Annotated in this window: 442 protein-coding genes, 5 tRNA genes, 1 pseudogene and 1 riboswitch (2 of these 449 cut by a window edge); of the genes and pseudogenes, 248 read left to right on the top strand and 200 right to left on the bottom strand. The window is 66.3% G+C overall.

From position 1 onward, the window contains the following. Positions 1-325, bottom strand: partial view of a TonB-dependent receptor gene (locus HNP52_RS21505; protein ID WP_184170531.1) — the start only. It extends 2150 nt beyond the left edge of the window; the window shows 325 of its 2475 coding nt (coding positions 1-325); its start codon is at positions 323-325; the stop codon falls past the left edge of the window. Positions 326-449: 124 nt separating this feature from the next. Between HNP52_RS21505 and HNP52_RS21500 the strand changes: the two genes are divergently transcribed. The 4 genes from HNP52_RS21500 (at position 450) to HNP52_RS21485 (ending at position 4722) form a co-directional block, all read left to right on the top strand. After that, a complete protein-coding gene (locus HNP52_RS21500; RefSeq protein ID WP_184170528.1) occupies positions 450-1181 on the top strand; it encodes a LuxR C-terminal-related transcriptional regulator in 732 nt (243 codons plus the stop codon). A 49-nt stretch (positions 1182-1230) separates the two neighbouring features. Then, entirely contained in the window at positions 1231-1881 is a 651-nt protein-coding gene (locus tag HNP52_RS21495; RefSeq protein ID WP_184170525.1) for a TetR family transcriptional regulator, read from the top strand. A gap of 85 nt (positions 1882-1966) precedes the next feature. Continuing rightward, on the top strand, positions 1967-3580 hold the full coding sequence (locus HNP52_RS21490) for a long-chain-fatty-acid--CoA ligase (protein ID WP_184170522.1): 1614 nt from the start codon (positions 1967-1969) through the stop codon (positions 3578-3580). Next, positions 3580-4722 (top strand): acyl-CoA dehydrogenase family protein, encoded by a 1143-nt coding sequence (locus tag HNP52_RS21485; protein ID WP_184170519.1) that lies wholly within the window; start codon positions 3580-3582, stop codon positions 4720-4722. The genes HNP52_RS21490 and HNP52_RS21485 overlap by 1 nt, the downstream gene beginning before the upstream one ends. 143 nt (positions 4723-4865) lie before the next feature. On the opposite strand, the gene HNP52_RS21480 is transcribed toward HNP52_RS21485, so the two are convergent. Next, a complete protein-coding gene (locus tag HNP52_RS21480) occupies positions 4866-5756 on the bottom strand; it encodes a CPBP family intramembrane glutamic endopeptidase (RefSeq protein WP_221416589.1) in 891 nt (296 codons plus the stop codon). A 171-nt stretch (positions 5757-5927) separates the two neighbouring features. After that, positions 5928-6371: a peptide-methionine (R)-S-oxide reductase MsrB gene (msrB, locus tag HNP52_RS21475; RefSeq protein ID WP_184170516.1), complete on the bottom strand. Its 444-nt coding sequence runs from the start codon at positions 6369-6371 to the stop codon at positions 5928-5930. A gap of 37 nt (positions 6372-6408) precedes the next feature. On the opposite strand from msrB (HNP52_RS21475), the gene HNP52_RS21470 reads away from it, so the two are divergent. Next, a complete protein-coding gene (locus tag HNP52_RS21470; RefSeq protein ID WP_184170513.1) occupies positions 6409-6663 on the top strand; it encodes a hypothetical protein in 255 nt (84 codons plus the stop codon). Here the strand turns inward: HNP52_RS21470 and HNP52_RS21465 are convergent. The 3 genes from HNP52_RS21465 to HNP52_RS21455 form a co-directional block, all read right to left on the bottom strand. Then, a complete protein-coding gene (locus HNP52_RS21465; protein WP_184170510.1) occupies positions 6627-7673 on the bottom strand; it encodes a CaiB/BaiF CoA-transferase family protein in 1047 nt (348 codons plus the stop codon). The two genes, HNP52_RS21470 and HNP52_RS21465, sit on opposite strands and share 37 nt — an antisense overlap. 187 nt (positions 7674-7860) lie before the next feature. Further along, entirely contained in the window at positions 7861-8643 is a 783-nt protein-coding gene (locus tag HNP52_RS21460) for an SDR family NAD(P)-dependent oxidoreductase (protein WP_184170507.1), read from the bottom strand. Between the two features lie 22 nt (positions 8644-8665). Beyond that, positions 8666-9841 carry an acetyl-CoA C-acetyltransferase gene (locus HNP52_RS21455; protein WP_184170504.1) on the bottom strand — a complete coding sequence of 392 codons (1176 nt, stop codon included), beginning with the start codon at positions 9839-9841 and terminating at the stop codon, positions 8666-8668. A 145-nt stretch (positions 9842-9986) separates the two neighbouring features. On the opposite strand from HNP52_RS21455, the gene HNP52_RS21450 reads away from it, so the two are divergent. The 3 genes from HNP52_RS21450 to HNP52_RS21440 all read left to right on the top strand — a co-directional run bounded on the left by HNP52_RS21450 (position 9987) and on the right by HNP52_RS21440 (position 13601). Then, a complete protein-coding gene (locus HNP52_RS21450; protein WP_184170501.1) occupies positions 9987-11405 on the top strand; it encodes an aldehyde dehydrogenase family protein in 1419 nt (472 codons plus the stop codon). After that, entirely contained in the window at positions 11405-12292 is an 888-nt protein-coding gene (locus HNP52_RS21445) for a crotonase/enoyl-CoA hydratase family protein (RefSeq protein ID WP_184170498.1), read from the top strand. The genes HNP52_RS21450 and HNP52_RS21445 overlap by 1 nt, the downstream gene beginning before the upstream one ends. Positions 12293-12455: 163 nt before the next feature. Beyond that, complete coding sequence (locus HNP52_RS21440; RefSeq protein WP_184170495.1) at positions 12456-13601, top strand: acyl-CoA dehydrogenase family protein; 1146 nt, start codon at positions 12456-12458, stop codon at positions 13599-13601. Positions 13602-13648: 47 nt separating this feature from the next. Here HNP52_RS21440 and HNP52_RS21435 read toward each other — a convergent pair whose 3' ends face one another. Further along, entirely contained in the window at positions 13649-16222 is a 2574-nt protein-coding gene (locus HNP52_RS21435; RefSeq protein WP_184170492.1) for an ATP-binding protein, read from the bottom strand. A 153-nt stretch (positions 16223-16375) separates the two neighbouring features. Between HNP52_RS21435 and HNP52_RS21430 the strand changes: the two genes are divergently transcribed. Together HNP52_RS21430 and HNP52_RS21425 are read left to right on the top strand one after the other, a co-directional pair. Beyond that, positions 16376-16744, top strand: a complete 369-nt coding sequence (locus HNP52_RS21430) for a response regulator (protein ID WP_184170490.1) — start codon at positions 16376-16378, stop codon at positions 16742-16744. Positions 16745-16747: 3 nt separating this feature from the next. Continuing rightward, on the top strand, positions 16748-17137 hold the full coding sequence (locus tag HNP52_RS21425; protein WP_184170487.1) for a response regulator transcription factor: 390 nt from the start codon (positions 16748-16750) through the stop codon (positions 17135-17137). A gap of 10 nt (positions 17138-17147) precedes the next feature. Here HNP52_RS21425 and HNP52_RS21420 read toward each other — a convergent pair whose 3' ends face one another. The 3 genes from HNP52_RS21420 to HNP52_RS21410 form a co-directional block, all read right to left on the bottom strand. Next, positions 17148-17666: a GAF domain-containing protein gene (locus HNP52_RS21420; RefSeq protein ID WP_184170484.1), complete on the bottom strand. Its 519-nt coding sequence runs from the start codon at positions 17664-17666 to the stop codon at positions 17148-17150. Positions 17667-17736: 70 nt separating this feature from the next. Next, entirely contained in the window at positions 17737-18234 is a 498-nt protein-coding gene (locus tag HNP52_RS21415; protein WP_184170481.1) for a type II toxin-antitoxin system VapC family toxin, read from the bottom strand. Then, positions 18234-18458: a type II toxin-antitoxin system Phd/YefM family antitoxin gene (locus HNP52_RS21410; protein ID WP_184170478.1), complete on the bottom strand. Its 225-nt coding sequence runs from the start codon at positions 18456-18458 to the stop codon at positions 18234-18236. The genes HNP52_RS21415 and HNP52_RS21410 overlap by 1 nt, the downstream gene beginning before the upstream one ends. Positions 18459-18664: 206 nt before the next feature. Between HNP52_RS21410 and HNP52_RS21405 the strand changes: the two genes are divergently transcribed. Together HNP52_RS21405 and HNP52_RS21400 are read left to right on the top strand one after the other, a co-directional pair. Continuing rightward, complete coding sequence (locus HNP52_RS21405) at positions 18665-20038, top strand: cation:proton antiporter (protein WP_184170475.1); 1374 nt, start codon at positions 18665-18667, stop codon at positions 20036-20038. A gap of 64 nt (positions 20039-20102) precedes the next feature. After that, positions 20103-21311: an alginate export family protein gene (locus HNP52_RS21400; RefSeq protein ID WP_184170472.1), complete on the top strand. Its 1209-nt coding sequence runs from the start codon at positions 20103-20105 to the stop codon at positions 21309-21311. A 240-nt stretch (positions 21312-21551) separates the two neighbouring features. Here the strand turns inward: HNP52_RS21400 and HNP52_RS21395 are convergent, their stop codons facing one another. Continuing rightward, positions 21552-23078, bottom strand: a complete 1527-nt coding sequence (locus HNP52_RS21395; protein ID WP_184170469.1) for a tryptophan halogenase family protein — start codon at positions 23076-23078, stop codon at positions 21552-21554. A gap of 96 nt (positions 23079-23174) precedes the next feature. On the opposite strand from HNP52_RS21395, the gene HNP52_RS21390 reads away from it, so the two are divergent. Next, the gene (locus tag HNP52_RS21390) at positions 23175-23831 is read left to right on the top strand and encodes a trimeric intracellular cation channel family protein (RefSeq protein WP_184170465.1); all 657 of its coding nucleotides are present in this window, start codon (positions 23175-23177) and stop codon (positions 23829-23831) included. A 2-nt stretch (positions 23832-23833) separates the two neighbouring features. Here HNP52_RS21390 and HNP52_RS21385 read toward each other — a convergent pair whose 3' ends face one another. Both HNP52_RS21385 and HNP52_RS21380 read right to left on the bottom strand, forming a co-directional pair. Continuing rightward, complete coding sequence (locus HNP52_RS21385) at positions 23834-24373, bottom strand: pseudouridine synthase (RefSeq protein ID WP_184170462.1); 540 nt, start codon at positions 24371-24373, stop codon at positions 23834-23836. A gap of 88 nt (positions 24374-24461) precedes the next feature. After that, positions 24462-26078 carry a family 43 glycosylhydrolase gene (locus HNP52_RS21380; RefSeq protein ID WP_184170459.1) on the bottom strand — a complete coding sequence of 539 codons (1617 nt, stop codon included), beginning with the start codon at positions 26076-26078 and terminating at the stop codon, positions 24462-24464. Positions 26079-26279: 201 nt separating this feature from the next. On the opposite strand from HNP52_RS21380, the gene HNP52_RS21375 reads away from it, so the two are divergent. The 3 genes from HNP52_RS21375 to HNP52_RS21365 are packed head-to-tail and all read left to right on the top strand — an operon-like array spanning position 26280 to position 30690. Continuing rightward, entirely contained in the window at positions 26280-27893 is a 1614-nt protein-coding gene (locus HNP52_RS21375; RefSeq protein WP_184170456.1) for a hypothetical protein, read from the top strand. Further along, a complete protein-coding gene (locus tag HNP52_RS21370; protein WP_184170453.1) occupies positions 27875-29458 on the top strand; it encodes a hypothetical protein in 1584 nt (527 codons plus the stop codon). The genes HNP52_RS21375 and HNP52_RS21370 overlap by 19 nt, the downstream gene beginning before the upstream one ends. Further along, positions 29455-30690, top strand: a complete 1236-nt coding sequence (locus tag HNP52_RS21365; protein WP_184170450.1) for a cytochrome P450 — start codon at positions 29455-29457, stop codon at positions 30688-30690. Before HNP52_RS21370 ends, HNP52_RS21365 begins: the two co-directional genes overlap by 4 nt. 3 nt (positions 30691-30693) lie before the next feature. Here HNP52_RS21365 and HNP52_RS21360 read toward each other — a convergent pair whose 3' ends face one another. Then, positions 30694-31725 (bottom strand): aldo/keto reductase, encoded by a 1032-nt coding sequence (locus HNP52_RS21360; protein WP_184170447.1) that lies wholly within the window; start codon positions 31723-31725, stop codon positions 30694-30696. A 314-nt stretch (positions 31726-32039) separates the two neighbouring features. Between HNP52_RS21360 and HNP52_RS21355 the strand changes: the two genes are divergently transcribed. Both HNP52_RS21355 and HNP52_RS21350 read left to right on the top strand, forming a co-directional pair. Continuing rightward, positions 32040-35204 carry a TonB-dependent receptor gene (locus HNP52_RS21355; protein WP_221416588.1) on the top strand — a complete coding sequence of 1055 codons (3165 nt, stop codon included), beginning with the start codon at positions 32040-32042 and terminating at the stop codon, positions 35202-35204. A gap of 124 nt (positions 35205-35328) precedes the next feature. Next, positions 35329-36210, top strand: coding sequence for an ROK family protein (locus HNP52_RS21350; protein ID WP_184170444.1), 882 nt, complete (start codon positions 35329-35331; stop codon positions 36208-36210). A gap of 37 nt (positions 36211-36247) precedes the next feature. On the opposite strand, the gene HNP52_RS21345 is transcribed toward HNP52_RS21350, so the two are convergent. Continuing rightward, a complete protein-coding gene (locus HNP52_RS21345; protein ID WP_184170441.1) occupies positions 36248-36871 on the bottom strand; it encodes a DNA-3-methyladenine glycosylase in 624 nt (207 codons plus the stop codon). Positions 36872-36934: 63 nt separating this feature from the next. On the opposite strand from HNP52_RS21345, the gene HNP52_RS21340 reads away from it, so the two are divergent. Next, entirely contained in the window at positions 36935-37252 is a 318-nt protein-coding gene (locus HNP52_RS21340; RefSeq protein WP_184170438.1) for a 2Fe-2S iron-sulfur cluster-binding protein, read from the top strand. A 43-nt stretch (positions 37253-37295) separates the two neighbouring features. Here HNP52_RS21340 and HNP52_RS21335 read toward each other — a convergent pair whose 3' ends face one another. Genes HNP52_RS21335 through HNP52_RS21325 form a run of 3 tightly spaced genes read right to left on the bottom strand, consistent with a single transcriptional unit; the run spans position 37296 to position 40448 of the window. After that, positions 37296-38057: a hypothetical protein gene (locus HNP52_RS21335; RefSeq protein WP_184170435.1), complete on the bottom strand. Its 762-nt coding sequence runs from the start codon at positions 38055-38057 to the stop codon at positions 37296-37298. A gap of 16 nt (positions 38058-38073) precedes the next feature. Continuing rightward, entirely contained in the window at positions 38074-38823 is a 750-nt protein-coding gene (rlmB, locus tag HNP52_RS21330) for a 23S rRNA (guanosine(2251)-2'-O)-methyltransferase RlmB (RefSeq protein WP_184170433.1), read from the bottom strand. Beyond that, complete coding sequence (locus HNP52_RS21325) at positions 38823-40448, bottom strand: M20/M25/M40 family metallo-hydrolase (RefSeq protein ID WP_184170430.1); 1626 nt, start codon at positions 40446-40448, stop codon at positions 38823-38825. The genes rlmB and HNP52_RS21325 overlap by 1 nt, the downstream gene beginning before the upstream one ends. A 113-nt stretch (positions 40449-40561) precedes the next feature. Here HNP52_RS21325 and HNP52_RS21320 point away from each other — a divergent pair. The 9 genes from HNP52_RS21320 (at position 40562) to HNP52_RS21280 (ending at position 55105) form a co-directional block, all read left to right on the top strand. Then, positions 40562-40647, top strand: a tRNA-Tyr gene (locus HNP52_RS21320). A gap of 86 nt (positions 40648-40733) precedes the next feature. Next, entirely contained in the window at positions 40734-42341 is a 1608-nt protein-coding gene (locus HNP52_RS21315; protein WP_184170427.1) for a site-specific integrase, read from the top strand. 515 nt (positions 42342-42856) lie between these two features. Next, positions 42857-43438, top strand: coding sequence for a recombinase family protein (locus tag HNP52_RS21310; protein ID WP_184170424.1), 582 nt, complete (start codon positions 42857-42859; stop codon positions 43436-43438). A gap of 131 nt (positions 43439-43569) precedes the next feature. Then, a complete protein-coding gene (locus HNP52_RS21305) occupies positions 43570-45405 on the top strand; it encodes a class I SAM-dependent DNA methyltransferase (protein ID WP_184170421.1) in 1836 nt (611 codons plus the stop codon). A 101-nt stretch (positions 45406-45506) separates the two neighbouring features. Next, complete coding sequence (locus tag HNP52_RS23335) at positions 45507-46727, top strand: restriction endonuclease subunit S (RefSeq protein ID WP_184170418.1); 1221 nt, start codon at positions 45507-45509, stop codon at positions 46725-46727. Next, the gene (locus tag HNP52_RS21295; protein WP_184170415.1) at positions 46724-47767 is read left to right on the top strand and encodes a restriction endonuclease; all 1044 of its coding nucleotides are present in this window, start codon (positions 46724-46726) and stop codon (positions 47765-47767) included. The genes HNP52_RS23335 and HNP52_RS21295 overlap by 4 nt, the downstream gene beginning before the upstream one ends. Next, positions 47764-50862, top strand: a complete 3099-nt coding sequence (locus HNP52_RS21290) for a type I restriction endonuclease subunit R (protein WP_184170412.1) — start codon at positions 47764-47766, stop codon at positions 50860-50862. The genes HNP52_RS21295 and HNP52_RS21290 overlap by 4 nt, the downstream gene beginning before the upstream one ends. 217 nt (positions 50863-51079) lie before the next feature. Next, the gene (locus tag HNP52_RS21285; RefSeq protein WP_184170409.1) at positions 51080-53614 is read left to right on the top strand and encodes a DpnII family type II restriction endonuclease; all 2535 of its coding nucleotides are present in this window, start codon (positions 51080-51082) and stop codon (positions 53612-53614) included. A gap of 18 nt (positions 53615-53632) precedes the next feature. Beyond that, the gene (locus tag HNP52_RS21280) at positions 53633-55105 is read left to right on the top strand and encodes an AAA-like domain-containing protein (protein WP_184170406.1); all 1473 of its coding nucleotides are present in this window, start codon (positions 53633-53635) and stop codon (positions 55103-55105) included. A 260-nt stretch (positions 55106-55365) separates the two neighbouring features. Here HNP52_RS21280 and HNP52_RS21275 read toward each other — a convergent pair whose 3' ends face one another. From HNP52_RS21275 to rph, 3 genes are all read right to left on the bottom strand, one after another. Continuing rightward, positions 55366-55542, bottom strand: coding sequence for a hypothetical protein (locus HNP52_RS21275; protein WP_184170403.1), 177 nt, complete (start codon positions 55540-55542; stop codon positions 55366-55368). A 101-nt stretch (positions 55543-55643) separates the two neighbouring features. Then, entirely contained in the window at positions 55644-56276 is a 633-nt protein-coding gene (rdgB, locus tag HNP52_RS21270) for an RdgB/HAM1 family non-canonical purine NTP pyrophosphatase (protein ID WP_184170400.1), read from the bottom strand. After that, positions 56273-56986: a ribonuclease PH gene (gene rph, locus HNP52_RS21265; protein WP_184170397.1), complete on the bottom strand. Its 714-nt coding sequence runs from the start codon at positions 56984-56986 to the stop codon at positions 56273-56275. The genes rdgB and rph overlap by 4 nt, the downstream gene beginning before the upstream one ends. A 106-nt stretch (positions 56987-57092) precedes the next feature. On the opposite strand from rph, the gene HNP52_RS21260 reads away from it, so the two are divergent. From HNP52_RS21260 to grpE, 3 genes are all read left to right on the top strand, one after another. Continuing rightward, positions 57093-57602, top strand: coding sequence for a DUF6438 domain-containing protein (locus HNP52_RS21260; protein WP_184170394.1), 510 nt, complete (start codon positions 57093-57095; stop codon positions 57600-57602). A 148-nt stretch (positions 57603-57750) separates the two neighbouring features. Beyond that, on the top strand, positions 57751-58794 hold the full coding sequence (gene hrcA, locus HNP52_RS21255; protein ID WP_184170393.1) for a heat-inducible transcriptional repressor HrcA: 1044 nt from the start codon (positions 57751-57753) through the stop codon (positions 58792-58794). Positions 58795-58804: 10 nt separating this feature from the next. Then, positions 58805-59359, top strand: coding sequence for a nucleotide exchange factor GrpE (gene grpE / locus HNP52_RS21250; RefSeq protein ID WP_184170390.1), 555 nt, complete (start codon positions 58805-58807; stop codon positions 59357-59359). A gap of 183 nt (positions 59360-59542) precedes the next feature. Here the strand turns inward: grpE and HNP52_RS21245 are convergent, their stop codons facing one another. Then, entirely contained in the window at positions 59543-60112 is a 570-nt protein-coding gene (locus HNP52_RS21245) for a TetR/AcrR family transcriptional regulator (RefSeq protein WP_221416587.1), read from the bottom strand. 140 nt (positions 60113-60252) lie between these two features. On the opposite strand from HNP52_RS21245, the gene HNP52_RS21240 reads away from it, so the two are divergent. From HNP52_RS21240 to HNP52_RS21210, 7 genes are all read left to right on the top strand, one after another. Continuing rightward, positions 60253-61221, top strand: coding sequence for an SDR family NAD(P)-dependent oxidoreductase (locus tag HNP52_RS21240; protein ID WP_184170388.1), 969 nt, complete (start codon positions 60253-60255; stop codon positions 61219-61221). Positions 61222-61460: 239 nt separating this feature from the next. Continuing rightward, positions 61461-61898: a DUF1003 domain-containing protein gene (locus HNP52_RS21235; protein WP_184170386.1), complete on the top strand. Its 438-nt coding sequence runs from the start codon at positions 61461-61463 to the stop codon at positions 61896-61898. An 84-nt stretch (positions 61899-61982) separates the two neighbouring features. Further along, complete coding sequence (locus tag HNP52_RS21230; RefSeq protein ID WP_184170384.1) at positions 61983-62381, top strand: hypothetical protein; 399 nt, start codon at positions 61983-61985, stop codon at positions 62379-62381. Between the two features lie 54 nt (positions 62382-62435). Beyond that, a complete protein-coding gene (locus HNP52_RS21225) occupies positions 62436-63245 on the top strand; it encodes a ferredoxin--NADP reductase (protein WP_184170745.1) in 810 nt (269 codons plus the stop codon). A gap of 104 nt (positions 63246-63349) precedes the next feature. Next, the gene (locus HNP52_RS21220) at positions 63350-63916 is read left to right on the top strand and encodes a hypothetical protein (protein ID WP_184170381.1); all 567 of its coding nucleotides are present in this window, start codon (positions 63350-63352) and stop codon (positions 63914-63916) included. Positions 63917-63966: 50 nt separating this feature from the next. Further along, positions 63967-66717, top strand: coding sequence for a [protein-PII] uridylyltransferase (locus tag HNP52_RS21215; protein WP_184170378.1), 2751 nt, complete (start codon positions 63967-63969; stop codon positions 66715-66717). A gap of 16 nt (positions 66718-66733) precedes the next feature. Beyond that, positions 66734-67117: a VOC family protein gene (locus HNP52_RS21210; RefSeq protein WP_184170375.1), complete on the top strand. Its 384-nt coding sequence runs from the start codon at positions 66734-66736 to the stop codon at positions 67115-67117. Between the two features lie 218 nt (positions 67118-67335). Here HNP52_RS21210 and HNP52_RS21205 read toward each other — a convergent pair whose 3' ends face one another. The 6 genes from HNP52_RS21205 to thrS all read right to left on the bottom strand — a co-directional run bounded on the left by HNP52_RS21205 (position 67336) and on the right by thrS (position 73796). Further along, positions 67336-69417, bottom strand: coding sequence for a sulfatase-like hydrolase/transferase (locus tag HNP52_RS21205; protein ID WP_184170373.1), 2082 nt, complete (start codon positions 69415-69417; stop codon positions 67336-67338). Positions 69418-69486: 69 nt separating this feature from the next. After that, positions 69487-70359 (bottom strand): family 16 glycosylhydrolase, encoded by an 873-nt coding sequence (locus HNP52_RS21200; protein WP_184170371.1) that lies wholly within the window; start codon positions 70357-70359, stop codon positions 69487-69489. Beyond that, positions 70359-70892 carry a translation initiation factor IF-3 gene (gene infC, locus HNP52_RS21195; RefSeq protein WP_184170369.1) on the bottom strand — a complete coding sequence of 178 codons (534 nt, stop codon included), beginning with the start codon at positions 70890-70892 and terminating at the stop codon, positions 70359-70361. Before infC ends, HNP52_RS21200 begins: the two co-directional genes overlap by 1 nt. Positions 70893-71041: 149 nt before the next feature. Then, positions 71042-71482 (bottom strand): acetyltransferase, encoded by a 441-nt coding sequence (locus HNP52_RS21190; RefSeq protein ID WP_184170366.1) that lies wholly within the window; start codon positions 71480-71482, stop codon positions 71042-71044. After that, a complete protein-coding gene (locus HNP52_RS21185) occupies positions 71482-71808 on the bottom strand; it encodes a YnfA family protein (protein WP_184170363.1) in 327 nt (108 codons plus the stop codon). Before HNP52_RS21185 ends, HNP52_RS21190 begins: the two co-directional genes overlap by 1 nt. Beyond that, on the bottom strand, positions 71805-73796 hold the full coding sequence (gene thrS / locus HNP52_RS21180; protein WP_221416607.1) for a threonine--tRNA ligase: 1992 nt from the start codon (positions 73794-73796) through the stop codon (positions 71805-71807). The genes HNP52_RS21185 and thrS overlap by 4 nt, the downstream gene beginning before the upstream one ends. 80 nt (positions 73797-73876) lie before the next feature. Between thrS and HNP52_RS21175 the strand changes: the two genes are divergently transcribed. Both HNP52_RS21175 and HNP52_RS21170 read left to right on the top strand, forming a co-directional pair. Continuing rightward, positions 73877-74233 carry a VOC family protein gene (locus HNP52_RS21175; protein WP_184170357.1) on the top strand — a complete coding sequence of 119 codons (357 nt, stop codon included), beginning with the start codon at positions 73877-73879 and terminating at the stop codon, positions 74231-74233. After that, positions 74223-75617 carry a bifunctional 2-polyprenyl-6-hydroxyphenol methylase/3-demethylubiquinol 3-O-methyltransferase UbiG gene (locus tag HNP52_RS21170; protein WP_184170354.1) on the top strand — a complete coding sequence of 465 codons (1395 nt, stop codon included), beginning with the start codon at positions 74223-74225 and terminating at the stop codon, positions 75615-75617. The genes HNP52_RS21175 and HNP52_RS21170 overlap by 11 nt, the downstream gene beginning before the upstream one ends. A 33-nt stretch (positions 75618-75650) precedes the next feature. Here the strand turns inward: HNP52_RS21170 and HNP52_RS21165 are convergent, their stop codons facing one another. Both HNP52_RS21165 and HNP52_RS21160 read right to left on the bottom strand, forming a co-directional pair. Further along, a complete protein-coding gene (locus HNP52_RS21165; protein ID WP_184170351.1) occupies positions 75651-76664 on the bottom strand; it encodes an aldo/keto reductase in 1014 nt (337 codons plus the stop codon). A gap of 83 nt (positions 76665-76747) precedes the next feature. Continuing rightward, positions 76748-77581: an LD-carboxypeptidase gene (locus HNP52_RS21160; RefSeq protein WP_184170348.1), complete on the bottom strand. Its 834-nt coding sequence runs from the start codon at positions 77579-77581 to the stop codon at positions 76748-76750. Positions 77582-77621: 40 nt separating this feature from the next. Here HNP52_RS21160 and HNP52_RS21155 point away from each other — a divergent pair, with 40 nt between their 5' ends. The 5 genes from HNP52_RS21155 to HNP52_RS21135 all read left to right on the top strand — a co-directional run bounded on the left by HNP52_RS21155 (position 77622) and on the right by HNP52_RS21135 (position 80927). Continuing rightward, on the top strand, positions 77622-79019 hold the full coding sequence (locus HNP52_RS21155; RefSeq protein ID WP_184170346.1) for a glutamate ligase domain-containing protein: 1398 nt from the start codon (positions 77622-77624) through the stop codon (positions 79017-79019). 92 nt (positions 79020-79111) lie between these two features. After that, positions 79112-79288 carry a hypothetical protein gene (locus HNP52_RS21150; protein WP_184170343.1) on the top strand — a complete coding sequence of 59 codons (177 nt, stop codon included), beginning with the start codon at positions 79112-79114 and terminating at the stop codon, positions 79286-79288. A gap of 98 nt (positions 79289-79386) precedes the next feature. Next, positions 79387-79809: a hypothetical protein gene (locus tag HNP52_RS21145; protein WP_184170340.1), complete on the top strand. Its 423-nt coding sequence runs from the start codon at positions 79387-79389 to the stop codon at positions 79807-79809. Further along, positions 79806-80009, top strand: coding sequence for a helix-turn-helix transcriptional regulator (locus HNP52_RS21140; RefSeq protein ID WP_184170337.1), 204 nt, complete (start codon positions 79806-79808; stop codon positions 80007-80009). The genes HNP52_RS21145 and HNP52_RS21140 overlap by 4 nt, the downstream gene beginning before the upstream one ends. A gap of 3 nt (positions 80010-80012) precedes the next feature. Next, positions 80013-80927, top strand: coding sequence for an alpha/beta fold hydrolase (locus tag HNP52_RS21135; RefSeq protein WP_184170334.1), 915 nt, complete (start codon positions 80013-80015; stop codon positions 80925-80927). A 71-nt stretch (positions 80928-80998) separates the two neighbouring features. On the opposite strand, the gene HNP52_RS21130 is transcribed toward HNP52_RS21135, so the two are convergent. Further along, positions 80999-81865 carry a DUF2171 domain-containing protein gene (locus HNP52_RS21130; RefSeq protein ID WP_184170331.1) on the bottom strand — a complete coding sequence of 289 codons (867 nt, stop codon included), beginning with the start codon at positions 81863-81865 and terminating at the stop codon, positions 80999-81001. A 202-nt stretch (positions 81866-82067) separates the two neighbouring features. Here HNP52_RS21130 and HNP52_RS21125 point away from each other — a divergent pair. Continuing rightward, positions 82068-82143, top strand: a tRNA-Ala gene (locus HNP52_RS21125). A 67-nt stretch (positions 82144-82210) separates the two neighbouring features. Here HNP52_RS21125 and HNP52_RS21120 read toward each other — a convergent pair. From HNP52_RS21120 to HNP52_RS21100, 5 genes are all read right to left on the bottom strand, one after another. Continuing rightward, entirely contained in the window at positions 82211-82534 is a 324-nt protein-coding gene (locus HNP52_RS21120) for a DUF3325 family protein (RefSeq protein WP_184170328.1), read from the bottom strand. Continuing rightward, positions 82531-84003, bottom strand: coding sequence for a PepSY domain-containing protein (locus HNP52_RS21115; RefSeq protein ID WP_184170326.1), 1473 nt, complete (start codon positions 84001-84003; stop codon positions 82531-82533). The genes HNP52_RS21120 and HNP52_RS21115 overlap by 4 nt, the downstream gene beginning before the upstream one ends. Continuing rightward, on the bottom strand, positions 84000-84302 hold the full coding sequence (locus HNP52_RS21110) for a DUF3649 domain-containing protein (protein WP_311768526.1): 303 nt from the start codon (positions 84300-84302) through the stop codon (positions 84000-84002). The genes HNP52_RS21115 and HNP52_RS21110 overlap by 4 nt, the downstream gene beginning before the upstream one ends. Positions 84303-84312: 10 nt before the next feature. Beyond that, entirely contained in the window at positions 84313-86439 is a 2127-nt protein-coding gene (locus HNP52_RS21105; RefSeq protein WP_184170319.1) for a TonB-dependent siderophore receptor, read from the bottom strand. A gap of 144 nt (positions 86440-86583) precedes the next feature. Continuing rightward, positions 86584-89640 carry a TonB-dependent siderophore receptor gene (locus tag HNP52_RS21100; protein ID WP_184170315.1) on the bottom strand — a complete coding sequence of 1019 codons (3057 nt, stop codon included), beginning with the start codon at positions 89638-89640 and terminating at the stop codon, positions 86584-86586. A 453-nt stretch (positions 89641-90093) separates the two neighbouring features. On the opposite strand from HNP52_RS21100, the gene HNP52_RS21095 reads away from it, so the two are divergent. Both HNP52_RS21095 and HNP52_RS21090 read left to right on the top strand, forming a co-directional pair. Then, positions 90094-90624 (top strand): alpha/beta hydrolase, encoded by a 531-nt coding sequence (locus HNP52_RS21095; protein WP_184170312.1) that lies wholly within the window; start codon positions 90094-90096, stop codon positions 90622-90624. Between the two features lie 63 nt (positions 90625-90687). Next, a riboswitch (yybP-ykoY riboswitch) is annotated at positions 90688-90872 on the top strand. A 10-nt stretch (positions 90873-90882) separates the two neighbouring features. Further along, the gene (locus HNP52_RS21090) at positions 90883-91455 is read left to right on the top strand and encodes a TMEM165/GDT1 family protein (RefSeq protein ID WP_260396295.1); all 573 of its coding nucleotides are present in this window, start codon (positions 90883-90885) and stop codon (positions 91453-91455) included. A 277-nt stretch (positions 91456-91732) separates the two neighbouring features. Here the strand turns inward: HNP52_RS21090 and HNP52_RS21085 are convergent, their stop codons facing one another. Together HNP52_RS21085 and HNP52_RS21080 are read right to left on the bottom strand one after the other, a co-directional pair. After that, positions 91733-92344 (bottom strand): response regulator transcription factor, encoded by a 612-nt coding sequence (locus tag HNP52_RS21085; protein ID WP_184170306.1) that lies wholly within the window; start codon positions 92342-92344, stop codon positions 91733-91735. Beyond that, positions 92341-93816 carry a PAS domain-containing sensor histidine kinase gene (locus HNP52_RS21080; RefSeq protein ID WP_184170303.1) on the bottom strand — a complete coding sequence of 492 codons (1476 nt, stop codon included), beginning with the start codon at positions 93814-93816 and terminating at the stop codon, positions 92341-92343. Before HNP52_RS21080 ends, HNP52_RS21085 begins: the two co-directional genes overlap by 4 nt. A 239-nt stretch (positions 93817-94055) precedes the next feature. On the opposite strand from HNP52_RS21080, the gene HNP52_RS21075 reads away from it, so the two are divergent. The 16 genes from HNP52_RS21075 (at position 94056) to HNP52_RS21000 (ending at position 111371) form a co-directional block, all read left to right on the top strand. After that, entirely contained in the window at positions 94056-94667 is a 612-nt protein-coding gene (locus tag HNP52_RS21075; RefSeq protein ID WP_184170300.1) for a TetR/AcrR family transcriptional regulator, read from the top strand. Between the two features lie 458 nt (positions 94668-95125). After that, positions 95126-95515, top strand: coding sequence for a hypothetical protein (locus tag HNP52_RS21070; protein ID WP_184170297.1), 390 nt, complete (start codon positions 95126-95128; stop codon positions 95513-95515). Continuing rightward, the gene (locus HNP52_RS21065; RefSeq protein ID WP_184170294.1) at positions 95512-96786 is read left to right on the top strand and encodes an efflux RND transporter periplasmic adaptor subunit; all 1275 of its coding nucleotides are present in this window, start codon (positions 95512-95514) and stop codon (positions 96784-96786) included. Before HNP52_RS21070 ends, HNP52_RS21065 begins: the two co-directional genes overlap by 4 nt. Positions 96787-96860: 74 nt before the next feature. Beyond that, positions 96861-100055: an efflux RND transporter permease subunit gene (locus HNP52_RS21060; RefSeq protein ID WP_184170291.1), complete on the top strand. Its 3195-nt coding sequence runs from the start codon at positions 96861-96863 to the stop codon at positions 100053-100055. Positions 100056-100150: 95 nt separating this feature from the next. Then, positions 100151-101557, top strand: coding sequence for an efflux transporter outer membrane subunit (locus tag HNP52_RS21055; RefSeq protein WP_184170289.1), 1407 nt, complete (start codon positions 100151-100153; stop codon positions 101555-101557). Positions 101558-101649: 92 nt separating this feature from the next. Continuing rightward, on the top strand, positions 101650-102036 hold the full coding sequence (locus tag HNP52_RS21050; protein ID WP_184170285.1) for an OsmC family protein: 387 nt from the start codon (positions 101650-101652) through the stop codon (positions 102034-102036). A gap of 56 nt (positions 102037-102092) precedes the next feature. Next, positions 102093-102818, top strand: a complete 726-nt coding sequence (locus tag HNP52_RS21045) for a response regulator (RefSeq protein WP_184170282.1) — start codon at positions 102093-102095, stop codon at positions 102816-102818. A gap of 2 nt (positions 102819-102820) precedes the next feature. Further along, a complete protein-coding gene (locus HNP52_RS21040; RefSeq protein WP_260396294.1) occupies positions 102821-104146 on the top strand; it encodes a cell wall metabolism sensor histidine kinase WalK in 1326 nt (441 codons plus the stop codon). A gap of 89 nt (positions 104147-104235) precedes the next feature. After that, entirely contained in the window at positions 104236-105606 is a 1371-nt protein-coding gene (locus tag HNP52_RS21035; RefSeq protein WP_184170279.1) for an arylsulfotransferase family protein, read from the top strand. After that, a complete protein-coding gene (locus HNP52_RS21030) occupies positions 105597-105803 on the top strand; it encodes a hypothetical protein (protein ID WP_184170276.1) in 207 nt (68 codons plus the stop codon). Before HNP52_RS21035 ends, HNP52_RS21030 begins: the two co-directional genes overlap by 10 nt. Continuing rightward, positions 105800-106171, top strand: coding sequence for a hypothetical protein (locus HNP52_RS21025; RefSeq protein WP_184170273.1), 372 nt, complete (start codon positions 105800-105802; stop codon positions 106169-106171). Before HNP52_RS21030 ends, HNP52_RS21025 begins: the two co-directional genes overlap by 4 nt. Then, positions 106155-107180, top strand: coding sequence for a sulfotransferase (locus HNP52_RS21020; RefSeq protein ID WP_184170270.1), 1026 nt, complete (start codon positions 106155-106157; stop codon positions 107178-107180). The genes HNP52_RS21025 and HNP52_RS21020 overlap by 17 nt, the downstream gene beginning before the upstream one ends. Before the next feature lie 465 nt (positions 107181-107645). Beyond that, on the top strand, positions 107646-108740 hold the full coding sequence (locus HNP52_RS21015) for a Gfo/Idh/MocA family protein (protein WP_184170739.1): 1095 nt from the start codon (positions 107646-107648) through the stop codon (positions 108738-108740). Positions 108741-108752: 12 nt separating this feature from the next. Continuing rightward, complete coding sequence (locus HNP52_RS21010) at positions 108753-109769, top strand: SMP-30/gluconolactonase/LRE family protein (RefSeq protein ID WP_184170267.1); 1017 nt, start codon at positions 108753-108755, stop codon at positions 109767-109769. Positions 109770-109896: 127 nt separating this feature from the next. Continuing rightward, on the top strand, positions 109897-110640 hold the full coding sequence (locus tag HNP52_RS21005; RefSeq protein ID WP_184170265.1) for an NUDIX domain-containing protein: 744 nt from the start codon (positions 109897-109899) through the stop codon (positions 110638-110640). Next, a complete protein-coding gene (locus tag HNP52_RS21000) occupies positions 110637-111371 on the top strand; it encodes an extensin family protein (RefSeq protein ID WP_184170262.1) in 735 nt (244 codons plus the stop codon). The genes HNP52_RS21005 and HNP52_RS21000 overlap by 4 nt, the downstream gene beginning before the upstream one ends. A 17-nt stretch (positions 111372-111388) precedes the next feature. Here the strand turns inward: HNP52_RS21000 and HNP52_RS20995 are convergent, their stop codons facing one another. Continuing rightward, entirely contained in the window at positions 111389-111940 is a 552-nt protein-coding gene (locus tag HNP52_RS20995; RefSeq protein ID WP_184170259.1) for a hypothetical protein, read from the bottom strand. A 432-nt stretch (positions 111941-112372) separates the two neighbouring features. Between HNP52_RS20995 and HNP52_RS20990 the strand changes: the two genes are divergently transcribed. After that, the gene (locus HNP52_RS20990) at positions 112373-112942 is read left to right on the top strand and encodes a CHAP domain-containing protein (protein WP_184170256.1); all 570 of its coding nucleotides are present in this window, start codon (positions 112373-112375) and stop codon (positions 112940-112942) included. Between the two features lie 123 nt (positions 112943-113065). Here the strand turns inward: HNP52_RS20990 and msrB (HNP52_RS20985) are convergent, their stop codons facing one another. From msrB (HNP52_RS20985) to HNP52_RS20970, 4 genes are all read right to left on the bottom strand, one after another. Next, positions 113066-113548, bottom strand: coding sequence for a peptide-methionine (R)-S-oxide reductase MsrB (msrB, locus tag HNP52_RS20985; RefSeq protein ID WP_184170253.1), 483 nt, complete (start codon positions 113546-113548; stop codon positions 113066-113068). A gap of 184 nt (positions 113549-113732) precedes the next feature. Then, positions 113733-114974: a cytochrome P450 gene (locus HNP52_RS20980; protein ID WP_184170249.1), complete on the bottom strand. Its 1242-nt coding sequence runs from the start codon at positions 114972-114974 to the stop codon at positions 113733-113735. 218 nt (positions 114975-115192) lie between these two features. Continuing rightward, positions 115193-116425: an ABC transporter permease gene (locus HNP52_RS20975; protein ID WP_184170246.1), complete on the bottom strand. Its 1233-nt coding sequence runs from the start codon at positions 116423-116425 to the stop codon at positions 115193-115195. Further along, positions 116422-117348, bottom strand: a complete 927-nt coding sequence (locus tag HNP52_RS20970; RefSeq protein ID WP_184170243.1) for an ABC transporter ATP-binding protein — start codon at positions 117346-117348, stop codon at positions 116422-116424. Before HNP52_RS20970 ends, HNP52_RS20975 begins: the two co-directional genes overlap by 4 nt. A 43-nt stretch (positions 117349-117391) precedes the next feature. On the opposite strand from HNP52_RS20970, the gene queG reads away from it, so the two are divergent. Continuing rightward, positions 117392-118462 (top strand): tRNA epoxyqueuosine(34) reductase QueG, encoded by a 1071-nt coding sequence (queG, locus tag HNP52_RS20965; RefSeq protein ID WP_184170240.1) that lies wholly within the window; start codon positions 117392-117394, stop codon positions 118460-118462. On the opposite strand, the gene HNP52_RS20960 is transcribed toward queG, so the two are convergent. Both HNP52_RS20960 and HNP52_RS20955 read right to left on the bottom strand, forming a co-directional pair. After that, the gene (locus HNP52_RS20960; RefSeq protein ID WP_311768525.1) at positions 118440-118826 is read right to left on the bottom strand and encodes a hypothetical protein; all 387 of its coding nucleotides are present in this window, start codon (positions 118824-118826) and stop codon (positions 118440-118442) included. The two genes, queG and HNP52_RS20960, sit on opposite strands and share 23 nt — an antisense overlap. Beyond that, complete coding sequence (locus HNP52_RS20955) at positions 118823-119518, bottom strand: EI24 domain-containing protein (RefSeq protein WP_184170237.1); 696 nt, start codon at positions 119516-119518, stop codon at positions 118823-118825. Before HNP52_RS20955 ends, HNP52_RS20960 begins: the two co-directional genes overlap by 4 nt. Positions 119519-119574: 56 nt before the next feature. Between HNP52_RS20955 and HNP52_RS20950 the strand changes: the two genes are divergently transcribed. Continuing rightward, positions 119575-120573 carry an adenosine kinase gene (locus tag HNP52_RS20950; protein ID WP_184170234.1) on the top strand — a complete coding sequence of 333 codons (999 nt, stop codon included), beginning with the start codon at positions 119575-119577 and terminating at the stop codon, positions 120571-120573. Between the two features lie 104 nt (positions 120574-120677). Here the strand turns inward: HNP52_RS20950 and HNP52_RS20945 are convergent, their stop codons facing one another. The 10 genes from HNP52_RS20945 to hisB form a co-directional block, all read right to left on the bottom strand. Further along, complete coding sequence (locus HNP52_RS20945; protein WP_184170230.1) at positions 120678-122219, bottom strand: amino acid permease; 1542 nt, start codon at positions 122217-122219, stop codon at positions 120678-120680. A 198-nt stretch (positions 122220-122417) separates the two neighbouring features. Then, positions 122418-122795, bottom strand: a complete 378-nt coding sequence (locus HNP52_RS20940; protein WP_184170227.1) for a histidine triad nucleotide-binding protein — start codon at positions 122793-122795, stop codon at positions 122418-122420. Then, complete coding sequence (locus HNP52_RS20935; protein ID WP_184170224.1) at positions 122785-123102, bottom strand: phosphoribosyl-ATP diphosphatase; 318 nt, start codon at positions 123100-123102, stop codon at positions 122785-122787. The genes HNP52_RS20940 and HNP52_RS20935 overlap by 11 nt, the downstream gene beginning before the upstream one ends. Before the next feature lie 45 nt (positions 123103-123147). Further along, positions 123148-123351 (bottom strand): hypothetical protein, encoded by a 204-nt coding sequence (locus tag HNP52_RS20930; protein WP_184170767.1) that lies wholly within the window; start codon positions 123349-123351, stop codon positions 123148-123150. 38 nt (positions 123352-123389) lie between these two features. Further along, positions 123390-124403, bottom strand: a complete 1014-nt coding sequence (locus HNP52_RS20925) for a L,D-transpeptidase (protein WP_221416584.1) — start codon at positions 124401-124403, stop codon at positions 123390-123392. Positions 124404-124472: 69 nt separating this feature from the next. Next, positions 124473-125231: an imidazole glycerol phosphate synthase subunit HisF gene (hisF, locus tag HNP52_RS20920; protein ID WP_184170221.1), complete on the bottom strand. Its 759-nt coding sequence runs from the start codon at positions 125229-125231 to the stop codon at positions 124473-124475. Continuing rightward, on the bottom strand, positions 125228-125956 hold the full coding sequence (hisA, locus tag HNP52_RS20915; protein ID WP_184170730.1) for a 1-(5-phosphoribosyl)-5-[(5-phosphoribosylamino)methylideneamino]imidazole-4-carboxamide isomerase: 729 nt from the start codon (positions 125954-125956) through the stop codon (positions 125228-125230). The genes hisF and hisA overlap by 4 nt, the downstream gene beginning before the upstream one ends. Positions 125957-125964: 8 nt before the next feature. Further along, positions 125965-126567 carry an imidazole glycerol phosphate synthase subunit HisH gene (hisH, locus tag HNP52_RS20910; RefSeq protein WP_184170218.1) on the bottom strand — a complete coding sequence of 201 codons (603 nt, stop codon included), beginning with the start codon at positions 126565-126567 and terminating at the stop codon, positions 125965-125967. After that, a complete protein-coding gene (locus tag HNP52_RS20905; protein WP_184170215.1) occupies positions 126564-126848 on the bottom strand; it encodes a YciI family protein in 285 nt (94 codons plus the stop codon). Before HNP52_RS20905 ends, hisH begins: the two co-directional genes overlap by 4 nt. Continuing rightward, positions 126848-127435 carry an imidazoleglycerol-phosphate dehydratase HisB gene (gene hisB / locus HNP52_RS20900; protein WP_184170212.1) on the bottom strand — a complete coding sequence of 196 codons (588 nt, stop codon included), beginning with the start codon at positions 127433-127435 and terminating at the stop codon, positions 126848-126850. Before hisB ends, HNP52_RS20905 begins: the two co-directional genes overlap by 1 nt. A gap of 71 nt (positions 127436-127506) precedes the next feature. Here hisB and HNP52_RS20895 point away from each other — a divergent pair, with 71 nt between their 5' ends. Next, entirely contained in the window at positions 127507-127995 is a 489-nt protein-coding gene (locus tag HNP52_RS20895; protein ID WP_184170209.1) for an SspB family protein, read from the top strand. A 226-nt stretch (positions 127996-128221) separates the two neighbouring features. Here HNP52_RS20895 and HNP52_RS20890 read toward each other — a convergent pair whose 3' ends face one another. Further along, positions 128222-128902, bottom strand: a complete 681-nt coding sequence (locus tag HNP52_RS20890; RefSeq protein WP_184170206.1) for a PilZ domain-containing protein — start codon at positions 128900-128902, stop codon at positions 128222-128224. A 157-nt stretch (positions 128903-129059) separates the two neighbouring features. Between HNP52_RS20890 and fumC the strand changes: the two genes are divergently transcribed. The 5 genes from fumC to HNP52_RS20865 all read left to right on the top strand — a co-directional run bounded on the left by fumC (position 129060) and on the right by HNP52_RS20865 (position 132448). Continuing rightward, positions 129060-130448 carry a class II fumarate hydratase gene (gene fumC / locus HNP52_RS20885; protein WP_311768524.1) on the top strand — a complete coding sequence of 463 codons (1389 nt, stop codon included), beginning with the start codon at positions 129060-129062 and terminating at the stop codon, positions 130446-130448. Positions 130449-130599: 151 nt separating this feature from the next. Further along, positions 130600-130794, top strand: a complete 195-nt coding sequence (locus tag HNP52_RS20880; RefSeq protein ID WP_184170203.1) for a hypothetical protein — start codon at positions 130600-130602, stop codon at positions 130792-130794. An 82-nt stretch (positions 130795-130876) separates the two neighbouring features. Beyond that, positions 130877-131527 carry a guanylate kinase gene (gene gmk / locus HNP52_RS20875; RefSeq protein WP_184170200.1) on the top strand — a complete coding sequence of 217 codons (651 nt, stop codon included), beginning with the start codon at positions 130877-130879 and terminating at the stop codon, positions 131525-131527. A 22-nt stretch (positions 131528-131549) separates the two neighbouring features. Next, entirely contained in the window at positions 131550-132110 is a 561-nt protein-coding gene (locus tag HNP52_RS20870; RefSeq protein ID WP_184170197.1) for a hypothetical protein, read from the top strand. Then, the gene (locus tag HNP52_RS20865) at positions 132110-132448 is read left to right on the top strand and encodes a DUF1428 domain-containing protein (protein WP_184170195.1); all 339 of its coding nucleotides are present in this window, start codon (positions 132110-132112) and stop codon (positions 132446-132448) included. Before HNP52_RS20870 ends, HNP52_RS20865 begins: the two co-directional genes overlap by 1 nt. Here the strand turns inward: HNP52_RS20865 and HNP52_RS20860 are convergent. From HNP52_RS20860 to HNP52_RS20830, 7 genes are all read right to left on the bottom strand, one after another. After that, positions 132445-133122, bottom strand: a complete 678-nt coding sequence (locus HNP52_RS20860; protein WP_184170192.1) for an ATP12 family chaperone protein — start codon at positions 133120-133122, stop codon at positions 132445-132447. The genes HNP52_RS20865 and HNP52_RS20860 overlap by 4 nt on opposite strands. Further along, a complete protein-coding gene (locus HNP52_RS20855; protein ID WP_184170189.1) occupies positions 133119-133352 on the bottom strand; it encodes a hypothetical protein in 234 nt (77 codons plus the stop codon). The genes HNP52_RS20860 and HNP52_RS20855 overlap by 4 nt, the downstream gene beginning before the upstream one ends. Beyond that, positions 133349-134008 (bottom strand): HAD-IA family hydrolase, encoded by a 660-nt coding sequence (locus HNP52_RS20850; protein ID WP_184170186.1) that lies wholly within the window; start codon positions 134006-134008, stop codon positions 133349-133351. Before HNP52_RS20850 ends, HNP52_RS20855 begins: the two co-directional genes overlap by 4 nt. Beyond that, entirely contained in the window at positions 134005-134607 is a 603-nt protein-coding gene (locus tag HNP52_RS20845) for an FMN-binding negative transcriptional regulator (RefSeq protein ID WP_184170183.1), read from the bottom strand. The genes HNP52_RS20850 and HNP52_RS20845 overlap by 4 nt, the downstream gene beginning before the upstream one ends. After that, a complete protein-coding gene (locus tag HNP52_RS20840; protein ID WP_184170180.1) occupies positions 134607-135911 on the bottom strand; it encodes an RluA family pseudouridine synthase in 1305 nt (434 codons plus the stop codon). Before HNP52_RS20840 ends, HNP52_RS20845 begins: the two co-directional genes overlap by 1 nt. Then, a complete protein-coding gene (gene crcB, locus HNP52_RS20835) occupies positions 135908-136285 on the bottom strand; it encodes a fluoride efflux transporter CrcB (RefSeq protein WP_184170177.1) in 378 nt (125 codons plus the stop codon). Before crcB ends, HNP52_RS20840 begins: the two co-directional genes overlap by 4 nt. 205 nt (positions 136286-136490) lie before the next feature. Then, the gene (locus tag HNP52_RS20830; protein WP_184170174.1) at positions 136491-137225 is read right to left on the bottom strand and encodes a hypothetical protein; all 735 of its coding nucleotides are present in this window, start codon (positions 137223-137225) and stop codon (positions 136491-136493) included. 149 nt (positions 137226-137374) lie between these two features. On the opposite strand from HNP52_RS20830, the gene HNP52_RS20825 reads away from it, so the two are divergent. Continuing rightward, positions 137375-137968: a heme-binding protein gene (locus HNP52_RS20825; RefSeq protein ID WP_184170171.1), complete on the top strand. Its 594-nt coding sequence runs from the start codon at positions 137375-137377 to the stop codon at positions 137966-137968. Between the two features lie 46 nt (positions 137969-138014). After that, positions 138015-138236 carry a hypothetical protein gene (locus tag HNP52_RS20820; protein ID WP_183996588.1) on the top strand — a complete coding sequence of 74 codons (222 nt, stop codon included), beginning with the start codon at positions 138015-138017 and terminating at the stop codon, positions 138234-138236. A 204-nt stretch (positions 138237-138440) separates the two neighbouring features. Here HNP52_RS20820 and HNP52_RS20815 read toward each other — a convergent pair whose 3' ends face one another. Both HNP52_RS20815 and HNP52_RS20810 read right to left on the bottom strand, forming a co-directional pair. Further along, positions 138441-138974 carry a glycine zipper 2TM domain-containing protein gene (locus HNP52_RS20815; protein ID WP_184170168.1) on the bottom strand — a complete coding sequence of 178 codons (534 nt, stop codon included), beginning with the start codon at positions 138972-138974 and terminating at the stop codon, positions 138441-138443. Between the two features lie 95 nt (positions 138975-139069). Then, entirely contained in the window at positions 139070-139894 is an 825-nt protein-coding gene (locus HNP52_RS20810; protein WP_184170165.1) for a class I mannose-6-phosphate isomerase, read from the bottom strand. A gap of 154 nt (positions 139895-140048) precedes the next feature. Between HNP52_RS20810 and HNP52_RS20805 the strand changes: the two genes are divergently transcribed. Then, positions 140049-140864, top strand: coding sequence for an outer membrane protein assembly factor BamD (locus HNP52_RS20805; protein ID WP_184170162.1), 816 nt, complete (start codon positions 140049-140051; stop codon positions 140862-140864). 48 nt (positions 140865-140912) lie between these two features. Continuing rightward, entirely contained in the window at positions 140913-142574 is a 1662-nt protein-coding gene (gene recN / locus HNP52_RS20800) for a DNA repair protein RecN (protein ID WP_184170159.1), read from the top strand. On the opposite strand, the gene HNP52_RS20795 is transcribed toward recN, so the two are convergent. Then, positions 142571-143386, bottom strand: a complete 816-nt coding sequence (locus HNP52_RS20795) for a hypothetical protein (RefSeq protein ID WP_184170156.1) — start codon at positions 143384-143386, stop codon at positions 142571-142573. The genes recN and HNP52_RS20795 overlap by 4 nt on opposite strands. A gap of 69 nt (positions 143387-143455) precedes the next feature. After that, complete coding sequence (locus tag HNP52_RS20790; RefSeq protein ID WP_184170153.1) at positions 143456-143737, bottom strand: TM2 domain-containing protein; 282 nt, start codon at positions 143735-143737, stop codon at positions 143456-143458. A gap of 237 nt (positions 143738-143974) precedes the next feature. Between HNP52_RS20790 and HNP52_RS20785 the strand changes: the two genes are divergently transcribed. Further along, positions 143975-144349, top strand: coding sequence for a hypothetical protein (locus tag HNP52_RS20785; protein ID WP_184170150.1), 375 nt, complete (start codon positions 143975-143977; stop codon positions 144347-144349). 172 nt (positions 144350-144521) lie between these two features. Here HNP52_RS20785 and HNP52_RS20780 read toward each other — a convergent pair whose 3' ends face one another. The 3 genes from HNP52_RS20780 to tgt form a co-directional block, all read right to left on the bottom strand. Beyond that, complete coding sequence (locus HNP52_RS20780; RefSeq protein WP_311768523.1) at positions 144522-145559, bottom strand: cell wall hydrolase; 1038 nt, start codon at positions 145557-145559, stop codon at positions 144522-144524. 118 nt (positions 145560-145677) lie between these two features. Next, entirely contained in the window at positions 145678-146307 is a 630-nt protein-coding gene (locus tag HNP52_RS20775; RefSeq protein WP_184170147.1) for a cation transporter, read from the bottom strand. A 21-nt stretch (positions 146308-146328) separates the two neighbouring features. Next, positions 146329-147459, bottom strand: a complete 1131-nt coding sequence (tgt, locus tag HNP52_RS20770; protein ID WP_184170143.1) for a tRNA guanosine(34) transglycosylase Tgt — start codon at positions 147457-147459, stop codon at positions 146329-146331. 45 nt (positions 147460-147504) lie between these two features. Here tgt and HNP52_RS20765 point away from each other — a divergent pair, with 45 nt between their 5' ends. Beyond that, positions 147505-147822 carry a cupin domain-containing protein gene (locus tag HNP52_RS20765; protein WP_260396291.1) on the top strand — a complete coding sequence of 106 codons (318 nt, stop codon included), beginning with the start codon at positions 147505-147507 and terminating at the stop codon, positions 147820-147822. Here HNP52_RS20765 and HNP52_RS20760 read toward each other — a convergent pair. From HNP52_RS20760 to HNP52_RS20740, 5 genes are all read right to left on the bottom strand, one after another. Next, positions 147791-148723, bottom strand: a complete 933-nt coding sequence (locus HNP52_RS20760) for a helix-turn-helix domain-containing GNAT family N-acetyltransferase (protein ID WP_184170137.1) — start codon at positions 148721-148723, stop codon at positions 147791-147793. The two genes, HNP52_RS20765 and HNP52_RS20760, sit on opposite strands and share 32 nt — an antisense overlap. Before the next feature lie 139 nt (positions 148724-148862). After that, positions 148863-149936, bottom strand: a complete 1074-nt coding sequence (locus HNP52_RS20755) for a calcium:proton antiporter (RefSeq protein WP_184170134.1) — start codon at positions 149934-149936, stop codon at positions 148863-148865. A 46-nt stretch (positions 149937-149982) separates the two neighbouring features. Continuing rightward, complete coding sequence (locus HNP52_RS20750; RefSeq protein ID WP_184170131.1) at positions 149983-150630, bottom strand: HAD hydrolase-like protein; 648 nt, start codon at positions 150628-150630, stop codon at positions 149983-149985. Beyond that, positions 150623-151573, bottom strand: a complete 951-nt coding sequence (locus HNP52_RS20745; protein WP_184170128.1) for a cation diffusion facilitator family transporter — start codon at positions 151571-151573, stop codon at positions 150623-150625. The genes HNP52_RS20750 and HNP52_RS20745 overlap by 8 nt, the downstream gene beginning before the upstream one ends. Positions 151574-151614: 41 nt before the next feature. Continuing rightward, entirely contained in the window at positions 151615-152154 is a 540-nt protein-coding gene (locus HNP52_RS20740) for an EF-hand domain-containing protein (protein ID WP_184170125.1), read from the bottom strand. A 104-nt stretch (positions 152155-152258) separates the two neighbouring features. On the opposite strand from HNP52_RS20740, the gene HNP52_RS20735 reads away from it, so the two are divergent. After that, positions 152259-154055 carry a sulfotransferase family protein gene (locus HNP52_RS20735; RefSeq protein WP_184170720.1) on the top strand — a complete coding sequence of 599 codons (1797 nt, stop codon included), beginning with the start codon at positions 152259-152261 and terminating at the stop codon, positions 154053-154055. Positions 154056-154202: 147 nt separating this feature from the next. Beyond that, a complete protein-coding gene (locus HNP52_RS20730) occupies positions 154203-156590 on the top strand; it encodes a TonB-dependent receptor (RefSeq protein WP_184170123.1) in 2388 nt (795 codons plus the stop codon). Between the two features lie 21 nt (positions 156591-156611). Here HNP52_RS20730 and queA read toward each other — a convergent pair whose 3' ends face one another. From queA to coaD, 3 genes are read right to left on the bottom strand one after another with little or no spacing between them, the layout of a single operon-like run. Next, positions 156612-157640: a tRNA preQ1(34) S-adenosylmethionine ribosyltransferase-isomerase QueA gene (gene queA / locus HNP52_RS20725; protein ID WP_184170120.1), complete on the bottom strand. Its 1029-nt coding sequence runs from the start codon at positions 157638-157640 to the stop codon at positions 156612-156614. A gap of 4 nt (positions 157641-157644) precedes the next feature. Further along, complete coding sequence (locus HNP52_RS20720) at positions 157645-158385, bottom strand: peptidylprolyl isomerase (RefSeq protein ID WP_184170118.1); 741 nt, start codon at positions 158383-158385, stop codon at positions 157645-157647. 57 nt (positions 158386-158442) lie between these two features. Further along, entirely contained in the window at positions 158443-158952 is a 510-nt protein-coding gene (gene coaD, locus HNP52_RS20715; RefSeq protein ID WP_184170115.1) for a pantetheine-phosphate adenylyltransferase, read from the bottom strand. Between the two features lie 106 nt (positions 158953-159058). On the opposite strand from coaD, the gene HNP52_RS20710 reads away from it, so the two are divergent. Beyond that, the gene (locus HNP52_RS20710; protein ID WP_184170112.1) at positions 159059-159838 is read left to right on the top strand and encodes a hypothetical protein; all 780 of its coding nucleotides are present in this window, start codon (positions 159059-159061) and stop codon (positions 159836-159838) included. A 264-nt stretch (positions 159839-160102) separates the two neighbouring features. Here HNP52_RS20710 and HNP52_RS20705 read toward each other — a convergent pair whose 3' ends face one another. Then, positions 160103-161002, bottom strand: a complete 900-nt coding sequence (locus HNP52_RS20705) for a polyprenyl synthetase family protein (protein ID WP_184170108.1) — start codon at positions 161000-161002, stop codon at positions 160103-160105. An 8-nt stretch (positions 161003-161010) separates the two neighbouring features. After that, entirely contained in the window at positions 161011-161256 is a 246-nt protein-coding gene (locus tag HNP52_RS20700) for an exodeoxyribonuclease VII small subunit (RefSeq protein WP_184170104.1), read from the bottom strand. A 110-nt stretch (positions 161257-161366) separates the two neighbouring features. On the opposite strand from HNP52_RS20700, the gene HNP52_RS20695 reads away from it, so the two are divergent. After that, on the top strand, positions 161367-162752 hold the full coding sequence (locus tag HNP52_RS20695; protein ID WP_184170101.1) for an NAD-dependent succinate-semialdehyde dehydrogenase: 1386 nt from the start codon (positions 161367-161369) through the stop codon (positions 162750-162752). Between the two features lie 7 nt (positions 162753-162759). On the opposite strand, the gene HNP52_RS20690 is transcribed toward HNP52_RS20695, so the two are convergent. The 6 genes from HNP52_RS20690 to HNP52_RS20665 form a co-directional block, all read right to left on the bottom strand. After that, positions 162760-164457, bottom strand: coding sequence for a long-chain fatty acid--CoA ligase (locus HNP52_RS20690; RefSeq protein WP_184170098.1), 1698 nt, complete (start codon positions 164455-164457; stop codon positions 162760-162762). Between the two features lie 31 nt (positions 164458-164488). Continuing rightward, the gene (locus tag HNP52_RS20685) at positions 164489-164695 is read right to left on the bottom strand and encodes a hypothetical protein (RefSeq protein WP_184170095.1); all 207 of its coding nucleotides are present in this window, start codon (positions 164693-164695) and stop codon (positions 164489-164491) included. 65 nt (positions 164696-164760) lie between these two features. Next, positions 164761-166305 carry a diguanylate cyclase gene (locus tag HNP52_RS20680; protein WP_260396289.1) on the bottom strand — a complete coding sequence of 515 codons (1545 nt, stop codon included), beginning with the start codon at positions 166303-166305 and terminating at the stop codon, positions 164761-164763. A gap of 278 nt (positions 166306-166583) precedes the next feature. Further along, positions 166584-167762, bottom strand: a complete 1179-nt coding sequence (locus HNP52_RS20675; RefSeq protein ID WP_260396288.1) for a hypothetical protein — start codon at positions 167760-167762, stop codon at positions 166584-166586. Positions 167763-168098: 336 nt separating this feature from the next. Then, positions 168099-170420, bottom strand: coding sequence for an ATP-dependent Clp protease ATP-binding subunit ClpA (gene clpA, locus HNP52_RS20670; protein WP_184170088.1), 2322 nt, complete (start codon positions 170418-170420; stop codon positions 168099-168101). Positions 170421-170560: 140 nt separating this feature from the next. After that, entirely contained in the window at positions 170561-170758 is a 198-nt protein-coding gene (locus HNP52_RS20665; RefSeq protein ID WP_184170085.1) for a DUF1192 domain-containing protein, read from the bottom strand. A 77-nt stretch (positions 170759-170835) separates the two neighbouring features. Between HNP52_RS20665 and HNP52_RS20660 the strand changes: the two genes are divergently transcribed. The 4 genes from HNP52_RS20660 (at position 170836) to HNP52_RS20645 (ending at position 175202) form a co-directional block, all read left to right on the top strand. After that, positions 170836-171834 (top strand): NAD(P)H-quinone oxidoreductase, encoded by a 999-nt coding sequence (locus HNP52_RS20660; RefSeq protein WP_260396287.1) that lies wholly within the window; start codon positions 170836-170838, stop codon positions 171832-171834. 325 nt (positions 171835-172159) lie between these two features. After that, positions 172160-172777: a YqiJ family protein gene (locus HNP52_RS20655; protein ID WP_184170082.1), complete on the top strand. Its 618-nt coding sequence runs from the start codon at positions 172160-172162 to the stop codon at positions 172775-172777. Between the two features lie 37 nt (positions 172778-172814). After that, positions 172815-174521, top strand: a complete 1707-nt coding sequence (locus tag HNP52_RS20650; protein WP_260396285.1) for a flotillin family protein — start codon at positions 172815-172817, stop codon at positions 174519-174521. Between the two features lie 81 nt (positions 174522-174602). After that, positions 174603-175202, top strand: coding sequence for a hypothetical protein (locus tag HNP52_RS20645; RefSeq protein ID WP_184170078.1), 600 nt, complete (start codon positions 174603-174605; stop codon positions 175200-175202). Here HNP52_RS20645 and HNP52_RS20640 read toward each other — a convergent pair. Further along, entirely contained in the window at positions 175195-175647 is a 453-nt protein-coding gene (locus HNP52_RS20640; protein ID WP_184170075.1) for a hypothetical protein, read from the bottom strand. The genes HNP52_RS20645 and HNP52_RS20640 overlap by 8 nt on opposite strands. A 185-nt stretch (positions 175648-175832) precedes the next feature. On the opposite strand from HNP52_RS20640, the gene HNP52_RS20635 reads away from it, so the two are divergent. The 4 genes from HNP52_RS20635 to HNP52_RS20620 all read left to right on the top strand — a co-directional run bounded on the left by HNP52_RS20635 (position 175833) and on the right by HNP52_RS20620 (position 179422). Beyond that, entirely contained in the window at positions 175833-176453 is a 621-nt protein-coding gene (locus tag HNP52_RS20635) for a glutathione S-transferase family protein (protein WP_184170072.1), read from the top strand. Between the two features lie 127 nt (positions 176454-176580). Beyond that, positions 176581-177459, top strand: coding sequence for a UDP-2,3-diacylglucosamine diphosphatase (locus tag HNP52_RS20630; RefSeq protein ID WP_184170069.1), 879 nt, complete (start codon positions 176581-176583; stop codon positions 177457-177459). 23 nt (positions 177460-177482) lie between these two features. Further along, the gene (locus HNP52_RS20625) at positions 177483-178505 is read left to right on the top strand and encodes a glycosyltransferase family 1 protein (RefSeq protein WP_184170066.1); all 1023 of its coding nucleotides are present in this window, start codon (positions 177483-177485) and stop codon (positions 178503-178505) included. A gap of 224 nt (positions 178506-178729) precedes the next feature. Then, entirely contained in the window at positions 178730-179422 is a 693-nt protein-coding gene (locus HNP52_RS20620) for a DUF1013 domain-containing protein (protein WP_269574360.1), read from the top strand. On the opposite strand, the gene HNP52_RS20615 is transcribed toward HNP52_RS20620, so the two are convergent. Then, on the bottom strand, positions 179419-180228 hold the full coding sequence (locus HNP52_RS20615; RefSeq protein ID WP_184170063.1) for an arylamine N-acetyltransferase: 810 nt from the start codon (positions 180226-180228) through the stop codon (positions 179419-179421). The two genes, HNP52_RS20620 and HNP52_RS20615, sit on opposite strands and share 4 nt — an antisense overlap. 136 nt (positions 180229-180364) lie before the next feature. Between HNP52_RS20615 and HNP52_RS20610 the strand changes: the two genes are divergently transcribed. From HNP52_RS20610 to HNP52_RS20600, 3 genes are all read left to right on the top strand, one after another. Further along, the gene (locus tag HNP52_RS20610; protein ID WP_184170060.1) at positions 180365-181210 is read left to right on the top strand and encodes a dienelactone hydrolase family protein; all 846 of its coding nucleotides are present in this window, start codon (positions 180365-180367) and stop codon (positions 181208-181210) included. A 61-nt stretch (positions 181211-181271) separates the two neighbouring features. Continuing rightward, a complete protein-coding gene (locus HNP52_RS20605) occupies positions 181272-181910 on the top strand; it encodes a glutathione S-transferase family protein (protein ID WP_184170056.1) in 639 nt (212 codons plus the stop codon). A gap of 79 nt (positions 181911-181989) precedes the next feature. After that, the gene (locus tag HNP52_RS20600) at positions 181990-182232 is read left to right on the top strand and encodes a hypothetical protein (RefSeq protein ID WP_184170054.1); all 243 of its coding nucleotides are present in this window, start codon (positions 181990-181992) and stop codon (positions 182230-182232) included. A gap of 158 nt (positions 182233-182390) precedes the next feature. Here the strand turns inward: HNP52_RS20600 and HNP52_RS20595 are convergent, their stop codons facing one another. The 4 genes from HNP52_RS20595 to HNP52_RS20580 all read right to left on the bottom strand — a co-directional run bounded on the left by HNP52_RS20595 (position 182391) and on the right by HNP52_RS20580 (position 185136). Further along, positions 182391-182579, bottom strand: a complete 189-nt coding sequence (locus tag HNP52_RS20595) for a DUF1289 domain-containing protein (protein ID WP_184170051.1) — start codon at positions 182577-182579, stop codon at positions 182391-182393. Then, positions 182576-183094 (bottom strand): thioredoxin family protein, encoded by a 519-nt coding sequence (locus tag HNP52_RS20590; RefSeq protein WP_184170048.1) that lies wholly within the window; start codon positions 183092-183094, stop codon positions 182576-182578. Before HNP52_RS20590 ends, HNP52_RS20595 begins: the two co-directional genes overlap by 4 nt. Then, a complete protein-coding gene (locus HNP52_RS20585; protein WP_184170044.1) occupies positions 183091-184512 on the bottom strand; it encodes a DEAD/DEAH box helicase in 1422 nt (473 codons plus the stop codon). The genes HNP52_RS20590 and HNP52_RS20585 overlap by 4 nt, the downstream gene beginning before the upstream one ends. Before the next feature lie 90 nt (positions 184513-184602). Next, the gene (locus tag HNP52_RS20580; RefSeq protein ID WP_260396284.1) at positions 184603-185136 is read right to left on the bottom strand and encodes a hypothetical protein; all 534 of its coding nucleotides are present in this window, start codon (positions 185134-185136) and stop codon (positions 184603-184605) included. Between the two features lie 20 nt (positions 185137-185156). Here HNP52_RS20580 and HNP52_RS20575 point away from each other — a divergent pair, with 20 nt between their 5' ends. The 4 genes from HNP52_RS20575 (at position 185157) to HNP52_RS20560 (ending at position 188385) form a co-directional block, all read left to right on the top strand. After that, positions 185157-186605, top strand: coding sequence for an FAD-binding oxidoreductase (locus tag HNP52_RS20575; RefSeq protein WP_184170042.1), 1449 nt, complete (start codon positions 185157-185159; stop codon positions 186603-186605). A 52-nt stretch (positions 186606-186657) separates the two neighbouring features. Continuing rightward, positions 186658-187440 (top strand): SapC family protein, encoded by a 783-nt coding sequence (locus HNP52_RS20570; protein ID WP_184170038.1) that lies wholly within the window; start codon positions 186658-186660, stop codon positions 187438-187440. Positions 187441-187442: 2 nt separating this feature from the next. After that, a complete protein-coding gene (locus HNP52_RS20565) occupies positions 187443-187988 on the top strand; it encodes a cytochrome b (protein ID WP_184170035.1) in 546 nt (181 codons plus the stop codon). A 214-nt stretch (positions 187989-188202) separates the two neighbouring features. After that, positions 188203-188385 carry a hypothetical protein gene (locus HNP52_RS20560; RefSeq protein WP_184170032.1) on the top strand — a complete coding sequence of 61 codons (183 nt, stop codon included), beginning with the start codon at positions 188203-188205 and terminating at the stop codon, positions 188383-188385. A gap of 3 nt (positions 188386-188388) precedes the next feature. On the opposite strand, the gene HNP52_RS20555 is transcribed toward HNP52_RS20560, so the two are convergent. Further along, positions 188389-189231: an N-formylglutamate amidohydrolase gene (locus HNP52_RS20555; RefSeq protein ID WP_311768521.1), complete on the bottom strand. Its 843-nt coding sequence runs from the start codon at positions 189229-189231 to the stop codon at positions 188389-188391. A gap of 116 nt (positions 189232-189347) precedes the next feature. Here HNP52_RS20555 and cpdR point away from each other — a divergent pair, with 116 nt between their 5' ends. The 3 genes from cpdR to HNP52_RS20540 all read left to right on the top strand — a co-directional run bounded on the left by cpdR (position 189348) and on the right by HNP52_RS20540 (position 190780). Beyond that, entirely contained in the window at positions 189348-189722 is a 375-nt protein-coding gene (cpdR, locus tag HNP52_RS20550; RefSeq protein ID WP_184170029.1) for a cell cycle two-component system response regulator CpdR, read from the top strand. A 69-nt stretch (positions 189723-189791) separates the two neighbouring features. Continuing rightward, positions 189792-189866, top strand: a tRNA-Val gene (locus HNP52_RS20545). Positions 189867-189952: 86 nt separating this feature from the next. Further along, on the top strand, positions 189953-190780 hold the full coding sequence (locus tag HNP52_RS20540) for a trans-aconitate 2-methyltransferase (protein WP_184170026.1): 828 nt from the start codon (positions 189953-189955) through the stop codon (positions 190778-190780). Between the two features lie 12 nt (positions 190781-190792). On the opposite strand, the gene HNP52_RS20535 is transcribed toward HNP52_RS20540, so the two are convergent. Further along, a complete protein-coding gene (locus HNP52_RS20535; RefSeq protein ID WP_184170023.1) occupies positions 190793-192097 on the bottom strand; it encodes a methyl-accepting chemotaxis protein in 1305 nt (434 codons plus the stop codon). A gap of 158 nt (positions 192098-192255) precedes the next feature. On the opposite strand from HNP52_RS20535, the gene HNP52_RS20530 reads away from it, so the two are divergent. From HNP52_RS20530 to HNP52_RS20495, 8 genes are all read left to right on the top strand, one after another. Next, a complete protein-coding gene (locus tag HNP52_RS20530) occupies positions 192256-192876 on the top strand; it encodes an ABC transporter ATP-binding protein (protein ID WP_184170020.1) in 621 nt (206 codons plus the stop codon). Between the two features lie 104 nt (positions 192877-192980). Then, complete coding sequence (locus tag HNP52_RS20525; protein WP_184170017.1) at positions 192981-194477, top strand: CoA-acylating methylmalonate-semialdehyde dehydrogenase; 1497 nt, start codon at positions 192981-192983, stop codon at positions 194475-194477. A gap of 98 nt (positions 194478-194575) precedes the next feature. After that, entirely contained in the window at positions 194576-195544 is a 969-nt protein-coding gene (locus tag HNP52_RS20520) for a polysaccharide deacetylase family protein (protein ID WP_184170014.1), read from the top strand. Next, the gene (locus HNP52_RS20515; RefSeq protein WP_184170011.1) at positions 195541-196683 is read left to right on the top strand and encodes an acyl-CoA dehydrogenase family protein; all 1143 of its coding nucleotides are present in this window, start codon (positions 195541-195543) and stop codon (positions 196681-196683) included. Before HNP52_RS20520 ends, HNP52_RS20515 begins: the two co-directional genes overlap by 4 nt. Continuing rightward, the gene (locus tag HNP52_RS20510; RefSeq protein WP_184170008.1) at positions 196680-197723 is read left to right on the top strand and encodes an enoyl-CoA hydratase/isomerase family protein; all 1044 of its coding nucleotides are present in this window, start codon (positions 196680-196682) and stop codon (positions 197721-197723) included. The genes HNP52_RS20515 and HNP52_RS20510 overlap by 4 nt, the downstream gene beginning before the upstream one ends. 116 nt (positions 197724-197839) lie before the next feature. Continuing rightward, positions 197840-198616 carry an enoyl-CoA hydratase gene (locus HNP52_RS20505; protein WP_184170005.1) on the top strand — a complete coding sequence of 259 codons (777 nt, stop codon included), beginning with the start codon at positions 197840-197842 and terminating at the stop codon, positions 198614-198616. Between the two features lie 134 nt (positions 198617-198750). Next, complete coding sequence (gene mmsB / locus HNP52_RS20500; RefSeq protein WP_184170002.1) at positions 198751-199626, top strand: 3-hydroxyisobutyrate dehydrogenase; 876 nt, start codon at positions 198751-198753, stop codon at positions 199624-199626. 69 nt (positions 199627-199695) lie between these two features. Next, complete coding sequence (locus HNP52_RS20495) at positions 199696-200625, top strand: right-handed parallel beta-helix repeat-containing protein (protein WP_409372659.1); 930 nt, start codon at positions 199696-199698, stop codon at positions 200623-200625. 44 nt (positions 200626-200669) lie between these two features. Here the strand turns inward: HNP52_RS20495 and HNP52_RS20490 are convergent, their stop codons facing one another. Further along, the gene (locus HNP52_RS20490; protein ID WP_184169997.1) at positions 200670-202325 is read right to left on the bottom strand and encodes an alkaline phosphatase family protein; all 1656 of its coding nucleotides are present in this window, start codon (positions 202323-202325) and stop codon (positions 200670-200672) included. Positions 202326-202403: 78 nt separating this feature from the next. Here HNP52_RS20490 and HNP52_RS20485 point away from each other — a divergent pair, with 78 nt between their 5' ends. From HNP52_RS20485 to HNP52_RS20465, 5 genes are all read left to right on the top strand, one after another. Next, entirely contained in the window at positions 202404-204431 is a 2028-nt protein-coding gene (locus HNP52_RS20485; protein WP_184169994.1) for a protein-disulfide reductase DsbD, read from the top strand. Positions 204432-204460: 29 nt separating this feature from the next. Further along, positions 204461-205075 (top strand): redoxin domain-containing protein, encoded by a 615-nt coding sequence (locus HNP52_RS20480; protein ID WP_184169992.1) that lies wholly within the window; start codon positions 204461-204463, stop codon positions 205073-205075. A gap of 83 nt (positions 205076-205158) precedes the next feature. Further along, positions 205159-206595 carry a circularly permuted type 2 ATP-grasp protein gene (locus HNP52_RS20475; protein ID WP_184169989.1) on the top strand — a complete coding sequence of 479 codons (1437 nt, stop codon included), beginning with the start codon at positions 205159-205161 and terminating at the stop codon, positions 206593-206595. A gap of 10 nt (positions 206596-206605) precedes the next feature. Then, positions 206606-207541, top strand: a complete 936-nt coding sequence (locus HNP52_RS20470; RefSeq protein ID WP_184170698.1) for an alpha-E domain-containing protein — start codon at positions 206606-206608, stop codon at positions 207539-207541. Next, on the top strand, positions 207541-208353 hold the full coding sequence (locus tag HNP52_RS20465; protein WP_184169986.1) for a transglutaminase family protein: 813 nt from the start codon (positions 207541-207543) through the stop codon (positions 208351-208353). Before HNP52_RS20470 ends, HNP52_RS20465 begins: the two co-directional genes overlap by 1 nt. Before the next feature lie 88 nt (positions 208354-208441). Here the strand turns inward: HNP52_RS20465 and HNP52_RS20460 are convergent, their stop codons facing one another. Next, positions 208442-209227 carry an arginyltransferase gene (locus HNP52_RS20460; RefSeq protein ID WP_184169982.1) on the bottom strand — a complete coding sequence of 262 codons (786 nt, stop codon included), beginning with the start codon at positions 209225-209227 and terminating at the stop codon, positions 208442-208444. A 415-nt stretch (positions 209228-209642) separates the two neighbouring features. Next, on the bottom strand, positions 209643-210887 hold the full coding sequence (locus tag HNP52_RS20455; RefSeq protein ID WP_184169979.1) for a threonine ammonia-lyase: 1245 nt from the start codon (positions 210885-210887) through the stop codon (positions 209643-209645). A 133-nt stretch (positions 210888-211020) separates the two neighbouring features. Between HNP52_RS20455 and HNP52_RS20450 the strand changes: the two genes are divergently transcribed. Further along, positions 211021-212676 carry an amidohydrolase gene (locus tag HNP52_RS20450; RefSeq protein ID WP_184169976.1) on the top strand — a complete coding sequence of 552 codons (1656 nt, stop codon included), beginning with the start codon at positions 211021-211023 and terminating at the stop codon, positions 212674-212676. 1 nt (position 212677) lies between these two features. Beyond that, positions 212678-213343, top strand: a complete 666-nt coding sequence (locus HNP52_RS20445; protein ID WP_184169973.1) for an HPP family protein — start codon at positions 212678-212680, stop codon at positions 213341-213343. 60 nt (positions 213344-213403) lie between these two features. Here HNP52_RS20445 and ctrA read toward each other — a convergent pair whose 3' ends face one another. Then, positions 213404-214117 carry a response regulator transcription factor CtrA gene (gene ctrA / locus HNP52_RS20440; protein WP_184169970.1) on the bottom strand — a complete coding sequence of 238 codons (714 nt, stop codon included), beginning with the start codon at positions 214115-214117 and terminating at the stop codon, positions 213404-213406. A gap of 152 nt (positions 214118-214269) precedes the next feature. Next, positions 214270-215202, bottom strand: a complete 933-nt coding sequence (locus tag HNP52_RS20435; RefSeq protein WP_184169967.1) for a LysR family transcriptional regulator — start codon at positions 215200-215202, stop codon at positions 214270-214272. 99 nt (positions 215203-215301) lie between these two features. Here HNP52_RS20435 and HNP52_RS20430 point away from each other — a divergent pair, with 99 nt between their 5' ends. After that, on the top strand, positions 215302-216000 hold the full coding sequence (locus tag HNP52_RS20430) for a pirin family protein (protein ID WP_184169964.1): 699 nt from the start codon (positions 215302-215304) through the stop codon (positions 215998-216000). A gap of 18 nt (positions 216001-216018) precedes the next feature. Next, positions 216019-216645: an NAD(P)H:quinone oxidoreductase gene (gene wrbA, locus HNP52_RS20425; RefSeq protein WP_184169961.1), complete on the top strand. Its 627-nt coding sequence runs from the start codon at positions 216019-216021 to the stop codon at positions 216643-216645. Here wrbA and HNP52_RS20420 read toward each other — a convergent pair. After that, complete coding sequence (locus HNP52_RS20420; protein WP_184169958.1) at positions 216576-217343, bottom strand: M15 family metallopeptidase; 768 nt, start codon at positions 217341-217343, stop codon at positions 216576-216578. The genes wrbA and HNP52_RS20420 overlap by 70 nt on opposite strands. A 156-nt stretch (positions 217344-217499) precedes the next feature. On the opposite strand from HNP52_RS20420, the gene HNP52_RS20415 reads away from it, so the two are divergent. From HNP52_RS20415 to HNP52_RS20395, 5 genes are all read left to right on the top strand, one after another. Further along, complete coding sequence (locus HNP52_RS20415; RefSeq protein WP_184169955.1) at positions 217500-218186, top strand: mannan-binding lectin; 687 nt, start codon at positions 217500-217502, stop codon at positions 218184-218186. A gap of 54 nt (positions 218187-218240) precedes the next feature. Further along, on the top strand, positions 218241-218891 hold the full coding sequence (locus HNP52_RS20410) for an RluA family pseudouridine synthase (RefSeq protein WP_184169952.1): 651 nt from the start codon (positions 218241-218243) through the stop codon (positions 218889-218891). After that, positions 218884-219285: an alternative ribosome rescue aminoacyl-tRNA hydrolase ArfB gene (gene arfB, locus HNP52_RS20405; protein ID WP_184169950.1), complete on the top strand. Its 402-nt coding sequence runs from the start codon at positions 218884-218886 to the stop codon at positions 219283-219285. The genes HNP52_RS20410 and arfB overlap by 8 nt, the downstream gene beginning before the upstream one ends. Before the next feature lie 71 nt (positions 219286-219356). Beyond that, positions 219357-219842: a GAF domain-containing protein gene (locus tag HNP52_RS20400; RefSeq protein ID WP_184169947.1), complete on the top strand. Its 486-nt coding sequence runs from the start codon at positions 219357-219359 to the stop codon at positions 219840-219842. 114 nt (positions 219843-219956) lie between these two features. After that, the gene (locus HNP52_RS20395) at positions 219957-220979 is read left to right on the top strand and encodes an RcnB family protein (protein ID WP_184169944.1); all 1023 of its coding nucleotides are present in this window, start codon (positions 219957-219959) and stop codon (positions 220977-220979) included. Between the two features lie 332 nt (positions 220980-221311). Here HNP52_RS20395 and HNP52_RS20390 read toward each other — a convergent pair whose 3' ends face one another. Next, entirely contained in the window at positions 221312-222589 is a 1278-nt protein-coding gene (locus HNP52_RS20390; RefSeq protein ID WP_184169941.1) for a M20/M25/M40 family metallo-hydrolase, read from the bottom strand. Positions 222590-222685: 96 nt separating this feature from the next. After that, positions 222686-223141, bottom strand: a complete 456-nt coding sequence (locus HNP52_RS20385; RefSeq protein ID WP_184169938.1) for a universal stress protein — start codon at positions 223139-223141, stop codon at positions 222686-222688. Between the two features lie 130 nt (positions 223142-223271). Between HNP52_RS20385 and HNP52_RS20380 the strand changes: the two genes are divergently transcribed. The 8 genes from HNP52_RS20380 to HNP52_RS20345 all read left to right on the top strand — a co-directional run bounded on the left by HNP52_RS20380 (position 223272) and on the right by HNP52_RS20345 (position 230293). Continuing rightward, a complete protein-coding gene (locus tag HNP52_RS20380) occupies positions 223272-224582 on the top strand; it encodes a pyruvate dehydrogenase complex dihydrolipoamide acetyltransferase (protein ID WP_184169935.1) in 1311 nt (436 codons plus the stop codon). Between the two features lie 17 nt (positions 224583-224599). Further along, positions 224600-224824, top strand: coding sequence for a hypothetical protein (locus HNP52_RS20375; protein WP_184169932.1), 225 nt, complete (start codon positions 224600-224602; stop codon positions 224822-224824). Continuing rightward, positions 224817-225215 carry an acyl-CoA thioesterase gene (locus tag HNP52_RS20370; protein ID WP_184169929.1) on the top strand — a complete coding sequence of 133 codons (399 nt, stop codon included), beginning with the start codon at positions 224817-224819 and terminating at the stop codon, positions 225213-225215. Before HNP52_RS20375 ends, HNP52_RS20370 begins: the two co-directional genes overlap by 8 nt. Positions 225216-225256: 41 nt before the next feature. Beyond that, positions 225257-226654, top strand: a complete 1398-nt coding sequence (lpdA, locus tag HNP52_RS20365; RefSeq protein ID WP_184169926.1) for a dihydrolipoyl dehydrogenase — start codon at positions 225257-225259, stop codon at positions 226652-226654. Between the two features lie 63 nt (positions 226655-226717). Next, positions 226718-227086 (top strand): hypothetical protein, encoded by a 369-nt coding sequence (locus tag HNP52_RS20360; protein ID WP_184169922.1) that lies wholly within the window; start codon positions 226718-226720, stop codon positions 227084-227086. Between the two features lie 19 nt (positions 227087-227105). Then, entirely contained in the window at positions 227106-228509 is a 1404-nt protein-coding gene (locus tag HNP52_RS20355) for a hypothetical protein (protein WP_311768529.1), read from the top strand. Positions 228510-228584: 75 nt separating this feature from the next. Further along, on the top strand, positions 228585-228929 hold the full coding sequence (locus tag HNP52_RS20350) for a DUF3140 domain-containing protein (protein WP_184169916.1): 345 nt from the start codon (positions 228585-228587) through the stop codon (positions 228927-228929). Positions 228930-229045: 116 nt separating this feature from the next. Further along, the gene (locus HNP52_RS20345; protein ID WP_184169913.1) at positions 229046-230293 is read left to right on the top strand and encodes a dienelactone hydrolase family protein; all 1248 of its coding nucleotides are present in this window, start codon (positions 229046-229048) and stop codon (positions 230291-230293) included. An 80-nt stretch (positions 230294-230373) separates the two neighbouring features. On the opposite strand, the gene HNP52_RS20340 is transcribed toward HNP52_RS20345, so the two are convergent. Next, the gene (locus HNP52_RS20340) at positions 230374-230829 is read right to left on the bottom strand and encodes a GFA family protein (RefSeq protein WP_184169910.1); all 456 of its coding nucleotides are present in this window, start codon (positions 230827-230829) and stop codon (positions 230374-230376) included. A gap of 101 nt (positions 230830-230930) precedes the next feature. On the opposite strand from HNP52_RS20340, the gene HNP52_RS20335 reads away from it, so the two are divergent. Then, the gene (locus HNP52_RS20335; RefSeq protein ID WP_184169908.1) at positions 230931-231530 is read left to right on the top strand and encodes a DUF4142 domain-containing protein; all 600 of its coding nucleotides are present in this window, start codon (positions 230931-230933) and stop codon (positions 231528-231530) included. Positions 231531-231593: 63 nt separating this feature from the next. Here HNP52_RS20335 and HNP52_RS20330 read toward each other — a convergent pair whose 3' ends face one another. Both HNP52_RS20330 and HNP52_RS20325 read right to left on the bottom strand, forming a co-directional pair. Continuing rightward, positions 231594-232082 (bottom strand): polymer-forming cytoskeletal protein, encoded by a 489-nt coding sequence (locus HNP52_RS20330; RefSeq protein WP_184169905.1) that lies wholly within the window; start codon positions 232080-232082, stop codon positions 231594-231596. 5 nt (positions 232083-232087) lie between these two features. After that, positions 232088-232624 carry a hypothetical protein gene (locus HNP52_RS20325; RefSeq protein ID WP_184169902.1) on the bottom strand — a complete coding sequence of 179 codons (537 nt, stop codon included), beginning with the start codon at positions 232622-232624 and terminating at the stop codon, positions 232088-232090. A gap of 299 nt (positions 232625-232923) precedes the next feature. Between HNP52_RS20325 and rpsL the strand changes: the two genes are divergently transcribed. The 4 genes from rpsL to tuf all read left to right on the top strand — a co-directional run bounded on the left by rpsL (position 232924) and on the right by tuf (position 237329). Beyond that, on the top strand, positions 232924-233295 hold the full coding sequence (gene rpsL, locus HNP52_RS20320) for a 30S ribosomal protein S12 (protein ID WP_184169899.1): 372 nt from the start codon (positions 232924-232926) through the stop codon (positions 233293-233295). 63 nt (positions 233296-233358) lie between these two features. Continuing rightward, positions 233359-233829, top strand: coding sequence for a 30S ribosomal protein S7 (rpsG, locus tag HNP52_RS20315; protein WP_184169897.1), 471 nt, complete (start codon positions 233359-233361; stop codon positions 233827-233829). Positions 233830-233930: 101 nt separating this feature from the next. Further along, a complete protein-coding gene (gene fusA / locus HNP52_RS20310) occupies positions 233931-236024 on the top strand; it encodes an elongation factor G (RefSeq protein ID WP_184169894.1) in 2094 nt (697 codons plus the stop codon). A 108-nt stretch (positions 236025-236132) separates the two neighbouring features. Next, positions 236133-237329, top strand: coding sequence for an elongation factor Tu (tuf, locus tag HNP52_RS20305; RefSeq protein WP_184169891.1), 1197 nt, complete (start codon positions 236133-236135; stop codon positions 237327-237329). 293 nt (positions 237330-237622) lie between these two features. Here tuf and HNP52_RS20300 read toward each other — a convergent pair whose 3' ends face one another. Next, positions 237623-238651, bottom strand: a complete 1029-nt coding sequence (locus HNP52_RS20300; RefSeq protein WP_184169888.1) for a substrate-binding domain-containing protein — start codon at positions 238649-238651, stop codon at positions 237623-237625. Between the two features lie 236 nt (positions 238652-238887). On the opposite strand from HNP52_RS20300, the gene rpsJ reads away from it, so the two are divergent. The 21 genes from rpsJ to HNP52_RS20195 all read left to right on the top strand — a co-directional run bounded on the left by rpsJ (position 238888) and on the right by HNP52_RS20195 (position 248692). Beyond that, positions 238888-239199 (top strand): 30S ribosomal protein S10, encoded by a 312-nt coding sequence (gene rpsJ / locus HNP52_RS20295; RefSeq protein WP_029936463.1) that lies wholly within the window; start codon positions 238888-238890, stop codon positions 239197-239199. A gap of 387 nt (positions 239200-239586) precedes the next feature. Continuing rightward, positions 239587-240345: a 50S ribosomal protein L3 gene (gene rplC / locus HNP52_RS20290; RefSeq protein ID WP_184169884.1), complete on the top strand. Its 759-nt coding sequence runs from the start codon at positions 239587-239589 to the stop codon at positions 240343-240345. Next, positions 240346-240960, top strand: coding sequence for a 50S ribosomal protein L4 (gene rplD / locus HNP52_RS20285; RefSeq protein ID WP_184169881.1), 615 nt, complete (start codon positions 240346-240348; stop codon positions 240958-240960). It abuts the gene before it with no gap. Next, on the top strand, positions 240953-241273 hold the full coding sequence (locus HNP52_RS20280; RefSeq protein WP_184169878.1) for a 50S ribosomal protein L23: 321 nt from the start codon (positions 240953-240955) through the stop codon (positions 241271-241273). The genes rplD and HNP52_RS20280 overlap by 8 nt, the downstream gene beginning before the upstream one ends. Continuing rightward, a complete protein-coding gene (rplB, locus tag HNP52_RS20275; protein WP_184169876.1) occupies positions 241273-242124 on the top strand; it encodes a 50S ribosomal protein L2 in 852 nt (283 codons plus the stop codon). The genes HNP52_RS20280 and rplB overlap by 1 nt, the downstream gene beginning before the upstream one ends. A 4-nt stretch (positions 242125-242128) precedes the next feature. Further along, positions 242129-242407, top strand: a complete 279-nt coding sequence (gene rpsS, locus HNP52_RS20270; protein ID WP_116838639.1) for a 30S ribosomal protein S19 — start codon at positions 242129-242131, stop codon at positions 242405-242407. Then, a complete protein-coding gene (gene rplV / locus HNP52_RS20265; RefSeq protein ID WP_184169872.1) occupies positions 242407-242784 on the top strand; it encodes a 50S ribosomal protein L22 in 378 nt (125 codons plus the stop codon). Before rpsS ends, rplV begins: the two co-directional genes overlap by 1 nt. Beyond that, positions 242784-243491 carry a 30S ribosomal protein S3 gene (rpsC, locus tag HNP52_RS20260; RefSeq protein ID WP_184169869.1) on the top strand — a complete coding sequence of 236 codons (708 nt, stop codon included), beginning with the start codon at positions 242784-242786 and terminating at the stop codon, positions 243489-243491. The genes rplV and rpsC overlap by 1 nt, the downstream gene beginning before the upstream one ends. 15 nt (positions 243492-243506) lie before the next feature. Next, complete coding sequence (gene rplP / locus HNP52_RS20255) at positions 243507-243938, top strand: 50S ribosomal protein L16 (RefSeq protein WP_116838636.1); 432 nt, start codon at positions 243507-243509, stop codon at positions 243936-243938. A 4-nt stretch (positions 243939-243942) separates the two neighbouring features. Then, positions 243943-244146: a 50S ribosomal protein L29 gene (gene rpmC, locus HNP52_RS20250; RefSeq protein WP_086128648.1), complete on the top strand. Its 204-nt coding sequence runs from the start codon at positions 243943-243945 to the stop codon at positions 244144-244146. A gap of 11 nt (positions 244147-244157) precedes the next feature. Next, positions 244158-244430, top strand: a complete 273-nt coding sequence (gene rpsQ, locus HNP52_RS20245; RefSeq protein ID WP_086128649.1) for a 30S ribosomal protein S17 — start codon at positions 244158-244160, stop codon at positions 244428-244430. Positions 244431-244490: 60 nt separating this feature from the next. Further along, a complete protein-coding gene (gene rplN, locus HNP52_RS20240) occupies positions 244491-244859 on the top strand; it encodes a 50S ribosomal protein L14 (RefSeq protein ID WP_086128650.1) in 369 nt (122 codons plus the stop codon). Further along, entirely contained in the window at positions 244859-245176 is a 318-nt protein-coding gene (rplX, locus tag HNP52_RS20235; protein WP_184169867.1) for a 50S ribosomal protein L24, read from the top strand. Before rplN ends, rplX begins: the two co-directional genes overlap by 1 nt. Beyond that, positions 245169-245750 carry a 50S ribosomal protein L5 gene (gene rplE / locus HNP52_RS20230; protein WP_184169864.1) on the top strand — a complete coding sequence of 194 codons (582 nt, stop codon included), beginning with the start codon at positions 245169-245171 and terminating at the stop codon, positions 245748-245750. Before rplX ends, rplE begins: the two co-directional genes overlap by 8 nt. A 19-nt stretch (positions 245751-245769) precedes the next feature. Beyond that, entirely contained in the window at positions 245770-246075 is a 306-nt protein-coding gene (gene rpsN, locus HNP52_RS20225; RefSeq protein WP_137861460.1) for a 30S ribosomal protein S14, read from the top strand. A gap of 11 nt (positions 246076-246086) precedes the next feature. Beyond that, positions 246087-246482 (top strand): 30S ribosomal protein S8, encoded by a 396-nt coding sequence (gene rpsH / locus HNP52_RS20220; protein WP_086128654.1) that lies wholly within the window; start codon positions 246087-246089, stop codon positions 246480-246482. Beyond that, complete coding sequence (gene rplF / locus HNP52_RS20215) at positions 246482-247015, top strand: 50S ribosomal protein L6 (RefSeq protein ID WP_184169861.1); 534 nt, start codon at positions 246482-246484, stop codon at positions 247013-247015. The genes rpsH and rplF overlap by 1 nt, the downstream gene beginning before the upstream one ends. Continuing rightward, the gene (rplR, locus tag HNP52_RS20210; RefSeq protein WP_184170695.1) at positions 247015-247374 is read left to right on the top strand and encodes a 50S ribosomal protein L18; all 360 of its coding nucleotides are present in this window, start codon (positions 247015-247017) and stop codon (positions 247372-247374) included. Before rplF ends, rplR begins: the two co-directional genes overlap by 1 nt. A 2-nt stretch (positions 247375-247376) precedes the next feature. Next, a complete protein-coding gene (gene rpsE / locus HNP52_RS20205) occupies positions 247377-248105 on the top strand; it encodes a 30S ribosomal protein S5 (protein WP_260396282.1) in 729 nt (242 codons plus the stop codon). Positions 248106-248111: 6 nt separating this feature from the next. Continuing rightward, positions 248112-248291, top strand: a complete 180-nt coding sequence (gene rpmD / locus HNP52_RS20200) for a 50S ribosomal protein L30 (protein WP_184169858.1) — start codon at positions 248112-248114, stop codon at positions 248289-248291. 119 nt (positions 248292-248410) lie between these two features. Then, positions 248411-248692 (top strand): hypothetical protein, encoded by a 282-nt coding sequence (locus HNP52_RS20195; protein WP_184169855.1) that lies wholly within the window; start codon positions 248411-248413, stop codon positions 248690-248692. Between the two features lie 6 nt (positions 248693-248698). Here the strand turns inward: HNP52_RS20195 and HNP52_RS20190 are convergent, their stop codons facing one another. Continuing rightward, positions 248699-250390 carry an ATP-binding protein gene (locus HNP52_RS20190; RefSeq protein ID WP_184169852.1) on the bottom strand — a complete coding sequence of 564 codons (1692 nt, stop codon included), beginning with the start codon at positions 250388-250390 and terminating at the stop codon, positions 248699-248701. Positions 250391-250557: 167 nt separating this feature from the next. Between HNP52_RS20190 and rplO the strand changes: the two genes are divergently transcribed. From rplO to HNP52_RS20110, 16 genes are all read left to right on the top strand, one after another. Beyond that, a complete protein-coding gene (gene rplO / locus HNP52_RS20185) occupies positions 250558-251109 on the top strand; it encodes a 50S ribosomal protein L15 (protein WP_184169849.1) in 552 nt (183 codons plus the stop codon). A gap of 166 nt (positions 251110-251275) precedes the next feature. Next, entirely contained in the window at positions 251276-252637 is a 1362-nt protein-coding gene (gene secY, locus HNP52_RS20180; RefSeq protein WP_184169846.1) for a preprotein translocase subunit SecY, read from the top strand. 39 nt (positions 252638-252676) lie between these two features. Then, a complete protein-coding gene (locus HNP52_RS20175) occupies positions 252677-253330 on the top strand; it encodes an adenylate kinase (RefSeq protein WP_184169843.1) in 654 nt (217 codons plus the stop codon). A 290-nt stretch (positions 253331-253620) separates the two neighbouring features. Beyond that, positions 253621-254637, top strand: coding sequence for a polysaccharide deacetylase family protein (locus tag HNP52_RS20170; RefSeq protein WP_184169840.1), 1017 nt, complete (start codon positions 253621-253623; stop codon positions 254635-254637). 28 nt (positions 254638-254665) lie between these two features. Continuing rightward, entirely contained in the window at positions 254666-255181 is a 516-nt protein-coding gene (locus HNP52_RS20165) for an SRPBCC domain-containing protein (protein WP_184169837.1), read from the top strand. A 396-nt stretch (positions 255182-255577) separates the two neighbouring features. Then, positions 255578-256267, top strand: a complete 690-nt coding sequence (locus tag HNP52_RS20160; RefSeq protein ID WP_184169834.1) for a response regulator transcription factor — start codon at positions 255578-255580, stop codon at positions 256265-256267. Positions 256268-256632: 365 nt separating this feature from the next. Beyond that, positions 256633-257001, top strand: a complete 369-nt coding sequence (rpsM, locus tag HNP52_RS20155; protein WP_184169832.1) for a 30S ribosomal protein S13 — start codon at positions 256633-256635, stop codon at positions 256999-257001. A gap of 15 nt (positions 257002-257016) precedes the next feature. Then, on the top strand, positions 257017-257406 hold the full coding sequence (gene rpsK / locus HNP52_RS20150; protein ID WP_010545745.1) for a 30S ribosomal protein S11: 390 nt from the start codon (positions 257017-257019) through the stop codon (positions 257404-257406). Between the two features lie 101 nt (positions 257407-257507). Continuing rightward, positions 257508-258581: a DNA-directed RNA polymerase subunit alpha gene (locus HNP52_RS20145; protein ID WP_184169829.1), complete on the top strand. Its 1074-nt coding sequence runs from the start codon at positions 257508-257510 to the stop codon at positions 258579-258581. Between the two features lie 594 nt (positions 258582-259175). Further along, positions 259176-259778, top strand: coding sequence for a hypothetical protein (locus HNP52_RS20140; protein ID WP_184169827.1), 603 nt, complete (start codon positions 259176-259178; stop codon positions 259776-259778). A gap of 171 nt (positions 259779-259949) precedes the next feature. Further along, the gene (gene rplQ, locus HNP52_RS20135; protein WP_184169824.1) at positions 259950-260372 is read left to right on the top strand and encodes a 50S ribosomal protein L17; all 423 of its coding nucleotides are present in this window, start codon (positions 259950-259952) and stop codon (positions 260370-260372) included. A gap of 298 nt (positions 260373-260670) precedes the next feature. Then, positions 260671-262809: a prolyl oligopeptidase family protein gene (locus HNP52_RS20130; protein WP_184169821.1), complete on the top strand. Its 2139-nt coding sequence runs from the start codon at positions 260671-260673 to the stop codon at positions 262807-262809. Positions 262810-262942: 133 nt separating this feature from the next. Next, positions 262943-263713 (top strand): hypothetical protein, encoded by a 771-nt coding sequence (locus HNP52_RS20125; RefSeq protein WP_184169818.1) that lies wholly within the window; start codon positions 262943-262945, stop codon positions 263711-263713. Positions 263714-263778: 65 nt separating this feature from the next. Continuing rightward, positions 263779-264381, top strand: a complete 603-nt coding sequence (locus HNP52_RS20120) for a hypothetical protein (protein ID WP_184169815.1) — start codon at positions 263779-263781, stop codon at positions 264379-264381. 80 nt (positions 264382-264461) lie between these two features. Then, positions 264462-266018 carry a glutamine-hydrolyzing GMP synthase gene (gene guaA / locus HNP52_RS20115; RefSeq protein ID WP_184169812.1) on the top strand — a complete coding sequence of 519 codons (1557 nt, stop codon included), beginning with the start codon at positions 264462-264464 and terminating at the stop codon, positions 266016-266018. Between the two features lie 292 nt (positions 266019-266310). Further along, positions 266311-267567 carry a site-specific integrase gene (locus tag HNP52_RS20110; protein ID WP_184169809.1) on the top strand — a complete coding sequence of 419 codons (1257 nt, stop codon included), beginning with the start codon at positions 266311-266313 and terminating at the stop codon, positions 267565-267567. Here HNP52_RS20110 and HNP52_RS20105 read toward each other — a convergent pair. Then, the gene (locus tag HNP52_RS20105; protein WP_184169807.1) at positions 267521-267814 is read right to left on the bottom strand and encodes an AlpA family transcriptional regulator; all 294 of its coding nucleotides are present in this window, start codon (positions 267812-267814) and stop codon (positions 267521-267523) included. The two genes, HNP52_RS20110 and HNP52_RS20105, sit on opposite strands and share 47 nt — an antisense overlap. A gap of 117 nt (positions 267815-267931) precedes the next feature. Then, a pseudogene (locus tag HNP52_RS20100) lies at positions 267932-268143 on the bottom strand (Atu4866 domain-containing protein). 299 nt (positions 268144-268442) lie between these two features. Between HNP52_RS20100 and HNP52_RS20095 the strand changes: the two are divergent. The 6 genes from HNP52_RS20095 (at position 268443) to HNP52_RS20070 (ending at position 273989) form a co-directional block, all read left to right on the top strand. Beyond that, positions 268443-269180: an SDR family oxidoreductase gene (locus HNP52_RS20095; protein ID WP_184169804.1), complete on the top strand. Its 738-nt coding sequence runs from the start codon at positions 268443-268445 to the stop codon at positions 269178-269180. Between the two features lie 47 nt (positions 269181-269227). Continuing rightward, on the top strand, positions 269228-270127 hold the full coding sequence (locus HNP52_RS20090; RefSeq protein WP_184169801.1) for an SDR family oxidoreductase: 900 nt from the start codon (positions 269228-269230) through the stop codon (positions 270125-270127). Positions 270128-270216: 89 nt separating this feature from the next. Then, positions 270217-271116 carry an SDR family oxidoreductase gene (locus HNP52_RS20085; RefSeq protein ID WP_184169799.1) on the top strand — a complete coding sequence of 300 codons (900 nt, stop codon included), beginning with the start codon at positions 270217-270219 and terminating at the stop codon, positions 271114-271116. 335 nt (positions 271117-271451) lie between these two features. Next, positions 271452-272411: a LysR family transcriptional regulator gene (locus HNP52_RS20080; RefSeq protein WP_184169796.1), complete on the top strand. Its 960-nt coding sequence runs from the start codon at positions 271452-271454 to the stop codon at positions 272409-272411. Then, positions 272408-273415, top strand: coding sequence for an amidohydrolase family protein (locus HNP52_RS20075; protein WP_184169793.1), 1008 nt, complete (start codon positions 272408-272410; stop codon positions 273413-273415). The genes HNP52_RS20080 and HNP52_RS20075 overlap by 4 nt, the downstream gene beginning before the upstream one ends. Before the next feature lie 94 nt (positions 273416-273509). Further along, positions 273510-273989 (top strand): ester cyclase, encoded by a 480-nt coding sequence (locus HNP52_RS20070; RefSeq protein WP_184169790.1) that lies wholly within the window; start codon positions 273510-273512, stop codon positions 273987-273989. A 47-nt stretch (positions 273990-274036) separates the two neighbouring features. On the opposite strand, the gene HNP52_RS20065 is transcribed toward HNP52_RS20070, so the two are convergent. The 13 genes from HNP52_RS20065 to HNP52_RS20005 form a co-directional block, all read right to left on the bottom strand. Further along, entirely contained in the window at positions 274037-274258 is a 222-nt protein-coding gene (locus tag HNP52_RS20065) for a DUF2274 domain-containing protein (protein ID WP_184169787.1), read from the bottom strand. Continuing rightward, positions 274258-275394: a TrbI/VirB10 family protein gene (locus tag HNP52_RS20060; protein ID WP_221416597.1), complete on the bottom strand. Its 1137-nt coding sequence runs from the start codon at positions 275392-275394 to the stop codon at positions 274258-274260. Before HNP52_RS20060 ends, HNP52_RS20065 begins: the two co-directional genes overlap by 1 nt. A 71-nt stretch (positions 275395-275465) precedes the next feature. Beyond that, on the bottom strand, positions 275466-276494 hold the full coding sequence (gene trbG / locus HNP52_RS20055; RefSeq protein ID WP_184169782.1) for a P-type conjugative transfer protein TrbG: 1029 nt from the start codon (positions 276492-276494) through the stop codon (positions 275466-275468). Beyond that, complete coding sequence (trbF, locus tag HNP52_RS20050; RefSeq protein ID WP_184169779.1) at positions 276491-277174, bottom strand: conjugal transfer protein TrbF; 684 nt, start codon at positions 277172-277174, stop codon at positions 276491-276493. Before trbF ends, trbG begins: the two co-directional genes overlap by 4 nt. After that, positions 277174-278517 carry a P-type conjugative transfer protein TrbL gene (gene trbL, locus HNP52_RS20045; RefSeq protein WP_184169776.1) on the bottom strand — a complete coding sequence of 448 codons (1344 nt, stop codon included), beginning with the start codon at positions 278515-278517 and terminating at the stop codon, positions 277174-277176. Before trbL ends, trbF begins: the two co-directional genes overlap by 1 nt. Positions 278518-278521: 4 nt before the next feature. After that, positions 278522-278908, bottom strand: coding sequence for a putative entry exclusion protein TrbK-alt (gene trbK-alt, locus HNP52_RS20040; RefSeq protein WP_184169773.1), 387 nt, complete (start codon positions 278906-278908; stop codon positions 278522-278524). 10 nt (positions 278909-278918) lie between these two features. Next, positions 278919-279683 (bottom strand): P-type conjugative transfer protein TrbJ, encoded by a 765-nt coding sequence (gene trbJ / locus HNP52_RS20035; protein ID WP_184169770.1) that lies wholly within the window; start codon positions 279681-279683, stop codon positions 278919-278921. Beyond that, entirely contained in the window at positions 279680-282118 is a 2439-nt protein-coding gene (trbE, locus tag HNP52_RS20030) for a conjugal transfer protein TrbE (RefSeq protein WP_184169767.1), read from the bottom strand. The genes trbJ and trbE overlap by 4 nt, the downstream gene beginning before the upstream one ends. Before the next feature lie 8 nt (positions 282119-282126). Continuing rightward, entirely contained in the window at positions 282127-282408 is a 282-nt protein-coding gene (locus tag HNP52_RS20025; RefSeq protein WP_058457578.1) for a VirB3 family type IV secretion system protein, read from the bottom strand. Further along, positions 282408-282740, bottom strand: coding sequence for a TrbC/VirB2 family protein (locus HNP52_RS20020; protein WP_184169764.1), 333 nt, complete (start codon positions 282738-282740; stop codon positions 282408-282410). Before HNP52_RS20020 ends, HNP52_RS20025 begins: the two co-directional genes overlap by 1 nt. Further along, the gene (trbB, locus tag HNP52_RS20015; protein ID WP_221416578.1) at positions 282737-283672 is read right to left on the bottom strand and encodes a P-type conjugative transfer ATPase TrbB; all 936 of its coding nucleotides are present in this window, start codon (positions 283670-283672) and stop codon (positions 282737-282739) included. Before trbB ends, HNP52_RS20020 begins: the two co-directional genes overlap by 4 nt. A gap of 217 nt (positions 283673-283889) precedes the next feature. Then, a complete protein-coding gene (locus HNP52_RS20010; RefSeq protein WP_184169758.1) occupies positions 283890-284324 on the bottom strand; it encodes a ribbon-helix-helix protein, CopG family in 435 nt (144 codons plus the stop codon). A gap of 7 nt (positions 284325-284331) precedes the next feature. Further along, positions 284332-286323 carry a conjugal transfer protein TraG gene (locus HNP52_RS20005; RefSeq protein ID WP_184169755.1) on the bottom strand — a complete coding sequence of 664 codons (1992 nt, stop codon included), beginning with the start codon at positions 286321-286323 and terminating at the stop codon, positions 284332-284334. 164 nt (positions 286324-286487) lie between these two features. Between HNP52_RS20005 and HNP52_RS20000 the strand changes: the two genes are divergently transcribed. After that, a complete protein-coding gene (locus HNP52_RS20000) occupies positions 286488-287414 on the top strand; it encodes a hypothetical protein (RefSeq protein ID WP_184169752.1) in 927 nt (308 codons plus the stop codon). Positions 287415-287419: 5 nt separating this feature from the next. Here HNP52_RS20000 and HNP52_RS19995 read toward each other — a convergent pair whose 3' ends face one another. The 16 genes from HNP52_RS19995 to HNP52_RS19925 form a co-directional block, all read right to left on the bottom strand. Beyond that, a complete protein-coding gene (locus HNP52_RS19995; RefSeq protein WP_184169749.1) occupies positions 287420-289156 on the bottom strand; it encodes a VirD2 family relaxase/mobilization nuclease in 1737 nt (578 codons plus the stop codon). 244 nt (positions 289157-289400) lie between these two features. Further along, positions 289401-290177, bottom strand: a complete 777-nt coding sequence (locus HNP52_RS19990) for a lytic transglycosylase domain-containing protein (protein WP_184169746.1) — start codon at positions 290175-290177, stop codon at positions 289401-289403. A 3-nt stretch (positions 290178-290180) separates the two neighbouring features. Further along, positions 290181-290516 carry a DUF736 domain-containing protein gene (locus HNP52_RS19985; protein ID WP_184169743.1) on the bottom strand — a complete coding sequence of 112 codons (336 nt, stop codon included), beginning with the start codon at positions 290514-290516 and terminating at the stop codon, positions 290181-290183. 36 nt (positions 290517-290552) lie between these two features. Beyond that, the gene (locus HNP52_RS19980) at positions 290553-291098 is read right to left on the bottom strand and encodes a S26 family signal peptidase (RefSeq protein ID WP_184169740.1); all 546 of its coding nucleotides are present in this window, start codon (positions 291096-291098) and stop codon (positions 290553-290555) included. After that, positions 291095-291616 carry a DUF2840 domain-containing protein gene (locus HNP52_RS19975; protein WP_184169737.1) on the bottom strand — a complete coding sequence of 174 codons (522 nt, stop codon included), beginning with the start codon at positions 291614-291616 and terminating at the stop codon, positions 291095-291097. The genes HNP52_RS19980 and HNP52_RS19975 overlap by 4 nt, the downstream gene beginning before the upstream one ends. After that, positions 291613-291867, bottom strand: a complete 255-nt coding sequence (locus HNP52_RS19970) for a hypothetical protein (RefSeq protein ID WP_184169735.1) — start codon at positions 291865-291867, stop codon at positions 291613-291615. The genes HNP52_RS19975 and HNP52_RS19970 overlap by 4 nt, the downstream gene beginning before the upstream one ends. Further along, positions 291864-292502: a ParA family partition ATPase gene (gene parA / locus HNP52_RS19965; RefSeq protein WP_184169732.1), complete on the bottom strand. Its 639-nt coding sequence runs from the start codon at positions 292500-292502 to the stop codon at positions 291864-291866. Before parA ends, HNP52_RS19970 begins: the two co-directional genes overlap by 4 nt. Before the next feature lie 208 nt (positions 292503-292710). After that, positions 292711-293592 carry a replication initiator protein A gene (locus HNP52_RS19960; protein WP_311768528.1) on the bottom strand — a complete coding sequence of 294 codons (882 nt, stop codon included), beginning with the start codon at positions 293590-293592 and terminating at the stop codon, positions 292711-292713. 14 nt (positions 293593-293606) lie between these two features. Further along, entirely contained in the window at positions 293607-293888 is a 282-nt protein-coding gene (locus HNP52_RS19955; protein WP_184169726.1) for an AlpA family transcriptional regulator, read from the bottom strand. 136 nt (positions 293889-294024) lie between these two features. Then, entirely contained in the window at positions 294025-294522 is a 498-nt protein-coding gene (locus tag HNP52_RS19950; protein ID WP_184169723.1) for a DUF2285 domain-containing protein, read from the bottom strand. Next, positions 294470-294781: a transcriptional regulator domain-containing protein gene (locus HNP52_RS23380; protein ID WP_409372662.1), complete on the bottom strand. Its 312-nt coding sequence runs from the start codon at positions 294779-294781 to the stop codon at positions 294470-294472. The genes HNP52_RS19950 and HNP52_RS23380 overlap by 53 nt, the downstream gene beginning before the upstream one ends. Before the next feature lie 130 nt (positions 294782-294911). Beyond that, positions 294912-295178, bottom strand: a complete 267-nt coding sequence (locus HNP52_RS19945; RefSeq protein WP_184169720.1) for a DNA -binding domain-containing protein — start codon at positions 295176-295178, stop codon at positions 294912-294914. 95 nt (positions 295179-295273) lie between these two features. After that, on the bottom strand, positions 295274-295531 hold the full coding sequence (locus tag HNP52_RS19940; RefSeq protein WP_184169717.1) for a hypothetical protein: 258 nt from the start codon (positions 295529-295531) through the stop codon (positions 295274-295276). Between the two features lie 186 nt (positions 295532-295717). After that, positions 295718-296044 carry a DUF736 domain-containing protein gene (locus HNP52_RS19935; protein ID WP_184169714.1) on the bottom strand — a complete coding sequence of 109 codons (327 nt, stop codon included), beginning with the start codon at positions 296042-296044 and terminating at the stop codon, positions 295718-295720. Between the two features lie 562 nt (positions 296045-296606). Then, positions 296607-297050 (bottom strand): hypothetical protein, encoded by a 444-nt coding sequence (locus tag HNP52_RS19930; RefSeq protein ID WP_184169711.1) that lies wholly within the window; start codon positions 297048-297050, stop codon positions 296607-296609. 141 nt (positions 297051-297191) lie between these two features. After that, entirely contained in the window at positions 297192-297359 is a 168-nt protein-coding gene (locus HNP52_RS19925) for a hypothetical protein (RefSeq protein ID WP_008125146.1), read from the bottom strand. A gap of 313 nt (positions 297360-297672) precedes the next feature. On the opposite strand from HNP52_RS19925, the gene HNP52_RS19920 reads away from it, so the two are divergent. After that, positions 297673-298422, top strand: a complete 750-nt coding sequence (locus HNP52_RS19920; RefSeq protein WP_221416575.1) for a hypothetical protein — start codon at positions 297673-297675, stop codon at positions 298420-298422. Between the two features lie 7 nt (positions 298423-298429). On the opposite strand, the gene HNP52_RS19915 is transcribed toward HNP52_RS19920, so the two are convergent. From HNP52_RS19915 to HNP52_RS19905, 3 genes are all read right to left on the bottom strand, one after another. Further along, positions 298430-299353: a DUF2493 domain-containing protein gene (locus tag HNP52_RS19915; protein WP_184169708.1), complete on the bottom strand. Its 924-nt coding sequence runs from the start codon at positions 299351-299353 to the stop codon at positions 298430-298432. A gap of 364 nt (positions 299354-299717) precedes the next feature. After that, positions 299718-300182, bottom strand: coding sequence for a DUF1097 domain-containing protein (locus HNP52_RS19910; RefSeq protein WP_221416574.1), 465 nt, complete (start codon positions 300180-300182; stop codon positions 299718-299720). Between the two features lie 143 nt (positions 300183-300325). Further along, on the bottom strand, positions 300326-301063 hold the full coding sequence (locus HNP52_RS19905) for an SDR family oxidoreductase (RefSeq protein ID WP_184169702.1): 738 nt from the start codon (positions 301061-301063) through the stop codon (positions 300326-300328). Positions 301064-301184: 121 nt separating this feature from the next. Here HNP52_RS19905 and HNP52_RS19900 point away from each other — a divergent pair, with 121 nt between their 5' ends. After that, positions 301185-302087, top strand: a complete 903-nt coding sequence (locus HNP52_RS19900) for a LysR family transcriptional regulator (protein ID WP_184169699.1) — start codon at positions 301185-301187, stop codon at positions 302085-302087. 76 nt (positions 302088-302163) lie between these two features. On the opposite strand, the gene HNP52_RS19895 is transcribed toward HNP52_RS19900, so the two are convergent. The 3 genes from HNP52_RS19895 to HNP52_RS19885 all read right to left on the bottom strand — a co-directional run bounded on the left by HNP52_RS19895 (position 302164) and on the right by HNP52_RS19885 (position 304941). Further along, positions 302164-302511 (bottom strand): aldo/keto reductase, encoded by a 348-nt coding sequence (locus tag HNP52_RS19895; RefSeq protein WP_260396280.1) that lies wholly within the window; start codon positions 302509-302511, stop codon positions 302164-302166. Positions 302512-302585: 74 nt separating this feature from the next. Continuing rightward, positions 302586-303524, bottom strand: coding sequence for a cyclase family protein (locus HNP52_RS19890; RefSeq protein WP_184169696.1), 939 nt, complete (start codon positions 303522-303524; stop codon positions 302586-302588). Between the two features lie 487 nt (positions 303525-304011). Further along, entirely contained in the window at positions 304012-304941 is a 930-nt protein-coding gene (locus HNP52_RS19885; RefSeq protein WP_184169693.1) for a LysR family transcriptional regulator, read from the bottom strand. A 70-nt stretch (positions 304942-305011) separates the two neighbouring features. Here HNP52_RS19885 and HNP52_RS19880 point away from each other — a divergent pair, with 70 nt between their 5' ends. Genes HNP52_RS19880 through HNP52_RS19855 form a run of 6 tightly spaced genes read left to right on the top strand, consistent with a single transcriptional unit; the run spans position 305012 to position 309659 of the window. Next, positions 305012-306013, top strand: a complete 1002-nt coding sequence (locus HNP52_RS19880; protein WP_260396279.1) for a TIGR03571 family LLM class oxidoreductase — start codon at positions 305012-305014, stop codon at positions 306011-306013. Between the two features lie 18 nt (positions 306014-306031). Then, positions 306032-306853 carry an aldo/keto reductase gene (locus HNP52_RS19875; RefSeq protein ID WP_184169690.1) on the top strand — a complete coding sequence of 274 codons (822 nt, stop codon included), beginning with the start codon at positions 306032-306034 and terminating at the stop codon, positions 306851-306853. Positions 306854-306866: 13 nt separating this feature from the next. After that, positions 306867-308072 (top strand): MFS transporter, encoded by a 1206-nt coding sequence (locus HNP52_RS19870; protein ID WP_184169687.1) that lies wholly within the window; start codon positions 306867-306869, stop codon positions 308070-308072. Between the two features lie 39 nt (positions 308073-308111). After that, positions 308112-308426 carry a MoaF-related domain-containing protein gene (locus tag HNP52_RS19865; RefSeq protein ID WP_260396278.1) on the top strand — a complete coding sequence of 105 codons (315 nt, stop codon included), beginning with the start codon at positions 308112-308114 and terminating at the stop codon, positions 308424-308426. Positions 308427-308439: 13 nt separating this feature from the next. Then, positions 308440-309213 carry an SDR family NAD(P)-dependent oxidoreductase gene (locus tag HNP52_RS19860; protein WP_184169681.1) on the top strand — a complete coding sequence of 258 codons (774 nt, stop codon included), beginning with the start codon at positions 308440-308442 and terminating at the stop codon, positions 309211-309213. 14 nt (positions 309214-309227) lie between these two features. Beyond that, complete coding sequence (locus HNP52_RS19855; protein WP_221416573.1) at positions 309228-309659, top strand: PPC domain-containing DNA-binding protein; 432 nt, start codon at positions 309228-309230, stop codon at positions 309657-309659. A 67-nt stretch (positions 309660-309726) separates the two neighbouring features. Here HNP52_RS19855 and HNP52_RS19850 read toward each other — a convergent pair whose 3' ends face one another. Together HNP52_RS19850 and HNP52_RS19845 are read right to left on the bottom strand one after the other, a co-directional pair. Next, complete coding sequence (locus tag HNP52_RS19850) at positions 309727-310767, bottom strand: toprim domain-containing protein (RefSeq protein ID WP_184169678.1); 1041 nt, start codon at positions 310765-310767, stop codon at positions 309727-309729. Further along, complete coding sequence (locus tag HNP52_RS19845; RefSeq protein WP_184169675.1) at positions 310767-315092, bottom strand: strawberry notch family protein; 4326 nt, start codon at positions 315090-315092, stop codon at positions 310767-310769. Before HNP52_RS19845 ends, HNP52_RS19850 begins: the two co-directional genes overlap by 1 nt. A 213-nt stretch (positions 315093-315305) precedes the next feature. Here HNP52_RS19845 and HNP52_RS19840 point away from each other — a divergent pair, with 213 nt between their 5' ends. Both HNP52_RS19840 and HNP52_RS19835 read left to right on the top strand, forming a co-directional pair. Beyond that, the gene (locus tag HNP52_RS19840; protein ID WP_260396277.1) at positions 315306-315683 is read left to right on the top strand and encodes a hypothetical protein; all 378 of its coding nucleotides are present in this window, start codon (positions 315306-315308) and stop codon (positions 315681-315683) included. Then, the gene (locus HNP52_RS19835) at positions 315662-316096 is read left to right on the top strand and encodes a HEPN domain-containing protein (RefSeq protein WP_184169672.1); all 435 of its coding nucleotides are present in this window, start codon (positions 315662-315664) and stop codon (positions 316094-316096) included. The genes HNP52_RS19840 and HNP52_RS19835 overlap by 22 nt, the downstream gene beginning before the upstream one ends. Here HNP52_RS19835 and HNP52_RS19830 read toward each other — a convergent pair. From HNP52_RS19830 to HNP52_RS19785, 10 genes are all read right to left on the bottom strand, one after another. Next, positions 316069-316293 (bottom strand): DUF6117 family protein, encoded by a 225-nt coding sequence (locus HNP52_RS19830; protein WP_184169669.1) that lies wholly within the window; start codon positions 316291-316293, stop codon positions 316069-316071. The two genes, HNP52_RS19835 and HNP52_RS19830, sit on opposite strands and share 28 nt — an antisense overlap. Then, positions 316290-316703: a hypothetical protein gene (locus HNP52_RS19825; protein ID WP_184169666.1), complete on the bottom strand. Its 414-nt coding sequence runs from the start codon at positions 316701-316703 to the stop codon at positions 316290-316292. Before HNP52_RS19825 ends, HNP52_RS19830 begins: the two co-directional genes overlap by 4 nt. Before the next feature lie 69 nt (positions 316704-316772). After that, complete coding sequence (locus HNP52_RS19820) at positions 316773-316991, bottom strand: hypothetical protein (protein ID WP_184169662.1); 219 nt, start codon at positions 316989-316991, stop codon at positions 316773-316775. 59 nt (positions 316992-317050) lie between these two features. Continuing rightward, positions 317051-319198, bottom strand: a complete 2148-nt coding sequence (locus HNP52_RS19815; RefSeq protein WP_184169659.1) for a ParB/RepB/Spo0J family partition protein — start codon at positions 319196-319198, stop codon at positions 317051-317053. 141 nt (positions 319199-319339) lie between these two features. Further along, a complete protein-coding gene (locus tag HNP52_RS19810) occupies positions 319340-319723 on the bottom strand; it encodes a DUF2958 domain-containing protein (RefSeq protein ID WP_184169656.1) in 384 nt (127 codons plus the stop codon). Then, a complete protein-coding gene (locus HNP52_RS19805; RefSeq protein ID WP_184169653.1) occupies positions 319720-320679 on the bottom strand; it encodes an ArdC family protein in 960 nt (319 codons plus the stop codon). The genes HNP52_RS19810 and HNP52_RS19805 overlap by 4 nt, the downstream gene beginning before the upstream one ends. A gap of 249 nt (positions 320680-320928) precedes the next feature. Further along, positions 320929-322104, bottom strand: a complete 1176-nt coding sequence (locus HNP52_RS19800) for a DUF4238 domain-containing protein (protein WP_184169650.1) — start codon at positions 322102-322104, stop codon at positions 320929-320931. 6 nt (positions 322105-322110) lie between these two features. Beyond that, a complete protein-coding gene (locus HNP52_RS19795; RefSeq protein WP_184169647.1) occupies positions 322111-325632 on the bottom strand; it encodes a DEAD/DEAH box helicase in 3522 nt (1173 codons plus the stop codon). After that, positions 325616-326329, bottom strand: coding sequence for a Hachiman antiphage defense system protein HamA (locus HNP52_RS19790; protein ID WP_409372661.1), 714 nt, complete (start codon positions 326327-326329; stop codon positions 325616-325618). Before HNP52_RS19790 ends, HNP52_RS19795 begins: the two co-directional genes overlap by 17 nt. Positions 326330-326497: 168 nt before the next feature. Beyond that, the gene (locus HNP52_RS19785) at positions 326498-327127 is read right to left on the bottom strand and encodes a DUF6088 family protein (RefSeq protein WP_221416571.1); all 630 of its coding nucleotides are present in this window, start codon (positions 327125-327127) and stop codon (positions 326498-326500) included. A 165-nt stretch (positions 327128-327292) separates the two neighbouring features. On the opposite strand from HNP52_RS19785, the gene HNP52_RS19780 reads away from it, so the two are divergent. The 6 genes from HNP52_RS19780 (at position 327293) to HNP52_RS19755 (ending at position 335454) form a co-directional block, all read left to right on the top strand. Then, positions 327293-327913 carry an AbiEi antitoxin N-terminal domain-containing protein gene (locus HNP52_RS19780; protein ID WP_184169641.1) on the top strand — a complete coding sequence of 207 codons (621 nt, stop codon included), beginning with the start codon at positions 327293-327295 and terminating at the stop codon, positions 327911-327913. Next, positions 327906-328784, top strand: a complete 879-nt coding sequence (locus HNP52_RS19775; protein WP_184169638.1) for a nucleotidyl transferase AbiEii/AbiGii toxin family protein — start codon at positions 327906-327908, stop codon at positions 328782-328784. The genes HNP52_RS19780 and HNP52_RS19775 overlap by 8 nt, the downstream gene beginning before the upstream one ends. Next, complete coding sequence (locus HNP52_RS19770) at positions 328781-329611, top strand: hypothetical protein (RefSeq protein WP_184169635.1); 831 nt, start codon at positions 328781-328783, stop codon at positions 329609-329611. The genes HNP52_RS19775 and HNP52_RS19770 overlap by 4 nt, the downstream gene beginning before the upstream one ends. Next, positions 329608-330780 carry a HEPN domain-containing protein gene (locus tag HNP52_RS19765; RefSeq protein WP_184169632.1) on the top strand — a complete coding sequence of 391 codons (1173 nt, stop codon included), beginning with the start codon at positions 329608-329610 and terminating at the stop codon, positions 330778-330780. Before HNP52_RS19770 ends, HNP52_RS19765 begins: the two co-directional genes overlap by 4 nt. Positions 330781-330856: 76 nt before the next feature. Continuing rightward, positions 330857-331459, top strand: coding sequence for a hypothetical protein (locus HNP52_RS19760; protein WP_184169629.1), 603 nt, complete (start codon positions 330857-330859; stop codon positions 331457-331459). An 899-nt stretch (positions 331460-332358) separates the two neighbouring features. Continuing rightward, the gene (locus HNP52_RS19755; protein WP_184169626.1) at positions 332359-335454 is read left to right on the top strand and encodes a TonB-dependent siderophore receptor; all 3096 of its coding nucleotides are present in this window, start codon (positions 332359-332361) and stop codon (positions 335452-335454) included. Between the two features lie 246 nt (positions 335455-335700). On the opposite strand, the gene HNP52_RS19750 is transcribed toward HNP52_RS19755, so the two are convergent. The 4 genes from HNP52_RS19750 to HNP52_RS19735 all read right to left on the bottom strand — a co-directional run bounded on the left by HNP52_RS19750 (position 335701) and on the right by HNP52_RS19735 (position 339455). Then, positions 335701-336525, bottom strand: coding sequence for a hypothetical protein (locus HNP52_RS19750; RefSeq protein ID WP_184169623.1), 825 nt, complete (start codon positions 336523-336525; stop codon positions 335701-335703). Between the two features lie 169 nt (positions 336526-336694). Continuing rightward, positions 336695-337285 (bottom strand): hypothetical protein, encoded by a 591-nt coding sequence (locus HNP52_RS19745; protein WP_184169620.1) that lies wholly within the window; start codon positions 337283-337285, stop codon positions 336695-336697. A 258-nt stretch (positions 337286-337543) separates the two neighbouring features. Then, positions 337544-338608, bottom strand: coding sequence for a sensor histidine kinase (locus tag HNP52_RS19740; protein ID WP_184169617.1), 1065 nt, complete (start codon positions 338606-338608; stop codon positions 337544-337546). A gap of 79 nt (positions 338609-338687) precedes the next feature. After that, a complete protein-coding gene (locus HNP52_RS19735; RefSeq protein WP_260396276.1) occupies positions 338688-339455 on the bottom strand; it encodes a LytTR family DNA-binding domain-containing protein in 768 nt (255 codons plus the stop codon). A 228-nt stretch (positions 339456-339683) separates the two neighbouring features. On the opposite strand from HNP52_RS19735, the gene HNP52_RS19730 reads away from it, so the two are divergent. From HNP52_RS19730 to HNP52_RS19695, 8 genes are all read left to right on the top strand, one after another. Beyond that, positions 339684-346814: an autotransporter outer membrane beta-barrel domain-containing protein gene (locus tag HNP52_RS19730; RefSeq protein WP_184169611.1), complete on the top strand. Its 7131-nt coding sequence runs from the start codon at positions 339684-339686 to the stop codon at positions 346812-346814. A 79-nt stretch (positions 346815-346893) separates the two neighbouring features. Beyond that, a complete protein-coding gene (locus HNP52_RS19725) occupies positions 346894-347439 on the top strand; it encodes a hypothetical protein (RefSeq protein ID WP_184169608.1) in 546 nt (181 codons plus the stop codon). 70 nt (positions 347440-347509) lie between these two features. Beyond that, positions 347510-348739 carry a HEAT repeat domain-containing protein gene (locus tag HNP52_RS19720; protein WP_184169605.1) on the top strand — a complete coding sequence of 410 codons (1230 nt, stop codon included), beginning with the start codon at positions 347510-347512 and terminating at the stop codon, positions 348737-348739. A 94-nt stretch (positions 348740-348833) separates the two neighbouring features. Then, a complete protein-coding gene (locus HNP52_RS19715) occupies positions 348834-350012 on the top strand; it encodes a winged helix-turn-helix domain-containing protein (RefSeq protein ID WP_184169602.1) in 1179 nt (392 codons plus the stop codon). Beyond that, complete coding sequence (locus tag HNP52_RS19710) at positions 350009-350581, top strand: DNA-3-methyladenine glycosylase I (RefSeq protein ID WP_184169599.1); 573 nt, start codon at positions 350009-350011, stop codon at positions 350579-350581. The genes HNP52_RS19715 and HNP52_RS19710 overlap by 4 nt, the downstream gene beginning before the upstream one ends. Before the next feature lie 56 nt (positions 350582-350637). Continuing rightward, positions 350638-351270, top strand: coding sequence for a hypothetical protein (locus HNP52_RS19705; protein WP_184169597.1), 633 nt, complete (start codon positions 350638-350640; stop codon positions 351268-351270). Further along, positions 351267-351521, top strand: a complete 255-nt coding sequence (locus HNP52_RS19700) for a CBU_0592 family membrane protein (protein ID WP_184169594.1) — start codon at positions 351267-351269, stop codon at positions 351519-351521. Before HNP52_RS19705 ends, HNP52_RS19700 begins: the two co-directional genes overlap by 4 nt. Further along, complete coding sequence (locus HNP52_RS19695) at positions 351518-351928, top strand: GNAT family acetyltransferase (RefSeq protein WP_184169590.1); 411 nt, start codon at positions 351518-351520, stop codon at positions 351926-351928. Before HNP52_RS19700 ends, HNP52_RS19695 begins: the two co-directional genes overlap by 4 nt. 188 nt (positions 351929-352116) lie before the next feature. On the opposite strand, the gene HNP52_RS19690 is transcribed toward HNP52_RS19695, so the two are convergent. Then, positions 352117-352527 (bottom strand): DUF1801 domain-containing protein, encoded by a 411-nt coding sequence (locus HNP52_RS19690; RefSeq protein WP_184169588.1) that lies wholly within the window; start codon positions 352525-352527, stop codon positions 352117-352119. A gap of 70 nt (positions 352528-352597) precedes the next feature. Here HNP52_RS19690 and HNP52_RS19685 point away from each other — a divergent pair, with 70 nt between their 5' ends. Beyond that, the gene (locus HNP52_RS19685) at positions 352598-352945 is read left to right on the top strand and encodes an ArsC family reductase (protein ID WP_184169585.1); all 348 of its coding nucleotides are present in this window, start codon (positions 352598-352600) and stop codon (positions 352943-352945) included. Between the two features lie 56 nt (positions 352946-353001). On the opposite strand, the gene HNP52_RS19680 is transcribed toward HNP52_RS19685, so the two are convergent. The 4 genes from HNP52_RS19680 to HNP52_RS19665 all read right to left on the bottom strand — a co-directional run bounded on the left by HNP52_RS19680 (position 353002) and on the right by HNP52_RS19665 (position 354580). After that, entirely contained in the window at positions 353002-353448 is a 447-nt protein-coding gene (locus tag HNP52_RS19680) for a surface-adhesin E family protein (protein WP_184169583.1), read from the bottom strand. A gap of 88 nt (positions 353449-353536) precedes the next feature. Beyond that, positions 353537-353749, bottom strand: coding sequence for a helix-turn-helix transcriptional regulator (locus HNP52_RS19675; RefSeq protein ID WP_184169580.1), 213 nt, complete (start codon positions 353747-353749; stop codon positions 353537-353539). After that, entirely contained in the window at positions 353742-354161 is a 420-nt protein-coding gene (locus tag HNP52_RS19670; protein WP_184169577.1) for a hypothetical protein, read from the bottom strand. Before HNP52_RS19670 ends, HNP52_RS19675 begins: the two co-directional genes overlap by 8 nt. A gap of 2 nt (positions 354162-354163) precedes the next feature. After that, positions 354164-354580, bottom strand: coding sequence for a hypothetical protein (locus HNP52_RS19665; protein ID WP_184169574.1), 417 nt, complete (start codon positions 354578-354580; stop codon positions 354164-354166). Positions 354581-354704: 124 nt separating this feature from the next. On the opposite strand from HNP52_RS19665, the gene panB reads away from it, so the two are divergent. The 5 genes from panB to HNP52_RS19640 all read left to right on the top strand — a co-directional run bounded on the left by panB (position 354705) and on the right by HNP52_RS19640 (position 359673). Next, a complete protein-coding gene (gene panB / locus HNP52_RS19660; RefSeq protein WP_184169571.1) occupies positions 354705-355562 on the top strand; it encodes a 3-methyl-2-oxobutanoate hydroxymethyltransferase in 858 nt (285 codons plus the stop codon). Positions 355563-355638: 76 nt separating this feature from the next. Next, positions 355639-356349, top strand: coding sequence for a tetratricopeptide repeat protein (locus HNP52_RS19655; protein WP_260396275.1), 711 nt, complete (start codon positions 355639-355641; stop codon positions 356347-356349). Beyond that, complete coding sequence (locus HNP52_RS19650; RefSeq protein WP_184169568.1) at positions 356346-357671, top strand: PQQ-like beta-propeller repeat protein; 1326 nt, start codon at positions 356346-356348, stop codon at positions 357669-357671. The genes HNP52_RS19655 and HNP52_RS19650 overlap by 4 nt, the downstream gene beginning before the upstream one ends. Before the next feature lie 109 nt (positions 357672-357780). Continuing rightward, on the top strand, positions 357781-359154 hold the full coding sequence (der, locus tag HNP52_RS19645) for a ribosome biogenesis GTPase Der (RefSeq protein ID WP_184169566.1): 1374 nt from the start codon (positions 357781-357783) through the stop codon (positions 359152-359154). A 108-nt stretch (positions 359155-359262) separates the two neighbouring features. Continuing rightward, positions 359263-359673, top strand: a complete 411-nt coding sequence (locus HNP52_RS19640) for an Hpt domain-containing protein (RefSeq protein WP_184169564.1) — start codon at positions 359263-359265, stop codon at positions 359671-359673. A 508-nt stretch (positions 359674-360181) separates the two neighbouring features. On the opposite strand, the gene bfr is transcribed toward HNP52_RS19640, so the two are convergent. The 7 genes from bfr to purL all read right to left on the bottom strand — a co-directional run bounded on the left by bfr (position 360182) and on the right by purL (position 366130). Further along, positions 360182-360664, bottom strand: coding sequence for a bacterioferritin (gene bfr / locus HNP52_RS19635; protein WP_184169562.1), 483 nt, complete (start codon positions 360662-360664; stop codon positions 360182-360184). A 110-nt stretch (positions 360665-360774) separates the two neighbouring features. After that, complete coding sequence (locus HNP52_RS19630) at positions 360775-360945, bottom strand: bacterioferritin-associated ferredoxin (protein ID WP_184169560.1); 171 nt, start codon at positions 360943-360945, stop codon at positions 360775-360777. A 56-nt stretch (positions 360946-361001) separates the two neighbouring features. Then, positions 361002-362249 carry a DUF418 domain-containing protein gene (locus HNP52_RS19625; protein ID WP_184169558.1) on the bottom strand — a complete coding sequence of 416 codons (1248 nt, stop codon included), beginning with the start codon at positions 362247-362249 and terminating at the stop codon, positions 361002-361004. Beyond that, positions 362250-362693, bottom strand: a complete 444-nt coding sequence (locus tag HNP52_RS19620) for a hypothetical protein (RefSeq protein WP_184169556.1) — start codon at positions 362691-362693, stop codon at positions 362250-362252. Positions 362694-362725: 32 nt separating this feature from the next. Next, a complete protein-coding gene (locus HNP52_RS19615) occupies positions 362726-363397 on the bottom strand; it encodes a nitroreductase family protein (RefSeq protein WP_184169553.1) in 672 nt (223 codons plus the stop codon). A 67-nt stretch (positions 363398-363464) separates the two neighbouring features. Beyond that, on the bottom strand, positions 363465-363872 hold the full coding sequence (locus tag HNP52_RS19610; RefSeq protein ID WP_184169550.1) for a DUF3052 family protein: 408 nt from the start codon (positions 363870-363872) through the stop codon (positions 363465-363467). Positions 363873-363910: 38 nt separating this feature from the next. Further along, the gene (purL, locus tag HNP52_RS19605) at positions 363911-366130 is read right to left on the bottom strand and encodes a phosphoribosylformylglycinamidine synthase subunit PurL (protein WP_184169547.1); all 2220 of its coding nucleotides are present in this window, start codon (positions 366128-366130) and stop codon (positions 363911-363913) included. Between the two features lie 286 nt (positions 366131-366416). Between purL and HNP52_RS19600 the strand changes: the two genes are divergently transcribed. Continuing rightward, complete coding sequence (locus tag HNP52_RS19600; protein ID WP_311768520.1) at positions 366417-366854, top strand: PAS domain-containing protein; 438 nt, start codon at positions 366417-366419, stop codon at positions 366852-366854. Positions 366855-366897: 43 nt separating this feature from the next. On the opposite strand, the gene HNP52_RS19595 is transcribed toward HNP52_RS19600, so the two are convergent. The 6 genes from HNP52_RS19595 to aroQ form a co-directional block, all read right to left on the bottom strand. Then, positions 366898-367080 (bottom strand): GyrI-like domain-containing protein, encoded by a 183-nt coding sequence (locus HNP52_RS19595; protein ID WP_260396305.1) that lies wholly within the window; start codon positions 367078-367080, stop codon positions 366898-366900. Between the two features lie 54 nt (positions 367081-367134). Next, complete coding sequence (locus tag HNP52_RS19590) at positions 367135-368217, bottom strand: GGDEF domain-containing protein (RefSeq protein WP_184169542.1); 1083 nt, start codon at positions 368215-368217, stop codon at positions 367135-367137. Positions 368218-368403: 186 nt separating this feature from the next. Next, positions 368404-368742 carry an arsenate reductase (glutaredoxin) gene (arsC, locus tag HNP52_RS19585; RefSeq protein ID WP_184169539.1) on the bottom strand — a complete coding sequence of 113 codons (339 nt, stop codon included), beginning with the start codon at positions 368740-368742 and terminating at the stop codon, positions 368404-368406. A gap of 102 nt (positions 368743-368844) precedes the next feature. Further along, the gene (gene accC / locus HNP52_RS19580) at positions 368845-370200 is read right to left on the bottom strand and encodes an acetyl-CoA carboxylase biotin carboxylase subunit (RefSeq protein ID WP_184169535.1); all 1356 of its coding nucleotides are present in this window, start codon (positions 370198-370200) and stop codon (positions 368845-368847) included. 5 nt (positions 370201-370205) lie between these two features. Beyond that, complete coding sequence (gene accB, locus HNP52_RS19575; protein WP_184169532.1) at positions 370206-370691, bottom strand: acetyl-CoA carboxylase biotin carboxyl carrier protein; 486 nt, start codon at positions 370689-370691, stop codon at positions 370206-370208. A 35-nt stretch (positions 370692-370726) separates the two neighbouring features. Then, the gene (aroQ, locus tag HNP52_RS19570) at positions 370727-371161 is read right to left on the bottom strand and encodes a type II 3-dehydroquinate dehydratase (protein ID WP_184169529.1); all 435 of its coding nucleotides are present in this window, start codon (positions 371159-371161) and stop codon (positions 370727-370729) included. Between the two features lie 118 nt (positions 371162-371279). Here aroQ and HNP52_RS19565 point away from each other — a divergent pair, with 118 nt between their 5' ends. From HNP52_RS19565 to HNP52_RS19555, 3 genes are read left to right on the top strand one after another with little or no spacing between them, the layout of a single operon-like run. After that, positions 371280-371636 carry a hypothetical protein gene (locus HNP52_RS19565; RefSeq protein ID WP_184169526.1) on the top strand — a complete coding sequence of 119 codons (357 nt, stop codon included), beginning with the start codon at positions 371280-371282 and terminating at the stop codon, positions 371634-371636. Position 371637: 1 nt separating this feature from the next. Further along, positions 371638-372642, top strand: coding sequence for a sulfur carrier protein ThiS (gene thiS, locus HNP52_RS19560; protein ID WP_184169523.1), 1005 nt, complete (start codon positions 371638-371640; stop codon positions 372640-372642). Beyond that, the gene (locus tag HNP52_RS19555; protein WP_184169520.1) at positions 372642-373418 is read left to right on the top strand and encodes an alpha/beta hydrolase; all 777 of its coding nucleotides are present in this window, start codon (positions 372642-372644) and stop codon (positions 373416-373418) included. Before thiS ends, HNP52_RS19555 begins: the two co-directional genes overlap by 1 nt. 148 nt (positions 373419-373566) lie before the next feature. Here HNP52_RS19555 and HNP52_RS19550 read toward each other — a convergent pair whose 3' ends face one another. Next, positions 373567-374163: a trans-aconitate 2-methyltransferase gene (locus tag HNP52_RS19550; RefSeq protein WP_184169517.1), complete on the bottom strand. Its 597-nt coding sequence runs from the start codon at positions 374161-374163 to the stop codon at positions 373567-373569. Between the two features lie 91 nt (positions 374164-374254). Here HNP52_RS19550 and HNP52_RS19545 point away from each other — a divergent pair, with 91 nt between their 5' ends. After that, complete coding sequence (locus HNP52_RS19545) at positions 374255-374458, top strand: CsbD family protein (protein WP_184169515.1); 204 nt, start codon at positions 374255-374257, stop codon at positions 374456-374458. Between the two features lie 212 nt (positions 374459-374670). Continuing rightward, complete coding sequence (locus HNP52_RS19540; protein ID WP_184169513.1) at positions 374671-375228, top strand: ankyrin repeat domain-containing protein; 558 nt, start codon at positions 374671-374673, stop codon at positions 375226-375228. Positions 375229-375325: 97 nt separating this feature from the next. On the opposite strand, the gene HNP52_RS19535 is transcribed toward HNP52_RS19540, so the two are convergent. Then, positions 375326-376132, bottom strand: coding sequence for an SDR family oxidoreductase (locus HNP52_RS19535; RefSeq protein WP_184169511.1), 807 nt, complete (start codon positions 376130-376132; stop codon positions 375326-375328). 75 nt (positions 376133-376207) lie between these two features. On the opposite strand from HNP52_RS19535, the gene HNP52_RS19530 reads away from it, so the two are divergent. Then, positions 376208-376690 (top strand): helix-turn-helix domain-containing protein, encoded by a 483-nt coding sequence (locus tag HNP52_RS19530; protein WP_184169509.1) that lies wholly within the window; start codon positions 376208-376210, stop codon positions 376688-376690. Positions 376691-376705: 15 nt separating this feature from the next. Here the strand turns inward: HNP52_RS19530 and HNP52_RS19525 are convergent, their stop codons facing one another. Together HNP52_RS19525 and HNP52_RS19520 are read right to left on the bottom strand one after the other, a co-directional pair. Beyond that, positions 376706-376945 (bottom strand): hypothetical protein, encoded by a 240-nt coding sequence (locus HNP52_RS19525; protein ID WP_184169507.1) that lies wholly within the window; start codon positions 376943-376945, stop codon positions 376706-376708. Positions 376946-377021: 76 nt separating this feature from the next. Further along, entirely contained in the window at positions 377022-378674 is a 1653-nt protein-coding gene (locus HNP52_RS19520; protein ID WP_184169505.1) for a thiamine pyrophosphate-binding protein, read from the bottom strand. Positions 378675-378853: 179 nt separating this feature from the next. Here HNP52_RS19520 and HNP52_RS19515 point away from each other — a divergent pair, with 179 nt between their 5' ends. Together HNP52_RS19515 and HNP52_RS19510 are read left to right on the top strand one after the other, a co-directional pair. Further along, positions 378854-379471, top strand: coding sequence for an SMI1/KNR4 family protein (locus HNP52_RS19515; RefSeq protein ID WP_184169503.1), 618 nt, complete (start codon positions 378854-378856; stop codon positions 379469-379471). A gap of 28 nt (positions 379472-379499) precedes the next feature. Continuing rightward, positions 379500-380249, top strand: coding sequence for a glutathione S-transferase family protein (locus HNP52_RS19510; protein ID WP_184169501.1), 750 nt, complete (start codon positions 379500-379502; stop codon positions 380247-380249). On the opposite strand, the gene HNP52_RS19505 is transcribed toward HNP52_RS19510, so the two are convergent. Together HNP52_RS19505 and HNP52_RS19500 are read right to left on the bottom strand one after the other, a co-directional pair. Beyond that, positions 380246-380725 (bottom strand): hypothetical protein, encoded by a 480-nt coding sequence (locus tag HNP52_RS19505; protein ID WP_184169499.1) that lies wholly within the window; start codon positions 380723-380725, stop codon positions 380246-380248. The genes HNP52_RS19510 and HNP52_RS19505 overlap by 4 nt on opposite strands. A 144-nt stretch (positions 380726-380869) precedes the next feature. After that, on the bottom strand, positions 380870-381388 hold the full coding sequence (locus HNP52_RS19500; protein ID WP_184169497.1) for an outer membrane protein: 519 nt from the start codon (positions 381386-381388) through the stop codon (positions 380870-380872). A 217-nt stretch (positions 381389-381605) separates the two neighbouring features. Between HNP52_RS19500 and HNP52_RS19495 the strand changes: the two genes are divergently transcribed. From HNP52_RS19495 to HNP52_RS19450, 10 genes are all read left to right on the top strand, one after another. Beyond that, positions 381606-381887 carry a hypothetical protein gene (locus HNP52_RS19495; protein WP_184169495.1) on the top strand — a complete coding sequence of 94 codons (282 nt, stop codon included), beginning with the start codon at positions 381606-381608 and terminating at the stop codon, positions 381885-381887. A 101-nt stretch (positions 381888-381988) separates the two neighbouring features. After that, entirely contained in the window at positions 381989-382705 is a 717-nt protein-coding gene (locus HNP52_RS19490; protein WP_184169493.1) for a CoA transferase subunit A, read from the top strand. Continuing rightward, complete coding sequence (locus HNP52_RS19485) at positions 382702-383769, top strand: HAD family acid phosphatase (protein ID WP_311768519.1); 1068 nt, start codon at positions 382702-382704, stop codon at positions 383767-383769. Before HNP52_RS19490 ends, HNP52_RS19485 begins: the two co-directional genes overlap by 4 nt. After that, on the top strand, positions 383769-384419 hold the full coding sequence (locus HNP52_RS19480) for a 3-oxoacid CoA-transferase subunit B (protein ID WP_184169491.1): 651 nt from the start codon (positions 383769-383771) through the stop codon (positions 384417-384419). Before HNP52_RS19485 ends, HNP52_RS19480 begins: the two co-directional genes overlap by 1 nt. 67 nt (positions 384420-384486) lie before the next feature. Further along, positions 384487-385170, top strand: coding sequence for a ferritin-like domain-containing protein (locus HNP52_RS19475; RefSeq protein WP_184169489.1), 684 nt, complete (start codon positions 384487-384489; stop codon positions 385168-385170). Positions 385171-385345: 175 nt separating this feature from the next. Beyond that, the gene (locus HNP52_RS19470) at positions 385346-386308 is read left to right on the top strand and encodes an NAD(P)-dependent oxidoreductase (protein WP_184169487.1); all 963 of its coding nucleotides are present in this window, start codon (positions 385346-385348) and stop codon (positions 386306-386308) included. Between the two features lie 60 nt (positions 386309-386368). Then, positions 386369-387208 (top strand): c-type cytochrome, encoded by an 840-nt coding sequence (locus HNP52_RS19465; protein WP_184169485.1) that lies wholly within the window; start codon positions 386369-386371, stop codon positions 387206-387208. 178 nt (positions 387209-387386) lie between these two features. Continuing rightward, positions 387387-388829: a 3-isopropylmalate dehydratase large subunit gene (leuC, locus tag HNP52_RS19460; protein WP_184169483.1), complete on the top strand. Its 1443-nt coding sequence runs from the start codon at positions 387387-387389 to the stop codon at positions 388827-388829. A 145-nt stretch (positions 388830-388974) separates the two neighbouring features. Further along, a complete protein-coding gene (gene leuD / locus HNP52_RS19455; RefSeq protein WP_184169481.1) occupies positions 388975-389604 on the top strand; it encodes a 3-isopropylmalate dehydratase small subunit in 630 nt (209 codons plus the stop codon). Next, a complete protein-coding gene (locus tag HNP52_RS19450) occupies positions 389567-390562 on the top strand; it encodes an NADPH:quinone oxidoreductase family protein (RefSeq protein ID WP_184169479.1) in 996 nt (331 codons plus the stop codon). Before leuD ends, HNP52_RS19450 begins: the two co-directional genes overlap by 38 nt. Positions 390563-390614: 52 nt before the next feature. Here HNP52_RS19450 and HNP52_RS19445 read toward each other — a convergent pair whose 3' ends face one another. Both HNP52_RS19445 and HNP52_RS19440 read right to left on the bottom strand, forming a co-directional pair. Beyond that, complete coding sequence (locus HNP52_RS19445; RefSeq protein ID WP_184169477.1) at positions 390615-391799, bottom strand: DUF418 domain-containing protein; 1185 nt, start codon at positions 391797-391799, stop codon at positions 390615-390617. Next, positions 391792-392406, bottom strand: a complete 615-nt coding sequence (locus tag HNP52_RS19440; RefSeq protein ID WP_184169475.1) for a TetR/AcrR family transcriptional regulator — start codon at positions 392404-392406, stop codon at positions 391792-391794. Before HNP52_RS19440 ends, HNP52_RS19445 begins: the two co-directional genes overlap by 8 nt. 190 nt (positions 392407-392596) lie before the next feature. On the opposite strand from HNP52_RS19440, the gene HNP52_RS19435 reads away from it, so the two are divergent. From HNP52_RS19435 to nadA, 8 genes are all read left to right on the top strand, one after another. Beyond that, the gene (locus HNP52_RS19435; RefSeq protein ID WP_184169473.1) at positions 392597-392920 is read left to right on the top strand and encodes a DUF1476 domain-containing protein; all 324 of its coding nucleotides are present in this window, start codon (positions 392597-392599) and stop codon (positions 392918-392920) included. Continuing rightward, a complete protein-coding gene (locus HNP52_RS19430; protein WP_184169471.1) occupies positions 392920-393159 on the top strand; it encodes a BolA family protein in 240 nt (79 codons plus the stop codon). Before HNP52_RS19435 ends, HNP52_RS19430 begins: the two co-directional genes overlap by 1 nt. Positions 393160-393165: 6 nt before the next feature. After that, positions 393166-393489, top strand: a complete 324-nt coding sequence (gene grxD, locus HNP52_RS19425) for a Grx4 family monothiol glutaredoxin (protein WP_184169469.1) — start codon at positions 393166-393168, stop codon at positions 393487-393489. Positions 393490-393932: 443 nt separating this feature from the next. Then, the gene (locus HNP52_RS19420; RefSeq protein ID WP_184169467.1) at positions 393933-394301 is read left to right on the top strand and encodes a BlaI/MecI/CopY family transcriptional regulator; all 369 of its coding nucleotides are present in this window, start codon (positions 393933-393935) and stop codon (positions 394299-394301) included. Beyond that, positions 394298-395905, top strand: a complete 1608-nt coding sequence (locus HNP52_RS19415; protein WP_184169465.1) for a M56 family metallopeptidase — start codon at positions 394298-394300, stop codon at positions 395903-395905. The genes HNP52_RS19420 and HNP52_RS19415 overlap by 4 nt, the downstream gene beginning before the upstream one ends. Positions 395906-396048: 143 nt before the next feature. Next, positions 396049-396918 (top strand): MBL fold metallo-hydrolase, encoded by an 870-nt coding sequence (locus HNP52_RS19410; protein WP_184169463.1) that lies wholly within the window; start codon positions 396049-396051, stop codon positions 396916-396918. Continuing rightward, on the top strand, positions 396900-397619 hold the full coding sequence (locus HNP52_RS19405) for a DUF4230 domain-containing protein (protein WP_260396273.1): 720 nt from the start codon (positions 396900-396902) through the stop codon (positions 397617-397619). Before HNP52_RS19410 ends, HNP52_RS19405 begins: the two co-directional genes overlap by 19 nt. 68 nt (positions 397620-397687) lie before the next feature. Further along, positions 397688-398707 (top strand): quinolinate synthase NadA, encoded by a 1020-nt coding sequence (gene nadA, locus HNP52_RS19400; protein ID WP_184170664.1) that lies wholly within the window; start codon positions 397688-397690, stop codon positions 398705-398707. A gap of 243 nt (positions 398708-398950) precedes the next feature. Here the strand turns inward: nadA and HNP52_RS19395 are convergent, their stop codons facing one another. After that, positions 398951-399943: a phytanoyl-CoA dioxygenase family protein gene (locus HNP52_RS19395; protein ID WP_184169461.1), complete on the bottom strand. Its 993-nt coding sequence runs from the start codon at positions 399941-399943 to the stop codon at positions 398951-398953. A gap of 95 nt (positions 399944-400038) precedes the next feature. Between HNP52_RS19395 and nadC the strand changes: the two genes are divergently transcribed. Beyond that, positions 400039-400884: a carboxylating nicotinate-nucleotide diphosphorylase gene (nadC, locus tag HNP52_RS19390; RefSeq protein ID WP_184169459.1), complete on the top strand. Its 846-nt coding sequence runs from the start codon at positions 400039-400041 to the stop codon at positions 400882-400884. Positions 400885-400895: 11 nt separating this feature from the next. Continuing rightward, positions 400896-401618, top strand: a complete 723-nt coding sequence (locus HNP52_RS19385) for a ribonuclease T2 family protein (RefSeq protein WP_184169457.1) — start codon at positions 400896-400898, stop codon at positions 401616-401618. On the opposite strand, the gene HNP52_RS19380 is transcribed toward HNP52_RS19385, so the two are convergent. The 5 genes from HNP52_RS19380 to rpsA all read right to left on the bottom strand — a co-directional run bounded on the left by HNP52_RS19380 (position 401615) and on the right by rpsA (position 405993). Then, the gene (locus HNP52_RS19380) at positions 401615-402046 is read right to left on the bottom strand and encodes a DUF4112 domain-containing protein (protein ID WP_409372656.1); all 432 of its coding nucleotides are present in this window, start codon (positions 402044-402046) and stop codon (positions 401615-401617) included. The two genes, HNP52_RS19385 and HNP52_RS19380, sit on opposite strands and share 4 nt — an antisense overlap. 2 nt (positions 402047-402048) lie before the next feature. Next, positions 402049-403512 carry an ABC transporter substrate-binding protein gene (locus HNP52_RS19375; protein WP_184169455.1) on the bottom strand — a complete coding sequence of 488 codons (1464 nt, stop codon included), beginning with the start codon at positions 403510-403512 and terminating at the stop codon, positions 402049-402051. Between the two features lie 158 nt (positions 403513-403670). Beyond that, positions 403671-403757, bottom strand: a tRNA-Leu gene (locus tag HNP52_RS19370). Positions 403758-403824: 67 nt separating this feature from the next. Beyond that, on the bottom strand, positions 403825-404103 hold the full coding sequence (locus HNP52_RS19365; protein ID WP_184169453.1) for an integration host factor subunit beta: 279 nt from the start codon (positions 404101-404103) through the stop codon (positions 403825-403827). 177 nt (positions 404104-404280) lie between these two features. Next, positions 404281-405993 carry a 30S ribosomal protein S1 gene (gene rpsA / locus HNP52_RS19360; RefSeq protein ID WP_184169451.1) on the bottom strand — a complete coding sequence of 571 codons (1713 nt, stop codon included), beginning with the start codon at positions 405991-405993 and terminating at the stop codon, positions 404281-404283. A gap of 305 nt (positions 405994-406298) precedes the next feature. Here rpsA and HNP52_RS19355 point away from each other — a divergent pair, with 305 nt between their 5' ends. Further along, entirely contained in the window at positions 406299-406571 is a 273-nt protein-coding gene (locus HNP52_RS19355; protein ID WP_184169449.1) for a hypothetical protein, read from the top strand. A gap of 27 nt (positions 406572-406598) precedes the next feature. On the opposite strand, the gene HNP52_RS19350 is transcribed toward HNP52_RS19355, so the two are convergent. From HNP52_RS19350 to aroA, 4 genes are all read right to left on the bottom strand, one after another. Continuing rightward, on the bottom strand, positions 406599-408980 hold the full coding sequence (locus HNP52_RS19350) for an HAD family hydrolase (RefSeq protein WP_184169447.1): 2382 nt from the start codon (positions 408978-408980) through the stop codon (positions 406599-406601). 82 nt (positions 408981-409062) lie between these two features. After that, positions 409063-409692 carry a d(CMP) kinase gene (locus tag HNP52_RS19345; RefSeq protein ID WP_184169445.1) on the bottom strand — a complete coding sequence of 210 codons (630 nt, stop codon included), beginning with the start codon at positions 409690-409692 and terminating at the stop codon, positions 409063-409065. A 59-nt stretch (positions 409693-409751) separates the two neighbouring features. Then, on the bottom strand, positions 409752-410741 hold the full coding sequence (locus HNP52_RS19340) for a proline iminopeptidase-family hydrolase (protein ID WP_184169443.1): 990 nt from the start codon (positions 410739-410741) through the stop codon (positions 409752-409754). Then, the gene (gene aroA, locus HNP52_RS19335) at positions 410738-412063 is read right to left on the bottom strand and encodes a 3-phosphoshikimate 1-carboxyvinyltransferase (protein WP_184169441.1); all 1326 of its coding nucleotides are present in this window, start codon (positions 412061-412063) and stop codon (positions 410738-410740) included. The genes HNP52_RS19340 and aroA overlap by 4 nt, the downstream gene beginning before the upstream one ends. 102 nt (positions 412064-412165) lie before the next feature. Here aroA and HNP52_RS19330 point away from each other — a divergent pair, with 102 nt between their 5' ends. The 5 genes from HNP52_RS19330 to HNP52_RS19310 all read left to right on the top strand — a co-directional run bounded on the left by HNP52_RS19330 (position 412166) and on the right by HNP52_RS19310 (position 416828). Then, complete coding sequence (locus tag HNP52_RS19330; protein ID WP_184169439.1) at positions 412166-412489, top strand: TIGR02300 family protein; 324 nt, start codon at positions 412166-412168, stop codon at positions 412487-412489. A gap of 82 nt (positions 412490-412571) precedes the next feature. Then, positions 412572-412647 (top strand) — tRNA-Ala (locus HNP52_RS19325). A gap of 188 nt (positions 412648-412835) precedes the next feature. Next, on the top strand, positions 412836-415103 hold the full coding sequence (locus HNP52_RS19320; RefSeq protein ID WP_184169437.1) for an FdhF/YdeP family oxidoreductase: 2268 nt from the start codon (positions 412836-412838) through the stop codon (positions 415101-415103). 2 nt (positions 415104-415105) lie between these two features. Next, the gene (locus tag HNP52_RS19315) at positions 415106-415618 is read left to right on the top strand and encodes an NTP transferase domain-containing protein (RefSeq protein WP_184169435.1); all 513 of its coding nucleotides are present in this window, start codon (positions 415106-415108) and stop codon (positions 415616-415618) included. After that, entirely contained in the window at positions 415611-416828 is a 1218-nt protein-coding gene (locus tag HNP52_RS19310) for a molybdopterin molybdotransferase MoeA (protein ID WP_184169433.1), read from the top strand. The genes HNP52_RS19315 and HNP52_RS19310 overlap by 8 nt, the downstream gene beginning before the upstream one ends. Here the strand turns inward: HNP52_RS19310 and fdhD are convergent. Genes fdhD through HNP52_RS19295 form a run of 3 tightly spaced genes read right to left on the bottom strand, consistent with a single transcriptional unit; the run spans position 416825 to position 420251 of the window. Then, a complete protein-coding gene (gene fdhD, locus HNP52_RS19305) occupies positions 416825-417610 on the bottom strand; it encodes a formate dehydrogenase accessory sulfurtransferase FdhD (RefSeq protein WP_184169431.1) in 786 nt (261 codons plus the stop codon). The genes HNP52_RS19310 and fdhD overlap by 4 nt on opposite strands. Positions 417611-417658: 48 nt before the next feature. After that, positions 417659-419584, bottom strand: coding sequence for an ATP-binding protein (locus HNP52_RS19300; RefSeq protein ID WP_184169429.1), 1926 nt, complete (start codon positions 419582-419584; stop codon positions 417659-417661). Next, a complete protein-coding gene (locus HNP52_RS19295; RefSeq protein ID WP_184169427.1) occupies positions 419571-420251 on the bottom strand; it encodes a response regulator transcription factor in 681 nt (226 codons plus the stop codon). The genes HNP52_RS19300 and HNP52_RS19295 overlap by 14 nt, the downstream gene beginning before the upstream one ends. 222 nt (positions 420252-420473) lie before the next feature. Between HNP52_RS19295 and HNP52_RS19290 the strand changes: the two genes are divergently transcribed. The 3 genes from HNP52_RS19290 to HNP52_RS19280 all read left to right on the top strand — a co-directional run bounded on the left by HNP52_RS19290 (position 420474) and on the right by HNP52_RS19280 (position 446008). Beyond that, complete coding sequence (locus HNP52_RS19290) at positions 420474-421637, top strand: helix-turn-helix transcriptional regulator (RefSeq protein WP_184169426.1); 1164 nt, start codon at positions 420474-420476, stop codon at positions 421635-421637. Between the two features lie 390 nt (positions 421638-422027). Beyond that, complete coding sequence (locus HNP52_RS19285) at positions 422028-423677, top strand: ShlB/FhaC/HecB family hemolysin secretion/activation protein (protein ID WP_184169424.1); 1650 nt, start codon at positions 422028-422030, stop codon at positions 423675-423677. 11 nt (positions 423678-423688) lie between these two features. After that, complete coding sequence (locus HNP52_RS19280; protein WP_184169422.1) at positions 423689-446008, top strand: YDG domain-containing protein; 22320 nt, start codon at positions 423689-423691, stop codon at positions 446006-446008. A gap of 245 nt (positions 446009-446253) precedes the next feature. On the opposite strand, the gene HNP52_RS23330 is transcribed toward HNP52_RS19280, so the two are convergent. Then, positions 446254-451203, bottom strand: partial view of an autotransporter-associated beta strand repeat-containing protein gene (locus tag HNP52_RS23330; RefSeq protein WP_184169420.1) — the 3' portion only. It continues 7947 nt past the right edge of the window; 4950 of the gene's 12897 nt are visible here — the last part of the coding sequence; its start codon lies off the right edge, out of view; it ends in the stop codon at positions 446254-446256.

Here is a 451203-nt window from a genome sequence, read left to right as displayed (position 1 = left end):
TGTTGGTGGTGTTGAAGCCGATGCCGCGCAGCGTGAAGATCGGCACGCCTGAATAGGCCGGGGAAACCTGGAGGCCGGGCACCGAGCTGGCCAGCGACTCGACATCGGTGATCTGGAGGTCCTTCAGCGTGTCGGCGGAGAGCGCCTGCACCGCCAGCGGCACCTTGTTGATCGATTCGGAGCGGCGCTGGGCAGTGACGACGATCTCGTCATTGCTGGTCTGCGGGCCCTCCGCCTTGGGTGCCGGAGCTTCCTGCGCCATCGCGGGTGCGGCGAGCAGCAGCCCGAGCGCGGATCCCATCAGCAAGCCTGCCTTGATCGCCATATCCTCTTCCCCTCCATATCGCCGATCCGCCTCGATTTTCGGGGTCGATTTCCGGCTGTTGTTTGTTTGAATAATTAGCTTTAGGGAAAGCGCTGTGCAGCTATCGTATGTGATAGGGAAGAACATGGCCTCTGACGCGCAGAATATGCCCTGGGAACTGGCCGGCCGGATCGTCGAGCATGGCCGCCGCATGGGCCTGCCGCTGATCGCCGCCTGCGCCGATATCAGCAGCGCCCGGCCGGTGCAGTTGGCCGACGGCACGCCGGTCAGCGCGCTGTTCGAATTCACCCATGATGCCGGCGCCTATTGGGCCCAGGGCGATTTCGCGTTGCGCAACGCGATCGTCTCCGTCGCGCGCCATCTCGCCGAGCCCTTCTACTATGACCAGGGCCGTATCCGCAGCTGGCGGCCGCTGCGGATCGAGCCGCAGATCGAGCGCGAGGCGATGCAGCGCAGCTACAGGGTGGAAAGCGCGATCGTCGCCCCCGTCCATCTCCCCGCCGGGGTGATCGGCGCGGTGGTCTGGGCATCGACCGCGCCGGGGCTCGACATCGATGCGCTGTTCGAGCGCGAGGCTTCGGTGCTTCATCCGCTGGCGCTGCGCTTCATCGCCACCTGCAATGCCGGGCCCGACGCCTCGACCGATATCGTCCAGCACAAGCTCACCCGGCGCGAGGTCCAGTGCCTGAAGCTCGCCGCGGCGGGCAAGACGGACGGCGAGATCGGCACGATCCTCGGCCTTTCGGTGCCGACGATCCGCTTTCACATGCGCCGCGCCAGCAGCCGGCTGGGCGAGAATGGCCGATTGCGTACGGTCCAGCGCGCGGTCGCCCTGGGCTTCGCGCGGCCCAACTGACAATAACGGGAGGTTGGCGCGGCGGTGTCGCGCCGGTTAAGGTACGGAAATGGCAAGCAAGGCAAAGGCTCCGGTCGTGCGACTGGAGGCAAGTTCGGCGGATCAACTGCTCAACGCGACCAGCGCGTTGATGATCGAACGCAACACGGTCGACATCACCTTCGCCGATATCGCGGAGAAATCGGGGCTCAATGCCGCGCTGATCCGCTATCATTTCGGCAGCAAGCTCGGCATGTTCATGGCGTTGCTCGAGCGCGATGCCGGCGGCACGTTTGACGATCTCGAGCGGCTGGTGAAGGCCGATATGGATGCCGGGCAGAAGCTGCGCCACCATGTCCACGGCATCATCAAGGTCTATTACCGCTATCCGTACATGAACCGCCTGGTCGCGGCACTTGCGGTGGAGACCGACAGCGAGACCGCGCGCTTCATCTCGGAGCGGTTCAGCCGGCCGCTCGCCGCCGCGCAAAAGGCTATCCTCGAGCAGGGCGAGGCCGAGGGCATCTTCCGCAAGATCGATCCGATGCTGTTCTATTTCTCGCTGATCGGCATGTGCGACCATCTCTTCATCGGCCGCCACTCGCTCCGCTACGCCTTCGGGGTGGAGGATATCGATGACGATCTGCGCAAGGCCTATGCCGTTCACGTCACCGATCTGCTGATGCGCAGCGTGCTGGTGAAGCCTGAAACCGACGCCTGACTTGCGAATCGCTTAATCAAGCGATTAAACAATGCTTGAGGGCAAAACGCCCCGCGGTTCGAACCGGCTCGGAGAGGAGCGGCATATGGGCGATACACTGGTTGCGGAAGCCAAGTCGGGCTGGATCGATTTCGAGGCGATGCCCCGGCTGGGGGACATCCCCGCCTATCATGCGAAACATCGCCCGCATGCCATCGCCACCCGCTTCGAAGGGCGTGATACCGACTGGTCCACGCTCGATCGTCGCAGCGACCAGGTTGCGCGCGCGCTGCGGGCCGTCGGCTGCCGGGTAGGGGATCGTATCGCCTATCTCGGCAAGGGCAGTGACGAATTCTTCGAGCTGCTGTTCGGCGCCGGCCGCGCGGGCGTGGTGATGGTGCCGATCCAGTGGCGCCTCGCCACCGCCGAAATCTGCACGATCCTCGCCAACGCCCAGGTCAGCCTGCTGTTCGCCGGCCCCGATCAGATCGGCCGCGCCGCCGAATGCGGCAATGATCTGATCCGCGAGACGATCGCGATGGAGAGTGGCGCCGAGGGTTTCCGCAGCTTTGCCGCCTGGCGTGACGCTGCGCCCGTCGATCCGATCCCCGATGATGTCGATGCCGATGATGTCGCGCTTCAGCTCTACACCTCGGGCACCACCGGCGAGCCCAAGGGCGTGATGCTCAGCCACCGCAACCTGCTGCGCGGTCGCACCGATTCGATGGCGCAGGCGATGCCGTGGAACGAGTGGCTGGAAGGCGACGTCAATCTCGTCGCCTTGCCGCTCGGCCATATCGGCGGGGTGGGCTGGGCGATCGTCGGCTATTTCAACGGCGCCACTTCGATCGTTCACCGCGAGTTCGTCCCCGCCGCGGTGCTGGAGGCGATCGCGCAGGGCGGCGTCACCAAGATGTTCGTCGTCCCCACCGCGCTCCAGATGCTGCTGATGCTGCCCGGCGTGCGCGAGGCCGATTTCAGCCGGCTGCGCTACATCCTCTACGGCGCCTCGCCGATCGCGCTCGACCTGCTGCGCGAGGCGACCGAAGTGTTCGGCTGCGGCTTCGCCCAGCAATATGGCATGACCGAAACCTGTGGCACGATCGTCTACCTGCCGCCCGAGGATCACGATCCCGCCGGCAATGAGCGGATGCGCAGCGCCGGCCTGCCCATGCCCGGGGTCGAGATCCGCGTCGTCCACCCGACCGAACGCACCCCGCTCGCCGTCCGCGAAGTCGGGGAAGTGGAAACCCGTTCGGTCGCCAACATGGTCGGCTACTGGAACCTGCCCGAGACCACGGCGGACACGGTCGACGGCCAGGGCTGGCTACGCACCGGCGACGCCGGCTACCTCGACGAGCACGGCTATCTCTACATCTGCGACCGCTTCAAGGACATGATCTGCTCGGGCGCCGAGAACATCTATCCGGCCGAAGTGGAGAGCGCGATCTTCGGCCACCCGATTGTCCAGGAAGTCGCGGTGATCGGCGTGCCGCACGACAAATGGGGCGAGGAAGTGAAGGCGGTCGTCGTGCTCAAGCCCGGCGCCGAACCGGACGATGCCTCGATCCTCGCCTATGCCCGCGAGCGGATCGGCGGGTTCAAGGTCCCCAAGTCGGTCGATTTCGTCGTCGCCTTGCCGCGCACGCCGTCGGGCAAGGTGATGCGCCGGGCGCTGCGCGATCCATACTGGGCCGGCCGCGAAAGGGGGGTGAACTGATGCTCGATACCGCCCGCCGCACCGGCCAGGACGAAAGCCAGGCCCTGTTCCGCGAAAGCGTCCGCCGCTTCCTCGCTGCCGAGGGTGTTCCGCATCTCGATCGCTGGGAAGGAGCCGGCATCGTCGATCGCGATTTCTGGACCAAGGCGGGTAGCGCGGGCCTGCTCTGCCCGACGGTGCCCGAGGAATATGGCGGCCCCGGCCTCGACTTCGCCTACAACGCCGTCGTCACCGAGGAGCATGCCTATGCGCGCGTCCCCTCGGGCATCACGCTCCAGTCTGACGTGCTGGCCGACTATTTCCTGGCCTATGGCTCGGAAGAGCAGAAGCGCGAATGGCTGCCCGGCATGGTCTCGGGCGAGAAGGTCGCGGCGATCGCGATGACCGAGCCGGGCGCGGGATCGGACCTGCAGGCGATCCGCACCACCGCGCGGCTCGACGGCAACCACTATGTCATCAACGGCGCCAAGACCTATATCTCGAACGGCCAGACCGCCGATGTCGTGATCGTCGTCGCCAAGACGAACGTGGAGCTCGGCGCCAAGGGCACCAGCCTGTTCCTGGTCGAGGCTGACCGCCCGGGCTTCGCGCGCGGGCGCAACCTCGACAAGATCGGCCTGCACGGCGCCGACACCAGCGAGCTGTTCTTCGAAGACGTCCGTGTGCCCGCGACCAACATGCTCGGCCAGGAAGGTCGCGGCTTCGCCTACCTCATGCGCAACCTGCCGCAGGAGCGGCTGACCATCGCGATCGGCGCCCAGGCCAGCGCCCAGCGCGCATTCGACGAAGCGCTCGGCTTCGTGAAGGAGCGCAAGGCGTTCGGGAAGACGGTGTTCGATTTCCAGAACACCCGCTTCACCCTGGCCGACCTGGCGGCAAAGCTCCAGATCGGCTGGGCGCATATCGACTGGGCACTCGCCCGGCACCTGCGCCACGAACTGACGCCCGAGGAAGCCTCGGCTGCCAAGCTCTGGCACACCGATACCCAGTGGCAGATCATCGACGCCGCGCTCCAGCTCCATGGCGGCGCCGGCTATATGAACGAATATCCGATCGCCCGGATCTGGCGCGATGCCCGCGTCTCGCGAATTTTCGGCGGGACGAACGAGATCATGAAGGAAGTGATCGGGCGGGGGCTGTAAGGGGTATCGAATTCAAGACGGGCCATTGCCCTAGTCGTTCCCCGGCGAAGGCCGGGGTCCAGGATCGACGCGCTGTCGCTGGCGCGTCGATCCTCTCGGCCGACATTGTAGCTGGGCCCCAGCCTTCGCCGGGGAACAGAGAATTAGGCGCCCGGTTGGATGAAACGCCCGGCCCGCGCCGCCAGCCATAGCGCCATCAGCCCCACCGACGTGCACACCAGCAACGCCGGCAGCGAAGCCTCCGGCCCGAACCCACCCCCGCTCAGCCACACGCTCGCATCGCCATGCGCAACGCTGCGTGCCAGCGAGGGCCCGAAATTCCCGCCCGAGACCGCCGCCCCGAAGACATAGCCCTGGGTGAAGTTCCACGCGCCGTGCACACCGATCGACATCCACAGCCGCCCGGTCAGTGCATAGAGCGCGCCCAGCATGATCCCCGCCTCGAGCGTGATGCACACCACGCTCATCACCGTCGCGCCGGGGTTAAAGGCGTGGCCCAGTCCGAACAGCGCCGCCGAGGCGGCAAAGGCGACCACCGGGCCGAAGGCGCGCCACAACAGGCGCAGGATCACGCCGCGCACCAGCAGCTCCTCGACCACCGCCGATTGCAGCGCCAGACCGGCCCCGCGCCATGCCGGCGCCGCACCGTGCCACTCGAAACTGTAGAGGCCGGCGCCGATCAGGATCGTCATCACCGCCACGAACATTGCCGAGCCAAGCCCAAGGCCGATCGCGAGCTGCCCAGCCGCCGGCCTCAGTGCCAGCTCGCCCGGCCAGCGATCCTCGCCCAGCCGCACGAGCAGCGTGTAGATGCCCAGGGCGATCAGGCAGGCCGCGCCGCTGGCGGCAAAGCCGAGCACCGGGGCGCCCTTGGGCAGTAATTGCATCACCGGCACCATGGCCACGCGCAGCGAAAGCCCGATCAGCACGGCCATGCCCAGCATCCAGGCGACCGCCCGCAGCCAGCGCAGCTTCCCCGGCTTCAGGACGCGGCGTTCGCCAAGCGCGATCGGAATGGCGGAATGGATGCTCAATGTCGGTCCCCCTCGGAATGCGAATGCGGGGACGTTCGCAAGGGGCGTGCCACATGCGAAACGACCCGCCGGCGCTGGCAAATGCGCGAGTGGGGCGTTCGGGTTGTAGCAGATTTTGCCGCAGCTTGGTGCCGATCCCCAAATCCGGTTGGGGCTCGACACCAACTCAAATCAGGCGACGTCCTCGACCTGGTCGAGGTAGGCGCCGTAGCCGAGGGATTCCATCTCCGCCCTGGGGACGAAGCGTAGCGAGGCGGAATTGATGCAATAGCGCAGCCCGCCGCGATCCAGCGGGCCGTCCTCGAACACATGGCCGAGATGGCTGTCGCCATACGCCGAGCGGACTTCGGTGCGGATCATGCCGTGGCTGGTGTCGCGCAGCTCGGTGACATTGGCGATCGGCTTGGTGAAGCTCGGCCAGCCACAGCCGGATTCATATTTGTCGGACGACGCGAACAGCGGTTCTCCCGAGACGATGTCGACGTAAATCCCCGGCTCCTTGTTGTTGAGCAGCGGGCCGGTGCCCGGGCGCTCGGTACCATTCTGCTGGGTCACGCGGAACTGCTCCGGGGTCAGCGCGGCGATGGCTTCATCGGTCTTGCGATAGTCGGTCATGCAAATCTCCGTTTCGCTGCGCTATGTGGGGATCCGCATGGCAAAGAAGAAGCGCTATCTCACCGCGACCATGGCCGATGGCTATGTGAAGACGATCGGCCCGACCAACGCGCCCTTCACCCATTATTGGCGCATCGTCGCGCACCTCGGCGGCGGCAAGACCGAGGTGTTCTGGGGCCACGCCAAGTCGCTCAAGGAAGCGACCGGCAAGAAGGCCGCGCTCGCCGAGGCGGCGAAGCAGCGCGGCTGGGAAGGCTATGATTTCGAAGTGGTGGAGCTGGTGGAGAGCTGAGGCGCCGAGAAGCGCGGGGCAGGGGCGGGCTGCACAACACCCTCCCGCTCGATGAACGCGCCGCGCGCGACATTGTGCGGATGTGCCGGCGCTTCTGCCATCGACAGCACCGGCGCAAAGCAGATGTCGGTCCCCTCCATCAGCGCGGACCACTCCTCGCGCGTCCTGGTCCGGAACAGCGCCGCCAGCTTGTCCTTGAGCGCCGGCCAGGCGGCGGGGTTCATCTGCGCATCGAAATCGGGGTCGGCATCCAGTCCGGTCACCGCGCGTAGCTGGGCATAGAATTGCGGCTCGATCGCCCCGATCGCGACATGCTTGCCGTCCGCCGTCTCATACGTGTCGTAGAAATGCGTCCCGGTATCGAGCAGGTTCGCGCCCCGCTCGTCGCGCCAGCCAAGGGTCGAGCGGAAGCCCCACACCATGCTCATCAGCAGCGCCGCGCCCTCGGTCATCGCGCAATCGATCACGCTGCCCTGGCCGCTGGTCTTCGCCTGGAGCAGCCCCGCGCTCATCGCGAAGGCAAGCAGCATGCCGCCGCCGCCGAAATCGCCCACCGCGTTCACCGGTGGGGTTGGCTTCTCGCCCGCGCGGCCAAAGGCGTGGAGCGCACCGGCCAGCGCGATGTAATTGATGTCGTGCCCGGCCGCCTGGGCCAGCGGCCCGGTCTGCCCCCAGCCGGTCATGCGGCCATAGACGAGGCGCGGGTTGGCGGCGTGCAGCTCGGTCGGACCCAGGCCCAGCCGCTCCATCACCCCCGGGCGAAACCCCTCGATCAGCCCGTCGGCGCCTGCCGCCAGTTCGCGGACCCGCGCGATTCCCTCGGGCGACTTGAGGTCCACTGCCACCGCCGTCCGCCCGCGCAGCAGCGGGTCGCGCGGGTTGGGCGGCTGGCCGGGGCGGTGGAGATACAGCACCTCCGCGCCGTGATCGGCGAGCATCATCCCGCAGAACGGCGCCGGGCCGATCCCGCCCATCTCGACGATCCGGATGCCGGTAAGGGGCTGCATCATTCCTCCGTCCTGACTGTCATCGCGCGCGATCTCTTCTTCCATCGTCATCCCCGCGCAGGCGGGGATCCAGAGTCGCGGGCAGGGAGCGGGCGGCAAGCGCCGGTGCCTCCGGCGAGTAGCGGCGATTTGCCCGGTTCGCCCTCCATTACCCTGGATCCCCGCCTGCGCGGGGATGACGGATATGGCCTCAGCGCGGCGCCATCCGGATGCCGCCGTCCAGCCGCACATCCTCGCCGTTGAAATAGCCCGTCTCGATCATGCACAGCGCCAGCCCCGCATATTCCTCCGGACGACCAAGCCGCTTGGGGAAGGGCACCGAGGCTGCCAGCGCGTCCTTCACCGGCTGGGGTGCCGCGGCGAGCAGGGGCGTGTCGAAGATGCCCGGCAGGATCGTGTTCACGCGGATGCCTTCGCCCATCAGGTCGCGCGCGATCGGCAGGGTCATGCCGACCACGCCGCCCTTCGATGCCGAATAGGCCGCCTGACCGATCTGCCCGTCCTCGGCCGCGACGCTGGCGGTGTTGACGATCGCGCCGCGCTCGCCGTCTTCCTGCGGATCGAGCGTCAGCATTCCCGCCGCCGACTTGGCGATGCAGCGGAAGGTGCCGACCAGGTTGATCTGGATCACCCAGTTGAACGCTTCGAGCGGGAAGTGGCGGATCGATCCGTCTTCCTTGGCCCGGCTCGCGGTCTTCACCGCATTGCCGGTGCCCGCGCAATTGACCAGCACGCGCTCCTGCCCATGCGCCGCGCGTGCCTTGGCGAAGCCGGCGTCGACGCTCTCGTCCGAGGTCACGTTCACTTCGCAGAACACCCCGCCGATCTCGGCGGCGACGGCCTCGCCCTTTTCCTTCTGCAGGTCGAAGATCGCGACCTTCACGCCCTTGGCGGCCAGTGCCCGCGCGGTCGCCGCACCCAATCCCGATGCGCCGCCGGTCACCACCGCGGCTACGCTGTTGTCGAGCTTCATAATCCCCTCCGTCTCTATGTTCTCAAAGCCGCTCGACGATCGTGACGTTCGCCAGGCCGCCGCCCTCGCACATCGTCTGGAGCCCGTAGCGCAGCCCGCGCTTGTGGAGCGCGTGCACCAAGGTCGCCATCAGCTTGGTGCCCGAGGCGCCGAGCGGGTGCCCCAGCGCGATCGCGCCGCCATTGACGTTGAGCTTGGCCGGATCGCCGCCGACATGCTTCAGCCAGGCCAGCGGCACCGGCGCGAAGGCTTCGTTGACTTCGTACAGGTCGATCTCGTCGATGCTCATGCCGGCGCGCTTGAGCGCCCGGTCGGTCGCGAACAGCGGCTCCTCGAGCATGATGACGGGGTCGCCGCCGGTAACGGTGAGGTTGTGGATGCGCGCCAGCGGCGTCAGGCCATGCGCCTTGAGTGCCGCTTCCGACACGATCAGCACCGCGCTGGCGCCGTCGCAGATCTGGCTGGCATTGGCCGCGCTGATCATCCCGCCCTCGGCGAGCAGCTTGACCGATCCGATGCTCTCGGCGGTCGCGTCGTAGCGGATGCCCTCGTCGCGGGTGTGGAGTGCCGGCCCCTCGGGCGTCTCGACTTCGAGCGGCACGATCTCGGCATCGAAGTCGCCGCGTTCGGTCGCCGATGCCGCGCGGCGATGGCTCTCCAGCGCATAGGCATCGAGCAGCTCGCGGGTGAAGCCATGTTTGCGCGCCATCATCTCGGCGCCCATGAACTGGCTGAACTGCACGCCCGGATAGCGCGCTTCCTGGCGTGGCGACTTGGGGCCGCCAAGCCCGGCCTGGGCGAACAACATGCCGGTCGATCCCATCGGCACGCGGGTCATGCTCTCCACGCCGGCCGCGATCACCACGTCCTGCGTGCCCGAGAGCACCGCCTGCGCCGCGAACTGGATCGCCTGTTGCGAGCTGCCGCACTGGCGGTCGATCGTCACCGCCGGCACGCTCTCGGGCAGGCGCGAGGCTAGCACGGCGTTGCGCCCGACCTGGAAGCCCTGCTCGCCGCCCTGGCTCACACAGCCCATGATTACGTCCTCGATCGCAGCCGGATCGATACCGCTGCGATCGGCGACGGCGTTGAGAACTTCGCCCGCCATGTCGGCCGGGTGCCATCCGGCAAGCCGGCCGCCGCGCCGCCCTCCCGCCGTGCGAACGGCCTCGACAATATAGGCGGTAGGTGCTGCCATCATCCTGCTCCTGTCCATTTTCGAATCAGCGGTACCAGCCCCGGCTAATGCGATCAACGGACTTAATCACCTGACTAAGTAAATAGTGGCAGGGCGAAATACGCTGCTCTATGCTCGCGCCAAACAGAGTCTGGAGGAGAGGGAAATGACCGCGTTCGACCGCGATTTCACCATGACGATCGGCGGCCAGCCGGTGGCCGGCGGCGCGACGATCCCGGTGCTCAACCCGGCAACCGAGGAAGCCGTAGCGGAAGCGCCCGATTGCAGCGCGGCCGAGCTCGACGCCGCCGTCGCCGCTGCCCGCGCCGCCTTTCCCGGCTGGCGCGCGACTCCGATCGACCAGCGCCGCGCCGCGGTGGCGAAGATCGCCGAGGTGATCTCCACCAATCTCGACCAGTTCGCCCGGTTGTTCACCCAGGAACAGGGACGTCCCGTCGGAAAGGCGACCGAGGAATTGCTGGGCGCCGCCTTCTGGGCCGCCAGCGTCGCCAAGCAGGAAATCCCGGTGCTGGTGAACGAGGACACGCCCGATCGCCGTTCGGAGACGCGCCGCGTGCCGATCGGGGTGGTCGGCGGGATCGTGCCGTGGAATTTCCCGATGCTGCTCGGCGTGTGGAAGATCGCCGGCGCGCTGCTCACCGGCAACACGCTGGTCATCAAGCCGTCGCCCTTCACCCCGCTGACCATGCTCAAGCTCGGCGAGCTGATGCGCCCGCATCTGCCGGCAGGCGTGTTCAACGTGGTCAGCGGCGGCGACCAGTTGGGCCCCTGGATGACCGCGCATCCCGGTATCGACAAGATCAGCTTCACCGGCTCCACCGCCACCGGCAAGCGGGTGATGGCCAGCGCCGCCGCCAACCTCAAGCGCGTCACGCTCGAGCTGGGCGGAAATGATGCGGCGATCGTGCTCGGCGATGTCGATGTGGCGAAGGTCGCCGAGCCGCTGTTCTGGTCGGCTTTCGGGAACAACGGCCAGGTCTGCATCGCGACCAAGCGGCTCTATATCCATGACAGCGCCTATGACGCGCTCGCCGCCGAGCTGGCCGCCATCGCCAACCGGGTGAGGACCGGCAACGGGCTGGAGCAGGGCATCGACCTCGGCCCGGTGCAGAACCATGCGCAGTTCGAGCGGGTCAAGGCGCTGGTCGAGGATGCGAAGGCCGAGGGGCTGACCTTCCTCGCCGGTGGCGAGGTGCCCGAAGGGAAGGGCTATTTCATCCCCGTCACCCTGGTCGACAATCCGCCCGAGGATAGCCGCGTCGTCGCCGAGGAAGCGTTCGGCCCGGTCCTGCCGCTGATCCGCTTCGACGATGTCGAGGACGTCATCGCCCGCGCCAACAACAGCGATTATGGCCTGGCCGGCTCGGTCTGGTCGGCGGATACCGACGCCGCGCTCGCCATTGCCGAGCGGCTCGACACCGGCACCGTCTGGATCAACGAAGCGCAGCACGTCACCCCCTGGGCGCCGTTCGGCGGGCACAAGCAATCGGGGATCGGCGTGGAGAACGGCACCGAGGGGCTGCTCGAATATACCAACGCCCAGACGATCTCGGTGCGCAAGTGATGGAGTATGCGCAGATCCGCTACGAGGTTGACGAGGGCATCGCCACGCTCACCCTCAACCGGTCCGACAAGCTCAACGCCTATTCGATCCGGATGATGGAGGAGATGATCGACGCGTTCGACCGCGCCGATGCGGATGACGAAGTCGGCGCGGTGATCGTGACGGGGGAGGGGAGGGCCTTTTGCGCCGGCGCCGATCTGGAGATGGGGGCCAAGGTGTTCGATGCCGCCGGCGGCCCGGACTCGCCGATCCGCGCGGACGGCTCGATCGACTATGCCAGCCCGCATGCCCGCGACTATGGCGGCCGCCTGACGCTGCGCATCTTCGAGAGCCTCAAGCCGGTGATCGGAGCGGTCAACGGCCCGGCGGTCGGCATAGGGGCTACGATGCTGCTGCCGATGGACATAAGGCTTGCCAGCGAGGGGGCGCGCTTCGGCTTCGTGTTCGCGCGGCGGGGGATCGTCCCCGAGGGCGCGTCGATGTGGTTCCTGCCACGCATCGTGGGGATCGACCGTGCGCTCGAATGGTGCATGAGCGGGCGGCTGCTCGATGCAGAGGAAGCGCTGGCCGGGCGGCTGGTGCGTTCGGTGCATGCGCCGGACGACCTGCTCGCCGCCGCCCGCGCGCTGGCCCGCGAGATCGTCGACAACGCTGCCCCGGTGTCGGTCGCGCTGACCCGCCAGATGCTGTGGCGCGGGCTCGGCATGGCGCATCCGATGGAGGCGCACCGGATCGACAGCCGCGGGGTGCTGGCGCGGGGGCGCAGCGGCGATGCGCGCGAGGGGGTGATGGCGTTCCTCGAGAAGCGGGCGGCGACGTTCCCGGACCGGGTGTCGAGCGGCATGCCGGACTATTTCCCCTGGTGGGAAGAGCCGGGGTATTTTTAACCCAACAATCCTCCCCCCGGAGGGGGAGGGGGACCAGCCGCAGGCTGGTGGAGGGGTAATATCCGCGAGCGATGTGGCCCGTGGCGCGCTACCCCTCCACCACGCCGCTGCGCGTCGCGGTCCCCCTCCCCCTCCGGGGGAGGATTGAAATGTGAGGTCGCACATGAAGCCCCCCGCACTCGCCGCCCAGGTCGAAGCCTTTGTCCGCGAAACCATCGCCCCCTATGAGCGCGACCCACGCTGCACGCCGCACGGCCCGTCCGAGGAGCTTGTCGCCGAACTCCGCGACCACGCCCGCGCCGCCGGCCTGCTCACCCCGCATATCGCGAACGGCACCCATCTCACCCACCGCGAGACCGCGCACGTCCTGCGCGCCGCCGGCCTCTCGCCGCTCGGCCCGGTAGCGCTCAACGTCGCCGCGCCCGACGAGGGCAACATGTTCCTGCTCGGCCGCGTCGCCACGCCCGAGCAGAAGGCCCGCTTCCTCGATCCGCTGGTCGCCGGCACCGCGCGCTCGGCATTCTTCATGACCGAGCCGGCGGGCGAGGGCGGCGCCGGCTCCGATCCCTCGATGATGCAGACTGTCGCCCGCCAGGACGGCAATCACTGGGTGATCGACGGCCGCAAAGCGTTCATCACCGGCGCGCAAGGCGCCCGGGTCGGCATCGTCATGGCCAGGACCGGGGAGGGGGCGACGCTGTTCCTCATCGACCTGCCCGATCCCACGGTGCGCATCGAGCGGGTGCTCGACACGATCGACAGCTCGATGCCCGGCGGCCATTCGATCGTGGCGATTGACGGACTGCGCGTCCCTGCCGACCAGATCCTCGGCGAACCGCACAGGGGCTTCGACTATGCCCAGGTCCGTCTCGCCCCCGCGCGGCTCACGCATTGCATGCGCTGGCTGGGGGCTGCCATCCGCGCGCACGAGATCGCCTGCCAATATGCCGTGAAGCGCCACGCCTTCGGCAAGCCGCTGATCGATCACGAAGGCGTCGGCTTCATGCTCGCCGACAACCGGATCGCGCTGCAGCAGGCCTGGCTGATGATCGACTGGTGCGCCGGCGTTCTCGACAGCGGGGCGCCCGGCATCGCGGAGAGCTCGATGGCCAAGGTCGCGGTGTCGGAGCTGCTGTTCGGGGTCGCCGATCGCTGCGTCCAGGTGATGGGCGGCACCGGCGTCTCGGGTGATACGATCGTCGAGCAGGTCTTCCGCGAAATCCGCGCCTTCCGCATCTATGACGGCCCCACCGAAGTCCACAAATGGAGCCTCGCCAAGCGCATCAAGCGCGAGACGCTGGCGGGGTAGGGTGATCGACATTTGGAGGGGGCTGAGGGGCCGAATATCGATATGGCCTAGCCCCGCAACTCCGCCAAGAACCCCTCGACCAGCGCCTTTCGCTCGCCGGCTGCGGCTACCTCCAGCGCATCCTCCAGCGCCGAAGCCTTGCTCCCCAGTTCCGCCTGGCCGAACAGCCCTGCCGAACCGGCGAACTTGTGGAGCAGCTCGCCCAGCGCCTCGGTCTCCGTGTCACCCTGTTCGCCGCCCACGAACGCTTCGGTCGCCACCAGCAGCTCCGCCTTGCGCTCGGCGAACTTCGCCCAGAGCGCGGGTGACAGCTTCATCGCCGGTGCCTTCTCCTCGGGAGGCGGCGCGGGAATCGGCTCCATCGCCGGTGCGATCGGCTCCGGCGCGGCTGCGGCGGGCACCGCCCAGCGATCGATCGCAGCGGCCAGCTCGGCCAGCTGGATCGGCTTGGCGAGATGCGCCTGCATCCCCGCCTCCAGACAGGCCGTAACGTCGTCGGCATAGGCATTGGCGGTCAGCGCCAGGATCGGCAGCTTCTGCGCCGAGATGCCTGCGCCGCGGATCGCGCGCGCGGCGGAGATGCCGTCGAGCACCGGCATCTGCATGTCCATCAGCACCAGGTCAAAGGGCGTGCCCTGCAGGTCTGCCGCTGTGGCCGCCTCCAGCGCATGCGCGCCGTCGCCGACGATCGTCACCCGGTGGCCGAGCCGGCCGAGCATTTCCTGCATCAGCAGCTGGTTGACGTCGTGATCCTCGGCCACCAGCACCTGCAGCGCGCGGGTAGCGCGCTCGGGGCTGCGCGGCCCCGCACCGTCCGCATCCACTGCTTCCGCGGCGACAAGCGGCAGGCACAGGGTGAACACGCTGCCCTGGCCCTCGGCGCTGCGAAGGCCCAGCTCGCCGCCCATCAGCGACGCCAGCCGGCTGCTGATCGCCAGCCCCAGCCCGGTGCCGCCATAGCGGCGTGCGGTCGATTGCTCGGCCTGGACGAACTGTTCGAAGATCGCGGCATGGCGATCGGGCGGGATGCCGATGCCGGTATCGGTCACGGCAATGTCGATGCGCGGCGTGCCGCCGTCGCTCGCCGCCTGCCGCGCGCTCAGCGTGATCCTGCCTTCGCCGGTGAACTTCACGGCGTTGCCCAGCAGGTTGAGCGCGATCTGGCGCAGCCGCAGCCCATCGACCATCACGAAGCGCGGCAGCATCGGATCGACGATGAAGTCGAGCGCCAGCCCCTTGGTCGCGGCGGCCGGCTCGATCAGCTTGAGGCAGCCGCGCAGCGCGTGGCGCAGGTCGACGCGCTCGGCATTCACCTGCATCTGCCCGGCCTCGATCTTGGACAGGTCGAGAATGTCGTTGAGCAGCCGCATCATCGCCCGGCTCGAATCGACGATCAGCTGGGCGTGGCGATGCTGCTCGGGCGGCAGGTCGCTGGCGAGCAGCAGGTCGGCAAAGCCCAGCACGCCGTTCATCGGCGTGCGGATCTCGTGGCTCATGTTCGCCAGGAAGCTCGACTTGGCCTGCACCGCCAGCTCCGCCCGCTCGCGCGCCGCCTCGAGTTCGTGCTCGAGCTGCTTGCGCCGGGTGACGTCGCGCAACGACGCGATGATCTCCGACGGCGTGCCGGTGGCGGGATCGCGGACTAGCCCGCAATGCGCCTCGATCCACTGTTCCGACGCATTGGGGTCGAGCAGATGGGTGCGATAGGTGATCACCCCGCGTTCCACCTCGCCGGTGGTCAGCAGGTGCTGGAACTCGAACATCTCGGCGCGGTGCTCGCTCGACACGCCGAAGCCGATCGAGCGGCCCAGGACATGCGCCGGCTCGACCCCGAGCACCGGCTCGGTCGAGGGCGAGGCATAGATGCACACGCCGTTCAGGTCGAAGCGCAGCACCGCGTCGGTGGCGTTCATCGCGAGCAGCGCCAGCTCGGCCTCGACTACTTCGCGTCGCGAGATGTCCTCGTGCAGCCGGCGGTTGGCGTCGCGCAGGATCGTCATCCGCTCACGCCGCTCGCGCGCGATCAGATAGGCGAGCAGCAGCACCAGCATGCCGCTGGCCAGGCCGGCGAGCTGGATCGGTCCTTCATAGCCGCCGGCGCGCGCCAGCCGCGTCTGGAGCAGCTTCTCCTCCTCGCCGCGGATCTCGCCGATCAGCGCCAGCATCCGGGCGGTCTCGTGGCGATTGGCGTCGCTCGCCAGGATCGCGGTCGCCTCGGCGGCGCGATTGGCGCCGCGCATCGCCAGCGTCTGCTCGGTCTCGACCATGCGCTGGCGGATCAGCGCGGCGAGATAGGCGACGCGCTCGCGCTGGCGCGGATTGTCGTCGGTCATGTCCTCCAGGCCCGACAGCTCGCCGGGCAGCTCCTTGCGGACACCGTCGATGTTCCTGCGCGCATCGGGGTCGCCGGTGAGCAGATAGCCGCGCCGATAGACTTCGGCGCGCAGCGTCAGGATGCGGACATGCGATAGCCGGTCGGAAACCTGGAAGGTGTGGCGCACCCATTTGTCGGCATTTTGCTTCTGGCTGAACAGCCACACACCCGATGCGGCCGAACAGCCCAGCAGCACCAGGGCTGCGACAAGGATCCATTGCGACCGGCGCGTCAGTATCTCTGCCATGGACTCGGCCCCTAGATAAAAAGGGTTAACGGGGTGTTCGGCCCCTTGCTGCAAAACGCCGGAAAGACAGAATGGCCACAGAATTTTAGCACGGAAGCGAAACCAAGCGGTCTCCGTGCGTTATAAAATAGACTAGGATCGAACGAGAGTCAGATGGCACGGATCATCATAGCGGACGACGACGAGATCGTGGGCGAGATCGCCCGCGATGCGCTGATCGCGGCCGGGCATGGCGCCGGGCTGGTCAAGGACGGGGCCGAGGCGCTGCGCGTCATCAAGGCGCGCCGGCCCGACCTGGTCATCCTCGATTGCAACATGCCGGAGATCTCGGGCGTTCTCCTGGTGCAGGAGTTGCGCAAGATGCCCGATTTCGCCGATCTGCCCGTGATGATGCTCACCGGCCGCCGCAGCGATCGCGACGAGGAGCTGGCGCGGTTCGCCGGCGCGAACGAGTATCTGAAGAAGCCCTTCGATCCGGACGAGCTGGTCTTCCGGGTCGAGGAAATGCTGGCCAAGGCCTGAGCCATGGCGCGCATCATCTATGTCGAGGATGACGAACTGGTCGGGGCCGTGGTGCAGCAAGTGCTGAGCGCGGCCGGCCATATCGTCGGGGTGATCAACCACGGCACGCTGGCGTTCGACACCATCGCCTTCAAGAAGCCCGACCTGGTGATCCTCGATCAGTCGCTGCCGGGCATGCAGGGCACCGATATCCTCAAGGCGCTGCGCCGGCTGCCGGCGCTCTATCTCACGCCGATCCTGATGCTGTCCGCCAAGGGCAGCGAAGCGGAGATCGACGCGGCGATGGGGGCGGGGGCCAATGACTATCTGGTCAAGCCGTTCGAACCCGAGGAGCTGGTCCAGCGCGTCGCCGACGTGCTGCGCAACAACAGCTTCGCCAATCGGGTTTCCTGAAAGGCGGCCGTCAGGCCGCGGCCAGCAGTTCCGCCGCGCGTTCACCCAGCTCACGCAGGCGCTTGCTCTGCTCGGGCAGCAGCTTGGCGCGCGGATGCTGGTCGATCGCGCACAAGGCGCCCAGCGCCTCGCCCTCGGGGGTGAGCAGCGGCACGCCGACATAGAAGCGGATATGCGGCGAGCCGAGCACCAGCGGATTGCCCGCGAAGCGCGGATCATGCGCGGCGTCGAACACGCACATCACGTCGTGCGGATTGGCGATGGTGTGGCCGCAGAACGAGATGTCGCGCGGCGTCGAGCTCAGCTCGCCGCCATGGCAGGCCAGGATATGCTGGGTCTGCCGGTCGATCAGCGTCGCGATGCCCATGTTCGATCCGAACAGCTGGGCGACTTCCTCGACGATCGCCTTCAGCTCCGGCGACGCCGACTTGCCGGTCAGACCGAGCTTGTCGACCGACGCCTGGCGCTGCTTCTCGCCGCGCAGCAAGGGGGCGAGGGCATGAAAGATCGGCTTGAGTTTAGGTACCATTGGGCGACTGTTGCCGTAAATTGTCTAACCACAAGTGAAGGCGGCAATACGGGCCTCTTCGTAACGCACATCACGCACGGACGAACAAGTTCTTGAGCCAAAGCGGACCAGTTCGTGCGGCGTCGCGCCAATCGCCCTCCTCCTCGGCCGCATCGGGCGTATAGCCGCGCGGGTCGAACAGCTTCACGCGCATGCCCTTGAAGGCCGCGGTGTTGCGGGTCACCAGGGTCAGTCCATGCTCCAGCGCCGTCGCGGCGAACAGCGCATCGCGGGTGTCGCCCAGGGCGAGCTGCCCGCGCCGCCGCGCCACCGCCGCGTCGAGCGGCAGCACATGCCCCTCGAACGCCGGGAGCAGCTGCTCGTCGATCCAGCCGCGCAGCATCGCGCCGGCCGTCTTGTCGCGCCGCGCGGTCTCGGCGGCGCTGGTCTCCAGCTCGACCAGGCTGATCGCGGAGAGGAACAACCGCTCGCGCGCGACCCCCGAAGCCCAGGCGGTCAGCCCCGCCTCGGCGGTGCCGGCGCGCGCCTTGCGCAGTTCATAGACGATGGGCGTGTCGAGCAGGAACATCACCAGCGCCCCGGCGGCGCCAGCTCGGCATCGAGGCTGCCGGCGGGCAGGGCGAGCAGGTCAACGATGCTCTCGCGCTGCCCGCTCAATGCACGGAACTGGTCGATGCTCATCAGTACATGGGTCGGCCGCCCGCGATCGGTGACGAACACCGGCTCGCCGCGCGCGAGTCGCTTGGCGGCGCTCACGTCCTGGTTGAATTCGCGGCTGGTGATGACCTTCATTTGGTGCCTATGTACCTATATTGTCCGCGTTGTCATGTAGGTACGTTACTACTGTGTGGACGACATGCAACAGAAACATCCCGGCCGCCGGAAAAATCAGGGGGGTGGCGAACTTTGCAGTTGCGTGCAGCCATTGCCGCGCGCTCCTTCCTGCCAAGCGACAGGCGCACAAGTGCCACGCGAGAGGATGAGTGGGGGAAGGTAGAATGCTCGATCTGTTGAATAGTGCCTGGCATGCGTTGACCGATGTGCTCAGTCCGCACGGCCCCGCGGTGAACGCCGCGAAGAGCTATGCGCCCGGCGACTACAGCATCCATTTCTTCCTGCAGCTCGCGATCATCATCCTCGCCTGCCGCGTCGTCGGCTGGCTCGGCCAGAAGTTCCTCAAGCAGCCCCAGGTCGTCGGCGAGATGATCGCCGGCGTGGTGCTCGGCCCGTCGCTGTTCGGCCTGTTCTTCCCCGATCTCCAGCTGGCGATCTTCCCCAAGGAGACGCGCAACGTGCTCTACACCGGCGCGCAGCTCGGCGTCGGCCTCTACATGTTCATGGTCGGCCTCACGCTCCGGCTCGATCATTTCAAGTCCAAGGCGAAGAGCGCCGCGGGTGTCTCGGCCGCCGGCATCGCCGCGCCGTTCCTGCTCGCCGCGCTGATCACGCCGTTCCTGCTCACCGTGCCGGGCCTGTTCACGCCGGGCATCAGCCAGTCGAACGCCACGCTGTTCATGGGCGCCTGCATCGCGCTCACCGCCTTCCCGATGCTCGCCCGCATCATCAATGAGAACGGCCTCGCCAACTCGTCGCTCGGCACGCTTTCGCTGACGGCCGGCGCGTTCGACGACGCTGCCTCCTGGTGCGTGCTGGCGCTGGTGCTGGCGACCTTCGGCGCCGGCCCAGGCGTGGCGGTGCTCGCGATCGGCGGCGCGATCCTCTACGCCGGCTTCATGCTGATCTGGGGTCGCAAGCTGCTCGCTCCGCTCGGCCGCATCGTCGAGGAAAAGGGCGAGATGACCACGGGCATGCTCGCGGTCACGATGATGCTCTTCTGCCTCTCCGCCTTCGTCATGGATGCGATCGGCATCCACGCGATCTTCGGCGGCTTCCTGATGGGCGTCTGCATGCCGCGCGGCCTGTTCGTCCGCGAGCTGCAGCGCAAGGTCGAGCCGATCGCGGTCGTCCTGCTGCTGCCGATGTTCTTCACCTATTCGGGCCTCAACACCCGGATGGACATGGTCAACTCGGTCGAGCTGCTGCTGATCGCGCTGGGCGTGCTCGCGGTGTCGATCCTCGCCAAGTTCGGCGCCTGCTGGGCCGCGGCCCGCCTCGCCGGCGAGGACAATCGCACCGCGCTCGGTATCGGCGCGCTGATGAACTCGCGCGGCCTGATGGAGCTGATCATCATCAATATCGGCCTGCAGAAGGGCATCATCGGCCCGACGCTCTTCTCGATGCTGGTGCTGATGGCGATCGTCACCACCGTGATGGCCACCCCGCTGTTCGAGCTGGTCTATGGCCGAAAGGCCCGCGAGACCGGTGAGCTCGGCGCCCGCGGCGAGCCTGAGCCGCAGCTCGCCGCTGCCTGAAGAGGTCCTCCTCCGCCCGCCCCGTTCTATAAAGGAGGGGCGGGTTCTTTTCGAGGAAAGCAGAATGAAGAAAGCGCTGGTTTGCGCTATGGGATTGCTCGTCGCCGGCACGGCGCGGGCGCAGGAAGTGAAGTTCACGCCCAACCTGGATATCCGGCTGCGCTGGGAGCATTTCGAGCAGGACGGCATGCCCGAAGACGCCGATGCGGTGACGCTTCGCGTCCGTCCGGGCGTGACGGCGAGCTGGCGGAACTGGACGGCGCTGGTCGATGTGGATGCGGTGGTCGCGCTGACCAACAGCTATAATGACGGGTTCAACGGCAAGACCCGCTATCCGCTGATCCCTGACGCCGAGAATCTCGAGCTCAATCGCGCCCAGCTCCGCTATGCCGGCAAGGACGGGCTGGCCGTGACCGCCGGGCGCCAGCGCCTCAACTTCGCCGATGACCGCTTTGTCGGCAACGCGCCGTGGCGGCAGAGCGAGCGGACCTATGATGCGGTCCGCTTCCAATATGGCAAGCCGCTCGGGCTGAGCACCGACGTGGCGTATAGCTGGAGCGTGCGGACCACCGACGGCCGCCAGGGCCGCGGTTCCCGGCCTCAGGCGATCGGCGGCGACAATGTCTTCGCGCTGGTCAACTATGGTACCAGGATCGGCACGCTCAGCGGCTTCGCCTATCTGGTCGATCAGGACGAAGCCGCGGTGCAGGGCTTCCGCCTGTCGACCCAGACCTATGGCGTGCGCTTCAGCGGCAATCGGCCGCTCGGCAAGGATGTGTCGCTTGGCTATGCCGCCAGCTGGGCGCGGCAGAGCAATTACCATCGCAATCCCAATCGCTACGCCGCCGATTACTGGATGGGCGAGGCCAAGCTCACTGCCAAGGGCCTCAGCCTGACCGCCGGCTATGAAGTGCTCGGCGCCGACAAGGGCGTGGCGCTCACCAGCGTCCAGACCCCGCTCGCGCCGCTGTTCAAGTTCAACGGCTGGGCCGGCAAGTTCGGCACCAATCCGCCGAACGGCCTGCGAGATCTCTATGGCAATGTCGGCTATGCCTGGAAGAAGGTCGGCCCGCTCGACGCTATCAATGTCGGTGCGATCTATCACCGCTTCCACAGCGACCGGCTCGACCTGCAATATGGCGACGAGTTCGACTTCATCGCCGGCGTGAAGCACGGGCGCTACGCGCTCTCCGCCCGCTATGGCCGCTACAAGGCGAAGCAGTTCGCCACGGATACCAACAAGCTCTTCGTCCAGCTGGATTGGGTGCTCTGACCGGAACGGCACCAGTACCCCAACCGTCATCCCGCGCCACGATCGTCATCCCGGCGAAAGCCGGGATCTCGGGCAGGGAGATCTTGCGCCAACAACATAACCGTCATCCCCGCGCAGGCGGGGATCCAGGGTAACAAAGCGACGTCCTGCGTGGCTCTGGATCCCCGCCTGCGCGGGGATGACGAGAGAAGATATCGAGGAAAGAGCCGCCCGAGATCCCGGCTTTCGCCGGGATGACGGCTACTTCGCGTTGATCGCGTCGATCAGCGCCCGGTGCGTCGGCAGATCCTCGGTGGCCCGCTCGCTGAACGTCCGGATCCGCGCGAACAGCTTCTCCGCCGCCGCCACGTTCGGGAAATCGCCGCGCCCGTCCGACAGGTCGGTGCGATAGTCCATCCCGTAGAGGATGTACTGGTAGTTGAAGAAGGCGAAGCTCTCCAGGTCGAGCAGGAAGTCGAAGCGTCCCGGCGGCCGGTGGCGCCATTGCCGCAGCAGTTCCTGCAATGCCTCGGGGATCGAGGCCGGATCGGCATTGTCGCGCCAGAAGGGCTCGTCGCGCCGGCTCAGGCAGTAATGGAGCTTGAGGAAGTTGATGATCCGCTCGTAGCGCGCGACGATCAGCTCGTTGAAGCGCCTGGCCGGGGCATCGATCGGCCCGTTATGCGGGAACAGCTCGGCGATCATGCCGACGGCGGCCTCGATCAGCACCACGCCGGTCGATTCCAGCGGCTCGAGGAACCCGCCCGACAGGCCCACCGCCACGCAGTTCTTCACCCATTGCGCCTCGCGATAGCCGGGCTCGAACGGGATGATGCGGGCCTTGTAGTCGTCATGCCCCACATAGTCGCGCAGCACCTGCGCCGCTTCGTCGTCGGACATGTGCGTCGAGGAATAGACCGTGCCGATGCCCCGCGCGCCCTCCAGCCCGATGTCCCAGGTCCAGCCCGCCGCATGCGCCGCCGCGATGGTGAAGCTCTCGATCGGCGCGTCGGGATCGGCATAGGGGATCTTGCAGGCGATCGCCCGGTCGGTGAACAGCACCTGCCGGGCCGACTTGAACTCCGCCCCCAGCGCCTTGCCGATCAGTTCCGCCCGGAAACCGGAGCAGTCGATATAGAGGTCCGCCTCCAGCGCGCCCAGCTCGCGGGTCTGCACCCGGGCGATCGCGCCCTCCGCGTCCAGCTCGACGCCGGTCAGCAGCCCGCTGACGTGCCGCACCCCCAGCTCGACCGCGCGCTCCTGCAGGATCTTCGCGAGCCGTGCCGCGTCGAAATGATAGGCATAGTTGAGCGGCCCGGAGAACTCGCCCTCGCCCCGCTTCTTGGGTGCCCGCCGGCTCTCGGCGACGCGGTTCTGGATCGTCACCGCCTCGGCGAAGGGCGGCCGCGTCTCGGCGTCCTGGAGCAGCCAATAGGGCACCAGGCTGGTCCCCTCGGTGTAGAAAGGAGCTTCGAACGGGTGGAGATAATGATGCCGCGTGCCGTCGGGCAAAGGTGCGTGGAGCCAGTCGTTGAAGCGGATGCCCTGCTTGAACGTCGCACTGGTCGCGCGGATGAACTGGGTCTCGTCGATGCCGAGGAACTTCAGCGTCGATCGGATCGTCGGGAAGGTGCCTTCGCCCACCCCGATGATCCCCAGCTCGGGCGATTCGAGCAGCGTGATCTCGATCCGCGCGCTGTCCGCCACGTCGAGGAACCGCGCGAGATAGGCGGCCGTGAGCCACCCCGCGGTGCCCCCGCCGACGATAAGGATGCGCCTCTTGCCCATGCGAGACCGAGCTTAGCCTGCGCGGTTCGCGGAAGCCACTGGTTGCGATGTGAAACCCGGCCTAGTCTTGCCGGCGACCGGACGGAGCATGCCGTGATGAAGCTCGACGCCGCCGCCACGAACCGCATCCGCGACAGGATGCTGGACGCCGTGGATCTCGCTGCCACCTTCGTGCTGGCGGTGGAGTGCGCGCTCACGGCTGTCCAGGCGGACTTCGACCTGTTCGGCATCCTGGTGCTGTCCTTTGTCGGCTCGGTCGGCGGCGCGGTCATCCGCGACCTGCTTCTCGGCGAGCACCCGCCCGCGCCGTTCCGCGACTGGCGTTATGCGGCGCTGGCGCTGGCCGCGACCCTGTGCGTCCTCGTCGCGTCGCTCGTCCTGGGGCCGGTGGCGAACTTCACCCCGCCGCTGCTGGTCGATGTGTTCGAGGGCGGCGGCCTCGCGCTCGCGGCGGTTGCCGGTGCGCGCAAATGCCTCGACTACAGGCTCAACAGCGCCTCGGTCGTGATCATCGCCACCGTCAATGGTTGCGGCGGCGGCATGCTGCGCGACGTGCTGCTGGCCCGGGTGCCCAAGGTCCTGCACGAGGATTTCTACGCCACCGCCGCCATTGCCGGCGCGACGCTGATCGTCGTGCTGGTCCGCCGTTTCCAGGTGCGCCAGGACGTGGCTGGCGCGGCCGGCGCGCTGGCGATCTTCACGCTACGCGCCGCCGCGCTCCTTGGCGCATGGCGGCTGCCGCATCTGCACTAGCCTCACACCACCCGCCATTCGCCGCTGGCCAAGCCGTCGAGCGACCAGTCGCCGATGCTCCACCGCACCAGCCGCAGGGTGGGATGATCGACCGCCGCGGTCATCCGGCGCACCTGGCGGTTGCGCCCCTCGCGGATGGTCAGCCGGATCCAGCAATCGGGGATGCTCGCGCGATAGCGGATCGGCGGATCGCGCGGCCACAGCTCGGGCGCGTCGATCCGCTCGGCCAGCGCCGGCAGCGTCGGGCCGTCCTTCAGCACCACGCCGGTACGCAGCCGATGCAGCGCTTCCTCGCCCGGCTCGCCTTCCACCTGGACCAGATAGGTCTTGGGCAGCTTGAACTTGGGATCGGCGATCCGCGCCTGCAACCTGCCGTCGTCGGTCAGCAGCAGCAGCCCCTCGCTGTCCCGGTCGAGCCGCCCGGCCGGATAGACGCCCGGCATGTCGATCAGGTCGGACAGGGTGGCGCGCGCCGTCTCGGTGCCGCGATCGGTGAACTGGCTCAGCATGCCATAGGGCTTGTTCAGCCGGACGAGCGTCACGCCGCGCGTGCTGCGAAAGAGGGGCGCAAGAACATGCCGGCTTCGATCATGGCGGCCCGCCTAGCGCGGAACCGCCACGATCGCCAAGTCAGAGCGCCCGGAACTTGAAGTCCCGGAACTTCGCCTCGCCCGCGCCCGCCGAGTACAGCCCCGGCCGCAGCATCAGGAAGCCGCCGCGCACATTGTGGTGATAGCCCGAGACTTCCATGCCCCGGTCGAACCGCTTCCACGTCTTCCCGCCATCGCCCGACAGGTGGAACGCCACGATATGCCTGTCGTTGCGCACCCGCATTCTGAGCTTGCGGCCATAGGGATTGGCCGGCCGCCCGCGCTCCATGCCGTACTGGTGGGTGACGAACTTCTTCTCGTCGAAGCCCAGCCCGCAATAGAGCTTCTCGTCATAGAAGAGCACGAGGCCCGCGGTGCCGCCCGGCGCGATCTCGATCTCGCATTCGAACTCGTATCCGGTGTCGCCGGCGATCAGCAGCAGCGGCGACGAGTCCACCGGCGCCTTGCCCGCGGCCTTCAGGGTCAGTGTGCCAGCTTCGGCGTGCACTCTGTCCGATTCCGTCTGCGAGGGTTTGAAGAAATTCCACTTCCGGCCCAGCGCCAGCGGCCCGGTGAAATCGTCCGACAGCGCCTGGCCATGCGGCACCCGCGCGCCGCCCCTGGGCTTGCGGATCGGCTTGGAAAGGTCGCCGCCGGTCATCTTGAACCAGCCGTCCGCCGTCCATTCTATGGGGTCGAGCAGGGCCTGGCGGCCCAGCGTCCAATAGCCGTTCTCGAAGCCGTGATAGATCGACCACCAGCTCCCATCGGGCGCCTCGACCAGGCTCGCATGCCCGCGCGACCACCAGGCCTCGTCGTTGTTGACAGTGCGCACCAATGGGTTTGCGGGACACTGCTCCCAGGGGCCGTGGATCGAGCGCGAACGCGCCGCGATCACCATATGGCCGGTCGGCGGGCCCGCCGTGCCGCCCACCGCGGTGATCATGTAGAACCAGCCCTTGTGGTGATGGATCTTCGGTCCCTCGGGGGAGAAGCTCTCCACGTCCCATTCCTCGGGATAGTGCCAGGGATCGTAGACATGCTCGACCTGGCCCACAGTGGACAGACCATCCTCGGAAAGCCGCACCCGGTCTCCGCCCGAAAGGAACAGCCATCTGGAACCGTCTTCACCCACCGCGTGGCAGGGGTCGATATGGGCGTGCAGCCCCAGGTCGATGGGGTCGCTCCACGGCCCGTCGATATGGTCCGCCCAGATCACGAAGATCGAGTTCGGGCTGGCCTTCACCGGGATGTAGATGAAGTAGCGGCCATTGTGCTTCTCCAGGCTAACTGCCCAGACCGAGCCGATATTCCTGGTCAGCGCCGCCTTGCGCGGCTGCCAGTTCACCAGGTCGCGGCTATGCCAGATCGTGATGCCCGGATAGGAATCGAAGCTGGAGAAGGTCATGTAGTAATCCGCGCCGTCCTTCAGGATGGCGGGATCGGGATGATCGCCGGCGAGCAGCGGGTTCAGGAAGCGCCCGTCGCCCAGGTCGGCGATGCGCTGATTGTCGAAGCCGCGCTTATATCCGGGGACCAAAGCGTCTGTTTGCGTCGCATGGGCCTCGTCCGGCCGGAGCAGCGCCCCGGCGCCTCCGGCCACCGCCGCGCCTCCTGCCAGCACCGCCCCGAACGCGTCACGCCTGCTGATACCCATGCATTCCTCTCCGTTTTTAGGATTGTATGCCACCGGTGTCATGCAAGCGAAAGGGGCTTTGTTCGCGTTAACATTGCGAACTTTGCAGACTGATGCGTCCACTTCGGCGGCATGTCGAATATTTGCTATCGATGTAGGAAATGCCGTGCCAGTTTCCGTTCACGTTTGAGGGGACGGGGGATGCGGCAAACCACATTATCGGTGGCACTCGAGGTCAAGCCCGAGAGCTTCGACCATCTGTCGGGCCTGCTCGACGCCTTGCGGGACCGGCGCAGCCCGAACCCGTCGGGCGGCACCGGGCCTTTCGCGGACTTCCTGACGACGGTGCCGGCGGTGCACTTCATGTCGCTCAGCGTCTTCCCGGGCTTCGACTATGATCCGCTCTTCGTGATCGAGGCGAATTTCGACGGCGCGCCCGGCCCGTTCTGGGGGCAGCTCGAAACCGCGATCGGCCCCGATCTCCGCAGCTTCCTCAGGTGCTGCAAGCGCCCGCTCGATCACACCGGCGACCTGTTCGACGCGGTGACCGCGCCGGACAGCCGTGCCCCGATCGCGCCCTATCTCGAAGCGCGCACGCTCACGCCGACGGTCTATCACCACGGCAATCGCGGCATGACGCGCGATCGCATCCTGGCCGAGGGCGAGCTGTTCCTCGGCACCCGCAAGGAGCTGGCCAACGCCAATGACGGTGGCCCCAGCCCCTATCGCAAGCTCACGCCGGTGGAGATCCATGCCAAGCTGCGTGCGGCCCTGCTGCCCCAGTTCGGCTGGCTGGCCGAGAAGGCACCCGCCCGCATCCCGTTCCTCCAGAGCGTCGGCGATTATGCCCGGCTCGCCTGGTTCGTGCTGCTGGTGGTGTTCGCGTTGTCGATCCCCGGCCTGATCCTCAAGAGCCAGCTCGCCTGGCAATATTATGCCGGGCTCTGCGTGGCGCTGTTCGCGCTGTTCACCGGCATACTCTACAAGATGGGCAAGCCGCTCCCCGGCACGGCGACGCCGACGCGGTTCAGTTTCCTCACCTTCTTCCTCAGGCATCTTCTGGTCCCCGTGGTGATCGCGGTGGCGGTCTATGTCGCGATTGCCGCCTTCATCACCGCGCCGGTCTGGTCGTGGATCGGCCACAAGCCGTTCTGGCCGGCCTGGTGGGACATGGCGATCTGGGCAGGCTGGAGCGGCGCCAGCATCGCGGTGACGGTCGCCGGCATCCTGGTCTGGCTGCGCTGGCTCGAGCGGCGCGACGCCTCGCAGGATGCGCCGCCGGTCGATCCCAAGATGCTGCGCGAAATGGCCCGGCGCGAGGACTGGATTCCGCAGAACCACATGGGTTCGGTCGTCCTCATCAAGCCGGGCGTGCTGCGCGCGATCCTGATCCGCGTCGGCCATCACGGCCTGCACCTGCTGCTGCGCGCGCAAAAGGCGGCGCGCAACGGCTATCTCGGCTCGATGCGCACCATCCACTTCGCGCATTGGGCGCGGGTCAACAATGACAGCCGGCTGATGTTCTTCTCGAACTTCGACCAGACCTGGGAGAGCTATCTCGATGATTTCATCGAGAAGGCGCATGCGGGCCTCACGCTCGCCTGGAGCAGCGGGGTGGGCTTCCCGCCGACGCGCTTCCTGGTGAAGGACGGCGCCAGCCATGGCCGCCAGTTCAAGGAATGGGCGCGCCATTCAATGACGGTCAGCCGCTTCTGGTACTCGGCGTACAAGGATCTCACCGCGGAGCAGGTCGAGCGCAACTATCGCATCGCCCTGGGTCTCCGGAAGAAGCAGCTCAGCGAGAAGGAGGCCGCGGCGTGGATCAACGACCTGTGAGCGAGGGTGGGGGCACTCCGAACTGGCATCTCTCGGCTCCGGCCAGTGGCCAGGCCCAGGGCCTGGTGGTCAGCGGCTTCGCGTCGCTGCCTACCGGCCGCGCGCTGTTCCTCGAGCTCGGCTGGAAGGGCGTGAAGAAGAAGGGCGGCGGCGCCTGGGTAGAGGCGCTGCGCAAGGTCGCGCAGGTGACCGATGCCGATGGCCGCGATCCGCGTGCCGTGGCGATGGGCTTCACCTGGTCGGGCCTGCAGAAGATGGGGCTCAACGCCAACGCGCTCGCCTCGTTCGACCGGCCTTTCCAGGAAGGCATGTTCCAGGAAGACCGCCTGCGCCGTCTCGGCGATCGGCGCGGCGAGGAATGGCAGGGCACGGTGATCCCGGGCGGCCCGAAGTGGAGCGGCAACACCCCGCTCGACGATGCCGCGGTGGATGACGAGGCGCGTGCCTTCGACGATCGCCAGGAAATCCGCGAGCAGCGGATCAAGACGCCGGTCACGGTCCATGCGATCGTCCTGCTCTATTGCGAGCATGACGAGGCGGCCGAGGCCTGGTGCGAGGAAGTGAGCGCCGCGCTCGCGCCGTTCGAGGTGACCGTCTCGCATCACCTGCCGCTCGACCTGCGGCTCGACAAGCAGGGCATCGCCCGCGAGCATTTCGGCTTTGCCGACGGCATCTCGCAGCCGATCCCGTTCGAGACCGGCACTGTCGTCTACAAGGACGGCACCAATGTGCCCAAGGACTATTGGAATGGGGTGCCGCTCGGCGAGATCCTGATGGGCCATATGAATGGTCATAACGAGATCGCGCAGGGCCCGGTGGTCGCGGCGAGTGCCGGCAACACCGATGGTCTGCCCGATCATCCCAAGGGTGTCGGCTTCAAGGATCTCGGGCTCAACGGCAGCTACATGGTCGTCCGCGAGCTGAAGCAGGACGTCTATGCCTTCTGGCAGTCGATGCGTGTTGCCGCCGCGCATATCCGCGAGCGCGATCCGGAAGGGTCGGCGCACGTCACCACCACCTGGATGGCCGAGCGCGTGGTCGGGCGCGACACGCACGGCAACCTGCTCTGTCCGCTCGGCACGATCCCGGTCGAGAACAATGATTTCGGCTTCTGGGACAATGATCGCCACGGCATGGGCTGCCCGCTTGGCAGCCATGTCCGCCGCGCCAATCCGCGCGATGGCCTCGCACCGACGCCGGCCGACAAGCAGACCCTGCTCGATGCGGCGAACAACCACCGCATCCTGCGTCGCGGCCGGAAGTACGGCAAGACGATCAGCGTGCCGCCGACGCCGGACGAGGTCGATCGCGGGCTGCTCTTCGTCTGCCTGAACACCGACATCACCCGCCAGTTCGAGTTCGTCCAGCAGACCTGGATCCTCAACCCGAACTTCGCGACGCTCTATGACGAGACCGATCCGCTGATCGGCCCCAAGGGCACGATGACGATCCCCGAGGATCCGCTGCGCCGGATCATCGATGTCGAAACCTTCGTGCAGATGGCGGGCGGGGAATATTTCTTCCTGCCGAGCATCCCGGCGCTCAACTATCTGGGTTCGCTGTGAACGCGCTCACCTCGCGCGACGTGCTGCGTCCCGGCAAGAAGGGGCTGGCGCGCTGGATCGAGGGGCGGGTGTTCGCCGCCATGCCCTATGCCTTCGCCTTTTTCCGGCGCTGGAAGCCGGTGGTGAAGTTCGGCGGGATGACGCTCACCTCGCGCTATGACGACGTCAAGCAAGTGTTCGCCACCGATCCGGTGTTCGGCGCGCCCTACAAGCCCAAGCTCGATGTCATCATGGGCGGCGAGCCCTTCTTCCTCGGCATGGCCGACACCCCGCTCTATCACCGCGACACCGATGCGATGCGCATGGTCGTGCTGCCGAAGGACCTGCCCGAGCTGGGCCGCAGGGCCGAGGCGATGGCCGAGGCGATCGTCGCGGCCGCGCCCGGCCGGATCGAAGTGGTCGATACGCTGGTGCGCCGCGTCACCTTCTCGGTGCTGGCCGATTATTTCGGCGTGCCCGAGCCCAAGGGCGGCGATCTGCGGGTCTGGGGTACCCGGCTGTTCGAGTTCCAGTTCGCCGATCCCAAGGGCGATCCCGCGCTGCGCGCCGATGTCGACCAGATCGCCCCGGCGCTCCGCGCGCATATCGATGCAGAGATCGCCGCGCGGAAGGCGACGCCCGGCCGCGACGACGTCCTGACGCGCTGCCTCGCCCTGCAGAAGAAGGGTGTGCCCGGCTTCTCCGATGTCGAGATCCGCACCAATTTGATGGGCTTCATCGTCGGCGGGCCGCCCCAGCCGCCGATGGTCGTGCCCCAGGCGATGGAGCAGTTGCTCCGCCGCCCCGATGCGCTGGCCGGTGCCCAGGCGGCGGCGCGGGCAGGGGAGGACGATCTGCTCTGGGGCTATGTCCAGGAAGCGATGCGCTTCGATCCGCTCGCGCCCGGCCTGCCGCGCAACGTGCTGGTCGACGGCGTGATCGCCCGCGGCACGTCGCATGAAACCCCGGTCCAGGCCGGGGACACGGTGCTGGCGGCCTTCGCTTCGGCGATGATGGATCCGCGCCGGGTCACCGATCCCGCCCGCTTCGATCCGCATCGCCCGGCCAGTAATTACATCCATTTCGGATATGATTTGCACCAGTGCTTCGGCCGCCATATCAACCGGGCGACGCTGCATTTCATGCTCAAGCCATTGTTAAAGCGCGCGAATGTCCGCCGCGCGCCCGGCGGTGCCGGGCGGCTGGTCAAGAACGGACCTTTTGCGGAGTCGCTGACGGTGGTGTTCGACTAGGACTCAGCGCCGCGGCGACGGTCCGCCGCGATACCCGCCCTGGCGCTCGAGCATCCAGCCCGGATACTCGGCCGGCAGCTTGCTCACCGCGTCGAGCCGTTCCAGCTCCTCGGGGCTGAACTCGACATCGACGGCGCCCAGGTTGTCGGCCAGCTGGTCGGGTCGCTTGGCACCGATGATCACGCTCGAAACCGCCTTCTGATGGAGCAGCCAGGCCAGCGCCAGCTGCGCCACCGAGCGGCCCTTGGCTTCGGCCAGCGCGCGCAGCACGTCGACCACGTCATAGCCGCGCTCCTTGTCCACCGGCGGGAAGTCGAACCCCGCCCGGCGTCCTTCGCCCTCACCCTCGCGGGTGTATTTGCCCGACAGGAAGCCGCCGGCGAGCGGGCTCCACACCATCAGGCCGACGCCCTCAGACTGGAGCATCGGGATCACCTCGCGCTCCAGATCGCGCCCGGCGATGGTGTAATAGGCCTGGAGCGAAGCGATCGAGGCATAGTCCTTCGCCGCTGCGATCCCGACCGCCTTCATCACCTGCCACGCCGCCCAGTTGGACAGGCCGATATACCGCACCACGCCCTTCCGGACGAGGCTGTCGAGCGCGTAGAGCGTCTCCTCGATCGGTGTGGCGGTGTCGAAGCCATGGATCTGGTACAGGTCGATATGGCCGGTGCCGAGCCGCTCCAGGCTCTTTTCCACCTGCGCCAGGATATGCCCGCGCGACGCGCCGGCGCCGTTCGGCCCGTCATGCATCCGCCCCAGCACCTTGGTGGCCACCACCACCTCGTCGCGCGCCACGCCCAGGTTCTTGAGTGCCTGGCCCAGGATCCGCTCCGACCGGCCCTCGGCGTAAACATTCGCCGTATCGAAGAAGTTTATCCCCGCATCCAGCGCCGCCTTGACCAGCGCATCGGCCTCTTCCTGCTGCAGCTGCCCGATCCGCCCCCACATGCCGCCCTCGCCGCCAAAGGTCATGGTGCCGAGGCAGAGTTCCGAGACGATCAGGCCCGAACGGCCAAGCTGGTTGTAGCGCATGGGGATACCTCATCGGGAACGAGGAGAGGGGGAGCCCGGCAGATGTGGTGCGCGGTCCTCCGCCGCAATGCCGTACCGCGAAAAATCCGCCTGAGTCGGCCATTGGCAACGGTGTCACTAAACTCATACAATATGGTGCGCTGCATCAATCCATGCACCGTGCTGCGGTAAGTGGTTGTTTCGGCGTTAAACTTAAATGGTCCAAATGTATGAGTTGACAGTGCATCCGTCGAGGCATAGCCAAATGTGACCGCTAACATCGCAACCACGCGATACGCTCAACGGCCCGGGAAGAGGCCATACAGGAGGGGAATATGCACGCTCGAGTTGCGTCTCGTTTCACTGCGCGCCGTCTCGGCATGATCGGCGCGGTGCTGCTCGCCGGCACTGCTTGGCCCGCGCTGGCCCAGACCGCCCAGACCCCGCCCGCCACGCCGAGCGCCGATGCGCCCGCGGCGCAGGATGCGAGCGTCCCCCAGGAAGAGCAGTCGATCGTCGTCACCGGCTATCGCGCGTCGCTCGCCAGCTCGACCAATGCGAAGAAGAACTCGGTCGGCTTCACCGACTCGATCTTCGCCGAGGACATCGGCAAGTTCCCCGACACCAACATCGCCGAGAGCTTCAACCGCATCCCCGGCGTGACCATCGCCCGCGAAGTGACCGGCGAGGGCCTGAACGTCACGATCCGTGGCCTCGGCACCAATTTCACCCGCGTGCTGCTCAACGGCGCGCCGGTGGCGGTCGCCTCGACTGGCCGCACCGACTCGCAGAACACCAACCGCGAAGTCGATCTCGACATGTTCCCGACCGAGCTGTTCACGTCGCTGACGGTGAACAAGAGCGGCATCGCCGATCAGGTCGAGGGCGGCGCCGCCGGCACGGTCAACATGCGCAGCGCCCGGCCGTTCGATCGCTCGGGCACGCATCTCACCTATGGCGCGCAGCTGACCAAGAACACCAACGCCAAGGACTGGGGCTATCGCGGTTCGCTGCTCGCCAGCACCACGATGGGCGATTTCGGTATCCTGCTCGGTGTTGCCGGGGTGCACAACAAGGTGCGCACCACCGGCTTCGAGACGATCGGCTGGACCAACCCGAACCTGTCGGCGGCCCAGTGCGGCGCAACCAGCGGCTGCAACCCCACCGGCGGCGGCAACTGGACGATCCCGGCAACGGTCCCGGCCAATGCCGGCAACGGCCTCGTCACCGGCACGACGATCGACCAGGCCTTCCTGCTCTCCCGCAATCCGGGGGCGACGATCTCGCAGCTCGACAACGGCATCATCCCGCGCCTCGGTCGCCCGATGTTCGAGGAAGGCACCAAGGACCGCATCAACGCGATCGCCAGTCTCGAATACAAGGGCGACACCTTCCACGCCTATGTCGACGGCATGTTCGGCTGGAAGGACAACCAGCTCGAGCGCGTCGACATGAACTGGGTCGGCCGCAACGGCGCCGCGATCCCGCTCAACACCCAATATGACCGCAGCGACTGCACCGCCGGCTGCGTGGTGACCAAGGGCACCTATGCCAATGCCCAGTGGTTCCTCGAATATCGCCCGTTCCTCGAGAAGACCAAGTTCTGGGGCGTGAACCCGGGCCTGGAATGGGAGATCGCCGACAAGCTGAAGTTCGATCTGCAGGGCAATTACACCTGGTCGAGCTTCCACCGCGAATCGCCGAGCGTCGTCGTGCTCACCACGCCGAACTCGGGCGTGACGGTGAACTATGACAATACCGGCGGCGACATCCCGTCGATCACCACCAATATCGATCTCAACAACCCCGCCAATTTCGCCTGGCCCGGCGGGCGCGTGAACATCCAGGACGAGAAGCGCGAGACCGAGACCAAGGGCATCCGCGGCAACCTCGTCTGGGGCGACAACGCGTTCAATCTCAAGGTCGGCGCCGCCTATGACGACACGTCGCGCCGGATCAGCGCATTCGACAACAGCCAGGCCTGGCAGAACGCGGTGTGCGGCAATCGCCCCAGCGTGTTCGTGCCCTCGCCCAACACTCAGCCGCCGTGCAACGGCCTGGTCCAGCCCGGCGCCGCGCCGGCGGGCTATCCGAGCTATCCGGCCTATGGCACCGGCTATTCGAGCGGCTCGACCGGCCCGGTCACCTATGCCGGCTCGCTGATCTCCAACGCCCAGCTCGCCAGCCTGCTGCGCCCGACTTCGGCCGGCTTCGTCACCGTCGACTGGAACGCGTTCAAGGCCGCGTCCAACTATGACGCCTTCCACAACGCCGCGCCCGAGGCTGGCTCGTCCAACACCGGCGCCAGCGGCGGCTATGTCCGCGAGAAGGTGCTCGGCGCCTATGCCGAGGTGAACGGCGATCTGCAGATCGGCGACAACAACCACCTCAACTACAACGCCGGCGTCCGCTATGTCCGCACCGACCAGCGGATCGGTGGCCGCGTCTCGATCTCCGATCCGCGCAACTCGCAGGATCCGGATGGTGCCGGCCCGCTGCCCAATGCCTGCCCGGGCACCGGCAATCCGCGCGACGGCAGCTGTTTCCCGAACATCACCAACTTCGTCTACACCGACGCCAAGTACGACAACTGGCTGCCCTCGGCGAGCGGTGCCTTCCATATCGGCGATGCCGCGGTGGTCCGCGCCGCGGTCTCGCGGACGATGACCCGGCCCAATCCGAACACGATGCTGCCGGGCCTCAACTTCTCGACGCCCTCGGCCGATGTCGGTTCGGTCGGCAACCCGTCGCTCGAGCCCTATCTGTCGACCAATATCGACCTGGGCTTCGAATATTATACCGGCAAGGAAGGCTATGTCGGCTTCACTGCCTTCCGCAAGGCGGTGACCGGCTTCACCACCACCGGCACGGTGACGGTGCCCTTCGCCGCGCTGGCCGCGTACGGCGTCACCTATGACACGCTGACGCCCACCCAGCAGGCCGCGATCAACTCGCGCGGCGGCCCCACCGCCGCCACCGTGGTGCTCAACCAGCAGGTCAACGCAACCGGTACGCTCAAGGTCAACGGCCTCGAAGTGAACTGGGTGCAGCCGCTCGACTTCCTGCTCGGCAAGATCGGCCTCAACGGCTTCGGCTTCAACGCCAACCTGACGCTGATCGACCAGACCGGCTCGGGCGCCGCGCCGGCGGTTGCGGTCGGCGTGTCGCCGGTGACCTACAACATCACCGGTTATTACGAGCAGGGCGGCATCAACATCCGCCTGTCGACCACCTTCCAGCGCGGCTCGGTGTCGTCGGACGCGAACCAGAACGGCATCGCGCTCGCCCGGCTCTATTCGAACGACTATCAGCAGTTCGACATGTCGGCGAGCGTCGACTTCGCCAAGGTGTTCGACCTGAAATGGGCGCCCGAGCTTACCCTCGACGTCATCAACCTCACGAAGGAAAAGCAGCGGAGCTACTTCCAGTTCGATCAGGCCGCCTTCACGCTCTACGATCCGGGCCGTCAGGTCATGATCGGTCTGCGCGGACGGTTCTGACGGGTCGCAAAAGGGGCGTGGCGGCCGGGCCTTTCAACCGGCCGCCACTGTCCCGGACTTCTCCTCTGCGGCCGCCTTCGGGCGGCCTCTTTTTTGTCCGGGCGAAGCGGGTTAACTGGGCGCCATGACGCAGGAAAAACTGATCGCCGGCATCGAACTGGGCGGCACCAAGTGTGTGGCGCTGCTCGCCACCGGGCCCGGTGACGTGCGCGACCGGGTGACCGTTCCCACCACCGATCCGGCGGCGACGCTGGCGGCACTCGAGGCCGCACTCGATCGCTGGAGCTTCGATGCGATCGGCGTGGCGAGCTTCGGCCCGGTCGGCCTCGATCGCGCCCGCGCCGATTACGGTTCGATCACCGCGACGACCAAGCCGGGCTGGACGGGGACCGACCTGATCCGCCGGCTCGAGGCACGCTACGGCAAGCCGATCGGCTTCCAGACCGATGTCGGCGGCGCGGCGCTCGCCGAAGGGCGCTGGGGCGGGGCGCAGGGCATGTCGGCGCACGCGTATATCACGATCGGCACCGGCGTCGGCGTCGGCCTTGTCACGGGCGGCGTGCCGGTGATGGGCTGGGCGCATGGCGAGGCCGGCCATATGCGCCTGCCGCGCGCGCCGGGCGACAGCTATGCCGGCTGGTGCCGCTTCCACGGCGATTGCCTCGAGGGCCTGATCTCCGGTCCGGCGCTCGCCGAGCGCTTCGGCGTGCCGGGCAACCAGCTGCCCGATGACGGCCCCGAATGGGACCTGTTCGTCCATGACCTGGCGGGCATGCTCCACAATCTCGTGGTCACCGCCGCGCCGGAGCGGATCGCGATCGGCGGGGGTGTGGTGGCGGCCCGCGACTATCTGTTCCCCAGGCTGCGCACCCGGCTGGTCGAGAGCCTGGGCGGCTATGGCGCGCTGGCGGAATGGGCCGAGGGGATCGAGGCGCGGCTGGGTGCACCGGGACTGGGCACCATGGCGGGTCCGCTCGGCGCGATCGCGGTGGGGCTGGCGGCGTAGGTTAAAAGCCCTCCCCTTCAGGGGAGGGGCTAGCCGCTCAAATCACTTCCATCTCGCTGTTATAATGGTGCCACGCGAACACCGCTGCCGCGCCGCGGTGCGGGCGCCAGGCTTCGGCGATCTCCCGGGTGAGCTTCTCGCTTGGCCGCTCGGCATGGCCCATGATCCGCCCGACTTCGATCTGCACCGCAAGGTCGCCCGCCGGCCAGATATCGGGCCGGCCCTCCGCGAACAGCAGATAGACCTCGGCGGACCAGCGCCCGATGCCCTTGATCCGGACAAGCTGGGCGATCGCTTCCTCATCGTCCTCGGCGAGATGCGCGAAGTCGAGCCGCCCGCTGGTCACTTCCTCGGCAAGGCTGCGGGCATAGGCGGCCTTCTGGCGCGATAGCCCGGCTGCGCGCAGATCGTCGTCGCTCACCCGCGCCACGGTCTCCGGATCGCTCAGCGGGCCCAATTGCGCGGCCATCTTGTTCCAGATCGACTGCGCCGCGGCGACGCTCACCTGCTGGCCGACGATCGTACGCAGCAGCGTCTCATAGCCCCGGTCGCGGATGCGGGGCGGGGGATAGCCGACGCGTCCGATCGCGGCGGCGATCAGCGGCTCGCGGTCCGCCAGGGCATCCAGCGACGCCCTGAGCTGTTCGGTGCTCAGCCCCATGCGTGCCCGCCTTGCGAAGCGCCGCTTTCGGCGGCATGGACGAGGCAGGACCAGGAGAAGATCATGCCCAAGCTTATCGTCGTGACCAGGAGTGGTGAAGAGCGTGAGGTCATGGGCGAGGCGGGCCTGAGCGTGATGGAAGTGATCCGCGAGAGCGGCTTTGACGAGTTGCTCGCGCTGTGCGGCGGCTGCTGCTCCTGCGCGACCTGCCACGTCCATGTCGATCCGGAATTTGCGGCCAAACTGCCGAAGATGAGCATGGACGAGGACGACCTGCTCGACAGCGCCGGCGACCGCGACGCGACGTCGCGCCTGTCGTGCCAGCTGCCTTTCACCGATGAGCTCGACGGCCTGCGCGTGCGGATCGCCGAAGAGGATTGATCGAATATCCCTCTCCCGCAAAAGCGGGAGAGGGATAGCCAGCTTACTGAACCGCCCGTACCCGGATCGACGCCATCGGCGCATCGGTGGTGGTGGTGTCGGTCTTCCAAGTGATCACCTTGTCCTTGCCGGTGGTCACCGCGCCTTCCTCATTGTTCTGGCTCACCAGCTCGGCGTCGGTGGTCAGGGTGAAGGTACCCTGCAGGCGCGTGAACGCCTCGCCCATGCCGCCCGGCATCATCCCCAGCGCGCTCATGTCGCCCATATTGCCCATGCCGCTGCCGCTCATCCGCACATAGCCCGGCGCCTTCACGCGGATCAGGTCCTTGCCGCGCAGCTCCACCGCGATCCACGGCATGATCATCTGGTTGTCGAGATTGTACGGGAACAGGAAGCCGTGATCGAGCACGCCGGAGATCTGGTAATCCACCCAGAACATCCCGTTGCCGCGATACTCGACGCTGCGATAGCCCGCTTCCTTGGCAACCTCGATCGCGAGCTTGCGGAAGGTCTCGTCCTGCTTGGCCTTCTCCTCGGGCGTCAGCGTGAAGTCCGGCTCCTTCTCCGGCGCCTTGGCCTTCTTGCCCGATTTCTCCTTGGCGGCCTCTTCCATGCCCATCTGCATCGCCTTGCCCATGAAGCTCTGCAGATCGACCGCCATCACCTCGCCCTTGTAGGTGAAGGTGAAGGTCCGGTCGGCATGGATGGTCAGCGCCGAATCGAACTTGCCGGGCACGAACAGGCAGCTGGCGAGCACCAGCGGCGCCATCAGCGCGAACGCGACGGCCTTCAGACGATGCAACATGAGTCCCCCTTGGCGATCAGCCGCGGGCGCTCACCGCGTAGAGCGCGATCGCCGCGGCATTGGATACGTTGAGGCTTTCGACCTTATCCGAGATCGGCAGCTTCGCAAGCTCGTCGCAATGCGCCTCGGTGTTCTGGCGCATGCCTTCGCCCTCGGCGCCCAGCACCAGCGCGATCTTGTTCTGGCCGCCCATCACCTCGGCCAGCGTGCCCTTGGCATGGCCGGTCAGGCCGATGCGCCAGAAGCCGGCCTCGGCGATTTCCTCCAGTGCGCGGGCCAGATTGACCACCCGGCACCACGGCACCTGCTCCAGCGTGCCGGCGGCGGCGCGGGCCAGCGTGCCGGTTTCGCCGGGAGCATGCCGGTCCTGCGTCACGATGCCCAGCGCGTCGAACGCCGCCGCCGAGCGCAGGATCGCGCCGACATTGTGCGGGTCGGTCACCTGGTCGAGCACCAGCAGCGGCCGGTTGTCGCCTTCGCCCTGCGCCAGCAGGTCGCCGAGCCAGATCTCCTCGAGCGGATCGACTTCGGCGACCAGCCCCTGATGCGGGGCGTCGCCGGGCACCAGCCGGCCGAGATCGGCGGCATTGGCGAAGGTGATCGGGATCGTCGACGGGATGTCGAGCCCGGCCAGCGCGTCGTGCGTGCCCCAGATCTTGCGGACGTTGCGCTCGGGATTGTCGAGCGCCGCCAGCACCGCGTGCCGCCCGTAGAAACGCGGGCGGTTCGCGGAGGCCTGGCTCGGCCGGTGTCCACGCTTGGCCATCAATGTGCTCCCGGTGCCGCGTAGAAGCCTTCCGAAGCGTTCGGCTCGGTTGCCAGCGGCAGGCGCGGCAGCGGCTCGGGCGCGTTGGCGGCGTTGATCAGGAAGGCTGCCAGGATGATCGCGCCCTGGCGCATGTCGTCCGCCTTCAGATGGTCGAAGGTGTCGACATCGGTGTGGTGCACGTTCGAGCCGTAGTCGAGCGGGTCCTGGATGAACTGGAAGGCCGGGATGCCCACCGCGTCGAAGAACACGTGATCGGTGCTGCCGGTGCGCGCGGTGGCCACCTTGGTCGCGCCGAACGAATTGAACGGCGCCAGCCATTCGCGGAAGATCGGCACCACCGCGGTATTGCCCTGGGTGAAGATGCCGCGGATCTTGCCCGAGCCGTTGTCGAGGTTGAAATAGGCGGCGAGCTTGGCGTGGTCCGGGCCCGGCTGGATCGGGAAGCCCTTGCTCCAGCCCATGTAGCGGGCATAGCCGCTCAGCGCCGGATCGACCGGACGGCTGGCGACATGGTTCTCGACATAAGCCATCGAGCCGAGCAGGCCCTGCTCCTCGCCCGACCAGAGCGCGAAGCGGATCGCGCGCTTGGTCTTGATGCCCGATGCCTTGATGATGCGCGCGGCCTCCATCACCATCGAGACGCCGGCGGCGTTGTCGGCGGCGCCGTCACCCATCGCCCAGCTGTCCATGTGCGCGCCGGCCATCACATAGCCTGCCTTGGCGTCGGTGCCGGGGATGTCGGCCAGGATGTTGTATGCCTTGGTGTCGCTGTCGTCGAAGCTGACGTCGCTGTTGAGCTCGAGGCTCGGCGCCATGCCCATCTTGGCCAGGCGGGCGAGGCGGCGATAATCCTCGGCGGCGATCTCGAAGCCCGGCAGCGGCGGGGTGGCGCCAACCTGGAACTGGCTGTTCTGGCCGTGCACCAGCTTGCCGTTGCGCGACGACATGGTGGCATAGCCGACCGCGCCCTCGGCCTTCAGGAAGGCGTCGCGCTTGGCGGCGAAGGCGAGGCGGCTCTGGCTGCTCGGGCGGCGATTCGCGGTGGCGGCGCCGTTCTGCAGCTGGAAATTGTCGTAACGGTCGAGATCGGCGTCGCTCCAGCGGCGGAAGTCGAGGTCGGTCGAATCGGTGATGTCGGTCGGCTCGGTGAGCAGGACGATCTTGCCCTTGAGCTTGCCCTTATACTGGTCGAGCGACGCTTCGTCCGCCATCGGCGCCAGCACCACCTGGCCGGTGATCGCGCCGTTGGTTCCCGGCGTCCAGGCGAGCGGCGCGGCCACCAAAGTCAGCGGACGCGGCGAAATCATCTTCACACTGGCGTTCTTCGCCGACCAGCCCCTGCCGAACTCGAATCCCTCCTTATGGACATTAGTCAGTCCCCATTCGCGGAACTTGGCCTGGGTCCAGTCCTCGGCCTGGCGCATCGGCGGCGAATTGGTGAGTCGCGCGCCAATCACATCGGTGAGGTACTGGGCGATGCGCATCACTTCGCTGTGGTTGGTGCCCTGATCGACGATCTTGTCGACCGGCGCGCTCGGGCCGTCCGGTCCCTTGGCGATGGCGAGCGGCGCCATGGCGGTGGCGGCGAGCAGCGTGGCGATGGCGAAGGAAAGTCGGCGCATTATGGACCCCTGTTTGGAAGCGGCGGACGCTATGCTGCACAAAGTCTGCGCGCAAGGCGTTGACAGGCGCGCGCCGCTTCGGCAATGGGCCCCCTCTCGCCGAACGGCGCCATGGACAGGTGGCCGAGTGGTTAAAGGCAGCAGACTGTAAATCTGCCCGTGCAAGCGTACGCTGGTTCGAATCCAGCCCTGTCCACCACCGCCCCCTAAGGGCCTTACATCTCAGTATGATATTGATTCTACGCGGTTCTTCCCGCCCAATGTGGTACGGAAGGCCGGTACGGAATGGGTGTGGCACGCGTGAGCCTGACAAGGTCGAAGACGGGGCTCTGGCGGGCTCGCAAGGAAATCCCCGAGGCTATCCGCGAATCCTACGGGAAGCGTGAGGAGAAGACGAGTTGGCCCGCTCACCTTACACATGAGCAGGCGCTGGCCGAGTATCTCCCCTGGCGGGCGAAAATCGAAAGCGCGATTGACCTTCTCAAGCAGCGGCTGGCCGGGACCGTGCGGCTCACCCGGCAGCAGGCCAAGGCCCTTGCTGGTGCGTGGTATCAGGAACAGGTGAGCGCCGACTGGGAAGACGTAGGCGGAGACTGGCACGGCTGGGTGCCCGATTGGCAGGCGACGCGCGAGAATCTCTTTGATGAGACCTACGACCCCGACACGGGCGAGGTACGCTACGTTGCTGGGCCGGAGTTGATCGACGAGCGCGACGCGCTGCTGGCCGCCCGGAACATGATTGTGACTGACGGCAGCGCGGCCATGTTGCTGGACGAGCTGTCCGAGATGTATCTGGCGTTCTTCAGCCGCCTTGAGCGTCGCGCCTCCGGAGACCGCAGCATTGACCCCGTGTTGATCGCGCTGCCTGCGGTGGACGCCACCATCCCGCCTCCCGTTCAGGAGAACAAGGCCGCCCCTCGCACCTCTCGGGCTGCCGTCTCAATCACGGAGCTATTCGAGCGATACGCCAAGGCGGGCTCTGCAAGCGTCCGCACTGTGAGCAAGTGGAGGCCCCAAGTCCGCAACTTCGTCGATCACCTTGGGCATGACGATGCGACACGGGTGACACGCGGCGATCTTAACCGCTGGGTTGAGGCGCTGGTTGAGCGAGGGCTGGCCAAGAAGACGATTACGGACAGCTACGTGCCGGCGGTGAGGGTGTCCCTCGGGATCGCCTACGAGAACGAGCAGATACCGGCGAACCCCGCAACCGGCCTTAAGGTGCGTGCGCCGAAGGCGGTGAGGACTCAGAGCAAGGATCACAGCACAGAAGCGGCTCACGCTATCCTGACGGCGACCCTTCGACCCTCCCACGGTGCTGTATCGGGGCGGCATGCGCTGGCCCGGCGTTGGGTGCCCTGGATTTGCGCCTACACCGGCGCGCGCGTTGGCGAGGTCACGCAGATGCGCGCGATGGACGTGCGGCAGGAGGAGGGGGTGTGGATTTTCCACATCACGCCAGAAGCGGGAAGCACGAAGGACAGCAAGGCGCGCTCGGTCCCGATCCATTCGCATCTGATCGAGCAAGGCATCCTCGGGCTCGCCAAGGCCGGCGATGCGACCCCCCTTTTCTATGACATGCCGGAGGGTGGCGGGTCGAAGGTCAATCCGCCGGCAAAGCAGCGGGCTTCCAAGCTGGCGGAGTGGGTGCGCGCTCTCGGCGTAACGACACCGCAGCCAAATCACGGCTGGCGGCATCGGTTCAAGACTGTGGCACGCTCAGTCGGCATGCTGCCCGAGCAGCGAGACGCGATACAAGGCCATGTTCCTCGTACCGAGGGCGAGAGCTACGGCGCGCAGCCAATGCCCATTCTACAGGCAGCGATTGAGATGATGCCTCGATACAAGATCGACCTCGACCCATCGGCAGGCGGCTTGGCCGCGGGCGAGTAGGGCCCCTCAGCAATTATCACCCACTCTCGGGGTGGGATACCTATAGGTGTAACTTAAGGAGCGTCCGTCCCGCTGCCCCCGCTCCGAGGTCGGCAATTATGTCGGACTCTTGGGGTGAGATATCTTTAGGTATCCAAGGGGGCGAGGCAGCTGCCTACGCGAGCTTGGCAATTAGGCCGCACTCTCGGGGTGGGATATCCTTAAGGGTGCCCTATAGGTGCGTATGAGCCGGTTAGTTTTCCCTCAGAAATCCGAAGGTCTAAGCGCACTACGCAACTAGCCACATCCCCCCGGTGGGTGGTGGCGACCAAAGAGAGCTACGGCAGGCCCTGAAGGGCTCCTGGGGATCACCCTCCGTCCTCCTCCCCCAATATCCTCTCAACGTGATTTCAGGGTGTGGGGGGCTCGAAATCGACCGGTTACGAGCCAGCCCTCCAAGCTGTATCGAAAAGTAGCTTGACGTGGATTCCGAGCCACTGGATATATCGAGCCTCTATTTCGATACAGGAGGCCTCGTGGCTCGCACCTTCGCCTATTGCCGTGTCTCTACTGCCGATCAGACCTCCGAGAACCAGCTGGGGGAGATACAGGCAGCAGGGTTTGCCGTAGAGCCCCGCAGGATCGTTCAAGAGACCATCTCGGGATCGGTGCCCGCTATGGAGCGCCCTGGCTTCTCGCGCCTCGTGGATCGCCTTGAGAGCGGCGACGTCCTGATCGTTACCAAGCTGGACCGGCTTGGGCGCAACGCGATGGATGTTCGCGCGACGGTGGAGCGTCTGGCTGCGGACGACGTGCGGGTGCACTGCCTTGCCCTCGGTGGCGTTGACCTCACCAGTGCGGCCGGGCGCATGACAATGACTGTCCTATCTGCTGTCGCCGAGTTCGAGCGCGACCTGCTGATCGAGCGCACCCAGGCGGGGCTTGCGCGGGTCAGGGCGGAGGGCAAGCCGCTAGGACGACCCTCGTCCCTATCAAGCGAGCAGCAAGAAGCCATCCGGGGCCAACGAGCGGCCGGTGTTTCGCTCGGCGCGCTGGCAAAGGAATATGGCGTCAGCCGTGCCGCGATCCAGCGGGTGGAGCGGCGTGCGCCTCACTGAAGGCGCCGGCCCGGGATGCCCTGCTTTCACTGGCGGGCGCCTATGATGCTATCTCCACGAAATCCGACCATCTTTATCCTTGCCAACCAAAGACGGGGCATGCTGGGAAGCGTCTCCATTGGGGAGGGCATATGAATCATCAGGCGCTGTCGGCATTTATCTGGTCCGTGGCCGACCTGCTGCGCGGCGACTATAAGCCGGCCGATTACGGCTCGGTGATCCTGCCCTTCACAGTGCTGCGCCGCCTCGATTGCGTTTTGGAGCCGACCAAGGGCGACGTGCTCGCCGAGCTAGAGCTGCGCGAGAAGGCTGGGCTGGACCCGGAGCACTTCCTGCGCCGCAAGGCCGGAACGAGCTTCTACAACACCTCGCCCATGGACCTGCAGAAGCTCCTCGGCGACCCGGATAACGTCGCGGCGAACCTCACCTCTTACCTGCAGGGCTTCTCGCCGGAGGTGCGCGACATCTTCGAGAAGTTCGAGTTCCACAACCAGATCGACAAGCTCGCCCGCGCCAAGCTGCTGTTCCTCATCACTGAGAAGTTCGCCGGGATCGACCTGCATCCGGACGTGGTGCCGAACAGCCAGATGGGCCTAGTGTTCGAGGAGCTCATCCGCAAGTTCGCCGAAGCCTCGAACGAGACGGCCGGCGATCACTTCACCCCGCGCGAAGTGATCTCGCTGATGGTCAACCTATTGTTCGTCGAGGATGACGACGCGCTGTCCAAGCCGGGCGTTGTGCGTACGATCTACGATCCCACGGCGGGCACCGGCGGGATGCTCTCAGTTGCCGAGGAGCATCTGGCGAAGCTTAACCCCGGCGCGCGGCTGACCATCTCCGGCCAGGAGCTGAACCCGGAATCCTATGCCATCTGCAAGGCCGACATGCTCATCAAGGGGCAGGACGTCTCCAACATCGCCTTTGGCAATACGCTGTCCGACGACGGCCATCCCGGCCAGACCTTCGACTATATGCTCGCCAACCCGCCCTTCGGCGTCGAGTGGAAGAAGGTGGAGAAGGACGTCCGGCGCGAGCATGAGCAACAGGGCTATAACGGCCGCTTCGGCCCCGGCCTGCCGCGCGTCTCCGATGGTTCGCTGCTGTTCCTGATGCACCTCTTGTCGAAGATGCGGCCAGCCACGGAGGGCGGCTGCCGCTTCGGCATCGTGCTCAACGGCTCGCCGCTGTTCACCGGCGGCGCGGGCAGCGGCGAGAGCGAGATCCGGCGCTATCTGCTGGAGAACGATCTGGTCGAGGCGATTATCGCGCTGCCGACCGACATGTTCTTCAACACCGGCATCGCCACCTATGTGTGGATCGTCTCGAACCGCAAGCCGGCTGGGCGCAAGGGTGTGGTCCAGCTGGTCGATGGCTCCAGCTTCTGGCGCAAGATGCGCAAGTCGCTGGGCTCCAAGCGCAAGGAGCTGGGCCCCGAGCATATCGTGCAGATCACCCGGCTGTTCGGTCGCGCCGAGGAAGCGCAGCTCGCCACGGTGCTCGACGCCGAGGGCAAGGAAGTGACGCGCGAAATCCTGTGGGAGGGTGACAAGGCTCCCGACGCGCCCGAGGGCGGCAAGGTAAAGCTGGCCCCGCTCTCGCGCCTCTTCCCCAGCAGCGCCTTTGGCTACCGCACGATCACCGTCGAGCGCCCCTTGCGGGACGAAGGCGGCGCGCTGGTGCTGGCCGGCAAGGGCAAGAACAAGGGCAAGCCCCAGGCCGACACCAGCCTGCGCGATACCGAGAATGTGCCGCTGAGCGAGGACGTGAACGCCTATTTCGCGCGCGAAGTGCTGCCGCACGCCGAGGATGCCTGGATCGACGAGAGCAAGACCAAGGTTGGCTACGAAATCCCGTTCAACCGGCAATTCTACGTCTTCGAGCCGCCCCGCCCACTGGCGGAGATCGACGCGGACCTGAAGCAGGTGACCGACCGGATCAAGGTGATGATCGAGGGGCTGGCGGCGTGAGCTTTCCGGCGTATCCGTGCTATCGGGATAGCGGCCGGCAATGGCTAGGCGAACTCCCTGAAAGCTGGCGCCTGGTTCCCTTTTGGACCCTCTTCCGGCGGGTGAAGCGCATCGATTTCCCGGAGGAGGAGTTGCTATCGGTCTATCGCGACTATGGGGTGATCCGAAAACGCGACCGCGACGATAACTTCAACAAGCCCTCTGAGGATCTCGGTCCGTATCAGCTGGTTGAGCCCGGCGACCTAGCCATCAACAAGATGAAGGCCTGGCAAGGGTCGCTCGGCGTCTCTCCATATCGCGGGATCGTAAGCCCCGCGTACTTCGTCTACCACGCCCGGCATAACGAACTGCCCGGCTATCTACATTACCTGCTTCGCTCCGACCCCTATGCGACTGGCTTCCTGACGATCTCGAAGGGTATTCGGATCAACCAATGGGACGTCGATCCGGACCATTTGGCGCAGCTTCCGATCCCATTGCCCTCGCTGTCCGAACAAGCCGAAATCGTCGCCTTCCTGGACCGCGAGACGGCCAAGATCGACGCGCTTGTGGAGGAGCAGCGGCGACTGATCGAACTGCTCAAGGAAAAGCGCCAGGCCGTCATCTCCCATGCGGTGACCAAGGGTCTGAACCCCGATGCGCCCATGAAGGATTCCGGGGTAGAATGGCTGGGCGAGGTGCCGTCGCATTGGGCAATCGCGAAGTTCCCGAGTGCCATCGACTTTCAGGAGGGGCCTGGCATCCTCGCCGTCGATTTTCATGATGAGGGGGTGCCTCTCTTACGGGTGGCTGGCGCGCAATCTCGCTGGGCCTCTTTGGATGGCTGCAACTTTCTCGATCCTGCAAAAGTCCAATCGCGCTGGGATCATTTCAGGCTCGAACTCGGCGATCTTGTGATCAGCGGGAGCGCCAGCATGGGAACCGTGTGCGAGGTCGGAGCCGCTACAGTTGGCGCGATTCCATACACAGGCCTTATTCGACTTCGGCCACGAAACAATGGCGCGACGCGGGACTATATCCGTGCGCTGGTCAGCTCGTCTCTCTTCTTCACACAAATCGACATGTTAAAGGCGGGAGCCACAATACAACACTTCGGCCCCATTCACCTTCGACAGATGATTGTTACTCTGCCACCAAAGGAAGAGCAGGAGAAGATAGCCGTGTATGTCGAAGCCGAGCACACGCGATTTGACGCTCTGCTCGAACAAGCGTCCGCGGCGATCACGCTTCTCCAAGAACGCCGCGCCGCCCTCATCTCCGCTGCCGTCACCGGCAAGATCGACGTGCGCGCCGCCAACACCCAACAGGCAGAAGCAGCATGACCCGCCTCTGGATCGTCCGCGCCGGCCGCAATGGCGAACGCGAGCTGGATGCGATCCAGCAAGGCAAGCTGATGCTCGGCTTCAACGATGTCGATGACCTGAGCCGCTACAAGGATCGCGCAGCCATCCTCGCGCATCTTGAGGAAGCGATGCCCGATGCCAGCGCCAATCGCCGGAAGAACTTCGCGGCCCAGCTCAACCAGTTCGCGCACGTGATCCAGATCGGCGACCTCGTCGTGTTGCCCCGCAAGCTCACCAGCGGCGTCGCCATCGGCGAGGTCACCGGCCCCTACAAGTTCGAGCCGGATGGGATCAGCAAGCAGATGCGCGCGGTGAAGTGGCTGAACGAAGCGGTGCCGCGCGATGTGTTCAAGCAGGACCTGCGCCACTCCTTCGGCGCCTTCATGACCGTGTGCGAGATCAAGCGGAACCAGGCGCTGGAACGCGTCCGCGCCGTGCTCGCCACCGGCAGGGATCCAGGCGCACTGCTCGGCAAACAGGGCACCGCGCCAACCGCCCCGGCCGACGACGACACAGATGCGGATGATATCGCGACCGATATCGAGGATATCGCCAACCAGCAGATCATCTCGTTGATCAAGTCCGAGTTCGCCGGCCATGCGCTGGCCGATCTGGTCGCCGAGATCCTGGGGGTCGAAGGCTATACGACCAAGGTCTCTCCGCCCGGCGCGGACGGTGGCGTCGATATCCTGGCGGCCGGCGGCACGCTCGGCCTTGGCGAGGACCGCATCTGTGTGCAGGTGAAGTCGGGGGACGGCGCGGCCAACCATGATGTGGTGCTGCGCCTGATCGGCTCGGTGTCGAACAGTCAGGCGCAAACCGGCCTGCTCGTCAGCATCGGCGGCGTGAACGCGGTGGCGCAGAAGGAGCTCGACAACAACTTCTTCAAGCTGCGGCTGTGGCAGATGCCCGATCTGCTCAAGGCGTTGTTCCGCACCTATGCCGACCTGTCCGACGAAACGCGCGCCAAACTGCCGTTGAAGCAGATCTGGGCGCCTGTCTCAGGAGCGGAAGCTTGAGCCGCCTGCACGAAGAGATCAGCTTCGAGAGCGAGGTCTGCGCCGTCCTCGCCTCCAAGGGATGGCTCTACCAGTCCGGCGACGCCCAGCTTTACGACCGCAAGCGCGCGCTGTTCGCGCCCGATCTGGTCGCCTGGGTGCAGGAGACGCAGCCCAAGGCCTGGGAGAGCCTGACCAAGGTTCACGGTGTGGCGGCAGAGGGCCTGCTGCTCGACCGGGTGCGTAAGTCACTGGACGACCGGGGCACGCTGGATGTGATCCGTAACGGCATCGAGATGATCGGCACGCGGGGGATGCTGTCGCTCGCGCAGTTCAAGCCGGCGATGCGGATGAACCCGGACATCGTCGCGCGCTACAACGCCAACCGACTGCGCGTGGTGCGGCAGGTGCGCTACAGCCTGGCCAATGAGAATTGCATCGATCTGGTGCTGTTCCTGAACGGCGTGCCCGTCGCCACGGTGGAGCTCAAGACCGACTTCACTCAGTCGGTCGAGGATGCTGTGGTCCAGTACAAGCTTGACCGGTTGCCGCAGCAGAAGGGGCAGGAGCGCGAGCCGCTTTTGAGCTTCCCCTCGGGCGCGTTGGTCCATTTCGCGGTATCGAACCGCGAAGTGATGATGACGACGAAGCTGGCCGGGCCGACGACGATTTTCCTGCCGTTCAACCAGGGCGATCATGGCGGCAAGGGTAACCCGACATTGCCCTTCGGCCACCCGACATCGTACCTCTGGGAACAGGTGTGGCAGCGCGACAGCTGGCTCGAGCTGATCGGCCGCTACCTCGTCACCCAGCGCGACGAGAAGAAGAACATCGGGAGGATCATCTTCCCGCGCTATCACCAGCTCGACGCGACGCGGAAACTGCAAGCGAAGGTGCTCGAAGAGGGCGTGGGCCAGAAGTATCTGATCCAGCACTCGGCCGGATCGGGCAAGACCAACTCCATTGCCTGGACGGCGCACTTCCTCTCCGAGCTGCACGACGCGAACGACGAAAAGCTGTTCTCGACGGTGATCGTCGTGTCCGACCGGCGGGTGATCGACGGGCAGCTGCAGGATGCCTTGTTCGATTTCCAGCGCACCACGGGCGTGGTCGAGACGATCAAGAGCGAGAGCGGCAGCAAGAGCGCACAGCTGGCGGACGCGCTCAAGGCCGGCAAGAAGATCATCGTCTGCACGATCCAGACCTTCCCCTTCGCGCTACAGGCCGTGCGCGAGCTGGCCGCGACCGAGGGCAAGCGCTTCGCGGTGATCGCGGACGAGGCGCACAGCTCGCAGACCGGCGAGGCGGCGGCGAAGCTCAAGGAAGTGCTGTCGCCCGAGGAGATTGCCGAGCTGCAGGACGGTGGCGAGATCGACACCGAAGATCTGCTGGCGGCGCAGATGGCCGCGCGGGCGAGCGATAAGGGCGTCACCTATGTCGCCTTCACCGCCACGCCCAAGGCCAAGACGCTGCAGCTGTTCGGGCGGGTGATGAAGCCCGGTGGGCTCCCCGAGCCCTTCCACGTCTATTCGATGCGCCAGGCCATCGAAGAGGGCTTCATCCTCGACGTGCTGAAGAACTACACGCCTTACAAGCTGGCGTTCCGGCTGGCGCATGGCGGCAAGGAGCTGGAAGACACCGAGGTCGAGCGTTCCGCCGCGATGAAGGGGATCATGCAGTGGGTGAACCTACACCCCTATAACATCGCCCAGAAGGTCCAGATCGTCGTCGAGCATTTCCGCGAGAACGTGCAGCCGCTGCTGGACGGCAAGGCCAAGGCGATGGTGGTGCTCGGCAGCCGCAAGGACGCTGTGCGCTGGAAGCTGGCCATAGACCGCTACATCAAGAGCAAAGGCTACCCGCTCGGCACGCTGGTCGCCTTCTCGGGCGAGGTGAACGATCCCGAGTCCTCCCCGGCCCCCCTGACCGAGGCGAGCAAGGAGCTCAACCCGAACCTTAAGGGCCGCGACATCCGCGACGCGTTCAAGGCCGATGAGTATCATCTGCTGCTCGTCGCCAACAAGTTCCAGACCGGATTCGACCAGCCGCTGCTCTGCGGGATGTACGTTGATCGGAGGTTGGCGGGCGTACAAGCGGTGCAGACGCTCTCGCGCCTGAACCGAGCGCATCCGGGCAAGGACACGACCTACGTCCTCGACTTCGTCAACAGCTCTTACGAGGTGCTGGCGGCGTTCCGTACCTATTACGAGACGGCCGAGCTCGACGGCGTCACGGACCCCAATCTGGTCTATGACCTGCGCGCCAAGCTCGACGCGGGCGGGTGGTATGACAGCTTCGAGGTGGACCGCGTCGCGGCCGTCGCGATGAACCCTAAGTCCACCCAGGGGGACCTTGCCGGAGCCGTGGGGCCCGTTGCGGACCGCCTGCTCAAGCGCTTCGCGGCGGCCAAGGAAGCCAATGCCCAGGCGGACGAACTCGGGGACGAGAAGGCAGCGAGCGCTGCTTCGGACGAGATGAACGCGCTGACGCTGTTCAAGGGCGACGCGCAGACCTTCATCCGCATCTACACCTTCCTCAGTCAGATGTTCGACTATGGCAACTCGGACATCGAGAAGCGCTTCCTGTTCTTTAAATACCTGGTCCGCCTGCTGGACTTCGGCCGGGAACGGACCTTCGTCGATGTCTCGCAGCTGCAGCTCACGCACCATTCGCTGAAGGCGCTCGGCAAGCAGCCGATGACAATGAGCGGCGAAGCTCCAAAGATTGCGCCGGTGGGCGAAGCGGGCTCGGGGACGCTGCAAGAGAAGCAGAAGGCGCTCCTGCGCGAGATCATCCAGCGCGTGAACGACCTCTTCGAAGGGGAGCTCACCGACGGCGATCAGCTCGTCTACGTCAATGACGTGATCAAGGGGAAGCTGCTGGAGTCGGAGGAACTCGCCACGCAGGCGATGAATAACAGCAAGGCACAGTTCGCCGCCTCGCCCACGCTAGACAATGAACTGCTCAACGCGATCATCGACGCACTCGATGCGCACCAGAAGATGAGCCAGCAGGCGCTTGGCTCGGACAAGGTCCGCGCAGGGCTCAAGGACATCCTTCTCGGCCCTGCCGGGCTATACGAGGCTCTGCGAGGGCAAGGCGAACACGCGGCCTAGTCGGCCGGGCTCACTAGGTGATTGGTTTGACCGCGGCGGCACGGTCGGCCGTTGTTGCATCAAATCATTGACTCTATTGGGCTTCTCGCAGCCGCTGGCATATAGGCTTCCCGCAGGCGGGTTCGTGCTGGAACATGGCGTATGTGTCGCCTATCGTGCCGTCGCCTAATGCGACACATTTGTATTCCACTACCTGCGACAATTGAGGCGATTACCATTGGATAGTCAGGATCGCATTGAGCAGTTCACAGCTACGCTGAGTGGAAACCTTCTGGCAGCAGATGACTTTATCGATTGGGATGCGGTCTCTCAAAATTTGCGTCTGCGAGCCAAAGAAGCCCGAGAACTTCAAGAGATTGTCGACAGTGGCCCTTTAACCCGGGAACGGCTCTTTAGCGGCCTTTCTCAGCATCCGCGCTGCTACACGATCATGCTAGACTTGTTGGCATTTAGCAGCAGCGGCACGCAAGTTGAGAAGTGGGGCTTGCCTTCAGAGGTCGAGCCCTCTCGGCTAGATTGGCTGGTCGGTCAGCTCCTCTATATCGGAATTGATAAGATGCTCGCACCCGGCACAAATGTCGGTGCGTCTCTACAGGTAGCCGAGGTCTATAAAGACGCAAATCGCCGCCGTTTTCGCGGCGGTAAGAAGCTTGACGAGCGAGTGCGGCTACTGGTCCGAAACGCTGTGAGCCAAGCAAACGAACATCTAGAGGAAAAGCTGTCCTTTGATGGAAGCGGGCTGTCTGACGCAGGCCTGCGAAGAGCGCTCTCGTATGTAATTTCGGTTGGGAAGAGGCCCCTTTTGGGGTTTGCGACGGTGTTCCAAAATCAGTCAGGTGGTCGTCAGTTGCGCGATTTGGCATACACCTATCCCAACCTTCAGCAGAGGTTATCCGAGCACGGCATCGCCCTCGTTCTCATTGCCGATGGGCAGGGTTTAAAGGAGGCATCTGACCGTACTTTAGGGCTTCTTTTTGAGGGTGTGCGGTACCCTATCAATCTTACTCAGGCGGCAGACGGTGGACTTAGGGACGCGTTGATAGAAGTTGCTACGGCTGAGCGGCCTGAAGCGGCCGATCAGGCGGCGCTCAACCGCCTAATCGAAGATCGTCTGAGGTTGGCTTTGTCAGTCGAAGCGGAAGCGCTGCCGGTCGGTCCAAATCGTGCTCGCTTGGCATTATCGGCCTACGCGGACGCAAGGCGACGTGCGTTCTTGGTGCTGTCGCCTACGGGCGAAAGATTGTCTTGGGGTAACGCGTCCTGGGTGGAGGCCGCTCGAAGGTTGAAGGTGCAGTTCAACCCCAAGGCCGCGCTCGATCTATTTGCGGAGATGCTTGGTTGCGAGGTGCTATCCGAAAGCGCGTTGCCGACTGAACTTTGTGCGGAAATGGTCGCGCCGCCGGTCGCGCCTTTCGGCGAAACCTTGCACATCACAGTTTCTCGTCAGCCGCTGGATGAAGCGCAGGCACGGGAGGTGGGGCGCCGGTCCTCGGAAATGACACCGTATTCAAATTTGGCCATTTATCTAACTCCGCATCCGATTTCCGATAGCCAGATTACACAACATCGGAAGGCACAGTCGATGCTCGCTGCAAATGTTATTGGCATTTCGGCTTCAGCGCTTGAGCAAATGGCGACCAACCGAGAACCGCTCAACCGGCTAATGGACGCTATTCTTACCCAATCGGATCTTACCAAAGTCAGCCCTTTCATCCTAAGCAACCCAACCACTGACCGAATGTTCTACGGTCGTGAAGCCGAGGCGGCGACGGTTCAAAGAACGCTGGCAACAAATAGCGTCGCAATTCTGGGAAGCCGCCGAATTGGCAAGACATCGCTAATTAGAAGGCTGCGCGAAAATCTGCGGATCTCCAATTTTCAGCCTTTCTTCGCTGACTGTCAGACGGTGAAGACATGGCACGATTTTGCAGAGCTGGCCCGCAAATCTTGGCAAGTTTCGTTGCCGCAAGACTTCCGGCCTCTTCACCTCAGTCTACTAATTGAGGAATTGCAGGGTAGGGGTGAAGGTCCGGTCGTGGTCATTCTCGACGAGATTGATCAACTCATTGAGTGGGATCAGAACCACTCTGACGATACGGTCCCGGAGGCCTTCTTTCGGTCGTGCCGCTCCATATCGCAGGCTGGCGCTGCGCAGTTCGTGTTTTCCGGCGAGCGCAGAATTGCCAACCGGCTTTGGGATGCGCAGTCCCCTCACTGGAATTTTTGCAGGCCGGTCCAACTTACCCAGTTGGGCCGAACGGACGCGGCCTCACTGCTGATTGACCCTCTTCGGTCGATGGGCGTCAAGTTGCCAGATCAGGCGAGTGCCGCAGAATTGGCGTGGGAGCGCACGAGCGGGCATCCTCAAATCGTCCAGTATTTAGGGGATCGGTTAGTTAGGCTTCTTAACGCGAGGGAGGACCGCCGCGACCTAGCCGTAAGCTCGAATGATATTGCCGAAGTCACTTCGACCACTGAGTATGCGCAGCACTATCTTACTACATATTGGGGGCAGGCTACGAAGTTTGAGAAGGCGGTTTCCGAAATCGTTGCTGCATCTGAAGGAACGCCAGTTGAGGTCCTCGGCCGCCTGCGTGAACTTGGCATTGAGGCTGATAGCGAAGCCCTGCTGAGCGCGTTGCGTATGCTTCAACTCTACGGCATCATTGCCGACGTCGATGAGAAAATCGCATTGCGAGCAACTTGGTTTCCGGATGCTCTTGCGCATTTTGGAAGCTTGTCAGTTCAATAATTCCGGGGGCGGATAATAATGACGCATCTTCACGGTCCGGTTCCGGTTGACGACGACTTTTACTCGGAACGTCCCTTCGAAGGCGATCTTATTGGCAACGTACAAGCTGGTCGTTGGGTATTGCTGTTGGGGCCGAGGCAGCACGGGAAAACTTCAGCGCTCATCCGGCTGAAGAGAAAGCTTCTCGACGTAGGTACTCGTGTAGCGAGCGTTGATCTGCAAACTCTTCCGCCGGTGACGACTTACGGCGAACTCGTCGCGTGGTTCGCCAATCGGGTAGCCGCAGAGTTTGGGGTTTCCGCTTCTATTGAAGCGGTAGATGATGTTTGTGAAGCGCTCGCGGTCGCAGTACCGGATGGCAAAGCGCCTATCGTAATCCTTGTCGACGAAGCATCAAACATCGGAAACGAGGATTGGCGTAACTCATTCTACGGTCAAATACGTTGGATCGCGACAGCGAGCGGCGATGTTCCTGACGATCATGTTGCTAAGCGACTGCGTTTCGTTTTCTCGGGAACTTTCCGTGTTGAAAAACTTGTTGCTGAGGCGAATTCACCTTTCAATACCTGCGAGGTTTTGGATACTACCGACCTCTCGGAAGCCGATATTCTGACGCTCGTTGAGAAGGCAGAGATTGCCAATTCCGAGTCTGTTGCTGAGCATATATTTTCTCAGGTTGGAGGTCAGCCGTTTCTCGTGCAGCGCCTGATTGACGATGTCTCAGGTGCTGAGGATATCGAGACGACGCTACAAGGCTCGTTAGACCAATTGCGGTCTGGCCGTCCTGAACATGTGCGACACTTATTTCGAAAGATACTAGCCGAGGAGGCGCTAGTTCGGATCGTTGGCCAGGTCGTGCAAGAGGGCTCAATCCCTTTTGCACCGGGAGATGATGATCAAAACTACCTTATAGTCTTGGGGGTGATGAAGATTGAAGCCCATCGGCTAATCTTTCGTAACGCCCTCTATCGGCATGTCGCATCGGTCAGTCCGCAAATTACACTCGCCCCTCAAGTGAGCGGCGGGGCGATAAGCGTGCTCTTCTCCATTCCCTCAGCGGCGTTCGCCGGGATGGCAAACGTGGAACTCCGGGAGATCGCTTTTTCGGCCCAAGCCGGAGCGGTCGGGTCACATCATGGCGGTGGTAATCGTCTCGCGTTGGCAGGCTATGGAACTGCTTTGGAAGCCTTCATTCTCGACTTTCTCTTGGCGAAGTCGCCAGCCGAAATTGCGACCGCCCATGCAGCTCGAATCCACGGCACCAATCAATCCGCCACAGACCCGAGCAATTGGAGTTTGGCAAACCTGATGCGGGGTGCGCGGGCAGTAGCTCAACAGAACAATCTCGACATTCCAGAGAATCTGCGGGAGTGGCGCAATCTCGTGCATCCGAAGTTGGCGCTTAACAATTACAAAACTGACGACCAATTCGTACCGGAGGTAGTTGCTGCCTCCGCATTGCTGGCGATGGTTCTTCGCGATCTTGTTTAGCTTTGGCTTTGCGTCATTGAGGCAGTCAGGCGGAAGGCCGAAAAAGTCCTACAGGGTCCGCTCGGCGGAGCTCTGGTGCCTTGCGGTGGGTACGGAGAGTTGGTACGGAACGCCCATCGGGCGGCGCGATAGAGCCTAGTAAAATCAATATCATAGAGATGGTGCGCGGCTATCCAGCCCTGTCCACCACTTTCCCCGCGGGGCACGGCCCGCGGTTCAGGATATCGCTGATGAAATGCCGGCCGCGAGCGCGGCCGGGCTCACGCCTGGGCGGCGCCCCGCTCCGGGGAATGCTTACGCTCGGCGGGTTCGCGCCTGGCGCGCGCTGTCTTTTCCTGCGCGGGCAGGAATTCTTCGGTTTCTTCCTCGGTGACACCTTCGGCATGTGTCTTGTGCACATGCTGCATCATCGTCGCCCATTGGCGGTACGAACCCATCTGCGACCCCTCGCTTTTCCCTGGTAACGAGGGGTCATAACGCAGGTGCGAACGGGATGACTCGCGAAATAAATCCTTAACGCGGCGCGAATCACGATTCCTTAATCAAGCACCGCCGCGACCAGCTGGCGGAAGGCATCGGCGCGGTGGCTCATCGCGTGCTTGGCGGCCGGCTCCATCTCGCCGAACGTCTCTTCATGCCCGGTCGGCAGGAAGACCGGATCATAGCCGAAGCCCTGGGAGCCGCGCGGCGGCCATACCAGGGTGCCGTCGACGCGGCCCTCGAACCATTCGACATGGCCATCGGGCCAGGCGAGCGCGAGCGCGCAGATGAAATGCGCGTCGCGGCCGGTTTCGGGCGGCAGCGCGGCCAGCTTGTCCTCGACCAGCTGCATCGCGACGCCGAAATCCTTGCTCGGGCCCGCCCAGCGCGCCGAGAAGATGCCGGGATCATTGTTCAGCGCCTCGACGCACAGGCCCGAATCATCGGCCAGGGCAGGGAGCCCCGAGAGATCCGCGGCCTGCAGCGCCTTCAGCTCGGCATTGGCGACGAAGGTGGTCCCCGTCTCCTCGGGCTCGGGCAGGTCGAGCTCGGCCGCGGAGACCGGCTCGATCCCGAACGGGCCGAGAAGCTCGCGAATCTCGCGCACCTTGCCGGCATTGTGGCTGGCGATCACCAGCTTGCCGGGCTGCAGTTTGCGGATCGCCTGAGGAGTGTCGCCTTCGCCGCTCATCCGATTGCCTTCACCTGTGCTTCGAAAATCTGGTTGCAGCCGATCCGCGCGAGGCGGAGCAGGCGGAGCAGCCCTTCCTCGTCATAGGTCGCGCCCTCGGCGGTCGCCTGGGCCTCGGCGATGTTGCCGTTCGACAGCAGGACGAAGTTCGCATCGGCGTCGGCGGCGCTGTCCTCGACATAGTCGAGGTCGAGGACCGGCGTGCCCTGATGGATGCCGCAGGAAACCGCGGCAACCTGCGCCGTGATCGGGTCTTCCTTGATCAGTCCCTGGGCCATCAGCTTGTTCACCGCGATGCGCAGCGCGACGAACGCGCCCGAGATCGCCGCGGTGCGGGTGCCGCCATCGGCCTGGATCACGTCGCAATCGAGCGTGATCTGGCGCTCGCCGAGCTTCTTGAGGTCGGTGACGGCCCGCAGGCTGCGGCCGATCAGGCGCTGGATCTCCTGGGTGCGGCCGGACTGCTTGCCCTTGGCCGCTTCACGCTGGCCGCGGGTGTGCGTCGCGCGCGGGAGCATGCCGTACTCGGCCGTGACCCAGCCCTCGCCCTTGCCCTTGAGCCAGGGCGGCAGCCGCTCTTCGACGCTGGCGGTCACCAGCACGCGGGTGTCGCCGAAGCTGATCAGCACCGAACCCTCGGCATGGCGGGTGAAATGCGGTTCGATGGTGATTGCCCGCATCTCGTCGGGGGCGCGGCCGGAAGGGCGCATCTGCTTCAGTCTCCTGCAAGGTTTGACGCGCCACGTAGACGTAACGGTTGGAACGCGCCAGTGTCGGCAGGCGATCCGTGTAGAGTGGCCGCAGGGAGAACAGGGTATGCGTAGGCTTGCAATCATCGGACTTGGGGCGCTGGCATTGTCGGGCTGCGTGAAGCCGAGTGGCGGTCCCGGCCCGGGCAAGCCGATCCCGATCGAAGGCGATTCGATCCGCTACGAGACCGGTCCCTGCTACGGGCGCTGCCCGGTCTATGCCGTCACCGTGCGGCCCGACGGCACCGGCGTGTTCGAGGGCAAGCGCTTCACCGCAGCGAACGGCGAGAAGCCGTTCAAGCTCACTCGCGCGCAATATGACGCTTTCGCCGCGACGCTGGCGCCCTATCGCCCGGAGAGCGGCGAGATCCGCTATGCGCCCGGCCAGAAGAATTGCGAGCCCGCAGCCACAGACGCCTCCAGCGTGAACGTCACCTGGACCCGCGCGATCGGCGACAGCCAGGGGCTGTACTTCTATTATGGCTGCCGCTCGGAAAAGAACCGCCCGCTCGGCCAGGCGCTTGGCGACGCAGTCGAGGGTCTGCCGATCCACGACCTGATCGGCGAGCGGCCCTGATTTTCCGGCCCACTTGCACCCCGGCGAAAGCCGGGGCCCAGGGTTTCTCTGCAGACTCGCTTGCGGCCCTGGGCCCCGGCTTTCGCCGGGGAACAGTTTGCGCAACCGCAGAGGTTGGCGTGTGGAAAGTGCACGCTACATAAGCCCCATGACCACCCCGCCGATCCGCGAACTGACCGACCGCGCCCGCGACGTGTTTCGCATGGTGGTCGAGTCGTATCTCGACACCGGCGCTCCCGTCGGCTCGCGCACGATCGCGCAGATCTCCGGCCTCAACCTGTCGCCCGCTTCGATCCGCAACGTGATGCAAGACCTGGAGGAGCTCGGCCTGCTCGCCGCCCCGCACACCAGCGCCGGCCGGATGCCAACCGAGACCGGCCTGCGCCTGTTCGTCGATGGCATGATGCAGGCGGCCGAACCCAGCGCCGAGGAGCGTGCCGCGATCGAGCGCAACGCGGCCGAGCGTGGTCCGGTGGAGGAAGCGCTGGCCGCAACCACCGCTGCGCTCTCCGGCCTCTCGTCCTGTGCCGGGCTGGTGCTGGTCCCCAAGGTCGAGCCGCTGCTGCGCTCCTTCGGCTTCGTGCCCCTGAGTCATGATCGCGCGCTCGCCGTGCTGGTCGGTGAGGACGGCTCGGTCGAGAATCGCGTGGTCGAGTTGCCCGGCGGCATGGACCCCTCGGCGCTCCAGCGTGCCGCCAACTACCTCTCCGCCACCTTCGCCGGGCTCACCCTCAGCCAGGCGCGTGCCCGGGTCGAGCGCGAGCTGGGAGCGCAGCGCGCTGCGCTCGACAGCGCGGCCGCCGCGCTGGTCGAGCGCGGCCTTGCCGTGTGGAGCGAGGACGGCGGCCGCCGCCCCGTGCTGATCGTGCGCGGCCAGGCCCGGCTGATCGACACCGCCGCGGCGGAGGATCTCGACAAGGTCAGCCAGTTGCTCGACCAGCTCGAAGGGCAGGAGGAGATTGCCCGCCTGCTCGATTCGGCACGCGAGGGCGAAGCGACGCGCATCTTCATCGGATCCGAAAACAAGCTGTTTGCGTTGTCCGGTTCGTCGGTGATCGCCAAGCCCGTCCGTTCGCTCGACGGGCGGGTGGTCGGCGTGGTCGGCGTGATCGGGCCTACGCGGTTGAACTATGCGCGCGTCGTCCCCATGGTGGATTTCACGGCGGCCACAATGGCCCGATTACTGGCCTGAACAGGGAAATATGACGGAAGAGAACAAGGTGACGGACACCCAGGAAGAAACGCTGCGCGCGGAAACCGCGGAGGGTGCGCCCGAAGTGGCCGAGCACGATCGCCTGGCCGAGCTCGAGGCGCAGCTCGCCGAGGCGAAGTCGGCAGTGATGTATGCGCAGGCGGAGACGCAGAATGTCCGCCGCCGCGCAGAGAAGGAAGCGCAGGACGCCAAGGCCTATGCCGCGACGGGTTTCGCGCGCGACGTGCTGTCGGTGGCCGACAACCTTACCCGCGCGCTGGCCGCGATCCCGGCCGAGCTCAAGGAAGACGAGAAGCTCAAGGGCCTGGTGACCGGCCTCGAGGCGACCGGCCGCGAGCTGGAATCGGTGTTCGGCCGCCACGGCATCACCAGGATCGTCGCGCTCGGCGAAGCGCTCGATCCCAATCGCCACCAGGCGATGATGGAAATGCCCAGCGCCGATGCGGAGCCGGGCACGATCGTGCAGGAAATCCAGTCAGGCTACATGATCCGCGACCGCCTGCTGCGCCCGGCGCTGGTCGGCGTGGCGAAGAAGCCGGACTGATCCCGGCGGACATCGCGAATCGAAAAGGCCGGGGCAATGCTCCGGCCTTTTTCTTGATATGCCCTTTGCCATAACAGTTCCCCGGCGAAAGCCGGGGCCCAGGGTTTCTCTGCCGTATCGCTTCGTTACCCTGGGCCCCGGCTTTCGCCAGGGAGCAGGATCTTCGTCGGCGGAGAGAGGGAATTAGACCCGCATGCCTGCGATCAGGATATCGATCAGCCGCCGCGCCGTATCCTGCCAGCCCGGCCCCGCGCTTGCCACGCCGGCGATCGCGCGCAGCAGGTCGATCGGATCCATGTCGAGCTTGATCTCGCCGCTCGCCACGGCGCGGTCGGTAAGCAGCGCGATCGCCTCGGGGGTGCCGCTGTTGCAGGCGGCATAGAGCGCGGCGGTGCCGCCGGTGACCGATCCGAACACCGCCGCCATGCCATATTTGGTGCCGAGATAGTCGACGAACAGCAGCAGCCATTGGCGCAGCGCCTTGACCGGCGGATGCGTCTCGATCAGCCTCGCCGCCGCATCCGCCAGCTGCATGGTCTCGTTGCGATAGACCGCCTCGATCAGCGCGTCGCGCGTCGGGAAATGCCGATAGAGCGTGCCGATGCCCACACCGGCCTCGCGCGCGATTTCCTCCAGGCTCGCACTCGGGCCCTTCTCGCCGAACGCCGCCTTGGCCGTGTCGAGCAGCCGCAGCCGGTTGCGCTCGGCATCGGCGCGCGGCTTGCGGGAGGAGGAATCGCCGGTTTCGGCCACGATTATGGGATCGTCCCTTGAAAAGCGGAGGATGCCTCCGTATTTATTTCCGGAGACGCCCTCCACTTAATATTTCCCAGGTCGCCGGGCAAGGGGCTCGCGGCCGATGGAGCCGTGCGTCCGCGTGACGGAGACAGGCAATGACCCAGGTTTTCAATGCAGCTTCCACCACCGACGATGTGCTCGCCGGCGTCGATCTCAGCGGCAAGCGCGTGCTTGTCACCGGCGTCTCGGCTGGTCTCGGCGTCGAGACGGCGCGGGTGCTGGCGGCGCATGGCGCGCAGGTAGTCGGCACCGCGCGCGATCTCGCCAAGGCCGAGCGTGCTACCCAGATCGTCCGCGATCAGGCGGCGAATGGCGGCAGCATCGAGCTGGTCGAACTCGACCTCGCCTCGCTTGCCAGCGTGCGTGCCGCGGCGGACAAGCTGGTCGCCGATGGCCGTCCGTTCGATGTGGTGATCGCCAATGCCGGCGTCATGGCCACGCCGCTTGGCCATACTATCGATGGCTTCGAAACCCAGTTCGGCACCAACCATCTCGGCCATTTTGTCTTCGTCAATCGCATCGCCGCGCTGATCAGGGATGGCGGCCGGCTGGTGAACCTTGCGTCCTCGGGGCATCGCTATTCGAACGTCGATCTCGAGGATCCGAATTTCGAGCAGACGCCGTACGATCCGATGGTCGCCTATGGCCGCTCGAAGACCGCGAACATCCTGTTCGCCGTCGAGTTCGACCGGCGCCACCAGGCACGCGGCGTCCGTGCCACCGCGCTCCACCCCGGCGGCATCCAGACCGAGCTTGGCCGCCATATCGGCGAGGACACGCTCGAGCAGGTGATCGCCCGGATCAATGCCGAACTCGCCGAGCAGGGCCAGCCGCCCTTCCAGTGGAAGACGATCCCGCAGGGTGCCGCCACCAGCGTCTGGGCAGGCTTCGTCGCGCCTGCCGGGGAAGTCGGCGCGCGCTATTGCGAGAACTGCCATGTCTCGCAGGTGACCGACGGCATCATCAACCCGGTCAGCGAGGGCGTACGCTCCTATGCGCTCGATCCGGAGAACGCCAAGGCGCTCTGGGCGAAGAGCGAGGAGATGGTCGGCGAGCGTTTCTGAGCCTCGCCGGAGCCGTTATTGCGAACATGACGGCTTTTTCATTTGAAATCCGCGGGCGAGGCGACCATCTCGCCCGTGGATGCACAACCGTGCACCCTTAACCGCCAGCTCCGAGAATGGGGTCATGTCCAGCAACGACCATAGTCGATCGACCGTGCCGTCCAGGGCCGCCGCGCTGAGCTGATCCGCTCACCTCCTGCGCAGCCGCCCCGGGCGGCCGGTCGGCAGTGAGGTGTATTATGAACGCAGCCATCCGTTTCCTCGCGGATCTTCGCTTCTTCGGCAGCGTGGGTCGCGATCCCAACGCGCTGTTCGACGAGCGGCTGACCTTTGGCGAGAAGCTCGCCGATCGGGTTGCCGCGGTCGGCGGCTCCTGGGGATTCATCATCGGCTTCGGCCTGTTCCTCGGCGCCTGGGCGCTGCTGAACACGGTCGTGCTCGCCGCGCATGCCTTTGATCCGTTCCCCTTCATCTTCCTCAACCTGATGCTGTCGATGCTTGCCGCGCTGCAGGCCCCGATCATCATGATGAGCCAGAACCGCCAGGCGGCGAAGGACCGGTTCGAGGCGCGGCTCGACTACGAGACCAATCTGCGCGCCGAGGCGCAGATCGACAGCCTGCACCACAAGATCGACCTGCTCACCGCCGAGATAGCACGGCTTTCGCGGGTCGATTGAAAACTACGCTATTGCTAGTCATTCGCAATAAAGGGTAAGGCGATTCCCACCCCGGAGATTCCGCTCCGGGGAAGGGGATCGCCTTTGTACCAGTTCCTGGATCGCTCCGCCGCCGAGCTTGCGCCCGTCGACCAGCTGTTGCTCCACGCGATGCGGCAATGGGTGGCGACGATTCGGGCCGGGCGCTGCCCGTGCAGCGTTCTCGGCCCGGTGCTGCGCGGGCGCGGACTGGTCGAGATGCTGCCCGATCTGAACATGGCGATGCTGCTCATCGAGCGCGAAAACCTGTCCCAACTTCGCTTCAAACCGCCCTTCTCGGCGGAAATAGGCGATGACGAGGCCTTGCTCCTTTCGCTGCATGCGCTAGCACGCGCCGGCGCGCAGCCGCGCGTCGACGCGGTCATCGAGCAGATCGTGAAACCCGAAGCGCGCCTTCCGCTCTCCGTGGCGGTGGCGCGTATCGCTGTTGCTTTCGCGCGTTGAAGTAAAATTACGTTGCAGCGCACCGTGAATTTGGAAAGAGCCGACCTCGTGAATATGCATGCCCGCCCGCCCATCGTCCTGCCCGAGCATCCCGCCTTCCAGACGGCTGCGGTGCGCTGGGTGAAACATTGGAACGAGCATCTGTTCAGCTTCGCGATCGAGCGTCCGGCCAGCTTCCGCTTCCGCGCCGGCGAGTTCGTGATGATCGGCCTGGAAGGCGAGGGCAAGCCGCTGATGCGCGCCTATTCGATCGCCAGCCCGACCTGGTCGGATGAGCTCGAGTTCCTTTCGATCAAGGTCGAGAACGGCCCGCTCACCTCGCGCCTTCAGCTGATCCAGCCGGGCGACCAGATCTATCTCGGCAAGAAGCCCACCGGCACGCTCGTCGCCGACGCGCTGCTGCCCGGCAAGCGCCTCTTCATGCTGTCGACCGGCACCGGCCTGGCGCCGTTCCTCAGCGTCGCGCGCGATCCGGACACCTATGAGCGGTTCGAGCAGCTGGTGATCGTCCACTCGACGCGCCGGGTCAGCGACCTCGCCTATCATGACGAGCTCACCGCGCAGCTGGCCAATGATCCGCTGGTGGCGGACCAGGCGCTGCTCCAGTTCCACTATATCCCTACCGTGACGCGCGAGCCGTTCCGCACCAGCGGCCGTATCGGCCAGCTGATCGAGAATGGCTGGCTGTTCAAGGCGCCGGTCCAGGGCCATCCCGAGCTCAACCCGGAAACCGATCGCATCATGCTTTGCGGCTCGAACGCGATGATCAAGGACTTCGCCCAGATGCTCGAGGGGCATGGTTTCGAGGAAGGCTCGAACGCCAACCCCGGCAGCTTCGTGCTGGAGCGCGCCTTCGTCGGCTGACGGGCGCTCCTTTGCGATCGGGGCCGCCCCGAGCGCGACCGGGACGGACGACAGCGTCACGACAGATCGCCTAAATGGCGCATCTGTGTGGCGGAGGAATTGCCGTGAAGTCTCGTCTGTTCGTTGTTGCCGCGGTGCTGGCGCTTTCCGCCTGCGGATCGTCCAACAAGGAGGCGAGCGCGCCGGGCGGCGATGATACTGCCGAACCGGGCGCGGCGGGCGAGATTGTGCCGGTTCCGGCAGGCGGCCTTTTCGAACTCCCCGCCGGCTTGTGGGAGCGCAAGGTTACTGCGCTTTCGGGCAAGCCGATGCCGGTCGAGCGCATCTGCATCGCTGACTCGGTCCGCGCCCGTGTGATCCCTCTTACCGAGGTTCGCCCATTCCTGTCGGACTGCAAGCTGCTGGAGCAGTCGGAGAAGACGATGTTCGGCGTGATCTTCCGCCTCCAGTGCAGCAAGCCCAAGGCAACGGAGGTGGGCGGTAACATCACCTTCAAGGACGGCGCGCTGACGACCGCGCTCACTATCGCGAACGGGGGCACCACACCGGCGGACCCGCTGCCGTCCAACGCGACGATCGTCTCCAGGCGCATCGGCGATTGCCCTGCGGGCATGAAGCCGGGCGACACGGCCGACCAGGGCGGCAGGATCACCGGTTCGATCGCGGGCTGATCGCCGCGGGGGGAGGTGACGGGGCGAGGCTTTCGCCCTATCTCCCCCACATGTCCAACCGCTTCGACAACGTCCCGAACCGCCGCACGCTGATAGACCGGCGCGGCGTCGCCGAGCGGTTGCACGCGCTGCAGGCCAAGGACGGCGCCAAGCTGCGCGCCGCGGGCACGAAGGAACTCAAGGCCGCGCTCGATGCCGGCCGTACCGAGATCGCCCGCCGCCTGGCCGAGCATCCCTCGCGCGGGCACGAGATCGCCGCTTCGGGCGCGTTCCTGATCGACCAGCTTTTGCGCCTGCTTTGGGACTTTACGGTCGAGCGCCTCCACCCCAATCCGAATCCCAGCGCTGCCGAGCGCATGGTGCTGATCGCGGTCGGCGGATATGGGCGCGGCGAGATGGCGCCGCATTCCGATATCGATATCGGCTTCATCACCCCGTGGAAGGTCACCGGTTGGTGCGAGCAGGTGATCGAATCGATGCTCTATTCGCTGTGGGACATGCAGCTGAAGGTCGGCCATTCGTCGCGCTCGCTCGACGACATGGTGCGCCAGGCCAAGGCCGATGTGACCGTGCGCACCGCGCTGCTCGAAGCGCGCTATGTGTGGGGCGATACCAGCCTCTATGACGAAGCCGCGGCGCGCTTCAAAAGCGAGGTTCAGGCCGATACCGCCCGCACCTTCATCGCCGAGAAGCTGGCCGAGCGCGAGGCCCGGCACAAGCGGATGGGCGACAGCCGCTATGTCGTCGAGCCCAATGTGAAGGAAGGCAAGGGCGGGCTGCGCGACCTGCACACGCTCTTCTGGATCGGCAAATACGCGTACAATGTCCGCGAGACCGGCGAGCTGGTCGAGAAGGGGCTGCTGACCAAGCTCGAATATCGCCAGTTCCGCCGCGCCGAGAATTTCCTCTGGGCGGTGCGCTGCCATCTCCACCTGATCACCGGCCGTGCCGAGGACCGGCTCACGTTCGACGTCCAGCGCGAGATCGCCGAGCGGATGCGCTATTCCGATCGCCCCGGCATGTCGAAGGTCGAGCGCTTCATGCGCTTCTACTTCCTCCAGGCGAAGGCGGTGGGTGACCTCACCGGCGTGTTCCTCGCGCATCTCGATGAGAAGTTCGCCGCGCGGGGCTCGCGCTTCGGCTTCCCCCAGCTCTGGCGGCGGCCGCGCAAGCTCAAGGGCTTCACGCTCGACCGCGGCCGGCTGGCGATCCCGCGCGACGATTATTTCCGCGAGGATCCGGTGCGGCTGATCGAGCTGTTCCAGCTCGCCGACCTGCACAAGCTCGAAGTGCATCCGCTGGCGATGCGCGTGGCGGCGCGGGACGCCAAGCTGGTCGACGATGTTCGCGACGATCCCCGCGCCAATGCGCTGTTCCTCGACGTGCTGACTTCGCCTCGCGATCCGGAAACGGTGCTGCGCTGGATGAACGAGGCCGGCGTGTTCGGCCGTTTCGTTCCGGACTTCGGCCGGGTCGTCGCGCAGATGCAGTTCGACATGTACCACCATTATACGGTCGACGAGCATTCGATCCGGGCGATCGGCCTGCTTGCCCAGATCGAGAAGGGTGAGCTGCGCGACGATCATCCGCTCGGCACCAGCATCTTCAAGCAGATCGCCCAGCGCCGCGCGCTCTATGTGGCGGTGCTGCTGCATGACATCGCCAAGGGGCGTGGCGGCGATCACTCGATCCTGGGTGCCGAAGTCGCCGAGCGCTTCTGTCCGCGCCTCGGCATGAGCAAGGCCGAGACCGAGACCGTCGCCTGGCTGGTCCGCTGGCACCTGCTGATGTCGGCCACTGCGTTCAAGCGCGACCTGAGCGACTTCAAGACGATCCTCGACTTCGCCGGCCATGTGCAGAGCGCCGAACGGCTGCGCATGCTCCTCCTCCTCACCATCGTCGATATCCGCGCGGTGGGGCCGGGCGTGTGGAACGGCTGGAAGCGCCAGCTGCTCGCCGATCTGTTCGATGCGGCGGAGGAAGTGCTCCGCCTTGGCCACAAGCAGAAGGGCCGCAACGAGCGCATCGCCGCCAAGCAGGAAGAACTCACCCAGGCGCTCGGCTGGGAAGGTACCCGCATGGACGCCTTCAAGAAGCGGATGACCGAGAGCTACTGGATCGCCGAGCCGTCCGACGTGCTCGAGCGCAATGCGCGGCAAGTCGATGCTGCGGGGCAGGCGCAGCTCTCGGTGGAGGCGCAGGTCTATCCCGAGCGCGGCGCGACGCTGGTGACGGTCTATGCCGCCGACCATCCGGGCCTGTTCTATCGCATCGCCGGCGCGATCCATGTCGCCGGCGGCAACATCATCGACGCGCGCATTCATACGACGCGCGACGGCATGGCGCTCGACAATTTCCTGATCCAGGACCCGCTCGGCCGCCCGTTCGATGAAGAGGCGCGGCTCAACCGGATCAAGACAACGATCGCCGATGCGCTGGCCAATCGCGCCAAGCTGCAGGATCGCCTGAAGGCCAAGCCGTTGGTCCGGCCCCGTGCGGAAGCCTTTGCGATCGAAGCGAATGTGCTGATCGACAACAACGCGTCGAACCGCTTCACCGTGATCGAGATCAACGCGCGCGATCGGCCTGCTTTGCTCTGCCACCTTGCCTATGCGCTGTTCCAGTCGAAGGTGACGATCCATTCGGCGCATGTCGCCACCTATGGCGAGCGCGCGGTCGATACCTTCTATCTGACCGATCTGATCGGCGATAAGATCGAGAGCAGCGGTCGGTTGAAGACCATCGAGCGCCGCCTGCTCGAAGCTGCGACGGGTGACGGTACGGTGGCGGAAGCCGCCTGAGGAAAGGGGATCGGGAATGCCGGTTGTCGGGTTTGGAGGCTTCTTCTTCCGTGCGCAGGACCCCGAGGGGCTCAAGGCCTGGTATGGCGAGGTGCTGGGTGTCGGCGGCGGCTTCGGCAAGGACGAGAGCGGGCAGTCCAGCCCCTGGTTCTGGCATCCCGAGCCGGGTGGGGTCGTGTTCGAGCCGTTCAAGGCGACGACCGACTATTTCGCGCCCGACAAGAGCTACATGCTGAACTTCCGGGTGCGCGATCTCGACAGCCTGCTTGAGCAGCTCAATGCCCGCGGCATCGAGATCGTCACCAAGGACGAGTGGGACACGCCCGAGACTGGCCGTTTCGCCCGCATCCACGATCCCGAGGGCAATCCGATCGAGCTTTGGGAGCCGCCGGCGCAATAAGCGCCCGGCCGTCATCCTGGCGAAAGCCGGGACTCAAGCGATGGCGGGGCTTGCAATGTAGGATTTCGCCTGCTGGGCTAGCGCGGTCCTGGTCAGCCCGGGCCGCTCTTTAAGTTGTTGGAAAAATAGGATCTCGCGCGCGCAAGGAACTTGCGCGGCGGCCGCTGAAAACCGGTTCTTGGCCTGTACTTTGTGTACTTCCGTTTCGGTGCAAAGCGCTACAGGTCGCGCAATTCCAGCCGCCGCAGCAATTGGGCGAGCTTGTCGGCCTCCTGCTGTAGTGCCGCGGGCAGCCCCTCGCGAATCGTCGGCGGGGTCACCGTGACCTGCACCAGGTTGTTCGCTTCGATCGGGTCGCCGCGCAGGTCGTACATCTCCCATTCCTGCGGCTCGTGGCCGGAAGGATCGAAATAGCGAACCAGCTTGAACTCGTGGGTGCGCACCGCGCGGACATGGTTGGGTTGCTTCACCGGCCCGCGCCGGAGCGAGACCGGCCCCTTGCCATCGCTGCCGTGAATTACGCTGTCGACCACGTCGAGATAGACGTCGAACTCCTCATAGCTGTGCCGCCCCTGCGCGGTGCGGGAAAGCGGCAGCGGCGCGGTGATGTCGTCGTCGGTGATGAACAGCACGCCTTCGCGCTCCTGTCCGTCGGGCTCGACGATCGGCGTCACCGCGATTTCGCCCTTGGTGGCGACGCCGGTGATGATCGCCGAAAGGTCGACACCGGGCAGCGGCGGCACCGGGCGGCTCAGCGCCAGCTTCTGGCTGATCGCGTGCCGCTCGTCCGCGCTGACCCCGGCAAGGCCGAGGATGGTCGGCAGGATGTCGATATGGCTGGTAAGCCCGTCATATTGCGCGGGCTCCGGCGCGACGACGTCCTGGCCCAGGTCCCGCCCACCCTTGGGGAACTGCACGACCACCGGCACGTGCAGCGCTTCCTGATAGGCAGTGTACCATTTCTCGATCATCATGCCGTGCGCCGCGGCATATTCGCCGTGATCGGTCAGGAACACGACGATGGTATTGTCGGCCTGGCCCGATTGCTCGAGCGCGTCGAGCACCGCGTTGATGTGCTGGTCTACGACCGAATGCAGCCAGGCATAGAATTGCAGGAACTGGACGCAATTCGCGTCCGGCCCGCCCTGATCCTCGGTGGCGAGCTGGAAGGGAATGCAGCTCTTCAGCGACTGCTGCAGCGCGAGCCGCTTGCGCCGCGCGGCGGCCTTCTCGGGATCGAGCGTCGGGTCGAGGTCGTGCTGTTCGAGCCAGTTCTCGCCGGCGGCGACCAGCCCATTGACGATGTTGAACCCGCCCTTGGCCGCCAGCGCGAGCCCGACCTTGTAGGCGGCCTCGTGCTGCGCGCTCGGCTTGGTCGAGAGATCCTCGTTCTGCGTGGGCGAGGCGCGGGAACATTCCTGCGGGAAGTCGAGCGGATTGAGCGGAATCCGCATCGATCCGGCGATGGGGGCGGGGGTCTTCTGGTGCTTGCCGGGCACGGTCAGCGGCCCGAAGATCGACTGGGTGCCGCGCTTGTTCTGATGGTCCGGCAGCGCCTGGGCGATCACACCGGGATAGGTGGCGATGTCGTGCGGGTTGGTGAACGAGACCACCGCGAACCAGGGCGGGATGCTGTCCACGTCCGGACCGGTCGAGGCCGGGTCCTGCACCGCCATTTCGGCCGACACCCGGTTGTAGTTGAGCGCCAGCCCCTGGCGACGGAGGAAGCTGCAGGCGCTGTCGGTGAAGCCGGTGTCCCGGTAGATTCCCAGATTGTTGGGCTGGGCGCCGTGCGGCTCGGGATAGCTCTCTTCCCAATCGTCGAAGCCATAGCGTTTCAGGCTGTGCTCGGGTGGGTTGGAGACGTGCCACTTGCCGAAATAATGGGTCGAGTAACCGGCCTCGCGCATCCAGCTGCCCAGCGTCGGGATGCCGTCGGCGTCGAGCCAGGGGAAGTTGGGCGAGTCGCCGTTCTTGAACAGCCCGTCGGTCTGGGTGACGCCGGTGCGGGTGCCGTACTGGCCGGTGTAGATCACTGCGCGACTTGGTGTGCAGGCCGAGGCGGCGATCGTGTGGTTGCGCAGCACCACGGCGTTTTCGCGCAGCCGCAGCAGCCCGGGGAAATATTCGGCATAGCGGTTATGCGTGCCGATCTCGCCCTGGAAGCCCAGTATCTCCTTGAGCTCCGCGTCGAACCCGCCCTCCGCGCCATAGGCGAAGCGGGGGAAGCGATACTGGTCACAGGTGATGAGCAGGATGTTCGGACGCGCGGTAGCGTCCCCGGCAGTGCTGGTCGCCATGATTCCTCTCCCCAAACTGGGCGCGAGGATGCTTCACGGCCGTGCAGCCTTCAACGAGGGATGGCACCGTTATCGAGGTGTCGGCGCTTGCCAGACCCGGACAAAATCGACGTCCATCCGGGACGGGAAGGCATCGTCATCGATGCCCTTCTGCCCGCCCCAGCCGCCCACGGCGACGTTGAGGATCAGGTACTGGGGTTTGTCGAACGGCCAGGTCGCGGAATCGCGCTTATGGTCATTGTCGAAGCGCATGAAGGCGCGGCCATCGACTCCGATCAGGATGCGATCGTTGGTCCAGTCGAGCTGGTAGGTGTGGAAGGCGGTGCACGCATCCGCAAGCAGCGTATTGGCGCCGCGCTGGGTGTGGATGGCGTGATTATAGGCCTTGGTGTGGATCGTGCCGTGGACCCGGCCTTCGTCCCAGCCGACATGTTCCATGATGTCGATCTCGCCGAGCGCAGGCCAGCCGGCCTTGCCGTCGATGCCGAGCATCCAGATCGCCGGCCAGACGCCGCGCCCGCAGGCGAGCCTGGCCCGGACCTCGACAAAACCATAGGTCCATTCGGCGATGCCGGCGGTGACGAGCTTGCCCGAGGCATAGTCCTGGCCGCCGAAATCGGGCTTGTCGGCCAGCCGTTCCTTGCGCGCCTCTATGACGAGATGGCCCTTCTCGATCCGGACATTCTCCGGCCGGTCGGCGGCATAATATTGGAGCTCGTTGTTGTACCAGCCCGCCTTGTTGCGGCTGGTATCGTAGCGCCACTTGGCGGGATCGGGCGCACCGGGCCGGTCGAACTCGTCGGCCCAGACCTGGCGATAGCCGGCGGGCACCGCCATCGGCTCGCTGGCTTCGGAAGTGGTGGAAGAGGCGGCGGTCTGTGCCGCTGCCGGGAGGGGAAGGGCGGCGAGGGCCGCGATCAGCAGCCCTCGCGCCTTGTGCATCACTTGGGTGCCAGCACCATCAGCATCTGGCGACCTTCCATGCGCGGATAGGACTCGACCTTCGCGTCCTCGGCGCAGTCTTCCTGCACACGCTTGAGCAGGATCATGCCGAGCTGGCCATGGCTGAGCTCGCGGCCACGGAAGCGCAGGGTGACCTTCACCTTGTCGCCTTCGCCGATGAACTTGTGGATGGCCTTCATCTTCACGTCGTAATCGTGATCGTCGATGTTCGGGCGCATCTTGATCTCTTTGATCTCCTGCGTCTTCTGGCTCTTGCGCGCGAGGTTCGCCTTCTTCTGCGCCTCGTACTTGAACTTGCCGACGTCGAGGAACTTGGCAACGGGCGGGTCCGCGTTGGGCGACACTTCGACAAGGTCGAGCCCAAGCTCCTGCGCCTGTTCCATCGCCTCGCGCGTGTACATCACGCCGAGATTCTCGCCCTCATGGTCGATCACGCGGACCTTGGGCGACTGAATGAATTCGTTAAACCGCGGACCGTTCATCGGCGGTGCCACCATCGAGCGGCGATTCATGGGCGGACGTATACGACTTGCTCCTGTTGTTGCAGACTCAGGGTTTGGGCGGGTCAATAACGCAGTAAGGGGCAAATCGGTAGCCCGGCGACCGCGTTTCCGCCGAAATTCCGCGCACTGTGGCGTGGACGTAACGCTGATATCGGGTTTTAGCCGACATAACGCAAGTGGAGGATGGGATAAGGCCGCCCCTCCGGATCGCTTTCCGAGCGCCCGATGACTTCGAAGCCGCGCGCGAGATAGAAGGGCAGGGCATTATCCGCCTGTTCGTTGGCGTCGACCAGTAGATCCGGAGACAGGGACAGGGCGTGCGCTATCAGGGCACTGCCAAGGCCGCGGCCATGCGCGGCGGGATCGACGAACAATGCGTCGATCATGGTCCCGTCCATGGCAAGGAAGGCCTGCACCGCCCCGGCATCGTCCTCGACCAGCCAAAGCGGTGCCTGGGGCAGGAACTGCTCCGCGACCATCGTGTCGATCTCGGCGCGGTGTGCGGTCGAGAGGAAGCCATGGGTGGCGTCGACCGCTGCGCGCCAGATCGCCAGCGCCCGGGGGACATCGGCTTTGGTGCCAGGGCGAATATGGAGCATCAGCGCCTTCCCCAGAGGATCACCAGGCATCCCGCCACTGCCAGCGCCGCGCCGGCCATGTCCCAGCGCGTGGGCGGCACCCGCTCGACCAGGATCATCCAGCCGAGCGAGGCGAGGATGTAGATCCCGCCATAGGCGGCATAGGCTCGCCCGGCCGCGTCGGTGCTGCTTAGCGTCAACAGCCAGGCGAACAGGGCGAGCGATACGCCGCCGGGGATCAACCACCAGGCCGATTTGTCCAGCCGCAGTACCGCCCAGAAGGCGAAGCAGCCCGCGATCTCGGCCAGCGCGGCGCCGGCATAGATCGCGAGCGTAGCCGGGTTCATGCCAGGTCGGGCGGAGTCGCCTCGGCCACCAGCTTGGCCACCACTTCGTCGAGGCTCAGCATCTGCTGTCCCTGGCTGCCCAGCACGCGCAGCGCCACGGTGCCTTCCTCGGCCTCGCGCTTGCCGACGACGAGCAGGTTCGGAACCTTGGCCACTGAATGCTCGCGGACCTTGTAGTTGATCTTCTCGTTGCGAAGATCGGTCTCGACGCGGATGCCGACAGCCTGGAGCTTCTTGGCGACTTCCTTCGCATAATCGTCGGCGTCCGAGACGATCGTCGCCACCACCGCCTGGGTCGGCGCGAGCCAGGTCGGCAGCTTGCCCGCGAAATGCTCGATCAGGATGCCGATGAAGCGCTCGTACGAGCCGAAGATCGCGCGGTGGAGCATCACGGGGCGGTGACGCTCGCCATCCTCGGCGACGTAGGACGCATCGAGGCGCTCGGGCAGCACGCGGTCCGACTGGATCGTGCCGACCTGCCAGGTGCGGCCGATCGCGTCGGTCAGGTGCCATTCGAGCTTGGGCGCATAGAAGGCGCCTTCGCCGGGCAGCTCTTCCCAGCCATATTCCTCGGTCGCCATGCCGGCGCGGACCACCGCGTCACGCAGTTCGGCCTCGGCCTGGTCCCACATCTCCTCGGTGCCGAAGCGATTCTCGGGGCGCAGCGCCAGCTTGATCGAATAGGTGAAGCCGAAATCCTTGTAGACCCGGTCGGCGAGCTCGCAGAAGTTCTGCACTTCCTCGACGATCTGGTCTTCGCGGCAGAAGATATGGCCGTCGTCCTGGGTGAACTGCCGGACGCGCATCAGCCCGTGCAGCGCGCCGTGCGGCTCGTTGCGGTGGCAGCAGCCATTCTCGACGAGGCGCAGCGGCAGGTCGCGATACGACTTGATCCCCTGCTTGAAGATCAGGATGTGCGCCGGGCAGTTCATCGGCTTGAGCGCCATCCACTGCGCGCCTTCCGACACCATGGGACCTTCGTCCTCGATGTTCGGCGTCTCGTCGGGGATGACGAACATGTTCTGGCGATACTTGCCCCAATGGCCGGACTGCTCCCACTGGCGCGCGTCCATCACCTGCGGCGTCTTCACTTCCTTGCTGCCCGCGCCGTTCACCGCGCGGCGCATATAATCCTCAAGCGCGCGGTAGATGACATAGCCGTTCGGGTGCCAGAACACGCTGCCATGCGCTTCCTGCTGGAGGTGGAACAGGTCCATCTCCTGGCCGAGCTTGCGATGGTCGCGCTTGGCCGCCTCCTCGAGGCGCATCATGTGCTCATCGAGCTGCTTCTTGTTGAGCCAGCCGGTGCCGTAGATGCGCGAGAGCATCGCGTTCTTCTGGTCGCCGCGCCAATAGGCGCCCGAGACGCGCGTCAGCTTGAAGGCGTTGGGATCGACCTTGCCGGTGGAGGCGAGGTGCGGGCCGCGGCACATGTCCAGCCACGCGTCCTCGCCCTTGCCGGCGCGGTACACCGTCAGTTCCTCACCTTCGGGCAGTTCCTGCGCCCATTCGGCCTTGAAGGTCTCGCCCTGCCTGGTCCAGCGATCGATCAGCTGCTGGCGCGACCAGACCTCGCGGATCAGCGGCTCGTTCTTGCCGATGATCTTGCGCATCTCGGCTTCGATCGCCGGCAGGTCCTCGTCCGTGAACGGGCGATCCTTGGGCGCGAAATCGTAATAGAAGCCGTCATCGGTCGCGGGGCCGAAGGTGATCTGGGTGCCGGGGAAGAGATTCTGAACTGCCTCGGCGAGGATGTGCGCAAAGTCGTGTCGCGCGAGTTCCAGCGCGTCTTTTTCGTCCTTGGCGGTGACCAGGGCGAGCTGGGCGTCGCCTTCGAACGGGCGGCCGATGTCGCGCAGCTCGCCATCGACGCGCGCGGCGAGCGCCGCCTTGGCCAGGCCCGGACCGATCGCCGCGGCGATGTCCGCCGGGGTAGTCCCCGGGGCTACCTCGCGGACGGAACCGTCGGGCAGCGTAATGCGGAACATCTCGGACACGGGTTTGACTTTCACTGGAGTGTTTAAGGAGCGCGGCTTATGCCTTCGCCCGACCAATATAGGCAAGCCGTATGACTGATGCACATCGCGCCGCCGCCATCATCCCTTCGAACGACCTGATCGCGAGCACCGCCTTCTACGAACGACTCGGGTTCCGGCTCACCAGCGACCATGGCCACTACCGCATCCTGAGCGACGGCAAGGGCTGGGACCTGCACCTCAACCAGGCAATGACCGGCTGGCTGGCGCCGGGGCACAATCCTTTCGGCATCTATCTCTACACCGACGATGTCGACGCCGTGGCGGACCGCGTGCGCGAGCACATCATCGAGAAGGAGGAGCCGAGCCTGAAGCCCTGGGGCTGCTACGAGTTCGCGGTGAGCGATCCGGACGGCACGCTGGTGAGGATCGGCCGCATTGCATCCTGAAGCCGGGCAATTGCTGCGCATGGCGGCCGATGCCGCCAACCAGGGCGCGTTCAACCAGGCGCTGCCGATGCTGAGCCATGCGCTGGCGTTCGATTCCGAGGCGACGGCGCCGGCCTATGCGGAGCTGCTGTCGCACCTGTCGCTGACCGGCTGGCCGACTCAGCTGGAGGCGGACCTGGTGACCTGCCTGCATGCGCGTACGGTCGATCCGCAGGTATTGGCGCGGACGACGGCACGCATGCTGCTGGTGAAATATCCCGAGCCGGCAGTGGCGGAGGACGCGCTGTGGATCGCGTTCCTCACCCGCTGCATCAACGTCGATCCGGCGATGGAGACGCGGCTGGCCTGGCTGGCGGAAGAAACGCTGCCGGAGGGGTTGCGGGCGGCGCTGGCGGTGCAGGCCTTTGCCGGCGAGTATGTGTGGGGCGGGGAAGGGCTGGGCGTTCCTTCCGAGGCGGCGGCCGCGCTTGCCGAGGAGCGGGCGCTGGCTGAGGCGATGCCATCGCTCGGCGTATCGGGCGACGCCGTATCGGATAGGGTGCGCGCGCAGTACGAGGCCAATCCCTATCCGCGCTGGCGCGCGCCCGCGGGCCGGCAGCGCGTGTCGGTGGCCGCGCACCTCGCCGCGCTTGGCGCCCCGCAGGCCGAACCGCTTGCGGTGCTGGTCGCCGGCTGCGGAACCGGATTCGAGCCGATCGACCTGGCCCGGATGGACCCGTCGCTGACGATCACCGCGCTGGACCTGAGCGGCGCCAGCCTTGCCTATGGCCAGCGCATGGCCGGCGCGCTGGGCGTGCAGGCGGTGCGCTTCGTGCAGGGCGACATCCTTGATGTAGCGAAGCTGGGCCAGCGCTTCGGGCTGGTGAACTGTACCGGCGTGCTCCACCATATGGAGCGGCCCGAGGACGGGCTGGCCGCGCTGACGGGCGCACTGGAACCGGGCGGGGTGGTGCGGCTCGCGCTCTACAGCGAGCGTGCGCGAGGCTGGGTTGCCGAGGCGCACCGGGTGATCGCCGAGCATGGCTGGGATGCGAGTGTGGAGGGCATTCGCACGTTCCGTGCGCATGTGCTGGCGCTGCCGCCGGAACAGCCGCTCTCCCGGCTGCGGGAAAGCGACGACTTCTATACGCTGAGCGGGTGCCGCGACCTGTGCTTCCATGTCCGCGAGCATTGGTACCGGCTGCCGGCGATCGGCGAGATGCTCGGCGCCGCCGGGCTGGAACTGCTGATGCTCGATGCCCCGCCCGATGCGCAGGGCCTGTTCACGCGGCTCTTCGGGACCAGCGGCGACCGGCGCAGCCTCGCCCTATGGGACCAGGTGGAGGCAACGGCGCCGCATCTGTTCGCGGGGATGTTCCATTTGTGGGCGAAGCGGGTGCAGTAGCCCTCTCCCCGGAGGGGAGAGGGAGAAGAAGGGTCACCCGTCGATCGGCAGCGGGGCATCCGGCGAAACCAGGCTCGCTTCGCGCAGCTCGCGCCAGAAATCGGCGGGGATCGCTTCGTTCAGCGCGGCATGGTCCTCGGCGAGGCGGCTCGGCTTGCTGGCACCGGGGATCACCGCGGCGACCGCCGGATTGGCCAGCGAGAACTGCAGGCCCGCCGCCTTCATGCTCACGCCATGGCGATCGGCGATCGCTCTGATCCGGGCGACCTTGTCGAGCATCGCCCGGGGCGCCGGGGCATATTCGAAATGCGCGCCGCCGACGAGCACGCCCGAGCTGTAGGGTCCGCCGACGACGATGCCGAGGCCGCGCTCGGCGACCTTGGGCATCAGCCGCTGCAGCGCGCGTTCGTGGTCGAGCAGCGTATAGCGGCCGGCGAGCAGGAAACCGTCCGGGCGCGGTTCCTCCAGGTCGAGCAGCAACTCGCAGGCCTCGACCTTGTTCACGCCCAGGCCCCAGGCCTTGATCACGCCTTCGTCGCGCAAGCGGTCGAGCGTGCGGAAGGCGCCCTTGCGCGCCTCGGCGAAGCGGTCGACCCATTCGTCGCGATAGAAATCCTGGGCGAGGTCATGGACGAAGACGATCTCGATGCGATCGGTCCTGAGCCGCTTCAGGCTGTCCTCGATCGAGCGCATCGTCGCGTCTGCCGAATAGTCGTTCACGACCTTGTTGGCGCGGCCATGGGCGAAGACGCCGGCCTTCTCGCCCTGGTCGCGTGCGCTGACATCCTCGAGCTCGTCGAGGATGACGCGACCGACCTTGGTGCTGATCACATATTCGTCGCGCGGGCGGCTGCCGAGCACTTCGCCCATGCGGATCTCGGCCAGGCCGGCGCCGTAGAGCGGGGCGGTGTCGTAATAGCGGATGCCCTGGTCCCAGGCGGCATCGACGGTGGCGAGCGCCTCCTCCTCGGGGATGTCGCGGAACATGTTGCCGAGCGGGGCGGCGCCGAAGCCGAGCTTGCCGGGGAGGATGTCCTTGATCGCCATATCGCGCTGCCCTTTTCCGAAGCCGTGTCGAGCCCGGCAGATAGGTAGCGGCGCCTGTGCGCGAAAGACCCGTACGGGTAGGGTTAGAGCAGCCCGAAGGGCACCACCCGGTTGAGGCGGACATGCCCGATCTCGGCGCGGCCGAGATAGGGCACGCCCATATCGTGGCACCAGCGCAGGATCATCTGGTCGATCGTCTCGCCGAAGCTGTAGTTGCCCGCGGCCTCGCCATTGTCCTTGACCGCCGAGACCGCGCCCAGCCGCACGCCGGCAATGCCCTTGAGCTGGGTGGCGTGCGCCATCTGGAACATCATCCGGTCGATCCGGTAGAGCGGCTCGTCCACCTCCTCGATGTAGAGGACATGGTCGGTCAGGTCGGGCAGGTATTTGGTGCCGATCAGCGCATTGAGGATCGACAGGTTGAACGCGGCGGCGGGGCGGCCATCGGCCAGCGCCGGCTCCAGACCGCGCTTGTCGCCGTCGATCAGCCAGCCGAGCACCCAGCCTTCGGAAACGCCCTCGTCATGCTGGCCGAGGCCCGAGGACATCGACCCGTGCGCGACGCGGCCGACCCGCGCGGCATAGAGCGCGCCGAGCATGAAGCCCATGTCCGAGAAGCCGATATAGGTCTTGTGGCGGGCAGCCGAACCGAGCTTCGGCATCACCATGTCGAGGATGCGATTGGAGCCATAGCCGCCGCGCGCGAACCAGATCGCGTCGAACGCCGGATCATTGGCATATTCGAGGAAGGCGGCGGCGCGCTGCTCGTCGGTGCCGGCGAAATGGCCCCATTCGAGATAGCATTGCGGATGGAACACGATCTCGTGCTCGGGATAGGTCAGCGCCATGAACGCGGATAGCCTGGCCGAGGATTCCCGGCTGACTGTCCTTGCTGGTGCGACGACTCCGATGCGCATGCCTTGCCCCTTTGCTTCGAATTGCCGATAGCGCGAGGCCATGGAGCATCGCAAACCTTACTTCTTCGTCGGCATCGGTGGATCGGGGATGATGCCGCTGGCGATGATCCTGGCCGGGCAGGGTGCCAGCGTGGCCGGGTCGGACCGCAGCCTCGATTCGGGGCGGCTGCCGGCCAAGTTCGATTTCCTGAAGGCCAGCGGGATCGGACTGTTCCCGCAGGACGGGAGCGGGATCAGCTCGAGCGAGCAGGTCGTCGTCGCTTCCGCCGCGATCGAGGAGACCGTGCCTGATGCCCGCCGCGCCGCGGAGCTGGGCAATCCGCGGATGACGCGTGCCGAGCTCAACGCCGCGCTGTTCAACGGCTCGCCGGCGTCGATCGGCGTGGCAGGGACCAGCGGCAAATCGACCGTCACCGGCATGATCGGCTGGATCCTCCATGCGCTGGGCCGCGATCCGACGGTGATGAACGGCGCGGTGATGAAGAATTTCGTCACGCCCGACGCGCCCTTTGCCAGTGCGCTGGTCGGCAGCGGCGGCGCCTATGTGAGCGAAGTCGACGAGAGCGACGGATCGATCGCGCTCTATCGCCCGCATGTCGCGGTCCTCAACAATGTCAGCCTCGATCACCTGCCGATGGAGAAGCTGATCGAGCTGTTCGGTGCGTTCATCGCCCGATCGGGCAAGGCGGTGGTCAATCTCGACAATGGCGAGGGCGCGCTGCTGGCGGCGACGATGCCGCGCGACCGGCTGGTGACCTTCGCGATCGGCTCGGCCGCGGACCTGACGGCGATCAACCTGCGCGAGCAGCGCTATGGCATCGCGTTCGAGCTGGCGCGCGAGGGTGAACCCTCGATCCCGGTGACGCTGCAGGTACCGGGCAAGCACAATGTCTCCAATGCGCTGGCGGCGATCGGCGCGGCGCTGGCGGCGGGGATCGCGCTCGAGGATGCGGCCCAGGCGATCCAGGGATTCCAGGGGCTCAAGCGCCGCTTCGAACTGGTCGGCGAGGCGAACGAGATCGCGGTGATCGACGATTTCGGCCACAACCCCGACAAGATCGCCGCGACGCTCGACACGCTCCACGCGTTCGAAGGGCGGTTGCTGCTGCTGTTCCAGCCGCATGGCTATGGCCCGCTCCGGGTGATGCGGCGCGAGTTGGTGGCGATGTTCGCCGAGAAGCTGGGCGCCGAGGACGTGCTGGTGCTGCCCGACCCGGTCTATCAGGGCGGCACCACCAATCGCGAAGTGACCAGCGCAGACATCATTGCCGATGTCGCGGCGACGGGGCGCAACGCGGTGCACATTCCTGATCGGGCAGCGGCGGCGGCGCATCTGGTGGCGATCGCACGACCGGGGGACCGGATCGTGGTGATGGGCGCGCGCGACGACACGCTCAGCCAGCTGGCAGCCGAAATGCTCGGGCGGCTCGCACATTAAAAATAGGCAATAATTCTTCGTATATTCAGAAAGTTGTAGACTTTGTGTGCGCTGCAATGTCACCTTCCCCTCAGATTCCGGGGAGGCGGCATATGCGGTTGCTGCAGCCAGTCTTTTGCGTGTTCGGCAAACACCATCGCAGCCGTGGGCGCGCATGGAATGACGGCTCGACCTTTCGATCCTGGTGCGAGGGCTGCGGCAAGCCGATGATCCGCGACATGCGGGGCTGGAGCGTCGATCCCGACCCGCCCGTTGGAAAGCAGCATTAGCAGTTAGTCGTGGGTGCTTTCCGATATGGAAAGCTTCATTGACATATCTGTCGTTTATCAAGTAAAGCGTCCTTGACTGATTCGAAAGGACGCTTGACATGAAGACAAGTACGGTTGCCGGCCGCCGCTATCTGAAGCGGTTCGTTCCGACGATGATCGCCTATGTCGTCGTGCTGTTCGCCTGCGTCTGGGCGCTCAAGGAGCTGCATCCGACCGGCGTGGCGCTGGTCACCCTCTCGGTTCTGCCGGCGCTCCCCGTCATCGGCGTGATCGTCGTGATGGGGCTCTATCTTCTCGAGGAAACCGACGAGTTCCAGCGCCAGCGCATCGCCGCCTGCATGTTGTTCGGCACCGGCGTGCTGCTGGCCGCGGTCACCATATATGGCTTCCTCACCAATGGCGGCGCGATCCAGCCCGATCCGGATATCGCGATCTGGGGCTTCCCGCTCTGGTGCGGCGCCTGGGGGATCGCGCAGTGCGTGCTGACCTGGCGCGATCGGTTGGCGGGAGACGGCGAATGAACAATCGCCTCCGCGTGCTGCGCGCCGAGCGGGCGTGGAGCCAGCAGGACCTGGCCGAGCGGCTCGAGGTCTCCCGCCAGAGCGTCAATGCGATCGAGACCGGCCGCTACGATCCCTCGCTCCCGCTCGCCTTCAAGATCGCCGACCTGTTCGGCCTGACCATCGAAGAGATCTTCACCAATCCCAACCGCAAGGACTGACCCATGATCCGTCGCATTGCCTTCGCCCTGCTCGCAACCGCCAGCATCCCGATGATCCTGCACGCTCCCGCCGCGCATGCCGCGGTTGCCCCGGCCAGCCTGATCCAGATGGACCACATCTCGGTGCAGGTGATCGGCAAGGGCAGCCCGGTGATCCTGATCCCCGGCCTTTCCAGCCCACGCGCGGTGTGGGACGGCGTGGCACCCGAGCTGGCGAAGGGGCACAGCGTCTATCTCGTCCAGGTCAACGGCTTCGGCGGGGACGATCCGCGCGGCAATCTGAAACCCGGCGTGCTTGCCGGCATCGTCGCCGATCTCGATGCCCTGATCGTCCGCGAGAAACTGGGCAAGCCGGCGGTCGTCGGCCATTCGATGGGCGGCCTGGTGGGGATGATGCTGGCGGCCCGGCATCCCGATCGCCTCGGGCGGCTGATGATCGTCGACTCCTTGCCCTGGTTCGGCGTGCTGATGAGCGTGCCGGGGATGGAGGCCTCGGTCGAGACGGTCACGCCGCAGGCGGAGCGGATGCGCGACGCAGTGGCGGCGGGCTATGGCAAGCCCGCCGATCCGGCGGCGATTGAGCGCAACATTGCCGGCATGACGATGAAGCCGGAAAACCTGCCGCGGCTTCGCGAGTGGGCCGCCAAGGCCGATCCGCGCGTGACCGCCCAGGCGCTGTACGAGGATCTGACCACCGACATGCGCGCGGAGCTGGGCCGGATCACGGTGCCGGTCACCGTCACCTTCGCGTGGAACGAGACCTATCCGCGCCAGCCACAGGCAGTGCAGTTCTACACGGCGCAATATGCCGGCGTCGCCAGGCTGAATCTCGTTCCGACCGGCCCGGCCCAGCATTTCGTGATGCTCGACCAGCCGGCAGCATTCCAGGCCGCGCTCACTGCTTTCCTCGCGGGCTGAGTGCCGCCGCATAAAGAAGGGCCCGGGAAACGCTCCCGGGCCCAGTTCTGCTCACATCTGTTATCTGGGGATCAATAGGTTCCAAGGAAGCTCCGGTTCAGGTTCCGGTCGCGATTCCAGTCCTGATCGTCGCGCCCGCCGAACAGTGCGCCCGAGCGTTCCTCGTCCTTCCATGCCGCATGCGCCTCGTCCGCGGTCTTGCGCAGCGTCACCTTGTCATCGACCGACTGGATCCAGCGCGACGGGATCGAGTGGTGATGGCCGCCCGCATCGGCATCATGCTTCGCCAGGATGATGCGGTCGCCGCGGATCTTGTCGACCTTCCCGACATGCACGCCGTCCGATCCGACGACTTCCATATGCTCGATCACCCGGCGAAGGCCATCGCGCTGGCCCTGGCGATCGGTGCGCCAGTTGTTGAACTCGCTCTCGAAGCGCTGGGCGTTCTCGCGGCGATATTCGTCATAATCATTGTCGAGTTCGGCGATGCGCTGGCGGCGCCAGCCCGAATAATGGTCGTCCGGCCCGTGCGCCCAGCGCTCGTCGCGCCCCTGGCGCGCGTCGTAGCGCATATCGGCTTCGCGGCGACGTTCCGCCTCGCGATCGCCGAACCAGGAGCGTACCTCGTCGCCGGCGCGATCGAAAAAGCCGCGATCCGGGTCATAGCCCGTGCGGTACTCGCGATCTTCGCCGTAGCCGCGCGGTGCATCCCAGTTGCCGCGATCGGTGCGATAGTCACGGCCGCCGCGATCCCAGTCGTTGCCATAGCCGCCGCCATACCCTTGGTTGCCGCGATAGCCGCGTCCCTTGCCGAACGCGCCGGCCGCCGCATATTCGCGGGCGCTCGAATAATGCTCACCTCCGGCGCGTCGGACGCCGCTTACCTGATACTGGTCCTCGGGGCCGAAATACCGGGGATCGCCGTAACGGTCGTTCATCGAATCCTCTCCACTGCAGGTTGGGCTGAGTTGGTGCGGATTCAGCGGACGAGCGGGTATTATGGTTCCGGAAAAAGCCAGCTTATTCAGTGCTGTTCGCCGCACTAGCGAAGCGTTTTGCCGCGCGCGTTGCAAGCCGGTTGCATTGGGGAAAAAGCGCCGCTAATGCAGCGCCTCTCCGGGTACCCCGGAGACAGGCGGCGGGGCTGTAGCTCAGATGGGAGAGCGCTGCAATCGCACTGCAGAGGTCAGGGGTTCGATTCCCCTCAGCTCCACCAGCCGCCATATTTCCCAAAAGCTAGCTGACGCGCCCCCGAGGGCGCCATCGTGTCGCGGTCTTCCGGTTCAGAAGAAGGGCGCAAGCAGCACCATCAGGGCGGCCACCGGCACCACGGCACGTGCTGTCGCCGGGCGATAGGTGAGGCCGAGCAGGATGATCGCGCTCGCCAGCGGGATCAGCCCGAACCAGAGCACCAGCGCCTGACCGCCATCATGCGCGAAGATCGCGAGCAGTAGCGATAATGCGATCAGTCCCCAGCCATAGCGAGCCGGGTGCCGCAGCGCGGTCAGCTTCGCCTGTAGTCCGAGCAGCGGATCGGCGTGGCGCGACATGCCGGCGGCGAGCGCGAACATGCCGAGATAGAGCAGGCCGGTGATGGCGAGGATCATGCGGCGCGCCTCCGCCGTTGCGGGCGTTGCTTGGGGCCGCGGCCTTGCTGCACGGCCAGCCAGGCGAGCGCGGCTGCTGTTGCCAGCAGCACGGCCGATACGACGCTGACCGAAAGGCCGAGGACTGCGGCGAGCATGCAGGCCAGTGCGGTGACGCCGGTGAGCAGCGGCCAGGACCAGCATGGCTTGAGTGCGGCGCCGACCACCAGCGCGGCCCCGGCGGTATAGAGCGCGGTAGAGACCTCGAGCTCCGCCCGGCCTCCGATGCCGAGCGGCAACAGGCGGTTGGCAAGGAGATAGGCGGCGCAGCCCAGTGGTACGCCGGCCAGCACCCCGGCGTTGAGGCGCTCGACGATGCGATTGCCGATCGAGAGCGGCGCACGCTCGCGGCGCTTGACGATCCACAGCACCATGCCGGTGGCGATTGCGAGGGTGAGCATCGCGCCGCCGAGGAAATAGAGCCAGCGGGTGAAGATCGGCGCGAAGCGGGCCATGTGCAGGCCATAGACGACATTGTAGGTCTGGACCGCGGCGCGGTTCTCGCGCCACTTGCGGAGCGGCTGGCCGGTTACGCCGTCGAAGCTCATCTCGGCCATGTTGAAGCCGAGCTGGTCGGCATCCGAGCGGAACACACTGACCACTGCGCCCTTGTCGCCCGGATTGAGCACATAGACGCGGCCGATCGTGCCGCCGAGTTGGCGCTGGGCCTCACGCAGCATCGGCGCGATCGGGGCGAGCGGCGCGGGCACGTTGGCGCGTTCGCGCTCGGCGATGCCTGGCGAGAGGTCGTGGTATACGGCCTCCAGGTCGTTGCCATAGGTCGCGGTGATCGCCCAGGGCATGTTGAGCGAGGCCAGGGTCACGATCCCGGTGAAGGTGATCATCAGGTGGAAGGGCGTGGCGAGCACGCCCAGCGCGTTGTGCCCGTCGAGCCAGGAGCGCTGGCCCTTGGCCGGGCGGAAGGTGAAATAGTCCTTGAAGATGCGCCGGTGCGCGATGATCCCGGTGATCAGCGCGACCAGCATCACCATCGCCGCGATCGATGCGAGCAACCGTCCCCAGGGATAGGGCAGCTCCAGCTCGAAATGCAGGCGGTAGAAGAATTCGCCGCCCAGCGTCTCGCGCGGAGCCGGCGCGCCGGTCACCGGATCGAGCGCGCGATAGAGATATTTGCCGCCGGTATCATAGGTCGCCTCGACCGTGTTCATCCGGTCGCTGGGCGCGGTGAAGAACCAGGCGTTGGAATCCTTGGCGTTGGCGGTGAGCCAGGTCGCGGCGGCCTGGATCGCGTCGGCCGGGTCGGCCTTGGCGCTGGTCTCGGGGCGCATCCACTGGCCGATCTCGGGCTTGAACACGCTGAGCGTGCCGGCAAGGCACATGACGAACAACACCCAGCCGAGCAGCAGCCCGACCCAGCCGTGCAGCCAGGCCATGACCTGGCGGACGCCCTCGCGTACCGCCGCGCTCATGCCAGGGCCCCCGCCGCCCAGGTGATCGCGGCAAGGATCGCGCCGACCAGAACGATGCCGGCCCAGGCGCGCCAGGGACCGCGAGCGAGGAATGCCCAGATCGTCACCGCCGGCCCGATCAGCAGGGCGATCAGGGTGGCGGGGATGATCGCCTCGACCCTGGGCATCGGCAGCACGCGTGCAAGCGCCGCGGCGGCGAGCGCGGCGACGGCATAGGCGCCGATCGTCCCCGCCACCACGCGCGCGGCGACATTGGCGCGATAGCGCCAGCCCTGTCTTTGTTGTGCTGCCCCTGCCACGCGCCTGGTCTTAATAGTTGAAGCTGAGCGCGACACTGACGTTGCGCGGTGCCGCATAATAGGCCTGGCCCCACATCAGGCTGCCGAGATATTTCTCGTTGCCGACATTGCGCACGTTCACGCTGGCGCGGACCTTGTCGACCAGGCGGACGCTGGCCATCAGGTCTACCACCGCATAGCTGGGCTGGCGCAGGATCACGTCGCCGGTGACGATGCCATAAGCTTGGACGCCGCTATCGGCATAGGTGATGTCGCCCTGCCAGCGGAACTGCGCGCCGAGCTTGAGGTCGTTGAGCTGGGGCACCGTATAGGTGGTGGCGAGCTTGAGCGTCCTGCGCGGCAGGAAGGTCCGCGCCGGGTTGCCCGCCTCGTCCTCGATCTTGAGGCCGGTATAGCCGCCGCTGATCGACCAGTTGTCGGTCACCTTGCCGGCGAGTTCGATCTCGAAGCCCTTCGAGGTGGTATCGACCCCGGTATAATAGCTGTCGCCCGCGCGGCAGGGATCGGTGGCGGCGCAGGTTCCGGCAAAGGCCGCCAGCCCCTTCTGCTTGGCGCGGAACAGCGAGGCGGTGGCGTAGAGCTTGCCGCCGAACCACTCGCTCTTGATGCCGCCTTCCAGGCTGCTGCCCGCCGCCGGATCGAGCCGCTGGCCGCTGATCAGGATCTCGCTCTGCGGATTGAAGATGTCGGTATAGCTCGCATAGAGCGAGAGGTTCGGGGTCAGATCGAACAGCGCGCCGACATAGGGGCTGATCTTGCTGTTCTTGCGCGACTGATCGGTGCCGTAGGAATCGCCGAGCGACTCCAGCCACATCGCGCTGACGCCGACCACGGCCTTGAGCCGGTCGGAAAGGTTGAGATGCGCGGCGCCATAGGCGCGCTTCAGTCGGTCCGAATAATCGGCGGCGAGATATTCGCCCGGATAGCTCGGTTCGGCGATATCGACCTGGCCGAGGCTGAGCACCGGCGGATAGTCGATCGCGTCGAGCGAGAAATTCTCCCATTCGTGCACATCGGTGCGACCGCTCGATACGCCGAATGCCAGCTGATGCTCGCGGCCGAACAGCTTGACCGGGCCCGAGACGTAGAAATCGCCGAGATACTGGTCGTAGACCGACGGGTAGATGCCGGCCATGCCGCCCAGGCCAAGCCCGGTAGCCTTGTCCGGATTGCCATAGGCGTAGAGCAGCTTCGCTTCGTAGCTGAGCCGACGATAGGTGGCGATCGTCTTGGCCGACCAGCCGCCGCCAATGTCATAGGCGAGCTCGGCGAAGGCGGTCTGGTCGAGCGTGTTCCAATAGGTCCAGTCGGCCGCGGTCGAGGCCGAGCGGGCATAGGGAATGCGGGTGCCGTCGGTATAGCTGAGCGGCAGCGAGCCCCACATCACGCCCGAGGCATCATTGTCCTGGCGGCTGTAACCGGCGGTGAAGGTCAGGCCGTCGAGTATCTTCGCTTCGATCGTCGCGCCGAACACGTCGCGGTTGACCCGGTTATAGGCCAGGTAGTTGTCGCCTTCCTGATGCGCATAGACCAGGCGGACGCCGACCGAGTCGTTCAGCGGCACCGACACATCGCCCTCGGCTCGCCAGCTGTTCCAGCTGCCGTAGCGGATGCTGGCACTGGCCTTGAGCGCGTCGAGCGGGCGCTTGCGGACATAGTTGATCGTGGCCGACGGGTTGCCGATGCCGGTCATGATCGCATTGGCGCCGCGGATCGCTTCGACCCTGTCGAACAGCGCCGTGTCGAGATCGCCGAACTGGATGCCGGCGACCAGCGGCATGCCGATGCCGTCGAACTGGAAATTGGTGATGTCGAAACCGCGCGCGTTGAAATAGGTGCGGTCGGTCTCGACCCGCTCGACATTGATGCCGACGGTCTGGGTAAGCAGGTCGTTGACGTTGTTCAGCGCGAAATCGTCGATGCGGGTGCGGTCGATGATCGTGATCGACTGCGGGGTTTCCTTCGGCGTGAGCGACAGGCCGGTGGCGGAGGGGGTCTTCTGCTCGATCGTGCCGGTGACGACGATCTCGTCACGCGCCTTGTCCTGGTCGTCCTCGCCGTCGGGGCCATGGGCCCAGGCGGCCGAAGGAAGGAGCATGGCGCTGGCGAGCAATGCGCCACGGAAAAAGCTGTTCATCCCGGTTCCCCAGAAACGGATCGTTCGGGGGCTCGTTAGGGAAGGCTATATTGCGAGTCAATCGCATTAGCGAAAGCGCGGATGGTGCGCGCAAAAAGGGGGAGCGGTATGCCGCTCCCCCAGCAATTACCCATCGAGGGGCAATCAGAAGTCGAGTTTCGTGCCGACGCGGAAATAGCGGCCCATGATATTCGGACCGGCCCAGGCCGGGTTGTAGCCATAGCCACCATAGGCAGCGTTCGGATCGAACGGCGGCTTGGTGTCCAGCAGGTTGAGCACGTTGAGCGTCAAAGCGAAATTGTCGTTCAGCTTGTGCTGGATCGTCAGATCGACGTTCCAGACATCCTTCGAGCGGCACTGAACCGGCGTACCATCGTCATACGTCGCCGCGTAGCGGGCAACTGCGCTCTCACAGTTGAACGGGATGGCATTATAATCGACCGCCGCTACGTGATAGCCCGCCGTGTAATAGGCAGTAGCCGTCACGCTGGTTCCACCGAACTGGAAGGTATTCTGCCAGCTTGCTCGCCAACGCGGCGAACCCGAGCAGGACGTGACATTGCACGGGCTCAGCGTGTCTTCATATCGCTGCGGTTCTCCAGCCTCGCCGGTGAACGGATCGACGAGCGTCAGGTGGTTCTTGTCGAGATAGGAGACATCGGCGGAACTGATCCAGCGAATGCCATCGGTCAGCTTGATGTTTGCGTTGGCGCTGAAATCGATGCCTTGCACTATCTGCCTGTTGGCATTGGTGTAGGAGGCCTGGATGTAGCCGATATGCGGCAGCGCATTGGGATTCGCAGGGTCGACCGTTCCCGGCGTCACGACGAAGCCCGGAATATTTACCACGCCGTTATTGGTATAATATTGATCGAGCACGGGCCCGATCCCGCTCACGCCAACGATCTGATCCTTGACCTGGATGCGCCAGAAATCGACCGTGAAGCTCAGGCCGCGGATCGGCTCGAAAATCACGCCGGCGGTAAGGCTTTCAGACTTTTCCGGCTTGAGGTTCGGATTGCCGACATTCGTGAGGCCTACCGAGAAGGGGCTCGAAGCATAGCTGCTGTTCGGGCCGCCGTGCGCGTTACAGAAAGCCACGTAGTTCTGGCAGAAGGCCGTGTTTCCGCCCTGGGACACGAAGCCGGTGGTCGGAAGACCAAAAGCCTCGTTGAAGCTCGGGATACGGAAGCCCTTCGACCAGGTGCCACGCAGCGCGACTTGCTTGATCGGCGTGATCTTGCCGCCCACCTTCGGCGAGAAGTTCTTCTGCCCGGTGGAGTAGGAGTCATAACGGCCCGAGAGGTTCAGTTCGACCAGGTCGAGCGCGGTCGCCTGGATTTCACCGAAGGCCGAGAAGACCTTGCGGCTGCCCGACGTGCCCACCGAGTTGATGGTGTAGTAGCGGTCATACGGATGCGCATCGTTCTGCGGGTTGGCGCTCGGTGCCATGATCGATTCGTAGCGGTAGGAAGCGCCCGCTGCTGCTTCGATGCCGCCGCCCGGAAGATCGATCACATGCCGCGAGACATTGGCACTCGCCTGCCACAGGTCCGAGTTCGAGACCGTCAGGCTGTCCGGGCTGATATAGTCGAGGACACTCTGCGGGGTCGCGCTGGGATTGCTGAAGTTGAAGGTGCCGCGTGCGACGACGTCCATGATCCGCTGTGGGGTCACATATCCGCTCTGCGTGCGGGTGAGCTTCGAGTTCGCCGCAACAAAGTTGGCGGCATAGTCGAACCCGCCGATCGTTCCCGACATGCCGATGACGCCACGGATCGAACGCGACACTGCCTCGTTCGAGGTCGGGCGTTCCATGCGGTACGAGACCTGTGCCGTCTGCCCGGCAGCCGCATAGGGGTTGTATGGGTTGAGAGTGCCGTTGGTGGCGTCGCAGCCGGTGCCCACGCCGTTCAGCGTGCCCACGCCATTGGCGCACACATAGACAGGCAGGATCACATAATAAGGCTCTGCACCGCTGGTCGGATTGGTTGGCTGGCCAGCAAAGGACGACGGCGTCGCCTGGGCGAACGTGGAAGTCTTGTAGTAATTGCCCTGCGCGTAGAACTGATGCGAATCACCGATATTCGCGGTGAAGCGGGCGGATGCGCCCATGCGCTCAACCTCGGGCAACACCATCAGATAGGCGGCGTTCTGGTTGACTTCGCAGAGGCCATTGGTCGGCGCGGAGGGCGTATCTGCAAGCTGGCCTGCAGTGAGCGGGCGCAGGACGCCAACTGCACCGCAGCCACGAGCGGGATTCAAATAGCTGTAACGGCCGGAGGAGACCGGGGCGCCCGGGGTGAGTACCGGACGGACGAGGGCGACACCTGGCGTCGACCAGAGCGCGTTCACCGAGCCATCGGGGCTGATGCCGTTCCAGTTCAGATTGTGCATGCAACCGCCATTGCCGTTGCACATCTTGCCCCAGTCATAGGTGTTGAACGGATAATCGCGGTCGCGGGCCCAGAGCGGATCCTGCTTCATATACTCGCCGCTGACGTAGAAGTTGAAGCCCTGCTCGCTCAGGTCGCCAAAGCCCCAGGTCAGGTCCCCGCGGTTCTCGGCTCCGTCCCCGCGCTGCGAGATGCCGGCGGAAACATTGGCGTGGAGACCCTTGATCTCCTTCTTGGTGATCACGTTGATCACGCCCGCGACTGCGTCGGCGCCATAGGTTGACGAAGCGCCGTCCTTCAGCACTTCGATGCGCTCGATGATCGCGCTCGGGATGGTGTTGAGGTCGACGAAGTTGCGCTGGCCGTCGTCGGCGAGCGGATAGGGCGCCATGCGCATGCCGTCGAAGATGGTCAGCGTCGCCTGCACGGTGAGGCCGCGCAGCGAGATCGCGCTCGCGCCCACCGCGAAATTGCCGCCGGCATTCCAGCCCTGGGTGATCGTGCCGGCGTTGCCGGCCGAGATGCGCTGCACCGCTTCGGTGACCGTGTTCAGGCCGCGCTGCTCGAGCGCTTCGGCGGAAAGCACGGTGACCGGCGACGGTGTCTCGGTGTTGGTGCGGCGGAACAGCGAACCGGTGACGACGATCGCCTCGCCAGTGTCTTCCTGCGCGGCCGGAGCCGGCGTTTCCTGGGTAGGGCCTGACGTTGCCTGCGCGGCCGGTGCAGCGGCTTCCTGCGCATAGGCCGGCATCGCGATCAGCATCGCGCCGCACAGCGCGGTCGAGCCCCGCAGGAAACGGGTCATGGTCTTGGTTCGATTTATCATTGCTTGCCCTTTTGTTGGTGGGCCGCGGCGGTGCCCGTGCTCGGGTCACGCGGTGGCGGGCCACTCCCTCTTTCGTTCGCGCGGCGGGCTGCATCGCGCTCCGGTCAATTCCGTTGAGAACCCCTGCTGACCCGATCGTCCGCGCAATTGCTGCAGCCTGCCCCGCTGCGCCGCCTCCGGATTGGAGAACAGGCACGCGGGCGACGCTGCGGGGCGAGGCGCGACGGATCGCGCCCTAAGCGTCCGAGTCGGAGCGTGTTGCGATGAAATCCGACCCCCGGGGCAGGGCAGCTCGGCGGCATGTAAGCGGTACCATGCGATTTCGGCGCACGGCGCACTCATTCTGGCGCAGGGCGAATTGCATAGCGGTACGGTAGGAATACGCTGACGACTCGTTGAGCGTGCTTTTCCCCTTATCAAGGGAGATACCGAATGCCCGAGAATGGCCTCTTCGATTCGTCGCTTCCGACCCTGACGATCTATGATCGTGCCGACCGACCCGCGCGTGGCCTGCTTGCCCATGCCGGGCAGATCATCGAGCTTGGCGCCGGTGGTGGCGGGCGCAACCTGTGGGCGGCGCGCCTCGACGAGGCGGTGCGGCTTACCGAGCGCCCGGTGATCCTGGTCGCGCACGGCATTGGCTGTTTCGCGGTGACCTGGTGGGCGCGGCTGTCGCCGGCTTCCTATGTCGAGAAGGTGGCGGGCGCCGTGTTCGTCCGGCCGCTTGGATCGGCGGTGACGGCATCGCCGGACCAGCTGTTCGCCGGGCCCAGGCTGCGTATCGCCTTTCCCTCGATCCTGGCCGACACCGGGGCGGACGCCGCGGCGCTGGCGCGGGACTGGGGCAGTCGCTTCCTCGACTCCTCGCCGGTGCGCTCGATCAGCGACCTGCTGGCGTCGCTGCGCGGGGAGCCGGAAGAGGAGCCCGGCGCCGAGCATCGACTGCTCAGCCTGGCGGGCTGACCACATAATGCTGGATTTCGGCAGGCGCGTGCCTTAGGGGCCGCGCTGTGCTGCTTCACGCAGCAACTCGCTATTTGGGGAGTAGCCAGCCGCGCGATCCGCGCGGGCTCCCGCGTCAACATACTTGGTCGAGAGGCCATGGCGCGGGAGGGACGGGAACACCGTTCGGGCGAGACCAATGGCGTCGCATCTCCGCTCTTGCCGGGCGGGGAGGTGCGATGTCGTTGGATTTCGTCTCCGTCCGGCCCGGAGTATCCCTTGTTCGAAGCCCTGTTCAGCTCCACCGCGCTGGTCGCACTTGCCGAGATCGGCGACAAGACCCAGCTGCTCGCGATCCTGCTCGCCACGCGGTTCAAGAAGCCGGTGCCGATCATCCTCGGCATCCTGGTGGCGACGCTGGCCAACCACTTCCTCGCCGCGCTGGTCGGTTCGGAAGCGGCGCAGCTGCTGCAGGGCATCTGGTTCCGCTACCTGATTGCCGCCTCGTTCATCGCCATGGGCCTGTGGACATTGATCCCCGACAAGATCGACGACCTGGAGGACAAGCCGGCGCGGTTCGGCGCGTTCCTGACGACTGCGATCGCCTTCTTCGTGGTCGAGATGGGCGACAAGACCCAGCTGGCGACGGTGGCGCTGGGCGCGCGCTTCCACAATGTCTGGGCGGTCACGGCGGGTACCACGCTGGGCATGATGCTGGCCAACGTCCCGGCGGTGTTCCTGGGCAACGCGCTGCTGCAGCGGGTGCCGCTCAGGCTGGTCCACGGCATTGCCGCGATGCTGTTCCTCGCCGCCGGCATCTGGATGCTCGGCGAGACGGCGGGCTGGTTCTAGGCGCTCCTACATCGAGAGGGCGCCGACTCGCGGAAGTACACAAAGTACAGGCCAAGAGCGGGTTTTGCGGCGCCTCAAGTTGACATAGTTCCCGCGAACGCACCGCATCTCGCAACATTGTTGCGTGCGCGTGATCCTATTTTCCCAACTGCGTCAAAGAGCGGCCGGCCATGGGGCTGGCCGCTCGATCGCAGCAGGCGAAATCCTACATTGCAAGGGGTGGCGTGCGTGTTCCCCGGCCTTCGCCGGGGAACTGAAAATGGAATTGGAATGCCGCCTAGGCGCCCATCTCCGCGGTGAAGGTGACGCGCAGTGCCTCGGAGAGGCTGCGGGCGCCCAGCTTCTGCATCAGGTTCGCCCGGTGCACTTCCACCGTGCGCGGCGAGATGCCGAGATCATAGGCGATGGTCTTGTTCGGGAAGCCGGCGGCGAGCCCGTCGAGCACTTCGCGCTCGCGCGCCGAAAGGCTGGCGAGCTGGGTGCGCGCGGCATCGGTGCGGGTGGCGCTGTTGGCTTCGTTGGCGCGCTCGAACCCGTTCTCGATCGCGCAGAGCAGCTGATCGGCCTCGAACGGCTTTTCGAGGAAATCAAAGGCGCCGTTGCGCATCGCCTTAACCGCGATCGTCACGTCGCCATGCCCGGTGAGCACGATAACGGGCATGGTCACGCCGCGCTCGTTGAGCTGGTGCTGCACCTGCAGCCCGTCCATTTCCGGCATGCGGATGTCGAGCAGGATGCAGCCGGGCTCGACGTTGCGCAGCTCGCGGAGGAAGGCGACGCCGGAAGGCCAGGTGCGCACGGAATAGCCCGTTGTCTGCAGCATGAACCCGATCGAGTTCCTGACGCTGTCCTCGTCGTCGATGATGTGTACCAGCCGGCGGTCATTCATTCGGACTGCTCCGTTTCCATGCGGATAAGCGTGAAGTGGAATGCAGTGCCGCCGCCGGGGCAGGCCTCCATCCAGATCTTTCCGCCATTGGCCTCTACGATGGTGCGGCAGATGGAGAGGCCAAGCCCCATTCCGCCGTCCTTGCTGCTGTTGAAGGCGCGGAAGAGATTCTCCGCGATATCGGGGGCGATGCCCGTGCCGGTGTCGGTCACGGTGACGCGGACATAGCCGTTCGGCTCGGGCCTGCTCGATATGGTGAGGCGCCGGATCGGCGATGCGGACATCGCATCCACGGCATTGCGCATCAGGTTGATCAGCACCTGCTGCGTCTGGATCTTGTCGACCAGCACGACCGAGCTGGCGGGGTCGATCTCGAAGAAGGAGTCGACGCCGCGTTCGCGTGCGCCGATCAGCGCGAGCTTGGCGGCTTCCTCGACCAGCGCATCGAGGTCCTCGACGCTCTTCTCGCTGTCGCCGCGTGCCACGAATTCACGCAGGCGCCGGACGATCCCGCCGGCGCGCATCGCTTCGTTGGTCGCTTCGTCCAGCGCGTGCTGGATCACCGGCAGGTCAGGGCTCTCGTTGCCGCGCATCAGATTGCCGGCGCCGCGGACATAGTTGACCACCGCGGTGATCGGCTGGTTGAGCTCGTGCGCCAGGGTGGAAGCCATGGTGCCCATCGCGCTGACACGCGCGGCATGGACCAGTTCGCCGCGCAGCTGCTCGATCCGGTCCTCGGCCTTCTGCTTCTCGGTCAGATCGCGGATAAAGCCGGTGAACACGCGGTCGCCATCGGTGATCGCCTCGCCGACCGAGAGCTCCATCGGAAAGGTCGAGCCGTCACGCCGCTGGCCGATCACGGTGCGGCCGCGGCCGATCACGCGGCGCTCGCCGGTCGTCAGATAGCGGGCGATATAGTCGTCATGCCGCTCGCGATCGGGGTTGGGCATCAGCCGGTTGATGTTGGTGCCGACGACTTCGGCCTCGCTGAAGCCGAACAGCCGCTCGGCGGCGGCGCTGAACGAAAGGATGTGCGCGCGATCGTCGATCACGATCATCGCGTCGGGCACGGTGGCGAGCACCGAGCGGAACTGATTGACGCTCGCCTTGAGCTGGCGCTCGGTTTCCTGCTGCGAATCCGTCGGCGGACGCGTCGTGCCGCGGCCGGTCCGGAACCAGCTGACGAAAAGAAGCAGGAGCCCGGACGCGAGCAGGAACAGCAGGAGATCGGGGAAATCTCCTTGCGCGGGGCGAACGAGGTTCTCCGCGACCAGCGACAACAGCACCGCCAGCAGGCCGGGGAGGAGCCCGCACAGGATCGCTGCGACGAGTATCGGCAGGAGGAAGATCAGATAATAGGGCCGGTCATCGGTCCAGGGATCGATCAGGGCGCGAAGCCCGCATGCGATTGTCACCGCCAGCAAGGTTATACCGTACCGGTCCAGTCCTCGATGGAGCGCCCCAGCTCTCATCTCAGGCTCCGATGACCGCCGATCTCCACCTATATTGATCGCGTGCATCGGCTACTTGCGGAGCAAGCGCGCGATACGTTCGACAATTGGCGAGTCGGCCAGAGTTAACCATTACATCCGCCTAATACTGCCCGCCGATAAGTTCACACCCGTGAAAATACAGTGGTTCAGGGGGCTGGAACCGGAGCATGCGGCAAGGCATTGGCTTTTTGCGCTTTTGCTATTATGTACCGGTCATTATGGAAATCACCGCCTGCCAGCCCACCAAGGGCCGCCCCCGCGAATTCGACACCGACTCGGCGTTGACCTCGGCGCTGCGCGTCTTCTGGACCAAGGGTTATGAGGGTGCCTCGCTGAGCGATCTGACCGAGGCGATGGGGATCACCCGGCCGAGCCTGTATGCGGCGTTCGGCAACAAGGAAGCGCTCTTCAAGAAGACGCTCGACCTCTATCAGCGTGAAAAGCTCGATTATATGGGCAAGGCGCTCGACGCGCCGACCGCGCGCGGAGTGGCCGAGCGACTGCTGACCGGCGCGCTCGAGATGCAGATGAGCACCTGCGACCCCAAGGGATGCATGGGCGTGATCAATTCGGTGGCCTGCGGCACCGAAGCCGAGTCGATCCGCGCCGAGGTGCTCGCGCGCGGGGCGATCGTGAAGCAGAGCCTGATCGACCGGTTCGAGCGTGCGAAGGCCGAGGGTGACCTTCCGGCGGATACCGACGTGATCGGCCTGACCGCTTATCTGTTCGCCCTCCTGCAGGGCATCGCGCTGCAGGCCGGCAGCGGGACGTCGTGCGTCGACCTGAAGAAGCTGATCGACACCAGCCTGGCCTGCTGGCCGAGCAAATAAGCGTCTAGCCGGGCGGGTCTGTCCCGCTTTCATCGTCATCCCCGCAAAGGCGGGTATCCAGAGTCCAAAGCGATGCGCAGAATAGCCCTGGATCCCCGCCTACGCGGGGATGACGGGAGAGGGCTCGGGCGGATCTGGAACTTTTTTCACCCCTAGCTCGACAAAAAGTACCGACCAGTATAAAAAGCCCTTGACGCAACGCAGCACGATTTCTATACCAGTCAGTATAGAAATGAGGGAAGTTGCCGAAGCGAGGGAATGGGGCTGGGGCCCCGCCCCGAAACTCCAGCAGCGCTGAAATTTGGACAGGACCGAGCCGGTGCGCTGCAGACACATGCGTCTGCGCGACAGCCCCGTCTCGTGCCGGTTGGGGATGACCGGAAATGCCGGCGGAAGGGGTTCCGCGCGGCACGGGGAGGTTTTTGCCTTCCGCCGGGCAACACGCAGGAGGAAAGATGATGGCCTATCTCAACTTTTCGGAGCTCCAGGGCAGCCCGGTCGCGGCGCCCGCAGATGTGCTTCCGGTCAGCGGCTTCTCCGCGCTCGAATGGCAGGTCGTGGCGATCGCCCAGCACGACCGGCTTGCCTCGCTGGAGAAACCCGGGCGCCTGTCGATGGCGCTGGGCATGATCTTCGGGGGAGAGAGCCCCAATCCGAAACTGGCGGATCAGAAGCTGGAGGCGCTGCGGCGCGTCGCAGTGCTCGCCTGGCACAAGGGCTATGCCCTGCCGCGCCACGAGATCCGCGCCTTTCACGAAGCGGGCTTCACGCCCGACCAATATGAAACGCTGCTCGCCTCCATCAGCCGTGGCCGTGCAGCCCTGAATCAGGGGAAGCGATTCCAATGAACATGATCTCGCGCATCGAAACCGAGACCGGTGACAACAAGCCGGGCGTCTCGGACCGTATCCGCCGCATGCCGCTGTGGCAGCGCGGCAGCCTGGTCGCGATCCCGGTGGTGCTCGTCGCCGCCGGGCTGGGCATTGCCAGCAAGGACGCACCCGCCGCGATGGCAGCACCGCCGCCGCCGGTGGTGACCGTGTCGGCGCCGCTCGCCCGCGACATCAACGAGTGGGACGACTATGTCGGCCGCTTCGAGCCGAGCCGCGCCGTCGAGGTGCGTCCGCGCGTCTCGGGAGCGATCACCGGCGTCCACTTCACCGACGGCGCGATCGTCCAGAAGGGCCAGCTGCTCTTCACGATCGACCAGCGTCCCTTCGCCGCCGCGCTTGCCGAGGCGCGTGCCGGGCTCGCCAGCGCCGAGAGCGATCTCGCGCTTGCCCGTTCCGACCTGGGCCGCGCCGAGCGCCTCGTCTCGGTCGAGGCGGTGTCGAAGAGCGATGTCGAGCGGCTCCAGGCCCGTGTCCGCGCCGCCGGTGCGGCGGTATCGGCCGCCCAGGCCCGGGTGCGCAGCCGCGCGCTCGATATGGAGTTCACCCAGGTCCGCGCGCCGATCGCCGGCCGCATCTCGGACCGTCGCGTCGATCCGGGCAACCTGGTCGCCGCGGGCGAGGGGCAGGGCGGTTCGCTGCTGACCACGATCAACGCGCTCGATCCGATCTACTTCACCTTCGACGGCTCCGAGGCGCTGTTCCTCAAGACCAAGCGCGCGAAGGAAGCGGGTGCCCAGGAATCGCCGGTGGAGATCCGCCTCCAGGACGAGACCGACTACAAGTGGAAGGGCAAGCTCGACTTCACCGATAACGGCCTTGATCCCAAGTCGGGCACGATCCGCGGGCGCGCGGTGCTGAGCAATCCGGGCATGTTCCTGACGCCCGGCATGTTCGGCAACATGCGCCTCTCGGCGGGTGGCACCACCCAGGCGCTGATGGTGCCCGATGCCGCGATCCAGACTGACCAGGCCCGCAAGCTGGTGCTGGTCGTCGGCAAGGACGGCACGGTCGCGCCGAAGCCGGTGACGCTCGGTCCCGTGGTCGACGGCCTGCGTGTCGTCCGCTCGGGCCTGACCGCCCAGGACAAGGTCGTGATCTCGGGCACCCAGTTCGCGCAGCCCGGGGGCAAGGTGACCCCCAAGGCCGGCAAGATCGAGCCCACCGCAACCAGTCAGGCGCCGGCCCTCACGGCGCCGGTCACCGGCGAAGCTACCTTCGCCCGTTGACCATCAGCCGCCGGCTCTCCCCAGGGGCCGGCGGCTGACCCTTTTTCCGAACTCAATTCACGAGGAGTGGCCCGATGCGCCTCTCACGGTTCTTCATCACGCGCCCGATCTTCGCGGCTGTGATCGCGGTGATCATCACGATCATCGGCGCGATCGCCTATCTGGCGCTGCCGATTTCCCAATATCCCGACATCGTCCCGCCGACGGTGACGGTCACTGCTTCCTATCCGGGCGCCTCGGCAGAGACGGTCGCGGAAACCGTGGCCGCGCCGATCGAGCAGGAGATCAACGGCGTCGACGATATGCTCTACCAGTCGTCGCAGTCGACGGGTGACGGCAACGTCACCATCACCGTCACCTTCAAATCCGGCACCAATCTGGATGCGGCGCAGGTGCTGGTGCAGAACCGCGTCGCGGTCGCCATCCCGCGCCTGCCCGAAGAGGTGCAGCGCCTGGGCGTCGTCACGCGCAAGACCACGCCGGACTTCCTGCTGGTGGTGAACCTGATCTCGCCGGACAATTCGGTCGATCGCGAGTACATCTCCAACTACGCGCTGACCCAGGTGAAGGACCGCCTCGCCCGTGTCGAGGGCGTGGGTGACGTGCGCATGTTCGGTGCGCGCGACTATGCGATGCGCGTGTGGATCGATCCGGGCCGGGCCGCCGCGCTCAACCTGACCGCGGGCGACATCGTCCAGGCGCTGCGTGCGCAGAACGTCCAGGTTGCCGCCGGTACGCTCGGCCAGCCGGGCAGCACGCCCACCGGCAACGCCTTCCAGCTCAACATCGAGACGCAGGGCCGCCTGAAGGACCCGGCGCAGTTCGGCCAGGTCGTGATCCGTACCGATGCCGATGGGCACCAGGTGCGGGTGAGTGACGTGGCGCGCGTCGAGCTGGGCGCGGCGGACTATTCGTCCAACACCTATCTCTCGAACAAGCCGACCGTGATCCTCGCCGTCTTCCAGCGCCCGGGCTCGAATGCCCTCGCCGCTGCCAATGCGGTGCAGGACCAGCTCAAGGCGATGTCCAAGAACTTCCCCAAGGGATTGGAATATCGCGTCATCTACAACCCGACCGAGTTCATCTCGCAGTCGATCGACGCAGTCTATCACACGCTCGGCGAGGCGATCCTGCTCGTCGTGCTGGTGGTGATCGTCTTCCTCCAGAAGTGGCGTGCGGCGATCATCCCTGTGCTCGCCATCCCGGTCTCGCTGATCGGCACGATGGCGGTGCTGCTGCCGCTCGGCTACTCGCTCAACAACCTGTCGCTGTTCGGCCTCGTCCTCGCCATCGGCATCGTCGTCGACGACGCGATCGTCGTGGTCGAGAATGTCGAGCGCAACCTGGCTCGGGGGATGACCCCGCTCCAGGCGGCCAAGACCTCGATGGACGAAGTGTCCGGCGCGCTCGTCGCGATCGTGCTGGTGCTGCTCGCGGTGTTCCTGCCGACCCTGTTCCTCAACGGTCTGTCGGGCGCCTTCTACAAGCAGTTCGCGGTGACGATCTCGGCCGCGACCGCGATCTCGCTGCTCGTCTCGCTCACCTTGTCGCCGGCAATGGCGGCGGTGCTGCTCAAGCATCACGAGGGCGAGGCCAAGGGGCCGATCGGGCGCCTGTTCAAGCGCGGCGCCGATGCGTTCAACAACGGCTTCGAGCGGATGAGCGTCGGCTATGCCAAGCTCACCCAGGTGCTGGTCACCCGCCCGAAGCGGATGATGCTCACCTATGTCGGCCTGATCGCCGCCACCGTGGGCATGTTCTGGGTCACGCCGGTCGGCTTCATCCCGCAGCAGGACCAGGGGTATTTCCTCACCGTCATCCAGCTGCCGCCGGGCTCGTCGCTCGAACGGACGGATGAGGTGATGCGCAAGGTGGTCGCCCGCATTCTGCCGATCCCGGGCGTGAAGGGCTCGGTGATGCTCGCCGGCTTCGACGGCCCGTCGCAGACGCTCGCCCCGAACTCGGCCGCCGCCTACGTTCCGCTGCTCTCCTTCGAGGAGCGCAAGAAACTGGGTGTCAGCATCGAGGACATCATGGGTGAGGCGCGCAAGCGCACCGCCGACATCAACGAGGCGATGCTGCTCGTTGTCCCCCCGCCCGTCATCCAGGGCATCGGCTCGGCCGGTGGCTACCGGATGATGATCGAGGACCGCGCCGAGCATGGCTATGACGAACTGGGCAAGACCGCGTTCGGGTTGATCGGCCAGGCCAACCAGACCCCCGGCCTGAAGCAGATCTACACCTTCTACAACACCGCCACCCCGCGCGTGTTCGCCGATATCGATCGTCGCAAGGCGGACATGCTCGGCGTGCCGCCGGAGCGGGTGTTCGAGGCGCTGAACGTCTATCTCGGCTCGGCCTTCGTGAACGACTTCAACATGCTCGGCCGCACCTATCGCGTGACCGCGCAGGCTGACGCGCCGTTCCGCTCGACCGAGGCGGATATCGCCAACCTCAAGACCCGCTCGAACTCGGGCGCGATGGTGCCGATCGGTTCGGTGTCGACCTTCGAGAACAAGACCGGTCCGTACCGCGTGACGCGTTACAACCTGTTCCCGGCGGTCGAAGTGGATGGCGATACCGCTCCGGGCTACAGCTCGGGCGCCTCGCTCGACACGATGGAGAAGCTCGCCGCCGATCTGCCTCCCGGATATGACGCCGAATGGACCGGCATTGCCTTCCAGCAGAAGATGGCCGGCAGCACCGCGGGTCTCGTCTTCGCCCTAGCCGTGGTGTTCGTCTTCCTGGTGCTGGCGGCGCAATATGAGAGCCTGACCATGCCGCTGGCGATCATCCTGATCGTGCCGATGTGTCTGCTCGCGGCAATGGCTGGCGTGAACCTGAGGGGCATGGACAATAACGTCCTGACCCAGATCGGCCTGGTCGTGCTGATCGCGCTGGCGGCGAAGAACGCGATCCTCGTGGTCGAGTTCGCCAAGCAGGCCGAGGAGCAGGATGGCCTGTCGCCGGTGGAAGCCGCGGTGCGTGCTGCACGTGACCGCCTGCGTCCGATCCTGATGACTTCGTTCGCCTTCATCCTCGGCGCTGTGCCGCTGCTGATCGCGAGCGGTGCGGGTGCGGAGCTCCGCCAGGCGCTCGGTACCGCGGTGTTCTTCGGGATGATGGGCGTGACTGCCTTCGGCCTGCTGTTCACGCCGACCTTCTACGTCGTCTGCCGCGCACTCGGGGACCGCATCGCCACGATGCGCGGCAACCGCAAGGCGCATGACGAAGGGGGTCATGCACCCGAGCTGGCGCCGGCTGAATAAGTCCTGGTTCCCCGGCGAAAGCCGGGGGCCAGAGCCACGAATGATCTCGCTCTGTAACCCTGGGTCCCGGCTTTCGCCGGGGAGCAGGAGGAGGAATGAAAATGACCTATCGTATTTTCCTCGCGACCGCTTCGGCGCTAGCGCTTGCCGCCTGCGCCGCCGGTCCGAACTATGTCGCGCCGACGCCGCCCCAGACTGCGGCCGGCAATTTCGTCGCGGTTACTCCCGCGGTCACCGTCGAGCCCGTTCAGGGCGACTGGTGGCGGCTCTATAACGATCCGGTGCTCGACCAGCTCGTCTCCGACGCGCTCGCTGCCAACACCGATATCCGCGTCGCGGTGGCCCGGATCGAGAAGGCCCGCGCGACCCTGCGCGGTGCCAAGGCCAATCAGCTGCCCCAGGCGACCCTGGGCGCCGGCGCCAATTACGGCCGCCTGCCCGAGGGCCAGCGCCAGCCTGCCGCACCGCTCAACGACTGGCAGATCGATGCCGGGCTGAGCGTCAGCTATGAGGCCGATCTGTTCGGTCGGCTGAGCCGCGGCACCGAAGCGGCGCGCGGCGATGTCGGTGCTGCCGAGGCGGACGCCGATGCGGTCCGGGTGATCGTCGCCGCCGAGACGGCGCGCGCCTATGCCGACGCCACCTCCTCGGCCGAGCGGTTGGGCGTGGCCGAGCATATCGTCCAGCTGCTCGACCAGTCGATCGAGCTGACCGAGCGCCGCCGTGGTGTCGGCCTCGCGACCCGGCTCGACACCGCCCGGATCGGCGCGCTGCGCAACCAGCGCCAGGCCGATGTGCCGGCGCTCAAGGCGGCGCGCGATGCGGCGCTGTTCCGGCTCGCCACGCTGACCGGCCGCACCCCGGCCGAGCTGCCGGCGGTGGTCGGCGAGCGCAACACCACGCTGCGCCTCAGCCAGCCGATCCCGGTCGGCGACGGTGCCGCGCTGCTGGCGCGTCGTCCGGACATCCGCGCCGCCGAGCGTCGCCTTGCCGCCGCCACCGCGCGGATCGGCGTGGCGACCGCCGACCTCTATCCGCGCATCACGCTCGGCGCCTCGGGCGGCTCGACCGGCACCGATTTCGGGGACGTGTTCGGTGCGGGGCCGCTGCGCTGGCTGGTCGGCGGGCTGCTCAACTGGGCGGTGAACCCGGGTCCGGCGCGTGCGCGGGTCGCGGGCGCCGAGGCCGATACCAAGGTGGCGCTGGCGACCTTCGACGGCACGGTGCTCAACGCGCTGCAGGAGACCGAGACGGCGCTTTCGGCCTATGGCCATGCGCTCGAGCGGCGCACCGCGCTGCAGGCGGCGCGCAACGAAGCGGAGGCGGCGGTCAACATCGCCCGCGCCCGCCAGCGCGAAGGCGATATCGACTCGCTGGCGCTGCTCGATGCCGAGCGGACCTTCGCGGACGCCGAGGCGGCGCTGGCACAGGCGGATGCCTTTATCGCGGAGACGCAGGTGGATCTGTTCCGTGCGCTGGGTGGTGGCTGGCAGAAGAGCTGACATGACTTCCCCTCCCTTCCAGGGAGGGGAGATTGATGCCTCACCCGCATGGGCACTTGGGAGCGTCGGACAAAGCCGCTAGTCTCCCGCGCATGACCCAGGCTCATGCAAAGATCGGGCGCGGCGCGCCCTATGCCACCGCTATCGATTTCGGCACGCACGCGCTCACCGCCGACGAGCCGGAAGCGCGCGGCGGCGGGGATAGCGGGCCGGCGCCCTATGAGCTGCTGCTGGGCAGCTTGGGTGCCTGCACCGCGATCACGCTGCGCATGTATGCCGAGCGCAAGGGCTGGACGGTCGAGGAGATCGACGTCGCGCTGTTCCTCCACGGCCAGGGCGAGACGCTCAACATCGAGCGCGTGCTGACGATCACCGGGACCGATGCTGAGCAGAATGCCCGTCTTGCCGAAATCGCGGAAAAGACGCCGGTGACGCTCACCCTGAAGCGGGGCGTTCCGATCGAAACACGGCTCGGGTAAATCTTGTTACAATTTCGCGCAACATCGCGGACGCAATTTGTCGTAGAAGCCGCAACATGCTTGCTACCGCGACTCCCCAGGACGATTCGGCGACCCTGCTCGTCGTAGACGACGACCGTGACATCCGCATGCTGCTGGCGAACAGCCTTGGCTCGCGCGGCTATCGCGTCGAGACCGCCTCCAGCACCCGCGACATGGACCAGATCCTGGCGCGCACGCCGGTCGATCTCGTCATCCTCGACGTGATGATGCCGGGCGAGGACGGGCTTTCGGCCTGCCGCCGTATCGCGCGGACCGACGGGCCGGAGATCATCTTCCTGAGCGCGCTCGGCGAGGAACAGGATCGCATCCTCGGCCTCGAGGTCGGCGCCGGCCATTATCTTCCCAAGCCGTGCAGCCCGCGCGAGATCCTCGCCACGGTGCGCGCGGCGCTGCGCAAGCGCGGCGCGGTGGTCACCAGCGAGAGCGGCGACGTCTATACCTTCGAGGGCTGGCGGATCGACCTGGGCAGCCATGAGCTGTTCGATCCGAACGGCGTGCTCGTCGGCCTGACCGACGGCGAGTTCGCGGTGCTGCGCGTGTTCATCGAACGGCCGCGCCGGGTGCTGAGCCGCGAGGCGCTGCTCGCCGCGGCGCGCGGGCCGGATTCCGACGCCTATGACCGCGCGATCGACGTGCAGGTCAGCCGCCTGCGCCGCAAGCTGCGCTCGGGCGGGGACGAGATCATCCGCACCGTGCGCAACGAAGGCTATCTGTTCGTGCCGAAGGTCGTGCGCGCGTGACATTGCGCGGCAGAGCGGCGGGATCGCCGCTGTTCCTGCGGATCTTCGCACTGATGGTCGTCTGCGTCGCGGTGACGCAGCTGATGAACTTCGCCCTGCTGATCGCGGTGCAGACCCCGACGGCCAAGCTCTACACGGTCGGCCAGGCGGTCGATGCGCTGCAGAACAAGCTGATCGACGACGATTTCTCGGTCTCCAAGTCCGATCACTTCATCGAGCAGCCCTGGAATCCGCGTGGCGAGCGTACCGAGATCGCCATGGCCAAGGCGATGAACGTGCCGGTCGAGCGCGTTCTCATCAGCTTCCCGACCCCGATCCTGACGCGCGAGAAGACCTATGACCGGGCCAGCGTGCCGCGCCCGGTGCCGCCGGCCACGGTGCAATCGGCGCGCGATGTCATCATCACGGGGGACTTCACCGCCGGCTATCGCGGGGCGGATGGCCAGTGGGTTACCGTCACCACCGGCTCGGCGTTCGAGCCGTGGCGCTGGTTCGTGCTGTGGTGGCTGATCGTCTCCGCTGCTGCCGTCGCGCCCTTTGCCTGGGCGCTGGCGCACCGGATCGCGAAGCCGATCGGTGCCTTTGCCGCCGCTGCCGAGCGGCTGGGCCGTGACCCGCGCGCCGCGCCGATCGCGATCGACGGGCCCACCGAGATCGCCGATGCCGCCGCCGCGTTCAACCGGATGCAGGCGCGGCTCAACCGCTATGTCGATGATCGCGCGACCGTGGTCGGCGCCGTCGCGCACGATTTGCGGACGCCGCTGATGCGGCTGGGGCTGCGGCTCGAGGCGGCGCCCGACGATCTGCGGCGGGCGTGCGAGGGCGATATCCGCGACATGGAGGCGATGATCTCCGCGACGCTCTCCTATCTGCGCGACACCACCAAGCAGGGGGTGCGCAAGCCGCTCGACCTGCGCTCGCTCGCCGAGACGGTGACCGACGACATGAGCGATCGGGGCGAGCCGGTGACGCTGGCCCCGGGCGAGCCGGTGGTGGTCGAGGGGAATTCGCCCGCGCTCAAGGCGATGCTCAACAATCTTGTCACCAACGCGATCAAATATGCCGGCAGCGCCGAAGTGTCGCTGGCACAGGCCGATGGCCAGGCGGTGATCGAGGTGCGCGACGACGGCCCGGGTGTCGCGCCCGAGGATATCGACCGCGTGTTCGAACCCTTTTTCCGGGGCGAGCGCTCGCGCAACCGGGACACCGGCGGGATCGGGCTGGGGCTGGCCAGCGCCCGCGCCGTCGCCCGCGCGCATGGCGGCGACCTGACCGTGCGCAACCGCGAAGAGGGTGGACTTTCCGCGGTGGTGACGCTGCCCGTCTAGTACGGCCACAGACCGGAAACGTTTCTGCGAAGAAGCGAAATCACCCCGACATCGATCCCGTCGAACTCCTTCACACGCTGTGAGGGTTCATGGGGCAGGATCGAAGTTTAGATATTGAAATCAAGGGCGAGACCAATGTGCTCGAGCGTGCGCTGGCGCGACCGGTGCCGCTGTGGAGCCTCGTCCTGGTATTGCTGCTCTTGCCGCTTGCGGCGATCGGCATGGGCGCGATCGTCGATGGCTGGGAGAAGTCGGGCGCGGTCGGGCGGGCAGCGATCGCGGTGGCGCGCGTGCCCGACACGATCAAGGGCATGTTCAAGAGCCCCGCGCCCTATTTCGGTGGCAGCTACGAGAAGCTGCCGGGCGGTTTCACCCGCGATCCGGGCTTCACCGACAGCGGCTATGCGCTGATCTCGCCCTTCGATCCCAAGCGCAAGCGCTCGGTCGTCCAGCTCCTGCGCCTCTCCGATGGGCAGGCCGTGCACACTTTCGTGCCTGATGTGGACGCAGCCAATGCGCGCTCGAAATTCGCCTCCGAACTCACCGATGTGCACCGCGACAAGGATGCCGCGCGCAACCGGCTGATGCACCCGCTGCTGCTCGCCGACGGCAGCCTGGTGCTGCACGACAGCTCGCCGCTCGCCCGCTACGATGCCTGCGGCAAGCTGCTCTGGTCGCTGGACGGCATCTTCACCCATTCGACGGAGCAAGGCCCGGACGGCAATCTCTGGGTACCCTATCGCTACCCGGTGCCGCGCGAGCCCGGGGTTAAGGCCGATTTCTGGGACGACAGCGTCGCCAAGGTCTCGCCCGAGGGCGCGCTGCTGCAGGTCGACCGGATCGCCGAGATCCTCGAGCGCAACGGCCTCGCGCGGCTGTGGCGGGGGCGGCCCTATGTGCAGGATCCCTTCCATCTCAACGACATCCAGCCGGCGATGGCGGACGGGCGCTTCTGGAAGAAGGGCGACCTGTTCCTGAGCCTGCGCAACCTGTCGCTGATCGCGCTCTACCGGCCCGAGACCGGCAGGATCCTGTGGTGGAAGATCGGCCCGTGGCGCTTCCAGCACGATGTCAGCATCCTCGACGACCACCGCATCTCGGTGTTCGATAACAACACGCTGATGGGCTACCCGGACGAGCGGGTGAACGGGCATAACCGCTTGCTGGTCCACGATCTTTCCAGCGGCGACACCAGCTCGCCCTGGGACAGGGGCTTCGCCGTCAACCGGATCGCCACCCGTGCCCAGGGCCGCGGCACCCCGCTGCCCGGCGGCGATGCGATGATCGAGGAGACCGAGCAGGGCCGCCTCGTCCGCATGTCTCCCCAGGGCGACCTTCGCTGGCGGTACATCTCCGCCGATTCCGCCGAGCGGCGCATGGCCCTTAGCTGGGCGCGCTACCTCGATCCCACCACCGATGGCCCGGCCATTCAAGCTACGGTGACTGCAAAATGCTCGTAAAAACCCTTCGTTTCCTGTCGCTTGCGCTCGCGCTGACGGCGCCGCTGGCCGCCCAGGCCTATACCGGCCCCGGACTTGGTCTCGGCGCGATCGGCGTCGCCTTCGGGCTGATCGGCTCGATCCTGCTCGCGATCGTCTCGGTCGTGTGGTACCCGGTCAAGCGGCTGGTCCGCCGCATCCGCGGGCGCGCCCGGTGATCCTCGCCTTCCTCGCGATCATCGCGGTGCTCGAACTGGCCCGCGCCCTGCCGCTTGTCCCGGCTTTTCAGGAGCTTGCCGCCTGCAGCCAGCATGCCATGCGGCTGCTCCCCAGGCGGGGCGTTTCCGAATGGGGCAAGGAGCGGGCGCTGCGTATCCTTTCAGGCCGGATGTTCATGCATTCGGTCCGTGCCGGCGGCCTGCTGGTGGCGACCGCCTCGCCGCTTCTGGGTCTGCTCGCTTTGAACGCCTTGCTGCCTGAAGTTGACGCGTTCCGGACGGACTGGACGTCGAAGTTGGCACTGATGCCGCTCACCCTCGGCTATGCGGCGCTGCGCTGGCAGGTTCGCCGTGTACGGGCGCGCTGACAAGCTCCTCCACCGCATCGCCCTGGGCTCGCCCGCACTGCTCGAAGCGACGTTCGACATCGAGCGGGCACTCCATGGCAAGCAGCTGAAAACGCTGGAGATCAGGCGACCAGTGTTTATCGCCGGGCTGGCGCGCGCGGGCACCTCGATCCTCACCCGGCTGCTGCACGCGGGCGGCGACTTTGCCGCCCCGGCCTATCGCCAACTTCCGTTTCCACTTGCGCCCAACAGCTGGGCGCGGCTGGGCGGCAAGCGGCATGTCGAGGCCCGGGAACGCGGCCATGGCGACGGTTTGACCCATGATCTCGACAGCCCGGAGGCGATCGAGGAGGTTTTCTGGCGCGCGTTCGAGGGCAATCGCTACCTGAAGCGGCGCGAATTGCTGCCGATCGCCCCGGAAAAGGCGACGCTTGCTGCGTTCCGCGACTATATGCGTCTGGTCCTGCTGAGCCAGGGCGGCACGCGCTATCTATCTAAGAACAATAACAATATCCTGCGGCTGGAGGGGTTGGCGAGCAGCTTCCCCGACGCGGTTCTGCTCCATCCGTTCCGCGAACCGTTGCAACAGGCGCTGTCGCTGTTGACGCAGCACCGGCGCGCGGTGGCGCTGGCGGCGGAGGACCCGTTCCGGCGCCGGTTCATGAGCTGGCTGGGGCATCACGAGTTCGGCGCCGACCAGCGGCCCTTCCGCTTCGACGGCGCGCCCGAGCCGGGCGAGGATGCCGGCCATGTCGATTACTGGCTGAGGCTGTGGGACGCGGTGCACCGCGCGCTGCTGGCGGCGCCGGCGGCGGTGCAGGAGCGGCAATTCTTCCTGGACTATGATGCGCTGTGCGCGGCGCCACGGGTTTACGGCCCCCGGCTGGCGGTGATGGTCGAGGCGCCGATCGACCCCTCCGCGCTGCGCGTGGCGGACAGGCGGGAAGCGGTGGCGGATGCCGGGCTGCTGGCGCGGGCGGGCGAGACGCATGCGCGGCTGCATGCGCGGTTCCGGGGGGTGTTCGGGTGAGCTTCAAATCCTCCCCCGGAGGGGGAGGGGGACCAGCCGCAGGCTGGTGGAGGGGTATTCTCCACGGGCTGTGTCGCTTGGGGCGCGCTACCCCTCCACCACCGGCTGCGCCGGCGGTCCCCCTCCCCCTCCGGGGGAGGATTTGGAGCTGGCTGGAATCCTTGAAACTCCCCTCCCTGCAAGGGAGGGGCAGGGGGTGGGTGGCGAGCGCAGCGAGCTCTGCCGGTCGGCCTGCGAGAGAAGAAAAGACCGGGCATCGAGCCCGCTCTTTTCTAACCCACCCCTAACCCCTCCCTTGCAGGGAGGGGAATTGAGAAGGGGGACGCGCCCATGCGACCAAAGTCGTAGCTGCCTAGGCGCCTCCCGCCATCCATGATAGCGCTAACGCGGAGCGACCGGCGGAAGACGTGCCGGCGACGGGCTTGGGCGTTCGCCAATTGGAGAGGGAACCGGGCAATGACGATCATGGGAACACGTCGCGGGGTGCTGGGTGGCATCGGCGCGGGGCTGATTACCGGCGTGGCGGGCCTGCCGGCCTGGGCGCAGGGCAAGCGCAAGCTGGGCTATGCGATCGTCGGCCTGGGCAATTACGCGACCAACCAGATCCTGCCGCGCATCGCCGGTTGCGAGTTCGCCGAGCTGAAGGCGCTGGTGAGCGGCACGCCGGCCAAGCTCGAGAAGTTCGGCGCGCAGTACGGCGTGCCCAGAACGCACTGGTACGACTACAAGAGCTACGACCGGATCAAGGACAATCCCGACATCGACCTGGTCTATGTCGTGCTGCCCAACAGCCTGCATGCGGAATATTCGATCCGCGCCAGCCAGGCCGGCAAGCATGTGCTGTGCGAGAAGCCGATGGCGGTCTCCTCGGCGGAATGCGAGGCGATGATCGCGGCGGCGAGAAAGGCCAACCGCAAGCTGATGATCGGCTACCGCTGCCATTTCGAGCCGTACAATCTCCGCGCGGTCGAGCTGGTGAAGACCGGGTTCGTCGGGCGGCCGACGCTGATCACCGCCGAGCATGGCTTCTATGCCCAGCCCAACCAGTGGCGGCTCGATCGCCCGATGTCGGGCGGCGGATCGATGATGGACATCGGCATCTACAGCCTGAACGCGGCGCGATACCTGGCGGGCGAGGAGCCGGTGGCGGTGAGCGCGATGGAGTTCACCGACCGGAGCGACCCGCGCTTCAGGAATGTCGAGGACCGGATCGACTGGCAGATGCGCTTCCCCTCGGGCGTGATCGCCAATTGCGTGTCGAGCTATTCCTCCGGCCACAACGCCTTCCGGGTGACCGGGACCAAGGGCTGGGTGGGGATGGAGCCGGCCACGTCCTATGCGGGGCACCAGATGTGGGCGCGGACGAGCGGCAAGACCGAGCAGGTCATGCTGCCGCCGCCGGCCAAGAACCAGTTCGTCGCGCAGCTCGATCATCTTGCGGAAAGCGTGCTCAGCGGCATACCCCTGCGGGCGTCGGGCGAGGAAGGCTTGCGCGACATGCGGCTGATCGAGGCGATCTATCGATCGGCGCGCGAAGGGCGGGCGATCCAGCTCGCGTGACGGAGTAGAATGATGATCGAGACGACCCGCCGCAGCCTGCTGGCCGGCATGGCTGCCTTGCCTTTCGTGCCCGGTATGGCGCTGGGTCAGGCGGTCGGGCGCATCACCCGGCTCGATCCGGGGCTGGATGCGCTGATCGATGTGAACAGTCCGATCGAAGTGATTTCCAGCGGGTTCAAATGGACCGAGGGGCCGGTGTGGGTGAAGAAGGGCAGCTATCTGCTCTTCTCCGACGTGCCGATGAACATCGCCTATCGCTGGAAGGCGGGCGATGGCGCACGCCCGTTCCTGACACCCTCGGGGCTGGCCGGGCCGATCCCGGCGGGGGTGCGCGAGGCGGGATCGAACGGGATGATCCTGGATGCGCGCGGCAATCTGCTGATGGCTGATTCGGGCACCCGGGCGATCGCGCGGGTGGACCTGGCGACGAAGAAGAAGACGATCGTCACGGGCGAATATGAGGGCAAGAAGTTCAACAGCTGCAACGACCTGGTGACCGGGCGGAACGGCATCATCTATTTCACCGATCCGCCCTATGGCCTGAGCGAAGGCGACGAATCGCCGCTCAAGCAGCTGGCGTTCAACGGGGTCTACCGGGTGAATGCGGACGGCAGCGACGTGTCGCTGATCGACAAGAGCCTGAAGCGGCCGAACGGGATCGGCGTGTCGCCGGGATTCGACCGGCTCTATGTCAGCCAGTCCGATCCCGAGGCGGCGAAGATCTATACCTGCGAACTGGCGGCGGATGGCTCGGCGAGCTCCGAGCTGGTGCCGTTCGTCGATTTCTCGGCCGAGGTGGCCAGGAAGTTGCCGGGGCTGCCCGACGGGATGAAGGTGGCGAAGAGCGGCCATCTGTTCGCCAGCGGGCCGGGCGGGATCTGGGTGATCGCACCCGATGGCAGGAAGCTGGGGGTGATCTCCACCGGCAAGGCGGCGGCGAATTGCTGCTTCGGCGAGGATGGGAAGACGCTGTTCATCACGTCGTCGGATATGGTGGTGAAGGTTCGGTTGAAGGTGGCGGGCTGGTAGTTCCGTCACCCTGAACTTGTTTCAGGGTCCAACTTTCCACGGGCGGTATCGCTGGGGGTGGGTTGGATGCTGAAACAAGTTCAGCATGACGATGTAATTTGCGCCAGCGCGCCCTAAACTCTCCTCCATGACCGAAGAACAGGCGATTCCCGCGGCGACCGTGATCGTGATGCGCGAGGCCGAGCAGGGGCCGCCCGAGCTGCTGATGGTCGAGCGGGCGGCGGCGATGTCGTTTGCCGGCGGGGCGCTGGTGTTTCCCGGCGGGCGAGTCGATCCGGGCGATTTCGCGCTGGCGGCGCTGCATGCGGGCGATGTCGACGAGAATGCCGCGCGGATCGGGGCGATCCGCGAGACGCTGGAGGAAGCGGGTGTCGCGGTGGGCCTGGCGCCGGCGGGCGACATGCTGGCGCTGCGCGACCGGCTCTATGCCGGCGAGGCGATGGGGGAATTGCTCGACGAGGCGGGCGCGGCGCTCGACCTCGACGCGCTGGTGCCCTTCTCGCGCTGGCTGCCGGCCGGCGTGCACCACAAGGTGTTCGACACGCGCTTCTACCTGGCGCGGGCGCCCAAGGGGGCCGAGCCGCTGGTCGACGGCAACGAGAATGTCCGGGTGTTCTGGGCGAGCGCCCGGGCGGTGCTCGACGCGGCGGACCGGGGCGAGGCGCACATCATCTTTCCGACCCGCCGCAACCTCGACCGGCTGGCGCAGTACGCGAGCTTCGACGCGGCGGTGGCCGATGCCCGGGCGCATCCGATCCGCACGGTGACGCCGTGGATCGAGGAGCGGGACGGCGAGCGGCGGCTCTGCATCCCCGACGACCTCGGCTATCCGATCACTTCGCAGCGGCTGGAAGACGCGGTTCGCATTTGAAGCGGGTGCGCCGGGCGATCGGCTGGACGATCCTGGCGGCAGTGCTGCTGTTCGGGCTGTTCCTCGGCTGGGCGGTGCTGCGCGGGCGGCCGCAGGACCTGCCCTGGACGCGGCTCGACCTGAGCCAGCCGATCGGGGTGTTCACCGGGCGCAAGCTGGCGGGGCTGAGCGACGATTATGCCGAATGCCGGGCGCTGCTGCGCGCGGCGGGCGTGCGCTACACCGCTTTGCCCGAAGTGAAGGGGAGCGATCCCGCCTGCGGCTATGGCGACGGCGTGCGATTGACCGCGGGCGGCTCGCGCGGGATCGCGATGAGTCCGGCCAATCCCGGCACTTCCTGTCCGGTCGCGGCGGCGCTGTCGCTGTGGGAATGGGAGATCGTCCAGCCGGCGGCGCAGAAGCATTTCGGGGTGCAGGTCGCGCAGATCGAGCATCTCGGCAGCTATTCGTGCCGGCGGATATATGGGCGCAGTGCCGGCGACTGGAGCGAGCATGCGACGGCGGATGCGCTCGACGTGGCGGGCTTTCGCCTGGCGGACGGGACGCGGATCAGCGTGCTCAAGGACTGGGGCGAGGGCGGCGAGAAGGCGGCGTTCCTGCGCGAGGTGCGCACCGGGGCGTGCAAGCTGTTCTCGACGGTGCTGTCGCCGGACTATAACGCGGCGCACCGCGATCACCTGCACCTCGACGAGGCCGAGCGCGGCGAGATGGGGTGGCGGGCCTGCCGCTAGGCAAGCCCGCCGGAATATCAGTTCGGCAGCGCGGCCGAGTCCACCTTCTCCACCCAGGCCGGGTAGAAGCTCGGCTGGCGGTTCGACCAGCCCGAGGCGGTTGCGGCGGCTTCGCTGATCGACTGGAGCAGCTTGCGGCGCAGGTCCGGGTGGAGGTGCGGCAGGGCGGCGGCGGCGCAGAAAGCCGAGGGCAGCCAGGGGCGCACTTCGGCGCCGATCAGCCGCTCGTAGAGGAAGCGGAAGGCCGAGAAGCTGGTGAGGCGGCCCTGGCTGAGGTCGAACGCGGCGATCGCGACCAGCGGCGACAGGAACGGCTCGATCGAATCGAGGTCGCTGTCGTCGGGGATCATCGCGCGGACTTCCTGGAGGCGCTCATAGATATGGGCCTGGGCGCGGATGCTGGCGGCTTCGACCACGTCGCGCGACCAGCGGAGCATCGCGTCCTCGCGCTCGAGCCCGATATCGAGCGAGCGGCGGATGTAGCGCTGCGTGGCGGCGCTGAAACCCGCGAATTCCTTCATTTCGGCCAGCGTCATCGCGCCTTCTGCCGGTTTAGCTCGTGCTCCCATCGTTCAAAACTCCCACCCCAATCGTGACCCTCCAAAGCAGATCATGCGCCCATATGGTTAACGGGCCGCTTAACCTGCCGTCGTCCCCTGTTCATTATAGGAGACCAAGTGATTCCGCAGCGCAACATCGATGCGATGAACCGAAGGGGCGCTTGTGGAAAACCACGCCACCTGATGGCCTTGCGACAGGAAATTGCCCATTCGGGGCGTATCCGGATCGGGGTTCGTACGGAGGCGGGCGCGGGCGTCTTCGCGTGTGCGGGGAAGGCAGGGGCGCCGGCAGGGGCAAAGTTCCCCCGGAATCGCCGTTCATCTGCAAGTCATCGGCTCGTCGCAACGGTTCGTCGGATCGGTGAACCGCAGGCCTATACTTACGTCCTATGATCTGGTCAGTCGCACTCAACACCTGACTGCTTCCTGACCGGGGGGTCCATGAATTTCCGTGTTCTCGCAGCGCGTTTTGCGCTGATGGCTGTTTGCACCCTGATGATGGCCGCCCCGCAGGCGGCTTCGGCCAAGGGCCGTACCTTCTGGCAGTGCGCGCCCTATGCCCGTGAGATCTCGGGCGTGAACATCCACGGCAATGCCTGGACCTGGTGGAACCAGGCCGCCGGCCGCTACCAGCGCGGCGAGGCCCCGAAGGTCGGTTCGGTGATGTCGTTCCAGCGCACCTCGAAGATGCCGCTCGGCCATGTCGCGATGGTCTCGCAGATCGTCAGCGACCGCGAAGTGCTGCTCACCCATGCCAACTGGTCGCGCGCCGGCGGCATCGAGCGCAACGTCCGCGCGGTGGACGTGTCGGCCGCGGGCGACTGGAGCGAAGTGAAGGTGTGGTTCGCGCCGGTCGGCGGCCTCGGCACCTCGGTCTATCCGGTCAACGGCTTCATCTATTCGGGCGGCGCGCCGCGCGACTTCGACGAGGACGATTTCAAGCCGTCGCTCGACCTCGACATGAGCGACGTGATCGCCGACGCCAAGAACGAGATGCCCGACGCGGGCTGATCTGGTCGGTCAGGATCGGAATTGGAAAAGCCCGGCACTGCCGGGCTTTTTCGTGTCTGACGGCTGGGATTGCCGTATCCGCTTCCCCGGCGTTCGCCGGGGAGCAGTTCAGCGGGAACTCGGCTACCCCTTCGCCACGAACGCCAGCGCCACGCCGTTCATGCAGTAGCGCTTGCCGGTGGGGCGGGGGCCGTCGTCGAAGACATGGCCGAGATGCCCGCCGCAGCGGCGGCAGAGGACTTCGGTACGGCTCATGCCGAGCGTGTTGTCGCCGCGGGTGACCACCGCGTTGGGAAGCGGCTGCCAGAAGCTCGGCCAGCCGGTGCCGCTGTCGAACTTGGTCGCCGAGCTGAACAGGGGCAGCGCGCAGCCGGCGCAGGTGAACGTGCCGGCGCGGTGCTCCTTGTTGAGCGGGCTGGAATAGGCGTATTCGGTCGCGCCCTGGCGGAGCACGCGATAGGCGGCGGGACTGAGCCGCTTGCGCCATTCGGCATCGCTGAGCGTGAACGGGAATTTCTGCGCCGCCTCGGCAGGCGTTCCGCCACAGGCTGCGGTGAGGGCGCCGAGGCCGGCGATCGTGAGGAAGCTGCGGCGGTTGGTTTCCATGGAAGGGATGTGGGGAGGCGGCATGCCTGCGTCCAGTATCCGTTGGTAGGGAGGACGCTGCCCCCCCCAAGTCGTCATCCCCGCGAAGGCGGGGATCCAGGGTCACGAAGGGAATCGCTCTGCCACTCTGGATCCCCGCCTTCGCGGGGATGACGATTAAAAAGAAGCGTGGGCAAAGGCGGGCTCAATAGTGGCTCAGTTCCACCGCCATCTTCTTGTAGCCGTGGACGAAGCAGGCGGCGACGCGCTCGGGTTCGCCGGTTACGTTCACGCGCAGGCGGCGCTTGGCCATTTCCTCCATCAGCACGCCGATCTGCAGCTCGGCCAGACGGGCGCCGACGCAGCGGTGGATGCCATGGCCGAAGGCGAGGTGGCGGCGGGCATTTTCGCGATCGACGATGATGCTGTCGGCATCCGCGAAGACGCTCTCGTCGCGATTGGCCGAGATGTACCAGAGGCCGAGCTTGTCGCCCTCGCGGATCTTGTGGCCGTCGAGCTCGGTATCCTGGGTCGCGGTGCGGCGCATGTGCGCGAGCGGGGTCTGCCAGCGGATGATCTCCTGCGTGGCATTGCCGATCAGGCCGGGATTGGCCTCGAGCTTGGCGCGCTCCTCGGGGAACTGGTTGAGCCCCCAGGCATAGGCGCTCATCGAGTTGCGGGTGGTGTCGTTGCCGCCGACGATCAGCAGGATGAGGTTCCCGAGGAACTCCATCTGGTCCATGTGATTCATCGCGTCCGAATGGATCATCATCGAGATCAGATCGGGCGTCGGCTCCTTGCCGACCTTGCCCTGCCAGAGATTGCCGAAATAGGCGGCGCACTCGAACAGGATCTGGCGGCGCTCCTCCTTGCGGACCGGATCCTTGGCGATCTCGATGTCGCCGGCCCAATCGGACCAGTAGGTGAGCTTGCGGCGCTCTTCCCAGGGGAAGTCGAACAGCAGCGCCAGCATCTGGGTGGTCAGCTCGATCGAGACCCGGTCGACCCAGTCGAATTCCTGGCCCACCGGCAGCGAATCGAGGATCTCGGCGGTGCGCATCCGGATATTGTCGGTCATCCGCACCATCTCGCTCGGCGTGAAGGCGGGGGCGACGGTGCGGCGCTGGTCGGTGTGCTTGGGCCGGTCCATCGCGATGAACATCGGCATCTTGATGTCACCCTCCGCCATGTCGGCGATGGTGATGCCGCCGGCCTCGGACGAGAAGATGTCGGGCAGCGACTCGACCTGGACGAGCGGCTTGTAGGTGGTGATCGACCAGAAGGGGCCGAAGGCGGTGTTGTCGTGATAATGGATGCCGCCCCGGGCGCGCAGCTCGCGGAAGGGCGCGTGCCAAGTGTCGTCGCGGTAGAGCTCGGGACGACTGACGTCGAGCGGATCGATGCTCATGCTGCCGGGTGCCGCGGTTTCCGTCGCAAGCGTAGCCATGCTGCCTCTCCTGCATTTTTGGAGAGGGAATACCTAATTGACAGAAGTGTCAATAGTGAGAGGTGATAGGGGGCGGGGTACTCCCCTCCCTGCAAGGGAGGGGCAGGGGGTGGGTGGGCGCCTGGCGATACGGAAGCCTTGCGCGATGTGCTGGCCGTATCGCGGTCATCGACCCACCCCTAACCCCTCCCTTTCAGGGAGGGGGATTTGCAGTTTGCCTACGTTGTCGCCTCGATCTTCGAGCGCCGCTTGGGGCTTCCCGACTTGAGCACGCCGCGGCGGAACAGGCGGGCGCCGACGGTGATGATGATCGCCACCCACAGCGCCTGCCAGGCGAGCGCGAGCAGATGCGGCCAGAGCACCGGCGAACTGCCGGCCAGGCCGATCATCGTGAAGGGGGAGCTGAACGGGAAGATCTGCGCCACGGTCTCGACCCAGTTGCCCGGGCGATTCGCGGCGGCGAGCGCCAGGCCGAACATCATCATCTGGAAGATGGTGATCGGCAGCGACAGCATCTGCAGTTCGCGCTGGGTGGAGGTGAGCGCGCCGATGCTGAGGAAGGTGGCGCCGAGCAGCATGTAGGACATGGTGAAATAGGCGATGAACAGGAACGCGTAGGTCGGCGCGCCGATCGCTGCGATCAGGCTCGGGAAGCTGCCGGCGACTTCGGGCGGGAGCAGCCGGGTCGCGTTGATGAGGACCGTCGCCCAGAACAGCACGAACAGCACGGCGGCGCCGAACATGCCGATCAGCTTGCCGAAGAACACGCTTTCGAGCGGCACCGCTGCGGCGAGGATCTCGATCACTTTGTTCGAGCGCTCCTCGGCCATGGTGCCGACGGCCTGGCCCGAGAGGAACAGGGTGAGGAAGAAGATCGCGAACACGCCGATCGAGGCGGCCTGGCCGCGCCCGGTGGGCGAGCCCTGGCCGCGCTGGACGACCGTCTGGGTGACGGTGGCGATCGGTTCGGCCTTGCCGAGCTTCTGGGCGCGCAGGCTCTGCTCGGCGAGCTGGGTGAGGTACTGCGCCTCGGTCCAGCCGCGACGGGCGTAGAGGATCTCGGGCTTGTCGAGCGGGCCGTAGAGCACGGCGGCGGCATCGAACTTGTCGCTGTCGAAATAGGCGCGGGCCTGGGCCGCCGGATCGGCGGTGGGCGCCTCGATCGTCAGCGGTGGCGGGGCGAGCTCGCTCTTCTTCGGGAAGAGGGTGCGGAGCTGCTGGTCGGTCTCGATCAGCACCGGCGCCTGGGCGGGCGGGGCGATCACCACCATCTTCATCTGCGAATCGTCGCCGACGATCGACTGGGCGCCGATCCCGCCGACCGCGCCGAAGCCGATCATCAGCACCGGTGCGAGCAGGAAGAGCAGGAAGGTGGGAGTGAAGACGGTTGCGGTGAAATCGCGCCGGGCGACGGTGAACGCCTGGCGCAGCATGCGCGCGAACTTGCTCATGCCGCTTCCTCCTCGTCCTTGAGGGCATCGGCGCCGACGATCCTGACGAACGCGTCGTGCAGGCCGGGCCGCTCGATCGACAGGCCGGAGACGCCGTAGCCGCCGTCGATCAGCTTGACGAGCAGCGCCTCGATCCCGCTCTCCGGCAGGGTGAAGCGCCAGCCATCGCCTTCGCGGAAGGCATCGGCGGGGAGCAGGCTGGCGGCGCCTTCGACATTGTGGTGCGGGGTGTAGTGCGCCTTCATCGGCAGCATCGCGCGGGCCTGGTTGACCGTGCCTTCGAAGCGGACCTTGCCGCCGGCGATGATCGAGAGATGGTCGCAGAGGCGCTCGGCATGCGCCATGACGTGCGTCGAGAACAGGATCGTCGCGCCGCGATCGCGCTCGGCGCGGATCAGCTTTTCGAGCTTCTCCTGGTTGACCGGATCGAGGCCGGAAAAGGGCTCGTCGAGGACGAGCAGGTCGGGCTCGTGGACGACCGAGCCGAGCAGTTGGACCAGCTGGGCCATGCCCTTGGAGAGCTTGCGGATCTTCTCGTCCTTGGCGTGGCCGAGCCCGGCATTGTCCATTAGCGCGTCGGCGCGCTTGCGCCCGGTCGCCCAGGGCAGGCCGCGCAGGGCGCCCATGAACGCGATCGCCTCGCGGCACTTCATGTTGGGATAGAGGCCGCGCTCCTCGGGAAGGTAGCCGACCAGGTCGCTGGCATCGCGCGGATGGCTGTAGCCGAGCATCGAGCGCTGGCCCTGGTCGGGCTCGATGATGCCGAGCAGCATGCGCAGCGTCGTGGTCTTGCCGGCGCCGTTGGGGCCGAGCACGCCGTAGACGAGGCCCTTGGGCACAGCGATGTCGACGCCGTCGACGACGCGCCTGTCTCCGAAATATTTGACCAGCCCCCGGGCGCTTACGGCCAATTCGCTCGTCAAATGAGAGTCCCCTTCCGTGTGGCTTTGATGGTAGCGGGTCCGTGTGGACGCACACAAGCCACTCGAAGCCCTAATAAAGGCCAAAGCCGCGGAAATCGGGTTCGCGGATTGCGGGATCGCGCGCGCCGATGCCGCGCCGAAGACCGCCGAGCGGCTGCGGCAATGGCTCGAGGAAGGGCGCCACGGCTCGATGCTGTGGATGGAGGAACGCGCGCATCACCGCGAACGGCCCGCAGGGCTGTGGCCCGAGGTGAAGTCGGTGATCTCGCTGGGGATGAGCTATGCCCCGGCGCGCGATCCGCTGGCGCTGGCCGAACATGGCGGGATCGGGCGGATCTCCACCTATGCCCAGGGGCAGGACTATCACGATGTGATGAAGCGGCGGCTCAAGGAGCTTGGCCGCTGGCTGGTCGCCGAGGCGCCAGGGGCGGAGCTCAAGGTGTTCGTCGACACCGCGCCGGTGATGGAGAAGCCGCTTGCGGAAGCGGCGGGGCTGGGGTGGCAGGGGAAGCATACCAACCTGGTGAGCCGTTCGCATGGAAGCTGGCTGTTCCTGGGGGCGATCTACACGACGCTGGAGCTGGAGCCCGACGGGCCGGTGCGAACCACCTGCGGCAGCTGCGACGCGTGCCAGACGGCGTGCCCCACCGATGCCTTTCCGGCGCCCTATACGCTCGATGCGCGGCGCTGCATCTCGTACCTGACGATCGAGCACAAGGGGCCGATCCCGGAGGAATTCCGCGAAGGCATCGGCAACCGCATCTATGGCTGCGACGATTGCCTGGCGGTGTGCCCGTGGAACAAGTTCGCCCATGCCGCGCAGGCCAACATGGCCTTCACCTCGCGCGCCGAGCTGACCGCGCCGGCGCTCGCGGACTTGCTGGCGCTGGACGATGCGGGGTTCCGCGAGGTCTTTTCGGGCTCGCCGATCAAGCGGATCGGGCGCGACCGGATGATGCGCAACTGCCTGATCGCGGCGGGGAACAGCGGGGACGCCACATTGGTCGCGCCGGTGCGGGCGCTGCTGGAGGACGCGGACGAGACGGTGCGCGAGGCGGCGGAATGGGCTTTGGGGAAGCTCGCTCCCGAAGCTAGCGTGCCCGCGCTCCGCTGAGCGCCGCGACGCAGCTGGCTTCGTCGATCGGGCGGCCGTCGCGCTGGCGGGCATCGACATGGGTGACCACCGGCTCGCCGCGGCTCTGCGGGTAGAGATAGGTGTCGAGCACGCAGATCGGCCCGGAGAATTGCAGCTTGCGGGCGGTGCCCTCGCTGACGTCGAGCTGCGGCTTGCCGAAACGGGCGATCAGGCGCGGGGCGGTGGCGCCCTGGATCGCGGCGAGGTTCGCCGGCATCGGCGCGGTGCTCGGCGTCGGCCGGGCGCTCGGCACCGGGACATAACCGGCGCGCGGCGGCGGGATCACGCCGCCTTCGCCGCACGCGCCCAGCGCCAGGGTGCCGATAAGGATGAGTTTCTTCACGATGCCCGCCTCCCGCGGTGAAATGCATGGGTGGCCATCGCGGCTCCCAGCACCGGGGCGACCAGGTTCAGGATCGGGACGAGCAGAAGCCCGGTGCCCACGGCGCCGAGCGCGAAGCGGCTCATGCTGGTCCGCCCGCGCCAGCGGCGCAGGTCGCCGCGCGGCATGTGGCGGGCGGCGACCATGTCGCCCAGGTCGCGGCCGAGCAGCCAGCTATTGACCAGGAAGAAGGCGAGCGCGGTGCCCACGCCGGTGACCAGCAGGAGCAGGTAGAGCGGCGAGAGCAGCAGGTTGATCGCGATCAGCCGCACCGCCGAGCCGAGGCCCATCGCGATCGAACGACCGAGCGGCACGTCGATCGCCTGGGCATGCGCGCCGGGATAATGCTTCTTCTCGACCGCGGCGACGACTTCGTCGGCGAAGACGCCGATCACGGCGACGGCGATCGCGCGGAACATCAGCCAGTGGAAGAAGACCACCAGCACGATCGTGCCGATATCGGCAAAGGCGTCCGATCCGCTCCAGCCGCCCATCCATCCGGCGATCCAGTCGGCCAGCGCGTGCATGCCGAACCACAGGCCGACGCTCGCCGCGGCGAACAGGACCAGGGTCAACAGCACCGATTTCACGAAGACCGCCAGTATCGGCCGGTCGAACAGCTGGCCCAAGGACAGGAAGAAGGCGTGAATCATTGCGCTATCCTTTGCCCGTCTCTACGGCGACGACGCAATCTTTTTGGAGCATTCGTTTGACCAGCCCCACCTATGACGTCGTCGCCATCGGCAACGCGATCGTCGACATCCTCGCCCAGGCCGAGGACAGCTTCATCGAGGAGATCGGCGTGGCCAAGGGCTCGATGCAGCTCATGTTCTCGCCCGAGGAAGCCGATGCGCTCTATGCCAAGATGGGTCCGGGCCGCGAGGTTTCGGGCGGCTCGGCGAGCAACACCGTCGCCGGCCTCGCCGCGCTCGGCAGCAAGGCCGCCTTTATCGGCCAGGTCGCCGACGACCAGCTCGGCGCGGTCTTCGCGCACGACCTGCGCGCCGCCGGCGTGCATTTCGACACCGAAGTCCGTCCCGGCCAGCCGACCACCGCGCGCTGCCTGATCTTCGTGACGCCGGACGGCCAGCGCACGATGAACACCTTCCTGGGCGCCTCGCAGTTCCTGCCGGCCTCGGCGCTGGACGAGACGCTGATCGCCAGCGGCGCGATCCTGTATCTCGAAGGCTATCTCTGGGATCCGGAAGAGCCGCGCGCCGCGATGCGCAAGGCGATCGAGATCGCGCGCGCCAATGGCCGCAAGGTCGCTTTCACACTGTCGGACGTGTTCTGCATCTCGCGCCACGGCGACGATTTCCGCAAGCTGATCGACGACGGGATGATCGACATCCTGTTCGCCAACGAGAACGAGCTGCTGGCGCTGTGCCAGCATGAGGAGTTCGAAGCGGCGGTGCAGCACATCCACGGCAAGGTGCCGGTGCTGGTCGTCACCCGCAGCGAGCACGGCGCGATGGCGCTGGTCGGCGACGAGCGCGTCGAGGTTCCGGCCGAGCCGATCGCGAAGCTGGTCGATACCACCGGCGCGGGCGACAGCTTCGCGGCGGGCTTCCTGCACGGCCAGGCCCAGGGCCGCTCGGTGAAGGACTCGCTGCGCCTGGGCGCGCTGTGCGCCGCCGAGATCATCCAGCACTATGGTGCGCGCGCCGAGGTCGACCTCAAGGCGCTGGCGGCAGAGAAGCTGGGCTGAGCTGCTAAAAGCCCCTCTCCTGAAGGGGAGGGGCTTCAGACAAAAGAAGAAGGGCCGGAGGATCGCTCCTCCGGCCCTTTTTCCTTGCCTGGAAACCGGCGCCCTTAATGGGTGCCGGGGACCGGCGGGTCCAGTTCCTCATAGGCCTGATGCTCGGACACATCGACGATGCCGCGGCCAACATGGCTGCGCGAGCGGCTGTAGCCGAAATAGACGAGCAGGCCGACCGCCGCCCAGATCAGGAAGAGGATGATGCTCTTGTGATCGAGGCTGATGAACAGATACAGGCAGCCCAGGATCGCGATCGGCGCCGTGATGAACACGAACGGCGTCTTGAACGGGCGCTTGCGGGTCGGGTCGGTCTTGCGGATCACCATCACCGCGATCGACACCGCGGCGAACGCGAACAGCGTGCCCGAGTTGGAGATGTTGGCGAGCTGGCCGACCGGGAAGAACGCCGCGAACAGCGCCACCGCGATACCCGTGATGATCGTGATCACGTGCGGGGTGTTGAACTTCGGGTGGATCTTCGAGAAGGCGGCGGGGAGCAGGCCGTCGCGGCTCATCACGAAGAAGATGCGGGTCTGGCCGAACATCATCATCAGGATGACCGAGGGCAGTGCCAGGCCGGCGGCGAGGCCGAGCAGGTTGCCGATCTGCGGCCAGCCGATTTCACGCAGGGTGAAGGCCAGCGCTTCCTTCGAGCAGACCACGTCCTTGAAGCCTTCGGCGGCGCGGCTGGCGCACTGGGCGGCCAGTTCGCGGCTGCCCGGCTCGAGGGCATGGCCCATCGCGTCGGTAACCGGCTGGGTGCTGAGGCCCGGAGCGCCGATCACGCCGGCGGCGACGAGCAGGTAGAAGATGGTGCAGATGGCGAGCGAACCGATCAGGCCGATCGGCATGTTGCGCTGCGGGTTCTTGGTCTCTTCGGCCGCGGTCGAAACCGCGTCGAAGCCGACATAGGCGAAGAAGATCGACGCTGCCGCCATCGAGACGCCGATGACGCCGGTCGGCGCGAAGGGCGAGAACTGCGCGCTGTTCATCACCGGCACCGCCAGGATGATGAACACGGTGAGCGCGGTGATCTTGATCGCGACCAGGATGGCGTTGACCGTGGCGCTCTCCTTGGTGCCGATGACCAGCAGCCAGGTGACCAGCGCGGCGATCAGCATCGCGGGCAGGTTGATCAGGCCGCCATCGAACGGTCCGGTGACCAGCGAGGCGGGTATGTCGACATGGAAGGTATGCTCGATCAGGCCGATCACATAGCCGGACCAGCCGACCGAGACCGCGCCCGCGGCGACCGCATATTCGAGGATGAGGGCCCAGCCGACCATCCAGGCGATCAGTTCGCCCATCACGGCATAGCTATAGGTGTAGGCGGAGCCCGAGACCGGGACCATCGACGCCATCTCGGCGTAGCAGAGTGCGGCGAAGGCGCAGACCACGCCGGCGATGATGAAGGAGATCATCATGCCGGGGCCGGCCTTTTGCGCGGCTTCGGCGGTGAGAACGAAAATGCCGGTGCCGATCACCGCGCCGATGCCGAGCATGGTGAGCTGAAAAGCCCCCAGCGAACGGTGGAGCGATTTTTTCTCGGCGGTGGCGAGGATGGCATCGAGTGGCTTTACGCGCCCGAAGATCATTGGATGGTCCCCTCTACGGCGGGCTGATCCCGCCGCCCCTTTTGGATGAAAGCGCGGAGCCTAGCCGCAAAACCGGGGGAGGCAATGCTTTAGTCGCCCAAAGTCCAGCTTTCGCGCACGAAAGCGGCGAGTTGTGGGGAGCGGACAGCGTGATTGATGCTGATCCCCGGCTTTCGCCGGGGAGCAGGGTTGGCAACACTAACGCGCCAGCATCGGGCCGAGCGGCTTGCCGGCGAAGATATGGACATGGAGGTGCGGCACCTCCTGGTGCGCGTCGAACCCGGTATTGGCGAGCAGGCGGTAGCCAGGCTGGACGAAGCCGGCGTCGCGGGCGACCTGGCCCACCGCGCGGACGAAGCCGGCGATCTCCGCCTCGCCCGCCCGGGCCGAGAAATCGTCCCACGACACATACGGGCCCTTGGGGATCACCAGGATATGGTGCGGCGCCTGCGGATTGATGTCGTGGAAGGCGAGGGCGAACTCGTTCTCGAAGACCTTCTTCGACGGAATCTCGCCGCGCAGGATCTTCGCGAAGATGTTCTGGTCGTCATAGGGCTGGGTGGCGTCAATCGGCACGGCTTGCTTTCTCCTCCAGGCCCGACATGCCTTCGCGGCGGGCGAGTTCGGCGCGGACATCGTCGAGGCTCAGGCCGGCATCGGCGAGCAGCACGATCAGGTGGAAGACCAGGTCGGCGGCTTCCTTGGTGAGTTCCTCGCGATCGTCCTGGATCGCGGCGATCACCGTCTCGGTGGCTTCCTCGCCCAGCTTCTGCGCGATCTTGGCGCGGCCGCGATGGATGAGCTTGGCCACATAGGAAGTCGAGGGATCGGCGCCGCGGCGGGCGCGGATCGTCTGTTCCAGCGTGTCGAGCATATCGGCCATGGTTTCCGGCTGAGCGAGCCGGGGGCGCCTGTCAATCCTGCGTCGTCAATCCTTGGGTGCGGTCTTGCGGAAACGCGCGCGCAGCTGGCGGCGGACGAACCAGATGCCGCCGGCGGCGCAGGCGGCGAGCGCGAGGTCCGAAAGCTCGGGCATCGAGCGCGTGCCGGCGCGGCCGGTGTGCGGCGGCTCGTCGGCGGCGATGGCCGGGATCGCGGCGAGCAGGGCCAAAGGCAGGAGAGCGATGCGCATGCGGCGATAGTGGCAGAAAAGTCCCGACAGAATGTTAATCAGGGCGCCGGGTTCACCGCGTCCATGATCGTGATCCGCTTGCCCGGCGAAGCGCCGACGCGAGACTGGGTGACGAGAATCGTCGCGCCGGGGACGAGCTCGGCCTTCACCGCCTCGTAAAAGGCGCGGGGCATCCGCACGCGGTTGCGCGTCGCCTCGTCGAGGGTGCGGCCGGCATCCTCGCTGTGGCCGGGCAGGCCGACATAGACCCAATAGTCGGCGCCGTCGGGGCCGTGGGTGAGCGTGATGACGTGCGAGCCGGGATCATTGTCGTCGATATGCGCGGCGCTGCGGCCGATCTCGACACCCCCGCGCAGCACGACGATGCGCTGGTCGCTCTTCGAGACGATGATGGTGAGCGGGCCGGCGGGCGAACGCTCGGGCTGCCAGCGATATTGCTGGCTGTCGGAGAGCGGCTGGTCGGCGAGGGGCTTGCCCTTCGCATCGAGCGGGGAGAGCAGGCTGGCCTCGGTCGTGTCGATATGGTCGGCGGCATTGCCCTCGACCACCACGGTGACGCCCAGGCTGGTCTCCGCGAACAGCGCCTTGGCGAAGTCATAGGGCAAGTGCACGCAGCCATGGCTCTCGGGATAGCCGGGCAGCCCGCCGGCGTGGAGCGCGATGCCGTCCCAGGTCAGGCGCTGGGTGAACGGCATGGGGGCGTTGTTGTACTTGCTCGAGCGGTGCTTCGCGTCCTTCTGGAGCACGGTGAACACGCCGGTGGGGGTCTCGTGTCCTGCCTTGCCCGAGGAGACGGTGCTCACCGCGATGCGGACGCCGTTACGGTAGACGGTGGCGCGCTGGGCGGAGAGATCGACATAGACGAGGATCGGCCCGGCCGGCGCGACTTCGGGCGCCCAGACCCATTCGCCGGGCTTGAGCTGCGCGACATCGCGGGCGAACTCGACGGGAGAGCTGGCCTTGGCGCCCTGGGCTATTGCCGCTGGAGCGAGGGCTATCGACAGGGCAGCGGCGCACAGCGGGAGCTTGAGCTTGAGCTTGAGCATGCGCATGGGTTAGCGCGGCAGGGTTGGGGAAGGGTTAAGTGCCATCCGTCGTCCCGGCGAAAGCCGGGGTGAAGCTCAGCTGCGGACCGGAATCCCCGCGGCAGCCAGCGCGGCATGCGCATCGGCGATGCTTGCCTCGCCGAAATGGAAGATCGAGGCGGCGAGCACGGCGCTGGCATGGCCCTGGGTGATGCCGTCGACCAGGTGCTGGAGGTTGCCGACCCCGCCCGAGGCGACCACGGGCACGGTCACCTGGTCGGCGATCGTGCGGATCAGCTCGAGGTCATAGCCGTCCTTGGTGCCGTCGCGGTCCATCGAGGTGATCAGCAGCTCGCCGGCGCCGAGATGGGCGAGGGCGAGGGCGTGGGTGACCGCGTCGATGCCGGTCGGCTTGCGGCCGCCGTGCGTGAAGACTTCCCAGCCATTGGCAGTGCGGCGCGCATCGACCGAGGCGACGACGCACTGGCTGCCCATCTTCTCGGCGATCTCGGCCACCACTTCGGGGCGCGAGACGGCGGCGGAGTTGACCGCGACCTTGTCCGCCCCGGCAAGGAGGAGCGCGCGGGCATCCTCGACGGTGCGCACGCCGCCGCCGACGGTGAGCGGCATGAAGCAGACCTCGGCGGTGCGGCGCACCACGTCGAGGATCGTGCCGCGCGCTTCGTGGCTGGCGGTGATGTCGAGGAAGCAGAGCTCGTCGGCGCCGGCGGCGTCATAGGCGCGGGCCTGCTCGACCGGATCGCCGGCATCGATCAGGTCGACGAAGTTCACGCCCTTGACGACGCGGCCATTGGCGACGTCGAGGCAGGGGATGACGCGGGCGCGGACGGTCATGCCTTGCCCACCTCGATCGCCCATTTCAGGTCGAGCCGGCCGTCATAGAGGGCGCGGCCCGTGATGACGCCCTCGACACCGTCGGCGACATGGGGGCGCAGCGCATGGATGTCGGCGATGTCGGTGACGCCGCCGCTGGCGATCACGGGAATCGCGACGGCGCGGGCGAGTGCGACGGTCGCCTCGACATTGCAGCCCTTGAGCAGGCCGTCGCGGCCGACATCGGTGAACAGCAAAGCGGCGACGCCGGCGTCCTCGAAGCGACGGGCGAGGTCGACCACCGACACATCCGACACATCCGCCCAGCCATGGGTGGCGACCATGCCGTCGCGCGCGTCCACCGCGACGACGATGCGGCCGGGATTGTCGCGGGCGGCCGCCTTGACCAGCTCCGGGTTCTCCAGCGCGGCGGTGCCGATCACGACGCGCTTCACCCCGAGATCGAGCCAGCGGTCGATCGATTCGCGGTTCCGGATGCCGCCGCCGAGCTGGATATGGCCGCCAAAGCCGCTCTCGAGGATCGAGGCGACGGCAGCGCCGTTGACCGATTCGCCGGCAAAGGCGCCATCCAGGTCCACCACATGCAGCCATTCGGCGCCGGCCTGGGCGAAAAGCTCGGCCTGGGCAGCGGGATTGTCGCCATAGACAGTGGCGCGGTCCATGTCGCCTTCGGCCAGGCGGACGACCTGGCCGCCCTTGAGGTCGATCGCGGGGAAGATGATCAGGCCGGTTTCTACGGACGCCACTGGAGGAACCTTTCGACCAGCGCGATGCCGTAGCGCTGGCTCTTTTCGGGGTGGAACTGGACGCCGATCATGTTGTCGCGGCCGATCGCCGCGGTGACCGGGCCGCCATGATCGGTGGTGGCGATCACGTCCTCGCCGGTGAAGGCGAAGCTGTGGAGGAAATAGGCTTCGCCCGGCTCGATCAGCGGGTGCGGGGAGGCGGGGATCACGTCGTTCCAGCCCATGTGCGGGACATGGACGCCGGGGGCGGGCGCGATGGCGCGGACCGTGCCGGGGATCCAGCCGAGGCCGGGATGGGTGCCCATCTCCTCGCCGGCATCGCCCATCAGCTGCATGCCGACGCAGACGCCGAGGAAGGGCGCGCCCTGGGTGCGGACCCGGGTGTTCAGCGCCTCGACCATGCCGGCGATGTTGCGCAGCCCGGCCGCGCAGGCCCCGAAGGCGCCGACACCGGGCAGGACGACGCGGTCGGCGTTCAGCACGGCTTCGGGATCGGCGGTGACGGCGATATCGGTCGCGCCGGCGGCCTTCAGCGCGTTGTGGACGGAATAGAGATTGCCCGCGCCATAGTCGATCAGGGCGATGGTCACGACGCCAGCGCCTCGAGGCCTGGCGCGGTCATCGCGGGGACGAACTCGACGATCTCATAATCGGCGATGCCGTGGATCGCGAAGGGGTCGGTGGTGACGAGCCGCTCGGCCTCGGCGCGAGTGCCGCGCATCAGGATCACGCCGCCGGTGCGCGGCTCCTGCGGGCCCGAAGCGAGCAGCGTGCCGGTGGCGTAATGGCTCTTCAGCCATTCGATATGGGCGGGGCGCTGCGCATCCACTTCGGCGAGCGGGACCTTGTAGCGCAGCAGCACGACCAGCATCAGAGCACGCCCTTGGTCGAAGGGACCACGCCTGCCTTGCGCGGATCGATCTCGACCGCTTCGCGCAGCGCCCGGGCCAGGCCCTTGAACGCGGCTTCGGCGATATGGTGGTTGTTGGTGCCGTACAGCGTCTCGACGTGCAGCGTCAGGCCGGCAGTCTGGGCGAAGCTGTGGAACCAGTGCTCGAACATCTCGGTGTCCATCTCGCCGAGTCGCTTTTGCGAGAATTCGGTCTTCCAGACGAGATAGGGGCGGCCGGAAATGTCGATGGCGACGCGGGTGAGCGTCTCGTCCATCGGCGACAGCGCGTCGGCGTAGCGGCGGATGCCCTTCTTGTCGCCGAGCGCCTTGAGGATCGCCTCGCCGATCGCGAGGCCGGTATCCTCGACCGTGTGGTGCTGGTCGATATGGAGGTCGCCCACCGTCTTCACGTCGAGATCGATCAGCGAATGGCGGCTGAGCTGCTCGAGCATGTGATCGAAGAAGCCGATTCCCGTGGAGATGGAATAGGCTCCCGTCCCGTCCAGGTTGACGGTGACGTCGACGGCGGTCTCGCTCGTCTTGCGGCTTACGGTGGCGGTGCGCATCGCGACCCCCATAACGAAGCTTGCCGCGCATGCAATCTTGACCGTGCGGCTCCGTACGCTACCCAAGGGGCATGACCGGCAACGTGCCCGATAGCCTGATTCCCTATGATGAGATCGTGCAGGAGGCCCTGCGCGCAGTCGTCGGCCGCGTGCTCGGCTCGGTTGCCGATTCGGGCGGCAACCTGCCCGGCGGGCATCATTTCTACATCACCTTCAAGACGCACGCGCCGGGAGTCGATATCCCGCAGCGGCTGATCGATCGGTTCCCGGACGAGATGACCATCGTCCTGCAGCACCGATTCTGGGACCTGAAGGTGGACGGCGAGAAATTCTCGGTGGGCCTGAGCTTCAACCAGATCCCGGCGATGCTCAACATCCCCTTCTCGGCGATCACCGGCTTCCACGATCCGGCGGTGAACTTCGAGCTGCGCTTCCAGGCAGCGGAAAATGGCGACGAGCCCGATCCGCAGCATGAGGAAGCGGAGAATGACGGCCCGGCGGCGAAGCCGGTCGAGGACGGCTCGAACGTCGTCTCGGTGGACTTCAAGCGGAAGAAGTAAGGGGTGGCGCTTCGGCGCCTGCTCTTACCTTCGCTCCCGATCGTCATCCCCATTTCTTCACCGTCATCCCCGCGCAGGCGGGGATCCAGAGCCAAGCAGCGCTGACGGTGCGGCGCGCTTTGCCGTGTCCGGCGAGCCCTTGGTTAGATTGCTGCGCTTTCCCGGATTACCCTGGATCCCCGCCTGCGCGGGGATGACGGTGGTGGTTTAAAGCGAGAGGCTCGCCTTACCCATCATTCGCGCTCGACGGGCGCATCAGGCGGGCGCGCAGATCCTGCATCGCTACGGCCTGGGCCGCGGCGCCGGGATCCTCCGCGCTGAGGATCGAGCCGAGATGCTCGAGGATCTGGCTGGCGCGATCGAGATTCTGCAGTGCCTCGAGATGCTGGGCGATGACGTGCGGGTCCTCGACCAGCCGCTCGCCCAGGCTGTCGAGCAGCTCGCGGACATGGAAGACTTCCTCGACCAGCCGCTGGCCGAGATCGGCCATGGCGGGCGCGGCCGGGGGCGGGGCGGGCTCGGCGGGGAGCGCGGCACCGCTGCGCACGGCTTCCTGGATCGCATCGACCCGGGCCTGGCCGCGATAGCCGTCGAAGCTGGCGATGCGGTTGCCCGAAATCCATTCGTCGACGGTGACGGCACTGTGATCGAAGGCGACGCCGCAGCGGCCCTCGGTTTGCCAGACCACGCGGGCGGGCATCTCGATCTCGGCGCGGCGCAGGACCAGATGCGTGCCGGTGCGCGGCAGCACGGCGCCGTCGAGCATCGCACCGCCTTCCGAAAGATTGCGGATACGGACCTGCACCTTGAGTGCATCCGCTTCGATCGCGGCCGCCAGGAACAGGTTCTTGCGCGGCGCGCGCTCCTGCGATCCGTTGGAAGAGGGAAGATGTGCGCCAGCGTGCATGAGTCCATTGTAAGAAGCCAGACTTGGATAGTTGGTTAACGCCGCTCAAAATTCCTGCGCTGCCAGACACCTGCGCGGGGGTGCTGGAATCGCGGTGGGCAAGGGGCTAGAGCCGCCGCGACTCCGCGAAAGGCGGATCCAGAATGAAAGGCACCGTGTGACCACTCGCACCGAAACCGACTCGATTGGCGCAATCGAAGTTCCCGCCGACGCCTATTGGGGCGCCCAGACCCAGCGTTCGATCGAGAACTTCCCGTTCGGCGCGATGGAGCGCATGCCGCTGGGCATCGTCCATGCCCAGGCGATCGTGAAGCAGGCCGCGGCGCGGGTGAACCGCAAGCACGGCATGGACGCCAAGATCGCCGATGCGATCGAGGCGGCGGCGCAGGAGATCGTCGCGGGTGATCTCGACGACCAGTTCCCGCTGGTGATCTGGCAGACCGGCTCGGGCACCCAGACCAACATGAACGTCAACGAAGTGATCGCCGGCCGCGCGAATTTCGTACTGGCGGGCACCAAGGGCGGCAAGTCGCCGGTGCACCCGAACGATCACGTCAACATGAGCCAGTCGTCGAACGACAGCTTCCCGACCGCGCTGCACGTCGCGGCGGTGATCGAGACCTACAAGACGCTGATCCCGGCGCTCGACCAGCTCACCGCCTCGCTGACCGCCAAGGCCGAGGCCTGGGATCATATCATCAAGATCGGCCGCACCCACACCCAGGACGCGACCCCGCTGACGCTCGGCCAGGAGTTCGGCGGCTATGCGGCGCAGCTGATCAGCTGCAAGGCGCGGATCGAAGGCGCGCTGAACGGCAACCTGCGCAAGCTGGCGATCGGCGGCACCGCGGTCGGCACCGGGCTCAACGCGCCGGAGGGCTGGGCCGAGGATATGTCGGCGGCGATCACCGACATCGCCGGCCAGCAGTTCGAGCCGGCGCCGAACAAGTTCGAGCAGCTGGCGGCCAAGGACGGGCTGGTCTTTTTCTCGGGCGCGCTCAACACGCTGGCGGTGGCGCTCAACAAGATCGCCAACGACATCCGCTTCCTCGGCTCGGGCCCGCGCTCGGGCCTGGGCGAGCTGTCGCTGCCGGCCAACGAGCCGGGCAGCTCGATCATGCCGGGCAAGGTCAACCCGACCCAGTGCGAATCGCTGACGATGGTCGCGGCGCAGGTGATCGGTAACAACCAGGCAGTCACCGTCGGCGGCATGCAGGGCCATTTCGAGCTCAACGTGTTCATGCCGCTGATCGGCGCGAACGTGCTGCGCTCGATCTCGCTGCTGTCCATCGGCATGACGAGCTTCGCCGAGCGCTGCGTCGACGGGATCGAGGCGAACGAGTCGCAGATCAAGGCATTGGTCGATCGCTCGCTGATGCTGGTGACCGCGCTGGCGCCGGCGATCGGCTATGACAATGCCGCCAAGATCGCGAAGAACGCGCATGAGAAGGGCCTGACGCTCAAGGAGAGCGGGCTGGCGCTGGGCCTCGTCGATGAGGCGACGTTCGACCAGTATGTCCGTCCCGAGACGATGATCGGGCGGTAAGAAGGGAAACGAGCGCCCCTGTTCCCCGGCGAAAGCCGGGGACAGGGTTTCTCTGCCGTCTCGCCTTGTTACTCTGGGCCCCGGCTTTCGCCGGGGAACCAGTAGCCCTTTCAATCGCTTGCTCTTCGTAACCACCAACGACGGAGCAACCATGATCGGGGACGCAATCGCAGGCTGGATCGGCAATCGCATCGACCGTGCGGACGGTGAGGGCGGGGCGCTGGGCGCGATCGCCGGGGTGCTGACCTGGAAGGCGGCGAAGAAGATCGTGCCCGCTGCGATCGTGATCGGCGGCGCGGCCTATGCATGGCATCATTTCACGCGCGGGCGCGAAACCGCGGCCTGAGCGCCGCGGATTCCCGAAACGGAAGGGCATTGGGTGCCGGTCCTAGCTTGACGTAGGCGCGACTCCCACGCCAAAGGCACCCATGCCCCATTCCACCGAGACCGACCCGCACGGATTCAAGCGACGCGGCGTATTGTTCGTGCTGTCCTCGCCTTCCGGCGCCGGCAAGTCGACGATCGCGCGCAAGCTGCTTGCCGCCGACGAGCATCTCCAGATGTCCGTTTCCGTCACCACCCGCGCGATGCGCCCGGGGGAAGTGGACGGCGTCGACTATCATTTCGTCGATCTCGAGCGGTTCCGCGAAATCGCGAACAACCATGAGTTCCTCGAATGGGCGCATGTGTTCAACCACCGCTACGGCACGCTGCGCTCGACCGTGGAGGAGATCCTCGATTCGGGCCGCGACGTGCTGTTCGACATCGACTGGCAGGGCGCGCAGCAGCTGTTCCAGCTGGCCGGCGGCGACGTGGTCCGCGTGTTCATCCTGCCGCCGTCCTTCGTCGAGCTGCGCCAGCGGCTGGTCAATCGCGCGACCGACTCGATCGAAGTGATCGATGCCCGCATGGCGCGCGCGGCCGCCGAAGTCAGCCACTGGGACGGCTATGACTATGTGCTGGTCAATGACGATGTCGATCAATGCTATCGCTCGGTGCACACGATCCTGAACGCCGAGCGGCTCAAGCGCTCGCGCCAGACGGGCTTGATCGGATTCATCCGCGGGTTGATGAAGTAACCTTCCCAACAGGGAGGGTTTGATGGCTAGACTGTTGCTCGGCGGAGTCCTGGGTGGGCTCGCAATGTGGCTGGTGGGCTTCATCTTCTGGGGTACGCCCCTCAGCCTGATCGCGCTTTCCAAGACCGACGATGCCGCGAGCGCGGCGCTTCATGCGGCACTGGCGCAACATCTCGGGCCGCTTGGCACCGGCGCCTATCCGGTGCCCTGGCCCTATACGCCCGCAGGCACCGCGCTCTACGGCCAGGGGCCAGTGGCGATGATCCTGTTCAACCAGCATGGCTTCGCGGCGTTCGATGCGAGCGCGCTGTTCGGTGGGCTGATCCTTGCCATCGTCTGCGCGCTGGTCGCCGGTTTCGCGCTGCGCATGGTCGCCGCGACGCTGAGCTTTGCCGACCGGCTGAAGCTGGTGGCGATCACGGCCGTGGCGGTGACCGCCTATTCCGACCTCGGCCAGCCGATCTTCAACCACGCGCCCTGGGGTTATTTCACCTATCTGTGGATCAGCGACGTGGCGAGTTGGGTCGCGGCCGGTGCGGTGCTCGCCTGGGCGCTGCCGCGGCCGGTGCCGGCGAGCGCCTGATGTATATCTGCGCACTGGTGATCCCGGTGCCGGAAGTGAAAGAGGACACCTATCGCGCCTGGGCGGCGCGGGGTGCGGCGATCTTCAAGGCACATGGCTGTGTGTCGATCACCGAGGCCTGGGAAGATTTCGTGCCCGACGGCTCGGTGACCGACTTCCGCAAGGCAGTGGCGGCCGAACCGGGGGAGAAGATCGTCATCTCCTGGCAGGCCTGGCCCGACAAGGCGACGCTCGATGCCGCCGAGGCGGCGATGCATGCGGACGGCAGCCTGGAGGTTGAGGGAGAGATTCCCTTCGATGCCAGGCGGCTGATCCTGGGGTGCTTTCGGGAGCTTTAGAGCAGCCCCAGGAACTTCACCCCGGCCATGAACTCCGCGCGGCGGTTCTCGCGGGCTTCGAGCGCAAGCGCGTCCTCACCCCACAATTCGGCCTGCCACAGCTCGTCGACATGCGCGGCCTGCCACAGCGTTTCGGCTTCAACCGCGCCCTTGAGCAGCGCCAGCGCGCCGACCAGCGTGCCGCTGACCGTCACCACTGGCGACAGGCCGGCGAGGTGGAAGGCGTCGAGCGCGTGCACCGCTTCGGACAGCCGGGCGAGCGTGGCTTCGGGCTGGGGCTTGTGCATCACCCCGGCAGTGGTCTCGAAATGCACGTCGTAGCGGCCGCGCGCCCAGTCGAGCAGCGGATCCCAGGCCTCGGCCTGGCGCTCGACCAGCTGGATGGGATCCTCGGCCCGGTAATAGAGCAGGTCGCTTTCCCCATAGGCGGCGAGACCGGCGGCGAAGGTCGCGGTGTCGGGCGCGATCCGGTCGATCGCGGCATTGGCGAGGCCGGTGAGCGGCATCGCGCGCGGGTCGATCGTCTCGCCCACCGCGCGCCATTCCTCGGCCACCGCTTCGGCAAGCGCGGGATTCGGCAGGGCGAGGGGCGCGCGACCCGGCGTGCGCACCGGCTTGCCGTCGAGTGCCACCTGGCCATTCTCGACGGTCACTTCCTTCCAGAAACGCTTCATGCTTCGGGTGTTGCCTCCACGGGGGTCTTCCAGCGCCGGGCGAAGTAGCGCGGCACCACCGCCATGAAATAGAGCGAGGCGAGCAGGATGGCACCCCCGAACACGGTGACGCCGTAATTATGGGCACGGCCGGCGATCAGCAGACCGAGCACCGCGCCGGCGGTGCCGAGCATGTTGAGCGCGACGATCATGTAATAGCGCTTGCGCGCCAGCTGCTCGGCCTCGGTCATATCCGCTCCAGGTGCGCGAAGAGCTGGCTGGCGTGGTCGGCGAGCCCATGGGCACCGGCGCCGAGCAGTTCCTCGGATGTGTGGTATCCCCATAGCACACCAAGCGCATGCGTGCCAGCGGCACGGGCCATCGCCATGTCAAAGCTGGTATCGCCGATCATCGCCGTTGTCTCGGGCGCGGCACCGGCCTCGGCGATAGCAAGCTCAAGCATCGCGGGATGCGGCTTGGACGGGTGGCGATCGGCGGTCTGCAGCGTGATGAAGCGGTGCCGGATGCCATGATGCTCGAGGATCAGGTGCAGCCCGCGATCGGACTTTCCGGTGGCGACGCCGAGCAGCCAGCCGGCGGCGTCGAGCGCCTCGATCGTATCTAGAATGCCGTCATAGAGCGGCTCGGGATCGAGCGCGGCGCTCGCCCGCATCGCGTGGAAGGCGCGCTTATACTCCTCGGCCATCGCTTCGTGCAGCGCCGGCTCGGCCTCGGGCAGCAATTGCGCGATGGCGGGGACCAGGCTGAGGCCGACGATGCGTCGGATGGCGTTCCGGTCGGGCGGATCGAGCCGGTGCGCGGCGAAGGTAGCCTCCATCGCGCGGCAGATATTGGCCTGCGAATCGACGAGCGTGCCGTCGCAATCGAATACGGCGAGGCGGTTCATTTCGCGCCCTGCATCAGCGCGGCCATCGCGCGGCGGCCCTGGGCCTCAAGCGCATCGGCGGCGGCGAGTCGGGCGGCGTCGGGCTTGTTCTGGCCGAGCTTGAGCGTGCCGCGCCACGCCCGGACCTGCAGCCGATAGCCGGTGATCGCAGTCAGCATCCTGGCGATCTTCGCGGGATCGACCTTGTCGCGCTTCCATTCGGGCTTGGGCGCGAGGCGGCGCTCCTGCTCATGGGCAAGGGCGTCGAGATGTTCGAGCAGCCCGGCATCGTCCATGCGGGAGACATTCCCCTCAAGCTCAACCGCGACATAGTTCCAGGTCGAGACTTCGTCAGGGCCCAGTCCGTACCAGTCGGGACTGACATAAGCGTCCGGTCCCTGCAGGCTGAACAAGGCGGTGGCGCCGTCGAGATGCTTCGCGATGCGATTGCCGCGCGAGACATGGAAGGCGAGCGTATCGTCGTCGAGCCACACCACCGGGACATGCGCGACGCACGGGCCGTCGGGCGTCGCGGCGAAGAGCGCGCCGAAGCCGATGTCGCGGACCAGATCGCGGATCGCCGGGCGGTCTTCCCAGCGGAAGGCCGGATGCGGATGCATCAGCGGCTCCGCGGTGGGCCGCTGCGTCCACCACCGCCGGGCTTCGCACCGCCACCGCTGCGCGGGCCGGGCCGGGCGCCGGGCTTGCCTGCAGGCTTGCGCGCGCCGGGCTTGGCGCCGCCGGGCTTGGCCGCGGGCGCCTTGCGCGTGCTCGGCTTGCCGCCGCTGCGGGGTGCGGGCTTGTCGCCGCTGGGACCTTCGCCCCGGCCGCGCCGCTCGCCCCGGCGTTCCTTGCGGACCGACTTGGCATGCGCGCGGGCATTGGCCTTGAGCTGTTCCCTGGTCATCGGCGGCGGACCGTCATCGAGGTGGAGCGCGTCGCCCTCCGCTTCCTCGAAGCCGAGCGTACGCAGCGATTCGGCGAAATGGTGCGGCAGCGATGCGCGTACATCGATCCGCCCGCCATCGGGATGATCGACGCGGAGGCGGCGGGCGTGGAGATGCATCTTGCGGCTGATGCCGCCGGTCAGGAAGGCTTCGGCCCCGCCATATTTGCCGTCGCCGACGATCGGGAAGCCGATCGCCGCCATGTGGACGCGCAGCTGGTGGGTGCGCCCGGTAAAGGGCTGGAGCTCGACCCAGGCGGCATGATTGCCGGCGCGGGCGATCACCCGGTAGCGGGTACGGGCGGGCGAACCCTCCTTCTCGTCGACATGCATCTTCTCGCCGCCGGTGCCCGGCTGCTTGCCGATCGGCAGCTCGATCATGCCGTCCTCGATGCTCGGCACGCCGACGATCAGCGCCCAATAGACCTTGCGCGCGGTACGGCTGGAGAAGCTCTTCGAGAAGGCCGCCGCCGCGCGGGCGGTGCGGGCGACGAGCAGCGCGCCCGACGTATCCTTGTCGAGCCGATGGACCAGCTTGGGGCGGCTCTCCATGTCGTACTGGAGTGCATCGAGCAGCTCGTCGACATGCTCGGTGGTCTTGGTGCCGCCCTGGGTGGCGAGGCCGGGGGGCTTGTTGAGCACGAACGCCGCATCGTCCTGGTGGATCACCATCGAGCGGGCGAAATCGATCTGCTCCTCGCTCAGATTGACGACGCGTACGCGCTTGGGGCGGCCGGGCTTGTCCGGCGCCGGCGCCTCGGCCGGAGGGACGCGGATGACCTGGCCCATCGCGACATGGTCGCCCGGCTTGGCGCGCGCGCCGTCGACGCGCAGCTGGCCGGTGCGCGCCCAGCGCGAGACCAGGTTGAAGCTGGTCTCGGGCAGGTGCCGCTTGAACCAGCGATCGAGGCGGATGCCGTCGTCATCGGGCTTGACGGTGAACTGGCGGACGGCGTCCTGAGCTTTCGGGGGGGTCATGGAATGGCTCGCAAAATGCTGAGGCCGGCGAACAGCGCGAGGGCGGAGCCGACCACGGAGGCAAGGATATAGCCCAGCCCCATGCCATAGTCGCCGCGCTCGATCATGTTCATCAGGTCGAGGGTGAAGGCAGAGAAAGTCGTGTAGCCGCCGAGCAGGCCGACGCCGATCAGCAGGCGCCACTGCTCGCCGCCCTGGCCGATCTTCGCAAGCGTGCCGGCGAGCATGCCCATCAGGAAGCCGCCGATCAGGTTCACGGCCAGCGTCCCCCACGGATAGTCCGGCCCGAACCAGCCAAGCGTGAGCTTGCCGGTAAGGTAGCGCGCCGCGGAACCGAAGGCGCCGCCGAGCATGACGAGGAGGATGGGGGGCATCCGCAGCGGTTAGCGCGGAATCGGGGAGAGGGGAACCCAGGCTATTTGGGAAGAGGACCGTGAACTCTCATCTCTCGTCGTCATGCCGAACTTGTTTCAGCATCCAACCCTCCACCAGCGATATCGCTTGCGGCACGTTGGACCCTGAAACAAGTTCAGGGTGACGAGGACTTCGGAGCGGCCGACGGCGAAAGCCGTAGCGGGGTCAGATCCCGTTGTTCGCGACCATGTCGATGTCGGTCCCGCCATCGGGGCGATTGGTCAGGAACAGGACATAGGCGCCACCATCCTTGTCGCGGGTGCCGCCGAGGATATGCTCGGCGCCGTCGACCTGGTGTTCGCCGGTGTACCCGGCGCGGATCGCCTTGGTGTAGTACCAGTCGAGCATCACCTGCATCGGCTGGGGCGAGGAGAAGCTCACCAAGCGCAGCTGGCACTGGCCGGCGGTGCTGCCGGCGGCTTCGGTGACGCGGGCCTGGGGATAGAGCGGCAGGTCCTTCGGCAGGCGCTGCGCCCAGCCCGCTGCGTATTGCAGCGAGGCGGCGCACTGGTTGCTCTTCGGATCCTTCTGGCGTGCGGCAAGACCGCCGAGCGTGACCGCATCGCGCGCGGCAGAGCACTGGGTGCAATCCTTGGTTGCCTGGGTCGGGGCGGGGGTCTTGAGCAGCTGGCCATTGTCGATCTTGCTGCCGTTCGCCGCGACATTGTCGTTGGGCACGCCGCCCGAATAGGGCTGGGCCGGCGGACGGATCGCATCGCCATTGGCCTGGCGGCCGAGCTGGGGATCGACCATGATCTGGCCCTGCAGCGCGCTGGCCAGCGCCGGATCGGCGGCGTTGCCGCTGTCGGTATCCGAAACATCGCCCAGGCTGCCATTATTGCCGCATCCCGCGAGCGCGAGGGGCAGGGCAAACAACAGGACATTAACGCGGCGGGCCATCTTCACACGCTCCTTTGGCGCGTGGTTATGCCGAAGGAGGGTTAAGGAAGGCTTTGGGAAGCTGGATTTCCATCCACAGCCGCGTTAACCATAAGCGGAACCCCGGACGGATCGTGTGCGTATTTGGCCGAACGATCGAAGGGTTATGCATGCAGCTCAACGCGAAGATGATCGGCGCCGGCGTGGCCGCCGCCGTTGCTGCCGGTGTCGGATATGTGCTGCTCCACAAGCCCGAGGAAGAAGCCCGGTTCAGCACCGTGACCCGCGACGGCGCGATCAGCGTACGCGACTATCCTGGCCTGCTTGTCGCCGAAGTGGTGGTGCCGGGGCTCCGCCAGGCGGCGCTGTCGGTCGGCTTCACCCGGCTGGCCGACTATGTGTTCGGCAAGGACCGTGGTGGCGGTCGGCTGCCGATGACCGTGCCGGTGCTCTCCGACGGCGACGAGGACGGGCGCGGATGGCGCACGCGCTTCCTGATGCCCGCCGACGTGGCGATCGAGAGCCTGCCCGATCCGGAGGCCGGCGTCCGGCTGCGCAAGCTGCCCGCCCGGCGGATCGCCGCATTGCGCTTTGCCGGGGTGGACAGCGAAGGCGCGTTCGATGCGCATGAGGCCGAGCTGCGCGCCTGGATCGGCCGCAACGGACTGAGCGCGGCGGGGCCGGTGGAGCATGCCTTCTACAACTCGCCCTTCACCCCGGCGGTGCTGCGCAGGACGGAGATCCTGATCCCGCTCGCCGCCTAGCTGTCATATGTTGATAATACACCAACGATAGGGTATAGCGCCGCACATGCTGAACCTGCTCTCGATCCTCGTGGGTATCATTGCCCTGCCGCTCATGCTGATCGCGCTGATCCCGCTGCTCGGATGGCTCAACTACCTGGTGATCCCGATCGCCGTGGTCGGTCTGGCGCTCGGTGCGCTTTCGGACTCGAATGCTGGGCGCAACCTCAACATCGTCGTGGCCGGCGTCGGTTTCCTCCGCCTTTGGCTGGGCGGCTTCATCTTCTGATTTCGTAGAGGCGGGAGGCGCGGGCCTTCGTTCCCTCCGTCACCCCGGCCTTGTGCCGGGGTCCACGGTGCCTCGTGTCCTGCGTTCCAGCTTCTTGGCCGGCATTCGCCTCCCGGTGGACCCCGGCACAAGGCCGGGGTGACGAGGGAGCACGCAAAAGGGCCCGGCGTTTCCACCGGGCCCCTCTCTGCCTGCGTGGCAAGCTTAGCGGCAGCGAACCTCGCCGCGATCGACCGACGAGCCGAGCGCCGCACCCGCGGCCGCGCCGAGCAGCGTGCCGAGCGTGGCGTTGCGGCCATTCGACAGCGCGTTGCCGAGCAGACCGCCGGCGACGCCGCCCACGATCAGGCCGGTCGTGCCGTCCGAGCGGCGGCAATAGTAACGCCCGTCATTGCCGCGATAGATGCGGTCGTTCCGGCTCAGGCGGCGCTCGCGATAATAGCGGCCGTCGCGATAATAGTCGCCCGGGTTGTAATAGCGCTCGCCCGGGGGCAGGCGGTTATAGTCGTAGTTGCGATAGCGGCGATAATCGCGGCGCCACTCGCGCCGGTCCTGGCGCTGGGCATTGGCGATATCGTTGCGGCAGTCGCGCGCCTCGCGGCGATATTCGCCGCGGCTATCCGAATTGCGCAGGTCGTGGCGGCAATCGGCGCGCGCCTCGCGCTCGTTCCAGCCCTGGGCGGCGGCAGGCGTCGCGAGGGCGGCCGCGGCAACCGCGGCGGCGAAAAGGATACGCATGGATTCTCTCCTTGTTTTCCCAGACGACCAACGTGCCGGGCGGAGAGCGGTTGCGTGAACGGAAAACTACTTCCCGTTCACGCGGGAGCCATGCGTCAGATCCGGGTATCGCCCGGATAGGCGAAGAGCAGGTCGCTGCCGACTTCGGCATGGAGATCGGCGCTGCCCTCGACCGTGAGGCACTGGCCGGCCTGGAACGCCACGCCATCGACGACGCCTTCGCCGCGCAGCGGGATCAGCCAGCCGGTGGTGTCTTCGGGCAGGGTGATGCTGCGCTTGCCGCCTTCCCAGCGCTCGAGCACGAACTTGGGGCCTTCGACCAGGATATTGCGGTCATCGCTCACGCGGCCCGGCATAGGGTGCGGCACGTACGGCACCGGATCCGAAACGGCGACGCCCTGGTCGAGGTGCAGTTCGCGCGGACGGCCATAATCATAGAGGCGATAGGTGGTCTCGCTGTTCTGCTGCACCTCGACCAGTGTGATCCCTGCACCGATCGCGTGGATCGTGCCCGAGCCCGAATAGAAGAAGTCGCCGGCCTTGACCGGCTTCCAGTCGAGCAGGTGCTCGATCGAGCCGTCGAGCGCGGCGGCGCGCAGCGTCTCGTGGTCGACCGGCGCCTTGGTGCCCAGCGCGATCGTCGAATCGGGTTCGGCGGCCAGGATCACCCAGCATTCGTCCTTGCCGCGCGGCAGGCCCACGGCCTGGGCCTGTTCGTCGGTCGGGTGGACCTGGACCGACAGCTTCTCGCTGGTGAACAGGTACTTGATGAGGAGGTCCGGCGCGCTGTTGCCCGGCGTCTGGAACCAGATCTCGCCCACTGGCTCGCCATCGGCGGCGGGATCGGCGAAGCCAGACCACAGGGTGTGGCGGCCCCAGGGCTTCTCGACGCGATGGGTGGCAAGCAGGGTAGCGGTCACAATTTCCCTCGTGAAAAACGGTTCTGTATCGGAACGCGCATGCCCCCTCGAGGCTCCCGCCGCAATTGCTGATTATGGGTGGTTCCGGCAATGACACAATGACGCCGCGAAAAGGATTGTTTGAAGCCACGGGACCGCGCTAAGACCCCCGCCCATGCGTACTTCCACCACTCGCGCGCTTGCGCTCTCCCTGCTTCCGGTTCTCGCGCTCTCGATGGCCGGTTGCGCCAAGAAGAGTGGCGGCAAGGACCTTCCCTATGTCGCGCGCGACGTCGGCACGCTCTATTCCACCGCCAAGCAGAAGCTCGACCAGCACCAGTACAAGCTGGCCGCCGCGCTGTTCGACGAAGTCGAGCGCCAGCACCCCTATTCGGTCTGGGCGCGCCGCGCGCAGCTGATGGGCGCATTCAGCTATTATCTGAACCGCGACTACACCGAATCCATCTCGTCGGCGCAGCGCTTCCTGGCGGTGCATCCGGGCAACCGCGACGCGCCCTATGCCTATTACCTGATCGGCCTGAGCTATTACGAGCAGATCAGCGACGTGCAGCGCGACCAGAAGATCACGCAGCAGGCACTCGATTCGCTGGGCGAGCTGACCCGCCGCTACCCGAACACCAAATACGCTGCCGATGCGCGCCTGAAGATCGACCTTGTCCGCGACCACCTGGCCGGCAAGGAAATGGAGATCGGCCGCTTCTACGAGACGCGCGGCCAGTGGCTTTCGGCGACGCTGCGCTTCCGCACCGTGGTCGACCAGTATCAGACCACCACCCACGTGCCCGAGGCGCTGATGCGCCTGACCGAGAGCTATCTGGCGCTCGGCGTGCCGGAGGAAGCCGAGAAGGCCGCGGCCGTGCTCGGCGCCAACTATCCGGGCACCGACTGGTATAGCCACGCCTACAAGCTGATGCAGGAAAACAAGGGCAAGGTGCAGCAGGCCCAGGCGGCGACCAAGCCCGCGAGCTGATGCTCGGGGCTTTCGTTCTCGTTAAGTTCCTGCGATAGGAGCGGGCGCATGCTTACTGCGCTGGCTATTCGCGACGTCGTCCTGATCGAGGCACTGGACCTGGAGTTCGGCGCCGGCCTTGGCGTGCTCACCGGCGAGACCGGGGCGGGCAAGTCGATCCTGCTCGACGCGCTGGGCCTGGCGCTCGGCGCACGCGGCGAGACCGGGCTGGTGCGGAACGGCGCTGCGCAGGCAGTGGTGACCGCCAGCTTCGAGCCGCCGGTGCGGGACGGCGAAGTCGCCAATATCTTCCACCAGAACGGACTGGAGCTGGAGCCGGGCGAGCCGCTTATCGTGCGGCGCATCGTCAAGGCGGATGGCGGCAGCCGCGCCTTCCTCAACGACCAGCCAGCTTCGGCGGGGCTGTTGCGCGAGCTGGCGCCGCATCTGGTCGAGATCCACGGCCAGCATGACGATCGCGGCATGCTGAACCCGCGCGGGCATCGGGCGCTGCTCGATGCGTTCGGGCGCTGCGAGGTTGGGCCGGTGGCGATCGCGCACAAAGCGTGGCGCGATGCCGAGGCGGCGCTGGCGGTGGCGCGGGCCGAGCAGGATGTCGCCGAGCGTGACCGCGAGTGGCTCGAACATGCCGTGGGCGAGCTGCGCGCGCTGGCGCCCGAGGCGGGCGAGGAGGAAATGCTCGCCGAACGGCGCGCCTCGATGCAGCGCGGCGAGAAGATCGCCAGCGAGCTGCAGGGCATTGCCGAGCTGCTTGACGGCTCCGAAGGCGGGCTCAGCCAGCTGCGGCAGGCGGCGCGCGTGCTCGAGCGGATCGCCGGGGACCATGATGCGCTGGCCGAGGCGCTCGCCGCGATCGACCGCGCGATTACCGAGGCGGCCGAGGCGCAGGACCGGGTCGATGTCGCCGCCGAGGCGCTCGCCTATGATCCCGCGGCGCTGGAAGCGGACGAAGCACGGCTGTTCGAACTGCGCGGGCAGGCGCGCAAGCACCGGGTACAGCCGGATGAGCTGCCGGCGCTGCTCGAGGAGCTGGCCGGGCGACTGGACCGCGTGCAGAGCGGTGGAGCGGGGATCGCGAAGCTGGAAGCGGCGGTGCGCGAGACGCACGCTGCCTATGCCGATGCCGCCAAGAGGCTTTCCGCCAACCGCACCCTGGCCGCGGCGCGGCTCGATGTGGCGGTGATGACCGAACTCAAGCCGCTGAAGCTCGACGCGGCACGCTTCCGCACCATGGTCGAGCCGCAGGACGAGGCGAACTGGTCGAGCTTCGGCATGGACCGGGTCGAGTTCGAAGTCTCGACCAATCCCGGCGCGCCGTTCGCGCCGCTGGTCAAGATCGCCTCGGGCGGCGAGCTGTCGCGCTTCATCCTGGCGATGAAGGTGGCACTGGCCGAGGAAGGCGGGGCGCGGACTTTGATCTTCGACGAGATCGATCGCGGTGTCGGCGGAGCGGTGGCGAGTGCGATCGGCGAGCGGCTGGCGCGGCTGGCCGATACCGCGCAGGTGCTGGTGGTGACGCATAGCCCGCAGGTGGCGGCGCGGGGTGCGCAGCATCTCCTGATCGCCAAGAGCCATGACGGGACGGTCACCCGCACCGGAGTGACGCCGCTGGGCGCCGGGGAGCGCCGCGAAGAGATCGCGCGGATGTTGTCGGGTGCCGAGATCACCGACGAGGCGCGCGCCCAGGCCGAGCGGCTGATCGCCGCCTAGGCGGCCGCAACCTCCGGCAGGTGTGGCGCGCGCCCGGCGATCCAGCCGGCGGCGGCAATGCCAACCCCCGCAATCCCCGCCGCCAGCGCAAGCGGCAGGGGCGGCAGCAGGGCAAACTCCACCAGCAGGTGCCGCCACGCCGTCATCGGGCCGACGAACTGGAAGAGCACGCCGCCGAGCACGGTGGCAGCCCCCGCGACGAAGAAGGGATGGCCGTGCCGTCCGCTGCCGAGCGCCAGGCTGAAGGCGATCGCTGCGGTGACTGCATTGCCGAGCTGGAAGCCGATGCCCAGCTTCCAGAAGTCGGTGGGGCCGTTGATCGACAGCGGCGGCAGGATCGGGGCCAGGCGGCCGAGGATCGGCGGCAGCAGGAAGATCACCGTCGCCAGCATGTAGCGTGCATGGAGCTGCACCGTCCGCCGGATGCGCAGTGCCGAATAATAGCACCAGGCAAAGGCGGCGACCGAGATCATGTCGATCCAGGCCAGGCCGGGTGCGTACAGGGTGTAGAAGGGCGAGGGCGGATCGGCGAAGCGCTGCGCCATGCCGAGGAAGATCATCGATCCGCCGGCCAGGAACAGCGGGAACAGCGCCAGGCTGGCCGCGCCCAGCGTGCGGTGCAGTGCATTGTGGCCCGAATGGATCAGCCAGCTCTGTGCGACGAGCAGCGCCAGCCACAGCGTAGCGGTGATGCCATGTGCATGCATCTGCAGCGGCGCGGTGCCGATCGTCGAGAGATAGCCGGGCCAGAAGGCCAGCGCCGCCAGCGGAAAGATCGCAAGCAGATACCAATGGGCATGGCGATACGGCATCTAGTGGCTTCCCCCTCAGGAAGCCTGCACAGTATCGCAGATATCGGCCGCGTCAACGCCGCGCGGGCGTCAGGCCGTAGCCAGCCGGCGCATCATCTCGTGGCGAATCTCATCCTTCTTCTCGCGGATCATGCCGGGAATCAGGAACAGGTCGATCAGCAACCAGACAAAGCCGATCACCACGAAATAGGACAGGATCTGGAGGATCGCCGACACCGGTCGGCCCAGGTAGAAGCGGTGGGCACTGACGAACCACAGGAACAGCCAGAAGAGATAGGCGACCGCGATGCTGGGCGCGTCGTTGGTGACGCGCTGTTCGACCAGCGTCAGTTCGGCAATCGAAAGCGACATCCCAATCCCCCGAGATACTTGCGAGGAATCTAGGGCAAGCGCCGGGCGCGTCAATCGATTCCGCCGACGCTCGGGTCGCCGTGAGAGGGACTCGCTTCCCCGAACCTGAACGGAACCCACGGCCGCGCGACAGCTTGCGACACAAAAGCGCGGGGATCGGGACAGGCATGCGACAGGCGGTCCCCATAAAGCTTTCAGGCCGCAGGGACGGCCCGGTTTTTGAAGAGGAGCGTAGACATGAAGAAGTTCACCCTGATGCTCGCCGGCCTTGGCATCGCCGTTTCGGCTGTTCCGATGACCGCCGCGATGGCCGCACCGCATCCGGCGCCAGCCTTCCAGGCATGGCAGTCGATCAATGGCCGCCAGGCGAACCTCGAGGCCCGTATCAACCAGGGCGTGCGTTCGGGCGCGCTGAGCCGCAGCGAGGCTGCCCGCCTCCGCTCCGAGTTCGCCAGCCTGAACCGGCTCGAGGCCCAGTATCGCCGCTCGCGCCCCGGCCTGACGCTGGCCGAGCGCCGTGACCTGGATCGCCGCTTCGATGCGCTCTCGGCGCGCATCCGGATCGAGAAGCACGATCGCAACGACCATCGCGGCCCCGGCCGTCGCTGGTAAAGGCTAGCGGGTTCCCCTTTTCGACCCCCTGGGGGGAATCCGACAGGACGGGCTCCGCCGCAAGGCGGGGCCCGTTGCCGTTTGGGCTTGCCGCTATCGATATTCCGAGCCGAGGCCATCAGGAGCCAAAGTTCAGCATGACAGCGATGGGTTGCGGTGTACTCCGCCCCACTCAGCGCAGCGGCTTGCCGCTGTCCTTCCACTTATCGAGGATCTGCGACTCGCCCTGGTCCATCGGCGATGCGCTCGGCGCTGCCTTGGGCATATAGCCGCCGATCGGCGTGCCGCTCTGGGCATAGGCCGGCTGGATATTCTCGCGCGGGGTGGCGATCGGAGCCGACGGCTTGGCCGGCAGTGCCGCTGCCATTGCAGGCACCGGTACGACCGGTGCGATCGCATCGGCCAGGTCGATCCGGGCATGCGGCTGGGGCAGGGGCTCGCCGCCCCGATAGGCCTGGCGGAAGGCGGCGGCGGTGCCCCACCAGCCCTTCCAGCGATGGAAGAAATGTGCGCCGAACACCCCGGTCATCACCAGGCTGCGGTTCCAGGACGGGGTGACGGCATAGGTGTGATAGTGCGTCGCCTCGCCCACCGCGCCGAACACCTGGCCCGAGAGTGCGGCGGCGGCGACCCTGGCGGCGCGGTCCCAGGCCGAGCGCATCGGCGCACGGGCCATGGCGCCGTCACAGGCGAAGCTGAACTGGCAGCCGCGCTTCTCCGATCCCTGGAACACCACGCCGCATACGGTGGCGGGGAAGGCGGGATGGCGCACCCGGTTGAGGATCACCTGCGCTACCGCGCGCTGCCCGTCGCTCGGCTCGTTGGCCGCTTCATAATAGATCGCGGTGGTCAGGCACTGAAGCGCACGCGCCTTGTCCACGCCGCTGCCGGCGAGGTGGAAGGGCAGGGCGGGCTGGATCGATCCGTCGACCGGTGCGTCGAGCGCATCGGCGGGGATCGGCATGTCGGGCAGCGCGGTGGTGCCGGTTGTGCCCGCACTCACCGCGGCATCGTCATCGACGGCATAGTAGAAGGCGGCACCGGGGAAATGATCCTCGGCCTCATAGCCGACGGCCACGGGCTTGGGATCCGCCTTGGGCCTGGTGTCGGGGGCGAGCGCCTGGGCGGAGAAGCCGGCGCCGATCAGCGAGGCGACGATCGCCGCTGCGATCCCCCGCGCCTGCATCTTCGAGAAACGCCGCCAGAACACGCGTGCCCAACCCCGTACGGGCCCCTTGCCCGTGCGCGGCTATAGCCGGTTTCAGGCTCTCCCGCGCCCCCGGATTTTCCCATGTCCTATGGCGAAACACTTGATGGTAAAGGTAATTTTAACTATGTGTGGCGCGCAGCACCGGCATCGCGCTGCGGATCACGCCGAATGCCGATCGCAGGAACAGGGCAGCGATGGCAGCGCCCACCAGGATATCCGGCCAAGGCGAGGCGAACAGCACCACGCCGCCGGCCGCCACCAGCACGCCGATGTTCGACACCACGTCGTTGCGCGAGCATTCGAAGGTGCTGGCCATATTCACGTCGTGATCGCGGAAGCGCCACAACAGGCGCAGGCAGAGCAGGTTCGCCACCAGCGCCAGCGTGCCGAAGCCGAGCATCAATGTTGATGAGGGCGGGATACCGCTCCGCAGCTTGACCGCGATGTCGATCAGGATGCCGATCCCGAAGGCGAGGATGAACACCCCCTTCGCCAGCGCTGCGCCACCCTTCCAGCGATCGCTGCGGGCCAGCGCATAGAGGCTGAGTCCATAGACCAGCGCATCGCCGAGCATGTCGACCGCGTCGGCCATGAGCGCCGCCGATCCGGCGATCACGCCGGCGCCGAACTCCAGGAAGAACATCGCTGCGTTGATCGCCAGCACGATGGTCAGCACCCGGCGCTGCTCGGCCTGAACCGCGAGCCGCTCGAGTTCCTTGCCCTTGGCGGAGCAGCAATGTTCGGCCATCTCGAACCTCCTACGGCCAGCCTAGCCCTTGGTGCTGTAATAGGAAGCGCGGAAACCGTTGGCGAACTCGGTGAGCCGGCCTTCGCCAATGGCCTCGCGCAGGTCCTGCATCAGCACTTGGTAGAACCAGATATTGTGCTCGGTCATCAGCATCGCACCGAGGATCTCGCCAGCGCGGACGAGATGGTGGAGATAGGCACGGCTCCAGGTGCCGCAGACCGGGCAGGGGCAGGCTGGATCGAGCGGGCCCTGGTCCTCGGCGAACTTGGCGTTGCGGATGTTGATCGGGCCGGTGCGGGTGAAGGCCTGGCCGGTGCGGCCGCTGCGGGTGGGCAGCACGCAATCGAACATGTCGATGCCGCGCTCGACCGCGCCGACAATGTCGTCGGGCTTGCCGACGCCCATCAGGTAGCGCGGCTTGCTCGCGTCGAGCTGGCCGGGCGCATAGTCGAGCACGCCGAACATCGCCTCCTGGCCTTCGCCGACCGCGAGGCCGCCCACGGCATAGCCGTCGAACCCGACATCGAGCAGCGCGTCGGCCGAGTATTTGCGCAGGCCCTCGTCGAGCGCGCCCTGCTGGATGCCGAAGATCGCGTTGTGCTCGGCATGCTCCTCGGCGGCGAAGAAGGCGTCGCGGCTGCGCTTGGCCCAGCGCATCGAACGCTCCATCGCGGCGGCCTGGACTTCGCGGGTCGAGGTGGTGGGGACGAGCTCGTCGAACGCCATGGTGATCGAGCTGCCGAGCAGGCGCTGGATCTCGATCGAGCGCTCCGGCGAGAGCATGTGGCGGGTGCCGTCGAGGTGCGACTTGAAGGCGACGCCTTCCTCGCTGCGGGTGGTCAGGTCGGACAGGCTCATCACCTGATAGCCGCCCGAATCGGTGAGGATCGGGCGATCCCAGTGCATGAACTTGTGCAGGCCGCCGAGCCGGGCGACGCGCTCTGCACCGGGGCGCAGCATCAGGTGATAGGTGTTGCCGAGGATGATGTCGGCACCCGCGGCGCGGACGTCCTGCGGCTTCATCGCCTTGACGGTGGCGGCGGTGCCGACCGGCATGAAGGCGGGCGTGCGGATATCGCCACGCTGCATGGCGATGGTGCCGAGGCGCGCCTTGCCGTCGGTGGCGTGGATGGTGAATTCGAAACGGGACATATGCGGGGCCTTGCCCCCTTTGGCGGAGGAGCGCAACGCTGGGGCATGACCAGCAACCTCCTCGCCGACCTGCCCGATGCCAGTGCCGACGAAGTCTTTACCGAGCTGCTGCGCCGTCCCGGCGTCCGCATCGAGCGGATCGTCTCGCAGGGGCAGGCGACGCCCGAGGATGCGCCGCTGGTGCAGGACTGGGACGAATGGGTGCTGCTGCTCGAAGGTGCGGCCGGGCTGCGGATCGAGGAGGGAGAGGCGATCGCGCTACGCCCGGGCGATCACGTGCTGATCGCCGCGGGGCAACGCCATTGGGTGACCTGGACGGCCGAGGGTCGGCCTACGCTGTGGCTGGCGGTGCATCTGGGCTGAGGTCGAGCGACCAGGTCTCGCCCATCAGCGGTTCGCCGAACCGGGTGTGGACTTCGCTGCTGACCAGCTCGAAGCCATGCGCGGCATAGATGCGCCGGGCGCTGGTGAGGATGGTGTGGGTCCATAGCTCGAGCCGCTGGTAGCCTGCCGCGCGCGCGAACTCGATGCAGCTACGGACCAGCGCTTCGCCGATGCCGAGGCCGCGGGCATGGCTCTCGACATAGAGCAGGCGGAGCTTGGCGACGCCGTCGCCGCCATCGGCGAGCATCACCGATCCGAGCATCTCGCCGCCGCGTTCGGCGACCCAGCATTGCTCGCGGCCCGGCTGGAAATCGCGCAGGAAGCTGGTGGTCACGTCGTTGAGCAGCAGTTCCATCGGACGCTCCCAGCCGTAATTTTCGGCATAGAGGATCGCCTGTCGGCTTGCGATCGCGCCCATGTCGCCCGGGCGCAGCGTACGGATCTCCCAGGTGCCCGCTCCACCTTCGATCAGCGCACGCGCCGCGGCGAGATGATGACCGAGCATGGCGCCGCCTCCAGGACCCAGCGACTCAAGCTGGCGGTGGCTATGCGCGCGGGTGGTCTCGTCGAGTGCGTCAAAGGCGGCGCGGCCGGCGGGTAGCAGGACGATCGGGCGCTGGCGGGCATCTTCCTCGCCGCGTTCGCGCGCGATCCAGCCGCGATCCTCGAACCGCTTGACCGCGCGGCTGACATAGCCCGCGTCGAGGTCGAGGACCTGCTGCAATGCGCTGGCGAGCACCGGCTGGCGCGCGGCGATCTCGTAGAGGAGGCGCGCTTCGGCCACGCCCATCTCGCTGTCCATATAATGCGGCGAGAGCACTGCGGCGAAGCGGGTATGAGCGCGGTTGAAGGCGCGGAATTGTTCGATGGCCTGATCCATATGGGCAACCTGCACCGATATAGTTGATTGAGTCAACTATATCGGTGCAACGAACCGGCGCTGCGCCACCGAAGAAGAAGCGGGACCCCGGCTCAAGGCCGGGGTGACGATGCAAAACGTAAGCGTCCCTTTTGCGCGCCTAGGGGACCAGGGTGGTAAAGACGAACACCCCGAAGATGACGAGGTGCACCACGCCCTGCAGCACCGTGGTGCGGGCAGTGGCGAGCGACTGGGTGGTCACGAGCAGCGTCAGCGACAGCAGCACGATGCCCTTGGAATCGAGGCCGAGCGCCAGGGGCAGGTCCTGGACCAGCGACAGCATCGCCACCGCCGGGATGGTGAGGCCGATCGTCGCCAGCGCGGAGCCGAGTGCGAGGTTGAGGCTGGTCTGCAGCCGGTTGGCCATCGCGGCGCGCACCGCGGCGACGCTCTCCGGGAGCAGCACGAGCGCGGCGATCACCACACCGACCACGGCATGCGGCGCTCCGGCCGAGGCGACGCCTTCCTCGATCGCGGGCGCCAGCGCCTTGGCGAGCAGCACGACTTCGACCAGGCAGGCGACGAGCAGGACGCCCGACAGCGCGGTCTGCCTGCCGCTCGGCGGCGGGGCATGCGCCTCGGGGTCTTCGGTCTCCCCGCCGGGCGGCAGGAAATAGCCGCGGTGGCGCACGGTCTGCACCATCACGAAGGTGAGATAGAGCAGCAGCGACACGATCGCGACAAAGGCGAGCTGCGAGGGCGCGTAATAGGGGCCATGCTCCGACGCGGCGAAATTGGGCAGGACGAGGGTCAGCACGGTGAGCGTGCAGAGCGTCGCCAGCGAGGCACTGACGCCGACCTGCTGGAAGCTCTGCTCATGATGGCGCAACGCCCCGAACAGGATGAACGCGCCGAGCAGGCCGTTGAGGATGATCATCACCGCGGAGAAGACGGTGTCGCGCGCCAGCGTCTCGGCGCCGGCCTTGCCCTGGAGCATCAGGGTGAGGATCAGCCCGACCTCGATCACCGTGACGGCGAGGGCGAGCAGGAAGGTGCCGAACGGCTCGCCCATCTTGTGCGCGATCAGCTCGGCATGATGGACGGCGGCCAGCACGGTGGCGATCAGCACGATGCCGAGCAGCAGCGGCGGGAGCGTGAAGGAGCTGCCGAAAACGAGGCTCAGCGCACCCGCGAAGGGGGGAAGCCAGATCCAGGTCCAACGCAAACGTTCCATGTCCGTACCTTACAGGTCGGGGGAATGCGTTCAACCGAAACGGGCCTCAGCGGCTGGCGGACACATAGTCGATGATGTCCTGCGGGGTGCGGAACATCACGTCGGGCTCCATCGCGGCGAGCAGCTCCTCGGCGGCATAGCCCCACAGCACCGATCCGGCGCGCATGCCGACTTCGCGGGCGGCATCGACGTCGCGGGTCTCGTCGCCGATCGCCAGCACCTCGTGCGGCTTCACGCCCATCTTCCTGAGCACGCGGCGGAACTTGGGTGCCTTGCCGAACAGCGAGGAGCCGCATGCGAAGAAATCGATCCGGGCGGCATGGACCGGGCCAAGGATCTTGCGGGCATTGGCCTCCGCGTTCGACGTGACCAGCGCGATCTTCACGCCGGTGGCGGCGATCTGCTCGAGCAGGTCGGGCGTTCCCGGAAACAGCTCGATCTGATGCGCGTTGCGGCCGACCAGACGGCGCACATGGCGCGCGATCAGCGGCAGCTTCCACTTCGAGATGCCGAGGAACTCGATCACGTCGCGCGAGCTCTTGTTGCGCAGCATGTCGACTTCATGGGACTCGACCGTGCGGAATCGGAACTTGCGCGCCAGCTCGTCGACGACCGACAGGAACCAGTCGCCGCTGTCGGAAAGCGTGCCGTCGAAATCGAAGATGACCAGCCGAATGGGCGACGCGTCACTCATGCGCGTGTCCACTCCCATGCATCCGACATTCCGCCCCGTCCCCCAATTCGATCTGCACGGTCGTATGATCGATCCTGAAGTCGTGCGCCAGCCGATGTTGCAGCGCGATCAGGAAAGCATCGCCGGGATGGCCGTCCGGCATGACGAGATGTGCGGTGAGCGCGGCCTCGGTGGTGCTCATCGGCCAGATGTGGAGATCATGGACGCGCGTCACGCCGGGCATCGAGGCGAGTGCGGCTTCGACCGCGGCGGAATCGATGCCCTTGGGAACGGCCTGCAGCGCCATGGTCAGCGATTCGGTGAACAGCCCCCAGCTGCTCCACAGGATCACGCCCACGATGACCAGGCTGATCGCGGGGTCGATCCAGTCGGCGCCGGTGAACAGGATCAGCGCGCCGGCGATCACCACGCCGGCCGAGACCGCGGCATCCGCCGCCATGTGGAGATAGGCACCGCGGATGTTTACGTCGCCCTTGCGGCCGCTGGCGAAGAGCAGGGCGGTCGCCAGGTTGACGACGATGCCGGCGCCGGCGACGAGCATCACCGTCATGCCCGGCACGTCGCGCGGCTCGGACAGGCGCTGGATCGTCTCGAGCAGGATTGCGCCGACCGCGACGAACAGCAGCACCGCATTGGCGAGCGCCGCCAGGATCGACGAGCCGCGCAGGCCATAGGTGAAGCGCGGCGAGGCGGGGCGCTTGGCCAGCTCGGCGCCGCCCCAGGCGATCAGCAGGCCAAGCACGTCGGACAGATTGTGCCCGGCATCGGCCAGCAGCGCCATCGAATGGGTCAGGAAGCCCGCCGCGCCCTCGACCAGCACGAAGGCGAGGTTCAGCGCGGTGCCGATGGCGAAGGCACGGCCGAAATCCGCGGGCGCATGGCTGTGCCCATGGCCGTGATGTGCATGTCCGTTGTGGTTGTGGTTGTGATCGTGCGCGGCCATGGACTCGCTTTAGCTGGGTCGCTGCATGTGATGCTAGGACATCAGTTCGGGCCGCGGCCCTTCTTTCCACGTCCTGCGCCGGGAGGCGGCATCTGCGGGCGAATGGTGACGAGTTCCTTGCGCTCCAGCACGCCGTTCTTGTCGGCATCGAAGCGAGTGAAGAGCAGGTCGAAGCGCTCGGCGATCTCGGCGAAGGTGATCTTGTTGTCGCCGTCGCGATCGACTTCGAAGGGGCTGGGCACGGTGTTGCGATCGCCCATCCAGCGCTCCTGCCAGTCCGAATAGGCGATATAGCCGAGCCAGCCCTGGTGGCGGGTGTCGATCGCATCGAAGCTGCGTTTCAGGCCGGCATCGAATTCGGCGCGGGTGACCTTGCCGTCACCGTCCGCGTCGAAGGCGGCGATCATCATCGCCACGGGCTCGGCGATCACAGTGAAGGCGGGCTGCTCGCGCGTGCTGGTTCCGATCGGGTTGGCAGTATTCGCCGGCGGCATCGGGATGCCGACGCGATCCTGGGCATGGGCGGCCTGCGCAAAGGCGGGAGTCGCGATCAACGCCGCGAGCGCAAACAACAAACGCATGGGAACCCTTCCGAATCGCGATAACGAGGACCGCTACCGCGCTTGCCACCCAAGGCGCAATCCGTGGCGAAGGTGGGGCGTTGCGGACCACGCCCGTGCGTCGCATGATCGCGGTGCAGGTTCGGCGGGGGAAGCGTGTGAGCGAAGTGCGGGCGCGGCTGGATGCGGCGAAGGCGGCGATCGAAGCGGGAGAGCGCGATGCCGCCGCCCGCGCGCTGCGCCAGGCCGAAGCGCTTGATCCGCCCCAGCCCGGCGCGTGGCGGGCGATCGGCAATCTCTGGCATGCGGCGGGGGATTCCGGCGCGGGCGGCGCGGCGCATCTTCGCGCGGTCTCGCTATCGGTATCCGATCCCGAGCTGATCGACGCGGCGGCGGCGCTGGCGCAAGGCGCGCTCGACCGCGCCGAGATGCGTTTGCGCGGCCGGCTCCATGCCCAGCCGACCGATGTTGCGGCGATCCGGATGATGGCCGAGCTGGCCGGGCGGCTCGGGCGCTGGCGCGATGCCGAGACGTTGCTGCGCCGCGCGCTCGAGCTGGCGCCCGGTTTCGCCGCGGCACGGCACAATCTCGCGCTGGTCCTCCACCGGCATGGCCGGCCCGAGGACGCGCTGGCCGAGATCGACTCGCTGATCGCCGAGGCGCCGGAGGATCCCAGCAACGACATCCTCAAGGCGGCGATCCTTGGCCGCAGCGGCGACTATGACCTGGCGGTGGAGCTGTACCGCACGATCCTTGCCGAGCATCCGCGCCAGGCCAAGGTGTGGATGAGCCTGGGCCATGCGCTGAAGACGGTGGGCGAGCAGGCCGAGAGCGTCGAGGCCTATCGCCGCAGCATCGAGCTGGAGCCCGGGCTGGGCGGCAGCTGGTGGAGCCTCGCCAACCTCAAGACCTGGCGCTTCACGCCCGAGGATGCCGATGCGATGCGCGGTGCGCTGGCCGACGATGCGATCAGCCATGACGACCGCTTCCACCTCCATTTCGCGCTGGGCAAGGCCGAGGAGGATGCCGGCGATTATGCCGAGAGCTTCGCGCACTATGCCGAAGGCAATCGTCTGCGCCGGGCGATGATCCACTATGATGCGGACGAGACCAGCGCGCTGGTCGATCGCCAGCTGGCGACGCAGGATGCGGCGTTCTTTGCCGCGCGCGCCGGCTGGGGGTGCCAGGCCGAGGATCCGATCTTCGTCGTATCACTGCCGCGCGCCGGATCGACCCTGGTCGAGCAGATCCTCGCCAGCCACAGCCAGGTGGAAGGCACGATGGAGCTGCCCGACATCGCCATGCTCGCGGGCCGGCTGGGGCCGGGCGGGCTCGCCGAGCTCGACGCGGAGACCGCCGCCGCCTGGGGCCAGGAATATCTCGATCGCACCCGGGTACAGCGCAAGGCGGGCACCCCGCGCTTCGTCGACAAGATGCCGAACAACTGGCTCTATGCCGGGCTGATCCAGCTGATCCTGCCCAATGCGACGATCGTCGACGCGCGCCGCCATCCGCTGAGCTGCGGCTTCTCGCTGTTCAAGCAGCATTTCGCGCACGGCCAGGCCTTCTCCTACGACCTGACCGAGATCGGCCGCTATTATGCCGACTATGTCCGCGCCATGGCCGGGGTCGACGCGGCGCTGCCGGGGCGAGTCCACCGGGTGATCTATGAGCGCATGGTCGAGGATACCGAGGCGCAGGTGCGTGCGCTGCTCGCCGCCACCGGGCTGGACTTCGAGCCTGGCTGCCTGGACTTCCACAAGACCGAGCGTGCGGTGCGCACCGCTTCCTCGGAGCAGGTTCGTCGCCCGATCTTCCGCGAGGGGATGGAGCAATGGCAGCATTTCGCGCCCTGGCTCGGCCCGATCGAGGTCGCGCTCGGGCCCGTTCTCACGGCCTATCCGGACGTTCCGCGACCGTGACATTTTTGCAATGCAGCGCGAACTTAATTCGCATAGTTCAGCACCTGCTTGACTTCACAAGTTTGTAATAACAGCCTCTCTTCTCTTAGCTAAGGGGAGGCCGTTATGCGTATGACGCGGGTTGCGCAGTTCCTTTTCGCAAGCACTATGCTCACAGGGTTCAGCGGCGTTGCTGCAGCGCAGCAAGTGCCGTCCACGCCGGCGGAAACGCCGGAGAAACAGGACGCGACGGGCTATCGCGATCCCAACGAGATCGTCGTTACCGCCACCAAGCGCGAAGCCAGTCTGCAGGACGTTCCGATCAGCATCACTGCCTTGAGCCCGGCCAAGCTTGAGGAGAACCACGTCTCCAGCTTCGACGATTATGTGAAGCTGCTGCCGAGCGTCAGCTACCAGTCGTTCGGACCGGGTGCCTCGCAGCTCTATTTCCGCGGCATCGCGACGGGTGGCGACGGTCTCGCTTCGGGGCCGCTGCCGGGCGCCGGCCTCTATATCGACGACGTGCCGGTGACGACCATCTATGGCTCGGTCGATCTCCACGCCTATGACCTGGCCCGCGTCGAGGCGCTGGCGGGGCCGCAGGGCACGCTATACGGCGCGAGCTCGCTGTCGGGCACGCTGCGCATCATCACCAATAAGCCGAGCACTTCCGGGTTCGAGGCGGGCTATGACGTGCAGATCTCCAAGTTCGGCAAGGGGGATTTCGGCGGCCAGGTCGAAGGCTTCATCAACATCCCGATCAGCGAGACGATCGCCTTCCGCGCCTCGGGCTTCTTCGAGCATGAAGGCGGCTATATCGACAACACGCCGGGCACGCGCACCTATAACCGCCCGCACACCGATGGCCTGGGCAATGTCGTCGACGCACCGCTGACCATCAACAACAACGACCTGGTCAAGGACGATTACAACGACGTCGAGACCTATGGCGGCCGCGCCGCGCTCGGCATCGACCTTTCCGACAGCTGGACGGTGACGCCGGGGATCATCTACCAGCACCAGGAAGCGGGCGGCCAGTTCCTGTTCGATCCGCGCGTCGGCGATCTCAAGAACCACGACTTCATCGAGAGCCACAATCGCGACGAATGGTATCTCGCTTCGCTGACGATCAAGGGGCAGATCAGCAACTGGGACCTGACCTATACCGGCTCCTGGTTCCACCGCGTCGTCGACAACACCTCGGACTATTCCTATTTCAGCGTCGCCTACGACACCTATGCCGATTACAATTACTACAAGACGGCATCGGGGCAGGACATCGATCCGAGCCAGGCGGTGCGTGGCTATGACCGCTACAAGAAATGGGCGAACGAGCTGCGGATCAGCTCGCCGGCGAAGAACCGCTTCCGCCTGACCGCCGGCCTGTTCGCGCAGCACCAGATCGACGATCGCATCGCCGAATATATCCTGCCGGGGGTCAGCACCGCGGTGAACCCGTTCAGCCCGCCGGTGCCGGGCGGTGGCCCGGACGATGTCTATTTCACCACCATCCACCGCGTCGACCGCGACTATGCCGCGTTCGGCGAGGCGGAGTTCGACATCCTGCCGAACCTGACGCTGCTCGCCGGCATCCGCGGCTTCATCGCCAACAACACGCTGAACGGCTTTTCGGGCGGCTATGGCGCGTTCGATCGCCAGGTCACGCTGTTCGGCTGTACCGGGAGCACGGTCCAGGAATGCCCGAACATCGACAAGAAATATGTCGAGCGCGGCGAGACGCACAAGGCGACGCTCACCTGGAAGCCGAGCCCGGACAAGCTGCTCTACGCCACCTACTCGACCGGCTTCCGTCCGGGCGGCAACAACCGCGACGCCTTCGCGCTCGGCCAGATCCAGAGCATCCCGGCCTACAAGGCGGACACGCTGACCAACTACGAGATCGGCTGGAAGACGAGCTGGTTCGATCGTCACCTGACCTTCAACGCCGCGCTGTTCTGGGAAGAATGGAAGGACGTGCAGTACAGCCTGCCGGGCGTGCTCGGCATCTTCTATACGGTGAATGCCGGCAAGGCGCGCTCGCGCGGCTTCGAGGCCGATATCAGCTGGTCGCCGATGCGCGGGCTGACCTTCACCGGCTCGGGCACCTATGTCGATGCGAAGCTGACCCAGCCCTTCTGCGACCAGGTCAATGGCTGCGATCCGGCCAATGGCGGCCAGGTATTCGCGCCCAAGGGCACGCGATTGCCGGTCACACCCAAGGTCAAGTTCAACCTCGGTGCACGCTACGAATTCCTGCTCGGCGCGGATAAAGCCTTCCTGCAGGGCAATCTGAACCATCAGAGCGGCACGACCTCGTACCTGACGCCGGATGGCAATGCGGCGCTCGGCAACACCGACCAGTTCACCACGGTGGACTTCTCGGCCGGCTACCGCTTTGCCAACTTCTCGATCGAGGCGTTCATCCAGAACGCCTTCGACGAGCGGGGCATCCTGAGCAAGAACATCACCTGCGCACCGAGCCTGTGCGCACCCTATGCGCGGCTCTATCCGACCAAGCCGCAATATTTCGGGATCAAGTTCGGCCAGCGCTTCTGACGCGGCACGGCACGGGGCGCCTCAAGGCAACAGCAGCGAGGCGTCCCCGTAGCTGTAGAAGCGATAATGGTCGGCGATGGCATGCGCATACGCCGCTTGCATCCGCTCCAGTCCCATCAGTGACGACACCAGCATGAACAGCGTCGAGCGCGGCAGGTGGAAGTTGGTCACCAGGCCGTCGATGCCCTTGAAGTGGTAGCCGGGGGTAATGAAGATCGCCGTGTCGCCTTCGAACGGGCGGATGATCTTGTCGTCGCCGGCGGCGCTCTCGATCAGGCGCAGGCTGGTGGTGCCGACCGCGATCACCCGGCCGCCCTTGGCGCGGACGGCGTTGAGATGGTCTGCCGTGGCCTGGTCGATGCGGCCCCATTCGGCGTGCATCTTGTGGTCCGCGGTGTCCTCGGCCTTGACCGGCAGGAAGGTGCCGGCGCCGACATGGAGGGTCAGCGTGGTGTGGCCAACCCCGGCGGCGTCGAGCGCGGCGAGCAGATCCGGCGTGAAGTGCAGCGCCGCGGTGGGGGCGGCGACGGCGCCCGGCTCGTTGGCGAACATCGTCTGGTAATCGTCGGCGTCTTGGGCATCGGTCGGGCGCTTGGAGGCGATATAGGGCGGCAGCGGCATGCGGCCGCAGCGCTCGAGTAGCAACTCGACCGGCTCGTCGCCGTGGAAATCGAGCGCGAAGCTGCCATCCTCGGCACGGTCGCCGGCGGTGGCGAGGACGCCATTGCCGAAATCGACCGTGTCGCCGTCGCGCAGCCGCTTGGCGTTGCGGATGAAGGCGCGCCAGCGGCGCGGTCCCTCGCGCTTGTGGAGGGTGGCGCCGATCTTCGCCTCTCCGCGCACGCCTTCCAGCTGGGCGGGGATCACGCGGGTGTCGTTGAACACCAGGCAATCGCCGGCGCGCAGCTGGTTCGGCAGGTCGCGGACATGGAGGTCGCGCATGGCCTCGGGGCCGTCGAGCACGAGCAAACGCGCCGTATCGCGCGGGGCCGCGGGGCGCAGCGCGATACGGTCGTTCGGCAGCTCGAAATCGAAAAGGTCGACGTTCACCGGATTATTGCGGCAGCGTCGCCTTCACCTCGCCCGGCGGCAGCGCCTTGGGGGCGTCGGCTGCCAGGTTCGCATAAGGCGGCGGGTTGTCGGAAAGGATATAGGCGTGGACGATCTTGGTCGGGTTCGCCGGCGGCTCGCCGCGCTCGATCTTGTCGACCCACTCCATGCCGGCGGTGACGCGGCCGAACACGGTATAGTCGTGGTCGAAGGCGAGCTTCGGCGCCATCATGATGTAGAACTGGCTGTTCGCGCTGTTCTCCGCGTCGGTCTTCTGCTCGGGCGTGGCATTCTCCGGCGCGCCGCGGCGGGCGGCGGCGACGGTGCCGCGGACGTGCGGCAGGTTGTTGAACTCGGCCGGCACGTTGGGCAGGTCCGAATCGCCGGTGCCGTCGCCCTTGGGATCGCCGCCCTGCGCCATGAAATAGGGCGCATCGACGACGCGGTGGAAGTTCAGGCCGTCATAGAAATGGCGGCGGGTAAGCGTCTTGATGCGCTCGACCATCTTGGGCGCGGCATCGGGACGCAGGCGGATCAGCACGCGGCCGCCGGTCGACAGGTCGAGCACCCAGGTCTCGGCCGGATCGGCGGGGACGGCGGCGGGATAGATGCTGTTCACATCCCCGGCGCCCACGCCCTTGAGCGGCTCAGCGACCGGCTTGGGGGCCTTGCCGCCGCCCTGGGCGAGGGCAGGGGTGGCAAACATCATCAAGGCCGAAGCGGCCAGCGCGGCAACGAAACGCATTAACTTCCCCACTCCAAACCCACTCTCGACTGGCCGCTCTAGCCCAATCGCGCGGGCTCAACCACTCCCTTTGCGACCGATCGTCGCGATCCGGGTAACCATCTCGTCATTAACCGCCGGTGAGACGAACTTGCGGATGTCGCCGCCATAGAGGGCGATCTCCTTGACCAGCCGGCTGGCGATCGGCTGGAGCGAGACATCGGCCATCAGGAAGACCGTCTCGATCCGGTCGTTCAACTGCTGGTTCATGCCCGCCATCTGATATTCATATTCGAAATCGGCGACGGCGCGCAGGCCGCGGACGATCATGCTGGCGCCCTCGCGCTCGGCGAAATCCATCAGCAGCGAATCGAAGCTGACGACATGGATCTCGCCGGCGATCCCCTCGACCTCGCGCTTCACCATCTCCATCCGCTCCTCGACGCTGAACATCGGGTTCTTGGAAGGGTTGGTGGTGACGCCGATGACGAGCCGGTCGACCAGCTTCGCGCCGCGGCGGATAATGTCCATATGGCCAAGCGTGATGGGATCGAAGGTGCCGGGATAGACGCCGGTGCGGGTGGTCATGCTGTACCTCGTCGCAGGATCGCCCCCGGACGTGCTGCGGGTGCGAAGCCAAGTCAAGACCGGCTGCGCGCTTGCGGCATGCCGGGCTTTCGGCCAGCCTGCAGCGATGATCGACGATGTGCGTGACAATGCGGTGCTGGTGCTCGAGATCGGCTATTACGACGCAGCCGATGCGCGGACCTCGGGCACGGCGATCGAGCGGCTGGCCAATGCCTTCGCCCAAGAGACGCGGAGCGGGCAGAATCGCCATGGCCTGGAGATGATCCGGGTGGAGATCGCCAGCCTCCACGCCTGGTTCGACCTCGGCAAGACCATGCTTGACCTGTACGACCAGCGCGCGCTGTTCGGCGGCTTCCTGCAGACCGTGGCAGTGGCGCTGGAGACGGTGATGAACGCGAGCGGCGGGCAGGTCGCCCAGGTCTCGGCATCGGTGCGGACCTTCCTGACGTCGCTTGCCGGGCCGATCGTGCGCAAGCAGGCCTCGCACGCCAAGCTCTATGTGAAGGGCGACAACAACACGATCATCTATATCGAGAACCTGCAGGCCGAGCGGATCGACCAGCTGTTCGACGCGCCGAAGCGGGTGCGCAGCGGGGGCGGGTTCATTGCCTATGAGGAGACGCGCAAGGTCGCGCCGCCGGCGAACGACCTGCGCGCCTTGCCGCGTGCCGAGCCGCCGATCGCGGAGGAGACCCAGGCGACGCTGCTGAACATCGGCGGCCAATGGTATGCGCGGCCGGCCGGGTTCCACGGGGTGATGCTGCCGGTGGCCGAGGGAAGTGCTGCGTTGAACGGGCTGAGCGAGGGCAAGTCCCACATCGCGAGCGGCATGGTGGTGCGTGAGGGCGGGAACCCCACGGTGTTCCGGGTAGCCAGTATCGGGTGAGCCGCGTCCTACAGCGCGGTGGCTGCGACTCGCGAAAGTACACAAAGTACAGGCCAAGAGCGGGTTTTCGGCGCGCTATTTTCCCTGTTTTCTCGGTAACGCGGTGCGTCTCGCAACATTGTTGCTTGGGCGTGATCCTATTTTCCTGCCGGGTCAAAGGGCGGCCGGGTGGTAGCCCGACTGCGGGAGGCAAGCAGGCGAAATCCTACATTGCAAGGAGCATCTTCTCCTCTCCCTTGCAGGGAGGGGAATCAAGGAAAGGGACTAGCGATCCCGTTCGAGCGTGTACCGTGCGATGTCGCGCAGCAGGTCGGCTTCGGTGCCATAGGGCTTGAGATGCTCGATCGCCTGGTCGACGAGCATGCGGGCCTGCTCCCGGGCGCGTTCCAGCCCGAGGAGGGAGAGGAAGGTTTCCTTGCCCGCCTCGCCATCCTTTTGGAGCTTCTTGCCGACCAAAGCCTCGTCGCCCTCGGCATCGAGGATGTCGTCGGCGATCTGGAAGGCGAGACCGACGTCCCGGGCATAGCCGCGCAGGCCCGTGCGGCCCTCGATCGGTACGCGGCCGAGGATCGCGCCGCTTTCCACCGCGCAGCTGATCAGCGCGCCGGTCTTCATCGCCTGGAGCCGCGTGACGGTGGCGAGGTCGAAGCTCGATTTCTCGGCTTCCAGGTCCATCATCTGGCCGCCCGCCATGCCCGCCGGGCCGGCGGCGACCGCGAGCGTGCCCGACAGCTCGATGCGCACGAACGGATCGGGATGGGTCTTCTCGTCGGCGATCACTTCGAAGGCGAGCGCGTGGAGGCAGTCGCCGGCGAGGATCGCCGTGGCCTCGTCGAACGCCTTGTGCACCGTCGGCTTGCCGCGGCGCATATCGTCATCGTCCATCGCCGGCAGATCGTCGTGGATCAGCGAATAGACATGGATGCATTCGAGCGCGAGCGCGGTGCGGGCGATGCAGGTCCGGTCGACGCCGAACAACTGGGCCGTGGCCGAGACGAGCAGCGGGCGCAGCCGCTTGCCGCCGCCGATCGCGGCGTGGCGCATCGCCTCATATAGTCCCTTGCGCGGATCGCCGGGCACGGCGAGCAGCAGGTCGAACTGGCGGTCCATCTCCGCCGAGACCTGCTTGAGCGCCGCCTGGAGCGCGAGGGAGGCGTGCGCCATGGGCCGGGTCAGCCGGCGTTGAACGGGGCGGTGGCGGCAGCGCGGCCTTCCGCATCGGTGCGGATCGCCTCGATCCGCGCCTGGGCGGCATCGAGCCGCGCGGCGCACTGCCGGCGTAGCCGATCGCCGCGCTCATACAGGTCGATCGCTTCCTGGAGCTGGGCCTCGCCACTCTCCAGCCGAGCGACGATGCGCTCCAGTTCCTTCAGCGCTTCCTCGAACGAGAGCGCAGTTACGTCCGCTTCTTCTGCCATGCGCCCGCTATGCGCCGGGCCGGGGCTGGATGGCAACCTGCCTCGGTATGATTGCAACCGGGCATCCTCCACCCTAGCTCCGCGTTACCTCGGCTGAAGGAGACTTGCCCATGTTCACCAGCATCAATCCCGCCACCGGAGCGACGATCGAAACCTATCCGGAGCTGGATGCCGACGGGATCGAGACGGCGCTGGCCCGGGCCGAGGCGGGGTTCCGGTCGTGGCGCGATTCGTCGCTGGAACAGCGGACCGAATTGCTGGGCAAGATCGCGGATGCCTGGGAAGCCAACAAGCAGCATCTGGCCGAAACCGCGACCCGCGAGATGGGCAAGACGCTGGCGAGTGCGATTGCCGAGGTGGAGAAGTGCATCAGCGGCTTCCGCCACTATGCCAAGGCGGGGCCGGGCTATCTGGAGCCGACAACGGTGCAGACCGCCGGCGGCGGCCACGCCGTGGCGCGCTGGCTGCCGATGGGGCCGGTGCTGGCGGTGATGCCGTGGAACTTCCCTTATTGGCAGGTGATCCGCTTCCTCGCGCCGACGATCATGGCGGGCAATGTCGGGCTGCTGAAGCATGCCTCGAACGTGCAGGGCTGCGCGGCGCTGATCCAGCAGATGATGGGGGCGGCCGGGGCGCCGGACGGGCTGTTCCAGAACCTGGCCGTAAAGTCCGACAAGGTGGCCGCGATCATCGCCGACAAGCGGGTGGTGGCGGTGACGCTGACCGGCAGCGAAGGCGCGGGCATGCAGGTGGCGCAGGCTGCCGGGCGAGCGCTCAAGAAGGTGGTGCTCGAGCTGGGTGGTTCCGATCCGCTGATCGTGATGCCCTCGGCCGATCTCGACCTGGCGGCGAAGACGGCGGTGACCGCGCGCACCCAGAATGCCGGGCAGAGCTGCATCTGCGCCAAGCGGATGATCGTCCATGCCGATGTCTATGACGCGTTCCTGGAGAAGTTCGAGGCAGGGATGAAGGCGCTGAAGATCGGCGATCCCATGGAGAAGGAAACGGCGATGGGGCCGCTCTCCAGCGTGGCGCAGCGCGACACGGTGCTGGAGCAGGTCGAGCGGGCGGTGGCGGAGGGCGCGACGCTGCGCTTCGGGGGCGAGAAGATCGAGCGCGAGGGCGCCTGGATGACCGCCGGCGTGCTGACCGACATGGACCCCGAGAGCGACGTGGCGAAGGAGGAAGTCTTCGGACCCGTGGCGGCGGTCTACAAGGTTGCCGACATCGATGCGGCGATCGCACTGGCCAACGACGTGCCGTACGGTCTCGGCTCCTCGGTGTGGACGCAGGACGAGGACGAGATCGAGCGCTTCGCCCGCGATATCCAGGCCGGCATGACCGCGGTGAACGCGCTGCTCGCCTCGACGCCCGAGGCGCCGTTCGGCGGGGTGAAGCTGTCGGGCCATGGCCGCGAGCTTGGCCCCTGGGGGCTACACGAGTTCATGAACCTGAAGGCGGTGATGTTCGGCAAGAATGTGGTGGCGGGGGATTGAGGTCGCTCTAGGTCGTCTCCGCCCGAACCTCGTTCAGCAGGTCCTTGCGGCTGAGCTTGCCGACCATCGTCTTGGGCAGGCTCTCGCGCACCACCACCTCGGCGACGCGCTCATGCTTGCCGACACGGGCGTTGACCCACTGGGCCAGCGCGGCGCCGGTGATCGGCGTGGCGTCCTCGTCCAGCGTCACATAGGCGTGCGGCATCTCGCCATGGTACGGATCGGGCAGGCCGATCACGAGCGCCTCCTTAACGGCCGGGTTCTGGTACAGCACCGCCTCGATCTGGCTCGGGAACACCTTGAAGCCGCCGACCGCGATCATGTCCTTCAGCCGGTCGACGATCTGGATATAGCCGTCCTCGTCGATCAGCCCGACATCGCCGGTGCGCAGCCAGTGCGGCTCGCCATCGACGCTGACGAACACCTCGGCATCGGCCTCGGGGCGGTTCCAGTAACCCTGCATGATCTGCGGGCCATGGACGACGATCTCGCCGGGCTCGCCCTCGGGCGGGGGACGCGTCGGGTCTTCCTTGTCGACCAGGCGGACGCGGGTGCCCTGGATCGGCTGGCCGATCGTGCCGGGCTTGTTGAGCTCGGTATAGGGATTGGTCGAGACCACGCCCGAGCTCTCCGACAGGCCATAGCCCTCGATCACCCGGGCGCCGGTGACGCGCTCCCATTCTTCCTTGAGCTGGGCGGGCAGGGGCGCGCCGCCCGAGATGCAGAAGCGCAGCGACTTGAAGTCGTCGGGCTTCATGCCGGGGGCATCGAGCAGCGCCTGGTACATGGTCGGGACGCCGGGCAGCGAGCGCGGGCGGGTGCGGCGCAGCTCGGCCAGCGCCTGCTTGGCGTTGAAGCGCGGCAGCATCACGATCTCGCCGCCGGTGACCACGGTGCGGTTGAGCACGCAGGTATTGGCGAAGACATGGAAGAAGGGGAGGACGCCGAGGATCCTGTCCTTGGCGGTGGCCATTTCCGGATCGAGCCGGGCGACCTGGCGGGCATTGGCCGACAGGTTCTGGTGGGTGAGCACCGCGCCCTTGGGCGTGCCGGTGGTGCCGCCGGTATACTGGATCAGCGCGACGTCCTTCTCGGGGTCGATGCTGGGCGCGTCGCAGGCGCCGTCATTGGCGATCAGCTTCGAGAAGGCGATGATCCGCTCGTCATGCGGCCGCTCGGTGACTTCCGAGCTCTTGAACAGCCGGTAGAAGAAGGACTTGGCCGGGGGCAGCGCGCCGGCGACCGATCCGACCACCAGCCGCTCGAGCGCGCTCTGCTCGAGCACCTTGAGCGCGGTCGGCAGCAGCGCCGAGGCGGAGATGGTGAAGAGCAGCCTCGTGCCCGAATCGGCGACCTGGTGGCTCAGTTCCTCGACCGTGTAGAGCGGCGAGAAGTTCACCACCGTCGCGCCGAGCTTGAGGATGCCGTAATAGGCGGCGACGTAATGCGGGACGTTGGGCAGGAAGAGCCCGATGCGGTCGCCCGGGCCATAGCCCAGAGCCTTGAGCCCGCAGGCGACGCGATTCACGCCGTCGAGCGTCTCGCCATAGCTGTAGTGCCGGCCCATGAAATCGAGCAGGGGCGCCTGCGGGTGGGCGCGGGCGCTCGCCTCGAACAGCTCGACCATGGATTGGGGCGGGAACTGGGTGTCCCATGCACCCGGGTGACGATACGCGGTACGCCAGATCTGTTCGGGGTCAGTCATTGACACTGGTGTAAGCAAGCCTTTGTGGGGGTCAAGTCGTAAGCCGCTTGCTCCACGTAACGAGCACGGAAATCGCGAAGATCCCGATATCGACGACGGCTTCGATCCGCTGCGGCGCGAGATCGTCCACGCGGTGCATGTGGAGGGCGATGTCGGCGCGGCGATTGGGGGAAGCGACGGCGAGCAGTGCAAGCGCAGCTAGCGCCCCGAAAGCGATCTTTCTGGCTCGTCCCGACATGGTTACCCGCATACGCCCGAAGCCGCATCCGGGCAAGCGAATCAGGCGGCTTCGCGGTGCCCGGATCAGGCCGCTTCGCGGCGAGCTCTGGCGCGGTCCCGGCCGGCCGACTTGGCCTCGAACAGGGCGATGTCGGCGCAGCGATAGAGCGCCTTCCAGTTCTTGTCGTCGGCGAGCGGGCCGGTGCAGGCGCCGATGCTGGCGGTGACCTTGAGGTCGAAGGGCATGCGGGTCTGGCGGAGCTTGTTGAGCAGCTGCTCGGGCTCGATCGGGGTGCTGCTGTGCGAAAGCAGCGCGAATTCCTCGCCGCCCAGCCGGGCGACCAGCGAATCCGCCGGCGTGGCGGAGCGCAGCGTGCGGGCGAACAGGCGCAGCACCTCGTCGCCCCCGTCATGGCCGAGCGTCTCGTTGACGCGCTTGAAGTGATCGATGTCGACGATCAGCAGCTGCTGCTCGCCCGGGCGGCCCAGTGCCTGGTCGAGGAAGGCGCGGCGGTTGAGCAGGCCGGTGAGCGGATCGGTATCGGCGAGGCGGCGGGCGAGCACTTCGCGGGTGATCGCCTCGTCGCGCTCGTCGCGCAGGAACTTGATGCGATAGGCGACGGCCAGCGCCGAGACGAGCGCTTCGAACATCATCGAGACGATCGTCGAATTGTCGAGCCAGAAGCTCCAGGGCAGCACATGGAGATTGGCGAGGACCCGCATCATCGCGAGCACGACCGGCGCGCTCCAGGCAAGGGCGAACAGCCACAGGAAATGCGACCGCTGCATCCAGGCGTACCAGAGCGTGGGCACCACGATCGAAATCAGGCCGAGGATGGTCAGCGTGTAGAACATGTCGGCCAGGCGCAGGTCGATCGCGCCGAACAGGAATACGACGATGCCCGACAGCGGCACCGCGGTGGCGACCACGCGGGTATAGATGTCGAGCCGGCGCGAGCGGATCTTCATCTCGAAGAAGCTGAGGGTGAACAGTGCCGCGGCGCCGCCGGCCAGTCCCAGGAACAGATAATTGAAGCGCAGCCGGTCGTTGTTGACCATGTCCGGCCAGAACCAGGCCATCGCGCCCGAGGACGACAGGCCATAGCCGACGAGCACCGTAAGCAGCGCGCAATAATGGAGCTGGAAGCGGTAGCGCATCGCGCACCACAGCGCGAAGTTGTAGACGATCAGCGCCAGGCACATCCCGGCGAACCCGGTGTAGAGCGCGGCCATGGCGAGGTTGGTCGTGGCGATCCGCTGCGTGTCGCTGAGTTCGGCACCGAGCAGCACGCCACGGACATTGGCCGCGCCCTCGACATGCCAGAGCACGCGAGCCAGGGGCGCCTTCGAGGGTGGAACCGGCAGGGCGGCAAGCGCACCGAGCTGGATCAGCGGGGTGATGCCGCGGGCATCGGTCCGGTAGCGATGAACATGGCCGTCCGCGTAGAAGAGCCGCGCCGAGAGCCGCTGCTGCCAAAGGCTGGCGAAGTTGATCACCAGCGGCCGTTCGGGGGTGGAGACGGCGTTGATCGGCTGGGATAGCGCCCAGTAATCGCCTGGACCAAGCTTGTACTGCTTGGTGGTGCAATCGAAGCGTTCGGGATGGCGGACGAGTTCGGCCGGGTTCATCCCCCCGGTATCGCGCAGCAAACAGACTTGCAGGTCGCCGGTCGAGGGTGGCTGCGCGTGAGCGGGCGGCGCGATGCTCAGCAGAAGGGCAAACACACCGCACAGGAGAACAAGGTGGAAAAGGCGCACCCCCGGCATGGGGACGGCCTACGCCCAACATGACAAACAACCCGTAAAGATTTACGGGATTCTCCTTAGCCGCACGCTATTTGTCGCAGCGGCTTGGCGGGGACGGCGATACGCTGCCGCCCCCGCTCCCTAGGGAACCGTAAAAGCGTTCAGCAGCCGCCGCCCAGGCCGGCGGCGCGCTTGAGCAGGCCACCCAGCTTGGGCTTGCAGGGCTTGGGCTTCGGCTGCTCGGGCTGGCCGTCCTGGTTTGCAGGCATCTGACCGCGCATTGCGTCGCCCATGTCGGGCATGCCGGTCATGAAATTGGCCATCGAGCGATAGCGCGCCTTGGCGGTCCATTTCGGGCGCCAGGCGATCTTGGGATCCTTGGGCCGTTCCGGGAACGCGAAGTTCGCTTCCGGACCATAGGCATAGAGGAAGCCCATCATCATTTCGCCGGCAGCGGCCTTCACCTCGGTGGGGATGGTGCAGCTCGTCTGTGTTGCCGGCATCACCACCTTCTGGCCGATCAGCCGGTTGACCGTCGCCGGCGACAGCCAGCTCCACAGGTCGCCGCCGAACTGGCGCGTGGCGGACGAAGCCCACCACACCATGTCGCCGTCCTTGCGATCGCCGGTGCCCATCGCCCAGGCATAATAGCCGGTCGCCAAAGGCACCTGGCCCCAGTTGAGCGGGATCGATCCATCGGCCGCCTGGCCGGCCTTCACGCGCGGGGCGCTCATGAAGTCCTGGTTCAGCGCGAAACTGATCTCGGGGCTGTAATTGCCCGCGATCCGATGCTGGCCGATCAGCGAGGAATTGCCGCGCACCTGGGCATTGCCCTTGCCGTTCGGCCAATCGCCATAGGTGCGGCTGTTGCCGGGGCGAGGGCCGAGCTCGGCCGGAATGCCGGCGGCGAACAGGTCGGGCGGCATCTGGCCCTTGGCGACCTTGGCGAAATCGATGATCACCGGCTGGCCCGGGCCGACATGCGCGCCGCAGCCCCAGTAGATCAGCATGCGGCCCTTGGGCCGCTCGAACTTATACTCTTCCTTGGCCGGCTTGTTCGGCTCCGGCGTGACGAGCGGCACGGAAGCGCCCATGCGCATGCCCTCGGGCAGGAAGTGATCGGCCTTGGGCGCGCCGCCAGTGGCGGGCAGGCGCGAGCCGAGGCGCAGCACCATCTCGCGGCTGTCGCCCTGGCCCATCATCCCGGCGGTGGTGCCGATATCCATCACATAGCGCGCCTCGGGCGCGGTCTCGCTGGTCTGGGCGACAACCAGGCCTGCGGCAAGCAGGCCAGCCAGCGCCGTGCCGGCACCCAACATCTTCATTATCTTCGGTCGCATTCGGATTCTCCCTGGAAAACCATGGCTGCGACCCGAAAACGCGAGCGCCCCTTACGACATCGGAACGAAATTGCAAGGGTGTGTTATTCGTATATTACACATCAACCATAGTCGCCGGTTATGTCCCCGTGCCGATCGAACCCGCGGCCTGGGGAGTGGCGGCGGCCCGGCTATGCACGCGAAGCGGCGCGGTCATGTCGCGTACGACGAACAGCGCTCTTCCGGCGACCAAAGTGAATTTCGGTGCGACGGAGAGACTATCGCAGAAGCGGGCCCGGGCAAAATGAAACGGGCCGGGAGTTTCCTCCCGGCCCGTACATTGGCTTGGGCGATGGCTTATTTGGAAGCCTTGGCGGCTTCCTTCTTGCCCTTTTTCGGCTTGGGCGCGGCCTGGGTGACCTGGAAGCTCAGGGCATTGTCCTTGAGCTTCACATTGACCTCGCCGCCATGGACGAGCTTGCCGAACAGCAGCTCCTCGGCCAGCGGCTGCTTGATCTTCTCCTGGATGAGGCGGCCCATCGGGCGCGCACCATAGAGCTTGTCGTAGCCGCGCTCGGTGAGCCAGTTCTTCGCCGCCTCGTCGAGCTGGATGTGGACGCCGCGATCCGCCAGCTGCAGCTCGAGCTGGAGGATGAACTTGTCGACCACCCGCGTGACTACTGCCGGCGGCAGATAGTCGAACGGCACGATCGCATCGAGACGGTTGCGGAATTCGGGGGTGAAGAGCTTCTTCACCGCCTCTTCCTGAACGTCGTCGCGGCTCATCTCGCCGAAGCCGATCGACTCCTTGGCCATGTCCGACGCGCCCGCATTCGTGGTCATGATCAGGATCACGTTGCGGAAATCGACCGTCTTGCCGTGGTGATCGGTCAGCTTGCCGTTGTCCATCACCTGCAGCAGGATGTTGAACAGGTCCGGATGCGCCTTCTCGATCTCGTCGAGCAGGAGCACCGAATGCGGCTGCTGGTCGACCGCGTCGGTGAGCAGGCCACCCTGATCATAGCCGACATAGCCCGGAGGGGCACCGATCAGGCGGCTGACCGAGTGACGCTCCATATATTCGGACATGTCGAAGCGCTGGAGCGGGATGCCGAGCAGCTCGGCGAGCTGCTTCGCCACCTCGGTCTTGCCGACGCCGGTCGGGCCCGAGAACAGGTAGTTGCCGATCGGCTTGTCCGGATCGCGCAGGCCTGCACGGCTGAGCTTGATCGCCGAGGACAGCACCTCGATCGCCTTGTCCTGGCCGAACACCACCCGCTTGAGATCCGTTTCCAGGTTCGCGAGCGTTTTTGTGTCGTCGGTGGACACGCTCTTCGGAGGGATTCGAGCCATGGTCGCGATGACCTGCTCGATTTCCTTGGGCGTGATCGTTTTCTTGCGCTTCGAGGGCGGTACCAGCATCTGCATCGCACCGGCCTCGTCGATCACGTCGATCGCCTTGTCCGGCAGCTTGCGGTCGTTGATGTAGCGCGCCGAAAGCTCCACCGCCGACTTGATCGCGTCGGGGGTGTACTTGAGGTGATGATGCTCCTCGAACGCCGAGCGCAGGCCGGCGAGGATCTTGATCGTGTCCTCGACCGTCGGCTCGTTCACGTCGATCTTCTGGAAGCGACGGAGCAGCGCCCGGTCCTTCTCGAAGTGGTTGCGGAACTCCTTGTAGGTGGTCGAGCCGATGCAGCGGATCGAGCCGCCCGACAGCGCCGGCTTGAGCAGGTTCGACGCGTCCATCGCGCCGCCGCTGGTGGCGCCGGCACCGATCACGGTGTGGATCTCGTCGATGAAGAGGACCGCGTGGGGCAGCTTCTCCAGCTCGTTGACGACCTGCTTCAGGCGCTCCTCGAAGTCACCGCGATAGCGGGTGCCGGCGAGCAGCGCGCCCATGTCGAGCGAGTAGATCACCGCTTCCTTGAGCACGTCGGGCACTTCGCCCTCGACGATCTTGCGCGCCAGGCCTTCCGCGATCGCGGTCTTGCCCACGCCCGGATCGCCCACATAGAGCGGGTTGTTCTTCGAGCGGCGGCACAGGATCTGGATCGTGCGATCGACTTCGGGCCCGCGGCCGATCAGCGGATCGACCTTGCCGTTCTTCGCCTTCTCGTTGAGATCGACGGTGAACTGCTTGAGCGCGCTCTCGCCCTTGCCCGACTTGGTTTCCTGCTTGGACGACTTGTCCTCGTCCGCAGCGCCCTTGGGCGGAGTCGATTCGGTGCTGCCGGTGCCGCCCTTGCCGACGCCGTGCGAGATATAGCTCACCGCATCGAGGCGGCTCATGTCCTGCTGCTGCAGGAAATAGACGGCATAACTCTCGCGCTCGCTGAACAGCGCGACGAGCACGTTCGCGCCGGTCACTTCGTCGCGGCCCGAGGACTGGACGTGGAGGATCGCGCGCTGGACGACGCGCTGGAAGCCGCTGGTCGGCGACGGATCGGTCGCCTGATCGACCTTGAGCGCTTCGAGCTCGGTATCGAGATAGTGCGCGACGGTATTCTTGAGCTCGCCCAGATCTACCCCGCACGCGCTCATCACCTTGCTCGCATGCTCGTCGTCGACGAGCGCGAGCAGCAGATGCTCGAGCGTGGCATATTCATGGCGTCGCGAGCTCGCGGCTTCGAGCGCCTTGTGGAGGGTCGATTCGAGGGCGGAGGCGAAACTAGGCATTCAGCTACAACTCCTGTGGGCCGAAAAGGATACGCGGCCCCTGTCTCCCCTTATGTCGGGAGGCATGGGCCCCGCATCAAGCGCAGCGGCCCCGCACCGGAGTAGAATGGCGTTTCGCCCCATCTCCGGTGCCGTCACGCTCATTTCCTAAATAGAGCGTCCGCGCTTGCGCGGTGGTTAATGGCGCGTGAAATTTTGGTTCGAGTCCGATCTATCTCGGCCTCTAGCATCGCAATGCGCTCGCTAAGTTCCTCAACCGAAAGGGGATCGAGGTCCTGGCGTCCGAGCTGGGCGACGAGGTCGTCCTTGCGACGCGGAAGATTTTCGTCGGCGTCCATGGGAGGCAGCGTTGACCCTGGCAGGGCCGATGTCAATAAGGCCAACGGTTTCTCCTGCGTTCGAAAGCGACACGGCAATGGCTCTTCCGGAAACGATGCTGGCAATCGATCCCGAGGCGCCCGGTGGGCCCGAGGTGCTGGTGCCGGTGTCGCGCCCCATACCGCAGCCGGGGCCGGGCGAAGTGCTGGTCAAGGTCGCCGCCGCCGGGGTGAACCGCCCCGAGGTGATGCAGCGCAAGGGCATGTACCCGCCGCCGCCGGGCGCCCCCTCGATCCTGGGCATGGAGATCGCGGGCAAGGTGGTCGCGCTGGGCGAGGGCGTTCCAGGCGAAGTGATCGGCACGCCGGTCTGCGCGCTGATCGCGGGCGGCGCCTATGCCGAATATGCCGTGGCGCCGATCGGCCAGTGCCTGCCGGTGCCGCCGGCGATCTCGATGGTCGAGGCCGCCGCGATCCCCGAGACGCTGTTCACCGTGTGGAGCAACGTGTTCGAGCGCGCCTATGCCGTGGATGGCGACTGGATCCTGGTGCACGGCGGCACCAGCGGCATCGGCACGATGGCGATCCATCTCGCCAACCTGTTCGGGCTGACGATCATCGTCACCGCCGGATCGGACGAGAAGTGCGAAGCTGCGAAGCGGATCGGTGCAGACCACGCGATCAACTACAAGACCGAGGATTTCGTCGCGCGGGTGCAGGAGATCACCGGCGGCAAGGGCGTGAACATCGTGCTCGACATGGTGGGCGGCGACTATGTGCCGCGCAACCTCCAGTGCCTGGCCGAAGACGGGCGGCACGTCTCGATCGCGGTGCAAGGCGGGCTGCAGGCGACGATCCCGATCTTCGAGATCATGCGCAAGCGGCTGACGCTGACCGGATCGACGCTCCGCCCGCGCTCGGTGGAGTTCAAGAGCCTGCTCGCCGACGAGATCCACCGCGCGGTGTGGCCGTTCGTGGCCGAGGGCAAGCTGAAGCCGGTGATCGACGAGACCTTCCCGCTGGCCGATGCGGCTGGTGCGCATGCCCGGATGGAAGCGGGGGATCATGTCGGGAAGATCGTGCTGACGGTGGGGTGAGAGCAGGGCGCGCCGGCCACCCTCCGCACTCAAATTCGTCATCCCCGCGAAGGCGGGGATCCAGGGTAGCTCGGGAAGTGCGAAGCAATTGAACGTGCGCTTACCGGAAACGGCAAGGCTGGCCTCACACTCCCTGTTGCTTGGCTCTGGATCCCCGCCTTCGCGGGGATGACGGTAGAGAGATGGACGACGGTAGTAAGATGGATGGCGGCAAAGAGGGGCGGGGCTACCAACTCTACGCCCCAGCCCCCTGAAACGGTGCCGATTTCGCTAGGGAAACGAGTTTCCGGCAATTAGCATCCCCCTTCGAATCGGGGGATCCAGGGTGCTTGCGTTTCTTCTCGCGGAGGGGAATTTCGCGTTCGTCGTCGCGGTATTGCTGATGCTGCTCATCGGCCTGGTGCAGGTGATCGGCTTCGGCCACGACGTGGATTCGGACCTGCACGTCGAAGGCGACTTTCACTTCGATTTCCTTTCCTGGCTCGGTGTCGGGCGGCTGCCGCTGCTGATGCTGATCGTGGTCTTCCTGGCGATCTTCGGGATCGGGGGGCTGGCGCTGCAGCAGCTGCTGCGCGACTGGACCGGCGAACCGCTGTCGACCGTCGCCGCGGTGCCGCTGGTCGGCGTCGCCGCACTGCCGCTCACCGGCCTTGCCGCGCGCCTGCTGGCGCCGATCCTGCCGCGCGACTTCACCACCGCCGTCCCGCTCGACGTGCTGGTCGGGACCAGCGCGCAGATCGTCACCGGCCGGGCCAGCACCGGCTCGCCGGCGCGGGCGCGGGCCGAGGACCACCACGGCCAGGTCCACTACATCATGGTCGAGCCCGACAATGCCGGCCAGGTCTTCGAGGAAGGCGAGCGCGTGCTGCTTGTCCGCCGCGAGGGCGAATGCTTCCGCGCGATCTCGCGCGGCGATTTCCACTTACCACGTCTGGATGGGTGACCCCATGAACGCGATCGTGCCCGCAGGAGCCACTTCGATGATTCCGTATCTGATCTATGCCGGCATCGCGCTGTTCGCGCTGCTGATCCTCGGCCTCACGCTGGCGCGGCTCTACAAGCGCGCCTCGAAGGAGATCGGTTTCGTCCGCACGGGTTTTGGCGGCGAGAAGGTGGTGATCAACGGCGGCGCGCTCGTCCTGCCGGTGTTCCATGAGACGATGCCGGTGAACATGAACACCGTGCGCCTCGCGGTGGAGCGCAAGAACATGGACGCGCTGATCACGCTCGATCGGCTGCGCATCGATGTGAAGGCGGAATTCTATGTCCGCGTCCGCCCCGATGCCCAGGCAATCGCGATCGCCGCGCAGACGCTGGGCATGCGCACGATGAACCCCGATGCGCTCAAGGAACTGGTCGAGGGCAAGTTCGTCGACGCGCTGCGCTCGGTCGCCGCCGGCATGACGATGGCGCAGCTCCACGAGCAGCGCGCCGACTTCGTCCAGAAGGTGCAGCAGGTCTCGTCGGTCGATCTCGCGATGAACGGCCTGGAGCTGGAGTCTGTGTCGCTGACCGGCCTAGACCAGACGTCGATCGAGCATTTCAACGCCAACAACGCGTTCGACGCCGAGGGCCTGACCAAGCTCACCGAGCAGATCGAGCTGCGCAAGAAGGCGCGCAACGACATCGAGCAGGACACCCGCGTGCAGATCGAGAGCAAGAATCTCGAGGCGCAGCGCCAGTCCTTCCTGATCAGCCGCGACACCGAGTTCGCCCGGCTGGAGCAGGAGCGCGAAGTCGAGATGCGTCGCGCCGAGCAGGCCGCGGAAGTCGCGCGCGAGCAGGCGCTGCGCCAGCAGGAAGCCGATCAGGCGCGGATCGAGGCCAAGAAGCTGGTCGACAGCCAGCAGATCGAGGCCGACCGCACCGTGCAGCAGGCCAAGATCGCGCAGCAACAGGCGCTCGAGCTTGCCCGGCAGGAGCAGCAGATCGCGGTGCAGAACAAGAGCCGCGAGGAAAGCCAGGCCAAGGCCGAGGCGGACAAGGCGCGTGCCGAGGCGGTGGTCGCGGAGGAACGCGTCGGCACCGCGCGCGAGGCCGAGGTCGCCGAGCGCCAGAAGCGGATCGAGCTGATCGACGCCGCGCGTGAGGCCGAGCGTGCCGCGATCGGCATCAAGGTGCAGGCCGATGCCGAGAAGCAGGCCGCGTCCGACCGCGCCGAGGCGGCCCGCCTCCAGGCCGAGGGCGAGGCGGAGGCCGCCAAGCTCAAGGCCGAGGCGGACCGGGTGCGCTTCGAAGTGGAAGCCGCCGGCCAGCGCGCGATCAACGAGGCGGCGAACCTGCTCTCGTCCGAGACCATGTCGCTCCAGACCAAGCTGGCGCTGCTCAAGGTGCTGCCGGAAGTGATCCGCGAAGCCTCCAAGCCGCTCGAGGCGATCGATTCGATCAAGATCGTCCAGGTCGACGGCATCACCGGGCGTGGCGGTGCGGCCGGTGTCGCGGATGCGGGCGGGGAAGGCGATCGCAACCTAGCAAATTCGGCGGTCGCCGCGGCGCTGCGCTACCGGGCCCAGGCACCGGTGATCGACGGGCTGATGCGCGAACTGGGTTTCGACGGCGGCACGCTCGACGGTCTGGTCGCCGGCGCGGCGGACCTCGGCTCGAAGAACATCGTGGCGGCATCGTCCGACGATGAAGACGGCAGGCCGGCGCCGTCCGGCGGGCGAAAGGCGCGCTCGGGGAACTGATCGTTTGCACCGTCATCCCCTTCGCTGGGATGACGAAGCGTGAAGAGCGTTTCGGCACAGGCACCTTGGGGGAGGGGACCTATGGGATTTGTTCGGAAGGAATGGGCGTTCTCACTGGTTGTGGGGGCATTGGCGATCCTGCTGCTCTACGCGCTGGTGCTGTCGGACCGCTATTGGGTGGCGGCGAGCCGGCCGACGGTGGATGCGCTGGCCGATGTTAAGGTGCCGCCCGAGCTCGGCGACATGATCTCGGCGATCGACGACTATGGCGTCCATATCGAGCGCGTCCCGAGCAAGGTGGAGCAGTATATCGCGATCAAGCGGGCGCAATATGCGCAGTACGGCGTCGGGCGGGGCGTAGCGTCGCATGCCAATATGAGCGCGCCCCGGCTCGGCTATTCGGTGCGCGAGACGACGTTCCTCGGCATGCCCTTCTGGTACACCGCCGAATATGGCCATGTGCTCTATTTCAGCTCGGACTGGGGCGTGGTGGCGGCGCCGCTCAATGACCTGGGCTTCGCCGCGCTCGACAAGGCCAATGGTCGCGACATGCGCGCGACCAGCATGATCCCCTGGTGGTCGCACCTCTGGGGCTGGCTGTTCCTTGCCGGGCTGGGGCTGGCGATCTGGCTGTGGCACCGCCGGACGGTGCGCTGGCGCGTGGAGAACGGGCTTATCTGATTCCTGCGGCGCGCTGCGCCGGGTTGGCTGGCGCGGCGAGCAGCCGGGCGACGACGGGGAAGACTTCGGCCTCTTCCCAGTCGACCCGCGCCTTGAGCGCGCGATACTGGCTGCGCACCGCCATGCGGAACTCGCGGGGGTCTTCCTTCACCCGGGCCATCGTCCACAGGCCGTAATGCTCGCTGGCGCTCTGGCGCAGAGTCATCAGCTCGTCGGTGAAGCGGCGGCCGAGCGCGCGGTGGGCGGGGTCGGCGCTGGCCTGGAGCGCCTGGGTGATCGTCGACAGCTTGCCGATGACATGGCGGCTGCCGGCCTGGCCGAGCGCGTGGCGCGCGGCGGCGATCTTGTCGAAGCTGGGTTCGATCGCGCCGGCGGCCTCCATCACGGCTTCGGTAAGGCGAAGCAGTTCGCGATGTTCCTGTCTGATACTGTCCAGGCCGTGCACGCGGCGTCTCCATTGTCCCCATTTCGGTTTATAGAGGGGCGGAGCGTGCCTAGGGGCCAATGCGTAGGCGTATTGCCCCGAGGACCGTGTGGATCGATCAGCTGGGCTTATGATTGGGTGCGCGCAATTTGTTGGACCCGGGGTGCGGGAGCGCTCGAAAGGCGGGTAGACAAAAAAGGGAGGGAATGATGGCCGCGCTGGTGCTTCACGAATATGCCGCCTCGGGCAATTGCTACAAGATCCGGCTGACCGCCGCGCATCTCGGCCTGCCGCTCGAGCGGCGCGAGTACGACATCATGCAGGGCGAGACGCGGACGCCGGAATTCCTCGCCCAGGTCAACGCCAATGGCCGGATCCCGACGCTGCAGGTCGGCGAGGATTTCCTGCCCGAGAGCAATGCGGCCTGCTTCTACCTAGCCGATGGCAGCGATCTGATCCCGCACGATCGGTTCGAGCGAGCGGACATGCTGCGCTGGCTGTTCTGGGAGCAGTATAACCACGAGCCCAATGTCGCGACGCTGCGCTTCTGGGCGAAGTGGGTGGGGTTCGATCAGCTGAGCGCGGTCCAGCAGGCGAATCTGCCGGGCAAGCAGGCGGCGGGCGAGGCGGCGCTGGCGTTGATGGACGAGCATCTTGAGGCGCGCGACTGGTTCGTGATCGACCGGCTGACGCTCGCCGACATCGCGCTCTATGCCTATACCCATGTCGCGGAGGATGGCGGGTTCAGCCTGCAGCCCTATCCGAATGTCCGCGCCTGGATCGACCGGGTCGCGGCGCATCCGCGGCATATTCCGATAACCGCCTGATTCGGCGGGCGGAATCTGACCATTATGCACAGTTCTGTGACATCCGCGTGAAGTCGAAACGATTCGAAATGTAATATTCCGCGGCCATTTACCCGGTCCAGGCAAGGGCATTTGCAGGGCTGGTTAAATGGCCACGATCACGAGGCTTCCGTTCGACACGCAGCATCTCGCGGACTTCCACGCTTCGACTCCGTCGATCCCCGAAAAGGCGGTCACCGAGCGCAAGCGCTACCGCACGGTCTGGATCAGCGACGTCCATCTCGGCACGCGTGGCTGCAATGCCGAAATGCTCATCGACTTCCTCGATCATGTCGATTGCGACGTGATGTACCTGGTCGGCGACATCCTCGACGGCTGGGCGCTCAAGAAGCGCTTCTACTGGCCCGATTCGCACAACGACATCGTTTGGCGCTTCCTGAAGCGCGCCAAGCGGGGCACCGAGATCGTCTATATCCCGGGCAACCATGACGAGATGTTCCGCCAGTTCTCGGGCCTGAACTTCGGCGGCGTGCATATCCGCCGCCAGGCGATCCACACCACCGCCGACGGCCGCCGCCTGCTCGTGCTGCACGGCGACGAGTTCGACGCGATCACCATGTCGCACCGCTGGCTAGCGCATCTGGGCGATGCCGCCTACGAGATGATGATGGGCCTCAACCGGCTGGTGAACCGCGTCCGCCGCATGCTCGACATGCCCTATTGGTCGCTGAGCAAATACGCCAAGGCCAAGGTGAAGAACGCAGTCGAGTTCATTTCCAAGTTCGAAGAGATCGTCGCGCACGAAGCCGGTGCGCGGGGAGTCGACGGCGTGATCGCCGGACATATCCACACGGCCGAGATGCGCGACATCGAAGGCATCGCCTATTACAATGACGGCGATTGGGTGGAGGGTTGCACCGCGCTCGTGGAGCATTACGACGGTACGATGGAAATTCTCCATTGGGCCGAAGAGATGGCGAAGCGCGAAAGCGAACTAGCGTCCGGGGTCAGACTGGCGGCTGCGTGACGGCGGCAACGGAGGTCGGACCCGTGCGGATAGCCATAGTGACAGACGCCTGGGAGCCCCAGGTGAACGGAGTCGTGCGCACGCTGCAATCGGTGCGCGCGGTGCTGGAAAAACAGGGCCACAAGGTCATCGTGATCTCGCCCGATCTCTTCTATTCGCTGCCGTGCCCGACCTATCCGGAGATCCGGCTGGCGCTGGCGCGGGTCGCCAGCGTTGGGGCGATGCTGGAGGAATTCAATCCGACGGCGATCCACCTCGCGACCGAGGGGCCGCTCTGCGTTGCCGCGCGGCGCTGGTGCATCCGCCACGACATGCCGTTCACCACGGCGTACCACACCCAGTTCCCGGACTATGTCTCGGCGCGATCGGGCGTGCCGGCCGAATGGATCTGGCGCTACATCAAGTGGTTCCACGCGCCGAGCCAGGCGATCCTGGCCTCCACCCCTTCCATCCGCCAGTCGCTGATCGACCATGGCCTGTCCCATGTGAAGCATTGGGGCCGCGGCGTGGACCTGGCGAACTTCCACCCGGGCATCGCGCCGCATCCGGCGATGCAGGGGCTGGACGGGCCGGTGCAGCTCTATGTCGGCCGCGTCGCGATCGAGAAGAATATCGAGGCCTTCCTGAAGACCTCGCATCCGGGCACCAAGGTGGTAGTGGGCGATGGCCCGGCCCGCGCCTCGCTTCAGGCACGCTTCCCGGAAGCGAAGTTCCTGGGCCCGATGTTCGGCCCCGAGCTCGCATCCGCCTATGCCGCCGCCGACGTCTTCGTCTTCCCGAGCAAGACCGACACGTTCGGGCTGGTGATGATCGAGGCGCTGGCCTGTGGCGTGCCGGTCGCCGGCTATCCCGTCACCGGGCCGATCGACGTGCTGACCCCGGAGACCGGCGCGATGGATGCTGACCTGACCAAGGCGATCGGCATCGCGCTGACCCGGGATCGCGCGGCCTGTGCCGCCTATGGCCGGACCTTCACCTGGGAAGCCAGCGCGCGCCAGTTCCTCAATGCGCTGCATCCGATGCATGGGGAGCGGGCGGCGGCGTAGGTTGGGAACGTCATTTCCCCCGTCGTCATCCCGGTTTTAGCCGGGATCCTGCTTCTTCTTTTTGCAGGGCAAGGCAGCGGGAACCCGGCTCAAGGCCGGAGTGACGATTGTTGTAAGACTCTTCAGCTGTCCCTTTTTCTTGCTCTTCGCGCCGCATGGCATTAAGTCGGCGCCGTGACAGGCCACCCGTGAAGGGTGGCCCTTTCTATTTCTGGAGACGAAAAGTGGCCCAGCCGCTGATGCCGCATGCGACCGCTTCCTGGCTGGTCGACAACACTTCGCTCTCGTTCGATCAGATCGCGGAGTTCTGCGGCCTGCATATCCTCGAGGTCCAGGCGATCGCCGACGATACCGCCGCGACCAAGCTCACCGGTCGCGATCCGGTCCGCGCGCACGAGCTGACGATGGACGAGATCGAGAAGGGCCAGAAGGACCCGAACTACGTCCTCAAGATGCTCAAGGGCCCCGAGCAGGTCCGCCGCACCAAGGGCCCGCGCTACACCCCGGTGTCGAAGCGCCAGGACAAGCCCGACGGCATCGCCTGGATCCTGCGCAACCATCCGGAGATTTCGGACGGCGCGATCGGCAAGCTGATCGGCACCACCCGCACCACCATCGCCGCGATTCGCGATCGCAGCCACTGGAACATCGCCAACATCGTGCCGAAGGACCCGGTGACGCTGGGCCTCACTTCGCAGCGCGAGCTTGACGCGCTGGTCGCCAAGGCCGCCAAGGCCGCCGGCATCGAGGCGCAGGTCGATACCCGCCTCGAGGGCGACCGCGAGGCGCTGATCGAGCAGCTCCGCGCCGAGCGCACCGCCGCGGCCCGCGAGGCCGAAGGCCATGGCGACGACGCGCCGGCCGCGCCGATCGAGCACACCGCCGAGACACTGTTCCGTACCAACAACAGCAACTAAGCGTCCGGGAACAGGGCAGCGTGGCGGGCGCAGATCGCGTCCCATAGCCCCGCTGCTTCCGGCACCGCCAAACCGAAGCGCTGGTCGAGCCGCTCGACCAGCGCTTCTGCGTTCTGGAGGGTCTCGCTCGTCTCGCCCTCGGGGCTGCGCGTGATGAGGACGCGCCCGCGCAATATGCTGTGGATGTCGCCGCGGCGCTGCTGGACCACGAGGTTCTGGACGAAGGGCGATTGCGGCGCGGCCTGCAGCTCGGCGCAGCGCCGGGCGAACAGCGCCTCATCGGCGGGCGCATCGCTGAAATCGTAGCTGAACGGATCGCCCTCGCCATAGCGCTCCTCGAAGCGCCACCAGCCATCCACTTCGCGCAGCGCCACCGCATAGGGTGCGAATTGGGCATTCCCGGCTTCGAAGGGCAGGGGTGCCGCCTGGCTGCCGCCAAAGCCGACATCGACCAGCCATAGCCGGCCTTCCAGCCTGACCAGCAGCGCGAGATGGTTGCCCAGCGACATCTCGCCGATCACGTGCCGCATCACGCCGGCGGAGATGCGGCGGACGTCATAGCCCAGCGCCTCCAGCACCCGGCCGAACAGCCCGTTCTGCTCGAAGCACCAGCCGCCGCGCCGGCGCGTCACCAGCTTGTCGAAGATCGCATCCGGATCGATCGAGATGGGCGTGCCGAGCTGCACGTCGATATTCTCGAAGGGAAAGGTTGCGAGATGCGCCTGCATCAGCTGGGCGAGCGTGACGCGGTCCGGCGTGGTCGGCTGCGGCTGGCCGGTGCGCGCGAAATAGGCCTGAAGATCCATGTGCTGCCTCCCCCTTTGCAGGCGGGAAGCATGGCAGCGGGCGGGGCGCGCTGTCGAGCCTCGGCAGGACGGGGCGGGGCGTGTAGCCTCGCGTCCGCGACTCGGGACGGCCGGGCGCGCATCCTGGAGAGATCCCATGTGTGACGACCTGACCGCCGCCGACAACGCCGACTTCCTGATGACCCGGCGCGAATTCGGCGCGGGCGCGGCTGCGGCTGGAGTGGTCGCGCTGTTGCCGGTTCCGGCCAATGCGGCGGAGATCAGGGGGCGCGACGTCACCATCGTCACGCCGGACGGCAGCTGCGATGCCTATTTCGTCGCACCGGCCAAGGGCAAGCATCCCGCCGTGATCGTATGGCCGGACATTTTCGGCCTGCGCCCCGCCTTCCGCCAGATGGCCGACCGGCTCGCGCAATCGGGCTATGCGGTGCTGACGGTCAACCAGTTCTACCGCTCGACCAAGACGCCGTTCGTCACCGAAGGCCAGGGGTTCGACGATGCCCTGCGTGCCAAGGTCACGCCGTGGCGGGCGCTGCTCACGAACGAGGCGGCCCAGCGCGACGCGGCGGCCTTTATCGCCTGGGTGGATGGCGAGAAGGAAGTCGACAGGAAGCGTGGCATCGGGACGACCGGCTATTGCATGGGCGGACCGCTGGTGATGCTCACCGCGGCGGCATCGCCCGCCCGGGTACGCGGCGCGGCGACCTTCCATGGCGGCGGGCTTGCGGCGGACGGGCTGCTCGCGCTGGTGCCCACCATGAAGGCGCGCTTCCTGATCGCCATCGCCGAGAATGACGACGGCCGCGCGCCGGGCGACAAGGACAAGCTGCGCGCCGCGTTCGCCGCCGCGAAGCTCCCCGCCGAGATCGAGGTCTACAAGGGCACGATGCACGGCTGGTGCCCGCCGGACAGCCAGGTCTACAACCCCGCCGAGGCCAATCGTGCCTGGGACCGGCTGCTGGCGACCTTCGCCACCCTCTGAGGCGGCTTGACGGCCGGTCAATACGAGTTCACGTTATGTTCTGACGATTCGGAGGCAGGCCATGGCAGACGAACTGATCTTCTACACCCATCCCCAGTCGCGCGGGCGGATTGCCCGCTGGGCGCTGGAAGAGGTGGGTGCCGCCTATGAAACGCAGGTCGTCGAATATGGCACGACGATGAAGGGCGAGGACTATCTCGGCATCAACCCGATGGGGAAGGTGCCGGCGATCGTCCACAAGGGCCGGGTCGTCACCGAATGCGCGGCGATCTGCGCCTATCTGGCCGAGGCGTTTCCCGAAGCGGGGCTGGCGCCCACGGCGGAGGAGCGGGCGGACTATTATCGCTGGCTGTTCTTCGCGGCCGGCCCGGTCGAGCAGGCGGTGACCAACAACTTCGCCAAGTTCGAGCCGTCGGCCGATCAGGGCCGGATGTTCGGCTATGGCAATTACGACCTGGCCGTCGATGTGCTGGAGAAGGCGGTGTCGGCGCATCCCTATATCGCGGGTGATCGCTTCACTGCCGCGGACATCTATGTCGGCTCGGCGGTCGGCTGGGGCACGATGTTCGGCACGCTGCCGAAGCGCGATGCCTTTCTGGACTATTTCAGCCGGCTGAGCAGCCGGGAAGCCTATCAGCGCGCCGGCGCGAAGGACGATGCGCTGGCGGCGGAGCTGGAAGCGGCCAAGGCGCCGGCCTGACTGTTCTCTCCGGCGCGTGCGGCATGTGACGCGCCGGAGGCATGCGTTCGCAAACTGACGGAAAATGGGGGAGGGCGGAGTGGACCACTCGGCAGCCTATGATGCCGGCCGCCTGGCCGGAACCGTTATCGGGTATCTTCTGGTATATGGCGGAATGATCGCGCTGGGCGTGTTCTTCGGCAAGCGACTGGCAAGGAAGCGCGATGTCGGCTTCGTGCGCTGGCCGCTGAACCTGGCGCTCGTACTGGTGCTGCTGCTCCTTGCCGGCCAGTGCGCCAATCGCAACCAGGCGCAGGGCGTGGCGAGCGGCGTGGAGGCTTAGCGGTCCGGATCATATTGATCACCAGTTCCCCGGCGAAGGCCGGGGCCCAGCCTCGGCGCACTATTGATGGCGCCGGAGCCTCACGAGCGACATTGCAACTGGGCCCCGGCCTTCGCCGGGGAACTGCTGGCCAAGCGCGTATCCGGTTGCGATACGGCCTAGCCCTCCAGCACTTTCATCCGTGCCGGCAATTCGGCCGTCACCGCGTCGCGATCGGCCTGGTCGGTCGAGCCCCAGCGCGCGATCTCGTCGATCGTGCGACCGCAGCCGAGGCACCAGCCGGTGGCGCCGTCCATCGTGCAGAGCCCGATGCATGGGCTCTCGATAATCGGGACATACTCGATCATCGCGTCCAGCGTGCCAGCCAGTCGGCCATTTGCTGGGGCTGCAGGAGGCGCGCATCGCCCATGCCGAGAATGTCGTCGCGGTTGCGCAGGCGGCGGGTGCGCGGATCGACCACCAGGATCGCGGGAACGGCCTCGAGCGAGGAAGCGCCGAAGCGGCGAGGCATGTCGAGATTGCGGTCGAACGCGCCGATATCGACCTGAACCAGCTCGAAATGCCTGGCGATCCAGGTGCGCATCTCGGGCAGTTCGAGCACGCCGGCCAGGACCCGGCAATCGACGCACCAGTTGGCGCCGAAATCGATGAGCAACGGCTTGCCGGACTTCTTCGCGCGGGCGAGCGCGGCGTCCACATCCCTCTCGGCATCGCGCGACGGATCATAGGGCGCGGGCAGGGGCAGCGGCAGCTGGGCGAGCGTGCGCGCCTTGAGCCGGGGCGCTGCCGTCGTCTGCGAAAGGGCAGTGCCGGGCAGCGCCAGCGCGGTCAGCGCGAGCAGCAGCCCGGCGCGGCGGATCATTCGGCGGCGAGCGTGTAGTTCAGGAAGTCCGGGATCGGGCCGTTCCAGCCATCGTCGGGACCATCGTCGCGCTCGTCGCGGCGGCGGTCGCGCCCACGATCGCGGCGGGGCTGCTCGTCGCGGCTTTCACGGCGGAATTCCTCGCGGCGCGGCTCTTCCCGACGGGGCTCGTCGCGACGCGTTTCCTCGCGCTTCGGCTCGGCCTTCTTGCCGCGCGCGGGCTTCTTCTCGTCCTCGGCCTTGCGGCGGCGGCCGCGCGGCGCTTCCTCGCGTACCTCGTCGCCCTCGGCGGCGGGAGCCGGGTTCTTCAGCCGCACGCGCTCGATCTTGTGACCGGTGAGCTTCTCGATATTGGCGATGTTCTCGGCATCGTCCGGCGCGACCAGCGTGTAGGCGGTGCCGGTGGCGCCGCCGCGGCCGGTGCGGCCGATGCGGTGGACATAATCGTCCGGATGCCAGGGCGCGTCGAAATTGAAGACGTGGCTGACGCCCTTGATGTCGAGCCCGCGCGCAGCGACGTCCGAGGCGACGAGGATGTTCACGTCACCCTTCTTGAAGCGGTCGAGCTCGGCCAGGCGCTGCGGCTGTTCCATGTCGCCATGGATCTCGGCCGAGCGGAAGCGGTGGCGCTGCAGGCTCTTGTTGAGCTCGCGCACCGTGGTCTTGCGGTTGCAGAAGATGATCGCGGTCTGGACGTTGTCCGCCTCGAGCAGCTGGCGCAGCGTCTCGCGCTTCTTCATCGAGGTGGTCTCGACGATGCGCTGGGTGATGTTGGTGTTGGTAGTCGCCGGACGGGCGACCTCGATCCGCTTGGGATCGTTCAGGAACTTGTCCGCCAGCTTCTTGATGACCGGCGGCATCGTTGCCGAGAAGAGCAGGGTCTGGCGCTGCTTCGGCAGCTTGGTGCAGATTTCCTCGATATCGGGAATGAACCCCATGTCGAGCATCCGGTCCGCCTCGTCGATCACCAGCAGGTTGCAACCGGTGAGCAGGATCTTGCCGCGGCCGAACAGGTCCATCAGCCGGCCCGGCGTGGCGATGAGGACGTCGACGCCCTTCTCCAGCGCCTTCACCTGATCGCCCATCTGCACGCCGCCGATCAGCAGCGCCATGGAGAGCTTGTGGTGGGTGCCGTACTTCTCGAAATTCTCGGCGACCTGGGCAGCGAGCTCGCGCGTCGGCTCGAGGATGAGCGAGCGCGGCATCAGCGCGCGGGTGCGCCCTTCGCCGAGGATGTCGATCATCGGCAGCACGAATGCGGCGGTTTTGCCCGTGCCCGTCTGGGCGATGCCGACAAGGTCCTTGCCCATCAGCACGCTTGGAATGGCCTGGCGCTGAATGGGCGTGGGCTCGGTATAGCCCGCGTCAGTCACTGCGCGCAGAAGTTCGTCAGAAAGGCCGAGATCGGCAAAGCTCATGCAATTTTCCGGAAAATCGGCGTGGCTGGCCCACGCGCGAAGCCTTCACGCGCTTGCGGATTTGGTGAGGAAAGTCAAGCGCTGAGGCGCTTAACGTGCCAATTCCAGCGTCTTGAAGGCCTCTACGTCGCAGGAGCGGCCCGCGCGGGTGCGGATCGAATCGCGGCCGGCGCAGATCTTCTGGTCCTTGTTCGTCTTCACATAGAAGCCGTTGTAGAAGCCGAGCGCCGGGCAATTGCGGCCCAGTTTGGCACGCAGCAGCGAGCCGTCGCGCAGCACCAGGTCCACGCTTTCCTGCGTGTTGACGCCGGCGAAGCCCGCAATGTCCTGGACCTTCACGCAGTCCTTGGTCTTTTTCTCGATCACGCGCGGGGCGCGGCGCACCACGATGGTGGCGCTGCTGGTGATGGTGACGCGGGGCACCTGGATCGTCACCCGCTGTTGCTGTTGTTGCTGGTCCTGCTGGAACGCCACCCGTACCGCATCCCAGTCGGGCGCGCCTGCAGGCGCCGCTGCGGGAGCGGCGACGACAAGCAGCAGGCTGGAGGCGACGGAAAACGGATTCGGCATTTCGTGTTTGTTATGTACGACCCAGGTTTGAACAGTGGATGAACTGCCGGCCATCGTGCTAGCCCAAAAATGCCATGACACCAGCGCAGCAGCAGCTCGTCGATACCGTTTTGGAGCGCTTTGGCGCCAAGGCGGTCACCACGGACGCCCGGGAAATCGCGCCCTGGGAATCGGACTGGCGCGGCCGCTATCACGGCAGCGCCCCGGCTTTGTTCTCGCCGGGATCGACCGCTGAAGTGGCGGAAATCATCCGGCTTGCCGGCGAACTCGGCGTGAAGATCGTGCCCCAGGGCGGCAATACCGGCATGGTCGGTGGCGCGACCCCGTCCGAGGACGGATCGGCGCTGCTGCTCTCGACCCGCCGGATGAACGCGATCCGCTCGATCGATCCGGTGGGCAATGTCGCGGTGGTCGAGGCGGGGGTGATCCTGGCCAACTTCCACAATGCCGCGTTGGAACAGGGGCGCCGGTTCCCGCTGACACTGGGCGCCAAGGGCAGCGCCACCATCGGCGGGCTGGTCTCCACCAATGCCGGCGGCACCCAGGTTCTGCGCTTCGGCAACATGCGACACCTGGTCGCTGGGCTGGAGGCAGTGCTGCCCGATGGCTCGATCTATGAAGGGCTGACGCCGCTCAAGAAGGACAATCGCGGCTATGACCTCACCCAGCTGCTAATCGGCGCGGAGGGGACGATCGGCATCGTCACGGCCGCGACGCTGCAGCTCCATCCGGCGATTCTCGAGCGCGCGGCCGCATGGGTGGGCGTCGCGAGCCCGGAGGATGCGCTCCGGATGCTGCGCCTGATGGAGGCGCGGACCAACACGATCGAAAGCTTCGAGATCATCCCTGGCGAGATCCTGCGGCATGTCCTGGATCATATTCCGGGCACCCGCTCGCCGCTCGCCGGTGAACATGCCTGGCACGTGCTGATCGAATCGGTCGCCACCGAAGCCGGTGCGGAACCGCCCGCCGCGCTGCTTGGGCAGCTGCTCGAGCCGGTATTCGAGAGCGGGCTTGCCGAGGATGCAGTGATCTCGTCGAGCGAGGCGCAGGTCGAGGCCTTCTGGCACATCCGCGATTCGATCTCCGAGGCAGAGCGAGCGCTCGGCCCGGCGATGCAGCACGACATCTCGGTGCCGGTCGACAAGATGCCGGGCTTCATGGTCAAGGCGGCGGAGGCGGCCGAGCGTCGCTTTCCCGGCGTCACCGCTACCGGCTTCGGGCATCTGGGCGACGGCAATGTCCATTTCCACGTCCGCGCGCCCGCCGGCGTCGATCGCGACAGCTGGTACGCGGGCGACGGCAAGGCGGTCAGCCGCTTCGTCTATGACATGGTGGTGGCCGAAGGCGGATCGATCTCGGCCGAGCATGGCATCGGCCAGATGAAGCGTGACGAACTGGTGCGTTTGAGCCCGCCGCAGCGCATCGCGGCACTAAAGGCGATCAAAATGGCACTGGATCCCCGCGGAATCCTCAATCCGGGCAAGCTGGTGGCGCTTGCGCCCGAGGCTGACAACCCATAGACCCGCCAATCGGGATTCCAGATACCAGCATTTTGTTCCCAGGAGATTTAGGATGGCTTCCGCCCCGCAGCAGTCGCTGCCTCTGTTTTACAATGACCTGCAGCCGCTTTCGAGCCAGCAGCACGCCGATTTCAAGATTCGCTCGGCCGACAAGGCGCCGTTCCTTGCGAAGCAGCACGCGGTTCCCGTCACCGTCGAGGAATTCCCGCTGGTGCAGCGTTTCATGCCGATCGTCTTCTCGCAGGGCGAAGAGCCGGTGCCGCTCGCACTGATGGGCCTGAACGAAGGCATCAATACCTTCTTCGACGAAGACGGTTCGCTCAACGAGCCGAACTTCTACGTCCCGGCCTATATCCGCCGCTATCCGTATCTGCTGGCGCGCCTGCGCCCGGACAGCGACGAGCTGTCGCTCTGCTTCGACCCGACCACGGACACCGTGGGCGCGTTCGAGGAGGGCGAGGCCCTGTTCGTCAACGGCGAGCCGAGCGAGACCACCAAGAACATCCTTCAGTTCAACGAGCAGTTCGAGCAGGCCGGCGCCCGCACCGGGCAGTTCATGAAGGAGCTCAAGGAGCTCGACCTGCTGATCGACGGTGAAGTCACCATCCAGCCGGACGGCGCGGCTCAGCCCTTCGTCTATCGCGGCTTCATGATGATCGACGAGAACAAGCTCAACGAGCTGCGCGGCGACCAGCTGCGCAAGATCGTGCAGAACGGCATGCTGCCGCTCATCTACGCCCATCTGTTCTCGCTGGGCCTGATGCGCGACATCTTCGGCCGTCAGCTGCGCCAGGGCAAGATGCCCGAGCCGCAGCTCGTGCAGCCGACCGCCTGAGAATGATCGAGCGCGGCGGTCGGTACAGCCGGGGGGCGATCGCCTTCCACTGGTCGATCGCCGCGCTCATCCTCGTCAACCTGATCATCGGCCTGTTCCACGACGCGATGCCGCGGGCGTGGGGCGTGATGCCGCTGCACAAGTCGCTCGGCATGGCCGTGCTGGCGCTCACGCTGGGCCGGATCGCCTGGCGACTCACCCACAAGCCGCCGCATCTGCCCGAGCTGTTGCCCGCCTGGGAAAAGGCGACGGCGCACCTTGTCCACTTCATCCTCTATGCGCTGATGCTGATCCTGCCGATCAGCGGCTGGCTGCTTTCCTCCAATCCGGAGAAGCCGCGCCCGGTGAACTGGTTCGGCTTGTTCGAGATTCCGGTGCTGCCGGCAACGCCCGCCGTGGCGCACAATGCGCACGAAGCGCATGAGCTGCTCGGCTATCTGATGGCGGCGCTGGTGGTGATCCACATCGCCGCGGCGCTGCGGCACCATTTCCTGCTCCGCGATCAGGTGCTCGCGCGCATGCTGCCCGGGATCCGCCGAAACGGTTGATCTTTCTGCGAGAACGTTCGCCCGCAGCCCCTTGAACTAATCGACCCCCCAATTATATTTGGTCTTGTACGGCGTCGTGTCCCCCCTTTCGCGAAGCCGTACGGCACGCCCTCGGGCGTGTCTCCTCCCTGAACCTTGGCCACCTCGTGGGTAACCACGAGGTGGTTTTTTATGTGCCGTTGCTCTGGCCCTCGACGCGCGGCAGACTGGTCGCATGGGCAAGCGATCCGGGGTTCCGCACCGTGACGACGAACTGGCGGCGCTCAGCCTTGCTGGGCTGGAGGCCGAGCTCGCGCGTGCGCACAGCCGCCTGACGATTGTCGAGGGAGCGAAGGCTGCCAAGCAGTGGCACAAGCGCATCCACTGGCTTGAAGCGGAGATCGCGCGCCGCGATTGAGCGTTATTCCGCCGCGATCGCTCCCGGCAGTGCCTCGTCGGCAACCGCATCGATGATGTCGCGCAGCAGCCGCACCGCAGCGTCGAGCCCGGGCCCTGGCTGGTCGAGCATCGAATCGAGATAGAGCGACCGGTCGAACTCCAGCTGGATCGCGTGGATGCCACGCCGCGGATTGCCGTGGCGCTCCAGGATATGCCCGCCCGAATAGGGGGTGTTGGCCGTGGTCCGCACGCCATGCGCCCGCGCCACGCCCTCGATCCGGCCGAGGAAGCGTGCCGCTGCCGACTTGCCGAAGCGATCGCCGGGAACCAGCCGTGCCGCGATGCCCGGGTCGCCGAGCGAGGGCATCGAATGCACATCGAGCAGCACCGCCACGCCGAAGCGGACGCGCGCCGCGGCCAGTGCCGCCTCGATCGCGGCATGCCAGGGGCGATGATCGGCATGGATCCGCTGCTGCACCTCGTCGGCGGTCAGCCGGCGCTGCCAGATGTCGCCCGCGCTGCCCGCCCGGCGCGGCACCAGCCCCAGCCCGGAGCGGATCTTGGCGGAAAGCGGCGCGCCGTGCGGCCAGGCGCCGTCGTCCAGGCGGGGGTCGCGCTCATGCTCGGCGCGGTTGAGATCGATCCAGGCACGGGCGCGGGTCGCGACGAACAGGGTCTCGTCACGGCGGGCGGCCAGGGCGATCGCATCGGCATGGCGATCCTCCAGCGCGCGCAGCGCAGCGAGCGGCACGCGGATCGCGCTGCGCAGCGCGTCGGGATAGTCGCGTCCGGCATGCGGCACCGACAGGATCACCGGGCTCAGCGGCTCGGCGGGGCCATGGCGGACGAAGGTCGCTTCAGTCACGACGCCATGACTATGCGCGCCTTGGCCTCGCCGCAATGCCGTGGGATAGGATAAGGGCGCAAAATCTTAAGGGCTTGCGGTATAGGAGGAGCCCTGTTGATTTCGAGTGGGGAAACATGATCCGAATTCTGCTGGCCGAGGATGACCGCGTGATGCGGGAATACCTTACCCGGGCGCTTGAGCGCTCGGGCTATGCGGTCAGTGCGGTCGATCGCGGCACGGCGGCGATGCCGCTGCTCGAGGCTGAGCGTTTCGACCTGCTGCTCACCGACATCGTGATGCCCGAGATGGACGGGATCGAGCTGGCCCAGAAGGCTAGCGAGATCGCGCCGGACATGCGGGTCATGTTCATCACCGGCTTTGCGGCGGTCACGCTCAAGGCCGGCAAGCAGGTGCCGCAGGCCAAGGTCCTCTCCAAGCCCTTCCATCTGCGCGACCTCGTTCTCGAGGTCGATCGGTTGTTCGAAGCGGAGAATGCCGGATTTAATTGAATTAGGGTGCTTGCGCGGTTCGAAAAGTCCCGCTAGAGGCCCGCTTCCCGTTTCGGCCGACAGGCCAATGGGCGCGTAGCTCAGTGGTAGAGCACTGTGTTGACATCGCAGGGGTCGCAAGTTCAATCCTTGCCGCGCCCACCATATAGAAAAGCCGCCAGGTCAATGACTTGGCGGCTTTTTCTTTGTCCGCGCTGGCGCCGCGTGCCGCTTTGGCGCATCCTTGCCCCATGCAGAAAACCTTTTCCGAGTCCGGCTATGACTGGGCGAGTGGACGCGGCGCGCTGTGGCGGGACAAGCTGGACGGGATGGAGGCGCTGCTGGCGCCCATCGACACGCCGTTTGTCGAAGCGCTGGCCTTCGATGCGCCTTGCCGAATCGGCGAGATCGCCTGTGGTGGGGGCGGTACCACCCGCGCCATTGCCGCCGCCGCGCCGGCAGGCAGCGAGATCACCGGCTTCGACATCTCGCCGGACCTGGTTGCCGCCGCCACGGCGCGCGCAGGCGATGTGGCGCGCTTCGTCGAGGCCGATGTCTCGCGATACCGGCCCGAGAGCCCGTTCGAACGGCTCGCTTCGCGCTTCGGCGTGATGTTCTTCGAGGACCCCGCTGCCGCCTTCGCCAATCTGCGTCACTGGCTTGCGCCGGGCGGGCAGCTTGCCTTTGCCGTATGGGGCCCGGCCGCCGAGGTCGGCTTCATGGCGCAGCTTCGCGGGACGATCGCCTCGGTGATGGACGTGGCAGCGAGCGATCCCGATGCGCCGGGTCCCTGCCGCTATGGCGATCCCGCGAAGCTGATCGCGCTGCTGGAAGGGGCGGGGTTCCGCGATGCCGCGAGCCGCAGCGTGCAGTGTGCGCTGCCGGTGCCGGGGGACACGCCTGCCGCCGCGGCGGCCTTCCTGCTCGCATCCTCTTCGATGGCCGCGCCGCTGGCGGATGCACCCGCAGAGGTGCGCGAGCGGGCGCATGCGCGCCTGACCGAGGTCTGTGCCAGGCATCTCGAGGACGGCCAGGTCCGCATGCCGGCCCGCGTCGAGATCATCACCGCTAGGGGCTAGGCCCCCTGACCGCTAAGCAACGCGCAGCTCCGCCAGGAAGGCATGGACCTGGCCCGACAGCGCATCGGCGCCGTCATGCAGCCGGACCGCCACTTCGCGCATCGCCCGGGCCTGGCTCGAGGCGTCGAGCGAGGTGCCGCCGATCGCTTCGATATCGCGCTGGATGCCGGTGCTGGCATGCACGGCTTCATCGACGTTGCGGGCGATCGTCCGTGTCGCCTCTTCCTGCCGGGCGACCGCGCCCTCCACGGCGTCGGCCAGGGTAGCCATCGCGCCGATCGCCTGCTCGACTCGCTCATGGCCTGCGGCGACTTCGTCGATCCCGCCGCGAATCTCGCGGACATGGGCAGTGATCCGGTCCGCCGCGATGCCGGTCTGGGTGGAGAGCTGCTTCACTTCATTGGCGACCACGGTGAAGCCACGCCCGGCCTCGCCCGCACGGGCCGCCTCGATCGTGGCGTTGAGCGCGAGCAGGTTCACCTGCCGGGCGATGTCGCTGATCAGCCCGATCACCGAATCGATCGACTGGGCGGAGTGGAGCAGGTCGCGGGTGCGCGCACTGCCGGTCTCGACCAGCTGGGAGACCGCCGAGGCTGCCAGGCGCGCGTCGCTGGTATTGTGGGCGATGCCGGCAAGCGCGCCGGCCAGGTCGCGGCCGCGCGCGGCGATCTCGGCCATGTTGTCGCTGGTCTGCGAGGCGGCGGTCGCGACGGCGACGGCACGGTCGCCGACTCCACTGGCCCGGTCGGCGGTCGCGAGCGCGCCCTCCTCGAGTTCGGTCGAGAGCGTGCCCATGTCGCGCGACAGGGCCTCGACCTGTGCCTCGAAGCGCCTGCTGGCCGCTTCGATCCGCGCGGCGCGCTCGACCTGCGCCCGTGCCACCGCGACTTCGCGTTCCGCGGCGAGATGGACGAGGCGGCGGTTGTTCACCGTCGCCTGCACCCGGTCATTCCGGACCAGGATCATGCCCTCGCTGCCGCCGGACGCGCGATAGCTCTCCATCAGCCGGCCCATGTCGTCGCTCATCTCCGCGACCGGGCAGGCGCGGACATAACGCGATACCGCAGCGCCGTAGGACGGATTGCGCATCAGCGCGTGGCCGAAGGGATTGAGCAGCAGTCGCCGCACATCCTTCTCGAAGATCGCGCCGAGCGGGCGCTCCTGCGCGTCGACGATCGCAACGAGGCGCAGCTCGGGGTCGCTGCCGAACAGTTCGGCCGCCCGCCACATCGTGTCGGTGAGCGTGAGCAATGGCGGGTTGAGCTCGCGCTCGGTGAGCCAGGTGCCGCGGGGCGCAGGGGGATCGGCAAGAGACATTGGCTGCCGGATAGGAGGCACTTGGTAAATGCCCACTTAGCCTAGCGTTACAGTACCGAGACAATGCGCATTTTTTCGCGGGTTACGGGCGATTTCTTGCGAAAAATCGCGGACGCGGCTGTAACCATGGCGTCATTCGCCGCTGGCTAGGGGAGGCCATGAAGTTCAGCATCGAAAATCTGGCGCTCAGCCACGGTGACCAGCGCGTGATCGACGGCGTCGAGGCAGTGCTTGAGCCCGGCCGGGTAACGGTAGTGCTGGGCGGCGCGGGCGCGGGCAAGGCGCTGCTGCTGCGCGCGCTTGCCGGACGAGTCGATCTCGATGCCGGGCAGATCCGGCTGGGCGGGCGGTTGATCGGCCGCTTCACCAAGGGCGAGCGCGCCGCTGCGTTCACGTTGCTGGGAGAGGGCCGGCGCGGTTTGTTCGGCAGGGGGCCTGCCGATCTTGCGGATGCGATCGGAGCAAAGCCGAGCTGGCTGTTCGCCGCGGATCCGCTGAGCATGCTCGACCCGGTTACCCAGTTCGCCCGCATCGGCCAGCTGCGTGCCGCCGCGCAGCAGGGAATGGGCGTGGTGGTGACGCTCGCCGATCCCGTGCTCGCTGCCCGACTGGCCGATGATGTGCTGCTGCTCGGCCAGGGGCGGATGCTCGGTTTCGGACCGGCGCGCGACGTGCTGGAGCATCAGAAGTTGCGCCAGGCGTTCGGGATCGAGGTGATGGTGATCGGCGATGCCAATGGCCGGCTGCTCCCCGTGCCGATCGGCTTCGCCACCCAGTGAGGCGCTCCATCGAGCGGCGCGTGACAGCGACCGTTTCTTGTGCCACTGCGTAATTAAATTACACAGTGAGTCGGGCCGCAAGAGCCCGAAGCAGGAGAAATATGGTGCGTAACATCGACCATGTCATCGTCGGCCACAACGGCGGCGCGGGTGCCCGAACCGGTGAGGTGTTCAACCCGAATACCGGCCAGGTACAGGCGCAGGTCCAGCTCGGCAGCCAGGCCGATCTCGACAAGGCGATCGCTGCCGCCCAGGCCGCCCAGCCCGGCTGGGCCGCGACCAACCCGCAGCGCCGCGCTCGCGTGATGTTCGCCTTCAAGGCGCTGGTCGAGAAGAACATGGACGAGCTGGCGCACCTGCTCAGCTCCGAGCATGGCAAGGTGATCGCCGATGCCAAGGGCGATATCCAGCGCGGCCTCGAGGTCATCGAATTCGCCTGCGGAATCCCGCATGTGCTGAAGGGCGAATACACCCAGGGCGCAGGCCCGGGCATCGACGTCTATTCGATGCGCCAGCCGCTCGGCATCGGTGCCGGCATCACCCCGTTCAACTTCCCGGCGATGATCCCGATGTGGATGTTCGGCGTCGCCATCGCCTGCGGCAATGCCTTCATCCTCAAGCCGTCCGAGCGTGATCCGTCGGTCCCGGTCCGCCTTGCCGAGCTGATGCTTGAAGCGGGGGCGCCCGAGGGCATCCTGCAGGTCGTGCACGGCGACAAGGAGATGGTCGACGCGATCCTCGACCATCCGGCGATCTCGGCGGTGAGCTTCGTCGGCTCGTCGGACATCGCCCATTATGTCTATCGCCGCGGCGTCGAGGCCGGGAAGCGCGTCCAGGCGATGGGCGGCGCCAAGAATCACGGCATCGTCATGCCCGATGCCGATCTCGACCAGGTCGTCGCCGATCTCTCCGGCGCCGCCTTCGGCTCGGCCGGCGAGCGCTGCATGGCGCTGCCGGTGGTCGTGCCCGTCGGCGACAAGACCGCCGATGCCCTGCGCGAGAAACTGATCCCGGCGATCGAGGCGTTGCGCGTGGGCGTCTCCACCGATGCCGAGGCGCATTACGGCCCGGTGGTGAACGCCGCGCACAAGCAGCGCGTCGAGAACTGGATCCAGACCGGTGTCGATGAAGGCGCCGAACTCGTCGTCGACGGCCGCGGCTTCCAGCTCCAGGGCCATGAGCAGGGCTTCTTCATCGGCCCGTCGCTGTTCGACCGCGTCACGCCGGATATGCAGGCGTACAAGGAAGAGATTTTCGGACCCGTGCTCCAGATCGTCCGCGCGCCGGACTTCGAGACCGCGCTCAGGCTGCCGAGCGATCACCAGTACGGCAACGGCGTCGCCATCTTCACGCGCAACGGCCACGCCGCCCGCGAGTTCGCCGCCCGCGTCAATGTCGGCATGGTCGGCATCAACGTGCCGATCCCGGTGCCGGTCGCCTATCACACCTTTGGCGGCTGGAAGCGCTCGGCCTTCGGCGACACCAACCAGCACGGCATGGAAGGCGTAAAGTTCTGGACCAAGGTGAAGACCGTCACCCAGCGCTGGCCTGATGGCGGCGGTACGGGCGACAGCGCCTTCATCATCCCGACGATGGGCTGATCGGCCGCGCCGATCCGGGACGCACGCCGTGCCCTTGTGGCGCGACAGGCGGGGGCCGGATCGGTTAGGCTGGTGCCGTCTTCGAAGGGGAGAAGCGAATGATCCGGCTGCTGCTATTCATCGGCGCGCTGATGCTTGCCGTGCGGGCCGATCCGGTGTCGAACGCCGGCGCGCAGCCCGTGCAGGCGGCCGCCAAGCGGATCGCTTTCAGCTTCGATGATGTGCCGCGCGGCGCCGGTGCCTTCCTCAGCGAGGACGAGCGTACCCGCAAGCTGATCGCGGTGCTGCGCTCGCGCGGGGTCAGTCAGGTCGCTTTGTTCCTCAATCCCGGCCGGATCGACAATGGTGCGGCCGGCAAGGCCGCGATGCGCCGCATCCGCGCCTATGTCGCTGCCGGCAATGTGCTCGCCAACCACACCTGGCTGCACCCGCATCTGTCCAAGGTCAGCGCCGAGGAGTTCCTCGACCAGGTCGGCAAGGCGCAGGCCTGGCTGGACAAGCAGCCCAATTCACGGCGCTGGCTGCGCTTCCCCTTCCTCGACGAAGGCGGGCCGGACAAGGCCAAGGTCGCCGCCATCCGCGCCGGCCTGGCCGCGCGCGGCATCCGCAACGGCCATGTCACTGCCGAGGCGTCCGACTGGAATATCGAGGGTCTGACGATCGCCGCGAAGAAGGCGGGCAAGACGATCGACATGGAGGGGCTGCGCGATCTCTATGTCGAGAGCCATGTGAAGGCAGCCGACTTTGCCGACGAGCTGGCGATCAAGACGATCGGTCGTTCGCCCGCGCATGTGATGCTGCTCCACGAGACTGACATCGCCGCGCTGTTCATCGGCGACCTGATCGACGCGCTTCGGCGCGACGGCTGGGAGATCATCACGCCGGACCTGGCCTATGCCGATCCGATCTACCTGGCGATGCCCGAGGTCCCCTGGACCAACGGCACGCTCACCGAGCAGATGGCCTGGGAGAAGAAGATCCCGCCGCCCCGCTATTACGACCGCAACGACCTGAAGATCGCCAACCCGCTCTTTGCCGAGCGGGTGCTGCACGAGAAAGCACAATGACCCAGTTCGACCTCACCGACGACCAGCTCGCCATCCAGGAGATGGCGCGGAAATTCACCGCCGATGCGATCACCCCGCACGCGGCGGAGTGGGACGAGAAGCACATCTTCCCGCGCGACACGATCAAGGCGGCGGCCGAGCTGGGCTTCGCGTCGATCTACGTCTCGGAGGAAAGCGGCGGCATCGGCCTCGGCCGGCTCGAGGCAGCGCTGATCATGGAAGCGATGGCCTATGGCTGTCCCTCGACCAGCGCGTTCATCTCGATCCACAACATGGCGAGCTGGATGATCGACACCTTCGCGAGCGCGGAGCTCAAGGCGAAGTACCTCCCGTCGCTGATCACGATGGAGCGGATCGCGAGCTATTGCCTGACCGAGCCGAGCTCGGGCTCCGACGCCGCCGCGCTCAAGACGCGGGCAGTGCGCGACGGCGATCATTATGTCGTCAACGGATCGAAGCAGTTCATCTCCGGTGCCGGCGAGAACGAGATCTACGTCACCATGGTCCGCACCGGCGAGGAGGGGCCGAAGGGCATTTCGTGCCTGGTGATCGAGAAGGACATGCCGGGCGTCAGCTTCGGCGCCAACGAGCGCAAGCTCGGCTGGCATTCGCAGCCGACGCGCCAGGTGACGTTCGAGGATGTCCGCGTGCCGGTCTCGAACCGCGTCGGCGGTGAAGGCGAAGGCTTCCGCTTCGCGATGATGGGCCTCGACGGCGGTCGTCTCAACATCGGTGCCTGCTCATTGGGCGGCGCACAGCGCTGCCTCGACGAGGCAGTGAAGTACACCAAGGACCGCCAGCAGTTCGGCAAGCCGATCGCGGACTTCCAGAACACCCAGTTCGTCCTGGCCGACATGGCGACCGAGCTCGAGGCGGCGCGTGCGCTGCTCTATCTCGCCGCCGCCAAGGTCACCGCGGGCGCGCCCGACAAGACCAAGTTCGCCGCGATGGCCAAGCGCTTCGCCACCGACACCGGCAGCTCGGTGGTCGACCGCGCGCTCCAGCTGCACGGTGGCTATGGCTATCTGATGGACTATCCGATCGAGCGCTTCTGGCGCGACCTGCGCGTCCACTCGATCCTTGAGGGCACCAACCAGGTGATGCGGATGATCGTCGGCCGGGAGCTTACCCGCCAGTGACCGACGATGTCCTGATCCAGATCGAAGGCAAGGCCGGCCGTATTCGGCTCAACCGGCCCAAGGCGATCCATGCGCTCAACACCGGCATGTGCCGCGCGATGCTCGATGCGCTGACGGCGTGGCGGGATGACCCCGCCGTTGAGATCGTGCTGATCGATCATGCCGAGGGGCGCGGCTTCTGCGCCGGCGGTGATATCCGCATGATCGCGGAGAGCGGTGCCGGCGACGGCAGCCAGGCGCGCGATTTCTTCCGCGTCGAGTATCAGCTCAACCACGCGCTGTTCACCTATGCCAAGCCGATCGTCGCCTTCATGGACGGCATCACCATGGGCGGCGGCGTCGGCATCTCGCAGCCGGCGAAATACCGGGTGGCGACCGAGAACACCAAGTTCGCCATGCCGGAGACCGGCATCGGCCTGTTCCCGGATGTGGGCGGCGGCTGGTACCTGTCGCGCCTGCCGGGGAAGACTGGCGAATATCTGGCGCTGACCGGCCACCGGCTCGACGGCGCCGAATGCGCCGCGCTGGGCCTGGCGAGCCATTATCTGCCTGCTGCGGCACTGGAAGACGCCAAGGCACGCATCGCGGCCGATCCGGCTGCGGTCGAGGCGATCCTGGCCGAACTGGCCGTCCCGGCGCCGGAGCCGCGCATCGCCGCGCACCGTGAGGCGATCGATCGCCTCTTCGCTGCCGACACGGTGGAAGGCGTGTTCGCCGCGCTCGAGGCCGATGGCGGCGAATGGGCGGCTGCCCAGCTCGCCACGCTGCGCACCAAGTCGCCGCAATCGATGAAGGTCTCGCTCCGCCTCGTCCGTGAGGGGCGGGCCAAGGCCAGCTTCGCCGAGGAAATGGCGCAGGAGTTCGCCATCGGTGGCCGCGTCGCGCAGAGCCATGACTTCATCGAGGGTGTCCGCGCGCTGATCGTCGATAAGGACAATGCGCCGCAATGGAAACCCGCTACGCTCGAGGGCGTCAGCGACGCGATGCTCGATGCGATCTTCGCGCCGCTGCCGGCGGGAGAGATGTGGTCTCCGGCCTGAATCTGCAGCGTCATGCTGAACTTGTTTCAGCATCCAAGGGCGCAACGGGCGACGGTGTCGCGAATGGATGATTGGACCCTGAAACAAGTTCAGGGTGACGGTTTCTGGAGGAACTGATGTCGAACTACGAAACGATCCAGGTGGAGCAGCGCGGCGCCGCGACGCTCGTCACCCTCAACCGCCCCCAGGCGCTGAATGCGCTCAACAGCCAGATCCTGTCCGAGCTGCTCGATGCGATGAAGGCGTTCGACACCGATCCGTCGCAGGGCTGTGCGGTGATCACCGGCAGCGAGAAGGCGTTCGCCGCCGGCGCCGACATCAAGGAGATGCAGGCCCAGGGCTTTGCCGACATGTACGGCCATGACTTCTTCGCCGGCTGGGACGTGTTCACCCGCACCCGCAAGCCGATCATCGCCGCGGTTTCCGGCTATGCGCTGGGCGGTGGCTGCGAGCTGGCGATGATGTGCGACTTCATCCTGGCGGGTGACAACGCGAAGTTCGGCCAGCCCGAGATCAAGCTGGCGGTCTCGCCCGGCATGGGCGGCTCGCAGCGGCTCACCCGCGCGGTCGGCAAGGCCAAGGCGATGGAGATGTGCCTCACCGGCCGGATGATGGACGCGGCGGAGGCCGAGCGTGCCGGGCTGGTCAGCCGCATCCTGCCCGCTGCGGAGCTGGTCGAGGAAGCAGTGAAGACGGCGCAGGCGATCGCCGCCATGGCGCCGCTCGCGGTGCTGGCCAACAAGGAGATGGTCAACGCCGCCTTCGAGACCAGCCTCGCCCAGGGCGTCGCCTTCGAGCGCCGGCTTTTCCACGCGCTGTTCGGCACGGCGGACCAGAAGGAAGGCATGACGGCATTTGTCGAGAAGCGCCCGGGGAACTGGACGGGGAAGTAAAACCTTCTTTCTCCCCCTCCCGCTTTCGCGGGAGGGGGCGGGGGGAGGGCCTGTAACCTGCCGGGGAAGGGAAGTGCCCTCCCCTAACCCCTCCCGCAAAAGCGGGAGGGGAATAAGAAGAGAGGATATCCCAAGTGGCACGCGTAGCATTTATCGGCCTGGGCAATATGGGCGGCGGCATGGCCGCGAACCTCGCGAAGAAGGGGCATGACGTCCGCGCCTTCGACCTGAGCCAGGACGCGCTCGACAAGGCCAGGGCGGCGGGCTGCCTGCCTGCCGCCAGTGCGGTGGAGGCGGTGGACGGAGCCGAGGCGGTGATCACCATGCTGCCCGCCGGCAGGCATGTGGAAGCCACCTATGCCGATGTGCTGCTCGATCATGCCGCACCCGGCGCGATCCTGATCGACTGCTCGACGATCGACGTCGATACCGCCCGCCGCGTCGCCGAGGCGGCGACCGCGCGGGGGCTGATGGCGGTGGACGCGCCGGTCTCCGGCGGGATCGCCGCGGCCAATGCCGGCACGCTGACCTTCATGGTCGGCGGCACCGAACAGGCGTTCGGCCGCGCCGAGCCCTTCCTGGCGGACATGGGCAAGGCGGTGATCCATGCCGGTGCCAGCGGGGCGGGGCAGGGTGCGAAGATCTGCAACAACATGATCCTCGGCGCGACGATGATCGCCACCTGCGAAGCCTTTGCGCTCGCCGAGAAGCTGGGGCTCGACGCCCAGCGCTTCTACGACATCGCCTCGGTCAGTTCGGGCCAGAGCTGGTCGATGACCAGCTATTGCCCGGTCCCCGGTGTCGGCCCCGAAAGCCCCGCCGACCGCGACTATCAGGGCGGGTTCGCGGCACCGCTGATGCTCAAGGACCTCAAGCTGGCTTTGGAGGCGGCGGCGAGCGTCGGCGCGAACGTGCCGATGGGTACGCGGGCGGAGGAACTCTACCAGGCGTTCGTCGACGGTGACGGCGCCGGTCTCGACTTCTCGGGGATCATCAAGACGCTGCGTTGACTCAATTCCTTCCCGAGACAAGCTCGGGGAGGAATTTTAACCCCGCGAGCGCATACCTTCCTCATGCGCATGCCGACCCTCGCCGCCCTCGTGCTCATCGCCGCGCCCGCCGCCGCCCAGCAGCAGCGCGCGCCCTTCGTCATCGCCGAGACCGGGCAGGGCTTCGCCAAGCTCGACGATGCGGTGAATGCGGTGCGCGATGGTACGGCGACGATCCTGATCGCGCCGGGCACCTATCATGACTGCACGGTGCAGACCGGCGGCAAGATCACCTTCAAGGCGGTCCAGCCCGGCACCGCGATCTTCGAGAACCAGGTGTGCGAGGAAAAGGCCGCCTTCGTGCTGCGCGGCCGTGGCTCGGTGGTGGACGGCATCGTCTTTCGCGGCTTCTCGGTCCCCGACGGCAATGGCGCCGGCATCCGCATCGAGATGGGCGACCTGACCGTCACCAACTCGATGTTCCTCGACAGCCAGGAAGGCATCCTTGGCGGCGGTCACGAGACGGTGCGCCGGATCACGATCGATCACACCACTTTCGCCGGCCTTGGCCAGTGCGAGACCGAGAATTGCAGCCATTCGATCTATCTCGCGGTGGACGGCGACGTGGTCGTCACCAATTCGCGCTTCGAGCGCGGTACCGGCGGCCATTACGTCAAGCTGCGCGCGCGCCGGGTGACGATCACCGGCAACAGCTTCGACGATTCGAAGGGCAACAAGACCAACTACATGATCGACCTGAGCGAAGGCGGCACCGGACTGATCGCGGGCAACACCTTCGTCCAGGGGCCGCGCAAGGAGAACAGCTCGGGCCTGATCGTGGTCGCGGCGGAGGGACGGACCTATCCGTCGACCGGCCTGCGCATCGAAGGGAATACCGCGACACTGGCACCGGGGGCGCCGGGCAATCCGGCGTTCGTGGCGGACTTCACCGGGCAGGTCGGGCCACTCGGGCAGAACGACCTGGGCCCCGGCATCCGCATCTTCGAGCGGCGGCGGTAAGTATTTCAAAGCCCCTCCCCTGAAGGGGAGGGGCTTAAGTCATTTCACTTGCAGATATCGCCCTGGCCGGCATCCAGGTCGAGACAGCGGCCGTCGATCTCCACCGGCACCGGAACATGGATCAGCGCCGCCAGCGTCGGGGCGATGTCCACGGTCTCCACCGACAACGGCTGCTCGAAGCCGGTCATGCCCTTGCGCCAGAACAGGATCGGCACGCGGCGATCATAGTCCCAGAAGCTGCCATGGGTGGCGATGGAGCCGCCCTCGGTGCCGGCGATCGGGGTGACGCGCGGCTTGAGCGCGATCACCAGGTCGCCCGAGCGCTGCGGATCGTACGAGGCACGGGCGCGCTCGAGCAGGGTCCAGGTCTCGGGTGGGGTGTGGACGATCGGCGTCCCCGCGATCTGGGCGCGGGTGAACACGGCTTCGACCTGCGGATTGGCCATGTAGCGCTTGATCGCCTCGGCCTGCACGCGGACGCGGTCCGCCTTGCTCAGGTCGGGCGAGAGATAGACGTCGCCCGAATTGCCGCCGACCAGCACCGGGCCCTTGATGCCCAGCGCCTGGCCGATCGCAAGACCCATCGTCTTCGCGCTCAGCTCCTTGGAAACGCGCGCGGCCATCGGCGCGGCGTGCTCGCGGTTGCGCTCGGGGAAGTCGTGGCCGCCATGGTCGGCGGTCAGCGCCACGGCATAATCGACACCGGTCTTGTCGAGCACGGCGAACAGCTTGCCCAGCGTCTGGTCGAGCGAGAGCAGCTGCAGGCACATCTCGCTGCCCTCGGTGCCCAGCGTGTGGCCGACATAGTCGGTGGCCGAGGCGCCGACGATCAGCAGGTCGGTATGGCCCGACTGGCCGAGCTTCATATCGCTGGCGAGGCCGGCGGCGGTTGCCACGATCGCTTCGTCGAACTCGGGCGAGGCGCGGAATGCGGTGCTGTTGCCCGCGGCGCGCGCGAAGCGGCCTGCGCCCGCGCTGCGGGTCGGGTTGAGCTGGAAGGCGCGGCTACGGGCCTGGCAGAAGGGCGGCAGGTCAAGCGGCTCCTGCGCTTCGCTGATCCGCTTGGTCACGTTCGCGTTCATGCGGGTGACCATCGCGGGCTCGGCGCGGCCGGCATAGGAAACGAACGCCTTGCCGTTCCACCACCAGATCTCGTCGGTCTTGTGGCCGCCCATCATCACCGCGGCGCGGTCCTTGCCCGCCACCGAGACGACGCGGCTCGCCGGATCGGCAAGCTTCATCCACTCGCCCAGCGTCGGCACCTTCAGATGCTTGTCCGAGACGGTGTAGTTGTTCGAGGTGCTGCCGGGGACGCTCTCGTCCTCGGCGCAATAGACCGTCTTGTCCTCGCGCGGGGCGTTGAAGTCGGTCCAGTCATTGGCGATGATGCCCGTCTTCGACGGATGGTCGCCGGTCAGGATCGTCGAGTGGCCCGGGCAGGTCTCGGTCGCCGCGTGGCTCTGATAGCCCGAGGGGAAGACCGCGCCGGTCATCAGCCGGGCCAGGCCCGAGCTGAACTGCGCGCGATATTCCGCGAACAGATCGGCCGAGAACTGGTCCACCGAGATCACCACGACGAGTGACGGGGCGGCGCGCGGGGCCTCGGCCGGCACGGTCTGCGCCGGGGGCGTCTCCTGCGCGGCGAGCGGGGTTGCGGCGAGCAGCGCGGCGGCTGCCGCGAGCGGACGGAACGACTTCATGCTTTGGCCACCTCCGGCGTGTGCAAATCCTGCCGGGATGCTATTGGGCCAACAGCTCTTCCACGGCAAGGACGCTCCATGACGGCGGTTCGTTTCGGATTGATGGCGTTGATGCTGTGGTTGTTTTCCGGCGTGGCGATAGCCCAGGCGCCGGGCGAGCAGCATGTGAAGATCGCGCTGGTCGCCGAGAGCGACCATCCCGCACCCGGCAGCGAGGTGACGCTGGCCTTCGCCTCGGTGCCCGAGAAGGGCTGGCATGCCTATTGGCTCAACCCCGGCGATGCCGGCCTGCCGGCGCGCGCCGAATGGACGCTGCCCAGGGGCGCCACCACGGGCGAGTTCCGCTATCCGGTGCCGCAGCGGCTCACGATCGCGGGCCTGATGAACTATGTGTACGAGGGCCCGTTCGCGCCGCTGGTGACGCTCAAGATCCCGGCCGATGCCAAGGGCGCCTTCCCGGTGCGGGTGAAGCTCAACTACCTGGTCTGCACCGATGCGATCTGCGTGCCGGGCAAGGCGGACCTGGCGACCGACCTCCAGATCGGCGACGGCAGCGTCTCGCCTGATCGCCGCGCCCAGTTCGATGCCTGGCGCGCGGCATTGCCCAAGCCGCTCGGCGCCGAGGGCACCTATCAGGTGGAGGGCAAGGCGCTGCGCCTCGCCGTGCCGTTCCCCGCCGCCGCCAGGACCGAAGGCGAGGGCTATTTCTTCCCCGCCACCCACGGCGCCTTCGACTATGCTGCGGCCCAGAAGGTGGTGCGCGACGGTGACCGGGTGGTGGTCGATACTGCGGGTCTGAAGTCGGTGGGGCCGATCGAGGGGCTTCTGGCGTTCGGCAAGCAGGGCTTCTGGGTGCGCGCGGTGCCGGGCACCGTGCCGCCGGCCGCGAATGCCGCGGCGGCCCCGGCGCAGCTGCCATGGAGCGGCGCGGTGCTCGCCTTCCTCGGCGCCGTGCTGGGCGGGCTGATCCTCAACATCATGCCCTGCGTCTTCCCGATCCTCAGCCTCAAGGCGCTGAGCCTCGCCAAGGCCAACGCCGAGGGCGGCAGCCCGCGCGCCGAGGCTTTGGCCTATACCGCCGGCGTGGTGCTGGTCTGCCTGGCACTGGGCGGCGCGCTGCTCGCGCTCAGGGCCGGCGGGGCGACGCTGGGCTGGGCGTTCCAGCTGCAGGATCCGCGCGTGATCCTGGTGCTGCTGCTGCTCGTCACCGGCATCTCGTTCAACCTTGCCGGGCTGTTCGAGCTGTCCGCCCCCGGCTTCGTCAACCGTGCCGCGTCGAAGGGCACCGGCGGCGCCTTCATGACCGGTGCGCTCGCGGCGTTCGTCGCGACGCCCTGCACCGGCCCGTTCATGGGTGCGGCGCTCGGCGCGGCGCTGGTGCTGCCCTGGCCGGCGGCGCTCGCGGTGTTCGGCGGGCTCGGGCTCGGCATCGCGCTGCCGTTCCTGCTGCTCGGCTTCATCCCGCCGCTGCGCCGCCTGCTGCCTAGGCCGGGCGCCTGGATGGAGACGCTGCGGCGCATCCTGTCGGTGCCGATGTTCCTCACCGCGCTGGCGCTCGCCTGGGTGCTGGGCAAGCAGGCGGGCGTATCGGGCATGACGCTAGGCCTCGCCGCGGCGCTGCTCGCGACGCTCGGCCTGTGGTGGACGGGCCTGCGCCAGCGTCGGGGCAAGGCACTCGCCTGGCTGCCGGCGGCTGCGCTATTGCTAATCGCTATCAGTTCCATCGCCTGGGTCCAGGCCGCGCCGGCGGAGGCAAAGACGGTCTCCGGTGGCGAGAAGTTCAGCGAGGCGCGGCTTGCCGAGCTGACCGCGCAGGGCAAGCCGGTCTTCGCCTATTTCACCGCCGACTGGTGTCTCACCTGCAAGGTCAACGAGAAGGCGGTGATCGAGACCGAAGCCGTCGAGAAGGCGCTGGCCGACAACAAGGTCACTGTGCTGGTCGGCGACTGGACCGATGGCGATCCCGTGCTCGGCCGCTTCATCGAGCGGCACAATCGTGCGGGCGTGCCGCTCTATCTGTGGTACAAGCCCGGCGAGGCCGAGCCGCGAGTCCTGCCCCAGATCCTGACCCAGGGCATGCTGCAGGACCTCGCCGCCGGCAAATAGGGGCGGGGGACCAGAAGAGGAGCGCAACCATGACTCGTCCTGTCCTGTTCGGAACCGCAATCGCCGCCGTCGCTCTGGTCGCCGCCCCGCTGCCGGCCGAGCCCGACGTCGCCAAGGCCGTCCCCAATTTCCGTGCCCTGGACATGCATGGCAAGGTCGTCGACCTCAGCCAGTATCGCGGCAAGACGGTGGTGCTCGAGTGGAACAACCCCGGCTGCCCCTTCGTGAAGAAGCATTATGGCAGCGGCAACATGCAGAAGACCCAGGCCGCGGCGACCGCGCAAGGCGTGGTGTGGCTGACGATCAATTCGAGCGCGCCGGGCCAGCAGGGCAATATGAGCGGGCCGGAAGCGCAGAAGTTCGTCGCCGGCGCCAAGGCGAAGCCCACCGCCTATCTGCTCGATCCCAAGGGACTGGTCGGCAAGGGCTATGGCGCCAAGACGACGCCGCACCTCTACATCATCGATGGCAAGGGCCAGCTGGCGTACAAGGGCGGGATCGACGACAAGCCGACCGCCGATGTCGCGGACATCGCGGGCGCCCGCAACCATGTGCTGGCGGCGCTGGCCGAGATGCGCGCGGGCAAGCCGGTATCGGTGCCCGAGACGCGGCCCTATGGCTGCAGCGTCAAATACGCGAGCTGACGGCATAGCGTCTGCCCCCTTGTGCAACGCAACAAAGCGTTGCAGCATGCAACCAGTCGGTCTTTCCGGCATTTGGGAGGCGCATGGCAGCAGCGGGGGCGTTCGACGAAATCTGGGGGCATGGCGGGCCTGAGCGTCCGCGCGCCGAGTTTGCTGCGCTGTCGCAATGGCTGGTCGATACGGAGGCTGCGGAGCTGCAGCGCCGCCAGCAATCCGCCGAAGCCGCATTCCGCCAGCTGGGCATCACCTTCGCCGTCTATGGCGACAGCGACGCGGCGGAGCGGATCATCCCGTTCGACATCGTCCCGCGCGTGTTCCTCGCCGGCGAATGGCAGCGGCTTTCGGAAGGGCTGGTTCAGCGCGTCGAGGCGATCAACGCCTTTCTCGAGGACATTTACGGCGAGCGGCGGATCCTCAAGGAAGGCATTATCCCGCCCGAGCTGATCTACCTCAACGACCAGTTCCGCGCCGAGGTGGACGGCGTCCGCCCGCCGCACGGCGTCTGGGCGCATATCTGCGGGATCGACCTGGTCCGCACCGGACCGGACCAGTTTTATGTGCTGGAGGACAATGCCCGCACCCCCTCCGGCGTGTCGTACATGCTGGAGAATCGCGAGGCGATGATCCGGCTCTGCCCCGAGCTGTTCCGCGATTTCCGCGTGGCGCCGGTGGACAGCTATCCGGACATGCTGCTGTGGACGATGCAGTCGGTGGCGCCGGGCAACAATCCGCGCCCGGTCTGCGTCGTGCTGACCCCGGGCCATTTCAACTCGGCCTATTACGAGCACAGCTTCCTCGCGGACTCGATGGGTGTCGAGCTGGTCGAGGCGGCGGACCTGGTCGTCGATGACGATGTCGTCTGGATGCAGACCATTGCGGGGCGTGTGAAGGTCGATGTGATCTATCGCCGCATCGACGATGATTTCCTCGATCCGTTGGTCTTCCGCCCGGATTCGATGCTCGGCGTGCCCGGCATCATGGCGGCCTACCGCGCCGGCAATGTCGCGATCCTCAACGCGCCCGGTAACGGCATCGCCGACGACAAGGCGATCTACAGCTACATGCCCGAGATCGTCCGCTTCTATTCGGGCGGCGAGGCCAAGCTGCCGAACGTCGAGACCTATCGCTGCCGCGAGCCGCAGGCGCTGAAGTACGTCCTCGATAACCTCGCCGATCTGGTGGTGAAGCTGGTCGACGGATCTGGCGGCTATGGCATGCTCGTCGGCCCCACTGCGACGAAAGCCCAGATCGAGGAGTTCCGCGCCGCGCTGATCGCCGAGCCGCATCGCTATATCGCCCAGCCGACCCTGGCGCTCTCCACCGTGCCGACGCTGGTCGAGCAGGGGTTGGCCCCGCGCCATGTCGATTTCCGCCCGTTCGTCCTCACCGGCAGCGATGGCGTCCGTGTCGCGCCGGGCGGGTTGACCCGCGTAGCCCTGCGCGAAGGCTCGCTGGTGGTCAATTCCAGCCAGGGCGGCGGCACCAAGGACAGCTTCGTGCTGCTCGACGACGGAGCGTGACGCGATGCTGATGCTCTCCCGCACCGCCGCCGCGCTCTACTGGCTTGGCCGCTATCTCGAGCGCGCCGACTTCATCGCCCGGCTGGTCGAGGCGACGATCCGTCTGGACGCGCTCTCCACCCGTCCGGCCGGCGAGGCGGCATGGCAGAGCGCGCTCGCCGTGACTTATACCGACGAGGCATTTGCCGCGACCGGGCTGGACATCAACCAGCAGAACGTCGCGCGCTTCCTCACGCTCGACGACAGCCATCCCGGCTCGATCGTCCGCTGCCTCGACATGGCGCGCAACAATGCCCGCGCCGTTCGCACCGCGCTCACCCGCGAGGCCTGGACCGCGATCAACCGCGCCTGGCTGCTGTTCCAGAACCGCCAGACCACCGGCGGCGCCACCGCGACGCTCAACCTGCTCGAACAGGTCAAGGGCGAGACGCGCGGCTTCGAAGGCGCGATCCACCGGATGATGCGCAACGAGGCGACCCTGCTGATCCAGCTCGGCGCCGCGGTCGAGCGGGCGGACAACACCGCCCGGCTGGTCGATGTAAAATACCATCTGCTGCTGCCGGCGGACGAGGAAGTCGGCGGCGTGGTCGATCGCGACCAGTGGAACACGATCCTGCAGACCGTCTCCGCCGTGAACGCCTATCGCTGGCTCTATAATGACGGGCTCCAGCCCGCCAATGTGATCGACCTGCTGATTAGCCGGGCCGAGCTGCCGCGCAGCCTGGCCGCGTGCATCGAGGAAGTCGTCGCCCTGCTCAACGCGCTGGCCAAGCGCACCGGGCTGCAGGGCGAGGCCGATCGCATGGCCCGCGCCCGCATGGCGCGCCTGCAAAAGACCAAGACCCATGACGTGATCGTCTCCGGCCTGCACGAGCATCTCGAAGCGTTCGTAAGCGAGAATGCCCTGCTCGACGGCGCGATCGCCCGGCAGTTCAGGTTCATCTGATGCGGATCGCGATCGAACACAGGACGCATTATCGGTTCAGCGAGCCCCAGGCGCGCGTGGTTCAGATGCTGCGTCTCACCCCCTGCGACACGCAGGACCAGACGGTGGTGAGCTGGCTGGTCGGGGTCGATTGCGACGCCCGCCTGCGCGACGCGACCGACGGTTTCGGCAATATGGTGACCATGCTCTATGCCGAAGGGCCGCTCGAGGAGCTCGACATCACCGTCACCGGCGAAGTGCTCACCAGCGAGTCGAGCGGGGTGATCCGTGGCAGCATGGAGCCGCTGCCGCCGCTCTTCTATCTGCGCACCACCCCGCGTACCAAGTCGAGCGACGCGCTGTTCGCCTTCGCATCGGACAGCATCGGCACAGGCGGCGACGGGCTTGAGCAGCTTCACCGGCTCAACGCGTCGCTGCGCCAGCGCTTCCCCTGCGTGCCGGACCTGCCCGACGCCGGCTGCACCGCGGCCAAGGCCTTCGAAGGCAGCCGCAAGGTCAGCTCGCGCGACGTCGCCCAGATGTTCATCGCCGCGGCGCGGGGCCTGTCGGTGCCGGCGCGCTATGTCTCGGGCTATCGCGCGGAAGAGGCGGCGCGTTCGGCCCCCCATGCCTGGGCGGAGGCATATGTCGAGGGTCTCGGCTGGGTCGGGTTCGATCCGTCGACGGGGCTCAGCCCCGACGAGAGCTATGTGCGCGTCGCGATCGGGCTCGACGCGAGCAGCGCGGCGGCCACCGGCGGCATGCGGATCGGGCACGGACAGGAACAGCTCGACGTCGACCTGCACGTCGATCAGCTGGGCGTGGAAGAGTAACCGGTCTGAACCCGCCTCTGCTGCTCCCCGGCGAAAGCCGGGGCCCAGGGTTTCTCCGCCGTATCGCTTGTAGTGGGGGCGCTGGCGCTTAGGCAAACGCCGCTGCGTTTGCCGGTACCGGCATGGCGATCGCCATGTCCTCGTCCTCCAGCAGCGTCCAGCCATTGGGGCCGAGCGCTTCCATCGGGCGATAGCGCGTCTTGTACGCCATGCGCTCGCTGCCCTTCACCCAATAGCCGAGATAGACATAGGGCAGGCCGGCGGCCTGGCTGCGCAGGATGTGCTCCATGATGATGAAATTGCCCAGGCCCGGGCGGCTTTCGTCATCGGCCAGGAAGAAGCTGTAGATCATCGACAGGCCGTCGGCCTGCTGGTCGGTGATGCAGGCGCCGACCAGGCGGCCGCGCTCGCCATTCACCGAGGGCTCGCGATATTCGATCACATAGGAACTGACCGGCGACTGCTCGACCATGTCGGCATAGTCGTTCTCGTCCATCGTCGCCATGCCGCCGCCCGGGTGGCGGGCGCTCAGATAGCGGTGGAGCAGGGCGAACTGTTCCTCGGTCGCCCAGGGCTTGCAGGCGGTGATTTCGAGGTCCGAATGGCGGCGCAGCAGCTTGCGCTGGGTGGCGTTGGGCTGGAACTCGTCGGCGACGACGCGGACCGAGACGCAGGCGGTGCAGCCCGCGCAGCTCGGGCGATAGGCGACCGACTGGCTCCGGCGGAAGCCGATGCGGCCCAGCGCATCGTTCAGCTCGCCCGCATGCAGTCCCGACAATTCGGTGAAGATTTTCCGCTCCTGCCGCCCCGGCAGATAGGGGCAGGGCGACGGGCTCGTCACGAAGAACCGCGGAAAACGGGAAAGTGCAGTCACCCCTGATGCCCCTTTGCTCTGGCCGCTACGTCCGGCCGATGGGGCAACTATGCTGTGGTTCTTAAAGGATGAAAAGCTGCTTTACCATGAAAGAGAGTTAACAATTCACCATTTCTGCACAGAGTGGTGACGTTAACCATCGGGCCGCGTAACACGCTGCCGAAAATGGAAAATTTGGCTGTGCGGCTGTTGTATCGGAATCGATGAATCGTGTGAATCCAGCGACGACTCAGTTCGTCGCGCGTGTGATTCGCTTCATCGGTTTGGCGCGACTCGCGGAGTCCTGCGGAGTCGCGTCGGGGCCCCGATTTGCCGGGCCCCGGCATGGCGATCGGTTATGGAATAGGATTTCGCCGCCCGTCCAAGGCGGCGAAACCGGTTCTTGGCCTGTACTTTGTGTACTTTCGTTTCGGTTCTAAGCCAGCTCGACCAGCTGGACCTCATATTGCGCCCGGCGCAGCGCGGTCATCAGCCGCTCCAGATGGTCGCGGTCGCGCGTCTCGCACTCCACGTCCAGGCTCAGGCCCTTGGCGGGGAGGTTGGTGAAGATGCGCTGGTGCGACAGCTCGAGGATGTTGACCGAGAGCTGGTCGAAGATCTGCGCCACCCGGAACAGCGCGCCCGGCCGGTCCTGCAGGCGGATGCGCAGCCGCGCCATCCGGCCCGAGCGGGCGAGGTCGCGCAGCAGCACATAGGCGAGCAGGCGCGGATCGATATTGCCGCCGCACAGGATGATGCCCACGGTCTTGCCCTTGAAGCGCTGCGGCTCGGAAAGCAGGGCGGCCAGGCCGGCGGCGCCGGCGCCCTCGACCACGGTCTTCTCGATCTGGAGCAGCAGGCTCACCGATTCCTCGAGCCGTCGCTCGCTGACCAGCACGATGTCGTCGACCAGCGCCTCGACCAGCCGGGCGGTGATGCTGCCCGGCTCCTTCACTGCGATGCCCTCGGCCAACGTGTCGCCGGCGCAGGGCATGTCGGTGTGGTGCACGCGGTTGTACATCGAGGGGTAGAGCTCGGCCTGGACGCCAATCACTTCGATGTCGCGGCCTTCCGACTTGGCCACGGTCGAGCAGCCCGAGATCAGGCCGCCGCCGCCGATCGGGATCACCAGCGTGTCGATCTCCGGCACGTCCTCGAGCATCTCGAGCGCGACCGTGCCCTGGCCGGCGATGATGCGGGGATCGTCGAAGGGATGGACGAAGGTATAGCCCTTCTCGGCCTCCAGCTTGCGGCTGTGCGCATAGGCGGCGTCGAAGGTCTCGCCTTCCAGGATCACATTGGCACCGTGACCTTCGGTCTGGGTGACCTTCACGATGGGCGTGTTCTTCGGCATCACGATCGTGCTGGGGATGCCCAGCCGGTTGGCGTGATAGGCGAGGCCCTGGGCATGGTTGCCGGCCGATGCCGCGATCACGCCCTTGGCGCGCGCCGCTTCGTCGAGCTGGAGCAGGGTGTTGAGCGCGCCGCGTTCCTTGTAGGCGGCGGTGAACTGCAGGTTCTCGAACTTCAGATAGACGGTGGCGCCGGTCAGGTCCGACAGCGTCTTGCTCACCAGCGTCGGCGTCCGCACGATCTGGCCCGCAATGCGCGCCTGCGCTGCACGGACATCATCGATCGAAACGGGGAGCGGCGCGTTCGCCGGGAGGGTCTTGGTTGCCATAGTGCAGTCCGCCTAGACGATCTCGCCGCGAGGGGGAACATCGCTTATCTTTTCAGGACATGCGCGGGAGGTATCGATGACGGCCGGTTCGTGCATCTGGCGCGCATGCCGAACAGGCCCTATGCCCTCGCCCATGCTGAAGCGCCTCCTGCGGCCCGTCGCCGCGCTCGCCCTCACCTTCGCTCCCGTAGCCGCCCTGGCGGATGGGCTGGTCGACAACGTCAACGGCATGACACTGGACGAGAAGGGCGATGTCGTCCGCTTCACCGGCATATTGTTCAACCGAGATGGCAAGATCACCCAGATCCTCAAGCGCGAGGACAAAAGGCCGAAGCAGGTCGAGTGGAAGCTCGACATGGGGGGCAAGACGCTGCTTCCCGGCATGATCGATGGGCATGGCCATGTCATGGGGCTGGGGTCGCAGCTGATGTTGCTCGATCTCTCGTCGACGACTTCGCTCGAAGAGGCGCTGGCCAAGATCAAGGCCTATGCCGATGCCAACCCGACCAAGTGGATCCTCGGAGGCGGCTGGAACCAGGAGACCTGGAAGCTCGGTCGCTTTCCGACCGCGGCGGAACTCGACAGGGTGGTGAGCGACCGGCCGGTATGGCTCGAGCGGGTCGATGGCCATGCCGCCTGGGCGAACAGCCGGGCGATCCAGATCGCCGGGGTCACCGCCGCGAACAAAGACACCAATGGCGGCCGCATCGAGCGCGATGCCAAGGGCGCGCCTGCCGGCGTGTTCGTCGATGGCGCGATGGGGCTGGTCGACAAGTTCATTCCCAAGCCCACGCCTCGGGAGAGGAACGCCGCCTTCCTCGCCGCGCAGGACAAGCTGCTCTCGCTCGGCATCACCGCGAGCGCCGACATGGGCACGACAACCGATGACTGGCTCACCTATCGCCGCATCGCCGATATCGGCCAGCTCCGCATGCGGATCATGAGCTATGCGCACGGTGTCGAGACCGCGCTGCAGGTGGCGGGGCAGGGGCCGACGCCCTGGCTCTATGGCGACAAGCTGCGCATGGGCGGGATCAAGCTCTATGCCGATGGCGCGCTGGGCAGCCGCGGCGCCTGGCTCAAGGCCGATTACAGCGATGCGCCGGGGCAGAAGGGGCTGGGCTTCCTCACCGACGACCAGTTGCTCAACATGATGACGCGCGGCGCGATGGACAATTTCCAGATCGCCGTCCACGCGATCGGCGACCGCGCAAACAGCCAGGTTCTCGACGCGGTAGAAGTGCTGTCGGACACGTTCAAGGACGATCGCCGCTGGCGGATCGAGCATGCCCAGATCGTCGACCCCAAGGACCTGCCGCGCTTCGCCAAGCTGGGCGTGATCGCCTCGATGCAGCCGGTTCACCAGACCAGCGACATGAAGATGGCCGAGGCGCGGCTGGGGCCGGACCGGCTCGCCGGTGCCTATGCCTGGAAGACGATGCTCAAGGACGGCACGCATATCGCCTTCGGCTCCGACTATCCGGTCGAGAGCCCCGATCCCTGGGCCGGCTGGGCGGTCAGCTTCACCCGTACCGACGCCAATGGCCAGCCCTTTGGCGGCTGGCGGATCGAGGAAGCGGTGACGCGCGAGCAGGGCTGGGCGGGCTTCACCACCGGTGCCGCCTGGGCGGGCTTTGCCGAGACCCTGATCGGTCGGCTTGCGCCCGGCATGCGCGCCGACTTCATCATCGTCGATCGCGATCCGATGCTCGCCTCGCCGGCGGACCTGCGCGGCACCCAGGTGCTGGAGACCTGGGTGGGCGGCGCGCGGGTCTATGTGAAGAAGTAGCATGGCGAGGGCGTTGCTGAAGCTGCGCCTGCTCGCGGGCGCCAATTGGCGCGAGCGGCTGATCGCGGCGCTCGGCGCGATGCTGGGCATAGGGCTGACCGGCTGGGTCGCGGCGCTGTCGGTTGGCAGCCATGCGGCCTTGCTGCTTGCCGCGCCGATCGGTGCCTCGGCGGTTCTGGTATTTGCGGTGCCCGCCAGTCCGCTCGCCCAGCCCTGGCCGGTCGTGGGCGGCTGCGCGATCTCCACCCTTGTCGGTTTCGGTGTTGCCGCGCTGCTCGGGCACGGCGCGATCGCCGCCGGCCTGGCGGTGGGGCTGGCGATCGTGCTGATGTCGCTGCTGCGCTGCCTCCACCCGCCCGGCGGCGCCTGCGCGCTGCTCGCCGTGCTCGGCTCGGCGGTGCTCGACCAGGGGATCGGCTTCGCGCTGGTGCCGATGGGGCTCAATGCGCTGCTGCTCGTGCTGACCGGTATCGTCTTCCACCGCTTCTCCGGCCACAGCTACCCGCACCGGCCGGTGCCCGCACCCGCCCATCCGCGCATCCAGCCCGAGGATATCGATGCCGCGCTGGCGGAAGCGCATGAGAGCTTCGACGTCAGCCGCGAGGACCTGGCAGCGCTGCTGGAAGCGGCCGAGCGCCATGCGATCGCGCGGCGGGGGCGCCGATAAAGGAAAGGCCGCGATCCTTGCGGACCGCGGCCTCTTCTACCCCCGTAGAACTTGTGTGCCTCAGGCAACCGCCGAGATCGGCTCCTGCTCCTCGGCGCCGTCCGGCTCGCGCAGCACATAGCCGCGGCCCCAGACGGTCTCGATATAATTGTCGCCCTCGCAGGCCATGCTGAGCTTCTTGCGCAGCTTGCAGATGAACACGTCGATGATCTTGAGCTCGGGCTCGTCCATGCCGCCATAAAGGTGGTTCAGGAACATTTCCTTGGTGAGCGTCGTGCCCTTGCGGAGCGAGAGCAGCTCCAGCATCGCATATTCCTTGCCGGTCAGGTGCACGCGGGCACCGTCGACCTCGACCGTCTTCGCGTCGAGATTGACCGCCAGCTTGCCGGTGCGGATGACCGACTGGCTGTGGCCCTTCGAGCGGCGGACGACCGCATGGATGCGGGCGACCAGCTCTTCGCGGTGGAAGGGCTTGGTCACGTAGTCGTCGGCACCGAAGCCGAACGAACGCACCTTGCTGTCCATTTCGTTGATGCCCGACAGGATCAGCACCGGCGTCTGCACGCGGGCAACCCGGACCTTCTTCAGAACGTCATACCCGTGCATGTCGGGCAGGTTCAGGTCGAGCAGGATGATGTCGTAGTCATAGAGCTTGGCCAGGTCCAAGCCCTCCTCGCCGAGGTCCGTCGTATAGACGTTAAAGCCCTCGGTCGTGAGCATCAGCTCGATCGCCTTGGCAGTGCTCGGCTCGTCTTCGATCAACAGCACGCGCATCGTCAAAGTCCCCTTGCCCGCAGGCTGCCTTGCCCCAATGAAAGGCATGCCTCGGACGATTCATTAACCTAAGCGTGTCTGAAGGCAAAAGGTTAATTTCTTCCTAACCGGCCTGAGTCCACGAGTCGTAGGGAATCTACCTACACGCGGACTCAGCTCGCCATCAGAGTCGAGTCCCTTATAGAGGGGCAGACCTTCCGCAGATGCTGATCGAGATAATTTATTAACGCTTCCACGCGGGCGGGGCGCAGCGTGCCGGGCGGCGTTAACAAATGCAGCGCGGCTGCGCTGACCGACCAATCCTCGAGCACGGCCTCGAGCTTGCCGCTGCGCAGTTCGTCGCCGATCAGGAATTCGGGCAGGCGGGCGACGCCCAGGCCCTTGCACAAGGCCGGGATCATCGCGTCGCCGCTGTCGGTGCGGATCGGGCCGTCGACGCGCACCGCGGCTTCCTCGCCCCCCGCCTTGCGGAAGCGCCACAGCTCCGGCGTCGCGGTGTTGGTGTAGACGAAGCAGGCATGATGGGCGAGGTCGGCGGGGTGGCGCGGGCGGCCGGCCCTGTCGAAATATTCGGGCGCGCCAACGATGTGCGTGGTCACCGGGCCCAGCCGCCGCGCGCGCAGCGAGCTGTCGGGCAGCTCGGCGATGCGCAGCGCGATGTCGATCCCCTCGCCGACGATGTCGATGAACGCGTCGGACAGGCGCAGGTCGACCTTGATCGCCGGGTGGAGCACCATGAAGTCCGAGAGGATCGGCGCGAGGTGCCGGATACCGAAGGTAAGGGGTGCCGCGACGCGGACCAGCCCCGCGGGCGCACTCGCCGATTCGAAGGCCGCCTCTTCCGCCGCCTGGCCTTCGCTCAGGATACGCTGGGCGTTCTCGGCGAGGCTACGGCCACTGTCCGTCAGTGTCAGCCGACGCGAGGTGCGGTGGAACAGGGTTGTACCCAGCCGGCTCTCGAGCCGGGTGATCGCCTTGGATACGGTTGCCTTGGAAACCGCCAGCGCATCGGCGGCGCCGGAGAAGGAACGGTGTTCGACCACCGCGGCGAAAACGGCCCAGGCCTCGAAGTCAGGTAGCTTCATTCCGCATGCCTATCACGGAAACGATTGGTTTCCTACGTTTCCATTTACGGCGTGATCCGCCGCCCTATCTTCCTGCTCAACACAGGAGGTTCACACCCCATGATCGACAAACGACCCTTTGCCAGCCTCGGCCATGCAGATCATGGCTGGCTCAATGCGCGGCACCATTTCAGCTTCGCGGACTATTACGACCCGAACCGCATGAACTGGGGTGCGCTGCGCGTCTGGAACGACGACGAGATCGGCGCCAACAGCGGCTTCCCGCCGCATCCGCACCAGGACATGGAGATCATCACTTACGTCCGCTCGGGTGCGATCACCCACCAGGACTCGATGGGCAACAAGGGCCGCACCTCGGCCGGCGATGTCCAGGTGATGAGCGCAGGCAGCGGCGTCCGCCATGCCGAGTACAACCTCGAGCCCGAGACCACGCGCATCTTCCAGATCTGGATCATGCCGCGGGAGCGGGGCGGCCAGCCGAGCTGGGGCGCCAAGCCTTTCCCCAAGGGCGATCGCTCGGGCAAATTCGTGACCCTGGCGAGCGGTTTCGCCGACGACAATGACGCGCTGCCGATCCGGGCCAATGCCCGGGTGCTGGGCGCGACGCTGAAGGCCGGCGAGAGCGTCACCCACGAAGTGGACAACGAACGCCATGCCTATCTGGTGCCCGCTGTCGGCTCGATCGAGATTGACGGCGAGCGGGTGGATGCCCGCGATGGCGCCGCCCTGAGCAGTGGCAAGACCTACACCATCACCGCGATCGAGGACGCCGAAATCGTCCTGGTCGACAGCGAATAACAAGGAAGGGAAGCAACCATGTCCAAGATTCTCGTTCTCTACTACTCGTCCTATGGCCACCTCGCGAAGATGGCTGACGCCGTTGCCGAAGGCGCCCGCAGCACCGGTGCCGAGGTGGATGTCCGCCGCGTGCCCGAGACCGCGCCGTTCGAAGTGGCGCAGGCCGCCGGCTTCGTCGCCGATCACAGCCACCCGGTGCTCGAGGACGTCAACGAGCTCGCCAATTACGACGGCATCCTTGTCGGCTCGCCGACCCGCTTCGGCCGCATGTCGAGCCAGATGGCGAGCTTCTGGGATCGCGCCGGTGGCGTCTGGTACCAGGGCCTGCTGAACGGCAAGGTCGGCGGTGCCTTCACCTCGACCGCCACCCAGCATGGCGGCCAGGAGACGACGCTCTTCTCGATCATCACCAACCTGCTGCACTTCGGCCTCACCGTCGTCGGCCTCGACTATGGCTTCCAGGGCCAGGGCGGCGTCAACGAAGTGAAGGGCGGTTCGCCCTACGGCGCGACCACCATCGCCGATGGCGACGGCAGCCGCCTGCCGAGCGAAGTCGAGCTTGAAGGCGCCCGCTATCAGGGCCGCAAGGTCGCCGAGCTGGCCAACAAGATCGCGGCTCCCCACCGCGAGACCGAAACCGCGTAATTCCCCCCTCCTGGCGCGGTTTCGCCGGACGGCGGCTGGACGAATGGTCCAGCCGCCGTTTTCGTATCTGCGCGCGGCACTGCGGGCAGGGCGGGAAAGCTCGCCTGAGCCGGTGCGAAGCGGGCGCGGGCGGCAGACGCGCCGACCCAGCGCCAATGCCAGGGCTCCCAGCCCACGCCCTGCTTGTTGCCGGCGGGGAAGGACAGCTCGAAGCCGAATTCGGGCGCGCGGCGCATCAGCCATTGCCCGCCGGGGGTGAGCGCGAAGCACTGCTCGACGGCCCGGCAATCGCCGCCCTTCTGGACGAAGTCGATCGCATAGCCGGTGGCATGTTCGCTATAGCCGGGCGGAGCGACGAAGCGCGCCCGCAATGCCGCCACCGCGTCGCAATTGCCGGCGCCGGCGCAGAATACCCGGCGCTGGTGCTGGATCGAACGGAAGCACGAGATCGCGCCCAGCGCTATCCCTTCGGTGCGAGCGGCGGAAAGCAGCCGCTCGACATCGAACACCGCCTCGCGCGCCATCATGCATCCCGGCAGGCTGGGGACAGGCAACAACGCCGCGGCCTCCAGTTCGCCATAAGGAAGATGGTTGAACAGCCGGGTTGCCGATGCGGTAGCCGGCGGCGCCGGCACGTCTTCCTCGGCGTGCGCCGCCAGGGGCGCGAGCGAGAGCAGGATCAGGGCCGAAAGACGCATAAGCAACCTCACGACGCTGCCGGAAAAGGGGCATCGTCGTTCAAACGCCGTTCAAGCGAAAAGGGTCACGCAACCATGCGCATTGCTGAATCGTTGCGCAGCTGTCTCGATCGGGTCAAATATCGACCCTAAGTTGCAGCCAGGGGAGAATGAACCATGCTCGCACGAATTTCCTGCCTCGCCTTGTCCGCCGCGTTGCTGGCCGGCACCGCCGCATCGGCTGCTCCGGCGTCCAAGCCGGCCGCGCCCGCCGCGATGCAGCGGGTGGACGGCAACAATGTCGGCCGTGTCCGCCACAGCGGCGGCGGCGCCTTTGTCGAGACCCGTCCGGGCCGCTGGGTCGAGTTCGCCGATGACGGCACGCTGATCCACCGCTTCGACGAGACCAACCGCAACCGCGACGCGGTAAACCTCTACGATCCCTCGCGCGGCGCCCGCGTCCGGCTCGATCTGCGCGGCGGCGTGATCTCGGGCATTCCGCGCACCGGCGGCCCGCGCCTGCTTTATCGCATCACCGATCTCGATCCGCGCCGCTCCAATGGCTGGGGCGACAATGGCGGCTGGGGTGAGGGCGGCTGGGGCCGTCCTGGTGGCGGTCGCCCGGGTGGCGGCGGCAATTGGGATCGTCCGGGCGGCGGTGGCGGCAACTGGGATCGCCCGGGCGGCGGCTGGGGCTCCGGCGGCATGATCCGCGACATCGAGGTCGGCCCGATCTGGAACCAGCGCGACGCCGAGACCAAGTGCCGCGACACCGCCCGCAACATGCGCGGCGAGTGGACCGGCAACTGGCGTACCACTGTCCAGGGCCGCCAGTCGGTCTGCTCGATCCGCTTCCAGCGCTGATCGAAACCTGCACCATCGCTGGCGCTTCGGCGCTGGCGGTGGCATGGGCGGGCGATGTTCAAGGATCGCGTGCTCTTCATCGATGGCGAAGCTCTGGTGATCGACAAGCCCGCAGGCTTGCCGGTCGATCGCCCACGGGACCGGAGCGAGAGCCTCGAGGACCTGCTCGACCAGCTCACCTTCGGCTTCCAGCGCCTGCCGGTGCCGGTCCATCGGCTGGACCGCGACACCAGCGGCTGCCTGCTGCTCGCCCGCAACCCCAAGGCGATGAAGCGCTTCTCCCAGGCCTTCGAAGCCGGGGCAGTGGCCAAGCGCTATCTCGCCATCCTCGACGGCGAGCCCAAGGAGGACAGCGGCACGATCGACCTGGCGCTGTCCAAGGTCTCGACCCGCGAAGAGGGCTGGCGGATGGTCGGTGATCCCAAGGGCAAGCCCTCGATCACCCGGTACAAGGTGATGGAGCGCAAGGGCGGCAAGAGCCTGGTCGCCTTCTATCCCGAGACCGGCCGCACCCACCAGATCCGCGTGCATGCCGCCGAGGGGCTGGGCGTGCCGGTGCTCGGCGATCCGGTCTATGGCCGGGGCGGTCCCGCGATGATGCTCCATGCGATCGAGCTCACCGTGCCGCGCGAGGGCAAGGACGATATCCACGCCACCGCGCCGCTGCCGGTGCGCTTCCACAATCTCGGCTTCGGCCGTGGCTGAGATCCCCGACGAGGCGATCGTCGAGGAGAAGTTCCTCGCCTCGACCGGGCCGGGCGGGCAGAACGTCAACAAGGTGGCGACCGCGGTGCAGCTGCGGATCGACGTGTTCCGGCTTGGACTGGCGCCCTATGCCTATCAGAAGCTCAAGGTGCTCGCCGGCACCAAGCTGACCAGCGGCGGCGAACTGGTGATCACGGCCCGCAAGTTCCGCACCCAGGAAGCCAACCGCGCCGATGCCCGCGAGCGGGTGCTGGAGCTGATCCAGAAGGCGCATGAGCGCGACGCGAAGCGGATCAAGACCAAGCCGAGCAAGGCGGCCAAGGCCCGGCGGGTCGACGAGAAGAAGGGGCGGAGCCAGGTCAAGGCCGGACGGGGCAAGGTGAGACTGGACTGAGCGCTCTCCCCTCCCTTCCAGGGAGGGGAATCTGGCTGGCGGTTCGCTGCTTTCCGACCTACATCGCCCCCATGTACGCCTTCGACATCGAAACCACCGACAAGACCGAGCTTTACCGCGACCTCGCCGCGGCGCTCGATTCGCTGACCGCCGACGAGCCCGATGCGATCGCCAACATGGCGAATGTCTCGGCGCTGATCTGGCAATATCTGCCCGATCTCAACTGGGCGGGCTTCTATCGCAACGTGAACGACGAGCTGGTGCTCGGGCCGTTCCAGGGCAAGGCCGCCTGCATCCGCATCCCGTTCGGCAAGGGCGTGTGCGGTGCCGCCGCCACGACGCGCGAGACCCAGCTGGTCGAGGATGTCCATGCTTTCCCCGGCCATATCGCCTGCGACGCGGCGAGCCGTTCCGAGTTGGTGGTGCCGATCGTCGTGCAGGGCGAACTGATCGGCGTGCTCGACCTCGACAGCCCCAATCCGGCACGGTTCGATGCCGGCGACGCGGCGGGTTGCGAGGTGCTGATGCGAATCCTGGGTCCCCGTCTGGTCGGCTGACCCGGATTGGGACTCCGTTAAGCATAGGCAAAAGTGGCGCCGCCCCCGCGCGGGGTTTAATTCTTCGTCAACCATGGGAGCAACGCGGGCTCCGGCATGGCGAAGGAGTTCAATATGCGTCACCTGATCAAGCCGGCCCTGATGGCCACGGCGCTGCTGGCAACCCTGCCGGCGGCCGCGCAGGTGACGTCCCCCGGACCGAGCTGGGGTGGCAGCGGCGGGCCGATCCCGGCACCCGGTGGTAGCTATGGCCGCAACGTGCCGATGCCGCCGCCCCCGCGCGTCTCGCCCAATCCGCCGCACATGCCGAATACCCCGCCGGTCGTGCATGGCGGCCCCGGCGTGCCGACTGCCGGACCGCGCGTCTGGCAGAATGGCCGCTGGATGGCATTGCCGGCGCGGGGCCCGGTCAAGAACAGCCAGCATGCCGGCAATCGCTGGGGCAACCGGATCGACGGCCGCTGGTACGCCGGCGCGCAGGCGCCCGGCGGCTGGAACGCCTATCGCCGCATGGGCCGTGGCCATCACCTGCCCAACTACTGGATGGGCAGCGGCTTCCGCATCCCGGACTATCTGAGCTGGGGCCTGGCCGCGCCGCCCTACGGCTATTTCTGGGTGCGCTATTATGACGACGCCGTGCTGGTCGACGGCCGTGGCGACGTGTGGGACTCGGTAAGCGGCATCGGCTGGGACGACGGTTATGACGCCGGCGCCTGGGCCGATTCGGGCGGCAGCTATTCCAGCTCCTACAGCTATTCGAGCACCGGCGCCGGCTATCGCGAGCCGATCCAGCCCGTTGACCCGAACGATTATTATGACGGTTACTCCAGGGGGAGTCTGCCGCCGGCTGGTGCGATCGGTGCACCGCCGGCGGCACAGGTCCAGGGCTATTATGGCTCGGGCCAGGCCTATTATGGCGGCGGCGGCTACCAGGGCGGCGCGACCTATTATGGCGCGCCGGTCGGCACGACCGTGATCGTCATCCCCGGCGCGACCACGACCACCACCACGGTGACCGAGGAAGTGATCGAGAGCCGCGCGACCTATGTCCGCTCGGCCGCGCGCCGTGTGGTGCGCAAGGCGCCGGTGCGGCGCTACCGCGCGCCGGTGAAGTGCTGCGTCTGCGGCTGCCGCTGATTTCCAACAGCGGGTAGGGCGCGACTCGCGAAAGTACACAAAGTACAGGCCAAGGGCGGGTTTTCGGGCCCGCTATTTTCCCTGTTTTCTCGGGAATGCGCTGCATCTCGCAACATTGTTGCGTGGGCGTGGTCCTATTTTTTCTGCCGGGTCAAAGAGCGGCCGGGGGTGACCCGGCTGCGCTAGCCCAGCAGGCGAAATCCTACATTGCAAGCTGCTAAAGCCCCTCCCCCTTGGGGGAGGGGTTGGGGTGGGGCAGTGCCGCAGGCCATGTCTCTTCGAGAAATCCCCCATCCCCAACCCCTCCCCTAAAGGGGAGGGGCTTAGAAGACTCAGCGCCTTCCCCCGAACGTAACCAGACTCTCCGCCCCGTCCGCGCCGATCGACGACACGCCGACAAAGCTGTCGTCAACGATCACGCCCTTCAGGCTGGCTTCGGTGCCGGTGACGTCGAGATGGTCGGTCCAGTCGCGGGCGTCGGCGCGGCGCCAGTGGATGCGGTATTTCACCGCGCCGGGCACCGCCGCCCATTTCACCGAAGTATCCGAAGCGAGCGCGCCGCCGATCGTCACCTTGTCCGGCGCGGCCGGTGCCGCGGCGAGGCGGCGGATCGTCGCGACGTTCACCGCGGTGACCTTGGCGAGATAGGGGAAGTCCATCTTGTCGACCGTGTCGCCCTTGCCGGGGACGAGGTCCTGATGCTGGGCGTCGTAATTCTCGATCCCCACCGAGAAACGGATCGCCGGATAGCCGAGCTTGTTGAACGGCGTATGGTCGCCGCCGCGCCCGAACCGGTCCGGGCGACGGACGAGAAAGGCGTCGAGTCCGCCGGGAATCGTGCCGGCGACCTGGTCGATCGCCTTGGCGAGCGCGCGCGACGGGCCGTCATCCTCGCCGCCATCGGCACGTAGCCCCTTCAAGGCCTTGGGCTCGTCATTCTCGCCGAAGGTCTCGGAGAAGACGCGCACCCGGTCGGCCACCTTGCGGCCGTCGGTGCCGACCGTGTTGCCGACGATATCGTTGTTGAGCACGGCGGTGACCGTCCAGCCGCGCTCCTTCGCGGTTTCGGCGAGCAGCTGGCCGCCGAACAGGCCCTGTTCCTCGCCGGACAGCGCGGCGTAGACAATGGTCGCGCGGAACTTCTGCTTCGACAGGATTCGCGCCGCCTCCAGCACCAGCGCGACGCCCGAGGCGTCGTCATTGGCGCCGGGTGCGTCGGCGGTGGCGTTCATCACGTCAGTGACGCGGCTGTCGATATGGCCCATCACGATGACGACGCGCTTGGGATCGGTGCCGGCCTGGAAGCCGAGCACATCGACGATCTGAACACCGTTGGGCGCGCGATCGCCGGTGAAGCCACGGGCGATGTTTGCCACCTCGATGCAATTGCACTGGTCGCCGAGCCGGGCGAGCTCGGTGGCGAACCAGCGGCGGGCCGCGCCGATGCCGCGGGTGGGATTGTCGGGATCGGAGAGCGTGTGGCGGGTGCCGAAGCTCACCAGCTTCTCGACCGACGCCTTGAGTTTCGCCGGGTCGGGCTTTTCCTGGGTCTGTGCCTGGGCAGTGGTGGGAAGGAGCAGGGCGAGCGGGGCGAGGGCGAGGATGCGCATGCGGGAAGAGTGGCGGGGCGGGTTGCGCCGGTCAACAGCCACCCAATCGTCATCCCGCGCCGGGATGGCGGCTCTTTTGCACGAACTCTTCGGACATCAGCTCAACCGGTCGATCGCGTCCATATCCAGCCCGCCCGGAATCACCATCAACGGCACTGGCAGCTTTCCAGCATCCGATCCGGAGAAATGGGTCACCATCGGTCCCGGCGGGCCGCTTGCCGCGGCACCGAGCACCAAAGCGGCGATCTCGCGATTGGCGGCGATCATCTCGTGGACGATCTTCGGCCCGTCGCCTTCGCGCACCGTGATCGAGGGCTGCAGACCCGATTCGGCGAACAAGGTTCCGGCCGCGCGGGCGACCAGTGCCTCGGCGCGTTCGCGGGCTTCTTCCTCGATCGTGGCCATCACGCCGCCCCATTGGACGAAGTCGGGCTTGGGAATCAGCGCCAGGATTTCGACGTTGCCGCCGGTCTTCACGGCGCGGCGTGCGGCGAAGCGCAGGGCGATTTCCGCCTCCGGGCTCTCGTCGATCACCACCAGATAGGTGCGCATGGAATGATCCTCTTGGTCGTGCGTTACGTGCCCCGTAGCGTCATTTCCTGCAAGCGCGTCTCTTGACCCGGGGCGGGGGCGGCGCAAAGAGGGCCCGAACCTGTTCAGGGCTCCAACGACGGGAACCTTCATGTCGATCGAAATCAAGATGCCTGCGCTTTCCCCCACCATGGAAGAGGGTACCCTCGCCAAGTGGCTCGTGAAGGAGGGCGATACGGTGAAGTCCGGCGACCTCATGGCCGAGATCGAGACCGACAAGGCCACCATGGAATTCGAAGCGGTGGACGAGGGCGTGATCGCCAAGATCCTCGTCGCCGAGGGCACCGACAATGTGAAGGTCGGCACCGTGATCGCGATCATCGCCGGTGAGGGCGAGGATGCCTCGACCGCCGCTGCTGCGCCGGCCCCGACTCCGGCGGCCGCACCGGCTCCGGCCGCTGCCGCCGCTCCGGCACCGACTCCGGCCCCAGCGCCCGCGCCGACTCCGGCACCCGCCCAGGCCCAGGCCGCTTCGGGCGACCGCGTGAAGGCAAGCCCGCTCGCCAAGCGCATCGCAGCCGAGAAGGGCGTTGATCTCGCCGGTGTCGCCGGCTCGGGTCCGAACGGCCGAATCGTCAAGGCGGACGTCGAGGGCGCCAAGCCCGGAGCCGCACCGGCTGCCGCTGCTCCGGCTGCTGCCGCCGCCCCCGCGGCTGCTCCGGCCGCCGCTGCCGCCCCGGCCGAGCACAAGCCGGTCTGGTGGGACGAATCGATCCCGCACGAGGCCGAGAAGCTCTCGAACATCCGCAAGACGATCGCGCGCCGCCTCACCGAGTCGAAGCAGACCGTCCCGCACATCTACCTCACCGTCGACATCCGACTCGACGCGCTGCTCAAGCTGCGCGGCGACCTCAACAAGGCGCTCGATGCCCGCGGCGTGAAGCTGTCGGTCAACGACCTGCTGATCAAGGCGCTCGGCGTGGCACTGGCCCAGGCGCCGAAGTGCAACGTCACCTACACCGGCGAGCAGCTGATCAAGTACAGCCGCGCGGACGTTTCGGTCGCGGTCTCGACTCCGACCGGCCTCATCACCCCGATCATCCGCGATGCGGCGAACAAGGCGGTCTCGGCGATCTCGCAGGAGATGAAGGACCTTGCCGGCCGTGCCCGTGAGGGCAAGCTGAAGCCGGAAGAATATCAGGGCGGCACCGCGTCGCTCTCGAACATGGGCATGTTCGGCATCAAGCAGTTCGAAGCGGTGATCAATCCGCCGCAGGGCATGATCATGGCGATCGGCGCGGGCGAGAAGCGTCCATACATCGTCGATGACGCGCTGGGCGTGGCCACCGTGATGTCGGCGACCGGCAGCTTCGATCACCGCGCCATCGACGGTGCCGACGGTGCCGAGATGATGAAGATCTTCAAGGAGCTGGTCGAGAATCCCTTCGGGATGATCGCCTGAACCGGAGGGCTGCGCCGATGCGCGTGCTGATCGAAGTGGTGCATATCGTGATCGGGCTGGTCGCAGCGGCGTTGATCTCCGCGGCGGCCGCCTGGTCCTATCCGCGCGCGACCGGGGATATCTGGCTGGTAGGCTATGCCTGCATGATCGCGGTGGTGCTGATGGGCATCGGCCCGGTGCGCAAGGCGTTCGCGGCCGACAAGGCGAAGCTGGCGGGCACGGAGCCGCGCGTCGATGGTTGAGCAGGGCGCTGAGCAGCCGAAGACCCAGCCGGCGATCCGCGTCAGCACCATGCCGGCCGACGCCAATGCCTATGGCGACATCTTCGGCGGCTGGCTGATGGGCCAGATGGACCTTGCCGCCGGCCTGGTCGCCGCGCGGCACTCCCGTGGCCGGGCGGTGACCGTCGCGGTCGAGGGCATGAAGTTCCACGCGCCGGTGTCGGTGGGCGACGAAGTCTCGGTCTATGCCGAGATCGTCAAGGTCGGCCGCACCTCGATGACGATCGAAGTCCAGTCCTGGCGCCGTGCCCGGCATTCGGAAGAGAGCTGCCTGGTCACCCAGGCGCAGTTCGTCTTCGTCGCGGTGGACGCGAACAAGCGGCCCCGGCCGCTCGATGAAAATGCGGGCTGAGGCCCCTATATCCACACAAACCCAATTGAAGGATTCCTCCCTTGGCTGACACCTATGACGTGATCGTGCTCGGTTCGGGCCCCGGCGGTTATGTGGCGGCGATCCGCGCCGCGCAGCTGGGCCTCAAGACGGCGATCGTCGAGCGCGAGCTGCTGGGCGGCATCTGCCTCAACTGGGGCTGCATCCCCACCAAGGCGCTGCTCCGCTCGTCCGAGATCTTCCATTACATGCAGCACGCCAAGGATTACGGGCTGGTTGCCGAGAAGATCAGCGCCGACCTGGAAGCCGTGGTCAAGCGCTCGCGCGGCGTCGCCAAGCAGCTCAACCAGGGCGTCACGCACCTGATGAAGAAGAACAAGATCGCGGTGCACTTCGGCACCGGCGTGCTGACCGCGCCGGGCAAGCTGACCGTGACCGCCGAGGACGGCAAGAAGACCGATATCGAGGCGAAGAACATCATCGTCGCGACCGGCGCCCGCGCCCGCGACCTGCCCTTCGCCAAGGCCGACGGCAAGCGCATCTGGACGTACCGCACGGCGATGACCCCGCCGGAGATGCCGACCAAGCTGCTCGTCATCGGCTCGGGCGCGATCGGCGTCGAGTTCGCCAGCTTCTACAACGACATGGGCGCCAAGGTGACCATCGTCGAGATGCTCGACCGGATCGTGCCGGTGGAGGACAAGGACGTCTCCGCGCATCTCGAGAAGCAGTTCAAGAAGCAGGGCATGGACATCCGCACCGCGACCGGCGTCGAGAAGATCGACGTGACCGGCACGGGCGTGAAGGCCTCGATCAAGGGCAAGGACGGCAAGGTCACCGTCGAGGAGTTCAGCCACGTCATCGTCGCGGTCGGCATCGTGCCGAACACCGAGAATATCGGCCTCGAGACGCTGGGCGTGAAGACCGAGCGCGGCCACATCATCACCGACGCGGCGTGCAAGACCAATGTGCCCGGCCTCTATGCTATCGGCGACGTCACCGCGCCGCCGTTTCTCGCGCACAAGGCGAGCCATGAGGGCGTGATCGCGGTCGAGGCGATCGCCGGCAAGCATCCGCACGCGATGGACGTCCGCAACATCCCGGGCTGCACTTATTGCCACCCGCAGATCGCGTCGGTCGGCCTCACCGAGGCCAAGGCCAAGGAAGCCGGTTATGAAGTGAAGGTCGGCAACTTCCCCTTCATCGGCAACGGCAAGGCGATTGCGCTCGGCGAGGCCGAGGGCTTTGTGAAGACCGTGTTCGACGCCAAGACCGGCGAGCTGCTCGGTGCCCATATGATCGGCGCGGAAGTGACCGAGATGATCCAGGGCTACACCATCGGCAAGACGCTCGAGACCACCGAGGCCGAGCTGATGGAAACGGTGTTCCCGCACCCGACGATCAGCGAGACGATGCACGAGGCCGTGCTCGGCGCCTACGGCCGCGCGCTCCACATCTAAGGGGTCTTCACCCTTTGTTGCCGATCTCCTGCCATGTTCCGCGGAACTGGTGGGAGATTCGGCGTGCGCATGTTCAAGCTGGTCCTGTCGCTGCTGCCGCTCGTCTATATCGGCGGGCTGCTCTTCTATTTCACCGGCTTCAGCGGCTGGAACGAGGGGCCGCTGGCATCGGGGCTGGGGCCGACCGTGCTCGGGCTCGGCGCGATCGGGCTGCTGTTCTGCATCCCGCTGATCTTCCGCCTGCTCAAGCTGGCCATCACGCCGCGTGGCCCCACGCCGGGCAAGGGCATCGATCTGCCCGAGGAGACTGCCTTCGACGCGGACGCCGCGCTCGCCCGCTATCTGGCCCGCAAGGCTGCGGGGCAGGGCAGCGCCGAGATCCCGGACGCCGAGGATGCGCCGCGCCCGGTATTCGGCCGCAAGATCAGCTAGGAGCGCTGGTTTGACGCGCGTGTCGCCCGCGATCCGGGCGGCGCTCGCCGCGTTTTTCCTCTGCCTCGCCATGCTCGCTCTGTTCTGGCCGGGCGTCGCGATGTTCGACAGCCTCAACCAGTATCAGCAGCTCCTTTCGGGCAGCTATGACGACTGGCACCCGCCGGCGATGGCCCGGCTCTGGTCGCTGTTCCATGGCCTGGGCTGGACTGGCCAGGCGCCGATGTTCCTGCTGCAGGTGCTGCTCTACTGGGCCGGGCTCGGGCTCATCGCCGCGGCACTGGCGCGCCAGGGCGCGCGGATCGCCGCAGCCGGGGTGCTGCTGCTCGGCATCTGGCCGCCGATCGCGGGCTGGCAGGTCGCGGTGCTCAAGGACGGCCAGATGGCGGGGGCGCTGCTCGCCGCGGTGGGGATCGCCTGCTGGTGGCGGCTGCGGGATCGGCCGCTGCCGCGCTGGGCGACGACGCTGGTCGTATTGCTCCTGCTCTACGCCACGCTGGTGCGGATCAACGCGGTGTTTGCCACGGTGCCGCTGGCCTTCGGGCTGCTGGGTAGCGGCGCGTGGCGGCCGGTGCGGCACGGCGCGCTGATGCTTGCCGCCATGATCGCGGTGCTGGTCGCGATGCCGGTGGTCAATCACGGCCTGCTGCGCGCGCATCCCAGCGATGTCGGGCGTTCGCTACCGATCTATGACCTGGCGGGCATCGCCCATCATGCCGGCGTCGGGTCGGTGCCGGTGCTGCCGGCATCGACATGGCGGAAGGCGGAGACCCAAGACTGCATCCGGCCGCTGCTCTGGGATCCGCTGGGCGACCGCTGCGATTTCGTTGCGGACGGGCTCGCCCATGCCGCGCCCGGCGGCGAGCTGACTGGCGTCTGGGTCGGCGCGATCGCCCATCACCCGCTGGCCTATGCCGCGCACCGGGCGGCGCATTGGAACGCGACGATGCGCTGGCTGGTGCCGTGGCGCTATCCGCTTGCCGAGCCGCAGGCGGGCAGCGAGCCGAACACGCTGGGCCTTGGTTCGCCGTCGCCGCGGATCGAGCCCTTCCAGCGGCTGGCGGGGGTGCTGGCCGAAAGCCCGCTCGGCGCGCCGATCCTCTGGCTGGCGGGGGCGCTGGCAGTGGTCGCGCTTGCCTGGCGCCGCGACGATGCGCGCGGCCGGCTGGGAGTGACGCTGGCGCTGTCCGCGGTGCTGACCGAGCTCGCCTTCCTGGTGATCAGCGTCGCGGCCGATTATCGCTATCACCTCTGGGCGATGCTCGCGACCGGGCTGGCGATCGCGCTGGTGGCGGGTGCCGGGCTGCCCCGGCGCGGGCTGGGCCTTGCGCTGGCTGCGCTGCTGCTGGTCGGCGGAAGCGGGCTTGCGGCGCGGCTTCTGCTGCCGCCGGTCGGCGAAACTTACACCGATGCGGCTGGATAAAATCCCCGCCCGAGGAAACTCCGCGATAGGGCTAACCGTTACGCATGGGTAACATGACGATAACGGAGAAGCGGGTTGGCAGAACGCGACGACCACGAGACAGTGTGGCGCAAATTCCATGAAGTGGTGAACATGGCCCCGGCCGAGATAGAGGAATGGCTCGAGACAGCGGAGAGTCGAAAGGTTGGTCAGAAGCGCGATGGCGCGGAGAGCATCGGCCATGCTTCGGGGCGGCGCATCGTCGGCATCCTGCGGACCGACAAGGAAGACCTCGACGGCGGCGACTATGCCCATATGCGCAAGGTGATCGGCTTCGTCGCCCGCCACCGCGCCCAGGGCCCGCATGAGGATTATCGCATCCCTACCTCGCGCTGGCGCTATTCGCTGATGAACTGGGGGCACGACCCCATGAAGGAATAGGCCCATGAAGGAATAGGCCGATCGAGCAATAGGGGCCGCGCAAGTTACGTGCTTTGGTACTAACGTGGTCATATTTATGGTATAGACATGTGCTGTCCCGCGATTAGGGTGGCGGCATGTCCAGCATCGCGATCCGCATCCTCCTCGCCGCCACTGCGCTGACCCCGGCGCTCGTTGTTCCCATGGTGCCGGTCGTGGCGCGCAATGCCCCTGCGGCGGCGCCGGTCGCAGGCATCGAGGCCTGGCTGGCGAAGCCGGAAGCCGAGCGCTCGCTGAACGATCCGGCGCTGGCCCGTCCGCTGAACCGCGCCGATGCCGATCGCGCGCTCGCCCTGCTGGGCGCCGAGCGCATGCGCGCCGTTGCGGCCAGCGCCGCCGAAGCAGTTGCCGCCAAGCAGATCACCCTCGGCGACAAGACGCTGAAATGGGAAAGCAAGACCTTCGGCGATGCCGCGCCGGGCAAGCGCAGCCTGTGGATCTCGATGCATGGCGGCGGCAATGCCGAGCCGGCGGTGAACGACCAGCAATGGCGCAACCAGATCCGCCTCTATGAGCCGGCCGAGGGCATCTATCTTGCCCCGCGCGCGCCGACCGATACCTGGAACCTCTGGCATGAGGGGCATATCGACCCGCTGTTCCAGCAACTGATCGACGCGCAGGTCGCGATCAACGGCGTCGATCCCAACCGCGTCTATCTGATGGGCTATTCGGCGGGCGGCGACGGCGTGTGGCAGCTCGCCCCGCGCATGGCGGACCGCTTCGCCGCCGCCGCGATGATGGCGGGCCACCCGAACGAATCCTCGGTGCTCGGCCTGCGCAACCTGCCCTTCGCGATCTTCATGGGTGGCGCGGATGCCGCCTATGACCGCAACAAGATCGCAGCCGACAAGACCGCCGAGCTCGACCGGCTGCATGCCGCCGATCCGGCCGGCTATGTCCATATGTCGCGCATCTACCCGGGGCTGCCGCACTGGATGAACCGCAAGGATGCCGAGGCGCTGCCCTGGATGGCCGGCTTCACCCGCGATCCCTGGCCCAAGCGCATCGTCTGGCTGCAGGACGATGTGACCCACGACCGCTTCTACTGGCTGCACATCCCAGACGCGGCGGCGGCCAAGGCCGGCGACACGATCACTGCATCGGTGGAAGGCCAGACGATCACCCTGACCGGCGCGGTGCCGGCGGGGACGACGCTGCGCCTGTCCGACCATCTGCTCAACCTCGATCGCCCGGTGAAGGTGATCGTCAACGGCCGCACCGCCTATTCGGGCAAGGTCGCGCGGACCGGGCTGGCGATCGAGCAATCGCTGCGGGAGCGGGCGGATCTGCCCTCGGCGGCGACGGCGATGCTCAAGCTGGGGTGAGGCCCGACTTGGGGCCGCAGTTGATGTGGCTGCGCCCCGGCGAAAGCCGGGGAGCTACAAGGGCTGATATGGCGCGAGCGCTACAGCCCAGCCGCATACTCCTTCGTCAGGGCGTCCCAGTCGTTCCAGTCCGGATTGCCCGGATAGCTGCGCGCTGCGCCGGTCTCGACCCAGGGGAGCTTCTCGTCGGTCCAGGTCTCGAGGAAGGGGCGGGCCTCGTCCGGCATGTCGAGCATCGTCGTGCGGACATTGACGAACCAGTCGACGCCCTCGGCGCGGGTGAACACCCAGCTCTTGCAATGGTCGCAGTGGAAGTGATGCGCGACCGGGCCGTGCAGGCCGCCGATCACCGGCGTGCCCTGCGTCACTTCGAAGGCGTCCGCCGGCACGGTCAGGGTGAGCGAGAAGGCGCTGCCGGTCATCTTCTGGCAGCCGGTGCAATGGCAGGCGCTGGTGAGGAAGGGGGCGCCACTCACCCGGAAGCGCAACTGGCCGCAACGGCATCCGCCCTCATGCGCCCGGGTCCAGTCGGTCATTCCCCTGCTCCTGTCTCGATTCGCCGCATCGCGAAGCCCTAGCCGGAACGGCGCCCTCAGGCCCGCGTTACTTTCCTCCAAAAGAACAGGAGGATGCCTGCATGAACAGATACTTCTTCGCGCTCGGCCTGGGGCCGGCATTCGCGTTGGGCGCCTGTGGCGGCAGCGAACCGGTGACTACGGTGGACAATATCGTCGCCACCGACACGATCATTCCCGAGAACAGCATCGATGCCAATGCCGCGACGGGCACGCTCAACGAGGCAAGCGGCGCTGCGGTGATGACCGGCCAGACCTTCGCCGACACCGCCGGCGCAAGCGATGCCTATGAGGTCGCGGCGGGCAAGCTCGCCGCGCAGAAGGCGAGCACACGGGCGCTCAAGGATTTCGGCGGGATGATGGTCACCGCCCACACCGGCTCCACCGCCAAGCTCAAGGCCGCCGGGGCGAAGGCGGCGCCGGCGATCGTGCCGAACGCCGCGCTCAGCACCGAGCAGGAAGCCAATCTCGCCACGCTGCGCGACACCACCGGCGCGGATTTCGACACTGCCTACAAGGCGCAGCAGGTCGTCGCGCACGAGAAGACGCTGGCGGTGGTGCAGGATTATGCGAAGAACGGCACGGTGCCGCAGCTCAAGGTCTTCGCCGCCGAGATCGCGCCGGTCGTCCAGCAGCATCTCGACAAGATACGCGGGCTCTAGAACGCATAAGGGGCGTGCTTCCCCGGGAAGCACGCCCCTTATGTCTCGCGAAAGCCTACAGGCTTATTCGTTCGCCGCCGCCGCGAAGGGCGAGGGCGCTGCCTCGACCGGGCGCGGGCCCGCCGGCGCTGCCGGAGCGGCTGCCTGGACGGTGCTCATATGCTTCAGGCGACCGTCGATATGGCCGCCATTCTCGATGGTGATGTTCTCATATTCGACATCGCCGGTGATCTTGGCCGAGCGCTCGATGGTGAGCTGGCGCACGCGCACCGTGCCTTCGATCGCGCCGGCAAGGCGAGCGGTCTCGGCGGTGACGTTGCCGAAGATCTGGCTCTCGGCGCCCTGGGCCAGGCTGCCGCAATGGACATCGCCCTCGATGCGGCCGTCGATATGCAGGTCGGCGGTGGCGGAGACATTGCCGGTCACCGTCACGTCCGGTCCGATCACCGAGAACATGCCGCGCTTGCCGTTTCCGCTGCTCTGCTGCGGCGGGGCCGGCGGCATTGCCGGACGCTCATCCCGATCGCGACCACGATTATTGCTGTTGAACATCCACGCTACTCCCCAAATTCGGAACCCGAATCCCTTGGGATACCTCTAGCATAACGCAGGGAAGCCGACATCGGCCAAAAGCGGGGCCGGAAACCGGGCGAGCGTTCCAGAGAGGGATTGTCGTTGGCGGCCGGGCAACGGGCCCGGCAAAGCCACGCTGCGCCGAGCATCGTTACGCCGGCGATCAGGTGCGGGATGGGGCCCGCACCCAGTGCCGCGAGCGTACCGATGAGTGCCAGGGGTGCGGCGAATCGCTCGCGGGGCAGCAATGCGAAGCCGAGCGCGGCGGGCACCAGCAGCGCGGCGGCGCCAACCTGCGGCAGCAGGACCAGCGGTACCAGCGTGGCGGGAAGGGCGGCCCTGGCCGGCGCGCCCGGGGGCAGGGCGGTCAGCTGCGCCAGATGCCAGGCGAGGAACCCGGTTCCCCCGGTGATCGCCAGCCCGAACAGCTCCCAAGAAAGCAGCGAAGCGGGGCCCGACAGCGCCGGCCCGACCCCGCCGAGCAGCAGAGTCGCGATCAGCGCGGCAAGAGCCGCCGCCAAGGGGTTGAATCGGGGTGCGTAACGAACCATCTCCAGCGCTCTAGCCCGGCACTGGTTGACGCTCTGTTATCCTGCCGGCCGACTCAGTTGACCGCCAAGCCCCCCATCGCTATAGGCGCCCCCGTTCCGCGAGGGACCGGTACGTCCGGTCGTGATTCCTTGCGGGGCAAGAGCTGAACGTTGCTGGAGACGCAATGGCCCGGGGGGTCAAGGACACCCGGGGCCTTTTCGTATTTCTCATACCAGGGTTCCAGCAAAGTAACCGCCGGCCTAGCCGGTAACATAAGGTGAAGGGCTTCATGCCGACGATTAACCAGCTGGTCCGCAAGGGCCGCGAACTGCAGAAGACCAAGTCGAAGGTCCCTGCGATGGAGCAGAACCCGCAGAAGCGCGGCGTTTGCACCCGTGTCTACACCACGACCCCGAAGAAGCCGAACTCGGCACTCCGCAAGGTTGCGAAGGTCCGCCTGACCAACCAGCGCGAAGTCATCAGCTACATCCCGGGCGAAGGTCACAACCTTCAGGAGCACTCGGTTGTGCTGATCCGCGGCGGCCGTGTGCGCGACCTTCCCGGCGTGCGCTACCACGTGCTGCGCGGCGTTCTCGATACCCAGGGTGTCAAGGACCGCAAGCAGTCGCGTTCGAAGTACGGCGCCAAGCGTCCCAAGTAATCACAGCCATAGTAAGCCCCGGACAGGTTCCGGATCGGCTGAAGTTTTAGAAGGAAATTCAAGATGGCTCGTCGTCGTCGCCCAGAGAAGCGCGAAATCCTGCCGGATCCCAAGTTCGGTGATATCGTTCTCTCGAAGTTCATGAACTCGGTCATGCTGGACGGTAAGAAGTCCGTTGCCGAGGGCATCGTCTATTCGGCCCTGGAAACCGTCGAGACTCGCGCCAAGCGCGATCCGATCGGCGTGTTCCATGACGCGCTGAACAACATCAAGCCGGGCATCGAAGTCCGCAGCCGCCGCGTCGGCGGTGCGACCTACCAGGTCCCGGTCGAGGTTCGTCCGGAGCGTGCGCAGGCGCTCGCGATCCGCTGGCTGATCACCTCGGCCCGCAATCGCAGCGAGAACACCATGTCGGCACGCCTTTCGGGCGAGCTGCTGGACGCCTCGAACAACCGCGGCAACGCGGTGAAGAAGCGTGAAGACACCCACCGTATGGCCGAGGCGAACCGCGCCTTCAGCCACTACCGCTGGTAAGTCTTTCTCCAGCGCCGGCACGTCTGGCGCTGGAAATTTTCGTTCCTACATATCGGGGAGCTGGATCGTCCGGCTCCCCACATCCTTAAGGAAACCAGGTCATGGCCCGCAGCCATCCGCTCGAGCGTTACCGCAATATCGGCATCATGGCGCACATCGACGCCGGCAAGACGACGACGACCGAGCGCATCCTCTACTACACCGGCAAGTCCTACAAGATCGGCGAAGTGCACGAAGGCACCGCGACGATGGACTGGATGGAGCAGGAGCAGGAGCGTGGCATCACGATCACCTCGGCTGCGACCACCTGCAAGTGGCGCGCGGAAGAGGGCAAGGGTGAAGAGCACCTGATCAACATCATCGACACCCCGGGCCACGTCGACTTCACCATCGAAGTCGAGCGTTCGCTCCGCGTGCTCGACGGTGCCGTGGCGTGCTTCGACGGCGTTGCCGGCGTTGAGCCGCAGTCGGAAACCGTGTGGCGCCAGGCCGACAAGTACGGCGTGCCGCGCATGTGCTTCGTCAACAAGCTCGATCGCACCGGTGCGAACTTTTATTTCTGCGTCGACTCGATCGTCGAGCGCCTGGGTGCGCGTCCGGCCGTGCTGTATCTGCCGATCGGCATCGAGGGCGGCTTCAAGGGCCTGGTGGACCTGGTCGAGAACCGCGCGATCATCTGGCTCGAAGAGAGCCTGGGCGCGAAGTTCGAATATCAGGACATCCCCGATGACCTGAAGGAAAAGGCCGCCAAGTATCGCAGCGACCTGATCGAGATGGCCGTCGAGCAGGACGACGCCCTGATGGAAGCGTATCTCGAAGGCAACGAGCCTTCGATCGCCGACCTGAAGAAGCTGATCCGCAAGGGTACGCTTGCCATGTCGTTCGTGCCGATCGTCTGCGGTTCGGCGTTCAAGAACAAGGGCGTGCAGCCCCTGCTCGACGCCGTTGTCGACTATCTGCCTTCGCCGCTGGACATTCCCGACGTGCAGGGCGTGAAGCTCGACGGCGAGACCCCGGATTCGCGTCCGGCCTCGGACACCGCGCCGCTGTCGCTGCTCGCTTTCAAGATCATGAACGATCCGTTCGTCGGCTCGCTCACCTTCGCCCGCATCTACTCGGGCACCCTCACCAAGGGTCAGTATCTGAACTCGGTGAAGGACAAGAAGGAGAAGATCGGCCGTATGCTCCTGATGCACGCGAACTCGCGTGAGGACATCGATGAAGCACGCGCTGGCGACATCGTCGCGATCGCGGGCCTCAAGGAGACCACGACCGGCGATACGCTGTGCGACACCGCGAACCCGATCATCCTGGAGCGCATGGAGTTCCCGGAGCCGGTTATCGAGCTGTCGGTGGAGCCGAAGACCAAGGCCGACCAGGAGAAGATGGGCCTCGCCCTGAACCGTCTGGCCGCCGAGGATCCCTCGTTCCGCGTTTCGACCGACCACGAGTCGGGCCAGACCATCATCAAGGGCATGGGCGAGCTCCATCTCGAGATCCTGGTCGACCGCATGAAGCGCGAGTTCAAGGTCGAGGCGAATGTCGGCGCACCGCAGGTGGCGTATCGCGAGTATCTCGCGAAGCCGGTGGACATCGACTACACGCACAAGAAGCAGTCGGGCGGCACCGGTCAGTTCGGCCGCGTCAAGGTCAAGCTGACTCCGGGCGAGCGCGGTTCGGGCTTCGTCTTCAAGGACGAAGTCAAGGGCGGCAACATCCCGAAGGAGTACATCCCGGCGATCGAGAAGGGCTTCCGCGAGACCGCCGAGACGGGTTCGCTGGTCGGCTTCCCGATCATCGACTTCGAAGTGCTGCTCTATGACGGTGCGTACCACGACGTCGACTCGTCGGCGCTGGCCTTCGAAATCACCGCCCGCGCCGCAATGCGCGAAGCGGCCCAGAAGTCCGGCATCAAGCTGCTCGAGCCGGTGATGAAGGTGGAAGTCGTGACCCCCGAGGACTATCTCGGCGACGTCATCGGCGACATCAACAGCCGCCGTGGTCAGATCCAGGGCACCGACAGCCGCGGCAACGCGCAGACGGTCGATGCCATGGTGCCGCTGGCGAACATGTTCGGCTATGTGAACCAGCTCCGCTCGTTCACCCAGGGTCGTGCGCAGTACTCGATGCAGTTCTCGCACTATGACGAAGTGCCGCCGAACGTCGCCGACGAAGTGAAGGCGAAGCTGGCGTAACACGCTTCGCCCCCTCGGGCTGGCGTAAACTAAAAACAGCCGCTATGGGGCCGCCTTCCGGCGAATCCCCTGGCGGCGCGGAATCAGAGATCAGAAGGTAGGAAAACAATGGCGAAGGCAAAGTTTGAGCGGAACAAGCCGCACCTCAACATCGGCACCATCGGTCACGTCGACCACGGCAAGACCTCGCTGACGGCCGCTATCACCAAGATTCTGGCAGAGAACGTTGCGGGTAACGCCGCCGTCGACTTCGCCAACATCGACAAGGCTCCGGAAGAGCGCGAGCGCGGCATCACCATCTCGACCGCGCACGTCGAGTACGAGACCGACAAGCGTCACTATGCGCACGTCGACTGCCCGGGCCACGCCGACTATGTGAAGAACATGATCACCGGCGCTGCCCAGATGGACGGCGCGATCCTCGTGGTCGCCGCCACCGACGGCCCGATGCCGCAGACCAAGGAGCACATCCTGCTCGCTCGCCAGGTCGGCGTGCCGACCATGGTCGTCTTCCTGAACAAGGTCGACCTGGTCGAGGACGAGGAAATCCTCGAGCTCGTCGAGATGGAAATCCGCGAAGAGCTGTCGCGTCGTGAGTTCGACGGCGACAACATTCCGATCATCCGTGGTTCGGCTACCGCCGCGCTGAACGGCACCGACGAGAAGCTCGGCAAGGAAGCGATCCTCGCTCTCATGGCCGCTGTCGACGAGTCGATCCCGCAGCCGGAGCGTCCGGTTGATCAGCCGTTCATGATGCCGATCGAAGACGTGTTCTCGATCTCGGGTCGCGGCACCGTGGTGACCGGCCGCGTCGAGACCGGCATCGTCAAGGTTGGTGAGGAAGTCGAGATCGTCGGCATCCAGGAGTCGGTCCGCAAGACCACCGTCACCGGCGTGGAAATGTTCCGCAAGCTGCTCGACGAAGGTCGTGCAGGCGACAACATCGGCGCGCTGATCCGCGGCGTCGGCCGTGACGAAGTCGAGCGTGGCCAGGTTCTGGCCAAGCCGGGTTCGATCAAGCCGCACACCGACTTCAAGTCGGAAGTGTACGTGCTGTCGAAGGATGAAGGTGGCCGTCACACGCCGTTCTTCGCCAACTATCGTCCGCAGTTCTACTTCCGTACCACGGACGTGACCGGCACGATCGAGCTGCCGGAAGGCACCGAGATGGTGATGCCGGGCGACAACGTTGCTCTCGGCATCAAGCTGATCGCTCCGATCGCTATGGACGTCGGCCAGCGCTTCACGATCCGCGAAGGCGGCCGCACCGTGGGTGCAGGCGTCGTTGCCGAGATCCAGAAGTAAGCTTCACCCTTTAGGGTAGAGTTCGAAGGGCCCGGTCTCCGAAAGGAGGCCGGGCCTTTTCGTTTGGGTGTCGTGCGGGGCGGTGGGCCGGTAGGTGGTGCGGCCTGCAGATCGTATCGACAGTCTGGGTGGACTGCTGAGTTAGCAGTTCCCCGGCGAAAGCCGGGGCCTAGGGTTTCTCTGCCGTGTCGCTTGTTGCCCTGGACCCCGGCTTTCGCCGGGGAACTGCAGGGCCCGGAGTGCTGGCGTCACCCTCACCCCTGCGGGATGACGCCAGGGGCGCCGCGTCAGCTTCAGGACAGCTCGCTAGCCTCGAGCGGATACTCGTTCTCCAGCGCTTCGGCTGCCTTCTTGCGCGTGCCGTCCGGCAGGGCGACCAGGCCGATCGCGGTCAGCGGGCCGCCCGGCGCCGCCATCTCCAGGTAGAGCTTCAGGAAGTCCTTGAGCGCCGGCAGTTCCTTGAGGCGCGCCTTGCGGACATAGAGGAACAGCGTGCGGGCGCCGGGATACTGGCCGCCGGAGATGGTCTTGGCGTCCGGCGCGATCCCGTCGATCGGCACCCCGCGCAGCGCGGCGGCGTTCTGCTCCAGCCGGGCATAGCCGAACAGGCCGAGCGCATTGGGGTTCTGCTTCAGCGCCGAGACGATCTCGGCGTCGTCCTCGCCCTTCTCGACATAGGCGCCGTCGGTGCGCACGCGCTGGCAGGCGACGTCGAACTGCGAGGGGTCGGGGCTTTTCAGCAGCTCGCTCGCCTGGGGCATCGCCGCCAGGCAACCGACGCGCAGGATCAATGCCTCGAACATCTCGCGCGTGCCGCTGCCCTTGGGGTGGCCCAGCACCAGGATCGGGATGGCGGGCAGCCTGGCATTCACATCGTGCCAGGTCTTGGCGGTATTGGGCTTGCCGCGCGGATTGGCCGCGAGCGCCAGATAGATGTCCTGGCTGGTCAGCTCCAGCTTCGGTCCCTGCACCGATCCGGCCAGCGCGAGGCCGTCGAGGCCGATCCGGATCTCGAGGATGTCGCCGGCGCCGGCAGCGTTGCAGGCATTGAACTCGACGCGGGTCATGCGGCGCGACGCGTCGAGCAGGTCGGGCGCCTTGCCGTTCACCGGCTTGCAGAAGGCCCGGGCGCCCTCGCCGGTGCCGACCGCGGCGATCTCCGGCATCGGCTGCTTCTTGTCCTTCTTGACGAACGCCTCGCCGACGGCCTTGGTGAACGGGAATACGGTGGCGGAGCCGGTAGCGGTGATCGCCGATGGGCTGGTGTTGCACGAAGCGAGCAGCAGGGCTGCCAGCGTGACGGCAGAGGTTCTCCTAAGCATCTCTTTCCCCTACGACACAAAGGCGCAGGGCACGCGCGCCCATCCGGGCTTGTTGCCGAGCTGCGTTACCGGGGCATGACGCGTGCCTGGCCTGCGAGGGGAGGGCAGGGCGGGCGATCAAAATCCGCGGCGCCCCTTGACCCGAATCGCCTCTGCCTGTAGGGGCCGCGCCTTCGGTTCACACATACAGCAAGAGCCCCGTTCAGCGGGGCCCGCTCTTTCGCATTGGTAGGGACATGGAAACGCAGAATATCCGTATTCGCCTGAAGGCGTTCGATCATCGAGTGCTCGACCAGGCGACCGGCGACATCGCCGACACTGCCCGCCGTACCGGCGCTCTCATCCGTGGCCCGATCCCGCTTCCGACGAAGATCGAGAAGTTCACGGTCAACCGTGGCCCGCACATCGACAAGAAGTCGCGCGAGCAGTTCGAAGTGCGCACCTACAAGCGCATGCTCGACATCGTGCAGCCGACCCCGCAGACCGTGGACGCGCTGATGAAGCTCGACCTCGCCGCCGGCGTCGACGTCGAGATCAAGCTGGCCTGAGCCAGTCAGGGACCCCTGCGAAAGCGGGGGTCTTTTCACATCCTGCCGCATCCTTCGCAGGAATGCAGGTGAGGGGGTGGACAGGGAAGCGCTGCTGACGTAAAGGCGCGCCTCCACACGAGATTCGCGATTCCCCTGAGGGGGATTCGCCAGGTTCCTCCACCGGGTCGATCTGATCCAACGCAAGGAACCGGAGGGCGCCACAGGCGCACTCGCATCGCGATAGGGATACCGCCGGCCTCTTCGGAGAACCGGGCCTGCGTCCCCCGTCGCCTCTTCCTTCGGGAGGGGGTTCAGCCCGGACGGGGGCTCGCATCATATTTTCGGGCTGAAGCACGCACCCGTGGGAATTCCCCCTCGGGTGCCTATGCATAGGAGCAACTGGTCATGCGCACTGGCGTGATCGCGAAGAAGTTGGGGATGACCCGCCTGTTCCAGGACGACGGCCGCCACGTGCCCGTCACCGTCCTGGCCCTCGAAGGCGTTCAGGTCGTCTCCGTCCGCGAAAAGGATCGTGACGGTTACACTGCCGTCCAGCTCGGCGCCGGCACGGCGAAGAGCAAGAATGTCGCCAAGCCGCAGCGCGGCCACTTCGGCAAGGCCGAAGTCGAGCCCAAGGCTGTCGTCCATGAGTTCCGCGTCGACGCGGACGGCCTGCTCGAAGTGGGCGCCGAGATCTCGGCCGACCACTATGTCGCCGGCCAGTTCGTCGACATCCAGGGCAAGACCCAGGGTAAGGGCTTCGCCGGCGGCATGAAGCGTTGGGGCTTCGGCGGTCTGCGCGCCACCCACGGCGTCTCGGTCTCGCACCGCTCGCTCGGTTCGACCGGTCAGCGCCAGGATCCGGGCAAGGTCTTCAAGAACAAGAAGATGGCCGGCCACATGGGTGACAAGTTCCGCACCCAGCAGAATCTCGAGATCGTCGGCACCGACGTCGAGCGCGGCCTGATCTTCGTCAAGGGCTCGGTCCCTGGCTCGAAGGGTGGCTGGCTGTTCGTCAAGGACGCCGTCAAGGTCGCCCGTCCTGCCGAAGCGCCGTTCCCGGCCGGCATCAAGTCGGTCGCCAACAACAACGACACCGCCCCCGCGGAGACTCCGGCCGAAGTGACCGAGGCTCCTGAGGCGACCGAAGGCCAGGAGGGCTAAGTGAAGGTCAAGGTTCAAACCCTCGACGCCAAGGCATCGGGCGACATCGAGCTCAACGACACCGTCTTCGGTGTCGAGCCGCGCGCCGACATCCTGCATCGCGTCGTCACCTGGCAGCTCGAGAAGCGTCGCGCCACCGCGCGCGGCACTCGCGAGCGTGCTGACGTCGCCCGCTCGGGCAAGAAGTTCGGTCGCCAGAAGGGCGGCGGTACCGCCCGTCACGGCGATCGCCGCGCTCCGGTGTTCATCGGCGGTGGTAAGGCGCACGGCGCCCGCGTTCGCGACTTCAATCCGTCGCTGAACAAGAAGATCCGTGCGCTCGGCCTGAAGATGGCGCTCAGCAGCCATGCCAAGGCAGGTTCGCTGGTCGTCCTCGACGCCTTCGGCACCGCCAAGACCGCAGAGCTCAAGGCGCAGTTCGCCAAGCTCGGCACCGGCAAGACCGCGCTGGTGATCGACGGCGAGGCCGGCAACGGCTTCCTCGCCGCCCGCAACCTGGTGGGCGTCAACGTCCTCCCGGCGGTCGGCGCCAACGTCTATGACATCCTGAAGCACGACACGCTGGTCCTGACCCGCGCTGCCGTCGAGAAGCTGGAGGCGCGCTTCAATGGCTAAGAAGCAGGCAGCCGCGATCGACAACCGTCACTATGACGTGATTGTCGCGCCGCACATCACCGAGAAGTCGACCCTGGTTTCCGAGCACAACGCGGTTGTGTTCAAGGTCGCCGGCGACGCCACCAAGCCCGAGATCAAGGCCGCCGTCGAGGCGATCTGGAAGGTCAAGGTGACGGGCGTCAACACGATCGTCCAGAAGGGCAAGACCAAGAAGTGGAAGGGTGCGCCCTACCAGCGCTCGGACATCAAGAAGGCTATCGTGACCCTCGCCGACGGTGAGCAGATCGACGTGACCTCGGGGGTCAATTCGTAATGGCACTCAAGAATTACAATCCGACGTCGCCTGGCGTCCGCGGCCTGATCCTGATCGACCGTTCGGCCCTGTACAAGGGTCGTCCGGTCAAGGCTCTGACCGAGGGCAAGACCAAGACCGGCGGCCGCAACAACAAGGGCCATGTGACCTCGCGCGGCATCGCGGGCGGCCACAAGCAGCGCTATCGTATCATCGATTTCAAGCGCCGCCTGTGGGACGTCGAGGGCACTGTCGAGCGGATCGAGTATGACCCGAACCGCACCGCCTTCATCGCGCTGATCAACTACGGCGCCGACGAAGCCGGCAAGGATCGCGTTGCCTACATCATCGCCCCGCAGCGCCTCGCTGTCGGCGACAAGGTGATCGCCGGCAAGAAGACCGACGTGAAGCCGGGCAACGCCATGGAGCTGGGCCAGATGCCGGTCGGCACCATCGTCCACAATGTGGAGATGAAGCCGGGCAAGGGTGGCCAGATCGCCCGTTCGGCAGGCACCTATGTCCAGGTCGTCGGTCGTGACCGCGGCATGGTCATCGTCCGCCTGAACTCGGGCGAGCAGCGCTACATCCACGGCAACTGCCTGGCGACCGTTGGTGCGGTGTCCAACCCGGACAACCAGAACACCAACCTCGGCAAGGCTGGCCGTAACCGCTGGAAGGGCATCCGCCCGCTGACCCGCGGTGTTGCGAAGAACCCGGTCGACCACCCGCACGGTGGTGGTGAAGGCCGGACCTCGGGCGGCCGTCATCCGGTCACCCCGTGGGGCAAGCCGACCAAGGGTGCGCGCACCCGCCACAACAAGGCGACGGACAAGATGATCATCCGCAGCCGTCACGCGAAGAAGAAGGGCTAATAGGATGGCTCGTTCCGTTTGGAAGGGTCCGTTCGTGGACCTCCACCTGCTCAAGAAGGCGCAGACCGCGCAGGAGCAGGGCACCCGCGCCGGTCCGATCAAGACCTGGTCGCGCCGCTCGACGATCCTGCCGGATTTCGTCGGTCTGACGTTCAACGTCTACAATGGCCGCAAGTTCGTGCCGGTCTCGGTCAACGAGGACATGGTTGGCATGAAGCTCGGCGAGTTCGCGCCGACCCGGTTCTTCCCGGGCCACGCTGCCGACAAGAAGGGTAAGCGCTAATGTCGAAGCCCCAGGCTCCCCGCAAGGTCGGTGACAAGGAAGCCCTTGCCGTCGCCACGCAGATCCGCGGTTCGGCCCAGAAGCTGAACCTCGTCGCCGGTCTCATCCGCGGCAAGAAGGCCGAGGACGCGCTGAACATCCTTCAGTTCTCGACCAAGGCGATGGCAGTGGACGCCCGCAAGGTTCTCGCCTCGGCGATCGCCAACGCGGAAAACAACCATAACCTCGACGTCGACGCACTCGTCGTCGCCGAGGCTTCGGTCGGCAAGTCGATCACGATGAAGCGCTTCGCGACCCGCGGCCGTGGCAAGTCCACCCGCATCCTGAAGCCGTTCAGCCGTCTTCGCATCGTCGTCCGCGAGCAGGAAGAAGCATAATGGGTCACAAGAGCAACCCGATCGGCCTCCGCCTCCAGGTCAACCGTACCTGGGACAGCCGCTGGTTCGCCGAAGGCGCCGATTACGGCCGCCTTCTCATGGAGGACCTCAAGATCCGCAAGTACATCCTCGAGACGCTGCCCCAGGCCGCGATCTCGAAGGTGGTGATCGAGCGTCCGGCCAAGCTGTGCCGCGTTTCGATCTACGCTGCCCGTCCCGGTGTCATCATCGGCAAGAAGGGCTCGGACATCGAGAAGCTGCGCAAGACGCTGTCCGCGATGACCTCGAGCGACGTGAGCCTGAACATCGTCGAGATCCGCAAGCCGGAAGTCGACGCCAAGCTCGTCGCCCAGGGCATCGCTGACCAGCTCGAGCGCCGTATCGCCTTCCGCCGCGCCATGAAGCGCGCGGTGCAGTCGGCCATGCGCCTCGGTGCCGAAGGCATCCGGATCAACTGCGGCGGCCGTCTCGGCGGCGCCGAGATCGCCCGTTCGGAATGGTATCGCGAAGGTCGCGTTCCGCTGCACACGCTGCGCGCGAACATCGATCACGCCACTGCCGAAGCGCACACCGCCTATGGCGTCTGCGGCGTGAAGGTGTGGATCTTCAAGGGCGAGATCCTCGGCCACGATCCGATGGCGACCGATCGCCTCAACCTGGAATCGCAGACCTCGGGCGTTCGCCCGGCGCGCGAAGACCGCCGCTAAGGGTAGGACAGACAAATGCTGCAACCGAAGCGCACCAAGTTCCGCAAGGCCTTCAAGGGCCGCATCCATGGCGACGCCAAGGGTGGCACTGCGCTGAACTTCGGGTCGTATGGCCTGAAGGCGATGGAGCCGGAGCGGATCACCGCCCGCCAGATCGAGGCGGCTCGCCGCGCGATCACCCGTCACATCAAGCGCCAGGGCCGTCTCTGGATCCGCATCTTCCCGGACGTCCCCGTGTCGTCCAAGCCCGCCGAAGTCCGCATGGGCTCGGGTAAGGGTTCGCCGGAGTTCTGGGTCGCCCGCGTCAAGCCGGGTCGTATCCTGTTCGAGCTCGACGGCGTTCCGGGCCCGCTCGCTGCCGAAGCTTTCGAGCGCGCGGCGATGAAGCTGCCGATCAAGGTCAAGGTCGTGGCTCGCCTCGGCGACACCACGCACCTGGAGGGTTGATAGAATGACCAAGGCTACCGATCTTCGTGCGAAGACCGAAGACCAGCTGAGCGAAGAGCTCGGCAACCTGAAGCGCGAGGCGTTCAACCTCCGCTTCCAGGCCGCGACCAGCCAGCTCGAGAAGCCGAGCCGCGTTCGCGAGGTCCGTCGTGACATCGCCCGCATCAAGACGCTGCAGAACGAGCGCTCGCGCTCGGCTGCGAAGTAAGGAACGAGACCATGCCGAAGCGCGTGCTGACCGGGAACGTGGTTTCCGACAAGGGCGACAAGACGGTCGTCGTGCTCGTGGAGCGTAAGGTGAAGCACCCGCTCTACGGCAAGATCATCCGTCGCTCGAAGAAGTATCATGCCCATGACGAGGGCAACGAGTACAAGGCCGGCGAGACCGTGCGCATCGAAGAGACTGCGCCGATCTCCAAGCTGAAGACCTGGAAGGTGATCGAGCGGGTCAACACCCACGCGACCCCGACCAAGTCGGACGCCGCCGCCTAATCTTTTTAACTGGAACCCCCGGGCAGGTCCCGGAAGGCCAAACGAGAAGGAACCGGATCGATGATCCAGATGCAGTCCAATCTCGACGTCGCAGACAACAGCGGCGCGAAGCGGGTGCAGTGCATCAAGGTGCTGGGCGGATCGAAGCGTCGCTTCGCCTCCGTGGGCGACGTCATCGTCGTCAGCATCAAGGAAGCTGCTCCCCGCGGTAAGGTGAAGAAGGGTGACGTGCACCGCGCCGTCATCGTCCGCACCGCCAAGGACGTCCGCCGCGCCGATGGCTCGGTCATTCGCTTCGACGGCAATGCTGCCGTCCTGGTCAACAAGAACGAGGAGCCGATCGGCACCCGTATCTTTGGCCCGGTGGTCCGCGAGCTGCGCTCGAAGGGCTTCATGAAGATCATTTCGCTCGCCCCCGAGGTGCTGTGATGGCTGCTGCCAAGATCAAGAAGGGCGACCAGGTCGTCGTACTGTCCGGCAAGGACAAGGGCCGTACCGGCGAAGTCGTCAAGGCTCTCCCCAAGGAGGGCAAGGTTGTCGTGTCGGGCGTGAACGTCGCCGTGCGTCACCGCAAGCCGAGCCAGACCAACCCGCAGGGTGGCCTGGAGCGTTCGGAAGCGCCGCTGGCGATTTCCAAGGTCGCGCACGTGACCAAGGACGGCAAGCCGACGCGCGTCCGCTTCGAGGAGCGTGACGGCAAGAAGGTTCGCGTCGCCGTCAAGACCGGGGAGGTCATCAATGGCTGATTCCTACACGCCGCGCATGCGCAAGCTCTATGACGAGACCATCGCCAAGGCGATGACCGAGAAGTTCGGTTACAAGAACGTCATGGAAGTGCCGAAGATCGAGAAGATCGTGCTCAACATGGGCGTCGGCGAAGCCACCCAGGACAAGAAGAAGGTCGATCAGGCCGCTTCTGAAATGGAGCTGATCGCGGGCCAGAAGCCGGTGATCACCAAGGCGAAGAAGTCGATCGCGCAGTTCAAGCTGCGCGAGGGCATGCCGATCGGCGCGAAGGTCACCCTTCGCCGTGAGCGCATGTACGAGTTCCTCGACCGCTTCATCACGATCGCGCTGCCGCGCGTTCGCGACTTCCGTGGCCTCAACCCGAAGTCGTTCGACGGCCGTGGCAACTATGCCTGCGGTCTCAAGGAGCAGCTGATCTTCCCGGAAATCAGCTACGATAAGGTCGACAAGATCCGCGGCATGGACGTGATCGTGACCACCACCGCGAAGACCGACGAGGAAGCTCGCGAGCTTCTCCGTCTCTTCGGTTTCCCGTTCCCGCAGGATGCGGACGGCGAAGCCAAGGCCGCGTAAAGGAAAGAGAACTTAAGTCATGGCGAAACTGAGTTCCGTGAATAAGAACGAGCGTCGCAAGCTGCTGGTGAAGAAGTACGCCGGCAAGTATGCGAAGCTGAAGGCGATCGCGAATGACGAGAGCCTCGATGAGACCGAGCGTCTCATCGCGCGTCTCAAGATGGCCGAGCTGCCGCGCAACGGCAACCCGACCCGCATTCGCAACCGGTGCGAGCTCACCGGTCGCCCCCGCGGTTACTACCGCAAGTTCCGTCTCGCTCGTGTGATGCTGCGTGATCTGGCCAACAAGGGCCTCATCCCCGGCGTTACCAAGTCGAGCTGGTAAGGATCACGAAGATGGCAGTGACCGATCCCCTGGGTGATATGCTCACCCGCATCCGCAACGGCCAGCGCGCCCGCAAGGACTCCGTCCTTACGCCGGCGAGCAAGCTGCGTGCGCGCGTTCTCGATGTGCTCCAGCGCGAAGGCTACATCCGTGGCTATAGCGAAGAGCAGATGGGCCCCGCAGCGGGCATCCGCATCGAGCTGAAGTATTTCGAGGGCCAGCCGGCGATCAAGCACGTCGCGCGCATCTCGAAGCCGGGCCGCCGCGTCTACTCGGGCAGCCAGGAGCTTCCCCGCGTTCGCAACGGCCTGGGCATCACGATCGTCTCGACGCCTCGCGGCGTTCTCTCGGACGCGGAAGCGCGCGAGCAGAATGTCGGCGGCGAAGTGCTGGCGGAGGTGTTCTAATGAGCCGCATCGGTAAGAAGCCGGTCACGATCCCCGCTGGCGTCACCGCCACGCTGGACGGCGACCAGGTCTCGGTGAAGGGCCCCAAGGGCACTCTGTCGATCCCGAAGGCTGATCTGATCAGCTATGAGCTCGTCGAAGGCGGCATCTCGGTGCAGCCGGCGAACGACACCAAGCGCGCCCGTGCCTTCTGGGGCATGCAGCGTACCCTGGTGCAGAACCTGGTTACCGGCGTGACCACCGGCTTCTCGAAGAAGCTGCTGATCACCGGCGTCGGTTACCGTGCGGCTGCGCAGGGCAAGGTGCTCAAGCTCCAGCTCGGCTATTCGCACGACGTGAACATCGACGTGCCGGAAGGCATCGAGATCAAGACCCCGGATCAGACCACGGTCGAGATCTCGGGCATCGACAAGCAGAAGGTCGGCCAGATTGCGGCCGAGATTCGCCGCTGGCGCAAGCCTGAGCCGTACAAGGGCAAGGGCATCAAGTACGACGGCGAGTTCATCTTCCGTAAGGAAGGGAAGAAGAAGTGATCAGCACCAAGGGTCTCTCGCTTTTCGCGAAGCGTCGTCGCCGCAACCGTACTGCGCTTCGTGCGCGTGCCGGTGGTCGTCCGCGTCTTTCGATCCATCGCTCGGGCAAGCACATCTATGCCCAGGTGATCGACGATGCCGCCGGCAAGACCGTCGCGGCTGCCTCCACCCTCGACAAGGACGTGCGCGGCAAGACCGGCGCGACCATCGAGGCCGCGCAGGACGTCGGCAAGCGTGTTGCCGAGGCTGCCAAGGCAGCCGGCATCACCCAGGTCGTCTTCGACCGCGGTGGCTTCCTCTATCATGGCCGCGTCAAGGCGCTGGCCGATGCCGCTCGTGAGAGCGGGCTGGAGTTCTGAGAATGGCTGACGAAAACAACCAGGCGCCCGCAGAGGGCGCGGGCTTCGAAGCCCAGGACGCCGGTGCTCCCCAGGAGCAGCAGGGTCGTGGCCGTGGCCGTGGCCGTGGTGGTCCGGGCGGTGGCGATCGTGGCCGTGGCGGCCGTGACGGCAACCGCGGTCGTCGTGACGACCGTCGTGGCCAGAACGCCGAGGACGGTGGCGAGGAGCTGATCGAGAAGCTGGTTCACATCAACCGCGTCTCGAAGACCGTCAAGGGCGGCAAGCGCTTCGGCTTCGCGGCGCTGGTCGTCGTGGGCGACGGCAAGGGCCGTGTCGGCTTCGGTCATGGCAAGGCGCGCGAAGTGCCGGAAGCCATCTCGAAGGCGACCGCTTCGGCGAAGAAGAAGATGCTGCGCGTTCCGCTCAAGGAAGGCCGCACGCTGCACCATGACGGTGCTGGCCACTTCGGTGCCGGCCGCGTCTATGTGCGCTCGGCTCCGCAGGGTACCGGCATCATCGCCGGTGGTCCGATGCGCGCCGTCTTCGAATCGCTGGGTGTTGCCGATGTGGTGACCAAGTCGGTCGGCACTTCGAATCCCTACAACATGATCCGCGCCACCTTCGAAGCGCTCGGCGAGCAGACCTCGCCGAAGAGCGTTGCGCAGCGCCGCGGCAAGAAGATCGCCGACCTGCTCGGCCGCGGCGGTTCGCAGACCGCCGAGGCGGACGCTGCGGCTATCGCGGAGTAATCGATCATGGCGAAGATCAAGATCCAGCAGGTCGGTTCGCCGATCCGCCGCACCAAGGATCAGCGCGCAACGCTGATCGGCCTGGGCCTCAACAAGATGCACAAGGTCTCGGAGCTCGAGGACACGCCCGAAGTTCGTGGCATGATCCGCAAGCTCCCGCACATGGTGAAGGTGCTCGAGGGTTAAGGCCTTCGCGTATCCCACAGCAAAATCGAGAAGGGGCGGTAGGCAACTACCGCCCCTTTTCCTTATGTGTACCCAAGGGCACGGCTTGCCGCCTCGGAGGGGCGGGTTAGGGTTGTCGGATGAAGCCCTATCTGCTGACGGCTCTGGGAAGCCTGTTGTGGCTGATCTTCCTCGCGGCGGGGATACGCGAGTTGCTCAGCTACGGCCTCTACGTCCGAGGGGAACTGGACCAGGGCGTGGTCGCGCTGCTGGTTGTTCCCCCGTTACTGATCGCGGGCACCGTTGCCCTCGGGCTTCGTGCGAACCGGGGCAATGTTCCGGCGCGCCTGATCGTGGCATCGACCCTGGTCGCTGCCTTCGGGTTCCTGCTTTGCCTGAGTGCCCTCTTGCGCGGGGCATGAGTAGGCCTAGGCAACCGCCATCAGCGTCGGGTCCCTCGGCACCGTAAAGCAGATCATCGCGCCGCGGGTCAGGTTCTCGGCCTTGAACTCGCCGCCGTGCACTTCGATGATGCTGCGGCAGATCGACAGGCCGATGCCCAGGCCCTTGTCGGCCTTGGTCGAGATGAAGGGCATGTTGAACTTGCCGAACACCGCGTCGGGGATGCCGGGGCCGGTATCCTCCACGCAGATGCGCAGGAACTCGTCCGAGGCGACCGCGCAGCTGATCCGGATCGCGCGCTGCTCGGGCGGGAGCGCGGCCATCGCTTCCTCGGCATTGCGGATCAGGTTGACCAGAACCTGCTGGATCTGGACGCGGTCGATCAGCGCCCGCGCGGCGGGCTGGGCGCTGGAATAGGTGATCCGTGCCGAAGGGGCGACCTTGGCCCCGCGTGCCAGCTCGATGGCGTCGTTGATCACGTCGTCGATCGACTCGATGCGCAGGTCGGCGCTGCCCTTGGCCAGATAGTCGCGGATGCGGCGGATGATGTCCCCGGCGCGGGTGATCTGGCTGCGTGCCTGGCGGATCTGCAGCAGCACCGCCTCGCGGCTGCCGTCGCCCTTCAACATCAGTTCGCCGACCGAGAGGAAGTTCGAGGCGGCGGCCAGGGGCTGGTTGAGCTCATGCGCGAGCCCGCCCGCCATCTCGCTCAGCGACGAGACCCGCGCGCTATGGGCGAACTCGTCGCGGATCACGTCGAAGCGGCGACGTGCCTGTTGCTGCTTGAGGACGTGGCGGAAATAGAGCGCCAGCAGCGCCCCGACGACCAGGGTCAGCGCGCTGACCAGCACTAGGAACCAGCGCGCGCGCTGCTGCGCCGGTCCGAGGATATCATGCTCGCCAATGCCGGAGGTGACGAAGATCGGGTAGCTGGCGAGCCGTTGGTGGCTGAACAGCCGGCGCTTGCCGTCGATCGCGCTCGGCCCCCAATATTCGCCATTGGGATGCGCCATCTGCTCCTGCATCACCGGCTTGCCCTTGAGGTCCTGGCCCCAGCTTACGGTTTCGCCTTCGCGGCGTGCCAGCGTCATGCCGCGCAGCGAGATGATCGAGATCAGGTCGTCGGGGCGGTAGCGCAGGCCCGCGTTGAAATCGACGAACCGGTCCGTCGGGATGTCGACCGCCACGGCGCCGGCGAACGCGCCCTTCGCATCGCGCCACGAACGGGCGATCAGCAGCACCGCGCCCTTCGAATCGAGCGCCTCGCTCGGATTGGAGATCGCGCGGGCGATGCCGGGGGCGGCGAGCAGCTCGCGAAACACCCGCTTGTCCTTCACGTTGATCGGGCCGGTCGGCTTGGTGGTGAAGCGGATATTGCCGTCTCGATCGGCGATCTCCGCGCCGGTGATCATCGGACGGAAATAGCTGGGCAGGGTGATCAGGTTGGGCCGGGTGCTGTCGCCCTGGTCGATCCGGCCGCCATAGCGCTCGCCGAGATACTCGGTGGCCAGGTCCGCCAGCTCGAGGGTGCGCCGCACATATTGCTCGAACGCGACGACGCGGCTGCGATTCTCCCGGGAGGCGGACTGGATGGCGGTGGCCGCGTCCTCGCGAATCTGCCAGATGACCGCGATCCAGGAGATGATGACGAAGGACAGGGCGGCCGCCACCACGATACGTGCGGCGGGCTGACGTAGAATGGCCCAGAAACTCTTCATCGCCTGCACCGTGATCTGCCGGCCGGATGGGCGGCAAGCCCGATTCCCTACGGCCCGGCCCAGATGCTGGCTAGTCCGGTGAAAACAGGGGTGACAAGCCCGGCCTGCGCCGCTATGGGCCCCGCTTCCTTTCAACGCGCGACAAAAGCGAAAGCGAGTGCACGATCATGAAGCTTAACGAACTCACCGACAACCAGGGCGCCCGCCACCGCAAGATCCGCGTCGGCCGCGGCATCGGCTCGGGCAAGGGCAAGACCGGCGGCCGCGGCGTCAAGGGTCAGAAGAGCCGCGAAGGTGTCTCGATCAACGGGTTCGAGGGCGGTCAGATGCCGCTCCACATGCGCATCCCGAAGCGCGGCTTCAACAACATCTTCGCCAAGGACTATGCCGAGGTGAACCTGGGCGCGATCCAGAAGGCGATCGATTCGGGCAAGCTGACCGCGACCGACCTGACCCAGGCCGAGCTGAACGCGGCGGGCCTGACCCGTGGCGGCAAGGACGGCGTCCGCCTGCTCGGCAAGGGCGAGCTCAAGGCCAAGCTGAACTTCACCGTTGCCGGCGCGTCGAAGGGCGCGATCGAGGCGGTCCAGAAGGCCGGCGGCACCGTGACGATCCCCGAGATCGTGCCGGCCGCCGAGAAGGCCAAGGCCAAGTACCGCGTCGTGCAGAAGACGCGCGCCGCGGACAAGGAAGCCAAGAAGGCTGCCGCCAAGGCGTAATGCTGCTGCTCCCCGGCCCCGCGCCGGGGACCCAGTCAGCGCCGTTCCGCAACTTGTCCCCAGCCATGCGCCGGGGACAGATTGCCCAAAGGGTTGGACACCCTATATGAGCGGCGGAGGGCGGAAACGCTCATCCGCCGTTTCTGTTTCCGGGACCTAATACATTATGGCCTCCGCCTCCGATCAACTTGCTTCCAGCATTAACCTGGCGAAGTTCGCCAAGGCGACCGATCTCAAGAAGCGTCTGTGGTTCACCCTCGGCGCGCTGATCGTCTTCCGCATGCTGAGCTACGTGCCCCTGCCGGGCGTCGACCCCACCCAGCTCAACCTGCTCGCGCAGCAGACGCAGGGCGGCGTGCTCGACTTCTTCAACAACTTCACCGGCGGTGCGCTCAACCGCATGTCGATCGTCGCGCTCGGCGTGATGCCCTACATCACCGCCTCGATCGTGGTGCAGCTCGCGACCTCGCTGTCGCCGCAGCTCAACGCGATCAAGAAGGAAGGCGAGAGCGGCCGCAAGCGCCTCAACCAGTACACCCGCTACGGCACGGTGGCGCTGACCGCGGTGCAGGGCTATTTCATCGCCGTCGGCCTCGAGACCTTCGGTGCAAGCCAGGGGCTGCAGCCGGTCGTCGAACCGGGCTTCATCTTCCGCATCGGCGCGGTGGTCTCGCTGATCGGCGGCACCATGTTCCTGATGTGGATCGGTGAGCAGATCACCAATCGCGGCATCGGCAACGGCATCTCGCTGATCATCATGGCCGGCATCGTCGCCCGCTTGCCCACCACGCTCGTTCAGCTGTTCGAAAGCGGCCGCACCGGCTCGATCGATCCGCTGCGCCTGATCTTCATCATCGTCGGCGTTGCCGCGCTGGTGCTGTTCATCTGCTTCATGGAGCGTGCCCAGCGCCGCATCCTGATCCAGTATCCGAAGCGCCAGACCGCGCGCGGCGTCCAGGCCGAGCGCAGCCACCTACCGCTCAAGCTGAACACCGCCGGCGTGATCCCGCCGATCTTCGCCTCGTCGCTGCTGCTGCTGCCGCTGACCGTCACCCAGTTCGCCGGCAACATGACCGCGGGCGAGAACTGGTGGAGCGACCTGATCATCAACCTGAACACCTGGCTGCGCCACGGCTCGCCGGTGTACATGACGCTCTACGGCCTCGGCATCGTCTTCTTCTCCTTCTTCTACACCGCCGTGGTGTTCAATCCGGAGGAGACCGCCGAGAATCTGAAGCGCTATGGCGGGTTCATCCCGGGCATCCGCCCCGGCAAGAACACCGAGCTGTATTTCGATTACGTGCTCACCCGCATCACCGTGATCGGCGCTGCCTATCTGACGATCATCTGCCTCGTTCCCGAAGCGGTGTTCTCGTCGATGAGCATTCCGTTCCTGATGGGCGGCACCAGCCTGCTCATCGTCGTCAACGTGACGATGGACACGGTGACGCAGATCCAGTCGCACCTGCTGGCGCACCAGTATGGCGATCTGATCAAGAAGGCGAAGCTCAAGGGTCGCGCGCGTTAAGCGCGACCCATACTGGCCGATACTGAGGGGATAGGCTTAGTGAATATCATCCTGTTGGGCCCGCCGGGAGCCGGCAAGGGCACCCAGGCGAAGCGGCTCGAGCAAGAGCGCGGCATGGTGCAGCTTTCCACTGGGGACATGCTGCGTGCCGCGGTCAAGGCGGGTTCGCCCGTCGGGCTCCAGGCCAAGGCCGTGATGGATGCCGGCGAGCTGGTGTCGGACGCGATCGTCTCGGGGATCATCGGCGAGCGCCTCGACATGGAAGACACGCTGAACGGCGCGATCTTCGATGGCTATCCGCGCACCGCCGCCCAGGCGGAGTCGCTCGACGCGCTGCTTTCGGAGCGTGGCCGCAAGCTCGATTTCGTGATCGAGCTCGAAGTGAACGAGGACGCGCTGGTCGAGCGCGTCGAGGGTCGCTTCACCTGCGCGAACTGCGGTGAGGGCTATCACGACAAGTTCAAGCTGCCCAAGGTCGAGGGCACTTGCGACGTGTGCGGTCATCACGAGTTCAAGCGCCGTCCGGACGACAATGCCGAGACCGTGCGCACCCGCATGGCCGAGTATCGCGCCAAGACCGCGCCGATCCTGCCCTTCTACGAGGCCAAGGGCCTGGTGCGGAAGGTCGATGGCATGGCCGACATCGCCGATGTCGGCGCGCAGATCGACGCGATCCTCGACGCCAAGGCCTGAGATACCCCTCCGTGCGAGGGGCTGGGAATTGGAAAAGGCCGGGCATGATGCCCGGCCTTTTTCCGTTTCGGCCTAACTGCTGGCGGTTCGCCGGCGAAGGCCGGGGCCCGGTCTCGGCGCAGTTGGTCGGGGCGGTCGGACCTCTCGGCCGACATTGCAACTGGGCCCCGGCCTTCGCCGGCGAACTGAAGTCCAACCCATTGTAATATATTGTTGCCCTAACCCCTGCTTAAACCTGCAGTGACACGCTTCCCCTGCTCCGGCGACCCGCCGGGTGGGGGATCGTAATCATGCCCAAGCGCGCCGCATTGAAGCTCGCCGGCCTTGCCGGGCTGTCCGCGCTCGCCCGCCGCGCCACCGCGTCGCAGCTGCGCATCCTCTGCTATCACGGCCTGTGGCTGGCTCCCGGCGCCCCGCATGGCAACTGCCTGTTCATGACCCCCGCGCTGTTCGCCGATCGCATGGCCCGGCTCGCCCGCTCGGGGCGCCCGGTGCTGCCGCTCGGCGAAGCGGTCGAGCGGCTGGCGGCCGATCGCCTGCCCTCCGGCGCGGTAGTCCTCACGATCGACGATGGCTGGGCCTCCACCCACAGCCACATGCTGCCGGTGCTCGAGGCGCACCGCCTGCCGGCAACGCTCTACGCCACCACCTGGTACGCCGAACGCGACCTGCCGGTGGTGAATGTCGCGGTCGACTACCTCCTCGCCGCCTCGGGCCGGACGGACCAGAACCGTGCCGCGACGATCCGCCGGATCGAGGCGCTGCCCGAAGCCGATCGGCTCGATGCGCTGCGTGCCTTAGGCCGGGCGCTGGGGGTAGGGGAGGCTTGGCTCGCCTGCCGCCAGTTCCACCTGATGGGACAGGACGAGCTGGCCGACGCGCATGCCCGCGGGCTCGACATCCAGCTCCACACCCACCGCCATATCGATGTCGCCGGGCGTATCGGGCAGCTGGTGCCCGAGATCGAGGCGAACCGCGCTGCGTTGCGCGCCGCCACCGGCGGGGCAGCCGCCGAGCATTTCTGCTATCCCAGCGGCACTTTTCACCCTTCGGCGCCCGCCCTGCTCGCGGCCAGCGGGGTCCGGTCGGCCACGCTGGTTTCCGAAGGGCTCAACGCGCCGGGCGCGAGCCCCTATGCGCTGCGCCGGTTCGTCGATGCGCAGCATGTGCCGATGGCCAGCTTCCAGGCGTATCTGGATGGCACGCTGCACTATCTCTCGCTGGCGCGGGCCCTTGCGGACCGGGTCGAAACCGGGATTCCACGCCGCGTCGCGGCCGCTTCTGGAATGCTGCTCTGCGCGCTATGATCGCCCCGCCACATCGTGGGAGGGGAACATGAAGGCTTATTCGCTCGTCGCCCTGGCACTCGTTGCTGCGTCGCCCGCTGCCGCCGAAGTCACGGCGTCCACCGAAACCAGCTTCACCGTCACCGAGAAGGTCACGGTCGCAGCGCCCGCCGCCAAGGTCTGGGCGACGCTGGTCGCGCCGTCGCTGTGGTGGAACAAGGATCATACCTGGTCGGGCAGTGCCGCGAACCTGTCGCTCGATCCGCGTCCCGGCGGCTGCTGGTGCGAGAAGCTGCCCAAGGGCGGTGGGGTCGAGCATATGCGGGTCGTCTATGCCGCACCCGGCGAGATGCTGCGCCTGACCGGCGGTCTCGGTCCGCTCCAGGCAATGCCGGCCAGCGCGGTGATGACGGTGACGCTGACGCCCGGGGCGGACGGCAAGTCGACGGCGGTGACGTTCGAATATGCCGTGGCCGGCGCGCCCGGGCTGGGCAGGATCGCCGCGCCGGTGGACGGCGTCCTCGCCGCGCAAGTCGCCGGGCTCAAGGCTGCAGCGGAGCGCTGACCCTTCAAATCCTCCCCCGGAAAGCTCGGGGAGGATTGGATCGACCACCCAACATTACGGTTTTGTCATGCCCCGGTCACCGCCGGGGGCGGGGCCGGCGGCTATCAGGAGCCCATGGCCGGCAGCCCCCGCCGACCACGCATCAGAGGTAACCGCACACGGTTTCCCCGGTTGCTCTTCCCGGCCCGGCGGATCCGTCCCGTGATCTTCGCCGCGGCCCCGCTCCGGCGATTGCCCCTGTCGGACCAGGGCTTGCCGGGAAGAGCTTTCGGCAACCGTGCTGCGTATTGAAGTCGCCGATGCTGCCCTGGCATCGACGTCTCGGCCGGCGGACACCCCCTTGTTCGCCGGCCACCCTCTTGCCGGCAGCCCTTTGCGGGGGTGCGGAGGATGGAAGTGACCCACCAGATCCTGATCGTCGAGGACGATGCGGCCGCTGCCGAGCTGATTGCCAAGGGCCTCGGCGAGGCCGGTTTCGAAATCGAAATCTGCGCCGATGGCCCTGCCGGCCTTGCCCGCGCCGGGCAGGGGCGTTTCGATCTCTGGATCTTCGATCGCATGCTTCCCGGCATCGACGGGCTGGCAATGCTCGATGCGCTGCGCCGCCAGGGCCTGCGCACTCCCGCGATCATGCTCTCCGCGCTCGGCACGGTCGACGACAAGGTCGGCGGCCTGGCCGCCGGCGCCGACGATTACCTGGCCAAGCCCTTTTCCTTTGCCGAGCTGCGTGCCCGCATCGCCGCGCTGTTGCGCCGTGCCGATCATGCGGAATCGGATGCCAAGGCGACGCGGATCATCGTCGGTGATCTCGATATCGATCTGCTCAGTCGCACCGTGGTCCGCGCCGGTCGCCCGGTGCCGCTGGTCGCGCGCGAATTCCACCTGCTCGAATATCTTGCTCGCCACGCCGGCGAGGTCGTCACCCGCACGATGATGCTCGAGCATGTATGGAACTGCCGCTTCGATCCGGGCTCGAACGTCGTCGACGTCCATATCGGCCGCCTGCGCCGCAAGCTCGAGGAAAGCGAGCCGCCGATCCTCCACACGGTGCGCGGGGCGGGATATCGGCTCGCCGCGCAGGGCTAGCCTTGCAAAATAGGATTTCGCCTGCTCTCTGGAAGGAGAGGGGCGGCGCTTCGCGCGTGTGCGTGGAGTATCAAGAGATTCAATGAATCGTTCAACCGCCCGGTTGAATATCCCGGCCAGGAGGGGATCGAGTGGACTGCTTGGCGAGGGAGGCGGGATGGTGTATGAACCGGGTTCCGGCGAAAGCCTTTCCCGCAGCGCTTGACTCAGCGTGGGCGGACGCATATGTCGCGCATCTTCCGAAAGATCGGTATCACGGCGGCGCCTAGGCGTGTTCGTCGTGCCACTGCATTTCGGGAGTAAACGCTACGAGATGGGGTGCGAGCTGCCATGCGGCACCCCGTGGAGCTGGGAGAACAAATTCCATGGCACGTATTGCGGGTGTAAACATCCCGACCAACAAGCGCGTCGTTATCGCGCTGCAGTATATCCACGGCATTGGCGCGGCCAAGGCCAAGGAGATCACCGCCAAGCTGAACATCGCCGCTGAGCGCCGCGTCCAGGACCTTTCGGACCAGGAAGTGCTGCAGATCCGCGAAGCGATCGACGCCGGCTACACCGTGGAAGGCGATCTGCGTCGCCAGACCGCGATGAACATCAAGCGTCTGATGGACCTGGCCTGCTATCGCGGCCTCCGTCATCGTAAGGGCCTCCCGGTCCGTGGCCAGCGCACGCACACCAATGCGCGCACCCGCAAGGGCAAGGCCAAGCCGATCGCCGGCAAGAAGAAGTAAGGGAGGGCTAGATCAATGGCACGTGAACCGCAGCGCATTCGCCGTCGCGAACGCAAGAACATCACCGCCGGCGTCGCCCATGTGAACGCCAGCTTCAACAACACGATGATCACCATCACCGACGCGCAGGGCAATGCCATCTCGTGGTCGTCGGCCGGCATGATGGGCTTCAAGGGCTCGCGCAAGTCGACCCCGTACGCCGCCCAGGTTGCCGCCGAGGACGCAGGCCGCAAGGCCGCTGAGCACGGCGTTCGCACCCTCGAGGTGGAAGTGAAGGGTCCGGGTTCGGGCCGTGAGTCGGCGCTTCGCGCGCTGCAGGCGGTCGGCTTCCAGATCACGTCGATCCGTGACGTGACGCCGATCCCGCACAACGGCGTTCGTCCGTCGAAGCGTCGTCGCGTCTAAGCGGCAACCCTGCGTTCGCCGTGGGCCCAGGGGTGGGCCCGCGGCCTTTGCAGTATATTTCTGGCAGGCACACCCCAGCCTGCCCAACATGAGGAAAGCCCGTGTCGGTCAACGCTAAGAACTGGCAGGAACTCAAGAAGCCCAACGGCCTCGAGAAGAAGCCCGGTGGCGATCCCAAGCGCAAGTCGACCTTCGTAGCGGAGCCGCTGGAGCGCGGTTTCGGCCTGACGCTCGGCAACGCGCTGCGCCGCGTGCTGCTCTCTTCGCTGCAGGGTGCCGCGGTCACCTCGATCAAGATCGAGAACGTCCTCCACGAGTTCAGCTCGCTGGCAGGCGTGCGCGAGGACGTGACGGACATCGTCCTCAACGTCAAGCAGATCGCGCTCAAGATGCAGGGCGAAGGCCCGAAGCGCCTCCAGCTTTCGGCCACCGGCCCGGCTGAGGTGAAGGCCGGCGACATCGCCGTCTCGGGCGACATCGAGGTGATGAACCCCGATCTCGTCATCTGCCACCTCGACGATGGCGCGACGCTCAACATGGAGCTGACCGCCGACACCGGTAAGGGCTATGTCCCCGCCGCGTCGAACCGTCCGGCGGATGCTCCGATCGGCCTGATCCCGATCGACGCGCTGTACAGCCCGGTTCGCCAGGTTTCGTACAAGGTCGAGAACACCCGCGTCGGCCAGGAGCTCGACTACGACAAGCTCACGCTGTCGATCGAGACCGATGGCACGATCACCCCGGAAGACGCCGTGGCCTATGCCGCGCGCATCCTCCAGGACCAGCTGGCGCTGTTCGTCCACTTCGACGATTCTGCGATCACCCGCTCGGCTCCGATCGGCATGGCCGCTCCGGCTGCCGGCGGCGCTGCGGACACCGGTTCGGGCGACGCGTCGCAGATCAACCGTTACCTGCTGAAGAAGGTCGACGAGCTGGAGCTTTCGGTCCGCTCGGCCAACTGCCTCAAGAACGACAACATCATCTATATCGGCGATCTGGTCCAGAAGACCGAAGCCGAGATGCTGCGCACGCCGAACTTCGGCCGCAAGTCGCTCAACGAGATCAAGGAAGTCCTGTCTTCGATGGGTCTCCGTCTCGGCATGGAAATCCCGGGCTGGCCGCCTGAGAACATCGAAGAGATGGCCAAGAAGCTCGAGCAGGAAATCATGGGCTAAGGCCTGTTGCTTCCTGGATAGACATCGGAAAGGGTCGCCCTCGTGGCGGCCCTTTTTGCTATTTGCTTCATTATCGTTGGATCTCCTCCCCGGTGCTGTTCCGGCCGCCTGGCTTCTGATAGGAATGGGTGCCTGAATATGGGGGAGGGCTAGCCGTGTTCGGTCAGGGCATTCGCCTGATTGCAGCAATCGCCTTGCTGGCGTTCAGTGGCGCTGCGGCTGCGCAGGTGCAGGGCGAGACGGGGCGGACCCTTCCCGGCGGCCTTGCACGGGAGTTGCGGAATCTGCCCAATTGCCCGGGCTGTAACGCCAGCACCATCGGCGGCGGGACCCAGGGGTCTACGTCGCTGCCGGCGCTGCCGCGGCCGACATTGTCCGCAGCCGGCCTTTGTGCGGCGCAGGGCCGTGAATGGGATCCTGTCACCGCTACGTGCAAGGTCCGGCGCTACTCGCTGACGCTCCGCAGAAAGTGATGCGCCGGACGTTCATCCTGTTTCTGCTGGCATGCTGCGGCTGCACTCAGGTCGGGCAGGGAACCCAGGCTGATCTGCGCAATTCGAGCACGCCGGGCGCTTGTGCTGCAAGGGGAGGGGAATGGCTACCGGATCGACAAGTCTGCAGGCCAAGGCGGCCTTGACAGGAGTGAAGTGGCTCGGGCCGGCGCTGGCGTTGGCGATATCGTGTACCGCTGCGATGCCGGTGCGGGCGCAGGATGGCGAGCCGCAGCCAGCGGTATCGAAAGAGGATGCGGAGCGCGCTCGCATCACGACAGCGCTCTATGCGGAGGATTTGCGGTATCGCCGGGCGCAGATCGACCAGGCGGTCAAGGAAGACCAGCACCGCATGTTTTCGTTCTACAAGCAGAGCGTGACCGATATCGTCATCGGCATCTTCGTGATGCTGACCGTCCTGAGCGGTATCTATATGAGTTATCTGCAATTCCGAAAGAGCGGGCCGACTGAGGCAGGTAGTGGTGGCGTAGGTGCCTCCGAAGCTGGCGGAGCATCTGGGGAGAATCCCGTGGCCCCGGCTGGAATGAGCAGGCTGAAATTCGGCTTCGACGGGGTCGAGATCAGCTCGTCGATCATTGGGCTGTTCGTTCTCGTCGCCTCGATGTTCTTCTTCTATCTCTACATTGATCGGGTGTATGAGATTAAGGTGCTGGCACCGGCCGGAGCGGCAAAGTCGACGAGCTAGCAACGGCCTTTTGCGGGCGGAGTTTCGTGCCCGCCCTTGACTCTCGGCCCCGAATCCGCTTTGGGCGCCCCTTCGCGAAATTCGCACACGGGTTTTGGGCGGTGGCCCGATTAGCACCGCCTGGCTTGGGGTACCTGAAACGGCCCCCAGACGAACTGAAGGAAGAAGACAATGCGTCATCGCGTTGGCGGCCGTAAGCTGCAGCGTACCTCGGCCCATCGCGCGGCCCTGTTCCGCAACCAGAGCGCCGCTCTGATCAAGCACGAGCAGATCACCACCACCCTCGCCAAGGCGAAGGAACTGCGCCCCTACGTCGAGAAGCTGATCACCCTCGCCAAGAAGGGTGGCCTGTCGAACCGTCGTCTGGCGCATGCCCGCCTGCTCGACGATGCGCAGCTGGTGAAGCTGTTCGACGTCCTGGCGTCGCGCTATGCCGACCGTAACGGCGGCTACACCCGCATCATCAAGACCGGCCCGCGCGCTTCGGACGCGTCGCCGATGGCGATCATCGAGTTCGTCGATCGCGACGTCTCGGCCAAGGGCCAGGACTCGGGCCCGGTGCTCGTCGACGACGACTTCGACGCCGTCGCCTGATCGGCCTCGATATCGAGATAGGGAAGGGCGGTCGCACCACGGTGCGGCCGCCCTTTTCGTTTCAGCCCCACAAGTTTTCCTGCACTCCTTCCGCAGGCGTTCCGATCCCCATATCCGGGGCATGAACAGGAACCATTCCCACTCCAACATGAGTGCCTGGCTTTCAGCCGGCATGGCGCTCGCGCCGGTGCTGGGCGCGCTGATCTGGGCCGTTTCGGAGACGTCGGTGGTCGGTTTCGCTTGAGCGATCGCGGCGGGGCGTTAGCCTAGGGCGCATTCCCCCCAATCGGAGGCTCCCTTGCGCCGCGCTCTCATCCTGCCGTTGCTCCTTGCCACCCCCGCATTCGCCCAGACCCAGCCGGAGACCAAAGTGACCAAGCTTGCCTATCCCGAGACCCGCCGCGTCGATGTGGTGGAGGAACAGTTCGGGGTGAAGGTCGCCGATCCGTATCGCTGGCTCGAGAACGATGTGCGCAACGACAAGGAAGTCGCCGCATGGGTCGATGCCGAGAACAAGGTGACGGGCGCCTATCTCGCCACGCTGCCCGGGCGCGACTGGTTCAAGGCGCGGATCAAGCAGCTGTTCGACTATGAGCGGTTCGGCGCGCCGCAGAAGAAGGGCGGCCGCTATTTCTACATGCACAATAGCGGCCTGCAGAACCAGGCGGTGCTGTTCGTGCGCGATACGCTGGATGGCCCGGGCCGCGTGCTGATCGATCCCAATGGCTGGTCGAAGGACGGCGCCACGGCACTTTCCGAATGGGCGCCTTCGGACGATGGCAAGTATCTGCTCTACGCGGTGCAGGACGGCGGCACCGACTGGCGCTTCGCCAAGGTGCTCGATGTCGCCACCGGCAAGGAACTGCCCGACACCGTCCATGGCATGAAGTTCACGCTCAGCGCTTCCTGGGCGAAGGACGGCAGCGGCTTCTATTATTCGCGCTATCCGGATGTGGCGGCGGACGCCAAGTTCCAGGCGCTGAACGAGAACCACAAGGTCTATTTCCACAAGCTCGGCACCGCCGAGAGCGAAGACAGGCTGGTTTACGAGACGCCGGACCATCCCAAGTGGAGCCACTATGCCCAGGTGACCGATGATGGCCGCTGGATGGTCGTCACCACCAGCGAGGGCACCGACGATCGCTACCGGATATCGCTGATCGACCTGAAGGATCCGGCGATGAAGCCGCGGGTGCTGATCCCCGCGCTGGAGAACAGCTGGGGCCTGGCCGGCAATATCGGCAGCAAATTCTACTGGGTGACCAACAAGGGCGCTCCGAAGCACAAGATCGTGACGATGGACGTGGCTTCCGCCGACCTCGCCACCACCGATCTGGTCCCCGAGGACAAGGCGACGCTGGAAGGCGCCGCGATCGTCGGCGGCAAGCTGGTCACCAGCTATCTGGTCGATGCCAAGACCGAGGTGCGCCGCTTCACCCTGGACGGCAAGGCGCTGGGCGCGGTCAAGCTGCCTGGGGTCGGCACCGCATCGGGCTTTGGCGGCGAGCCGGACGATCCCGAGACCTTTTACACCTTCACCAGCTTCAACGAGCCGACGACGATCTATCGCTACGACATGGCGACCGGCGCTAGCACCGCCTGGGCACAGCCCAAGCTGCTGTTCAAGCCGGAGGACTATAAGGTCGAGCAGCGCTTCTTCGCGTCGAAGGACGGCACCAAGGTGCCTATGTTCATCGTCCGCAAGAAGACCACCACTGGCCCGGCGCCGACCCTGCTCTGGGGCTATGGCGGCTTCAACGTGTCCTACACTCCCAGTTTCTCCGCCTCGCGGATCGCCTGGATGGAGCAGGGCGGCGTGTTCGTCCTCGCCAACATCCGTGGCGGTGGCGAATATGGCAAGGCATGGCATGACGGCGGGCGCCTGGCGAACAAGCAGAACGTGTTCGACGATTTCATCGGCGCGGGCGAGTATCTCATCAAGGAAGGCATCACCGGCAAGAACCAGCTGGCGATCCAGGGTGGCTCGAACGGCGGGCTTCTGGTGGGCGCGGTGGTCAATCAGCGCCCGGACCTGTTCGCCGCGGCACTGCCGGCGGTGGGCGTGATGGACATGCTGCGCTTCGACCGGTTCACGGCGGGCCGCTACTGGGTCGATGACTATGGCTATCCGTCGAAGGAAGCCGATTTCAAGACGCTCTACGCCTATTCGCCGTACCACAATGTGAAGTCGGGCGTAGCCTATCCGGCAATCCTGGCTACCACGGCCGACACCGACGATCGCGTCGTGCCGGGGCATACGTTCAAGTATACCGCGGCGATCCAGCATGCGGATATCGGGGACAAGCCGCACCTCGTCCGCATCGAGACGCGCGCGGGCCACGGCGCCGGCAAGCCGACCGACAAGATCATCGAGGAAGCTTCCGACCTCTATGCCTTCACGGCCAAGTGGACCGGGCTGGAGATCAAGAGCAAGTAACCGGCACGCGGCGCCTTCCTCCTGTGGGGATGGCGCCGCGTTCGCATCCGTTTCGGCGCGAATGCCGAACAATCGATATCACCCGCCGGGCACCGCTCCTATGTTTGGGCAAAGCCGGTGTTCGGGAGGGGGCATGCGTATTCGGGCCTATGCGATGTTCATGCTGGCGGCGTTGATGTTGCCGGCGCCGGCAAGTGCCCAGCAGCCCGTCACCAAGGCAGAGCTTCGGCAGCAGGATCCCTCGATCACCGACGCGCAGTTGCGCGACCAGCTATGGGGCCTCTTCCGTAAGGCCGATCGCCGCAGCCCGACACAGCCAACCCAGCCGCTCATGGACGAGCGTTTCGTCACCACGCCCTACCCCGACGGTGCGTTCGGCACCTCCGGCCTCTGCCGTATGGATGTGGTGGTGATGAAGCTGGCGCCGACGCAGGGCCTGCTGCGCGACGCCGATGCCACCACGCCGATGCGCGCCTATGGACTGGAGAGCGGTACGCGGTTCCTGGTGCTCCCCTTGCTGCCGGAGGAGCGCGGGGACGTGTTCGACGACAAATGGAACGGCCCCTGCGCCAGGCTCGGACAAGACGACCCGCGCTTCTTCCGCGCGGTGAGCGGGGAGGTGGCCCGCAAAGGCCATGCCCTGCTTCAGCGTGCGGCAACGGCTGTACGGGCCGGGAGCCTGGCCCACTGCGATGCCGCGGCCGGCTCCTGTGTCGAAGCATTGGCGGCATTCGTCGCGCGCCCGTTCGAGAGTGTCCAGGATTGCGCGACGGAGGAAGGGGCGACCTGTTACAGGTTCGTCGGCAAGGACGATGTTCAAGCCAGGATCTGGCAAGTCTCGGGCGGCCCGCTGCAGGTCGAAATCACCAAGTTGATCGTGCTGCGTCATCCCCGCCCGGACTGAACTCATTCAGCCGCGCGACAGTTTCGGCGGCATAGTTTCGTTCCACAAAAGTAACGGAGGCGGCGATGGGTGTTCTGAAGCTCGGTGGCGGCACGATCGCCGTGGTTGCGATCGTCGGCATGGCGATGCCCGCCCAGGCCCAGCGCTGGCGCCCCGAGCGCAAGCATCATGAGGACAAGTTCGACGTTGGCGATGCGATCGTCGGCGGGCTCGTCGTCGGCGGCCTGCTCGCGCTTGTCTCGAGCGGCAAGAAGAAGCCGCAGCCGGTCGAGGCCGTCGAGGACGTGGCTCCGCCCGAGGATCGCGTTCCGATCGACACCGGCCCCGTCGCCGATAGCCGCTATGGCGATGCACCCCAGCCGAGCAGCGGGCCGATCGCGGAAATGCCGGCACCCGATTCGGCCCGCTTCGACGGGTTGTACGATGAAGACGCTGCTGCCGATCGCTGCGCGATGGAAGCAGAGAGCCTCGGCGAGCGCTATGCCCGGCTCGCCCGCGTCTCGAATGTCACCAGCACCGTCTGGAACGGCAAGAGCTGGGTCATCAAGGGCCAGGTCGAGCTCGCCGCCAGCTACCGCGACACCACGAAGCAGAGCCACGGCTTCCGCTGCGCGCTGCGCCGGGGCAGCGATCCGATCGTGACGATCGAGGGGCTGCAGTCACTCTGAAGCGGAACGGGGGAGGGCGCGAAGAATAATCTCGCGCCCGGCCTTCCCCCCGGCGCTGCTTCTGGCTAAGCGCGCTGGGCATGGACCAGCATGCAGATTCCATCCTCATCGTCGATTTCGGCAGCCAAGTAACCCAGCTGATCGCGCGCCGCGTGCGCGAGGCCGGGGTCTATAGCGAGATCGCTCCCTTCACCACCGCCGGAGAGGCGTTCGCCCGGATGAAGCCCAAGGGCGTCATCCTCTCGGGCTCGCCGGCCTCGGTGCTCGAAGACGGCAGCCCGCGCGTGCCGCAGGAGATCTTCGACTCCGGCCTGCCGGTGCTCGGCATCTGCTATGGCCAGCAGGTGATGATGCACCAGCTCGGCGGCACCGTGCAGTTGGGCGACAGCGGCGAGTTCGGCCGCGCCTTCATCGATATCGACGATGGCTGCGTGCTGTTCGACGGCATGTGGCACGAAGGCGAGACCCATCAGGTGTGGATGAGCCATGGCGACAAGGTGACCAACCTCGCCCCCGGCTTCCGCCCGGTAGCCCACAGCTCGGGCGCTCCCTTCGCGGTGATCGCCGATGACGACCGTCGCTACTATGCGATGCAGTTCCACCCCGAAGTGGTCCACACGCCCGACGGCGCCAAGCTGCTCGCCAACTTCGTCCGCCACGTCTGCGGCCTCACCGGCGACTGGACGATGGCCGAGTTCCGTCAGACCAAGATCAACGAGATCCGCGCCCAGGTCGGCAGCGGCAAGGTGATCTGCGGCCTGTCGGGCGGCGTCGACAGCGCGGTCGCCGCGGTGCTGATCCACGAGGCGATCGGCGACCAGCTGACCTGCGTGTTCGTCGATCACGGCCTGATGCGCTCGGGCGAGGCCGAGCAGGTCGTCAGCCTGTTCCGCAACAGCTACAACATCCCGCTCGTCCATGTGGACGCCGAGGCGCTGTTCCTTGGCGGTCTCGCCGGGGTCACCGATCCCGAGGCCAAGCGCAAGTTCATCGGCAAGACCTTCATCGACGTGTTCGAGGAAGAAGCGAAGAAGATCGGCGGCGCCGATTTCCTCGCCCAGGGCACGCTCTATCCCGACGTGATCGAGAGCGTCAGCTTCACCGGCGGGCCGTCGGTGACGATCAAGAGCCATCACAATGTCGGCGGCCTGCCCGAGCGCATGAACATGAAGCTCGTCGAGCCGCTGCGCGAGCTGTTCAAGGACGAAGTCCGCGCGCTCGGCCGCGAGCTGGGCCTGCCCCAGGCGTTCGTCGGCCGTCATCCCTTCCCGGGGCCGGGCCTGGCGATCCGCATCCCGGGCGAAGTCACCAAGGAGCGCTGCGACATCCTGCGCAAGGCCGACGCGATCTATCTCGAGGAGATCCGCAACGCGGGTCTCTACGACACGATCTGGCAGGCCTTCGCGGTGCTGACGCCGGTCCGGTCGGTCGGCGTGATGGGCGATGGCCGCACCTATGATTCGGTGCTGGCGCTGCGTGCGGTGACTTCGATCGACGGCATGACCGCCGAGGCCTTCGAGTTCCCGGCCGGTTTCCTGCCCCGCGTCTCGACCCGCATCGTCAACGAAGTGCGCGGCGTGAACCGGGTGACCTACGACTACACGTCGAAGCCGCCCGGCACGATCGAGTGGGAATGATTCAGGCCTATCCGAACCCCGCCGAATTTACGCCATTGTACGACGTAAGCCACTGAAAACAAAAATAATTTCTGTCGGTGTCGATCGGCAGCTATCGGTGGGTAGAGTTTGGCAATGGCGGTCCGTCTGACGGACCTCGGGCATATTGCTTAGCCGCATTTTTGAAAGTACCGTCATGGGCAATGAGGCTCGTGACGGTACTTTTTTCGTATTAAGCAACTGAAGATATTGGCTATTTTTCGTCTCTGGGCCTCGGATTTGTGCTGACGGTACTTTTCAGGAGGCAGTAGGAATGCTGACGGACGCCGCCCTCAAGGCATTGAAACCAAAAGAGAAGATTTACAAAGTCGCAGATCGTGACGGCATGTATGTGCGCGTCATGCCCAGTGGTGCGATCTCATTTCGCTTAGACTACAGGCTCAACGGCCGTCGGGAGACCGTCTACCTGGGCAGGTACGGGCGCGACGGCATCTCGCTTGCCCGGGCTCGAGAGAAGTGCATCGACGCGAGGCGCGCTGTCGGCGAAGGACGATCGCCTGCGATCGAGAAGCAGCGCGATAAGCGCCGCCTGAAAGAGGCCAAGAGTTTCGGTGAGTTCGGAGAGAAGTGGCTCACGGCCGCTCCGATGGCCGACAGCACGCGGGCCATGCGGCGTTCCATCTTCGAGCGAGAGCTGTTGCCTGTTTGGCGCAATCGCCTCCTGACCGAGATCACGCCAGACGATCTTAGAGCCCATTGTGGCGGTATCGTCGAGCGCGGTGCTCCGGCGACGGCTATCCACGTACGAGACATCCTGAAGCAGATTTACGGCTTTGCGATCCTGCATGGTGAGAAGGTTTCCAACCCGGCCGACGAAGTGGGACCGGCATCGATTGCGACTTTCGCGCCCAAGGACCGCTCGCTTTCGCCCTCTGAAATTCGGGTGATGCTGAAGCAACTCGAACACGTCGCCACGCTTCCCACTATCCGACTGGGAATGCGGCTTTATCTTCTCACGATGGTGCGGAAGAGCGAACTGCAGGACGCGGTTTGGGACGAAGTTGACTTCGAAAATGCGGTTTGGACGATCCCGAAGGAGCGGATGAAGCGCTCGAAGGCGCATAACGTCTACCTGTCGCGCCAAGTGCTCGACATCATGATCGCCCTGAAGACCTGTGCGGGGAATTCACGATACCTTCTGCCGTCGCGATACGACGCAGATGCCCCGATGTCGCGGGCCACGTTCAACCGGGTGACCTACGCAGTTGTCGAACGGGCGAAGGCGGAAGGTCTGCCCCTAGAACCATTTACGGTGCACGATCTACGGCGGACAGGTTCGACTCTGCTGAACGAACTCGGCTTCAACAGCGACTGGATCGAAAAGTGCCTGGCGCATGAGGACGGACGCTCGTCGCGCGGCGTCTATAACAAAGCCGAATATGAGGTGCAGCGTCGGCACATGATGCAGGAGTGGTCGGACATCTTGGACGCCTGGGTCGATGGCAAGAAGTACGTGCCAACGCTCATCCCGCCGTCGATGCCGATCCTGGCGCCCGATCCTGCTCTTTGACCGGGCGGGCTCGACGTTGTTTCACGTCGGGGCCGGGCGCACGGAGAATTGGTTTTGAGCGGCGGGCCGCGAGCCATGCCTGAACCTCGCCCAGATCCCAAACCACGCATCGTGGGGTTAAAGCGAAGCGTCGCGGGAATTCCCCCCGTTGTTCCATTTCGTAGATCGTGCTGTTTGCGAGCGGGACCATCTCCCGCAACTGCTCGCGCCGGATCGTTCGCCGGATCGCTGGATTGGAATCTGTCATCGTAAAGGTCTCGCGGTTTCTTCACGATGATAGAAAGCAATAGTCACCGTCAGATGGAATAGTTTTTTCTGGGGCGTAGCGGCGTGGCGTATTCTAGCGAATACATCGGACGGTTTGCTAGGGTTTCCTGCGGTAGAAGATCATCCCGCCGTGATGATCGCTGACGAATACGCCATCAGCCGTGAAGCCCGCGTCGTCCCAATGTTGACCTGATTGCCCATGACTTCATAGCGGACCTGGTACGCACTCTGCCGCGACCCACGGGCCTCGTCGTAGCGGCCGTTCGCCAGAAGCTCCTGCCGGATGCGACCATCGCCGGTGACCCACATTCCGACATAGGAGTGCTCTGCCATTTTTCTCCTGCTGTTGGATAGTGGGTTGGGCATGGGCGGTGCTCGACGAGCTGGGAGCACCGCGGCCGCGACGATGACGGGGCGTCAGCCCGAACATCGCCAGCCTCGTCTGGATGCGCGGGATTCCGCTGAGCAACCTGCAGTCGAACACCATTGAGACATACTTTAAGTCATTCTAATACTAATAACTATGCATTATTTTTATTGAATGGAGAAGCCTAGGTTGCTCCTCGCCGCCCCAAAGCGACGGCGATGAAAAACAAAGGAGCAAAGAGATGAGCACTCAGGACAAAGTCGCCATCATCACCGGTTCGTCGCGCGGCATCGGCGCCGAGCTCGCGCAGCGCCTCGCGCGCGATGGGTTCAAGGTGGTGGTGAACTACGCCGGTTCGGCGGCGCCCGCGCAGGAAGTGGTCGACAAGATCAAGGCGGCCGGCGGCGAGGCTATCCTCGTCCAAGCCGATGTGTCGGATCCCGCGGCGGTCATCGCGATGTTCGACGCCACCGAAAAGGCCTTCGGCGGCATCGACGTGGTTATCAACTGCGCTGGCGTTCTGCGGCTCGCGAAGATCGCGGAGTTCGATGACAAGACCTTCGACCAGACCATCGCGATCAACCTCAAAGGCACCTTTAACGCCTGCCGCGAGGCGGCCAAGCGCCTGCGGGACGGCGGCCGGATCGTCAATTTCTCGTCCAGCGTCATCGGTGTGCGGCTCCCGACCTACGGCGTCTACATTGCCACCAAGGCGGCGGTCGAGGGACTGACCCAAGTTCTGGCGCAGGAGATGCGCGGACGTGGCATCAGCGTGAACGCAATCGCTCCGGGCCCCGTCGCTACCGAGCTGTTCCTCGAGGGCAAGAGCCCGGAACTGATCGACCACATGGCCAAGATGAATCCGCTCGAGCGGCTCGGCCAGCCCGAGGACATCGTTCGCGCCGTCGCCTTCCTGGTCGGCCCCGAAGGCGGTTGGGTCAACGGCCAGGTCGTCCGCGCCAACGGCGGAATGTGCTGATCGTACAGCCCGCGCCTTCCTGTCGCTCAAACGAAAATAGGTTAGCCATGAAAGAAGTCATTCTCGTTACCGGCGCATCGAGCGGTTTTGGTCTGCTCACCGCCCAGGCTCTCGCGAAAGCGGGACACACCGTATACGCCTCGATGCGTGAGACGGAGGGGCGCAACGCTCCCCAGGTCGCCGCAGTCGCCGCTTACGCCAAGGAACACGGCATCGATCTGCGCACGGTCGAACTCGACGTCGCCTCTGACGACTCGGTCAAGGCTGGGATCGCCAAGGTGGTCGCTGACAATGGCAAGTTAGACGTCATCGTCCACAACGCGGGCCACATGTCGTTCGGCCCGGCCGAAGCCTTCACGGCCGAGCAGTTCGCCCAGCTCTATGACATCAACGTGCTGTCGACCCAGCGGGTGAACCGCGCGGCCCTGCCGCAACTGCGCAAGCAGGGGCGGGGCCTGCTGGTCTGGGTCTCGTCCTCGTCGAGCCGTGGCGGCACGCCGCCGTTTCTCTCGCCCTATTTCGCGGCGAAGGCGGCGATGGATTCCTTGGCCGTCTCCTATGCGAGTGAAGTGTCGCGTTGGGGCATCGAAACCTCGATTGTGGTCCCGGGCGCATTCACAAAGGGCACCAACCACTTTGCCCATGCCGGCGCCCCCGCCGACAAGGGCGTCCAGGCCGAGTACGACAACGGTCCCTACGCCGGCGTCGCCGACCAGGCGCTGAAGGGCCTGGCCGCGCTGGAGCCCGCCGATGCAGACGCGGCCGAGGTCGCCGTCGAAATCGTGAAGATCGTCGACGCTCCCTTCGGCAAGCGCCCCTATCGGGTTTTCGTCGACCCGTCTCGGGATGGCGCCGAGGAGGTTTTCGCAATGGGCGATCGGGTTCGTCGGGAGATGTTCCGCAACATCGGCCTCGAAGACCTGCTGCACCCGCAAGTCAAAGCCTGAGCTTAGCCGGCGCCCCGAGGCGCCCGGTCATCCTGCATCCCGGCTGTTCGCTGCCGGTACGTCACGTCCGAACCCTAGGAGGTCTCGCCATGTCCGAGAAAAAAGTCATCGTCATCACCGGAGCCGGTTCTGGCTTCGGTCGCCTATCCGCCCTCGAACTCGCTCGGGCGGGCCACAAGGTCTACGCATCGATGCGAGACCTCGCCAACCACAGCAAGGACAAAGCGGACGATCTGCGCGCCATCGCCGAGAAGGAAGGGATCGACCTGCATCCCCTCGAACTCGACGTCCGCTTCGAGCCGAGCTGCCGTTCGGCTGCCGACTATGTTCTCGCGGCGGCGGGGCGGATCGACGTCGTCATCAACAACGCGGCGATGATGATGGCCGGCCTGACAGAGTCCTTCCGGCCGGAGCAGGTCGCCCAGATCATCGACCTCAACGCTATCTCCTGGCTGCGGGTGAACCGGGCCTTCCTTCCGGCCATGCGCCGGCAGAACAAGGGGCTCCTGCTCTATATCGGCAGCGGTATCGTGCAGATTCCGGATCCGTTCACCGGTCCCTACGCGGCCAGCAAGGCGGCTGGCGACGTTCTGGCCCAGATCATGGGTCTGGAGAACAGCCGCTACAACATCGAGACGGTGATCTGCATGCCGGGCGCCTATACGTCCGACACCGACCACTTCAAGCACGCCGTCCCGGCCGCCGATCCGACGGTCGCAGACCAGTACAAGAAGCTGGCCGGCCTGGCGCACGAACTGGCGTCCAAGCTTGACTCGACGAATGTGCCGGGAGCGCGCACGGACGCGCAAGAGGTGGCCGAGCGCGTGCGCGAGGTGATCGACATGCCGCACGGAACGAGGCCCTATCGGTTCGAAGTCGACCCGCAGCAGCGGCAAGCAATGGTCGTCGCCGACAAGGCGCACGAGATGCGCAAGCTCTTCTTCGATCGTCTCGGCGTGTCCGATCTACTGACCGTTCCCGGTGAATGAGCCAGAGACCGCAGGGAATTCTTCGTCTCGGCTAAAGAGCCATGCGGAAACGCGGGTATTATCTCCGTCCGTAAAAGTGGCCACATCACAGACGTCAGACAGGCAAAGCGGTCCAGGCCCGGGAGTTTGCGGAAACCTGGATCGCGGCGCCCTTAATCCCGGCGTGTCACTGGGACAATCGAAAACGCATTCACATGATGGAGGACCTGATGTCTGCGCAACGGAATGTGGAACTGCTCAAGGAATATCTCGACGCGCTTCAGCGCAGCGACAAAGCGAAGATGGTCAGTATGCTGGCGAAAGCGGCAGCGGCTCCTCAGCGTGTGTGAGCTAGCATGGTCGACCTCGCGTTGGACCTACGGAACATTCGCGCGGTGATCGTGGCCGCCGAACAGGGAAGCCTCAGGAAGGCCGCGCCGGTGCTCGGCGCCTCTCAGTCGGCGATCACGAGACGCATCCAAATCCTTGAGCGGCGGCTCGGGTACGAGCTGCTTGAGCGCGATTACCGGGGAACGCGGCTGACAAGCGCAGGGGCGGAGTTCCTCAAGGCTGTCGGGCCGAGCTTGGTCCAATTCGATCGTGCCATCCAACTCGGAGCCGCCGCGCATGGCGGCGACAGCGGCGCTTTGCGCGTCGGCGTCCTGGCGCCCGTGCCGTCCGGCTGCCTCTTCGACCTCTTTCAGCGATTCCGGGAGGGATCGAAGGGGGTAAAGCTGATTCTGCAGGAAGGCACGGGGGAGGAGAACCTCCTTCGCCTGACGCTCGGTCAATTGGACATGTCACTCATCGTGCAGGACGACGGGTTCGAGGGATATGAGCGCATCGATCTGTGGCGCGAGCAACTGGTGATCGCCTTACCTTCGGGGCACGCGCTCACGCGGTACGACAGCGTTCGATGGGAGGATCTTCGGCGCGAGACGTTCGTCATATCCAAAGGCGGCCCGGGACCCGATCTTGCAAGGCACCTTCAGCAACGTCTTCGCGCGCCCGGTGTCGAGCCTGATATTGAGTACCAGGACATTGGACATCCAGGTGTGATCAGCCTCGTGAGGATGGGGTTCGGGATCACACTCATCTGCGCGGCAGCCGTGGACCCCTCGTCGCCAGGCCTTGAGATCCGGCCCCTTGTCGGTGGGTTCGACACGGTCGGGCTGGGCGCGGTCTGGTCGCGCAACAATTCGAATCGCGCGCTGCGACGGCTGTTGAGCCTGATGCGCGAGAAGGTCCGGAGCTGCGTGCGGTCGGAAGCATTGGCTGTGCCGCCGGCCCCGACGGTTTTAGGGAGATGGTCATGAAAATTGTCGCACTGGAAGAACATTTCATAACGGAAGAAGTCCGGCTCGCCTGGACGCGATGCACAGGTTCCTCCCGGGACGAGAGCTTTGATCGCTTCAATACTCCCGTCCTGGAGAATCGCCTCAAAGATCTTGGAGAGGCGCGCCTTCGACAGATGGACGAGAGCGGCGTCGACGTGCAGGTCCTCTCCTTGAACACGCCTGGCGTCCAGAACCTCGACGCCGTCGAGGCGGTCGCGATCGCGCGGCAGGCCAACGACCTCATGGCGCGGACGATTGAGCGCCGACCTGATCGGTTCGAGGGCTTCGCGACGCTCCCCACACCCGATCCAATCGCAGCGGCGCTCGAACTGGAGCGCGCGGTCTCGGTGCTCGGTCTCAGGGGCGCCATGCTCATGGGGCGCACTGGTGAGCGCCATCTGGACGATCCTTCGATGCTGCCGATCTTCGAGACCGCCGCCCGGCTACGGGTGCCCCTGTATCTTCATCCGCAGATCCCGGTGGCGGCCGTGCGGCAAAGCTATTACTCGGGATTTGGCGACACGACGGACGTCGCTTTCGCGACGCTCGGTTGGGGATGGCACTACGAAACCGGCGTTGAGGCGGTGCGCCTGATCCTTTCAGGCCTGTTTGACCGATTCCCCGACCTGCAAATCATCTTGGGGCACTGGGGCGAGACAATGCTCTTCTATCTGGAGCGCATCGACGTGATGTCGAAGTTCGCGCCGAATCTGAAGAGGTCCGTCTCAGAATACGTCCGGCAAAACTTCTATGTCACGCCGAGCGGAATGCTTAGTCCCACCTATCTGCGGTGGTCGATCGAGACGATCGGCGTCGAGCGCATCATGTTTTCGACGGACTACCCGTACCAGATCGCGCCCGGCCGCGGAGCGCGGGATTTCGTCGAGAGCGCCGCGCTGTCGGACGCTGAGAAGGTGATGATCGCGCATGCGAACTGGGACGACCTGAAAGCCAGGGCGCGATCGTCCTCAGCCGGCGCGTAAACGAGCCATCTCGCTACCGTGGAAGGCAGGTCGCGCGGCCGCGATTGTCGAACGGAGGACGGAAAGGATGACGCACGCGATGGATACGATACCTATGAACATGACTTCGGCATCGTCCGCGCCCGTGGCCGCCATCGCGCAAGCAGCGCTCTCCGCAGAGTCGGCTCGCATTTTGGTCCAGCCAATCTACGATGCGCTGACCGCTTCGGCGCCGGATTTGGTACGAGGTCGGCTTGAAGCGGCGACGACATCCGATTGGCAGAACTGCGCCACCGAGCATGTCTGCGAGACACGCGAGACAGCGATCGAACGGTGGAGCGCGCGCATCGAACGTGTTCCAGACTTCCGGTTCGTGATGCGGGAGGTCTTGGTCTCCGGCAACAGGATCATCGTGCGCGGAGAAGCGATCGGAACACCGGCGGTGCCCTTCATGGGCGTTTCGCCCTCGGGCCGATCGTTCAGACTGATGACCATCGACATCCACGAGATCGTCGACGGCAAGGTTCATCGCACATATCATCTGGAGGACTGGGCGCGGGCGTTGCGACAATTGCGCGGCGAGGAAGCCCTCTGATCGCGTTGATATGCGAGCTTGAAGGACGCTCGGTCTTTCGAGCGTGGCTACGTGCGGGTCCGCTTCGCCTTGGCAAAGGCGCGGTCGGTGCTGATGAACCGCTCGAGCATGGGGACGATGAGACGAGCAGGCTCGACAGCGGACCGGCCATGTTCTCGCGCAAGTATTTCCGCATAGGCCGTCAATTCGCGATGCAGCGCCGCTGGAAGCTCCACGGTGAGCTTGACCGACTTTTCGTCCACGAGCGGACCAAGCTTCAATTTCGCCATTATGGCGCTCCGTAGGGTTCGAGTATCAAATCGCGGGTGACGATCACACGGACTGGGAAGCCCGGGCGGATCGTCAAGGTTGGCGCGATGTTGAGCTGGCGGCGAACGATCTGTTGGCCGGCGTCGTTGATGGTGTCCTGACCGCCGTTGCGAATAGCCTGGACGAGGCGATCATCGTCGTTCGTAGCGAGCTCGGCGCCGACGCTGAGAAGCGTCGAGAGCCCGGCCGCCTTGGCGAGATCCCACCAGTGGTAATCGACTCCATCCTGCAGGCCGGCATAGCCCTCGGCGTCGGCACCGGGCTGCCGTTCCAGCACGATGCTGCGGCCGCTTGGGAAGATCAGCCGGTTCCAGACCAGGAGGACACGGCTTTGGCCGAACTGGACGTTATTGTCGTACTGGCCGATGACGCGCGTGCCCTGAGGAATGAGCAGGATGCGCCCCGTCGGACTGTCGTAGATGTTCTCGGTGACCTGGGCGGTGATCTGGCCCGGAAGATCAGATCGGATGCCGGTGATCAGCGCCGCCGAAATGACGGCGCCCGCCTGAAGGATGTTCGGCGAGGCAGGTGCTGCGACGCGATCGGCGGAGACGGTGCGCCGATCGACCGGCGTATTGAGGAAGGCCTGCTGCCGCTCCTGGGCCGTCGGGGTCGCGGCCGGTGGCGCGAGCCCAAGGCTGGTCAGGTCGGGCAGTGGCGGGTTCGGCGTGTTCGCGGTGGCCGGCGCGGCATTGCGCGCTTCGGAGGCCGCGAACAGCCGGCTGGTGCGCGCCGTCTCTATCTCCTGGAGCCGGCGCTGCTCCTCGGCGCTGAGTCCGGGCTGCGGCGGGGCGACGCCGGGATTGGGCACGGGCTGGCCGCGGTTCTGGGCGCTGACGATCGGCCGGCCGAGGTCGCCGGGCAGCGGCGGCCCGAGCTGCGGCACGCCGCTATAGTCGCGCGGCAGGCCCTGCAGGCCGTCGGCCGTGGTGCGGTTATCGGTCGAATAAAGCTCCTCCGGCGCTCGGCCGCTGTTGCGGGTTTGGAGCGCATAAACGAGCGCACCGCCAATGCCGAGGCTGGCGACCAGGCCGAGCCCGGCGAGCACCTTGCGCGACAGTCGTGTCACGCGCGGCGCATCGGCGCGCAGCCGCATCGGAGCGGCCGCCTCCGGCGCCGATCCGGTCAGCGGCGCGGCCGTTTCCCCTTCCTCGTTTCGGTCCTCGCTCACGACGCTGGCCTCCCGTCGGTGCGGGTGATCCGGACACGCTTCTGATTGTCGCCCGAGCCGAAGCGCAGCTCGGCGGCGGCGAACAGCCGGTCGACGATCATGTAGTTGTTGCGGACGCGATAGTTGACCAGCTCCGACGTCGTGCCCTCCGGGCCGACGACGAACAGCGGCGGCATCTCGCCCTGGCCGATGCCCCGCGGAAACTCGATGAAAACTTGCCGGCCGTCGTCATAGGCCCGCAGCGGCCGCCATGCCGCACGGTCGCCGGTCACTTCGTAGCGGAAGTTCAGCCGCGAGAGATCGACGCCGGTGGCGACCGGCTGGGTGGCCTGTGCCTCGGCGTTCTGGCGGCGCAGCGCGATGAGCTGGTCCTGTGGATACTGCCAGGAGACGGAGGCCATATAGGTCCGTTCGGTTGAGCGCAGCTCCATATGGTAGGTGCGCAGATTGGTGTTGATGACGAGGTTGGTCATGAGATCCGCGCGCGTCGGCTTGACCAGGATGTGGACCTGCAGCGTCGCGCCGGCGCCGCTTTGCGTGTCGCCGATAATCCAACGAACCGTATCGCCCGCGGCCACGGGTCCGGAGCCGACGAGCTGCTCACCGGGTTGGAGCGCGACGTCGGTGATCTGCCCGACGGCGGTGTAGACCTGATAGAGGGCGCCTTGCGTGAAGGGATAAACCTGCATCGAGTTGATGAAGCCGTCGCGTACCGGCTGGATACGCGCGGCGGCATTGGCCTGATTGACGCGGGCGGTCGGATCGGCCGGCTCGGGCGCGCGGCGCGATTCCTCGACCGGCTTCATCTGACCGGGAAGCGGCAGCGGTCGCGGCAGCTCGACGACCTGGACCGGCGCGGGAGGATCAACGGTCTGCACGGCGGCCGAAGCGTCGTCGTAGCTGATTTCCGGCGGCGGCGTCGTGGTGGCGCAGCCGGCCAGCGCCGTCGCCGAGAGCAGCAGAGCCGCGAATGTGTGAATGTGCAAAGCCGGCCTTCCGGCTTTACGGAAATACGGCTTTGTCATTGCCCCAGCTCCCGTGACCATGAGATTGCGTTGACGTAGATCCCCAAGGGATTGGCCCGCAGCCGATCGGCATGGCGGGGTATCTGGACGAAGATCGTGAGGATCGCCGTCCAGCGTGTCGTGTCGGCGAGCTGGCCGTTCTCATACCGGCGCTCGGTCCAGGCGACGCGGAAGCTGTCCGGCGACGCGCGGATGACGCTCGAAACATCGACGGCGATCTGCTGGCGGCCGACCTTGGTGAAGGGATCGTTCGAGCGCGCGTAATCGTTCAGCGCGGCCGCACCGCGATCGGTCGTGAAGTCATAGGCGCGCAGCCAGTTCTGGCGGACGATGATCGCGTCGGCCGGGATCGAGCGAACCTGCTCGATGAAGCGCGCCAGGTGGAAGGCGATCTGCGGGTCGGTCGGCTGGTAGTCGGCGGTCGCCGGCGCGATCGCCTGTGCCTGGCCGAGCCGGTCGGTCTGCACCACCCAAGGCACGACGGTTCCGCGTGCGGACTGCCAGACCAGGGCAGCGGCGAAGCCAGCGCTGAGCAACAGCGAGCCGAAGGCCATGTAGCGCCAGTTGCGCGCCTGGACGCGGGCCGAGCCGATGCGCTCGTCCCAGACCTGGGCGGCGCGTTGATAAGGGGTCTCGGGCTCGGGAGCCTTTCCGTAGTGCGTGGAGGGTCGTCGGAACATCAGCGGTCGCTTTCAGAGAGGTTGATGGAAGAGCCGCCGCCATGGCTGTCGCCGCTGCGCACAGCATGGACGGTCGTCGAGACGGCGTGGCTCATCTGCTGGGAGCGCTTCATGCGCTGGGCCCAGGCCGGCGGCGTGTTGGCGTTGCCGGCGGCGGGCGCGGCCTCTTCGGAGCCGCCGCCGATGGTGCCCATGGTCGAGGAGCCGCCGGTCGCCTCGAAGGCGGACTTCGCGCCGTCCGAGAAGCTGGAGCGCATGCTCTCGGCGGCGCGCCGGAGCGGCGATGTCGCTGCGGAACCGGCGGCCCGGGCGACGCCGCCCAGGCCGCTGGCCACGCCCGAGGCGCCCGTCTGCCCTGCGGCGCCCAGGCTGTAGGCAGTCGAAGCGCCACCCGCGAGAGCTGCGCCCCCGCGAGCGGCGGCGGCCGCGCCACCTGCCAGCGCGGCTCCTCCGGACGCGACCGCTCCAACCGTCGCGGCGCCTGCGGCGACCATGCCGCCCGCGGCAAGGCCGGTTCCGATGGCGGCGCCCGCGCCGAGCTGGGGTCCGCCAGAGACGAGACCGTTGGCGATGCCCGGACCGAAGATGCCGAGGCCGAGCAGCGTCAGCGCCGCCAGCACGATGGCCATGGCCTGGTCGATGGTGGGCGTCGCCCCGCCGAAGCCGGCGGTGAATTCAGAAAACAGGCTCGACCCGATGCCGATGATGACGCCGAGGACGAGCACCTTGATGCCGGAGCTAATGACGTTGCCGAGCACGCGCTCAGCCATGAACGCCGACTTGCCGAACAGCCCGAACGGGATGAGCACGAAGCCCGCCAGCGTGGTGAGCTTGAATTCGATCAGCGTCACGAAGAGCTGGATCGCGAGGATGAAAAAGGCCAGCAGCACGAGCGCCCAGGCGAGCAGCATCACCGCGATCTGAATGAAGTTCTCAAAGAAACTCCAGTAACCCATGAGATCGGATATGGAATCGAGCAGCGGCCTGCCGGCGTCGAGCCCTGTCTGAGCGACGCGGCCGGGCCGCATCATGTCGGCGACGGTGAAGCCGGTGCCGGAGGCTTTCAGGCCGAGGCCCGCAAAGCTCTCGAAGATGATGCGGGCCAGGTTGTTCCAGTTGCCGATGAGGTAGGCGAAGACGCCGACGAACAGCGTCTTCTTCACCAGGCGCGCCATGATATCTTCGTCGGCGCCCCAGCTCCAAAACAGGGCGGCGAGCGTGACGTCGATGACGATCAACGTCGTGGCGATGAATGCCACTTCGCTGGAGAGAAGCCCGAACCCGCCGTCGATGTAGCGGGTGAAAACTTCCAAGAAGTGGTCGATGACGCCGGTGCCGCCCATGATGTCAGCGCGCCTCGTTCGTGTGGGAGTCGGTGGCTGGCGCCGGCGTCTCGACGACCGGCTCGCGCTGCTGCGGTGGGTTGAGCGGCGTGCCCTGGGGACCGGGCGCCTGCGGCGCCGGCTGCGGCTGGATGGGCTGCGACGGGGCGAGGAAGCGGTCGCGGTTCTCGGCCCAGGTCTGCAGGCAGCCGCTGTCGCTCGTGCCGGCCTCGCCGAGCCGCTGGCAGCGCCGCAGCTCTGCCTTGAGCGGATCGGCCGCCGCTTCCGCAGGCGCCGCGATGCTGCGGTAGATCGACGGCTCGTCCTTGCGGGCGAGTTCGATGGCGGTGGCGGTGACGGCGAAGGTCACGAAGAAGATGGCGCCGATGCGTGCGAGGATCTTTCCGTCCATCGTCGCGCCCTCAGTTGCCGTTCTGGAACATCTGCGCGTTGCCGGGCTGGTAGCCCGAGCCCGGCGTCAGGAAACGGCGGCGCTGCTCGCGGCCCTGTTCGGCGGCGGCGGCGCGCTCGGCCTCGGCGAGCGCCTGGGACCGGCCGTTGGCCGAGACGACGGCGGTAAGATCGGCGAGCTGCTGGGCCTGAAGCGCGAGAAGCTGGTTGCCCGCCTGAGTCGCCTGCAGCGCGCCGGTGGCACCCTGGCTTTGGCCGACCAGCGCCGACATCTGCGTGCGGTTGGTGTCGATGTTGCCCACGACGCCGGCCTGGACGCGCATGGCGTCCTGCAGGCCGGAGACGGTGTTGTTCCAGCGTTCCTTCGCCTGGACGACGAGCTGCTGGTCGGACGCGCTCATCGGGGCGCTTCCGGCCCCGTAGTTCGTGCGGAACGCCTGGTCGATGTTCTGGACGTTGTAGGCGATGCCCTGTGCCTGCTGCAGGAGCTGCTGGGTCCGCTGGACCGACTGCTGGAGCTGCTGGAGCGAGGAGAACGGCAGGTTCGCGAGGTTGCGCGCCTGATTGATCAGCGACTGCGCCTGGTTCTGGAGGCTGGTGATCTGGTTGTTGATCTGCTCCAGCGCGCGGGCTGCCTGGAGCACGTTCGACGCGTAATTGGTCGGGTCATAGACGATCCATTGCGCCGAGGCCGGGGCGATCAGCACCGGGGAAGCGGACAACGGGATGGCGAGGACGGCGGCGGCGATCGCCGCGCGGGGAATGCGCAGTTTCATGGCAGGCTCTCCAGGTTGGTGAGATCGGGAATGAGATCGACCGCCCAGGACGCGCCGCGCAGGCGCAGCCAGGCGGCGAGGAAGCCGTCGCGGCCGTGCTCGGTGACGATGCGGTCGATGGCGGCCTGGTCGGTCTTCGACGAGGCTGCGCAGAGCGCCAGCGCGACGTCTGATAGGCCCAGCTCGAAGAGGCGGTTGCCGCGGCGGGACTGGCAGTAGTAGTCGCGCTTGGGCATCGCCCGCGCGAGGATCTCGATCTGCCGCGAATTGAGCCCGAAGCGCTGATAGATCGCGGTGATCTGCGGCTCGATCGCGCGCTCGTTCGGCAGTAGCAGCCGGGTCTGGCAGCTCTCGATAATGGCCGGTGCAATCGCCGAACCGTCGATGTCGGAGAGCGACTGCGTGGCGAAGACGACGCTGGCGTTCTTCTTTCTGAGGGTCTTCAGCCACTCGCGGAGCTGGCCGGCGAAGCCCTCGTCGTCGAGGGCAAGCCAGCCTTCGTCGACGATGATAAGCGTCGGCTCGCCGTTCAGCCGGTCCTCGATGCGATGAAAGAGATAGGCGAGCACCGCCGGGGCGGCGTCGGTCCCGATGAGGCCCTCGGTCTCGAACGCCTGTACGGTGGCGACACCGAGATGCTCGCTCTCGGCGTCGAGCAGCCGGCCATAGGGCCCGCCGACGCAATAGGGTCTGAGCGCCTGCTTCAGGTCGTTCGACTGGAGCAGCACCGCGAGCCCGGTGATCGTGCGCTCGGCGATCGGCGCGGAGGCGAGCGAGGTCAGCGCCGTCCAGATCAGCTCCTTGACGTCCGGGGTGATCGCGACGCTTTCCCGCGCCAGAATCGCGATGATCCAGTCGGCGGCCCAGGCGCGCTCGGCGGTTTCGTCGATCCGCGAGAGCGGCTGGAGCGAGACGCTGTCGGCCGAGCCCTCGGTCAGTCCGCCGCCGAGATCATGCCAGTCGCCGCCCATGGCGATGGCGGCAGCGCGAATCGAGCCGCCGAAATCGAAGGCGAAGACCTGTGCTCGGGCGTAGCGGCGGAATTGCAGCGCCATGAGCGCGAGCAACACCGACTTGCCGGCGCCGGTGGGGCCGACGACGAGCGTATGGCCGACGTCGCCGACATGGATGGAAAACCGGAACGGGGTGCTTCCCTCGGTCTTGCCGAACAGCAAGGGGGGCGCACTGAGATGGTCATCCCGTTCCGGACCCGCCCACACCGCCGAGAGCGGGATCATATGGGCAAGGTTCAATGTGCTGATTGGGGGCTGCCGGACGTTGGCGTAGACGTGGCCGGGCAGCGAGCCGAGCCAGGCGTCGGCCGCGTTGATGCCCTCGGGCATCGCCGTGAAATCGCGACCCTGGATGACCTTCTCGACGAGCCGCAGTTTTTCGGCCGCGATGCGTGGATCGTTGTCCCAGACGGCAATCGTGGCGGTGACATAGGCCTGGCCGGCGAAATCCGCTCCCAGCTCTTGGAGCGCGAGATCCGCATCAGCGGCCTTGTTGGCGGCGTCGGTGTCGACCAGTGTCGAGGCCTCGTTGGTCATCACCTCCTTGAGGATCGCGGCGATCGACTTGCGCTTCGAGAACCACTGCCGCCGGATTTTCGTGACGAGCCTGGTGGCGTCGGTCTTGTCGAGCAGGATCGCCCGCGTCGACCAGCGATATGGGAACGCGAGACGGTTCAGCTCGTCGAGCAGACCCGGCGTCGTGACGGTGGGAAAGCCGACGATGGTCAGGATACGCAGATGCGCCTCGCCGAGCCGGGGTTCGAGCCCGCCGGTGAGCGCCTGATCGGCGACCAGCGCATCGAGATACATCGGCGTTTCCGGCACGCGGACGCGGTGGCGCTTGGTCGAAACGGTCGAGTGCAGATAGGTCAGTGTCTCGACATCATCGAGCCAGGCGCATTCCGGCATGAAGGCTTCGACGAGCTGCAGGATGCGGTCGGTGCGGTCGACGAAACCGCGCAGCGCCTCCCACGCGTCGACGCCGCGATCGGCCTTGCCCTCGTAGAGCCAGCTTTCGGCGCGGGCGGCGTCCTCGGCGGGCGGCAGGTAGGCGAAGGTGATGAAGTAGCTGGACTCGTAATGGGCCGCGTCTTCCTCGAAGTCCGCCTTGCGCTCGGCATCGACCAGAGCGGAGGCAGCATCCGGAAACCGGCTCGCGGGATAGGCGCCAACGGCGTGGCGCTGCGCTTCGACGAAGATCGCCCATCCGCTGCCGAGGCGGCGGAAGGCGCTGTTCAGCCGACCGGCGACCGCGACCAGCTCGGCCTGGACGGCGGAATCGAGGTCGGGACCACGAAAGCGCGCCGAGCGCTGGAACGAGCCGTCCTTGTTGAGGACGACGCCAGGAGCGACGAGCGCCGCCCAGGGCAGGAAATCGGCGAGCCGGGTCGAGGTGCGGCGATATTCGGCGAGGTTCATCATGGCGGGCCTCAGACTCCGAGATGGCCGGGGATGCGCAGGTGCCGGCGTCCGACGTCGACGAACTGCGGGTCGCGCTTGGCCGCCCAGACGGCGGCGAAGTGGCCGACGGCCCAGACCGCGAGGCCCACCAGCCAGAGGCGCAGGCCGAGACCGAGCGCGGCGGCGAGCGTGCCGTTGAGGATGGCGATGCTCCGGGGCGCACCGCCGAGCAGGATGTGCTCGGTCAAGGCGCGGTGAACCGGAACGGTGAACCCCGGCACGTCGCCGCCGCTCTCGATCGGCCCGGCCATCAGACGAGCGCTCCGCCGCCGAAGCTGAAGAACGAGAGGAAGAACGAGCTGGCGGCGAAGGCGATCGACAGGCCGAAGACGATCTGGATCAGGCGCCGGAAGCCGCCGGACGTGTCGCCGAAAGCGAGCGTCAGGCCGGTGACGATGATGACGATGACGGCGAGGATCTTGGCGACCGGGCCCTCGATCGATTCCAGGATCGATTGCAGTGGGGCTTCCCATGGCATCGAGGAGCCGGAAGCGTGGGCGGCGGGCGCCAGCGCGAGGCTGACGAACGCGACGGCCGCGACCGTGCGGATGTGGCGCTGGATGCGCAAGGCATGACGGATCATGAGGGGTCTCCTTCGGGGGGCTGGGTTGCGGGGGTGACGCGGTAGTCGCCGCCGGGGCCGAGCCCCTCGACGCGGCCGAGTTCGGCGAGGCGTCGGTTCGAGCCGCGTCCGGAGAGGACGGCGACGAGGTCGATCGTCTCGGCGATCAGCGCGCGCGGGACGGTGACGACGGCTTCCTGGATGAGCTGTTCGAGGCGGCGGAGCGCGCCGAGCGCGGTGCCGGCGTGGATCGTGCCGACACCGCCGGGATGGCCGGTGCCCCACGCCTTGAGCAGGTCGAGGGCTTCTGCGCCGCGCACCTCGCCGATCGGGATGCGGTCGGGCCGCAAGCGCAGCGAGGAGCGGACCAGATCGGAGAGCGTGGCGACGCCGTCCTTGGTCCGCATCGCCACCAGGTTGGGAGCGGCGCATTGCAGCTCGCGGGTGTCCTCGATCAGGACGACGCGATCCGAGGTCTTGGCGACCTCGGCGAGCAGCGCGTTGGTGAGCGTGGTCTTGCCGGTGGAGGTGCCGCCGGCGACCAGGATATTGCGGCGGTCGGCGACGGCCTGGCGCAGGACCTCGGCCTGCACGGCCGACATGATGCCGGCGGCGACGTAATCCTGCAGCGTGAAGACGGCGACAGCCGGCTTGCGGATGGCGAAGGCCGGGGCCGCCACGACGGGCGGAAGCAGGCCCTCGAACCGCTCTCCCGTTTCCGGCAGCTCGGCCGAGACGCGCGGGTTGCCGATATGGACCTCGGCGCCGACATGGTGCGCGACCAGGCGCACGATGCGTTCGCCGTCCTCGGGCGACAGCGTCTCGCCGGTGTCCGACAGCCCCTCTGAAAGCCGGTCGACCCAGAGGCGGCCGTCGGGGTTGAGCATCACCTCGACGACGCTGGCGTCGCTCAGGAATCCGGCGATGGCGGGGCCAAGGGCCGTCCGCAACATGCGGGCGCCTCGAAGTATCGCTTCAGATTTCTGGTGCGAAACGGCCACGTCATCCCCGTTCTTTGCGGGACCGCGTTAGGCCGCCCCTGGATCGGGGATGAGTAAGAGAACCGGAAATCGGCCCTCGGCAACAGGTGTCAGGGCGTAGTAGCAGTGTAGCGTGCAGAGACAGGGAAACGGCGGGACTGCCGATTACTTGAGTTGCCGCAATCGCTGCTTATCGCGCGTCGCGCGCGGGCTCGATGTCCTCGGAAATCTCCTGACGGAGCTTGGGGCCCTTGGCGAGTCGGCGGCCGAGAGCGGCGACGAAGGCGTCGTAACGCTCGCTGGCCTGCGCCCTTGCGGCGGCCTGGGCCGGCTCGGGCAGCGGCGGGTTCGAGGTCAGCCAGAAGCGCACGAAGACCGCCAACATTTCGACCGAGATCCCCGTGTCGCGCTCCAAGCGGGTCATGCGGCGATCGAGCTGGTCGAGGCGTTTGGTGGTGGCCGCTTCCTGCCGCTCGGCCGCGTCGGGCGACAGGAAGGATGCGATTGCGGCCTCGGCGATCAGTGAGCGCGACTGGTCGCGGCGGGCGGCGTGAGCGGCGAGCGCCTTCATCACCTCGGGTTCGAGATAGACCGACAGGCGCTGTTTCTTCGACGGATTGGCCATGGACGTCTCACAGCTCCATGCCGTCGTTCGGGTCGAGCGAGACCTGACGGGCGACGCCCTGCATCACCTGGTTGGCGCGGCTGATCTGCGCGGTATCTTCGTCGGCGTCGTCATCGAGCCCGACCTCGAACTCATTCTCGATCGGCGCCTTCTTCTCGGTGGGGGCGGCGCGGTTCAGCTCGGGCTGATGGCGACGTTCGGAGCCGGTCGGATCTTCGTCGCCGCCCTCGGCCGCGGCACCGCCCTCGGCGAGCGCGGTGGCTGGGCGGGCCGGAACCGGCAACCGGCTCCAGTCATCCGTGGCCGGCGCGGTCGACTTGGCGATCGTCGGCGGCGCGACGATCCGCTCCTTGAACCGCCGGTCCTCGAAATAGCGCGCCTTCTTCGCCCGGATCGGCGGGGTGCCGGCGACCATGACGATCTCGTCTGCCGGCGGGAGCTGCATCACCTCGCCGGGCGTGAGCAGCGGCCTGGCCGTTTCCGAGCGCGACACCATCAGGTGCCCCAGCCACGGGCTCAGCCGATGGCCGGCATAGTTGCGCATGGCGCGCATCTCGGTGGCGGTTCCGAGTGCGTCGCTGACCCTCTTCGCGGTCCGTTCGTCGTTGGTCGCGAAGCTGACGCGAACGTGGCAGTTGTCGAGGATCGAGTTGTTCGGGCCATATGCCTTCTCGATCTGATTCAGCGACTGCGCGATGAGGAAGCTCTTCAGCCCGTATCCCGCCATGAAGGCCAACGCGGATTCAAAGAAGTCGAGCCGGCCGAGCGCGGGGAACTCGTCGAGCATGAGGAGCAGCCGATGCCGGTTGCCCTTGGCGTGCAGGTCCTCGGTCAGGCGTCGGCCGATCTGGTTTAGGATCAGCCGGATGAGCGGTTTGGTCCGTGCGATGTCGGACGGCGGCACGACCAGGTAGAGACTGGTCGGATGCCGAGCCCCGACGATGTCGGCAATGCGCCAGTCGCAGCGGCGCGTCACCTCCGCCACAACGGGATCGCGGTAAAGCCCGAGGAACGACATGGCGGTCGAGAGCACGCCCGATCGCTCATTGTCGGATTTGTTGAGCAGCTCGCGCGCCGCCGACGCGATGACCGGGTGCGGCCCGACCTCGCCGAGATGGGCAGTCTTCATCATCGCCGCCAAGGTCGACTCGATCGGCCGCTTCGGATCGGACAGGAATGCGGCAACGCCAGCGAGTGTCTTGTCCTCCTCGGCATAGAGGACGTGTAGGATCGCCCCGACCAGGAGCGCGTGGCTGGTCTTCTCCCAGTGGTTCCGCTTTTCGAGCGAGCCTTCCGGATCGACCAGGATGTCGGCGATGTTCTGAACGTCGCGCACTTCCCATTCGCCGCGGCGCACCTCGAGCAGCGGATTGTAGGCAGAGGACTTGGCATTGGTCGGATCGAACAGCAGCACGCGGCCGTGACGGGCGCGGAAGCCGGCGGTGAGCGTCCAGTTCTCGCCCTTGATGTCATGGACGATGGCCGAGCCGGGCCAGGTCAGAAGCGATGGAACCACAAGGCCGACGCCCTTGCCCGATCTGGTCGGGGCGAAGCACAGCACATGCTCGGGCCCGTCGTGCCTCAGATAAGCGTGGTCGAACTTGCCGAGCACCACGCCGTCCTCGCCGAGCAGACCGGCTCCGCGCACCTCGTCGGTGCGAGCCCAGCGGGCCGAGCCGAAGGTCTCGGCGTCCTTTGCCTCCCGCGCGCGCCAGACCGACATGCCGATCGCAACCGCGATCGAAATGAACCCTCCGGAGGCGGCGATATAGGCGCCCTCGACGAAGATCGGCGGCGCATACGCATCATAGAAATACCACCACGGGAAGAAGGACCACGGATAGTAGACCGGCCAGTCGCCGAGCATGAACCAGGCCGCCCCGAGCTGCGGTTGGAAGCCGAGCTTGAATGCCGTCCATTGGGTGGCAGCCCAGGTCGTCAGCAGGACGATGGCGAAGACGGTGAGGATCTGCCCCCAAAGTATTTTTGTGGCTGACACGACCAGCTCCCCTCAAGAAATCTGGGAGTTCGGAGCGAGCACCAAGTAAATTCAAGTCCTGGAGACTATCGATCGCAGAAACGGCGACCGTGGCGTGCAAATCGGCGGCCTAAGCAGTATGTTCGACAGGCTAGACAAGCGCTGCACCTTGGGGGGATTTGAAGATGGCGTCGCCGTTTGATGCAATACCGGACGTCGTGATCGACTATGTCCGCAACGTGTTTGGCGCGGCGAACGAGAAGGTTTCGCGCGCTATGTCCGCCCATCCCTCAATGCACGAGGAGTCGCTCGACCACATCTTGGTTATGGAGCTTACGGCTGCCCCGCCGGCGTTCTTTGCTGCCGAGCAGGTTGGCGTGTCGCTCGAATCGCACTGGCTCGGCGGACGGTGGATGCACGGTCGGTGGGAGATCGCCGACATCGCGATCTTCGTGCTACTGCGTCGCCGCGGCAATCTCGTCGCACGCAAAGTCGCGCTTCTCCAAACGAAGCGGCTTTATTCCAAGGAAATTCCCGTCGCGCCGATCGACGAGTCTGATTATCGAATTGGCATTGGCCGATTGGCGGACAGGACCGATCGATTGGTGCCGATCTCCTCGCAGCGCGTATTCGGCTTTGACCTCACGTCAGCATATCAGGCGACGGGGGCTGGCCACCGGCAGATCGACCATATCGATGAATACTTCGAGCTACGCGGCATTCCGGTTTACTACGGGTTCTACAATCCAGTGTCGCTTCCATTTCAGACGGCATATCCGATCCTGGACGGCCGTCTGCCCGAAGGCGGGAACGACGTCGGTTGCCGCGTGGTGCCGGCAGATCATGTTCATGCCGTGATGCGGGGGCTCGTCAAAGGTCGGTCGCCATCCGTGAGCGATATCAAGGCGGGCTCGCCCTTCGACCCGCTTGATCCGACCTCCACCCTCGGCTGGCGGTTGGAGCGCTTCGTCGCCGACGAAGTGTTGAAATGCCGACAAGGCCGCCTGTTCGAGGACCTAAGTGACCAGAACCTCCGGGCGCTTCTCTATGAACGGTCGGCGCCGATTTCGACCGCCATCACGATCACCATCGATGTCGGTGGCGACGCATAGGGCGATCACAGTCCGAGCCCCCGCTTGCGGCCAAAGCTCCAGTCGATGCCGCCGTCGCTGCGGGCAACGCCCGAGACATGGCGGCCGAGCTGCTTTTCGAGCGACGGTGTCCACGGCACGAGACTGAAGCCGAGGCCGTCGTCGATCATGGCGAAGCGGCCGGTCGCGAGCGTGAGGCGCCGCTGATAGGTGCCGGTGACGTACTCGCCGCTCTCCGGCTTGACCTGGGGTCGGCTGGTCTCGGCGGCAATCCGCGTGGCGGCCGCGTGCAGCTCGCGCCGGCGCAGCGTGTCAATCAAGCCGGGCTGGAAGTTGACGCCGCGCTTCTGCCGCTCGGCGAGGCCCTGGCTGACCAGGTGTTCGGCGCGGCGATCCATGGCGTCGCGCACCTCGGCGCCGAAGCCGCCGCCGAGCGCTACGGGCTCGCGCGCGATAGCCTGCCGGTCGAGCCAGGTCGCCCCGGTCGCGGTGACCTGCCGCTCGATGTCGAGATCGGATCGCACGGCGATCGCGACGCGTCGACGGCCCTGTGCATCGTCGAACTTGCGCAACTCGACGATCGAGCCCGGCGCACTGTCGCCGGCCGCGTCGAGGTCAGGCAGCTTGATATGATGGGACCGTCCATCGACGCCGTCGACGACGGCAAACGCCGTGCCCTTCAGCTCGTCGTCGAGGCCACGGGCGACCAGGCGGCCGATAACCGGGTCGCTGAGGCTCTCGGAAGCGAGCACGTAGCCCGCCGCGCCGCGCTCGATGCCGCGCTCGGTCAGGCCATGGTGGATACGCTTGATGATGTCGCCACGCTCGCCGAGTTCGCGCAGCGTCGCCTCGGCCTTCTCCGAGATCGTCCACTGGCCGGGGCCGATTTCGTCGGCGAGCCCGAGCCCCTCCAGCTTACGAAGCCGCCCGACCTTGAGTGCATGGAATTCGTCGGGCTGACGATCTGGATGCGGGGCGAGATCGATGACGCCGGTGCGATAGGCATCGCGGGCGAGCTGGCGATCGAGGTTGGTCCAGCGATCGGTGTCGATCTGGCGTTCGAGCGTGCGCCGGATCTCCTGATCGGTGCGCGGCCCCAGCTCGCGGGTGATGAGATCGCGCGCCCGGTCGCGCATGCCCTCCTTTATATAATCGCGCGAGATGACCAGGTCCTGGCCGTCATCGCGAACGCCGCGAACGATCAGGTGGACATGCGGATGCTCGGTGTTCCAGTGATCGACCGCCACCCATTCGAGCCGGGTGCCGAGATCCTTCTCCATCTGGCCGACCAGCTCGCGGGCGAAGCCCTTGAGGTCGGACATCTCCACCGCGTCGTCCGGGCTGACGATGAAACGGAAGTGGTGGCGGTCGCCCTCGGCGCGCTCGGCGAAATCCTTGGCGTCGACATCGTCACCGCCGGGGCCGAACAGACGCGCCTTCTCCCCATCTCGGGTGACGCCGTCGCGGCGCAGATAGTTGAGATGGGTCCCGAGCGGGGCGTTGCGGCCGCCATGGCGGACCACGCGCGCCTTGATCACCGCACCGCGCGAGCGCGCGGTGATCAGGCGGTTCGCCTGGATCGAGGCCCGCTGGCCCCGCCCGAAGCGGGAGCGCGCCCCAGGCCCGATCTTCCCTTGCCGGGAGACGCTGCCGCCGGCCCGTTGGGCGGCGGCAAGGGCCTGGGCGATGAAGGGCCGCACCCGCTGGGCGCTGGTCGAGCGGATGCGGCCGGGCCGGATGCGGAATTCGTTCTCGTCGGTCACGGCTGAGGCCCCGCACATCGCGCGAAGCCGATGATTTTGTTGATGGAAGCGCCGGAGCGCAGGCTGCGCCGATCAGGCGCGCCTCGCGAAATCGCGGCATAAGTCGTTGAAAAAGCACAACCGAACCAAGGCGCACATCGCGCCCTTTTATCCTGCCATCGTGCGGTTGTGCTTGCGGGGCTCCCTCCCAACGCCCTCCAATCTGCGCTGGGGTTCGCCATGCTGCGATTGACGGGTGAGACAGTCATCGCGGGCCTGCAGGCTCTTGCCGGGAGACGAACAGGCCGCCGGTCGGGTTCGCATCGTCCGACGCGTGGCGCAGTTGGGCTGCATTGTCGCCGTCGCGAGGCTGCGCATCCGCCTGCGTCGGACCTGCGCCCGGACCGCGATCCGGGGCACCGATGAAGAGCGGCGCTCGTGTCCAGGCCAGCGGATCGGCGGCGGCGACAGTGACAACGGCCGCAGATGGTTCGCCGCCGACTAGGGGTGCGAGATGGGCGACATAGGCGCGCGTCTCGGCGGGCAACGGACGGCCGTTCGCGAGGTGCTCGTCGTACCGTCCGGGCCCCGCATTGTAGGCCGCGAGAAAGCCCGGCGCCCCGTAACGATTATAGAGTTCGCGCATGTAGGCCGTGCCCGCGATGATGTTATCGCGCGGATCGAACGGGTCGCTGCTGAGCCGGTGACGTGCGCGGAGATAGGCCCAGGTGTCGGGCATAATTTGCATCAGTCCCATCGCGCCCTTGGGCGAGACCGCGCGCACGTCGTTGGCGCTTTCGACGCGCATGAGGGCCCGAATCCAGGCGACTGGAATGCCGAAGCGCTGCGACGCCTCTGCCACGAAGGCGGCGAACGGCGCGCTCGCCTCGGCCGGGACGGGCGACACGGTTTGAGCGTGCCCCAGCGACATCGGTGCGGCGGCAAGGGACAGGCCGGAAAGGAGAAGGAGGAGCAGCCGGTCGGCGACACGGGGTTTCCGCGTGTCGCCCCAGCGCTGCTGCGATCGATGCGGGGCGCGCACCGATCAGTCCTCCTTGCGCGGCTTGGCGGGCCGCGACCAGTGCAGGCCCCAGGCGGCATTGTCGTCGCCCGAACGGAAGAGATTGGCGCGCAGCGGGCGCGGAAACAGCGGGCTGTCGAGCTGCACGGAGACGTAGTCGCCGGCGCGCTCGCCGACATGCTTCCAGCCGGCACCGATCTCGATGCCGTCCTCGCCGCCCAGCAGGGCACGGTAGTCCGGCGCGTTCTCGGCTTCGGACGGCTCGGCCGGAACGAAGGCGAGTTCGGCGTCGATGCCGAGCGCGGTAAGCCGCCCGGAATAGCCGGACTTGGTGCGGGTGAATTGGCCGATCTGGGTCATGGTCTTCTCCTTCGGTTGGGGGTTGGAAGCGGCGGTTCAGCGGGTCGGCGCGCGCCACACGTAGCGGCCGTCGCCGTGCTCATTGGTCCAGAGCGGCGTCGCTCGGCCGATCACGTCGCTGGTCGGCAGCGGCCCGAAATAGCGGCCGTCGAGGCTGTCGCGGACCGACCAGTTCATCAGGAAAAGCTCGCCCTCGGCGATGCGGCGGCAGCCCTCCCAGACGGGCAGCGGGCGGCCGATATGGTCGCGGTCGAGCGCATCGCCCATCGGCACGCCGTCGACGGTGATAGCGTGATCGCGGCGGCAGACCTGTTGCCCGGGAACGCCCGCGACCCGCTTCATCAAAGGCACGCCGCGGCCGATATAGCCGCGCTCGACCATGAAGGCGGCGAGCGGTTCCGGCGCGCGGACGGCAACGAGATCGGTGACCTCGAAGCGGTCGGCCGGCGCGATGCTGTAGAGCCCGATCGGCGTGCTCGCCGACGCGTTCCAGATCAACTTCTTCGGGAAATCGACGAAGGCTGTGATCGCCATTCCCATGGTCAGGACATAGGTGACCATGACGTAGCCGAAGCGGCTCATGATCCGGCCCTCCGCCGCAGGAGGAAGGCCTTGTGGTGCTCGGCCGTGTAGGATCGCGGCTGCTCGCCGGCGGTCATCCGGTTGTGGACGTGCCGCCAATGATCGGGAGAGACGTCGCTCGGATCGATGCCAATCGCCTCGATCGCATCGATCATCTGCAGCACGCGCTCGACCTTGGGCCAACCCTCGACCTTCAGCAGGATGTCGCCGCCGGGGCGCACGCACGGCACGGTCTGCTGCGGTTCGCCGGCGCGCGTGGCGCGCAGCACATCGAGATGCGAGGCGATGGTCCCGTAGTCGTTGGCGGCCCAGCGCACGAAGCCGAACACGCTGCCTGGCGCAAAGCGCAGCACGCGCCGACGGCGGTCGAGGATCTGTTCGCCGACCTCGCGACCGAACCTGATCCAGTTCTCGATGCGCTTCTCGATCCAGGTGAGTTCGACTTCTGTCAGGTCGTGGGGCGGCGGCGCGGCCGGTCTCGGCTCGCCGCGCGCATGGATGGCGGCGGCGCCGGTCATGTCGCGTCTCCAGTTCTTTGAGGGAATTCGCGCGCGAGCAGCTCGCGCAGCATGTCGGCGACCGTAACGCCGCGGCCGAAGGCGGCGATCTTGATGCGGGCGCGCTGGTCGGGCGTGACGTCGATCGTCAGGCGCGCTGAATAGACAGCGGGGTCGGCGGCCCGCACCGGGGTCGCGTCGGCGGCCTTGATCCAGGTTTCGGGATCGCCTGGCCGCGTGGCGAAGCCGCGTTTCGGAGGAGACGCGGTCATCGCGAGATCCTCGCGATCTCGGTGGCGAGCGCGGCGATCTCGCGAGCGGCGGGACTGTCGCGGTCCAGCTCGCCGACGAGACGGCCGCTTTGCGCCGTGTCGGCGAAGGCGACGCGCTGGCCGATCGTGGCGGCGAGCAGCGGCGGATCGTGATCGGCCAGCGTCTCGGCCGTCTCGCGGGCGATGACGGTGCGCGCAGCGCAGCGATTGAGGACGAACCGCGCGATGAGCTGAGGGCGGTAGATGCGCGCTTCGCCGAGCAACGACAGCATCTCGGCCGATGCCCAACCGTCGAAGGGCGAAGGCTGCACCGGGATCAGCACCAGGTCGGCGGCGAGCAGCGCTGAGCGCATCAGCCCGGCGACGCGCGGCGGCCCGTCGATGATGACGTGGTCGACGTCGCGGGCGATCTCCGAAGCCTCGCGATGGAGAGTATCGCGCGCCAGGCCGACGACGCCGAAAAGCCGCGGGAGGCTTTCGCGCGCCCGCTGCTGCGACCAATCGAGAGCCGAGCCTTGTGGGTCAGCGTCGATAAGCGTGACGCGGTGGCCACGCTGTGCCCATTCGCCGGCGAGATGGAGTGCGATCGTCGTCTTGCCGACGCCGCCTTTCTGGTTGAGCAGCGCGACGATCATGACGGTCTCCCGGCGATCGGGGACTCGTCCACAGCGGCCGAAAATGCGGTTTGCGTTAGAAAGATTCCGAAGGAATCTAGGTTAGAGAAGTTACGGGGCTCGCAAGCTGCTGATTCAGCGAGTGGATTCGCCGATTCCGGTCCCCGATAGCACGAGGATCGCGTCCCCGATGGCACGATGGGTCCGGTCCCTGATAGCACGAGACGATTCACAGCTTATCCCCAGGGCGCTTGGTCGAGCGGCGGCGCCGGCGGGGGATGCCGAGCGCGTTCGGGTCGATGGGTTTGAAGGAGAGGATTTCGGGGCCGCCGAGGCACTGCTCGATGGTCAGGCGGTAGCCCGGCAACGGCTGTCGGCGGACGATGTCGCGCAGGTCGTAGGCGAAATGCTTGAGCGGCGAGAGGCTGCCGGACTTCGCGTGGAGATGCGGGAAATCGAAGCTCCAGCCGAACTCTTGGCGACCGCCGTGCTTGCGCACCAGGCGATAGAGCCAGCGCTCCAGGCCGCCGGTCAGGCCGAAATAATCGCGGTCGATCGTCAGCACGAGCGCGTCGTCGAGAACGGCGGCGTAGAACCAGTCCGGCACGATCAGCTCGAGGCCGAGCGGGCGGCCTCTGGCGTCCGCTCGTTCCTTCCACTCGTTGATCCAGGAGAAGCGGTGCAGCCGCCGTTCAGTCGGCTGACGGATCGATGTCGCCACCGTCGTCGACTGGAGCCGGTCGAGCGCGGCCTTCAATCGGTCGTAGTCGCGCAGGCTGACGCCGCGACCGATGAACTGCAGGATTTCGTAGGGGGTGGTCGCCATCAGGCGCGACGGCCGTAGGCCGTGATCGCGCGCCTCGACGATCTGGGAGGCGGCCCAGATCAGCACGTCGGCATCCCAGATGGTGGCCATGCCGTGCTCGGGGACGGCTTCGACGCGGATGACGATGGAGCCGGCCTTGAAGTCGATCGGCGCCAGCCGTTTCGACTTGCCGAGCGCGAAGAACGGGTACGCCATCAGGTCCTGCGCGTCGCGCGGCGCGAGATCGCCGGGGAGCGCCCGGAAGAGATCGAGCTGCTCGCGTTCGCTGCTGTGATGGCGCGGCAACATCCGAGATCGGCTCAGCGTTGCGGCGCGTGGCTGCCCGCCGCGCCGGTCGTGTCGTGACGTTTGGCCGGCAGGATTGTGTCGCTGTCGGCCGTTGAGTTCTTGGTGCCGCGATTGGCCCAAGCCTGCAGGTCTGCGATCGCGTAGACGACGCGGCCGCCGAGTTTCTTGAAGGCTGGGCCGGTGCCGTAGGTGCGATGCTTTTCAAGCGTGCGGCCGGACAGGCCGAGGAAGCGCGCCGCTTCCGGCGTGCGCAAGTAGCGTGGGGGAACGTGGACGGTCGCGCTTTCGGCCATGATCGAAGCTCCGTGTGGTGCTGGGGGGGCGCCGGATGTCGGCGGCGGTTCCAGCGCACGGTCGTTCGCTCAGGCGCGATGCACGATGTCGAAGATTTCCCGGAGAAATCGACACCCCTTAGCAGGGCATGCGTCGCTAGGGTTTGCGGGGGCGTTTGAGGAGGTCGCGATAGCCGCCGTGGACGAGCTTCATGCCATCGCGGGCGAGACGGATGGTCGTCTCGCGCAGAGCGTCGCCCGCCCAGGACGCCGCCTCGATGTGATGCCGTGAGAAGAGGACGACCGCGATGCCGCGGTAGCTCTCGCGTTCGAGGCGCGCATCGACCGCGCGAAGCATCTGTCGCAGACGCTGCCGCCGCTGTGGCGTCACGCGCGGGTCCGGAAGTGCCGGCGGCTCGCGCAAGCCGCGCCAGTAGCGGGCGATCGCCTCCAGCCGGTCCGGGGTGGCCTCGTCGAGAAGAACAAGCGCGGCACGGGGCGGCTCGGCAGCGCCGAGGCCGATGCGTCGCGCACGGACGATCTCGTCTCCGACTCTGATACGCGCGTCGCCGCCAGACGCAGCAATCGTCGGTGTCTCGTTCTCAGCCGCCGACGCGGGTGCAATCCAAGTCGGGAGCGCCTGCAGGATCAGCATCCAAGGATCGGCGATCGGCGTCCACGTGGCGTTGGCGTTCGGCGCAGGAAGGTCGGGGTCGACCGCGAAAAGATAACCCCCATTTGTCGCAAAGTGCTGCCTCGGCCTGATCTTCTTGGAGGCCCTCTTGCTTCAGCCGCGTGTAGTCTTGCTGATACTCGGGATTGCGCCTCAGAAATTCCCAGGCCAAGTCCGGAGCGTCGAGTTCATTTACATAGTCGTAGGCGGTTGAGATCCGCCATGTGCCTTGCTCCGGCATCATATGGCCTCCCATCCCTCGCTGAAGGCGAGGACTGTAAAGCGAGAACGATTCTCGGTTGAGCGGCTATTTGGGAAGCCCGAAGATCAACACAGGTGATGCAAGAATTGCATCACCGAGCGCAACAGAGTTAATGAAGACTGGACCGGATAAGGTCGCGAAATCCATTTTGGGTCATCCAATGAGCCCGTGCGAGATGACTTTGATACACGAGCTCGGCGCGCGCACGTTCGCTCTTCGGGTCGATGCCGAAGATGATCTGAGCCACTTCTTGCCAGCCGGCGCCTTCGTTTTCCGCGTCGAGGAGGCGGAGGTAGGTCGCGAGATGTGCGCGATCATAGTCAGTCAGCCGCGCATCCGTCGGCGGTCGGTCGAGGAAATCAGATTCAATGCTCATAGTTAACATCCCCCATCGGGGTCATATCCGAAGTGGATCGAGTTTGCACGACGGTGATAGCGTAAAGACGGCGAGGTACTGCGGTCGTGTCGAATTCAGGCCCGCACCGTCTGTCGCTGACGATCTTTTCGGACAATCATCACCCCTTCGCCCTGATCGGAGTTGAGGAGGACTATTCCAGCCTCCTCAAGCGCTCTGCGGACCTGGTCGCGTGTTGACTCATGCACGCCGAGTCCGCTTTCGGATTCGACGCGCTTGAGAGCGGTCAGCGATACCAGGGCCTTGTCAGCGAGCGTCTCCTGATTCCAACCAAGTAACGCGCGGGCGGCCCGTGATTGTCGGGCGGTGATCATGCATGACCACCTCCTACAGTTCGGACTTCGCACGCTACGAAAACGACTATAATAGTCGCCTTTGACAGACTTGGCGAGGCGAAAGTCCGTCTCTTTGCTGCTGTCAACCTGGGATTCCGGCGAACTGATTCGGTCGCCCCGGACGTCGAAGGCCCCGGCCTTTCGGCCGGGGCCTTGCGCGGGGCCTCAGTCGCCGCGCCGCCCGCTGGGACGGGACCAGATCAGCGAGGAGGTGTCGCCTTCCTCGTCGTCGAAGAGGTTGGCGTAGATCGGGGCGTTGAAGCTCGGATCGTCGAGCTTGAGGCCCAGATAGTCGCGGCCCTCGTTGGAGCGCTTGGACCAGGCGGCGCCGATCTCGGCGCGGCCGACCAGGACCCGGTGGCTGGGGGCGTTCTCGCCGGTGGCGCGCTGGTCGGGGACAATGCGCACGTTCTTGGCCTGGACGCTGAGGGTGACGATTTCGCCGGTGAACTCGTTCGAGCCGGTCTTCTTGAAGGTGCCGATGGTCGCCATTGTAAGTCTCCGTTTTCCGTTCCCGAGCCCGCACCATTGCGGCCTCGATGGCGATCGGTTGGCCGGAGGCGATCGACGGCGCACCCCGAAGGGGCCTGACAGCCAAGGAGGGCTTTCTTGTCTCGCGAGGAATGGCGGCGCAGCCGGCAGGGGAAGAAAGTTTGACGCGGCTGTTGCGTCATAGGCGATCGAGGCGCAGCCGGCCTTCGGCCAGGTCAGGCCATTGAAGAGGCCGTTTGGAGCAGTCGAGGCACGGTCAGTGAGCGGAGCAGATGGCGGCCCGCCCGCATCGGCAAACCAGCGTCACGGCAATGCTCATCGGCATCGTCTCCTCCCGCCAGGTCGACGCTGCCGCATTCCGGCCATCCACGGCCCCACGGAGATCGCCGCCTCGGACGTCCGATGCGCCCGCGAGACATGACCCGCCCAAGCAGCGCTCCAACGAGGCCCGCTTTTCCGGGCCCCAGCGTCGATCCGGGCCACATACGCCCCATCGCTCCGACATAAGACGACGGGGGCGACCGCGCCCGCTGCTCTGACTTCCTGACGGCGATGACGAAGATCAGGCCCGCGCAAGGTCCCGGCCGGACGGGCCCGGGGCCGCCGCCATTCCCGCGACCCGCACGAAGGCGGTGATGCCGACCGCCACCGCGCCGACGGTGGAGAATGCGATCTGCCATGCGTCGGACGGCATGAGGTGCTTCACGATCCCATGGGTCGCATGGAAGCCCGCGATCGTCGCCGGCGCGGCGAAGGCTGCAGCCACGATCAGCTTCAGCCACATGGGCCGAACGAAGGTGATGAGCAGGTGCCCGGCCGCCAGCGTGATGGCGGCCGCGACGGCGCCGACGAGGAAGGCGCCGGGAATGCCGGCTCCCGTGCCATGCGCCCAGGCGCCCGCGGTCACGCCGACAAACGTCGGCAACGCGAAGACAGCCAGCGTGTACAGCAGCCAGCAAAGCAGGCCTATCACTGCGAGGGATGCAAGTATTGCGAGGATGATCATGGTGGTGGCCTCCGTAAGGGCAAGGTCTGACGGTCGCGCCTTCCACCACCACCACGGCGCATCCAAAGCATAGCGCAAGTGCGCGCGCGCCGGGAGCGGAAATCGTCGGCGATTTTCGCTCGGGCAACTGGCTCGCCCCAGTCAGGGGGCGAAGGGATCGATCTCATGGACGATCGCGGCGGTGTCGCCGTCATATTCGCTGGCGGGCGTGACCGACAGCGTGCCGTCGCCGGCCTGGAAGATGATGATGGCGGCCATCAGCGTGGTGGCGAGGCTGAAGGCGAAGGCGTGGGCGTCGTTGAGGGACATCGATCCGGCTCCTGTTCCGAGCGGAGGACCATCCCCCCGCTGACAGGCGCCCGATGTGTCGGACTGAGCGCTGCAATCACCGCGCAGGCGCAGCCGTAGCGGCGGCATGCTCGCATAGCCGACCCTTCACGGGTTGATGGCGTCAAGCGATCAGTCGGACCAAGGGTCAGCGCAGATAGGCGGGGGTGTGTCAGCCGGTCCGAAATGGTAGTCGATGAATATCTCAACAGCCCAGGTGCCAAGACTTCAGCCGGACGTCTCGCGCAGCCGAGGCTACAATGACGGCGGGGGACTTGTGGCGAGTGGATTTCATGTGCCTGACGGCAACGAGGCGCTGCGGGCCGACATTCCCGCAATCGTCGAGCTGATTGAGCGAACCGCGCGGTGGGTTCATCCGGACACTTTCCGCGCGCTGCCGGTGTGGGCGCCGCACACGGCGCGAGGTCGCCCGCTCTACGATTCCGGTTGGTCTCGCCGATATAGCAACACGCGGAAGGCGACGGGCGTAACCGCCGAGAAGTTCGAGGGTAACGTGGCGGCGCTCAATGCACTGGTGGCTGCGCTCGATGTGGCTGCGCTCGATGTGGCTGCCCCCAAGCCTAAGAATTGGACCGTCTGCCACATCTGGGGCTACGACGATCCGTCTTTCGCTCAGCGCAGCAATGTCGTGCAGGACCCTCGCTATTTCTCGTGCGTCGCGAACATGGTGTGGTTGCCAACCTCGCTGAAGGGCTTCACCGACACGATTCCCGAGATCAAGGCGATGCTGCGGGTCTGCTCGTTCCATCTCTACGGGTGGGCGTGTGAGCACGAATCCGTGCAGCCGCAGGCGGAACAGGTTCGATCAGGTTGGACGCCGTCCGATTACCCCAAGAGCTGGCCGAGCCCCGATCGCCCGGGCATCCTGCCGCCGGGCACTGCACCGTTCACGCAGCGCGTTGAGCGTGAGATTGCGAAGCGCAAGTCGAAGATGCGATCCGATTTGGCCAATGCCGACTATCTCCATTACCCAAAGGCTGAGGTTGAGGACGTGCTGAGATTCTGGAAGATCGACTTGAGCTAGGCGGCGCTCACGCGCCGCCGAACTTCCAGACCGGGATGCCGAGCTTCTTGGCCTTGTCGGCGAGGTTGTCGTGGATACCGGTGCCCGGGAAGTGCATCACGCCCTTCGGCACGATTTGCAGCATTTCGTCGTTGCGCTTGAACGGCGCTGCGCGGCCGTGCTTCATCCAGTCGGGCGCGAAGCCAATTTGCGGCACATTGCGGTTCATCGCCCAGAGCGAGGCGATCTTCTCGGTGCCCTTCGGCGACTTGCCGTGGATCAGCACCATGTCGGGATGCTTCTCGTGAACCTGGTCGAGCTTGGCCCAGATCAGCCGGTGATCGTCGTAGTCGAGCCCGCCGGTGACGACGATCTTCGGGCCGGGTGGCAGGAGCACCTCTTGGTCGGCGCGCTTCTTTGCCATCAGGAAATCGCGGCTGTCGATCATCGCCGAGGTCAGGTTGCGATGATTGACCTTCGATCCGCTGCGCGGGAGCCAAACCTTGCCGACGTGGCGTTCGTAGTGTTCGGCGGCCTGGTCGCGCATCAGCTCGAAGGCGTTCTGGCGTTCGATCAGGGTCTGGCCCTCGGCGATCAGGCGCTCGAGTTCGACCGACTTCACCTCGCTGCCGTCCTGTTCACGCTGCCCGCGCTTCTGGGCTTGCTCGTTGTCGTCCAGTTCCCGGCCGATCCGTTCGGTGGCGCGGTGGAAGACGTTGACCGTCGACCAGAGGAGATCGTCGAGGTCGGGTTCGAGGCGCGTGTCCTCGAGCGTGACGATTAGGGCGTCGAAGATATCGGCAACCGCGCCCGCGACTGCGTTGCCGTCTGGAAGGAGGCGCTGGTCGGGCTCGTCAGAGAAGGGCCGATAGCCGTGAAGTTGCAGTTCGTTCAGGACATGGTCGGTGGGTGATGAGGCGTGGTGCGGTTCGAAATTGTCGTGCTTGCTCATTGGGATGCTCCGTCGTTTGGACCGCGACCGTCGCGGCCTTCATGGCGACGAAGCCCACGGACAGGACGGGCGGGCACCCGCAGCGCAGCGCAGGGCTCGATGGCTAAGGCCGGCTATTTTGTCTCGCGATGGAAAGGCGCGGCACGCGCCGCCGGAAAATAGTCGGCCGCCGCCATTGCCTGGCTGGCCGGCCTGTGGGCCGATCGCCCTTTAGAAGGCCAAGGCGCGATCCTCTTCGACGGATGAATGCAGTCGAGCGAGCAATGCGAAATCCGCCAGCACACTCCTCGCTGCCGGGGTGGCGAGCGAGGAGGTGGGCGGAGTCAGGAAGTCCGTGTGGTCGGGCGAGCCCGTGCCGATGCGGTTACGCCTTAGCGCGGGCCGAAAGCCATGCCGGAACCTTGAAAGACACCCAGCCAGCAATCACGCCGATCGCGTTGGCGCCGAAAAGCTCCGCGACGCTCTCAAGCGATGGCTCAAGATGGCCCGCAAACCAAGCTACGAGGCCGAGGAAGTAGGCGGGCACGTTATTCAGCATCGGGAGCCCCCGGAGCGACACGACCAGGATGGCTACGGCGAAGACGACTGCCGGGAGCGCGATCATGATGCCGGTGCTCAGGCCGACATGTGCGAGCGCGACGCTGGCCACAACGCCGGTCGCGAGGCCGATGCCGGTGCAGGCCAGGTTCTCGATGGCGCTACGAGTGTCGAGAACGCGCGTATAGAAGGCGATCAGGCCGATGAACATTGCCCAGACGGGCAGTGCGAGGACGAGGCTTCCCGCCGAAGCGAGGGCGGCCGCGGCGGAGGCGATCAGGGTCGTGAGCATGAAGACCCTGGGCGATGAACGAACGTGAGTCATGGTGTCTCTCCACAGTTGATTGGGGTTGGCGTCACGCGATCCGATCGCGCGTCAGAGGGCCGCGAGCCGGTGGCTTTCGCCTTCCGGCTCGCATGCGATCGTTGTTCGGTTCAGCACATGCCGCCGTTGGCGCGTAGGATCTGGCCGTTGACCCAGCCGCCCTCGGGACCGGCGAGGAAAGCCACGGCGCGCGCGATGTCCTCGGGCTGGCCGAGCCGCTCAAGCGGGTTCATCTTGGCCATGCGGTCGATCAGCTCGGGGCTCTTGCCGTCGAGGAACAGTTCGGTCGCGACCGGACCCGGAGCCACAGCGTTGACGGTGATGCCGCGGCCGCGCATCTCCTGCGCGAGAACCTGCGTCAGTCCTTCGACTGCGGCCTTGGTGGCGATGTAGACGCCGTAGGTCGGCAGGCGCACGCCAATGACGCTCGAGGAGAAATTGATGATGCGCCCGCCCTCGCGGAGCCGCTTGGCCGCCTCGCGGCAGACGTTGAACGTGCCCTTGAGGTTGATGGCGATGGTCTGATCGAAGGTCTGGTCGTCGAACTCGGATACCTTGGCGAGTTTCAGGACGCCGGCGCAGTTCACCACGACGTCGACGCCGCCGAATGCCTTTTTCACTGCGTCGAACATGGCGATCACGGCCGCCGGGTCGGCGACGTCTGCCTGCACGGCGATGGCCTGACCGCCATCGGCGATGATCTTGTCGACGACCTGCTGAGCGGCGCCGGCGTTGCCGGCGTAGTTCACGACGACCTTGAAGCCCTCGCAGGCAAGATGCTGGGCGGTTTCGGCGCCGATGCCGCGCGACGAACCGGTAATGATGGCGACTTTGTCTTGAGTGCTCATGTCTTAGCTCCTTTGTTTTTCATCGCCGTCGGCTTTCGGCGGCGAGGAGCAAGATGGGCCTTTCCATCCAATAAAAATAATGCATAGTTATCAGAATTAAGATGACTGAAAGTATGTCTCGATGGCGTTCGACAGCAGATTACTCAGTGGAATCGGCGTTCTTTCGGCTGTGGTCGAAGCGGGAAGCTTCGCGCGCGCCGGCGAGGCCATGGGCCTGACTCAGCCGGCCGTCAGCCGCGCGGTCGCCCGTCTGGAAGAGCGGGTTGGCATCCGCATCTTTAACCGAACGGCCCGTGCAGTCTCGCTGACCGATGAAGGTCGCCGCTTTTACGAGGCGGTGTCTCCTCATCTCGTCAGCATCGAAGACGCGGCGGTTGCGGCAGGAGAGAGCAAGGCGGCCGTGCGTGGTCGCCTCAGGATCAATACCGACGGCACTTTCGGACACTATGTGTTGGCGCCGCGGATCGGGGAGTTCCTAGACCGCTATCCCGACCTGTCGGTCGAGATGAGCGTTCGGGACAAGATGGGCGACCTGGTGGCCGACGGTTTCGACGTCGCGATCCGCTTCGGCGAGCCGGAAGCGTCCTCGCTAAAGGCTCGATTGCTGTTGGAAACCCGCGTTCTGACCTGCGCTTCAAACGACTACGTCGCGCGACATGGGGCGCCCCAACAACCGAGCGAACTCGCGACGGGGCACCACTGCCTACTGATCCGCGATCCGACGACGGGCCGGCCGTTCCAGTGGGAATTCCGGCGTGGCAACGACGTCGTTCCGTTTGACGCTGCCGGTCGGCTGATGGTCAACGACACCGGCTCGCTGCTCGGCGCTTGCCTTGGTGGTGTTGGCATCGCTCAATTGCTGGAGCTCTACGCCAAGGACCTGGTGACCAAGAACAGAGTGGTCCTGCTTCTGCCGGAGTGGGTAGACGAGACGTTCCCGCTCTATGCCTATCACCACGCTTCGAACCTCGTCTCGGCCAAGGTGCGCGCTTTCCTCGACTTCGTGCGCGAGGTGGCGGCGTAGATGGCAACTTTGGCGGGCTCGAATCCCGTTCTCGGCAGGCGAGAGATGCTGATCCGTCAGATTCACGCCGCCAGCGTCATGAATCATGCGACGTCCTGCGGTGCGATCTGAACTCGCGTGCGGCTACGAAGGCGTCGAGGCCGTGCATGCGGAGATCCCTGCTGCCGGTCTCCATTTCGTCAAGGATGATGCGGTCGACCTTGGCGTTCAGGACATAGTCGTTCCGCCGAAAGCCTGCGAGTGCCCTGCCCAGGCGTAGTTCCGATTGGCCGGCCCCGTATAGAGCTGCGGTGTCGAAATAGCGGGTGCCAGCACCCCAAGCATCACGGACCGAAGTGAGAGCTTCCTCCTCCGGAATGTCCCGGAACATGTTGCCGAGCGGCGCGCCACCAAATCCCTGGCGGGAAGGCAAGCTGATACGCATGGTTGATCCTTGCGTATATGAAGAATGTGGCGGCCGGACTTGGGGTGGGAGAAAACTGTCCGGCCGCCTGCGGGTCAGCGGATCGCGACCGGATTGACGTTGACTTGGGTCGATCCCTTATAGAGTGGCTGACCGAGGACGAAGAGGAATTCCCACGCTTTGTCGCGGACGAGCGCACGGCTGTCGATCAGCTCGAGATTGTAGATGCCATTCTTCGCCAGCATGAACTGGTTGACTGGGAATTCCTGCCCGTCTTTAGCCGGATAGATTTCTGAGGCCCAGGTGTCGCCGCCAAAGGCGATGATCTCCTTGTCCGCCAGCCACTTGGCCGCTTCCATGCCGATACCAGGCTCGACGCCGAGAAATTTCTGGTTGTCCTTGCCGATGAGCTCAAGCCAGCCGGTATTGAAGAGAACGACATCACCCTTTTGGATGGCGATGCCTTCCATCTTGAGCACTTTTTCGATGTCGGCGACGGTGAATTCGGTCTTTTCGGGAACGATCGGCCCACCATAGAGCGCGGTCATGTCGAGGACGACGCCGCGCGCAACCATTGGCGGGACCTTCTCAATGCCGAGCTTAGCCACGCCTTCGACGGTGACGAAGTCGGACGCCTTGTTGCCGTTATAGTAGGTGTTGTTGATGCCGATATGGCCGATGCCGTTGAGCTGGGTTCCGACCCCGGTCCAGCCAACCACCAACTCGTCATTGAAGGTGAACTTGTTCGGACCCATGGTAGTGCCGCCGGCTTCGTTTGGCTGCACATTGGTTAGATGAAAGCTGCGATGGCGGAACGCCGGAAGATTCTTGTCGATGGGAACGCCCAACGGATAGGTCTTGCCAGTCGTTACCAGCTTCACAGCCTTGAGGACGGAATCCGGCGTTACCAAGTTGGCGGCGCCGATCTCGTCATTGGGGCCGTAGCGCGAAGGCGGGACTTCCTGTGACTGGGCCGGGAACGATACAGCGCTGAGGCCAAGAGCCAGCAGAGCCCCGAAGTTATGAAGGCGCATGGGGTTTCTCCACGAAAATGGTTGGTTGCTTCTCTCCGTTGATGCTGTGGAGATAGGGGGATAGGCGGCGGCCGATAATTCCCTGAGGGATCGCAGGTTATATGAACTGGCTTCATAGATCGATTTGATCGAAGCTATTGGATATTGCGAAGTACATGACCTGCCTCCGGTTTCCTGGACCGTTCCAAGCTGGAAAATTCCAGTTTAGCAGCACCGGTGCTGGCTCCATCCAAACCGACTCGCATTTACAGCTCAGCCTGACTCAGCGTTCCAGCACATGACCGCTTTTGATCCGGTCCCATTTTTGGACCGCCGGAAAATAGCCGGCCTTCGCATTGCCTGGCCAGCTTGTGGGCCGATCGCCCGCTCGAAGGCCGAGGCGCGGTCCCTTCAGCGGCAAGCCTCCGCGCGAGCACGATGGTGTACATTCACATCGTCGGTGACGGCTGGTCACAGCCGCGAGTTCGTCAGTGGGCTGGCATTTTGGCTAGGCGCGAGCGCGTCGAGCTCGAATGCCCTCGTTCAGGAAGGACTGGAGACGGGGCACAATAAAGTCTAGGAACACGCGCACACGTTGCGGAAGGCGTGCACCTCCGAGATAGACGGCGTGAATTTCTTCCTCGTCAGCTTCGATAACGTCCGACAGCACCTCGATGAGACGGCCGGAAGCGAAGTCGGCCCGTGCATGGTAATCGCCCAGCCGCGCGAGCCCGACGCCCGCGATTGCCATGCGCCGAACTGTCTCTCCATTGTTGGCGAGCAGGGAGCCGTTGACGGCGCGATCGACGATCCGGCCACTCTCCTTGAGCGGCCAGACTGGCGCGGCGCGGCGAAAATTGAAGCCGAGGCAGTTATGCTGCGCGAGATCCTCGGCGGTACGCGGGATGCCGTTGCGTTCGAGATAAGCGGGCGATGCGACGATCTTGCGATGCGCGACGCCGATACGGCGGGCCATCATGCCAGAGTCCGGAAGCCGCCCGACACGGAACGCGACGTCGGTGCGGTCGAGGTAGAGATCGACGATCTCGTCGGAGAGCGAGAGGTCGACGACGATGTTCGGATAGGCCAGCCAGAAGGCCGGCAACTGCGGTTCAACGGCGAGCACGCCGAAGGCGACCGAGGCATTCACGCGCACCGTGCCGCCCGTGCTTGTGGCGCCGTGTGATAGCTCGCGCTCGATCTCATCGAGTTCGCCGAGCAGCGCCTGGCTGCGCTCATAGTAGATTTGCCCCTCGGTGGTGAGCGATAGTCGACGAGTCGAGCGTTCCAGCAAGCGCACGCCGAGCCGGGCCTCGATCCGTGCCACGAGCTTGCTGACGGTTGAGGGCGTCATGCGCAAGAGCCGCGCCGCTTCCGAGAAATTGCCCGCCTCGACGACGCGCAGGAAGACTTGCATCTCACCGGTACGATTATCCATGCGACGGTTCCGTCTATGATTTCGTTTCACATATCCTATGGAGCGCCGACGAATTATCAAGACCGTTGGCATGGCTTATCTCTCTGCCATGTCAAAGGATTCAGCTCTCGATCTGGTCCGCAAGCCGGACCGCCTCACGCTCGGCATTGAATTGCCGCTCGACAACGACTGGTCGCCCGCCGGTGAAGCCCGGCGAGCGGCTGCGGGACGCCCGCGCGGCGTCCCCGATCTTTCGGCGCAGACAGATCTCGTGCGCAGGGCCGACGCGCTCGGCTTCGCGGCAGTTTGGATGCGCGACGTGCCGGTGCTCGACGCCGTTAACATGGGCGACGCGGGCTCCGTCTACGACATCTTTACGCTGCTCGGTTATTTCGCCGGTGTGACGCGCAATGTCGCGCTGGGTACGGCCGCCGTGGTGCTGCCGATCCGTCATCCGCTGATGACGGCGAAAGCGGCGGCGTCGGTCGACGTGCTCTCGGGAGGCCGGCTGATCCTGGGCGTCGCTTCCGGCGACCGGCCCGTGGAATACCCGCTGCTCGGCCTCGATTTCGAGACGCGCGGCGAAGCCTTTCGGGAGGCGGTGGCCTATCTCAGGACAGCGTGGCAGCCCGGCGGCTTGCCGGTGAATGGCGAGCGTGTCCCGAGCCTCGACCTGCTGCCGCGTCCAGCACAGCCGAGCATCCCGCTGGTCGTCGCCGGACAGGCGCGCCAGGAGGACGGATGGCTCGGCGCCAATTTGGATGGCCGCTTCGTTTATCCCGGCAGCATCGAGAAGATGGTGGCGCAAGCTGAACGCTGGCGCGGCGCGACGTCCGGTCATGGCGCCTTCATCAGCGCCTTTCATCTCGACTTTCTGGACAACGCCGACGCCCCGGCCGAGGCGATCCGCTTTGGCGCGCGTGTCGGCCGCAAGGGTCTCATCGCCCACCTCGACGCCCTGGCTGCGGCAGGCGTCGATCACCTCGCCATCAATCTGCGGCAGTCGGGGCGTCCGCCCGCCGAGATCATCGAAGAACTGGCGTCGGATGTCATGCCGGCGCTCGTCAGAAACCCCAAGGCGCAGGCCGCCTGAACAACAAGGATTGAAACTATGGACATCGTAAAGGCGCATGGAGCGCAGATCCCGGCGCTCGGCTTCGGCGTGTTCCGCATGTCGGACGCCGAGGTCGAGGCGGTCGTGCCTGCGGCACTCGAGGCGGGCTTCCGCCATTTCGACACCGCGCAGATCTATCAGAACGAAGCAGCACTCGGTCGCGCGCTCGCCGCTGCCGGCGCGCGTCGCGAGGATCTCTTTCTCACCACCAAGGTCTGGGTCGACAATTACAGCGAGGACAAGTTCGCCGCCTCGGTGGATGAAAGCCTCGACAAGCTGAAGGTCGATCAGGTCGACCTGCTTCTGCTCCATTGGCCGGCCGACAAGGTCGCGATCGCCGAGCAGGTGGCGATGCTGAATGCGGTTCAGGCCGCCGGCAAGACGCGCTTCATCGGCGTCAGCAACCAGAACGTCGCTCAGATGAAGGAATCGATCGCGGTGAGCAAGGCGCCGATCGTCACCAACCAGGTCGAGGTCCACCCTTATCTCGACCAGACCGCCGTGGCGGCTGCGGCGAAGCAGGCAGGCGTCGCGATCACCACCTATTTCGGCATGGCCGACGGCGCGGTGCCGCGCGACCCGGCGCTGCAGAAGATTGGTGCGCAGTACGGCAAGAGCGCCGCCCAGGTCGGGCTGCGCTGGCTAATCCAGCAGGGCTATATCGCGCTCTCCAAGACCGCCAAGCCGGAGAGGGTCGCCGAGAACTTCGCGATCTTCGATTTCGAGCTGACCGACGCCGACATGGCGGCGATCGGCAAGCTTGCACGGCACGATGGCCGGCTGGTGAGCCCTCCTGGCCTTGCTCCGGCCTGGGACTGAGGAGGATCGTGCGATGAACGGGTCTGTCTCCCATCCTCCGGCAAGTGACGATGAAAAGCGGTTCAACTGGCCGCTGCTCGCCCTTGCCATCGGCGCCTTCGGCATCGGCACCACGGAGTTCTCCCCGATGGGACTCTTGCCGGTCATCGCGCAGGGGGTGGACGTGTCCATCCCCACTGCCGGCCTGCTGGTCAGCGCCTATGCCATCGGCGTGATGGTCGGTGCGCCGGTCATGACACTCGCCTTCAGCCGTTTCGGCAAGCGCACCGCGCTGATGCTATTGATGGCCATCTTCACCATCGGCAATCTGCTCTCGGCGTTAGCGCCAGACTACTACACTCTGCTGGCATCACGCCTCGTTACCAGCCTCAACCATGGCGCATTCTTCGGCCTCGGTTCCATCGTCGCGGCGAGCGTGGTGCCAAAGGAGAAGCAGGCGAGCGCTGTCGCCACCATGTTCATGGGGCTTACCATCGCCAATATCGGTGGCGTTCCCGCAGCGACCTGGATCGGTCAGCAGATCGGTTGGCGCATGGCCTTCGCGGGGACGGCGGTTCTCGGCGTCATCGCGATCGCCTCGCTCTGGCTGGCGTTGCCGAGGGGAGAAACGGGCAAGGTACCTGATGTGCGGCGCGAGCTCGGCGTGCTCACACATCCCACCGTCCTGTTGGCGATGGCGACGACGGTGATGGGCGCTGGCGCGATGTTCACGCTCTACACGTATGTCGCTCCGGTCCTTACGGAACTGACGGGAGCCTCCGACACGTTCGTGACGATCGGGCTGGTGCTGATCGGCGTCGGCTTCACCATCGGTAACGGTCTCGGCGGCAAACTCGCCGACTGGTCGCTCGACGGCGCCACGAAGATCTTTCTTGCGGCGCTGGCCGTGATCATGGTGGCGCTGCCCCTGGTGCTCACCAGCCATGTCGGCGCGGCGATCGGCTTGCTCCTGTGGGGGGCGGCGTCTTTCGCGATAGTGCCGCCGGTGCAGATGCGCGTGATGGAGGCGGCGGCCGAAGCGCCCGGCCTCGCATCGTCGATCAATGTCGGAGCATTCAATCTTGGCAACGCATTGGGCGCAGCCGTCGGCGGCGGCGTCATCAGCTTCGGCCTCGGCTACGCGGCAGTTCCGATCGCAGGCGGTGTCCTCGCAGCAATGGGCCTGCTGCTCGTGTTGCTCGGCCGGAGGCGCGCTGCCCTCCAGCCCTGCGAAGCCTGAAACCTTGGAGAGACGCATATGACCACCACAGCATTTCCCATGGCTGGACAGCACTTCGAGGTCGACTACGGCGATCTCGTTGCGACCAATGCCTATGCACAGGGCGGCAGCACGCTGACCTATGAAATCACCAAGGGCGCGCTCACGGGTAACACCGCGACGGTCGGGTTCGAGTGGCACCATCTGTTCGGTCGATCCTACGCGATCTCCTGGCAGGAGGCCGACGGCTCGACGGTCGTGCATATCGATGATTTCGAGGCTGGCCGCTCGCTCGCCTTCTTCACGACGCCGGACGGGCAGTTCTTCCGCCTGGAAGGCAGCCTGCGCCCGCTCAACGTAGCCAGCGGCAACTAAGGAGACAAACGCAATGGACCTGCAACTCAATACCAAGACCGCGCTCGTCACCGGTGCGACCGCCGGGATCGGGCTTGCGATCGCCAAGCGCCTGGTGGCCGAAGGCGCCGAGGTGGTGATCTGCGGCCGCAACCAGCAAAAACTCGACGCTGCGGTTGACGAGGCGGGTGCGCGCGGCGTGCTCGCCGATCCGGCAACCGCAGAGGGCGCGGCGGCACTCGTGGCAGCGGTGCCGGATGTCGACATATTGATCAACAATCTCGGCATCTATGAATCGAAGCCATTCGGCGAGATCACCGATGAGGACTGGCGGCATTTCTTCGAGGTTAATGTCCTCTCCGGTGCCCGGCTCGCCCGCGCCTATTTTCCCGGCATGGTCGCCCGCGATTGGGGTCGCATCATCTTCATCGCCAGCGAAAGCGGACTGCTCGTGCCGCCGGACATGGTTCACTACGGCATGACCAAGACTGCGCAGCTTGCGATTGCGCGCGGTCTTGCCGCCAATACCAAGGGCACGCGGGTGACCGTGAACTCGGTGCTGCCCGGAACGACGCGATCGGAAGGTATCGTCGATTTCCTCCGGAGCGTCGCGGACGATCCGAACGCGCCTGAGGAGGAGATCGAGCGCGGCTTCTTCGCCAAGGACCGGCCGACATCGCTCATCCAGCGTATGATTGAACCGGAAGAGGTCGCATCGCTCGTGGCCTATGTGGCGAGCCCGCTTTCTGCCGCCACGAATGGCGCTGCCCTGCGCGTCGACGGCGGCATCACGCCCACCATCGTCTAGCCGGGAGCCGCGCGATGTCGGAACCAAAACGTGTCGTTCCTGTGCCGGGCGGTTTCTTGATGGTGCTTCGCCAGGGAGACGATGTCTTCGAGCATCTGGAAAGCTTGATGATCGAAGCGGATATTCCAGCCGCGTCCATCCGAGGATTTGGCTTCGCCGGTTCGATCCGCTTCGGCTTCTTCGACTTCGGCCGTCGCGACTATGACCCACGTGACTTTACCGACGTGGAAGTGACCGGCCTCACGGGCACGCTCGCATGGAAGGACGGTAAACCGGCCGTTCATGCCCACGCGACGGCAGCGGGTCGAGACTTCCAGGCTGTCGGTGGACATCTCCTCGGGCTTGCCGTCGGCCGCGGTTCAATCGAGATGACGATCACCGTCCATGACCAGCGGCTGGAGCGCCATTTCGAAGAGGACATCGGCGCCAACGTTTTGCGATTGTGATCGTCGCGACGGGTTGTTCGAGTCAAACAGCCAGCCGTCGCGATCGGGCGGGACGATCGCTAGGGTGTCAGGTGGATGCCAGCATCATGAACCGAGCCACGTCCTGCGGAGCGAGCTGGAGCCGGGCCTCGGTGCGAAGCGCGTCGATGCCGAGAGTGCGGAGATCCTCGTTGAAGTCGCCCAGTTCGGGCGAGATGACGATCGCCTCGATCCCGGCCGCGTTTGCCCGTTCGATCAGGCCGTCTCGCGCGCCGTCACCGGCCAGATCGTTGTCCCGGACGATGTAGAGCCGGCGCAGCGTGTCGGGGAACTGACAAGCGGCGAGATGGCCCGCAGAGAGCGCCGCCAGCATCGGCATGTCGGGCAGGACCTGCCGAAGCGACAGCACGGTCTCGATGCCTTCTCCCGCCGCCATGACTTCGCCACCGATGCCGAAGCGGACCGCGTTGCCGAGGAGATCGCCCATTGCGCGCCTCGGAGTGTCGATCGGAGCCTTGTCGCGCCGGCGCGGATCGAGCCAGGTGCGGTGTGCCCCGGTGATCTTGCCGTCGAGATCGGTGACGGCCGCGATCATCGCCGGCCAGACTTCAGTCGGCGAACGTTCGTCGGGGCGATAATAGCAGCGCGGGTGGAAACGCAGGTTTCCGGTTCCGCGTAAATCCGTAATGCCGCGTTCCCGCAGATACGCCTGTACGAGCGAGCCGATGATCGGTTGCGACATGCCGAAGAGCCGACGTGCCGCTACCGGCGAGCCGTGTGGCGCCGGGCTCTCCCGGTGGTGCTGACGGGGCTCCGGCTCTGGCGGCGGCATGCTGAGGAACGCCCGGGCCTCCTCGGCGACGTCTTTGAAGTCGATCAGCCCGCAGCTCTCGCGGATGACGTCGAGGAGATCGCCATGTTCGCCGGTCGCGGCGTCGGTCCATTTCCCGGCGGGGCCCTTGGGCGAGTCCTTGAGCCGGACATACATCGAGCGCCCCGGCGTGTTGCGCGCGTCGCCGACCAGCCAGTAGCGGCCCTCGCGCCTGCCGCTGGAGAGGTAGTGACGGCACACCGCCTCGGCCTGCCGGCCGAGACGCTGCGCGAGATCGGAAGCATCGTGACGGGACATCACGCGGCCTCCCGTTCGGAGATGCGCACCACCGGATAGGTGTCGAGCAGCTTGGCGAGCACCGCCGCACCGCTGGTGTCGGCGGGCACGAAGAAGCGCAGCTTCCAGGAGATGATCTCGCTGAACAGGCCATAGGCCCGCAGCCGCTCGCGCATCGCCTCGGTGAAGCCGCTGAGCTCCAGGCGATAGGCGCTCATGACGCGGGCGCGGCGAAGCTGGAGGCCCTCGGCGAGATCGAGGATTGTTGTGCCTTCCATCAGCGCGGCAAAGGCGTGTTCGGGCGTCAGCGTATTCGCCCCCTGCGAGGCGGCATTGGCGGCCCAAGCCGGCGAGACCCGGCGGCCGATGATGCGCTCGCCCGCATCGGTCTGGAGCCGATAGACCCTGGTCGACTCGTCCGGGAGACGCTTCCAGATCGGCAGCAGCAGGCCGGCGACGATATGGATCGTGCTGTCGGAGAAGTCCGGGATGTCGGCAAGCTCGGCCTCCCATGCGGCGGCGAAGCGATCGCGGTCGGCTTCCTCCCAATGGCTCTCGTCCATCATGCGCAGCGGCGCATAGTGCTGCTCCATCGGCCGGATCAGGCAGACGCGGCGTTCGATCTCGCCGTCGTCGAGCATCATCGAGGGTGCCGGCGTCTGCACCGCGGCGCGGCCCGAGCGACCATTCACCAGCAGCCGCGCGCGCGGATCGGCGAGATTGTCGAGGGCTTCGATCAGCGTGACGGGGCGATTGCGCTCCCGCCGGGTGATGGTCAGGAGCCGCGTCTCGGCGCCAGTGCCGGGATGGACATGGATGACCTGGCTGTCGGTCACCACGAAGCTCTCGGCCTGCAGTGTCTCCAGCCCGACGTCGTAGTGGCCGCTGCGGATCGCGCCCTCGATCTTTGCAGTCAGAAGCTGCTCGAAAGCGGTGAACAGGATGCCCTGCAGCTCGATGGTCAGCGCCAGCAGCCGATTGAGGAAGGTGGTGATCGGCGGCAGCTCGTCCTTGATGCCGTTGTCGTCCATCAGCTTGAGGCCGGTGGCGGACTCGAAGCGATCGAGCGAGCAGCCCTCGACCTTGCCGCGCACGAGCAGCAGGTAGAGTTGGCGCAGCGCGTCGCGCGCATAGTGGGATTCCAGATTGTCCTCGGGCCGGAACAGGCCTTGGCCGCCCGTCTGGCGCTGTCCGCGCGTGATGGCGCCGAGCGTGTCGAGACGGCGCGCGATGGTCGAAAGGAAGCGCTTCTCGGCCTTCACGTCGGTGGCGATCGGCCGGAAGAGCGGCGGCTGCGCCTGGTTGGTGCGGTTGGTGCGCCCGAGGCCCTGGATTGCAGCGTCGGCCTTCCAGCCCGGCTCCAGGAGATAATGGATGCGCAGGCGCTGATTCCGGACAGCGAGGTCTGCGTGATAGCTCCGTCCCGTCCCGCCGGCATCGGAGAAGACGAGGACGCGCTTGTCGTCGTCCATGAACGAGGCCGCCTCGGCGAGATTGGCGGAGGCCGCCCTGTTCTCGACGGCGAGCCGCTCGCCCCTGCGCACCACGCGCCGCGAGCGTCCCGTCACCTCGGCGACGACATCGGTGCCGAAACGCTGGACGATCTGGTCGAGCGCGCCAGGGACCGGCGGCAGCGATGCGAGGCGTTCGATCAGTTCGTCGCGCCGGGCGACGGCCTCGCGGCTCTCGACGGGCTGGCCGTCGCGATAGACAGGCCGCGACGACAGATTGCCCTCGCTGTCGGAGAACGGCTCGTAGAGCTGCACCGGAAAGGAATGGGCGAGATAGTCCAGGACGTATTCGCGCGGGGTGATGTCGACGCGCACGTCGTTCCATTCCTCGGTCGGGATCTCGGCCAGGCGGCGCTCCATCAAGGCCTCGCCGGTCGAGACGATCTGGATGACGGCGGAATGGCCTTCGCCCAAGTCCTGCTCGATCGAGCGAACGAGCGTCGGCGTTTTCATGCTGGTGAGGAGATGGCCGAAGAAGCGCTGCTTGGCGCCCTCGAAGGCAGAGCGTGCGGCCGACTTCGCCTGCCGGTTCAGCGTGCCGGTATCGCCGGTGATGTTGGCGGCCTGCATCGCCGCGTCGAGATGATTGTGGATGATCGCGAAGGCGCCGGCATAGGCATCGTAGATGCGGGTCTGCTCGGGCGTGAGCTGGTGCTCCAGCAGCTCGTATTCGACACCGTCATAGGAGAGCGACCGGGCCGTATAGAGTCCGAGCGCGCGCAGGTCGCGGGCGAGCACTTCCATCGCCGCGACGCCGCCATTTTCGACGGCCTCGACGAATTCGGCGCGGTTGGCGAAGAGGAAATCCTCGCCGCCCCACAGGCCGAGGCGCTGGGCATAGGCGAGATTGTGGACGGTGGTGGCGCCGGTCGCCGAGACGTAGACCACGCGGGCGTTCGGAAGCGCGTGCTGGAGCCGGAGGCCCGCACGGCCTTGCTGCGACGGGGCCACATCACCCCGGTCTCCCTTGCCGCCGCCGGCGTTCTGCATCGCGTGGGACTCGTCGAAAATGATCACTCCGTCGAAATCGGAGCCCAACCATTCGACGATCTGCTTGACGCGCGAAAGCTTCTCGCCGCGGTCGTCGGACCGTAGCGTGGCGTAGGTGGTGAATAGGACGCCTTCGGCCAGTCGGATCGCCGTGCCCTGGGGGAAGCGCGAGAGTGGCGAGACCAGCAGCCGCTCCATGCCAAGCGCCGACCAGTCGCGCTGGGCGTCTTCGAGCAGCTTGTCGGACTTGGAAATCCAGACCGCCTTGCGGCGTCCTTGCAGCCAGTTGTCGAGGATGATGCCGGCAGACTGACGACCCTTGCCGGCGCCGGTGCCGTCGCCGAGCATGAAGCCGCGACGGAAGCGGACCGCGTCCGGGGCATCGTCCGGCGCGGCGGTGACGAGATCGCCGGTCTCGTCCACGGTCCAGGCGCCGGCGAGATATTCGCTATGGGCCTCGCCGGCATAGATCACCGTCTCGAGCTGGGCGTCGGAGAGGATGCCGTCGGCGACGATCGGCGCCGGCAGCGTCGGCCGGTAGCTGGGCTTCGGCGGCGCGACGGAGGCCATGGCGGCGGACTGCACCAGCTTGGTCGGATGCGGCTGAGCGCCCTCTATGCGGATCGATTGAAGCGCATAGGCCTCATAGATCGAGTCCAACAGGTGGCCGCTCTCGGGCGGCGTCCAGTCGATGGTCTCATAGGCGAGCGGCACGCCTTCGAGCCGGGCGATGCGGCGAGCGGGCTGGGCCGTCGCCCCGCGGGCGAGATAGCCTCGCACCGTGCGCGGTGTGGCCGTCGGCATCGCGGCTGGGCGGGCGATCGAGACCGGCAGGCGTGCGGGAAGCTGCGTGTCGATCCAGCCGAGCAGCGTCGCGACGTCGGGTGCGATGCCGGCGGAGTCTGGAAAATGCTCGGGGTCTTCGGCCGGCGCCTTGTCGATGACGGTCAGGCGGGTCTCGATGGTGGTGCCATGCTTGGAATAGACCGAGCCGGCGATTGCGGCGGTGAACGCGACGCGGCCACGCGCCTGCAACCGGACGAAGGCGTCCCGCCAGGCCGGAAGCTCCGGCGAGAAGTTGGCGCCGGTGATGGCGACAAGCCGCCCGCCATCGGCGAGCCGGGCAAGCGCCGAAGCGATATGCCGGTAGGCAGCGTCGGCGACGCGCCCGGTGACGTTCGCCATCACCGAGAATGGCGGGTTCATGATGACCACGCTCGGGACGGCGGCCGGATCGAGATGGTCGTCGATCTGGGCGGCGTCGAAGCGGGTGACGGGCATGGCCGGAAAGAGCTGGCCAAGAAGATCGGCCCGGGTCTCGGCCAGTTCGTTGAGGATGAGCGATGCGCCCGCGGTCTCGGCGAGGATCGCGAGCAGCCCGGTGCCGGCGGACGGCTCCAGCACGCGGTCGGTCGAGGTCAATGTTGCCGCCGTCAGTGCGGCAAGGCCGAGAGGGACAGGCGTTGAGAATTGCTGGAAGGCCTGCGCCTCCTCGGATCGGCGCGTATGCGTCGGCAGAAGTCCGACGATCTTCGCGAGCGCCGACAGCCGTGAAGGCGACGATGCGGCTTTACGGAAGAGCGGCTTTCCGTATTTGCGCAGGAACAGGACTGTCGCGGCCTCGCAGGCGTCGTAGGCGGTTTTCCAGTCCCAGGCGCCGGCGGCGTCGGACGCGCCGAAGGCGTCCTCCATGGCGCTGCGCAGCATGGCGGCATCGACGGTGCGGCCCTGTTCGAGGTGGGAGAGGATGCGCTCGGCGGCGGCGATGATGGCGGCGGCCGGCGGCGCGGAGGAGCCAAGCGGAAGCGAAGCCGCCTCGGCGGCGGGGATCGGAGTATGGAGCATGCAGGGAGACCTCGGAGAGCGGGACACGGGCGAGTCGGCCCGGCGCTCTCTCTCGACCGGACGGGCTCAAACCCGTCCCGGCCACCCTCTCACTCTGGCGCGGGCGGAACCCGGCCTGCCGCACCGGCTTCCGGCGGCGCGGATGGGACGCTAAGCTCTCGTAGGAAAGCAAGCCGCTGTGCCTCGCACCATTCGGGCGCGCTGCGCCGGATGATGAGCATGGGAGGCGAGATGAAGGGCAGCGCGATCGGCATTCTTGGAGCGGCATGTCTGGCGGTCGGCTTCGGCGCGGGCTTCGTGCTCCGGCCGGTGATCTCGCCAGTCGCCGCATCTCCGGCCGTCGCCGCCGGCGTCGCCCAACCGAGCGAGGATGAAGCCACCGCAGCCGTGCGGCGCCACCGCCTGTTCACGGGAACGTCGCTCGCCAACGCGACGCTGAAGCTCGGCGACTGCTCGCCGGGCGGCGTGGGCCCCGGCGTGACCTGCATGACGCAGATCGTGCTCGATCCGACCAAGCCGAACGCGAGCCCGCAAAACCGGCCGATCGGCTTTGCCCGCGTCAACGGGCAATGGGAGGTGGCGGTCTGGTAGAAGCGAACGAAGCGATCGAACGAGCCCGCGCTCTGCTAGCCAATGGCGAGGAGTTTCTGCCGTCCGCGGTTCGGGCGGAGACCGGCGATCCTCGCGACACCTGCTACATGACCGCGATCGCGGCCGAGCTTGGGCTCAAGGCATATCTTTCGAGCCAGGGATGGAGCGACGATCGCTGTCGCCGGAACATCCGCCACGATCTCGAACGAGGTCTGGCGAGCGCCTGCAAGTCCGGGATGGTCGGCGCAGGCGACGAACTGGCCGATGTGATCGTGGTGTTGAACACCTACTATCCGCGCCATGCCTTTGATCGCTTCGATGGCGATCGGGCCTTTGCGTCGAAGGCCCGCGCGGCCGTCGCGGGTCTCTTCGATGCCGTGCGCCCCTATGTCGAGGCCTCCGGCGGGCGGTAGATCTCGAAGGGATCACCCTCGGCGAGATGGCCGAACGGCGTGAAGACGAAGTCGCCGTCATCGCGGCCGACGGCGCAGATGACGTAGCGCGGCTCGCCCGTCGCCACGTCAGTGCATTCCATCAGCGCCAGGTCGCCGCTGCCCGCCGCGCGCAGCATCGTCTGGAAGTTGGCGCGGGCATGGTCGGGGATGCTCATCGCGCGCCTCCCTCGGCAAGCCGGTCGGCGAGCCAGCGTCCGGTGCTCGTCCAAGCGATCGTCTCGCCCGTGGCGAGATCCAGGACATGGGCGCCGCCCGAGAAGCCGTCGACAACGGGATTGGAAGCGATGCCGGCCCACTGGAATCCCCAGCGGCCGGTCAACCCGAACGCCTCGGCGCAGCGCGTCACGAATGTGATCGCAAGCTGCGGATCGGCGGTGCCGGGGTCGCGTATCCAGAGCCGTGATGCGCCGTGGTCGGGTGTCACCGACAGGTGAAACGGCTCGGCCGGCGGGTCCTCGCGGCCGTTGTCGGCCATCAGGGCGGCGTAGATGTCGAAGGCCCGTGCGGCATTGGCGGAGGTGCCGACGTCGAGCAGGCAGGAATAACGGGTGAAGAAATCGGTCATGGCGGGCTCCAGAAACGAAAAGAGCCCGGCGCTTGGGCCGGGCTCGGAATGGGTTCAGGGTGACGGCGGCTAGTAGCCGAACTGCCAGGATGGCCAGGCTTGGCCGTCGTCGGCGGCGCGGATGGCGTCGGCGAGATAGGCGGGATCGCCTTCGACGACGACGGGATCGCGCACCGGGGTTTCGTCGATGATCGTCAAGCGGCCGACGATGCCGTCCTCGATCTCGACATGCACGGGAACGAGGAACTGGAAGACGACGCGGCGTGGCGACGGGGTAGATCGCGGCATGGCGATGCTCGTTCGATCGGGGAAAGGACCGGAGCGGCCGAAGCCGCTCCGGGTGCTCGTTATTCGGCTGCGGCAAGGTGCGGTTCATCGGCGTCGGTCTCCGCCGTGACCTCCTCGTCGTCGCCGGCGAGGAACGCGGGCAGCGCCGCGCCATCGTCGTCACTGGTATCCTCGCCGGCCTCGACCTCCGGCGTGAGCGCCTCGGCATCGTCGATGAGACGCAGCGGCTCGGGCAGCCAGCCGGTCTCGGCCAGTAGCCGCTCGGCCTCCTTGGCCATGTCACCCTTCTTCAGGTGGTCGATGAGTTGCGCGGCCTGCTCGCCGACGCCCTCGCGGACCGCCTGCAGGATGCGGGGCTTGGTGACGCGGTTGAGGTAGTTGCCGAAGGTCGGGCGCCAGCCGGCCTCCACCAGGTCGAGGCCCGTCGCCTTCGTCAGGCGGTCGGCCTGGGCGAGCCGCATGTCGAGCGTGTGCTGCGACACGCCGCCGGCGCTGTGCGGGTTCGGCCGCTCATAGAGCGCGTTGACGCCATAGCTGACGCAATGCGCCAGCAGCGCCATCCGGCTGGCATCGTCGAGGCCCGCAAGCCAGCCCCACAGAGCATCGTCCTCCTTCGGGATGTCACCAGCCCAGGCGGCGTGGCGATCCTGGACCGCGCGGGCCGACGGGCTGTCCTTCAGCGCATCGTCCTGCGCCGGGAAGAAGATGTGCTTCACCCCGGCTTCCATGGCGCCCGTGTACATGCGGGTCATGAAGGTGTCCGAGACCAGCTTGTGGAGGAGCGCGGTCATGGCGACGTGCGGGTTCTCGGCGACGGCGTTGCGCAGCGCGAGCGTGCGGTAGGCCGTCAGCTCGATGACCAGGCGCTCGGGCAGCGGCTTGATCGTGTCGTCCTCGTCGTCCTCCGCCTCGACGGGCTGGCCGCCGATCGTGATGACGGCGCGCTGCACGACCGGCGCGCCGGGCTCGTCCGGCCGACCTTCGGTTTCGTCCCCATCGGTCTCGGCGCTGGGTTCGGGAGCCTCGTCCTCGGCCCGGACGTAGCCGCGATCGATGGCGACGCTGCCGTCATGAGCGATGCTGATGAACACGCCGGCGCGCGCGATGTCCTCGGCCTCGAAGCGCACTGGACGGGTCTCGAAGGCCGACAGCGCCGTCTCGATCTCGCCGAGCCGCTGGTCGACCTCGTCGGGCAGTTCGTCGGCGCCTTCATATTCCGCCTCGAGCTTCTGGTATTCGGCGTTGAGCGCCTCGATCGTCGCCTGTTCCTCGTCGGTCAGGTCGAGCGGCTCTCCCTGCAGCTCGCGCAGGCCGCGCGTGGCGTCATAGGGGAAGCCGACCGCGACCTCGATCCACTTCCAGCCCTCGGCGCCGATCGTCTCGGCCGTCGCCTTTAGCTTCTCGGCGACCAGCCGGTCGAGCAGCGCCGCGTCCTGCAGCCAGCCGCCATCGTCGGACTGGAACAGGTCGCGCATGACGATGCCGCCGGCGGCCTCATACGCTTCGACACCGACGAAGACGGCGCGCTTGTCCGAGGCGCGCACCGTCGTCTCGGTGAGCATGCGGCGGATCTGATACGGCTCCTTCGACCAGGCGTCCTTGATCGCCTCCCAGACCTGCTCCTGACGGACATGGTCGTCGGAGACGGTGAAGGCCATGAGCTGGTCGAGCGTCATGCCGTCCTCGGCATAGACGTCGTGCAAGGTGGGCGATGCGGCCGCGAGGCGCAGGCGCTGCTTGACCACCTGAACCGGCACGAAGAGCGCCGCGGCGATCTCCTCCTCGGTCTTTCCCTTCATCCGCATGTCCTGGAAGGCGCGGAACTGGTCCAGCGGATGGAGCGGGGCGCGGTCGATATTCTCGACCAGCGACACTTCCTCGGACAGGACCTCGTCATCGCGCTTGCGCACGACGCACGGCACCGGGGCGATCTTGGCGAGCCGCTTCTGCTTGACTAGCAGCTCCAGCGCTCGGAAGCGGCGGCCTCCAGCCGGCACTTCGAACATGCCGGTCTCCTGGCCTTCGGCGTCGACCACGGGCACGACGCTGAGGCTCTGGATCAGACCGCGACGCGCGATCGAGGCCGCCAGGTCCTCGATCGAGACGCCGGCCTTCACGCGGCGGACGTTGGACTGGCTGAGCACCAGCTTGTTGAGGGGGATGTCGCGCGAAGACGACAGGACGATCTTCTGAACAGCAGTAGGCATCGGGGATTGCTCCGCGACGGGCGGCCGAGAGCCTCTCTCTCGACCTCCAACCCGTCACGGAAATCCCGTCCTCCCTCTCACTCTCTACGTGCCGGCACCTCCAGGCGCGGCGACGGGAGACGCAGAACCGCCTCCACTGATTTACGGTTTTCCGGACTGCCCGGACGTCGTGCTTCGGTGGATGGCGTGAAGCACGCGCTCGGCCTCGCGGATGCCGCCGATCCGACGGGCCGTCTCGGCCCAGGCCGAGATCGGAAACAGGCCCTCGAACAGGATGTCGCGCTCGATGCCGAGACCGAGCGGCAGGCGCACGGCAATCATCTCGGCAAGGCTGAAGGAGCCGAGCTCGGGTTCGCCGAGATCGGCCAGGCCGAACAGGGTGTCGCCGTCCTCGTCGAGCTCGGTCGCGAGCCAAACGCCTTCGCCGAGCGGGTTGAAGAACTTGACCACGGGGATGTGGTCGGCGTCGCTGTTGCGGCCATTGACGAGGAGCCGCTCGCGCAGCTCCGAGGTCAGGAGGATCATGCGGCCCTCCTGTCGATCGCGGGCTCAGCCTGCATGTCGGTCCCGTCGGCCGGCGCGAAGCCGAGCAGCCAGTCGGCGGCCTTGCTCGCCTGGCTGGCAGCGCGGACGATGGCGCGATTGTCCTCGCGCAGCACCTCCAGCCAGGAGCCGATATAATCCGCATGACGCACGGTCGGCACGATGCCGAGCGAGGCGCAGCAAAAGGCGGCGTTCATCTCGGCGATCAGCTCTTCGAACGCGTACTTCTTGGTGCCGAAGCCGCCGGTCATGTCGCGGCCGAGACGGGACGGATGGCCGGTGGCGTGACCCAGCTCGTGCAGCGCGGTCCGGTGCCAGTTGATCGGTTCGAAATAGGCCTGGGGCGGTGGGACCTGTACATAGTCGAGCGCCGGCACGTAGAAGGCGCGATTGCCGCCAATGCGGAAGTCGATGCCGGTCGCGCGGATGAACGCTTCGACCTGGGGCTCGATCAGTCCCAGCGCCGGCGGCGGCGCGACGATCGCGACATCCTCCAGCAGGCCTTCGCACTGCGCGGAATTGAACACCGTGAAGCGCTTCAGGAACGGGATCGCTTGGGCTTCGTCGCCAGTCTCGCGGGCGCGCCGCTTTTCGTCGTCTGGCACGAAGCGGTCGGCATAGACGACAGTCGTGCCGCGCTCGCCCTTGCGGACATTGCCGCCCAGTGCGAGCGCCTGGCGAAAGGTGAGCCAGCTCTGGTTGGGAAAGCCATGCTCGATCACGGCGCCCCAGAGGATCAGCACGTTGATGCCGGAATAGTGCCGCCCGGTGGCGGCGTTCCGCGGCATGGCGAGCGGCGCCTTCGCCGCCGCGGTCCCCCAGGGCTGAACCCAGGGCACGCGGCCGGCCTCCAGCTCGCCGATGATCTTGCCGGTGATTTCGTCGTAGAGGCTCGCCCGGTCCTGGTCGGCGCGAGCGGTTGCGGTCTTTCTGGACATCGCGGATCTCCGCGACGGGCGCCGGAAGACTCTCTCCCAGGCTCTCAACCCGTCACGGCAAAGCCGGTCCGCACTCTCACTCTAGGGGGCGTTGCGGGGGTCTCCCCGCAGAAGGGGTCGGCCGAGACCGAACGCTCGGCCGCAGGGGAAGGCCTTCCCCTCAAAGGTAGAGTTGGTTTGCGGTAACCTCAATCCTACAGAGCAAATCGGTGATCCAAATCCTCGGATAACAGATGCCATGCTCCGAGCTTATGTATCTTGCCTGTTCCCGCGTTCTATCGCCGTTTCACCCGCGTTGTCATCGGGTGGCAGGTCTGTCTGGGTCGAAGCGGCCGCCATCTTGGCTTCGAGACGTGCGGCCTTATCAGGCGTATCGATATATTGCGACAGCACCGGCCGAGGACCGAAGACATTCCGGCAGATGATCTGAACCTCCTTTTCTCGTCGGCGCACTTCCGTGGTGATGGTGGGGACGACAGCGGCATGGGTACGTATCAGGTCGTCGCTCGACCGATTCGGGCCGATTGTCATGCGATAGGAAAACTGCGCAATGGTCCGATTGAGTTGCCGCACTTTCCGACTGTCGGAGATGTCGCGGTGCCGCGAGATGATGTTCACGGGTCCGCGTTTGCTGGAGCCGCGCACGAGCATGTCCGCGGAAACTGGAAAGATCAGCTCGACCTCACCGGAATGCTCGTAAGGCGTCCGCGCATGGAGCGGCTGGCGTGGATTGTAGCTGCAGACCGGATTGTCCGAAGTGAGGAACGGCGTGCTGGTCTTGTTGTGGAGCACCTCGAAGCCGAGTCGGAAGCAGAGATCGCCGAAATCCTTGAACTCACCGTTCATCGCCAACAGCGTTTCGTGCGGGTTGATTCCGATGGGCACGGTGTCGAACTGGCCGGCGTAGCGCTCAACTTCCGGAGGAAGTGCGCCGATCTCTTCAGCGATCTTGTGCTCGCTGCGGAGCTTGGCCTCGAGCATCAGGGCATGCCGGTCTCGGGTCGCAGGGACGCGAGCGCGCATGATCGTTTGCATGCCCAGGACGTTGAAAGAGATGGCGGGTGACAGCCGGCGAGCTGCGAGGGCTTGAACCGTTTCAGGCCACACGGTCTCGATCGTGTTCCACAAATCCTCGAAGCGATGGTTCTCTTGGCCGCCTTCGGGAAGCTTCTGCGAATAATAGTCTCGCTCGAACCCAATCGCCCGCGGGTTCATCGGGTGCGGGTCTTCGGGCGCCTCGCAACGGTAGACTTGAACCCGGCCCCGTTCGTCAGCGAAGCCGTCCATATAGACGGCCGAGATGAAGTGATGCCGGCGGTTGTTGCGGTTGGCGTCGCTACCCACGGGATTGAGAATGCTGAACGGCCGCACATCGTCATCGATGGGCACGTTGCCCCATGCGCCGAATATGGGCGGCTTCGTCATCTGCTCCTAAGCCCCCCACAAATCATCGGGGCCGAGATAGCTCAGATCAAGCTGGGCAACATTCTGAGCGACATTCGCTCGCACGAGGCCACGCCGATTTGGATTGAGCGGGTGCTGCAGCAGGCCGATCGCGTGCCCATCGGGCGCCAGCACTAGCGGCTGTCCATTCCGATGATAAAGGCTAATGGGCGTCCCTGGAGGCGCGGGGGCGGCGAACCATTGGACGTTTCCAAGATAGTCTCGCCGCGCCCAAGTCCGGTTGTCGGACGGCGCGAACTCCTGGATGAATTCGAGCCACATAGCCCGGGTCTCGACCGTGGGCCAATCTGGTTGGGCCGACCAGGCTGCGAGGCCAGGTGTGCGGAGCCAAGCTCGCAGTTCCGCACCGGTCGTAAACGTAGCGCCGGTGTCGACAACGACCTTGATGGCCGCGAGCCGTGAATTGAAGCCTGCCTGGATCAGAATCGACGCGGAGCGATTCATCGTGCCGGTTTCGACGGCCGGCACCGCCAAGCCCAGTTCGTGATCCTCCAGCGCCAGGCCGAACACACCAACGACATCGCCATTGGCGGCTGCCCGAACCCGCAGTGCCTCCATGGCCCAAGGCAGGCGATAGACCAGCCCGCCTTCGATGAATTGCAACGCGTCGGCTTCCTGACCGGCGACGATCGCGGCGAGCGGCTGCCCGAGCAGCCAGCAGCGCAGGATGTCTCGCCAGTTGGCCGGGAATGGGTCGGGCTCGAAGGGATAGAAGCTAAACACGCGCTCCGCGATCCCGGTGATCGCGGCGATCGCCGCCTCATGGTCCGACACCATGATTGCCGCGTTGGCCTGGATCAGGAGATCGTTTGCCTCGGCCGCGACGGCGTCGAGAGCATGACCAGCTTCGAGGCCAAGACCTGCGAGGAAGTAGCCGCGCCGCGTCGCGGCCGTGGAATTCGCCCAGATGTAGCGGCTTCGGGTGAGCAGCGTGGCGCGATAAGCCGCGCGCGAGGCGTCGTCCACGCGAAGCAGACGACGCTGCCAGAGCGAGGATTGAAGGATGTTGTCGAGCGCGGCTTCGATCTGGTCATCCGGCACGTCGGCTTCGCCGATGAGACTGAGGATGGCAGTGTCGAGCGTCGCCACATGGCGCTCCCACTCGTTCAATGCCCGCTCGCGCTTGTCGGCCTTTTCGCCGGCGACTTCCGGGAAGGTCCAGGCCGCGGCGTTGTTGACGACATAGTCGATGAGCTGATCGAGGTTCCCGCCAAGCCGCGCGTGCATACGCCTGAGCAGCGAAAAGATAAGCTGGACGAGCCCGCTCTCCATCTCGCGGGCGCCGAGATCCTCGATCAGTCCGACCCATTCGTCGTGCTTCTTGTTCTTTGCATCCTCAAAAATAGGATAGAGAACAAGGCCTTCGACATCGACGTAGGCACGGCCGGCGCGGCCAATGACGTTCTTGAATTCGGAGACCTTGATCTTCTCACCGTGGCGATAAAGCGAATGCATGACGACTGCAGTCGCCGACAGGTTCAGGCCCTGGGCCAGGGTCGGTGATGAGATCGTGACTTTGAGCACGCCGTCACGCAGGAGACGCTCGACTTCCTTGCGATAGGCGGTCGGCAAGGCCCCATGGTGAAGCGCCACGCCAAGCCGCAGGCATTTGAGGATGTCGCTCGCTGGACCAAGCCATTCCTCTCCGAGCGCGATAGCGGTCTGCAGGGCGGCCGGATCGACCGTGAGCAAAGACGCGAGCGCGCCGCGCGAGTGCAAGTCGACGATGACCTTGGCGAACGGCTCGACGCTCCGGCGCTCCGGGCAATAGATCAGCACCGTCTGGCCATCGCCAACGAGCCGCCACGCCGTCGCGAGGCTCAACTCCTGCTGGTTGTCCGGAAAGAGTCGGGTGCGCAGTTTCTTCGGCGGCACGAACAACGGTGGCGCCGCCCCGGTGAGGAAGCGAGGTACGAAAGGCTTTTCCTCGCCCACCCGAAGATTGAGCCGCGCCGTCGGCGAGTTCCAGGTCACTTCGCCGAACCGCAGGCGCGTAGGGCGCCAGTCGTGCTTGATCGGGCCTCCGGGCTGATCGCGACGCAGCCATGCCGAGAAGTCCTCGAGCTGGTCTCCATCAGGAAGAATCGCCGACAGGCAAACGATGCGGCGTTGATTGGCATCCTGACGACGTAGGAGGCGCTGAATCTGAACCTCGTACCGAACCTCGCGCTCGCCAGGTCCGATCATGTGGCCTTCGTCGAATACGAGAAGGCCGACGTCGTCGAGTAGCGATGGATCGTTCCTCAAGGCGAAATCGAGCTTCTCAGGGGTCGCTACGACGATGTCGCGCTCGCGAATGGCATCCTCATCGAAGCCGGACACGCCGATGCTGCCGTAGAGCGCGGAGATGGTCTTGCCGAGCGGGCCAAAGGTGCGCTGGAGCGTGGTTTCCGTCTGCGCCGACAGGGCGCGAAGCGGCGTCACGAACATGACCCGCCGCCCGCCGGCCAAACATCTCAGAATGGACAGTTCGCCGATCCGGGTCTTGCCGGCGCTGGTCGGCAGCGAGACGACGAGATTGTCGGTCTGATCGACGGCGCGCGATGCCGCCTCGGTCTGCGACGGCCAGAGGTCGACCTCGGCCCTCGGGCGGCGAGCGAGCAGGGCGATGAAGAGCTCGCGAAGGCCGGGCCATGGCACCGCAGCGCCACCGGCGGGGAGCAGCGGAACCTTCTCGTGGAAAGTATTCGACCAGAGATCGGAGAGCAGATGGATGGCGACCCGATGGACCCACCATTGCGGCAAAAGGTTCAATTCCGCGCAGATGTCGAGACTCTCGCGAAGCTGCGCGATCGCCCGGTCGACAAGGACCCGCTCGCCGCGATCCAGCGCGAGCAGGAACATCGCGAAGGCACCGAAGAAGGCATCCGTCAGGGCCAGATCCAGGCCCTCGAAGAGGAAGTCCTGCCCATCACGGTCGTCCGCATCGGCGGCGGCAGGCTCGGCGAGGCGCTGCTGAAAGAGCGCTGCAATGGTCGCGTCCGATCCTCGGTCGTCCAGGCGGAAGGCGTACACTCGCGCCCGCAGCTCGGTGATGTCTCGGCGCATCAACAGCGCGAGCGCCTGTTCGATGGGGGAAAAATTCTCCTCGGCCGCGACGATCGCGAGGAGTGAATAAGCGCGGGCTGACAGATGCGCGAGATGATAGCTCGCCGCCGCCATGACGAAATGGAAGTCACGGTCCGCTTCGGCGCGATTACCTTTCGCCATAACCGCCTCAAGGGCTGTCGCCGCCTGTTCGAACGCGATCCTGGCCTGACTCGGATCGCCGCCGAGATCGAGGAGGCGCAATCCCAGGCCAAGCAAGCCGTAGGCATAGCTGTGGAGATCGAAGCTGAGCTGTGGCGAGAAGGCAGGGGCGCCAGGAGGCAGGACACCGTCACGCCAGATCATGGCGCGCGCTTGGCCGCGCGCGATAAGCCGACCGCGAAAGCCCGTCGCCGCCGCATCGGTGATGGCGGCTATGATCGCTTCAGGGTTGGTTGGCATCGGCGATGACCTGAGCGTAGACGGCCCCTACAAAGGCGGCATGGCCGTCGACATGCAGGCCAACACCCCACTGTCCAATCGGACCGGGGTAGGCCTGCAGAGCCTGGGTCAGCAGCGCCTGCGGGGAGTTTCCGGAGAAGGTGAAGAGGAGATGCCGTACACTTTCAGGTGGGATGCCGTGTCGATAGAGCGCATCGTCGATGGCATCCACGAGCGGCATGTCTGTGCCTAGCTCCATCAGTCGAGCAGAGACGTAGGACAGTGCATGCGACGATGGCAGCCCACCATCTTTGTCCAGGCCGGTACGCGCCTCTTCAAGCGTTTTGGTGCGAAGGGCGACACGGCTCTTTGCCTCCGTCTTCAGGAAGCGCAAACGCTGTGTTGCCGGGTCGAGGATCATTCCAATGACGTCGTCGCCGCGCATCGCCATGTCACGGTGATCTCCCCAACGTAGCCGTTTGATGGGGGCGCGATAGCCGCTGTGCGCGTTGATCCATTCCGTCGCGTAGATCTCCCCTAGGTCTCCCGAGCGGATCTGCGGTGTTTGCGGCAGAAGGTCGGTGATCATCTTTGCCGCCCCGGCTTTTCCCAATCGTGCCAGCGCTCTCGCTATCCGTTCCTCAGCGGCGTAGTGAGCGGGCACCGCCGTGGCCGTTACCTGAACGCCGGTCACCGAGTCCGCGGGCCGGCCCGTCATGACGCGGACGTGGTGGTTGCCTACGGGCGTGTCAGCGGAGTCGCACCAATCATTGAATTGTACCATGCGCCTCCTCTTCAGCTCGGGAAGAGGTCGCGAACGCGAAGGAAGGGCATGCCGGTTTCGCCAAACAGCGCGGCGCGGTCCTTTGATGGAAGTAGGGCGACCTTATTCATCGACGTTGGCCGTCACTGTGCTGGCGATCAAGACGAGCGTGGGCCGCATCCAAGCCGGCGCCTGCACGGCAGAGGACGCGAGTGTCTTCTTGTCACTTGCCGAGAGTTGGCGTGCGGCGACTTGCGCAATGTCGGCCGCACGAACGGGACCGACATGGCGAAGGGCCTGAACGACCGTGCCGGCCGGGCTGCCCGGAGCGATCAGATGCTTCGGCGACGCATGCCGAAGATCGACCACGCATTTGCCGAATACCACACGCCGTGATGGGCCATCGGTGAGATAGGTGCTCTTTGCCGGCACCTGCGTCGTAAGCCCGAGCGCGTTTGCGGCGCGCGCGCCCGCGATCTGCGCCAGCGACCCGGTCTCGCGCGCCAAAGCATGCGCGACGTCGTCGGGAGCCGGCGAGAGTTGACCGAGCTTCGGGTGAACCTTCGGAAAATCGTAGAGACCTCGCGCGAGCCGACGCAACTTGCCGGCCTTGACCAGCCTAGACAGGGCCTGATCGACCGCCGCGCGCGCCGCCACGTTGAGGAAGTCGTTAGGCGTGTAGACGCCGCCGCGCCCGGCTGCCCGGGCACGCTTCATGATTCGATCTGGAACTGATGCGACGACTGCTTTCACATGTCAGAAAATAATGCATATTTTTCTGACATTCAAGCGGCCCAGCGGAGGTCCAATTCAACGTTCCGTTCCTCGCGGGAGGCTGGCCGTCTATTCTTGGCCGCCGCAGGGATGACGTGTGACAAAACCTCTGATAATATCGCGATCGATTAGAGGATTTGTAACATGCCATCAGCGCAAGATTCGCAAAAGACGAAGCTCAGAAGCCTGCTCAATGCGCGGAGCATGATGCATGCGCATGAACTGCGCGAGGCTGGCATCAGCGCGCAAACGATCACGCGCGCCGTCGAGAGCGGTGACATCGAGCGTATCTCGCGCGGAGTTTATCAGAAGCGTGACGCGGAAGTCGAAGAGAACCAGATCCTTGCTGAAGCCATCATGCGCGCGCCCAAAGGCGTGATCGCTCTGGTGTCGGCGCTCGCCTTCCACGGACTGACCGACCAAATGCCGCGGCGCGTTTGGATGGCGATCGGGACGAGCGATTGGGCGCCCGTGCAGTCCTATCCCCCGCTGCGTATGGTCCGCTTCACGGAGCCATATCTACGACAGGGCATCGAACATCATGCAATCGCCGGCCTTGACGTCCCGGTCTATTCGATCCCGAAGACCCTTGCCGACCTGTTCCGAAACCCCAAACTGGTCGACCGATCGGTCGCTGTAGAAGGCCTGCGCGCTGCTCTCCAGCAACGCAAGGCAACTCCGAGCGCAATCGCCCAGGCCGCGAAGGCCGGCGGCGCTTGGAAGGTGATGCAACCCTATCTCGAGGCGCTCACCTCCAATGGCTAAAGCACCGACGAATATGGCGAAGTCGGTCAAGGACCGGCTGCTCAATATCGCCCGGAAGGAAGGCCGCGCATTCGATATCCTGTTGGTGCGGTTCGCGCTCGAACGGCTGCTCTACCGCCTGTCAATCTCAGCGCATCGGGATCGCTTCGTCCTGAAAGGCGGCATGCTCGTCACGGTCTGGGTGACAGACGACAATCGGGTGACGCGGGATGCGGACTTTCTCGGACACGGGGACGCCGATCCTGACCGCCTGGTTGCCGACTTCGGAGAGATCATGGCGATGGAGAGCGACGATGGACTCGCCTTCGACATCGATGCGCTCGCTGCGACCGTCATTCGAGAAGAGATGGAATATGGCGGCGTTCGCCTCAAGACCGCAGCCTACCTCGAAAGGACCCGCATCCCCGTTACAATCGACATCGGCTTCGGAGACGCTATGGCCGATGCGACGCAGCGGCTCGACTATCCAGCCCTGCTAGATTTTCCCGCTCCGCAGGTTCGTTCCTATCCGCCCGCCACGGTGATCGCCGAGAAATTCCAGGCGATGGTGGCGCTTGGCGTCCTCAACGGGCGCATGAAGGACTATTACGACCTGTGGGCGATACCGCGCGCGATCGACATTTCCGCTGACGATCTGGATGCGGCCATCCGCGCGACGTTCGAGCGCCGCCGGACGCCGATCCCGAAAGAACGCCCACCAGGTCTCTCGGTCGACATGTTCGGCGACGAAGGGAAGCAACGGCAATGGCGTGCTTACGCCGCATCGCTCGAACTCGACGCTGTTTCGCTGGAATCGATCATCGAAGGGGTTTGGGAGTTGGTCGGCCCGTCATGCGCGCGGATCGTAGCAATAAACGAGAATGAGGCATGACCGAGGGCGTCGCCATCATTGACGTCTGGGACGTCGAAACCTTCGACAGCGAGTTGCGCGGGGATCTCGACGCCCACACCGATGTCATCCGCGATTACATGGTCACCTCGCGCCGCCAATGGCTGGAGCGTGAAGCCTCCGATCGCACCATGCCCTATCCCGAGAATCCTTATGCGGGCGAGTTCATGTGGGTGAAGGAGCATATCATGCGGCTGATGGAAGTCCGCACGATCCGCGCTTGGCACTATACCCGCCTGACCGACGCGGAAGTCGACGTTCTTCGACAAGGCGGCATTTATCCATCTAGCCTCGACACCATCCGATCACGCTTCGAGGCGCAAGTTGCTGCTGGCGCATTCAGCCAAGAGGTCGCAGATCGCTTTTTCGCCGACAGCCCGTACCAAAGCGATCAGCTCGACTCCCGCTCCGACAAGTTCTGGATGGTCTCGCATCCCGTCGACGTCGAAGACGGCGGCGTTGAATTGCTCCTCGAGAGCTGGGGCGGCGAGTCAGCCTATTTCTGGCAGCGAGATGCGGCACTTCAGGACATGCTGAAGCAGATCGGTCGGCCGCGTGTCCTGGAGATTGCCATGCCGCTCGTCCATTCCCGCCATGGTTACTCGGCGGCTGAGGCCGTGGTTGCCACTTATGGCCGGTTGCTCGGCTGCCGGCCGGACAAACATGCGTTCGACCTCTACACACATCAGCCGCTCGGTCCTGAGCATGTCCTCGCCGTTCATAGCGAAGGCGAGCCCAATTTCGGCGTGATGGCTCGGGGCTACCCAGCCGGCTTCGTCGACGTGAACCTCGGGCGGTGGGACGAATGAGCGGAGCGGACACTGCCCCCGACGCGGTAGCCTTTCTGCGCGGGATCGCTGGAGAACTCGCCGAAATCCACCGCGGCAGCGACTATTCACTCTGGCGCGGCGAGGCGAAGCACCGCGTCGATCAATATCTCTCCGGCGCGGAGCCGTTCTCCGATTTCGCGACGTGTTGGGTGTTCAGTGGTGACGGCGGCGGCTCAGTCGTTGGGGGCCGCTTCGGTGAATGGGCGATTGACCGGCTCGTCGAAAAAATAGCTCCGGAAGATATCGTTGCACTCTTCACGGACGAAGTGGCGCGGAATGCCGCAGTTTACGAGGACGTTTCGCCGGTGCTTGGCATCGAAATCAACGAGCCCTGTGAACTGGGCGATGGTGTTCGCCTTGTGCCGCCAGCGGCCGACATCTTCAGCGCGTTCGACTACCCTTGGCGATATTCGTGGCCGAGCATGCCCACCGGAACCGGCTTCCTCATCCAGTCCTACAAGGTAAAGCCAGCCTTTGAGCAACGTACCGTTGAAGCAAACGGGCCAGCCGGAAGCAGCATAACACAGCCCGCCTCAACAGCGCGTGATGCAATCCGCCGTCGTTTCCGGCTCGCCTGTTTGCTTGGCTCCAGTGGCGGGGTCGAGTTGCCGATGTCGGTAATTCTGTCGGATCGCCGCGTCTTGCTGTCGGCCGGTGGCACTATGTCAGGCCGTCCGTTTGCGGCTCACCCGCTCGTGGCTTTCCCAGCGGACATGGCGATGATCAAGACCGTCTTTGGGCAGCTCGCGGCATTCGCCGAGGGAGATAGTATTACGAGAGCAATCGACCGGCTCGGGCGCTCGCGGCTGGCAATCCATCCTGTCGACCGCGCTCTCGATTTGGGCATGGCGGCGGAAATCGTGCTGATGCACGATCTCGGAACGTCGAATACCGAAATCACCTATAAGATTGGCAGTCGCGCCGCCTGGCTCTTGGGCAAGAGTGCCGCCGAGCGCACCAAGATTTTCGATGAGATGAAGCATCTATATAAGGCCCGGTCGGACGCGGTCCACTCGGGTGTGCTTCCGCCGAAGTCCAAGGTCGATCTCGATCTCGCCGATCAGCTTGTTGTCCGTATCGTGCAAGCCATCCTTCAGCGTGGCAGTCTTCCGGATTGGACGAACCTGACACTGGGGGGCGAAGGCTGACGCGATCTTGTACGATCGACAGCAGTAAGACATCGGCGGCTCAAGTGGCCTACGAATGACTCAATAGGAATCGACGATGCGTTCTCTCACGGACTTCCTTGCCAGCCTGCCTGGCATCATGCCCATTAAGACCAGAAGGCTCGTTCTTGAAGGAGGTGTTCTATCGAAATCTGAGCGAGCCGACATCTATTCACGTGAGAGAAGTTGGCTCGACCTCGTTCTTGAGGTTGGACCTGATGCGGCCGCCGCAATTCTACTAGCGTACAAAGACGGGCGCCTTCCAATGAAGAGGGGCAATACGCCGACGGACGCACCGGCGGCAGAGGCTTATCTCGCGGAAGGAGACAAACTTAGGAAGCAAATCGCGGAGCAGAGGAGAAGGGAGCAGGCGGTCAAAGACCCGTCGCTGATTCTGGAGAGCGATCTTGTGGATCATCGCCTGATCGACAGCGTGTTTATCGCCAATATGGGCACAGGATCAGGTTCTATGATGTTGGCGGGCGTCACAGTGCATAAGGAGGTCATCGGCTACAAGAGCAACAGCGGGAAGAGTACCGGTTGGCGGGTCAGGTTTGACTGGACAGGCTCTGATGGTCAGCCCCGACTCTCCGAGACGATTCCTCCAGAGGCCGACAATCGACGCAACGATCCAGACCGAAACTGGGGCTTGCATGAATGATGGCGCGGCCAGGTGGCCATGCAGCAAGACGCTTCTCTCAGTTCGCGATTTCCCTTGCGGTGGATGGCCGGCTCTAGCGAGGCGTGATAGACTGCGCTGACGGTACTTTTTGAGACTGAATCGGGTGCGGCACCGGGCGCCGCGAGAGGAAAAATCGACCGACTGACCCCGATAGTCGGCGAAACCTCAAAAATATTTTTCTGGCGATTTTCCCTTTAAAATCAACAGCGTAAATTTTTGACGGCCTCAGTGTCGGAATTTGCCTGTTGCCGGAATAAATTTTGTAGTGATTTCAAGTGGTTATATTCTGTTTGAACAATCGAGTGGGAATAACGGACAAGAGCGGCGGCAATGGTGGGGTCCGGCGGCGGTTTTCGCTGCCGTGCCGCTGCCATTCCGTCGTTTCCTGAATTCCATTTAGCGGCGTCGGTTTCCCTCTCGGTCCAAACGGCGGGAGGCTGTGTGGCAATCGCCCCAGCGAGTGATCCATCCGCCGGGATCACCAAGGGCGTGCCGCAGCCCTCCACACGGATCCGATAACCAGTCCTGTGCTTCCATGGGCGGCAGGTCCTCAAAGGCGTGCCGCGGTCGGCCATTGGTCCCAGTCCGCTCTTTGCGCTCAATCGTCTCAGCAATTCGATGGTTCGTCGCATTGACGCTCAATCGGCTTGCGCGCGTTCATCAGACCTCCCGGTGCAGCCCTGCCTTTCAAGCGCGTGGCTGCCGTAACGCAGGGATCTGGCAAGACCTTCTGGCGTGAAGGACGGCGCAGACCAGCTTCTCCCTTCCGCTTCCCGAACGGCTCTCCTTTCCCGCGGTGCGACTCAGTCGTGCGGTGACGCCGACGCTTGGCCGGTCAGAAGCGAACAGCGCTCGCCCGGCAGATAAAAGGGACGATCATGACTTATCGAAGCGAGATGCTGGTTCGATTGTTGCACGGCTCCACGGCGCTTTGTGCACTCATCGCAACGGGCGCGATTGTGACGGCGCCGGCGCATGCGCAGGAAGCTGGCGCATCCGCCGCCGGGGCGAATACGACGACCGCTGCCCCTGCTGCCCTGCAGGCACAGGATGAAGCCGAAACGGCCGAGAACAATGTCGTCGTAACCGGCTCATTGTTCCGTCGGACCAATGCGGAGACTCCGTCGCCGGTCACCGTGCTGTCGGCGCAGTCGCTCGAGCAGCGCGGCCTCAACACCGTCGCCGAGGCGCTGCAGCGCGTATCGGCGGGCAATGCCGGCACGATTACCCAAGGCTGGAACAACGGCAACAACTTCGCCGCGGGCGCCAATGCCGTATCGCTGCGCGGCCTGACCGTGCAGGCGACGCTGAGCGTGTTCGACGGCCTGCGCATGGCGCCCTATCCGCTCGCGGACGACGGCCAGCGCAACTTCGTCGACCTCAACACCATCCCGAACGCGATCGTCGATCGCATCGAGGTGCTGCGCGACGGCGCTTCGTCGACCTATGGCGCGGACGCCGTCGCCGGCGTGATCAACGTCATCACCAAGAAGGAAGTGAAGGGGCTGCACCTCAACGCCTCGGCCGGCATCTCGCAGCTCGGCGATGCGGGCGAGCGCCGGTTCGACGCGACCTGGGGCTATGGCGATCTCTCCGAGGATGGTTTCAACGTCTATGTCAGCGGCGAGTATCTGAAGCAGGACACGCTGTGGGCGCGCGATCGCGGCTACCCGTTCAACACCAATGACTGGAGCCGGATCTGCAACGGCAGCGGCGGTTGCATGCACAACAACAACGGAAACGGTGTCAGCCCGGATGGGACCTATGGTCTGTCGGTCATGCCGGGCCTCGCGCTGGTTCGGCCGGTCACGACGGCTGGTGCGACCCTTGGCACGGGGCGCTTTTCCTTCCTCAACCCGGCATTGGGCTGCGGGCGCTGGACGCCCGTGCAACTCGGCGCCGCGCAACTCGATCCCGCCCAGGGCGGTTCGCCCGACGCGCCTGCCAATGGCCGTGTGTGCGAGGTGAACTTCACCGGTGCTTACGGGATGCTGCAGCCCGAGGTCGAGCGCTACGGCTTCTCGACCCGCTTCACCGCCAATCTGGGAGAGAACCACCAGCTTTACGTGCAGGGTAACTATTATCGCACCGATACCCTTGCCTCACAGAGTCCGTGGAACTTCCGGGACCGCCCGACCAGCCCGCGCAGCGGCGCGCTTACCTACAACGTCATCCTGCCCGTCTATGTCTGTGCCGCTGGCGTCGGCACGCTGAACGGTGTCGGCACGGGCTGCACCGCTGCGAATGGCACCCTCAACCCTTACAACCCCTATGCCGCCGCCGGTCAGACCGCGCAGATTTCCTTCGCCCCCGACCGGGTGACCACCGACGAGACTTCTGCCAGGTCCCTGCGCGGCGTGATCGGTCTGTCCGGCTCGTTCGGCGGCTGGAACTACACGGCCGATTTCACGGCCTCCAGTGTCCAGCTGGATCGCACGCAGAACGGCTATCCGATCCCGCAGCGCCTGATGGACGTCATTGCACGCGGCACGTTCAACTTCGCCAATCCGAACGCCACGCCGCAAGCGGTGTGGGACTATATCATGCCGGCGAGCGTAACGCGGTCGAACTCCGACCTGTGGCAGGTGACCGCGACGGTTTCGCGATCGCTTTTCGAGCTGCCCGGTGGTGCGCTCCAGACCGCGGGGGGCGTGGCGTACCGCCGCGAATCGATCAACGCACCTAGCGCCAATCCACAGAACGATGCGCATCCCTATGATCGCTACTACGGCGTCAACGCCGTCGGCACCGCGGGCAGCCGTAACGTCTTTTCGGCCTTCGGCGAGATCCAGGCGCCGATCGTCAAGCAGTTCGAGGTGAATCTCTCTGGCCGCTACGACAGCTACTCCACCGGACAGAAGAACTTCTCGCCCAAGGTCGGCGCAAAGTTCACGCCGATCCCGCAGGTCGCGCTGCGCGGCACCTGGTCGAAGGGCTTCCGCATCCCGAGCTTCAACGAGGCGTTCGGCCTGCCGACCACCGGCTTCGTCAGCCAGGGTGGCGGCAATTTCTGCACGCGCTTCGCGGCGTTCTGCGCGGCGCACAACAACAATGCCTATGCCACCCAGCAATTCTCCGTCGGATTGACGAGTGTCGGCAACCCGCAGCTCAAGCCCGAGCGATCGGAGAACCTCACGCTCGGCGCGATCTTCGAGCCGATCCGCAATGTGAGCCTCACCGTCGATTTCTGGCGGATCAAGGTGCGTGACCAGATCATCGGGCCCAGCGATATCGATCCGATCATCCAAGCCTATTATTCGAACAACGGCGTGGTCAACATCCCGGGCTATATCGTGACGGCGGGGAATGCCGATCAGGCCAATCCGAATGCGCTGCCGCATATCGGTACTGTCCAATCCTCCTATGCGAATGCCAACAGGCAGGTCGTTCAGGGCGTGGACCTGGGCGTCAACGCGCGCTTCGACATCAGCGACGGCGTGCGGCTGACGAGTTCGTTCGAAGCTTCGTATCTCGACAAGAACCACCTGACGCTGATCGACCCGGCTACCGGCGAAGTCGCCGATCCGGAGCAGTTCGAGGGTACGCTGAGCCCCTGCAATGTCACATCCTGCTCGGGCTCGCCGCGCTGGCGCGCCAGCTGGCAGAACACGCTCGAGTTCGGCGGCACGACCGTGTCGGCGACCGCCTACTACACCAGCGGCTACGACATGGGGCAGGTCGATTTCGGCGCGACGCCGGGCGATTGCCAGAGCGCGCTCGATTCGGGTGCGGCAGCCTATGACGACGGCACGCCGGTGCTGTGCCGTTCCAAGGCGATCTGGAACCTGGATCTGACCGCTTCGCACAAGATCAGCGACCAGTTCACCATCTACGCCAATGCGCTGAACGTGCTGGGCATCGCGGCGCCGTTCGATCCGAATGCGGGCTACAGCGCCTATGGCTTCAACCCCGCATGGGCCGGCCCGAACATCCTCGGCCGCTACTTCCGGCTGGGCGTGAAGCTGGACTTCTAGGACCCTGCTTCGGACCCAAAAAAGAGAGGGGGCGGTGCTTGCACCGCCCCCTTTTCGTGCCGTGACGTGCCTGGCGGCGCTAGGCTGTATCGACATTCAGTTGTTTGAGTTCCCCGGCGGAGGCCGGAGCCCAGGCTCGACGAAGCATCGATGGCGCGGGAGCCTCTCGAACGACATTGCAACTGGGCCCCGGCCTTCGCCAGGGAACTTCCAAACCAGCTATCCTATCCTGAATGTCGATGCGCCCTAGCGGATCTGCTCCATGCGGCGGACGATCGCGTTCCAATCGGCCATGAAACCGGCGGCAGCGACCCGGGCGTCTCCCTTTGTGGGAGCTTCCCGGTCGCCAACGCCACTGGACGGGTAGAACCAGAGCAGTTGAAGATCGCCGGCCGGCCGGCTGGTGTCGAAGAACTTGGGATTGAGTGCGTTCCCGTTCCGGCCGGGCACCAGAAGCTGGCGGTTCGATCTGACGACAAGTCCGGCATAGCCCACGAGCACCTGCTGGATCTTGATACCGTCATATTCGCCGACGATCTGCACGCGGTCCCAGCTCTGGTCGTGCAAGGGGGCATTGTACCAGATCATCAGCGAGGAACCCTCGCCGGGGGTCGCATAGCGGCCATCGACCATCTTCGTCTTGGGATTGGAGAGATTGATCGGATAGGCGGCGATCCGCAGCGAACCCTGTACCTGTCCACTCGTACCACGACTGATGTTGATGTCCGCCCTGATGCTGGCGCCGCGGATGTCGCGGAGCGGCGTCTGGGCAAGAAGGATGTCCAAGGCGGCCTTGAGCTTGCGTTCGACGACACCGGCATCGGCCTTGGACACATTGCCATGAACATACACGCCCGGCGTCCTCGTGATCTGGCCGGGCGCGCGCTCGTTGGGCGTATCTCCCATCGCCTTTTCGCCCGACGCCTCCCAGAAGCGCACCAGCCGCATATAGGGCAGGACTAGGCCATCGTTCAGCCGGATCGTCGCGCGGGCCGCCTGCGCGATGGCCGGTCCCGGCTGGGCGAGCGCAATGGCCGCCACGGCGGCGGTCAGGCCTTTCTTGAACATCATTCGTGTCTCCCTGCTGCGCCGACGCCTTGTTGCGCGGCATGCGGGGGAAGCGGATCACCGCCGCAAATCCGCGGTAAGTCCGCCTGCGACGAAGAGGTCGATCGATGAGATTTCGAGGGGCAGGAGAAGGGGATCGTTCCGACTGCAATGGCCAGGCGCAGAACCGACGTCAGAGGTATTTTGCGGGATCATCCCTTACGCCGAGCGTCTCCCATTCCTTGCGGATCAGGTCGAGCACCGCCCTGTCGATTTTCCGCCCTGTGGACACGCTGCCCAATGCTGCCGCTGCCATGCTTGCCTGGGGCAGTGGCTTGCCGTCGAACATTGCGATCACCTTGCGGATTTCCGGGTGATCGACGATTGGCCCGAGCCGGAACGGCTGATGGGCGACGCTCGAATCACGCGTGGGATTCATGCAGATCAGGTACATCGGGATGTAGGTCGTCCGGCCCGGACGGACCTCCACCGTTCCCTTCTGAAGGATGATGCCGTTCTGGGTCGACATATTGTCGGGGATGAACGTGAGCCCGGCCGGGATGGTCACGGTGATGGATCCCGGCGTGCCGATTCCGCTATGGGGATTGGTGTTGCGGAACATGAGGCAGAGCGAGACATTGCCCCCGGTTCCGCGCGGTGGGCTGCGATATTTCTCGCCCTGGTTCCTGCAGTGCTCGAGATCCATCGGATCGAGCCCTTCCGCGGTCACGACGATTCCGGGCGGCAGGCTCCATGTCGCGCCTTGCGGCATCGCCTTCGACATGTTCCATCCCGGAAGGTCGTTGGGGCCCGCCTGGGCCGGGATTGCCGCGCAGAACGCGATGGCAAGCGTCAGGGGGCGGATGGCTGCCGGAGCGGCTGGAATTCTCAGGGGCAATGTCGGTCTCGTCTCGCTGCGACGCGCTGCCGTATCGGCGGGCGCTTCGTTGGATCATCGGCGCGACAGAACCGCATCTGGTCCCCCGCGTGCGAGATCGATTGAGACGAAACCGACGGGTGCTGAGACGGAGCTGGTTGCCGCTCAGGCGGCGGCGAAGGGCAGCCGGATCGTCGCGCGATAGGCGTCCGTTCCCGCCTCGTGCGACAGGGCAGCCGCGGCGCCATAGCGCATCTCCAGCCGCGAACGGATGTTCTTCAGGCCGATCCCCCCGGGGCGGGCAGCGGCCTTCTGCTCGGCGCCGTCTCCGCAGCTGTTCAGCACGTCGATGATCACGTCGTCGCCTTCCCGTCGGGCGGCGATGGCGATACGGACGGTTTCGCTGGACCTGGTCACGCCATGCTTGATCGCGTTTTCCACCAGCGGCTGGATGATGAAGCCCGGCACCAACGCGTCGACCGCCTCGTCGGAGCAATCGATCTCGACCGCGAGCCGATCGCCGAACCGGGCGCCCTCCACCTCGAGATAGCTGTCGACGATGCCGAGCTCTTCGCCGAGCGGCACTTCCGCTTCCTGCTCCGACGCTGCGGCGCGCAGGAAGTCGGAGAGCTTGCGGGTCACCTGGTCGGCGTCCGCATAGCGCTGTGTCATCAGCAGCGCCGAAACCGTATTGAGCGAGTTCGACATGAAATGCGGGTTGAGCTGCAGCCGCAGCCTCTCAAGCTCGGCGGTCGCGGCGCGCGCCTCGCTTCGCGCCAGCCGGCTCTCCTGCGAGCGGCTCTCCTCGAGCGAATCCAGAATCCAGAAAATCGCCAGATTGCACGCATAGATGCACAGGTAGATCAGCGTGGTCAGCAGGATGTTGCGCAGGCTGAGCTTGGGCGGTGTCGAATCGTTGAAGATCCATTCCAGGAGATATTGGCCGCCGAAATCGGCACTCGTCTGGAGCAGCGCGCAGGCGATCGTGCCGGAGGCGGCGAGCGCTACCTTCGCCGAAAGCGATAGCGACCGCGCTTTCTGGAAAACGAGGTAGAGAAGGGCCGCGAAGATCAGTCCCGTTGCCGTGCCGCTGATCAGCGACAGGCCATCGTGCAGATTGCTGACATTGCCCGAGACGATCGCGGCGGGCGCAACGAAGCTCAGCATCGCCAGCCACAGTACGAGCGTGAGCTTGGCCTCGGCGGTGCCGCGGCGTCTCCGCGATTTCAATTCGCTGGTTTCCTGCATGTCGATGCCGCTTTCCTCGCGCGTGGTTCAGTGCATTCGGATGAATGGGTGAGGCCAATCCCTAGTCGGCGGATTGCTGGGCTTCGCTGGGGCGGCGTGGGGGCGGCAGGAGTTCGCCGTTCGGATCGAGGGCCTGCGCGACGCGGCTGGCATAGCTGGCGCCGACTTCGAGAATGGCGCCGTCGTCGGTCTCGACACGAGAAATCCGCCGCCCTGACCTTTCCACGCGCACGACGATATCGGGCCGTACGAAAAGCGAGCGCTGGATCCGCAGCAACTGGCGCGAATCGAGTTTCTGCTCGAGGTCGCGCATCGTCGTCCGGATGATGTGCGTATGGGTGTCCGTGTAGAGCAGCGCATAGTCCCGCGCCGCTTCGATGCGCCGGATATCGCTGATGCTGACGCGCACGCCGCCGTGGCGCGAAGGCACCCATATCGTGTCCTGTCCGGCCGCCGTCGACGGATGCGCACCGGTACGTTGCTGCAGCCGTCGGCGGGCGCGGCGCAACGTTTCGCGCAGCCGGTCGGGCCGGACGGGCTTCAGCAGATAGTCCACTGCCTCGAGGTTGAAGGCCTCCGCCGCGAAATCGCTGAACGCGGTCACGAAAATGACCTCGACCTTCGATGTCGCTATCAGTCGGCGGGCAACCTCGATGCCGCTGCGGCCTGGCATCTCGATGTCGAGAAACACGAGATCGGGCCGCAACTGGCTGACTGCCGCGAACGCCGCGTCGCCGTCCGCAGCGGTCCCCACCACAGTCACGTCGTCCATTTCGGCGAGTTGCATGCTCAACAGCATCGTGGCCTTCGGCTCGTCGTCGACCAGCAATACCCTGAACTTCATACTCAGCCCCACCAGCGCAACGCACAGATAAGCTCGACCTTGGCTGGAATCCGGAGCGAATCCAAGCATTGCGATGCTTGGGCCGGTCAAACGGCCACTATGCGTTCGCAAGCATTCGTCGCGGCGATCGAGCTTCTTGATCGCAAAAGCTCCTGCCGCGTTCCCAGCCGCGCCGCATCCGGCTCCTCGAACTCCAAAATCGAGGATTGTCTTGTGCAGTATAAGTCTTCGCGTCCGCTTCCCCGACTTCTCAAGCGCTCCGTCCTGCTCGGCGGCGCGGCGACCCTATCGCTGGCATTTGCCCATACGGCGCGGGCGCAGGACGTGGTGCATGCACAGGAAGGCACGAATCACGGCGACATCGTCGTAACCGGCGAAAGCGGCCGGCTCATCGTCGACATCAGCCGCGTCGATGCGAACGGCAACCTCAACCTCGGGCAGAACGGCGCCAACGGGCCGATCGCCACCAGCGTCACCGCGAGCGGGGGACGGAACTCGCTCTGGCTCGCCGCCAGCAGCACCGGCACATTCAACCTGATCGATCCGGAGGTCGCCCAGTTCGAAGGCCCGACCGCGATCGGCAGTGCCCCTCCGATGGGCGGCATCGTCTACGAGGCGCTGGGCGCGGGCACGATTCTCACCCTGCGGCCGCCGGTCGTCCAGGGGCAGGGGATCGAGCGCACCAAGGCCGTGCGCGTGGCCGGCAATGGCCGGATCAACATCGAGACCGACGTCAACGTCGTCGATGACCCCGCCATCACGGTCGACGAGGGCGGCACCGCCGCTATCGGTAATCCCGACGCCGGGCGCCTGAATCTCGTGCTGTCGCACCGGGTTCAGGGCGGTACGACGGGCACGGTCGTCGACGTCTATCACGCCGATCGCCTGGAGCTGCTCGACGGGGCCGAGGTCGTGACGATCCGCGGCACCGGCATCGTGGGCGGGCCGGGCACCGAGATCGTCATCAACGACGGCGCGGAAGTCCGGGACGTCGACACCGGCAACAACCCCGCGGCGATCACCCTGGTGCGCGCGGACGGAGGCGTCGTGCGCAACGCGGGCAGCATCCGCGAAGTCGGCGATCCGGATGCCTCGGAAACCGCCGGCACGTTGGCGAGCGGCGTCGACCTTGAAGATGCCCGGCTGGAGAACGCTGCGACGGGACAGATCACCACGCACGGGAATGCGCTGCGCCTCCTTGATGGCAGGTCGGAGGTGATCAACCACGGCCTGATCCAGAGCGATCTGAGTGCCGCGATCGTCGCGGACTATGACGCCGGCGCCCAGGCATCGCTCGTGCGCAACGGCGCGACGGGCGTCATCCAGGCTATCGAAGTGGTGAACGGCCGGCCGACCGGCGAGTTCGGAACCGCATATGCGGATATCGGCGGCGTCGAGGACCGCATCGTCAACGCCGGCCAGATCAATGGCGACATCCTCTTCGCCGGTGGCACGGACGCCTATCTGGGTTCGGTAGTCAATGGTGCGGTCACCGGCCGGGTCAACGGCCTGGTCGACGGCGGGGCTGGCAACCAGGATGCGTTCGGCCGCTCCTACTCGGCCGATGGCAGCTTCGCGCTGGCGGATGCGGACATCGCCGACCTGGCGGGGGTTCGCATCGGGTTCGAGCGACACGGGGTGGAAGCGCTGGGCCTGGACACCGACGTCCTGCTGACTTCGGGTGCGACGCTCGCGCGTGGGGTGACCCTGTTCGGCGACGGCACGATCGTCAACGAGGCCGACATCCGTGTCGGTGTGGCGCCCGGCGGGCAGAGCAACAGCATCAACCATATGTTCACGACGCAGGGCGGTGCTGCGCTGCGTTTCATCAATCGCGGCCGGGGCGAGGCGACCAACGGCTTCGCGTTCCAGTCGATCGACGGCAATCTCCTGAGTTTCGAGAACGCGGCCGGTGCCGAGCTGGTCGCGCGCACCGCGTCCGGTGGCGGCATCGTGACGGAGATCAACACGCGCGCCTCGTCGCAGCCGTTCCGCTTCAGCAATGGCGGCACGATCACGCATTCGGGATCCGGCCTTGGCGTACTGCTGCGGATCGAAGGCGACTATCCCGAAGGCACCGTCGATCCCGCCCTGCTGGTCTTTGCGAACAGCGGCACGATCAGCGGGCGGGAAGGCGTTTATGTCGATACCCCGGACGGCGCGATCGACCTGACGAATTCCGGCACGGTGCGCGCAACGGGCAGGGGCTTCGCGGCCGACGGCAACAGCATCAGGCTCGATAATAGCGGCATCATCGAGAGCATCGGAGGCAGCGACACGGCCGTAAGGCTGGGCAGCCATGTTTCCAGCAATTTCATCAACGCCGGAACCGTGCGAGCCAATGTCGGCGGGAGCGTGGGCGCCTCAAGCATCAACGCGTCTGCAGCGCTCGATTTCAGCGGGAGTGCTTCCGCTACGAACCTTCAGGGTGGAACGATCGAGGCGACCGGGCAGAATTCGGTTGCGATCTTCGCGGACGGCGAGTCCTTCGATTTCAGGAACCAGGGAGTGGTGCAAGGCGGTGCCGGCATCGCCAGCGGCCCGGTCAACATATCCGGGGTGTTCGCGACCGGCGACGGCGCGGCCGGGGCGATCCAGACATCCGATTCCGTCGATACGATCGTCAATGAAGGGACCGGCCTGATCGTCGGCGATATCGACCTGAACTCCTATGACGATCGCTTCGAGGCGCGCGGCAGCTCCAGGCTGACCGGCAATCTCCGCCTCGGCGAAGGTGCCGACACCGTGCTCCTCGCCGGCGGCACGATCACGGGCGCGGTCGCGGGCGGGGCCGATGACGACACGATCGCGGTCGATCTCTCGGTCGCCGAGCAGACGATCAGCGCCGATCAGTTCAGTGGGTTCGAGAATATCGTCCGCGCGGCCGATGGCAGCGGGATCGTCAATGTGGTCGGCGCCTTCGATGCCGCGTCGCTCGACATTCGCGGGGTCACGCTGCGCGTGCGACAGGGGACGACCGTCCGCACTGCCGGCGACCGCACCTTCGACGGCTCGAGCGAGGCCGAGCGGCTGATCGTCGACGGCGTGATCAACGACAGTGTCCGGCTGGGTGCCGGTGACGACCGCGTGGAAATGGGCAACGCCGGCGGTATCGGCGGCGATCTCGATCTCGGCGCGGGGAACGACACGCTGATGCTGGGCACCGGTAGCACGGTCGGCGCCACGCTTGACGGTGGCGAGGATGCCAACGGCCAGGACAATGACATCATCGGCTTCGAGCTGACCCAGGACATGGCCTCAGCTCCGGCAATCATCGCCGATGCGATCAATTTCGAGACGATCCAGGTGTCGGGCGACCACAAGCTGACGCTCGGGCTGGGGCAGAGCTATCGGGCGATCTCGCTGATCAACGGCGCCGACCTCGACCTCACCATCGCCGACGGCGTGACCCTTGGCGGCATCCGGGGCGACGGGACCAGCCAGAATGTGACGATCACCGGCGACCTGACTGGCGGCGTCTCGCTGGGCGGCGGCAGCGATACCCTGACGATGCACGGCTTCGAGGGCAGGTTGAGTAGCGTGCTTGACGGCGGCGAAGACGCCAATGGCCTCGACAACGATACGCTCAACCTCAACATCGTCGGTACCACTACCTTCGGCAACGGTGCCTCGGGCTTCGAGACGATCAATGTCGACGGCACCGCTCGGCTGGTCATCGACGGCGATTTCGCGGCGGGCCAGACGCTCAATTTCGGGGCTGGCGACAATCATCTCGAGATCGCCCCGGGCGCGACGTTCGGCGGCACCGTCAACGGCGGCGCGGGCAGCGATGTCATCACGATCGGGACGAACGCACCCGACAGCCGCACGCTGGTCTCGGCACAGATCAACGACTTCGAGATGCTCGACGTGGGGGGCGACGGCACGCTGGCGCTGACCGGCGGCGCCTACCGCTTCACAGGCGGCGTGAACGTGGTCGAGGGCGGCAATCTCGAGCTCGGCGCGAACACGCATCTGACCTCGAACGTCACCTTCTCTGATGCACATGACGATCGCCTGACATTGAGCAGCGGTTCGCGGATCACCGGCACGGTGAACGCGGGCGAAGGCGCGGGCGACCGCGACGTGCTGGCGTTCCAGCAGGCGGCGGGGCAGGTCAGCCGGCTGGGTGATTTCGGCCTGTCCGGGCTGAGCGGCTTCGAACAGATGGCGGTGCTGGGATCGGGCGAGTTCCATGTCGATCGGGACCTGGCGGCGTTCGACACGGTCGTGCTCGAGGGCGGCAACCTCGTCGTCGATGCGGGCAGGACGCTCACCGGCGACGTGCTCGGCCGCGACATCGCCGATCCCGGCGCGGCTGCCGGCGACGACAGCGTCACGGTAGCAGGCTTGATCATCGGCGACGTGCGGCTCGGTGGCGGCAACGACACGGTCGACAATCGCGGGCGGATCGATGGCAATGTCGATCTCGGTGCCGGCGATGACCGCTACATCGCCCGCGACGGCGGTGTGGTCACCGGCACGATCGACGGGGGTACCGGCGACAATACCTTCATCTTCCGCCTCGGCGGCGCGAACGGCTCGATCCCCGGCAATGTCGCCAACTTCAATTCGATCGGCGTCTATGGCGCCGGCACGCTGGAGATCGCGCTCGCCCCGGCGCAGCGCTACGAGAATTTCGAGCTGCTCGAAGGCGCCAACCTCACCATCACGGAGGATCGGGGCGGATCGATCGGCACGATCATCGGCGACGACAGCGCGCAGACCGTGACGATCGGCGCCACGCTGACCAGTGGCGTCAACCTCAACGGTGGCAACGACACGCTCAACCTCACGCTGAATGGCCTGCTCTCGGGAGCGCTCGATGGCGGCGAGAATGCCGATGGCAGTGCCGATAGCGACACACTGAACCTCACGCTGGCCGGCGCCTCGACGATCAACGGGATGCAAGGCTTCGAGACGGTCAACGTCACCGGCACCGCGGCGCTGACCATGGCCGGCACGATCGGCGTCGATCAATCGATCAACTTCCTCGGCACCGGGAACAATCACCTGATCCTCGCCGCCTCCTCGACGCTGAACGGCGTGGTCGATGGCGGTGCCGGCACCGACCTGCTCGAGATCGAGACCGGCGGTGCGAGCCAGCGGACGGTGGTGCAGGCGCAGATCCGGAATTTCGAGGATCTGGTAGCCAATGGCAGCGGCACGCTGGTGCTGCTGGGCGGCAATTACGGCTTCAACAGCGTGACCGGAAACGGCAACCTGACGCTCGGCGCCGGCGTGATCCTGACCGCGGATGCCGGCGTGACGTTCGGCGGCGGCAACAATCGGCTGACCATCTCTTCGGGCGCGGGCATCCGGGGTGCGGTCCATGCCGGGGACGGCATCGACACGCTGGCGCTCGGCCAGGCCGAAGGCTTCACCCGCGCGCTGAGCACGCTCGACGTCACGGGCTTCGATATTCTCGAAACCACTGGCGCGGGCACGCTGCGCATCGATCGCAATGCCCGATTCGTTTCGGTCAGCCTCAATGGCGGCACCACGATCGTCACCGCGGGAACCACGCTCGCCGGCAACGTGACCGGCGGCGCGAATGCGGACATTCTCGAAGTGTTCGGCAGCGTGACGGGCAATGTCGATCTCGCTGGCGGCGATGACCGGCTCGTGATCAGCTCGCTGGCCGGGATCAGCGGTTCGGTGCGCGGCGGCGCGGGGACCGACGCGGTGATCTTCGACAGCGACGCGACCTATGCGGCGCCGATCACGGTCGCCGGCGGGCTGTTCGACGGCTTCGAGAATCTTGGCGTGCGTCGCGGTGTCGTCAGCCTCACCGGCACCTCCGCCTGGACCGAAATCAACGTTACCGGCGGTCGCCTGATCGGCCAGGCCGGATCGATCCTGACCGCCGACCGCGTGAACGTGGCTGCCGGCGCGACCTTCGGCTCGGCGGGTATCGTCAACGCCGATATCGATGTGGCGGGCACGCTTTCGCCGGGCGCTTCGCCGGGAACGATGACGGTCAATGGCGATGTCACGATGCGCGCGGGATCGAATCTGCTGATCGAGCTGACGCCGAATGCAGGCCGGGACCTGCTCGACGTCAACGGCACGCTGACGATCGCCAACGGCGCGGCGATGGACATCACCGGTGCGCTCGGCAACCTGCCGGGCTCGGTGCTCGACATCGTCGTGGCCGACGCGATCACCGGCCGCTTCACGACGATCAACAAGTCCGCCAGCGTGTTCGGCTTCGTCGTCCAGAACGGCAATCGCATCCAGATCCGCAGCGAGTTCAACAATGACGACGACTATCCGGCCAATGTCCGGGCGAGTGTCGCCTATTCGAACCAGGTGCTGCGCGACGGCTATGGCGTGCAGGCCTATACCGCCGCGCTCAACGTCCTCACCGACGCCAGTGGCGCGATCAACCAGCGTGCCTTCGCCCAGCTCACGCCCGAGGCTTATGGCTCGGCGATGCAGATCGGCGTCGAGAACGGGCTCCAGCTGGCCGATGCCAGCCGCGCGTTGCGGTTGACCGCGCCCGCGGCAAACGGCCTGTACGGTTTCGCCCAGGCACTGATCGGCGATAGCGACATCGCCGGCAACGCGGCTACCGGTGCGAGCCCGGCCGATCTGCGCGCCCGCGGATTCATGGGTGGCGCCGGCTATGGCATGGGAGAAGGCAAACTGCGCATCGGCGCGTTCGTCGGCCGCAGCGACATCGACCAGACGCTCGCCGCGCTCGGTGCACGGACCGATGCCCAGGGCTTTTTCGGCGGTATCTTCGCGGATGCGGCGATCGGCCGCCTCGGCGTCCATGCGATGGTCTCGTACAGCGACCTCGGCGCGAAGACGCGGCGCAGCCTTCTGGTCTCGTCCACGGCGCCCGGCAGCGAGTATCGCCTGAGGAGCTGGGTCGCGGACCTTGGCGTCGACTATACCGTCAGCCTCGGCGGGCTCGACGTGACGCCGAAGCTCGGCCTCACCCATGTCGGCACGCGCCGAAGCGATCTGGTCGAGCAGGGCGGGGGTGCTTTCGCGTTGGCGGTCGAGGGGGGGCGCAACACCGCATGGTTCGCCGATGCAGGGGTGGCCCTGTCGGGCAAGGCGGAGGTCGGCGGCATCGGCATCCGACCCTATGCCGAGCTCGGCGTCCGGCGGATGCTGAGCGACAGCGCCATCCTGGTCGCCGGCAGCTATGACGGAGCCCCCAGCGCGCCGATCCTCGTCAACGGCGCGGAGCGCGACCGCATGGCCGGCCGCTACGGCCTCGGCCTCGGCATCGATGCCAGCGACAATGTCCGGTTCCGGATCGGCTACACGGGCGAGTTCAACGACACGCGGCGGAGCTCCCTCACCGCCGGTGCCACCATCCGGTTCTAACCGGATGCGGGCGGGCACGGGGCGAAGCGTTCAGGCCCCGTGCTCGCCTGCCTTCCACAGCCAGGGGCAGGAATTCCGCATGAAATCATGGGACAAGCAGTTGTTCTGGGCGGCCGTATCGGCCCTCATGCTTACCACGGGCAATGTCGCCTCCGCGGGGTCGGCAAGCCAGGCCGCGGCCGGCTTCACCGGGCGCTGGAGCCAACGCTCTTCCGCGACCGAGACCGTCCTCACCTCCAGATTGAAGCTGGTGCCGCGGTCCGGCGGTGTGGGCATGGATACCCGCTCGGTGACGGAATATGCGCCGGTCCGGGTCGATCGATCGATGACGCTCGAGGTCCGGCCCGACGGCAGCTACCTATGGGCCATCCAGCTTCGGAAGCCGCATGGTCAAGGGTGCTTCATGACCACGCGGCAGGAGAAGAAAGGGCGACTCTCCGCCTCGGGCGACAAGGTCAGCTTCAGCACCTCGGGCGGCACCCAGAGCGCCACCAACAGCTGCACGGGCCGCACGGATACGGCGCCGGCGCCGGCGATGTCGGAGACCTACACCTTCAGCCGCACCGGCAACGCCCTGCGGTTGCGCGGGACGGGCGGCGTCGACTGGACGTTCACGGGAGGCTGATCGCAGCGAGCCGTTCGCCGGGATCGGGCTCCATTCGAGTGCCATCCCGCACAATTGGAGGGGGGACGTAGTGACGGTCGATCTCGTGGATGCCCTGATCGAGGATCTCAGGGCTGCCGACACCAGGGCAAGAGACAGCATCGACACGAGCCGGCTCGGCGCGCCGGCCCCGCCGACATGCTTCGCCTTCGCGATCGAGGACCTTGAGGAACGCGGCATGCCGGACGCCAGCTGGCCGGTCTGGGGTTCGCTGTCGACGCTCCTCCTGTCGATCGCGTCCTTGCCCCATCGCGGCGATTATGCCGGGCTGATCCGGACGCTTGCGGTCCATGCCGGGCGCCAGGACAGGAACGCCGCGGGCCTTGTCGCGCAGCTCCTGCTCCAGTTCGTCGAACCCGGCGATGATTGGCTGATCCCGATGGCGGCGGAATCCCTGGCCTCGGTCAGGACCGGCCAGCCGCTTCTCGAGCCGAGTCTCGCAATCGCGGCGCTGGGCATGATCGGTGGGCCGGGCGTCCCCGAACTGTTGCTGCCGCTCGCCGCCAGGACGAGCAACGCCCTGGCTCCCGACGCGATATGCGCCTTGGCCAGTGCCGGCATTGGCGAGGTCCGCGAGGCGTTGCTGACGCACCTCGAGAAGAAGCCGCGGGTACAGCTCATGGAAGCCGCGGGGCAGCTTCGGGTGCCGGAAGCGCTGCCCTTCCTGCTGGAGATCGCCGCCCCCCAGTCGCTGCTGCGCAAGCGGTACACGCCCGAGACGGGGCCGCTGTGGATCCCGGCGACCGTCAAGGCGCTGGTGCGGACCGGCGGCGCTGCGGCGGTCGAGCCATTGCGGCAGCTCTTCGCCTGCCTTGAGGACGATGACGACGACAAGCTCGTCGTGGCGGTATCGCTCGCCGAGCTTGGAGACGCCGCGGCGGTGGCCCATGTCGAAACCAGTATCGCCCGCTGGATAGACGGGCCGGTATTCTTCGGCATCGAGCCGTTGGGCGCGAAATGGGAAGCGGCCAAGTTCCTGGCCGGTCGAGGCGACGACAGGGGCAGGTTGTTGATGGAGCGCTGGTACGGATATCACGACAGGCACAGCGAATTCTCGCGGTTCATGCGCGGCCCGGCCGATCGCTGGAGGTACCTCCAGAATCTGGGCTATGACGGCGACACTTCCCACAGGCCGTTCCTGTCCTGGGTCGAGGCAACCGATCTGCAGCCGAGCGAGAAGGGCTGGGCAATCGGCTGGGAGGCAACCCGCGCCTTGCGACGTATCGCGGTGCGGGAGACGAGAAAATATTTTCCCGATTGAAATCATGCAGATGGCTTTGACTCAATACCATTGAACGGGACTGGAAACCCGCTAAAGTACTCGTTATGTTCCGCGAGTGCCGGGAGGGGAAACAGTGACGAGCCTATCGTTGAAGCAGGCGCGTCGCATCTTCCTCGCGGCCCAGGGGTTCGGCGCGCGCCATCCGGAAACGGTCGGCGCGCCGCACCTCCGCCGGACGGTCGAGCGGCTGGGGCTCCACCAGATCGACAGCGTCAACGTGCTGGCGCGGATGCATTATCTGCCCGCCTTCTCCCGGCTCGGCAGCTATGATCGCATGCTGCTCGAGCGCGATGCCTGGGGCCCGAAGCGCAGCCGCCGGCTGTTTGAATATTGGGCGCACGAAGCCTCGCTGCTGCCGATCGACCTCCACCCCCATTTCCGCTGGCGCATGGCCCGGGCCGAGCGGGGCGAGATCGGCTGGCGTCATCTCCGCCTGTTCGCGCAGGAGCGCAATCATGAGGCGAAGGCGGTGCTCGACCGCATCGCCGCGGAAGGACCGCTGGCCGCTTCCGATTTCGAGAATGGCAGCAGCAAGAGCGGCTGGTGGGAGTGGAGCGAGGCCAAGCTCGCGCTCGAATGGCTGTTCTGGTCCGGCCAGATCACCACGGCGACGCGGCGCGGCAGCTTCGAGCGCGTCTATGACCTGAGCGAGCGGGTGATCCCCCGCGCGGTCTTCGATCTGCCCACGCCCGACGCCGCCACCGCCCAGCGCGCGCTGATCGAACGCAGCGCCCGCGCGCTGGGCGTCGCCACCGCGACCGACCTGCGCGACTATTTCCGCTTGAAGCCGGAGGAAGCCAACCACGCCATCCCCGAGCTGGAGGAGGAAGGCGTGCTGGTCCCGGTGGCGGTGCAGGGCTGGAGCCAGAAGGCTTGGCTCCACCGCGATGCGAAGCTGCCCCGCCGGGTGCGCGGCGATGCGCTGCTCGCGCCCTTCGATCCACTGATCTGGGAACGAAGCCGTACGGAGCGGCTGTTCGGCTTCCGTTACCGGATCGAGATCTACGTCCCCGCCGACAAGCGCACCCACGGCTATTTCGTGCTGCCCTTCCTGCAGGACGAGGCGCTGACCGCGCGCGTCGATCTCAAGGCCGATCGCCAGGCCGGGCGGCTGCTCGCCCATCGGATCACGCTGGAGCCGGATGCGCCGCCCGACACGCCCGAGCGGCTGGCGGTCGAGCTGGCGCGCATGGCCGGCTGGCTCGGGCTCGGCGAGGTGCGCATCGGAGAGACCATCAGGGGAAACCAATGACCGACGAACCGCAGCGCTGCGCCTGGGCGGCCGGCGATCCGCTCAATCGCATTTATCACGATGCCGAATGGGGCGTGCCCGTCCGCGATTCGCGCGAGCTGTGGGAAACGCTGATGCTGGAAGGCTTCCAGGCCGGGCTCGCCTGGATCGTCATCCTGCGCAAGCGCGAGGCGTTCCGCGAAGCCTTTGCCGGCTTCGATCCGGTGAAGGTCGCCGCCTTCGGCCCCGGGGATGTCGAGCGGCTGATGGCCAATCCCGGCATCGTCCGCGCCCGCGCCAAGATCGAGGCGACGATCAAGGGCGCGCGGATCTGGTGCGAGATGCGTGATCGCGGCGAGGATTTCGCCGAGTTCTGCTGGGCGTTCGTGGACGGCAAGCCGATCCAGCGCCCCGGCCATGGCTTCGTTGCCACCACCCCATTGTCCGAAGAAATCTCGAAGGAACTGAAGCGCCGCGGCTTCAAGTTCGTGGGCCCGACGATCGTCTATGCCTGGATGCAGGCGGTCGGCTTGGTCAACGATCATCAGCTCGGCTGTTTTCGCCGCGAACCCGTCGCCGCGCTTGCCTGAAATCATTGCGGGCGACCGGCGATAATGGGACAATGGCCATGTATCGGGATGGGGGAATGACGATGACGATCAAGCTGCTGCCGGCCGCGCTCACCGCGCTGGGGCTGCTCGCCGCCTGCTCGCCCGAGGCGGAGAAGCCCGTCGCCAACAAGGTGACGGCGAACGAGGCCGAGATCATCGTTCCCTCCGCGCCGCCCGAGGTGAATATCGCCAATGCCAGCGAGGAAGCGGCGGGGGTGGGTCTCAATCTCGCGCCGGACGAGCTGACCCTGGTCCTGCCCAACGGCTCTTCGCGCCATGTCGGCTTCGGCATGGCCAAGGCGGAAGCGGTGAAGATGATCAGCGCCGCGCTCGGCAGCCCCATCGAGGAAGCCGTCAACCAGGATTGCGGTGCCGGGGCGCTGGGCTATGCCGCCTTCCGCAACGGCCTGTCGCTCTATTTCGAAGAGGGCAAGTTCGCCGGCTGGGACCTGGACGGGCGCGAGAACGGCAAGTTCACCACCGGCAATGGCATCGGCATCGGCACTACCCGCAAGGAGCTCGAAGCGTCCGGCAGCGCAGTCGATGTCGGCGAGACTTCGATCGGCAACGAATTCATGATGGGCGGGCTTTCCGGCCTGCTCAGCACCCCCGCGCCCGATGGCAAGGTCACCAATCTCTGGGCCGGCACGACCTGTATCGCGCGATGACCGTCGAGCGGGTGCTGATCGAGGTCGTCGGCTGGACCGGCGCCGGGCTGATCCTCGTGGCCTATCTGCTGCTCTCCTCGGGCAAGGTGACCGGCCAGTCGCGCCTCTATCAATGGATGAACGTGGCCGGTGCGGCTTGCTTCATCGTCAACAGCGGCTGGAACGGCGCGATTCCCTCGGCCGCGCTCAACGTGGTGTGGCTGCTGATCGGCGGCGTGACGTTGTGGCGCATCGCCCGGAAGCCGGCATGATCCGCGAAGCTCTGATCGCGGATGCCGGGGCGGTGATCGCGCTGTGGCATGCCTGCGGGCTCACCCGGCCCTGGAACGATCCCGCGCAGGATTTCGCCCGTGCGCTGGCCGGGGAGACCTCGACCGTGCTGCTCGCGGAAGGCGAGGGCGGGGTGGCCGGCAGCGTGATGATCGGCGACGATGGCCATCGCGGCTGGGTCTATTATCTCGCCGTGGCGGAAAGCGCCCGCCGCACCGGCCTCGGCCGGCAGCTGATGGCGGCGGCGGAAGACTGGCTGCGCGCCCGCGGCTGCCCCAAGATCCAGCTGATGGTGCGCGACACCAATGCCGAGGCGCTGGGCTTTTATGCCGCGCTGGGGCTGGAGCCGCAGGGCGTGGTGACGTTGGGGCGGTTCCTGAAGGACTGACCGCCTTTCCAATTCCCCTCCCTGCAAGGGAGGGGTTAGGGGTGGGTTAGAAAAGGTCGGGCTCGATGCCCGACCTTTTCTGTTTACGGCGGCCGGCTCGCTGAGCGCCCTTGGAAGCGCAGGGGCGCAACCCACCCCCGGCCCCTCCCTTGCAGGGAGGGGAGTAGAAAGGGCATGGGTCTAGATGCCTACAACTTCTCCCCCGGCAACACACTTGCCTGCCGAAACCAGTCCGCCAGCTGCGCCGTATCAATCGCATCCTCCTCGCGGATGTCGAGGTACCGCACATCCTGCTGCTTCGACGCCCCCGGCGGCACCGGATCGAGCGAGGTCCCCCGGAAGAAGGTCAGCTTCACATAACGGTCGAAGCAATGGAACGACAGGAACCAGCCCTCCTGGTCCGCCGCGCCATAGAAGGGTGAATTCCATTTCACTGCCTTGCGCACCCCGGGCAGGGTGGCCGTCACCAGGGTATCGACCGCCCGTCCGATGCGCTGCTTCCAGCCCGGCATCGCGGCGAGATAGGCCTGCACCGGCGCATCGCCTTCGCCCTTGGGGATCTGCGGGTTGCCGCCCGCCAGCAGCTTTACGTCGCGCATGCCGTACCTCCGCTTGTGCTCCTCGGTCCAGGCAATATGGGGATATCAGACCCGATCAGGAAAGCGCGCAATGACCATCACCATGTACGGCATCAAGAATTGCGACACGATCAAGAAGGCGCGGACCTGGCTCGACGAGCATGGCATCCCCTTCGCCTTTCACGACTACAAGACGCAGGGCGTGGATGCCGCGCGGCTGGCGCGCTGGAGCGGGATGGTCGGCTGGGAAGTGCTGCTCAACCGGGCCGGCACCACCTTCCGCAAGCTGCCCGATGCCGATCGCGAGGGGATCGACGCGGCCAGGGCGACGGCGCTGATGCTGGCCCAGCCTTCGATGATCAAGCGGCCGGTGCTCGAATATCCGGGCGGCGTGCTGGTCGGCTTCAAGCCGGAGATCTACGCGCGGACATTGCTGTAAGGGCAGACGTGCACCGTAAAACGGCTCCCCGGCGAAAGCCGGGGAACAGCCGAGGCTCAAAAGCCCTTGCGGAACTTCTCCAGCACCCAGATTTCCGGATTGGCGACCACCGGCGAGAAATAGTCGCCGCGGCCGCACACCGTGGTGAGCATGGTAAGCAGCACGGTGCCCGGCTTGGCGAGCGTCGGGTCGCTCGGGCCCGCCTCGGTGTCGAGATAGGTGCCGCGCACGTAGAAGCTGCTGTCGCGCATGAACGAGGTCATCGCCGAGCAGTCGGCCTGGCGGGTGAGCATCGAGCGGTCGAAGTCACGCGTCGGGCTGGTCGTCTCGTAGATGGTCTGCTGCTTGAACGTCACGATGTTGCCGTTGCGGCGCACCGAATCGACGTCGACGAAATAGGCCATTTGCGGGGCCTGGTTCGAATAGGCGGCGAGGCGCCAGCTCTGGGCCGAGGCCGCGTGCGGTGTGATGAGCGCGGCAAGCGCGAGCAGTGCGAGACGCATCCTGATTCCCCCCAATCTGGTGGCAACCACGCTAGCGTGGTTGCCGATCCGTGCAAGTGCCGGCTCTGCCAAAATGGGTAGTTACGGCTTATTCTTCCCAGCTGAATACTTCCTCCAATGGCTTGCCGAATACCTGGGCAATGCGGAATGCTGCCTCGAGCGTCGGCGAATATTTGCCCTGTTCGATCGCTGCCACGGTCTGGCGGGTAAGGCCGATCCTGTCGCCCAGCTCGGCCTGGGTCATCTCGCCGGCGAGGAAGCGCAGCGTGCGGACCTGGTTGACGACGCGTCCCTTAGCCATGCCAGCCCCTCCGATAGCTCATGAGGACCAGGACCAGGCTCACCGCCTGCGCGATGACGAGTGCGAGCAGGGTGGTGTTGACGATCTTGGGCGCCGGTTCGGTGAAGGGCATCACCACGCCGACCAGGATCGTGCCGGCCATCAGCACATAGAAGCCGGCCGAGGCGCCGCGCCGGGCGATCGCCTTGTCGCGCTCATCGGCGCGGCGCGCGGTCGGCTCGGTCTGGATGGCGAGGACGATGCTGCCGATGATCACCGCCACTGCCTGCAGCCCGGCGATGATGCCGAAGGCCCAGAGGATGTCGAACAGCGTGGGTTGCGTGTCCCTGAGCGCCATCATCGGGAAGTAGATGCCGTACGCCACGATCATGCAGATCAGCGTCAGCCAGGCGGTCTTCTCGCGATAGGCCATGCTCAATACCCCCGGCGATAGCCGGCGATCTGCGCGGCATAGTGGACGATCTCGGCGATCACGATCGCGCCCATGATCCCATAGGCCATGCCGATCTTGCTGACCCCGAAGTGCATGCTCGCCGCGACGCAGAGGACCAGGGTCAGCAGCACCGGATAGGCGAAGGCATAGGAGCGCCGTGCGATGTCGCGGTCGCGCTCGTCGCTGCCCGCGCTGGCGTCGCGGGGGGCAAGCGCGGCGGTGACGATGCTCGCCGCCACCACCAGGATCGTCTGGACGATCACCGCGCCGACAAAGCCCGTGACATAGACCATGCCGTGCAGCTGCCAGCCGGTCGCCAGCCCGAAGCCGAAATAGCCGCCCCACACCAGGATCGTGGTGACCACCGAGATCCAGGCGATCTTTTCCTTGAATGGCATTCTTCACCTCAAGTTCGAATCACATGACCTTATGTTAGAAATATCTAACATTGAGTCAAGCGAGGCGAACTTGCATGCCGCTCGGTGCTGGCGGGCGCGGTTCGGAGCGGCTAGAGAGCCCGCCATGTCGCACGTCACGATGGACACGGCCACGAGCCGCGCTAACCCGACCCCGGCGCCGATGAAGCGCCTGACCGTTCCCGCCATCCGCGATCGCAAGGGCAAGGACCCGATCGTGATGCTCACCGCCTACACCACGCGGATGGCGCAGCTGCTCGATCCGCATTGCGACGTGCTGCTGGTCGGGGACAGCCTCGCCCAGGTGATCTACGGCCTGCCGTCCACCCTGCCGGTCACGCTCGACATGATGATCGCCCACGGCGCCGCGGTGGTGCGCGGCAGCTGGCATTCGCTGGTGATCGTCGACATGCCCTTCGGCAGCTACGAGGCCAGCCCCGAACAGGCCTTCGCCTCCGCCTCGCGCGTGCTCGCCGAGACCGGCGCCGCGGGCGTCAAGCTGGAGGGCGGCGAGACGCTCGCCCCCACCGTCGAGTTCCTGACGAAGCGCGGTATCCCGGTGGTCGGCCATGTCGGCCTCACGCCCCAGGCGGTCAACGCGCTCGGCGGCTATGGCGCGCGCGGCCGCAGCAATGCCGAGCATGCCCAGATCATCGACGATGCCCGCGCCATCGCCGCCGCCGGAGCGTTCGGCATCGTCGTCGAAGGCGTGGTCGAGACGCTGGCCAGGGAGATCACCGCCGCGGTCTCCTGCCCGGTGATCGGCATCGGCGCCTCGGCCGAATGCGACGGCCAGGTCCTCGTCATCGACGACATGCTCGGCATGTTCGAGCGCACCGCCCGGTTCGTGAAGAAATATGACGATCTGGCTGGCCGTATTTCCGCCGCGGTTGAAACCTATGCCGCCGATGTTCGGTCGCGGTCCTTTCCGGGACCCGATCAGGTCTATGCGCCGCGGGATTGACGGGCTACCGAGCGCTATCGATTCCCGCACGGCGCGGCTATAGGTCCGCGCCCGCAAGAGACGCATGAGGTAGATTTTGGCGCTTCCCCCCTCCGGCACGACAGACGAAGCCTTCCTGCGCGAAGTCGACGAGGAATATCGCCGCTCGCAGATGCTGGGCGTCTGGCAGAAATATGGTCGCCTGATCATCGGCGCCATCGTCATCGCCTTCGCGGCGCTCGGCGGCTTCCTGTTCTGGCAGCACCAGAGCGATTCCGCCGCCGGCCAGAAGGGCGAGCAATATGACGCGGCGCTCCGCCAGATCGAGCAGAACCAGGGCGACAAGGCAGCGCCCGAGCTCGCCAAGCTGGCCGCCAGCGGCACCAACGGCTTCGCCGCCATGTCGGCGATCGTCGAGGGCAATCTGCTCGTCCAGAAGAAGGACGTGAAGGGCGCCGCCGCCAAGTTCGCCGCCGTCGCCAACAACAGCGGCTTCGCCAAGCCCTATCGCGACTATGCGCTGCTCCGCCAGACGACGGTCGAGTATGACGCGCTGAAGCCGGAAGTGGTAATCTCGCGCCTCCAGGCGCTGGCCAAGCCGGATTCGGCCTGGTTCGGCAGCGCCGGCGAGATGGTGGCGGCCGCACAGATCAAGCTGGGCAAGCGGGCCGAGGCCGGCCAGCTGCTCCAGCAGATTGCCCAGGGGGGCGAGAACGTGCCGGATACGACGCGGCAACGCGCGGTTCAGCTGGCGAGCGTATTGGGGATCGACGTCCTCGATCAGTCGAAGGAAAAGCAGGCTAAATGAACAATAAGCTGAGGGTGGCTGGGGCCCTTGCGGCACTCGCGCTGGTTAGCGGCTGCGGGGTCTTCAAGGGATCGGGCGGCAAGAAGACGCCCGTGCTCGGCGAGCGCGTTCCCATCCTGATGTCCGAGAACGACATCACCAGCGACAAGTCGCTGGCCAGTGTCGACGTGCTCGTGCCCGAAGCGGCCGTGAACGAGGACTGGACGCAGCCGGGCGGCAACGCCGCCAAGTCGATGGGCCATCTCGCGCTTTCGGCCTCGCCGTCGCGCGTCTGGAGCAAGCAGGTCGCCAAGACCTCGAAGCGCGAGCGCCTCGCCGCGTCGCCGGTGATCGCGGGCGGCAAGCTGTTCGTGATGGACACCGACGGCGTCGTCCACGCGATGTCCGCCGACAGCGGCAACGAGCTGTGGACCGCCGCGACCGTGAAGGCCGAGGGCAACAAGACCGCGCGCTTCGGCGGCGGCGTCAGCGTCGCGGGCGAGCATGTCTTCGCCACCAACGGCCTGGGCGATGTCGTGTCGCTCAACGTCGCCGACGGCACCGAAGTGTGGCGCAAGCGCCCGGGCGGCCCGCTGCGCGGCGCGCCGACGCTGGCCAACGACAATCTCTATGTCGTCACCCAGGACAACCAGCTCTTCGCGATGAAGCAGGAGAATGGTGACGTCAGCTGGACGGCATCGGCCAGCCTCGAGACCCAGGGCGTGTTCGGCGTCGCTGCCCCGGCTTCGGCCCAGGGCACGCTGGTCGCGGGCTTCTCCTCGGGCGAGCTCAATTCCTATCGCTACGAGAATGGCCGCCAGCTGTGGAGCGACGTGCTGTCGCGCTCCAGCATGACCACCTCGGTCTCGTCGCTGTCGGACATCGATGCCGAGCCGGTGATCGATCAGGGCCGCGTCTATGCCGTGGGCCAGGGCGGCCGCATGGTCGCGATGGACATCGCCACCGGCAACCGCATGTGGGAACAGAACATCGCCGGCATCTCCACCCCCTGGGTGGCGGGCGAGTGGCTGTTCGTGGTCACCGACGATGCGCGCCTGCTCTGCCTGTCGCGCACCAGCGGCAAGGTCCGCTGGATCTCGCAGCTCAAGCTCTACAAGAACGCCAAGAAGCCGAAGAACCCGTATAGCTGGGTCGGCCCGGTTCTCGCCGGCGGCAAGCTGATCCTGGGCAATACCCGCGGCGAGCTGGTGTTCGTCTCGCCCGCCGATGGCAGCATCAGCTCGACGATCGATCTCAAGGATCCGATCTCGCTGCAGCCGGTGGTGGTGAACAACACGCTCTACGTTCTGGACGAGAAGGGCCGCCTCACCGCGTTCCGCTGATATCTGTCCCGGCCATGGCAGGCGGGCGGGGTCGCAAGACCTCGCCCGTTGCTTTTTGGGCCAAGCTGCTTCTTTCTGATCGAACCACGCCGACAAGAGTTTCAACGCCATGCCATTGCCCACCGTCGCCATTATCGGCCGGCCGAATGTCGGCAAATCGACGCTGTTCAACCGGCTTGTCGGCAAGCGGCTCGCGCTGGTCGATGATCAGCCGGGCGTGACCCGCGATCGCCGCGAGGGCGAGGCGAACCTGCTCGGGCTCGAGTTCCGCATCTTCGATACCGCCGGCTATGAGGACGAGGACGCGGCGACGCTGCCCGGCCGCATGCGCCAGCAGACCGAGGCAGCGGTGCAGGACGCCGATGTCGCGCTGTTTCTGGTCGATGCCCGCGCCGGTGTGACACCGCTCGACGAGGAGATCGCCCGCTGGCTGCGCTCGACCGACCGGCCGATCATCCTCGTCGCCAACAAGGCCGAGGGCCGCGCGGGCGAGACCGGCGTGATCGAGGCGATGGCGCTCGGCTTCGGCGAGCCCGTCCAGCTCTCCGCCGAGCACGGCGAGGGCATGGCCGACCTGTTCGAGGCGCTGTTGCCGCACGTTGAGCGGGAGGGCGAGGAGGAAGTCGAGGAGGAAGATCCCGACAACCCCAACGCCCCGCTCAAGCTGGCGATCGTCGGCCGCCCGAATGCCGGCAAGTCGACTCTGGTCAACCGTCTGCTCGGCGAGGACCGGATGATCACCGGGCCGGAGGCGGGGATCACTCGCGATTCGATCTCGGTCGATTGGGAATGGGAGGATTTCGAGGGCAATATGCGCCGGGTCCGCCTGATCGACACCGCCGGCATGCGCAAGAAGGCGAAGGTCGAGGAGAAGCTGGAGAAGCTCTCCGTGATGGACACGCTGCGCGCGATCGACTTCGCCGAAGTCGTGGTGCTGCTGCTCGATGCGACGCGCGGGCTGGAAGTCCAGGACCTCAAGATCGCCGATCGTGTGCTCCAGGAAGGCCGCGCGCTGATCATCGTGCTTAACAAGTGGGACGTGGCCGAGGATGCCTCCAGCCTGTTCAACGGCGTGAAGAAGGCGCTCGACGAAGGTCTCGCCCAGGTGAAGGGCGTGCCGCTGCTCACCGTGTCCGCGGTGACCGGCAAGGGCCTCGACACGATGATCGACGTCGCCTTCAAGACGCGTGAATCCTGGTCGCGCCGCGTCTCGACCGGCCAGCTCAACCGCTGGTTCGAGCGTGCGATCGAAGCGAACCCGCCGCCCGCGCCCGGCGGCAAGCGGATCAAGCCGCGCTACGTCACCCAGAACAAGACGCGCCCGCCCACGTTCGTGCTGTTCGGCACCCGCGTCGATCTGCTGCCGATGAGCTACCAGCGCTATCTGATCAACGGCTTGCGCAAGGAGTTTGATTTCGGGGCGGTGCCGGTGCGGCTCAATCTGCGTGCGCCGAAGAACCCGTTCGACCGCGATAAGGGTTGAGAATCCAGACGCTTCCGTAACGACCCTTAGCTTAAATCAACCCTGTGTTTACGAACCGGCTTTAGTCTTCCTCCCGTGCTCTGGGGCGCGGAGTAGGGGAATGAAGCGATGACCGGCAACGAACAGCTGGTGAACTGGGACAGTTTTTCGCAGGCGCGGACCGAGCTTGGCGCCAATTTCGTGCGGATTCTCGGCTATTTCCGCGAGGACGGCGTGAAGTCGGTCGCGCGGATCGAGGAAGCCATGCGCGCGAACAATGCCGCGTCGATGGTGATTCCCGCGCACACGCTCAAGGGCGAGGCGCGCCAGTTCGGCGCCGATCCGCTGGCCGATCTGGCCGAGACGATCGAGATGGCCGCGCGCTCCTGCGTCGAGCGCCAGGATACGCCCACCAACGTCCTCGAACATGTCGTGGCGCTGCGCCCGCTCTTCGAAGCCACGCTCGCGCTGCTCGAGCGCGAATCCAATCCGCTGGTGGAACGCCGCCCGGTCTTCGGCCGCCGCTCGCTCGCGGGCTGAGGCTGCCCGTTCGCGCCATCCCGCCGGCCGCCGGGATTTCGTGAGGCTTCTTTCGCGCGGCGGCTTCCTTCCGGTTCCCCGGCTAAGGCCGGGGCCCAGTCTCGGCGCACTGGCGAGGGCGCCCGAACCCATCTACCGACATCGCCGCGCTTCATGGTGCTGGCACCACCATCCTCCCCCGGAGGGGGAGGGGGACCGCCAGCGAAGCTGGTGGTGGAGGGGTAGCATGCCACGCGCAACATCGCTCGCGGATATTACCCCGCTACCAGCCTGGGGCTGATTTCCGTGCCCACGGGCGCGGGCTGGGAATCCACATTCCGCTCCTCCGGGGCAGGCGCTCCGCAGCCCAACCCGCCTTGCAATGTAGGATTTCGCCTGCTTCGCTCGCCCAGCCGGATCGCCGGCCGCTCCTTGACGCTGTCGAGCAACAACCGTGTCCGGTGCCGGATACGAAAAAGCCGGACCCTTGGGAAAGGGCCCGGCTCCGAATGCCTGATGCCGATGCGGCTCAGCTGCCTTCGACAGGCTTGCTGTTGAGCTGGATGTAGTTCTCCAGGCCCATGCGGGCGATCATGTCGAACTGCTTCTCCAGCGTGTCGACATGCTCTTCCTCGCTGTCGAGGATATAGGCGAACAGGTCGCGCGAGACATAGTCGCGCACGCTCTCGCAATGCTGGATCGCGTCGCGCAGCAGCGGGATGGCTTCCATCTCGATCGCCAGGTCGGCCTTGAGGATCTCCTCCACCGTCTCGCCGATGCGCAGCCGGCCGAGCAGCTGGAAATTGGGCAGGCCGTCAAGGAACAGGATGCGCTCCGCCAGCTTGTCGGCGTGCTTCATCTCGTCGATCGATTCGTGGCGCTCCAGCTCGGCGAGCTTGGTCACGCCCCAATTGTCGAGCAGGCGATAGTGCAGCCAATACTGGTTGATCGCGGTGAGCTCGTTCTTGAGCGCCTCGTTGAGATAGTCGAGGACCTTGGGGTCGCCCTTCATTGCTGCCACCTGTGTTTCTGATTGAATTTCGGGCAGCAGAATAGGCGCGGATGGCCGCGTTTAACAGTCAGAAAATGGCGGATTTCTGCGGTTTTTGGCTGTTGCGACTGTTACGCAGCAGCACGTTCCTCGGCGATGATCTCACGTGCGAATGGCACGCATTGTCCGCACTTGGCCTGGCATCCGAGCGCCCGATAGGCCTGGCATGCGCTGGTTGCGCCGCCACGCGCGGCTTCGCGCACTTCCCGTTCCCGCAGAGCATTGCAAACGCAAACGACCATCGAACCCTCGCAACTCGCTGGGGACGATCTAGGGCTATTGACACTGATTCGCAAGACTATTGCGAGGCAGTCGCATTATTACGTAGGCTGGTGTTGCGGAGCGGCTGCAGCTCCCAGCGCGCAAGGCTGCGCCACAGCCATTCGAACGGGCCGAATCGGAAGGCGTGGAGCCAGAGACTGGACCAGGTCAGGATCGCTGCCCAGATCCCGAAAACTACGGGGTAGAGCTGCCAGCGGCTCAGATGGCCGTACCAGCCCAGGCCATAGCCGTAGAAGAGCGTGGTGCAGATCAGGCTGGTCACGAGATAGTTGGTGAAGGCCATGCGCCCCGCCGCCGCCAGCCGGGCGGTCAGCCGGCCCCCGGGGCGGGCGAGGAGCAGGATCAGGCAGATCCAGCCGGCGATCATCGGCGGGCGGGCCAGCGCGGTCAGCGGCATCATCGCGGCGACCACGCGGATGTCGAAGCCCGATGCCCATTGCCACCAGGCCAGCAGCGCATAGGCGGGCAGCGCGATGCTCCAGCAGGCGACGAGCCAGCGGCGATAGCGCGCCGGGGCCCATTCGCCGCGCAGCATGCCGCTGCGCAGCGCCGCCATGCCGAAGAGCATATAGGCAAGGGTCTCGGGCCCGAAGAAGATCAGCTGCCCGGTCAGCGCGCCGCTGTCATGCTGCAGCCGGTCGAGCAGGATCGGGCCGTAGCCGCCCCGGTGCAGCGCCAGTTCCCGCGCGATATCGGCCGCGTTCGGCGCCCCGAACATGAGACTATAGTCATGGAGCGCCTGAGGGTTCGAATCCCTCCCCATCGCCGCGACGATACCCAGAGGGATCGTCGCAAACAGCACCGCCCCTGCCAGGCCGAGCAGGATGCCAAGGATGATGAGCCGCGAAACCGGCATGTCGCGCATCGCAAAGGCGATCATGCCGACCAGCGCATAATGGGCCAGGATGTCGCCGTGCCAGACAAGGAACAGATGGGCGATGCCGAAGACCAGCAGCCAGGCCATGCGCCGGTAATGGACCTCGGCAGGGCTTAGCCCGCCGGCTTCGGCCCGCTCGATCACCAGCAGGGTCGATGCGCCGAACAGGAACGAGAACAGCCCGCGCATCTTCCCGTCGAACAGGACGAAGTTGGCCGCCCAGGTGGCAAGGTCGGCGCCATGCCAGCCGCCATAGGCGCGCGGGTTGAAATAGGCGGCCTCGGGCATGGCGAAGGACAGGATGTTGAGCAGCAAGATGCCCAGCACCGCCACGCCGCGGACGATGTCGAGCGAGGCAAGCCGGTCGCTGCCGGCGGGGCGCTCCATTCAGCGCCGCGCCGCGATCAGCGCGATGGGCAGGCCGACCAGCACGATATGGCAGAAGAGCTGGGTAGCGACGCTCTGCGGGTCGAGATGCGGGAACACCGCGGGCCAGCGCAGCGGCAGCACGACCAGGTTCATCGCTGCCCAGGTGGCGATGCCATAAAGGATGCCGGCCAGCAGGCGCTGCGCCTTGAGCGCCGGCAGCCGATCAGCAGCCAGGATATAGACGGCGGCCATCACCGCCATGATCGCGAAATGGACGGCGAGGCCCAGCGCAGCCCCGCCAAGACCCCAATGGACCGCTTCGGGGAACGGTCCGCTCGCTACACCGCGCAGCATCTTGTCGGGCGTGCGCCCGGCCTGGATCGCGAGCAACACCGCAGCGGCGATGTCGAGCGCGCCGGCGACCAGCGTCGCGACCAGAATACGCTGTCCAGCCCTTGCCATGCCTCGTCCCCTGTCGCGTCCTGCGTGGGACGCTACAGCCAGGAGCTGATCTCCTCCAGCGGCTTCTTGCTGACCACATTGGCAGGCATGGTGGCGCCCGGCGCGGGATGGCCGACGACGACCAGCATTACCGGGCGCTCATTGTCCGGCCGGCGGCAGACGAGGTTGAGAAAGCGCATCGGGTGCGGCGTGTGGACCAGCGTGGCGACGCCGGCGGTGTGGAGCGTCGCGAGCAACAGCCCGGCGGCGATGCAGACGCTCTCGAGGACATAATAGTTGCGGAGGCGCTCTTCCTCTTCGGTGGCGTGGCGCTGGGCGAAGACGGCAATCAGCCACGGCGCGACCTCGAGATAGGGCTTGTCGGCGCCGGTGCCGAGCGGGCGGACCGCGTTGATCCAGTTTGCCGGTGCACGTCCCGAATAGAATTGCCGTTCCTCTTCCTCGACCGCGACGCGGATCGCCGCCTTGGCCTCAGGGGCCTCGATGGCGCAGAAGTGCCAGGGCTGGCGGTTGGCGCCGCTGGGGGCGGAGCCGGCGGCCCGGAGCGCTGCCTCGATCACTTCGCGGGGCACGGGCGAATCGCTGAAGGCGCGGCAGCTGCGGCGTGTGGCCATTTCCGTGAGGAAGGCCCGGGCCCGCTCGATCCGCGATTCGTCGCTCAGTTCCGGATAGGGCTGCCAGGGCAGCGCTTCATGCTCGGTCATAGGAATCCCTAGCCGCAGCATGTCACCGGCGCCCTCCGGCGGGCACTAAGGATTCTTCCCTAGGTCCTCAGCGATTCTCCTTGCGGATCATCAGTTTGAGGCCGGACCAGACGGAATCGACCGCGCACACCTTCACATCGACCAGTCCCTTGGGCAGCGCGACCTCGCGGATCACGTCCTCGGTGATGTCGGTCTCGACCTTCGCGGCCTTTTTGGGCCAGGACACCCAGATGAAGCCGTTGCGCTCGATCAGCGCCAGCAGTGCGTCCAGTTCCCGCTCCAGCTTCGCCCGTTCGGTGACGAAGAGGTGCGCGGCCTGCAGCCCGGTACAGGCGACTTCATATTCCTCGATACCCAGGGCATCGGGATCGATCTCGGCGCGGACGCTGGCGGGCATGCCGCAGAACCAGCTGCGCATGCCCCGCTTCAGTCCCAGCTTCTGGGCCAGCGGCGTGCCGGAATAGCCTTCGGTCATCGAACGACCTCCCTCCATTGCCGGCCCGGCGCGTCACCTCATGCCAGGGCGGCGTCTTCCCCCATCAGTTCTGGGAAGAAAGCTTCGTGCGCTGCCTTGAGATCGGTCAAGCTGACGCAGAAATCGCCTTCTTCCAACTCGAAGATGATCCGGTCCTTGATCGTGCGGCCGATCGGGTCGGCTGCAAGACCGGCCTTGTCGGCGGCAACCAGGAAGTCGGCGAGCGATTCGTCGCGCACCGTGACCACATACAGGCCCTGGTCCTCGCCGAAGAACGAGCCCGCGATGCCGAACGGCTGGGGCTGGTCGATGATCGCGCCGATGCCCGACGCCATCGCCATTTCCGCGAGCGCGACGGCAAGGCCGCCATCGGCAACGTCATGGCAGGCGGTGATGCAACCGGTGTTGATCGCCGACCGGATGAACGCGCCGGTGCGGCGCTCCATCATCAGGTCGACCGCCGGGGCGGGGCCTTCCTCGCGGCCATGCAGCTCGCGCAGCCAGATCGACTGGCCGAGATGGCCCGAGCGCTCGCCCACGGCGAGGATGATGTCGCCGGTGCCCTTGAACGCGATCGTCGCGCTCTTGCTGTAGTCCTTGAGCAGGCCGATCGCGCCGATCGCCGGGGTCGGCAGGATCGCCGAGCCGCCGCCGGTGGCCTTGGACTCGTTGTAGAGCGAGACGTTGCCCGAGACGATCGGGAAGTCGAGCGCGATGCAGGCTTCCGACATGCCCTCGAGGCAGCCGACGATCTGGCCCATGATCTCCGGGCGCTGCGGATTGGCGAAGTTGAGGCAGTTGGTCACGGCGAGCGGCGTCGCGCCGACTGCCGAGAGGTTGCGCCATGCCTCCGCAATGGCCTGCTTGCCGCCTTCGACCGGGTCGGCGAAGCAATAGCGCGGCGTGCAGTCGGTGGTGATCGCCAGGCCCTTGCCCGAGCCATGGACGCGGACCACTGCGGCATCGCCGCCCGGGCGCTGCGTGGTGTCGGCGCCGACCATGTGGTCATATTGTTCCCAGATCCAGCGACGCGAGGCGAGGTCGGGGGTGCCGACCAGCTTGAGCAGGTCCGCGGCCGGATCCACGCTCTCCGGCACGTTCGCCAGCTCGGCCGGCTTCGGCGTCGGCACATGCGAACGGTCATAGAGCGGCGCTTCGTCGGCGAGCGGAGCGAGCGGAATGTCGGCGACGGTGTCGCCCTTCCACTTGAGCACCATGCGGCCGGTATCGGTGACGTGGCCGATGACGGCGAAATCGAGCTCCCACTTGCGGAAGATCGCTTCGGCAAAGGCTTCGCGGCCGGGCTTGAGCACCATGAGCATGCGCTCCTGGCTCTCCGACAGCATCATCTCGTACGGCGTCATGCCGGTTTCGCGCTGGGGGACATCGTCCATGATCAGCTCGATGCCGACCCCGCCCTTGCTGGCCATCTCGACCGACGAGGAGGTGAGGCCGGCGGCACCCATGTCCTGGATCGCGACGATGGCGTCCGATGACATCAGTTCGAGGCATGCTTCGATCAGCAGCTTCTCGGTGAAGGGATCGCCGACCTGGACGGTGGGGCGCTTCTCCTCGCTGTCCTCGCCGAAATCGGCCGAGGCCATGGTCGCGCCGTGGATGCCGTCGCGGCCGGTCTTCGAGCCGACATAGACGATGGGGTTACCCACGCCGCTCGCGGCCGAATAGAAGATCTTGTCGGTATCGGCGATGCCGACCGTCATCGCATTGACGAGGATGTTGCCGTCATACGCCTTGTGGAAATTGACCTCGCCGCCGACGGTGGGGACGCCCACGCAATTGCCATAGCCGCCGATGCCATGGACCACGCCGGCGATGAGGTGCTTCATCTTGGGGTGATCCGGCCGGCCGAAGCGCAGCGCGTTCATGTTGGCGATCGGGCGCGCGCCCATGGTGAAGACGTCGCGCAGGATGCCGCCCACCCCGGTCGCCGCGCCCTGATAGGGCTCGATGTAGGACGGGTGGTTGTGGCTCTCCATCTTGAAGATCGCCGCCTGGCCATCGCCGATATCGACCACGCCGGCATTCTCGCCCGGGCCGCAGATGACCTGGGGGCCGGTGGTCGGCAGCTTCTTGAGGTGGATGCGGCTAGACTTGTAGCTGCAATGCTCGGACCACATCACCGAGAAGATGCCCAGCTCGGTAAGGTTGGGCTCGCGGCCCATTGCCTTGAGCACGCGCTCATATTCTTCGGGAGTGAAGCCGTGTTCGGCGACGGTTTCGGGGGTGATCTGGCTCATGGGCGCAGCCCATAGCGAGGGTGTTCGCCCGCGTCACCCCCGAGCGGGGCGGAAGCAGAAATGTTGAATCTCTTGAATCCCCAACGCGGGTGCGCGGCAGCGGAAATGATCGGCGCCGGATTGGCGGGCAGCATGGCGGGGGAGGAGGGGCGGATCGGCATCGCCGGGCAGCCAAGCAGATGGAATCCTACATTAAAAGACCGATTCGTCGGCGTTCGATAGGACTGGACATTAACCACTACAGGCGTAGCAAAGGGGGATAAGGAGCAGGGTCCCGGGTGGTAGCGTGTCGCGTCACTGGATAGATCGGGTAGCGGAGCCGGCGTCGGGCCGCGTGCCGATGGGCTGGGCGAACGGTCTGCATGTCGTGCCCGATGAAGCGCCCGGCGTGCTCGCCCCGATGCCCGCCGCCTGGGAATGCGACCTTTCCGACGATTCGCTGCGCTGGACGCCCGGGGTGTTCGAGATATTCGGGCTGCCGCAGGACATACCGCTGCGTCGCGAAGACGCGGTGGCGATGTACAGCGCCGAATCGCAGGTCGAGCTCAAGCGGCTGCGCGATGAAGCGATCGCGACCTGCGGGAGCTTCACCTTCGAAGCGGAAATCCGCCGCCCGAATGGCGAGGTGCGCTGGATGCGGATTACCGCCGATGTCGAGGTCCGCGATGGCCGGGCGGCGTATCTCTATGGGTTGAAGCAGGACATCACCCATTTGAAGCGGTGAGCGATTGATTCCTCCCCGAGCCAAGTTCGGGGAGGAATCAGGTTCAGGCCAGCGGCAGGAACACGTCCGTCACGGCCTCGCTCGACGGCACGTCCGGGAAGAACTTCACCCGTTCAGCGAACATCGGGAAGTCGCGCAGCTCCTCGCCGCTGCGCGGGAGCCAGTCGGCGTAGAGGAAGTGGGCGGCGGGGCGGAGATTGTCGTCGGGACCCGTCATCCGGATCAGGGCGACACGGCAGAGAAACCCTAGGCCCCGGCTTTCGCCGGGGAGCCGGAAGGGTCAGGCCGCCGATGCTATCGAGCTTGCGGAGGTTACCACCCGATCCTTGCCGGCGTGCTTGGCCGCGTAGAGGAGTTCGTCGGCGATGCGCAGCGCTTCGCTTGGATCGCCGGTGACCGTGGTGACGCCGGCGGAGAAGCTGATCCGGCCGATCGGCATATCGGTGGTCTGGTCACGCAGCATCCGCTCGCGCAGCCTGGCGCGGCAGGCGTCGAGCGTATCGGCCGCATCCTCGGCATCGCTGCCTTCGAACAGGCAGATGAACTCCTCGCCGCCATAGCGGCCGACCGTTGCCCGGCGGCCGAGGAACTCGCTCAGCGTGCGGCCGACGAAGCGGAGCACCCGGTCGCCGGTCTGGTGGCCGTGGCGATCGTTGATCGCCTTGAAATTGTCGATGTCGCACAGCGCCAGCGCGAAGGGCGCGGCGTCGGTGCGGGCCAGTGCTTCCTCCATGCGGGTGAAGAAGCCGCGGCGATTGGGCAGGCAGGTGAGGTGGTCCTCCTCCGCCTCGCGCACCGCGCGCTGCAGATCGGCGCGCAGGCGCTTGGTGTCCTCGCGGGTGCTCTCCAGCCGGCCGCCGATCCGCCGTGTGGTCTCGGCGACGTCGAGCGTTGCGGCGAGCAGGCGGCGATAGGCTTCGGCCGGCTCCTTCTCCATCTGGCCGGCGGCTTCGCCGAGTGCCGTCGAATAGGCGCTGGTCGAGGCCGAGGCATCGCCGACGGCGCCAAGGCATTCGGCTACCTTGGCCTCGAGCTGGCGGGTGAGCTTGTCGAGCTTGTCCGGCGTGTCGTTGGGCGTGCAGCGCTCGACGATCCGCTCCACGTCGCGGTCGCTGAGCTTGCCCTTGAATTCCAGAACCGTCTGGGCCGCCTGGATCAGCGCGGTATCATTGCCGTCCAGGAAGCGGCTGGCGAAGTCGAAATTGGTCGTGGTCGGCTCAAGACCATATTGGAACAACAGGGCGCCGACCTGCTCGTAGCGCAGGCGATACTGCGCGACCCGATCGGATTCGGTGCCGTCGCTGCGCCGGAACCAGGAGGTGAGGCGGTCGAGCGGGGAATGGAGCGAGACAGGCGCGTTCATGCCCGCGACTCGCCAATTCGGCCGGTGCTGAGTCGCACGGCCTCCCGTTTCGGACCTTTCCTGTAATTCCTGAACCTTACCGGCATTTCCACCCCCGTTTCGACGAGAATGCTACGCGGCGGATCGTTAATTTTCAGGCCACCAAAGCCCGGAAAGCCGTGGATAACCGGGCGTCCGGGCCGAAAATTATAGGATGGATCGGATATTCTCCGGCGGGCGGCCGAGGCGAACGCCCTTCTCGGTGACGACCAGCGGGCGCTCGATCAGGATCGGGTTTGCGGCCATCGCATCGAGGATGGTGTCGTCGTCCGCGCCCTTGAGCGGCTTGGCGGCGTCCTCGGCAATGCGCAGGCCTTCGCGCGGGGGCATGCCGGCGCGGGCATAGAGGTCCTTCAGCGTGTCGCGGCTCGGCGGGGTCTTGAGATACTCGATGATCTCGACCTCGATACCCGGCGTCTCGTTCAGGATCGCCAGCGCCTCGCGCGACTTGGAGCAGCGGGGATTGTGGTAGATCGTGGCCTTCATGGGAACTCCGTCATCCCGGCGAAAGCCGGGATCGCGTGCCGCAAGCATGCGCTTCAATTGCCCGAGACCCCGCCCCGGATCAGGTCCGGGGCGGGGTGACGGTTACTGGTCGTCCTGTCGCGCCAGCCACTCTTCGAGCCACTTGATCGTGTACTCGCCCTTCTGGAACTCGGGGTCGTCGAGCAGCGCCTGGTGGAGCGGGATGGTGGTCTTCATGCCGTCGATCACGAACTCCTCCAGCGCCCGGCGCAGGCGGCGCAGCGCGCCCTGGCGGGTGGTGCCGTAGACGATCAGCTTGGCGATCATCGAGTCGTAATAGGGCGGCACCTTGTAGCCGGCGTAGAGGCCCGAATCGACGCGGACGTTCATGCCGCCCGGCGCGTGATAGCCCTTCACCAGGCCCGGCGAGGGAGCGAAGGTGCGCGGGTCCTCGGCGTTGATGCGGCACTCGATCGCATGGCCGCGGAAGACGACGTCCTCCTGGCGCAGCGTCAGGCCATGGCCTTCGGCGACGCGGATCTGCTCGCGGACGAGGTCGAGGCCGGTGATCGCCTCGGTCACCGGATGCTCCACTTGCAGGCGGGTGTTCATCTCGATGAAGTAGAACTCGCCATTTTCCCACAGGAACTCGATCGTGCCGGCGCCGCGATAGCCCATGTCGGCCATCGCCTTGGCACAGATGCCGCCGATGCGCTCGCGCTCCTCGGACGAGAGGACGGGCGAGGGCGCTTCCTCGAGCACCTTCTGGTGGCGGCGCTGGAGCGAGCAGTCGCGCTCGCCGAGGTGGATGGCGTTGCCATTGCCGTCGCCGAACACCTGCACTTCGATATGGCGCGGGTTGCCGAGATATTTTTCGAGATAGACGGTGGCGTCGCCGAACGCGGCCTTCGCCTCGCTGCCCGCCTGGAGCATCTGCGCTTCGAGATCGGCAGGGTTGGTCACGACCTTCATGCCGCGGCCGCCGCCGCCCGACGCGGCCTTGATGATCACCGGATAGCCTGCGGCTTCCGCGATCTTCTTGGCTTCCTCGACATCGCTGATCGCGCCGTCCGAGCCGGGGACGAGCGGCAGGCCGAGCGCGCCGGCGGTGCGCTTCGCCTCGATCTTGTCGCCCATCGTGCGGATATGCTCGGGCTTCGGGCCGACGAAGATGATGCCGTGGGCCTCGACGATCTCGGCGAACTTGGCGTTCTCCGAGAGGAAGCCATAGCCGGGGTGGATCGCATCCGCGCCCGAGATCTCCGCCGCGGCGATGATCCGGTCGATCTTCAGATAGCTCTCGGCGGCAGCCGGCGGCCCGATGCAGATCGCCTCGTCGGCGAGGCGGACATGCATCGCGTCCGAATCGGCGGTGGAGTGCACCGCGACGGTCTTGATGCCCATCTCCTGGCAGGCACGATGGATGCGCAGCGCGATCTCGCCGCGATTGGCGATCAGGAGCTTCTTGATCTCGGGCAAGGCGCTTACTCGACCACCACGAGGGGCTGGTCGAACTCGACCGGCTGGCCGTTATCGACCAGGATCGCCTTGACCGTGCCGGCCGAGGTGGCGTGGATCGGGTTCATCACCTTCATCGCCTCGATGATCAGCAGCGTGTCGCCGGCCTTCACCGACTGGCCGACCGCGATGAAGTTCGCGGCTTCCGGGTTCGGCGCGAGATAGGCGGTGCCGACCATCGGCGACTTGACCGCGTTGAGCGCGGCGACCGGCGCGGCCTCGGCGGCCGGAGCGGCAGCGGCGGGCGCGGCGACCGGGGCGGCCACGGGCGCGGCCATCGGCGCCTGCATGATCGCGGGCGCAGCCTGCACGGTGCGGGCGACGCGGACCTTGCGGTCGGCGTCCTCGACCTCGATTTCGGTCAGATTGGTTTCGTCGAGCACTGCGGCGAGCTGGCGCACCAGCTCGATATCAACCTGCATGGCGCCCGCCTTGTCGTTCTTGTCTGCCATTTGATCTCGTTCTTCCGATGAAACCGCGCCCTTTGTCAGAGGAGCGCGGCGGCTTCAAGCGCAAGCATGTAGGACAGCGCCCCGAAACCGGAGATGGTTCCCTTGGCGGCCATGCCCACATAGCTGTGGTGGCGAAACTCCTCCCGGGCAAGCGGGTTGGAGAGATGGACTTCGAGTACCGGCGTCCTGATCGAGCGGATCGCATCGTATAGCGCCAGGCTGGTATGGGTGAAGGCACCGGCATTGAGCAAGACTGCCTTTACACCGCGCGCCTGCGCCTCGTGCAGCCAGTCGACCAGATGGCCCTCATGGTTGGACTGGCGCAGGTCGATCTCGAGATCGAGCTCCTTGGCACGGTCTTCCAGCCGGCCGGCGATGTCGTCGAGCGTGTCCGAACCGTAGATCTCCGGCTCGCGCAGCCCCAGCAGATTCAGGTTGGGACCGTTGAGAACGTAGATCGTATCGGCCAACGGATTTGCCTTTCCCCAGCGGTGAACTGATGGCCCTATATGGCATCAACGAGTCGAGGCAAAGAGCGGGATGTTTAACGCTTTGGTTGGTTTCGTAGGGGCCATCTTAGGTGCCGCTATGACCTGGTGGTTTGGGAACCATCGCGATCGAGAAGCTTCTCGCCGGGCCATCACTCAAAAGTACTATGAGGAGTTCGCTCAGGCTTGCTTCACCAATCTAGGAATGGCTGCAAGCTACGAGGACCGCCGCCGCTGGGCGATAGCTTGCAATACACTCTACCTGATGGGTTCTGCGACGGTTTTTGAGCATGTTGAGAGGCTGCGAGCCTTCGCCGAAAAAGCCGATATTCAAGGGTATGAACGTGAACTCGCAGCGACTATCTGGGCGATGCGGTCTGAGCTGGGCATCAGATCACCGACAGAAGAACCTCCACACCGGCTGGCCCTTTGGGCAGCCCCAGTTCCTGAGAGTTGATATGCATATCGACGGCACCGTTTCCATCACCGTCAACGGCGAGCACAAGCGGGTTACCGCGGGCCTGACCATCGCCCAGCTGGCCGAGGAGCTGGGGCTGGTCCCCGCCAAGCTGGCGGTGGAGCGCAACCTCGAGGTCGTCCCGCGCTCAACGCTGGACCAGGTGATCGTCGAGGATGGCGACGAGCTGGAGATCGTCCACTTCGTCGGTGGCGGCGACCACGGCAAGCCCGTGGACGAAGACACATGGAGCGTTGCGGGCAAGACCTTCCGCTCGCGGCTGATCGTCGGCACCGGCAAGTACAAGGATTTCGAGCAGAACGCCGCCGCAGTGGCGGCCAGCGGCGCCGAGATCGTCACCGTGGCGGTGCGCCGGGTGAACGTCAGCGATCCGAACGCGCCGATGCTCACCGACTATATCGATCCCAAGAAGATCACCTACCTGCCCAACACCGCCGGCTGCTTCGATGCCGAGTCGGCGATCCGCACGCTGCGCCTGGCGCGCGAGGCGGGCGGCTGGGAGCTGGTGAAGCTCGAAGTGCTGGGCGAAGCGCGGACGCTCTATCCCGACATGGTCGAAACCCTGCGCGCCACCGAGATCCTGGCGAACGAAGGCTTCAAGCCGATGGTCTATTGCGTCGACGATCCGATCGCCGCCAAGCGGCTGGAGGATGCGGGCGCAGTGGCGATCATGCCGCTGGGCGCGCCGATCGGCTCGGGCCTGGGCATCCAGAACCAGGTGACGATCCGGCTGATCGTGGAAGGCGCCAAGGTGCCGGTGCTGGTCGATGCTGGTGTGGGCAGTGCGAGCGACGCCGCGATCGGCATGGAGCTGGGCTGCGACGGCATCCTGATGAACACCGCGATCGCCGAGGCCAAGGACCCGATCCTGATGGCGGCGGCGATGAAGGCGGCGGTGGAAGCCGGGCGGCTTTCCTATCGCGCCGGGCGCATGGCCAAGCGCCGCTACGCCGATCCGTCGAGCCCGCTGGCGGGCCTGATCTGATGCGGGGCGCTGCTGCGGCGCTTGCGCTGCTGGCGCTTTCGGCCTGCCATCCCAAGCCCGCCAACGTGCCCAAGGAGGCACGCTCGATCTCGGCCGAGCCGGTGACGCTCACCGCGGCGGACGGAGTGAAGATCGCCGGCGTCCATACCGGCGTGGAGAAGCCCAAGGCGCTGATCCTGCTCTTCCACCAGGCCGAATCGGGCAAGGACGAATATGCGACGATCGCGCCGCGCCTTGCCACCTGGGGCTATGCCTCGCTGCGGATCGACCAGCGTACCGGCGGCGAGCTGTTCGGCGGAAACGCGACCGCCAAGGGCGTGGGCGTGAAGCCGGGCCATGTCGCGACTCCGGCCGAATATCTGGCGGCGAAGCCGGATCTGGAGGCGGCGCTTGCCTGGGCCGAGGCGAAGAAGCTGCCGGTGATCCTGTGGGGCAGCAGCTATTCGGCCTCGCTGGCATTCCTGCTCGCGGCCGAACATCCCGAGCTGCGGGCGGTGATGGCCTTCTCGCCGGGTGAGTATTTCGACGACAAGACGCTGGTGACCAAGGCCGCGGCCAAGGTTCGGGTCCCGGTGTTCGCGACCTCGGCCAAGGACGGGCACGAGATCGACGCCGCGCGCGACATCCTTGCCGCGGTGCCGGGTGCCAAGGAGCAGTTCGTGCCCAAGCTGGGCGGCGTGCATGGCTCCTCGACCTTGCTCCGCGCGAAGAACCCGGACGGGTCCGAGCCGGCCTGGTCGGCGGTACTGGCGTTCCTGCAGAAGGTCGCGCCGTGAATTGTTCCCCTCCCTGGAAGGGAAGGGCTAGGGGTGGGTGGAGGCTTGGCGATACCGTTGCGTCAGGCTGCGGCCCCACCCGTATGCGGTCAAAGACCCACCCCCAACCCCTCCCTTCCAGGGAGGGGAGTTCGGCGGGCAGCGCGTATCAGTGCGGCCGTCGCACCAGCCATACCGAGCGGCCGCCGGTCGCGGCGTCCTCGGGCTTGTAGGCGACTTCGAACAGGCCGGTCTTCGCGAACACCGCGCGATATTCGGCCGGATCGGCGCTGGCGTGGAAGAGCTCCTCGCCGAACTGGCAGCCCATTGCGGTGCCGCGTGCCGGGCCGGTGTTGAACAGCAAGGTGCCCCCCGGTGCCAGCCAGGGCGCTAGACGCGCGATCAGGGCGAGCTGGTCGTCGGCGGGCAAGTGGAAGGCGCTGTCCCAGGCGATGATCCCACCATAGGCGGTGTCGAGCGGCGCGCTGCGCATATCGGCGACGATCCATCGCTCGCGCGGGAAGCGGGTGCGGCACAGCGCGATCATCTCGTGCGAGGCATCGACGCCGGTGACCGGGTGATGATGGGCGATCAGGTAGCGGGCGATCGGCTCGCCGGCCCCGCAGCCGAGATCGAGCACCGGTGCGCCCTTCGCCACCCCCAGCAGAAAGCGGTCGAGCCAGGCGCGTTCGGCGAAGCGCTTGCGCCGCTCATGGTCGAACGCATGCGCATGTCGTTCATAATGTTCGGCAATCCGCTCAGGCATGACGGAACCCATTTCCAGCGCGGACCGTTGTTTCAGTCGAACGGATGACAAGCGCGGCCAAGCGCCAATCCGCGGCTAGGAGACTGGAATCATGGGCGAACTTACCGACAAGATCAAGGGCAACGTCAACGAGCTGGTGGGCAAGGCCAAGCAGGCCATGGCCGGCGATCCCGCCGACCCGCAGCGCACCCATGCCGACGACAAGCTCGATGCCGAGGGCAAGGCCCAGGAGCTCAAGGGCAAGGGCCAGCAGTTCATCGGCAAGGTGAAGGGTGCGCTCGGCGACGATATCTGATCCGCCCAGGCGGATACTCGGGTGAGGCCGCTCCGGGAAACCGGGGCGGCCTCTTTGTATGGCGGGCGCTCGCGTTTAGGATGCGGCCATGGTTTCGAAGACCAGCCTCACCGAAAGCGTGCGCGGTCACCGGGTGGAAGCGGTGCCTACGTCCCGACCTGCTTGGCCACCGCGACGAGCGCGGGCGAAACTGGCTCCATCTGGCCTGTTCGGTGCCCGGCACGCCGATCGCGATGGCGGAATTGCTGCTCGGCCTGGGCCTGGGGCTCGACGATGCCGCGTTCACCGAGGGGGAATGGCGGGCCACGCCGCTCTGGTTCTCGATTTCCCGCGGACGGAACTATCCGCTGGCCGAATATCTGCTGAAGCGCGGCTGCAATCCCGATTTCTGCCTGTTCGCCGCCGCCTGGAACGAGGATCGCGTGACGATCCGGCTGTTGCTGGCGCATGGCGCGGATATCGAGGAGGGCGCGGGCCGCGGCGAGACGCCGCTGCTCGGCGCGATCGGCTGGAGCAAGTTCGGCCCGGCGGAGGAATTGCTGTTGGGCGGCGCCAATCCCGATGCGCAGGACGGCAAGGGACGTACCGCGCTGCACCTGATGCTCGGGAAGGGCAGCGCGGCCGGGCATTTCGCGATGTTCGTGGCGGCCGGCGCGCGCGGGGACATTGCCGATGCCGATGGGCGGACGGCGGTGGAGCTGCTGCGGCGGAAGCGCGATCCGGTGTGGAAGGCGATCGCGGAAGGGCTGGCGAGCATCTCATCCCGCTGACCTGTTCCCCGGCGAAAGCCGGGGCCCAGAGTCACAAGCGGGACGGCGGAGAAACCCTGGGCCCCGGCCTTCGCCGGGGAACAGGTTGGTGGTGGGCTCAGGCCTCCACAACTTCGCGATAGCGCGGCGCGACGTCGCGCTTCGAAAGGTGCGGGCCCATGGCGAGGCGCGCCTCGGTATAGGCGGTGTACAGCCCCTCGTCGGCGAGCGGCGGGATCGTCACGGTCTCGCCCCGATCGAAGCCGAGCAGCGATGCGTCGACCAGGTCGTCCACGCCCATCACGAAATCGGCGGGGAAGCTGTCGACATCCTTGCCCGACCGCTCCCAGATCTCGGTGCGGGTAGCGCCGGGGAGGACCGCCTGGACGCGCACGCCCAGCGGCTCGAGCTGGCCGGCGAGCGAGAGCGACAGGTTGAGCAGGAAGGCCTTGGAGCCCGAATAGGTGCCGTCATACATCTCCGGCACGAAGGCGAGCACCGAGGCGATGTTGATGATCGCGCCGCGCCCGCGGGCCTTGAACGCCTTGCCGGCAGCCGAGGCGAGCAGGGCGGGGGCGGTGATGTTGAGTGCGATCAGCCGCTCGATCGCCGGACCCTCATTGTCGAGCAGCCCGCCGTTCAGCGACATGCCGGCATTGTTGACGAGCAGGGTGATCGCCGCGTCGGTTGCGAGGCGCTTCGCGACGCGGTCGAGATCGTCGCCATCGGTGAGGTCGGCGGGAAATACTTCGATGCTACGCCCGGTCTCGGCGGTGAGGCGATCGGCCAGCGCCTGCATGCGGGCGGCGTCGCGCGCGACGAGGATCAGGTCGTGGCCGCGCTTCGCCAGCCGGTCTGCATATACGGCGCCGATGCCGGTGGAAGCGCCGGTGATCAGGGCGGTGCCAAGGGTGGAATCAGTCATGGGTCGTCTCCGAAGCGGCCCGGAGATCGAGTCGCTTGCAATTTAATAGTGAGTCACTATCATTATGCAATGGATATGAGCGAAGAAAAAAATCGAACCTGCTGCCCGGTCGCCCGCGGGCTGGAGAAGGTCGGGGATGCGTGGAGCATGCTGATCCTGCGCGATCTCTCGCTTGGCCTGCGCCGGTTCGAGGAATTACGGGTGAGCCTGAAGATCGCGCCGAACATCCTCACCGCGCGGCTGCGCGCGCTGGGCGAGGCGGGGCTGGTGGAGAAACGGCGCTACAGCGAGCGCCCGCCGCGGGACGAATATGTGCTGACCGAGGCCGGGCGCGATTTCCTGCCGGTATTGCACGTGATCGGCGAATGGGGCCGGCGCCACAATGGCGAAGGCGGCACCAGCCGGCTGGTCGATACCGAGACCGATGCGCTGGTCGAGCCGATGGTGATCGACCGGCTGACCGGCAAGCCGCTGGCCGATGCGAAGCTGCGCCTGGCGCAGCCGGACGATCCGCTGGTGTCCGGCACTGCGCCGAAGCGCTCGTGGTTGCTGGACTGAGGCTGTGCTCCCGGATCAATCCGGGATGTAGAAGCTCCACAGGTCGCTCTGCAGCTTGTGGGCGGCGAAGCGGACCGGGCGGGTCTTCGGGCCGATCTCGCAGATCATGTGCGAGAGGATGTCGACCGGCACCATCGGATCGGGCAGGCGGACGGTCTCCGCGTTGATCCAGCGCCATTCTTCCTTCCAGACCTGACGGTTCTGGATGGTCAGATTGTCGCCCTTGCGCCCGACGTGCAGGTGCCGCCAGCCCATATCATGCCTCTTCGATTGAATCCCTGTTTCAGCATTATAGCGGGCAGGGACCCCTCGCGACGGCACCCGGCCGTCTTTATTTGCTCCGCAGACCCGAGACGGTGAGCCCCGGGGTGATGAACTCGATATCGGTTTTGAGGTGGAGCAGGCGCAGGCCGTCGCGCTCCAGCACCCGGGCGAGCGCGGGCGCGAACTGCTCGGTCGTCTCCACCGTCTCGGCCCAGCCGCCATAGGCGCGGGCGAGCGCGGCGAAATCCGGATTCTTCAGCGTCGTGCCCGAGAGGCGCGTGGGGTATTCGCGCTCCTGGTGCATGCGGATCGTGCCGTAGGTCGAGTTGTCGATCAGCAGCACGATCAGGTTGGCGTCATGCTGGACGGCGGTGGCGAGCTCCTGGCCGTTCATCATGAAGTCGCCGTCGCCGGCGAGCGCGACCGCGGTGCGATCGGGGAAGCGGATCGCCGCCGCCACCGCCGCCGGCACGCCATAGCCCATCGCCCCGGCAGTGGGGGCGAGCTGGGAGGGGTGGGCTGCATAGGGCCAGTAGCGGTGCCACCAGCTCGAGAAATTACCCGCGCCGTTGCAGATGATCGTGTCCGCCGGCATCGCCGCGCGCATCGCCGCGACGCACTGGCCGAGATCGAGCGCCACGCCGTCGCGGGGCTTGGGGGTGGACCATTCGAGCCACTCGGCATGTGCCTGTTCGGCGTCGAAGCCCGGAAGCTCGACTTCCTCATCGGCGGCCAGCGTCGCTGCGAACTCGAACGGCTTGGCGCAGATCGGCAGGTCGGCGAGATAGACGCGGTTGAGCTCGTTCGGGTCCGGATGGACGTGGATCAGCGTCTGCCCAGGATGATCGGGGGTGACCAGGGTATAGCCGTCGGTCGTCGCCTCGCCGAGGCGCGCGCCGACCACCAGCAGCAGGTCGGCATCCTTGATCCGCTGGACCAGCTTCGGGTTCGGGCCATAGCCGAGATTGCCGGCCCAGACCGGTGAGGTGTTGGGGATCGCATCCTGGCGACGGAACGCGCCGGCGACGGGCAGGGCGATCCGCTCGGCGAACTTGAGGAAGGCCTCGCCGGTCTCGGCATCCCAGCCGGCCCCGCCGACGATCGCGACCGGGCGCTTGGCCTCCGCCAGCAGTTCGTACATCTGGTCGAGATCATAGCCGTCCGGCGCCTGGAGCGGCGGAGCGAGTTCGGGCCGGTCTACCGCCTCGACTGCGTCGCACAGCATGTCCTCGGGCAGCGCGATCACCACCGGCCCCGGCCGGCCGGACATGGCGACGGCATAGGCGCGGGCGACATATTCGGGGATGCGGCGGGCGTCCTCGATCTTGGTCGCCCACTTCGCCAGCGGGGCGAACATCGCGGGGAAATCGACTTCCTGGAAGCCCTCGCGGTCGCGCATGCCGCGGTCGACATCGCCGATGAACAGGATCATCGGCTGCGAATCCTGCATCGCGACATGCACGCCGATCGAGGCATTGGTCGCGCCCGGGCCGCGGGTGACGAAGGCGACGCCCGGCTTGCCCGTCATCGCGCCATCGGCGCAGGCCATGAAGCCGACCCCGCCTTCCTGGCGGCAGGTGACGACGTCGATCTGCGGCGTGTCGTGCAGCGCGTCGAGCACGGCGAGGAAGCTCTCGCCCGGCACGTGGAAGATACGGTCGCAGCCCTGCGCAACCAGATTGTCGACGAGGATCCGGCCCCCGGTACGTTTCGCGGTCATGGCACCTTGTCTAGCGAGGCCGGGCGGCCAGACCAACCCGTGCGATTGTTGCCGGCGTATAGGCTGCGGCAATGGCGCGAACCGCCGCGAACTATGTCCGATCCGGAGTCTTCTGCCCCGTCCGATGCTGTTCGGCGTCCCCGTCCCACGATAGAAATCGGTACGAAAGGGGAACGGAAATGGCTGAGGATTTCAAGTCCGCGTTCGATGCGTGGCTCGTCTTTCTGAACGATCTCGGCTTCGCCGCCGAAGCGCAGCTCAACCCTCCGGCGACGAAGTCGGAGATCATGGCCGTGGAAGCGGAGATCGGCTTCCGCCTGCCTGACGACCTGCGGGAACTCTACCTGCGGGCGGATGGGCAGAAGCGGTTCCATGCGCCCATCGATCCCACACCCGGGACGATCGTGACGCCCCTGTTCGGCGGATATGAATTCGCTTCGCTCTCCCGCGCGATCGATGACTACCGGACCTGGGTGGACGTCATCGACGAATGGGGCGACGAGAGCGACCCGAACGAATGGATTACGCTGCGTGTGGGCGATGCGCCGGTCGCGCGCGAATATTTCCGGCGCGGCTGGTTTCCGTTCGCGATCGATGGCGGGGGCAATGCCTATGCGGTCGATCTCGCACCGGTTCCGGGTGGCACCTATGGGCAGATCATCGTGATCGGCAGTGACGAGGACGAGCGCCAGGTGCTGGCCCCGGGGCTCACGGCATTCCTTGTCGCAGCAGCCCAGTGCGAGCCGCTATGGGAGGAGGGCGATGGTCCGTTGCGCTTTTTCGAGATAGAGCTCTGATCGGGAATGGCGACAGGTCGGAGGCCCAATGCTCATCATCGGCAACCATGTCTCGCCCTATGCGCGCAAGGTGTTCGTCGCGCTCGATCACAAGGGCGTCGATTATGAGATCGATCCGATCGTGCCGTTCTTCGGGACCGAGGAATTCACCCGGGTAAGTCCCTTGCGCCGGATCCCGGTGCTGATCGACGGTGATCTGCTGCTCAACGATTCGACGGTGATCGCCGAATATGTCGACGAGCGCTGGCCCGAGCCGCCGCTGATGCCGCGGAGCGCCGCCGACCGGGCAAAGGCGCGCTGGCTGGAGGAGTTCGCCGACAGCCGGCTGGGCGACCTGATCATCTGGCGGCTTTTCTACCAGAAGACGATCGTCCCCTATGTGTGGAAGCGCGAGATCGACCATGCGCTGGTCGAGAAGACGATGATGCAGGATCTGCCCGAGGCGCTCGACTGGATCGAGGCGCGGGCGCCGGGCGAGGGCTTCCTGTTCGACCATGTCTGTACTGCCGACTTCACCTATGCCTGCTTCTTCCGCAACGCTTCGCTCGCCGGGTTCGAAGTAGACGTGGAACGCTGGCCGCGCACCGCCGGCTGGCTGGAACGCGTGCGTTCGGTGCCGGCGTTCGCGGGCACGATGCCGCTCGAAGCGGCGATCTTCGGCGTGCGCTCGGCGGACCGGGCGGAGGCGCTGCGGGCGGCGGGCGCGAAGGTGGCCGAGCGCAGCTATGGCGACCGGACGGCGCAGCGTTCGATCATGCTGGAAGATGGGCCGGCTTAGACTATCACGCTCTGGATCGGGGCCGGATAGTGTTTGACGAACTCCCATCCCTTGCCGTTCTTTTTCAGAACGATCGTATCGCGCGAGATTTTATCGGTCACCTCGACAAAGGCGAAGGTCCCGGAAAAAGCCGGCGTCGAAAGCGTGGCCCTGGTCTTGCAATCCAGTTTCAGCGCATTGTCGATGAGGCTTTCCAGGTCGAGTGCGAGGTGGACGTCCCTGGATTGGGCAAGCTCGTTCGCGCGGATGATGGCGGCGTCCCGCTCCTTGTCATGCCAGGGGATGTGATAGCCTGATGGCCGCCTGGTCTTGAGTGCCAGGCAGGTCGTTACGGGCTGCGTCTTCGCTACCTTCTCGAGGACCGCGCGCTCATCCGCGGTTGCCGGCGGCAGCAAAAGCCAGGCAGCGCCGAGGAATCCCGCCAGGGCGAGTGCGAGGAGGGCGAACCGGAAAAGCGTGGGTCGGCGCAAGTGCACGGCCGGAGCGTGCCTGAAGCGCGCGGGACGGGCAATGCCGACACGCATCCGTTACGGGGCTTGTCCCCGCCGCGTCTCCCGAACGGAAAAGGGCCGCGCGGTTGCCCGCGCGGCCCTCCTTGCTGTCCGGATTTGTCGGTTCGCTTAGAAGCGAACGCCGACGCCCGCGACGACCTGGTCGCGGTTCAGGTCGATCTTCTCGTAGCGCGAGTAGCGATACTCGACCTTGCCGAAGAAGCGGCCGAAGTTCTTCTCGACGCCGGCGCCCAGACGGTAGCCGTCGTTGTTGATGCCGTCGTTGCCGACGCTGATGCGGGCGTTGGTGTAGCCGGCCTTGCCGTAGATCAGCGTCGAACCGCCGACGACGAAGCCTGCGCGACCGCCGACATAGAGGTCACGGCCGGCTTCCACGCCACCTTCCTTGGTGGTCGCGCCGGTGATCTCGGCGTCGGCGCCGATCACGATGTTGTTGAACTGCTTGTCGTAGCCGATGGCGCCGCCATAGACGAAGCCCGAACGGCCATCACCCTCGGAGCCGACGTGATCCCAGCCGCCTTCGGCTTCGATGCGCGGGCCGTTGAACGGCGCGGCGCTGTCCTGCGCGAAAGCGGGAGTTGCGGTGGCTGCCACGAGGGCGAACGCGGACACTGCGAGAATTCGCATTATATTTCCTAACTTTGGACTTATTTACTCAGGTTCGGATGGCCATCCGGGGCTCTACGTAGGCCTCCGATTCCGCAGTGCAATATGGCAATTTAATTACAATTTCGGCGTGTTGCCTTTGTGCCACACCACCATTTTCGATCATGTTCTGTTCAGGTTGGCCGGGAAGCCGCTTGCATGCCCTTGCGGCCCATGGCGGGCTTGCTAGCATGCCGCCATGGGGGAACAGCTGACAGCCTTTGCCGGGGTGGCCATCGTCTTTGGCCTCACCTTCCTGCTGATGCGGGCGATGTGGCGCCAGATGCGCCGGGTCAACGCACACACCGCGGCCGAAAGCCGGCGCAGAGCGGAAGAGGAAGAAGAGCGCCGCGGTCGTGCTCCGACAGAGCGCTGGGACGAAGGGCAGGGCCGGTACGTCCCGACGGAAGGCGATCCCAATGAGGAGCTGATCCGCCAGGGGTCGCGCGCTCGCTCCAACCCGTGGCCCTACGATCCCTGAACGCCGCCGCTGCGCCACGAAGTTGAAAGTCGGTTCAGGTTTGCTTGACCGGCAGGCTGCGCCCGGATTATCGCCCCGGCGAAGTCAGGAGAGAATCGCCGATGAAGAAGCTCTATCCCAACGCAGAAGCAGCGCTGGAAGGGCTGCTGTTCGATGGCATGACGATCTGCGCGGGCGGGTTCGGCCTGTGCGGCATCCCCGAGCGGCTGATCGACGCGATCCGCGATGCGGGCACCAAGGACCTGACGATCGCTTCCAACAATGCCGGTATTGATGGCGAAGGGCTCGGCAAGCTGCTGCGCACCCGCCAGGTGAAGAAGATGATCTCGTCCTATGTCGGCGAGAACAAGGAGTTCGAGCGCCAGTATCTCTCGGGCGAGCTCGAGGTGGAATTCTGCCCCCAGGGGACGCTGGCCGAACGCTGCCGCGCGGGCGGGGCGGGCATCCCGGGCTTCTACACCAAGACCGGCGTCGGCACGCTGGTGGCCGAGGGCAAGGAAGTGAAGGTCTTCGACGGCGAGGAATATATCCTCGAGCGCGGCATCCGCAGCGACCTGTCGATCATCAAGGGCTGGAAGGCCGACGAGAGCGGCAACCTGATCTTCCGCAAGACCGCGCGCAACTTCAACCAGCCGATGGCGACCGCGGGCAGGATCTGCGTCGCCGAGGTGGAGGAAGTGGTGCCGGTCGGCGCCCTCGATCATGACGCCATCCATCTGCCCGGCATCTATGTGAAGCGGCTGATCGTGGGCGCGCCCTACGACAAGAAGATCGAGTTCCGCACCACCCGGCCGCGCCCCGAGGCGCAGCAGGCGTGACCAGCCGCCTGGCGATAGCCGGCCTGGCGCTTGCCGCGACGGGCCTTTCGGGTTGTGTCGCGGCGGTGGCCGCGGTGCCGCTTATGGCCGGCGCGCAGGTGGTCAAGACCACGCAGGACGGCAAGGCGCGCAAGCAGAGCAAGCGCGAGAAGCAGGCCGTGCCGCGCGCCGGGGATGTCTATGTCACCGAGGACGGCAAGAAGGCGCAGGTCACCGGCCTGACCGCGTTGCCGCCGCCCAGCGGCGCGCCCACCGCGGCAGCCGTCGCGCCCGGCAAGGTGCCGCCGGAGATGCAGTTCCTCTATGGCTCGGGCGAGGCGTCGGCGCTCAGCCTCCAGGCATATGCCGCGCTGTGGCGCTATCTGCATGACGAGCTGCGTTTCCGCCGCGACAAGAGCCAGATCAGCTCGGTGGTGATGACGCGCGATTCCACCCTGACCTCGCCCAAGTTCGATACCTGCGGCAAGCGTCCGCTCGCCGTGGTGTTCGATGTCGATGAGACCGTGCTGCTCAACCTCGGCTTCGAAAGCGATGCGGCGAGGCGTGGGCCCGGCTATGACCAGGGCCGCTGGACGCGCTGGGAAGAGACCGGTGCCGACAAGGTCGACGCCGTGCCCGGCGCCGCCGAGACGATCGCCGCGATCCGCGGCGACGGCATCACCGTGATCTACAACACCAATCGCTCGGCCAGCACCGCGGCCTTCACCATCGATGCGCTGAACAAGGCCGGGCTGGGCCCGGTGACCCTGGGTGACACGCTGATCCTGCGCGACGACAGCGCGCCGAGCGGCAAGGACGAGCGGCGCTGGAAGATCGCCGAGCGCTATTGCATCGTCGCGATGGGCGGCGACCAGCTCGGCGATTTCAGCGACCTGTTCAACGCCAAGGACCTGTCGACGCCGGCACGACGCAACACCACCGGCAACACGCTGATCGCCCCGCTCTGGGGGCGCGGCTGGTTCATCCTGCCCAACCCGGTCTACGGCTCCGGCCTCAAGGGCGGGATGGACGAGGTGTTCCCCAAGGACAAGCAATGGGCCGATCCGGCCGAGGAGAAGAAATAATGGCCTGGACCCGTGACGAGATGGCGGCGCGCGCCGCGAAGGAGCTGCAGGACGGCTTCTACGTCAATCTGGGCATCGGCATCCCCACGCTGGTGGCGAACCATATCCCGGAAGGGGTCGAGGTGACGCTCCAGTCGGAGAACGGCATGCTCGGCATCGGCCCGTTTCCCTTTGACGACGAAGTCGATCCCGATCTGATCAACGCCGGCAAGCAGACGATCAGCGAGCTTCCCCAGTCGGTCTATTTCGGCTCGGAGCAGAGCTTCGCGATGATCCGCGGCGGCCATATCGATCTCACGGTGCTCGGCGCGATGGAGATCAGCGAGACCGGTGACATCGCCAACTGGATGATCCCGGGCAAGATGATCAAGGGAATGGGCGGCGCGATGGACCTGGTCGCCGGCGTCAAGAAGATCATCGTGGTGATGGAGCACAACTCCAAGGACGGCGCGCCCAAGTTCGTGCCGAGCTGCGACCTGCCGCTTACCGGCAAGAATGTGGTCGACATGATCATCACCGATCTCGCGGTGTTCCAGCGCCCGGATCACGGCTCGCCCTTCCGTCTCATCGAGCTGGCACCGGGCGTGAGCGAGGAAGACGTCGCGGCGAAGACCACCGCGAAATACGAAGTGGCGCTGGCTACGGCATAAGTTGCTGCAGTGCCGCATGGACGCGAATTAATTGGCCGGGGGCTGCGCAAGGGCGTAGCCTCCGCCCATGATCGACTGGTTCCGCCGCCGCTACCTCGACCTGCTCGGTTCGATCTACATCTATAACGAGCATCGGGGCTATACGAGCATCGACCGGGTGCTCGAGGCCGTGAAGGCGCGTGCGCCCGATGACCACGCCCTGATCGCCGCGATCGAGAAGCACCGCGCCGACGAGCGCAAGCATTATGTCATGTTCAAGCGCTGGTTCGAGCTGCGGGGCGAGATGCCGCTCCAGGTCGATCGGACCTGCGGCCATATCGACCGTTTCGTCGAGATCATGTTCCGCCGGACGATCGACGAGCTCGATACCAAGCGGATCATCGCCGAGGATGACCAGTTCGAGAAGCTCTGCCGGGTGATCTCGCTTACCGAGCAGCGCGGGCACAAGCAGGTGGAGATCCTGCTCAGGCATCCGCTGGTGACCGGCGACAAGGTGCTGATGAAGATCTTCCGGATCATCGAGAAGGACGAGCCGAGCCACTGGGCCCCCTATGAAGGCTGGCTCAAGGCGAACGGCAAGCGCGAGTCCCGTTGGTGGGAACGGGGGATCGACACCTTCATCCATTCCGAGCTGCTGTTCCTCAAGCTGCCGGTGCTGTTCCTGAACTTCCGGGTGAAGCGGCGGACGGAATGGCAGGACGCGCGCGAGCCGGCGGAGGCCAAGGCTTCGCCGGTGCCGGCGCTTTCCTAGCGGATTCCGCATTTCCTTTCCCCGGCGAAGGCCGGGGCCCAGACTAAACAGTGCGCGGCGAAGACGCGCCAAGGCGCGTGACTTTCAAGTCTGGGCCCCGGCCTTCGCCGGGGAAAAGCTACTTCGCCGAGGGTGACGATTGAGGGCGTGGGGCGCCTGCGCTACCTCCCCCCTCATGCGCATCCTCCTGACAGGCTCGTCCGGCTGGCTCGGCCGCTTCCTCGCGCCCCTGCTGCGCGCCAATGGCCACAGCGTCACCGGCCTCGATGTCGCTCCCGGCGTGGACACCGATATCCTCGGCTCGGTCGCCGACCGCACGCTGATCGATCGCATCTTTGCCGAGCATGGCATTGAAGCCGTCATCCATGCAGGCGCGCTGCACAAGCCCGACATCGTCCGCTATCCCGCCCAGGCGTTCATCGACGTCAATGTCGCCGGCACGCTCAACCTGCTCGAGGCGGCTGCGAAGACCGGGCATGACCGGTTCGTGTTCACGTCCACCACCTCGCTGATGATCAGCCAGGCGATCCGCGACGAGGCCGGTGACGCGGCGGTGTGGCTCGACGAGGCCTCAGGCCCGCTCGAGCCGCGCAACATCTACGGCGTCACCAAGCTGGCCGCCGAGCAGCTGTGCCGGCTCGCCTGGCTGAACGACGGGCTCAACTGCGTCGTGCTGCGCACCAGCCGTTTCTTCCCGGAAGATGATGATACCCACCATGCGCTGTCCGGCGAGAATATGAAGGCGAATGAGCTGCTTAATCGCCGTCTCACGGTAGAGGACGCGGCGCGGGCGCATCTGGTCGCGCTGGAGAAGGCGCCAGAAATCGGCTTCGATACTTGTATCGTTTCTGCGCCGACACCCTTCTCGCGCGAGGATTGCTCGGAACTCAAGCGCGATGCCGCCGCGGTGATTGCCCGTCATTTCCCCGATGCACCGGAGTTATATCGTGCAAAGGGATGGGAACTTCCCAGGAGCATCGGCCGCATCTATGACGCAGCCCGCGCCGAGCAAAGACTCGGCTTTCGGTGTGAGACCGGGTTCGCAGAAGTTCTGGATACGCTGCGCGGCGGGAGGCCACTGCCTTTCGCGCATGATCCGTCTTACGTCTCCCCTAAGGAAGGTCCGGCCGCGGTGTAATCCGCCGGGGTCGGCTGTGTATTAGTGGCTTGATACACTTTTGAGCCTTGGGAATTATACATGCGCTGGATATTCCGTGGACTGGCCGTTCTGGCCGGCCTTGCCGTGCTGTTTGCCATCATCGTCTTTGCGGGTTCCGAATGGGTGCTTCGCCGCGGCCATGCCGTGCCGGAAGTCGCGATCGCCGTGCCGAAGGATGCCGCGTCGGTGGCCGAAGGCGGCCGCCTCGCCAAGATCGTCATGTGCCGCGATTGTCATGCGGCCGAGGGGCAGGGGCAGCAGATCTTCTCCGATCCGATGTTCGGTACGGTGGCGCCGCCGCCGATCGCCAGGATGGCGGCGCAGCTCAGCGATGCCGAGCTTGCCCGGCTGATCCGCCACGGCGTGAAGAAGGACGGCAGCTCGACCTTCATCATGCCCAGCCACTCGCTGGGCCATATCTCCGACGACGATCTCGGCAGGATCATCGCCTGGATCCGCACGCTCAAGCCTGGCCCGCAGGACAGCAAGGCGCAAAACCGCTTCGGGCCGATCGGCCGTTTCCTGCTGCTCACCGGCGCGCTGCCCGCGATGGCGACCCCGGCCAATGTCTCGGCGGCGAAGCGCCCTGCCGATGTCGGCCGCTATTATTCGAGCGTCGCCTGCCAGGCCTGCCACAAGCTGCATGAGGACGGCACGATGGAGGACGGCAAGACCAAGGTGCCCGCGCTGGCGCCGATGGTCGCTTCCTACGATCCTGCCGCGTTCAACAAGCTGATGCGTACGGGGCAGGGGATGAGCAAGCGTGACCTGGGGCTGATGGGCGTCGTCGCCCGCGCCGGTTTCTCGGCCTTCACCGACCAGGAGATCGTCGCGCTGCAGGCCTATCTCAAGGCCGAGGCCGCGAAGGGCGCGCGCTAGGGGCTTCTTTAATCCTCCCCCTCCGGGGGAGGATTTGCCGCAGTGGCGATCGCCATCCGCAATTCCTATCTCCAGCCCGGTAACCGTATGCGGCTGCCAGGCTGGAGAATAGTTCAACTATGCGATGGAAAATTGCACGAACGCTTGCCTGTGCGCAAGAATCGACTAAAGCGCCCGCATGACCGTTCAACCGCGCACTCTGTACGAGAAGATCTGGGCCGACCATGTGGTCGAGCGCCGGGACGATGGAACCTGCCTGATCTATATCGACCGCCACCTCGTCCATGAGGTGACCAGCCCCCAGGCCTTTGCCGGCCTGCGCGCGGCGGGGCGGCCGGTGCGCCGTCCGGACCTTACGCTTGCGGTGCCCGATCATAATCTGCCGACCACCGCGCGCGTCGATGCCGCCGGCCACGAGCTGCCGATCGCCGACGCCGCGAGCGCCGGCCAGCTCTCCGCGCTGCGGGCCAACGTCGCCGAATTCGGCGTGCCCTATATCGACGCGCTCGATGCGCGGCAGGGCATCGTCCATGTCGTCGGTCCCGAACAGGGCTTCACGCTGCCGGGCACGACGCTCGTCTGCGGCGACAGCCACACCTCCGCGCATGGCGCGCTGGGTGCGCTCGCCTTCGGGATCGGCACCAGCGAGGTCGAACATGTCCTCGCCACCCAGACGCTCCTCCTGAAGCAGTCGAAGACGCTGGAGATCCGCGTCGACGGCACGCTCGGCTTCGGGGTGAGCCCGAAGGACGTGGTGCTGGCGATCATCGGCAGGATCGGCGCTGCCGGCGGCACCGGCTATGTCATCGAGTTCACCGGCGACGTGATCCGCGCCATGTCGATCGAGGGGCGGCTGACCGTCTCGAACATGTCGATCGAGGGCGGCGCCCGCTCGGGCCTGATCGCGCCGGACCAGACGACTTTCGACTATATCAAGGGGCGCCCGCTGGCACCGGCAGGCGAGGCCTGGGACAAGGCCGTCGCCTATTGGAAGACGCTGCCGACCGATGCCGGGGCCGTCTACGACAAGAGCGTGATCCTGCAGGCCAGCGACATCGCGCCTTCGCTCACCTGGGGCACCAGCCCCGAGGATGTGGTGCCGATCACCGGCGCCGTGCCCGATCCGGAGAGCTTCGAGGATCCGGCCAAGCGCATCGCCGCGCAGAAGTCACTCGACTATATGGGGCTCACCCCCGGCATGCGGATGGAAGATGTGTCGATCGAGCATGTCTTCATCGGCTCGTGCACCAACAGCCGGATCGAGGATCTGCGCGCCGCCGCCGCGGTGGTGAAGGGCCATCACGTCGCCGATCGCATCCGCCAGGCGCTGATCGTGCCGGGTTCCGGGCTGGTCAAGCGCCAGGCCGAGGCCGAGGGGCTGGACCGCATCTTCCGCGAGGCAGGCTTCGAGTGGCGCGAGCCGGGCTGCTCGATGTGTCTCGCCATGAACCCCGACAAGGTCCCCGCCGGCGAACGTTGTGCTTCCACCTCGAATCGAAATTTCGTAGGAAGACAAGGTCCTGGGGCGCGGACGCACCTGCTTTCACCCGCAATGGCGGCGGCAGCAGCGATACGGGGGCGCCTCACCGATGTCAGGGAGCTGATGTCGGAGGATGCGTAAGGGGATGAAGCATGAAGCGTGCGCTTGTCGCATTGATCGCAGCAACGGTGCTGAGCGGGCTGGCAGCAGCCTATGCAACGACCGGCAGGGTCATGGAAGCGAAGGCGGAGACCGCAGCCGCCCGCTGAACCGGGAGGCAGAATAAGTGGAAGCCGTTCGCAAGGTCGAGGGGCGCGCCTATCCGTGGGGCGCCAAGAATATCGACACCGACATCATCATTCCCGCGCACTGGCTGAAGACCACCACGCGTGAGGGGCTGGGCAAGGGCGCGTTCGAAAGCGTGCGCGCGCAGCCGGGCAATGTGTTCGACGATCCCCGCTATGCCGGTTCGCCCGTGCTGGTCGCCGGCGACAATTTCGGCTGCGGCTCCAGCCGCGAGCATGCCGCCTGGGCGCTTGCCGATCTCGGCATCAAGGCGGTGATCGCGCCGAGCTTCTCGGACATCTTCTCGGGCAATGCCTTCAAGAACGGCATCGTGCCGGTGGTGCTGCCGCAGGAAGCCGTCGATCGGCTGGTCGAGGTTGCGAAGACCGACGAGATCACCGTCGACCTCGAGACGATGACCGTCACCACGCCCTTCCAGGACCGCTTCGCCTTCGAGCTGGACGCGTTCCGCCGCCAGTGCCTGATGGAAGGGCTGGACGAGATCGGCATGACGCTGGCAAAGGATACCGCGATTTCGAAATTCGAATCCGCGGTGGCCGAAGAGCGCCCGTGGATCGCTGTAGGAGGCGGACATGAAGGCATTGCTCTCGAAGGAGCCGGGCGGACCTGACACTCTAATCCTCGAGGAAGTCGCCGATCCGGTCGCCGGCAAGGGGCAGGTGGTGGTCGCGGTGAAGGCCTGCGCGATCAACTATCCCGACTTCCTGATCATCGAGGACAAATACCAGTTCAAGCCGCCCAGGCCCTTCGCACCGGGCGGCGAGATCGCCGGCGTGATCGAAAGCGTCGGCGAGGGCGTGACCGATTGGGCGGTTGGCGACCGGGTAATCGCCGTGACAGGCCATGGTGGCCTGGTCGAAAGGATAGCGATCGAATCCTTCCGCCTGTTCAAGCTGCCCGATGGACGTAGTTTCGAGGAAGGCGCGGCGCTGCTGCTCACCTATGCAACGACGATCCACGCGCTGCTCGATCGCGGCCATCTGCGCGAGGGGCATAACCTGCTCGTTCTCGGTGCGGCCGGCGGTGTCGGCCTGGCGGCGGTCGAGCTCGGCAAGGCGTTCGGCGCCCGGGTGATCGCGGCGGTTTCCTCCGAGGAGAAGGCTGCGGCGGCCAAGGCGGCGGGCGCCGACGAGACGCTGGTCTACGGCCGTGCGCCGTTCGACAAGGACCAGTCGAAAGCGCTGGCCGAGCAGTTCAAGGCGGCGCTCGGGCCGCAGGGCGCCGACGTGATCTATGATCCGGTGGGCGGCGACTATGCCGAGCCGGCGCTGCGTGCGATCGGCTGGGAAGGGCGCTACCTGGTGGTCGGCTTCCCCGCGGGCATCCCCAAGCTGCCGCTCAACCTGACCCTGCTCAAGAGCTGTGACGTGTGCGGCGTTTTCTGGGGCGCCTTCGCGGCGCGCGATCCCAAGGCGAACCAGGCCCATGTCGAGCATCTCTTCCGCCTCTGGGCCGAAGGCAAGATCGCGCCGAAGGTCACCGAGACGTTCCTGCTCGCCGATGGCGGCAAGGCGATCGCCAAGATGGCCGCGCGCCAGGTGATCGGGAAGGTCGTGGTGCGGGTCTGAGCTTTCCCTTCCCCTGCTTCACGTCAGGGCGATGTGGTGGGTTCGGGCCTTCTCATCCGCCGGCATGCCGGTCGGCACGCCATTGCGGCCATTGACCGATGGTCATTGCGCGTAACAGCCACTCGGCGGGGCCATAACGGAAGCGCCGAAGCCACCAGTGGCTCGCGAGCAGCTGGGCGCCGAAGATCAGGATGGCCGTGCCGAGCGTCTGCGCGATGGACAGGCGCCCGATCAGGCCCAGGCCATAGCCGTAGAAGATGAAGGCGCAGGCCAGCGATTGCAGGAGGTAGTTGGAGAGCGCCATGCGGCCGGCGCTAGCCAGATACTCGCGCCAGGGCCCGGTCCGGCCGGAATCGAATATCGTGAGCATTGCGGCCATCAGCGCCATCGTCAGGAATGGCGATGTGACGATGGAGAGGGCCAGTGCGGCCGTTTCAAGCGGAGAGCCGGGCGCGAGCTGGGCCGCCGCCGTATAGGCAAGGCCTCCCGGCAGGCCGACCAGCAGCCCCCAACGGGATGCCCGGCCGAGATATGCCCCATAGGTTTCGCGCGCCTCGAAGAATCGGCGGTGCCCGGCGACGAAACCGAGCAGGAACATCGCCAGTGCACAGGGTGCCTGGAGCAGGAGCAGCATCGGCAGGAAGGACTGCAGCTCTTCCAGGCGCTGGCCCACGATCGACGGCATCAACCCCCGAAAGGCAGCGGCGACTGCTTCGGCGTGCTGCTGAAGCGCCACGGAATCCTGCCGCATCGGCTCGCTCGCCTGGAGGAGGGCCAGCAGCAACCAGAAGGCCGCTGTCGCCAGGATGATGGCGGCGGCGAGCCACAGCCTGGTTGCATCGCTCCAACGCCGCGTCATCAGGAGCAGGAGGCCCAGCACGGCATAGGTGGCGAGGATGTCGCCATGAAACAGCAGGACGGCGTGGCAGGCCCCGATCAGGAACAGCCCGGCCTGACGGCGCAGCATGCGCGGCAGGAACGCGGCCTCCGCCCTTTCCGCCGACTGCATCTGGAGGGTGACGCTGTAGCCGAACAGGAAGGAGAACAGCAGGTAGAATTTCAGCTCGAAGACCGTGGAGATCACGAAGGCGAGGGCGTCGTCCAGCGGGCCCCTTCCGCCCGGCGGCATGAGACCGGTCCCATACCATGGCGAGGAGAAGACCATGGCGTTGACCACCAGAATGCCGAACAGGGCGCTTCCCCGGACCGCATCGATATTGGTGATCCGATCATGCATCGCGGTCGGTCGCGTCGATGCCGAAAATCGCTCGGATCACGGTTGCCAGCGCGGCGCGCTCCGCCATGGGATCGAAGTTCCCGTCGACGGCGACGCGGCTGAATATCCCGTCGACCAGCACCATGAGGAAGCGGACGGCATGGTCGGCCGGGATCAACGGATGCGCCTGGCCCCGGGCGGTGGCGTCCCGGAGGAGTGCCGCAAGCCCTTCCTCCAGCAGCCGATCGCCGGCCATGCTCGCCGCGGCGACATCCGCGTCGCGCGCGCCCTCCGCTGCAATCTCCAGGATGAGCCGTCGCTCGCCCGCGTCGCTGGCGAGGTGCAGGATCCCGTCGAGGAAAGCGGTCAATGCCGCGGGGAATTGCGGTTGCCGGCGCAGGGATTCCATCCAGCTCGCGGTTTGCCGGCTCTGATCCTCCACGACGGCGAGGATGATCGCCTTCTTGGTCGGGAAATAGTGGAACAGCTTGCCCGAACTCGTGCCGGCCTCGATGCGGATGGCCTCGGTACTGGTTCTGTGGAAGCCATCGCGCATGAAACAGGCCCGCGCCGCGGCGAGGACGGCCTGTCGCTGGAAGGCATGTTTGACGGGATCGACGGTGCGCATGCGAATCCAATAAAAGAGCGAGTACTCTGTTTATTATTATTCCTGGGCTGGCCGTCAAGCTTTCCGGCGCCTGCCCGGGTGCGCGCATGGACGAAGGAGTGGCCCCGGCCCGTGGAGTTCGGGCCGCACTCGCTTGCCTAGCGCCCATCGCCCCCCTATCTCCGCACCAAACGCCATATAGGGGACTGCAATGACCACGTTCGACGATCGCGAAAAGGCATTCGAGGCGAAGTTCGCCCGCGACGAGGACATGGCCTTCCGCGTCACGGCCCGCCGCAACAAGCTGGTCGGCCAGTGGGCGGCAGCCCAGATGAAGCTCACCCCGGAAGAGACCGACGCCTATGCCAAGGCCGTCGTCCAGGCCGATTTCGAGGAAGCCGGTGACGAGGACGTGATCCGCAAGGTGTTGGGCGACCTGCTCGCCGCCGGGGTCGAGGCCGATGACGCCGCAGTGCGCCGCGCGCTCGACGAGCAGACCGTCGAGGCACGTCGCCAGCTGATGGGCGAGATCTGATGCCGATGGCGGCCAGCGAGATCGAGGATCTCATCAAGGCCGGCATCCCCGATGCCCGGGTCGAGATCACCGATCTCGCCGGGGACGGCGACCATTATGCGGCGCGGGTAGTCGCGCCGATGTTCAAGGGAATGCCCCGGGTGCGCCAGCACCAGGCCGTTTATGCGGCGCTCGGCGGGCGGATGGGCGGCGTGCTCCACGCGCTCCAGCTCACCACCGAAGCGCCTGTCGAGGAGTAAGACCAAGTGACCGACGATACCCAGGCCCGCATCCAGCAGCTGGTCGACAGCAACAAGGTGCTGCTGTTCATGAAGGGCAGCCCGCTCTTCCCGCAGTGCGGCTTCTCCAGCCGCGCGGTGGCGATCCTCAACCATCTCGGCGCCGAGTTCGAGAGCGTCGACGTGCTCCAGGACCAGGGTGTCCGCCAGGGGATCAAGGAATTCTCCGACTGGCCGACCATCCCGCAGCTCTATGTGAACGGCGAGTTCGTCGGCGGTTCGGACATCATGATGGAAATGTACGAGAGCGGCGAACTCGCCCAGCTTCTCGTCGACAACGCCGCCGCCTGATCTCGCGGCACGCGTTCGGAATATCGGGCCGTCACCCCTTTGTGGGTGGCGGCCTTTTTCATGACGTCATGGCTGCACGCCGCCATGATGCGACGTCGTGACGTCACTTGCTCGATTCGTTCTGGGGAACCCGGGTCGGGTGGGTCGACGCGAGACCGGGGAAAGTAGCGGTCGACCCACCCTGAAATGAAGCGTTGAACGCTTGGGGTGCTCTATACTTTGCAGTCCGCGTGCCAGTTTTCACGAACCGCAGATCTCTGAGGGTTTTGCTGGTTAGCGAGTGTTAACCAGGGTTCGCACTTGTAAGCGATTCCGACAGTTCTGGCGGGTTTCGCCGACCATCCCGCGGCAAAGCCCTCCATTTCCGTTCAGCCAGCGTTCACCCGCTTGACTACAAGCGTAATCGTGACGATTACAGGCGTAGTCAGCAAAAGAGGGACGTGATGACGGAACGGATCAGCGATGCAGAGCATGCCGTGATGGAAGTGCTCTGGGAGGAGTCGCCGCTCACCGCCCAGGAAGTCGCAGAGCGCGTACCCACCGAGCGCGGCTGGAGCGCCAATACGGTCAAGACCCTGCTCGGGCGCCTGCTCGCCAAGAACATCATCGGGCACCAGGAGGAGGGGCGCCGCTACCTCTATCGCCCGCTGGTCGTCCGTGGCGACTATGTCGCGGGGGAGTCGCGCAAGCTGATGGACCGGTTGTTCGGCGGCAAGCTGACCCCGCTGGTTGCCCATCTCGCCGAGCGCGATGAGCTTACCGACCAGGACATCGCCGAGATCGAGGCGCTGCTGAAGGATCTCAAGCAATGACCGGCTGGATCGTCGAGACCTTCATCGCGAGCACGCTGCTGATGCTGCTGGTGCTCGTCAGCCGCGGCCCCGTCCGCCGGGCCTTCGGCCCGCAAATGGCCTATGCGCTGTGGGCGATGCCGGTGCTCCGGCTGCTGATGCCGCCGTTGCCCGGCGACTGGACCCTCACCAGCCTGATCGCCCCCTTCGTCCGCGAGGCGGACGTACCCGGGATCGTCACCGGGATCATCAAGCCCGAGGCTCTGCCCGCCACGATCGACAGGAGCGCCGTGACGATCGTGGAGATCGGCAGCGGCAGCCATCCCGCCACGGCGGCGCTGGTCGCTCCCACCTATAGTGCGAGCGGGCCCAGCCTGCTGATCCTTGCCATCGGCCTGTGGGCGCTCGGCGCGCTGGCGTTCCTCGCCTATCACCTGATCGCGCACCGTCGGCACTGCGCCAAGCTGCTCAGGGCCGCGCGCATCGACCGCACCATCGCCCAGGGCAAGGTCCGGGTGATCGAGACCGACGCGGTTCACGGGCCGCTCGCCTTCGGGGTGATGCGCAAATATGTCGCCTTCCCGTGCGACTTCAACGAGCGTTACGACGAGCAGGAGCGCGATCTCGCGCTCGCCCATGAGCTGGGCCACCATGTTCGCGGCGATCTGATCGCCAACTGGGTCGCGCTCATCGTCCTTGCGCTCCACTGGTTCAATCCGGTCGCCTGGCGGGCATTCCGTGCCTTCCGCGCCGACCAGGAAATGGCCTGCGATGCCCTGGTGCTCGCCGGCCGCGCCCAGGCACTGCGCCATGCTTATGGCCGTGCGATCGTCAAGTCCGCGCATGGGGGTGCGGTCTCGGCGGCATGTCACTTGCACACAATCAACGAAGTCAAAGGGAGGCTCCGCATGCTTTCGAAGACCCACAAGAATTCCCCCGCTCGCCTGGCCGCCGGCCTGGTCGGCACCACGGCGCTGGGCCTCGCCGCACTCGGCCTCACCGCTTCCGGCACCCAGGCCGCCGAGACCATCAAGGTGAAGGTGGAGAAGGTGACCGGCATCAAGCTTGGCCAGGACGTGCCCGCGCCGCCGGCACCGCCTGCTCCTGCCTCGCCCCAGGCCGTTCCTGCCGTGCCCGAGGCCCCGGAAGCGCCGGAAGGCCCGGTCAAGGTCCGCACCTACAGCTATACGGTCACCGGGGACGGCAAGGACAAGAAGGACGGCAAGCGCGTCACCAAGATCGTGATGGTGCATGCCGATGGCAGCAAGACCGAGAAGGACATGCCGGACATCGACGAGCTTCGCGCCCGCGTTCCCGAAGTCCGCAACAGCAAGTGCACCGACACCACGGACGGCAAGCCGGTCGTCGAGAATTTCGAGCGGAACGGCAAGAAGATCATGATCATCTGCTCGAACCGGATCGAGAAGATCACTGTCCAGGCCGAGAAGGCCGCGTTCGAGGCGAAGCGGGTCGGCATGCGCTCGGCTACGATCGGCCTGCAGGTTGCCCGCCGCTCGATCGAGAGCCAGCCCGACCTCAGCCCCGAGCAGCGTGCCAAGGCACTGAAGGGCATCGATGAGGCGATCGCCGAGCTCGAAAAGGGCGGCACCAACGCCGACAAGTAACCCGCGAGGGGAAGGGCGTTCGGATTGTTGCCCCTTTCACGAACGCCCTTCGACGGGGCCGGCCGCCACTCCTTCGCAGCCGGCCCCGTTTCGTTTTCGAGGCCAGTCTTGCGCTGCGCCGCCGCAAAGGCCATCTCGGGCGCATGGACATCCCCACGGACGCTCCGACCGGCCTGGCCATGGCGCTCGATCCGCTGGTCACCCGGGTGCTGGCGCCCAACCCTTCGCCCTTCACCTATACCGGCACGCAGACCTATCTGGTCGGCACGACCGCGGTTGCCGTGATCGATCCGGGGCCCGACGATCCCGAGCATATCGCCGCGCTGGTCGGCGCGATCGCCGGGCGCAAGGTGGTGGCGATCCTCTGCACCCACACCCACCGCGACCACAGCCCCGCCGCAGCCCCGCTCAAGGCGTTGACCGGAGCTCCGATCATCGGCTGTGCTCCGCTGTCGCTCGCCGATGCCGGCCCGCGCGCCGATGCCGCCTTCGATACCGGCTATGCGCCCGATCGCGTGCTGGCGGACGGCGAGTCCGTTACGGGTCCGGGCTGGACGCTCACCGCCGTCGCCACGCCCGGCCACACCTCCAACCATCTCTGCTTCGCGCTGGCGGAGAGCGGCGCGCTGTTCAGCGGGGATCATGTCATGGGCTGGTCGACCACCGTGGTCGCGCCGCCCGATGGCGACATGGCCTCCTATATGCGCAGCCTCGAGGTGCTGATGGCGCGTGCGCAGGACCGCATCTACTTCCCCGCGCATGGCGAGCCGATCGAGCGGCCGCACCGGTTCGTGCGCGGGCTGATCGGCCACCGCAAGCAGCGCGAGGGCCAGATCCTGCGCCTGCTCAAGGCGGATGTCGGCGCGGTTCCCGCCATGGTCGAGCGCATGTATGTAGGCCTCGACCCGCGCCTAAACGGCGCGGCGGGCCGGTCGGTGCTCGCGCATCTGATCGACCTGCGCGATCGGGGGCTCGTGATCGAGGAGGGCGATAGTTGGAAGATGGCAGCGTGAAGCAGGGGGGCGGCTGCCTGAAGCTGCTGGGCGTGACGCTGGCGATCCTGCTGGCGATCGCATTGATGCTCGGCGCCGGATTCTGGTTCATCGGCGACACGATCAAGCGCCAGTTCCAGGGCCCCACGCCCGAGACGGTTGCCCAGGCCAGCCTGCAGGGGCTGCGCGAGCAGAACCGCCTGTCCGCCTTCGCCGCCAAGTTCGTCGCGGTGGTCACCTCGAAGCAGAGCCAGCTCGGCCTTACCGCGCAGAAGACGATGATCATGCCGGGCAGCGTCCGCTACGAAGTCGATCTGTCGAAGCTCGGCCAGGACGACGTCACCTGGGATGCCGCGAACAAGCGGCTCACCATCAAGCTGCCTGCGGTCGAGGCGACCGATCCCGCGGTCGATCTCAACGCCATCCGCCAGTATGACAATGGCGGCATCCTGCTTTCGGTCACCAATGTCGGGGGCAAGCTCGACGAGGCGAACCGCAAGGCCGGGCAGCAGGAACTGCTCAACCAGGCGCGCTCGGGCCCGTACATGCGCATGGCCCGGGATGCGACCCGCCGCGCGATCGAGCGCAGCTTCACCATGCCGCTCAAGGCCGCAGGGATCGACGGCAGCGTCGAGGTGCTGTTCCCCGACGAGCTGAACCGCCCGAGCGAGCAATGGGACGTCTCGCGTCGGCCAGAGGATGTCATCAACAACAAGTGGTGAGCCCGAACGGCCTTGAACCCGGGCTCGCGCCGGGCCATGTGCGGCGCGGGCAAGGGAGTATGGTTGGCATGGACGCGCGCAACGGCATTGGCGGCAGCTTGAGCGGGCTCGATCTCCGCGCCGAGATCGATCGGCTGCGCAAGGAGCGCAACGCCGTCATCCTCGCCCATTATTACCAGAAGCCCGAGCTGCAGGACCTGGCGGACTTCGTCGGCGACAGCCTCGACCTCAGCCGCAAGGCGGCGGAGACCGATGCGGATGTGATCGCCTTCTGCGGCGTGCGCTTCATGGCCGAGACCGCCAAGATCCTGAGCCCCGAGAAGATCGTGGTGCTGCCCGACATGAACGCCGGCTGCTCCCTCGAGGACAGCTGCCCGCCGGAGCAGTTCGCTGCCTTCCGTGCCGCGCACCCGGATCACATCGCGCTGACCTATATCAACTGCTCGACCGAGGTGAAGGCGCTCAGCGACATCATCGTCACCTCGAGCTCGGCCGAGAAGATCCTCGCCCAGATCCCCGAGAGCCAGAAGATCATCTTCGGGCCGGACCGCAACCTGGGCGGCTATCTCAAGCGCAAGATCGGCCGCGACATGCTGCTCTGGCCGGGCGTATGCATCGTGCACGAGGCGTTCAGCGAAACCGAGTTGCTGAAGCTCAAGGCGCAGTATCCCGGCGCTCCGGTTGCCGCGCACCCCGAATGCCCGCCGCATGTCCTCGATCACGCCGACTATGTCGGCTCGACCCGCGGCATCCTGGAATTCTCGCAGGCAATGGACGGCGACATCCTGATCGTCGCCACCGAGCCACACATCATCCACCAGATGCAGAAGGCGATGCCGGAGAAGACCTTCATCGGCGCGCCCGGTGCCGACGGCAACTGCAACTGCAATATCTGCCCGTACATGGCGCTCAACAACATGGAGAAGCTCTACCTCGCGCTGCGCGATCTCACCCCGCGCATCGAGATCGAGGAGGGGCTGCGCCTCCAGGCCAAGAAGAGCCTCGACCGGATGCTGGAGATGGCGTCGAGCACGGTCGGGCAGGGCGACCTGGGCGCGATCGGCGGCGATCCCACCAAGGGCGACTAGGGCGCGGTCGCCGCGGTCCAACACGCGTTCGGCGGCGACTCGCGGAAGTACACAAAGTACAGGCCAAGAGCGGGTTTCGTCGGCGCTTGCCTTCCCTATTTTCCCGGGGAAGCCGTGCATCCCGCAACATGATTGCGCGCGCGTGATCCTATTTTCCCAACGGCGTCAAAGAGCGGCCGGCCATGGAGCCGGCGGCGCGAGCCCAGCAGACGAAATCCTACATTGCAAGCCGGCCGCGGTGGCTCAGCGCCATTCAGGCTGGATGCCCATCGACGCCGCATAGAAGTTCACATACTGCGCCAGTCTTGGCCGGTCTGTCGTGTTCGGGCTGGCCCCGTGGGGCAGGTCGTGCCGCCAGATGATCAGGTCGCCCGCGCGGCCCGGGATGCGTACCGCCCGATCGCTGAGATCGATCTTGCGTGGATCGGCATCCCCCAATCCGTCGAGCCAGTCGAGCAACTCGTGATGGAAGCCGGGCACCAGCTCGAACGCGCCCTGATCCTCGCTGGTGTCCGATAGATACAGCACCCCCTGGGTAGCGAAGGCGATCGGCGGCACCAGGCTCACGTCCCAATGCAGGCGCGGCGGGACGAAGGCCTGGCGGGCACGGAGCGGCGCGTTGAAGCTCATCCGGTCCACCCGCCGCCACAGGTCGCTGGTGCCCCAGAGCTGGGCAAAGGCCTTGTGTACCCGGGGCGACCGCCGCACCGCTTCGAGCGCCGGATGCTGGAACAACTGGACCATCATCCCCTGGCTGCGCGCCGAATACCAGGTTGCGGGATCGGACGGGTCGGCACCGACGGTTTCCCAGAGCAGGGTCGCGGCAGCCTCCGCTTCCTCGGGCGTGACTGCATCGTGCAGCACCACATAGCCGTGCTCTTCCCAATGGGCGAGGTGGGTGGCGTCCAGCGTGTCGGGCATCGCATCGATAGCCGCCAGCCGGGCGGCAACGGCCGGCGGGGGCGGGGCACCATCCAGCGCGGCGTGGAACCGGGCGATTTCCAGCGGCTCGGGCGAGCCGGCGGTGGCCAGGATCCAGCGGCAGAAACCGTCAAAGTCCGGGCTCTCGGCGGCAAGATACTGTATGGCCTGTTCCGTCCCCAGCCCCAGCAGATCGAGCAGCAGCTTGTCCGCCAGCCAGTCTTCGGGCGGCGCGGCGAGGTGGCGGGTCTTGCGCTGCCAATAAGTGTGCAGGCCACGGATAACCGGGAACAGAGCGGGTTCGACATCGGCCATGGGCTATCGATGACCCGGCGGGCTGGCTTCGGTCAATGGCATCCGTTCGGCAGGTCGCCATTGCCGCCGCCGGGCATGGCTCCTAAGGGCAGCGCATGGCCTTCACGCTCGACCGCTTCGATCTCGACGCCTTCGTCGCCGCCACCCTTGCCGAGGATCTGGGCGACAAGGGAGACATCACTTCCGCCGCCGTGATTCCGGCGGATGCCGTGTTCACCGGCGTGATGGACAGCCGCGACGCGATCACCGTCGCGGGTCTGCCGATCGCCGAGGCATTCTTCCGCGCGCTCGATCCCGAGGTGGAGATCGAGCGGCTGGTCGAGGACGGGCAGCAGGTGCCCGCCGGTACCGATCTCATGCGGCTGCGCGGCAAGGCCCGCGCGCTGCTCACCGCCGAGCGGTCGGCGCTCAACACGGTGCAGCACCTCTCCGGCATCGCGACGATGGCGCGCGCCTATGTCGATGCGATCGCTGGCACCGGCACGACGTTGCTCGATACCCGCAAGACGCTTCCGGGTCTCCGCGTTCTGGAGAAATATGCCACGCGCATGGGCGGGGCGACCAATCACCGCATGGGCCTGTGGGACGCGGCGATGATCAAGGACAATCATGTCGCCGTCGCCGGTTCAGTGGGCGAGGCGGCGCGCCGCGCGGTGGCCGCGGGCATCGAACACATCATCGTCGAGGTCGATCGGATCGACCAGATCGAGCCGGCGCTGGAAGCCGGCGCCACCCATTTGCTGCTCGACAATATGGGGCCGGAGACACTGCGCGAGGCGGTGGCGCTGGTCGCCGGACGGGTGCCGACCGAGGCTTCGGGCGGGGTGCGGCTCGATACCATCCGTTCGCTTGCCGAAAGCGGCGTAACCTATGTCAGCGTCGGCCGGCTGACCCAGTCGGCGCCCGCCGCCGATATCGGCCTGGATTTCACCCAAGGATGAGGAAGATGGCGATGCGCAAGCGGCTTCTCGGGATCGCCGGCACCGGGCTCGCGTTGCTGCCGGGCATGGCATCGGCCCAGGCGCTGATGTGTCGCCCCGCCGCGGGCGTCGAGCGGCCGCGGCCGGACCTGCCCGATGCCAAGCAGCCGCGCCGCATCCTGCCGATCGGCAGCTATACGCTGGCGCTGACCTGGAACCCCGGCCTGTGCCGCGCGGATGCGGCCAATCCGGAGAACCGCTTCCGCTGCGGCCGGGGCGCCCGCTTCGGCTTCACCCTGCATGGCCTGTGGCCGGACGGGACGGGCAAGACCTGGCCGCAATATTGCGCCGATACGCGCATCCTGCCGCCGGCGCAGATCAAGCAGATGCTGTGCACCACGCCCTCGGCCCAGCTGATCCAGCATGAATGGGCCAAGCACGGCACCTGCACGACGATGTCGCCCGCCACCTATTTCGCCACGGCCAAGCGGCTCTACGACCTGGTGCGCTATCCGGACATGGATCGCCTCTCGCGCGGCGACCTGACCGTCGGCCAGTTCAAGGCGCGCTTCGCTGCCGCCAATCCGAACATTCCGGCCGAGGCGATCCGCGTGACGGTGACCAAGGAGAACTGGCTCGACGAGCTGTGGCTCTGCCTCGACACCGGGCTGCGCTATGAGCGCTGCAAGCCGAACAGCGGCGGCGCGACGGACAGCGCCGCGCTCAAGATCTGGCGGGGCGGCGGCCGCCGTTAGCGGTGGTCGATCGTCGAGGTGCCCGGGTGGTGCCGGTCGAGGTGGCGCTTGATCAGCTTCAGGTTGCGGCTGTTCGACTTGAACAGGAAGTCGGCTGCGTCGCCCACCACGGGCACCAGACCGATCGCCCAGTCGAAGCCGACATTGCCGAGCATGCGGATCATCGTCGCCTTCGGCATCTTCAGGTTGCGGGCTTCCCAGACGATGTAGAGGCCGAGCAGCGCCGCAATCACGTCGCCGCCGATGGGGACCAGGCCGAGGATCGCGTCGAGGCCGACCTTGGCCTTGGTGCCGGGGATCGGCACGCTGCGCTCGAGCAGATGCTCCATCGCCTCGACACGCTTGCGGACATCGGCCGCATGCGTGCCCAGCGGCAGCGCACTCGCCGCCGCCCTTGCCCCCGAAGCCATCCGCGTCGTCTTCGCCACGTTCACCTCGTCTCGTTGCGCAGGTGGTTCAACGGGTGCCACGCCCGGGCGTTCCCCTGCCAGGCCTGCAGCCGCAGCGCGACGATAGACCATCGGAAGGGCTGGGCGATAGGGATGTATGCGACATCGGCGGTGAGCGCGGCATCTGCATCGGCGATGCGTGCGGCGCGGGCGTCGAGGTCGGGCGCATCGCGACCTGCTTCGATCAGCGCCTGGGCTTGCGGCGAGCAGGCTTCGCAAGCGGTGGCGACGAACCAGCGGGCGCTGTCATAGGGCGCGACGGCATCGATCAGCCGCAGGTCGGCGGGGGCGTCCTGCGCGACGCGGACCGGGGTCAGCCGGATGGCGTAGAGCGCTTCGGCGATCCGCGACCAGACAAGATTGGCGCCGGGGCCGGAGGGCAGGGCGACCCGTACGGTGACCGGTCCCGGGTGGCTTCGGCGCCAGTTGGCCACGGCATTGCGGGCATTCTGCCGGCGCGCGTCGAGATCGAGTGACGCCCAGGCCGGTTGGGTGGGCGCGTTGGCGGAATCGAGCTGGCTGGGCAGCAGCGTCTCGACCGGGGCCCAATCGGGGTGGATCTGACGGGTGAGGGTGGGGCGGTCGATCGCCATGGCGATCGCCGCGCGATTGGCCTGATCGGCGAAGAAGCCTTCGCGCGAGGCGACGGCCAGGCCGAACAGCCCGAGCGCGTTGTCGAGCTTCACATTCGGGCCGGCGATGCCGACCACGCCGACCAGGGGCCAATCGACAAAGCTGCCGCCCAGCACCAGATCGGACTGTCCTTCCCGGAAACGGGCGAGCGCCATCGAGGCGCGCTCGCCACGGAACTGCAGGGTCTCCTGGGGGCGCGGCGCTGCCGCCTCGTCCGGATCTCCGGGTTCGGGGATGGGCCTGAGCAGCACGCCCGCGCGGTTCGGGGTGGCGCGGAACGGGCCGCTGCCATCGATCTTGTCGAGCCGGAACACGGCCATCTCCGGCTGGGCGAATAGCTTGAGCAGGTCCGGGCGCGGACGCTTCAGCCGCACCTCGATCACCTGCGGAGTCATCTCGACGATCTCGTCGATCACCGCGAGGAAGGGAGCGAGCGGATTGCGCGAGCGCGGCTGAATGGCGCGGCGCAGGACACGGACGACTTCACCGGCGGTGACGGCCTCGCCATCGGGCCAGGTCGCGTCGTCACGCAGCCGGAAGATGTAGCTGCGGCCGTCGTCGATCACGATCCAACGCTCGGCCAGGCCGGGCTCGATCTGCCCCGTGGCGTCGAAGCGTACCAGTCCCTGCGCAGCCGCGCCCATCAGCACGCGATGCGCGGGATCCAGTGGGCCGGTATCGGGATCGGCGAGCGTGCTGCCGCTGCCGATGGCACTCACCACAACGACGGTATTGTCGCGCCGTTGACCCGCGCCGCCGCCACACGCCGCAAGCGCGAGCAGGGGCAGCAGGGCAAGGAAGCTTGGGCGCATCGGGAAATGGATCCGGCTGGGGTAGGCTTGGTGTATGGCGCCGCGCATGGGCTGCCAACCCCCGCCGATCCGGCGATGCGATCATGACCACCGAGGCGGCGGTCGGGGTAATCCGGCCGTGGTGCCTGCTTGGGGTGGTGGGGATGCCGGCTCAGCGCTGGTGCGGACGGCGGGACTCGAACCCGCACGCCCCGAAGGGCAGAAGATTTTAAGTCTCCGGCGTCTACCGGTTCCGCCACGTCCGCATCGTGCAGGCGCACGAAGCGCATGCGCAAAGCATCGTCAAGCACGCGCGCCATCCGGCGCGCGGCGTCAGACGTTCAGCTTGATGCGCATTTCCTTGCCAGGCTTGAAATAGGGGACGCGCTTGGCGTCGACTTCGACCGTCTCACCCGTGCGCGGGTTACGGCCGGTACGCGCATCGCGTGCGCGGGTGGAAAAGGCGCCGAAGCCGCGGAGCTCGACTCGGCCGTCCTGCTGGAGGCGGCCGACGATCTCATCGAAAAAGACGGACACGATCTTCTCGACCTCACGGACCGAGAGGCCCGGATTGTCCTGCACCAGCAACTGAACCAGTTCCGAGCGGATCATCCGCAACCCTCCCTTTGCGCACACGGACATGCGGATTCCGTGCGAACACCAATCCCTTACGGACTCTCTAGCCCCGTTCAGCAATCTTCATCAAGGCGAAGATTGCTTATTAACCTATGATAATCGGGAATAATCGAAAACGGGGAGCGGTTTTGCCGCTCCCCGTTCCGAAAGGTCTTAGTTCTTCTCGTTGCGGGCCTTGAGGGCCTCGCCGAGAATGTCGCCCAGCGACGCGCCCGAATCGGACGAGCCGTACTGCGCCACAGCCTGCTTCTCTTCGGCGATCTGCATCGCCTTGACCGAGAAGGTCGGCTTCTTCGAACGATCGAAGCCGGTGACCATCGCATCGAGCTTCTGGCCGACAGCGAAACGCTCCGGACGCTGCTCGTCGCGGTCGCGGCCGAGGTCGGTGCGCTTGATGAAGCCGGTCGCGCCGTCTTCGCCAACCTGCACTTCGAGGCCCGCGTCGCGGACTTCGAGGATGACCACGGTGACGACCTGGTTCTTGTTGAGGCGATCGGCCGACGCGGTCGAACCGGCAGCGGCAACGCCACCACGCTCGAGCTGCTTCATGCCGAGCGAGATGCGCTCCTTGTCCGGCTCCACGGCGAGAACGATGGCCTTAACGACCTCGCCCTTGCGGTGCAGGTTGAGCGCGTCCTCACCCGAGATGCCCCAGGCGATGTCCGACATGTGGACCATGCCGTCGACGTCGTTGTCCAGGCCGATGAACAGGCCGAACTCGGTGGCGTTCTTGACTTCGCCCTCGACTTCGGTGCCGACCGGGTGGGCAGCGGCGAAGGCTTCCCACGGATTGCCCTGGGCCTGCTTGAGGCCGAGCGAGATGCGGCGCTTTTCGGCGTCCACCTCGAGCACCACGACTTCGACTTCCTGCGAGGTCGAGACGATCTTGCCCGGGTGCACGTTCTTCTTGGTCCAGCTCATCTCCGAGACGTGGACCAGGCCTTCGATGCCCGGCTCCAGCTCGACGAACGCACCGTATTCGGTGATGTTGGTCACGCGGCCCGACAGCTTCGCGCCGACCGGGTACTTGGCGCCGGCGCCATCCCACGGATCGCTCTCGAGCTGCTTCATGCCGAGCGAGATGCGCTGAGTGTCGCGGTTGATGCGGATGATCTGCACCTTCACCGTGTCGCCGATGTTCAGCATCTCGGACGGGTGGTTGACGCGCTTGTAGCTCAGGTCGGTGACGTGCAGCAGGCCGTCGATGCCGCCCAGGTCAACGAACGCACCATAGTCGGTGATGTTCTTGACGACGCCGTCGATGATCTGGCCTTCGGCCAGGCTCTGGATGAGGCCCGAACGCTGCTCGGCGCGGGTCTCCTCGAGCACGGCGCGGCGCGACACGACGATGTTGCCGCGCTTGCGGTCCATCTTGAGGATCTGGAAGGGCTGCGGGATGTCCATCAGCGGGGTGACGTCGCGCACCGGGCGGATGTCGACCTGCGAGCCGGGGAGGAAGGCCACCGCGCCCGAGAGGTCGACGGTGAAGCCGCCCTTGACGCGGCCGAAGATGACGCCCTCGACGCGAGCCGACTTGGCGAACTCGGCTTCCAGCTTGTCCCAGGCGGCTTCGCGGCGGGCGCGGTCGCGGCTGAGCATCGCTTCGCCGTTCGCGTTCTCGACGCGGTCGACATAGACTTCGACTTCGTCGCCGACCTTGAGGTCAGCCTTCTGGCCCGGCGCGGCGAATTCGCGCAGCGGCACGCGGCCTTCGGACTTGAGGCCGACGTCGATGACCGCGAGGTCATTCTCGATGCCGGTGACGGTGCCGATCACGACGCGGCCTTCGAAGCCGTCTGCCTGACCGAGGGTCTGTTCGAGGAGGGCCGCGAAATCGTCGCGGCTCGGATTTGCCGTAGTGGCCATAAGGGTTTCAGTTCCTAACAATGTTTTTCCGGCCAGCCGGTTGGATCCGGCGGTCTTTGGGCCAGAGTCGCCGCGGCGGCCGATCGCCGATCGCGGCATCCGTCGCGCAGGAGCAAGCGGAGGAAGGACTAGCCGCCGGTGAAAGCGAAAAGGGCGCGTGAGAGTCAACTCTCCGCGCCTTCCTCCGCGGGCACTGCCCGCCGGACGCGCGCGCCTTAGCGGAAACAGCCCTTATCCGCAAGCATTGCGGAGAAGCGGGCGAGGTGCGACGTGCAGGCTTTGGGATCAGGTCTCGAGGAATCGATATGGTATATGAGAACGAGCATTTTGAAGGGGTTACGGTAACGCTGGACGGCAATACCTACCGGAATTGCAGCTTCAAGGACGTTCGGCTGCACTATTCCGGCGGACCGGTGGAAATGGCGGAGTGCGGGATGGACCGCTTCTCCTTCCAGTTCGGCGGCGATCTCGCCCAGGGGCTGAACACGCTCTACCAGCTGTTCGGCACCGAAGGCATGCTGCAGATCCTGCGCGGCTTCACCGAGCCGGGCGAAGGCGAGGTCGAACTCCGGCGCTAGGACCAGGGGCGAGGGCGAGGCGGCCGGTCAGGCCGCCACGCGCAGCTCCGCGGCCGCCTTGCGGGCGACGACGGGACGGAACACCAGCGACAATACCATGGGCTCGGTGCCCGCCGGCGGGGCTGCGATCAGCACGCCGGTGGGACCGGCGCGGAACAGGCCCGGGCTCATCTGCTCCATCGCGTCCGCGGTCGCCTGGGCGGGAACGGTGGACGCGGTCTTGCCGTCCCACATGTCCTCGAGCGGCATGAAGCCGAACTCCTCGACCTGGACCCATTCGCAGATCTGGCCGAGCTGCACCGCGACCACCGGCCGCTGCGGGCCGACCGGCACGCGGACATGATAATAGCCCTCGGCCGTCGGCCAGGCCGTGAAGTCCATCACCCCCTGCTGCGCGGCACCGGCCAGGATCACCGGCACCTTGATGCCGCCGACCTCGAAATCGGTGGAGCGCAGATCGAGCTTGAAGCGCGAGGCGGTGAAGTTGGCGAGGCTGACCGGCAGGCCCTGGGCCTGAAGCTCCGCCGACATGAACTGGGGCAGCTGATCATTGTAGAAGGTGAGGCCGCGACGGCGCAGGCCATGCCGGCCGCGCCCCTTGTCGACCAGGGTCACCGACGCGGCGCTGCCCATGTTATAGTCGAAATCGAAGCTCTCGAAGACGCCGACTTCGCCGGCATTGGGCAGGAAGAACAGGCGCGCGAAGCTGGCGGCGGCGGCGCGGCAGCGGCTGTCCAGGCCGTCGGCGCGGGGCGCGCGCACGCGGCTGGGGCCGGCGGCTTCCGAGACGAAGTCGAGGCACGCGGCCTGGACCACGCCGCGAGTGGCGTTGCTCGCCGCCTTGGCATCGGTCTTCTCGCGCACCGGCGTGCCATCGGCATCGAAGTCGATCGTCGAGCCCTGTTCGACATTGCAGAGCTGCTCGAGCACCACGATCGAGCGCGAAAGCGCATGCAGCGTGCGATAGTCGAAATTGCGCACATCGATCATGCCGCGCTTGTCGAGGCCCGACTGGCGCTTCTCGCGCAGGAAGATGTAGCGGCCGGAAACGCTGACGTTCATCGCCTCGGCGAGGATCGGGGTCAGCAGGTTCTGGACGGTGCCGTTATAGCCGATATCGACCAGCATCACCGCATCGCCCTGCTCTACGCCGGCGGCGGAGAGATGCGCGATGATCTTCTTGAGGAAGGCGTTGCGGCGGGTGAAGATCTTGCGCTGGATGTCGCGATCCTTGCGCACCCACTTCACGAACGCCTCGCGCTCCACCTTGGCCGCGTCGGCATCCGTCGCCTTGTCGTACTTGGCGTATTCGTGGCTGAACAGCATCAGCTGGCGCGCCAGCGAGCGGACCGGCAGGCGCTCGGTCCATTCCTCGAGATAATGGTCGAGGAACTTCTCGTCGGCGATGCTGCCGCGCAGCGCGACGAAGCGGCTGATCTCGACCGTGCTGGCGCCCATCTCCGGATAGAGCGCGTCGAATACCTTCCAGGGCAGATAGCCGTCGCGCATCACGAACAGCGGGCGGACCGGCTTGCCGGCCTTGGCGCTGGCTTCGTCCAGCTCGTTCTTGAGCCAATGCGCGAAGGTAGCGAGGCCCGGGCCGACGATGTCGTGCCCGAGCATATAGGCAGGATCGTCCGAGCGGCGCATCGCGATCTGGGCGCGGTGGGGCTGGGCGACGGGGCGGGTGATGCCGCACTGCGGATCGAGCATCAGCGCGGTCGCCGCTTCCATGCGCAACCGCGCGGCGGCATCGGCATCGAACTGGACGAGATGCGCGGCATGCAGGCCATGCTCGATCGCGGAATCATAATCGGCGGCGCGATTGTCGCCGACGTGCAGGATCTTGTCGGCCGAGACGCCGAGCGCCTCGAGCACCTGCGGGAACAGCCCGTCGCGCTTGCCCTCGCCATAGGCGTTGGAGACGAAGACCTGGTCGACCAGCGCCAGCACATCGTCGCCCGCGGCGCCGGCGACATGCGCGCGCAGCTGCGCCTCGGTCAGGTACATGTCGGAGACGAGAATCAGCTTGAGCCCGCGGCGCTTGGCCTCGCGCATCAGCGCGACGGTGGGAGCGAAGGCGAAGGCGTGATCGGCCTCGATCGCCAGCTCGCGGCCGATCGCGGCCTCGATCTCGGCGTCGTCGGCATTGCCCAGCATCTCGCGATAAATGTCGGTGAGGCCCACTTCGCGGGCGCCGGTGCGCAGATAGGCGCGCTTGCGGGCATGCGATTCCGCCCACATCCGCGGTTCGACGCCGCCGCCGACAAACTCGATATCGGCGAACACGTCGGTCGGCGCATGGGTGTTGCGCCAGATCAGCGTATCGAAGCAATCGAGCGACAGGACTTCGATCCCGTCAGGCGCCTGGTCGAGCAGCTCCGCGATCTCGAACGCGCGCACCGTCATCTGCATGGTAATCCCCCGGGGTTCCTCCGGGACAATACTGAGCAGTCATGGTTATAAAGGCGTTAACCAGAAGCGCGCGGCCTCAGGCGGGCGCGTTGGTCTTGCTCTCGACGATCGCGATCGCGCGCTGCACGGCGGCGTCGATCGAGAGGAAGCTGGTGTCGAGCAGGGCCGCGTCGGGCGCCTGGAGCATCGGCGCCTCACTGCGCTTGGAATCGCGCTCGTCGCGGGCGCGGATATCGCTGAGCACCTTGTCGAGGCTGGTGAGCACGCCGTTCTTGCGCAGCTCGAGATGGCGGCGCTGGGCGCGGATCATCGGGGTCGCCTTGACGAACAGCTTCACGTTGGCATCCGGCGCGATCACCGTGCCGATGTCGCGCCCGTCGAGCACCGCGCCGCCGGGCTGGCGGGCGAACTTCTTCTGGCGGTTGAGCAGCGCGGCGCGGACCAGCGGGTGCGCCGACACGACCGAGGCGACCTTGCCCACCTCATCGGTGCGCAGCCAGGGATCGTCGAGCAGATAATCCTCGAAGCTGCAGGCCGAGACGGCATCGGCTTCCTTCGACGGATCGAGATCCTCGCGCAGCACGGTGGCGGCGACGGCGCGATAGAGCAGCCCGGTATCGAGATGCGGCAGCCCGTAATGCTGCGCGAGGGCGCGCGCGATGGTGCCCTTACCAGAGGCTGCCGGTCCGTCGACTGCGATGATCATATGCCCGAGCGTTCGCGGCACGCGGGCGCGGCGTCAAGCGATTCGGACATGAATCGGCATCAAATAGCGTCGTGACGCGCCATCCAGTCACGCAGCAGGGCGAGATAGGCCTCGGGCTGGTCCGACAGGATCGAATGGGCGGATCCCATCACTTCCTTGAAGGTGGCGCCGGGCACCCGCGCGGCGAACGTCGAGACGGTCTCGGGCCGGGCCTCGTCATATTCGCCGCAGACGAACAATGTCCTGGGGCCATCCAGTCTCTTGAGCAGCGGTTCGCCGTCATAGTCGCGCAGCGTGCCGGTCGAGACGAACTCGGCCTTGCCCCACATCCGGTTGTAGAGCGTATCGCCGGCGTCGCGCGGTGCCCTGGCGCGGTATTCGGCGATGCCGTCGGCGCGCTTCGAGCGGATCACGTGGCGGCGGTAGAAGTCCCAGGTCGCGGCCTCGCAGGTGGCTTCCGGGGGCGGAGCGGCGGTGTCGCACTTTTCCAGCGTGGTGCGGACTTCGGCCGGCATCCGCGCGCGGAGCAGATTGGCATCGGCGATCCAGCTCCTGGTCGAGACAAGCGGCGACTGGACGATCAGGCTGGCGGTGTCGGGCCGCCGGCGCGCGCCATATTCGATCGCGAGCGTACCGCCCCAGCTGCCGCCACCGACATGCCAGCGGGTGATGCCGAGCGCGTCGCGGATGCGGTCGATCTCGTCGACGAAGCGCGAGACCTGCCAGTTCTTCGGATCGAGCGGGGCATCCGAGCGGCCGCTGTCGAGCTGGTCCCACAGGATCACCGCGCGCTCGCCGGCGAGCGCGGTGAGGGGAAGGAGCCCCGAATGATCGCCGCCGGGGCCGCCATGCGCGTAGATCAGCGGCGGGCGCGGGCCCTTGAGGTCGCCATTGATCCGGACATAGACGCTGCCGCCTTCGACCGGGACCATCAGTTCCCGGTCGGGCGCGAACCGGATGTCGCTGCCGGCAATCCGTGCCCAGGCGGGCAGGGCGATGGCGCCGGCGGCGAGGCCGCCGAGGAAAGCGCGGCGGCCGATCCGGGTCATGCGGTCAGGCTGTCCAGCACGTCGAAAAAGGCAGGGTAGCTGGTCTGGACCGGCGCCACGTCATCGATGGCGATCGGCGCGGCGGCGGCAAGGCCGGCCACGGTCATGCTCATCGCGATGCGGTGGTCGAGCTTCGAGACCGCCGCGCCGCCACCCGGGATCGGCGCGCCGCCGGTGCCGGTGATCGCCAGGCCGTCGTCGAACTCCTCAAGCACCACGCCATTGGCTTCGAGCGCGGCGCGCATCGTCGCGATCCGGTCCGATTCCTTGACGCGCAGCTCATGCGCGCCGCGCGCGACGGTGCGGCCTTCCGCGACCGAGGCGGCGACGAACAGGATCGGATATTCGTCGATCATGCTGGGGGCGAGCTCGGGCGGGACTTCGATCGCCTTGAGCGGGGCATGGCGGACGCGCAGATCGGCCACCGGCTCGCCGCCGACTTCGCGCGAATCGACCTCCTCGATCGACGCGCCCATCATGCGGAGGGCCTGGATCAGGCCGGTGCGGGTCGGGTTCATGCAGACATTGGCGATGGTGATGTCCGAGCCCGGCACGATCGAGGCGGCGACCATCCAGAAGCCCGCCGAGGAAGGATCGCCCGGCACGACGATGTGCTGCGGCTTGAGTTCCGCTTCACCGCGAATCGAGATGATCTTGCCCTCGGGGCTGTCTTCCACGGTCAGCTCGGCGCCGAAGCCCTTGAGCATGCGCTCGCTATGGTCGCGAGTCGGCACCGGCTCGATGACGCGGGTGATGCCCGGGGTGTTGAGGCCGGCGAGCAGCACCGCCGACTTCACCTGGGCGGAAGCGACGGGGAGGGTATAGGTGATCGGCACCGCGGGATTGATGCCCCGCAACATCAGGGGGAGCCGGCCGCCCGGGCTGGCGGTGATCTCGGCGCCCATCTGGCTGAGCGGCTCGATCGCGCGGCCCATCGGGCGGCTGGAGAGCGATGCGTCGCCGGTGAAGGTGACGGTGATCGGGTGACTGGCGACCAGGCCCATCAGCAGGCGGGTCGAGGTGCCCGAATTGCCCATGTCGAGCGCACCCTCGGGCTGGAGCAGTCCGCCGACTCCGACTCCGTTGATGGTCCACACGCCGTCTTCGCCGCGCGTGATCGTCGCGCCCATCGCGCGCATCGCCGCCGCGGTGGCCAGCACATCCTCGCCCTCGAGCAGCCCTTCGACCCTGCTTTCGCCGACCGCGAGCGCCGAGAACATCAGCGAGCGATGGCTGATCGACTTGTCGCCGGGAACGGTGACTCGGCCCTTCAGCGGACCACGGGAGGAGACGGCGAGCGGGCGGGGCGTGGCGGTAGACATAACGCGCGGCTTTGACAGCGCCCTTGCGGCATGGCAAGGCGCGCCCCACTTTCCGGGACAACATCCCGAAATCCGAGATTTTGAAAGGCGAAGAGGCAACACATGGTGAAGCCGGAATGGGGCACCAAGCGCGCGTGCCCGAAGTGCGGTACGCGCTTCTATGATCTGACCAAGGACGAACCCGTCACCTGCATCAACTGCGGCTTCGCATGGGATCCGGAGCCCATCCTGAAGTCGAAGCAGCCGCTTCCCTTCGAGATGGTCAAGAAGGACGGCGAGAAGCCCGAGACCGAGGACGGTGATCTCGGCGACGAGGATCTGGACATCGGCGACGACGACGAGGAGCCCTCGGCGGACGACGACGTTGATCTGGGCGGCGACGACGACCTGGGCGTCGAGACCGGCGGCGACGACGAAGAGCAGTAATTTCCGGGAAAATGGCAAGGGTCGAAAAAAGGCCCTTGCCAGACCCGAAGGGCCCATCTAGAGGGCCCGTCTCCCGAGGAATGGGGCCGTAGCTCAGCTGGGAGAGCGTCGCAATGGCATTGCGAAGGTCAGGGGTTCGATCCCCCTCGGCTCCACCATTCCCTCCTTATTTTCCAGCATGATGTGATCGCGCCGCAAGGCGCCCTGCGTTGGGTGGCCGGCGCAGCGATGCTGGGTTCGCGTCCTTTCCTCGCGACATTCCCATACCTTTGTTTCTCCTGCTCCGTCGCGCGCGATCGGCTAGCTGTGCTAGAGCATCGATGCCGGGCGGGACGGAGTGAAGCGAATGGGCGAGAGCAAGCCACGGTATAAGCGCTACGATTCTCCTGCGGGGGGATGGGGCGCGGCGGCGGCCACCGCCAAGGTGCTGCTCGAACAGAGCGTCTTCACCAAGGGCTCCCGCGCGCTGCTCTCGATGAACCAGCCCGGGGGCTTCAAATGCCCGAGCTGTGCCTTTCCCGATCCCGAGTGCAAGAAGACGCTCGAATTCTGCGAGAACGGCGCCAAGGCGCTGGCACACGAGGCGACCAGGTTCCGCGTCACCCGCGACTTCTTCGCGCAGTACAGCGTCACCGCGCTCGGCGAGCAGTCCGACTACTGGCTGGAGATGCAGGGCCGGCTGACCGAGCCGATGCGCTATGATTCGGCGACGGATCATTATGTGCCGGTATCGTGGGACGATGCCTTTGCGCTGATCGGCGATCACCTGCGCCGGCTCGACAGTCCGCACCACGCGGAATTCTACACCTCGGGCCGTACCCCGAACGAAGCGGCGTTCCTCTATTCGATCTTCGTGCGTGAATTCGGCACCAACAATTTCCCCGACTGCTCGAACATGTGCCACGAGCCGACCAGCCGCGGCCTGCCGCCGGCGATCGGGGTGGGCAAGGGCACGGTGATCCTCGAGGATTTCGAGCATACCGAGGCGATCTTCATCATCGGGCAGAATACCGGCACCAATTCGCCGCGGATGATGACCAACCTGGTCGAGGCGCGGAAGCGCGGCGTGCCGATCGTGGTGGTCAACCCGATGCCCGAGCGGGCGCTAATCAAGTTCACCGAGCCGCAGGACGTGGTGCAGATGGCGACCTTCGGCTCGACGCCGATCGCCAGCGAGTTCGTCCATATCCGGATCGGCGGCGACCTCGCCTTCCTCAAGGGCATGATGAAGGTGATGTTCGAGCGCGAGGATGCGGGCGAGCCGATCCTCGACCGCGCCTTCCTGGCCGAGCATGTCGTCGGGCTCGACGAACTGCGCGCCGATGTGATGGCGCAGGACTGGGACGAGATCGTCCGCATCTCCGGGATCGAGGAGGCGCAGATCCGGCGCTGCGCCGAGGTCTATATCCGCTCGAAGGCGACGATGATCTGCTACGGCATGGGGCTGACCCAGCACCAGCTGTCGTCGCGGCTGCTCCAGCAGGTTGCCAATATCCTGCTGCTCAAGGGCAATTTCGGCAAGCCCGGCGCCGGCATCTCGCCGATTCGCGGCCATTCCAACGTCCAGGGCGATCGCACCGTCGGCATCGACGAGAAGCCGAGCCAGGCCTATCTCGACCGGGTGCGCGAGGTGTTCGGCTTCGAGCCGCCGCGCGAGCATGGCCATCACACCGTCGAGACGGTGGAGGCGATGCTGGACGGCACCGCCCGGGTGTTCATCGGGCTGGGCGGCAACTTCGTCCGCGCGGTGCCCGATACCGACCGCGCCTATGCCGCGATGCGCAAGCTCGACCTCACCGTGGGGATCGCGACCAAGCTCAATCGCGGGCACCTGATTCACGGCAAGGATGCGCTGATCCTGCCGGTCGTTGCGCGTTCAGAGCGCATCGAGACCGAGGCGGGCGAGCAGTTCGTGACGATCGAGGATTCGATGTCGAACGTCACCGCGTCGCGCGGGGTGCTCGATCCGGCGAGCCCGGACTGCCTGCCCGAGGTGGAGATCGTCTGCCGCATGGCGATGGCGACGCTGCCGGCCTCGAAGATCGACTGGGCGCGCTATATCCATGACTATGGAGCGATCCGCGACAAGATCGCTGAGGTCTATCCGGAGATCTATGCGGGATTCGCGGAGAAGATCCGCAATCCCAAGGGCTTCCACCTCGACGTGGCGCCGCGCCGGCTCGTCTGGAAGACGCCGAACGGCAAGGCGAACATGCTCGTCCTGCCGGGACTGGACGTGGACACGCCGGTCGACGATCCGGAGATGCTGCGGCTGGCGACGGTGCGCTCGCACGACCAGTTCAACACGACGATCTACAGCTATTCCGACCGCTATCGCGGGGTCTACAACGACCGGATGGTGCTGTTCATGAACGCCGAGGATCGTGCCGCGCGCGGGCTCGAGGCGGGCGCGAAGATTGCGCTGGAGACGATCAGCGGCGACGGCGTGGCTCGGCGCGTGGATGGGCTGACCGTGCTCGACTATGCGATGCCGCGCGGCGCGGTGGCGGGCTATTATCCCGAGCTCAACCCGCTGCTGCCGCTGGATCATTACGACAGGATCAGCGGCACGCCCGCCGCCAAGTCGATCCCGGTTCGCGTCGTTACGGGTTAGCCGTGCGGATATTGGGTGCCATCCTGGCCGGAGGCGAATCGCGGCGCTTCGGATCGAACAAGGCAGCGGCGGTGCTCGAGGGGCGCGCGCTGATCGACTGGGTGCGGGAGGCGCTGGCCCCACAGGTCGATGCCCTGCTGCTGTGCGGGCCGGAAGGGCTGGCGGATCGGCCGGGCGGACGGCTTGGCCCGCTTGCAGCGATCAATGCGGCGCTGCACGCTGCCCACGGCTTCGATGCCGTGCTGAGCGTGCCTTGCGACGCTCCCCGGCTACCAGCGGACCTGCGCGTGCGGCTGCAAGCGGTGGGAGCGCCCTGCTTCGTCGAGGATGCGCCGGTTGTCGGGCTCTGGCCGGTGGAACTCGCCGCGACGCTGGACCTGCACCTGACGGAAGCGGATCGATCGATGCGCGGCTGGGCGCGGCGGATCGGTGCGCGGGGCATCCGGCTCGAGCAGCCGATCCTCAATGTGAACACGCCCGAAGACCTGGCGCGGCTGGCCGGGCGCGATGACTGAGCGGCGCCCGCGGCCGAGCGTCGATGCCGCGCTGGCCATGATCGAAGATGCCGTCACGCCGCTCGGCATCGAGTCGATCGAGGCGGGGGATGCGCTGGGTCGGATCAGCGCCGGGCCGGCGATCGCCGAGCTGGACGTGCCCCGCTTCATGGCCTCGGCGATGGACGGATTCGCAGTGCGCAGCGCCGATGTCCTGGCGGCGACGCGGGAAAACCCCGTCGACCTTCTGCTCGGCGGCGCCCTTCCCGCCGGCGGCGAGGCCGGCAGCCTGCTGGCCGGGCATGCCGTGCCGATCAGCACCGGTGCGCGGCTTCCGCAGGGCGCGGATGCGATCCTCGTTCGCGAGTTTGGCGAAGTCGTGGGCGCCTGCTTGCGGGTGCGTCGGCCGATCGAGGCGTTCCGCAACGTGCGTGCCCGAGGCGAGGATATGGCACGGGGCGGCGAACTGATCGGGGCCGGGCATCTGATCACGCCCGATACGATCGGCGCGCTGGCAGCCTGCGGGATCGAGCGGATCGCGGTGCGGCGGATGCCGCGCCTCGTGCTGGTCTCCTCGGGCAGCGAGCTTGCCGCCGATCGCGCCGGGCTTTCCGACCAGGCCAAGGCGATCGATTGCAACGCACCGATGATCCTCGCCGCGGCGCGCAGCCTGGGTCTGCCGGTGCGCTTCCTCGGCCGGATGGCGGATACGCCCGAGGCAGTGGGGCAGATGCTTGATACCGCCTTCGTGCCGGGCGACGCGGACATCCTGATCTCGACAGGCGGGGTTTCCGTCGGAGACTTCGACCTGGTCCGCAGCGGGCTGGAGGCGCGGGGCGTGCGTATCCATTTCCACGGTGTCCAGATGCGTCCGGGCAAGCCGCTGCTGTTCGCGGAACTGCCCGACGGGCGCCCCTATTTCGGCCTGCCGGGCAATCCGGTGGCGGCGTTGGTCGCTTTCCGCTTCTTTGTGATGGCGGCGGTGCGGCGGATGCTCGGCTTGGCGCGTGAGGTGGGTGCGCCGGTCTCGGCGGATGCGGAGCCGCGTGAGGGCACCACCCTGTTCCTGCGCGGCCGGCGGGTGCCTGACCCGGAAGGGCGGGTGCGGATCGATACCAGCCTCGACCAGCGCTCGCATGTCCTGAGCAGCGTGGTGCATGCCGATCACTGGCTCCGCGTCTCGCCGGATGCGCCGCGCTTCCTGGCCTATCCCAAGCTGCCGCTACTCTAGGGATCGGCCGCCAGCAGGGCGTCGCCGCGGACCAGCACCCGCAGGCGCAGCCCCGCCCTGGCGGCGCGATCGATCGCTAGAGTGGTGGGTGCGGATATGGTCGCCAGCATCGGGCAGTTCGCCAGCGCAGCCTTCTCGACCAATTCATAGGAGCAGCGGGAACTGAGCAGGGCGAAGCCGCCGTCCCAGCCGCGTCCGGCACGGGCCATCGCGCCGATCAGCTTGTCGAAGGCATTGTGGCGGCCGACATCCTCGCGGACCAGCCAGGGCTCCCCGTCCGCCGAGCAGGCCGCGGCGGCATGGGCCGAACCGGTGGCGTGGTTTAGCAACTGGTGCCCGGGCAGTGCCGCAAGCGCGGCGAAGCATGCCGCGTCATCGGCCAGGCAGGGCTGCGATACCTGGGGGAGCGGGCGAAGCGCCTGTTCGAGATTCTCGATGCCACAGAGGCCGCAGGAGGAATCGCTCGCGCGGTGGCGGACGCGATCGGTGATCCGGCCCGCCACCTCGGGCGCGAGCCGGATGCGCAGGATGAAGCCCTGCTCGGCTCGGAAGCTGTCGACATCGAGGATCTGGTCGGCCCGGTCGATCAGCCGCTCGGAGAGGGAGAAGCCATAGGCCAGGTCTATAAGGTCGGCCGGCGTCGCCATCAGCACTGCATAGCCGATGCCCTGATATTCGAGCGCGACCGGGCATTCCTCCGCGATGTCTCGGTCCGCCGGGCCCTGTGCGCCGGTGCGGGCGATGCGCAGGAGCGGGCGGCTTTCATATCCCGTCTGGGTCATGGGGCAGAGGTATCAGCGGCGGTTGCTGCCCGGAACCCCTTCTTCCGTTTAGTCGGCGGCACTCTGCGGCCGCGCCGCGCCCTCCACCGGGAGCAGCAGCGTAAAGCGGGTACCCTGCGGCCCGGAGAGCAGCTCAACCCGGCCGCCGATCACCTCCGCGCGGCGCGCCTGGTTGCCCAGGCCACGGCCCGCGCCAGTCGCCGCCACGTCGAAGCCCTGGCCATTGTCGGCGATGCCCACGCAGACCTGCCCATCCCGCACCCCGGTGGTGACGACGATCTCGCTGGCGCCGGCGTGCTTGATGACGTTGGTGAAGGCTTCCTGCAGGATGCGCAGGATGTGGAGCGAGTGGCGCTGGTCGAGCCAGCCGAGCGGCGGCACATCGCGCACATCCCAGCGCAGGCGGATGCCGGTCGATTCCAGACGAGGCTGGAGGCGGAAGCGCAGCGTGCCGAGCAGGAGGAGAAGATCGGTCTCGACCGGCTCCATCGAGTCGATGGTGAGCTTGAGGTCGTCGATGCAGCCCTTGAGCAGCTGGGCGATGTCCGCTTCGTCGATATGGCCATGCTCGACCATCCGCAGCGTGCTGACCAGCGACGAACCCAGCCCGTCGTGCATGTCCTGCATCAGCCGCTGGCGCTCCTGGAACAGCACTTCGCGGCGCTCGACCTCGCGCAGCTTCTGGTGGCTGGCGGTGAGCTCCGCCTCGCGCTCGGCCAGGCTGCGGACGAGCACGACGTTCGCTTCCCCCACCGCCTTCATCGCCTTGAGATAGCGGCTCAGCATGATCTGGCAGAAGACGATGATCAGCGAGATCTGGGCGTAGAAGGAGACGAACAGGCTCTCGATGTTGATGATGTTGTTCTGGAGCAGCATGTCGCGCGCGCCGAGGATGAACGAGAGCAGGCCGCAGATCGCCAGCCCGGCACCCTCGAGCGTACCGGCCCGGCGGCTCCAGAGGATGTGGAGGGCGAAGGTGACGGAGCCGACCGCCACCATGGTGATGTACATCAGCGGCGAGATGATCGTGGCGTCGGTCGTGCCTTCGAACAGCGGCAGGGTGATCGCGCCGAAGCCCACGCACATAAGGGTGATGATCCAGGTCAGCACGCGGACATGGTGGTGATGGAGGGCCGTCAGGAAGAGGTGCGTGATCAGCACCGTCCAGCCCACGGAGTTGACCGTGATCCAGCCGAACCAGGCGTCGGACACCGGCAGGCGGTCCGCCCCCATATAGGCGTGCATCACGCGCAGGAAGGTCGCGACCGTCATCACCGCATAGAGCAGGTAGAGCGTCTCGCGCCGCGAACGCAGCCAGATCAGGAAGGCGAACACCCCCGTCGCAAGGAACAGCGCCGAGCTGATATAGGGCAGCTCGGCCTGGAAGAAGGCGCGCATGTAGTAAGCGGCGCCGAGCTGGCGATAGTCGCCGATCCACAGGGTGGAGAGCGCCCCGCCGATACCGCGGACATGGCGCATGCGGATCAATATGTCCCTGGGCGGGGTGCTTTCGGCCGCTTCCTCGAGCGGGATCCACAGCGGACGGTTCGAGCCGTTCCACTGGAGATTGGCGTGGGTCTGATAGAAGAGCCGTCCGTCGATATAGATGGCCAGCTCGCCATCGGTCTTCCAGCGCGGGACATAGATATAGGCGCCGGTTGGTGCGGCCTGCTCCGGGCCGAGGGTGAAGTGATACCAGCTCGTCTGGGTGGGCAGCAGGCCGGCATCGCCCGCGCCTGGCACCATCCTCGGGCGCGGGGCATGGGGGAGGGTGACCTGTTGCCACTGGCCGGGCAGCGCGCGCCAGTCCTGGGTGCGCGAGGGCGGTGGATAGCCCAGCGTGTCCTGCACCAGCAGATCGGCGCTGGTCAGGTGGATCCCCCGGGGGCGCGATCCGTAATAGCAGGCGAGCAGTACCAGCAGCGCTATCCCGGCATAGACGAGGATAGCGCGCAGGGTCCTAGAGGATACCATGGTTGCGGGCCTCGAAGATGGCTTCGGCCTTCGAGGTGACTTCCAGCTTCTGATAGATGCGCCGGACGAAGGTCATCACCGTGTTGCGCGAGACCTGCATCAGTTCGGCGATCTCGTCATAGCTGAAGCCCTTGGTGATCAGTTCCAGGGCCTCGCGCTCGCGCGGGGAAAGCGGGTTGGCGATCGGCGTGACTTCCGCCAGCGCCGCGGCCGCCGGTACCGGCTCGGCGGGGCGGAAGCGCAGCAGGATCTGGCGGGCGATGCGCGGACTGATCGGGCTGCCGCCGGCATGGAGCGCGCGGATTTCGTCGGCGATCTTCTCGGCCGAGCTGTCCTTGAGCAGGTAGCCGGCCGCGCCTGCCTCGATCGAGGCAATGACGTGCTTTTCGTCGGCGAAGGTGGTGCTGACCATGATCCCGCAATCGGGCCAGGCATCGTGCGCGGCACGGATCACCTCGATCCCGGACCCGTCGGGCAGGCCGAGATCGACGACCAGCACGTCGAGCGGATCGCCGGCAATCATCCTGCGCGCCTGCGCGACATTATGCGCCATGCCAACCAGATGCATGTCGCCGGAGCTGCGCACCGCTGCCGCGAAGCTGTTCTGGAAGGCGATGTCGTCCTCCACCAGCGCGACCTTGAGCAGCGGCGGAGCGGAATCGGCCATTCGGGCATCCTGAAGCGGCCCGCCTCCAGCGGCGCGGCCGGAGCGGCGATCGGATGGGCGTGTCGTCACGCCCGGCTTTCGCGATTGTACCATCGGATACGCCCCGACCTTGTCCCTATAAATAGCGACATACTCAATATTTCGCGCTCGTTACAATTTGTTCCGGAACCCTGGCTGGGTTAACCTTCCGTTTCCCAGGTCAGGCAAGAGAATGAGTCGTCCATGCCAAGCCCGGCCCCTCTGACGCCGATGCTCGTCGCGGAACTGGTAGGCGGTATCTACGAGGCCGCGCTCGACCCGTGCCTGTGGCAGAGCCTCGTCGATCGGATCGAGGCGATCTATCCCGAGATCACGGTCGCGCTGTTCAGCCATGAGAGCCATGTTCCCTCGGCTGCGCTCAACATCCGGGCGAACTTCTCCGAAGCGGCGCTGCGCGACTATTCGGCCTATCATTTCTCGACCAGCCCCTATGTGGATTTCGTGCCGCGCAACGGCGTGGGCCAGCCGGTGCGGACCGAGGCGATCATCAGCGACGAGGAGCTGTTCCGGACGGAGCATTATAACGACTTCATGCTGCCGCATGGCGTGGGCCGATATGGCACCGGCATGGTGCTGGAGCGGGAGCCCGGCGGCTGGGCGTCGCTTTCGCTTGCCGATCGCGACAATGATGTGGATCGGCGCGAGCACCAGATGCAGCTGCTCCGTCTGCTCGCGCCGCATTTCGGCCGCGCGTTCAAGCTGCGGCGCACGCTGATGGACAGCCGCATGGCCGGCCAGGCCCAGCAGGCGGTATTCGACGGCTGGATGCACGCCGCCTTCGTGCTCGATCGTGACGGCCGGGTGATGACGATGAACCGCCGCGCCGATGCTTTGGTCATTCGGGGCGACTGTCTGGTGCTCAACCGGTTCGGCCAACCGCGCAGCTTCGATGACAAGTGCAGCCGGGCGCTCGAAACCGCCTTTGCTGCCTGCCGGGCGAGCGCGGATGCGCCGATGCGGGCGGTGGACGATCCAGGCGGGGTGATGTTGCCGCGCCGCGCCGGGGCGAGCGCGCTGCATGCGATGCTGTGGCCGATTTCCAGTGCGGCCGAATTCAACCTGCCCAGTCTTCCCGCGCAGGTCTTGCTCGTGGTCTCCGATCCGGACGACACCCCGCCGGGCGCGGTCGCCTGGATCGCGCGGCGTTTCGGCTTGTCGCCATCGGAAGAGAGGCTGGCCGAGGCGGTCATCGCGGGCGTGCCGCTGAGCGAAGCGGCGGAGCGACTGGGCATCCAGCTCTCCACCGCCCGCACCCGCCTGAAGACGATCCAGGCCAAGACGGGCTGCCACCGCCAGATGGATCTGGTGCGCCTCGCCATGTCGGTCCCCACCCTCCGACTCGTCTGAGGGATACTCCCATATGGGAGCTATTCGCTCCCTATCGGCCTCCGTACCCAACCACACTCGGGATCGTGCGCGCGGGATCGCGACGGGGGGATGGCGTCGATGGAATTGGAGTTTCTTCACCGTGGCTTAGGCCCGGAACCGCAGCCGATGCGCAGCTCCAGGCCGCAGAGTCCGACCTTCCGCGACGTCGTTCCACTGCTGTCACTAGTTGTAGCGACAGACGCAGAATCCGCCCTGCGGTACCATCCGCGCGCAGGATCGCTCGCCCGGGTCGTGGGGTGGAGCGGCCTCCCGGTTCTCCAGTTCAAGACAAAAAAAGGCCGAGCGATGCCCAAGGTTGCCGTGCAGCATCTCCCTTTCGGGCGGAAGGCGCTCGCCACTTCCCTGTTAATGGGCGCGGCGGTTCTCGCCATGCCGGCGGCGGCGCAGGTGCTGCCCAACCGCCAGCAGCTCAACCCTGCCCAGCAGACGCCGATCCCGGCCGCGCCGCGCGGCGAGCTGTTCCGCGACATGGAAGCGGGGCCGTGTCCCTTTGCCGGCAGCGACCTCAAGGTGACGCTGAGCGACGTCGTGTTCCAGGGCAATAACGGCAAGCTCGCGCTTTCCGACGACAGGCTGAAACTGGCCTATGCCGACCTGCTCGGCAAGCAGGTGCCGCTCGCCACGATCTGCACGATCCGCGACCGGGTGGCGTCGCTCTACCTGCGTCGCGGCGTGCTCGCTTCGGTAGAGATCCCCGAGCAGCGCATCGCCGACGGCAAGCTGGTCCTGCTGGTCACCGAGGCACATGTCTCCTCGGTCAGCTATCATGGCGATGTCGGCCCGGCGCAGCGCCAGGTCGAGCGCTATCTCGACAAGCTGAAGGGCATGACGCCGTTCGACCTTAACGTCGCCCAGCGCTACCTGCTGCTTGCCTCGGATATTCCCGGCGTGATCGTCCAGGCTTCGCTCAAGCAGGCGCCGGGCGGCAAGGGAGCGGTCGACCTCGACATCGCGATCTCGCGCACGCCGGTCACGGCCAGCTTCTCGGTGAACAATGGCGGCTCGGAATCGATCGGGCGCGACCTCGCTACCGCGCGGGTGGATTACAACAGCTTCACCCCGTTTGGCGAGCGCACGACCATCGTCGGTTACGGCACGATCACCAGCCCCGAGCAGCGTGTCATCCAGCTGACCGAGAGCGTGAAGCTTGGCGGGGAGGGGTTGCAGCTCGACCTGTCCGGCTCGTTCGCGCGGACGCGGCCGGGCGCGGCGCTCAAGCCGCTGAACCTGCTCGGCAACAGCTTCGCCGGCAATGCCAGGCTCAGCTACCCGGTGCTGCGCCACCGCCGGTACAATTTGAACCTGTCGGGCGGTCTCGAATGGATCGACCAGAAAGTCGAGTTCGGCGGCGGCATCGCCACGTTGACCGACGACAAGCTGCGCGTGTTCTTCGCCAAGCTCGACGGCCATCTCGCCCCGCGCGAGCTGGCGTCGCACTCGGTAGCGGCGACCGGCTCGCTCGAAATCCGCAAGGGCATAAACGGCCTGGGCGCAACGCCCTTCGGCAACAAGAATGCCTCGCGCTTCGGCGGGCACCCGGATGCGACGGTGGTTCGCGCGGACCTGTCGGTCGGCGCCCGGCTGTTCGGCCCGATCACGGCCAGCCTCTCGACCAGCTGGCAGTACACCGACACGCCGTTGCTTTCCTATGAGGAGTTCGCCGCCGGCGGGCTGTCGATCGGCCGGGGCTATGACCCCTCGGCCGCTTCGGGCGATCGCGCACTGGGCTCCTCGCTCGAGATCAGCACCGCGCCCTTCCAGTTCGCCAAGCGATCGGTGTTCCGGCCCTATGCGTTCCTCGACGCCGTGCGCCTGACCAATATCGGGCCGGGCGCCGACCAGGTGACGCTGCGTTCCGCCGGCTACGGCGTCCGCGCCCAGATCGGGCCGTGGTTCTCCATCGACGCCGCCTGGGCGCATCCCTTCGACCGGGTGGCGCCTGGCGTGCCCAAACCCGGCGACCGCTTCCTCGTCAGCCTCACCGCCTCGATCTTCTGAGGGATAAATAGATGTCCGCTCCCCGCCGCCGCTCCAATCGCCGCCTGTTCACGACCTCGGCATTCGGCGCGCTCGCGCTCGCCGCGGTCTGGGCGGCACCCGCGCAAGCGCAGCTCGTCCAGGGCGCCACGCCCGCGCAGAGCAACGGCACGACGCCGACCATCGACCAGTCGGTTCCCAACACCACCACAGTGACGCTGGGCGGATCGCGTACGGTGATCGACTGGGACAAGTTCGACATCAATTCGGGCGACACGGCCAACTTCGTCTTCGCCAATCGCAGCGACATCGTGCTCAACCGCGTGGGCGGCGCGGGCAGCACGATCAACGGCAATCTGAACGGCACGATCGGCTCCACCGGCGGCGCGGTGGGCGGCAATATCTGGATCTACAACGCCAATGGCGTGGTGATCGGCGCCAACGCCCGGATCAGCACCGGCGGCCTGCTCGTCACGACGGCGGGGCTGGACCGTGCGACTGACGGCAGCGCGGGCGGCTTCCTCGACGGCAGCTCGACCAGCTTCGGCTTCACCGGGGCGGGGACCGGCAACATCACCGTGCAGAACGGCGCGCAGATCACCAGCCATGGCGGCGCGATTGCGCTGGTGGCGCCGGTGGTCACCACCGAGGCGGGATCGAGCATCTCGGCGCAGGACGGCGGCAATGTGCTCGTTGGCTCGGCGTCCAAATACCAGATCAGCTTCCGGCAGACCGCGACCGACGACATGGACCTGCTCAGCTTCGAGGTCGCGAGTGGCGCGGACGGCGCCGGCACGTCCGGCTCCGATGCGATCAGCCTGGGTGGCGACATCAGCGGCAACCGCGTGTTCGTCGCGGCGGTCTCGAAGTCGGGCCTGGTGGCCAGCGTCATGAACACCGGCACGATCACCGCGTCCGACGCGACGATGGACGAGACCGGCGCGATCGTGCTCGGCGCCAACCACAATATCGTGAACGGCGCTGCTGCGGCGGCTCCGGTTTCGGGCACCGGCGAGGGGCACGTCACGACGATCGGCGGGGCGATCGCAGGCCCCAAGGTTGACTTCGTCGCGTCCGAGAACGTGCTGTTGCGCGGCGACGTCGGCGAGACCGGCGCCACCGTCAATCTCCACAGCGACAATACCGATATCAGGCAGTACGCCGGCGTGATCACGGCGGACACGGTCACGGCTAGCGCGCATACCGGCATCAACTTCAACTCGTTCGACGCGAACAAAGTCGACAAGCTGGGGGCGCTCACCACCGACGGTGGCAATCTCACCTATCTCGGCGACGAGGACGGAGTCATCCTCACCGGCGCGATCAGTGCGCCCGGCAGGGTCACGCTCGGCGTGCGCGGCTTCATGGACACCACGACCGGCTCGATCACCGCATCCAGCCTGGAGCTGTTCCTGGGCGGCGGCGGCTCGTTCAAGGTCAATGGCGACGCCAATCTCGGCAGCGGTATGTCCAACGGCGCGGTGACGGTCCACGCGACCGGCGGCATCACGCTGTCGAACGAATTCGCCATGAATCTTGGCAGCCAGCTCTCGCTCACCGCGGATAGCGGCGCGATCCGCGAGACCGGTGGCTTCATCTCCGGCGGGGGCGCCGTCGTCGCCAATGCCGCTGGTGAGATCGACCTGCGTGGGGCCAACAGCTTCACCAGCCTTACGGCCAATTCCGCCGATGGCGAGAACATCACGGTCAACGCGACCGGCAATCTCGACTTCAAGGTGAACACCTTCTCGAGCGCGCGGTTCACCGTCGGGGGCGATGCGACGTCTTCGGGCACGAACGCCCTGATCGCCGGAGGTCTGCACGTGACCGCGGGCGGCGCGATCAACCTCAGCTCCGACGGCGGCGACGCCGCGTTCGGGGACCTGCAGGCCAACGGCAACATCACGCTCGCGATGGACGGCGTGCTCCGGCTCGGCGGCGTCATGCAGGCGAATGGCGGCACCGCGAGCTTCACTTCGCGGAGCGGCGCGATCCAGCAGTCCTCCGGCAGCATTACCGCCAGCGCGATCATATTCGACGCCGACAGCACGATCACCCAGACCAACGGCGCCTTCGTCCAGACGGGTGGCTTGTCGCTCACCAGCGGCGGTACCGCGACGCTGGGCAGCGCGAACAGCTTCACCAGCCTCCAGGACCTGCACGTTGGCGGCGACCTGACGCTGCGCAATGCCGGCACGATCAACCTCACCCCGGTGTCGAGCGGTGGCTACACCGCGGGCGGCCAGCTCAACCTGACGTCCGATAACGGCGATATCATCAGCCCCAATGCCATCGCCGCATCGCGCATCACCGCTTCGGCCTGGGGATCGATAGGCCTTTCGGGCGCGCTCGACTCGCTGGGCGCCGTGACCGCCGGCGGCATGATTGGAATCACGTCCAACCGCGCGCTCTCGGTGACGGGCAACGTCGTCGCGGGAACCAATATCAGCCTGTCCGGGACGTCGATCGGCCAGGGTGCCGGCACGACGATCTCCGGCAACGACGTCACGCTTAATGCCACGGCTGGAGCGATCGACCAGCATGCCAGCGCCAGCGTCAACACCAGCAATTATCTCGAAGCGCATGCAACCACCGACCTGCTGCTGCGCGGCGCGAACAATCTCGGCTATCAGGATCCGTACCTCACCTCGGGCGCCGGCAAGGACGTCACGATCCGCTCGATCGGCGACTTCCGCTATAACAGCTATGGCATCACCGTCGGCACGCTGACGCTGATTTCAGACGCCGGCAGCATCCGCCAGGGCAGCGGCATCTATGCGGGCACGCTGATCGCGCAGGCGGCGACCGGACTGCGGCTCGATGGCGGCGGCGTTGGCAACACGGTCACCACCGTGGGCGGGCTCAGCACCACCAGCGGCGACATCATGTTTGTCGAGGGGGATGGATTCGATATCGCTGGCGACATCAGCGCGCCGGGGCTTGTCCAGCTCGGTACGAGCGGGGCAATCAACACCAATTCCGGCCATCTTTCCGCTGGCACGCTGGAAGTGACCGCGCTCGGCGGCGCCAGCTTCGATGTGACCGGCAACATCAAGCTGGGCGATATCAGCACCGGCGGCGGCAATTTCTACCTGGGCAGCAACGGTAACATCGAGCTGACCGGCGCGATCGCCACCGGCGCCAGCAACCTGATCCTGTCCACGTCCAACGGCTCGATCACCAGCAATGGCGGCACGATCTCGGCCTGGTTGACGATGGCGGACGCCACCGGGGCGATCTCCCTTGTCGGCTCCGGCTACGCCAATTTCTGGGCGAACTCGAGTGGCGGCGGCGCCATCCATCTCAGCGGCAATAATGACGTCGGCTTCCAGGCCGTCACCAACGGCGCACTCACCGTCGATGCCGGCGGGCAGGCGTATAATAGCGGCGACGTGGTCGCGAACACGGTGTCGATCACCGCAGGCACCGGGATCAGCCTGGTCAACACGGGCGTCACGATCGATATCGACAGCTTCAGCCACCTCGCCGCTGGCGATGGCCTGGTCAGCATCGACATCGCCGGCGACATCAATCTCGACGGCGACGTCACCGCGGGCGGCACGGGCAACACCGTCAGCCTGAGGTCAGGCGGGAGCATCCTGCAGAATTCGGGCACGATCACCGGCGACATCATCAAGCTGAGCGGCGCCGCCGCGATCACCCAGGCCAGCGGCGCGACGCTGGACGGTGGCGCGCTGTCGATCACCAGCAGCGGCAATGTGGCGCTGGGCGAGGCCAACGCCTTCACCAGCATCGCCGACCTCTCGGTGGGCGGCGACCTGACGCTGCGCAACCTGGGCAGCATCGATCTCGATCCGACGACCGGCGGCGGCGCCACCGTGGTCGGCGCGCTGACCGTGACATCGGACACCGGCGACATCTCTGCCGGCAATATCGTCACCACCTCGAAGCTAACCGCCACGGCGCTGAACGGGTCGATCCTGCTCGGCGGGGGCGGCCATCTGATCGGCTCGCTCGGCACGTTGACGGCGAGCGGCGACATCGAGATCGGCACCGATCTTCCCGGGTTCGCCCTGACCGGCGACATCACCGCCACGAATGTGACTCTGCTCGCCATGAATGGCGGGATCACCCAGAACGCCGGCACCAGGATCACCGCCGGTACGCTATACGCCACCGCCAACAACAACATCACGCTCGATCAGGCGAATGCGATCACCACGGTGGGCGGGCTCAACGCCAACCTGTTCACCAGCGGCCACAACATCACCTTCCGCAACGACGGCAACATCATTCTCAACGGCCGCGTCGATGCCACGGGCGGCACGCTCCGGCTGACCTCGAACACCGGTGGCATCACCCAGAACACCGGCGCCGGCATCTACCTCCGCGCGAACCAGCTTTTCCTGAGCGCCGCGGGCTATACCGAGCTGGGCAGCACCAACAACAATGTCGCGGCGATCGGCGGGATCACCAACACCGATTACGATACCCAGTATCAGGATGCAGACGGCTTCGACGTGGCGGGCAACCTCACCGCCGGCGCCGGGGGTATCATATTGCGTGCCGGCGGCAGCGGCGCGATCACGCAGAGCGCGGGCATCATCAGCGCCGGCGCTTTCGGGGCACAGGGCGACACGGTCACCTTCACCCGGGCGAACCAGTTCGCGCGCCTGCTCCAGACGCAGGGCAACAGCGTCACGATCAACACCGTAGGCGACCTCCAAATCTGGCAGGGCCTCACGGGCAACACGATCTCGCTGACCTCGGGCGGCGCGATCACCCAGGACGGGTCGAGCTATGTCTACGCATACAACACGCTCAACCTGAGCGCCGTCACCGGCATCGACCTGCCGGGCGTTCTCTACGGCGGTAACAACATCATCGCGCTCGGCACCGTCACCAACACGACGAGCGGCGGAATCCGCATCTTCACCAACAACGGTGGCTACGGCACCACGCTGGCCGGAAATATCACCGCCACCGGCCAGACGGTGACGATTGCCGACCAATTGGGCGCGATCAACCAGACCGGCGGCGTGATTACCGCCGATACGCTGAACCTGTCGGCGACCGCCGGGATCAGCGCGACGAGCGCCAACGCGATCACCAATCTCGGCACGCTGAGCGCGGGCGGGGCGATCGCCTTCACCAATGGCGGTGACCTCAATATCAGCCAGTCGATCGACGCGACCGGCAACAGCCTGACGCTTACCTCGAACAGCGGCGCACTCACGCAGGGTGCGGGAACGACGCTCACCGCCGCCACGATGGCGCTCGATGCCAGCACCACGATCAGCCAGGGCACCGGCGCGAGCCTGCACACCACCGACCTGTCGCTGACCAGCGGCGGCACCACGACGCTGGGTGGGGCCAACGACTTCACCAAGATCACGGGCCTGGACATCGGCGGCGACCTGACGCTGCACAACCTGGGGCTCATCGATCTCAGCCCGGGCTTCGCCAGCTATTCCTATCGCGGCGGTGGCGCGCTCACGCTGATCTCGGATACGAGCGGCATCTTCAGCACCAACTCCGGCATCAGCACTTCGCGCCTGACCGCGTCGGGCGTGGGGTCCGTCAATCTTTCCGGCGCCATCGCCTCGGTGGGCAATGTCAGCGCCAACTCGGTTTTCCTGTGGACCTTCAACGGCGACATGACGCTGACCGGGAACATCACCGGCTACAATGTGGGCCTGGGCTCGGAGAACGGTTCACTCACCCAGACTGGCGGCATCATCGACGCGGCCCGGCTCAACGTCACTACCGACGGCGCCATTTTGCTGACCGGCGCGAACCAGGTCGATGTGTTCGGCGGGCTCAACACCGATAAGGATTCCAGCGGGACCTATCACGACATCACGATCCGCAATGTCGGCGACATCGTGTTCGACTATCTGGTCCGGGGCGCCGGCGCGACTGTCGACCTGACCTCGGACACCGGCGGGATCAGCCAGACCAGCATCAATGGCGGCTACATCACCGCCGGCACGCTCAAGGCCAATGCGGCTGGCGACATCGTCCTCGATCAGGCCGGCAACGACTTCGACCATCTCGGCGCGATCCGCAGCACTGGTGGCAACGTCACCCTCGTCGATGCCGATGCCTTCGACCTTACCGGCCAGGTTCGCGCGGCGGGTGCGCTCTCGCTCACTTCGGGCGGGGCGATCAGCACCGGCACTGGCGGGCTGGTCATCGCGGGCGGCCTGCTCAACGTCTCGGCGACCAGCGCCAACATGGTCGCGGGCGGCAACATCCAGCTCGGCACCGTCACCACCAACGGCAATTTCGCGATCGACACCGATGGCAATCTCACCGTTGCCGGCCTGCTCAACACCAATGGCGGCGACGCGACGCTGAAAGCGAATTTCGGCACGATCGGGCACGGCCCCAGCGGCACCATCTCGGCCAACAAGGTCACCGCCACCGCGCGCGACAACATCACGCTCGACAGCACCGGCAACGCGATTATCTGGGCGAGTTCGAGCAACGGCGGCGACATCAATCTCACCGGCAACGCCGATGTCTTCTTCAAGATCGACACCACCGGCGACCTGACCGTCGATGCCGGCGGCATCGCCGGCAACAACGACAGCGTGATCGCCAATTCGGTGGGGATCAACGCGGCCAGTGGTGTCTATCTGAGCGACCAGACCGTCACCATCAATGTCGGCAGCTATCGCTATCTGACCTCGTCGGCGGGCTCGATCGACATCGAGAACCAGGCCGACATCAACCTCGACGGCGATGTCACCGCAGGCGGCGGGACCAACTATGTCCGCCTGAACTCGAGTGGTGGCTCACTCCTGCAGTACAGCGGCACGATCAGCGGTTACAGCGTCGAGCTCGATGCCGCCCAGTCGGTCACGCAGGACGCCAGTGCCAAGGTGGTGGCCGGCGACTACGGCCTGAGCTTCCGCGCTACCGACGTGTCGCTGCTCGGCGCGAACGAAATCCCCTCGATCAGCATCTACACGGTCACCCACGACCTGACGCTGCGCGCGGTCGGCACGATCGACATGAGCGGGTCCGCCAACCAGGCCGGCAGCAACCACTACACCACGCTGATCTCCGATACCGGCAACATCATCGGCGGCCCGATCGATGCCGACAGGCTGAGCGCCACTGCCACCAACGGCAGCCTGACCTTCACTTATGGCAACAACCGGATCCGCAGCCTTGGCGATCTGACCGCCAAGAGCACCGGCGGCACCGACATCAACATCTTCACCGACAGCACGATGGGGCTGACGGGCAACATCACCGGCGGTGGCGTCATCCTCCACGCCACCCAGGGGATCAACCAGACTGCGGGCGTGATCACCGCCGACCGGTTCGCGGCCGGCACCAGCGGCAATCTGCTGCTCGGCGGCGCGAACAATTTCGGCACGCTGACCGAAGTCGGCCATGGCAATGGCGCGACCGTCACGATCCGCAACCTCGGCAGCATCCTTCTGCCGACCACGTCGACCCCCTTCGGCACGCTAACGCTGACCTCGGACACGGGCAGCATCGGCCAGACCGACGCCATTACCGCTGCCACGCTGATCGCGAACGCCGCCACCGGCATCAATCTGACCTATGCCAACAACTTCACAGCGCTCGACGGGCTCATCACTGCAGCCGGCGACATCCGGATCTCCGACACCAACGGCTTCGCCATCGAGGGTGACATCACCGCGCCGGGTACCGTCGCGCTCGCCAGCGGCGGCAACATCACCACCGGCACCACCACCGTCGGCATCGTCACCACGCCGCACGGCAAGATCGACGCCGACACGCTCACCGTTTCCGCGACCAACGCCACGGTCTACACCGCCGGCGACATCAAGCTGGGCGCGTCCTCGGTCACCAGCGGCTTCACCCTGGTCGGCGATGGCAGCATCGACCTGACCGCGACGAGCAACTTCTTCGCCGCCAGCCTGATCGCCAATACTGGCTCGATCACCCAGAGCGGCGGCATCCTGACCGGCAACACCGTGCTCACCGGCGCGGCCGGCAGCATCACGCTCGCCAGGAACAACAGTCTCAGCAGCTTCGGCGGCACGTCCCAGGGTGGCGGCACCGTCACCTTCAACAATGCCGGTACCTCCACGCTCGACCTCACCGTCAGCACCACCGGCAATGCGGTCGTCACCACGGCGGGTGGCGTGCTCGGATCGTATATCCGGGCGGGCGACCTGTCGCTCACCGCTGGCGGGGCGATCGATCTCACCTTCAATTCCGACGTGAACAGCGTCAGCAAGCTGGTCACCACGTCCGGCAATGTCCTGCTTACCGACGCGAACAGCTTCCAGATTTCCGGCGACGTCACTGCCGGCTCCGGCACGCTGGGCACCGTGGACCTGCGGGCGAGTGCGGGCGGAATCTCGCAGTTCGACGGCACGATCACCGGCAACGACGTCCATCTCACCGGCAGCGGCAACCTGAGCCAGGTCGGCAACGCCCGGATCGTCGCAAACACCATCGCGCTGAGCGGCTACGCGATCACCTTCAACGGGGCGAACAGCTTCAACAGCACCGGGAGCAGCGTCTCCACGGCCACGAACGGCGGCCTTATCCTGCGCAATGCCGGGTCGATCGATCTCGATGCGCTGGGCGGCTACACCTCGGGCAGCACCCTTGCTCTGACTTCGGACAATGGCTCGATCACCTCGACGGGCGCCATAGCCGCCTCCTCGCTGTCCGCGGTGGCCGAGCATGGCGCCGTCAGCTTCGGCAATGCCGCCAACAGCTTCATCTATCTCGGCGCCGTCAGCGCCTCGGGCGACGCCACGATCACGACGAGCAGCACCTCGCTCAGCCTGCTCAACACCATCGCTGTCGGCGGCAGGCTGACGCTCGGCGCCCAGGGTGCGATCACCCAGAGCAACGGCACGCTCACCGCCATCTCGCTCTATGCCACCGCGGGCGGCGCTACCGGCGCGATCACGCTGGGTGCTGCCAACGACGTCGCTACGCTGGGTGCGCTCACCGCCGACGGTGACGTGAGCTTCCACGACATCAATGGCTTCCAGATCGCGGGCAATGTGCGCGGCGACCATGTCACGCTTATCGCCGATGCCGGCGCGATCCGCCAGAACAGCGGCACCGTCATCGCCAACCACCTCACCGCTTCGGCGGTCGATGGGCTGGTGCTCAGCCAGATCGGCAACCAGATCCACACGATCGATGGCCTGACCAACAGCAGCAACGCCAGCAATGTCGGGATCGCCATCGCCTCCGACGTCGACATGCACCTCGCCGGCGACGTGACCGCGCCGGGCCAATATGTCTATTTCTTCGTCGGCAACGGCGCGCTGGTCCAGGATAGCGGCACGATCACCGGCGGATATCTGCGGCTCCGCCTGATGAACGGCAGCGCCACGCTGGGCGCCGGCAACGCGCTCGATAATCTCGATTCGATCTGGATCGACGGCGGCGACTTCACGGCCAATTCGAACCTGTCCACCGGGGTGCTCGGCCTGAACGGCAACATCCTGGTCAGCGGCACCACCACGATCACCAATGCCGCCGGTATCACCCAGGGCCCGGGTGGGGTGATCAACACCTATGATCTGAACCTGAACACTGCCGGCACGCTCGACATGGGCAATGTCATCAACATCGTCGGCGGGCAGGCCAATATCGCGATGGGCAGCGGCAGCTTCCTGTCCTATGGCGACCTCAACCTCCGGCTGAACGCCACCGGCGCCGCGACGATCACCTCGGGCGGCAACATCAATTTCACCGGCGCCGGCTCGTCCTCGGCCGACACGCTGACCCTTTCCGCCGTTAACGGCATCTATTCGGGTGCCGGCGCCGGCGGGCAGATCGCCGCCAACCATCTCGGCACGATCACCAACAGCGGCAGCGGCGGCATCGCGCTCAACCTGCTCGGCAATGTCACGCTGGAAGGCGACATCACCGCCACCGGCCAGACCGTCTCGATCACCGCGGAAGACGGGCTCAGCCAGGCGACCGGCAATGTGATCACCGCGAACCGGCTCGACGTCGCGACCACCGCGCCCAACGCCTCGGTCGTGCTCGACAACGCCAATGTCGTCGGCACCTTCGGGCTGAACGTCACCGGCGACGCGACGCTGCGCTCGACGCTTGCCACCACGATCGCCTCGGGCATGTCGGTCGGCGGCTCGCTGACCGTGAACAGCCCGGGCGACATCGTGATGGCCGGCGGCAGCGTGGGCGGCACGCTGGCGCTCCATGCGGGCGGCGCGGTCAACGGCACGGGCTATGTCAGCGCGGACCGGCTTACCGGCAGTGCCCAGGACTATTTCTATCTCAATTTCACGAACCTCAATACGCTCGACACGGTTGAGAGCGGCAGCAACGTCCAGATCAACGCGTCCAGTTCCAACCTCAACATCGTCGGCGACATCACCGCGGCTGGCGGCATCGAACTCAGCGGGTACGCGCTCAACCAGAGCGCCGGCACGATCACCACGGGCGCCAATAGCGGCATCGGTCTGTCCACCGATGGTGCGATCACCCAGACCGGCGGGCGGATCATTGCCAAGTACATCTCGGCCATTGGCGGCGACATCAGCCTGATCGGCGCGAACCAGGTCGGCGCAATCGGCAATTACCTCAGCTCGGGCGGCACCAGCATCGCCTTCCGCAACCAGGGCAGCATCGAGGCGAACAGCGACTTCAGATTCTACAACGGCCGCGGCGCGCTGACGCTGATCTCCGATACCGGCGCGATCACCCAGTCCGTCGCGGTGGACGCCACCAGCGTGACGCTCAGCGCCGCCACCGGCATCGACTTCAGCAACGCGGGCAACACGATCGACGCCGTCGGCGGACTGAGCAACAGCACCAGCGGCGGCATCGTCTTCGCGACCACGCGCGATCTGGCGCTGAACGGCAATGTCGCGGCGGCGGGCCAGAATGTCTCGCTCAGCGGCACGCGCTCGATCACGCAGAGCAGCGGCGGGATCACGGCCACCAACTTCCGCGCCAATGCCAATCTCGGCCTGGCGCTGACCAGCGCGACCAACAATGTCGTCAACGTCACCGGGCTGGCCAGCGCGGTCAGCGGTGGTATCGCCTATACCGATGCCGACAGCTTCAACATCACCGGTGACATCAACGCGCTGAACGGCCAGACGCTGTCGCTCGCGACGATCGGCGCGACTGCCTCTGTCAACCAGACCGGCGGCATCGTCACCTCGGGCAGGCTCAACCTGAGCGGTGGGCAGGTCTATGATCTGCGCGGCAGCGGCGGGACCTACAACCACATCACCGGCATCGGCGACATCAGCGCGGCTGCCCAGATCTACAGCCAGGACAGCCTCAACCTGACCGGTACGATCAGCTCGCCCTATCTAGAGCTGTGGAGCCAGGGCGACGTCACCCAGGGCGCCGGCAAGATCGTCTACACCGCCGGCAATTTCCTCGAAGTTCGCGCGGGCAATATCTCGCTGACGAGTGCCACCAACCAGCTCGGCGACGTTTCCGGCCTCATCACCTGGGCCAGCGGCAACATCGACGTCGTTTCGGATGGCAACACCCGGTTCGGCGATGTGGTTGGCGGCAACGTCTCGCTGACCGTCACCAATGGCAGCATCGGCAGCCTGGGCGACTATCTCGACGTGGACACGCTCAGTGCCTCGGCGAGCGGCGGCATTGGCCTGGGTGGCCGCATCGGTGAGATCGGCAATATCACGGCGGGCGGCGATGCTGCTTTCCGCTCGAGCTCGAGCTTCGATCTGAGTGGCAACATCAATATCGGCACGGGCCGCCTGTCGCTCAGCTCGGACGCGAGCATCACCCAGTTCGGCGGTTCGGTCACGGCCGGCGGGCTCGAGGTGGACGCGGTCAATCTGATCAACCTGCAAGGTTCCGCCAACACCATCGGGACGATCTATGGCCTGACGACCCAGTCGGGCGACATCACCTATACCGGCACCAGCGGCATCGTGCTGGCCGGCAACATCACCGCCGGGAATGCGGGCGATGTCCGGCTGAGCGCAGGCGCGGGCTCGATCACGCAGAATGCGGGCATCATCACCGGGCGCATTCTGAACGCCAACGCGACCGGCGACATCACGCTGACCGGCGAGAACCAGCTCGTGCAGCTGGGCGGCCTGAGCACGAGCGGCGCGATCAGCTATACCGGGCACGGCGATTACGGCCTTGCCGGCAGCCTGGTCGGCAGCTCGGTCACGCTCAATTCCACCACGGGCGCGATCACCCAGAGCGTGGGCGCGATCCTGACGGCGAGCCTCTCGGCCCATGCGAGCACCGGGCTGGACCTGTTCGGCGCCAACAATTTCGATGCCCTGGGCGACCTGAGCACCACCACCGGCAATCTGCGCCTGCGCAACTATGGCGAGCTCATCCTGTCGAACCTCAGCGTGGGCGGCGACCTCACGCTGCTGTCGGACAGCAGGATCATCGGCCAGAACCTCGGCACCACGATGACGGTGGGCGGCACCGCCACGCTGACTGCCTATGCCGGCATCAACCTGAACCGGGCCAATTCGATCGCCCGCTTCGGCGAGGTCCGCAATGTTGGTGCGCTTGGCAGCATCACGCTCACCAATGCCGGCGATCTGGTCCTTACCGAGGACATCAGCGCGCCCACCCAGATGGTCCTGCTCTATTCGAACAACGGCGCGATCGTTCAGCAGGGCGGGGTGATCACCACCGGCAACATGGTCGCGCACGCGAACGGCAACATCACGCTCGACAGCGCCAACGACATCGAGCCTCTGGTGACCAGCGAGCTGGTCTCGACCAGCGGCGGTATCAGTTTCCATTCGGCGAACGCGATCCTGCTCGGCCCGGTCAGCGCGGCGGGCCAGCTCTCGCTCACCTCGGACAGCGGCGGCATTGCCCAGACCGTCGCCATCTCGGCCGGGTCGCTGTCCGCGACCTCGCTCGACGGCGATATCGTGCTCGATCAGGCCAACACGATCGGCGCGGTCGGGAACGTCGCCACCGACGGCAGCTTCACCTTCAACACCGCCGGCAATCTGAGCCTCACCGGCACGATCACCGCGCCCACGCTGGTGAAGCTCACCGCGGGCGGCAACATCACCCAGATCGCCGCCACCGGCGTGATCGAGACCAGCCAGCTCCATGCGACGAGCGGCGGGACCGCGGCCAACGGCATCAGCCTGCTCGGCCATAACGACGTCGCACAGGCGATCCTCAACTCAAGCGGCAAGGACCTGCGTTTCCGCAACACCGGCGATTTCGAGCTCGGCAACATCAGCGCGGCCGGCCACATCGTCGAGATGATCTCGGATGGCGGCGCGGTCACCCAGCTCGCCGGCACCTCGATCCTCGCGGGCACCTTCTCCGCCACGGGCACCAATGTCGTGCTCGACAACACAGGCAACCAGATCAGCCGCATCGGCCTGATCGCGACCGGCTCGGACCTCAGCCTGCGCAACGGCGTGGCGCTGCAGATCGACGCGATCGACGCCGGCAGCCACAATGTCACGATCAACAATGGCGGCGACATCAGCGGCGGCAACATCACCGCCAACCTCCTGACCGTGAACCCGATCGGGGGCGGTGTCTTCCTGAACACCGCCAACCACGTCAATTCGATCGGCGGGTTCAACGGCTACCAGTTCGAGTTCGTCAACGACGGCAGCTTCACGATTGCCGGCGCGATCCAGAACGGGATGTTCCAGACCTTCCTGACCAGCCAGAACGGCTCGATCTCGATGGCGGGCGGCGCGGTCAACAGCGGCGGCGTCACGCTTCAGGCGGCGACCGGCATCTCGATCACCGGCAATCTGAGCTATGTCTACGGGGCGACCACGATCACCGGCAACGTTTCGATCCTGTCGAGCCTGCTCGATATCCAGGGCGACATCACCGGCGACACCGTCACGCTGGGCGGCACCGCGAATGGCGGCTTCGTGCGCCAGACCTCGGGCGTGATCACTGCCAACCTGCTCAATGCCAGCGGCTATGGCAGCGTGACGCTGGACGGCGCCGCCAACCATATCGCCGCCCTCGGTACGCTGAGCAGCAGCTTTGGCGACGTCATCATCAAGAGCCTCGACGCGGTCGCCCTGACCGGGAATATCGATACCAGCAGCTATTTGAGCCTGGATGCCGGCGGCGCGGTCGACCAGACAGGCGGGCGGATCAACGCGGGCTGGCTCTACGTCAACGCAGCCGGCGACGTCACGCTCGATGCGGCCAACCTGGTCAATTCGGGCGGCGACGTCTGGCTGGGCGGCGACAACGTCAGCTTCGTCAACGACGGCACCTTCACCATCGCCGGCGTCGATGCCGGCACCACCGGCGCGATCGACCTGACCTCGCTGAACGGCAATATCTGGCAGTCGAACGCGATGAACGGCGGTTCGCTCACCGCCTCGGCGCATGGCTCGCTCTCGCTCAACCAGGGCAATGCGATCGACAGCGTCGGTGCGCTCAGTGCCGGCACCGAGCTGACCTACAACGGCGCCACCGCCTATCAGCTGATTGACGACATCACCGCAGGCACCACCGTCTCGCTGAATGGCGGCTCGATCACCCAGACCGGCGGCAAGATCACCGCGCAGACGCTCGAGGTGAATGCAGCCAATGCGAACCTGCAGTCGTACAATGCCGTCGGCAGGCTGGGTACGATCACTGCCGGAAGCTTCGTCTTCATCAACAGCGGTGACATCGAACTCTGGGGCACCGTCAACACCAGCACGCTCAGTCTGCTTTCGCTGACCGGCGGTGTCAGCAACCCCGGCGGCCTTTTCGCTACCGATCACCTCAACGTCATGGCGGCGGACAATATCCAGCTGCTCGGTGGCACCTTCAACTATATCGACTATCTGAAGTCGCAGGGTGGCGACATCACGCTCACCACCAGCTCGAACGTCCTCGGCGCCACGCTGATCTCTGCCGAGAACGGAACGGTAGACCTGACCGTCGGGCGGATCACCGCGGATGCGGTCGCGGCCAGCCTGCTGAATGTCGATGCCGGCAGCGGCGACATTGAGCTGCTTGGCAACAACGAGATCGGCCGCCTCGGCTATCTGTCCGGCGACAATATCTCGCTGGCGGTCGGCCAGACCGCGATCACCGGCTATATCAACGCCAACAACAGCATCGCCTTTGTCCGCTCGGGCCTGGCGACCGACTTCGCGCTCGGGATGGGCTCGAACGGCGCGCTGCGGGCGCAGATGATCAGCCTCAGCAACACCGGCAGCGCCGGCACGGCGACGCTGAGCAGCATCACCACCCTGGCGAGCCAGCTTGAGCTCAATTTCAACTTCAACGGCAATGCCAGCGTCACCACCTCGGTTGGCGGCATCTACCTGAACAATGCGGTGGTGGACGGCGATCTGTACCTTCGTGCGTACAACGGGATCACCGCCTCCGGCGCGCACAGCGACATCAGCGGCACGATCAGCGCCCAGAACATCACCGGCGACATCAGCCTGAACTTCGGCACCGACACTGTCGGCCATTTCGGCGATATCCTGACCGGCAGCGGCTATATCGGGCTCGGCGCCGCGTCGGTGGATCTCACCGGAGTCGTCCAGGCGGGCGGTGGGGGCGGTGTATTCCTCAGCGCCGCCAACGGTTCGGTCACCCAGGCCAGCGGTTCGACCATCACCGCCGCGAACATCCAGGGCATGGCTACCGGCGACTTCCTGCTGACCGGCGCCAATCATATCTCGGCGCTGGGCACGATCACCGCCACGAACGGTGATATCGCGGTCGCGACCGATCGTTCGCTGACCATCGCTGGCGATGTCACGACCGATCGCAACCACAGCATCTCGCTGATCAGCACGCTGGCGTCGGGGCCGGCGATCCAGAACAGCGGCACCGGCGTGCTGCACACCGGCACGCTCAACATCCAGGCGATCGGCGACGTCGTCCTCACCAACCAGGACATCCTGCGCCTCGGCCTGATCGATCCGACGCTGTTCAGCTTCTCGCAGGCAGCCGATTTTGACATCACCGCGGATATCGTCGCCGACGCCGTCCAGCTGACTTCGACCGGCGGCCAGATCACCCAGTCGGGCGGGGTCATCACCACGAGCGCGGCCACGCTTTCGGCGCAGACCGGCATCAGCCTGCTGGGCAACAACCGTTTCGGCACGCTCTCGCTGAGCACCATGGCCGGCGACATCGGCATCAACAATGTCGGCGACCTCGTCCTGACCGCGCTCAACAGCCCGGGCAACGCGAACGTCACCGTCACCGGCGGCGGCAGCCTGACCATCGGCTCGCCCACCGTCACCGCGGCCGGTGACCTTTCGCTCGAGGCGGACAGCATCATCGTCATCAGCGGCGCGATCGCGGCCGATGGCGATGTGTCGGTAACCAGCCACAATGGCGCGGTGAGCCTGTTCACCGTCGAGGCCGGCGACGACATAGCGGTCACCTCGGGAGCGGCCAATTCGCTCTGGATATCGGCCGCATCGATCGGTTCGAGCGGCAATGACAGCGAAGCCGATGGCCACAACATGGTGTTCAACGGCGGCAGCGTGGCGCTGGGTGCGCTCAGCCCGGCGAGCATCGCGGCGAACAACAGCCTGTTGTTCAACGGCCAGACGGGTAGCGCGACGATCAACGCGGGCCCGGGCGGCGCGACCGTCAATCTCAACAGCATGGATCATGCGATCTCGATGCGCACCCCGGCGGCGATCCAGGCCCAGGTCAATACCGGTGACCTGCTGCTGGGCGATGTAGAGGGCGGCGACGCTTCGCTGCGCTCGGTGCTGGGCTCGGTCAACGCGACTGGCGTGAACGTCAACGGCAACTACACGCTGGCCAGCCACACCGGCTTCAACGCCGCGGCACTTTCGCCATGCGGTTGCGGCATCCTCAATCTGAGCATCACGCAGGACACGGGCAACCTCTTCCTGCCGACCTCGATCGGCGCGTTCGGCAACATCCAGATCACGGTTTCGGGCGGCGCGCTCGATGCCGCTGCCGGTGTCCAGCTCGGCGCCGTCGGCGATGTCGAGGTCCACGCCGGCAATATCGGCATTGGCGGCGTCAGCGGCGGCAATGTCACGCTGGTTGCCAATGCGGGCACGATCGACGTCCGCGACTTCCTCCTTGTCGCCAACGACTACACGCTCACCGGCCGCAACTTCGCGGGCGCGGCGCTTGCGCCGGGTGGGACGCGCGGCGGTAGCTGGGCACTGACCGCCACGGGCCCGCTCGACATGGGCGGCAACACGCTCGAATATGTGGGCGATATCGACTTCTCGGTCGCCGGCCTGTTCAGCAACGGCACGATCCAGTCGCTCTCCGGCGCGGTGACCGGCACGGCCAATTCGGCCGATGTCTACAGGCTGATCGCGGCGACCGACCTCGACGTCTCCACCACCAGCGGCAGCTTCACGATCTTCCGGGCCGCCGCGACCAGTGGCAACGCGACGCTGCGGAGCAGCCAGGCGCTGAGCGTGACCGGCAGCATCGAGGCCGGCGCGGATGCCAGCGTGTCGGCCCAGTTCGGCGCCGCCACGGTCGGTTCCGCCAGCGCGGGCGACGACATCAGCGTCTACTCGCTGTTCGGCAACGCCACGCTGCGCCAGGCGACGCTCACCGGCACCACCGGCGGCCTTAGCGTCCAGAGCGTTATCGGCGCAGCGAAGCTTGGCGCGGACGATAGCGCATCGATCACCGGCGACCATTATTTCGAGCGCGCGGCGGGTTCCACCGGCACTGTCTCCATCCTCGGATCGATTGGCGCCCGGGTGTACCTCGACCATTCCGCAGCGCTGGACCTGGTTCAGGCCAACACGGCCTGGGTCGAGGTGCAGCATGGCAATCTGTCGATCGACACGCTCGCCGCGCTTGCCGGCGACGCCACCGCCATCACCGGGGCGGGTTCGATCTTCGTCAATTCCGCCCGGGGCGGCGTTCTCCTGCTCGAGGCCAGTGGCGGCAACCTGACGCTGGGCGGCGCCGGGATCACCGCGAACGGCATCCATCTGGTGGCCGACAGCACCGTTGACACCACTGCGATCAGCAACCTTTCCGGCCAGTATATCGAGATCGTGGGATCGACGATCCGCGCGGCGTCGCTCAGCTCGAGCGGTGATGCCGACCTGTCGAGCACCAATGGCGGGATCACGCTCGACAACCTGACCGTTTCGGGCGTGGCGTTCGTCAGTGCGTTCGGCGACCTGGCGATGAACCAGATCTCGGTCGGCGGCCTCAGCGATTTCGTGGCGGGCGGCGAAGCCACGGTGCGCGGTGCGATCGCCGGCAATGGCTTCACTCTGACGGGGCAGGGCAATGTCACGCTAGGCGCCGATGCCGGAACGCTTGCGGCTGCCGGCAACGATATCCAGGTCGGCGGAACGCTGGGCGGCTGCGGGTGCTTCACCGGCGGCGCGACGGTGATCTCGCTTGGCGGCAACGTGTCGGTCAACCTGACCAGCGCGACCGGCGTCTTCGACCGCATCACCGCCGACGCGGGCGATGTCAGCATCGCGAACGCCTCGGGCGATCTCGGGATCAATCTGCTGCGCGGACACAACATCCTGGTCTCGACGCCGGGCCTGCTCAGCATCATGGACGCGCAGAGCAGCGGCGGCAGCTATGCGCTTACCGCGGCGGACTTCGGCACCTTCACGCTCAGCCCATCGCTGTTCGGCGGTGCCACCCGCCTGGGCGATGTGACGATCATCGACACCGATGGCGATCTCAATTCCACGGGGTCGTTCAATTCCTCGGGCGATATCCGTGTCGAAGCGCGGGGTGGGGCGATCACCGGCGGACTGGCGTTGATCGCGGCCGGCGACGTCACCGCCATTGGCCAGGGCGTCGCTCTGCAATGGGCCGAGGGCCGCGACGTCACGATCGATGCCGGCACCGGCACGGTGGCGATCTCGAACACGCTCAGCGTCGGCCGCGACTATACGGTCACCGCAGGTCACTTCTCGGGCAATGCATTGACCGTCGGCGGCATGAAGGCGGGTTCGCTCGCCATCATCGATACGGCCGGCGATTTCGACTTCGGCGCGACCGACCTGGCCTTTGACGGCGCGATCGACATCGACGCCTCGCATGGCCTGCTCGCCATCGGCAACCTGCAGGCGGGTAACGCGATCACGTTGAACGCCGGCAGCAACCTGACGCTGGCCAGTGCGGCGCTGACGTCCACCGGCACCAACAGCTTCTCGCTCGTCGCGGGCGGGGACCTGCAGTTCGGCGCCGCCAATGCGGCTTCGGTCGCGGGCACCAATGTCTTCAGCAACGCCGGGTCGCTGGCGGGCGGCAGGAGCATCCAGGCGGACGGCAATCTCGCGATCAACCTTCAGCAGGCCGACAGCCTCGGCGCGATCGAGGGTGGGACGGTGCAGATCGCGGTGGCGGCTGGGGACTTCTCGGCCGGCAACATCGACGCCGTCGGCGCGCTGTCGGTGCAGGGACCGGCCGGCACGCTCACGCTGGGCGACCTGACCACAAGCGCCGGGCACATCAACGTCAGCGGCCAGGGCAATACGACGCTGGGCAATGTGTCGGGCCACTTCGTGGTCAACCTCGGCACCAGCCTCGGCAACCTCAGTGTGGGAACCGTCACTGGCGGCGACGTGTCGTTCTCGGTGGCGGGCGGGATCGACGCCGCCAGCATCTCGGCCAGCACGCTCGGCGTGGTGGCGATGGGCGGCAACGTCAATCTCGACAATGGCGGAACCGGCTCGCAGGTCGGCAGCCTGGGCAGCGTGACGGTCGGCAACGGCAACTTCGCCCTGCGCAACCTCCAGGGCCTAAGCCTCGACGGCGTGGTCGAGGTGAGCGGCGTGCTCGACCTGCAGGTCACAGGCGGGCTGACCCAGAATGCCTGGTACATCGTCGCCGATCGCCTGCAGGGCAATGTGACCGGCGCGGCGACGCTGGGTGGCGACAACCGCATCGGCACGCTTGCCGCCTTCTCGGCAAATGGCCTGAGGCTCAACAACGCCACCGCGCTGGCGATCGACGGCCTCGTCCAGGGCAATGGCGGCGCAGTGACGATCGCCTCGCATGGCGGGCTGGAAATCAGCTCCAATGGCAGCATCGTCTCCGCTGCTTCGGGCGATGCGATCGTGCTCGCTTCGGATGGCCGGTTCACTAACCTGGCCGGGGCGGGCGCGCTGAGCGCATCGAACGGTCGCTGGCTGGTCTACACCCAGGCCGGCGGCAATCCCGGCATCTCCGATCCGCTCAACGATTTCGGCGGCCTGGCGGGCACCAGCTATTATGGCGACGCCTACAACTTCGCCACCGGCGGCTTCGCAACGGCGCCGAATGCTGGCAACCGCTTCGTCTACGGCTATCGCCCGGTGCTGACGGTCACCCCGTCGAGCCTGCACCTGGTGTATGACGGCACCACGCCGAACGTCACCACGACGATCACCGGCCTAGTCAATGGCGACAGCGCCGCGAACGCCTGGACCGGCCAGGCCGCGATCACCGGTGTGGGCAGCGACGCTGGCACCTATCCGGCCTATGCCTCGCTCGGCACGCTGAGCTCGGAGATGGGCTACACCTTCACCTTCGTGCCCGGCACCGTGGTGATCGATCCGCGCGTGATCAGCGCGATCCTGACCGCCAACAGCAAGACCTATGACGGCACGCTGGGCGCCACCGGCACGCTGGGCCTGAGCGGGTTGATCGCGGGCGACACGGTGTCGGCGAACAGCACCGGCATGGCCTTTGATGGCAAGAATGCCGGCACGCATCTCGTCACGGCGAACGGCATCACCCTGTCGGGCGCTGATGCGGGCAACTATGTCCTTTCGGCCAGCAGCACGACTGCGCTGGCGGAGATCCTGGCCAAGGCGATCACGGCGACACTGACGGCCAACGGCAAGACCTATGACGGCACCATTGCCGCCACCGGCTCGCTGGGCCTCGGCGGGCTGATCGGCAATGATCAGGTGAGCGCGGCCGGCAGCTATGCCTTTGACAGCAAGAATGCGGGCACGGGCCGTACGGTCACGGCCAGCGGGATCACCCTGTCGGGGACGGACGCGGGCAACTACGTGCTGACTGACACCAGCGCGACGGCGCTGGCGGACATCCTTGCCAAGGCGATCACCGCGACGCTGACGGCCAATGGCAAGACCTATGACGGCACCACTGCCGCCACCGGCTCGCTGAGCCTGGGCGGTCTGGTCGGCAACGACCAGGTGAGCGCGACCGGCAGCTATGCCTTTGACAGCAAGAATGCCGGCACGGGCCGCACGGTGACCGCGAGCGGGATCGGCCTCTCGGGCGTGGATGCGGGCAATTACGTGCTGACCGGCACCAGCGCGACGGCACTGGCGGACATCCTTGCCAAGGCGATCACCGCGACCCTGTCGGCCAACGGCAAGACCTATGACGGCACCACTGCCGCCACCGGGACGCTGGGTCTGAACGGCGTGGTTGCCGGCGACACGGTCTCGGCGACCAGCGCCGGCATGGCCTTCGACAGCAAGAATGCGGGCACGGGCCGCACGGTGACCGCGAGCGGGATCGGCCTGTCCGGCGGCGACGCGGGCAACTATGTGCTGACCGGCACTACCGCGACCGCGCTGGCCAATATCCTCGCCAAGGCGATCACCGCCACGCTGGCGGCGAACGGGCGGGTCTATGACGGCACCACTGCCGCCACCGGCACGCTCGGCCTGAGCGGTCTGATCGGGGGCGACACGGTTGGCGTCACTGCCGCCGACATGGCCTTCGACAGCAAGAATGCCGGCACCCGCACCGCAACCGCCACGGGCCTGGCACTCAACGGCGCCGATGCGGCCAACTACACGATCAGCGGTACCGCCAGCGGCAGCGCCGTGATCTCTCTCAAGGCGATCGGCGCCACTGCCACGGCGGACAGCCGGACCTATGACGGCACCACCACCGCCACCGGCCGGATCGCGCTGACCGGGCTGATCTCGGGCGACACGGTAACCGGTACGGCGAGCTATCGCTTCGCCGATGCCAATGCCGGCACCGGCCGCACGGTGCAGGTAAGCGGCCTCTCGCTCTCGGGCGCGGACGCGGCGAACTACACCGTCACCCTGTCGGGCACGCCGGTGACCGCCGACATCACCCGCCGCGCGGTGACGGTGACGGTGGCCGACATGACCAAGCTCCTCGGCCAGCCCGATCCCGCCTTCACCTATGCCGTCACCGGCGGATCGGTGGTGAGCGGCGACAGCTTCAGCGGCGCGCTGGCGCGGGCCGCGGGCGAGCAGGTCGGCCGCTATGCGATCGGGCAGGGGACGCTGGCGCTGTCGGCCAATTACCTGCTCACCGTGATCCCCGGCACGCTGGCGATCACGCTTACCCAATCGGGCGCCGATGCAAGCGACGCCCTCAAGACGCTGCGGGTCGGCGTCGCACCCGGCTTCTCGCTGGATCAGAACCCTTCCCGGAATCTCGAGGGCGACGATCAGGGCGAGGACGAGAGCGACGGCGACAAGTAGCGGGAGAGCCCGCACGACCTTTCGGTGCGGGCTCTCTGCCCTTCAGGGCCGGGCGCCGCGGTTGGGGGAACCGCGGCGCCCAACGCGACGGAACGGTTGCTGCAGACGGGTGTAGGGGCGCAGCAAAGAGGGCCCGCGCAGTCCCCCTGCGCGGGCCCCCACGGCCCCCCCCAAAGAGGCCGGATGCCGGCACGGCAGCGAAGAGCGGGATTCCAGACCCCTCCGCGCGCCGCGCCGAAGCTCCCTTAGAAGCCGATCTTCACCCGCACCGACGCGCGGCCCTCACGGGTGTTCTCGCCGGCTGCACCTTCCAGCGCGACGCCCAGGCGGACATTCTTGCTGGCCCGGGCATCGATGCCGACGCCGAGCGTGCCGAGCACCGGTGCCATCCGCACGCCGCTCACACCGAAGCTGCCCGTGCCGGTCGGAGCACCCGCGAAGCGCATCGCGCCGAGGGTGTCGAGATCGCCCGAATTGTAGCGCACGCCCATGCTGACCCAGGGCATCGCCTCGCCGGCGCCGGTCTTGACCTTGGCGCCGAGGCGGAGCTCGCCCGAGGCCGTGAACAGGTCACGGCTGGCCGAGGCGACCTGGAGGCCGAGGCCGCCCGCGGCGCTCTCGTTGAAGCCGTCGCGCTTGTCATGGACCTTGCTCGCACTGCCGATCAGGGCGAGGCGCAGGCCATTGCCGAGCTCGGTGCGGACGCCGCCGGTGAGGCCGAACGAATAGCCCTTCGAGCTGATGTCGCCGGTGGCCAGGCTGGTGCCGCCGATGCGGAGCGTGCGGCGGCTGTCGAAGTCGCCCGAATACCAGCTGCCCGAGGCCGCGATGAACAGGCTGCCGGCATCATAGCTGGCATAGCCGCCCAGCTGATACTGGTTGCCGCTGACGGTCGAGCCCCGGCTGTTCATGTCGGAGTCGATCTGCGCCACGCCGCCGGCAACGCCGAAGGTGAAGCCGTCGAGCTTCGTCTCCACGCCCATGGCGACGCCCGCCGTGGTGTTCTCCACTCCGGCATGAACATTGTCGCCAAGCAGCTTCTGGTAGCCGCCATAGACCTGGCCCCAGATGCCGCCGCGGCTGGTGTCGCCAGCCGCACCGGTGCCCGGCAGGGTCGCGCCGGAGAGGGCGCTGGCGAAGCTGTTGCCCGAGGTGGCGGTGGTGCGGACATCGGCCAGGCTCGAGCTTGCGAAGCCGCCGCCGACCAGGGCATCGCTGCCGTCGCCGACGCGCTGGCGGAGCAGGTCGGTGAACAGGTTGTTCGCCGAGATCGTAGCCGTCGAGATATCCGCGATTGCCTCGCCGCTGAGGCTCTTGAACGCCGCGACCCGCTGCGTGGTGTCGAGTGCGGTGATCGTGTTGAGCGTCGCCGCCCACTCGTCCGAGGCATTGCCGGTGGTCGAGTTGCTCAGCGCATTGGCCACCGCCAGCGTGTTCGTGTCGCCCGCTGCCACGCCGTCGTTGAACTCCATGTTCTTCTGGACCTGGAGGATGACCGAGTTGGCAACCAGATCGTAGCGCAGGCGCCACTTCAGGTTCGGGTTGCTCGCCACCGTGGCGAAGGTGCTGCCATTGGCGAAGGTGCCGGTGAGGCTGTTCGCCTGGACGATCGTGTAGAGCTGGTTGAAGCGATAGTCGCTCGCCGTCGACGTCAGCGCGTTGACCGCCACCGTGCCGCCCGAGAGCGTCGCGGTGCCGTTCACCTTGATGCTGTCCGAGGCGAAGTTGAAGCTCGTCCCGCCGAAGTCGAAGAGCAGGCTGCCGCCGCTGGCGACGAGGCTGCCGACGGTGAAGCTGCCGATCGGGTTGACCATGCCCAGCGCGCCGTTGAGGCCGCCCGGCGAGAAGGTGCCCGAGGCGATCGTCAGCGCGCCGGCCACGGTGCCCGAGCCGATCAGCGTGCCGCCCTGGACGCGGATGCCGCCCTGGGTGGAGCCCGAGAAGGCGAGGGTGCCGGCCGTCACGTCGAAGCGACCGGTGGTGGCGAAGGTGCCCGCCAGATTGAGGCGGCCAAGGCCCTGCTTGTCGATCGAGCCGGTGCCGGTGATCGCGCCGCCGAAGCTCTGCTCGGAGGTGTTCGACAGGACCAGCTTGCCGGCGCCGAGCGCCAGCGTGCCGGTGCCGGCCAGGCCGCCGACGGTCTCGGTATAGCCCGCCAGGTCGAACACTGCACCCGAAGAGACGCCGAGGGTGGCATTGTTGGCGACACGTTCGCTTGCGCCGAGGCGCAGGGTGCCGCCCTGGACGACGACCGTGCCTGCGCCGACCGTTCCGTTCAGCGTCGAAATACCGGCAAGGTTGTAGACGTTTCCGGCGCCGATGTTCGCATTCACCGTGGCGGCGCTGAGCTGATAGTCGGTCGCGGTGAGGGTGCCGGTGCCGGCCAGGGTTCCGCCAAGTGCCAGCAATGCAACCGTTTCATTGTTTGCACCGAGGTCGAAAACGGCGTTGGAGAACACCGCGAGCGTTGCCGTATCAACGATACGGTTGGCTGCGCCGAGGCGCAGCGTGCCGGCCTGGACCGTGACGTTGCTCGCCGTGGTGCCGTTCAGCACCGAGGTGCCGCCGAGGTTGAACAGGGCGCCCGCGCCAAGGTTCGCGTTCACAACGGCGTTGTTGTCCAGCTGGTACTGGGCCGCGGTGAGGGTGCCGGTGCCGGCCAGCGTGCCGTTCAGCGCCAGCGTGCCGATGGTGTCGTTGAAGGTGCCGATGTTGAACGTGGCGCCCGACGCGACCGCGACTGTGCTGGTGTTGCCGATGCGGTTCGCCGCGCCGAGGCTGAGCGTGCCGGCCTGGACCAGCGCATCACCGGCGAGCGTGCCGTTCAGCGTCGAGGTGTCGGCCAGGTTGACCAGCGTGCCGGTGCCGAGGTTGGCGTTCACCGTTGCGGCGCTGAGCTTGTACTGGGTCGCGGTGAGCGTGCCGGTGCCGTTCAGCGTGCCGGCCAGCTCCAGCGTGCCGATCGTATCGTTGAAGCCGCCGATGTTGAGCGCGGCGAGCGAAGCGACCGAAACCGTGCTGGTGTTGGCGATGCGATCCGAGGCGCCGAGGCTGAGCGTGCCGGCCTGGACGACGGCGTTGCCGGCCAGCGTGCCGTTCAGCGTCGAGGCATCGGCCAGGTTGACCAGCGTGCCGGCGCCGAGATTGGCGTTCACGGTCGCACCGGTCAGCTTGTACTGGCTGGCGGTGAGGGTGCCGTTGCCGTTCAGCGTGCCGGCCAGCTCCAGCGTGGCGATCGTATCGTTGAAGCCGCCGATGTTGAGCGCGGCGCCCGAAGCGACCGAGACCGTGCTGGTGTTGGCGATGCGATCCGAGGCGCCGAGGCTGAGCGTGCCCGCCTTGACCACGGCGTCGCCGGCCAGCGTGCCGTTGAGCGTCGAGGCGTCGGCCAGGTTGACCAGCGTGCCGGCGCCGAGATTGGCGTTCACCGTCGCGCCGGTCAGCTGATACTGGCTGGCGGTGAGGGTGCCGGTGCCGGCCAGCGTGCCGGCGATGCCGGCGAGCGCGACGGTCTCGTTATAGCCCTGCAGGTCGAAGGTCGCACCCTGGGCCACGCCGAGCTCGGCGGTGTCGGCGATGCGGTCGGCGGCGCCGAGGCGCAGCGTGCCCGCGGTGACCGAGACATTGCCGCCGCTGGTGGTGCCGTTCAGCAGCGAGACGCCGCCGGTGTTGCTCACCGCGCCCGACAGGTTGCCGTTCACGGTCGCGCCGTTGAGCGCGATCGTGGCGGCGGTGAGCGTGCCGGTGCCGTTCAGCGTGCCGTACAGCGTCGCCTGCGACACGGTCATGCCGACCGCGGACAGGTCGAGCGTGCCGGCGGCGCTGACCAGCAGGGTCGAGGCCGGATCGAAGCTCGCGCCGGTAACCAGAGTGAGGCTGCCCGAGCCGACCTGGGTGAGACCGGTATAGCTGGCGGTGCCGCCGAAGGTCAGGTTCGCGCCGTCGATCAGCAGGTTGCCGGTGCCGGTGAGGGTGCCGCCGAAGCTGCTGGTGCCGGCGAGCAGGCCAAGCGTGTGGTTGCCGAGCGAGACGGTGCCGGTGCCCGAGAGCGTGCCGATGCCTTCGTCGGCGGTCAGCTGGAGCGTGGTGCCGGTCGCCAGGTTGACCAGGGCGGCATTGTCGATCGCGCCGCCGGTGGCCAGCGTGCCGCCGGTGACGGTCCAGCTGGCGACGTCGTTGGTGCCGCCCAGCGTCCAGGTGCCGGTGCCCGACTTGGTGGCGCTTTCGAAGCCGGTGGCGGCGCCGAGCGTCGCCGAGCCGGTGCCGACCAGGGCCAGCGTGTCGTTGCCCGCGCCGCCGCTGAGCGTGCCGGTGACGGTCGCGCCGGTGTCGATCGTGAGGGCATCGACGCCGTCGCCGCCGACATAGTTGCCGGTCAGCGTGCCGTTGATGTTGACGATGCGATCGCCGGTGCCGATCGAACCGATCGTGCCGATCGTGGTCGAGCCGGCATTGAGATTGACGGTGATCGCCGCGGCGCCGTCCAGATAGAGCGCGCCGAGGCCGCCCTCGATCTTGCCACCCGACTGGTTGGTGATCGTGGCCGCGCCGGTGGCGGCGATGCCATAGCCGCCGGTGCCGCCGGTGATCGTGCCGGCATTGTCGAGCGTGAAGCTGGCGGTGTTGATGTTGAGGCCGGTGCTCGCGGTGCTGGTGATGCTGCCGCCGGCCGCATTGGTGATGCTGCCGGTCGCGCCTTCCATGTAGACGGTGGCGATGCCGCCCGAGGCGGTAATGGTGCCGGCATTATTGAGCGTGCCGCCCAGCGAGAACAGCACAGCGTTGTTCGATGTGCCGTCGATCGTGCCGCCGGCGAGGTTGGTCACGCTGGTGCCCGCGGCCATCACGTCGATCGCGCGGACGCCGGTGATCGTGCCCGAATTGGTCACGCTGCTGCCGGTGCCGGCAAGAGCGACGCTGACCCCGGCACCGCTGTTGACCGAGCCGGTGAAGGCGATCGCAGAGCCGTCGACCACCGTGAAGCTGCCGACATAGTTGGTGTTGCCCGAGAAGGTGAGCGTGTTGCCCGCCGCCAGGCCCTTCACGAAGACGCCGCCGTCGCTGCCCGAGATGTTGGACGCGAAGGTGCCGCTGTTCGCCTGCTGGAAGTAGAGCGAGCCGCCCGACATGGTGACGCTGCTGCCCGAGATGCTGTCGGTGGTGCCGATCAGCGTGCCGCCGCTGACGGTGGTGGT

Source organism: Sphingomonas kyeonggiensis, from assembly GCF_014204495.1.
Taxonomy (GTDB): domain Bacteria; phylum Pseudomonadota; class Alphaproteobacteria; order Sphingomonadales; family Sphingomonadaceae; genus Sphingomonas; species Sphingomonas kyeonggiensis_A.
This window is presented reverse-complemented; position numbering and strand designations above follow the sequence as displayed.

Bases quoted from the DNA above. Each gene is read 5' to 3' on its own strand.
- HNP52_RS21500 (WP_184170528.1), top strand. From the start codon at position 450: ATGGCCTCTGACGCGCAGAATATGCCCTGGGAACTGGCCGGCCGGATC.
- HNP52_RS21495 (WP_184170525.1), top strand. From the start codon at position 1,231: ATGGCAAGCAAGGCAAAGGCTCCGGTCGTGCGACTGGAGGCAAGTTCG.
- HNP52_RS21490 (WP_184170522.1), top strand. From the start codon at position 1,967: ATGGGCGATACACTGGTTGCGGAAGCCAAGTCGGGCTGGATCGATTTC.
- HNP52_RS21485 (WP_184170519.1), top strand. From the start codon at position 3,580: ATGCTCGATACCGCCCGCCGCACCGGCCAGGACGAAAGCCAGGCCCTG.
- msrB (WP_184170516.1), bottom strand. From the start codon at position 6,371: ATGACCGACTATCGCAAGACCGATGAAGCCATCGCCGCGCTGACCCCG.
- HNP52_RS21470 (WP_184170513.1), top strand. From the start codon at position 6,409: ATGGCAAAGAAGAAGCGCTATCTCACCGCGACCATGGCCGATGGCTAT.
- HNP52_RS21465 (WP_184170510.1), bottom strand. From the start codon at position 7,673: ATGATGCAGCCCCTTACCGGCATCCGGATCGTCGAGATGGGCGGGATC.
- HNP52_RS21460 (WP_184170507.1), bottom strand. From the start codon at position 8,643: ATGAAGCTCGACAACAGCGTAGCCGCGGTGGTGACCGGCGGCGCATCG.
- HNP52_RS21455 (WP_184170504.1), bottom strand. From the start codon at position 9,841: ATGGCAGCACCTACCGCCTATATTGTCGAGGCCGTTCGCACGGCGGGA.
- HNP52_RS21450 (WP_184170501.1), top strand. From the start codon at position 9,987: ATGACCGCGTTCGACCGCGATTTCACCATGACGATCGGCGGCCAGCCG.
- HNP52_RS21445 (WP_184170498.1), top strand. From the start codon at position 11,405: ATGGAGTATGCGCAGATCCGCTACGAGGTTGACGAGGGCATCGCCACG.
- HNP52_RS21440 (WP_184170495.1), top strand. From the start codon at position 12,456: ATGAAGCCCCCCGCACTCGCCGCCCAGGTCGAAGCCTTTGTCCGCGAA.
- HNP52_RS21435 (WP_184170492.1), bottom strand. From the start codon at position 16,222: ATGGCAGAGATACTGACGCGCCGGTCGCAATGGATCCTTGTCGCAGCC.
- HNP52_RS21430 (WP_184170490.1), top strand. From the start codon at position 16,376: ATGGCACGGATCATCATAGCGGACGACGACGAGATCGTGGGCGAGATC.
- HNP52_RS21425 (WP_184170487.1), top strand. From the start codon at position 16,748: ATGGCGCGCATCATCTATGTCGAGGATGACGAACTGGTCGGGGCCGTG.
- HNP52_RS21420 (WP_184170484.1), bottom strand. From the start codon at position 17,666: ATGGTACCTAAACTCAAGCCGATCTTTCATGCCCTCGCCCCCTTGCTG.
- HNP52_RS21415 (WP_184170481.1), bottom strand. From the start codon at position 18,234: ATGTTCCTGCTCGACACGCCCATCGTCTATGAACTGCGCAAGGCGCGC.
- HNP52_RS21410 (WP_184170478.1), bottom strand. From the start codon at position 18,458: ATGAAGGTCATCACCAGCCGCGAATTCAACCAGGACGTGAGCGCCGCC.
- HNP52_RS21405 (WP_184170475.1), top strand. From the start codon at position 18,665: ATGCTCGATCTGTTGAATAGTGCCTGGCATGCGTTGACCGATGTGCTC.
- HNP52_RS21400 (WP_184170472.1), top strand. From the start codon at position 20,103: ATGAAGAAAGCGCTGGTTTGCGCTATGGGATTGCTCGTCGCCGGCACG.
- HNP52_RS21395 (WP_184170469.1), bottom strand. From the start codon at position 23,078: ATGGGCAAGAGGCGCATCCTTATCGTCGGCGGGGGCACCGCGGGGTGG.
- HNP52_RS21390 (WP_184170465.1), top strand. From the start codon at position 23,175: ATGAAGCTCGACGCCGCCGCCACGAACCGCATCCGCGACAGGATGCTG.
- HNP52_RS21380 (WP_184170459.1), bottom strand. From the start codon at position 26,078: ATGGGTATCAGCAGGCGTGACGCGTTCGGGGCGGTGCTGGCAGGAGGC.
- HNP52_RS21360 (WP_184170447.1), bottom strand. From the start codon at position 31,725: ATGCGCTACAACCAGCTTGGCCGTTCGGGCCTGATCGTCTCGGAACTC.
- HNP52_RS21355 (WP_221416588.1), top strand. From the start codon at position 32,040: ATGCACGCTCGAGTTGCGTCTCGTTTCACTGCGCGCCGTCTCGGCATG.
- HNP52_RS21350 (WP_184170444.1), top strand. From the start codon at position 35,329: ATGACGCAGGAAAAACTGATCGCCGGCATCGAACTGGGCGGCACCAAG.
- HNP52_RS21345 (WP_184170441.1), bottom strand. From the start codon at position 36,871: ATGGGGCTGAGCACCGAACAGCTCAGGGCGTCGCTGGATGCCCTGGCG.
- HNP52_RS21340 (WP_184170438.1), top strand. From the start codon at position 36,935: ATGCCCAAGCTTATCGTCGTGACCAGGAGTGGTGAAGAGCGTGAGGTC.
- HNP52_RS21335 (WP_184170435.1), bottom strand. From the start codon at position 38,057: ATGTTGCATCGTCTGAAGGCCGTCGCGTTCGCGCTGATGGCGCCGCTG.
- rlmB (WP_184170433.1), bottom strand. From the start codon at position 38,823: ATGGCCAAGCGTGGACACCGGCCGAGCCAGGCCTCCGCGAACCGCCCG.
- HNP52_RS21325 (WP_184170430.1), bottom strand. From the start codon at position 40,448: ATGCGCCGACTTTCCTTCGCCATCGCCACGCTGCTCGCCGCCACCGCC.
- HNP52_RS21315 (WP_184170427.1), top strand. From the start codon at position 40,734: ATGGGTGTGGCACGCGTGAGCCTGACAAGGTCGAAGACGGGGCTCTGG.
- HNP52_RS21305 (WP_184170421.1), top strand. From the start codon at position 43,570: ATGAATCATCAGGCGCTGTCGGCATTTATCTGGTCCGTGGCCGACCTG.
- HNP52_RS21295 (WP_184170415.1), top strand. From the start codon at position 46,724: ATGACCCGCCTCTGGATCGTCCGCGCCGGCCGCAATGGCGAACGCGAG.
- HNP52_RS21280 (WP_184170406.1), top strand. From the start codon at position 53,633: ATGACGCATCTTCACGGTCCGGTTCCGGTTGACGACGACTTTTACTCG.
- HNP52_RS21275 (WP_184170403.1), bottom strand. From the start codon at position 55,542: ATGGGTTCGTACCGCCAATGGGCGACGATGATGCAGCATGTGCACAAG.
- rdgB (WP_184170400.1), bottom strand. From the start codon at position 56,276: ATGAGCGGCGAAGGCGACACTCCTCAGGCGATCCGCAAACTGCAGCCC.
- rph (WP_184170397.1), bottom strand. From the start codon at position 56,986: ATGCGCCCTTCCGGCCGCGCCCCCGACGAGATGCGGGCAATCACCATC.
- HNP52_RS21260 (WP_184170394.1), top strand. From the start codon at position 57,093: ATGCGTAGGCTTGCAATCATCGGACTTGGGGCGCTGGCATTGTCGGGC.
- hrcA (WP_184170393.1), top strand. From the start codon at position 57,751: ATGACCACCCCGCCGATCCGCGAACTGACCGACCGCGCCCGCGACGTG.
- grpE (WP_184170390.1), top strand. From the start codon at position 58,805: ATGACGGAAGAGAACAAGGTGACGGACACCCAGGAAGAAACGCTGCGC.
- HNP52_RS21240 (WP_184170388.1), top strand. From the start codon at position 60,253: ATGACCCAGGTTTTCAATGCAGCTTCCACCACCGACGATGTGCTCGCC.
- HNP52_RS21235 (WP_184170386.1), top strand. From the start codon at position 61,461: ATGAACGCAGCCATCCGTTTCCTCGCGGATCTTCGCTTCTTCGGCAGC.
- HNP52_RS21225 (WP_184170745.1), top strand. From the start codon at position 62,436: ATGCATGCCCGCCCGCCCATCGTCCTGCCCGAGCATCCCGCCTTCCAG.
- HNP52_RS21215 (WP_184170378.1), top strand. From the start codon at position 63,967: ATGTCCAACCGCTTCGACAACGTCCCGAACCGCCGCACGCTGATAGAC.
- HNP52_RS21210 (WP_184170375.1), top strand. From the start codon at position 66,734: ATGCCGGTTGTCGGGTTTGGAGGCTTCTTCTTCCGTGCGCAGGACCCC.
- HNP52_RS21205 (WP_184170373.1), bottom strand. From the start codon at position 69,417: ATGGCGACCAGCACTGCCGGGGACGCTACCGCGCGTCCGAACATCCTG.
- HNP52_RS21200 (WP_184170371.1), bottom strand. From the start codon at position 70,359: ATGCACAAGGCGCGAGGGCTGCTGATCGCGGCCCTCGCCGCCCTTCCC.
- infC (WP_184170369.1), bottom strand. From the start codon at position 70,892: ATGAATCGCCGCTCGATGGTGGCACCGCCGATGAACGGTCCGCGGTTT.
- HNP52_RS21190 (WP_184170366.1), bottom strand. From the start codon at position 71,482: ATGCTCCATATTCGCCCTGGCACCAAAGCCGATGTCCCCCGGGCGCTG.
- HNP52_RS21185 (WP_184170363.1), bottom strand. From the start codon at position 71,808: ATGAACCCGGCTACGCTCGCGATCTATGCCGGCGCCGCGCTGGCCGAG.
- thrS (WP_221416607.1), bottom strand. From the start codon at position 73,796: ATGTTCCGCATTACGCTGCCCGACGGTTCCGTCCGCGAGGTAGCCCCG.
- HNP52_RS21175 (WP_184170357.1), top strand. From the start codon at position 73,877: ATGACTGATGCACATCGCGCCGCCGCCATCATCCCTTCGAACGACCTG.
- HNP52_RS21165 (WP_184170351.1), bottom strand. From the start codon at position 76,664: ATGGCGATCAAGGACATCCTCCCCGGCAAGCTCGGCTTCGGCGCCGCC.
- HNP52_RS21160 (WP_184170348.1), bottom strand. From the start codon at position 77,581: ATGCGCATCGGAGTCGTCGCACCAGCAAGGACAGTCAGCCGGGAATCC.
- HNP52_RS21155 (WP_184170346.1), top strand. From the start codon at position 77,622: ATGGAGCATCGCAAACCTTACTTCTTCGTCGGCATCGGTGGATCGGGG.
- HNP52_RS21150 (WP_184170343.1), top strand. From the start codon at position 79,112: ATGCGGTTGCTGCAGCCAGTCTTTTGCGTGTTCGGCAAACACCATCGC.
- HNP52_RS21145 (WP_184170340.1), top strand. From the start codon at position 79,387: ATGAAGACAAGTACGGTTGCCGGCCGCCGCTATCTGAAGCGGTTCGTT.
- HNP52_RS21140 (WP_184170337.1), top strand. From the start codon at position 79,806: ATGAACAATCGCCTCCGCGTGCTGCGCGCCGAGCGGGCGTGGAGCCAG.
- HNP52_RS21135 (WP_184170334.1), top strand. From the start codon at position 80,013: ATGATCCGTCGCATTGCCTTCGCCCTGCTCGCAACCGCCAGCATCCCG.
- HNP52_RS21130 (WP_184170331.1), bottom strand. From the start codon at position 81,865: ATGAACGACCGTTACGGCGATCCCCGGTATTTCGGCCCCGAGGACCAG.
- HNP52_RS21120 (WP_184170328.1), bottom strand. From the start codon at position 82,534: ATGATCCTCGCCATCACCGGCCTGCTCTATCTCGGCATGTTCGCGCTC.
- HNP52_RS21115 (WP_184170326.1), bottom strand. From the start codon at position 84,003: ATGAGCGCGGCGGTACGCGAGGGCGTCCGCCAGGTCATGGCCTGGCTG.
- HNP52_RS21105 (WP_184170319.1), bottom strand. From the start codon at position 86,439: ATGAACAGCTTTTTCCGTGGCGCATTGCTCGCCAGCGCCATGCTCCTT.
- HNP52_RS21100 (WP_184170315.1), bottom strand. From the start codon at position 89,640: ATGACCCGTTTCCTGCGGGGCTCGACCGCGCTGTGCGGCGCGATGCTG.
- HNP52_RS21095 (WP_184170312.1), top strand. From the start codon at position 90,094: ATGCCCGAGAATGGCCTCTTCGATTCGTCGCTTCCGACCCTGACGATC.
- HNP52_RS21085 (WP_184170306.1), bottom strand. From the start codon at position 92,344: ATGAATGACCGCCGGCTGGTACACATCATCGACGACGAGGACAGCGTC.
- HNP52_RS21080 (WP_184170303.1), bottom strand. From the start codon at position 93,816: ATGAGAGCTGGGGCGCTCCATCGAGGACTGGACCGGTACGGTATAACC.
- HNP52_RS21075 (WP_184170300.1), top strand. From the start codon at position 94,056: ATGGAAATCACCGCCTGCCAGCCCACCAAGGGCCGCCCCCGCGAATTC.
- HNP52_RS21070 (WP_184170297.1), top strand. From the start codon at position 95,126: ATGGCCTATCTCAACTTTTCGGAGCTCCAGGGCAGCCCGGTCGCGGCG.
- HNP52_RS21065 (WP_184170294.1), top strand. From the start codon at position 95,512: ATGAACATGATCTCGCGCATCGAAACCGAGACCGGTGACAACAAGCCG.
- HNP52_RS21060 (WP_184170291.1), top strand. From the start codon at position 96,861: ATGCGCCTCTCACGGTTCTTCATCACGCGCCCGATCTTCGCGGCTGTG.
- HNP52_RS21055 (WP_184170289.1), top strand. From the start codon at position 100,151: ATGAAAATGACCTATCGTATTTTCCTCGCGACCGCTTCGGCGCTAGCG.
- HNP52_RS21050 (WP_184170285.1), top strand. From the start codon at position 101,650: ATGACCCAGGCTCATGCAAAGATCGGGCGCGGCGCGCCCTATGCCACC.
- HNP52_RS21045 (WP_184170282.1), top strand. From the start codon at position 102,093: ATGCTTGCTACCGCGACTCCCCAGGACGATTCGGCGACCCTGCTCGTC.
- HNP52_RS21035 (WP_184170279.1), top strand. From the start codon at position 104,236: ATGGGGCAGGATCGAAGTTTAGATATTGAAATCAAGGGCGAGACCAAT.
- HNP52_RS21030 (WP_184170276.1), top strand. From the start codon at position 105,597: ATGCTCGTAAAAACCCTTCGTTTCCTGTCGCTTGCGCTCGCGCTGACG.
- HNP52_RS21015 (WP_184170739.1), top strand. From the start codon at position 107,646: ATGGGAACACGTCGCGGGGTGCTGGGTGGCATCGGCGCGGGGCTGATT.
- HNP52_RS21010 (WP_184170267.1), top strand. From the start codon at position 108,753: ATGATCGAGACGACCCGCCGCAGCCTGCTGGCCGGCATGGCTGCCTTG.
- HNP52_RS21005 (WP_184170265.1), top strand. From the start codon at position 109,897: ATGACCGAAGAACAGGCGATTCCCGCGGCGACCGTGATCGTGATGCGC.
- HNP52_RS20995 (WP_184170259.1), bottom strand. From the start codon at position 111,940: ATGGGAGCACGAGCTAAACCGGCAGAAGGCGCGATGACGCTGGCCGAA.
- HNP52_RS20990 (WP_184170256.1), top strand. From the start codon at position 112,373: ATGAATTTCCGTGTTCTCGCAGCGCGTTTTGCGCTGATGGCTGTTTGC.
- msrB (WP_184170253.1), bottom strand. From the start codon at position 113,548: ATGGAAACCAACCGCCGCAGCTTCCTCACGATCGCCGGCCTCGGCGCC.
- HNP52_RS20980 (WP_184170249.1), bottom strand. From the start codon at position 114,974: ATGGCTACGCTTGCGACGGAAACCGCGGCACCCGGCAGCATGAGCATC.
- HNP52_RS20975 (WP_184170246.1), bottom strand. From the start codon at position 116,425: ATGAGCAAGTTCGCGCGCATGCTGCGCCAGGCGTTCACCGTCGCCCGG.
- HNP52_RS20955 (WP_184170237.1), bottom strand. From the start codon at position 119,518: ATGATTCACGCCTTCTTCCTGTCCTTGGGCCAGCTGTTCGACCGGCCG.
- HNP52_RS20945 (WP_184170230.1), bottom strand. From the start codon at position 122,219: ATGATCTTCGGGCGCGTAAAGCCACTCGATGCCATCCTCGCCACCGCC.
- HNP52_RS20935 (WP_184170224.1), bottom strand. From the start codon at position 123,102: ATGGCCGATATGCTCGACACGCTGGAACAGACGATCCGCGCCCGCCGC.
- HNP52_RS20930 (WP_184170767.1), bottom strand. From the start codon at position 123,351: ATGCGCATCGCTCTCCTGCCTTTGGCCCTGCTCGCCGCGATCCCGGCC.
- HNP52_RS20925 (WP_221416584.1), bottom strand. From the start codon at position 124,403: ATGCGCATGCTCAAGCTCAAGCTCAAGCTCCCGCTGTGCGCCGCTGCC.
- hisF (WP_184170221.1), bottom strand. From the start codon at position 125,231: ATGACCGTCCGCGCCCGCGTCATCCCCTGCCTCGACGTCGCCAATGGC.
- HNP52_RS20905 (WP_184170215.1), bottom strand. From the start codon at position 126,848: ATGCTGGTCGTGCTGCTGCGCTACAAGGTCCCGCTCGCCGAAGTGGAT.
- hisB (WP_184170212.1), bottom strand. From the start codon at position 127,435: ATGCGCACCGCCACCGTAAGCCGCAAGACGAGCGAGACCGCCGTCGAC.
- HNP52_RS20895 (WP_184170209.1), top strand. From the start codon at position 127,507: ATGACCGGCAACGTGCCCGATAGCCTGATTCCCTATGATGAGATCGTG.
- HNP52_RS20890 (WP_184170206.1), bottom strand. From the start codon at position 128,902: ATGCACGCTGGCGCACATCTTCCCTCTTCCAACGGATCGCAGGAGCGC.
- HNP52_RS20880 (WP_184170203.1), top strand. From the start codon at position 130,600: ATGATCGGGGACGCAATCGCAGGCTGGATCGGCAATCGCATCGACCGT.
- gmk (WP_184170200.1), top strand. From the start codon at position 130,877: ATGCCCCATTCCACCGAGACCGACCCGCACGGATTCAAGCGACGCGGC.
- HNP52_RS20870 (WP_184170197.1), top strand. From the start codon at position 131,550: ATGGCTAGACTGTTGCTCGGCGGAGTCCTGGGTGGGCTCGCAATGTGG.
- HNP52_RS20865 (WP_184170195.1), top strand. From the start codon at position 132,110: ATGTATATCTGCGCACTGGTGATCCCGGTGCCGGAAGTGAAAGAGGAC.
- HNP52_RS20860 (WP_184170192.1), bottom strand. From the start codon at position 133,122: ATGAAGCGTTTCTGGAAGGAAGTGACCGTCGAGAATGGCCAGGTGGCA.
- HNP52_RS20855 (WP_184170189.1), bottom strand. From the start codon at position 133,352: ATGACCGAGGCCGAGCAGCTGGCGCGCAAGCGCTATTACATGATCGTC.
- HNP52_RS20850 (WP_184170186.1), bottom strand. From the start codon at position 134,008: ATGAACCGCCTCGCCGTATTCGATTGCGACGGCACGCTCGTCGATTCG.
- HNP52_RS20845 (WP_184170183.1), bottom strand. From the start codon at position 134,607: ATGCATCCGCATCCGGCCTTCCGCTGGGAAGACCGCCCGGCGATCCGC.
- HNP52_RS20840 (WP_184170180.1), bottom strand. From the start codon at position 135,911: ATGACCCCCCCGAAAGCTCAGGACGCCGTCCGCCAGTTCACCGTCAAG.
- crcB (WP_184170177.1), bottom strand. From the start codon at position 136,285: ATGCCCCCCATCCTCCTCGTCATGCTCGGCGGCGCCTTCGGTTCCGCG.
- HNP52_RS20830 (WP_184170174.1), bottom strand. From the start codon at position 137,225: ATGGCCCGCCGCGTTAATGTCCTGTTGTTTGCCCTGCCCCTCGCGCTC.
- HNP52_RS20825 (WP_184170171.1), top strand. From the start codon at position 137,375: ATGCAGCTCAACGCGAAGATGATCGGCGCCGGCGTGGCCGCCGCCGTT.
- HNP52_RS20820 (WP_183996588.1), top strand. From the start codon at position 138,015: ATGCTGAACCTGCTCTCGATCCTCGTGGGTATCATTGCCCTGCCGCTC.
- HNP52_RS20815 (WP_184170168.1), bottom strand. From the start codon at position 138,974: ATGCGTATCCTTTTCGCCGCCGCGGTTGCCGCGGCCGCCCTCGCGACG.
- HNP52_RS20805 (WP_184170162.1), top strand. From the start codon at position 140,049: ATGCGTACTTCCACCACTCGCGCGCTTGCGCTCTCCCTGCTTCCGGTT.
- recN (WP_184170159.1), top strand. From the start codon at position 140,913: ATGCTTACTGCGCTGGCTATTCGCGACGTCGTCCTGATCGAGGCACTG.
- HNP52_RS20795 (WP_184170156.1), bottom strand. From the start codon at position 143,386: ATGCCGTATCGCCATGCCCATTGGTATCTGCTTGCGATCTTTCCGCTG.
- HNP52_RS20790 (WP_184170153.1), bottom strand. From the start codon at position 143,737: ATGTCGCTTTCGATTGCCGAACTGACGCTGGTCGAACAGCGCGTCACC.
- HNP52_RS20785 (WP_184170150.1), top strand. From the start codon at position 143,975: ATGAAGAAGTTCACCCTGATGCTCGCCGGCCTTGGCATCGCCGTTTCG.
- HNP52_RS20775 (WP_184170147.1), bottom strand. From the start codon at position 146,307: ATGGCCGAACATTGCTGCTCCGCCAAGGGCAAGGAACTCGAGCGGCTC.
- tgt (WP_184170143.1), bottom strand. From the start codon at position 147,459: ATGTCCCGTTTCGAATTCACCATCCACGCCACCGACGGCAAGGCGCGC.
- HNP52_RS20765 (WP_260396291.1), top strand. From the start codon at position 147,505: ATGACCAGCAACCTCCTCGCCGACCTGCCCGATGCCAGTGCCGACGAA.
- HNP52_RS20760 (WP_184170137.1), bottom strand. From the start codon at position 148,723: ATGGATCAGGCCATCGAACAATTCCGCGCCTTCAACCGCGCTCATACC.
- HNP52_RS20755 (WP_184170134.1), bottom strand. From the start codon at position 149,936: ATGGAACGTTTGCGTTGGACCTGGATCTGGCTTCCCCCCTTCGCGGGT.
- HNP52_RS20750 (WP_184170131.1), bottom strand. From the start codon at position 150,630: ATGAGTGACGCGTCGCCCATTCGGCTGGTCATCTTCGATTTCGACGGC.
- HNP52_RS20745 (WP_184170128.1), bottom strand. From the start codon at position 151,573: ATGGCCGCGCACGATCACAACCACAACCACAACGGACATGCACATCAC.
- HNP52_RS20740 (WP_184170125.1), bottom strand. From the start codon at position 152,154: ATGCGTTTGTTGTTTGCGCTCGCGGCGTTGATCGCGACTCCCGCCTTT.
- HNP52_RS20735 (WP_184170720.1), top strand. From the start codon at position 152,259: ATGATCGCGGTGCAGGTTCGGCGGGGGAAGCGTGTGAGCGAAGTGCGG.
- HNP52_RS20730 (WP_184170123.1), top strand. From the start codon at position 154,203: ATGCTCACAGGGTTCAGCGGCGTTGCTGCAGCGCAGCAAGTGCCGTCC.
- HNP52_RS20720 (WP_184170118.1), bottom strand. From the start codon at position 158,385: ATGCGTTTCGTTGCCGCGCTGGCCGCTTCGGCCTTGATGATGTTTGCC.
- coaD (WP_184170115.1), bottom strand. From the start codon at position 158,952: ATGACCACCCGCACCGGCGTCTATCCCGGCACCTTCGATCCCATCACG.
- HNP52_RS20710 (WP_184170112.1), top strand. From the start codon at position 159,059: ATGATCGACGATGTGCGTGACAATGCGGTGCTGGTGCTCGAGATCGGC.
- HNP52_RS20705 (WP_184170108.1), bottom strand. From the start codon at position 161,002: ATGGCGCACGCCTCCCTCGCGCTCCAGGCGGCGCTCAAGCAGGTCTCG.
- HNP52_RS20700 (WP_184170104.1), bottom strand. From the start codon at position 161,256: ATGGCAGAAGAAGCGGACGTAACTGCGCTCTCGTTCGAGGAAGCGCTG.
- HNP52_RS20695 (WP_184170101.1), top strand. From the start codon at position 161,367: ATGTTCACCAGCATCAATCCCGCCACCGGAGCGACGATCGAAACCTAT.
- HNP52_RS20690 (WP_184170098.1), bottom strand. From the start codon at position 164,457: ATGACTGACCCCGAACAGATCTGGCGTACCGCGTATCGTCACCCGGGT.
- HNP52_RS20685 (WP_184170095.1), bottom strand. From the start codon at position 164,695: ATGTCGGGACGAGCCAGAAAGATCGCTTTCGGGGCGCTAGCTGCGCTT.
- HNP52_RS20680 (WP_260396289.1), bottom strand. From the start codon at position 166,305: ATGAACCCGGCCGAACTCGTCCGCCATCCCGAACGCTTCGATTGCACC.
- HNP52_RS20675 (WP_260396288.1), bottom strand. From the start codon at position 167,762: ATGCGACCGAAGATAATGAAGATGTTGGGTGCCGGCACGGCGCTGGCT.
- clpA (WP_184170088.1), bottom strand. From the start codon at position 170,420: ATGCCTAGTTTCGCCTCCGCCCTCGAATCGACCCTCCACAAGGCGCTC.
- HNP52_RS20665 (WP_184170085.1), bottom strand. From the start codon at position 170,758: ATGGACGCCGACGAAAATCTTCCGCGTCGCAAGGACGACCTCGTCGCC.
- HNP52_RS20660 (WP_260396287.1), top strand. From the start codon at position 170,836: ATGGCTCTTCCGGAAACGATGCTGGCAATCGATCCCGAGGCGCCCGGT.
- HNP52_RS20650 (WP_260396285.1), top strand. From the start codon at position 172,815: ATGATTCCGTATCTGATCTATGCCGGCATCGCGCTGTTCGCGCTGCTG.
- HNP52_RS20645 (WP_184170078.1), top strand. From the start codon at position 174,603: ATGGGATTTGTTCGGAAGGAATGGGCGTTCTCACTGGTTGTGGGGGCA.
- HNP52_RS20635 (WP_184170072.1), top strand. From the start codon at position 175,833: ATGATGGCCGCGCTGGTGCTTCACGAATATGCCGCCTCGGGCAATTGC.
- HNP52_RS20630 (WP_184170069.1), top strand. From the start codon at position 176,581: ATGGCCACGATCACGAGGCTTCCGTTCGACACGCAGCATCTCGCGGAC.
- HNP52_RS20615 (WP_184170063.1), bottom strand. From the start codon at position 180,228: ATGGATCTTCAGGCCTATTTCGCGCGCACCGGCCAGCCGCAGCCGACC.
- HNP52_RS20610 (WP_184170060.1), top strand. From the start codon at position 180,365: ATGTGTGACGACCTGACCGCCGCCGACAACGCCGACTTCCTGATGACC.
- HNP52_RS20605 (WP_184170056.1), top strand. From the start codon at position 181,272: ATGGCAGACGAACTGATCTTCTACACCCATCCCCAGTCGCGCGGGCGG.
- HNP52_RS20595 (WP_184170051.1), bottom strand. From the start codon at position 182,579: ATGATCGAGTATGTCCCGATTATCGAGAGCCCATGCATCGGGCTCTGC.
- HNP52_RS20590 (WP_184170048.1), bottom strand. From the start codon at position 183,094: ATGATCCGCCGCGCCGGGCTGCTGCTCGCGCTGACCGCGCTGGCGCTG.
- HNP52_RS20585 (WP_184170044.1), bottom strand. From the start codon at position 184,512: ATGAGCTTTGCCGATCTCGGCCTTTCTGACGAACTTCTGCGCGCAGTG.
- HNP52_RS20580 (WP_260396284.1), bottom strand. From the start codon at position 185,136: ATGGCCGGCAGTTCATCCACTGTTCAAACCTGGGTCGTACATAACAAA.
- HNP52_RS20575 (WP_184170042.1), top strand. From the start codon at position 185,157: ATGACACCAGCGCAGCAGCAGCTCGTCGATACCGTTTTGGAGCGCTTT.
- HNP52_RS20570 (WP_184170038.1), top strand. From the start codon at position 186,658: ATGGCTTCCGCCCCGCAGCAGTCGCTGCCTCTGTTTTACAATGACCTG.
- HNP52_RS20565 (WP_184170035.1), top strand. From the start codon at position 187,443: ATGATCGAGCGCGGCGGTCGGTACAGCCGGGGGGCGATCGCCTTCCAC.
- HNP52_RS20560 (WP_184170032.1), top strand. From the start codon at position 188,203: ATGGGCAAGCGATCCGGGGTTCCGCACCGTGACGACGAACTGGCGGCG.
- cpdR (WP_184170029.1), top strand. From the start codon at position 189,348: ATGATCCGAATTCTGCTGGCCGAGGATGACCGCGTGATGCGGGAATAC.
- HNP52_RS20540 (WP_184170026.1), top strand. From the start codon at position 189,953: ATGCAGAAAACCTTTTCCGAGTCCGGCTATGACTGGGCGAGTGGACGC.
- HNP52_RS20535 (WP_184170023.1), bottom strand. From the start codon at position 192,097: ATGTCTCTTGCCGATCCCCCTGCGCCCCGCGGCACCTGGCTCACCGAG.
- HNP52_RS20530 (WP_184170020.1), top strand. From the start codon at position 192,256: ATGAAGTTCAGCATCGAAAATCTGGCGCTCAGCCACGGTGACCAGCGC.
- HNP52_RS20520 (WP_184170014.1), top strand. From the start codon at position 194,576: ATGATCCGGCTGCTGCTATTCATCGGCGCGCTGATGCTTGCCGTGCGG.
- HNP52_RS20515 (WP_184170011.1), top strand. From the start codon at position 195,541: ATGACCCAGTTCGACCTCACCGACGACCAGCTCGCCATCCAGGAGATG.
- HNP52_RS20505 (WP_184170005.1), top strand. From the start codon at position 197,840: ATGTCGAACTACGAAACGATCCAGGTGGAGCAGCGCGGCGCCGCGACG.
- HNP52_RS20495 (WP_409372659.1), top strand. From the start codon at position 199,696: ATGCCGACCCTCGCCGCCCTCGTGCTCATCGCCGCGCCCGCCGCCGCC.
- HNP52_RS20490 (WP_184169997.1), bottom strand. From the start codon at position 202,325: ATGAAGTCGTTCCGTCCGCTCGCGGCAGCCGCCGCGCTGCTCGCCGCA.
- HNP52_RS20485 (WP_184169994.1), top strand. From the start codon at position 202,404: ATGACGGCGGTTCGTTTCGGATTGATGGCGTTGATGCTGTGGTTGTTT.
- HNP52_RS20480 (WP_184169992.1), top strand. From the start codon at position 204,461: ATGACTCGTCCTGTCCTGTTCGGAACCGCAATCGCCGCCGTCGCTCTG.
- HNP52_RS20475 (WP_184169989.1), top strand. From the start codon at position 205,159: ATGGCAGCAGCGGGGGCGTTCGACGAAATCTGGGGGCATGGCGGGCCT.
- HNP52_RS20470 (WP_184170698.1), top strand. From the start codon at position 206,606: ATGCTCTCCCGCACCGCCGCCGCGCTCTACTGGCTTGGCCGCTATCTC.
- HNP52_RS20465 (WP_184169986.1), top strand. From the start codon at position 207,541: ATGCGGATCGCGATCGAACACAGGACGCATTATCGGTTCAGCGAGCCC.
- HNP52_RS20455 (WP_184169979.1), bottom strand. From the start codon at position 210,887: ATGGCAACCAAGACCCTCCCGGCGAACGCGCCGCTCCCCGTTTCGATC.
- HNP52_RS20450 (WP_184169976.1), top strand. From the start codon at position 211,021: ATGCTGAAGCGCCTCCTGCGGCCCGTCGCCGCGCTCGCCCTCACCTTC.
- HNP52_RS20445 (WP_184169973.1), top strand. From the start codon at position 212,678: ATGGCGAGGGCGTTGCTGAAGCTGCGCCTGCTCGCGGGCGCCAATTGG.
- ctrA (WP_184169970.1), bottom strand. From the start codon at position 214,117: ATGCGCGTGCTGTTGATCGAAGACGAGCCGAGCACTGCCAAGGCGATC.
- HNP52_RS20435 (WP_184169967.1), bottom strand. From the start codon at position 215,202: ATGAAGCTACCTGACTTCGAGGCCTGGGCCGTTTTCGCCGCGGTGGTC.
- HNP52_RS20430 (WP_184169964.1), top strand. From the start codon at position 215,302: ATGATCGACAAACGACCCTTTGCCAGCCTCGGCCATGCAGATCATGGC.
- wrbA (WP_184169961.1), top strand. From the start codon at position 216,019: ATGTCCAAGATTCTCGTTCTCTACTACTCGTCCTATGGCCACCTCGCG.
- HNP52_RS20420 (WP_184169958.1), bottom strand. From the start codon at position 217,343: ATGCGTCTTTCGGCCCTGATCCTGCTCTCGCTCGCGCCCCTGGCGGCG.
- HNP52_RS20415 (WP_184169955.1), top strand. From the start codon at position 217,500: ATGCTCGCACGAATTTCCTGCCTCGCCTTGTCCGCCGCGTTGCTGGCC.
- HNP52_RS20410 (WP_184169952.1), top strand. From the start codon at position 218,241: ATGTTCAAGGATCGCGTGCTCTTCATCGATGGCGAAGCTCTGGTGATC.
- HNP52_RS20400 (WP_184169947.1), top strand. From the start codon at position 219,357: ATGTACGCCTTCGACATCGAAACCACCGACAAGACCGAGCTTTACCGC.
- HNP52_RS20395 (WP_184169944.1), top strand. From the start codon at position 219,957: ATGCGTCACCTGATCAAGCCGGCCCTGATGGCCACGGCGCTGCTGGCA.
- HNP52_RS20390 (WP_184169941.1), bottom strand. From the start codon at position 222,589: ATGCGCATCCTCGCCCTCGCCCCGCTCGCCCTGCTCCTTCCCACCACT.
- HNP52_RS20385 (WP_184169938.1), bottom strand. From the start codon at position 223,141: ATGCGCACCTATCTGGTGGTGATCGACGAGAGCCCGGAGGCGGAAATC.
- HNP52_RS20380 (WP_184169935.1), top strand. From the start codon at position 223,272: ATGTCGATCGAAATCAAGATGCCTGCGCTTTCCCCCACCATGGAAGAG.
- HNP52_RS20375 (WP_184169932.1), top strand. From the start codon at position 224,600: ATGCGCGTGCTGATCGAAGTGGTGCATATCGTGATCGGGCTGGTCGCA.
- HNP52_RS20370 (WP_184169929.1), top strand. From the start codon at position 224,817: ATGGTTGAGCAGGGCGCTGAGCAGCCGAAGACCCAGCCGGCGATCCGC.
- HNP52_RS20345 (WP_184169913.1), top strand. From the start codon at position 229,046: ATGTCCAGCATCGCGATCCGCATCCTCCTCGCCGCCACTGCGCTGACC.
- HNP52_RS20340 (WP_184169910.1), bottom strand. From the start codon at position 230,829: ATGACCGACTGGACCCGGGCGCATGAGGGCGGATGCCGTTGCGGCCAG.
- HNP52_RS20335 (WP_184169908.1), top strand. From the start codon at position 230,931: ATGAACAGATACTTCTTCGCGCTCGGCCTGGGGCCGGCATTCGCGTTG.
- HNP52_RS20330 (WP_184169905.1), bottom strand. From the start codon at position 232,082: ATGTTCAACAGCAATAATCGTGGTCGCGATCGGGATGAGCGTCCGGCA.
- rpsL (WP_184169899.1), top strand. From the start codon at position 232,924: ATGCCGACGATTAACCAGCTGGTCCGCAAGGGCCGCGAACTGCAGAAG.
- rpsG (WP_184169897.1), top strand. From the start codon at position 233,359: ATGGCTCGTCGTCGTCGCCCAGAGAAGCGCGAAATCCTGCCGGATCCC.
- fusA (WP_184169894.1), top strand. From the start codon at position 233,931: ATGGCCCGCAGCCATCCGCTCGAGCGTTACCGCAATATCGGCATCATG.
- tuf (WP_184169891.1), top strand. From the start codon at position 236,133: ATGGCGAAGGCAAAGTTTGAGCGGAACAAGCCGCACCTCAACATCGGC.
- HNP52_RS20300 (WP_184169888.1), bottom strand. From the start codon at position 238,651: ATGCTTAGGAGAACCTCTGCCGTCACGCTGGCAGCCCTGCTGCTCGCT.
- rpsJ (WP_029936463.1), top strand. From the start codon at position 238,888: ATGGAAACGCAGAATATCCGTATTCGCCTGAAGGCGTTCGATCATCGA.
- rplC (WP_184169884.1), top strand. From the start codon at position 239,587: ATGCGCACTGGCGTGATCGCGAAGAAGTTGGGGATGACCCGCCTGTTC.
- HNP52_RS20280 (WP_184169878.1), top strand. From the start codon at position 240,953: ATGGCTAAGAAGCAGGCAGCCGCGATCGACAACCGTCACTATGACGTG.
- rplB (WP_184169876.1), top strand. From the start codon at position 241,273: ATGGCACTCAAGAATTACAATCCGACGTCGCCTGGCGTCCGCGGCCTG.
- rpsS (WP_116838639.1), top strand. From the start codon at position 242,129: ATGGCTCGTTCCGTTTGGAAGGGTCCGTTCGTGGACCTCCACCTGCTC.
- rplV (WP_184169872.1), top strand. From the start codon at position 242,407: ATGTCGAAGCCCCAGGCTCCCCGCAAGGTCGGTGACAAGGAAGCCCTT.
- rpsC (WP_184169869.1), top strand. From the start codon at position 242,784: ATGGGTCACAAGAGCAACCCGATCGGCCTCCGCCTCCAGGTCAACCGT.
- rplP (WP_116838636.1), top strand. From the start codon at position 243,507: ATGCTGCAACCGAAGCGCACCAAGTTCCGCAAGGCCTTCAAGGGCCGC.
- rpmC (WP_086128648.1), top strand. From the start codon at position 243,943: ATGACCAAGGCTACCGATCTTCGTGCGAAGACCGAAGACCAGCTGAGC.
- rpsQ (WP_086128649.1), top strand. From the start codon at position 244,158: ATGCCGAAGCGCGTGCTGACCGGGAACGTGGTTTCCGACAAGGGCGAC.
- rplN (WP_086128650.1), top strand. From the start codon at position 244,491: ATGATCCAGATGCAGTCCAATCTCGACGTCGCAGACAACAGCGGCGCG.
- rplX (WP_184169867.1), top strand. From the start codon at position 244,859: ATGGCTGCTGCCAAGATCAAGAAGGGCGACCAGGTCGTCGTACTGTCC.
- rplE (WP_184169864.1), top strand. From the start codon at position 245,169: ATGGCTGATTCCTACACGCCGCGCATGCGCAAGCTCTATGACGAGACC.
- rpsN (WP_137861460.1), top strand. From the start codon at position 245,770: ATGGCGAAACTGAGTTCCGTGAATAAGAACGAGCGTCGCAAGCTGCTG.
- rpsH (WP_086128654.1), top strand. From the start codon at position 246,087: ATGGCAGTGACCGATCCCCTGGGTGATATGCTCACCCGCATCCGCAAC.
- rplF (WP_184169861.1), top strand. From the start codon at position 246,482: ATGAGCCGCATCGGTAAGAAGCCGGTCACGATCCCCGCTGGCGTCACC.
- rpsE (WP_260396282.1), top strand. From the start codon at position 247,377: ATGGCTGACGAAAACAACCAGGCGCCCGCAGAGGGCGCGGGCTTCGAA.
- rpmD (WP_184169858.1), top strand. From the start codon at position 248,112: ATGGCGAAGATCAAGATCCAGCAGGTCGGTTCGCCGATCCGCCGCACC.
- HNP52_RS20195 (WP_184169855.1), top strand. From the start codon at position 248,411: ATGAAGCCCTATCTGCTGACGGCTCTGGGAAGCCTGTTGTGGCTGATC.
- HNP52_RS20190 (WP_184169852.1), bottom strand. From the start codon at position 250,390: ATGAAGAGTTTCTGGGCCATTCTACGTCAGCCCGCCGCACGTATCGTG.
- rplO (WP_184169849.1), top strand. From the start codon at position 250,558: ATGAAGCTTAACGAACTCACCGACAACCAGGGCGCCCGCCACCGCAAG.
- secY (WP_184169846.1), top strand. From the start codon at position 251,276: ATGGCCTCCGCCTCCGATCAACTTGCTTCCAGCATTAACCTGGCGAAG.
- HNP52_RS20170 (WP_184169840.1), top strand. From the start codon at position 253,621: ATGCCCAAGCGCGCCGCATTGAAGCTCGCCGGCCTTGCCGGGCTGTCC.
- HNP52_RS20165 (WP_184169837.1), top strand. From the start codon at position 254,666: ATGAAGGCTTATTCGCTCGTCGCCCTGGCACTCGTTGCTGCGTCGCCC.
- rpsM (WP_184169832.1), top strand. From the start codon at position 256,633: ATGGCACGTATTGCGGGTGTAAACATCCCGACCAACAAGCGCGTCGTT.
- rpsK (WP_010545745.1), top strand. From the start codon at position 257,017: ATGGCACGTGAACCGCAGCGCATTCGCCGTCGCGAACGCAAGAACATC.
- HNP52_RS20140 (WP_184169827.1), top strand. From the start codon at position 259,176: ATGGCTACCGGATCGACAAGTCTGCAGGCCAAGGCGGCCTTGACAGGA.
- rplQ (WP_184169824.1), top strand. From the start codon at position 259,950: ATGCGTCATCGCGTTGGCGGCCGTAAGCTGCAGCGTACCTCGGCCCAT.
- HNP52_RS20125 (WP_184169818.1), top strand. From the start codon at position 262,943: ATGCGTATTCGGGCCTATGCGATGTTCATGCTGGCGGCGTTGATGTTG.
- HNP52_RS20120 (WP_184169815.1), top strand. From the start codon at position 263,779: ATGGGTGTTCTGAAGCTCGGTGGCGGCACGATCGCCGTGGTTGCGATC.
- guaA (WP_184169812.1), top strand. From the start codon at position 264,462: ATGGACCAGCATGCAGATTCCATCCTCATCGTCGATTTCGGCAGCCAA.
- HNP52_RS20110 (WP_184169809.1), top strand. From the start codon at position 266,311: ATGCTGACGGACGCCGCCCTCAAGGCATTGAAACCAAAAGAGAAGATT.
- HNP52_RS20105 (WP_184169807.1), bottom strand. From the start codon at position 267,814: ATGACAGATTCCAATCCAGCGATCCGGCGAACGATCCGGCGCGAGCAG.
- HNP52_RS20095 (WP_184169804.1), top strand. From the start codon at position 268,443: ATGAGCACTCAGGACAAAGTCGCCATCATCACCGGTTCGTCGCGCGGC.
- HNP52_RS20090 (WP_184169801.1), top strand. From the start codon at position 269,228: ATGAAAGAAGTCATTCTCGTTACCGGCGCATCGAGCGGTTTTGGTCTG.
- HNP52_RS20085 (WP_184169799.1), top strand. From the start codon at position 270,217: ATGTCCGAGAAAAAAGTCATCGTCATCACCGGAGCCGGTTCTGGCTTC.
- HNP52_RS20080 (WP_184169796.1), top strand. From the start codon at position 271,452: ATGGTCGACCTCGCGTTGGACCTACGGAACATTCGCGCGGTGATCGTG.
- HNP52_RS20075 (WP_184169793.1), top strand. From the start codon at position 272,408: ATGAAAATTGTCGCACTGGAAGAACATTTCATAACGGAAGAAGTCCGG.
- HNP52_RS20070 (WP_184169790.1), top strand. From the start codon at position 273,510: ATGAACATGACTTCGGCATCGTCCGCGCCCGTGGCCGCCATCGCGCAA.
- HNP52_RS20065 (WP_184169787.1), bottom strand. From the start codon at position 274,258: ATGGCGAAATTGAAGCTTGGTCCGCTCGTGGACGAAAAGTCGGTCAAG.
- HNP52_RS20060 (WP_221416597.1), bottom strand. From the start codon at position 275,394: ATGCGGCTGCGCGCCGATGCGCCGCGCGTGACACGACTGTCGCGCAAG.
- trbG (WP_184169782.1), bottom strand. From the start codon at position 276,494: ATGACAAAGCCGTATTTCCGTAAAGCCGGAAGGCCGGCTTTGCACATT.
- trbF (WP_184169779.1), bottom strand. From the start codon at position 277,174: ATGTTCCGACGACCCTCCACGCACTACGGAAAGGCTCCCGAGCCCGAG.
- trbL (WP_184169776.1), bottom strand. From the start codon at position 278,517: ATGGGCGGCACCGGCGTCATCGACCACTTCTTGGAAGTTTTCACCCGC.
- trbK-alt (WP_184169773.1), bottom strand. From the start codon at position 278,908: ATGGACGGAAAGATCCTCGCACGCATCGGCGCCATCTTCTTCGTGACC.
- trbJ (WP_184169770.1), bottom strand. From the start codon at position 279,683: ATGAAACTGCGCATTCCCCGCGCGGCGATCGCCGCCGCCGTCCTCGCC.
- trbE (WP_184169767.1), bottom strand. From the start codon at position 282,118: ATGATGAACCTCGCCGAATATCGCCGCACCTCGACCCGGCTCGCCGAT.
- HNP52_RS20025 (WP_058457578.1), bottom strand. From the start codon at position 282,408: ATGGCCGGGCCGATCGAGAGCGGCGGCGACGTGCCGGGGTTCACCGTT.
- HNP52_RS20020 (WP_184169764.1), bottom strand. From the start codon at position 282,740: ATGATCCGTCATGCCTTGCGCATCCAGCGCCACATCCGCACGGTCGCG.
- trbB (WP_221416578.1), bottom strand. From the start codon at position 283,672: ATGTTGCGGACGGCCCTTGGCCCCGCCATCGCCGGATTCCTGAGCGAC.
- HNP52_RS20010 (WP_184169758.1), bottom strand. From the start codon at position 284,324: ATGGCCAATCCGTCGAAGAAACAGCGCCTGTCGGTCTATCTCGAACCC.
- HNP52_RS20000 (WP_184169752.1), top strand. From the start codon at position 286,488: ATGGCGTCGCCGTTTGATGCAATACCGGACGTCGTGATCGACTATGTC.
- HNP52_RS19985 (WP_184169743.1), bottom strand. From the start codon at position 290,516: ATGACCCAGATCGGCCAATTCACCCGCACCAAGTCCGGCTATTCCGGG.
- HNP52_RS19980 (WP_184169740.1), bottom strand. From the start codon at position 291,098: ATGAGCCGCTTCGGCTACGTCATGGTCACCTATGTCCTGACCATGGGA.
- HNP52_RS19975 (WP_184169737.1), bottom strand. From the start codon at position 291,616: ATGACCGGCGCCGCCGCCATCCATGCGCGCGGCGAGCCGAGACCGGCC.
- HNP52_RS19970 (WP_184169735.1), bottom strand. From the start codon at position 291,867: ATGACCGCGTCTCCTCCGAAACGCGGCTTCGCCACGCGGCCAGGCGAT.
- parA (WP_184169732.1), bottom strand. From the start codon at position 292,502: ATGATCGTCGCGCTGCTCAACCAGAAAGGCGGCGTCGGCAAGACGACG.
- HNP52_RS19955 (WP_184169726.1), bottom strand. From the start codon at position 293,888: ATGGCCGAAAGCGCGACCGTCCACGTTCCCCCACGCTACTTGCGCACG.
- HNP52_RS19950 (WP_184169723.1), bottom strand. From the start codon at position 294,522: ATGCTGATCCTGCAGGCGCTCCCGACTTGGATTGCACCCGCGTCGGCG.
- HNP52_RS23380 (WP_409372662.1), bottom strand. From the start codon at position 294,781: ATGCCGGAGCAAGGCACATGGCGGATCTCAACCGCCTACGACTATGTA.
- HNP52_RS19945 (WP_184169720.1), bottom strand. From the start codon at position 295,178: ATGAGCATTGAATCTGATTTCCTCGACCGACCGCCGACGGATGCGCGG.
- HNP52_RS19940 (WP_184169717.1), bottom strand. From the start codon at position 295,531: ATGATCACCGCCCGACAATCACGGGCCGCCCGCGCGTTACTTGGTTGG.
- HNP52_RS19935 (WP_184169714.1), bottom strand. From the start codon at position 296,044: ATGGCGACCATCGGCACCTTCAAGAAGACCGGCTCGAACGAGTTCACC.
- HNP52_RS19930 (WP_184169711.1), bottom strand. From the start codon at position 297,050: ATGATCATCCTCGCAATACTTGCATCCCTCGCAGTGATAGGCCTGCTT.
- HNP52_RS19925 (WP_008125146.1), bottom strand. From the start codon at position 297,359: ATGTCCCTCAACGACGCCCACGCCTTCGCCTTCAGCCTCGCCACCACG.
- HNP52_RS19915 (WP_184169708.1), bottom strand. From the start codon at position 299,353: ATGAGCAAGCACGACAATTTCGAACCGCACCACGCCTCATCACCCACC.
- HNP52_RS19910 (WP_221416574.1), bottom strand. From the start codon at position 300,182: ATGCTCACGACCCTGATCGCCTCCGCCGCGGCCGCCCTCGCTTCGGCG.
- HNP52_RS19905 (WP_184169702.1), bottom strand. From the start codon at position 301,063: ATGAGCACTCAAGACAAAGTCGCCATCATTACCGGTTCGTCGCGCGGC.
- HNP52_RS19900 (WP_184169699.1), top strand. From the start codon at position 301,185: ATGGCGTTCGACAGCAGATTACTCAGTGGAATCGGCGTTCTTTCGGCT.
- HNP52_RS19895 (WP_260396280.1), bottom strand. From the start codon at position 302,511: ATGCGTATCAGCTTGCCTTCCCGCCAGGGATTTGGTGGCGCGCCGCTC.
- HNP52_RS19890 (WP_184169696.1), bottom strand. From the start codon at position 303,524: ATGCGCCTTCATAACTTCGGGGCTCTGCTGGCTCTTGGCCTCAGCGCT.
- HNP52_RS19885 (WP_184169693.1), bottom strand. From the start codon at position 304,941: ATGGATAATCGTACCGGTGAGATGCAAGTCTTCCTGCGCGTCGTCGAG.
- HNP52_RS19880 (WP_260396279.1), top strand. From the start codon at position 305,012: ATGGCTTATCTCTCTGCCATGTCAAAGGATTCAGCTCTCGATCTGGTC.
- HNP52_RS19875 (WP_184169690.1), top strand. From the start codon at position 306,032: ATGGACATCGTAAAGGCGCATGGAGCGCAGATCCCGGCGCTCGGCTTC.
- HNP52_RS19870 (WP_184169687.1), top strand. From the start codon at position 306,867: ATGAACGGGTCTGTCTCCCATCCTCCGGCAAGTGACGATGAAAAGCGG.
- HNP52_RS19865 (WP_260396278.1), top strand. From the start codon at position 308,112: ATGGCTGGACAGCACTTCGAGGTCGACTACGGCGATCTCGTTGCGACC.
- HNP52_RS19860 (WP_184169681.1), top strand. From the start codon at position 308,440: ATGGACCTGCAACTCAATACCAAGACCGCGCTCGTCACCGGTGCGACC.
- HNP52_RS19855 (WP_221416573.1), top strand. From the start codon at position 309,228: ATGTCGGAACCAAAACGTGTCGTTCCTGTGCCGGGCGGTTTCTTGATG.
- HNP52_RS19850 (WP_184169678.1), bottom strand. From the start codon at position 310,767: ATGTCCCGTCACGATGCTTCCGATCTCGCGCAGCGTCTCGGCCGGCAG.
- HNP52_RS19845 (WP_184169675.1), bottom strand. From the start codon at position 315,092: ATGCTCCATACTCCGATCCCCGCCGCCGAGGCGGCTTCGCTTCCGCTT.
- HNP52_RS19840 (WP_260396277.1), top strand. From the start codon at position 315,306: ATGAGCATGGGAGGCGAGATGAAGGGCAGCGCGATCGGCATTCTTGGA.
- HNP52_RS19835 (WP_184169672.1), top strand. From the start codon at position 315,662: ATGGGAGGTGGCGGTCTGGTAGAAGCGAACGAAGCGATCGAACGAGCC.
- HNP52_RS19830 (WP_184169669.1), bottom strand. From the start codon at position 316,293: ATGAGCATCCCCGACCATGCCCGCGCCAACTTCCAGACGATGCTGCGC.
- HNP52_RS19825 (WP_184169666.1), bottom strand. From the start codon at position 316,703: ATGACCGATTTCTTCACCCGTTATTCCTGCCTGCTCGACGTCGGCACC.
- HNP52_RS19820 (WP_184169662.1), bottom strand. From the start codon at position 316,991: ATGCCGCGATCTACCCCGTCGCCACGCCGCGTCGTCTTCCAGTTCCTC.
- HNP52_RS19815 (WP_184169659.1), bottom strand. From the start codon at position 319,198: ATGCCTACTGCTGTTCAGAAGATCGTCCTGTCGTCTTCGCGCGACATC.
- HNP52_RS19810 (WP_184169656.1), bottom strand. From the start codon at position 319,723: ATGATCCTCCTGACCTCGGAGCTGCGCGAGCGGCTCCTCGTCAATGGC.
- HNP52_RS19805 (WP_184169653.1), bottom strand. From the start codon at position 320,679: ATGTCCAGAAAGACCGCAACCGCTCGCGCCGACCAGGACCGGGCGAGC.
- HNP52_RS19800 (WP_184169650.1), bottom strand. From the start codon at position 322,104: ATGACGAAGCCGCCCATATTCGGCGCATGGGGCAACGTGCCCATCGAT.
- HNP52_RS19795 (WP_184169647.1), bottom strand. From the start codon at position 325,632: ATGCCAACCAACCCTGAAGCGATCATAGCCGCCATCACCGATGCGGCG.
- HNP52_RS19790 (WP_409372661.1), bottom strand. From the start codon at position 326,329: ATGACGGGCCGGCCCGCGGACTCGGTGACCGGCGTTCAGGTAACGGCC.
- HNP52_RS19780 (WP_184169641.1), top strand. From the start codon at position 327,293: ATGCCATCAGCGCAAGATTCGCAAAAGACGAAGCTCAGAAGCCTGCTC.
- HNP52_RS19775 (WP_184169638.1), top strand. From the start codon at position 327,906: ATGGCTAAAGCACCGACGAATATGGCGAAGTCGGTCAAGGACCGGCTG.
- HNP52_RS19770 (WP_184169635.1), top strand. From the start codon at position 328,781: ATGACCGAGGGCGTCGCCATCATTGACGTCTGGGACGTCGAAACCTTC.
- HNP52_RS19765 (WP_184169632.1), top strand. From the start codon at position 329,608: ATGAGCGGAGCGGACACTGCCCCCGACGCGGTAGCCTTTCTGCGCGGG.
- HNP52_RS19760 (WP_184169629.1), top strand. From the start codon at position 330,857: ATGCGTTCTCTCACGGACTTCCTTGCCAGCCTGCCTGGCATCATGCCC.
- HNP52_RS19755 (WP_184169626.1), top strand. From the start codon at position 332,359: ATGACTTATCGAAGCGAGATGCTGGTTCGATTGTTGCACGGCTCCACG.
- HNP52_RS19750 (WP_184169623.1), bottom strand. From the start codon at position 336,525: ATGATGTTCAAGAAAGGCCTGACCGCCGCCGTGGCGGCCATTGCGCTC.
- HNP52_RS19745 (WP_184169620.1), bottom strand. From the start codon at position 337,285: ATGTCGAAGGCGATGCCGCAAGGCGCGACATGGAGCCTGCCGCCCGGA.
- HNP52_RS19725 (WP_184169608.1), top strand. From the start codon at position 346,894: ATGAAATCATGGGACAAGCAGTTGTTCTGGGCGGCCGTATCGGCCCTC.
- HNP52_RS19710 (WP_184169599.1), top strand. From the start codon at position 350,009: ATGACCGACGAACCGCAGCGCTGCGCCTGGGCGGCCGGCGATCCGCTC.
- HNP52_RS19705 (WP_184169597.1), top strand. From the start codon at position 350,638: ATGACGATGACGATCAAGCTGCTGCCGGCCGCGCTCACCGCGCTGGGG.
- HNP52_RS19700 (WP_184169594.1), top strand. From the start codon at position 351,267: ATGACCGTCGAGCGGGTGCTGATCGAGGTCGTCGGCTGGACCGGCGCC.
- HNP52_RS19695 (WP_184169590.1), top strand. From the start codon at position 351,518: ATGATCCGCGAAGCTCTGATCGCGGATGCCGGGGCGGTGATCGCGCTG.
- HNP52_RS19690 (WP_184169588.1), bottom strand. From the start codon at position 352,527: ATGCGCGACGTAAAGCTGCTGGCGGGCGGCAACCCGCAGATCCCCAAG.
- HNP52_RS19685 (WP_184169585.1), top strand. From the start codon at position 352,598: ATGACCATCACCATGTACGGCATCAAGAATTGCGACACGATCAAGAAG.
- HNP52_RS19680 (WP_184169583.1), bottom strand. From the start codon at position 353,448: ATGCGTCTCGCACTGCTCGCGCTTGCCGCGCTCATCACACCGCACGCG.
- HNP52_RS19675 (WP_184169580.1), bottom strand. From the start codon at position 353,749: ATGGCTAAGGGACGCGTCGTCAACCAGGTCCGCACGCTGCGCTTCCTC.
- HNP52_RS19670 (WP_184169577.1), bottom strand. From the start codon at position 354,161: ATGGCCTATCGCGAGAAGACCGCCTGGCTGACGCTGATCTGCATGATC.
- HNP52_RS19665 (WP_184169574.1), bottom strand. From the start codon at position 354,580: ATGCCATTCAAGGAAAAGATCGCCTGGATCTCGGTGGTCACCACGATC.
- panB (WP_184169571.1), top strand. From the start codon at position 354,705: ATGTCGCACGTCACGATGGACACGGCCACGAGCCGCGCTAACCCGACC.
- HNP52_RS19650 (WP_184169568.1), top strand. From the start codon at position 356,346: ATGAACAATAAGCTGAGGGTGGCTGGGGCCCTTGCGGCACTCGCGCTG.
- der (WP_184169566.1), top strand. From the start codon at position 357,781: ATGCCATTGCCCACCGTCGCCATTATCGGCCGGCCGAATGTCGGCAAA.
- HNP52_RS19640 (WP_184169564.1), top strand. From the start codon at position 359,263: ATGACCGGCAACGAACAGCTGGTGAACTGGGACAGTTTTTCGCAGGCG.
- bfr (WP_184169562.1), bottom strand. From the start codon at position 360,664: ATGAAGGGCGACCCCAAGGTCCTCGACTATCTCAACGAGGCGCTCAAG.
- HNP52_RS19630 (WP_184169560.1), bottom strand. From the start codon at position 360,945: ATGGTCGTTTGCGTTTGCAATGCTCTGCGGGAACGGGAAGTGCGCGAA.
- HNP52_RS19625 (WP_184169558.1), bottom strand. From the start codon at position 362,249: ATGGAGCGCCCCGCCGGCAGCGACCGGCTTGCCTCGCTCGACATCGTC.
- HNP52_RS19620 (WP_184169556.1), bottom strand. From the start codon at position 362,693: ATGGCAAGGGCTGGACAGCGTATTCTGGTCGCGACGCTGGTCGCCGGC.
- HNP52_RS19615 (WP_184169553.1), bottom strand. From the start codon at position 363,397: ATGACCGAGCATGAAGCGCTGCCCTGGCAGCCCTATCCGGAACTGAGC.
- HNP52_RS19610 (WP_184169550.1), bottom strand. From the start codon at position 363,872: ATGACCGAAGGCTATTCCGGCACGCCGCTGGCCCAGAAGCTGGGACTG.
- purL (WP_184169547.1), bottom strand. From the start codon at position 366,130: ATGAGCCAGATCACCCCCGAAACCGTCGCCGAACACGGCTTCACTCCC.
- HNP52_RS19590 (WP_184169542.1), bottom strand. From the start codon at position 368,217: ATGAACGCGCCTGTCTCGCTCCATTCCCCGCTCGACCGCCTCACCTCC.
- arsC (WP_184169539.1), bottom strand. From the start codon at position 368,742: ATGAAGGCCACGATCTACCACAATCCCCGCTGCTCCAAGTCGCGCGAG.
- accB (WP_184169532.1), bottom strand. From the start codon at position 370,691: ATGGCAGACAAGAACGACAAGGCGGGCGCCATGCAGGTTGATATCGAG.
- HNP52_RS19565 (WP_184169526.1), top strand. From the start codon at position 371,280: ATGACCTGGTGGTTTGGGAACCATCGCGATCGAGAAGCTTCTCGCCGG.
- thiS (WP_184169523.1), top strand. From the start codon at position 371,638: ATGCATATCGACGGCACCGTTTCCATCACCGTCAACGGCGAGCACAAG.
- HNP52_RS19555 (WP_184169520.1), top strand. From the start codon at position 372,642: ATGCGGGGCGCTGCTGCGGCGCTTGCGCTGCTGGCGCTTTCGGCCTGC.
- HNP52_RS19550 (WP_184169517.1), bottom strand. From the start codon at position 374,163: ATGCCTGAGCGGATTGCCGAACATTATGAACGACATGCGCATGCGTTC.
- HNP52_RS19545 (WP_184169515.1), top strand. From the start codon at position 374,255: ATGGGCGAACTTACCGACAAGATCAAGGGCAACGTCAACGAGCTGGTG.
- HNP52_RS19535 (WP_184169511.1), bottom strand. From the start codon at position 376,132: ATGACTGATTCCACCCTTGGCACCGCCCTGATCACCGGCGCTTCCACC.
- HNP52_RS19530 (WP_184169509.1), top strand. From the start codon at position 376,208: ATGAGCGAAGAAAAAAATCGAACCTGCTGCCCGGTCGCCCGCGGGCTG.
- HNP52_RS19525 (WP_184169507.1), bottom strand. From the start codon at position 376,945: ATGGGCTGGCGGCACCTGCACGTCGGGCGCAAGGGCGACAATCTGACC.
- HNP52_RS19520 (WP_184169505.1), bottom strand. From the start codon at position 378,674: ATGACCGCGAAACGTACCGGGGGCCGGATCCTCGTCGACAATCTGGTT.
- HNP52_RS19515 (WP_184169503.1), top strand. From the start codon at position 378,854: ATGGCTGAGGATTTCAAGTCCGCGTTCGATGCGTGGCTCGTCTTTCTG.
- HNP52_RS19510 (WP_184169501.1), top strand. From the start codon at position 379,500: ATGCTCATCATCGGCAACCATGTCTCGCCCTATGCGCGCAAGGTGTTC.
- HNP52_RS19500 (WP_184169497.1), bottom strand. From the start codon at position 381,388: ATGCGAATTCTCGCAGTGTCCGCGTTCGCCCTCGTGGCAGCCACCGCA.
- HNP52_RS19495 (WP_184169495.1), top strand. From the start codon at position 381,606: ATGGGGGAACAGCTGACAGCCTTTGCCGGGGTGGCCATCGTCTTTGGC.
- HNP52_RS19490 (WP_184169493.1), top strand. From the start codon at position 381,989: ATGAAGAAGCTCTATCCCAACGCAGAAGCAGCGCTGGAAGGGCTGCTG.
- HNP52_RS19480 (WP_184169491.1), top strand. From the start codon at position 383,769: ATGGCCTGGACCCGTGACGAGATGGCGGCGCGCGCCGCGAAGGAGCTG.
- HNP52_RS19475 (WP_184169489.1), top strand. From the start codon at position 384,487: ATGATCGACTGGTTCCGCCGCCGCTACCTCGACCTGCTCGGTTCGATC.
- HNP52_RS19470 (WP_184169487.1), top strand. From the start codon at position 385,346: ATGCGCATCCTCCTGACAGGCTCGTCCGGCTGGCTCGGCCGCTTCCTC.
- HNP52_RS19465 (WP_184169485.1), top strand. From the start codon at position 386,369: ATGCGCTGGATATTCCGTGGACTGGCCGTTCTGGCCGGCCTTGCCGTG.
- leuC (WP_184169483.1), top strand. From the start codon at position 387,387: ATGACCGTTCAACCGCGCACTCTGTACGAGAAGATCTGGGCCGACCAT.
- HNP52_RS19450 (WP_184169479.1), top strand. From the start codon at position 389,567: ATGAAGGCATTGCTCTCGAAGGAGCCGGGCGGACCTGACACTCTAATC.
- HNP52_RS19445 (WP_184169477.1), bottom strand. From the start codon at position 391,799: ATGCATGATCGGATCACCAATATCGATGCGGTCCGGGGAAGCGCCCTG.
- HNP52_RS19440 (WP_184169475.1), bottom strand. From the start codon at position 392,406: ATGCGCACCGTCGATCCCGTCAAACATGCCTTCCAGCGACAGGCCGTC.
- HNP52_RS19435 (WP_184169473.1), top strand. From the start codon at position 392,597: ATGACCACGTTCGACGATCGCGAAAAGGCATTCGAGGCGAAGTTCGCC.
- HNP52_RS19430 (WP_184169471.1), top strand. From the start codon at position 392,920: ATGCCGATGGCGGCCAGCGAGATCGAGGATCTCATCAAGGCCGGCATC.
- HNP52_RS19420 (WP_184169467.1), top strand. From the start codon at position 393,933: ATGACGGAACGGATCAGCGATGCAGAGCATGCCGTGATGGAAGTGCTC.
- HNP52_RS19415 (WP_184169465.1), top strand. From the start codon at position 394,298: ATGACCGGCTGGATCGTCGAGACCTTCATCGCGAGCACGCTGCTGATG.
- HNP52_RS19410 (WP_184169463.1), top strand. From the start codon at position 396,049: ATGGACATCCCCACGGACGCTCCGACCGGCCTGGCCATGGCGCTCGAT.
- nadA (WP_184170664.1), top strand. From the start codon at position 397,688: ATGGACGCGCGCAACGGCATTGGCGGCAGCTTGAGCGGGCTCGATCTC.
- HNP52_RS19395 (WP_184169461.1), bottom strand. From the start codon at position 399,943: ATGGCCGATGTCGAACCCGCTCTGTTCCCGGTTATCCGTGGCCTGCAC.
- nadC (WP_184169459.1), top strand. From the start codon at position 400,039: ATGGCCTTCACGCTCGACCGCTTCGATCTCGACGCCTTCGTCGCCGCC.
- HNP52_RS19385 (WP_184169457.1), top strand. From the start codon at position 400,896: ATGCGCAAGCGGCTTCTCGGGATCGCCGGCACCGGGCTCGCGTTGCTG.
- HNP52_RS19375 (WP_184169455.1), bottom strand. From the start codon at position 403,512: ATGCGCCCAAGCTTCCTTGCCCTGCTGCCCCTGCTCGCGCTTGCGGCG.
- HNP52_RS19365 (WP_184169453.1), bottom strand. From the start codon at position 404,103: ATGATCCGCTCGGAACTGGTTCAGTTGCTGGTGCAGGACAATCCGGGC.
- rpsA (WP_184169451.1), bottom strand. From the start codon at position 405,993: ATGGCCACTACGGCAAATCCGAGCCGCGACGATTTCGCGGCCCTCCTC.
- HNP52_RS19355 (WP_184169449.1), top strand. From the start codon at position 406,299: ATGGTATATGAGAACGAGCATTTTGAAGGGGTTACGGTAACGCTGGAC.
- HNP52_RS19350 (WP_184169447.1), bottom strand. From the start codon at position 408,980: ATGACGGTGCGCGCGTTCGAGATCGCGGAGCTGCTCGACCAGGCGCCT.
- HNP52_RS19345 (WP_184169445.1), bottom strand. From the start codon at position 409,692: ATGATCATCGCAGTCGACGGACCGGCAGCCTCTGGTAAGGGCACCATC.
- HNP52_RS19340 (WP_184169443.1), bottom strand. From the start codon at position 410,741: ATGACCCGGATCGGCCGCCGCGCTTTCCTCGGCGGCCTCGCCGCCGGC.
- aroA (WP_184169441.1), bottom strand. From the start codon at position 412,063: ATGTCTACCGCCACGCCCCGCCCGCTCGCCGTCTCCTCCCGTGGTCCG.
- HNP52_RS19330 (WP_184169439.1), top strand. From the start codon at position 412,166: ATGGTGAAGCCGGAATGGGGCACCAAGCGCGCGTGCCCGAAGTGCGGT.
- HNP52_RS19320 (WP_184169437.1), top strand. From the start codon at position 412,836: ATGGGCGAGAGCAAGCCACGGTATAAGCGCTACGATTCTCCTGCGGGG.
- HNP52_RS19310 (WP_184169433.1), top strand. From the start codon at position 415,611: ATGACTGAGCGGCGCCCGCGGCCGAGCGTCGATGCCGCGCTGGCCATG.
- fdhD (WP_184169431.1), bottom strand. From the start codon at position 417,610: ATGACCCAGACGGGATATGAAAGCCGCCCGCTCCTGCGCATCGCCCGC.
- HNP52_RS19300 (WP_184169429.1), bottom strand. From the start codon at position 419,584: ATGGTATCCTCTAGGACCCTGCGCGCTATCCTCGTCTATGCCGGGATA.
- HNP52_RS19295 (WP_184169427.1), bottom strand. From the start codon at position 420,251: ATGGCCGATTCCGCTCCGCCGCTGCTCAAGGTCGCGCTGGTGGAGGAC.
- HNP52_RS19290 (WP_184169426.1), top strand. From the start codon at position 420,474: ATGCCAAGCCCGGCCCCTCTGACGCCGATGCTCGTCGCGGAACTGGTA.
- HNP52_RS19285 (WP_184169424.1), top strand. From the start codon at position 422,028: ATGGGCGCGGCGGTTCTCGCCATGCCGGCGGCGGCGCAGGTGCTGCCC.
- HNP52_RS19280 (WP_184169422.1), top strand. From the start codon at position 423,689: ATGTCCGCTCCCCGCCGCCGCTCCAATCGCCGCCTGTTCACGACCTCG.